417 protein-coding genes, 41 tRNA genes, 4 rRNA genes, 1 other RNA gene, 4 pseudogenes, 2 riboswitches and 1 other annotated feature (1 of these 470 only partly in view) are annotated in these 461,373 nt (G+C 36.7%); of the genes and pseudogenes, 131 read left to right on the forward strand and 336 right to left on the reverse strand.

The window, feature by feature from the left end; genetic code table 11:
- Positions 1 to 42: 42 nt before the first annotated feature.
- The 4 genes from QNH24_RS19840 to pepV form a co-directional block, all read right to left on the reverse strand.
- Entirely contained in the window at positions 43 to 993 is a 951-nt protein-coding gene (locus QNH24_RS19840) for a diacylglycerol/lipid kinase family protein (protein ID WP_283869217.1), read from the reverse strand.
- Between the two features lie 3 nt (positions 994 to 996).
- Positions 997 to 2,001 (reverse strand): nuclease-related domain-containing protein, encoded by a 1,005-nt coding sequence (locus tag QNH24_RS19845; RefSeq protein ID WP_283869218.1) that lies wholly within the window; start codon positions 1,999 to 2,001, stop codon positions 997 to 999.
- A 486-nt stretch (positions 2,002 to 2,487) separates the two neighbouring features.
- Positions 2,488 to 3,342 carry a D-amino-acid transaminase gene (gene dat / locus QNH24_RS19850; protein ID WP_283869219.1) on the reverse strand — a complete coding sequence of 285 codons (855 nt, stop codon included), beginning with the start codon at positions 3,340 to 3,342 and terminating at the stop codon, positions 2,488 to 2,490.
- Positions 3,343 to 3,369: 27 nt separating this feature from the next.
- The gene (pepV, locus tag QNH24_RS19855) at positions 3,370 to 4,776 is read right to left on the reverse strand and encodes a dipeptidase PepV (protein ID WP_283869220.1); all 1,407 of its coding nucleotides are present in this window, start codon (positions 4,774 to 4,776) and stop codon (positions 3,370 to 3,372) included.
- A gap of 636 nt (positions 4,777 to 5,412) precedes the next feature.
- On the opposite strand from pepV, the gene QNH24_RS19860 reads away from it, so the two are divergent.
- Together QNH24_RS19860 and QNH24_RS19865 are read left to right on the forward strand one after the other, a co-directional pair.
- Positions 5,413 to 5,634: a DeoR family transcriptional regulator gene (locus tag QNH24_RS19860; RefSeq protein ID WP_049667439.1), complete on the forward strand. Its 222-nt coding sequence runs from the start codon at positions 5,413 to 5,415 to the stop codon at positions 5,632 to 5,634.
- A gap of 287 nt (positions 5,635 to 5,921) precedes the next feature.
- On the forward strand, positions 5,922 to 7,094 hold the full coding sequence (locus QNH24_RS19865; RefSeq protein ID WP_283869221.1) for an MDR family MFS transporter: 1,173 nt from the start codon (positions 5,922 to 5,924) through the stop codon (positions 7,092 to 7,094).
- Between the two features lie 50 nt (positions 7,095 to 7,144).
- On the opposite strand, the gene QNH24_RS19870 is transcribed toward QNH24_RS19865, so the two are convergent.
- The 4 genes from QNH24_RS19870 to asnB all read right to left on the reverse strand — a co-directional run bounded on the left by QNH24_RS19870 (position 7,145) and on the right by asnB (position 13,745).
- Entirely contained in the window at positions 7,145 to 8,662 is a 1,518-nt protein-coding gene (locus tag QNH24_RS19870) for a diguanylate cyclase (RefSeq protein WP_283869222.1), read from the reverse strand.
- A 170-nt stretch (positions 8,663 to 8,832) separates the two neighbouring features.
- The gene (locus QNH24_RS19875) at positions 8,833 to 9,546 is read right to left on the reverse strand and encodes a pseudouridine synthase (RefSeq protein ID WP_283869223.1); all 714 of its coding nucleotides are present in this window, start codon (positions 9,544 to 9,546) and stop codon (positions 8,833 to 8,835) included.
- 8 nt (positions 9,547 to 9,554) lie between these two features.
- Positions 9,555 to 11,168, reverse strand: coding sequence for a putative polysaccharide biosynthesis protein (locus QNH24_RS19880; RefSeq protein ID WP_283869224.1), 1,614 nt, complete (start codon positions 11,166 to 11,168; stop codon positions 9,555 to 9,557).
- Between the two features lie 726 nt (positions 11,169 to 11,894).
- Positions 11,895 to 13,745, reverse strand: a complete 1,851-nt coding sequence (gene asnB / locus QNH24_RS19885) for an asparagine synthase (glutamine-hydrolyzing) (protein ID WP_283869225.1) — start codon at positions 13,743 to 13,745, stop codon at positions 11,895 to 11,897.
- A 291-nt stretch (positions 13,746 to 14,036) separates the two neighbouring features.
- On the opposite strand from asnB, the gene QNH24_RS19890 reads away from it, so the two are divergent.
- Entirely contained in the window at positions 14,037 to 15,290 is a 1,254-nt protein-coding gene (locus QNH24_RS19890) for a BaiN/RdsA family NAD(P)/FAD-dependent oxidoreductase (RefSeq protein ID WP_283869226.1), read from the forward strand.
- Between the two features lie 68 nt (positions 15,291 to 15,358).
- Here the strand turns inward: QNH24_RS19890 and QNH24_RS19895 are convergent, their stop codons facing one another.
- Positions 15,359 to 16,051, reverse strand: coding sequence for an AIM24 family protein (locus QNH24_RS19895; protein WP_054771381.1), 693 nt, complete (start codon positions 16,049 to 16,051; stop codon positions 15,359 to 15,361).
- Positions 16,052 to 16,362: 311 nt separating this feature from the next.
- Positions 16,363 to 17,634 carry an L-lactate MFS transporter gene (locus QNH24_RS19900; RefSeq protein ID WP_283869227.1) on the reverse strand — a complete coding sequence of 424 codons (1,272 nt, stop codon included), beginning with the start codon at positions 17,632 to 17,634 and terminating at the stop codon, positions 16,363 to 16,365.
- 996 nt (positions 17,635 to 18,630) lie between these two features.
- Between QNH24_RS19900 and QNH24_RS19905 the strand changes: the two genes are divergently transcribed.
- The 7 genes from QNH24_RS19905 (at position 18,631) to QNH24_RS19935 (ending at position 26,589) form a co-directional block, all read left to right on the forward strand.
- Positions 18,631 to 20,118, forward strand: a complete 1,488-nt coding sequence (locus QNH24_RS19905) for an ATP-binding protein (protein WP_054771380.1) — start codon at positions 18,631 to 18,633, stop codon at positions 20,116 to 20,118.
- Positions 20,115 to 20,783 carry a response regulator gene (locus QNH24_RS19910; protein ID WP_054771379.1) on the forward strand — a complete coding sequence of 223 codons (669 nt, stop codon included), beginning with the start codon at positions 20,115 to 20,117 and terminating at the stop codon, positions 20,781 to 20,783. The genes QNH24_RS19905 and QNH24_RS19910 overlap by 4 nt, the downstream gene beginning before the upstream one ends.
- A gap of 303 nt (positions 20,784 to 21,086) precedes the next feature.
- Entirely contained in the window at positions 21,087 to 22,130 is a 1,044-nt protein-coding gene (locus QNH24_RS19915) for a DctP family TRAP transporter solute-binding subunit (protein WP_283869228.1), read from the forward strand.
- Between the two features lie 57 nt (positions 22,131 to 22,187).
- The gene (locus QNH24_RS19920; protein ID WP_283869229.1) at positions 22,188 to 23,231 is read left to right on the forward strand and encodes a DctP family TRAP transporter solute-binding subunit; all 1,044 of its coding nucleotides are present in this window, start codon (positions 22,188 to 22,190) and stop codon (positions 23,229 to 23,231) included.
- Positions 23,232 to 23,632: 401 nt separating this feature from the next.
- Positions 23,633 to 24,130: a TRAP transporter small permease gene (locus tag QNH24_RS19925; protein ID WP_283869230.1), complete on the forward strand. Its 498-nt coding sequence runs from the start codon at positions 23,633 to 23,635 to the stop codon at positions 24,128 to 24,130.
- Entirely contained in the window at positions 24,111 to 25,379 is a 1,269-nt protein-coding gene (locus QNH24_RS19930; protein ID WP_054771378.1) for a TRAP transporter large permease, read from the forward strand. The genes QNH24_RS19925 and QNH24_RS19930 overlap by 20 nt, the downstream gene beginning before the upstream one ends.
- Positions 25,380 to 25,389: 10 nt before the next feature.
- Positions 25,390 to 26,589: an MFS transporter gene (locus tag QNH24_RS19935; RefSeq protein WP_283869231.1), complete on the forward strand. Its 1,200-nt coding sequence runs from the start codon at positions 25,390 to 25,392 to the stop codon at positions 26,587 to 26,589.
- Between the two features lie 165 nt (positions 26,590 to 26,754).
- On the opposite strand, the gene QNH24_RS19940 is transcribed toward QNH24_RS19935, so the two are convergent.
- Positions 26,755 to 27,693, reverse strand: a complete 939-nt coding sequence (locus tag QNH24_RS19940) for a DUF4181 domain-containing protein (protein WP_283869232.1) — start codon at positions 27,691 to 27,693, stop codon at positions 26,755 to 26,757.
- Entirely contained in the window at positions 27,680 to 28,201 is a 522-nt protein-coding gene (locus QNH24_RS19945; RefSeq protein ID WP_283869233.1) for a sigma-70 family RNA polymerase sigma factor, read from the reverse strand. Before QNH24_RS19945 ends, QNH24_RS19940 begins: the two co-directional genes overlap by 14 nt.
- A gap of 248 nt (positions 28,202 to 28,449) precedes the next feature.
- On the opposite strand from QNH24_RS19945, the gene QNH24_RS19950 reads away from it, so the two are divergent.
- A complete protein-coding gene (locus QNH24_RS19950) occupies positions 28,450 to 28,599 on the forward strand; it encodes a hypothetical protein (protein ID WP_283869234.1) in 150 nt (49 codons plus the stop codon).
- A gap of 16 nt (positions 28,600 to 28,615) precedes the next feature.
- Positions 28,616 to 28,774: pseudogene (locus QNH24_RS26350) on the forward strand (IS3 family transposase); the annotation flags it as partial.
- 264 nt (positions 28,775 to 29,038) lie between these two features.
- Here QNH24_RS26350 and QNH24_RS19955 read toward each other — a convergent pair.
- The 5 genes from QNH24_RS19955 to QNH24_RS19975 all read right to left on the reverse strand — a co-directional run bounded on the left by QNH24_RS19955 (position 29,039) and on the right by QNH24_RS19975 (position 36,350).
- Positions 29,039 to 29,887 (reverse strand): PhzF family phenazine biosynthesis protein, encoded by an 849-nt coding sequence (locus QNH24_RS19955; RefSeq protein ID WP_283869235.1) that lies wholly within the window; start codon positions 29,885 to 29,887, stop codon positions 29,039 to 29,041.
- Between the two features lie 192 nt (positions 29,888 to 30,079).
- Positions 30,080 to 32,497, reverse strand: a complete 2,418-nt coding sequence (gene leuS, locus QNH24_RS19960) for a leucine--tRNA ligase (RefSeq protein ID WP_283869236.1) — start codon at positions 32,495 to 32,497, stop codon at positions 30,080 to 30,082.
- Between the two features lie 90 nt (positions 32,498 to 32,587).
- Positions 32,588 to 32,799 (reverse strand) — a binding site (T-box leader).
- 64 nt (positions 32,800 to 32,863) lie between these two features.
- Positions 32,864 to 34,603, reverse strand: coding sequence for a SulP family inorganic anion transporter (locus QNH24_RS19965; RefSeq protein WP_283869238.1), 1,740 nt, complete (start codon positions 34,601 to 34,603; stop codon positions 32,864 to 32,866).
- Positions 34,604 to 34,657: 54 nt separating this feature from the next.
- Positions 34,658 to 35,005 carry an ArsR/SmtB family transcription factor gene (locus QNH24_RS19970; RefSeq protein WP_283869239.1) on the reverse strand — a complete coding sequence of 116 codons (348 nt, stop codon included), beginning with the start codon at positions 35,003 to 35,005 and terminating at the stop codon, positions 34,658 to 34,660.
- A 166-nt stretch (positions 35,006 to 35,171) separates the two neighbouring features.
- Entirely contained in the window at positions 35,172 to 36,350 is a 1,179-nt protein-coding gene (locus QNH24_RS19975) for an MDR family MFS transporter (RefSeq protein WP_283869240.1), read from the reverse strand.
- A 119-nt stretch (positions 36,351 to 36,469) separates the two neighbouring features.
- On the opposite strand from QNH24_RS19975, the gene QNH24_RS19980 reads away from it, so the two are divergent.
- The 3 genes from QNH24_RS19980 to mnmM all read left to right on the forward strand — a co-directional run bounded on the left by QNH24_RS19980 (position 36,470) and on the right by mnmM (position 38,747).
- Entirely contained in the window at positions 36,470 to 36,955 is a 486-nt protein-coding gene (locus tag QNH24_RS19980) for a hypothetical protein (protein WP_283869241.1), read from the forward strand.
- A gap of 260 nt (positions 36,956 to 37,215) precedes the next feature.
- A complete protein-coding gene (mnmL, locus tag QNH24_RS19985) occupies positions 37,216 to 38,172 on the forward strand; it encodes a tRNA modification radical SAM protein MnmL/YtqA (protein WP_283869242.1) in 957 nt (318 codons plus the stop codon).
- The gene (gene mnmM, locus QNH24_RS19990; RefSeq protein ID WP_283869243.1) at positions 38,169 to 38,747 is read left to right on the forward strand and encodes a tRNA 5-(aminomethyl)-2-thiouridylate-methyltransferase MnmM; all 579 of its coding nucleotides are present in this window, start codon (positions 38,169 to 38,171) and stop codon (positions 38,745 to 38,747) included. The genes mnmL and mnmM overlap by 4 nt, the downstream gene beginning before the upstream one ends.
- A 138-nt stretch (positions 38,748 to 38,885) precedes the next feature.
- On the opposite strand, the gene QNH24_RS19995 is transcribed toward mnmM, so the two are convergent.
- From QNH24_RS19995 to QNH24_RS20005, 3 genes are all read right to left on the reverse strand, one after another.
- Complete coding sequence (locus QNH24_RS19995; RefSeq protein WP_283869244.1) at positions 38,886 to 39,518, reverse strand: superoxide dismutase; 633 nt, start codon at positions 39,516 to 39,518, stop codon at positions 38,886 to 38,888.
- 170 nt (positions 39,519 to 39,688) lie between these two features.
- Positions 39,689 to 41,197 carry an alanine/glycine:cation symporter family protein gene (locus tag QNH24_RS20000; RefSeq protein ID WP_283869245.1) on the reverse strand — a complete coding sequence of 503 codons (1,509 nt, stop codon included), beginning with the start codon at positions 41,195 to 41,197 and terminating at the stop codon, positions 39,689 to 39,691.
- 127 nt (positions 41,198 to 41,324) lie between these two features.
- Complete coding sequence (locus tag QNH24_RS20005; protein WP_283869246.1) at positions 41,325 to 42,131, reverse strand: alpha/beta hydrolase; 807 nt, start codon at positions 42,129 to 42,131, stop codon at positions 41,325 to 41,327.
- 134 nt (positions 42,132 to 42,265) lie between these two features.
- On the opposite strand from QNH24_RS20005, the gene QNH24_RS20010 reads away from it, so the two are divergent.
- Complete coding sequence (locus tag QNH24_RS20010) at positions 42,266 to 42,787, forward strand: gamma carbonic anhydrase (RefSeq protein ID WP_054771373.1); 522 nt, start codon at positions 42,266 to 42,268, stop codon at positions 42,785 to 42,787.
- Positions 42,788 to 43,052: 265 nt separating this feature from the next.
- On the opposite strand, the gene metK is transcribed toward QNH24_RS20010, so the two are convergent.
- The gene (gene metK / locus QNH24_RS20015; protein ID WP_054771372.1) at positions 43,053 to 44,249 is read right to left on the reverse strand and encodes a methionine adenosyltransferase; all 1,197 of its coding nucleotides are present in this window, start codon (positions 44,247 to 44,249) and stop codon (positions 43,053 to 43,055) included.
- A 537-nt stretch (positions 44,250 to 44,786) separates the two neighbouring features.
- A riboswitch (SAM riboswitch) is annotated at positions 44,787 to 44,904 on the reverse strand.
- Positions 44,905 to 45,439: 535 nt separating this feature from the next.
- Between metK and pckA the strand changes: the two genes are divergently transcribed.
- The gene (pckA, locus tag QNH24_RS20020; RefSeq protein WP_283869247.1) at positions 45,440 to 47,026 is read left to right on the forward strand and encodes a phosphoenolpyruvate carboxykinase (ATP); all 1,587 of its coding nucleotides are present in this window, start codon (positions 45,440 to 45,442) and stop codon (positions 47,024 to 47,026) included.
- 215 nt (positions 47,027 to 47,241) lie between these two features.
- Here the strand turns inward: pckA and QNH24_RS20025 are convergent, their stop codons facing one another.
- Together QNH24_RS20025 and QNH24_RS20030 are read right to left on the reverse strand one after the other, a co-directional pair.
- Positions 47,242 to 48,018 (reverse strand): alpha/beta hydrolase family protein, encoded by a 777-nt coding sequence (locus tag QNH24_RS20025; protein ID WP_283869248.1) that lies wholly within the window; start codon positions 48,016 to 48,018, stop codon positions 47,242 to 47,244.
- Positions 48,002 to 48,466: an NUDIX domain-containing protein gene (locus QNH24_RS20030; RefSeq protein ID WP_283869249.1), complete on the reverse strand. Its 465-nt coding sequence runs from the start codon at positions 48,464 to 48,466 to the stop codon at positions 48,002 to 48,004. Before QNH24_RS20030 ends, QNH24_RS20025 begins: the two co-directional genes overlap by 17 nt.
- A gap of 366 nt (positions 48,467 to 48,832) precedes the next feature.
- Between QNH24_RS20030 and QNH24_RS20035 the strand changes: the two genes are divergently transcribed.
- Entirely contained in the window at positions 48,833 to 49,222 is a 390-nt protein-coding gene (locus QNH24_RS20035) for a hypothetical protein (protein ID WP_283869250.1), read from the forward strand.
- Positions 49,223 to 49,290: 68 nt separating this feature from the next.
- On the opposite strand, the gene QNH24_RS20040 is transcribed toward QNH24_RS20035, so the two are convergent.
- From QNH24_RS20040 to QNH24_RS20075, 8 genes are all read right to left on the reverse strand, one after another.
- Positions 49,291 to 50,214 carry an aminopeptidase gene (locus QNH24_RS20040; protein ID WP_283869251.1) on the reverse strand — a complete coding sequence of 308 codons (924 nt, stop codon included), beginning with the start codon at positions 50,212 to 50,214 and terminating at the stop codon, positions 49,291 to 49,293.
- A gap of 13 nt (positions 50,215 to 50,227) precedes the next feature.
- A complete protein-coding gene (locus QNH24_RS20045) occupies positions 50,228 to 50,989 on the reverse strand; it encodes an IclR family transcriptional regulator (RefSeq protein WP_283869252.1) in 762 nt (253 codons plus the stop codon).
- A 347-nt stretch (positions 50,990 to 51,336) separates the two neighbouring features.
- Positions 51,337 to 52,608 carry a M20 family metallopeptidase gene (locus QNH24_RS20050; protein WP_283869253.1) on the reverse strand — a complete coding sequence of 424 codons (1,272 nt, stop codon included), beginning with the start codon at positions 52,606 to 52,608 and terminating at the stop codon, positions 51,337 to 51,339.
- Positions 52,598 to 53,554, reverse strand: coding sequence for a DUF1177 domain-containing protein (locus QNH24_RS20055; protein ID WP_283869254.1), 957 nt, complete (start codon positions 53,552 to 53,554; stop codon positions 52,598 to 52,600). The genes QNH24_RS20050 and QNH24_RS20055 overlap by 11 nt, the downstream gene beginning before the upstream one ends.
- Before the next feature lie 151 nt (positions 53,555 to 53,705).
- Entirely contained in the window at positions 53,706 to 54,692 is a 987-nt protein-coding gene (locus QNH24_RS20060) for an ABC transporter ATP-binding protein (RefSeq protein WP_283869255.1), read from the reverse strand.
- Positions 54,679 to 55,698, reverse strand: a complete 1,020-nt coding sequence (locus QNH24_RS20065; protein ID WP_283869256.1) for an ABC transporter ATP-binding protein — start codon at positions 55,696 to 55,698, stop codon at positions 54,679 to 54,681. The genes QNH24_RS20060 and QNH24_RS20065 overlap by 14 nt, the downstream gene beginning before the upstream one ends.
- 19 nt (positions 55,699 to 55,717) lie before the next feature.
- Positions 55,718 to 56,584, reverse strand: coding sequence for an ABC transporter permease (locus tag QNH24_RS20070; RefSeq protein WP_283869257.1), 867 nt, complete (start codon positions 56,582 to 56,584; stop codon positions 55,718 to 55,720).
- A gap of 2 nt (positions 56,585 to 56,586) precedes the next feature.
- Entirely contained in the window at positions 56,587 to 57,549 is a 963-nt protein-coding gene (locus QNH24_RS20075) for an ABC transporter permease (protein WP_283869258.1), read from the reverse strand.
- Between the two features lie 217 nt (positions 57,550 to 57,766).
- On the opposite strand from QNH24_RS20075, the gene QNH24_RS20080 reads away from it, so the two are divergent.
- From QNH24_RS20080 to QNH24_RS20095, 4 genes are all read left to right on the forward strand, one after another.
- Positions 57,767 to 59,368: an ABC transporter substrate-binding protein gene (locus QNH24_RS20080; RefSeq protein WP_283869259.1), complete on the forward strand. Its 1,602-nt coding sequence runs from the start codon at positions 57,767 to 57,769 to the stop codon at positions 59,366 to 59,368.
- A 65-nt stretch (positions 59,369 to 59,433) separates the two neighbouring features.
- Positions 59,434 to 60,495, forward strand: a complete 1,062-nt coding sequence (locus QNH24_RS20085) for an amidohydrolase family protein (RefSeq protein WP_283869260.1) — start codon at positions 59,434 to 59,436, stop codon at positions 60,493 to 60,495.
- Entirely contained in the window at positions 60,492 to 61,634 is a 1,143-nt protein-coding gene (locus QNH24_RS20090; protein WP_283869261.1) for an amidohydrolase family protein, read from the forward strand. Before QNH24_RS20085 ends, QNH24_RS20090 begins: the two co-directional genes overlap by 4 nt.
- 9 nt (positions 61,635 to 61,643) lie before the next feature.
- Positions 61,644 to 62,312 (forward strand): AroM family protein, encoded by a 669-nt coding sequence (locus QNH24_RS20095; protein WP_283872899.1) that lies wholly within the window; start codon positions 61,644 to 61,646, stop codon positions 62,310 to 62,312.
- Positions 62,313 to 62,350: 38 nt separating this feature from the next.
- Here QNH24_RS20095 and QNH24_RS20100 read toward each other — a convergent pair whose 3' ends face one another.
- Positions 62,351 to 62,668 carry a transposase gene (locus QNH24_RS20100; RefSeq protein ID WP_283869262.1) on the reverse strand — a complete coding sequence of 106 codons (318 nt, stop codon included), beginning with the start codon at positions 62,666 to 62,668 and terminating at the stop codon, positions 62,351 to 62,353.
- A 137-nt stretch (positions 62,669 to 62,805) separates the two neighbouring features.
- On the opposite strand from QNH24_RS20100, the gene ytzI reads away from it, so the two are divergent.
- The 4 genes from ytzI to QNH24_RS20120 all read left to right on the forward strand — a co-directional run bounded on the left by ytzI (position 62,806) and on the right by QNH24_RS20120 (position 64,547).
- Positions 62,806 to 62,961 (forward strand): YtzI protein, encoded by a 156-nt coding sequence (gene ytzI / locus QNH24_RS20105; protein ID WP_283869263.1) that lies wholly within the window; start codon positions 62,806 to 62,808, stop codon positions 62,959 to 62,961.
- A 60-nt stretch (positions 62,962 to 63,021) separates the two neighbouring features.
- Positions 63,022 to 63,183: a hypothetical protein gene (locus QNH24_RS20110; RefSeq protein WP_283869264.1), complete on the forward strand. Its 162-nt coding sequence runs from the start codon at positions 63,022 to 63,024 to the stop codon at positions 63,181 to 63,183.
- Positions 63,180 to 63,413, forward strand: a complete 234-nt coding sequence (gene yidD / locus QNH24_RS20115; protein WP_054771367.1) for a membrane protein insertion efficiency factor YidD — start codon at positions 63,180 to 63,182, stop codon at positions 63,411 to 63,413. Before QNH24_RS20110 ends, yidD begins: the two co-directional genes overlap by 4 nt.
- A gap of 108 nt (positions 63,414 to 63,521) precedes the next feature.
- Positions 63,522 to 64,547, forward strand: a complete 1,026-nt coding sequence (locus QNH24_RS20120) for a metal ABC transporter solute-binding protein, Zn/Mn family (protein ID WP_283869265.1) — start codon at positions 63,522 to 63,524, stop codon at positions 64,545 to 64,547.
- On the opposite strand, the gene QNH24_RS20125 is transcribed toward QNH24_RS20120, so the two are convergent.
- The 6 genes from QNH24_RS20125 to QNH24_RS20150 all read right to left on the reverse strand — a co-directional run bounded on the left by QNH24_RS20125 (position 64,489) and on the right by QNH24_RS20150 (position 72,391).
- Positions 64,489 to 65,721: a transglutaminase domain-containing protein gene (locus QNH24_RS20125; RefSeq protein WP_283869266.1), complete on the reverse strand. Its 1,233-nt coding sequence runs from the start codon at positions 65,719 to 65,721 to the stop codon at positions 64,489 to 64,491. The two genes, QNH24_RS20120 and QNH24_RS20125, sit on opposite strands and share 59 nt — an antisense overlap.
- A gap of 229 nt (positions 65,722 to 65,950) precedes the next feature.
- A complete protein-coding gene (locus QNH24_RS20130; RefSeq protein ID WP_283869267.1) occupies positions 65,951 to 67,375 on the reverse strand; it encodes an o-succinylbenzoate--CoA ligase in 1,425 nt (474 codons plus the stop codon).
- A gap of 238 nt (positions 67,376 to 67,613) precedes the next feature.
- Complete coding sequence (gene menB / locus QNH24_RS20135; protein WP_054771366.1) at positions 67,614 to 68,432, reverse strand: 1,4-dihydroxy-2-naphthoyl-CoA synthase; 819 nt, start codon at positions 68,430 to 68,432, stop codon at positions 67,614 to 67,616.
- A gap of 59 nt (positions 68,433 to 68,491) precedes the next feature.
- Positions 68,492 to 69,301, reverse strand: a complete 810-nt coding sequence (menH, locus tag QNH24_RS20140; protein WP_283869268.1) for a 2-succinyl-6-hydroxy-2,4-cyclohexadiene-1-carboxylate synthase — start codon at positions 69,299 to 69,301, stop codon at positions 68,492 to 68,494.
- The gene (gene menD, locus QNH24_RS20145) at positions 69,289 to 71,013 is read right to left on the reverse strand and encodes a 2-succinyl-5-enolpyruvyl-6-hydroxy-3-cyclohexene-1-carboxylic-acid synthase (RefSeq protein ID WP_054771365.1); all 1,725 of its coding nucleotides are present in this window, start codon (positions 71,011 to 71,013) and stop codon (positions 69,289 to 69,291) included. The genes menH and menD overlap by 13 nt, the downstream gene beginning before the upstream one ends.
- On the reverse strand, positions 71,006 to 72,391 hold the full coding sequence (locus QNH24_RS20150; RefSeq protein ID WP_283869269.1) for an isochorismate synthase: 1,386 nt from the start codon (positions 72,389 to 72,391) through the stop codon (positions 71,006 to 71,008). Before QNH24_RS20150 ends, menD begins: the two co-directional genes overlap by 8 nt.
- A gap of 408 nt (positions 72,392 to 72,799) precedes the next feature.
- On the opposite strand from QNH24_RS20150, the gene QNH24_RS20155 reads away from it, so the two are divergent.
- On the forward strand, positions 72,800 to 73,720 hold the full coding sequence (locus tag QNH24_RS20155) for a 1,4-dihydroxy-2-naphthoate polyprenyltransferase (RefSeq protein ID WP_283869270.1): 921 nt from the start codon (positions 72,800 to 72,802) through the stop codon (positions 73,718 to 73,720).
- A gap of 32 nt (positions 73,721 to 73,752) precedes the next feature.
- Here QNH24_RS20155 and QNH24_RS20160 read toward each other — a convergent pair whose 3' ends face one another.
- The 3 genes from QNH24_RS20160 to QNH24_RS20170 all read right to left on the reverse strand — a co-directional run bounded on the left by QNH24_RS20160 (position 73,753) and on the right by QNH24_RS20170 (position 76,015).
- Positions 73,753 to 74,679, reverse strand: coding sequence for a dipeptidase (locus QNH24_RS20160; RefSeq protein ID WP_283869271.1), 927 nt, complete (start codon positions 74,677 to 74,679; stop codon positions 73,753 to 73,755).
- Between the two features lie 45 nt (positions 74,680 to 74,724).
- Positions 74,725 to 75,177: a TraR/DksA C4-type zinc finger protein gene (locus tag QNH24_RS20165; RefSeq protein ID WP_283869272.1), complete on the reverse strand. Its 453-nt coding sequence runs from the start codon at positions 75,175 to 75,177 to the stop codon at positions 74,725 to 74,727.
- A 76-nt stretch (positions 75,178 to 75,253) separates the two neighbouring features.
- Positions 75,254 to 76,015, reverse strand: coding sequence for a MerR family transcriptional regulator (locus QNH24_RS20170; RefSeq protein ID WP_283869273.1), 762 nt, complete (start codon positions 76,013 to 76,015; stop codon positions 75,254 to 75,256).
- A gap of 144 nt (positions 76,016 to 76,159) precedes the next feature.
- On the opposite strand from QNH24_RS20170, the gene QNH24_RS20175 reads away from it, so the two are divergent.
- Positions 76,160 to 76,798 (forward strand): NAD(P)H-binding protein, encoded by a 639-nt coding sequence (locus QNH24_RS20175; protein ID WP_283869274.1) that lies wholly within the window; start codon positions 76,160 to 76,162, stop codon positions 76,796 to 76,798.
- A gap of 98 nt (positions 76,799 to 76,896) precedes the next feature.
- Here QNH24_RS20175 and QNH24_RS20180 read toward each other — a convergent pair whose 3' ends face one another.
- The 23 genes from QNH24_RS20180 to QNH24_RS20290 all read right to left on the reverse strand — a co-directional run bounded on the left by QNH24_RS20180 (position 76,897) and on the right by QNH24_RS20290 (position 83,382).
- On the reverse strand, positions 76,897 to 79,677 hold the full coding sequence (locus QNH24_RS20180; RefSeq protein WP_283869275.1) for an S-layer homology domain-containing protein: 2,781 nt from the start codon (positions 79,675 to 79,677) through the stop codon (positions 76,897 to 76,899).
- Between the two features lie 279 nt (positions 79,678 to 79,956).
- Positions 79,957 to 80,028 (reverse strand) — tRNA-Glu (locus QNH24_RS20185).
- Positions 80,029 to 80,030: 2 nt separating this feature from the next.
- Positions 80,031 to 80,121, reverse strand: a tRNA-Ser gene (locus QNH24_RS20190).
- A 10-nt stretch (positions 80,122 to 80,131) separates the two neighbouring features.
- Positions 80,132 to 80,208 (reverse strand) — tRNA-Asn (locus QNH24_RS20195).
- Between the two features lie 4 nt (positions 80,209 to 80,212).
- Positions 80,213 to 80,289 (reverse strand) — tRNA-Ile (locus tag QNH24_RS20200).
- Position 80,290: 1 nt separating this feature from the next.
- Positions 80,291 to 80,364 (reverse strand) — tRNA-Gly (locus QNH24_RS20205).
- Between the two features lie 5 nt (positions 80,365 to 80,369).
- A tRNA-Phe gene (locus QNH24_RS20210) sits at positions 80,370 to 80,445 on the reverse strand.
- A 59-nt stretch (positions 80,446 to 80,504) separates the two neighbouring features.
- Positions 80,505 to 80,580: transfer RNA gene (locus QNH24_RS20215), tRNA-Asp, on the reverse strand.
- A gap of 4 nt (positions 80,581 to 80,584) precedes the next feature.
- Positions 80,585 to 80,659 (reverse strand) — tRNA-Met (locus tag QNH24_RS20220).
- 46 nt (positions 80,660 to 80,705) lie between these two features.
- Positions 80,706 to 80,798 (reverse strand) — tRNA-Ser (locus QNH24_RS20225).
- Positions 80,799 to 80,813: 15 nt separating this feature from the next.
- Positions 80,814 to 80,890 (reverse strand) — tRNA-Ile (locus QNH24_RS20230).
- Positions 80,891 to 80,897: 7 nt separating this feature from the next.
- Positions 80,898 to 80,971 (reverse strand) — tRNA-Met (locus QNH24_RS20235).
- Positions 80,972 to 80,997: 26 nt separating this feature from the next.
- Positions 80,998 to 81,073, reverse strand: a tRNA-Ala gene (locus QNH24_RS20240).
- Positions 81,074 to 81,090: 17 nt separating this feature from the next.
- Positions 81,091 to 81,167 (reverse strand) — tRNA-Pro (locus QNH24_RS20245).
- Positions 81,168 to 81,177: 10 nt separating this feature from the next.
- Positions 81,178 to 81,254, reverse strand: a tRNA-Arg gene (locus QNH24_RS20250).
- 8 nt (positions 81,255 to 81,262) lie between these two features.
- Positions 81,263 to 81,351, reverse strand: a tRNA-Leu gene (locus QNH24_RS20255).
- Between the two features lie 5 nt (positions 81,352 to 81,356).
- Positions 81,357 to 81,431, reverse strand: a tRNA-Gly gene (locus QNH24_RS20260).
- Between the two features lie 36 nt (positions 81,432 to 81,467).
- Positions 81,468 to 81,552, reverse strand: a tRNA-Leu gene (locus QNH24_RS20265).
- 22 nt (positions 81,553 to 81,574) lie between these two features.
- Positions 81,575 to 81,650, reverse strand: a tRNA-Lys gene (locus tag QNH24_RS20270).
- Positions 81,651 to 81,654: 4 nt separating this feature from the next.
- Positions 81,655 to 81,730 (reverse strand) — tRNA-Thr (locus tag QNH24_RS20275).
- Between the two features lie 3 nt (positions 81,731 to 81,733).
- Positions 81,734 to 81,809: transfer RNA gene (locus tag QNH24_RS20280), tRNA-Val, on the reverse strand.
- 10 nt (positions 81,810 to 81,819) lie between these two features.
- Positions 81,820 to 81,935: ribosomal RNA gene (gene rrf, locus QNH24_RS20285) — 5S ribosomal RNA — on the reverse strand.
- Between the two features lie 367 nt (positions 81,936 to 82,302).
- A complete protein-coding gene (locus QNH24_RS20290; RefSeq protein WP_283869276.1) occupies positions 82,303 to 83,382 on the reverse strand; it encodes a cysteine desulfurase family protein in 1,080 nt (359 codons plus the stop codon).
- 92 nt (positions 83,383 to 83,474) lie between these two features.
- Between QNH24_RS20290 and nadB the strand changes: the two genes are divergently transcribed.
- Genes nadB through nadA form a run of 3 tightly spaced genes read left to right on the forward strand, consistent with a single transcriptional unit; the run spans position 83,475 to position 86,968 of the window.
- Positions 83,475 to 85,061 (forward strand): L-aspartate oxidase, encoded by a 1,587-nt coding sequence (gene nadB, locus QNH24_RS20295; protein WP_283869277.1) that lies wholly within the window; start codon positions 83,475 to 83,477, stop codon positions 85,059 to 85,061.
- Complete coding sequence (gene nadC / locus QNH24_RS20300) at positions 85,018 to 85,878, forward strand: carboxylating nicotinate-nucleotide diphosphorylase (RefSeq protein WP_283869278.1); 861 nt, start codon at positions 85,018 to 85,020, stop codon at positions 85,876 to 85,878. The genes nadB and nadC overlap by 44 nt, the downstream gene beginning before the upstream one ends.
- Positions 85,865 to 86,968: a quinolinate synthase NadA gene (gene nadA, locus QNH24_RS20305; protein WP_283869279.1), complete on the forward strand. Its 1,104-nt coding sequence runs from the start codon at positions 85,865 to 85,867 to the stop codon at positions 86,966 to 86,968. Before nadC ends, nadA begins: the two co-directional genes overlap by 14 nt.
- 423 nt (positions 86,969 to 87,391) lie before the next feature.
- Here nadA and QNH24_RS20310 read toward each other — a convergent pair.
- From QNH24_RS20310 to QNH24_RS20425, 24 genes are all read right to left on the reverse strand, one after another.
- A tRNA-Glu gene (locus tag QNH24_RS20310) sits at positions 87,392 to 87,463 on the reverse strand.
- Between the two features lie 2 nt (positions 87,464 to 87,465).
- Positions 87,466 to 87,556: transfer RNA gene (locus QNH24_RS20315), tRNA-Ser, on the reverse strand.
- A 10-nt stretch (positions 87,557 to 87,566) separates the two neighbouring features.
- Positions 87,567 to 87,643: transfer RNA gene (locus QNH24_RS20320), tRNA-Asn, on the reverse strand.
- 4 nt (positions 87,644 to 87,647) lie between these two features.
- Positions 87,648 to 87,724: transfer RNA gene (locus QNH24_RS20325), tRNA-Ile, on the reverse strand.
- A gap of 1 nt (position 87,725) precedes the next feature.
- Positions 87,726 to 87,799 (reverse strand) — tRNA-Gly (locus QNH24_RS20330).
- Positions 87,800 to 87,804: 5 nt separating this feature from the next.
- Positions 87,805 to 87,880, reverse strand: a tRNA-Phe gene (locus QNH24_RS20335).
- A gap of 59 nt (positions 87,881 to 87,939) precedes the next feature.
- A tRNA-Asp gene (locus QNH24_RS20340) sits at positions 87,940 to 88,015 on the reverse strand.
- Positions 88,016 to 88,019: 4 nt separating this feature from the next.
- Positions 88,020 to 88,094, reverse strand: a tRNA-Met gene (locus tag QNH24_RS20345).
- Between the two features lie 46 nt (positions 88,095 to 88,140).
- Positions 88,141 to 88,233 (reverse strand) — tRNA-Ser (locus QNH24_RS20350).
- Between the two features lie 15 nt (positions 88,234 to 88,248).
- A tRNA-Ile gene (locus tag QNH24_RS20355) sits at positions 88,249 to 88,325 on the reverse strand.
- Positions 88,326 to 88,332: 7 nt separating this feature from the next.
- Positions 88,333 to 88,406, reverse strand: a tRNA-Met gene (locus tag QNH24_RS20360).
- A gap of 26 nt (positions 88,407 to 88,432) precedes the next feature.
- Positions 88,433 to 88,508, reverse strand: a tRNA-Ala gene (locus QNH24_RS20365).
- Between the two features lie 17 nt (positions 88,509 to 88,525).
- A tRNA-Pro gene (locus QNH24_RS20370) sits at positions 88,526 to 88,602 on the reverse strand.
- Positions 88,603 to 88,612: 10 nt separating this feature from the next.
- Positions 88,613 to 88,689 (reverse strand) — tRNA-Arg (locus QNH24_RS20375).
- Between the two features lie 8 nt (positions 88,690 to 88,697).
- Positions 88,698 to 88,786 (reverse strand) — tRNA-Leu (locus QNH24_RS20380).
- Positions 88,787 to 88,791: 5 nt separating this feature from the next.
- Positions 88,792 to 88,866: transfer RNA gene (locus QNH24_RS20385), tRNA-Gly, on the reverse strand.
- A gap of 36 nt (positions 88,867 to 88,902) precedes the next feature.
- Positions 88,903 to 88,987 (reverse strand) — tRNA-Leu (locus QNH24_RS20390).
- 22 nt (positions 88,988 to 89,009) lie between these two features.
- Positions 89,010 to 89,085: transfer RNA gene (locus QNH24_RS20395), tRNA-Lys, on the reverse strand.
- Positions 89,086 to 89,089: 4 nt separating this feature from the next.
- Positions 89,090 to 89,165 (reverse strand) — tRNA-Thr (locus QNH24_RS20400).
- Between the two features lie 3 nt (positions 89,166 to 89,168).
- Positions 89,169 to 89,244: transfer RNA gene (locus QNH24_RS20405), tRNA-Val, on the reverse strand.
- Positions 89,245 to 89,254: 10 nt separating this feature from the next.
- Positions 89,255 to 89,370, reverse strand: a 5S ribosomal RNA gene (gene rrf, locus QNH24_RS20410).
- A 162-nt stretch (positions 89,371 to 89,532) separates the two neighbouring features.
- Positions 89,533 to 92,460: ribosomal RNA gene (locus QNH24_RS20415) — 23S ribosomal RNA — on the reverse strand.
- Between the two features lie 369 nt (positions 92,461 to 92,829).
- Positions 92,830 to 94,381 (reverse strand): 16S ribosomal RNA (locus QNH24_RS20420).
- The 16S, 23S and 5S rRNA genes sit together here with 20 tRNA genes alongside, the layout of an rRNA operon.
- A 273-nt stretch (positions 94,382 to 94,654) precedes the next feature.
- Complete coding sequence (locus tag QNH24_RS20425; protein ID WP_283869280.1) at positions 94,655 to 95,554, reverse strand: DMT family transporter; 900 nt, start codon at positions 95,552 to 95,554, stop codon at positions 94,655 to 94,657.
- 134 nt (positions 95,555 to 95,688) lie between these two features.
- Here QNH24_RS20425 and QNH24_RS20430 point away from each other — a divergent pair, with 134 nt between their 5' ends.
- Positions 95,689 to 96,408 (forward strand): MgtC/SapB family protein, encoded by a 720-nt coding sequence (locus QNH24_RS20430; RefSeq protein ID WP_283869281.1) that lies wholly within the window; start codon positions 95,689 to 95,691, stop codon positions 96,406 to 96,408.
- 15 nt (positions 96,409 to 96,423) lie between these two features.
- Complete coding sequence (locus QNH24_RS20435; RefSeq protein WP_283869282.1) at positions 96,424 to 97,416, forward strand: cation diffusion facilitator family transporter; 993 nt, start codon at positions 96,424 to 96,426, stop codon at positions 97,414 to 97,416.
- Positions 97,417 to 97,472: 56 nt separating this feature from the next.
- Here the strand turns inward: QNH24_RS20435 and QNH24_RS20440 are convergent, their stop codons facing one another.
- From QNH24_RS20440 to QNH24_RS20465, 6 genes are all read right to left on the reverse strand, one after another.
- Complete coding sequence (locus QNH24_RS20440) at positions 97,473 to 98,201, reverse strand: hypothetical protein (protein WP_283869283.1); 729 nt, start codon at positions 98,199 to 98,201, stop codon at positions 97,473 to 97,475.
- A 608-nt stretch (positions 98,202 to 98,809) separates the two neighbouring features.
- Positions 98,810 to 99,973: an iron-containing alcohol dehydrogenase gene (locus QNH24_RS20445; RefSeq protein WP_283869284.1), complete on the reverse strand. Its 1,164-nt coding sequence runs from the start codon at positions 99,971 to 99,973 to the stop codon at positions 98,810 to 98,812.
- Positions 99,974 to 100,041: 68 nt separating this feature from the next.
- Positions 100,042 to 101,148 (reverse strand): response regulator, encoded by a 1,107-nt coding sequence (locus QNH24_RS20450; RefSeq protein ID WP_283869285.1) that lies wholly within the window; start codon positions 101,146 to 101,148, stop codon positions 100,042 to 100,044.
- Positions 101,145 to 104,210 (reverse strand): ATP-binding protein, encoded by a 3,066-nt coding sequence (locus tag QNH24_RS20455; RefSeq protein WP_283869286.1) that lies wholly within the window; start codon positions 104,208 to 104,210, stop codon positions 101,145 to 101,147. The genes QNH24_RS20450 and QNH24_RS20455 overlap by 4 nt, the downstream gene beginning before the upstream one ends.
- Before the next feature lie 248 nt (positions 104,211 to 104,458).
- On the reverse strand, positions 104,459 to 104,632 hold the full coding sequence (locus QNH24_RS20460) for a hypothetical protein (RefSeq protein WP_283869287.1): 174 nt from the start codon (positions 104,630 to 104,632) through the stop codon (positions 104,459 to 104,461).
- A 347-nt stretch (positions 104,633 to 104,979) separates the two neighbouring features.
- Positions 104,980 to 109,374, reverse strand: a complete 4,395-nt coding sequence (locus tag QNH24_RS20465) for a DUF8202 domain-containing protein (protein ID WP_283869288.1) — start codon at positions 109,372 to 109,374, stop codon at positions 104,980 to 104,982.
- Between the two features lie 279 nt (positions 109,375 to 109,653).
- Here QNH24_RS20465 and QNH24_RS20470 point away from each other — a divergent pair, with 279 nt between their 5' ends.
- Positions 109,654 to 109,839, forward strand: a complete 186-nt coding sequence (locus QNH24_RS20470) for a hypothetical protein (RefSeq protein WP_283869289.1) — start codon at positions 109,654 to 109,656, stop codon at positions 109,837 to 109,839.
- Between the two features lie 164 nt (positions 109,840 to 110,003).
- Here QNH24_RS20470 and QNH24_RS20475 read toward each other — a convergent pair whose 3' ends face one another.
- From QNH24_RS20475 to pruA, 3 genes are all read right to left on the reverse strand, one after another.
- Positions 110,004 to 111,248 carry a Glu/Leu/Phe/Val family dehydrogenase gene (locus QNH24_RS20475; protein ID WP_283869290.1) on the reverse strand — a complete coding sequence of 415 codons (1,245 nt, stop codon included), beginning with the start codon at positions 111,246 to 111,248 and terminating at the stop codon, positions 110,004 to 110,006.
- Positions 111,249 to 111,331: 83 nt separating this feature from the next.
- A complete protein-coding gene (locus tag QNH24_RS20480) occupies positions 111,332 to 112,525 on the reverse strand; it encodes an ornithine--oxo-acid transaminase (RefSeq protein WP_283869291.1) in 1,194 nt (397 codons plus the stop codon).
- Between the two features lie 268 nt (positions 112,526 to 112,793).
- Positions 112,794 to 114,338 (reverse strand): L-glutamate gamma-semialdehyde dehydrogenase, encoded by a 1,545-nt coding sequence (gene pruA, locus QNH24_RS20485; protein WP_283869292.1) that lies wholly within the window; start codon positions 114,336 to 114,338, stop codon positions 112,794 to 112,796.
- 145 nt (positions 114,339 to 114,483) lie between these two features.
- On the opposite strand from pruA, the gene QNH24_RS20490 reads away from it, so the two are divergent.
- Positions 114,484 to 115,791, forward strand: a complete 1,308-nt coding sequence (locus QNH24_RS20490) for an AAA-type ATPase lid domain-containing protein (protein WP_283869293.1) — start codon at positions 114,484 to 114,486, stop codon at positions 115,789 to 115,791.
- A gap of 53 nt (positions 115,792 to 115,844) precedes the next feature.
- Here the strand turns inward: QNH24_RS20490 and yugI are convergent, their stop codons facing one another.
- The 3 genes from yugI to QNH24_RS20505 form a co-directional block, all read right to left on the reverse strand.
- Positions 115,845 to 116,222, reverse strand: coding sequence for a S1 domain-containing post-transcriptional regulator GSP13 (gene yugI, locus QNH24_RS20495; protein ID WP_054772450.1), 378 nt, complete (start codon positions 116,220 to 116,222; stop codon positions 115,845 to 115,847).
- An 89-nt stretch (positions 116,223 to 116,311) separates the two neighbouring features.
- Positions 116,312 to 117,961: a hypothetical protein gene (locus QNH24_RS20500; protein ID WP_283869294.1), complete on the reverse strand. Its 1,650-nt coding sequence runs from the start codon at positions 117,959 to 117,961 to the stop codon at positions 116,312 to 116,314.
- On the reverse strand, positions 117,954 to 118,502 hold the full coding sequence (locus QNH24_RS20505; protein WP_283869295.1) for an RNA polymerase sigma factor: 549 nt from the start codon (positions 118,500 to 118,502) through the stop codon (positions 117,954 to 117,956). The genes QNH24_RS20500 and QNH24_RS20505 overlap by 8 nt, the downstream gene beginning before the upstream one ends.
- 220 nt (positions 118,503 to 118,722) lie before the next feature.
- Here QNH24_RS20505 and QNH24_RS20510 point away from each other — a divergent pair, with 220 nt between their 5' ends.
- Positions 118,723 to 120,063: a sodium-dependent transporter gene (locus QNH24_RS20510; protein WP_283869296.1), complete on the forward strand. Its 1,341-nt coding sequence runs from the start codon at positions 118,723 to 118,725 to the stop codon at positions 120,061 to 120,063.
- A gap of 85 nt (positions 120,064 to 120,148) precedes the next feature.
- Here the strand turns inward: QNH24_RS20510 and QNH24_RS20515 are convergent, their stop codons facing one another.
- On the reverse strand, positions 120,149 to 120,409 hold the full coding sequence (locus QNH24_RS20515; protein WP_283869297.1) for a DUF1871 family protein: 261 nt from the start codon (positions 120,407 to 120,409) through the stop codon (positions 120,149 to 120,151).
- 72 nt (positions 120,410 to 120,481) lie between these two features.
- On the opposite strand from QNH24_RS20515, the gene QNH24_RS20520 reads away from it, so the two are divergent.
- Complete coding sequence (locus QNH24_RS20520) at positions 120,482 to 121,654, forward strand: MalY/PatB family protein (RefSeq protein ID WP_283869298.1); 1,173 nt, start codon at positions 120,482 to 120,484, stop codon at positions 121,652 to 121,654.
- A gap of 136 nt (positions 121,655 to 121,790) precedes the next feature.
- Positions 121,791 to 123,215 carry a magnesium transporter CorA family protein gene (locus QNH24_RS20525; RefSeq protein ID WP_283869299.1) on the forward strand — a complete coding sequence of 475 codons (1,425 nt, stop codon included), beginning with the start codon at positions 121,791 to 121,793 and terminating at the stop codon, positions 123,213 to 123,215.
- Between the two features lie 51 nt (positions 123,216 to 123,266).
- Here QNH24_RS20525 and QNH24_RS20530 read toward each other — a convergent pair whose 3' ends face one another.
- Both QNH24_RS20530 and QNH24_RS20535 read right to left on the reverse strand, forming a co-directional pair.
- Positions 123,267 to 123,479 carry a hypothetical protein gene (locus QNH24_RS20530; RefSeq protein ID WP_054770592.1) on the reverse strand — a complete coding sequence of 71 codons (213 nt, stop codon included), beginning with the start codon at positions 123,477 to 123,479 and terminating at the stop codon, positions 123,267 to 123,269.
- 21 nt (positions 123,480 to 123,500) lie between these two features.
- Positions 123,501 to 124,088 carry a peptidylprolyl isomerase gene (locus tag QNH24_RS20535; protein ID WP_283869300.1) on the reverse strand — a complete coding sequence of 196 codons (588 nt, stop codon included), beginning with the start codon at positions 124,086 to 124,088 and terminating at the stop codon, positions 123,501 to 123,503.
- A 279-nt stretch (positions 124,089 to 124,367) separates the two neighbouring features.
- Between QNH24_RS20535 and QNH24_RS20540 the strand changes: the two genes are divergently transcribed.
- Positions 124,368 to 126,218: a transglycosylase domain-containing protein gene (locus QNH24_RS20540; RefSeq protein WP_283869301.1), complete on the forward strand. Its 1,851-nt coding sequence runs from the start codon at positions 124,368 to 124,370 to the stop codon at positions 126,216 to 126,218.
- A gap of 108 nt (positions 126,219 to 126,326) precedes the next feature.
- Here the strand turns inward: QNH24_RS20540 and QNH24_RS20545 are convergent, their stop codons facing one another.
- Positions 126,327 to 126,890, reverse strand: coding sequence for a DUF5366 family protein (locus tag QNH24_RS20545; protein ID WP_054770591.1), 564 nt, complete (start codon positions 126,888 to 126,890; stop codon positions 126,327 to 126,329).
- A gap of 155 nt (positions 126,891 to 127,045) precedes the next feature.
- Between QNH24_RS20545 and QNH24_RS20550 the strand changes: the two genes are divergently transcribed.
- From QNH24_RS20550 to mnhG, 7 genes are read left to right on the forward strand one after another with little or no spacing between them, the layout of a single operon-like run.
- The gene (locus QNH24_RS20550) at positions 127,046 to 129,460 is read left to right on the forward strand and encodes a Na+/H+ antiporter subunit A (protein ID WP_283869302.1); all 2,415 of its coding nucleotides are present in this window, start codon (positions 127,046 to 127,048) and stop codon (positions 129,458 to 129,460) included.
- On the forward strand, positions 129,447 to 129,869 hold the full coding sequence (locus QNH24_RS20555) for a Na(+)/H(+) antiporter subunit B (RefSeq protein ID WP_283869303.1): 423 nt from the start codon (positions 129,447 to 129,449) through the stop codon (positions 129,867 to 129,869). The genes QNH24_RS20550 and QNH24_RS20555 overlap by 14 nt, the downstream gene beginning before the upstream one ends.
- On the forward strand, positions 129,869 to 130,210 hold the full coding sequence (locus QNH24_RS20560; protein WP_054770590.1) for a Na(+)/H(+) antiporter subunit C: 342 nt from the start codon (positions 129,869 to 129,871) through the stop codon (positions 130,208 to 130,210). Before QNH24_RS20555 ends, QNH24_RS20560 begins: the two co-directional genes overlap by 1 nt.
- Entirely contained in the window at positions 130,203 to 131,690 is a 1,488-nt protein-coding gene (locus tag QNH24_RS20565; protein WP_283869304.1) for a Na+/H+ antiporter subunit D, read from the forward strand. Before QNH24_RS20560 ends, QNH24_RS20565 begins: the two co-directional genes overlap by 8 nt.
- Before the next feature lie 4 nt (positions 131,691 to 131,694).
- Positions 131,695 to 132,174 carry a Na+/H+ antiporter subunit E gene (locus QNH24_RS20570; protein WP_283869305.1) on the forward strand — a complete coding sequence of 160 codons (480 nt, stop codon included), beginning with the start codon at positions 131,695 to 131,697 and terminating at the stop codon, positions 132,172 to 132,174.
- Positions 132,171 to 132,452, forward strand: a complete 282-nt coding sequence (locus tag QNH24_RS20575; RefSeq protein ID WP_054770589.1) for a Na(+)/H(+) antiporter subunit F1 — start codon at positions 132,171 to 132,173, stop codon at positions 132,450 to 132,452. The genes QNH24_RS20570 and QNH24_RS20575 overlap by 4 nt, the downstream gene beginning before the upstream one ends.
- A complete protein-coding gene (mnhG, locus tag QNH24_RS20580) occupies positions 132,436 to 132,804 on the forward strand; it encodes a monovalent cation/H(+) antiporter subunit G (RefSeq protein ID WP_283869306.1) in 369 nt (122 codons plus the stop codon). The genes QNH24_RS20575 and mnhG overlap by 17 nt, the downstream gene beginning before the upstream one ends.
- A 43-nt stretch (positions 132,805 to 132,847) precedes the next feature.
- Here the strand turns inward: mnhG and QNH24_RS20585 are convergent, their stop codons facing one another.
- From QNH24_RS20585 to QNH24_RS20605, 5 genes are all read right to left on the reverse strand, one after another.
- Positions 132,848 to 133,318, reverse strand: a complete 471-nt coding sequence (locus QNH24_RS20585; protein ID WP_283869307.1) for a GNAT family N-acetyltransferase — start codon at positions 133,316 to 133,318, stop codon at positions 132,848 to 132,850.
- Between the two features lie 115 nt (positions 133,319 to 133,433).
- Positions 133,434 to 134,027, reverse strand: coding sequence for an adenylyl-sulfate kinase (cysC, locus tag QNH24_RS20590; RefSeq protein ID WP_283869308.1), 594 nt, complete (start codon positions 134,025 to 134,027; stop codon positions 133,434 to 133,436).
- Entirely contained in the window at positions 134,024 to 135,163 is a 1,140-nt protein-coding gene (gene sat / locus QNH24_RS20595; protein WP_283869309.1) for a sulfate adenylyltransferase, read from the reverse strand. Before sat ends, cysC begins: the two co-directional genes overlap by 4 nt.
- A 387-nt stretch (positions 135,164 to 135,550) precedes the next feature.
- Positions 135,551 to 136,615 (reverse strand): sulfate permease, encoded by a 1,065-nt coding sequence (gene cysP / locus QNH24_RS20600; RefSeq protein ID WP_283869310.1) that lies wholly within the window; start codon positions 136,613 to 136,615, stop codon positions 135,551 to 135,553.
- 12 nt (positions 136,616 to 136,627) lie between these two features.
- Complete coding sequence (locus QNH24_RS20605) at positions 136,628 to 137,329, reverse strand: phosphoadenylyl-sulfate reductase (RefSeq protein WP_283869311.1); 702 nt, start codon at positions 137,327 to 137,329, stop codon at positions 136,628 to 136,630.
- 478 nt (positions 137,330 to 137,807) lie between these two features.
- On the opposite strand from QNH24_RS20605, the gene QNH24_RS20610 reads away from it, so the two are divergent.
- The 4 genes from QNH24_RS20610 to QNH24_RS20625 are packed head-to-tail and all read left to right on the forward strand — an operon-like array spanning position 137,808 to position 141,674.
- Positions 137,808 to 138,860, forward strand: coding sequence for a sulfate ABC transporter substrate-binding protein (locus QNH24_RS20610; protein WP_283869312.1), 1,053 nt, complete (start codon positions 137,808 to 137,810; stop codon positions 138,858 to 138,860).
- 11 nt (positions 138,861 to 138,871) lie between these two features.
- Positions 138,872 to 139,702 carry a sulfate ABC transporter permease subunit CysT gene (cysT, locus tag QNH24_RS20615; protein WP_283869313.1) on the forward strand — a complete coding sequence of 277 codons (831 nt, stop codon included), beginning with the start codon at positions 138,872 to 138,874 and terminating at the stop codon, positions 139,700 to 139,702.
- Positions 139,703 to 139,711: 9 nt separating this feature from the next.
- On the forward strand, positions 139,712 to 140,587 hold the full coding sequence (cysW, locus tag QNH24_RS20620; RefSeq protein WP_283869314.1) for a sulfate ABC transporter permease subunit CysW: 876 nt from the start codon (positions 139,712 to 139,714) through the stop codon (positions 140,585 to 140,587).
- Between the two features lie 16 nt (positions 140,588 to 140,603).
- Positions 140,604 to 141,674, forward strand: coding sequence for a sulfate/molybdate ABC transporter ATP-binding protein (locus tag QNH24_RS20625; RefSeq protein ID WP_283869315.1), 1,071 nt, complete (start codon positions 140,604 to 140,606; stop codon positions 141,672 to 141,674).
- A 909-nt stretch (positions 141,675 to 142,583) separates the two neighbouring features.
- Here QNH24_RS20625 and QNH24_RS20630 read toward each other — a convergent pair.
- From QNH24_RS20630 to QNH24_RS20690, 13 genes are all read right to left on the reverse strand, one after another.
- Positions 142,584 to 145,112: an FtsX-like permease family protein gene (locus tag QNH24_RS20630; RefSeq protein ID WP_283869316.1), complete on the reverse strand. Its 2,529-nt coding sequence runs from the start codon at positions 145,110 to 145,112 to the stop codon at positions 142,584 to 142,586.
- A complete protein-coding gene (locus QNH24_RS20635) occupies positions 145,109 to 145,861 on the reverse strand; it encodes an ABC transporter ATP-binding protein (RefSeq protein ID WP_283869317.1) in 753 nt (250 codons plus the stop codon). The genes QNH24_RS20630 and QNH24_RS20635 overlap by 4 nt, the downstream gene beginning before the upstream one ends.
- Positions 145,862 to 145,921: 60 nt before the next feature.
- Entirely contained in the window at positions 145,922 to 146,341 is a 420-nt protein-coding gene (locus tag QNH24_RS20640) for a vitamin K epoxide reductase family protein (RefSeq protein WP_283869318.1), read from the reverse strand.
- Positions 146,342 to 146,406: 65 nt separating this feature from the next.
- Positions 146,407 to 146,595, reverse strand: coding sequence for a hypothetical protein (locus tag QNH24_RS20645; protein ID WP_283869319.1), 189 nt, complete (start codon positions 146,593 to 146,595; stop codon positions 146,407 to 146,409).
- 70 nt (positions 146,596 to 146,665) lie between these two features.
- Positions 146,666 to 146,857, reverse strand: a complete 192-nt coding sequence (locus QNH24_RS20650; protein ID WP_283869320.1) for a hypothetical protein — start codon at positions 146,855 to 146,857, stop codon at positions 146,666 to 146,668.
- Positions 146,858 to 146,924: 67 nt separating this feature from the next.
- On the reverse strand, positions 146,925 to 147,572 hold the full coding sequence (locus tag QNH24_RS20655) for a DsbA family protein (RefSeq protein ID WP_283869321.1): 648 nt from the start codon (positions 147,570 to 147,572) through the stop codon (positions 146,925 to 146,927).
- Between the two features lie 2 nt (positions 147,573 to 147,574).
- Entirely contained in the window at positions 147,575 to 147,904 is a 330-nt protein-coding gene (locus QNH24_RS20660; protein WP_283869322.1) for a hypothetical protein, read from the reverse strand.
- A 19-nt stretch (positions 147,905 to 147,923) separates the two neighbouring features.
- On the reverse strand, positions 147,924 to 149,639 hold the full coding sequence (locus QNH24_RS20665) for an ABC transporter ATP-binding protein (protein WP_283869323.1): 1,716 nt from the start codon (positions 149,637 to 149,639) through the stop codon (positions 147,924 to 147,926).
- 10 nt (positions 149,640 to 149,649) lie between these two features.
- Positions 149,650 to 150,051, reverse strand: a complete 402-nt coding sequence (locus tag QNH24_RS20670; protein ID WP_283869324.1) for a MauE/DoxX family redox-associated membrane protein — start codon at positions 150,049 to 150,051, stop codon at positions 149,650 to 149,652.
- A 30-nt stretch (positions 150,052 to 150,081) separates the two neighbouring features.
- Positions 150,082 to 150,492, reverse strand: a complete 411-nt coding sequence (locus tag QNH24_RS20675; RefSeq protein WP_283869325.1) for a hypothetical protein — start codon at positions 150,490 to 150,492, stop codon at positions 150,082 to 150,084.
- Positions 150,471 to 152,249: an asparagine synthetase B family protein gene (locus tag QNH24_RS20680; RefSeq protein WP_283869326.1), complete on the reverse strand. Its 1,779-nt coding sequence runs from the start codon at positions 152,247 to 152,249 to the stop codon at positions 150,471 to 150,473. Before QNH24_RS20680 ends, QNH24_RS20675 begins: the two co-directional genes overlap by 22 nt.
- 5 nt (positions 152,250 to 152,254) lie before the next feature.
- The gene (locus tag QNH24_RS20685) at positions 152,255 to 152,668 is read right to left on the reverse strand and encodes a lasso peptide biosynthesis B2 protein (RefSeq protein ID WP_283869327.1); all 414 of its coding nucleotides are present in this window, start codon (positions 152,666 to 152,668) and stop codon (positions 152,255 to 152,257) included.
- Positions 152,661 to 152,924 (reverse strand): PqqD family protein, encoded by a 264-nt coding sequence (locus QNH24_RS20690; protein WP_283869328.1) that lies wholly within the window; start codon positions 152,922 to 152,924, stop codon positions 152,661 to 152,663. Before QNH24_RS20690 ends, QNH24_RS20685 begins: the two co-directional genes overlap by 8 nt.
- 286 nt (positions 152,925 to 153,210) lie before the next feature.
- Between QNH24_RS20690 and QNH24_RS20695 the strand changes: the two genes are divergently transcribed.
- The 4 genes from QNH24_RS20695 to QNH24_RS20710 are packed head-to-tail and all read left to right on the forward strand — an operon-like array spanning position 153,211 to position 156,952.
- Entirely contained in the window at positions 153,211 to 153,375 is a 165-nt protein-coding gene (locus QNH24_RS20695) for a hypothetical protein (protein WP_283869329.1), read from the forward strand.
- A 2-nt stretch (positions 153,376 to 153,377) separates the two neighbouring features.
- Entirely contained in the window at positions 153,378 to 154,307 is a 930-nt protein-coding gene (locus QNH24_RS20700) for a polyprenyl synthetase family protein (RefSeq protein WP_283869330.1), read from the forward strand.
- A gap of 16 nt (positions 154,308 to 154,323) precedes the next feature.
- Positions 154,324 to 156,360: a sensor histidine kinase gene (locus QNH24_RS20705; protein ID WP_283869331.1), complete on the forward strand. Its 2,037-nt coding sequence runs from the start codon at positions 154,324 to 154,326 to the stop codon at positions 156,358 to 156,360.
- Positions 156,350 to 156,952: a response regulator gene (locus tag QNH24_RS20710; protein ID WP_283869332.1), complete on the forward strand. Its 603-nt coding sequence runs from the start codon at positions 156,350 to 156,352 to the stop codon at positions 156,950 to 156,952. Before QNH24_RS20705 ends, QNH24_RS20710 begins: the two co-directional genes overlap by 11 nt.
- Before the next feature lie 44 nt (positions 156,953 to 156,996).
- On the opposite strand, the gene cysI is transcribed toward QNH24_RS20710, so the two are convergent.
- The 7 genes from cysI to QNH24_RS20745 all read right to left on the reverse strand — a co-directional run bounded on the left by cysI (position 156,997) and on the right by QNH24_RS20745 (position 164,461).
- A complete protein-coding gene (cysI, locus tag QNH24_RS20715) occupies positions 156,997 to 158,721 on the reverse strand; it encodes an assimilatory sulfite reductase (NADPH) hemoprotein subunit (RefSeq protein ID WP_283869333.1) in 1,725 nt (574 codons plus the stop codon).
- Between the two features lie 17 nt (positions 158,722 to 158,738).
- Positions 158,739 to 160,526: an assimilatory sulfite reductase (NADPH) flavoprotein subunit gene (locus QNH24_RS20720; protein ID WP_283869334.1), complete on the reverse strand. Its 1,788-nt coding sequence runs from the start codon at positions 160,524 to 160,526 to the stop codon at positions 158,739 to 158,741.
- 101 nt (positions 160,527 to 160,627) lie between these two features.
- Complete coding sequence (locus QNH24_RS20725; protein ID WP_283869335.1) at positions 160,628 to 160,777, reverse strand: YezD family protein; 150 nt, start codon at positions 160,775 to 160,777, stop codon at positions 160,628 to 160,630.
- Entirely contained in the window at positions 160,771 to 161,517 is a 747-nt protein-coding gene (locus tag QNH24_RS20730; RefSeq protein WP_283869336.1) for a sirohydrochlorin chelatase, read from the reverse strand. The genes QNH24_RS20725 and QNH24_RS20730 overlap by 7 nt, the downstream gene beginning before the upstream one ends.
- 12 nt (positions 161,518 to 161,529) lie before the next feature.
- The gene (gene cobA / locus QNH24_RS20735) at positions 161,530 to 162,306 is read right to left on the reverse strand and encodes a uroporphyrinogen-III C-methyltransferase (RefSeq protein ID WP_283869337.1); all 777 of its coding nucleotides are present in this window, start codon (positions 162,304 to 162,306) and stop codon (positions 161,530 to 161,532) included.
- Between the two features lie 304 nt (positions 162,307 to 162,610).
- Positions 162,611 to 162,808 (reverse strand): uroporphyrin-III methyltransferase, encoded by a 198-nt coding sequence (locus QNH24_RS20740; RefSeq protein ID WP_283869338.1) that lies wholly within the window; start codon positions 162,806 to 162,808, stop codon positions 162,611 to 162,613.
- Between the two features lie 144 nt (positions 162,809 to 162,952).
- On the reverse strand, positions 162,953 to 164,461 hold the full coding sequence (locus QNH24_RS20745) for a leucyl aminopeptidase (RefSeq protein ID WP_283869339.1): 1,509 nt from the start codon (positions 164,459 to 164,461) through the stop codon (positions 162,953 to 162,955).
- A gap of 121 nt (positions 164,462 to 164,582) precedes the next feature.
- Here QNH24_RS20745 and QNH24_RS20750 point away from each other — a divergent pair, with 121 nt between their 5' ends.
- Positions 164,583 to 165,065 carry a divergent PAP2 family protein gene (locus QNH24_RS20750; RefSeq protein ID WP_283869340.1) on the forward strand — a complete coding sequence of 161 codons (483 nt, stop codon included), beginning with the start codon at positions 164,583 to 164,585 and terminating at the stop codon, positions 165,063 to 165,065.
- Positions 165,066 to 165,153: 88 nt separating this feature from the next.
- Here QNH24_RS20750 and QNH24_RS20755 read toward each other — a convergent pair whose 3' ends face one another.
- The 3 genes from QNH24_RS20755 to QNH24_RS20765 form a co-directional block, all read right to left on the reverse strand.
- Entirely contained in the window at positions 165,154 to 165,483 is a 330-nt protein-coding gene (locus tag QNH24_RS20755; protein ID WP_283869341.1) for a YuiB family protein, read from the reverse strand.
- A 182-nt stretch (positions 165,484 to 165,665) separates the two neighbouring features.
- Positions 165,666 to 166,163 (reverse strand): NUDIX hydrolase, encoded by a 498-nt coding sequence (locus QNH24_RS20760; protein WP_283869342.1) that lies wholly within the window; start codon positions 166,161 to 166,163, stop codon positions 165,666 to 165,668.
- Positions 166,164 to 166,376: 213 nt separating this feature from the next.
- Positions 166,377 to 166,832, reverse strand: coding sequence for a MarR family winged helix-turn-helix transcriptional regulator (locus tag QNH24_RS20765; protein ID WP_283869343.1), 456 nt, complete (start codon positions 166,830 to 166,832; stop codon positions 166,377 to 166,379).
- A 147-nt stretch (positions 166,833 to 166,979) separates the two neighbouring features.
- Between QNH24_RS20765 and QNH24_RS20770 the strand changes: the two genes are divergently transcribed.
- Complete coding sequence (locus QNH24_RS20770) at positions 166,980 to 167,471, forward strand: CarD family transcriptional regulator (RefSeq protein ID WP_283869344.1); 492 nt, start codon at positions 166,980 to 166,982, stop codon at positions 167,469 to 167,471.
- Positions 167,472 to 167,585: 114 nt separating this feature from the next.
- Here QNH24_RS20770 and QNH24_RS20775 read toward each other — a convergent pair whose 3' ends face one another.
- Both QNH24_RS20775 and QNH24_RS20780 read right to left on the reverse strand, forming a co-directional pair.
- Complete coding sequence (locus QNH24_RS20775; RefSeq protein WP_283869345.1) at positions 167,586 to 167,741, reverse strand: hypothetical protein; 156 nt, start codon at positions 167,739 to 167,741, stop codon at positions 167,586 to 167,588.
- A 411-nt stretch (positions 167,742 to 168,152) separates the two neighbouring features.
- Positions 168,153 to 168,527, reverse strand: a complete 375-nt coding sequence (locus QNH24_RS20780) for a HesB/IscA family protein (protein ID WP_283869346.1) — start codon at positions 168,525 to 168,527, stop codon at positions 168,153 to 168,155.
- A gap of 186 nt (positions 168,528 to 168,713) precedes the next feature.
- Here QNH24_RS20780 and QNH24_RS20785 point away from each other — a divergent pair, with 186 nt between their 5' ends.
- Positions 168,714 to 169,406, forward strand: coding sequence for a DUF2225 domain-containing protein (locus tag QNH24_RS20785; RefSeq protein WP_283869347.1), 693 nt, complete (start codon positions 168,714 to 168,716; stop codon positions 169,404 to 169,406).
- 49 nt (positions 169,407 to 169,455) lie between these two features.
- On the opposite strand, the gene QNH24_RS20790 is transcribed toward QNH24_RS20785, so the two are convergent.
- Positions 169,456 to 169,692 (reverse strand): NifU family protein, encoded by a 237-nt coding sequence (locus tag QNH24_RS20790; protein WP_004228295.1) that lies wholly within the window; start codon positions 169,690 to 169,692, stop codon positions 169,456 to 169,458.
- An 83-nt stretch (positions 169,693 to 169,775) separates the two neighbouring features.
- On the opposite strand from QNH24_RS20790, the gene QNH24_RS20795 reads away from it, so the two are divergent.
- Positions 169,776 to 170,111 (forward strand): YuzD family protein, encoded by a 336-nt coding sequence (locus QNH24_RS20795; protein ID WP_283869348.1) that lies wholly within the window; start codon positions 169,776 to 169,778, stop codon positions 170,109 to 170,111.
- Positions 170,112 to 170,178: 67 nt separating this feature from the next.
- Here the strand turns inward: QNH24_RS20795 and QNH24_RS20800 are convergent, their stop codons facing one another.
- Entirely contained in the window at positions 170,179 to 171,246 is a 1,068-nt protein-coding gene (locus tag QNH24_RS20800) for an NAD(P)/FAD-dependent oxidoreductase (RefSeq protein WP_283869349.1), read from the reverse strand.
- Positions 171,247 to 171,566: 320 nt separating this feature from the next.
- Here QNH24_RS20800 and QNH24_RS20805 point away from each other — a divergent pair, with 320 nt between their 5' ends.
- Positions 171,567 to 171,803 carry a YuzB family protein gene (locus tag QNH24_RS20805; protein WP_283869350.1) on the forward strand — a complete coding sequence of 79 codons (237 nt, stop codon included), beginning with the start codon at positions 171,567 to 171,569 and terminating at the stop codon, positions 171,801 to 171,803.
- Positions 171,804 to 171,887: 84 nt separating this feature from the next.
- Here QNH24_RS20805 and QNH24_RS20810 read toward each other — a convergent pair whose 3' ends face one another.
- Both QNH24_RS20810 and QNH24_RS20815 read right to left on the reverse strand, forming a co-directional pair.
- A complete protein-coding gene (locus QNH24_RS20810) occupies positions 171,888 to 172,640 on the reverse strand; it encodes a TIGR01457 family HAD-type hydrolase (protein ID WP_283869351.1) in 753 nt (250 codons plus the stop codon).
- Positions 172,637 to 173,089: a DUF86 domain-containing protein gene (locus tag QNH24_RS20815; protein ID WP_283869352.1), complete on the reverse strand. Its 453-nt coding sequence runs from the start codon at positions 173,087 to 173,089 to the stop codon at positions 172,637 to 172,639. Before QNH24_RS20815 ends, QNH24_RS20810 begins: the two co-directional genes overlap by 4 nt.
- An 88-nt stretch (positions 173,090 to 173,177) precedes the next feature.
- On the opposite strand from QNH24_RS20815, the gene QNH24_RS20820 reads away from it, so the two are divergent.
- Positions 173,178 to 173,444: a DUF3055 domain-containing protein gene (locus QNH24_RS20820; RefSeq protein ID WP_283869353.1), complete on the forward strand. Its 267-nt coding sequence runs from the start codon at positions 173,178 to 173,180 to the stop codon at positions 173,442 to 173,444.
- Between the two features lie 150 nt (positions 173,445 to 173,594).
- Here QNH24_RS20820 and QNH24_RS20825 read toward each other — a convergent pair whose 3' ends face one another.
- From QNH24_RS20825 to QNH24_RS20875, 11 genes are all read right to left on the reverse strand, one after another.
- Positions 173,595 to 173,792 carry a hypothetical protein gene (locus QNH24_RS20825; RefSeq protein ID WP_054770581.1) on the reverse strand — a complete coding sequence of 66 codons (198 nt, stop codon included), beginning with the start codon at positions 173,790 to 173,792 and terminating at the stop codon, positions 173,595 to 173,597.
- Positions 173,793 to 173,800: 8 nt separating this feature from the next.
- The gene (locus QNH24_RS20830; protein ID WP_283869355.1) at positions 173,801 to 174,355 is read right to left on the reverse strand and encodes a D-glycero-alpha-D-manno-heptose-1,7-bisphosphate 7-phosphatase; all 555 of its coding nucleotides are present in this window, start codon (positions 174,353 to 174,355) and stop codon (positions 173,801 to 173,803) included.
- Positions 174,356 to 175,185: 830 nt separating this feature from the next.
- Positions 175,186 to 175,539, reverse strand: coding sequence for a YutD family protein (locus QNH24_RS20835; protein WP_283869356.1), 354 nt, complete (start codon positions 175,537 to 175,539; stop codon positions 175,186 to 175,188).
- A gap of 33 nt (positions 175,540 to 175,572) precedes the next feature.
- Positions 175,573 to 176,496, reverse strand: coding sequence for a lipoyl synthase (lipA, locus tag QNH24_RS20840; protein ID WP_283869357.1), 924 nt, complete (start codon positions 176,494 to 176,496; stop codon positions 175,573 to 175,575).
- Between the two features lie 105 nt (positions 176,497 to 176,601).
- Entirely contained in the window at positions 176,602 to 177,411 is an 810-nt protein-coding gene (yunB, locus tag QNH24_RS20845) for a sporulation protein YunB (RefSeq protein WP_283869358.1), read from the reverse strand.
- A gap of 23 nt (positions 177,412 to 177,434) precedes the next feature.
- Positions 177,435 to 178,544, reverse strand: coding sequence for an HD-GYP domain-containing protein (locus tag QNH24_RS20850; protein ID WP_054770579.1), 1,110 nt, complete (start codon positions 178,542 to 178,544; stop codon positions 177,435 to 177,437).
- 36 nt (positions 178,545 to 178,580) lie between these two features.
- Positions 178,581 to 179,948, reverse strand: coding sequence for a bifunctional metallophosphatase/5'-nucleotidase (locus QNH24_RS20855; RefSeq protein WP_283869359.1), 1,368 nt, complete (start codon positions 179,946 to 179,948; stop codon positions 178,581 to 178,583).
- A 50-nt stretch (positions 179,949 to 179,998) separates the two neighbouring features.
- Positions 179,999 to 180,820 carry a sulfite exporter TauE/SafE family protein gene (locus tag QNH24_RS20860; RefSeq protein WP_283869360.1) on the reverse strand — a complete coding sequence of 274 codons (822 nt, stop codon included), beginning with the start codon at positions 180,818 to 180,820 and terminating at the stop codon, positions 179,999 to 180,001.
- A complete protein-coding gene (locus tag QNH24_RS20865; RefSeq protein ID WP_283869361.1) occupies positions 180,820 to 181,677 on the reverse strand; it encodes a DUF72 domain-containing protein in 858 nt (285 codons plus the stop codon). Before QNH24_RS20865 ends, QNH24_RS20860 begins: the two co-directional genes overlap by 1 nt.
- A 214-nt stretch (positions 181,678 to 181,891) precedes the next feature.
- A complete protein-coding gene (locus QNH24_RS20870) occupies positions 181,892 to 182,890 on the reverse strand; it encodes an ABC transporter substrate-binding protein (protein ID WP_283869362.1) in 999 nt (332 codons plus the stop codon).
- A 249-nt stretch (positions 182,891 to 183,139) separates the two neighbouring features.
- The gene (locus QNH24_RS20875; RefSeq protein ID WP_054770577.1) at positions 183,140 to 183,340 is read right to left on the reverse strand and encodes a cold-shock protein; all 201 of its coding nucleotides are present in this window, start codon (positions 183,338 to 183,340) and stop codon (positions 183,140 to 183,142) included.
- A gap of 359 nt (positions 183,341 to 183,699) precedes the next feature.
- Between QNH24_RS20875 and QNH24_RS20880 the strand changes: the two genes are divergently transcribed.
- The gene (locus QNH24_RS20880; RefSeq protein WP_283869363.1) at positions 183,700 to 184,152 is read left to right on the forward strand and encodes a hypothetical protein; all 453 of its coding nucleotides are present in this window, start codon (positions 183,700 to 183,702) and stop codon (positions 184,150 to 184,152) included.
- A 66-nt stretch (positions 184,153 to 184,218) separates the two neighbouring features.
- On the opposite strand, the gene QNH24_RS20885 is transcribed toward QNH24_RS20880, so the two are convergent.
- The gene (locus tag QNH24_RS20885; RefSeq protein WP_283869364.1) at positions 184,219 to 184,743 is read right to left on the reverse strand and encodes a GNAT family N-acetyltransferase; all 525 of its coding nucleotides are present in this window, start codon (positions 184,741 to 184,743) and stop codon (positions 184,219 to 184,221) included.
- Between the two features lie 446 nt (positions 184,744 to 185,189).
- Here QNH24_RS20885 and QNH24_RS20890 point away from each other — a divergent pair, with 446 nt between their 5' ends.
- Together QNH24_RS20890 and QNH24_RS20895 are read left to right on the forward strand one after the other, a co-directional pair.
- Positions 185,190 to 185,987 carry a MerR family transcriptional regulator gene (locus QNH24_RS20890; RefSeq protein ID WP_283869365.1) on the forward strand — a complete coding sequence of 266 codons (798 nt, stop codon included), beginning with the start codon at positions 185,190 to 185,192 and terminating at the stop codon, positions 185,985 to 185,987.
- A 17-nt stretch (positions 185,988 to 186,004) separates the two neighbouring features.
- A complete protein-coding gene (locus QNH24_RS20895; protein ID WP_283869366.1) occupies positions 186,005 to 186,649 on the forward strand; it encodes a methyltransferase family protein in 645 nt (214 codons plus the stop codon).
- A 910-nt stretch (positions 186,650 to 187,559) separates the two neighbouring features.
- On the opposite strand, the gene QNH24_RS20900 is transcribed toward QNH24_RS20895, so the two are convergent.
- The 6 genes from QNH24_RS20900 to sufC all read right to left on the reverse strand — a co-directional run bounded on the left by QNH24_RS20900 (position 187,560) and on the right by sufC (position 194,125).
- Positions 187,560 to 188,429, reverse strand: coding sequence for a hypothetical protein (locus QNH24_RS20900; RefSeq protein WP_283869367.1), 870 nt, complete (start codon positions 188,427 to 188,429; stop codon positions 187,560 to 187,562).
- Between the two features lie 448 nt (positions 188,430 to 188,877).
- Positions 188,878 to 190,275, reverse strand: a complete 1,398-nt coding sequence (gene sufB / locus QNH24_RS20905; RefSeq protein ID WP_283869368.1) for a Fe-S cluster assembly protein SufB — start codon at positions 190,273 to 190,275, stop codon at positions 188,878 to 188,880.
- A 97-nt stretch (positions 190,276 to 190,372) separates the two neighbouring features.
- Positions 190,373 to 190,801, reverse strand: coding sequence for a Fe-S cluster assembly sulfur transfer protein SufU (gene sufU, locus QNH24_RS20910; protein WP_054770496.1), 429 nt, complete (start codon positions 190,799 to 190,801; stop codon positions 190,373 to 190,375).
- A complete protein-coding gene (locus tag QNH24_RS20915; protein ID WP_283869369.1) occupies positions 190,791 to 192,020 on the reverse strand; it encodes a cysteine desulfurase in 1,230 nt (409 codons plus the stop codon). The genes sufU and QNH24_RS20915 overlap by 11 nt, the downstream gene beginning before the upstream one ends.
- Complete coding sequence (gene sufD, locus QNH24_RS20920; protein ID WP_283869370.1) at positions 192,020 to 193,327, reverse strand: Fe-S cluster assembly protein SufD; 1,308 nt, start codon at positions 193,325 to 193,327, stop codon at positions 192,020 to 192,022. The genes QNH24_RS20915 and sufD overlap by 1 nt, the downstream gene beginning before the upstream one ends.
- An 18-nt stretch (positions 193,328 to 193,345) precedes the next feature.
- On the reverse strand, positions 193,346 to 194,125 hold the full coding sequence (gene sufC, locus QNH24_RS20925; RefSeq protein ID WP_016994918.1) for a Fe-S cluster assembly ATPase SufC: 780 nt from the start codon (positions 194,123 to 194,125) through the stop codon (positions 193,346 to 193,348).
- A 630-nt stretch (positions 194,126 to 194,755) separates the two neighbouring features.
- On the opposite strand from sufC, the gene gltC reads away from it, so the two are divergent.
- A complete protein-coding gene (gene gltC, locus QNH24_RS20930) occupies positions 194,756 to 195,658 on the forward strand; it encodes a glutamate biosynthesis transcriptional regulator GltC (protein WP_283869371.1) in 903 nt (300 codons plus the stop codon).
- A 26-nt stretch (positions 195,659 to 195,684) separates the two neighbouring features.
- Here gltC and QNH24_RS20935 read toward each other — a convergent pair whose 3' ends face one another.
- The 21 genes from QNH24_RS20935 to QNH24_RS21035 form a co-directional block, all read right to left on the reverse strand.
- On the reverse strand, positions 195,685 to 196,755 hold the full coding sequence (locus QNH24_RS20935; protein WP_283869372.1) for a glycosyl hydrolase family 18 protein: 1,071 nt from the start codon (positions 196,753 to 196,755) through the stop codon (positions 195,685 to 195,687).
- Between the two features lie 22 nt (positions 196,756 to 196,777).
- A complete protein-coding gene (locus QNH24_RS20940) occupies positions 196,778 to 198,529 on the reverse strand; it encodes a polysaccharide deacetylase family protein (protein ID WP_283869373.1) in 1,752 nt (583 codons plus the stop codon).
- Entirely contained in the window at positions 198,526 to 200,394 is a 1,869-nt protein-coding gene (locus QNH24_RS20945) for a glycosyltransferase family 2 protein (protein WP_283869374.1), read from the reverse strand. Before QNH24_RS20945 ends, QNH24_RS20940 begins: the two co-directional genes overlap by 4 nt.
- A 5-nt stretch (positions 200,395 to 200,399) precedes the next feature.
- Positions 200,400 to 201,830, reverse strand: coding sequence for a polysaccharide deacetylase family protein (locus QNH24_RS20950; protein WP_283869375.1), 1,431 nt, complete (start codon positions 201,828 to 201,830; stop codon positions 200,400 to 200,402).
- Positions 201,831 to 201,846: 16 nt separating this feature from the next.
- Positions 201,847 to 203,172: a nucleotide sugar dehydrogenase gene (locus tag QNH24_RS20955; protein ID WP_283869376.1), complete on the reverse strand. Its 1,326-nt coding sequence runs from the start codon at positions 203,170 to 203,172 to the stop codon at positions 201,847 to 201,849.
- Positions 203,173 to 204,391: 1,219 nt separating this feature from the next.
- A complete protein-coding gene (locus tag QNH24_RS20960) occupies positions 204,392 to 205,486 on the reverse strand; it encodes a polysaccharide deacetylase family protein (RefSeq protein ID WP_283869377.1) in 1,095 nt (364 codons plus the stop codon).
- Positions 205,487 to 205,508: 22 nt separating this feature from the next.
- Positions 205,509 to 208,703, reverse strand: coding sequence for a hypothetical protein (locus tag QNH24_RS20965; RefSeq protein ID WP_283869378.1), 3,195 nt, complete (start codon positions 208,701 to 208,703; stop codon positions 205,509 to 205,511).
- Complete coding sequence (locus QNH24_RS20970; RefSeq protein WP_283869379.1) at positions 208,700 to 210,124, reverse strand: glycosyltransferase family 2 protein; 1,425 nt, start codon at positions 210,122 to 210,124, stop codon at positions 208,700 to 208,702. Before QNH24_RS20970 ends, QNH24_RS20965 begins: the two co-directional genes overlap by 4 nt.
- Positions 210,121 to 211,164 (reverse strand): HEAT repeat domain-containing protein, encoded by a 1,044-nt coding sequence (locus QNH24_RS20975; protein ID WP_283869380.1) that lies wholly within the window; start codon positions 211,162 to 211,164, stop codon positions 210,121 to 210,123. The genes QNH24_RS20970 and QNH24_RS20975 overlap by 4 nt, the downstream gene beginning before the upstream one ends.
- Before the next feature lie 2 nt (positions 211,165 to 211,166).
- Positions 211,167 to 212,063 carry a response regulator gene (locus tag QNH24_RS20980; protein ID WP_283869381.1) on the reverse strand — a complete coding sequence of 299 codons (897 nt, stop codon included), beginning with the start codon at positions 212,061 to 212,063 and terminating at the stop codon, positions 211,167 to 211,169.
- A gap of 741 nt (positions 212,064 to 212,804) precedes the next feature.
- Entirely contained in the window at positions 212,805 to 213,659 is an 855-nt protein-coding gene (locus tag QNH24_RS20985; RefSeq protein WP_283869382.1) for an amidase, read from the reverse strand.
- A 223-nt stretch (positions 213,660 to 213,882) separates the two neighbouring features.
- Positions 213,883 to 214,740, reverse strand: coding sequence for a MetQ/NlpA family ABC transporter substrate-binding protein (locus QNH24_RS20990; protein ID WP_283869383.1), 858 nt, complete (start codon positions 214,738 to 214,740; stop codon positions 213,883 to 213,885).
- A 61-nt stretch (positions 214,741 to 214,801) separates the two neighbouring features.
- The gene (locus QNH24_RS20995; RefSeq protein WP_054770486.1) at positions 214,802 to 215,470 is read right to left on the reverse strand and encodes a methionine ABC transporter permease; all 669 of its coding nucleotides are present in this window, start codon (positions 215,468 to 215,470) and stop codon (positions 214,802 to 214,804) included.
- Positions 215,460 to 216,488, reverse strand: a complete 1,029-nt coding sequence (locus QNH24_RS21000; RefSeq protein WP_283872903.1) for a methionine ABC transporter ATP-binding protein — start codon at positions 216,486 to 216,488, stop codon at positions 215,460 to 215,462. The genes QNH24_RS20995 and QNH24_RS21000 overlap by 11 nt, the downstream gene beginning before the upstream one ends.
- Positions 216,489 to 216,571: 83 nt before the next feature.
- Positions 216,572 to 216,675, reverse strand: a riboswitch (SAM riboswitch).
- A 56-nt stretch (positions 216,676 to 216,731) separates the two neighbouring features.
- Positions 216,732 to 217,043 carry a thioredoxin family protein gene (locus tag QNH24_RS21005; protein ID WP_283869384.1) on the reverse strand — a complete coding sequence of 104 codons (312 nt, stop codon included), beginning with the start codon at positions 217,041 to 217,043 and terminating at the stop codon, positions 216,732 to 216,734.
- Between the two features lie 15 nt (positions 217,044 to 217,058).
- A complete protein-coding gene (locus tag QNH24_RS21010) occupies positions 217,059 to 217,400 on the reverse strand; it encodes a toprim domain-containing protein (RefSeq protein WP_283869385.1) in 342 nt (113 codons plus the stop codon).
- A 162-nt stretch (positions 217,401 to 217,562) separates the two neighbouring features.
- Positions 217,563 to 217,943 carry a glycine cleavage system protein GcvH gene (gene gcvH / locus QNH24_RS21015; protein WP_054770484.1) on the reverse strand — a complete coding sequence of 127 codons (381 nt, stop codon included), beginning with the start codon at positions 217,941 to 217,943 and terminating at the stop codon, positions 217,563 to 217,565.
- An 81-nt stretch (positions 217,944 to 218,024) separates the two neighbouring features.
- Positions 218,025 to 218,381: an arsenate reductase family protein gene (locus tag QNH24_RS21020; RefSeq protein WP_283869386.1), complete on the reverse strand. Its 357-nt coding sequence runs from the start codon at positions 218,379 to 218,381 to the stop codon at positions 218,025 to 218,027.
- Between the two features lie 289 nt (positions 218,382 to 218,670).
- Positions 218,671 to 220,455, reverse strand: coding sequence for an acyl-CoA dehydrogenase FadE (locus QNH24_RS21025; protein WP_283869387.1), 1,785 nt, complete (start codon positions 220,453 to 220,455; stop codon positions 218,671 to 218,673).
- A 246-nt stretch (positions 220,456 to 220,701) separates the two neighbouring features.
- The gene (locus QNH24_RS21030; RefSeq protein ID WP_283869388.1) at positions 220,702 to 221,874 is read right to left on the reverse strand and encodes an acetyl-CoA C-acetyltransferase; all 1,173 of its coding nucleotides are present in this window, start codon (positions 221,872 to 221,874) and stop codon (positions 220,702 to 220,704) included.
- Between the two features lie 48 nt (positions 221,875 to 221,922).
- Positions 221,923 to 224,307, reverse strand: a complete 2,385-nt coding sequence (locus QNH24_RS21035) for a 3-hydroxyacyl-CoA dehydrogenase/enoyl-CoA hydratase family protein (RefSeq protein WP_283869389.1) — start codon at positions 224,305 to 224,307, stop codon at positions 221,923 to 221,925.
- A gap of 389 nt (positions 224,308 to 224,696) precedes the next feature.
- Here QNH24_RS21035 and QNH24_RS21040 point away from each other — a divergent pair, with 389 nt between their 5' ends.
- A complete protein-coding gene (locus QNH24_RS21040; protein ID WP_283869390.1) occupies positions 224,697 to 225,014 on the forward strand; it encodes a thioredoxin family protein in 318 nt (105 codons plus the stop codon).
- Between the two features lie 224 nt (positions 225,015 to 225,238).
- Positions 225,239 to 225,745: a C39 family peptidase gene (locus tag QNH24_RS21045; protein ID WP_283872905.1), complete on the forward strand. Its 507-nt coding sequence runs from the start codon at positions 225,239 to 225,241 to the stop codon at positions 225,743 to 225,745.
- A 31-nt stretch (positions 225,746 to 225,776) separates the two neighbouring features.
- On the opposite strand, the gene spoIIP is transcribed toward QNH24_RS21045, so the two are convergent.
- The 10 genes from spoIIP to QNH24_RS21095 all read right to left on the reverse strand — a co-directional run bounded on the left by spoIIP (position 225,777) and on the right by QNH24_RS21095 (position 236,864).
- Positions 225,777 to 226,676: a stage II sporulation protein P gene (spoIIP, locus tag QNH24_RS21050; protein WP_283869391.1), complete on the reverse strand. Its 900-nt coding sequence runs from the start codon at positions 226,674 to 226,676 to the stop codon at positions 225,777 to 225,779.
- The gene (locus QNH24_RS21055) at positions 226,666 to 227,205 is read right to left on the reverse strand and encodes an RNA polymerase sigma factor (protein ID WP_283869392.1); all 540 of its coding nucleotides are present in this window, start codon (positions 227,203 to 227,205) and stop codon (positions 226,666 to 226,668) included. The genes spoIIP and QNH24_RS21055 overlap by 11 nt, the downstream gene beginning before the upstream one ends.
- 122 nt (positions 227,206 to 227,327) lie before the next feature.
- On the reverse strand, positions 227,328 to 228,215 hold the full coding sequence (locus QNH24_RS21060) for a 5'-3' exonuclease (RefSeq protein WP_283869393.1): 888 nt from the start codon (positions 228,213 to 228,215) through the stop codon (positions 227,328 to 227,330).
- Positions 228,216 to 228,419: 204 nt separating this feature from the next.
- Positions 228,420 to 229,409, reverse strand: coding sequence for an agmatinase family protein (locus tag QNH24_RS21065; RefSeq protein ID WP_283869394.1), 990 nt, complete (start codon positions 229,407 to 229,409; stop codon positions 228,420 to 228,422).
- A gap of 1 nt (position 229,410) precedes the next feature.
- The gene (gene hutI / locus QNH24_RS21070; RefSeq protein WP_283869395.1) at positions 229,411 to 230,682 is read right to left on the reverse strand and encodes an imidazolonepropionase; all 1,272 of its coding nucleotides are present in this window, start codon (positions 230,680 to 230,682) and stop codon (positions 229,411 to 229,413) included.
- 174 nt (positions 230,683 to 230,856) lie between these two features.
- Positions 230,857 to 231,861, reverse strand: coding sequence for a polysaccharide deacetylase family protein (locus QNH24_RS21075; protein WP_283934515.1), 1,005 nt, complete (start codon positions 231,859 to 231,861; stop codon positions 230,857 to 230,859).
- Positions 231,849 to 232,595 (reverse strand): hypothetical protein, encoded by a 747-nt coding sequence (locus tag QNH24_RS21080; protein WP_283869396.1) that lies wholly within the window; start codon positions 232,593 to 232,595, stop codon positions 231,849 to 231,851. The genes QNH24_RS21075 and QNH24_RS21080 overlap by 13 nt, the downstream gene beginning before the upstream one ends.
- On the reverse strand, positions 232,576 to 234,249 hold the full coding sequence (locus tag QNH24_RS21085) for a GNAT family N-acetyltransferase (RefSeq protein ID WP_283869397.1): 1,674 nt from the start codon (positions 234,247 to 234,249) through the stop codon (positions 232,576 to 232,578). The genes QNH24_RS21080 and QNH24_RS21085 overlap by 20 nt, the downstream gene beginning before the upstream one ends.
- Before the next feature lie 196 nt (positions 234,250 to 234,445).
- Entirely contained in the window at positions 234,446 to 234,868 is a 423-nt protein-coding gene (locus QNH24_RS21090) for an SACOL1771 family peroxiredoxin (RefSeq protein WP_283869398.1), read from the reverse strand.
- 385 nt (positions 234,869 to 235,253) lie between these two features.
- Complete coding sequence (locus tag QNH24_RS21095) at positions 235,254 to 236,864, reverse strand: Na/Pi cotransporter family protein (protein ID WP_283869399.1); 1,611 nt, start codon at positions 236,862 to 236,864, stop codon at positions 235,254 to 235,256.
- Positions 236,865 to 237,091: 227 nt separating this feature from the next.
- On the opposite strand from QNH24_RS21095, the gene QNH24_RS21100 reads away from it, so the two are divergent.
- Positions 237,092 to 237,661 (forward strand): NUMOD4 domain-containing protein, encoded by a 570-nt coding sequence (locus QNH24_RS21100; protein ID WP_283869400.1) that lies wholly within the window; start codon positions 237,092 to 237,094, stop codon positions 237,659 to 237,661.
- An 83-nt stretch (positions 237,662 to 237,744) separates the two neighbouring features.
- Here the strand turns inward: QNH24_RS21100 and QNH24_RS21105 are convergent, their stop codons facing one another.
- Entirely contained in the window at positions 237,745 to 238,884 is a 1,140-nt protein-coding gene (locus tag QNH24_RS21105; protein ID WP_283869401.1) for a zinc-dependent alcohol dehydrogenase, read from the reverse strand.
- A 179-nt stretch (positions 238,885 to 239,063) separates the two neighbouring features.
- Here QNH24_RS21105 and QNH24_RS21110 point away from each other — a divergent pair, with 179 nt between their 5' ends.
- A complete protein-coding gene (locus QNH24_RS21110; RefSeq protein ID WP_283869402.1) occupies positions 239,064 to 239,765 on the forward strand; it encodes a ZIP family metal transporter in 702 nt (233 codons plus the stop codon).
- Positions 239,766 to 240,094: 329 nt separating this feature from the next.
- Here QNH24_RS21110 and QNH24_RS21115 read toward each other — a convergent pair whose 3' ends face one another.
- The 17 genes from QNH24_RS21115 to QNH24_RS21195 all read right to left on the reverse strand — a co-directional run bounded on the left by QNH24_RS21115 (position 240,095) and on the right by QNH24_RS21195 (position 257,426).
- The gene (locus tag QNH24_RS21115) at positions 240,095 to 240,766 is read right to left on the reverse strand and encodes a M15 family metallopeptidase (protein WP_283869404.1); all 672 of its coding nucleotides are present in this window, start codon (positions 240,764 to 240,766) and stop codon (positions 240,095 to 240,097) included.
- Positions 240,763 to 241,167 (reverse strand): phage holin family protein, encoded by a 405-nt coding sequence (locus tag QNH24_RS21120; RefSeq protein ID WP_283869405.1) that lies wholly within the window; start codon positions 241,165 to 241,167, stop codon positions 240,763 to 240,765. The genes QNH24_RS21115 and QNH24_RS21120 overlap by 4 nt, the downstream gene beginning before the upstream one ends.
- A gap of 109 nt (positions 241,168 to 241,276) precedes the next feature.
- Positions 241,277 to 241,453: a hypothetical protein gene (locus tag QNH24_RS21125; protein WP_283869406.1), complete on the reverse strand. Its 177-nt coding sequence runs from the start codon at positions 241,451 to 241,453 to the stop codon at positions 241,277 to 241,279.
- Between the two features lie 5 nt (positions 241,454 to 241,458).
- On the reverse strand, positions 241,459 to 243,291 hold the full coding sequence (locus tag QNH24_RS21130) for a phage tail protein (protein WP_283869407.1): 1,833 nt from the start codon (positions 243,289 to 243,291) through the stop codon (positions 241,459 to 241,461).
- Between the two features lie 379 nt (positions 243,292 to 243,670).
- Positions 243,671 to 243,928, reverse strand: a complete 258-nt coding sequence (locus tag QNH24_RS21135; RefSeq protein WP_283869408.1) for a hypothetical protein — start codon at positions 243,926 to 243,928, stop codon at positions 243,671 to 243,673.
- A 56-nt stretch (positions 243,929 to 243,984) separates the two neighbouring features.
- On the reverse strand, positions 243,985 to 245,268 hold the full coding sequence (locus QNH24_RS21140; protein WP_283869409.1) for a hypothetical protein: 1,284 nt from the start codon (positions 245,266 to 245,268) through the stop codon (positions 243,985 to 243,987).
- A gap of 72 nt (positions 245,269 to 245,340) precedes the next feature.
- Positions 245,341 to 245,499, reverse strand: coding sequence for a hypothetical protein (locus QNH24_RS21145; protein WP_283869410.1), 159 nt, complete (start codon positions 245,497 to 245,499; stop codon positions 245,341 to 245,343).
- Complete coding sequence (locus QNH24_RS21150) at positions 245,499 to 245,795, reverse strand: hypothetical protein (protein WP_283869411.1); 297 nt, start codon at positions 245,793 to 245,795, stop codon at positions 245,499 to 245,501. Before QNH24_RS21150 ends, QNH24_RS21145 begins: the two co-directional genes overlap by 1 nt.
- A 19-nt stretch (positions 245,796 to 245,814) precedes the next feature.
- A complete protein-coding gene (locus tag QNH24_RS21155) occupies positions 245,815 to 248,670 on the reverse strand; it encodes a hypothetical protein (protein WP_283869412.1) in 2,856 nt (951 codons plus the stop codon).
- A gap of 22 nt (positions 248,671 to 248,692) precedes the next feature.
- Positions 248,693 to 249,505, reverse strand: a complete 813-nt coding sequence (locus QNH24_RS21160) for a distal tail protein Dit (RefSeq protein WP_283869413.1) — start codon at positions 249,503 to 249,505, stop codon at positions 248,693 to 248,695.
- A complete protein-coding gene (locus QNH24_RS21165; RefSeq protein ID WP_283869414.1) occupies positions 249,502 to 254,409 on the reverse strand; it encodes a phage tail tape measure protein in 4,908 nt (1,635 codons plus the stop codon). The genes QNH24_RS21160 and QNH24_RS21165 overlap by 4 nt, the downstream gene beginning before the upstream one ends.
- Positions 254,410 to 254,589: 180 nt before the next feature.
- Positions 254,590 to 254,913: a phage tail assembly chaperone G gene (gene gpG / locus QNH24_RS21170; RefSeq protein ID WP_283869415.1), complete on the reverse strand. Its 324-nt coding sequence runs from the start codon at positions 254,911 to 254,913 to the stop codon at positions 254,590 to 254,592.
- A 122-nt stretch (positions 254,914 to 255,035) separates the two neighbouring features.
- Positions 255,036 to 255,611 carry a major tail protein gene (locus QNH24_RS21175; protein ID WP_283869416.1) on the reverse strand — a complete coding sequence of 192 codons (576 nt, stop codon included), beginning with the start codon at positions 255,609 to 255,611 and terminating at the stop codon, positions 255,036 to 255,038.
- Positions 255,612 to 255,634: 23 nt separating this feature from the next.
- Positions 255,635 to 255,979, reverse strand: a complete 345-nt coding sequence (locus QNH24_RS21180; protein ID WP_283869417.1) for a hypothetical protein — start codon at positions 255,977 to 255,979, stop codon at positions 255,635 to 255,637.
- A 53-nt stretch (positions 255,980 to 256,032) separates the two neighbouring features.
- Positions 256,033 to 256,188, reverse strand: a complete 156-nt coding sequence (locus QNH24_RS21185; RefSeq protein WP_283869418.1) for a hypothetical protein — start codon at positions 256,186 to 256,188, stop codon at positions 256,033 to 256,035.
- Between the two features lie 31 nt (positions 256,189 to 256,219).
- The gene (locus QNH24_RS21190; protein ID WP_283869419.1) at positions 256,220 to 256,528 is read right to left on the reverse strand and encodes a hypothetical protein; all 309 of its coding nucleotides are present in this window, start codon (positions 256,526 to 256,528) and stop codon (positions 256,220 to 256,222) included.
- A gap of 496 nt (positions 256,529 to 257,024) precedes the next feature.
- Positions 257,025 to 257,426, reverse strand: a complete 402-nt coding sequence (locus QNH24_RS21195; protein ID WP_283869420.1) for an ECF-type sigma factor — start codon at positions 257,424 to 257,426, stop codon at positions 257,025 to 257,027.
- 426 nt (positions 257,427 to 257,852) lie between these two features.
- On the opposite strand from QNH24_RS21195, the gene QNH24_RS21200 reads away from it, so the two are divergent.
- From QNH24_RS21200 to QNH24_RS21210, 3 genes are all read left to right on the forward strand, one after another.
- A complete protein-coding gene (locus QNH24_RS21200; RefSeq protein ID WP_283869421.1) occupies positions 257,853 to 258,485 on the forward strand; it encodes a LexA family protein in 633 nt (210 codons plus the stop codon).
- Between the two features lie 160 nt (positions 258,486 to 258,645).
- Entirely contained in the window at positions 258,646 to 259,287 is a 642-nt protein-coding gene (locus QNH24_RS21205) for a hypothetical protein (protein WP_283869422.1), read from the forward strand.
- A 215-nt stretch (positions 259,288 to 259,502) separates the two neighbouring features.
- Positions 259,503 to 260,402 (forward strand): 3-hydroxyacyl-CoA dehydrogenase, encoded by a 900-nt coding sequence (locus QNH24_RS21210; RefSeq protein WP_283872909.1) that lies wholly within the window; start codon positions 259,503 to 259,505, stop codon positions 260,400 to 260,402.
- A gap of 930 nt (positions 260,403 to 261,332) precedes the next feature.
- On the opposite strand, the gene QNH24_RS21215 is transcribed toward QNH24_RS21210, so the two are convergent.
- A complete protein-coding gene (locus tag QNH24_RS21215; RefSeq protein WP_283869423.1) occupies positions 261,333 to 261,830 on the reverse strand; it encodes a GNAT family N-acetyltransferase in 498 nt (165 codons plus the stop codon).
- An 88-nt stretch (positions 261,831 to 261,918) separates the two neighbouring features.
- Between QNH24_RS21215 and QNH24_RS21220 the strand changes: the two genes are divergently transcribed.
- Positions 261,919 to 262,485, forward strand: a complete 567-nt coding sequence (locus tag QNH24_RS21220) for a DinB family protein (protein ID WP_283869424.1) — start codon at positions 261,919 to 261,921, stop codon at positions 262,483 to 262,485.
- Positions 262,486 to 262,537: 52 nt separating this feature from the next.
- Here the strand turns inward: QNH24_RS21220 and QNH24_RS21225 are convergent, their stop codons facing one another.
- Positions 262,538 to 263,386 carry a pyridoxamine kinase gene (locus tag QNH24_RS21225; protein WP_283872911.1) on the reverse strand — a complete coding sequence of 283 codons (849 nt, stop codon included), beginning with the start codon at positions 263,384 to 263,386 and terminating at the stop codon, positions 262,538 to 262,540.
- A 178-nt stretch (positions 263,387 to 263,564) separates the two neighbouring features.
- On the opposite strand from QNH24_RS21225, the gene QNH24_RS21230 reads away from it, so the two are divergent.
- Positions 263,565 to 264,116, forward strand: coding sequence for an ECF transporter S component (locus QNH24_RS21230; protein ID WP_283869425.1), 552 nt, complete (start codon positions 263,565 to 263,567; stop codon positions 264,114 to 264,116).
- A gap of 119 nt (positions 264,117 to 264,235) precedes the next feature.
- Positions 264,236 to 264,676, forward strand: coding sequence for a cell wall hydrolase (locus tag QNH24_RS21235; protein ID WP_054770595.1), 441 nt, complete (start codon positions 264,236 to 264,238; stop codon positions 264,674 to 264,676).
- Positions 264,677 to 264,825: 149 nt separating this feature from the next.
- Here the strand turns inward: QNH24_RS21235 and QNH24_RS21240 are convergent, their stop codons facing one another.
- A complete protein-coding gene (locus tag QNH24_RS21240) occupies positions 264,826 to 266,298 on the reverse strand; it encodes a DUF7309 domain-containing protein (protein ID WP_283869426.1) in 1,473 nt (490 codons plus the stop codon).
- Positions 266,299 to 266,729: 431 nt separating this feature from the next.
- On the opposite strand from QNH24_RS21240, the gene QNH24_RS21245 reads away from it, so the two are divergent.
- Positions 266,730 to 267,818 carry a TolB-like translocation protein gene (locus tag QNH24_RS21245; RefSeq protein ID WP_283869427.1) on the forward strand — a complete coding sequence of 363 codons (1,089 nt, stop codon included), beginning with the start codon at positions 266,730 to 266,732 and terminating at the stop codon, positions 267,816 to 267,818.
- Positions 267,819 to 268,046: 228 nt separating this feature from the next.
- Here QNH24_RS21245 and QNH24_RS26355 read toward each other — a convergent pair.
- From QNH24_RS26355 to tnpA, 6 genes and pseudogenes are all read right to left on the reverse strand, one after another.
- Positions 268,047 to 268,142 (reverse strand): annotated as a pseudogene (locus QNH24_RS26355) (HNH endonuclease); the annotation flags it as partial.
- A 335-nt stretch (positions 268,143 to 268,477) separates the two neighbouring features.
- On the reverse strand, positions 268,478 to 271,675 hold the full coding sequence (locus QNH24_RS21250; RefSeq protein WP_283869428.1) for an AAA family ATPase: 3,198 nt from the start codon (positions 271,673 to 271,675) through the stop codon (positions 268,478 to 268,480).
- Entirely contained in the window at positions 271,672 to 272,343 is a 672-nt protein-coding gene (locus QNH24_RS21255) for a hypothetical protein (RefSeq protein ID WP_107894761.1), read from the reverse strand. Before QNH24_RS21255 ends, QNH24_RS21250 begins: the two co-directional genes overlap by 4 nt.
- Entirely contained in the window at positions 272,294 to 273,697 is a 1,404-nt protein-coding gene (locus QNH24_RS21260; protein WP_283872913.1) for a hypothetical protein, read from the reverse strand. The genes QNH24_RS21255 and QNH24_RS21260 overlap by 50 nt, the downstream gene beginning before the upstream one ends.
- Entirely contained in the window at positions 273,688 to 274,869 is a 1,182-nt protein-coding gene (locus tag QNH24_RS21265) for a DUF2399 domain-containing protein (RefSeq protein ID WP_283869429.1), read from the reverse strand. The genes QNH24_RS21260 and QNH24_RS21265 overlap by 10 nt, the downstream gene beginning before the upstream one ends.
- Positions 274,870 to 275,472: 603 nt before the next feature.
- Positions 275,473 to 275,956: pseudogene (tnpA, locus tag QNH24_RS21270) on the reverse strand (IS200/IS605 family transposase).
- A 526-nt stretch (positions 275,957 to 276,482) separates the two neighbouring features.
- Here tnpA and QNH24_RS21275 point away from each other — a divergent pair.
- Both QNH24_RS21275 and QNH24_RS26360 read left to right on the forward strand, forming a co-directional pair.
- On the forward strand, positions 276,483 to 276,653 hold the full coding sequence (locus tag QNH24_RS21275; protein ID WP_283869430.1) for a hypothetical protein: 171 nt from the start codon (positions 276,483 to 276,485) through the stop codon (positions 276,651 to 276,653).
- Positions 276,653 to 276,757: a transposase gene (locus tag QNH24_RS26360; RefSeq protein ID WP_353051137.1), complete on the forward strand. Its 105-nt coding sequence runs from the start codon at positions 276,653 to 276,655 to the stop codon at positions 276,755 to 276,757. Before QNH24_RS21275 ends, QNH24_RS26360 begins: the two co-directional genes overlap by 1 nt.
- Positions 276,758 to 276,833: 76 nt before the next feature.
- Here QNH24_RS26360 and QNH24_RS21280 read toward each other — a convergent pair whose 3' ends face one another.
- From QNH24_RS21280 to secG, 23 genes are all read right to left on the reverse strand, one after another.
- Positions 276,834 to 277,211 carry a DUF3221 domain-containing protein gene (locus tag QNH24_RS21280; protein ID WP_283869431.1) on the reverse strand — a complete coding sequence of 126 codons (378 nt, stop codon included), beginning with the start codon at positions 277,209 to 277,211 and terminating at the stop codon, positions 276,834 to 276,836.
- 369 nt (positions 277,212 to 277,580) lie between these two features.
- Positions 277,581 to 278,216 (reverse strand): hypothetical protein, encoded by a 636-nt coding sequence (locus QNH24_RS21285; RefSeq protein WP_283869432.1) that lies wholly within the window; start codon positions 278,214 to 278,216, stop codon positions 277,581 to 277,583.
- Positions 278,217 to 278,291: 75 nt separating this feature from the next.
- A complete protein-coding gene (locus tag QNH24_RS21290) occupies positions 278,292 to 278,798 on the reverse strand; it encodes a PadR family transcriptional regulator (protein WP_283869433.1) in 507 nt (168 codons plus the stop codon).
- Positions 278,799 to 278,804: 6 nt separating this feature from the next.
- A complete protein-coding gene (locus QNH24_RS21295) occupies positions 278,805 to 281,267 on the reverse strand; it encodes an ABC transporter permease (protein ID WP_283869434.1) in 2,463 nt (820 codons plus the stop codon).
- Positions 281,236 to 281,955 carry an ABC transporter ATP-binding protein gene (locus QNH24_RS21300; RefSeq protein WP_283869435.1) on the reverse strand — a complete coding sequence of 240 codons (720 nt, stop codon included), beginning with the start codon at positions 281,953 to 281,955 and terminating at the stop codon, positions 281,236 to 281,238. Before QNH24_RS21300 ends, QNH24_RS21295 begins: the two co-directional genes overlap by 32 nt.
- Positions 281,956 to 282,776: 821 nt before the next feature.
- On the reverse strand, positions 282,777 to 284,267 hold the full coding sequence (locus tag QNH24_RS21305; RefSeq protein WP_283872915.1) for a TniQ family protein: 1,491 nt from the start codon (positions 284,265 to 284,267) through the stop codon (positions 282,777 to 282,779).
- Between the two features lie 84 nt (positions 284,268 to 284,351).
- Complete coding sequence (locus QNH24_RS21310; RefSeq protein ID WP_283869436.1) at positions 284,352 to 285,491, reverse strand: AAA family ATPase; 1,140 nt, start codon at positions 285,489 to 285,491, stop codon at positions 284,352 to 284,354.
- Complete coding sequence (locus tag QNH24_RS21315) at positions 285,491 to 288,151, reverse strand: TnsB C-terminal domain-containing protein (RefSeq protein ID WP_283869437.1); 2,661 nt, start codon at positions 288,149 to 288,151, stop codon at positions 285,491 to 285,493. The genes QNH24_RS21310 and QNH24_RS21315 overlap by 1 nt, the downstream gene beginning before the upstream one ends.
- On the reverse strand, positions 288,135 to 289,496 hold the full coding sequence (locus tag QNH24_RS21320) for a TniQ family protein (protein ID WP_283869438.1): 1,362 nt from the start codon (positions 289,494 to 289,496) through the stop codon (positions 288,135 to 288,137). Before QNH24_RS21320 ends, QNH24_RS21315 begins: the two co-directional genes overlap by 17 nt.
- Before the next feature lie 362 nt (positions 289,497 to 289,858).
- Positions 289,859 to 291,661: a UvrD-helicase domain-containing protein gene (locus QNH24_RS21325; RefSeq protein WP_283869439.1), complete on the reverse strand. Its 1,803-nt coding sequence runs from the start codon at positions 291,659 to 291,661 to the stop codon at positions 289,859 to 289,861.
- A 16-nt stretch (positions 291,662 to 291,677) separates the two neighbouring features.
- On the reverse strand, positions 291,678 to 293,567 hold the full coding sequence (locus QNH24_RS21330; protein ID WP_283869440.1) for an ATP-dependent nuclease: 1,890 nt from the start codon (positions 293,565 to 293,567) through the stop codon (positions 291,678 to 291,680).
- A gap of 636 nt (positions 293,568 to 294,203) precedes the next feature.
- Complete coding sequence (locus QNH24_RS21335; RefSeq protein WP_430674302.1) at positions 294,204 to 294,767, reverse strand: hypothetical protein; 564 nt, start codon at positions 294,765 to 294,767, stop codon at positions 294,204 to 294,206.
- Between the two features lie 130 nt (positions 294,768 to 294,897).
- On the reverse strand, positions 294,898 to 295,740 hold the full coding sequence (gene xerA / locus QNH24_RS21340) for a site-specific tyrosine recombinase/integron integrase (RefSeq protein WP_107950139.1): 843 nt from the start codon (positions 295,738 to 295,740) through the stop codon (positions 294,898 to 294,900).
- 646 nt (positions 295,741 to 296,386) lie between these two features.
- A complete protein-coding gene (locus QNH24_RS21345) occupies positions 296,387 to 296,944 on the reverse strand; it encodes a YdeI/OmpD-associated family protein (protein WP_283869442.1) in 558 nt (185 codons plus the stop codon).
- On the reverse strand, positions 296,941 to 297,873 hold the full coding sequence (locus tag QNH24_RS21350; RefSeq protein ID WP_283869443.1) for an alpha/beta fold hydrolase: 933 nt from the start codon (positions 297,871 to 297,873) through the stop codon (positions 296,941 to 296,943). The genes QNH24_RS21345 and QNH24_RS21350 overlap by 4 nt, the downstream gene beginning before the upstream one ends.
- Positions 297,874 to 297,964: 91 nt before the next feature.
- Positions 297,965 to 298,894, reverse strand: a complete 930-nt coding sequence (locus QNH24_RS21355; RefSeq protein ID WP_283869444.1) for a helix-turn-helix transcriptional regulator — start codon at positions 298,892 to 298,894, stop codon at positions 297,965 to 297,967.
- Between the two features lie 124 nt (positions 298,895 to 299,018).
- Positions 299,019 to 299,189 (reverse strand): hypothetical protein, encoded by a 171-nt coding sequence (locus QNH24_RS21360; RefSeq protein WP_010861407.1) that lies wholly within the window; start codon positions 299,187 to 299,189, stop codon positions 299,019 to 299,021.
- 396 nt (positions 299,190 to 299,585) lie between these two features.
- Complete coding sequence (locus QNH24_RS21365) at positions 299,586 to 300,185, reverse strand: protein kinase (protein WP_283869445.1); 600 nt, start codon at positions 300,183 to 300,185, stop codon at positions 299,586 to 299,588.
- A gap of 373 nt (positions 300,186 to 300,558) precedes the next feature.
- Positions 300,559 to 300,914: a transfer-messenger RNA gene (ssrA, locus tag QNH24_RS21370) on the reverse strand.
- Positions 300,915 to 301,274: 360 nt separating this feature from the next.
- Positions 301,275 to 301,742: an SsrA-binding protein SmpB gene (gene smpB, locus QNH24_RS21375; protein ID WP_283869446.1), complete on the reverse strand. Its 468-nt coding sequence runs from the start codon at positions 301,740 to 301,742 to the stop codon at positions 301,275 to 301,277.
- Positions 301,743 to 301,808: 66 nt separating this feature from the next.
- Positions 301,809 to 304,355 (reverse strand): ribonuclease R, encoded by a 2,547-nt coding sequence (rnr, locus tag QNH24_RS21380; RefSeq protein ID WP_283869447.1) that lies wholly within the window; start codon positions 304,353 to 304,355, stop codon positions 301,809 to 301,811.
- Positions 304,356 to 304,388: 33 nt separating this feature from the next.
- Positions 304,389 to 305,135, reverse strand: a complete 747-nt coding sequence (locus tag QNH24_RS21385) for an alpha/beta hydrolase (protein WP_283869448.1) — start codon at positions 305,133 to 305,135, stop codon at positions 304,389 to 304,391.
- Positions 305,136 to 305,334: 199 nt separating this feature from the next.
- Entirely contained in the window at positions 305,335 to 305,562 is a 228-nt protein-coding gene (gene secG, locus QNH24_RS21390; RefSeq protein ID WP_054770456.1) for a preprotein translocase subunit SecG, read from the reverse strand.
- A gap of 698 nt (positions 305,563 to 306,260) precedes the next feature.
- Between secG and QNH24_RS21395 the strand changes: the two genes are divergently transcribed.
- The 6 genes from QNH24_RS21395 to dltD all read left to right on the forward strand — a co-directional run bounded on the left by QNH24_RS21395 (position 306,261) and on the right by dltD (position 312,463).
- On the forward strand, positions 306,261 to 307,907 hold the full coding sequence (locus tag QNH24_RS21395; RefSeq protein ID WP_283869449.1) for an alkaline phosphatase: 1,647 nt from the start codon (positions 306,261 to 306,263) through the stop codon (positions 307,905 to 307,907).
- A 316-nt stretch (positions 307,908 to 308,223) separates the two neighbouring features.
- Positions 308,224 to 308,361 (forward strand): teichoic acid D-Ala incorporation-associated protein DltX, encoded by a 138-nt coding sequence (locus tag QNH24_RS21400; protein WP_054770455.1) that lies wholly within the window; start codon positions 308,224 to 308,226, stop codon positions 308,359 to 308,361.
- Between the two features lie 17 nt (positions 308,362 to 308,378).
- A complete protein-coding gene (dltA, locus tag QNH24_RS21405; RefSeq protein WP_283869450.1) occupies positions 308,379 to 309,851 on the forward strand; it encodes a D-alanine--poly(phosphoribitol) ligase subunit DltA in 1,473 nt (490 codons plus the stop codon).
- Positions 309,848 to 311,011 (forward strand): D-alanyl-lipoteichoic acid biosynthesis protein DltB, encoded by a 1,164-nt coding sequence (dltB, locus tag QNH24_RS21410; RefSeq protein ID WP_283869451.1) that lies wholly within the window; start codon positions 309,848 to 309,850, stop codon positions 311,009 to 311,011. The genes dltA and dltB overlap by 4 nt, the downstream gene beginning before the upstream one ends.
- 46 nt (positions 311,012 to 311,057) lie before the next feature.
- Positions 311,058 to 311,291 carry a D-alanine--poly(phosphoribitol) ligase subunit 2 gene (dltC, locus tag QNH24_RS21415; RefSeq protein ID WP_054770454.1) on the forward strand — a complete coding sequence of 78 codons (234 nt, stop codon included), beginning with the start codon at positions 311,058 to 311,060 and terminating at the stop codon, positions 311,289 to 311,291.
- On the forward strand, positions 311,288 to 312,463 hold the full coding sequence (dltD, locus tag QNH24_RS21420; protein ID WP_283869452.1) for a D-alanyl-lipoteichoic acid biosynthesis protein DltD: 1,176 nt from the start codon (positions 311,288 to 311,290) through the stop codon (positions 312,461 to 312,463). The genes dltC and dltD overlap by 4 nt, the downstream gene beginning before the upstream one ends.
- 597 nt (positions 312,464 to 313,060) lie before the next feature.
- On the opposite strand, the gene QNH24_RS21425 is transcribed toward dltD, so the two are convergent.
- From QNH24_RS21425 to QNH24_RS21480, 12 genes are all read right to left on the reverse strand, one after another.
- Positions 313,061 to 314,458, reverse strand: a complete 1,398-nt coding sequence (locus tag QNH24_RS21425; RefSeq protein WP_430674310.1) for an MFS transporter — start codon at positions 314,456 to 314,458, stop codon at positions 313,061 to 313,063.
- Between the two features lie 244 nt (positions 314,459 to 314,702).
- Positions 314,703 to 315,128, reverse strand: a complete 426-nt coding sequence (locus QNH24_RS21430; RefSeq protein ID WP_054770453.1) for a MarR family winged helix-turn-helix transcriptional regulator — start codon at positions 315,126 to 315,128, stop codon at positions 314,703 to 314,705.
- A gap of 735 nt (positions 315,129 to 315,863) precedes the next feature.
- Positions 315,864 to 316,616, reverse strand: coding sequence for an SDR family NAD(P)-dependent oxidoreductase (locus QNH24_RS21435; protein WP_283869454.1), 753 nt, complete (start codon positions 316,614 to 316,616; stop codon positions 315,864 to 315,866).
- Between the two features lie 271 nt (positions 316,617 to 316,887).
- Complete coding sequence (gene eno / locus QNH24_RS21440) at positions 316,888 to 318,180, reverse strand: phosphopyruvate hydratase (RefSeq protein ID WP_283869455.1); 1,293 nt, start codon at positions 318,178 to 318,180, stop codon at positions 316,888 to 316,890.
- 2 nt (positions 318,181 to 318,182) lie between these two features.
- On the reverse strand, positions 318,183 to 319,724 hold the full coding sequence (gene gpmI / locus QNH24_RS21445) for a 2,3-bisphosphoglycerate-independent phosphoglycerate mutase (protein WP_283869456.1): 1,542 nt from the start codon (positions 319,722 to 319,724) through the stop codon (positions 318,183 to 318,185).
- Complete coding sequence (tpiA, locus tag QNH24_RS21450) at positions 319,717 to 320,478, reverse strand: triose-phosphate isomerase (RefSeq protein WP_283869457.1); 762 nt, start codon at positions 320,476 to 320,478, stop codon at positions 319,717 to 319,719. Before tpiA ends, gpmI begins: the two co-directional genes overlap by 8 nt.
- An 18-nt stretch (positions 320,479 to 320,496) precedes the next feature.
- Entirely contained in the window at positions 320,497 to 321,681 is a 1,185-nt protein-coding gene (locus QNH24_RS21455) for a phosphoglycerate kinase (protein WP_283869458.1), read from the reverse strand.
- A gap of 649 nt (positions 321,682 to 322,330) precedes the next feature.
- On the reverse strand, positions 322,331 to 323,347 hold the full coding sequence (gene gap, locus QNH24_RS21460; RefSeq protein ID WP_283869459.1) for a type I glyceraldehyde-3-phosphate dehydrogenase: 1,017 nt from the start codon (positions 323,345 to 323,347) through the stop codon (positions 322,331 to 322,333).
- A gap of 113 nt (positions 323,348 to 323,460) precedes the next feature.
- Positions 323,461 to 324,492, reverse strand: coding sequence for a sugar-binding transcriptional regulator (locus QNH24_RS21465; protein WP_283869460.1), 1,032 nt, complete (start codon positions 324,490 to 324,492; stop codon positions 323,461 to 323,463).
- A 211-nt stretch (positions 324,493 to 324,703) separates the two neighbouring features.
- Positions 324,704 to 324,826 (reverse strand): hypothetical protein, encoded by a 123-nt coding sequence (locus QNH24_RS21470; RefSeq protein ID WP_283869461.1) that lies wholly within the window; start codon positions 324,824 to 324,826, stop codon positions 324,704 to 324,706.
- A gap of 373 nt (positions 324,827 to 325,199) precedes the next feature.
- Positions 325,200 to 325,436: a glutaredoxin family protein gene (locus QNH24_RS21475; RefSeq protein WP_283869462.1), complete on the reverse strand. Its 237-nt coding sequence runs from the start codon at positions 325,434 to 325,436 to the stop codon at positions 325,200 to 325,202.
- A 56-nt stretch (positions 325,437 to 325,492) separates the two neighbouring features.
- Positions 325,493 to 326,359, reverse strand: coding sequence for a DMT family transporter (locus QNH24_RS21480; protein WP_430675547.1), 867 nt, complete (start codon positions 326,357 to 326,359; stop codon positions 325,493 to 325,495).
- Positions 326,360 to 326,520: 161 nt separating this feature from the next.
- Between QNH24_RS21480 and QNH24_RS21485 the strand changes: the two genes are divergently transcribed.
- Complete coding sequence (locus tag QNH24_RS21485) at positions 326,521 to 327,897, forward strand: aminotransferase-like domain-containing protein (RefSeq protein WP_283869464.1); 1,377 nt, start codon at positions 326,521 to 326,523, stop codon at positions 327,895 to 327,897.
- A gap of 55 nt (positions 327,898 to 327,952) precedes the next feature.
- Here QNH24_RS21485 and QNH24_RS21490 read toward each other — a convergent pair whose 3' ends face one another.
- Positions 327,953 to 330,229 carry a S9 family peptidase gene (locus QNH24_RS21490; RefSeq protein WP_283869465.1) on the reverse strand — a complete coding sequence of 759 codons (2,277 nt, stop codon included), beginning with the start codon at positions 330,227 to 330,229 and terminating at the stop codon, positions 327,953 to 327,955.
- A gap of 506 nt (positions 330,230 to 330,735) precedes the next feature.
- Here QNH24_RS21490 and QNH24_RS21495 point away from each other — a divergent pair.
- Together QNH24_RS21495 and QNH24_RS21500 are read left to right on the forward strand one after the other, a co-directional pair.
- On the forward strand, positions 330,736 to 331,608 hold the full coding sequence (locus QNH24_RS21495) for a DMT family transporter (protein ID WP_283869466.1): 873 nt from the start codon (positions 330,736 to 330,738) through the stop codon (positions 331,606 to 331,608).
- Positions 331,609 to 331,644: 36 nt separating this feature from the next.
- A complete protein-coding gene (locus QNH24_RS21500) occupies positions 331,645 to 332,973 on the forward strand; it encodes a histidine--tRNA ligase (RefSeq protein WP_283869467.1) in 1,329 nt (442 codons plus the stop codon).
- 221 nt (positions 332,974 to 333,194) lie between these two features.
- On the opposite strand, the gene QNH24_RS21505 is transcribed toward QNH24_RS21500, so the two are convergent.
- Both QNH24_RS21505 and QNH24_RS21510 read right to left on the reverse strand, forming a co-directional pair.
- Positions 333,195 to 333,950, reverse strand: coding sequence for a TPM domain-containing protein (locus QNH24_RS21505; RefSeq protein ID WP_283869468.1), 756 nt, complete (start codon positions 333,948 to 333,950; stop codon positions 333,195 to 333,197).
- Positions 333,950 to 334,531 (reverse strand): LemA family protein, encoded by a 582-nt coding sequence (locus QNH24_RS21510; protein ID WP_283869469.1) that lies wholly within the window; start codon positions 334,529 to 334,531, stop codon positions 333,950 to 333,952. Before QNH24_RS21510 ends, QNH24_RS21505 begins: the two co-directional genes overlap by 1 nt.
- A gap of 161 nt (positions 334,532 to 334,692) precedes the next feature.
- Between QNH24_RS21510 and QNH24_RS21515 the strand changes: the two genes are divergently transcribed.
- Positions 334,693 to 335,307, forward strand: a complete 615-nt coding sequence (locus QNH24_RS21515) for a spore coat protein (protein ID WP_283869470.1) — start codon at positions 334,693 to 334,695, stop codon at positions 335,305 to 335,307.
- Between the two features lie 55 nt (positions 335,308 to 335,362).
- Here QNH24_RS21515 and QNH24_RS21520 read toward each other — a convergent pair whose 3' ends face one another.
- The 4 genes from QNH24_RS21520 to QNH24_RS21535 all read right to left on the reverse strand — a co-directional run bounded on the left by QNH24_RS21520 (position 335,363) and on the right by QNH24_RS21535 (position 338,247).
- Positions 335,363 to 336,085 (reverse strand): amino acid ABC transporter ATP-binding protein, encoded by a 723-nt coding sequence (locus QNH24_RS21520; protein WP_283869471.1) that lies wholly within the window; start codon positions 336,083 to 336,085, stop codon positions 335,363 to 335,365.
- Positions 336,082 to 336,786, reverse strand: coding sequence for an amino acid ABC transporter permease (locus QNH24_RS21525; protein ID WP_283869472.1), 705 nt, complete (start codon positions 336,784 to 336,786; stop codon positions 336,082 to 336,084). Before QNH24_RS21525 ends, QNH24_RS21520 begins: the two co-directional genes overlap by 4 nt.
- Positions 336,787 to 336,872: 86 nt before the next feature.
- Positions 336,873 to 337,670: a basic amino acid ABC transporter substrate-binding protein gene (locus QNH24_RS21530; protein ID WP_283869473.1), complete on the reverse strand. Its 798-nt coding sequence runs from the start codon at positions 337,668 to 337,670 to the stop codon at positions 336,873 to 336,875.
- Between the two features lie 502 nt (positions 337,671 to 338,172).
- Positions 338,173 to 338,247 (reverse strand) — tRNA-Arg (locus tag QNH24_RS21535).
- Between the two features lie 310 nt (positions 338,248 to 338,557).
- Between QNH24_RS21535 and clpP the strand changes: the two genes are divergently transcribed.
- Positions 338,558 to 339,148 carry an ATP-dependent Clp endopeptidase proteolytic subunit ClpP gene (gene clpP, locus QNH24_RS21540; RefSeq protein ID WP_054770443.1) on the forward strand — a complete coding sequence of 197 codons (591 nt, stop codon included), beginning with the start codon at positions 338,558 to 338,560 and terminating at the stop codon, positions 339,146 to 339,148.
- Between the two features lie 184 nt (positions 339,149 to 339,332).
- On the opposite strand, the gene QNH24_RS21545 is transcribed toward clpP, so the two are convergent.
- The 21 genes from QNH24_RS21545 to QNH24_RS21645 form a co-directional block, all read right to left on the reverse strand.
- Complete coding sequence (locus QNH24_RS21545; RefSeq protein WP_283869474.1) at positions 339,333 to 339,590, reverse strand: HPr family phosphocarrier protein; 258 nt, start codon at positions 339,588 to 339,590, stop codon at positions 339,333 to 339,335.
- 114 nt (positions 339,591 to 339,704) lie between these two features.
- The gene (gene whiA, locus QNH24_RS21550; protein WP_283869475.1) at positions 339,705 to 340,652 is read right to left on the reverse strand and encodes a DNA-binding protein WhiA; all 948 of its coding nucleotides are present in this window, start codon (positions 340,650 to 340,652) and stop codon (positions 339,705 to 339,707) included.
- A 66-nt stretch (positions 340,653 to 340,718) separates the two neighbouring features.
- Complete coding sequence (locus QNH24_RS21555) at positions 340,719 to 341,714, reverse strand: gluconeogenesis factor YvcK family protein (protein ID WP_283869476.1); 996 nt, start codon at positions 341,712 to 341,714, stop codon at positions 340,719 to 340,721.
- Between the two features lie 4 nt (positions 341,715 to 341,718).
- Positions 341,719 to 342,612: an RNase adapter RapZ gene (rapZ, locus tag QNH24_RS21560; protein ID WP_283869477.1), complete on the reverse strand. Its 894-nt coding sequence runs from the start codon at positions 342,610 to 342,612 to the stop codon at positions 341,719 to 341,721.
- Positions 342,613 to 342,622: 10 nt separating this feature from the next.
- On the reverse strand, positions 342,623 to 343,090 hold the full coding sequence (locus tag QNH24_RS21565; RefSeq protein WP_054770593.1) for an NUDIX domain-containing protein: 468 nt from the start codon (positions 343,088 to 343,090) through the stop codon (positions 342,623 to 342,625).
- 356 nt (positions 343,091 to 343,446) lie between these two features.
- On the reverse strand, positions 343,447 to 344,391 hold the full coding sequence (gene trxB, locus QNH24_RS21570; RefSeq protein ID WP_283869478.1) for a thioredoxin-disulfide reductase: 945 nt from the start codon (positions 344,389 to 344,391) through the stop codon (positions 343,447 to 343,449).
- 218 nt (positions 344,392 to 344,609) lie between these two features.
- Positions 344,610 to 346,133, reverse strand: coding sequence for a tetratricopeptide repeat protein (locus QNH24_RS21575; protein WP_283869479.1), 1,524 nt, complete (start codon positions 346,131 to 346,133; stop codon positions 344,610 to 344,612).
- Positions 346,134 to 346,223: 90 nt separating this feature from the next.
- On the reverse strand, positions 346,224 to 346,841 hold the full coding sequence (hisIE, locus tag QNH24_RS21580; RefSeq protein ID WP_283869480.1) for a bifunctional phosphoribosyl-AMP cyclohydrolase/phosphoribosyl-ATP diphosphatase HisIE: 618 nt from the start codon (positions 346,839 to 346,841) through the stop codon (positions 346,224 to 346,226).
- A complete protein-coding gene (hisF, locus tag QNH24_RS21585; protein WP_283869481.1) occupies positions 346,838 to 347,599 on the reverse strand; it encodes an imidazole glycerol phosphate synthase subunit HisF in 762 nt (253 codons plus the stop codon). The genes hisIE and hisF overlap by 4 nt, the downstream gene beginning before the upstream one ends.
- Entirely contained in the window at positions 347,593 to 348,225 is a 633-nt protein-coding gene (hisH, locus tag QNH24_RS21590; RefSeq protein WP_283869482.1) for an imidazole glycerol phosphate synthase subunit HisH, read from the reverse strand. Before hisH ends, hisF begins: the two co-directional genes overlap by 7 nt.
- Positions 348,222 to 348,821 (reverse strand): imidazoleglycerol-phosphate dehydratase HisB, encoded by a 600-nt coding sequence (gene hisB / locus QNH24_RS21595; RefSeq protein ID WP_283869483.1) that lies wholly within the window; start codon positions 348,819 to 348,821, stop codon positions 348,222 to 348,224. Before hisB ends, hisH begins: the two co-directional genes overlap by 4 nt.
- 4 nt (positions 348,822 to 348,825) lie before the next feature.
- Entirely contained in the window at positions 348,826 to 350,100 is a 1,275-nt protein-coding gene (hisD, locus tag QNH24_RS21600; RefSeq protein WP_283869484.1) for a histidinol dehydrogenase, read from the reverse strand.
- Between the two features lie 36 nt (positions 350,101 to 350,136).
- Positions 350,137 to 350,760, reverse strand: a complete 624-nt coding sequence (hisG, locus tag QNH24_RS21605) for an ATP phosphoribosyltransferase (RefSeq protein ID WP_054770441.1) — start codon at positions 350,758 to 350,760, stop codon at positions 350,137 to 350,139.
- Positions 350,753 to 351,925 (reverse strand): ATP phosphoribosyltransferase regulatory subunit, encoded by a 1,173-nt coding sequence (locus QNH24_RS21610; RefSeq protein WP_283869485.1) that lies wholly within the window; start codon positions 351,923 to 351,925, stop codon positions 350,753 to 350,755. The genes hisG and QNH24_RS21610 overlap by 8 nt, the downstream gene beginning before the upstream one ends.
- Before the next feature lie 517 nt (positions 351,926 to 352,442).
- Positions 352,443 to 352,985, reverse strand: coding sequence for an acyltransferase (locus tag QNH24_RS21615; protein ID WP_283869486.1), 543 nt, complete (start codon positions 352,983 to 352,985; stop codon positions 352,443 to 352,445).
- Positions 352,986 to 352,989: 4 nt separating this feature from the next.
- Positions 352,990 to 353,628: a pyrophosphatase PpaX gene (gene ppaX / locus QNH24_RS21620; protein ID WP_283869487.1), complete on the reverse strand. Its 639-nt coding sequence runs from the start codon at positions 353,626 to 353,628 to the stop codon at positions 352,990 to 352,992.
- A 15-nt stretch (positions 353,629 to 353,643) separates the two neighbouring features.
- Complete coding sequence (gene lgt / locus QNH24_RS21625) at positions 353,644 to 354,465, reverse strand: prolipoprotein diacylglyceryl transferase (RefSeq protein WP_054772378.1); 822 nt, start codon at positions 354,463 to 354,465, stop codon at positions 353,644 to 353,646.
- 59 nt (positions 354,466 to 354,524) lie between these two features.
- A complete protein-coding gene (hprK, locus tag QNH24_RS21630) occupies positions 354,525 to 355,460 on the reverse strand; it encodes an HPr(Ser) kinase/phosphatase (RefSeq protein ID WP_283869488.1) in 936 nt (311 codons plus the stop codon).
- A gap of 238 nt (positions 355,461 to 355,698) precedes the next feature.
- Complete coding sequence (cccB, locus tag QNH24_RS21635; RefSeq protein ID WP_283869489.1) at positions 355,699 to 356,019, reverse strand: cytochrome c551; 321 nt, start codon at positions 356,017 to 356,019, stop codon at positions 355,699 to 355,701.
- 47 nt (positions 356,020 to 356,066) lie between these two features.
- Entirely contained in the window at positions 356,067 to 356,909 is an 843-nt protein-coding gene (locus QNH24_RS21640; RefSeq protein WP_283869490.1) for a YitT family protein, read from the reverse strand.
- A 205-nt stretch (positions 356,910 to 357,114) separates the two neighbouring features.
- Complete coding sequence (locus QNH24_RS21645) at positions 357,115 to 358,344, reverse strand: EAL and HDOD domain-containing protein (protein WP_283869491.1); 1,230 nt, start codon at positions 358,342 to 358,344, stop codon at positions 357,115 to 357,117.
- A gap of 223 nt (positions 358,345 to 358,567) precedes the next feature.
- Here QNH24_RS21645 and QNH24_RS21650 point away from each other — a divergent pair, with 223 nt between their 5' ends.
- Genes QNH24_RS21650 through QNH24_RS21665 form a run of 4 tightly spaced genes read left to right on the forward strand, consistent with a single transcriptional unit; the run spans position 358,568 to position 361,269 of the window.
- Positions 358,568 to 358,942: a GntR family transcriptional regulator gene (locus QNH24_RS21650; protein ID WP_283869492.1), complete on the forward strand. Its 375-nt coding sequence runs from the start codon at positions 358,568 to 358,570 to the stop codon at positions 358,940 to 358,942.
- Entirely contained in the window at positions 358,939 to 359,832 is an 894-nt protein-coding gene (locus QNH24_RS21655) for an ATP-binding cassette domain-containing protein (protein ID WP_283869493.1), read from the forward strand. Before QNH24_RS21650 ends, QNH24_RS21655 begins: the two co-directional genes overlap by 4 nt.
- Positions 359,816 to 360,544 (forward strand): hypothetical protein, encoded by a 729-nt coding sequence (locus QNH24_RS21660; protein WP_283869494.1) that lies wholly within the window; start codon positions 359,816 to 359,818, stop codon positions 360,542 to 360,544. Before QNH24_RS21655 ends, QNH24_RS21660 begins: the two co-directional genes overlap by 17 nt.
- Positions 360,541 to 361,269 carry a hypothetical protein gene (locus tag QNH24_RS21665; protein ID WP_283869495.1) on the forward strand — a complete coding sequence of 243 codons (729 nt, stop codon included), beginning with the start codon at positions 360,541 to 360,543 and terminating at the stop codon, positions 361,267 to 361,269. The genes QNH24_RS21660 and QNH24_RS21665 overlap by 4 nt, the downstream gene beginning before the upstream one ends.
- 52 nt (positions 361,270 to 361,321) lie before the next feature.
- On the opposite strand, the gene QNH24_RS21670 is transcribed toward QNH24_RS21665, so the two are convergent.
- From QNH24_RS21670 to lplA, 8 genes are all read right to left on the reverse strand, one after another.
- On the reverse strand, positions 361,322 to 361,966 hold the full coding sequence (locus tag QNH24_RS21670) for a VTT domain-containing protein (RefSeq protein ID WP_283872917.1): 645 nt from the start codon (positions 361,964 to 361,966) through the stop codon (positions 361,322 to 361,324).
- Between the two features lie 272 nt (positions 361,967 to 362,238).
- A complete protein-coding gene (locus QNH24_RS21675; RefSeq protein ID WP_283869496.1) occupies positions 362,239 to 363,786 on the reverse strand; it encodes a fatty acid--CoA ligase family protein in 1,548 nt (515 codons plus the stop codon).
- 331 nt (positions 363,787 to 364,117) lie between these two features.
- The gene (locus QNH24_RS21680; RefSeq protein ID WP_283869497.1) at positions 364,118 to 366,052 is read right to left on the reverse strand and encodes an FtsX-like permease family protein; all 1,935 of its coding nucleotides are present in this window, start codon (positions 366,050 to 366,052) and stop codon (positions 364,118 to 364,120) included.
- Positions 366,024 to 366,800 carry an ABC transporter ATP-binding protein gene (locus QNH24_RS21685; protein WP_283869498.1) on the reverse strand — a complete coding sequence of 259 codons (777 nt, stop codon included), beginning with the start codon at positions 366,798 to 366,800 and terminating at the stop codon, positions 366,024 to 366,026. Before QNH24_RS21685 ends, QNH24_RS21680 begins: the two co-directional genes overlap by 29 nt.
- Positions 366,801 to 366,813: 13 nt before the next feature.
- A complete protein-coding gene (locus QNH24_RS21690; RefSeq protein ID WP_283869499.1) occupies positions 366,814 to 367,239 on the reverse strand; it encodes a hypothetical protein in 426 nt (141 codons plus the stop codon).
- An 11-nt stretch (positions 367,240 to 367,250) separates the two neighbouring features.
- Entirely contained in the window at positions 367,251 to 368,234 is a 984-nt protein-coding gene (locus tag QNH24_RS21695; RefSeq protein ID WP_283869500.1) for a sensor histidine kinase, read from the reverse strand.
- Positions 368,234 to 368,938, reverse strand: a complete 705-nt coding sequence (locus QNH24_RS21700) for a response regulator transcription factor (RefSeq protein WP_283869501.1) — start codon at positions 368,936 to 368,938, stop codon at positions 368,234 to 368,236. The genes QNH24_RS21695 and QNH24_RS21700 overlap by 1 nt, the downstream gene beginning before the upstream one ends.
- A gap of 135 nt (positions 368,939 to 369,073) precedes the next feature.
- Positions 369,074 to 370,066 (reverse strand): lipoate--protein ligase, encoded by a 993-nt coding sequence (gene lplA, locus QNH24_RS21705; protein WP_283869502.1) that lies wholly within the window; start codon positions 370,064 to 370,066, stop codon positions 369,074 to 369,076.
- Between the two features lie 144 nt (positions 370,067 to 370,210).
- Here lplA and yhfH point away from each other — a divergent pair, with 144 nt between their 5' ends.
- The 3 genes from yhfH to QNH24_RS21720 all read left to right on the forward strand — a co-directional run bounded on the left by yhfH (position 370,211) and on the right by QNH24_RS21720 (position 371,885).
- On the forward strand, positions 370,211 to 370,336 hold the full coding sequence (gene yhfH / locus QNH24_RS21710; RefSeq protein ID WP_012292204.1) for a protein YhfH: 126 nt from the start codon (positions 370,211 to 370,213) through the stop codon (positions 370,334 to 370,336).
- Between the two features lie 377 nt (positions 370,337 to 370,713).
- Positions 370,714 to 371,007, forward strand: coding sequence for a transposase (locus tag QNH24_RS21715; RefSeq protein ID WP_283868388.1), 294 nt, complete (start codon positions 370,714 to 370,716; stop codon positions 371,005 to 371,007).
- The gene (locus QNH24_RS21720) at positions 371,007 to 371,885 is read left to right on the forward strand and encodes an IS3 family transposase (protein WP_283868389.1); all 879 of its coding nucleotides are present in this window, start codon (positions 371,007 to 371,009) and stop codon (positions 371,883 to 371,885) included. Before QNH24_RS21715 ends, QNH24_RS21720 begins: the two co-directional genes overlap by 1 nt.
- Positions 371,886 to 372,344: 459 nt before the next feature.
- Here the strand turns inward: QNH24_RS21720 and QNH24_RS21725 are convergent, their stop codons facing one another.
- From QNH24_RS21725 to QNH24_RS21750, 6 genes are all read right to left on the reverse strand, one after another.
- Positions 372,345 to 374,534, reverse strand: a complete 2,190-nt coding sequence (locus QNH24_RS21725; protein ID WP_283869503.1) for a YhgE/Pip domain-containing protein — start codon at positions 374,532 to 374,534, stop codon at positions 372,345 to 372,347.
- A 101-nt stretch (positions 374,535 to 374,635) separates the two neighbouring features.
- Positions 374,636 to 375,208 carry a TetR/AcrR family transcriptional regulator gene (locus QNH24_RS21730; RefSeq protein WP_054772371.1) on the reverse strand — a complete coding sequence of 191 codons (573 nt, stop codon included), beginning with the start codon at positions 375,206 to 375,208 and terminating at the stop codon, positions 374,636 to 374,638.
- A 120-nt stretch (positions 375,209 to 375,328) separates the two neighbouring features.
- On the reverse strand, positions 375,329 to 375,844 hold the full coding sequence (locus tag QNH24_RS21735; protein WP_283869504.1) for a FixH family protein: 516 nt from the start codon (positions 375,842 to 375,844) through the stop codon (positions 375,329 to 375,331).
- Positions 375,845 to 377,236 (reverse strand): sensor histidine kinase, encoded by a 1,392-nt coding sequence (locus QNH24_RS21740; RefSeq protein WP_283869505.1) that lies wholly within the window; start codon positions 377,234 to 377,236, stop codon positions 375,845 to 375,847.
- On the reverse strand, positions 377,233 to 377,916 hold the full coding sequence (locus QNH24_RS21745) for a response regulator transcription factor (RefSeq protein WP_283869506.1): 684 nt from the start codon (positions 377,914 to 377,916) through the stop codon (positions 377,233 to 377,235). The genes QNH24_RS21740 and QNH24_RS21745 overlap by 4 nt, the downstream gene beginning before the upstream one ends.
- A complete protein-coding gene (locus tag QNH24_RS21750) occupies positions 377,913 to 378,881 on the reverse strand; it encodes a YncE family protein (RefSeq protein ID WP_283869507.1) in 969 nt (322 codons plus the stop codon). Before QNH24_RS21750 ends, QNH24_RS21745 begins: the two co-directional genes overlap by 4 nt.
- 187 nt (positions 378,882 to 379,068) lie before the next feature.
- Between QNH24_RS21750 and QNH24_RS21755 the strand changes: the two genes are divergently transcribed.
- Entirely contained in the window at positions 379,069 to 380,154 is a 1,086-nt protein-coding gene (locus tag QNH24_RS21755) for a glycosyltransferase family 2 protein (protein ID WP_283869508.1), read from the forward strand.
- Between the two features lie 170 nt (positions 380,155 to 380,324).
- Positions 380,325 to 381,578 (forward strand): collagen-like domain-containing protein, encoded by a 1,254-nt coding sequence (locus QNH24_RS21760; RefSeq protein ID WP_283869509.1) that lies wholly within the window; start codon positions 380,325 to 380,327, stop codon positions 381,576 to 381,578.
- Positions 381,579 to 381,813: 235 nt separating this feature from the next.
- On the opposite strand, the gene hemY is transcribed toward QNH24_RS21760, so the two are convergent.
- The 3 genes from hemY to hemE form a co-directional block, all read right to left on the reverse strand.
- Positions 381,814 to 383,238, reverse strand: coding sequence for a protoporphyrinogen oxidase (gene hemY, locus QNH24_RS21765; protein WP_283872919.1), 1,425 nt, complete (start codon positions 383,236 to 383,238; stop codon positions 381,814 to 381,816).
- A gap of 14 nt (positions 383,239 to 383,252) precedes the next feature.
- Complete coding sequence (hemH, locus tag QNH24_RS21770; protein WP_283869510.1) at positions 383,253 to 384,173, reverse strand: ferrochelatase; 921 nt, start codon at positions 384,171 to 384,173, stop codon at positions 383,253 to 383,255.
- A gap of 161 nt (positions 384,174 to 384,334) precedes the next feature.
- Positions 384,335 to 385,384 (reverse strand): uroporphyrinogen decarboxylase, encoded by a 1,050-nt coding sequence (gene hemE, locus QNH24_RS21775; RefSeq protein ID WP_283869511.1) that lies wholly within the window; start codon positions 385,382 to 385,384, stop codon positions 384,335 to 384,337.
- Positions 385,385 to 385,840: 456 nt separating this feature from the next.
- On the opposite strand from hemE, the gene QNH24_RS21780 reads away from it, so the two are divergent.
- Entirely contained in the window at positions 385,841 to 386,359 is a 519-nt protein-coding gene (locus tag QNH24_RS21780) for an antibiotic biosynthesis monooxygenase family protein (RefSeq protein WP_283869512.1), read from the forward strand.
- A gap of 322 nt (positions 386,360 to 386,681) precedes the next feature.
- Here the strand turns inward: QNH24_RS21780 and QNH24_RS21785 are convergent, their stop codons facing one another.
- Positions 386,682 to 387,866: an ABC transporter permease gene (locus QNH24_RS21785; RefSeq protein WP_283869513.1), complete on the reverse strand. Its 1,185-nt coding sequence runs from the start codon at positions 387,864 to 387,866 to the stop codon at positions 386,682 to 386,684.
- Positions 387,850 to 388,599, reverse strand: a complete 750-nt coding sequence (locus tag QNH24_RS21790) for an ABC transporter ATP-binding protein (protein ID WP_283869514.1) — start codon at positions 388,597 to 388,599, stop codon at positions 387,850 to 387,852. The genes QNH24_RS21785 and QNH24_RS21790 overlap by 17 nt, the downstream gene beginning before the upstream one ends.
- Positions 388,600 to 388,706: 107 nt before the next feature.
- Here QNH24_RS21790 and QNH24_RS21795 point away from each other — a divergent pair, with 107 nt between their 5' ends.
- From QNH24_RS21795 to QNH24_RS21820, 6 genes are all read left to right on the forward strand, one after another.
- Entirely contained in the window at positions 388,707 to 389,120 is a 414-nt protein-coding gene (locus QNH24_RS21795) for an HIT family protein (protein ID WP_283869515.1), read from the forward strand.
- A 137-nt stretch (positions 389,121 to 389,257) separates the two neighbouring features.
- On the forward strand, positions 389,258 to 389,791 hold the full coding sequence (locus QNH24_RS21800) for a tryptophan transporter (protein WP_283869516.1): 534 nt from the start codon (positions 389,258 to 389,260) through the stop codon (positions 389,789 to 389,791).
- Between the two features lie 165 nt (positions 389,792 to 389,956).
- Complete coding sequence (locus tag QNH24_RS21805) at positions 389,957 to 390,352, forward strand: YtxH domain-containing protein (protein ID WP_283869517.1); 396 nt, start codon at positions 389,957 to 389,959, stop codon at positions 390,350 to 390,352.
- A gap of 156 nt (positions 390,353 to 390,508) precedes the next feature.
- Complete coding sequence (locus QNH24_RS21810; RefSeq protein WP_054772008.1) at positions 390,509 to 391,069, forward strand: HTH-type transcriptional regulator Hpr; 561 nt, start codon at positions 390,509 to 390,511, stop codon at positions 391,067 to 391,069.
- A 228-nt stretch (positions 391,070 to 391,297) separates the two neighbouring features.
- The gene (locus tag QNH24_RS21815) at positions 391,298 to 391,843 is read left to right on the forward strand and encodes a DUF3267 domain-containing protein (RefSeq protein ID WP_283869518.1); all 546 of its coding nucleotides are present in this window, start codon (positions 391,298 to 391,300) and stop codon (positions 391,841 to 391,843) included.
- 70 nt (positions 391,844 to 391,913) lie between these two features.
- The gene (locus tag QNH24_RS21820; protein WP_008173337.1) at positions 391,914 to 392,099 is read left to right on the forward strand and encodes a hypothetical protein; all 186 of its coding nucleotides are present in this window, start codon (positions 391,914 to 391,916) and stop codon (positions 392,097 to 392,099) included.
- A gap of 151 nt (positions 392,100 to 392,250) precedes the next feature.
- On the opposite strand, the gene QNH24_RS21825 is transcribed toward QNH24_RS21820, so the two are convergent.
- Complete coding sequence (locus QNH24_RS21825; RefSeq protein ID WP_080647610.1) at positions 392,251 to 392,358, reverse strand: YjcZ family sporulation protein; 108 nt, start codon at positions 392,356 to 392,358, stop codon at positions 392,251 to 392,253.
- A 144-nt stretch (positions 392,359 to 392,502) separates the two neighbouring features.
- On the opposite strand from QNH24_RS21825, the gene QNH24_RS21830 reads away from it, so the two are divergent.
- Positions 392,503 to 393,489 carry a peptidylprolyl isomerase gene (locus QNH24_RS21830; RefSeq protein WP_283869519.1) on the forward strand — a complete coding sequence of 329 codons (987 nt, stop codon included), beginning with the start codon at positions 392,503 to 392,505 and terminating at the stop codon, positions 393,487 to 393,489.
- Positions 393,490 to 393,546: 57 nt separating this feature from the next.
- On the opposite strand, the gene yhaM is transcribed toward QNH24_RS21830, so the two are convergent.
- The 3 genes from yhaM to QNH24_RS21845 are packed head-to-tail and all read right to left on the reverse strand — an operon-like array spanning position 393,547 to position 398,593.
- Positions 393,547 to 394,485, reverse strand: coding sequence for a 3'-5' exoribonuclease YhaM (gene yhaM, locus QNH24_RS21835; protein WP_283869520.1), 939 nt, complete (start codon positions 394,483 to 394,485; stop codon positions 393,547 to 393,549).
- Positions 394,482 to 397,373, reverse strand: a complete 2,892-nt coding sequence (locus tag QNH24_RS21840; protein WP_283869521.1) for an AAA family ATPase — start codon at positions 397,371 to 397,373, stop codon at positions 394,482 to 394,484. Before QNH24_RS21840 ends, yhaM begins: the two co-directional genes overlap by 4 nt.
- 5 nt (positions 397,374 to 397,378) lie before the next feature.
- Positions 397,379 to 398,593, reverse strand: a complete 1,215-nt coding sequence (locus tag QNH24_RS21845) for a metallophosphoesterase family protein (RefSeq protein WP_283869522.1) — start codon at positions 398,591 to 398,593, stop codon at positions 397,379 to 397,381.
- 254 nt (positions 398,594 to 398,847) lie between these two features.
- Here QNH24_RS21845 and QNH24_RS21850 point away from each other — a divergent pair, with 254 nt between their 5' ends.
- Positions 398,848 to 399,033, forward strand: coding sequence for a YhzD family protein (locus QNH24_RS21850; RefSeq protein WP_283869523.1), 186 nt, complete (start codon positions 398,848 to 398,850; stop codon positions 399,031 to 399,033).
- A gap of 61 nt (positions 399,034 to 399,094) precedes the next feature.
- Here the strand turns inward: QNH24_RS21850 and QNH24_RS21855 are convergent, their stop codons facing one another.
- Positions 399,095 to 399,877, reverse strand: a complete 783-nt coding sequence (locus QNH24_RS21855) for an enoyl-CoA hydratase (RefSeq protein WP_283869524.1) — start codon at positions 399,875 to 399,877, stop codon at positions 399,095 to 399,097.
- 137 nt (positions 399,878 to 400,014) lie between these two features.
- On the opposite strand from QNH24_RS21855, the gene trhO reads away from it, so the two are divergent.
- Entirely contained in the window at positions 400,015 to 400,980 is a 966-nt protein-coding gene (gene trhO / locus QNH24_RS21860; protein ID WP_283869525.1) for an oxygen-dependent tRNA uridine(34) hydroxylase TrhO, read from the forward strand.
- Positions 400,981 to 401,227: 247 nt separating this feature from the next.
- On the opposite strand, the gene QNH24_RS21865 is transcribed toward trhO, so the two are convergent.
- Positions 401,228 to 402,880 (reverse strand): FAD-binding dehydrogenase, encoded by a 1,653-nt coding sequence (locus tag QNH24_RS21865; RefSeq protein WP_283869526.1) that lies wholly within the window; start codon positions 402,878 to 402,880, stop codon positions 401,228 to 401,230.
- Positions 402,881 to 403,761: 881 nt separating this feature from the next.
- On the opposite strand from QNH24_RS21865, the gene serA reads away from it, so the two are divergent.
- The 3 genes from serA to QNH24_RS21880 all read left to right on the forward strand — a co-directional run bounded on the left by serA (position 403,762) and on the right by QNH24_RS21880 (position 407,087).
- Positions 403,762 to 405,369 carry a phosphoglycerate dehydrogenase gene (serA, locus tag QNH24_RS21870; protein WP_283869527.1) on the forward strand — a complete coding sequence of 536 codons (1,608 nt, stop codon included), beginning with the start codon at positions 403,762 to 403,764 and terminating at the stop codon, positions 405,367 to 405,369.
- A gap of 301 nt (positions 405,370 to 405,670) precedes the next feature.
- Positions 405,671 to 406,165 carry an RNA polymerase sigma factor gene (locus QNH24_RS21875; protein ID WP_283869528.1) on the forward strand — a complete coding sequence of 165 codons (495 nt, stop codon included), beginning with the start codon at positions 405,671 to 405,673 and terminating at the stop codon, positions 406,163 to 406,165.
- Positions 406,152 to 407,087 carry a hypothetical protein gene (locus QNH24_RS21880; protein ID WP_283869529.1) on the forward strand — a complete coding sequence of 312 codons (936 nt, stop codon included), beginning with the start codon at positions 406,152 to 406,154 and terminating at the stop codon, positions 407,085 to 407,087. The genes QNH24_RS21875 and QNH24_RS21880 overlap by 14 nt, the downstream gene beginning before the upstream one ends.
- Positions 407,088 to 407,214: 127 nt before the next feature.
- Here the strand turns inward: QNH24_RS21880 and QNH24_RS21885 are convergent, their stop codons facing one another.
- The 15 genes from QNH24_RS21885 to QNH24_RS21955 all read right to left on the reverse strand — a co-directional run bounded on the left by QNH24_RS21885 (position 407,215) and on the right by QNH24_RS21955 (position 423,141).
- Positions 407,215 to 408,690 (reverse strand): aldehyde dehydrogenase, encoded by a 1,476-nt coding sequence (locus QNH24_RS21885; RefSeq protein WP_283869530.1) that lies wholly within the window; start codon positions 408,688 to 408,690, stop codon positions 407,215 to 407,217.
- A gap of 16 nt (positions 408,691 to 408,706) precedes the next feature.
- Positions 408,707 to 408,901, reverse strand: a complete 195-nt coding sequence (locus QNH24_RS21890) for a 2-hydroxymuconate tautomerase family protein (RefSeq protein WP_283869531.1) — start codon at positions 408,899 to 408,901, stop codon at positions 408,707 to 408,709.
- A gap of 17 nt (positions 408,902 to 408,918) precedes the next feature.
- Positions 408,919 to 409,710, reverse strand: a complete 792-nt coding sequence (locus QNH24_RS21895; protein WP_283869532.1) for a 2-keto-4-pentenoate hydratase — start codon at positions 409,708 to 409,710, stop codon at positions 408,919 to 408,921.
- Between the two features lie 17 nt (positions 409,711 to 409,727).
- Positions 409,728 to 410,741 (reverse strand): 4-hydroxy-2-oxovalerate aldolase, encoded by a 1,014-nt coding sequence (gene dmpG / locus QNH24_RS21900; RefSeq protein WP_283869533.1) that lies wholly within the window; start codon positions 410,739 to 410,741, stop codon positions 409,728 to 409,730.
- A 15-nt stretch (positions 410,742 to 410,756) separates the two neighbouring features.
- Positions 410,757 to 411,641: an acetaldehyde dehydrogenase (acetylating) gene (locus tag QNH24_RS21905; RefSeq protein WP_283869534.1), complete on the reverse strand. Its 885-nt coding sequence runs from the start codon at positions 411,639 to 411,641 to the stop codon at positions 410,757 to 410,759.
- A gap of 2 nt (positions 411,642 to 411,643) precedes the next feature.
- Complete coding sequence (locus QNH24_RS21910) at positions 411,644 to 412,432, reverse strand: 2-keto-4-pentenoate hydratase (RefSeq protein ID WP_283869535.1); 789 nt, start codon at positions 412,430 to 412,432, stop codon at positions 411,644 to 411,646.
- A gap of 12 nt (positions 412,433 to 412,444) precedes the next feature.
- Positions 412,445 to 412,924, reverse strand: coding sequence for a flavin reductase family protein (locus tag QNH24_RS21915; protein ID WP_283869536.1), 480 nt, complete (start codon positions 412,922 to 412,924; stop codon positions 412,445 to 412,447).
- 353 nt (positions 412,925 to 413,277) lie between these two features.
- Entirely contained in the window at positions 413,278 to 414,243 is a 966-nt protein-coding gene (locus QNH24_RS21920; protein WP_283869537.1) for a catechol 2,3-dioxygenase, read from the reverse strand.
- A 24-nt stretch (positions 414,244 to 414,267) separates the two neighbouring features.
- A complete protein-coding gene (locus tag QNH24_RS21925; protein ID WP_283869538.1) occupies positions 414,268 to 415,806 on the reverse strand; it encodes a 4-hydroxyphenylacetate 3-hydroxylase N-terminal domain-containing protein in 1,539 nt (512 codons plus the stop codon).
- A gap of 170 nt (positions 415,807 to 415,976) precedes the next feature.
- The gene (locus QNH24_RS21930; protein ID WP_283869539.1) at positions 415,977 to 417,761 is read right to left on the reverse strand and encodes a XylR N-terminal domain-containing protein; all 1,785 of its coding nucleotides are present in this window, start codon (positions 417,759 to 417,761) and stop codon (positions 415,977 to 415,979) included.
- 221 nt (positions 417,762 to 417,982) lie between these two features.
- Positions 417,983 to 418,771, reverse strand: a complete 789-nt coding sequence (locus QNH24_RS21935; protein WP_283869540.1) for an HAD family hydrolase — start codon at positions 418,769 to 418,771, stop codon at positions 417,983 to 417,985.
- A 130-nt stretch (positions 418,772 to 418,901) separates the two neighbouring features.
- Positions 418,902 to 419,150, reverse strand: coding sequence for a DUF3006 domain-containing protein (locus QNH24_RS21940; protein WP_054771997.1), 249 nt, complete (start codon positions 419,148 to 419,150; stop codon positions 418,902 to 418,904).
- Positions 419,137 to 420,315, reverse strand: coding sequence for an MBL fold metallo-hydrolase (locus QNH24_RS21945; RefSeq protein ID WP_283869541.1), 1,179 nt, complete (start codon positions 420,313 to 420,315; stop codon positions 419,137 to 419,139). Before QNH24_RS21945 ends, QNH24_RS21940 begins: the two co-directional genes overlap by 14 nt.
- Before the next feature lie 75 nt (positions 420,316 to 420,390).
- A complete protein-coding gene (locus QNH24_RS21950) occupies positions 420,391 to 421,533 on the reverse strand; it encodes a glycerate kinase (protein ID WP_283869542.1) in 1,143 nt (380 codons plus the stop codon).
- Between the two features lie 102 nt (positions 421,534 to 421,635).
- Positions 421,636 to 423,141, reverse strand: coding sequence for a coproporphyrinogen III oxidase (locus tag QNH24_RS21955; protein WP_283869543.1), 1,506 nt, complete (start codon positions 423,139 to 423,141; stop codon positions 421,636 to 421,638).
- Positions 423,142 to 423,305: 164 nt separating this feature from the next.
- On the opposite strand from QNH24_RS21955, the gene QNH24_RS21960 reads away from it, so the two are divergent.
- Positions 423,306 to 423,713 (forward strand): hypothetical protein, encoded by a 408-nt coding sequence (locus QNH24_RS21960; protein ID WP_283869544.1) that lies wholly within the window; start codon positions 423,306 to 423,308, stop codon positions 423,711 to 423,713.
- Positions 423,714 to 423,737: 24 nt separating this feature from the next.
- Here the strand turns inward: QNH24_RS21960 and QNH24_RS21965 are convergent, their stop codons facing one another.
- Positions 423,738 to 424,646, reverse strand: coding sequence for a stalk domain-containing protein (locus QNH24_RS21965; protein WP_283869545.1), 909 nt, complete (start codon positions 424,644 to 424,646; stop codon positions 423,738 to 423,740).
- Positions 424,647 to 424,997: 351 nt separating this feature from the next.
- Between QNH24_RS21965 and QNH24_RS21970 the strand changes: the two genes are divergently transcribed.
- Both QNH24_RS21970 and QNH24_RS21975 read left to right on the forward strand, forming a co-directional pair.
- Positions 424,998 to 425,864 (forward strand): serine hydrolase domain-containing protein, encoded by an 867-nt coding sequence (locus tag QNH24_RS21970; RefSeq protein WP_283869546.1) that lies wholly within the window; start codon positions 424,998 to 425,000, stop codon positions 425,862 to 425,864.
- Positions 425,857 to 426,096: a hypothetical protein gene (locus QNH24_RS21975; protein WP_283869547.1), complete on the forward strand. Its 240-nt coding sequence runs from the start codon at positions 425,857 to 425,859 to the stop codon at positions 426,094 to 426,096. Before QNH24_RS21970 ends, QNH24_RS21975 begins: the two co-directional genes overlap by 8 nt.
- On the opposite strand, the gene QNH24_RS21980 is transcribed toward QNH24_RS21975, so the two are convergent.
- The 4 genes from QNH24_RS21980 to QNH24_RS21995 form a co-directional block, all read right to left on the reverse strand.
- Positions 426,088 to 427,023 (reverse strand): IS30 family transposase, encoded by a 936-nt coding sequence (locus QNH24_RS21980; RefSeq protein ID WP_283869548.1) that lies wholly within the window; start codon positions 427,021 to 427,023, stop codon positions 426,088 to 426,090. The two genes, QNH24_RS21975 and QNH24_RS21980, sit on opposite strands and share 9 nt — an antisense overlap.
- An 829-nt stretch (positions 427,024 to 427,852) precedes the next feature.
- Entirely contained in the window at positions 427,853 to 428,512 is a 660-nt protein-coding gene (locus QNH24_RS21985) for a ribonuclease H family protein (protein WP_054771991.1), read from the reverse strand.
- A gap of 139 nt (positions 428,513 to 428,651) precedes the next feature.
- Complete coding sequence (locus QNH24_RS21990; RefSeq protein WP_283869549.1) at positions 428,652 to 428,996, reverse strand: YlbF family regulator; 345 nt, start codon at positions 428,994 to 428,996, stop codon at positions 428,652 to 428,654.
- Between the two features lie 17 nt (positions 428,997 to 429,013).
- Positions 429,014 to 430,156 (reverse strand): DUF445 domain-containing protein, encoded by a 1,143-nt coding sequence (locus QNH24_RS21995; protein ID WP_283869550.1) that lies wholly within the window; start codon positions 430,154 to 430,156, stop codon positions 429,014 to 429,016.
- Between the two features lie 205 nt (positions 430,157 to 430,361).
- Here QNH24_RS21995 and QNH24_RS22000 point away from each other — a divergent pair, with 205 nt between their 5' ends.
- From QNH24_RS22000 to QNH24_RS22015, 4 genes are all read left to right on the forward strand, one after another.
- Positions 430,362 to 430,565 carry a YheE family protein gene (locus QNH24_RS22000; protein ID WP_054771990.1) on the forward strand — a complete coding sequence of 68 codons (204 nt, stop codon included), beginning with the start codon at positions 430,362 to 430,364 and terminating at the stop codon, positions 430,563 to 430,565.
- A 173-nt stretch (positions 430,566 to 430,738) separates the two neighbouring features.
- Positions 430,739 to 431,155 (forward strand): hypothetical protein, encoded by a 417-nt coding sequence (locus QNH24_RS22005; protein WP_283869551.1) that lies wholly within the window; start codon positions 430,739 to 430,741, stop codon positions 431,153 to 431,155.
- Positions 431,156 to 431,534: 379 nt separating this feature from the next.
- Entirely contained in the window at positions 431,535 to 432,866 is a 1,332-nt protein-coding gene (locus tag QNH24_RS22010; RefSeq protein WP_283869552.1) for a hemolysin family protein, read from the forward strand.
- Between the two features lie 311 nt (positions 432,867 to 433,177).
- Positions 433,178 to 434,086 carry a cation diffusion facilitator family transporter gene (locus QNH24_RS22015; protein WP_054771989.1) on the forward strand — a complete coding sequence of 303 codons (909 nt, stop codon included), beginning with the start codon at positions 433,178 to 433,180 and terminating at the stop codon, positions 434,084 to 434,086.
- Positions 434,087 to 434,809: 723 nt separating this feature from the next.
- Here QNH24_RS22015 and QNH24_RS22020 read toward each other — a convergent pair.
- On the reverse strand, positions 434,810 to 435,550 hold the full coding sequence (locus tag QNH24_RS22020) for an effector binding domain-containing protein (protein WP_283869553.1): 741 nt from the start codon (positions 435,548 to 435,550) through the stop codon (positions 434,810 to 434,812).
- Positions 435,551 to 435,632: 82 nt separating this feature from the next.
- Positions 435,633 to 436,553, reverse strand: a complete 921-nt coding sequence (locus QNH24_RS22025; protein ID WP_283869554.1) for a helix-turn-helix transcriptional regulator — start codon at positions 436,551 to 436,553, stop codon at positions 435,633 to 435,635.
- Positions 436,554 to 437,151: 598 nt separating this feature from the next.
- Between QNH24_RS22025 and QNH24_RS22030 the strand changes: the two genes are divergently transcribed.
- Positions 437,152 to 438,270, forward strand: a complete 1,119-nt coding sequence (locus QNH24_RS22030) for a response regulator (RefSeq protein ID WP_283869555.1) — start codon at positions 437,152 to 437,154, stop codon at positions 438,268 to 438,270.
- A gap of 165 nt (positions 438,271 to 438,435) precedes the next feature.
- Here QNH24_RS22030 and QNH24_RS22035 read toward each other — a convergent pair whose 3' ends face one another.
- Entirely contained in the window at positions 438,436 to 439,083 is a 648-nt protein-coding gene (locus QNH24_RS22035; protein WP_283869556.1) for a response regulator, read from the reverse strand.
- An 11-nt stretch (positions 439,084 to 439,094) separates the two neighbouring features.
- On the reverse strand, positions 439,095 to 440,210 hold the full coding sequence (locus QNH24_RS22040; protein ID WP_054771988.1) for a GAF domain-containing sensor histidine kinase: 1,116 nt from the start codon (positions 440,208 to 440,210) through the stop codon (positions 439,095 to 439,097).
- Positions 440,211 to 440,405: 195 nt separating this feature from the next.
- Between QNH24_RS22040 and QNH24_RS22045 the strand changes: the two genes are divergently transcribed.
- From QNH24_RS22045 to QNH24_RS22055, 3 genes are all read left to right on the forward strand, one after another.
- A complete protein-coding gene (locus QNH24_RS22045) occupies positions 440,406 to 440,831 on the forward strand; it encodes a disulfide oxidoreductase (protein ID WP_283869557.1) in 426 nt (141 codons plus the stop codon).
- A gap of 54 nt (positions 440,832 to 440,885) precedes the next feature.
- On the forward strand, positions 440,886 to 441,725 hold the full coding sequence (locus QNH24_RS22050) for an RluA family pseudouridine synthase (RefSeq protein ID WP_283869558.1): 840 nt from the start codon (positions 440,886 to 440,888) through the stop codon (positions 441,723 to 441,725).
- Between the two features lie 265 nt (positions 441,726 to 441,990).
- Entirely contained in the window at positions 441,991 to 444,165 is a 2,175-nt protein-coding gene (locus tag QNH24_RS22055; protein WP_283869559.1) for a 5'-nucleotidase C-terminal domain-containing protein, read from the forward strand.
- A gap of 151 nt (positions 444,166 to 444,316) precedes the next feature.
- Here the strand turns inward: QNH24_RS22055 and QNH24_RS22060 are convergent, their stop codons facing one another.
- Both QNH24_RS22060 and QNH24_RS22065 read right to left on the reverse strand, forming a co-directional pair.
- Positions 444,317 to 445,147 carry an aldo/keto reductase gene (locus QNH24_RS22060; RefSeq protein ID WP_283869560.1) on the reverse strand — a complete coding sequence of 277 codons (831 nt, stop codon included), beginning with the start codon at positions 445,145 to 445,147 and terminating at the stop codon, positions 444,317 to 444,319.
- A gap of 101 nt (positions 445,148 to 445,248) precedes the next feature.
- Positions 445,249 to 445,422: a hypothetical protein gene (locus QNH24_RS22065; protein WP_283869561.1), complete on the reverse strand. Its 174-nt coding sequence runs from the start codon at positions 445,420 to 445,422 to the stop codon at positions 445,249 to 445,251.
- Between the two features lie 536 nt (positions 445,423 to 445,958).
- Here QNH24_RS22065 and QNH24_RS22070 point away from each other — a divergent pair.
- Positions 445,959 to 446,804: a VOC family protein gene (locus QNH24_RS22070; RefSeq protein ID WP_283869562.1), complete on the forward strand. Its 846-nt coding sequence runs from the start codon at positions 445,959 to 445,961 to the stop codon at positions 446,802 to 446,804.
- A 117-nt stretch (positions 446,805 to 446,921) separates the two neighbouring features.
- Here the strand turns inward: QNH24_RS22070 and trmL are convergent, their stop codons facing one another.
- Positions 446,922 to 447,395 (reverse strand): tRNA (uridine(34)/cytosine(34)/5-carboxymethylaminomethyluridine(34)-2'-O)-methyltransferase TrmL, encoded by a 474-nt coding sequence (gene trmL / locus QNH24_RS22075; RefSeq protein ID WP_054772331.1) that lies wholly within the window; start codon positions 447,393 to 447,395, stop codon positions 446,922 to 446,924.
- Between the two features lie 238 nt (positions 447,396 to 447,633).
- Positions 447,634 to 448,764 carry a tRNA epoxyqueuosine(34) reductase QueG gene (gene queG, locus QNH24_RS22080; RefSeq protein WP_283869563.1) on the reverse strand — a complete coding sequence of 377 codons (1,131 nt, stop codon included), beginning with the start codon at positions 448,762 to 448,764 and terminating at the stop codon, positions 447,634 to 447,636.
- A gap of 59 nt (positions 448,765 to 448,823) precedes the next feature.
- On the opposite strand from queG, the gene QNH24_RS22085 reads away from it, so the two are divergent.
- Positions 448,824 to 449,513, forward strand: coding sequence for a B3/B4 domain-containing protein (locus QNH24_RS22085; protein ID WP_283869564.1), 690 nt, complete (start codon positions 448,824 to 448,826; stop codon positions 449,511 to 449,513).
- A gap of 15 nt (positions 449,514 to 449,528) precedes the next feature.
- Positions 449,529 to 450,038: a hypothetical protein gene (locus QNH24_RS22090; protein ID WP_283869565.1), complete on the forward strand. Its 510-nt coding sequence runs from the start codon at positions 449,529 to 449,531 to the stop codon at positions 450,036 to 450,038.
- Positions 450,039 to 450,101: 63 nt separating this feature from the next.
- Here QNH24_RS22090 and QNH24_RS22095 read toward each other — a convergent pair whose 3' ends face one another.
- Positions 450,102 to 450,743 (reverse strand): hypothetical protein, encoded by a 642-nt coding sequence (locus QNH24_RS22095; RefSeq protein ID WP_283869566.1) that lies wholly within the window; start codon positions 450,741 to 450,743, stop codon positions 450,102 to 450,104.
- Positions 450,744 to 451,233: 490 nt separating this feature from the next.
- Here QNH24_RS22095 and QNH24_RS22100 point away from each other — a divergent pair.
- A pseudogene (locus tag QNH24_RS22100) lies at positions 451,234 to 452,821 on the forward strand (catalase).
- A 56-nt stretch (positions 452,822 to 452,877) separates the two neighbouring features.
- On the opposite strand, the gene QNH24_RS22105 reads toward QNH24_RS22100, so the two are convergent.
- Complete coding sequence (locus QNH24_RS22105; protein ID WP_283869567.1) at positions 452,878 to 453,780, reverse strand: S66 peptidase family protein; 903 nt, start codon at positions 453,778 to 453,780, stop codon at positions 452,878 to 452,880.
- A gap of 122 nt (positions 453,781 to 453,902) precedes the next feature.
- Between QNH24_RS22105 and QNH24_RS22110 the strand changes: the two genes are divergently transcribed.
- Complete coding sequence (locus QNH24_RS22110; protein ID WP_283869568.1) at positions 453,903 to 454,067, forward strand: EamA family transporter; 165 nt, start codon at positions 453,903 to 453,905, stop codon at positions 454,065 to 454,067.
- A 14-nt stretch (positions 454,068 to 454,081) separates the two neighbouring features.
- Positions 454,082 to 454,786, forward strand: a complete 705-nt coding sequence (locus QNH24_RS22115; protein ID WP_283869569.1) for a DMT family transporter — start codon at positions 454,082 to 454,084, stop codon at positions 454,784 to 454,786.
- Between the two features lie 126 nt (positions 454,787 to 454,912).
- Here QNH24_RS22115 and nagB read toward each other — a convergent pair whose 3' ends face one another.
- Positions 454,913 to 455,626, reverse strand: coding sequence for a glucosamine-6-phosphate deaminase (gene nagB, locus QNH24_RS22120; RefSeq protein WP_283872921.1), 714 nt, complete (start codon positions 455,624 to 455,626; stop codon positions 454,913 to 454,915).
- A 195-nt stretch (positions 455,627 to 455,821) separates the two neighbouring features.
- Here nagB and QNH24_RS22125 point away from each other — a divergent pair, with 195 nt between their 5' ends.
- The gene (locus QNH24_RS22125; RefSeq protein ID WP_283869570.1) at positions 455,822 to 456,568 is read left to right on the forward strand and encodes an arylamine N-acetyltransferase family protein; all 747 of its coding nucleotides are present in this window, start codon (positions 455,822 to 455,824) and stop codon (positions 456,566 to 456,568) included.
- Positions 456,569 to 456,632: 64 nt separating this feature from the next.
- Here the strand turns inward: QNH24_RS22125 and QNH24_RS22130 are convergent, their stop codons facing one another.
- On the reverse strand, positions 456,633 to 457,724 hold the full coding sequence (locus tag QNH24_RS22130; RefSeq protein WP_283869571.1) for an S-layer homology domain-containing protein: 1,092 nt from the start codon (positions 457,722 to 457,724) through the stop codon (positions 456,633 to 456,635).
- A 386-nt stretch (positions 457,725 to 458,110) separates the two neighbouring features.
- Here QNH24_RS22130 and QNH24_RS22135 point away from each other — a divergent pair, with 386 nt between their 5' ends.
- The 3 genes from QNH24_RS22135 to QNH24_RS22145 are packed head-to-tail and all read left to right on the forward strand — an operon-like array spanning position 458,111 to position 460,237.
- Positions 458,111 to 458,707, forward strand: a complete 597-nt coding sequence (locus QNH24_RS22135) for a TetR/AcrR family transcriptional regulator (RefSeq protein ID WP_283869572.1) — start codon at positions 458,111 to 458,113, stop codon at positions 458,705 to 458,707.
- The gene (locus QNH24_RS22140) at positions 458,708 to 459,403 is read left to right on the forward strand and encodes an SGNH/GDSL hydrolase family protein (RefSeq protein WP_283869573.1); all 696 of its coding nucleotides are present in this window, start codon (positions 458,708 to 458,710) and stop codon (positions 459,401 to 459,403) included. It begins immediately after the preceding gene.
- 18 nt (positions 459,404 to 459,421) lie between these two features.
- Positions 459,422 to 460,237 (forward strand): SDR family NAD(P)-dependent oxidoreductase, encoded by an 816-nt coding sequence (locus QNH24_RS22145; RefSeq protein WP_283869574.1) that lies wholly within the window; start codon positions 459,422 to 459,424, stop codon positions 460,235 to 460,237.
- A gap of 213 nt (positions 460,238 to 460,450) precedes the next feature.
- On the opposite strand, the gene QNH24_RS22150 is transcribed toward QNH24_RS22145, so the two are convergent.
- Positions 460,451 to 460,735: a hypothetical protein gene (locus QNH24_RS22150; protein ID WP_054772326.1), complete on the reverse strand. Its 285-nt coding sequence runs from the start codon at positions 460,733 to 460,735 to the stop codon at positions 460,451 to 460,453.
- Between the two features lie 271 nt (positions 460,736 to 461,006).
- Positions 461,007 to 461,373, reverse strand: the 3' portion of a protein-coding gene (locus tag QNH24_RS22155; RefSeq protein ID WP_283869575.1) for an ABC transporter ATP-binding protein. The gene runs 320 nt beyond the window's last position; only the last 367 of its 687 coding nucleotides appear in the window; the start codon falls outside the window, past its right edge; its stop codon occupies positions 461,007 to 461,009.

The raw sequence follows: 461,373 nt of genomic DNA on the forward strand, positions 1-461,373 counted from the left end.
ATTTTTTATAGTATAACGTATTACTATAAAATTCGCATAAAATTATTGCGAAATGATATTGTTTGTTTCTTCTGCTACAACCTGCCAAGCTTCACGTTGAACAGCACAATGAATGTTCATTCCCTGTCCTATCTCACCAATATAGTTCCCATCTGTATGACAATCAATATGCTGTGATTGGAGCAATATTTCAAACGCATTGCCTTGTAAAAATGTAATTTCTTTAAATTTAGTGTGCTTGCCAAAAAATACAGTAATAAACACAAGCAATAACTTAAGACGTGAAATACCATGAACGATTGTTAGCTCTATTTTCTCATCATTAGGTTTGGAGCAAGGAGAAATTTTCATGCCCCCTCCAAAATAAGGATGATTACTCATTGCAACAAACCATGTCTGCTTGAACTGCCATTGTTGATTGTTTGCACGAATGGTTACATCAAAGCGCTCAAAGCTAAATAAGCCTTTTACAACAGCTGCAGCATAGGATAACTTGCCAAGCCCTATTTTATTGAGATAAAACTTCAAACGAGATTTATTAATGTACTTTGTAACAAAAGCATCAAAGCCTACACCCGCATTATTAACAAATATCTCATGCTGAAGTTCTCCAAGCTGAATGGTACCAGCATCCATCGAAAGACTAGACATATTCCCCTGTATATAAGCTTCAATTTGTATAGCATTTTGAAATGTTGTAAAGTATCGAGCGAAATCATTTCCAGACCCAGCAGGCACTACACCAATAACTATATATTCATTATGTAGAACACCACTTACAACCTCATGTATTGTGCCGTCCCCGCCAACAATAACAAATAGTTTTTTTGTTTGTGCATTTTGTGCCCAAAGTTGTGCAAGTCTCTGTCCATGTCCTTCATATTCTGTGAAGACAACTTGATAGTCGATTGTTAAATGGCGTTGAAGCTGACGCCAAACCTTTTTACCTTTTCCATTACCTGCTGCTTCATTTACAATAAATAATACTTGCATGCACTAATCCTCAGCTTGTTTAGAAGATTGCTGCCAAATATCCCGATTAAAGGATGTCGTTTGTACATTATTTAAAATTGTTTGGGCAGCACGAATTTGCATATGCTTCATCGGAGAAGAAACCTTTTTTAAATGCTCCATCCATCCCCCATAATTTCGATTATCAATAAATTGTACACCATATGGTGATCCTGGATAATCAAAATAGCCATTACGCGTTAAAACAACCTTACGAATTGGCATGTCAATATTGTCCTGCTTAAATAATTGCGTTAATACAGACTCCATGCGACTTAAATTAATCGTTGGATTCAGGACTTTGGAATCCTTTGTTCCCACCTTTTTAATCCAGAATCGATCACTGCCTCCTACATAAACTGCCTGATTCTCCGCTTCTAATACTGTAATACAAATACATTCTGTCGGTGACATCAGTACAACATCAAGTTCTATAGGTGCTTTTCTGATTTGTAAAATTGGGTAATAAAAAAGTAAATAGTTATCAGGTAATTGTTGCAAAAAATTACGTAGCAAAGAATCACGCATAAAACGAGGGTCGACATATGATTTTTCACGTAATGTTGAGCTCGCCCATTTCATCTGAAAATGGAAAAATTGATCGATAAACATTCGTTTTAGTTCATGGATAGACTGTGGTGCATAAACAATTTGCGGTTCAAATGTTAATGTTGTCTCTTCTTCAGGAATACTGTCCTCATCACTGACTAATTCATTTGAAATTTCGAGTTGTTCAATATCTTCTTTTTCTTCTTTCTGACGCCCAGCAAATAATTTTTTTAATATAGAAAAACGCTCTTTTTCCTCAAAGGGTTCTTGTTCAGCAACAGAATCAGTATGTTGCCATTCAGTTATATCTTCTCCAAGCTCCCACTGTCGTTTGACACGCTCCCACTGGCTTTTCTTTAAACGTACAAATTGTGTAGGATATCTTGCTAAATCAATTTGATAACGTGAAATATAGTCCTGTAATTTCACTAATTGTGCCATTTTACGGTCACTCCATTCTTACTTACCCTCTATGTAATTAACCTATTCTTTTATGAATGTAGGAAGTTATCGCTTCGCCTTTATTACATCGACATTTGCTTTCCAAATATAAATCCCTATAAAAGATTAATCTATCTTATTTATTTTACATGACGGTTCAGAAGAAAACATCCATAATTTTCTCTGTAAAGTAAACTTCAATTAGCAAATGATTACTTTTCCACCCCTTATTCATTTTACGAGAAATCAATTTCATCCCATCGTAATTACGTCCAGATTTTTTTGAGCTTACTCGAAAAGCTCAATGCCAAAATCTGTGACATACGCTAAGGGCCTGATTTAGGCATTTATACATCCGTTAAATAGGAAAAAAAAACGCCTTCATCTCGCCCTCTATAGAGATGGAAGTATTTTGCTGAATCAAGATAAAAGAACTACCCTAATTGCTTGGTATAAACCAAAATCAGGGTAGTTCTCTCGAAATATTTACTTAGCATTAATTGAAAGTGGTAATTTAGCCTCAAAAGCTTGCTGTAATTTACGAGTCCATTCACCCGGAACTCCAGCACCAATTTGCTTGCCATCCACATCAATAACAGGGGTAACTTCAGAAGATACTGATGATACAATGATTTCATCCATTGTTAATAAATCTGCCTTCGTCATCGGCTCCTCAATCACTGGTAAATTAATTTCCTCAGCGCATTTTAAAATCACTTGGCGAGTAATACCGTTTAAAATAAAGTTATTTGCTGGGTGTGTGTAAAGCTTACCATCTTTAATACCATAAACATTTGCAGATGAACATTCTGTAACAATATCTCCACGATGTAAAATAGCTTCATAGCAGCCTTTTTCAGATGCTTCCTGTTTTGCTAATACTGCACCAAGTAAATTTAATGATTTGATATCACAACGTAACCAACGAATGTCCTCAACAAAAGTCGCCTTCACACCTTTTTCAAAATTTTCATAGGAGCGCTCACCAACTTTTACATTACCTGTTAATACGGCAGGAACACTTGCATCTGGGAAAATATGATTACGAGAAATTGCACCACGTGTGATTTGGAAGTAAACATGACCTGTATCTAAATTATTTTTTTCAATAAGTTCATGTAATAATTTGTGTAAAACGTCTTTTGTATAAGGAATGACTAGACGAATTTTTTCGGCACTCGCGTAGAAACGATCAATATGTTCTTGTGCTGTGAACATGTTTCCGTTATAAACTTTGATTACTTCATAAATTCCGTCACCAAATTGGTAACCTCTATCTTCAGGTGATACTGCAATAGATCCTTCTTCAACGATTTGATCATTCCATAATGAATATGCCATGTTTCGCTCATCCTTTTCATATTTGAATTATTTTTTTCCTGCAAGTTCAACAATTGCTTCAGCATAAATAGCTGCTGCTCTGACTAGGTTATCAACGACAACAAACTCATCCGCTCTGTGCGCTACATCAGGTTCACCAGGGAATAACATACCAAATGCTACTCCCTTTTTCATCACACGTGCATACGTACCGCCACCTGTAGAAAGTAGTGGTGTTTCGTAATCACCTGTCTGACGTCTATAGATTTCGGTTAATGTTTGAATGAATGGATCATTTTCACTTACATAGTGAGGTTTCGAGTTATCCTGAATATCTAATGAAAATCCCTTCGTCACAGTGAAGCGTTGTGCAGCCGTAATTTTTTTATCAAATGGATATGTGACAGCGTAACGCATACTGATTACCAAACTGCCGCCTTTAGCCACATCATAGCTAACAATGCCCGGATTTAATGTCGTTTTCCCGGACATTTCATCCTCAAATTGTAAATTTAAGTGATGACCATAATGATCTTGATAAAAAGCATCTGCAATAAAGCCGACAAATTGCATACTTGCCTCTGTCGTCAATTCTTGTTGTAAAAATGCTGCAAGATAAACAGCTGCATTGACACCTTTTTCTGGCTCCATTGCATGGGCTGCTTTACCTTTGATAGTTATTATATAGCGAGAGCCCTCCATTAATAAAGTGCCTTCTAGCTGATTTTTACTTAAAAATGTTTGAAAATTCTGTTCGAACTGTTGAGAAACAAACTGAACCTTTGCTTCTGCAAAATCAGGTACCATATTTGGGCGTTTTCCAGCATTAAATAGTAGTAGCTGTTCTTTCGTTTCATCACCTATTTTATTTTGAGAGAACACAAGCTCTGCAATGCCCTTTTCAGCATTAATGAGCGGGAAATCCGCATCTGGTGCAAAGCCAATTGTCGGCATTTCCTCTTGTTTAAAGTAGTGGTCGACACAGCGGAAGCCTGTTTCTTCATCCGTACCGATAATCATACGTACTCTTTTACTAAGTTGAATGCCTGCATCTTTAATAAGTTTCATAGCCATCCATGCAGCTACGGTTGGACCTTTATCATCAATTGCACCGCGAGCATATAATTTTCCATCTGCAATGGTGCCGCTAAATGGTGGGTATGTCCAATCAGCTTCATCACCAATAGGAACAACATCAACATGACATAAAATTCCTAACAAATCCTCCCCGGCACCCATTTCAATATGTCCAGCGTAATTATCAACATTTTTCGTTAATAGCCCTTCAGTCTTACCTTTATCTAGCAACCATTCAAGCGCTTTAAGTGGACCATCACCAAATGGTACTTCAGAAGTGATTGTATCCTCATCAAGAACACTATTAATTTGCACGAGCTCCTGTAAATCTTGTATTAATTCATCTTGCCTTTCTTTTGCGGCTTGTAACCAATCCATATGATATACCTCCTCCAAATTATCAAATACGCCCCAGCTAATTGCGTCTGGATTTTTCGAGCACGCTTGAAAGCTCCTCTTTAAAATCCGTTAACATCCGCCGGGGGCTTTAGCCAACATGATGTTGTTTACTCAGCCGTTTTCACAGGATGTAGATCTTAAGCCTGAGTTCCTATATTTTTGCGAGCGTTTATATGCTCGCTTATTAGGAAAGAAACGCATTTATCCTGCCACCTCTAAAGGTGAGTGCATTCTGTACCTGACGCTGCACTTTCGTACAGTAAAGTTCTGCTAAATCAAGATAAACATATTCTACACTTTACAACATATAAAACAATCATCTTCCTGACAAGTATTTTCAGTATCAACTATTAAGACTACCACATATAGCATGTTTTTCACGTATTCCCACAAAATACAGTATAAATTTTTTGTTTTTATTGTAAATTTCTCTTGCATTCACTAGAAAATCAACTAGTTTTTCTATATAATAAAGTTATCAGAATAATTGTTCTGAATATAAAAATAGAAAAGGGGATGTCTAAGGCAGCTACTTATCAGCCTAAGTGCACTCCGCACATATTGTCGTCCGCTAGTCTTTGCCAAGAGAATTAAGATGAAGGAGTGGTTCATTTAATGAAACCAACTACTGATCGAATGCTTAATCGTATTAAAGACGTGTACATGTTTATTTTAGACAAAGGAACCGTGTCTACACAGGATTTAGTCGAAGAGTTTAGTATCACTCCTCGCACCGTTCAAAGAGATTTGAACGTGTTAGCCTTTAACGATTTGGTAATGAGTCCAAGTCGAGGCAAATGGACAACGACGAAGAAAAAAGTAAAATTGACGTCTTAGTTTTACGTTGAGTACGTAAAGCATTGAGTATGGAAAAAGAATGACCTTTCGTCGGGGTCATTCTTTTTTGTCCATCATTTTTTAGTCAATTGAAAACTCCTCTTTTTACTGAAATATTAAAAAGAGGGGAATTAAAGCCCATTACACTCAACTATCTGAAAACGAAGCACTCCCTTTTCACTTACGTTTCTCACCATTGATCCTCACCTTCATTATTTTGACTATTTACAGTTCCTTAACAATCCGTTAAACTCGAAACATTCTACATGTTGAGAGGAGGATTTAATATGAAATTGTCTAAGATGTTTCATCCATTAGTTTGGATTATACTCGGCGGGACGATTTTTACACGTATTGCAAGCTTTATGGCAATGCCCTTTTTAGCTATCTATTTACATAATGAAATCGAAGCCTCCCCTTTACAAATCGGGTTAACGATTGGTATTGCTCCACTTATCTCTACTGTTGGGGGATTTTTTGGTGGTTACTTAACTGATCGTTTCGGTAGGAAAAGTGTCATTCTGCTGACGATTTTCATTTGGAGTCTTGTGTTCTTTGGCTTTGCAACAGCTCATGCAGTATGGTTTTTTGTATTATTCAATGCTCTGAATGGACTTTGTCGTTCTTTCTTCGAACCTTCAACACAAGCATTAATGATTGATTTTACACCTGCAGATAAACGAAAAAGATTATTTTCGCTTCGCTATACAGCAATTAATATAGCAGCAGTTATTGGTCCAATCATCGGTGTTTATATTGCTCAATTGTCTAGCCCAAGTATTCCATTTATGCTTACAGGAATTATGTATATTGTTTATGCTGTATTTTTATTTTTCGTACTGAATCGTTACGAAATGCAACAGCCAAAAGCTACAACACAAACAAAAATACTACAAACCTTTTCTTTATTATTAACGAATCGTGTACTACTAAGCTTTATTTTTGGTGCTATTTTAATCAATATTGGCTATTCTCAATTCGATTCAACATTGCCACAAGTAATTGAGCTTAAAATTGAGGATGGTACCAAACTCTATTCGTTACTCATCTCTCTAAATGCAGCAGTTGTTTTATTACTACAATTACCAATTAGTATTGTATCAGAACGTTTTTCATCCACCACTACTCTTTTAGTAGGCATTCTATTCTTTGCAATCGGACTATTATTGTTCGGCTTCTCCAATAACTATACGCTTTATATTATCGCAATGATTATCTTTACGATTGGTGAAATTTTTGCCTTCCCAACGATGAATGTCATGATTGATGAGATTGCACCTGATACACAAAAGGGAACTTATTTAGGGGCAGCACAATTCAAAAATTTAGGCGGCTTTCTTGGACCAATTATCGGTGGCTGGCTGTTAACGCATTATATCGACGCATTGTTTGTAGTAATTGCTGCTCTTGTATTATGTAGTTGCCTCTTCTATAAATCTAAGCTGAAGCCACATGCATAAATAATGCTCCATAGCTTGATTTTAAAAGCTCTGGAGCACTTTTTATATTATTAAACATTAGTGTAACTCTCTTCAATTTCTTCAAAGTTCGTGTATTGATCTTTGCCAGCATTTTTTGACTGATACAATGCCTTGTCCGCACGCTCAAACAAGCTTCTTTCTGACTCATCTAGATGATGACAAATGGCGCCTCCCATACTGACAGAGATGACAGACCATTGATCAATATTGACATTGTCTACATGCTTATAGTGACGAAATTTGCCCAATATTGAATTAGCTAACTGCCACATACTTTCCGACTTTGCGTCATACAAAACAATCGCAAATTCATCTCCACCAAACCTCACAACAAAGCCATCATTTCCAACCTCTTGTTTTAAAATCCTCGCAGTATCAATCAGAATTTTATCGCCAGCACCATGTCCAAACTGATCGTTCACTTGCTTGAAATTATCCAAATCTATCAATAATAAACCTGGCTGATTTGTCTTGCGTTTTCTTAATAGATTGTCCATTTTTCTAATATAAGTAGCTCGATTAAAGACATTTGTTAGCGGATCATATGTTGCGAGATGAATAGTTTTAGAAAGGATTTTGTTAATGACGATAAGCATAATGAAAGAAGTTCCTAACGCTATACAAAGCAATAGCCAAAACTGTTTTGTATTTTTAGATAGTGCCTCTAATTCTGTATAATTTCCGTATTTTACATATATAATCCTTTTCGTAGATTCACCACGAATTGTTTCAGCTTCATATGGTAAAAAACGATACTTTTCAATATAGCCATTTGAATATTTCTTTTGAAATTCCGTTGGTTTCATCGATTGTTTAGCTAGCTCATAATGTTCTTGAAATATGGCTGGTTGATCCTTCACTGTAATTTTAGCAGGATTTGAATCATCAAAATAAACTCCCCCCGCATTTATTGTTTGCACTTCTAATAAATCTGTATATTTATCAACTAAATAGTCAGCGGTCTTCCCAAAATTAAAGGTTTGAAAGACAGGATCATTGAGTAAATCAATGCCTAGCTCTAACAAATATTTCTTATCAGGTGTCCCTAAATACCCAAACTTCCGATATCCTCCAGTAGTCGTCGAGATATCTATACCATCATTATAATATTTTCCACTCGTTCGACGTTCATCTAGTAAGGTAGAAAAACGCTTACAGCATAAGGAAAAATTTAGCCCTTTATCTTTTTCAAAAGTTGTATAAATAACCGTATTGGATTGATCTATTATGTATACATCCATACCGTACTCGTTTTTTATTTTCTGTAAATCCCAAGTTGCAACCTTTGGATTTTCTTCATAATATGTAACAAGCTTTCGGAGTGCTTGCTCCATCTTATCTGAGAGATTTTGATCAAAATAAAAATGCGCATTATCTACAGTTTGCATATCAGTTAAAATATGATTTTCAATTAACGCCCTATTCATGGCTTCTTGTTGTTCGATATCTGCCACTAGTATTTGTCTGTTTACATACGAAATCACAGCAACCAATATTAGGGCGAAGGCAATTAAAGATATTAATAATTTAATTCTTAGGTTTTTCATGCACTTGTCCTCTATTATTTTTCCAAAATCATTTTCTGAAGTTTTTTTGAAATTAGTACTAAAGACTAGATAACAATTTATTAAAAGTTACATTATATTATACAGTTACTAGTTTATGAATGTATATAAAAATACCTCAATACTAATTTTTATTAGCATCGAGGTATCTATTAATCCCTATTTTGTAAGGCTGTTAGTTCTTTTGTAGTTAATTCTCTATATTCCCCTAAAGCTAAATTGTCATCAAGTTTAAGGCTTCCCATTGATAAACGCTTTAAATAGGTAACACGCTTACCAACAGACTCAAACATACGCTTCACCTGATGAAACTTACCTTCTTGAATGGTTAGCTCGATTTCTGATTGAAGGTCAGATTTTAAGATAATGAGCTCGCCTGGTTTTGTCACATAACCGTCGTCCAGCTCTACGCCCTGTGCAAATTTTTTGCAGTCTTCCTCTGTCACAAGTCCTTCTATTTGCGCATAGTAAACTTTAGGCACATGCTTTTTGGGAGATAATAAATTATGTGCTAGCTGACCGTCATTCGTTAACAGCAGCAATCCTTCTGTATCTTTATCTAAGCGCCCAACTGGAAAAGGCTGAAAATGTTGATGTAAGGGCTCTAACAAATCAATGACCGTCTCATCTCGTACATCCTCTGTTGCAGAAATAACGCCAGGAGGTTTATTCATCATAAAGTATACAAATTCTGTGTAAACAACACGTTCACCAAAAACGGAAACATCTTGTTTTTCAGGGTCTACATGCAATGCTGCATCCTTTACATATGCACCATCCACAGTTACTGCCTTTTGCTTAAGAAGCTGCTTCACTTCCTTGCGTGACCCATACCCCATATTTGCTAGTAGTTTATCTAAACGCATAAATCCTCCTATTTAAATCCAAGTTTGTTCGTAATTTTTGTCAGTCGTTCACCGAGTAATTTTTGAGCTAAGCCTAGACGTAAAGATAAATAACCATATACCCCAACACCTACGCCAGCACAAATAACTGAGTAAACAAAAGCAGAGAATTTTCCATCCACTGGCCCCATCACAAAGCCTAGCAGCTTATGCACAATCAATACACTGATTACCATTGCTAGAGTCAAAAGAGAGATAAGCATGACACGGCGAAGAACCATCTCAGATTTGTAATTCAGTGCTTTTCTTAGTACTAGCATATTAATAATAATTGAAACCCCGTAGCCAATTGCTGTGGCAAGAATGGCTCCATCAGCCTCAATCCATCGAATTAAAGGTATGTTGATTGCTAGCTTGACAAAAATCCCCGATAATAGGCTGAAGACAATCCATTTTTGGAAGTCAATCCCCTGTAATAAAGCTGCTGTTACCTGGAACAATGCAAATAAAATAGCAACAGGCGCATAGTGAGCTAAAATGGTTGCTCCCATTTCACTTTCAGAATAGAGCATAAAGTATATTTCATTCGCTAACAATGAAATCCCTACTACAGCAGGCAATGTAATAAAAATTAATATTTGATAGGTTTTATCCATTGCATGTCGCAGTGATAAATATTCACCCTGTGTAAAATACTTAGTAATCGTCGGTACTAGCGCCATCGAAAAACCTGTAGCTAGCATAACCGGAATAATTACAACTTTATGCGTGGTGAAATTAATCATTGATAAATATTTATCGGTTACTTCTGCTAAGCCTATGGATGTCATTGCACCGTTAAACGTTAACATGTCCACTAGCTGGAATAATGGATTGGCAACACCTACGAATACCATTGGAATGGAATACGTAATAACTTCTTTATAAATATTGGACATTGGCAGTTGAGTAGATGTAACACTTTGACTGCGCAATAAATTAAATTCAGGTTGGTATTTTTTCCAATAATAATAGAGTACCATCAACCCGCCAATAGCCCCGATAAAGGCCGCGAATACGGCAAAGGAAACGGCTGTTTGTGGTTTGCCATTAAAGACAACTACTACTAGGAATGATCCACCTAATAACACAACAATACGAACAATTTGTTCAACTAATTGCGAAACTGCTGTAGGTTCCATTTTGTCATAACCTTGGAAAAATCCACGCCAAAGACTCATAAATGGGACAACAATTAAAGCAAAGCTAACCCAACGAATCACGGAAGCAATTTGCTCGACTGTAAAAGCCTGCTCATCACTTTTTATGACAAGCCCCGCTATAGGTGTAGCTAATATAAAAAGGGCAATAAATGCGGCTAGACCAGTTATCAACATAATCAGTATGCCTGATTTCATAAGCTTGCGGCCTGATTGATAATCACCAAGTGCATTATATTTAGAAACAAACTTAGATACAGCAATTGGCGCACCAGAGATGGCTACTGCTAGCATAATCGAATAGGGAATATACGCATATTGATAGAGCGCAATATTTTCCTCGCCCACAATTGCATAAAACGGAAAAATATAAATTAATCCGAGTACCTTCGATAAAAACATCCCCATTGTTAATATCGCAGTACCTTTCATTAAATTGGACATTGTACCCATCCATTCATCATAAAATCAATAATTTCATCGTAACACATAGAATTAGTATTGGAAAATATTCACTATAATCAGATTTTTCGGTATCTGAGCGAGTTTTTTAACTGATAACTGCGGTTTTACTCGTTACCTGAGCAGTTCTAGCTGACAACGGAGCAGGTTTACTTGGTACCCGAGCAGTTTTCACAGACAACGGAGCGGGTTTACTTGGTACCCGAGCAGTTCTGACTGACAACGGAGCGGATTTACACGGTACCCGAGCAGTTTTCACCGACAACGGAGCGGGTTTACTTGGTACCCGAGCAGTTCTGACTGACAACAGAGCGGATTTACACGGTACCCGAGCAGTTTTCACCGACAACGGAGCGAGTTTTCACGGGACCCGAGCATTTCTGACTGGCAACGGAGCAATTTTATACAATACCCGAGCAATTCTAGCAGTCAACGGAGCAGATTTACTCGTCACAAAAATTTTAACTGCTTTTGCCACATGCAAACGCTGCCAAAGATAATTGTAAACATAATATCAATTACGCCCCAGCGCAATTGCATAAACCACTTGTAATCTTAACATATTTATAGGTAAACAGACGCATTATTCTATCAAAAAGTTCTAGCTTTAGGCTAATCCATCAAAAAGACAGTAAATTTATTTTTATTTTGATAATAAAATGCTCAAAATAATCGGCGGAGATTAAAAAACCTCCACCGACTCATAAGCTATTTCATGTCTATAAAAAATTGTTTATACCATACTAAGAATACATAGGTAGTCCAAATATAACGCCCACGATTTGCCTTACCTTCATAATGCTCATCGAGATAGCCTACTAATTGCTTTGTATCAAAGAATTTATTGGCAAAATCTGTTGTGAACATTTCTTTTACCATGTTGTAGTATTTCTCTTCACGTAGCCAATGGCGGATTGGTACTGGGAAGCCTAGCTTTGGACGTTTTGCCCATTCTTCTGGTAATTCCTGATGAGCTGCTTGACGAAGCACATATTTCGTATCAATGTCGTTGACACGATATCTTGATGGAATGTTTTTCGCTAATTCCATTACTTCTTTATCTAAAAATGGTACACGTAATTCAATTGAATGCGCCATACTCATTTTATCCGCTTTTAATAAAATATCGCCAGGCATCCATAGATTTAAATCTAAGTACTGCATCTTTGTCACATCATCATCGCCAGGTACTTCATCATAGATACGCTTTGTAATGGACTTAACAGATGGACCATTTTTATAGTCTGGTTTTAATACATTCAGTGCATCTTCTTCATCCCAGACAACCGCTTCACCTATAAAGCGTTCTTCGACTGATTGACCACCTTTTATAAGGAAGTTTGTGTATTGATTTTTAGGTAATGCCTCTGCAATACCTCGTAATGCCTTACGAATACCAAAAGGAATTTTTTCGTATTGTTGCATTTTACCTGAGTTTTGATACCATGAGTAGCCACCAAAAATTTCATCCGCTCCTTCACCTGAAAGGACAACTGTTACGTCCTTCGAAGCTAGCTCAGAAAGGAAATAAAGTGGAACAGAAGATGGATTAGATTGTGGCTCGTCCATATGCCATTGAATTTTTGGTAAAGCCTCAAAGCATTCATCAGCTGATATATATTTACGCTCATTTTGAATGTTTAATGTATCTGATAAATCTTTTGCTAAGTTTGTTTCATTAAACATATCTTCATAGTCAGAAAAACCAACAGAGAAGGACTTATCAGGCCGCAGTAATGCCGTAATATAACTTGAATCAATTCCTCCTGATAGGAATGAACCAACCTTTACATCGCTGATTTGATGTGCTTCTACTGATTCTCTTACTGTAGAACGAATGTCCTCTACATATTTTTCAATTGGTGCCTCTTTCGCATGGAATTTTTTATCCCAGTACTGCACGATTTTCTTTTTCCCATTTTGAATTAACATATAATGAGCAGGCGGTATTTTAAACACACCTTTAAAGAAAGTTTCATCCATTGACGAATATTGGAAAGTTAAATATGGACGAAGGGCATTTTTATTTAATTCTTTAATAAAGGATGGGTGGGGTAAGAAGGATTTAATTTCCGAACCGAAAATAAAGGTTCCATCTGTTGTATTCTCTGAGTAATACAACGGCTTAATACCAAAGCCATCACGGGCAATAAATTGTAAATCATTCTTTTTATCCCATATGCAGAATGCAAACATACCTCGTAATTGTTTAACAAACTCTACACCATATTCTACATAACCATAAATTATAACTTCACTATCAGATTGTGTTTTAAATATATGTCCCTTAGCAATTAAATCTTCACGTAGCGCTTGGAAGTTGAAGATTTCTCCATTAAATACAAGCACAATGTTACCATCTGCACTGTACAATGGTTGATTCGCCACATCTGACAAGTCGATAATACTTAATCGTCGGAATCCCAACGTTACTTTATCGTCACTGTGAATACCACCGCTATCTGGTCCACGGTGAATAATTGTATTCATCATATTTTCAATCGTTTGATGATGATCGATTACATTTGTTCCATTAATATAGCCTATAAATCCGCACATTCTATTTTTCACCTCATAATTTAGTGCATAACCTTTTCCATAATAGCACGAATAGACGATCATTTCATGCTGACAACACAGAAAAAAAACTTTGATCAGAAGTCTTTTTTACATAGATAATCGTACTCCGATTCCTTGTATTAACAAAAAACTAACTTTTCATCTGTTTAGATGAGATAAGGAATTATAAAACACTTTCGCATTATTTTCAATGTGAAAGAAGCCCCTCTATATAGACTTCATGTATAATAGGAAGGATTCCTAATTTGAACAGAAAGTGAGTTTCTATATATGTATGATGTAATTGTGATAGGTGGAGGTCCCTCAGGCTTAATGGCTGCAATCGCTGCTGGAGAACGAAAAAAGAAAGTATTACTAGTAGAAAAAGGGAATAAGCTTGGTAAAAAGCTTGCTATTTCTGGTGGGGGTCGCTGTAATGTGACAAATCGTTTACCAATAGAAGAAATTGTTAAACATATACCAGGTAATGGGCGGTTTTTATATAGCCCATTCACAGTTTATAATAATGAGGATATTATTGCCTTTTTTGAAGGGCTCGGTGTTGCCCTAAAAGAGGAGGATCATGGGCGTATGTTTCCCATGTCTAACCGCGCGCAAGATGTTGTTGACGCACTAATCCGTCAATTACAGCGTTTACATGTAGAAGTTCGGTTAAATACCCCTGTCAGTAAGCTATTAATGGATGAGGAAAAAATTCTTGGTGTTCGCCTTGCAGACGGATTAGAAGTCCGTAGCGAGGCTGTAATAGTGGCTGTAGGTGGGAAAGCTGTTCCACAAACAGGATCAACTGGTGATGGTTATCCATGGGCAGAGCGAGCAGGTCATACAATTACAACGTTATTCCCCACAGAGGTTCCTGTGCTCTCGAAGGAAGATTTTATACAAAATCGTGAGCTTCAGGGGTTGGCTTTACGAGAGGTTGCTGTTTCTGTTTTAAATAAAAAAGGTAAAGTGCTCGTAACCCATCAAATGGACATGCTCTTTACTCATTTCGGATTAAGTGGTCCTGCTATTTTACGCTGTAGCCAATTTATCGTAAAAGAATTAATGAAAACTGGCTATGAACCAGTGACAATCCGTATTCAAACGCTTGTCCATTATAATGAAGAAACATGTCTACAATACTTAAATAAGCTATGGAAAGAAGATCCAAAGAGAGCAGTTAAAAACGTGTGGAAAGGGATAGCCCCTGAACGATGGCTATTGTTTTTATGTGAACGTGCTGGCATTGATGTACAAATGACAGGCACTGAAATAGCGCAGGAAAAAATTCGCCATTTAGCTCGTTTGCTTGTCCATTTTACGATGACTGTAAGTGGTACACAATCTCTTGAAAAGGCATTTGTTACTGGTGGGGGTATTTCTGTTAAAGAAATAGAGCCAAAGACAATGGCCTCTAAGAAAAAGAATGGTTTATTCTTCTGCGGTGAAATCCTTGATATTCATGGCTATACAGGAGGCTATAATATTACATCTGCACTTGTTACCGGACGTATTGCTGGAATGAACGCAGGACTTAAATAATTTACCACGTGAATAAGGCACTTCTTATCATTGAAAAACGTGTCCTGAATAATTAGGACACGCTTTTTTTAGCTTTCGCTAGACATATAAACTTCCTCAAATGGTTGGATAATGACAAAACCTTCACCTGAAAATGCCATTTGAATGGATTCGCCGCTTCCTCGACCGATAAATGTACGGAAGCTGATATCTGTTTTAAACTCAGGTGCTAAATTTCCTGACCATGCTACTGTGGCATGAGGATCAGTATATACCGTCTCACCTGGGCGTACTAATAGTGTTAAAGGTTCAAAATGGGTGGTAATGGCTACCTTCCCTGTTCCTTTTAAAGTTACATTAAACAATCCGCCTGACATGATGCCTGCCATTTTACGCATTAAATGAATATCCCAATCGATGCTTGGTTCAAATGCAAGCAAATCATTGCCATTGACGCAAATACTTTCATTTTTCAAATCAAAAATCGTAACCTTTTTCCCTTGATCAGCTAAATAAAGTCGCCCTTTACCTTTTGCCTTCATAAGCTGTGTTCCTTCACCTGTTAGTGCCTTTTTAAACATTTTTCCTAATCCATGCTCAAGTACACGCTCTCGCTCAAACTTAATGTCGCCTATGTAAGAAATCATAGCGCCCATTTTAGACCAAACCTCGCCATCTAAATTGATCTCTAGTACACGTTCCGTTTCTAGCTCAAAATAATCGTTTTCATTATCATCCTGCTGTGTTTTATTGATGAATTCATGTAAAGAAAATTTCCCCATCTTCAATCACTCCTTATTACCTTATATACGCTTTAGTCGAGGAAAAGATTCAACATTTCAACAATCGCTAAAATGTTGCTCCTGACTTCTATAGTTTGCTTTTCGTTTCGAAATTGCTCTTTTGGTAGCGAAATCACTTTATTTCCCGTAATGTTATTGACATCAGACAACCTCTGTTATACATTAAACAAAGATTAATCTATTGTTATATAACAATCGCTACAACAAAAAAAACCATACAAGCATCATGTGCGAAATGATACTTATATGGTCAAGACCTAGTACCTTCAAGTGCGAATTGAAAGTAACGTTTATTGTGTAGCGGAGACGTCTCCAACATTTTGTGCTGCTGCTTTTAAAGCTGTTCGTTTACGTACATCTGCACGTAATGTTAATGAAATAATTAATGATGCTGCGATTAACCCAGCAAATACATAGAATACTGGAATGTAACTTCCATAAGCATTTTTAATTGTGCTCACCAGTAACGGACCAAAAATACCGCCTAATGACCAAGTCGTTAATAAATAACCATGAATAACACCTAATTGCTTTGTACCAAATAAATCACTTGCAAATGCAGGTAAATTCGAGAAACCACCACCATAGCAACTAACAACTAAGAAAATAAGTGCTTGGAAAATTATCACGTTCGTCGTATGTGGTAACACAATAAATGTAATTAACTGTGCCGTAAAGAATATAACAAAGACGTTCGAACGACCAATATAGTCAGACACAGCCGCCCAAATTAAACGACCACCACCGTTAAATAACCCCATAATACCTACCATTGCTGCAGCTCCCGCAACTGATAATCCCACAATTTCTTGGGCCATTGGAGAGGCGACAGAAATCATCATAATCCCTGCTGTTACATTTACTAAATGCATTGACCATAGCATCCAGAAATGCTTTGTTTTAACAGCCTCACGAGCAGACATAACTGCTAAATCTTTTTTTACTATTTCTTTACCACCATTTGCAGCTGCCTTCATGTTTGCTGGCATATAACCAGGTGCAGGCGGTGCAATATATAAAGCCCCTAAAATCATTAACGTGAAATAACTTGCCCCTAAAATAAAGTATGTTGTAGAAATCCCAACAGCCTCCATTAAGTTTGCTGCTACTGGTGCTGTAATTAGTGCTCCAGATCCAAATCCAAGTACAGCCATACCTGTTGCCAAGCCTCTACGGTCTGGGAACCATTTTACTAATGTTGATACAGGAGCAATATAGCCTATCCCCATACCTAATCCACTTAGCACGCCATATGTTAACCAATACAATGTTACAGAATCCATTGAAATTGCTACACCAGCACCAGCTTGTCCCGCCCCAAATAGAACAGCTGCTACCATCGCAGATTTACGTGGCCCCAATTTTTCTACTAAACTACCAAATAGTGCGGCTGAAAAACCCGCAAGCCCCATCATAATCGTAAAGGCAACCGTTACCTTTGTTTCACTCCATCCCATCTCTGTGACAATCGGTAGCTTGTATACACTGTATGCATAAGCTCCACCGATTGAAAGGTGAATAGCGATTGCAGATAATGCAATTAACCATCTATTTTTATTCATAAATTCTCATTTCTCCCCTCTTTTGCTACCTGTGAAAATTCTATGAACGTCCATGTAAAACAATTTACCACTTAGAATTATTCAAATGCAAGATGTTTTTCTAAAAAATATTATTTCTCCAAAAAGTATTTTCTTTATCTGCTTATTATGCCTCCGTCATAAATCCTACAGCCTCTAAGTGAAACAACGCTTATCAAAGAGAAACTGCAACATATTTTAGATAATAATATTTTTCTACTCTATTATCTCTATAGCTTAAAATTATTTAAAAATAATTTTATTTGTGCATATTTTCACATTCCCATGGTGTATATCCCTCTTTTTTTGATTAGAATATTGACCACATTTCTCCCGAATAACAACATAATCAAATTTTCATCATAGAGAAATATAAAGAATGAAAGAGAATTTTAAAACTAAAATGTACAAAATTTTTCTACCCAAAGTGGTAGTAAAAAAGAAAAATTTAAATAACTTCTCTCTTTTTCTGGTTTAATTACCAAATAAATATAATGTATGTCTTGTATATTTCATTTCGAATATTCTTTTCTCATTCATTTTTATTATTCAAATATAAATTTTTCTTTAGGAAACAAGCAATCCCCCTAGTTTCCTCATAACCAAATGATGCTATATAAAGTAATAAGAAAGCACGGTGTTTAATTATATCCACAAATTTGTTATAGTACACAAATGAAAACAGTACTTTTCAACTAAAGTTGTATTACAACAAACTAATTATTTATGTTAATTTATAATAGAATGAAATTCCTAGTTTGGTCCTCCTATGTACTCTTATCATTTTTTTACAAGAATTGTTCGTTCATCTAAGATTCATTGTCTTACAATTATCTTTATTTAAAGAGGTGTTGAATTAATTAAAGGGAGTACTCCTATTCCTTTCACATTCCTATGAAAAATATTTCTTTACGACTAAAAATGTTTATTTTTTCATTCATAATTGTTATTTTTTCAATTGCCACAAGTGGAGCTATCATGATTCATAATCTTGGAGGAGCTTTTGAAAAAGAGTTTGGTGCACGAGCGATCGCAATTGCAAGAACTGTATCACAGCTTACTGATGTTCAAAATAATGTAGGCAAGCCAGCTGGTTTTGAAATTATTCAACCAATTGCAGAGCGTATTCGCTTAACAACTGATGTAGATTATATTGTGATTATTGATATGAATCGCATTCGTTATTCACACCCATCGGAAAGTAAGCTAGGCACAGTCTTTGAAGGTGGAGACGAAATAGAAGCCTTTTCTCAGCATGAGTATATATCGAAGGCAAGAGGTGTTTTAGGATATTCTATCAGAGCATTCGTACCTATAATGAATGAAGAAGGTACAAGGCAAGTTGGTGTTATTACTGTCGGATTACTTGCACCCAAATGGTATAACCTTGTAGATGAATATCAATTTGATATCCTTATGTCTCTTTTTTGGGGATTAATCATCGGCTTAGGTGGGTCTGTATGGGTTGCCAATCATTTAAAGCGCCAAACCTTTAATTTGGAGCCTTACGAAATAGCCCGTTTAGTAGAAGAACGCTCTGGTATTATTCAAGCGATGGATATCGGTATCTTAGCAACTGATGAAAGTGGTAATGTGACCTTTATTAATCGTTTAGCAAGGCAATATACACATTTCTTCGGACAGAAGATTTCTAGAAAAGCTTTGTTTAAAGGGACCTGGCTCGCAGAGGATACGCTACAACAGCATGAAGTATATAGACCTCTATTGATGTTTGAGCAAATGTACTTAGTTCGCACCTTTCCTATTCGTATCATGGAGCAAAATGCTGGCTACCTTATTATGCTAACCGATCGAAAAGAAGCAAATATGTTAGCTGAAGAATTAACTGGCATAAAAATACTAGTGGATTCCTTACGTGCCCAGCAACATGAATATATGAATCGCTTACATAGTATTGCAGGATTAATTCAATTGGAACGGGATGACGATGCTTTAAGCTTGATTATTGATGAAATAACAGATGAGGAAGAGATTATTCAAAGCTTGCATGACAAGATTCATGATTATTCGATTCAAGGACTATTACTTGGTAAATTTTCACGTGCAAAAGAGCTTGGTGTGGAGCTGACAATTGATGAGGACTCAAAGCTCGTTGATTTTATGAGTGGCTTTTCCAGTGGTGACATGGTAACTATTATAGGTAACTTATTGGACAATGCAATGGAGGCATGCTTTGAATGTGCTCATAAAGATGTTCATATTACATTAATTGGCCATAAACATCATTTATTCATTGAAGTACAGGATAGTGGTAAGGGGATTACTGGTTTGCCAAATCGGATTTTCGATTATGGCTTTAGCACAAAACAAAAGGATGGTCATGGTATTGGACTTGCCCTTGTGAAACAGATTGTGGAATCAAACAATGGAATTATTCTAGTAGAATCAACCGTCAATGTTGGAACAATCATTACAATAGAAGTAGGGGTGACTGAAGAACAATGAGTAATCTTTCAGTGTTTATCGTAGAAGACGATCCAATGGTACTTGAAGTAAATAAAGGTTTTTTAAATAAATTGAATGGTTTTCAGCTCGTGGGTGAATCAGTCAATGGTCGTGAAGCCTATGACAAAATTATAAGAAAGAAGCCAAATCTAATTTTACTTGATATGTTTTTACCAGATATGACAGGCATGGAACTATTCTTAAAGCTTCGTGCAGAACGTGTCCCCTCGGATATTATTATGATTACTGCTGCAAGAGATGCGCCAACAGTACAGGAGGCACTTCGACTGGGAGCCATCGACTATCTCATCAAGCCATTTCGTTTTGAACGCTTTGAAAAAGCATTGCAGCAATACAAAAGCTCTACCAAAAAGCTACAAAGCTCGCAGGCATTTAATCAAGAGGACATCGACAAATGGCTAGGAATACAGCATGAAACAACGGAGCTTCCCAAGGGACTAAACACGATAACAATGCAACAGATTCTTGATTATTTAACGACACACCGTGCAGCTATTACCTCAGAGCAGCTAGCTCAAAATGTCGGAATGGCCAGAGTAACTGTACGTAAATACTTGGATTTTTTGGCTACTAAGGGAACTGTCTCGATTGAATTACAATACGGGACAGTAGGTCGTCCGACAAAATACTATTCCATTAAGTAGTATAAGATTTTAGTTTATTAACTAAATAGCAAGAATCTGCCCTTCCTCAAATATATTCCAATTCCTACATAAGATTGAAATGTATTCTGTTTACTTTTATCAAGGAATAAGGCAGATTCTTTTTCTTTACAGATTTTTAATAAGCATTTCTTTTGAATCTGTTTTGTAACAGTTTTTTAAAATAACAAATTGTTATATACCATAAATACCAAAATGTCCATTAAAACCATAATATTGAGTATTTAATGAAATGAACTACAATGAAAATCGTTCACATCTTATAGAGATTAGGGGTGAATTTGTATGTGGAGTAATCGTTTTACACGCAGTTTTGTTAGCGTTCTCATTTTCATAACAATTCTGTTAGTTTCATGTCAGGAAGACGTTTACCCTACCGACAATGAGCAGTTAAGTCATGAGGAACAAATCGTTATTCGATTTTCACATGTAGTTGGTGAAAATACACCGAAAGGAATGGCAGCCGTAAAATTTGCAGAGCTGATTAAAGAACGTAGTAATGGACATGTCGAGATTCAAGTGTTTCCAAATGGGGTTCTTTATAAAGATGGCGAAGAAATGAATGCACTATTACGTGGCGATATTCAAATGATTGCCCCTGCTATTTCAAAAATTACAACGCTTGTACCAGAGTGGTCAGTTATGGATCTACCCTATGCATTTAAAAATGCAGATGAAGTGCATACATATGTCAACAGTGATGTTGGTCAATCGTTAATGACAAAATTAAATGCCCATAATCTATTTTCCATGGGCGTTTGGGATAGTGGTTTTAAGCAACTTAGCAATAGTATTCGACCTATAGAAACTGTGCAAGATTTGAATGGCTTGCGTATGAGGATTATGCCAAGTGATGTTTTATCTGAACAGTTTTCCATTGTTGGAGCCTATCCAAAACGCATTGACTTCAATACTGTTTTTCATCAACTACAAAGAGGCAATGTCGATGGTCAGGAAAATACACTGACAAACATTACAAGCAAAAATTTACATTCACTACAAGACTACTTAACGATTAGTAACCATGGCTATCTTGGTTATTTACTGCTAATGAATCATGAATTTTGGAATTCCCTACCGGAAGATGTGCAAATTCTGCTCATAGAAACACTAAAGGAAGTACAAGAATGGGAATGGCAGCTTGCAGAAAATTTAACAGCAGAACGACTTGAAGAAATGGAAGCATGTGATTGCATTAAAATCTACAATTTATCAGATGAAGAGAAGGAAGAATGGGAATCTGCATTCGAGCCTGTCTATCGCTATTATGCAGAAAACTATGGGAAAAAATATATCCAAGCACTTCCTAAAAATCAATCACAACACTAGCATGGGTTAAAAAGGTTCACCTTTTAACTATAATCATAACATTTAGGGGGATATGTAATGAAAAAATGGCTTTTCATGTCACTTATGGCTGTATTAATTTTAGCACTTGCAGCTTGTAGTGGCGACAAAAAAGAAACATCTGCACCAGCAGCTGAGGGTGATGGTGGCTATACCAAGGACAAACCGCTTGTTATTAAATTCTCACATGTAACATCAATTGATAGTGTAAAAGGAAAAGCAGCTGATGCTTTTGCGAAATTAGTAGATGAAAAAACAGAAGGTAAAGTAAAAGTTGAAGTTTACCCTTCTTCACAATTATATGGGGATAATGATGAACTAGATGCGCTAGTATCTGGAAATGTTCATATGATTGCTCCTTCTGTAACAAAAATGGTTAAAATCGACCCGCGTTGGCAATATGTTGATATGCCTTATCTATTTGAGAACGAAGAGCACGTACGTAAATTCTTTACTTCTGACGTAGCTAAAACAATTCTTGAATCGAATCAATTAGCAGCAAATGATATTAAAGGTTTGGTATTCTGGGAAAATGGCTTTAAACATTTCTCAAATAACAAGCATCCACTTGAAAAAGTAGAAGATTTTAAAGGATTGAAATTCCGTGCACAAGCAGGAAAAGTATTAGAAGCTCAATTTAAAGCGCTAAATGCCGGCTCTGCAACAATTGCATTTGGTGAAACATATGCTGCCTTACAACAAGGAACAGTTGATGGACAAGAAAATACATTCAACAACTTTGATACACAAAAATACCAAGAAGTTCAAAAATATTTCTCAGTATCTGAACATGGTCGCCTTGACTATGCAATCTTTGTTAACAAATCATTCTGGGAGAAAATCCCTGCTGATTTATTAACAGCAGTGGAAGAATCATTAGATGAAGCAACGAAACTAGCTTGGGATTTAGCTGCTGATGAAAATGCAAAATCATTCGAGAACATTAAAAACTCTGGTATTGAAGTTCTTGAGTTAACGACTGAACAAAAAGAAGCTATTAAAGCAAAACTTGAACCAGTATATGAAGAGTTTGGTGAAGTTATCACAGAAGAATTAATTAATGGTATTCGTGATCTAAAATAACGTAATTTTGGGTTTAAAAAATCTTTCTATTCGGGGAATTAAATAGTTTAAATAAGAATCTGCTCATTTTCACGGATAAGCCACAGGGTTCATCATACAGATGAGCCTTGTAGGTATAATCCGCAGAATTCATGCAGATTCTTTTTCAAAATCCGTGCCATCCGTAGGGAATTGAGATCAACATTATACACTGCGCTTTGGCACAGTAAAGATCTGCTGAATAAAGATGGAGAATTATTAAATTTTAGTAAATCGCTTACACAAAACCTGTACGAACGGATGCTAAGACGCTCACTACAAGCAGCAACATTACTATAGTGGGAGATTAAGCACCCGTTTGTACTTAAATGATGGATAATCATCATTCCCTTTTCAAATATATACATGAAGGAGGCAATTGAATGAAGGCCTTACATAAAATCTGGGGCTATTTAGAAGAAATCCTAGCTGGAATCTTTTTCGTAGCAGGTGTAGTTCTTATTTTTTATGGCGTAATTATGCGTTACATATTCAATGAACCGCAAGCATGGGTAGAGGAATTAGCACGTTATTCAATTATTTGGGGTACATTTCTAGGATTTGGCTTAGCCCTTCGCCACAATCAACATATTCAAGTAGATATTTTATACGATAAATTAAAGCCTTCTATGAAACGTGTACTGGATTTAGTAGCAACAGGGTTAAGCATTGCCTTTTGTTTAATTTATACGTATTACGGCTTTGTTTTAGTAGAAAACCGTTATACATCAGGCATGGTATCACTTGATATCGGGATACCAATGTGGATTGTATACTTAGTTTTACCGATTTCAGGCCTTTTATTTTTACTAAGATTCGTAGAAAGATTAATCAACATTCTACGAGGAAAGGACGAAGAATATGCTAATCCTCTTACTTAGTTTCTTTTTATTACTATTTCTACGAGTACCGGTCGCGATTAGTTTAGCACTATCGACAATTCTTGTGTTCTTCCAAATTGATTTTAATATGAATATGATTCCTCAGCGTATTTTTACTGCACTAGATTCATTCCCGATGATGGCAATTCCAGGCTTCGTCCTTGCGGGGGTATTAATGGCGCGTGGTGGAATTTCCAAATATCTTATTGAAGCCTTACGTGCATGGATTGGCCATCTTCCAGGAGGTCTTGCTGTTGTAACAATCATCGCGTGTGCTATTTTCGCAGCGATTTCAGGCTCTTCACCTGCAACAGCTGCTGCAATTGGTTCTATCATGATTCCTGCGATGATTTCTGCTGGCTATAAGAAGCGCTATTCTATGGGGCTTGTTGCCGCTGGTGGTACATTAGGTATTTTAATTCCACCAAGTGTACCGCTAATCATTTATGGTATTACATCAGAGCAATCTATTGGTGAATTATTTATGGCTGGTGTTATTCCAGGACTTGCATTAACAGGCATTTTAATAGTGGCAGCTATTTTTTATGCGAAACGCAATGGTTTTAAAGGAGATGCACCAGCTTCTTGGAGTGAGCGTGGTCGTAAATCTTTAAAAGCAATTTGGGGTGCATTTTTACCATTCTTAATTTTAGGAACAATCTATTCAGGGGTTGTAACACCAACTGAATCAGCCGTTATTGCCGTTTTCTATGGTCTTATCGTATCCCTGTTTATCTATCGAGAAATGAAGCTAAAGGATTTCCGTGAGGTCTTGGTGGAGTCCATTAATATTACAGCCATGATTTTCTTAATTATCGGTGCCGCTTCATTATTTGGACTATATTTAACAAATGCACAAGTACCACAGCAGGTTGGTGCATGGATTGCCGAAAGTGATATGAACAAGTGGATATTCATGATAATTGTTAATATTCTATTCTTTGTTATGGGAATGTTCTTAGAGGCTGTATCCATTATTTTAATTACTTTACCAATTCTATTACCGATTCTAGCACATTTCGATATTAATTTGATTCACTTTGCTATTATTATGACAATTAACATGGAGCTTGGCATGATTACACCGCCAGTGGGACTGAATCTCTTTGTCGTAAGTGGAATTGCTAAGGAAAAGCTAGGCGAGGTTGTAAAAGGGGTCATTCCTTTTATCGTTTTAATGATTATTTTCTTAGGTTTAGTGGTTTTATTGCCACAATTATCACTTTGGTTACCAGAGCAAATGAAATAAGGGCCTCTCTATGGAATCATTTACAAAGAGGTATTCGATTAAGGATCGCCAATTTTGGACAATTGTGATTAGCTTAGGAGGAGCTTCGGTGTTTGTATTTGCAGCAATGTACTCAGTACAGCCGCTGCTCCCCTTTTTTACAGAGCAATTTCAAATTTCTGTCCCCACTGCAAGTCTGGCCATGTCTGTAACAACTCTATCCGTAATTATCGGGTTAATTGTTTTAGGTTTTTTATCTGATCGATATGGACGGGTACTGTTTATTCGACTTTCGATTGTTTTAACGATTATCCCTTTTCTCTTAATGCCTTTAACGGATTCTTTTTCTATGATTATTTTTTTACGTTTTATCCAAGGCTTTGCGATTGCTGGAGTGCCCGCAGCAGCCCTTGCCTATATCAGTGAAGAAATAAATCAGCAATCAATGGGCTTTGCAACAGCACTTTACATTTCCTGTAATGCTCTAGGTGGAACGATTGGTCGTCTGATGATGGGCTTTCTGACAGAAAATAAATCTTTGGAGGTTGCATTTTTCTCTTTAGCACTTTTGGGTGGCATTATATTCATTCTAGTGTGGCTTACCCTTCCAAAATCAAGAAATTTTTCAGTCCATCAGCGTACTATTCAAAAGGATTTACATGGTTTTTGGCTGCATTTAAAAAATCCAAATTTACTTATTCTTTTTGGATTTGGGATCATTTTGCAGCTATCTTTTACAGGAATGTGGTCATTTATCCCGTACTATTTAGCTGAACCACCGTTCTTATTATCGTTAAAAACGATTTCCTTTATTTTTTTAGCATATGGCTTAGGAATTATTGGTTCGCCAATTGCTAACTCCCTTGCAGGTAAAGTCGGCATCAATATGATTCGAACATTTGGAGTACTTCTATTAGTGTGTGGGATTTTATTAACGTTAAGCTCCTCCCTTATAATGATTATTGCTGGGCTCTGTATTGCATGCTTAGGCTTTTTCACCGCTCATGCCTTAACCTCTGCAACAGTTAGCCGGACAGCGATTCATCAAAAGGGGCTTGCATCCAGTTTATATCTCGTTTCTTATTATATAGGTGTTGCATCAGGAAGTACTTTACTCAGTCCAATCTGGCTGCATTTTAAATGGCAGGGAATTGTCATGATTACCGTACTCCTTCCTATCCTATATATCGCTTTTTTAAATTACACATTACAAAAAAAAAATCAAAGCTAAGCAAGCTAAAAAGGGATGCTCGGAAACGATTCAAACATCTTTTTAGCTCGCTTTTTCTCTTGCCTAGCCCAATTCTTGCTTAAAACTGAAAATATGGATAGTCGTTTGTGCTCAATTCCAATTGAGCTCATTGCCAACTCATCTATTTTGCTAATGGATTACACCCTAAATATACATGAGAAATATAAATAATAATAGAAGCATTACAATGGAAGAAATAATTGACACATAATGTCTTTTCTCTTCGCGACCATAGCAATACTCAATCATTATAGAACTTATTATAACTACAGCCAAAAATGCACTTGTAGCAGCTGTATACAAGAGCCATCCATTTATTGAAAATAAAAAAATAAAAATTACATTCAGAAATTTCAAGATATACACGGAGCGTTGATGACCTGCACTTACGTATTTTGGATCCTTTGGGATATTAAACTTCCTTCGCAAAAGTTTATCAACTAACCATCCGATAAAGATAAAAATTACTAAAAAAGTAATTAAATCTGAACTATTAATAGTAAATTCACTTCTCTGTATAAGATTTTTATAAGCAGATGCTAGGTTTTCATCTTTTACTTTATAAGATATTTTTGTCTGTTGGTCAGTGAAACCTAATTCGGTATCGTTTAAGTACATCTTCAGCTTTATGACTTGCCCATTATCAAACTCGACCCATACATCCCTATTTGCATAAGTGGTTAAATTATTATCCCTCAGTGTAATGGTAGCCTGCTGTAATATTTGTTTTAGCAAATCACTTGCTGAATTTTCTTTAAACACTTGCTGCCCTATAATCCAACCAGTTCTTCCAGCCTTAAAGGAATCCTCCTCCCAATTCTGTGCAATAGTAAACTGTTTAATTTCTTCCTGTTGTACTAATTCAATAATCGTAGCATGTTTCATAGTTTCTACTTGTTTCAAAGGACCCATAAAGAATAACAGCAGTAGTGTCACCACGACTGCCCCAATAGTTATTATTGGATATTGCCGACTTCTTCTTTTTTTGTGCTGAACATGCTGTAAAATACGCTTTTGTAATGGTTGTGAAAACCTTGGCGCTTCACCAAGTTCTTTATCCAATTTGTCCTTAAAGAATGTCATCCCCTAACACCTCCCAATCATTTCTATCTAGTTTTTCTTGTAGCTTTTGTCTTGCTCTACGTAATCTAGTTTTTACTGTATTTTCCGTGGATGCTAGGATTTCTGCAATCTCTCGTATTTTTAATTCTTGATAATAGTAAAGAATAAGTACTTCCCTATAAGCTATTGGAAGTTCAAATAAAGCTGTTGTCAAAATCCGACGATTATCCTTCTCTACTAATTCTTTTTCAGGTGTTCGCTTACTCACGCCAATATGCAATTTTTCTAATAACATATGCCGTTTATTTTTCCAGCTTCGTAAATAGTCGTGACTTTTATGTACAGTTATTTTTACTAAATATGTTTTCAATGAGGACCGTTGTTCAAAGCGCTCCTGTTGACAATAATAGGCGAAAAATACATCCTGAACGATTTCCTCCGCTATAGCCCAGTCCTTTACATATAGGTAAGCCACACGGAGACAATATTCACCATGCTCATCCATAATTGCTGCTAAATGCTCACTCAAGCAAACACCTCCTTTTTCTCGTTCAAACTATAGTCGTTATAACATTGTTATTAGTTTCAATATAATAAAAAAAGTGCCCAATTGTTTTTTATTAAAAGTCAACAATTTGTTTAAAAGGTTGCACATTTTAATTAAAAAAATGAAGACTGAATCAAAAATAAACCCTATAAGATAGACACTTTGAAAAAAATCTATCCTATAGGGTACTTTTATTTATCTTGAGAAAAAAGATGTTGGAGTAGAGTGTAATGACCAAAAGATATTTTACAAAAAATGAACAGCTAAAATGTAATCCGAAAGTACAAACAGTTAGTGAGAAAGCGATCACCTATACGAACGAATTTAAACGTCATTTTATTGCAGAAAATGGACAAGGTAAGTTGAAAAAGCTGGTTTAGATGTTGAATTAATCGGATTAAACGAATCGAATCTTCAGGAAAACGTTGGCGAGCTGCTTATCGTAACGCGGGTGTAGAAGGTTTACAAGATACACGTAAATTAAATTCAGGGAGACCTTCTGAACGCGAATTGACATTGGAAGAGAAATTGGATATAAAGATTCAATTTCCTCTATATTATATATTGTTCCTTTTCCAATCTTCATAATTTTTCACCTTAATATTTAGTTTGATTACTAAATCTAAATTCTCAGCTTGCGATTTCTCGCTCTTTAGACATAAAAACACCCCTTTAGACCACTATAATCTAAAGGGATGTTTCGTCCCAACTTTATTTCAAATCTACAGTAGAGTTAGGATAAGGTACTAACTTTATAAAAGTTAGTACCTTGGTAGAGAAATTATTTTCTCAACCTTTTTATTCGGTGTTTATTTTCACTCAATCTACATTTAAACACTTAGTTTCACAGTAATAGCCTTTGCCACCAACATAAACTTTTTCTATTTCATTCTTGCTATTGGTTGCTAATTTAACTAATATTTCGGAAGGCGAGTGTAAAGAATAACCTTGTTCAAATACATAGACTTCTTTTTGCAAGTGGTGCTGTTCATAAAGGTAGCTAGCTAATGCACCGTTTGAAGTTCCAGTCGCTGCTTCTTCATTGATGTCGTAGAGTGGAGCAAAATTTCTGCATATAATTCGATTGTCATTAAAAGTATATAGATGCATCCCGACAACATTATAATACTTGCTGATTTCTTTAATTTTTTCAAAATTAGGTTGCAGTGCATGTAATCGTGTTTCACTTTTTATAGGAATTAAAATATCTTTTAAGCCCGTGGAAACAATTTGAATCGGGTATTTATTGTCTATATCTTTAATGTCAAAACAGTCGATAAACTCGTTTGAAGATATAACATCATAGAATATCGGTTTGTTTTGTTCCATGAAAATGATGTCATCTTTTATGGTAATGGTAAGAACACCACTGTTTGTTTCAATCGTATATTGATCTTTGAAAAGTTTTTTTAAATGCATCAGTATCGTGAAAGAGCCAATTGTGGCATGACCACATAAATCAACTTCTTCCTTTGGTGTAAAATACTCAAATTTATAATCAGCAATTTCAGATTCTGATATAAATGCGGTTTCCGCATAGCCCAGTTGTTTGGCTATCGCCATTTTTTGAGTTGTGGTCAATGTATTCTCATTAAATACCACTCCTGCTTTATTCCCACCTTGATGATCCTTGCTAAATGCACTTGCAACATAAACGGATATTTTCATAAGACACCTTCCTCACTTATAGTAAATAGCATAGAAAGTACTACGTATAAATGTTGTTGGATAATTTTGCCATAAAGCAAGAGACAAACTATTTTTTAGCATCTGAACTCTCCAAAAATAGTTTGTCTACAGTCTGAAGGTACTAACTTTAAAAAAGTTAGTTTGTTACATAGTAGGACACTTTTTTTATCTTTATTTTACTACGATATTGACAAGCTTACCTGGAATAACAATGACTTTTACTAAGTCTTTGCCTGCCATATACTCTTGTACTTTGCTGTCAGTAAGTGCTACTTTTTCGATTTCTTCCTTAGAAGCATCTTTTGCTACGATAATTTTTGCTCGTACTTTACCTGCAACTTGCACAGCGATTTCCACTTCATCATCCACAAGCTTAGATTCATCATATACTGGCCACTGCTCATAAGAAAGTGTTGCATTATGTCCTAGTAGTTGCCATAATTCCTCAGCAATATGTGGAACGATTGGTGCTAGCATTTTTACGAAGCCATCCGCGTAAGCTGCTGGAATGACATCTGCCTTGTAGCAATCATTGATGAAGACCATCATTTGTGAAATAGCTGTATTAAAGCGGATGCCTTCATAATCCTCTGTCACCTTTTTCACTGTTTGGTGATAGGATTTCTCGAGTGTTTTATCATCTGAAACTTGAATTTTTGAAGAAATTGCACCATCTTCTTCATTGACAAATAAACGCCAAATACGATCTAAGAAGCGACGTGCTCCGTCTAGGCCATTTGTAGACCATGCCACAGACGCCTCAAGTGGTCCCATAAACATTTCATAAAGACGTAATGTATCCGCACCATGTGAAGAAATGATTTCATCTGGATTAACTACATTGCCTTTTGATTTAGACATTTTCTCATTACCTTCGCCAAGAATCATGCCTTGGTTAAATAATTTTTGGAATGGCTCTTTCGTGTGAACAGCGCCTAAATCATATAACACTTTATGCCAGAAGCGTGCGTAAAGTAAATGTAATACAGCGTGCTCTGCGCCACCAATATAAATATCAACTGGTAACCAACGTTTTAGCAATTCTGGATCAGCTATTGCTTCTGAATTTGTTGGATCGATATAGCGTAAGAAGTACCAGCTTGAGCCTGCCCATTGTGGCATTGTATTTGTTTCACGACGTCCTTTTTTACCTGTCTCAGGATCAACAACATTTACCCACTCTGCAATATTTGCTAATGGAGATTCACCTGTACCAGAAGGACGGATATTATCTGTTTTTGGAAGCATTAATGGTAATTCAGATTCAGGTACTGGTGTAATTGAACCATCTTCCCAATGAATCATTGGGATTGGCTCACCCCAGTAACGCTGACGCGAGAATAACCAGTCACGAAGACGATAAGAAATTTTCTTCTCCCCTACGCCCTTTTCCTCTAGCCATTCAATGGCCTTCGCAATGCCATCTGCTTTATTTAAGCCATTAAGGAAATCGGAATTAATATGCTGACCATCACCTGTAAATGCTTCTTTACTGATGTCTCCACCTTCAAGGACAGGAATAATCTCTAAATTAAACTCTGTAGCAAACTCATAATCGCGTTCATCATGTGCTGGAACTGCCATGATAGCACCAGTACCATAAGAAACTAGTACATAGTCTGCAATCCAAATTGGCACCTTTTTACCGTTAATCGGATTCACTGCATAGGCACCTGTAAATACGCCTGTTTTTTCTTTTGCTAAATCCGTACGCTCTAAGTCAGATTTCATTTTTACCTTTTCTAAGTAAGCATCAACAGCTTGTCGTTGATCAGCCGTTGTAATTTGCTCCACTAATTTATGCTCAGGTGCAAGCACGCAGTATGTAGCACCAAATAAAGTATCAGGACGCGTTGTAAATACTGTAAAGCTTTCATCAGTGCCATCAATGCCAAATGTGACTTCAGCACCTTCGGAACGACCAATCCAGTTACGCTGCATATCTTTAATAGACTCTGGCCAATCTACTTCCTCTAGATCATCGATTAAACGGTCCGCATAAGCTGTAATTTTCAGCATCCATTGCTTCATTGGTCGACGCTCTACAGGGTGACCACCGCGTTCTGATTTCCCATCAATAACTTCCTCATTTGCCAATACTGTTCCTAATGCAGGGCACCAGTTTACAGCCACTTCATCTACATAGGCTAAGCCTTTTTTATATAGCTGAATAAAGATCCATTGTGTCCATTTATAATATTCTGGGTCTGTTGTGTTTATTTCACGATCCCAATCGTAGCTAAAGCCAAGCTCTTGAATTTGACGTTTAAATGTCGCAATATTTTTCGCCGTAAATTCAGCAGGGTCATTTCCTGTATCAAGTGCGTATTGTTCTGCTGGTAAACCGAATGCATCCCAGCCCATTGGATGTAGCACGTTAAAGCCTTGCATGCGCTTGAAGCGTGACAGGATATCTGTCGCTGTATACCCTTCTGGGTGTCCCACATGAAGACCAGCTCCAGATGGGTAGGGGAACATATCTAGCGCATAAAATTTTGGTTTTTCTGTTTCATTTACTGTTTTAAACGTTTTATTATCAGCCCAATATTGCTGCCACTTTTTTTCAATTTGTTGATGATTAAAACTCATTTTTTTCCTCCTTTAATTGTGCCATGCTTTTCACCTTAAGAATTGACAAAATATTTAAAAAATAAAAAAACTCGCCCCTTTCTTCATTAAGAAAGGGACGAGAGAATTCGTATCTCCCGCGGTACCACCCAAATTAGTGATCACACTCGGCTCTAGCTTCCTTAACGCGGAAGGAACGGCACGCGTTGCTTCACGCGGGCAGACTCAGAAGGTGAGTTCGATTTGCTTTCCTACTAGCTTCCACCAGCCGCTAGCTCTCTAAAAAGAATTACAAATTTACTATTCCTCATCACTGTCTTTACATGTATTGCATTTATTCTAATGGAAAGTGTTGAAAAGCACAAGCCTTTGTTCATATACTAACCATTACTGTACAATTAAATCCCTTTTTTCCTTAGATTGTGATAATTCCTGACATTCACGGAAGGCAAAATGTTTACAGCCTATACACTTATTTGTATCTAAATAGCGAAAAGCCTCATTAATTGCTTCTCCTGTATGTGGATAAAAATGAGCCTCACCTATTTCATCATATAGACCATTATGCTGAAGCGCGGCTTTCATTTCATCCTGTAGTCCTGTTATTAAAATGGTACCACCTTGCGTTTTGAAATTCCGAATAATACTACCAAAATATGTCTCACCTGTTGAGTCCATAAAGGGCACTTTCCCCATTCGTAATATTAAAACTTTAGATTGATGAGTGGGAGCGGCAATGGCCTGCTCAAAAGTAGTCGCAGCACCAAAAAAAAGCGGCCCCTCAATTGTATAGATACTAATTTGTGGACAATCATGCTGCTGATGAACAACGTGTGATTGTACTTTTTCATGCTTTAATGCGTGATCTGGTAATACTTTTGTGACGACAAGCTTCTCACTCATACGCTTTGTAAATAGCACAACAGCTAACACCAGCCCAACCTCCACAGCTAGTGTTAAACTTGTAAAAACAGTCAGTAGGAAGGTAATAATTAAAACTAGTGAATCTCCTGATTTCAACTTCACAATATGTGCAAAATGCTTTTGTTCACTCATATTCCAGGCAACAACCATTAAGACAGGCGCCATACTTGCTAAAGGAATATGAGAGGCATACGGTGCTAATAGCAATAAAGTAATTAAGACAAATACACCGTGAATAATACCTGACATCGGCGAAACCGCACCTGTTTTAATATTTGTCGCTGTACGGGCAATAGCACCAGTTGCCGGAATTCCTCCAAACAATGGTGTAACAATATTCGCAATACCTTGGCCAACAAGCTCTCGATTGCTATGGTGTTTACTATTTGTCATACCATCCGCGACAACCGCAGATAAAAGTGATTCAATACCACCAAGCATTGCAATAACAAAGGCTGGTCCTATAAGTAGCTGAATTCTTTCTAATGTGATATCCGGTATTGCAAAGGCAGGTAAAGTGCTTGGAATTTGACCATAGGCAGTTGCTATTGTAGCAACTTGTCCTGAAAAAAAGAACGTTGCAATAAGTGTGGAAACAACAATACCTACTAACGCTCCTGGTACTTTCGGTAAAACTTTCGGTGTCAATAAAATAAAAACGAGACAAATAATTGCTGTGACAATACTATAAAAATTCGTCGTGCCAATATGCATCACAATTTCTTTTAAATTGGCAATAAAATACTCGTGCCTTGTCATATTTGTCAGCCCTAAGAAATTGGCAATCTGCCCCGTAAAAATAATCACGGCAATTCCAGCAGTAAAACCTACTGTTACAGGACGTGGGATAAACTTAATTAAGGAGCCTAGCTTAAAAATACCCATTAAGCACAGCATAATCCCTGCCATCAAACCAGCAATTAATAAATTTTCGTAGCCATATGTTAGAACGATTCCTAGAAGAATTGGCACAAATGCACCTGTTGGACCACCAATTTGATATTTCGAACCACCAAAGATTGAAATAAGTATACCGGCAATACAAGCTGTATATATTCCATACTCTGGCTTGACACCCGAAGCAATCGCAAAAGACATTGCTAGCGGGATTGCTACGATTCCAACAATAATCCCCGAGAGTAAGTCCTTCTTAAAATGATGAACTGAATATCCTTCAAATCTCCCTATTATCAGTGACTTCATACATAAATCTTCCCTTCGAAATAATAAGCAAAGCAAATTTTTCAAAAAATATGATTATATATTTTCTTCGTCACTTCCATTGATGGTCATTTCTTCTAATCTTGTAATCGTATTAATTAAGTGATTGTTAAAAATCTCCTTGGCTACTCCAAGCAACTCACCAATCATCGGATCACTTAAGGAGTAGTAAACTTTTTTTCCCTCTTTTATCCCATAAACGATATTTTTTGCTCGTAAAACACTTAACTGCTGAGAAACAGCCGAGCCCTCTTTTTCTAAACAGCTTTGTATCTCATTGACACTTTTTTTACCATCTACTAATAATTCTAGTATTCTTATTCGTAATGGATGAGCTAAGGCTTTAAAAAAATCTGCCTTAAACTGCTGTAATCCCTCTTCCACTTTCATCCCTCCAAGGAATTTCACTTCAACATATTCAAATATTTGAATATGTATGATTGTACGCCTGTTTTTACTTTTAATCAATATCCAATCCAAAAAAAGAGTGAAAACTATACTTTTTGCATAGTTTTCACTCGTTTACATACTTTTTTTGTTAAATCAACCATCATTCGGCGGATGTTTGATGTTTTCGTAAAGGATAATCATAAATTAAACATGGCACAATGGCAAACAATACAATGATTACTAGTATTAAAACAAGTACGATCATCCCAAACTGATCAACCATAATACCACCAAACAGGGGTCCAATCATCCTACCAGTTGTTGCCGCACTGTTGATAATTCCTTGGTAGAAGCCCTGTCGTCCCTTGGGCGCAAGCTGATTTGCAATCGTTGGCAAAGCAGGTGTATAAAACATTTCGCCGAAAGTTAAGACAACCATAGCAGCCGCAAACATTGTAAAATCACTCGCAAAGGCAATAATTCCAAATGATAGTGCAATCAACGTAACGCCAAATACTAATTGACGTTTTAATGTATGCTCCCATCGCTTGACAAGTGGCGCAATAAGTGGTTGCCCAATAACAATGAGAAGACCGTTAATTGTCCACAGAAGGCTATATTGTTTCAAGCCTAATCCTAAATCCTGTGTATACGAAGAAATAGTCGCGCTCCATTGCGAATAAGCCAACCAGCATAGCACAGAGGATGCACTAATAATTAATAATGCATAAAATGGTGCTTTATTAATGATTTTCTTACTCTCACCTACCACATTTTTCGGTGCAATACTGCCTACCTCTAATCGCTTAAAAGTAAATAACGCTATAAAAAAGAATAAAATATACATGACTAGATTTACCTTGAATACGTAGTCAAATTGATAATCAGCCACGATTCCTGCAAGTGCTGGTCCAATAGCAACCCCTACATTTTGAGCAAGATAAATTGCATTAAAGGCCTTTCTTCCGCCCTCAGGCCATGCCGTTCCAGCTAAAGCAAACATCCCAGGAAATACGATACCACCACTAAAGCCAAGAATCGTTAAGAACCATACATAATGCGGCCAGCCATGCCAAATCGTTAACCCTATTAATGAGGCAATCGTTAAAAGAATGCCGAGCATAATTGACTTATAGCCACCTATTCTATCAAATAAATAACCACCTAATAGATTACCTAATACCCCAGCAGCAGAATTCAACATTAATACAAAGCCAGCCATCGCCAGTGACTTCCCTAAATAATCATGCATATAAATGGCGTTCAAAGGCCATAAAAATGAATTGCCCGTTGTGTTCACAAGCATTCCAATAATTAAAAACCAAACACTTTTTGGCATAGAATGACCTCCATTATTTCGCTACTCTAAATAGTTAGTTTATGCTGAAAAATACAAAAGCACAAGAAAAATAATTTTACCTTTTTTACAGTGGCAACACAACATAAAAAAGTGTATCTGTGATCAAGCTGATTTCTTTGTTTTCTCTTTATTTTGCTCAGGTTGGTCGGCTTTTCGCTCCGCTCTCCTCTTTATCCGCTCGGGGTGGCTGGTTTTTCGCTCCGCTTTCCTCTTTATCCGCTCGGGGTGGCTGGCTTTTCGCTCTGCTTTACCCTTTATCCGCTCGGGTGGCTGGTTTTTCGCTCCGCTTTCCTCTTTATCCGCTCAGGTTGGCTGGTTTTTCGCTCCGCTCTCCTCTTTATCCGCTCGGGTGGCTGGTTTTTCGCTCCGCTTTCCTCTTTATCCGCTCGGGGTGGCTGGCTTTTCGCTCTGCTTTACCCTTTATCCGCTCGGGTGGCTCAATTTTCCGCTCTGCTTTACCCTTCATCCGCTCGGGTGGCTCAACTTTCCGCTCTACTTTACCCTCCATCCGCTCGGGTGGCTCAATTTTCCGCTCTGCTTTACCTTTCATCCGCTCGGGTGGCTCAATTTTTCGCTCTGCTTAACCCTTCATTCGCTCGGGTGGCTCAATTTTTCGCTCTGCTCTACCCTTTATCCGCTCAGGTGGCTCAACTTTCGCTCTGCTTAACCCCTCATCCGCTCAGGTTCCTAAAATTGAAGCAACTTTGCATTGAATGAATTGGTGTAAATACCCCTATAGGAATACCGAAAATACCTCTGTTTGAAGTTTCGCTTTATTGAATTCTTCCCTCATGACGGAAAGCACTAGTACATGATAAAATATAATGTTAGAGGAGTGAAATAAATGACAGAAACAAACTTTCCTTTTCCTTCAGATGGGAAAAGATACTATACATGGAATCGCTATTTACGTGAGCAATTTGGTCATAAAGTCTTTAAAGTAGCACTGGACGCAGGCTTCGATTGCCCAAATCGTGATGGTACCGTTGCTTTCGGTGGCTGTACATTTTGCAGTGCAGCAGGCTCTGGTGATTTTGCTGGCAATAAAGTCGATCCTATTGATGTGCAATTCGCTGAAATTCGAGACAAAATGCATCAAAAATGGAAGGATGGCAAGTACATGGCTTATTTCCAAGCTTATACAAATACACATGCTCCACTTCCCGTATTAAAAGAAAAATTTGAAGCGGCACTGGCGCAGGATGGGGTTGTAGGTTTATCGATTGCTACTCGTCCAGATTGTCTACCAGATGACGTAGTAGAGTATTTAGCTGAATTAAATGAGCGTACTTATTTATGGATTGAGCTCGGTCTTCAAACAGTGCATGAAAAAACAGCAAATCTAATAAACCGTGCCCATGATTATGCCACATATGTTGAAGGTGTTGAAAAGCTTAGAAAACATGGTATACGTGTATGCTCACACATTATTAATGGCCTTCCTCTTGAAGACTATGACATGATGATGGAAACTGCACGTGAAGTGGCAAAGCTTGATGTACAAGGCATAAAAATTCACTTGCTACACCTTTTAAAGGGGACCCCTATGGTCAAACAGTACGAAAAGGGCATACTAGAATTTTTAGATCAGGAGGTTTACACAAAGCTAGTAGCAGATCAACTTGAGATTTTACCTCCGGATATGGTGATTCACCGTATTACAGGGGATGGACCCATTGATTTAATGATTGGGCCTATGTGGAGCGTTAATAAGTGGGAAGTATTAAATGGCATTGATGCAGAGCTTGAACGCCGTGGAAGCTGGCAAGGGAAATTTTATCAGGCTGAGGTTGTCAAATGAAGCTACAACGTGTTTTACAATATGCCCAACAACTGTTAAAGGCTACAGTTGAGGAGGGTGATACAGTGGTTGATGCCACTGCAGGTAACGGTCATGATACATTATTTTTAGCACAGCTTGTCGGGGATAGTGGTCAAGTATATGCCTTTGATGTTCAAAAAAGTGCTGTGGATACCACGCTACTTCGCCTGCTTGATCATGGCTTAGAGCATCGTGGACTTGTCTTACATAGAGGGCATGAGGAAGTTGCTAAATATGTACACAAGCAAGTTGCCGCTGCCATATTTAATTTAGGTTATTTACCTGGTAGTAATCACGATATCATTACAAAGCCAAATACGACAATAGTTGCCATTCAAGATTTACTAAAGTTACTAAAGATTGGTGGACTAATTGTTTTGGTCATCTACCATGGGCATCCTGGTGGCAAGGAGGAACGAGATGCTGTCATAGAGTATGTAAGTCAGCTTCCTCAAAAATATGTACATGTACTAAAATATGAGTTTTTAAATCAACAAAATGATCCACCTTTTGTGATTGCTCTAGAAAAAATGAAAGATTACCCAATCGAATAATTTTTAAGGCATGGCTTCGATTCTCCATCGAATTCATGTCTTTTTTGCTTATCAAAAGGAAATATCCCCCGATGGCGCGGGGGATAGGGAGGAGTTACTTATTTTCATGTCAAATTACCTTCATTAACTTAGCTTAAGTTAACTTTTTAAAGATTGTTGTTTCATTGCTTCTACATAGCGTTGATTAACTTTATCCCAATCGACAGTATTCCACCAATTTTTAACAAAATCAGGGCGACGATTTTGATAGTTCAAATAATATGCATGTTCCCACACATCGATTACGAGTAAAGGAATTTTTCCTTCAATTAAAGGTGTATCTTGGTTAGCTGTACTCATAATGCTGAGTTGATTATCCTCCAGCACAAGCCACCCATATCCACTTCCAAAGCGAGTAATTGCTGCTTTAGAAAGCTGATCCTGAAAATTATCAAACGTTTTAAAATAATATTCAATTGCCTGTCCAATATCAGCATTAGCCTCACCACCGCCATTGGGACTCATCGTTTCCCAAAATAAACTGTGACAATAGTGTCCTCCACCATTATTTTGTATGGCTGTTTGAATGTCAACTGGAAGCAAATCAAGATTACTTAATAAATCTTCCAATGATTTATTTTGTAGGTCCTTATAGCTTTCTAAGGCCATGTTTAAATTATTTACATATGTTGCATGATGCTTTGAATGATGAATCTCTAATGTTCTAGCGTCAATATAGGGCTCTAATTGATCGTAGTCATATGATAGTTGCGGTAAATGGAACACAGTCATTTTTTCACCACCTTCCAAAAAGTTTCTTAAAGGAAAAATAATTTCCTTAATACAAAATATATATTCTTTTTCCATTGTCGTCAATAGGAATTTTAATTTCTTTTTGCAAAAACAAAAAAAGCTATCAAATAGAAATAAAACATTCTATTTAATAGCTTTCCCTATATTACCTATTTATTTTGACGTTTTTTATTATAATCAACCCAGAAATCTGCACCTTTAATACCAAGTTCTTGAGGATCAAAAACAGGATCTTTTCCTTCTTTTTTCTGTTTCTCATAATCCTTCAATGCCACTATTGCAGGTTTCATAATGATTAAAATTGCTATAACGTTAATCCATACCATCAGTCCAAGTCCAACATCCCCCATTGCCCAAGCAAGGTCTGAAGTACGAATTGTACCATAGAATGCAGCTATTAAAATCGCAAACTTTGCAATCCATATGACGACTTTTTCAGCTGAACCAGAGAACAAATAAGCCACATTTGTTTCAGCAATATAGTAATAGGCCATAATTGTTGTAAAAGCAAAGAAGAATAATGCGATTGCTACAAATGGACCACCAAATCCTGGTAATGCAGAATCTACAGCAAATTGTGTATATGCTGCACCTTCCTTAATACTTTTCGCAAATGTTAGTTGTTCTTCTCCGGTAAGACCATTTTTGTTAAATTCTCCAACGTGAATAAATGGATCAGTACCTTCTGCTACCTTTTCATCCTGTACATTATACATGCCCGTAAATAAAATCATAAATGCTGTAGCTGAACAAATTAATAATGTATCAATGTACACAGATGCTGCTTGCACAATTCCCTGTTTTGCAGGGTGCGATACTTCTGCTGCTGCCGCTGGGTGCGCTCCAGTTCCTTGACCAGCCTCATTTGAATAAATACCACGCTTAACGCCCCAAGCAATTGCAGAGCCAATAATCCCACCAAAAATTTCTTGAGCACCAAATGCGCTAGAAAAAATAAGTGCAAATACGGATGGTATCTCTGTGATATTCATCCCAATAATAATGATAGCCATAATAATATAAGCTAAAGCCATAAACGGAACGATAATCTGTGCAGCGTTCGCAATCCATTTAACTCCACCAATAATAATTGCACCTAATAATACAACAATAATAAGACCCGTAATCCAAGTTTGAATACTGAAAGCGTTTTCAACAGCGGTTGCAATTGCATTCGATTGAACACCTGGCATTAAGATTAACATGGCAATTAATGCTGCTATAGCAAAAATTATTGCGAACCATTTTTGCCCCATTCCCTTTTCTATGTAAAAGGCGGGTCCACCTCGATATTCAGTATCTTTCTCTTCTTTATAAATTTGGGCTAACGTTGATTCCACATATGCGGTTGCTGCGCCAATAAAGGCTATTGCCCACATCCAAAAAACAGCACCGGGTCCCCCCATACCGATGGCTGTAGCTGTACCAGCAATATTACCTGTACCTACTCTCCCAGATAACGCAATTGACATTGCCTGGAATGATGAAATCCCCTTTTCCGATTTTTCGCCTTTAAACATTAAAACAAACATATCTTTAATGTGTCTTATCTGTAAGAACCGTGTAATGATTGAAAAAAACAATCCAATTAACAAAATACCATAAATAAACCACGGTCCCCACAAAATATCATTCAATTTTCCAACAATTGCCTCCATTTTACCCCTCCAATGTGAAAATTCTATTTTATAAGTCATTATAGTATTACACTTTTCTGAAAATTACAATATTATATTTCAGAAATAATAAATTAGTAATTTTCTAGTAAATTGGAGAGGTCAAACATTACTCAATAATATACCCAATTCTACGAAGAGCATTGTTGATAAAATCACGAATATAGACGAAAATCTCTTCCCTCTCTATTTCATGAAATAGATTATGATAGCAATTCGCCCATTCCTTAAACTGAAACTCTGTAAATTCCTGCTGATGAAGCCAATTACGAGTTTGTTTAGTTTCTGTTATACTATCTTTTTCAGCTGTCATTACAAGCATAGGCATATTTGGGAATTCTGCCTTTGGTAATAATACTAAATTCCGCATCATTTGCTGTAGCTCTCGATACCATTTCACTGAGACAACTGACATAAAAGGAATCTCATCCTTCATCTCTTCTCTACCTTCTACACTGCGAGTCAATTTCTCAAATGTAATTTCATGTGTTATTTTAACATTAGCTGTAAGAGCACTTAAACTTGTTAAAGCATTTGATAGTTTACCTGGCAACAGCTTTAATTGAAGCCATGGTGAAGTTAAAATAATGCCTGCACTTTCATATTTTTTCTTGTGCATAGTATGTAGTAATAATGTTGCACCAAGCCCATGTCCTATTAAAAACACAGGTAAATTATACGAAAAAGCATTCTCCATTAAATGTCTAGTATACTTGTTGTATTCTTTAAAATCCTCATCATGAACACGTGAAAACCTTGCATTGACACCATGATTCGGTAAATCCCCCATGACTATGTGGAAGCCTTCCAATCTAAGTTTTTCTATTAGCCATGCATACCAGCGGTGATTTTCATATGCACCATGAAGAATAGCAACCACAGCCTTTGCTTGTCCATCAGCTTCCCATTTCCACATTTACATAGTCCTCCTAAAAAAATAATTACACATTGATTATAACGAAATACTTAACTTTATTAATTTAATATTTCCATCAAGTTGCGTATTTGATACGATAATATTACATCATAGAAAGAAAAGAGGCGATTCTCATGATCTATCCATTTAAAGGTAAAACACCAACCATCGATCCATCCGTTTTTATTGCTGATTATGCGACCGTTACTGGGGACGTTACAATAGGTGCTGAAACAACTATTTGGTTTAACACTGTTATTCGTGGTGATGTGTCACCAACGATTATTGGTGAACGAGTAAGTATTCAAGATCTTTGTTGCTTACACCAAAGTCCGAAATACCCGCTAATTATTGAAGATGAAGTAACAGTGGGACATCAAGTAACTTTACATAGCTGTACAATTCGCAAAAATGCCTTAATAGGTATGGGATCAATCATATTAGACGGAGCAGAGATTGGAGAGGGTGCATTCATAGGAGCTGGCAGTCTAGTACCTCCGGGTAAGGTCATTCCACCGAATAGCTTAGCATTAGGTCGTCCGGCTAAGGTTGTTCGTGAATTAAATGCTGAAGATAAAGAAGATATGGAACGTATCGTCCGTGAATATGCAGAAAAAGGACAATATTATAAATCTCTTCAAGCAAATAATAAATAATACTAAGTAGCCCCATTTCATCAATTCATCTCTTCACCTGTAGAGGTGGGAGTCTTCTGTATCTGTCGCTGCCGCTACGCTTGCGCGCATAAAACATCTGCCGCTGTGCTTTTGATACAAAAAACAACTGCTGAATGAGGATAAAATTATGGTTTCGGGGCTCCTTTTTCATATTAAGAAAAAGGGCTATGTAATTAAACTAGCCCCTTCCTAATTAATACTTTAATATAATTTTTAATTCACTTTAACACTTTAGCGGGATAGCTTATAAACGTGCTCTTTCTCTTAAAGCCTCTGCTTTATCTGTTTGCTCCCAAGGCACATTTAAGTCAGTACGACCGAAATGTCCATATGCAGCAGTTTGCTTATAGATAGGGCGACGTAAGTCAAGCATTTTAATAATCCCTGCTGGACGTAAATCAAATAGCTCACGTACCCACTCGACAATCTCGCTTTCCTTCACTTTTCCAGTACCAAATGTATCAACAGCAATGGATACAGGCTGAGCAACACCAATTGCATAGGCTAATTGTACTTCAGCTCGTTCTGCTAAACCTGCTGCCACAATGTTTTTGGCTACATAACGTGCTGCATATGCTGCTGAACGGTCAACCTTTGTTGCATCCTTTCCAGAGAACGCACCACCACCATGACGCGCATAGCCACCGTATGTATCAACGATGATTTTGCGTCCAGTTAGACCGGCATCACCTTTCGGACCACCGATGACAAAACGACCAGTTGGGTTAATGAAATATTTAGTATTTGCATCTAGTAATTCACTTGGAACAACTGGTGCAATTACGAACTGTTTTAAATCTTCCTGAATTTGCTCAAGTGTCGCCTCTTCATCATGTTGTGTTGAAATGACAATTGTATCTACTCGTACCGGTATATTGTTTTCATCATATTCAATCGTCACTTGCGTTTTTCCATCAGGACGTAAATACGCTAGTTCACCAGATTTGCGCGCTTCTGTTAAGCGACGTGCTAATTTATGCGCTAGACTAATTGGTAAAGGCATAAGCTCCGGTGTTTCGTTACATGCATAACCAAACATTAAGCCTTGGTCACCCGCACCGATTGCTTCAATGTCAGCGTCTGTCATAGAGCCTTCACGAGCCTCTAATGCTTGGTCAACCCCCTGTGCAATATCCGGTGATTGCTCACCAATAGCTACAAGCACTGCAAGATTTTCTGCATCAAAGCCATATTTCCCACGTGTGTATCCGATTTCCGCTACAGTATCTCGGACAATACCTTTAATATCTACATAGGTAGAAGTAGTAATTTCTCCTGCTACTAATACTAAACCTGTTGTTACTGTTGTTTCACACGCTACTCGTGCATTTGGATCTTCTTCTAAAATGGCATCTAAAATGGCATCCGAAATTTGGTCACAAATTTTGTCTGGATGTCCTTCTGTCACGCTCTCTGATGTAAACAGTCGACGGTTTGTCATTTGGTTTTCCTCCTATTACTCTTACAAAAAGTATTTGTGAATACGGTACTCATTACCCATGTCAAGTCCGATCCTAAGGATTGAACTCTCAAGCCGTTACTGCTGTCGCTTCGCTTTCGTTTCTATTTCGCCTTGGCGTAATTGCGTCCGGATTTTATATTGTGCCCGCACAATTCATTCCTTTGAAAATCCGTGACATCCGCCAGAGGCTTTATCTTCATTCAGTAGGTGTTTGGACACCCACTAAAAAGGAACCAAAATCGCATTTATCTCTACCTGTAAAGGTGGAGTCTTCTGTATCTGCCGCTACGCTTACGCGCATAAAACATCTGCCACTTTGCTTTTGATACAAAAAAATATCTGCTGAATGAAGATAAAAAACAGCTGATGCTTTTAACACGAGGATTTCGAAAGATCCGTCATTATAATAAGGAAAGAACTACATATACTTACCTTTATATTCGTTTTTAACAATAAAAAAATCCTTTTCTCACGTTTACTACATGAGGAAAGGAATAATGACTTCGTAACCTTTCACTCTTATCGTTCAAGGGGTTTCCCTTGCATCAGGTTGGCACCAACGCATGTCGTGAAATAGTTCATGCAGGTTGCCGGGTTTCACAGGGCCTGACCCTCCACCAGCTCGGGATAAGAGTATCCGTTCAATATCTCATATTACGTAAAAGGTCGAACGTTGTCAAATATTTTTTGCTGTATTATTGTAAAGGTATAAGAGAAACTTAATGGTCAAAATACGATTGGCACCTGGGTGATGCTGTAAATGGAAGCAAATTAATCCCTATTACTACCTTATATCCTGTGTTAACATAAAAAGTGACCTAATATCTTCATCATAAAGCATAATATTTGTGGCTTAGAAGACTATCCCCCCTACATGCGGGAAGATGAATTCAGTTTTGCTCTTCTAAACTTGAGTTAATAACCTTCCATCTTGTGCGAACCTCATGTTGGTCAAATGCCTTCAAACGCTGTTATGTTCCGGTGAATGAATGATGACATCTCTCATTTTTACTTTACTTTTTGTCGTTTTCTTGAAAAGTAATAAAATCTCAAAAATAATTTCTGAATTAGTATAGATTATTTAAGCAATTGTGTTATACTATTTTTGAAATTAAGAAATTCTCCCTCAAACTCAAGGGAATACTATAAAAAAGGATGGTATTTAATCGATGAATTCAGTAGAAATTGCAAACGAACTGAAGGAATTATTAAGCGGCGGTAACATTAATGTTCAACTTTCGGTACCACAATTAGCTGAAAAGGCTACATCTCGTGGTGAGGCTATGTTAACAGTAGATGGCGCAGTTCGTGCAGAAACTGGCAAATACACTGGTCGTTCACCTAAAGATAAATATACGGTAGAAGAAGAAAGCACAAAGGATAAAATTGACTGGGGAAAAGTAAACCAACCGATTTCTTCTGAAGTGTTCGATAACTTATATGTAAAAGTAGTAAAATATTTAAAAGAACGTGACGAATTATTTGTATTCAAGGGCTTTGCCGGTGCCGACAAAGATTCACAACTAAGCATCCAAGTCATCAATGAATACGCTTGGCACAATCTTTTTGCTCATCAATTATTTATCCGTCCAACAGAAGAAGAGTTAGCTTCCCATGTCGCTGACTTCACAGTTATCTCAGCTCCTAACTTTAAAGCAGACCCTGCTGTGGATGGTACAGCTTCTGAAACATTCATCATTGTATCTCTTGAAAAGAAAACCATCCTAATTGGTGGAACTGAATATGCTGGTGAAATTAAAAAATCAATTTTCGGTATTATGAACTACTTATTACCACAACAAGGCATCCTTTCTATGCATTGTTCGGCAAACGTTGGTGAAACTGGAGATGTAGCATTATTCTTCGGTTTATCTGGTACTGGTAAAACGACTTTATCAGCTGATCCTGATCGTAAGCTTATCGGTGACGATGAACATGGTTGGTCTGATAACGGTGTATTCAACATTGAGGGTGGTTGCTATGCAAAAACAATTAACCTTTCTGCTGAAAAAGAACCAGAAATTTACAATGCAATCCGCTTTGGTTCTGTTTTAGAAAACGTAGCTGTTGACCCAGAAACTCGTATTTGTGATTATGATGACGGTTCATTAACAGAAAATACACGTGTCGCATATCCGATCCAATATATTGATAATATTGTTGATCCATCTGTTGCAGGTCACCCAAAAACAATCATCTTCTTAACAGCTGATGCATTTGGCGTATTACCTCCAATCAGTAAATTAACAAAAGAGCAAGCAATGTACCACTTCCTAAGTGGCTTCACATCAAAACTTGCTGGTACAGAGCGTGGTGTAACAGAACCAGAACCAGTATTCTCTACTTGCTTCGGTTCTCCATTCCTTCCACTTCCAGCAACTGTCTATGCTGAAATGTTAGGTCAAAAAATTGACGAACATGGTGCACAAGTATACTTAGTGAACACAGGTTGGACTGGTGGCGAATACGGTACTGGTAGCCGTATGAAGCTTTCTTACACTCGTACAATGGTACGGGCAGCAATCGATGGCAAATTAGCTGATGTTGAAACAATCCAAGATTCAGTATTTGGATTACATATTCCAACTGCTGTTGAAGGTGTACCAACAGAAGTACTTAACCCTCGTGATGCATGGGCAGACAAAGCAGCTTATGACAAAAAAGCGACTGAGCTTGCTGGTCTATTCAATGAAAACTTCAAGAAATTCTCTAACGTTTCTGAAGCTATCACTACACTTGGTGGGCCATTAAAATAATTTGCTTATACAAAGGGAACGATTTGTAGTCGTTCCCTTTTTCTTTTACAAAATTTCGAATCGCTACATGAAGAACTAACTATGTAGTAGTGGTATTTTTAAGATGAGGGAGGAGCAGAAACATTGTTGCTGGAGATAATTATTGGGAAAAGTATATAATTATTTCCCACCATATCCTCGTTATGAACGCACAGTTTGAGGTATGGTGGGCCCAGTTACTGACGTTTCATCCATTCGCAAAGAGCATGGACGGTCTCACGATTTTTTGCTGGAGGATATTGATGGGCAAAATGACGGTCATACCATGTTTCGTAAGTTTTATTGGCATCCTGTAAATAAAATTCTAATTGTCTAGCATGCTCGATATCTACATTTTCATCTTGATATCCATGAATAATAAGCACTGGAGCTGTAATATGCTCTATTTCAAATAATGGTGTTCGCGCGTCATAAGCCTCTGGCACACGGTTAGGCGTTCCTCCAATAACTCGCTTCATCATTCGGCGCATATCTATCCGCTCCCAATAAGTAGCAGTGGCATCAGAAACGCCTGCCCACGTTACAACAGATGTGATATCTCTGCGTAATATTGCTGTCCAAAGTGCCATAATCCCACCACGTGAAAACCCAAAGACATGTATATTATCATTGCAGTACTGCTTTAAAACGTTTACTCCGTAAACAGCATCATATCGATCAGCACCTGCAAACTCATCTCGCCCCTCCCCACCACGATTACCTCGGTAATACGGTGCAAAAACAATAAAGCCCTGTGCTGCAAATTGCGCGACACGTGAAGGTCTAACCATTCCAATACTCTGCATGCCTCCACGTAGATATAAAAAGCCATCATATGTACCTTCAGCTTTTGGCTCAGCCAATAAACCCTTCACACGAATACCCAAAGATATATAGGTAATTTCCGTTAACCGAATAGCTGGATTCGGCGAAGGATAGGTGCGTTTTTCAACGATTTCACCATTGATCATCATGTTTCAACTCCTCCAGCATTTTTTGCATACCTTCATCCTTCATATGAAAGCTTAAATTTGGATGATTCGCAAATTCATCGTCGGTTAACCAGGTCATCCCTGATGTCTCTAAATCAAATTCGATGTCCTCTTGCCCTGCAAATTGAGCAGTAAAAACCGTTTTACAAAATAACACTTCATCATGAACGGCATATTCTGCAAACCACTTTAAGTTTTTTATATGAACACCTGTTTCCTCAAACACTTCTCGAATTGCAGCCTCTTCCAAAGTTTCTCCAGGCTCTTGCTTTCCACCTGGAACCTCGACGCCACGTCTTTTATGAATCGTGCATAGCCATTTGTTATCATATTTCAAAAAAACAAGAACATGTTTAGGTTCAACTGTAAATTCTCCTCTTGTAAAGCTTAAATCCACTCGTAAACCATTTAAATCTGTAAATGAGAACATCCTCTTCAGCTCCTTCTCTTATTTCATACTTTGGGTCGAATCGATTACTAAAAATATTGGCATTCTTCAGCAGTTAGATTGTATCTGCCTCAAAAAAGAAGGAATCTCCCTCCTGTAATTCTCCATTCTTCACGTCCTTTTGGGGATACAGTTATTTTTAATATAGTGTAATTATGCAATGACAATCAACAAATAATCGCTAATAATTTCCTCTATAGAGTAAATGGGAACACAACATTCAAAAGAAAGTCGTTTAAAATTAAATTTTCCATAAAAGTAAATGTGGAAAGTATAATTTTTAATCAGGTAGGATTATGTAACTTTTTTAGGATTAGAAATGTCAAATACATAGGGAGGGTGACATAAGTGAAAAAGCTAAAATTTATTTATCTATTAATTTTTTCTTTATTCGTGTTAATTGGCTGTGCTGATAAAAATAAAGATATTAACGTTTCTGTAAGTAAAAAGCCTGATGCACAGGAAGTATTATCATTAGATACTAATGCGGATATATTTCAATGGAATGATATCATTTATCAAACAAATATTGATTGGATTAATGAACTCCAGTTAACTGAAAATTTGAAGGTTGGAAAAATTGAAGCTAACTCTTCAAATGCAGCGGAATTTAAAAATGGAACAGCAAATATGTTATCTGTGGGTACTGAAATTTTTACAGTAAAAGAACGAAATGATGTGTTAATGGTGAAAGATGGAGGAGAGCTTAAATTTTATTATTTATTAGCTGAAGGTTAAAAGAAATCTTTGCAATATTTCACACAAAAAAGCGTATTCGATTTAATTTGAATACGCTTTTTGCATTCCTAAATAACTTGTTTGCCATCGAAATAGACAGTTGGATTTTTGACGACACAATCTATATGAACATCTGCTGCATTTGCGCCACCAAATGGTACATTACTGCCAAATGCAATATGAATGGTGCCAAATACCTTTTCATCCTCAAGGACATTCCCACATAATATAGCACTTTTGTTTGCACCAATCCCAAACTCTGCAATGATACGGCCATTGCCCTCCCCTAGTAATTCAAGTAATTTCGGGCCATCTGAACCGATTGCATCCTCTAGTCGACCATTGCGAAGCTTTAGTAATAATGGTTCTTTCAACACACCAATATTAGCAATAGAGCCATCAACTAAAATCTCACCATTTGCAGATGTTTCAATTGGAGCAATGTAGGATTCACCTGATGGAATATTACCATATTCTCCGGAATTGCGTACAATACCTGTTGAACGAATACCGGAACGATTTTCTACGCTAAACGTCAACTCATACCCATCTTTTACAATGTGAACATCCTTTGCAGTATTCAGTAGATTGACATAGCTTTCTACAAGTACTTCTATTTCATTTGCATCAGCATGAAGTGCCCCTTGCTCCAGCATTGCGAATGTAACGCCTGGCATTGTGGCAACTCGCCCGCCATTTTCACACGCCTTTTTTCGAGCCATTGTATGTGTTAGAGAATGGGAGGTAATGCATAAGGTAACATCTACTTGCGACATCAGTGACGATATAGCGTTCACTGGTTCATGTCCAGATTTCTTCAGTAGTGGCATCACAACTAGCATTGTGTTTTCCGTTATGCTTAAACCTGCCTGATGGAAAATTTCAGCAATCTCTTGTTTGTGAACATCTGTTAGAATCATCAGTGTTTCTGAGGATTGAACATTTAAATTATTTTTTAAGATATTCAGTGCAATCTCCTGTAAATGCTGCATGTATTTTTTCTCCTTAATTAAAATTCAAATGATACCTACGTATGATATTTTCAACCTCTTGTCTCGCTTGTGTTAGCGGTTCCAAAACTTCTGGAATACGTTGCTCTGTAAAACGGTAAGTAGGGCCTGATACAGTAACTGAACCTACCACTTCTTCTTCACTATTAAATACAGGCATTGCAAGTGCCAGTACATCCGCAGTATATTCACCTTTACTAACTGCATAGCCACATTCTCGTATCTTTACGAGTTCATCTCGAATTTCAACTGCATCTGTCATAGTATTGTTTGTGTAGGCGATTAATGGCACATCAATCACTTTTGAAATTTGCTCTTCATTGAGGAAGGCAAGCATTGAACGGTAGGAGGCTCCTACATAAAGTGGTGTTCTACTTCCTCTAGATACTGTGAATTTCACCTTATTGACAGGCTCTGCCTTGAGCAAAGTTAACGCCTCTAAGCCATTTAATACTGTAAAAATAGCAGTTTCACCTGTTGTATCCTTTAATTTTTCGAGAACTGGCATGCAAAGTTGATCAATGTTTAAAGAATCATACATATTCATCCCAATTTCCCATAAGGCAATGCCTAATGAATACTTTTTAGTTATAGGATCTTTCGTAATAAATCCATTATTCTCAAATGTTTCAAGAATACGATATAAATTTGTATGATTCATATTCATTGCCATTGCTAGCTCACGACCACCCCATGTGGGCTTTTCCTTTGTAAACATCTTTAAAACGGCAATAGATAAATTTAAGGTTTTTAGCATCTCTCTCATCCTTTTGATCTATTTATCTGACAGTAACGGGCAGTTCTATCAAGTTTGGTGAGGAATTAACTGCCCGCACATGCCTGATTCGTAAAGTTCTAATCTGTAGGGATGAGGAAAACCCTTCTGATTAGAACTTTACTTTTTCTTGTACAAAAGATTACCTTTACGGTTACTTCAATAAGGGGGAATTATCGAGATAGTATCATGTATGGCAACCGTTTGTACAAGATCGTTTAACTTTAATCAGTGGAGGATGAAGTTTGGGCTCGTAATGACCCGTCCTATACGTCATCCCCCACCGATTAAAATTCATTATCAAAAGTAAGAGAGGAGGTAGCTCCCCCTTACTTTTGATGTAAAAAATCTATGGCAGCCGTAATATAAACTTTTGCACAACGTATGATATCCTCTACACGCACTTTTTCATTATAGCCATGGATACTTGGCAAATAGGCTGGACCATATTGTAGTACTGGAATATTATATTGTCTGAAATGACGAGCATCACTACTTGCCCATTGCATCACACCATATGCCTCTTTACCAGTAACAAATGAGATATTATCTACGATTGCTTGGCATACAGGGTTTTCAGCTGGTGTATAGTTGGCCACACTTTTAAATCCAAAACGATTTATCGAATAGTCAATATTTAATGCATCTAATTTATTTGCCAATATATCAGTAACTTGTTCTTGTGTAATGCCAAAAGGTAAGCGGCAATCTATTTGTACCTTACAATAATCAGGAATAACGTTGGACTTCGTACCTCCCTCAATTGTACCAATATTTACAGTAATTTTCTCTAATACTTCTTGATATTTCAAACGGTCTTTTTCCACTTCTCGCATGTATTTTTTAGATACTTCAATTAGGGGCTGTACTTCCTCTGGAATAGTAATCTCTAAATCCCATAAGGTACGTATTTCATTTATGGCAGAAATCGCATCTATAATAGCATTTCTTCCTGCTAATGGTGATAGGCTTCCATGACCAGGTTCCCCACGTACCTCTAATTCAAACCAGTACGAACCTTTTTGACCAATCGTAGGATTTAATGGTGATGAGGGCTCCGCAATTAAACAGCCATCTCCCTTTACTAGATTTCGTTCTAATAGCCATGGGACTCCATACTCTCCACCTGTCTCCTCATCGGGAACGATCGCTAAAGTCAGTTTTCCTGGTAGCTCAATATTCAATTTCTTTAGCATCTTAGTTGCAAAAATAATTCCTGCTAATCCTGCTTTCATATCACTGGCGCCACGACCAAGCATCCATCCGTCCTTTACTTCCCCTGAAAATGGGTCGAAATCCCACTTAGCTAAATCGCCAACAGGTACCACGTCTGTATGGCCACAATAAACTAGCTCTTTCCCCTCTGTATTTCCAATAGAGGCTACTAAATTAAACATTTTATCCGCAGATTCATATTTTTCATAGGGAATATTTACCTCATTTAAATAATCTTCGATAAAAGTTGTTATTACCGTCGTATCACCTGGTGGATTGACGCTCGGAATTTGAATTAATTTTGAACATAATTCAATCAACTCATCTTTATTATGTTCAACTTCTTCAATTAGTTGTAACTTGAGCGCGTGTAAATCATTGTTCATGAGCAGGTACCTCATTTCCTTTTGTTTGTAAATGATTCATGCTTCCATATAAAATTTCGATAAGAGCAAATTGCTTTTCATCATAGAATGAACATTTTTTTGCACCATAAACCTTAGCTACTTCTAAGACAAATCGAACAACATTTTCTACATCTGTTACATGTGTGGCACCTGTTGCACAGCCTGCTACTACAGATTCTGTTGTAATGGCAACGCCTACAACTGGGCTTGTTGTGGCAACAGCTGGTTGTAAAATACTATTAACATGGAATAGACCATTTCCATATGGTGTAATATCTTGCGTAGTAATTGGCATGACAACAGGAGAAATTCCTGCCGATTGAGTATACACATGTAGTAAATCATCACTAACCTTCAAAATATAGCCTTCCTTAACGGTTGGGGTGATGGCAAACCCTTTATGGTTACATATTTGATTACCTTTTGTTGTATCAATTGATAATATAGCATCCATCATTTCATCAACTTCATTTTCATTCATAACACTAATATCTACTGGGGAATTCATAAATGGTACTGGCTCGTGCGGTAAAGTTGGGGCTGTTGGACAAATATGTGTAGTAAAAATAACGTCCCCCTCTAGCTGATCGCCCTTTAAAGCCATATCAATTGTTTTCGCTGCACTTGCCATACAGGCTAATGCACCATCACCATCAGAAACGAAGCCTGTCATTTCTGGGCGTGCTCCAATTCCACCTAAACGTCCGATAATACCTAATGTTGGGGCGTTCCCACCTGATGATTTACCGTTTTTCCCCTTGACCAAAACTCTTACAAAATCAGTGGAGCCATTGTCACCCTTAATCGTTTTTACAGTAACATCTGCAGAAGAGTCAATATTGTGTAAGTAATCTTTAACAACCTCCCCATTTACATAGATACTATCCATTAATTCGTATAATTCCATAACATGTTTCAATGACATATTCTTGCGCTCCTTTTTATTACCTCACAACATTTGATAGAGCTTCGTGAAATCGTTAGATAGACGTTTACCCTAAGCTTCTAATAAAAGAATGCTAATGAGGCTTTTTTCATGTTGTATTTTCTTAGGCATACCCTAAGCTAGTGCTATCTTAATTCGCATTATATAAATGACAAGAGACTTGATGTGTTACTGTAACTGTATCTAAAGTAGGCTGAACTTGTGCACATTTTTCTGTCGCGAATCGGCAACGTTTATGAAATGCACAGCCGCTCGGTGGATTGACTGGACTTGGAACGTCTCCAGATAAAATAATGCGCTCCTTATTATCAAAGGGATTATCCTTTGGAATAGCCGATAATAAAGCCTGTGTATATGGATGTTGGGGATTTCCATATATCTCTTCATATGTGCCAATCTCTACTATTTTCCCTAAGTACATAACGGCAATCCGATCACACATATAATTGACAACATTTAAATCATGTGAAATGAAAATGTAGGTTAGTCCAAATTCCTTCTGTAAATCTTTCAATAAATTAATAACCTGTGCTTGTACAGATACATCCAATGCTGAAACTGGCTCATCACAAACAACTATATCTGGATTTAATGCAAGTGCACGAGCAATATTAATGCGCTGCCTTTGTCCACCTGAAAATTCATGTGGATAGCGCTTAGCATGATAGGCACTTAAACCAACTGTCTCCAACAATTCAATGACACGCTTTTTTCGTGAGGCATCATCTCCAATACGGTGAATGGCAAGTGGCTCAGCAATTAAATATTCAATCGTTTTTCTAGGATCCAATGAGGCATATGGATTCTGAAATACCATTTGTATGGATTTTCGTGCCGAACGAATATCCTTTGTATTTAAATTTGCTAAATTTGTTCCATTAAACTCAACTATTCCTTCTGTTGGGGTAATTAATTGATTAATAAGACGTGCGACCGTTGATTTACCACAGCCAGATTCTCCAACAATGCCTAATGTTTCCCCTTTATATAATTCAAAGCTCACACCATCTACTGCTTTTACAAATTGTGTTGTCTTTTTAAAAGGAATAGAACTTTTAATAGGGAAATGCTTTTTCAAATTGCTTACTTTCAGGACCAGCTCTCTATTCTGCTGCATTAAAAATTCCCTCCTTACGTTCTACAATTTGCTCTTTCGATTGCAGATGGCAGGCCACAAAATGATTTTCTCGTACCTCTACTAATTCTGGTACTTTACTGCGACACATATCTGTTGCCATTGGACAGCGAGAAGAAAAATGACAGCCACTGTGCGGCATCGTTAAATCAGGTGGACTACCTGGAATCGCTGGTAGCCTGTTTTGTTCCTGTGTGCCCATCGTAATTTGTGATTCTAGTAATCCCCATGTATAAGGGTGCAAAGATTGCTCATATAATTGCCTAGTTGTAGTAGATTCTACTGTACGTCCCGCATACATCACATTTACCTTGTCACAAAGTTCCCATACAACGCCTAAATCATGTGTAATCATAATAATAGCTGTATCATGCTCCTGCTGTAGCTTCTTCATTAAATCGAGAATCTGTGCCTGCACAGTTACATCTAGTGCCGTTGTTGGTTCATCTGCAATGAGCAGCTTAGGATTGCATGCTAGTGCAATGGCAATCATAACTCGTTGTCTCATACCACCTGAAAATTCATGAGGATACATTTTTAGGCGTTTTTCAGGCTCTGGAATCCCTACCATTTTTAACATATCAACGGCTTTTTCATTGGCTTCTTTTTTGGATAAGGTTTCATGCGCACGAATAACCTCGATAATTTGATTGCCAACTGTAAGAACTGGGTTCAAGCTTGTAATGGGGTCCTGGAAAATCATCGACATTTCTTTGCCTCGCACATTGCGCATTTCCTTTTCTGAAATTCCTAGTAACTCGCGCCCATTAAAGTGAATTTTTCCATTTGTAATTTTTCCTGGTGGAGATGGGATTAAACGCATTAATGCTGTAGCAGTAACACTTTTTCCCGACCCTGATTCCCCTACAATTCCAAGTGTTTCTTTTTTATTCAATTGTAAATCTACGCCATTTACAGCTTTCATCGTTGAGCCGCCACTTTTAAATTCAACCGTTAAATTTTCAACATCTAGTAAACGTTCAGTCATGATGCCACCCCCTTCCCTATCAAACTTTCATTTTTGGATCTAATGCGTCACGTAATCCATCACCTAATAGATTAATACCTAGCACTGTTAATAAAATACAGATTCCAGAGAATGTTGCCATTTGAGGATTCAACACTAGAAAATCTTTACCATCCTTCAGAATACTGCCCCATGAAGCAGTAGGTGGTTGTATACCTAATCCTAAAAAGCTAAGCGCTGCCTCAGAAATAATGGCCCCAGCCGTACTCATTGTGCCATAGACAATTAACGGCGCAAGACAGTTTGGTAAAATATGACTAAAAATAATACGTGTATGTGTAGCACCTAATGAATGAGTTACTTCAATAAACTCCTCCTCTTTTACGCTTAACACTTGTCCACGCACCAATCGCGCAAACCCCGGTATATTGGCAATACCAATGGCTACGATAACGTTTACTAATCCTTGACCTAGCACTGTCATTAATGTAATAGCTAATAAAATAAATGGAAAAGCAAACAGACCATCCATTGTACGCATAATGATAGAATCTAAACGTCCACCAAAATAGCCTGCAACTAATCCAAGTAATGTCCCAAATACTGCCCCAAAGAGTACAGCCGCAACACCAACAACCATTGAAATCCGCGTACCATACACTAAACGACTAAACAAATCTCGACCATAGTTATCTGTACCAAGTAAATGTCCATCTGTATTCATTGGTAAAAATGATTTACCAACAGTCATTTCATTTGGTGGATGGGTCGCAATAAGCGGAGCAAAAATGGCTACAATGGTCATCAGCGTTACAATAATTAAGCCAATTGTTGCTAATTTATTTTTTAACAATTTTCGTAATAATGTATTTTGCTTTTTGTTGTCATTTACAACTACTTGTGCCATCGTTACTTTTTCCCCCCATCCGATTCAAGATTTACTTTTGGATTTACGACTTTATATAAAACATCCACGATTAAGTTAATAAGGACAAAGATGAAGGCAATAAAAATAACTGTCCCCTGTACAACGACAAAGTCACGCTTATCTATCGCATCTACAATAAGTCGCCCCATACCCGGCCAACTAAAAATCGTTTCAGTTAATACAGCACCGCCTAGTAAATTTGAGATTTGCATACCTAGTACAGTTAAAATAGGCGTTAATGCATTTTTAAATGCATGTTTACCGATAACTAAATATTCCTTAATACCTTTAGAACGTGCAGTTTTAATATAATCCTGTGAAATAACTTCCAGCATACTCGAACGTGTAATACGAGCAAATGTTGCCATCGGTATAGTAGCTAATGCAAATGCTGGTAACAGTAAATGTTTGATATATGGCCAAAGTCCATCATCTAAATTTCCCATCCCCGTTGCAGGTAGCCATCCCAGATTGACGCTAAAGAATAACACTAGCATAATTCCCAGCCAAAAAATTGGCATAGAGACACCCACTAAGGATATAAGCATGACTACATAATCTATTATTGTATTTTGCTTTCTTGCTGCTAATATTCCTGCGGGAATCCCAATGACTACTGCAATTAGAAGCGCTGCCAGAGCTAATATCACTGTATTCGGAAATCTTTCTATAATGAGCCCAATGACAGATTCACTATAAGAATATGAATAACCCAGATTAAGTTGCGCTAGGTCCGCTACATAGGAAATAAATTGTGATGGGATCGATTTATTTAACCCTAACTCTTCCCTTAAATTCTCTACATCTTCCACACTTGCTTGAGGACCTAACATAACAGATGCCGGATCACCTGGAATCATTCTTGTAATAATAAATACGATGATTCCAACTACTAGCAGTGTCGGGATAAGGTTTATTAACCTTTTTAAAATAAATGAGCCCATTTTTCAAGACCTCCTTTTCATTATTAGAATCAGTGGTTCATATTGTGAATAACTAAATACTACACCCAGTGATAATTATTTGTAAATATTTTTTTTTCTGAATCTTTATAATTTTTTATTTACTTTCTATTTACAAATGTGCTACTTTTATTTCGAACCTACCATTTTTGAATCAACGGTTCATATTGTGAAACAAAATATAAGGAGGCTAGCATGTATGAAGAAAATAAACGTAAAAAAATCTGTACTATTACTGTTTTTAACTTTAATGATTGGGATTTTAGCAGCCTGTGGTGGTAACTCTGATAAGAAGAATACATCAGAAGAAAAAGAAGGCGAAGCTACATCAGGTGGAACATTAAATATCGGTCTTTCAGCAAATTCAAAAACTTTTGATCCCATTAAATACACTGGGGTTTACGAATCACAGGTAATGCGTCAAATGGGTGATACTTTAGTTGTTTATAACAAGGATTTATCAGATATCATTCCTTCCTTAGCTACGGAATGGAAAGTATCAGACGATATGTTAGTGTATACATTCAAGTTACGTGAGGGAGTAAAATTCCAAAAAGGGAAATATCAAGACGGTCGTGATATGACTGCAGAGGACGTAAAATATTCGTTAGAGCGCTCCGCAAAAGAATCTGCAATGAATCGTCTAAGTGGCGTAACAGAGGTAAAAGTAATTTCTGATTATGAGGTTGAGATTCATTTAGCATCTCCAAATGCCGCATTACTAGCTATGTTAACTGACGCAGGTAATATCATTATTCCAAAAGAAGAGGTTGAGGGCTGGGGGGACAATTTCTCTGAGCATTTCATCGGAACAGGTCCATTCCAATTAACTGAATGGAAAAAGGACCAAGAAGTAAAGCTAGTCCGCAATGAAGGTTACTGGGGTGAAAAACCTCATCTTGATAATGTAACAATGAAATTTATTTCTGATCAAAACATGATGACAAATGCATTACGTTCAGGAGATATCGATATCGCAATGGATGTAAAAGGTCAAAATCGTGAAATTATTAGCCAAGACAGTAATTTTGAGCTTTTAACAAATCCTGGCTTATCGATTGTTTATCTTGATCTTAATAACAAGGTAGGTCCAACGGCAGATAAGCGTGTACGTGAAGCTATCTATATGGCAACAAATGTAGAGGAAATTATCACTGGTGTTAACCAATGGGGTGGTGGCGATGTTTCTTATTTACCTCTGCCTCCAGGTTCATGGGGCTATGATAAAGCTTTAATTGACTTAGTACCAAAGTACAATCCTGAGGAAGCTAAAAAGTTATTAGCTGAAGCTGGATATCCAGATGGCTTTAAAACAGAAATTTTTGTATCTGAGGCACGTGTTCCTTACGCAACTATTTTCCAAAGCCAATTAAAGAAAAACTTAAACATTGATGTAGATATCAAGGTTCTTGAGTGGGGAACTTACAGTGATACAGTTGCTAAAGGGAAAGCATCCATGAATATTGGTGGCTGGACATGGTATCCAGATCCATACTTCTTCCTATACCAATTATTCCACACAAATCAAATTGGTGCTTTAGGTAACGGGAAAGGCTATAGCAATCCAGAAGTTGATAAATTATTAGAACGTGCGGTATCGGAAACAGTTGTCCAAGAAGAACGTGCAAAATTATATCAAGAAGCTTTGAAACTAATTTTAGCTGATGTTCCTCGTATTGAATTAGAGGCTACACAAACGGTAGCTGGCGTGAATAAAAAGGTAAAAGGCTTTGAGGTTTCTGCAGATAACTCCGTACAAATTGTACACCCTAACGGGACGAACGTTTCAATTTCAAAATAATTTAACATGAAAAGTGGAGATGATTAGTCTCCGCTTTTCTATTCACAGGAAAGGGAGCGCAAACGATGACTCGTTATATAAATGGTCTTGTTTTCAATTCTGAGACTCGTAGTTTTGAAAATACTGATTTTGAAGTACATGGACAATATTTCACACAATTAAATACGGCTGAAACGGAAATCAATCTTCACGGCTATTACATTACACCAGGTTTTATTGATAGCTGCTCACAAATCGGATTAGCTGAAATTGGCATACGCTGGGAGGGTGATGATAGCTTTGAGTTTGAATCACATCTACAATATTCAGTTATTGATGGCATCTATCCCTTTGATACAGCTTTTAAAAATGCCCTTTCACATGGTATAACTGCCTCGCATATTGTCCCCTCTCCTAAAAGCTTGGTTGGTGCAAAGACGGCTATCATACACCATACACCTTCAACTGTTGATGAAATGGTGATTAAAAAAGATTTCGGCTATTCCTTCTCAATCGGTCAAAATGCCAAAAGTACATTTTTTACTGCGCAGAAAAAACCACTTACACGTATGGGCATTGCCAAAATTATGAGAGAAACGCTCCAACAAATTCAAGAACAAGAGCCGCTGATTCGCAAAATTTTGGTTCGAGCACATAAAGCTGTCGATATGGAGCTGATTGTTCGCCTTCAACAAGAGTTCCCTTTTGAATTTCATATAATTCATGGTACTGAAATTCCATTGCTTGAGGGAGCATCCTTTAATACGGTGATTGCAGGCCCTACCTTCCGTTATATTGAGCATAATGAAATGATGGCACTTTCACCAAAGTTATATTCACAATTAGCTGCACGTGAAATTCCATTTGTCTTTTGTACAGACCACCCGGTAAGCAGCTCAACTCATCTAGCATTAGAGGCATGTTTAGCAGTTCGAGAGAAATTGCCTCGTCAGGATGCTCTCTATGCATTAACGACAGGTGCAGCAACTTTACTTGGAATTGAACATCTAACAGGGTCCATTAAAGATGGGCTATTAGCTGACTTTGTTGTTTGGAATAAGCATCCATTAGATTTAGATGCAAAAGTGGTTGCTACTTTTATTAAAGGAAAGAAAGAATATTCATGGGAAGAGGGTATAACAATATGATCATTTTCCATAATGCAAAATTTGTAGCCGTCAATGAACAAAATGATACTTTTGAACAGCTATGGATAGATGATGGTCGCATTGTGTATACTGGACCAGCCAAAGAAATCCCTGACAATGCTGAAAAAATAGATTTACACGGTGCATTTGTTACACCAGGTTTAATCGATATTCATGCTCATGTTGGTACATGGGCAGAGGTTACGGAGGATATTAACGATGCCAATGAATATAGTGAACCCTTTACACCCCTAATGCATGCTTTAGATAGTGTGGATATTCGACACTTCTCGTTTCAGCATGCTCTGGAAGGTGGCGTCACGACTGTACAAACAGGTCCAGGCAGTGCCAATGTTATCGGTGGTATTTGGAGCATTTTAAAAACAGCGGGACCAACACTTGCTTCAAGGATACTTGTTGAGCGCAGTGGGTTAAAGGGTGCATTAGGTGAAAATCCTAAAAACGTTTTTGGTAATCAGTATAAGCGTAAGCCTATGACGCGTATGGCCATTGCTCAATTGCTACGTGATGGTTTTCAACGTGCCACTCGCTTAAGTGAAGAAGAAAAATCGAAGCATGTCAAGCATAATTTGGAGCTACGACCTTTCATCGAGGTGCTACGAGGAGAAATGCCCCTACGCCTTCACTGTCATCGAGCAGATGATATTATGACAGCGATTCGTATTGCAAAGGAATTTAATGTTCAGCTACATCTAGAACATTGTACCGAGGGACATATGATCGTTGATGCTGTAAAGGCTAGTGGATTTAATGCAACTGTAGGACCCTATATGCTTACACCATCAAAATATGAAACTCGCAATTCAACACCGGCAATCGCAAAAATTTTTAAAGAGCATGCTATTCCATTTGCTATTATGACTGATCATCCATTTGTACCTATTCAATATTTGAAGTATTGTGCCTCTGAAGCTATTCGCTATGGATTGGATGAAGAAACAGCATTAAAAAGTATCACCATTCATGCGGCTACGCTTGTACAGCTCGATCATCGTATTGGCTCTTTAGAGATAGGCAAAGACGCAGATTTTGTCGTATGGTCTCATCCCATTTTTGAAACGGAAGCAAAAGTACTACAAACCTATGTCAATGGTAAAAAATATTACGAAGCGGAGTGAAAAAAATTGGTGAAATCAAAAATCGCAATTGTAACGATTGGACAAGCACCTCGCAAGGATATGGCTCCTGATATTCAACAATTAAAAGATGCAGGTTTACATGTAACAGAATTCGGTGTCCTTGATTTACTGACTTCCTCAGAAATAGCAGCACTAGCTCCTGCTAGAGAGGATTCAGATGTTCTAGTTACTCTTCTTGCTACAGGTAATCAGGTAAAACTTAGTAAAAGGAAGCTGATGCCTTTTATCCAAAAACGGATTTATGAGCTTCAGGAATTTACATGGATTTTACTTATGTGCACAGGTGATTTCACTAACTCCTTAAGTGGTAAGAATCTTTTGCTCCCTGATCGTATGTTGACCTATTTAGTCAAAGGGATGAATGCTGATTTAACGCTTGGTTTAATCGGGCCTGAGCCTGAGCAGCAAATGACTGTGGCAGAAAAATGGCAGAAGGCTCAATTTAATGTGACCTTCGCTGCCAGCTCCCCCTATCGTTTTAATGAACAGGATTTATTATTAAAGGCTAAAGAATTGCAATTACATGGAGCTGAATTACTTATCCTAGATTGCATGGGCTACTCAACTACCATGAAAAATACACTAAAAGACAAGCTTACAATCCCTGTTATTGTACCAAGAGAAGCTGTTTTTACTATTTTAAAAGCTATATGTTAAGGAAAGGAGGGTCACCTAATTCAAGTGACCCTCTACTTTTATACACGTTTATTAAAGTAAGGAAGCTGTTCCACAAAGGCCTTCGTGTCCTCATCCCCATATTCATGAATAAGCGCATAAATTTTCATTAATCGTAAATCTATTTCATCATTTTCTCGATCTAAGTGATATTGCAAATAAGGTAATTGTGCACGCCAAGCATTGGAAATTTCAAGCAGTTGCATTTGCTGAAAGATTCTTTCAAAAACATCCAATGCTTGTCGATCTATATTAAGCTCAAAATTCCACGGTCCTGCTTGCGGGTTTGTATAATACATTTTATCGGCTAGTGAAAAATATACTCGCTGGCGATCCATCTCTAAAAACACTCCTTTTACCACAGTATGGTGGTAAAAGTGCTGTTTTATTCGTTGGAATGTCAAACTTCCTTCACAATTTAAAAGAGTATCTACCTTATAATAGAAAATGATGAATAGGAAATGGAGTGAATGCCATGAGTTTAATTACGCTCTTAGTTGTGGCAGTAATCATTGTCATAATAATAACGGCTGCTACAATTATCAGTGTCAACCGTGCATATGCCTTTAAACATACAATTGATGAAAAGCCGCAACAAAGCTTTAGACAAAATGATGATAAATTCAATTAGTATATTTTTCTATACAACTCTTTTATACTAATATTATTAAATGAATTTGGAGTGAACACTATGGGGGTACCATTACCAATAATAATTATGATTGCCATGATGATGCTTATGTTCGGCGTATCAGTCATTGTCCTTTTAAAGAAAAAAGGAAGCTTTTTAACGCAAACAATTGATGCTAAGCCTGAGCAAGCCGAAGTACAACAAAAGGATCAGCAGCAATGAAATATCCCTTTATATGGCTCATAAAGTTTTATAGAAAATTTATTTCACCAATGACGCCGCCATCCTGCCGCTTTTATCCCACATGCTCCTCATATGGGCTTGAAGCCTTTCAAAAACATGGTGCCATCAAAGGATTTTTTTTAACAATTACACGTATATCAAAATGTCATCCATTTCATCCTGGAGGCTTTGATCCAGTTCCTGAAAAATGGCCTTCGAAAAAAAATTAATTTTCGAGGGTCATTTTTTCTTGTACTTTTTTCAGATGTGCGTTATGATAATAACTGTTCTAAAAAACAAATCGTAATGATTACTATTTGAAAGAGGTATATAATAATATGAAAAAAGCACTTTTATTGTTTTTAGTTACTGTTCTTGCTTTATTCACTGCGGCCTGTGGGGATAAATCATCAACAACATTCCCCAAACAATCAGAGAGTAAAGAGAAAATGACTATTTATACAACGGTTTATCCTTTAAGTTATTTTACTCAACGAATTGGTGGCGATTTTGTTGAGGTATCCTCTATCTATCCGGCTGGTGCCAATGAGCACACATTTGAGCCAACTCAAAAAGATATGATGAAGCTAGCAGATGCTGATCTATTTTTCTATGTTGGTTTAGGATTAGAAGGCTTTGTTGAAAATGCCAAAAAAACGCTTGCTAAAGAAGACGTAACTATGATTGCCACTGCCGATCATGTTTCAGATGAAAAATTAGCGATTAGCACTGGCCACACACATGCTGATGAAGAAGATCATGATCATGCTGTAACGGAAGAAGAGCACAGTCATTCTGAGGATGAACATGAACATGACGATCATGATCACGGAAATGTAGATCCTCATGTTTGGCTATCCCCTATTATCAGTCAGGATTTAGCCCTTTCCATTAAAGATACTTTAATTGAAAAAATGCCAGAACAAGAAGCTACATTTACAGCAAATTATGAAGCATTAGTGAAGGAACTACAGGAATTAGATCAATCCTTTAAAGCGATGGCTGAAAAAGCACCAGAAAAGACTTTCTTCGTATCCCACGCTGCCTTTGGCTATATTGCAGGTCAATATGGCTTAACGCAAATGCCAATCGCCGGTCTGAATTCACAAAATGAACCATCTCAAAAAGAGCTTACAGCGATTGTCGATAAAGCAAATGATCTACACATTCATTACATTTTATTTGAACAAAACGTTTCCTCTAAATTAGCTGAGGTTATCCAAAAAGAAGTGGGTGCAAAATCCCTTGTCTTGCATAATCTAAGTATTTTAACTGCAGATGATGTTAAAAATAAAGAAACTTACTTTACACTGATGGATAAAAATATACAAACATTAAAAACAGCTCTAAGTACAGAAAAATAAATGAGGAAGGAGGTGCCCCTAAAATCTTATGGGACACCTCCTTTAGTATGACGTATTTTTCTTGTGGCATTCGTTTTTCAATTCTATCAATACTTGTTAGCCAGCTCTCTGTTGTGTTAACAGCTTCATAGGTTTTCTTTTGCCAATTCTTCATCAGCAAGATACTGTCTTCAATAAGAATGGATAGCCCTACGTCTTGAAGAAGTATCTGAATTGTTTCCTCATTTTCCTTGGTCATTTTTAAATTCGTGGGCTTTATTAGCAAGCTTTTTAAAGGATTTTGATTATTATCGATTACAATTTTCCCCTTATTAAGAGAGAAATCATTATTTAGTATTTGTCTTGGTAGTTCCTCCACCTTACTGGTGCGTTGCAAATCAACATAAGCTTCACTTTTAGCTGCTGGAAAACTAGCATAATCCCACGAGTGATCCTGTGCTAGTTGGCGATCAGAAACTAAAAAATATTGGTAACGCACCTCGCCTTTGCGATCGGGCAATGGGTCATCCCATGTCACATCGATATGATACCAGTCATTTTGGAGCTTCACTAAAACCCAGGCATGTAGCTGTTCCCCAACGTTACCTGGTACGTATTGCACCTCAAAGTCTAACATCTCTAACATCCGATAAAGTACAAGTGCATACGCCTGACATACTCCCTTATTTTCCGTTAATAATGTATAGGGAGAATATTGACTTCCGATTGTTTCCTTTGAATACTCGGCAGATAAAACAATAAAATCATGTGCAGCCTGTAACTTCTGCAATTCAGTTAATCCATACATAGGCGCAATAATATTTTTTAAAGTCTGTTCAACAAATGCTTCTTCTGCAGGTGTAATATGATACGTAAACTCAAAGCTAATGACAATATTATTGGCATAGCCATCATACTTCCATTTAAAACTAGAAATATTGGCATATATATACGGATCTTTGATTGCTTGTTTGATAAGATCAGATAGTTCATCTTTAATGTTTGATATGTCACCACTATATCGAATGTCAAAATTAGTAGATAACTGCATGACTTCGTATTGAATGAGATTTTGTAGTGTTTCTATTGAATTAGCTGTTGCCATTTTTTTATGTTCATAGTTTGCGAATACTTGCACATGACTCATTTGTAGAACAAATACTATAATGACAGCATTATATATATATTTTCTCATATGAGCCATTCTCCTTTACTAAATAGTTTATGCCTAACATTCCTTATTATGTTAATAAATAATTAATTTAATTCTTAAAGCATGTAAATTAAATGGATTTTTACCACAAATAAAAGAGGCCCACACAAATGGGGGGTACTAAAGCTCTGAAACTTAAAAAAGTCGATTTGCAGCACATTTTTTGTGGCAAATCGACTTTTTCAATTCAAGTGGAAGGCTTCTTTTTAGGTTATTGCTTTAACTTTCTGCGTAGTAGTTTATTCGCACCATTACGAGGAAGTTTATCTGTAATAATAATTTTTTTTGGTATTTTATATCTAGCAAGGAATTTTTGACAAAATGCTAATATTTGATCGATCTGTATTTGCTCTTTTAAAACAACAAAGGCAATTGGAACCTGTCCCCACTTCTCATCATCAATACCACAGACGCCCGCTTCCTTCACCGCAGGATGTGTAAGAAGTACGTTTTCAATTTCAGCAGGATAAATATTTTCACCACCAGAGATAATTAAATCTGCCCGACGATCAATGACAAATAAATACCCCTCATCATCCAAATAACCAATATCTCCTGTATATAGCCAGCCATCAACAGTTGCACTTTTTTGTGCAAAACGGCCAATATAGCCTGGGGTAACATGTGGGCCACGTATGCAAATTTCGCCTTCACCACTTAAATTCGGCTCAGCAATTCGAATTTGATTAAAAAATAAAGGCTTTCCAGCTGAACCTATTTTAGACATCGCATCCTCGCTTGCTAAGGTTGCTGTCTGTGATGAGGTTTCTGTCATGCCATACGTTTGAGCTACTGCCAAATGTAATGCTTTGGCTCTCTTTAAATAATCAACTGGTACAGGTCCACCTCCTGCTAACATCAGTTTAAATCGTGATGAGGCTTGCGCACTTCGCTGCTCAAGTGTATGTAGAATTCTTTCTAAGGTTACAGCGACCACTGACATATGTGTGACATCGCCATTGATAATATTTTGTGAAATAGCCTCAACATCAAAATAATCATATAAATGAACTTTATTGCCATACAAAAGTGAGCGCACTAAAATAGAAAAACCACTAATATGGAATAAGGGCACCGCACATAACCAAGTATCATCAGCTTGCAAACCTATATTAAGGACAGAAGATGTTGCACTTGCTTGATGATTGCCAACCGTTTGACGAACCCCCTTTGGAAAGCCTGTTGTACCCGATGTATACATAATAGATGTTGTTTGATGTAAGGACCATTCTTTTGAAATCACGATAGAGGCTTCAGTCCCTTTTTCGATAGCAGAAAATAAAAGGTGAGATGCATGTGAAGGTAGTTTTTCAATATCTTCGTCTGCAATTAAAATAACCACGGCCTCGGAATCCTCTAGCTGATAGGCTATTTCAGCCTGAGATAGCCTACGATTTAGCATGACCATTTCACACTGTAAATGCATACATGCATAGATCATAATGACAAGTTCCGGCTTGCTTGGTCCCATTATCGCAATACGGTCTCCTTGCTTGATACCAAGGGCTGTAAGTTGTCTGGCACGCTGAATTGATAATTCATTTAATTGTTGAAATGTCCATGTTTGTTCTTTATATGTTAAAGCGTTTCGCAATGGTGTTAAATACGCTCGCTGTAAAATCCAATTTGGATACATCTTGTTGTCCCTCCTATCACTCTTTATCTTACCGCTTTCTAGCATCATCCGTCTATTTGAACGGGTCCTTTCATTCTATCCGTCAATTTTGGTCGCCAATCCCTCAATTTGAGCGACCAAACAACCACTTTGTCCATTCTATCCATCAATTAGCTGAGTCTATCCGTCACTCCATCCATTCTACAAAGAAAAAGCTCGTATCTTTAATCAGATACGAGCTGTTCAATCCTTCATTTAATCAAGGGAATCTTGGGAATTGACCGAAGTCAGGTTGGCGCTTCTCTTTAAATGCGTCACGACCTTCTTTTGCTTCATCCGTTGTGTAATAAAGAAGCGTAGCATCGCCAGCCATTTGTTGAAGACCTGCTAAACCGTCTGTATCTGCATTCATAGCTGCTTTTAGGAAGCGTAGAGCAGTCGGTGACATTTGTAGCATTTCTTCACACCATTGTACAGTTTCGTCCTCTAATTGCTCATAAGGAACAACTGTGTTTACTAATCCCATATCAAGTGCTTGCTGTGCATCATATTGACGACATAAATACCAAATTTCACGTGCCTTTTTATGACCAATAATACGTGCAAGATAGCCTGAGCCATAACCAGCATCAAAGGAACCAACTTTTGGTCCAGTTTGTCCAAAACGTGCATTGTCAGCAGCAATTGTTAAGTCACAGACAACATGTAATACATGCCCTCCACCGATTGCATAGCCTGCAACCATTGCCACAACAGGTTTTGGAATTACACGGATTAAACGTTGTAAGTCAAGAACGTTTAGACGTGGGATTTCATCTTCTCCAACATAGCCGCCATGACCGCGAACTTTTTGATCTCCACCTGAGCAGAAAGCATGTTCACCTTCACCAGTTAAAATGATCACTCCAACATTTTTGTCATCGCGTGCACGTGAAAAAGCATCAATCATTTCCATTACCGTTTTTGGTCGGAATGCATTGCGTACTTCTGGACGGTTAATCGTAACTTTTGCGATACCGTTATAAAATTCATACTTAATGTCTTCATAAGTATGTAAAGTAGTCCATTGACGTGTCATTGAATTGCCTCCTAATCAATATAATCCTCGTTCATTATCGAGGCATTAACGTAAATTGATTACGTTAAATACTCCTCTATTATTGTAGCAAACTCAGCGGGATTTTCCACATGAATTGCATGTCCAGCGTTATTTACTGTCGTATGCTTAACATTTTTTAATAACGCTTTCATTTCTTGTGCAATTTTACAAAACTTCTCATCGAGAGTGCCCGTTATTAAAAGGACAGGAAATTCAAGCTGTGCTAATGACATCCAATTTGATGGCTGATTACCCGTTCCTATACCACGTAAGCTTCCAGTCAAGCCCTCCACCTTCTGAGAAAGGCGTTCTGTCCTAATCATTTGTCTCACATTTTCTGGTAAAGATTTTTGGGATTCAAACAAAGGGATGTTCTCCCATGCATTGACGAATGATTGTAATCCATTGTGAATTATTTTTTCAGCTAGTTCGTTATCTCTCACACAGCGTTCAGAACGCTCTTGTGAAGTTCGTAAGCCTGGAGAAGCACTTTCTAAGATAAGCCTTTTGATTCGCTCAGGGTAGGCGATTGCATAAGATAATGCGATCCTCCCTCCCATTGAGTAGCCTAACAGTGTAAATTGCTCTAGCCGTAGCTGGCTAATTACTTCCTCTAAATCTTGAATTTGCTCATCCATGGAGAAACGACTGATTTCCTCTGGTACTGCTGTTTGACCATGTCCAATACAATCGATCGCTATCACTCGTATATGTGGCAGAGCTTTCGCCAAATTTCGCCATGTAGCCGTACTACCTGTAAAACCATGTAGGGCGACAAGCGTTTGCTGTGCTCTCTCGTTCCAGATTTCAACATATGTTTCAAGTCCTCGAATCATTAGCTTTGCCATGCTTTTAACCCCGCATTAATGCGATTCCAAAGTGCCCGATGCGCATAAACATTTTCTTCTCTATCTGTGAAAATTTCAAGCAAACGCAATGAACGTGTTTTTACTGTTGTAAACTTCTCAGAAAGCTCCGAAATATCTTCTACACGGATATAGTCCATCTCATACATCTGAGCAATATCATTGAATTCAAGGGCAGTTGGTGTACCAAATAAATCTTCATAATGTGCTTCTACAGTGGATTGTGGTAAATAAGAGAAAATACCGCCACCATCATTGTTCATCACGATAATGGTTAGATTACACTCTTGGTACCTTGATGCGATAAGACCATTGATATCATGTAAAAAGGCTAAATCACCAATAAGTAAGTAGGTTTCACGGTTATTCCCCTGACTAAATCCCATTGCCGTTGACACGACACCATCAATACCATTTGTTCCTCGATTTGCAATGATACGAATATCTTTTGGTGTTGCCATTAAAAACGTATCAATATCACGCACAGGCATACTACTGCTCACAAAAATATCACTACCATTTGGAATAAACCTTAATAATCGGCTTACCATTGCTCCCTCATCTACAGCAGCTTCGGAATAGTGCTCAATATATTCAAGCGCTATATCATTAGCATCCTGCCATTCAGCTAAATATTGTGCATCTAGTGCTGTATCAGAGATGTCTAAATTCGTCAGCCATTCTCCTAACTCCGCATGAATAAAATGAGTAGATACACCAGAAGCGTCCCGGAACATCGGATCTTCATCAACTACAATATAAGCGGTTGGCTGGGAATTTGTAATAAACTGCATGATAAATTTAGAAACAGGCTGTGCACCGAAGCGAAGCACTGTATCAGGTTTAACCAGCGCTTTAAACTCATCGCTCTTCATAATAGCATCATAAGTTGTTATAATATAAGGTAAACAATCCTCTGGTACTGAAGTACGCATATTTGATAGACTCTCGACGATAACTGGCCATTTTAACTGGCGAACAAAATCCCACATAATTGTTAAATCTGTGCCGAGTGGCAGCTCCCCAATAATAACAAAGCCTCGTTCGGATGCTCGTAAAATCGAGGATAATTCCTGCTGAGCTATCTTTGAAGGCATTAACTGAGCCATCCTACTTTGTTTAAATGCTGTTTCTGGTAACTCATCTCGAAAATCAATTAATAACGGCTCCCGGAATGGGACATTAATATGCACTGGTCCAAATGGTGCACTTGTAGCAATGGCTACTGCTCGTGCGATATGGCGCTCGATAAACGGTAATGTTGGTGCAGCATTATCCGCTAATGGGAAATCTACACTCCATTTGACATGTGAACCATATAAATTTGGCTGATTTATCGCCTGTGGTGCCCCTACCTCTCGTAATTCATGTGGACGATCTGCCGTAATAACAATTAGTGGTACACGGGCATAACTCGCTTCCACAATGGCCGGAAAATAGTTTGCCGCAGCTGTTCCAGATGTACATAATAGTACTACAGGCTTTACTGTAGCCTTTGCAATTCCCAATGCGAAAAAGGCAGCAGATCGTTCATCTACCTGGCGATACATATGAAGCTGTTTCGTTGAAGCAAAGGCATAAGCCAAGGGTGTTGAGCGAGAACCTGGACTAACTACAACATTCTCTACACCAGCTTGTACAAGAGCTGCCACCATTTGATAAACGTATTCTGTTAAAATCTCCCTTTCATTCATTTAAATGTCCTCCTAACGCACGTAGCATTGGGCGGAATTTCACTAATGTTTCCTCATATTCAGATTGTGGCTCTGAATCAGCAACTATTCCGCCACCAGCGTATAAGTAAGCTTTATCTTTCAGTAAAGCAGCCGAACGTATGGCTACTGCAAATTCCCCGTTGCCTTCCGCATCTACCCAACCAATCGGTCCAGCATAAAGGCCTCGATTCATAGGCTCATACTTACGTATCGCTGCCATCGCCTCCGTTCTGGGAACACCGCCTAGAGCAGGGGTAGGATGTAAGGATTTTGTCAGCTGTAAAATCGTAGCCTCACTATTTAACTGCCCTTCAACGGGTGTGTATAGATGTTGTATATCCCTTATTTTTAAGAGGCGAGGGTTATCAGGTATCCTCATATCAACACAATTTCTACGGAATGTGTCCGCAATCATGTCTACCACATATTGATGCTCGCCCCCATTTTTCGGGTCATTTAATAGGCTTTGACCATAAGCTTCATCTTCTTCTGCTGTCTTTCCCCTTTTGATGGAGCCAGCAATACAAGATGAAAAGGCACGTCCATTTTCTACCTTTACAAGTCGTTCAGGTGACGCACCAAAAAACAATAAATCCTGACGCTCTAAACCAAATAAATAACTCTCAGGTTGTTCATGAATAATCTGTGACAGTACTTGAGGTGAAGAAACTTGCTCTTTGAATTGCAATGCAAGGGAACGTGCGATCACCACTTTATCTGCCTTTTTTTGTTTAATCAGTGCTGTCACTTGGTCAATGGATGCAAGATACGGATCCTTATAAGGTTCGTAATAACTTGTGATTTCAGGCTTTGAATACGTTTTCACTTCTTTTACCTGAGCAGCATGAATTAGGTAATCTCTCTCTTTACGTAACGCTTCAAATTGATCCTCTGCCTGCTCTTTCTTTGTAATGAGATGAATGCTGACATAGGCTTTGTCATCTCGAATAACAAGCTGATATGTGGCAAGTGCAAAATAAGCCTCTGGAAAGTTGGTCCATTCTCCATCTACATTATTTTGCGGATCAAATGTAAAGCCACCAAACAAAATTGGCTGTAGCTCGCCCTGCCCCTTCATACAGTTCCTTGTTAAGTTTTTCCATTCTGCTTCTACAGCATCATAGCGATCATTTTTGGCGTTATTCTGAATCGTATAGGCATGTCCTAGCCCTACTAATGTCATTGTTTTTTCTCTATTTTGCCAATAAAATCGTTCACCTTTATAATTACCCTCGCCTGCTGCAAAAAATGCTAGCGCAGATAAGCGACTAACTTCAATTGTTTCCATATAAAAATGAAGGCTTTGGCCCAAAGAGTCCACTTCTACTTCTGTGGCTTGGTACCACTTCTGTTGCATGAAAATTACCTCCGTTGTTGCAATGTACATCAACAATCATGTTTGGCATTGTAACTGTTTCTCTATCTTTTCAGAGACAATGTGTGTAATGTTTGATTGTGCTTAGTTTTGCAATGTGGGTCAAAGTCCATCATTTTTTCTAACCCTCTTTTTTTGCACACAAAAACATTCATGACGTCTACCAGCCTTTACTTGATTCGTTTAAAAATTCGTCGTACTATGTAAGACGATTCTTTTTTTCGTACGATTGCTATAAAATACATAAATTATCTCCAGCTCATAAATGCATGTTCTATTGTATCACTTTTTTTCAGTAAACAGTATGTAATAAGCTGTGAACCTACCCATTTTCTCATTCTTCGTTTAAAATAAGAAGAGTCGACAACATTTGAAGGAGAGAAAGACCTTATGACCAAAGTCATTGAAGCTGATAGGGGTTTTAAAGTTTGGTGGCATTTAACACGTCCACATACTTTAACCGCTTCATTCGTTCCAGTATTTTTAGGAACAGCAATTGCACTAGCGATTGAAAAACAAACAATTGATTTTGGACTATTTTTTGCTATGCTCATTGCAAGTATGCTTATACAAGCAGCAACAAATATGTTCAATGAATATTATGATTACAAGCTAGGATTAGATAATGAGCATTCCGTTGGTATTGGTGGAACCATTGTTCGTCATGGTGTTCAGCCAAAAACAATCATGACCATCGCATTAAGCTTTTATGCAATCGCAATGCTACTTGGCATTTACATATGTGCCTCTACCTCTTGGTGGCTAGCTGCTGTTGGCCTCGTTTGTATGCTTATTGGATTTTTATATACAGGAGGTCCATATCCTATTGCCTATTCACCTTTTGGAGAAATTGTATCAGGTGCCGTAATGGGAATGGGAATTGTTTTAATCGCCTTTTATATTCAAACGCTTACAGTGACATTTGATGCTGTTTTGCTATCTGTACCGAGTATGATCTTAGTTGGTGCTATCATGCTATCCAACAATATCCGTGATATAGTAGGAGATACAGAGGGAGGTAGAAAAACACTTGCTATTTTAGTAGGCCGAGATCGGGCAATTTCTGTACTATCTGGCTTTTTTATTATCTCATTTCTATGGGTAATCGCTCTTGTAGCCATTGACGGTATTACGTTTTGGGCTTTAATTATTTTCTTATGTGTACCAAAGCCTCTTCGTGCGATTCAAATTTTCCGCGATAAAAAAGAAGCAAAGGAAGTAATGCCTGCCATGAAATTTACAGCCCAAACTAATACATTCTTCGGCTTCCTCTTAGGAATCGGTTTATTAATTCATTATTTCTTTTATTAACATTAACTTCTGAAAAAAGAAAATGCAGCACCTTAAAGGGTTGCTGCATTTTTTACATAGCGTCGAAAATTCTGACTTGCAATTCCACGAACTTCCTCGATAGAAAAATATTCACCTAAAGCCTCTAGTAAATTTTGTGCCTCTCCAGCGTGTGCTAATCCATTTATCGTGGCATCTATCCCATCAAAGTCAGAACCTAGTCCAAGATGGTCTATTCCTACTATATTGGCTAGATGTTTGACATGCGCTACTAAATCATCCATTGTAGCATTTTCACCGATAAATGAAGGAAAGTAGACTAAATGAATATGTCCGCCATGCTCTACTAATGCCTTTACTTGTGCATCCGTTAAATTTCGTGGATGGTCACAAAGGGCACGTGCATTACTATGACTAGCGATGATATGCTTCGCTAATGGCAGCACATCCCAAAAGCTTTGTTCATTTAAATGAGAGACATCGATAATAATATCTCGATCATTTAGCAAGTTTATAACCTCTTTACCAAATGGTTTTAATCCAAGGCTTGCATCCTGTTCAGCACCGTGTGCTACTGCATTTTCTTCATTCCATGTTAGGCCAACAAGCTTTACGCCTGCATCTAATACTAGAGAAAGCTTTGTTAAGTCCTCACCAATTGGACTACAGCCCTCTAAGCTTAGAATAGCGCCAATTTCATGTGGAGCTAAAGTGTCCAATTGTGACCAATCCGTAATATGCACCATGCCCTCCGTTTGCAATACATGCGTATGAAAGGCTTCAATTTGACGCACCACTTCTAAAAACTGCTCGCTTTGAGGAACTTTAGGATTAATAAAAATAGCAAAAACCTGTGCCTTTACTTGCCCTAATTGTAATCTTCCCCGATTTGTAGCCAACTGTACATCATCTTCAAATTTTACATTTTCTAACGTAGTTAATTTCCATAATGCATCACAATGTAAATCAATTATATCCATATTATCACCCCATACAGCTATTATACTGCTTTAGGGTTGAAATACTTACAAACTTTTATCTTGAGGTGTATCAGAAGAGCCAAATTCCTCAAGCTCTAGGAAATCATCCGATTTTGAATTAGCAGATAACACGTCTTCTTCTACTGGTCTTAAATCGTCAGCTTTTTGTTCCGCATGTTCAACACATGTTAATGCTTTTGGCATTGCCTCTAAGCGATCAATAGGAATCTCTTCTCCACATACAGCGCATTTACCATATGTTCCTTCCTCCATCGCTTGAAGTGCCCGCTTTATTTCCTCTGCATCGTCACCCCGGTGCTCATCAATTGCCATTTCCGTTAGCTGATCCGTTAAATCACTCGCATTGTCAGCTGGATGATTATCATAATTAGAGAGCTCTGTCGCCTGTGGTCGCTCCGATTCATCAAGCCGCTTTTCTATCTCCTGTAATTCCTGCTCTAATTGCTTTTTTAATTTTCCCATTACTTGTGGGTTCAAAAGAATCTCCTCCTCATACCCTCATTTTTTCCTAAATTACTATTTCTAAAACATACAAGTATGAGGAGGCTTCAACTTATTTTTTTGTATAATTAATAATGGCATCGTGTAAAAATTGTGCGGCTCCTTCGGTAATGCGTTCATCATAATAGGCTGTAAAGCGTTCATCCGCCGTATACATTTGAGCAATTCCCGCATGAGCCTCTTTGGAATATTGTGACCAAGAAAAGCATAACCACCGCTTATGAAGCTCTGCTACCTCCATTGCCACATCATTATTTGTATCTCCGATTTCCATCGCTTCTTTTAAACGATCAAATAGCTGCTGTTCTAGTTGCTGCATTGCCTGATACTGCTCCTCTGTCATATTCATTAGCTTTGCATTTGAAGCGTCCACCTGATCATCCCCATATTTTGCACGAATTTCTTGACCGTATTGCTTTTCATTCTTTTCGATTAACTTTTCTTTAAATCCAATAAATTTCTCCTCATTTGTCATTGGTCTTTCCTCCTCAATTGATTGTATAGTTCTCTCCACTGTTTGTAATATTTGTTCAAGCTGCTCCTTCCGCTTAAGTAAAGCAGCACGATGCGTTTCAAGTGCCTCTTTTGGCTGAAAATCAGATGCTTGAATAATTTGTTGGATTGTAGCCAATTTCATATCTAAAGCTCTATAAAATAAAATCTGCTGTAGCATATCAACCTCAAACTGCCCATAAAATCGATAGCCTGCATCATTGGTTCGCCCTGGTTTCAATAATCCAATTTCATCATAATAACGAAGCGTTCTAGTACTCACGCCTGACATTTGCGCAAGCTCTTGAATTGTATATTCCATTTTCTCACCTCCCTTTAATGTTACTGTAAACCTTTACGTAGCGTTAAGGTCAATAGATATTTTTAAAATATCCATTGGAAGGTATTTGAAACCAATGTAAGTCTAAAACGTAAACATACTATTATACTTATTGGAGGCGATAGAATGGATAGCTCCTATAAAATAGCGATTATTGGAGGAACAGGGAGGGTGGGAAAACATTTAGCAAAGCATGCTATACAGCAAGGATATTACGTTCGGATGCTTGCGAGAAACCCTGAAAAATTATCGTATAAAAATGAAAAGATGGACATTGTGAAAGGTCAGATACAGGATATAAATACTATTCGAGAGCTATTCAAAGACTGTAATATTGTCATAAATACATTTGGGCAGCCAGCAAAAGATCATCCAATCTATAGCAAGGTCACTACAACTATTCTTGATGTGATGCAGGATTTGAACATTAACCGCTATATAGGTGTATCGGGTGGTTCTTTAACAATTGATGGAGACAAGAAAAGCCTGTTGAATCGTGTTGGCGCGAAGTTATTTGAAGTTCTCTTTCCTAAGATGATGGAAGATAAAAAATTGGAGTGGAAAATTTTATCTAACAATAAAAATATTAAATGGACACTTTTTAGATTACCCTTTGTAAAAGATAGTTTAACATCTAAGTCTATAAAAGTAGGCCAAACAGATATGCCTGGCATAAAAATTACAAATCAGGATATAGCAGCCTTTATTATTAAACATCTAGACGATCCTCAGTTTATACATAAATCTCCGTTTATCTCACATTAATAAATATCACAAGTTTTTCATAAAAAATGCAGTAGATAAAATTGATATCTACTGCATTTTAGTATTCAACTTTAGGTAGAGTTGCCGGGAAAAACAAATTATCTTTGCACTATAATTGACTGCGAAGTGAAATCCAACTTATTCCCACTATAATCTGTAAGCGTATTTCTAGATGAAGCTAGAATTGTCACATTTCTACCGTATTCAAACCCACTTTGAGGTATTGTAATTAGGACTCTGTTATCTTGTGTATAAGTAGTTGTAGCTGCTACTGAATTACCATTTACAAGAATATCAAAATCCATAGTACCACCATTCTTGACTGGCTCACTGAAAATAAGCTCTAATGTTTGTGAATTGTTAACATTAATAGTTTGAATCTTTGGTGCAATATTTTCATTAAGAGTAATTAATGTACGCACCTCATCGAATGACTCCATAGAGTTCGCAGCTCTTAAACCTTTAATTGTTATATATCGACCTCCAGTAAAGTTATTGGAGTCCTTTTTCAACGTGAGCTTAATACGATTTAAATTAGAGCTCTCTACAATTGCACTTTCAATCAGTGCATTATCAATACTATAATTTTGAATGTTTTGAGCAAGTGCTGCATCAACAGGATAATTGAAATTTAGATACACAATATTATTATCTCTAATCGAATTATCTGTTGCAGATGTTTGAATCCCATTATTCGGCAATAATGAAAGTTTATTGTTATTAATATTCAAATCACCATTACGCGAAAATTTAACATTTTGTACTTCATTGATAGGTACACCATATAAATTTGTTACGTTAAATAAAGTCAATTTACCATCATAAAGAGCTCCCTTTGCATCATAAGGGCCAAGTAATCCTGCTATCTTAACGCGTAATTTCGTAGGTTGATCTTTTACAATATGAATATCACTTTGAGGGCCTCTTGATAGTTCATATAAAATATGGTTATTCATATAGCTTCCAGTAAATGCTGCTTTTGCATAAGCTCCTAACTGTACAGGCTTATCAAAAGTTAATTGTAAATATTCTACATTATCTTCATAAACAATTTCAGAATGGGTTAAAGCAGGCGCTTTATCATCTCTAATAAAATTATACACTGTTGAGAAGGTTGCTGTTTCACCTGATAAATCAGTAATTACGCGACCAGTAGCCGTCCCAATAGTAGTAATTCCCTGAAGTATATTTCTTGGATCTACCGTTACATTGACTAAACGACCATTTTTAGGATCTTTCTCAACCTTATTGATGGTGAATGAAGTCTGTCCACTTTTAATGGATAAATCATATACATAAAGTGGTTGAATCTCCTCTGAAAACAATAACTGGAATGTATTTGGACCCGTTTGTGTGACAGTGGATAGCGCTGGCGGAATACCATCTCTATCCCCTTTTTTCACTGAGATAGTAGCTGGATTTGGTGAAATGATATTTCCTGCTAAATCTGTTGCTGCTACAAATGTAATCTGCATAGCTGCACCAGGTGCCAAATAACCGCCATTCACTGTTGCAGCTGATAAATCAAAGGTTGCTTCAGTAGCGTTTTGCTCAATGCTTCCCACTACATTCATCACCCTTGTTCCATTTGGTAACGTGAATTGAATGCGTTCATTTGGAAATGCTGCCATTGGCTCAGAAAACTGCACTTTTACAATTGAAGAGTTGTTTCCTTGCGTTGTTCCCAAAATAGTAGGGGGTTGCGTATCCCCAGCAGTGACAAAATTCGCATCTACTTGTTTAAGTAGTAGACCTTTTTCTGATTTAATGTTGTTAAGTACATAACGATGTGTGCCTTTCAATGGCTCATTGACTGTAAAGATGATTGATTTTTTATCAGCACTAATTTCTGCCTTCACAATGGATAGTGATCTTAATGTATCCACATTAGAGAAAGCCGCAATATTATCCTGTAGTTTACCATCCGTTTTTAATACAGAAAGTGGATCAATTGCTAGGTTAAAAGCAACTTTAATTTGAGAGCCATTAATTCCCTCCACTGATATTACCTTTAGTTCATTGACTTCATATGTAACAACAGCTGAATAGGATTTATCATTAATTTTAAAATCCACCTTTGTTTCCACATTTTCAATAAGTGGCGTTGCTAATGTTACCTTGTGGCTTGTCCCGTCTGTTAGCGTTACCTGTAGTGTAGTCGCATCTACTACTTTCACTGTTTGGATAAGCAATGGCACCTCAGGAACTTTTATCATCTCTTTAATATTGGTCATAGTACGATGTAAAAAGGATGCAAATTGACCACGTGTTAGTGTGCTTTTAGGATTAAATGTTTTGACATTAGTAATCTTTGCATACTCAAGGGCAATAATAGCTTCACGATTCTCTACTGCTGCATTTTTTAAGTCCGTAATAGAGGATTTATGGTTTTCTTCTTTATACTTTGCAATTAAATCAATATCATAAACTGTCTCAATCGCTTTTACCAAATAAGAGGCCATTTGTTCACGTGTAATATTCGCTGAAGGCATTAACTTGTTGTTAGTACCTTTGGTTATGCCATTATCATAGATAAGCGCTGCATATTGCAGTAATTCTTTATCTTTTGTAGTTGCTGGCTGCATATCCGTAAAGCGTACTTTTTTATTGTAATCTGCAGGAACTTGGTAGTGTTCGGATACTAGCCATTTTCCTAAAAATTTAATAACATTGCTTTGCGTAAGGGTAGAATTTGGTCTAAATGTGCCATCAGTATATCCACCAACTATCTTTGCATCTGCTAATGCCAAAATCCCCTCTTTATGGTCACTCTTTGCAATATCTGTAAAGGAGGCTGCACTTGCAGTAGGAACAACAGCTGCTGCAACCAATGCTGTAGATGCCGCGCTCACAATCCATTTATTTTGCTTTTTCTTCATATTTATAACCTCCTACTAATTCTATTCAACCTCTATTATAAAAGAAAGCTAGAGTTATTCCAAAGGATATACCAATATTATTGAGATTTACCATGGAATATTTGTCTAAATGACAGTAAATAATTCGGCTACGAGTATATTTGTAGCTTATTCAGAATGAAAGATTATATCGAAGGATGTATAAGGATTTTTTATGCTTTTAACATATCAAGCAAAAACAAACGAAGAAATCATAAAAAAGCAGTAGATGTAAATTAACATCTACTGCTTTTTCTCGTATGACCCGTACGGGATTCGAACCCGTGTTACCGCCGTGAAAGGGCGGTGTCTTAACCACTTGACCAACGGGCCAATGGCGGAGAAGGAGGGATTTGAACCCTCGCGCCGGTTACCCGACCTACACCCTTAGCAGGGGCGCCTCTTCAGCCTCTTGAGTACTTCCCCAAATAAAAAATGGCTCCGAAGGCAGGACTCGAACCTGCGACAACCTGATTAACAGTCAGGTGCTACTACCAACTGAGCTACTTCGGAATAATGGTGGGCCTAAATGGACTCGAACCATCGACCTCACGCTTATCAGGCGTGCGCTCTAACCAGCTGAGCTATAGGCCCTTGGAGCGGGTGATGGGAATCGAACCCACGACATCAGCTTGGAAGGCTGAGGTTTTACCATTAAACTACACCCGCATAAATGGTGGGTCAGGACGGAATCGAACCGCCGACACTTAGAGCTTCAATCTAATGCTCTACCAACTGAGCTACTGACCCTTTTTGTCCATGCTAAGCTTGCTCATTCTTTGCTTCTCATGTCTACTCTTGAAAAATAATGGCGGTCCCGACCGGGATCGAACCGGCGATCTCCTGCGTGACAGGCAGGCATGTTAACCGCTACACCACGGGACCTTTTTGGTTGCGGGGGCCGGATTTGAACCAACGACCTTCGGGTTATGAGCCCGACGAGCTACCACTGCTCCACCCCGCGATAATTATATTCTTTTCGAGTTCTCAAGCACCATTTATTTAAAAACTGGAGGAGGTAGAGGGATTCGAACCCCCGCGCGGTGTTACCCGCCTGTCGGTTTTCAAGACCGATCCCTTCAGCCAGACTTGGGTATACCTCCGTAACAATATATAAATGGTGGACCTTGCAGGACTCGAACCTGCGACCGGACGGTTATGAGCCGTCTGCTCTAACCAACTGAGCTAAAGGTCCTTTAAGATGGCGGCAGAGGGGATCGAACCCCCGACCTTACGGGTATGAACCGTACGCTCTAGCCAGCTGAGCTACGCCGCCAGGATCTTTATACTGGTTATTTATTATGGTGGAGCCTAGCGGGATCGAACCGCTGACCTCCTGCGTGCAAGGCAGGCGCTCTCCCAGCTGAGCTAAGGCCCCATAATAATTTTAGAAAATGGTCGGGAAGACAGGATTCGAACCTGCGACCCCTTGGTCCCAAACCAAGTGCTCTACCAAGCTGAGCTACTTCCCGTTCGTTCTTTTGGCGCGCCCGACAGGAGTCGAACCCATAACCTTCTGATCCGTAGTCAGACGCTCTATCCAATTGAGCTACGGGCGCATTAAAAATGGTGCCGAGGACCGGAATCGAACCGGTACGGTAGTCACCTACCGCAGGATTTTAAGTCCTGTGCGTCTGCCAGTTCCGCCACCCCGGCACATTTGGAGCGGAAGACGAGGTTCGAACTCGCGACCCCCACCTTGGCAAGGTGGTGTTCTACCACTGAACTACTTCCGCATGTGCATAAGTTTTTATCTGGCAATTTTACTAAAATGGTGCGGGTGAAGGGAGTCGAACCCCCACGCCTTGCGGCGCTAGATCCTAAGTCTAGTGCGTCTGCCAATTCCGCCACACCCGCATATATTTGTTGGTAATCTTAATGGTGAGCCATGAAGGACTCGAACCTTCGACCCTCTGATTAAAAGTCAGATGCTCTACCAACTGAGCTAATGGCTCAAAATGGTGCCGGCTATAGGAATCGAACCCACGACCTACTGATTACAAGTCAGTTGCTCTACCTGCTGAGCTAAACCGGCATATGGTGGAGGATGACGGGCTCGAACCGCCGACCCTCTGCTTGTAAGGCAGATGCTCTCCCAGCTGAGCTAATCCTCCTGGGTATTATGCCTAGCGACGTCCTACTATCACAGGGGGAAGCCCCCAACTACCATCGGCGCTAAAGAGCTTAACTTCCGTGTTCGGTATGGGAACGGGTGTGACCTCTTTGCCATCATCACTAGACTTATGTATTTTTGTTTTGAAGTTGTTTTACCTGTCCTTCAAGACAAGAATTATTGTATAACGTTTTCTCACATTGTGCAATACTTTTTTATAAAAAAAAGAATTTATTACTTTTTAAAGATATTTTTGTCATGTAAGAGAAATTATCACTCTGCTATTCATTATAGCAATTGTTAAAAAAAAAGAAAACAATTATTTTACACAAACTATACAATTATGAAATAGGAAGAATTTGTATTGAGAATAATATTAAATGAACATAAAATAGAACCCCAATTAGTGGGAATTTTTCATTTCCAACTAATTGAGTCAATGGAATAGTATATCTTTTACATTTATTAATGCGTATATTTATCTACTGAATCTATTAAATAGTAGAAAGTGCCATTTTTAGTTGATCAATTTCCTCAAATGTCGTTGTAGGACCAAAAGAGATCCTAAAAAATTGTCGTGCTGCTTGCATCGAATAGCCCATTGATAAAATAGCTTTTGTCCCAGATTCACTATGAATATCGCAGGCACTTCCTGTAGAAATACATATTCCTGCTTCATTTAATTTTAGCATAACATATTGCCCCTCCAAATTTTTCATCAATACACCACAAATATTGGGCAATTGACTCTGACAGTCAATTAGTCTGCAAGTATCTGGTAAATTTCTCTTAAAATATTCTCGTAGTTCATGAAAATACTGATCATTATAATGATAATTTTCAATAGCAGAGGCAAAGGCAACAATTGCTGGTGTATCTAATGTCCCTCCTCTTAATCCACGCTCATGAGTCACACCAGGTGTTAATGGAGGAATACAGAGCTGTGGATTTATATAAACAGCCCCACACCCTTTTGGACCTCCAATTTTATGTGCTGAAATGGTAATAGCATCCACTTGCTGTTTTAACGGAAGTTTACAAAAAGACTGTACACAATCAACATGTAAGTAAATATTAGACCTTTCGGCTAACTCTGCAATTTCTTCCACAGGTTGAATAGAGCCTATTTCTGAATTAACATGTTGAATTGTTATGAGTGCCGTATCTTCGCGTATCACTTCCTGTACTTGCCTCACATGAATACAACCATTTTGTTGTAAAGGTAATCTAGTCACTATAAAACCTATTTTTTCTAAAGTATTTAACGCAGCATGTACGGATGTGTGTTCTGCCTGTGATGAAATAATATGCTTCCCTTTTTTTGATGCTAATGCTAAAGATAAAATTGATATGAGATTTCCTTCGGTGCCACTTCCAGTAAAAATAACACCATCATTATTTACGCCAAGTGATTTTGCTACAACGGCTCTTGCCTGTTCAACAAAATAATTAGCTTGCCCCCCTGCATCATGTAAGCTTGCACTATTTCCATAATAACGTTTTGCTACCTCACTGTATGCTTGAAGGGAATTTGCTGACATTGGAGATGTTGCTGCGTAATCCAGATATATCATTTAAATCTTCCTTTCTAATTTTATCAGGTCTTGTTTTCTTTTTTATTTTATGTAAAGATAAGTGTCAAGACAACTGTAAAGAAGGTATGACTATGGATGTAAAGACAGATGTACTTATTATTGGTAGTGGAATCGCGGCCCTTCAAGCAGCGCGGATACTTGCTGAACACTTTCAGGTACAGATTGTTACAAAGTCATCTATTACTATGAGTAGTTCCTATCGTGCTCAAGGTGGAATTGCTGCCGTTACAAGTCAAGAGGATCATCCAACATTTCATATTGCTGATACATTGACTGCTGGAGAATATCATCATGAAAGAATGAATGTAGAAGTACTTATAGAAGATGGCACCAAAATTATACGTGATTTTCTCAAAGAGGGGTTCCCTGTTGATCGTCAGGCAGATGGGGCTCCAGCTCTAGGCCTAGAGGGTGCACATAGTTATCGCCGTATTTTACATGCCGGTGGAGATCGTACTGGTCAGATAATGATAAATTATTTGCTTAACCAGCTACCACCTACTATCAATATTAATTGCTTTGAAACAGCCTTTGAGCTTTTATTAAATACAACTGGAGAGTGCGTGGGTGTGCTAACAAAAGGAATGAATAGAACAAAACGCTATCTTGCTCATCATGTAATTCTAGCTTCTGGAGGAGCTGGCGCCCTTTATACATGCACATCAAATTATGAAACAAATACAGGAGATGGTATCGCATTAGCCTATCGTGCTGGCGCTGCCATCAGTGATATGGAATTTATGCAATTTCATCCAAGCTTACTTTGGAGTAATGGAGAGGCAAAGGGCTTAGTATCTGAGGCAGTACGTGGGGCTGGTGGAATCTTTGTTGATGCACAACGTCAACCGATTATGAAAGGTTTACATGCTCACCTTGACCTAGCTCCCCGTCATATTACTGCATTTGCATTATTTAATAAACGAGCTGCAGGACAAGAAACATTTATTGATATTTCAAATATCGAGCACTTTGAAGCAAAGTTCCCTGCAATTGCACAGTTATGTCATGATAACCAGATTGATATACAAAATGGTTTGATTCCTGTAGTACCAGGTAGCCATTTCTTAATGGGTGGTGTTATAGCCGATAACATGGGGAGAACAACTATTTCAAATCTGTATGCAATTGGTGAGGTTGCTTGTACCGGGGTGCATGGTGCCAATCGTTTAGCTAGTAACTCTTTGTTAGAAGGAATTACGTTTGGACAAAGAATGGCGCAATTCATTATTAAGGCTGGTTGTAAGCAAAATAATTTTTCTATTGATGTTAAACATCATCGACAACCATTACCATTATTATTTACGAAAGATCAATTACGACAAACAATGATGCACACATTGGGTATAGTAAGAAATCCTGAAAACATGGAACAGTTCACACAACAACTACCGTCACTAAATACACTTCTACAAGTTGATTTAAGTGGGTTGAATCGACAAGAGCTTGAACTTTATATGATGCATATTGTCGCCACCCTAATGGTACATGCAGCTATTACACGAACAGAAACACGCGGAGCCCACATACGCTCTGATCAACCACAAAATCGTACGAAATGGGCAAATAGGTGGATTATTTTTCAACAAGGACAGATGAAAGTGAGGACCTCATTGTATGAATATCATCAAGCTCGAGGAAATGCTCAAGCAATTTTTTAATGAGGATATAGGAGATGGAGATTTATCGAGTGAATTCATTTTTTCCGCTGAACAACAGGGCTCTTTTTCCTTTTATGCCAAAGAAAGTGGAATTTTTTGTGGCGTACCTATAATTGAACATGGTTTCCTTCTACTTGATCGGTCGATGGATATTACGCTTCTTAAAAAAGATGGGGATGAGGTAAATGAAGGGGATATAATCGCTGTTATTAATGGATCTCTTCAGAAATTACTAATTGGGGAACGTGTAATATTGAATCTTGTTCAGCGCATGTCTGCTATCGCTACAGCTACAAATTTAGCTGTTCGTGAAACGATCGGTACGAATGCAAAAATATGTGATACTCGTAAAACAATCCCAGGGCTGCGTATGTTAGATAAATATGCAGTAAGAATCGGTGGTGCCTACAATCATCGCAATGGTTTATATGATTCCATAATGTTAAAGGATAATCATATTGCCTTTGCTGGCAGTATTGCTCAGGCAGTACAGGCTGCACGTGCAAAAATTGGGCATACGGTTAAAATCGAGGTAGAAATCGAAACCAAAGCACAGCTTGATGAAGCAATTGCAGCTGGTGCAGATATCATTATGTTTGATAATCGTAGCCCTGAAGAAATAAGACAATGGCTTCCAGCTGTTCCCCCACATATTGCTACAGAAGCTTCGGGTGGCATCACACTTCATAATTTAAATAGCTATGCTAAAACGGGCATTCAATGGATTTCACTTGGAGCCCTAACACATTCAGTAAAAGCCTTTGATATTAGTGCACTTGTACAAACGAAAGGAGCTAAATCCCTTGTCCATCACTAGTTTATTGCAGCAAACATCACTTTTACCAGAGCATTACCGGACATTATCTAAAAGTGACATGGAATCTCGTATAATTGCTATAAAAAAGAAATTAGGTAGTAAGCTTTTTATTCCTGGTCATCACTATCAAAAGGATGAAGTTATTCAATTTGCTGATGCTACGGGTGATTCCTTGCAACTTGCTCAGCTATCAGCAGCTAATAAAGAAGCAGAGAATATTGTATTTTGTGGCGTACACTTTATGGCTGAAACCGCTGATATGCTAACTAATGAACAGCAACATGTTTATTTGCCTGATATGCGGGCAGGTTGTTCGATGGCTGATATGGCTGATATTTATCAAACAGAACAAGCCTGGCCTATTCTACAGAAGCTTTTTGGAGACACAATTATTCCGCTAACATATGTCAATTCCACCGCTGCTATAAAAGCATTCACTGGTCGCCATGGTGGAGCATGTGTCACATCCTCCAATGCAAAAGATATGGTCAAATGGGCATTTACACAAAAACAACGAATTTTCTTTCTACCAGATCAACATTTAGGTAGAAATACTGCATATGATTTAGGGGTTCCACTTGAAAATATGGCTGTTTGGAATCCACATACAAATATGCTAGAGACAGAGCAGCCCCCTGAAAAAATCCAAGTGATTTTATGGAAAGGTCATTGTTCTGTCCATGAAGGTTTTACAGTTCAGCATACTGAATTTGTACGTCAAGCACACCCAAATATGCGCATTCTAGTTCATCCAGAATGTAGTCGTGAGGTTGTAGCAGCCGCAGATGATGCTGGCTCTACAAAATACATTATTGATACGATTAATAAAGCACAAAGTGGCTCTTCATGGGCAATCGGTACAGAAATGAACCTTGTTAATCGTATTATTACACAACATCCTGATAAGCAAATTATCTCTTTAAATAAGCATTTCTGTCCATGTCTAACTATGAATCGAATTGATCTTCCTCATCTGCTATGGTGCCTAGAAAGCATAGAGCAAGGGCAACCCCATAATCGCATTCAAGTAGATGTTCATACTGCAAAAGAAGCACGTATTTCTCTCGAAAGAATGCTAATCAGAGCATAATTAACAACAATCCGTCTACTTACTTTCAGGTAGACGGTTTTATTTTTTAATAATGAATTTAATTGCTTAGTTTCCTACATAACTTATAAAAAATATATCTGATTATAGCTACTTTTAAAAAATAGATGGCAAAGAAGGTCATTTAAATATTTGAATCATTTCCTAATCTTTAATGTACGTTATTCATGAACTTTCATCATCTCAACTAAATAAAATCGAAATCAATATTGGAATTGTAAATGTAAAACGGTCCAATCACCTTTTTCTATTTCCGTAATTTCTTTATCTTTTAATCCTGAAAATAATTATGTAAATGTTTCCCATAATCTAAAATGTAATCCACAAAAAATAGAATCTATAAGAATGTCTTTATAATACAAAAAAGCAATAGATGTAAATTAACATCTACTGCTTTTTCTCGTATGACCCGTACGGGATTCGAACCCGTGTTACCGCCGTGAAAGGGCGGTGTCTTAACCACTTGACCAACGGGCCAATGGCGGAGAAGGAGGGATTTGAACCCTCGCGCCGGTTACCCGACCTACACCCTTAGCAGGGGCGCCTCTTCAGCCTCTTGAGTACTTCCCCAAATAAAAAATGGCTCCGAAGGCAGGACTCGAACCTGCGACAACCTGATTAACAGTCAGGTGCTACTACCAACTGAGCTACTTCGGAATAATGGTGGGCCTAAATGGACTCGAACCATCGACCTCACGCTTATCAGGCGTGCGCTCTAACCAGCTGAGCTATAGGCCCTTGGAGCGGGTGATGGGAATCGAACCCACGACATCAGCTTGGAAGGCTGAGGTTTTACCATTAAACTACACCCGCATAAATGGTGGGTCAGGACGGAATCGAACCGCCGACACTTAGAGCTTCAATCTAATGCTCTACCAACTGAGCTACTGACCCTTTTTGTCCATGCTAAGCTTGCTCATTCTTTGCTTCTCATGTCTACTCTTGAAAAATAATGGCGGTCCCGACCGGGATCGAACCGGCGATCTCCTGCGTGACAGGCAGGCATGTTAACCGCTACACCACGGGACCTTTTTGGTTGCGGGGGCTGGATTTGAACCAACGACCTTCGGGTTATGAGCCCGACGAGCTACCACTGCTCCACCCCGCGATAATTATATTATTTTCGAGTTCTCAAGCACCATTTATTTAAAAACTGGAGGAGGTAGAGGGATTCGAACCCCCGCGCGGTGTTACCCGCCTGTCGGTTTTCAAGACCGATCCCTTCAGCCAGACTTGGGTATACCTCCGTAACAATATATAAATGGTGGACCTTGCAGGACTCGAACCTGCGACCGGACGGTTATGAGCCGTCTGCTCTAACCAACTGAGCTAAAGGTCCTTTAAGATGGCGGCAGAGGGGATCGAACCCCCGACCTTACGGGTATGAACCGTACGCTCTAGCCAGCTGAGCTACGCCGCCAGGATCTTTATACTGGTTATTTATTATGGTGGAGCCTAGCGGGATCGAACCGCTGACCTCCTGCGTGCAAGGCAGGCGCTCTCCCAGCTGAGCTAAGGCCCCATAATAATTTTAGAAAATGGTCGGGAAGACAGGATTCGAACCTGCGACCCCTTGGTCCCAAACCAAGTGCTCTACCAAGCTGAGCTACTTCCCGTTCGTTCTTTTGGCGCGCCCGACAGGAGTCGAACCCATAACCTTCTGATCCGTAGTCAGACGCTCTATCCAATTGAGCTACGGGCGCATTAAAAATGGTGCCGAGGACCGGAATCGAACCGGTACGGTAGTCACCTACCGCAGGATTTTAAGTCCTGTGCGTCTGCCAGTTCCGCCACCCCGGCACATTTGGAGCGGAAGACGAGGTTCGAACTCGCGACCCCCACCTTGGCAAGGTGGTGTTCTACCACTGAACTACTTCCGCATGTGCATAAGTTTTTATCTGGCAATTTTACTAAAATGGTGCGGGTGAAGGGAGTCGAACCCCCACGCCTTGCGGCGCTAGATCCTAAGTCTAGTGCGTCTGCCAATTCCGCCACACCCGCATATATTTGTTGGTAATCTTAATGGTGAGCCATGAAGGACTCGAACCTTCGACCCTCTGATTAAAAGTCAGATGCTCTACCAACTGAGCTAATGGCTCAAAATGGTGCCGGCTATAGGAATCGAACCCACGACCTACTGATTACAAGTCAGTTGCTCTACCTGCTGAGCTAAACCGGCATATGGTGGAGGATGACGGGCTCGAACCGCCGACCCTCTGCTTGTAAGGCAGATGCTCTCCCAGCTGAGCTAATCCTCCTGGGTATTATGCCTAGCGACGTCCTACTCTCACAGGGGGAAGCCCCCAACTACCATCGGCGCTAAAGAGCTTAACTTCCGTGTTCGGTATGGGAACGGGTGTGACCTCTTTGCCATCATCACTAGACTTGCACATGGATGTGCTGGCTTCTGCGTTGCAACATGGATGTTGCGTTCTTAGCATAAGTTCCTTTATTTAAGCTTCAAAATAAACTGAATTTTGAAGTTCTCATGAAAGTGGTTATTCTTTCAAAACTGGATAAACGGCGCATTGAATGCTTCAAACTTTTTGGTTAAGTCCTCGATCGATTAGTATTCGTCAGCTCCATGTGTCACCACACTTCCACCTCGAACCTATCTACCTCATCGTCTTTGAGGGATCTTACTTACTTGCGTAATGGGAAATCTCATCTTGAGGGGGGCTTCATGCTTAGATGCTTTCAGCACTTATCCCGTCCACACATAGCTACCCAGCGATGCCTTTGGCAAGACAACTGGTACACCAGCGGTGTGTCCATCCCGGTCCTCTCGTACTAAGGACAGCTCCTCTCAAATTTCCTACGCCCACGACGGATAGGGACCGAACTGTCTCACGACGTTCTGAACCCAGCTCGCGTACCGCTTTAATGGGCGAACAGCCCAACCCTTGGGACCGACTACAGCCCCAGGATGCGATGAGCCGACATCGAGGTGCCAAACCTCCCCGTCGATGTGGACTCTTGGGGGAGATAAGCCTGTTATCCCCGGGGTAGCTTTTATCCGTTGAGCGATGGCCCTTCCATGCGGAACCACCGGATCACTAAGCCCGTCTTTCGACCCTGCTCGACTTGTAGGTCTCGCAGTCAAGCTCCCTTGTGCCTTTACACTCTACGAATGATTTCCAACCATTCTGAGGGAACCTTTGGGCGCCTCCGTTACCTTTTAGGAGGCGACCGCCCCAGTCAAACTGTCCGCCTGACACTGTCTCCTGCCCCGCTAAGGGGCATGGGTTAGAATTTCAATACAACCAGGGTAGTATCCCACCGACGCCTCCTTCGAAGCTGGCGCTCCGAGATCTCTGGCTCCTACCTATCCTGTACAAGTTGTACCAAAATTCAATATCAGGCTACAGTAAAGCTCCACGGGGTCTTTCCGTCCTGTCGCGGGTAACCTGCATCTTCACAGGTACTATAATTTCACCGAGTCTCTCGTTGAGACAGTGCCCAGATCGTTACGCCTTTCGTGCGGGTCGGAACTTACCCGACAAGGAATTTCGCTACCTTAGGACCGTTATAGTTACGGCCGCCGTTTACTGGGGCTTCAATTCGCAGCTTCGCTTGCGCTAACCACTCCTCTTAACCTTCCAGCACCGGGCAGGCGTCAGCCCCTATACGTCACCTTACGGTTTTGCAGAGACCTGTGTTTTTGCTAAACAGTCGCCTGGGCCTATTCACTGCGGCTCTCATGCGCTTGCACGCTCAAGAGCACCCCTTCTCCCGAAGTTACGGGGTCATTTTGCCGAGTTCCTTAACGAGAGTTCTCTCGCACACCTTAGGATTCTCTCCTCGACTACCTGTGTCGGTTTGCGGTACGGGCACCTCTCACCTCGATAGAGGCTTTTCTTGGCAGTGTGAAATCAGGAACTTCGTCCATACGGACTCGCCATCACAGCTCAACGTTACAGTGTGCGGATTTGCCTACACACACGCCTTACTGCTTGGACGCGCACAACCAACGGCGCGCTTACCCTATCCTACTGCGTCCCCCCATTTCTCAAACGGTGAGGAGGTGGTACAGGAATATCAACCTGTTGTCCATCGCCTACGCCTATCGGCCTCGGCTTAGGTCCCGACTAACCCTGAGCGGACGAGCCTTCCTCAGGAAACCTTAGTCATACGGTGGACGGGATTCTCACCCGTCTTTCGCTACTCATACCGGCATTCTCACTTCTAAGCGCTCCACCAGTCCTTCCGGTCTGACTTCAACGCACTTAGAACGCTCTCCTACCACTGACATCGTAGATGTCAATCCACAGCTTCGGTGAATCGTTTAGCCCCGATACATTTTCGGCGCAGCGTCACTCGACCAGTGAGCTATTACGCACTCTTTAAATGATGGCTGCTTCTAAGCCAACATCCTGGTTGTCTGTGCAACGCCACATCCTTTTCCACTTAACGATTACTTTGGGACCTTAGCTGGTGGTCTGGGCTGTTTCCCTTTTGACTACGGATCTTATCACTCGCAGTCTGACTCCCGTGTATAAATATCTGGCATTCGGAGTTTGTCTGAATTCGGTAAACCGGGATGGCCCCCTAGTCCAAACAGTGCTCTACCTCCAGTATTCTCATCACGAGGCTAGCCCTAAAGCTATTTCGGAGAGAACCAGCTATCTCCAAGTTCGATTGGAATTTCTCCGCTACCCACACCTCATCCCCGCACTTTTCAACGTGCGTGGGTTCGGGCCTCCAGTAAGTGTTACCTTACCTTCACCCTGGACATGGGTAGATCACCTGGTTTCGGGTCTACGACCACGTACTATTTCGCCCTATTCAGACTCGCTTTCGCTGCGGCTCCGCCTTCTAAAGCTTAACCTCGCACGTAATCGTAACTCGCCGGTTCATTCTACAAAAGGCACGCTATCACCCATTAACGGGCTCTAACTACTTGTAGGCACACGGTTTCAGGATCTCTTTCACTCCCCTCCCGGGGTGCTTTTCACCTTTCCCTCACGGTACTGGTTCACTATCGGTCACTAGGTAGTATTTAGCCTTGGGAGATGGTCCTCCCGGATTCCGACGGAATTTCACGTGTTCCGCCGTACTCAGGATCCACTCTGGAGAGAACGAACTTTCGACTACAGGGCTTTTACCTGCTCTGGCGGACCTTTCCAAGTCGCTTCATCTAACTCGCTCTTTTGTAACTCCGTATAGAGTGTCCTACAACCCCAAGAGGCAAGCCTCTTGGTTTGGGCTCTTCCCGTTTCGCTCGCCGCTACTCAGGGAATCGATTTTTCTTTCTCTTCCTCCAGGTACTTAGATGTTTCAGTTCCCTGGGTCTGCCTTCAAGACGCTATGTATTCACGTCAAGATACTACGCGATTAAACGTAGTGGGTTCCCCCATTCGGAAATCTCCGGATCAAAGCTCACTTACAGCTCCCCGAAGCATATCGGTGTTAGTGCCGTCCTTCTTCGGCTCCTAGTGCCAAGGCATTCGCCGTGCGCCCTTAATAACTTAACCTACAGCTTTCAATACACATCGCATTTCGTTGTCAGCTTCACTCGTTCAATCAGTCACGTACTTAAGTACGCTCCCTCATTCACTCGATTGCTTCCTAGAACTGCTCGTGTCTTGAAACCTTTATTATGTTATTAAGCCTATAAAAAAACTTAAAAAATAAATGTGTTTGTTACAATTTCAATGTCGTTTTATCCAGTTTTCAAAGAACAAAGCTACTGCCTGATTCTACTTCTTCGCAGCTTTGCGACGAAAACGTAGTGACAGGAGCACATATTTGAAGTATTTCATTCGAAAAAGAATGAACCTTCAAAACTGAACGCAAAACGTAATCTTACAAACCCAAGGTTTGTATTCCGAAATAATCCTTAGAAAGGAGGTGATCCAGCCGCACCTTCCGATACGGCTACCTTGTTACGACTTCACCCCAATCATCTATCCCACCTTCGGCGGCTGGCTCCAAAAGGTTACCTCACCGACTTCGGGTGTTACAAACTCTCGTGGTGTGACGGGCGGTGTGTACAAGGCCCGGGAACGTATTCACCGCGGCATGCTGATCCGCGATTACTAGCGATTCCGGCTTCATGTAGGCGAGTTGCAGCCTACAATCCGAACTGAGAACGACTTTATCGGATTAGCTCCCTCTCGCGAGTTGGCAACCGTTTGTATCGTCCATTGTAGCACGTGTGTAGCCCAGGTCATAAGGGGCATGATGATTTGACGTCATCCCCACCTTCCTCCGGTTTATCACCGGCAGTCACCTTAGAGTGCCCAACTAAATGATGGCAACTAAGATCAAGGGTTGCGCTCGTTGCGGGACTTAACCCAACATCTCACGACACGAGCTGACGACAACCATGCACCACCTGTCACCGTTGCCCCCGAAGGGGAAACTATATCTCTACAGTGGTCAACGGGATGTCAAGACCTGGTAAGGTTCTTCGCGTTGCTTCGAATTAAACCACATGCTCCACCGCTTGTGCGGGCCCCCGTCAATTCCTTTGAGTTTCAGTCTTGCGACCGTACTCCCCAGGCGGAGTGCTTAATGCGTTAGCTGCAGCACTAAGGGGCGGAAACCCCCTAACACTTAGCACTCATCGTTTACGGCGTGGACTACCAGGGTATCTAATCCTGTTTGCTCCCCACGCTTTCGCGCCTCAGCGTCAGTTACAGACCAGAAAGTCGCCTTCGCCACTGGTGTTCCTCCAAATCTCTACGCATTTCACCGCTACACTTGGAATTCCACTTTCCTCTTCTGCACTCAAGTCCCCCAGTTTCCAATGACCCTCCACGGTTGAGCCGTGGGCTTTCACATCAGACTTAAAGGACCGCCTGCGCGCGCTTTACGCCCAATAATTCCGGACAACGCTTGCCACCTACGTATTACCGCGGCTGCTGGCACGTAGTTAGCCGTGGCTTTCTAATAAGGTACCGTCAAGGTACAGCCAGTTACTACTGTACTTGTTCTTCCCTTACAACAGAGTTTTACGATCCGAAAACCTTCTTCACTCACGCGGCGTTGCTCCATCAGGCTTTCGCCCATTGTGGAAGATTCCCTACTGCTGCCTCCCGTAGGAGTCTGGGCCGTGTCTCAGTCCCAGTGTGGCCGATCACCCTCTCAGGTCGGCTACGCATCGTCGCCTTGGTGAGCCATTACCTCACCAACTAGCTAATGCGCCGCGGGCCCATCCTATAGCGACAGCCGAAACCGTCTTTCAGTATGTCACCATGAGGTGACATAGATTATTCGGTATTAGCCCCGGTTTCCCGGAGTTATCCCAAACTATAGGGTAGGTTGCCCACGTGTTACTCACCCGTCCGCCGCTAACGTCAAAGGAGCAAGCTCCTTCTCTGTTCGCTCGACTTGCATGTATTAGGCACGCCGCCAGCGTTCGTCCTGAGCCAGGATCAAACTCTCCATAAAAGAAATTTGATTAGCTCAAATTGTTTTGCTGGCATCAATTTTGATGTCCAAAATTTTTGTTTCCTTCACTAGCAAAAGCTAGCTACTAAAAACTTTATTGATTACGTTTTGCTGTTCAGTTTTCAAGGTTCATGTTTTGCTGATTATTTTCAGCGACTTTATTATCTTAACTTGTATTCAACAAGAAGTCAACAACTTTTTTAAAAAATCTTTTTATCAAGTCGCCCTTCTTGTTAAGGACAAGTAATAATATATAATATAGCATTTTAAAAATCAAGCATTTTTTGAAAAAAACTTTAAAATCTTTTTCTCATCGATTACAAACAATAGAATTCCCATTATAACAATTAGTCCTCCAATCAATTGTGTGACAATCAAATACTCTTTAAAAATCAAAAGAGCTAATATAGCCGCACCGATTGGTTCAAATAATATCGCAATGGAAACTACATTTGTACTAACATATTTGATAGCCCAATTAAATAGAGTATGACCAAATAAATTAGGAACTATCGCTAATAAAATGAACCATACCCAATCCATTGTAGGATATGGACCAAAAGATTCGCCTTTAATAAGAACATATGCAAATAACGTAATTGTACTAACAACATAAACTAGCATCGTGTAAGTCACAAGAGATAATCTTTTACGTACATCCTGACCAAATAAAAGGTAAGCTGTAACGAGAGCACATGCAATTAGAGCGAGTATATCTCCATAGAACGCCGCTCCACTGAGCTTAAAATCTCCCCAGCTAATTAAAACACTACCAACAATAGCGATAGTACCTGCAAAAATGGTTTTCATCGTAATTTTCTCTTTAAAGAAAAAATAAGTACCAACAAATGCAAACAATGGCTGTAATGTGACCAGCACTGTAGAGCTTGCGACAGATGTGTAATTTAGTGATTCAAACCACAAAATAAAATGGAATGCTAAGAAAATACCCGCAATAGATGAGAATAACCAATCTCTTTTTGATAATTGTCGTAACTCTTTTGTGTATTTCCAAAAAAACAAGGGGGCCATAATCAAAACCGAAAATAACATACGATAAAATGCAATAATGCCTGCTTCTGCATTTGCTAATTTTACAAAAATAGCTGACAAGGATACAGAAATAACACCAATAAAAATTGGGATGTATGGATTGATTTTAGGGTTCTCCATAAAACATCACCTCCACTAAAAAAATACTTATACTTACATACTTTCGTGATGTACAATACAAAAAAGTAATGCACATATAATAATGACAGCTTGCATATCTCTTAGCAATACGAAATAACTGTGGAGGGTTGCGTATGGAAACATTATTAGGAAATATGATTACATATGAAGTTGGCATAAAATTAGTGATTGCAGCCACATTAAGTTTAGTAATCGGTATTGAAAGGGAATTAAAAAAGAAACCAGTAGGATTAAAAACAAGCTTAGTCATTGCAACATTTAGCTGTCTATTAACCATAATTTCAATTGAAACCGCGTACTCCACGCCACCAAGGTCAGACATTAATATCACAATGGACCCTCTTCGCTTGGCAGCTCAGGTAGTCAGTGGCATTGGATTTCTTGGAGCAGGTGTAATTTTAAGACGTGGAAACGATAGTATCTCAGGTCTAACAACTGCTGCAATGATTTGGGGAGCTGCTGGAATCGGTATTGCCGTTGGTGCGGGATTCTATATGGATGCAACATTAGCTGTTATTATTATTGTTTTTGGAATTGAGGTTTTATCGCCTTTCCTAATGAAAATAGGACCAAAACGAATTCGTATGCGAGAAGTATCATTGAAGGTGCAGATTTACAATGATGAGAAAACGGAAGCCTTTTTACAATTTCTAAAAGAAAACAATATTATTATCGAGAACATCCGCATTAAAGATGTTCCAAATAATGATGATGTTTTACACGAATTAGATTTACGTCTATCATTAATCGTTTCTGATAACCTACTGTCATTTTACCGTTCATTGCGTGCCTTATCTTATATAGAAAAAATCGAAATGGAAATTTTAAACTAGTTGGAGGATTCAACGATGGCAGAAATATTAAAACTATTAAAAGACGGTAACAAACCCTCCCTTTTGGCTGCAGGTGTAAATGCATTTTTAGGATTAATTAAAGGTATTGCGTTTTTCTTTACAGGCAATGTCGCCATGTTTGCTGAAATGATGCACTCACTTGGCGATGCAGCAAACCAATTTTTTGTGTACATTGGCTCTGCTCTCTCAAAAAAGGCACCAACAAAACAGTTCCCTAGTGGCTTTGGACGAATAGTCAATTTGGTTTGTCTTTTTGCGGTAATTATTGTGGCTATTCTTTCTTATGAAACTGTCAAAGAGGGCTGGCATCATTTTATCCATCCTACAGGTGAATCTAAAGGAATGCTTATAGCACTTGGTGTACTTTTTATCGGGATTATTTTAGAAGGAACTGTTCTTGCCAAAGCTGGTGTAGAGATTTTACATGAGGCAGGGCAGGAGAAAGCAGGTATCTCAACCATTCCTAAAGCTTTTGCCTATTTAAATCGGGCTAAGCCAGCAACAAAATTAGTATTTATGGAAGACTTAGTAGCTACAGGTGGTAATGTCCTAGCGTTCGGCGCTATTTTAATCGCACATTTCACAGGTTGGGCAAATATCGAAGGACTTGTTTCAATGATTATCGGCTGCATGATGTTCTATGTAGTAGCCAAGGTATTCCTTGATAATGCACGCGGTGTGATTGGTGAAACAGATGAAGAAATGCTAAACCATATTGCTCATTTAGTTTTGGATGATCCAAATATAAAAGATATTGTTCGTTTAGAAGTTATTAAAGAAGGCGAATTTTTACATGTAGAATTAGTTGCTGAAGCAGATGCTAACTTATCATTAGCTTTTTTAGATGATGTACGTGACCATTTAACAGAAGTAATTTTAAGTCAGAAGGGTGTATCGAAAGTAGCCATATTATTTGACGAGGATGATGGAAAACTAGAATGGAAACATATTGGAAATAGACCCACTAGCTCGACATTAGAGCAATAAACCACTAAATAAACAAGAAACAGCCAATTGCCATATTTCAGGCAGTTGGCTGTTTTTTATACTGACTTTAGGTGATTTTGTTTTAATACTTCTTCATTAAAACAGTCTGGCTCTTCATTACTAACAAAAACATGATTAGTAATCAAAAACGTTAATAACATTTTTAATGCGATAATCTTTTTTACACCTTGCTGTTGAATAACAATTTTCGAGAATTTTAATGTAGCTGAGCGATTGGCTAATGCATATTCCTCTGCATTGGTAATCTCTCTTCCATTTGAATGACATCCTAAAACAAAATTACCAGCATAAGAATCTTTTAAAACATTAGGATGCATTGACTCGTAATGGACCTCTGCAATTGAATCTTCAACATTCATCAATTGATGTGCTACCAAATAATGCTTAAAAGCACCTTTTAAATCAATTGCAATAGCTGTATCTTCTAAGATTGTTCGATAATAAACTAGAACAATCTCAGCATTACCTAAATAAGGCTTCACTTCTGCAATAATTTCACCAGAAGGACGTACAAATAATTGTACAATTGCTTTATTTACACCATCTGTAAAGATAATATTTGTTTGACCAAAGCGTAAACTTTTAAAAAAGATACTTTGATCAACGATGTATCCTGCTGCTATTTGGTCATTTTCAATTTGTAGTGATTTCGCTTCAATTCCCAATACTTCTACACAATTTTGCATTTTATAAACATGCTGCTGAAATGGCGTCTCAATATAACGCAATGTGACAATTCGGTCTTCAAGCAATTGTTTCAACATTTGCTCCCTCTCCAATCTATATTTAATATTGATTTCATTTTAATAAACTCAGTTGAACAAATTCTGAACAATCCTACATTAAGTGCGTAAATACGACAACAAACCTTCTATTACAAACAGATTTCTTTATAACAAAATACAGCCTTTTATTTCAACCTGATACTAACAAGTGAAAATTGTCCTAAAAACAAACATAAAATATTCAGAAATAAAACAATCGTTTAATATAAACATTACCTTTATCATATTAATTTTACCAATTCGAGTATTTTCTTTACTTATGTATCGGTCTATTTAATTAGATTGTAGGCCAAAAGAAACTTCTACGACAAATTTCAACATTTTGGGTTAAGTTTCCTTAACCTTTGCATCAATTTCGCCTTGGCGTAATTGCGTCCGGATTTTGAATTGTGCCTGCACAATTCATTCCTTTGAAAATCCGTGACATCCGCCGGAGGCTTTATCTTCATTCAGTAGGTGTTTGGACACCCACTGAAAAGAAACCAAAACCGCATTCATCTCACCACCTGTAGAGGTGGGAGTCTTCTGCTGAATGAAGATAAAAAAATATGAGACTACAACAAGTAGCCTCACATTCTAGGTCAATATTAAAGGGAATTTTGTAAAATCTTACGAACATCTTCTTCCTGTAACTTATTAAAGTTACCAAATGGTCCATTTTGCATAGCATGCTCAACAATTTGATTGAATTTTTCATCGTCAATATCATAATCTGCAAGGCGATTTGGTGCTCCTAGCGATGTCCAGAATGCAGATAAACGGTCGATTCCCTCGTAGGCAACCTCTTCTGACGTCTTTCCTGTAGCATCCACACCAAATACTCGAACTGCTATGCCTGCAAAACGTTCAGGATTCACTTTTACACTTAAACGCATCCAGTGTGGCTGTAAAATGGCTAACCCACCAGCATGCGGGATATCATACACGGCAGATACAGCATGCTCAATATTATGAGATGCCCAATCGCCTCGGGAACCAATTGATAAGAAGCCATTTAATCCAATTGTTCCTGCCAATAAAATTGTTTCACGTAACTTGAAATTCTCAAGGTCTTGTAATAATTTAGGTGCCGTAGCAATAACTGTTCGTAATACACCTTCACACATTTCATCTGTAATCGGTGTATTTGTCGTATTATGGAAGTATTGCTCAAAGACATGTGACATCATATCCACGATTCCGTAAATGGTATGATTTTTTGGCACTGTCACCGTATAGGCAGGATTTAGGATAGAGAATTTTGGAAAAACAGCAGGGCTGCCCCAGCTTAATTTTTCTTCTGTAGCTGCGTTAGTAATAACTGAGCCTGAATTCATTTCAGAACCTGTTGCTGCCAGCGTTAAAACCGTTCCAAGAGGTAGAGCTTCATCTACAAAGACTTTACGCTTCACAATATCCCATGCGTCGCCATCATATTTTGCACCAGCAACTATTAATTTTGAACAGTCAATAACTGAACCGCCCCCAACTGCTAGAACAAAATCAATTGTTTCTTTCTTACAAATATCAATGCCAAGTCTTGCAGTTTCTACACGTGGATTTGGCTCAACATCACTTAATTCAAATATTATTTTATTCGCTTCTTGTAATTTTTCAATGACAGCATTGTACACTCCGTTTTTCTTAATGCTGCCCCCTCCGTAAACAACTAATACCTTTTTTCCAAGCTGCGCCAACTCTTTCGTTAACTTCTCCAGTGCATCTTCGCCAAAATGTAATTTCACTGGATTATAAAATGTAAATGAATCCATCCAATTCGCCCCTTTCTACTTGGATTTTCTCATATTTATATTGATGAAAGCAAAGAATTAAGATTGTCTTAAATACGAACCATGTATGCATTATAAATACTAAGAATTTTCTCTGGTACTGAAATACCAATTTCTGATAATTTCTCTTCTATTCTCTCATAATACTTTATACAATCCTGTTTTTTGTTTTGCCCAATTAAAAATTCTAATAGAAGAAACATATAGTCCTCATTAAACTCATCAAATTCTAGCATTTTTTGTAAACAGTTTAATTTTAACAATGAATTCATAGAATCCATTGTAGTAATATACATTTCTAGTACATGCAAAACTCCTTGCTTTAAGCGCAGCTGGGTTTGAATAGCCCAAGGGTACTCCTCCTCAGCTAAAAAATCACCTTCATAGCAATTTAAAAGCTGCTGGATGGATATTTCATCATGCCTTTTTTGCTCTAGCAATTGAGTAAGTTTATCATAATCACTTGCCATCTCCACATTTAGTTGATAATGATTATTCACTAATTGAATTGGATCTTGAATACCTTTATCCTTAAAAAGCTTTCTTAACTGGTAAATAGACGTATGTAAATTACTGGCTGCCTTCTCAAATTCTAAATCAGGCCAGAGCTCCTCAATTATGACAACATTTAACATGGGTTTTTTTTGATGAAACCATAAATATAAAAATAGTTCCCGCACTTTTCTAGTACGCCACTTGATAACCTCATGTCGGGCATCCAATAAATAAAAGCTCCCAAATGTATGTGCATATAAGAGATGTTCTTTTTTCTCTTTTTCTACATCTTCTTGTAATTGCAATTTCTGCTGTGCTTTAATCAATGCCTTAATAAGTCGTTTCTCATGCACGGGCTTTAACAAATAGTCCGTTGCTTCTATGTCAAATGCATCCACTGCAAATTGAGCATGTGCTGTTACAAATATTATTTGAATAAATGGATTCCTTATTAATTGTTTTGCTACTTGTAAACCATGCACATCAATCATTTCTATATCTAAAAAAACAACATCAATCGATTCTTCTTTAAGAAATTGCAGCGCATCATTTGCATTTGTAAAGGTTCCTCTAATTGAAATCTGGAACTGAGTAAGTCGATTTAATTTGAAACGTAAAACATCAATAGCCATTCTTTCATCATCTATGATGATAACATTCATGCTCCATCACCCTCCGGTAATAGTATAAGAATAGTTGTCCCCTTACCTTCTTCACTATATAAACGAAGATCCGCATTTTTCATTAATTTAAATTTTTTTAGTGGATTTGTAAAACCAATGCGCGAACTTTCTTCATTCATTAATTGTTGTAACTTTTTAGCAGGTATACCGACTCCATTATCATATATTTTAATGCGGATAAATTGTCCCTCTCTTTGGACACTTATCTCAATTGTACCACCCTCTGGCTTTTTGGAAATACCATGAAAAACGGCATTTTCCACTAAAGGCTGTAGCGATAATGCTGGAATCATCAGTTGTATAGATTCATCAATATCATATTTGACAGTTAAACGATCACCAAAACGCATCTTTTCTATATAAAGATATGCTTTTAGTAGCTCTACTTCTTCTTCAATCAACACCATATTGTTACGATAGTGCACATTGAGCTTTGCGCGGAAATATGTCGCTAAGGAGTATAATGCTTCCCTTGTATTATCCGTATCAGTATAGCTCAAACCAATAATTGTATTGAGTGTATTATAGACAAAATGAGGTGTCACTTGTGAATATAAATGATTCATTTCAACCTCAATTGCATCTAGGGATGATTGTCGAACCGCTAATAATGATTCGATTCGTAAAAGCAATTCATCCGTTGCTACTGGCTTTTGTAAATAATCATTGGCTCCTACCTGCAAGGTTAACATCAAATCTGAATGCTTCATAATAGCAGTTAAAACAATGATTGGAAGTTCTAACATATCATAATGCTTTCGCACCTGCTTACATAAATCATAGCCCGACATTCCCTCCATCATTAAGTCAACTAGCATACAATCCACTTGATACGATTTGACATAATCGACAGCGTCAAAACCATTATCCACACCAATCACTGTATAGCCCTTTAAAGCCAATACATCTGCCAACACCTTTATATTGACATGATCATCATCTACAACAAGGATTTTTTTATCGTTACCTTTATGAATCAGCGGTAGCTCAAGCTGTAGTATTTCTGATGGAGTTTGTGCAACAATGGCAAGTGAATTATCTTTATCAGATTGACCCTCTGCTGCAAGCGGCATTGTAAAGGTAAAGGTAGTTCCTTCCCCAAAAGTACTTTTTACATAAATTGCACCATTTAATTTATCTACAATATTTTTTGCAATGCTCAATCCTAATCCAAGGCCTTCTTTATGATGATTATTTTTCACTTGATAAAATGCATTAAAGATACGTTCTAAATCCTGAGCAGGAATACCTTTTCCAGTATCTCTTACCTCGATGACCATATGTTTTTGTTGCTGATAGGCAGTTACAGTAATTTCTCCAATTTCGGTATGCTGGATAGCATTATGTAATAGATTGTACAATATCTGTTTAAAGCGCAATTCATCTGTTAGCATGGGTGGCAATGTTAAATCTACTTCAACGAGTAATCGTACGTAACTATTTGCAGGCATCACACTACGTATTTCTGTAACTACATCATTTATAATGCTTATCGGTACAGTACGAGGTGAAACACGTAGTTCGCCTGACATATGATTGGATGAAAACAATAAATCTTCCACTAAATATCCTAGTCGCTGTGTTATATTATGAATTAATATCACTTGCTCTTGTTGAGTACGTTTTAATGGCCCCTCAGCGCCTTCCATTAGTAATTTTGATAAATTTAAAATCCCATTTAATGGTGTGCGCAATTCATGGGAGGTTTTCAGTAAAAATTCATCCTTCATTTGATTGTGCACTAATAGCTCCTTTGATAATGTCTGTGCCTTCGTAAAGCCCAGATTCATACGATAGTTTAGGAGTAAAGTAAAGCCAACTAATGTACAACCCAAAAATACCAATTCACTATATGCAATAGGTACTTCTGTTAAAAAATTTATGATTACTAATAACGTGTAACAGCAACCTCCTACAAAAATGATTAATATATATCGTGCACCTCCTAGCTTTTGCAACATAACACGGATAAACAACAACTGAGTGTAGCCAGTAAATAAAGTAATTAAAGCAACATATGTAACTTGTCGAATAATCATTGCTTGTTCAGTCATTTCACTTTTATCGATATAAAATGGATTATAAATACCATAGAGAAAAAAAATGCAACCTAGTGAAATAACAAGTGTATTGACAATTTTTTTATTCGCCACTTGTGGATACATAGTATAAAGAAATAGTATTTGACAAATATCTATTAGAGGGATGATACCAAGCTGTAAACGTGACTGGGTAAAGGTTTCTTCTATAGGAAAGACTTGAAAGAAAATCTTGTGATTAGTAAAGGACGACTGAATACCTATCAGTAACATATAAAGTCCAAAAAACAATTCTTCTTTCCTTTTGCGACTTTGTCCATAGATAGTCAGATAAATGATGCCAAAAACAATATATCCAAAAATCACTAATACATCAATCAACCTCTTGTGATCATAGAAATTCTGTATGTTCTCCTTTGTTCCAAATTCAACAGGATAAATCATTCCCGCTGTTGGATATTTGTTGTAGCTAGCTACCTGTATTAATATATCAAGCTCTTGTTCATTACTTTGCCCGAAGACAATAAATGTGTCATCATTCTCTGATTGAAAGCTCGAGAAAGAAGTACTTGGATTTCCCTTTCCCCCAACGTTGATACCATTAATGAAAACACGACTAGATGAGTGAATATAGCGAAAAAACAAACCATACTGCCCTTCTGTAGGCACCTTTACTACGAGATGATATGTACCAACAAGAGGTCCTTTTTCATTGAATTGAAAATAACCCTCCCATTTATCAGGAACCTTCATAGATATACGTCGATCCTTGTAATCATCTAATGACTGTTGAGGCGATATCAAAACATTCGGATAAAAGGACCAATCCCCATTTAACTTAATCGTGTTATTATTTTCAAGTTGCTCATTTGCAACAACCGCCATCCCCTGTTTTACAATGTTGTCATCATTATTTGCAGAAAAATGACGCCAATTCCCTACCACAAAAACTATGGCAAATAGCATGACGATACTAACCACAATTACAATATCTTTTTTCATTATCATGTTCCTACCATTTTTTGATTTATTTATATACATTCGATTGCTTAATCATTTATTTCAATCTTCTTATATAATTTGTACTATCACAAAATATACCAAACGATTCTGAATGATAATTAGGAAGCTATTTAATAGTAAAAGAATTCTTTACTAATATATGTTCTTATTTGTATTCACTGTCCCATTTACATTTACGATTAAATTTTGTACAGTCACATTTCCGTTTGCTTGAATAATTAAACTAGCTATTTTAATGTTGTTATTTCCTTCAAATAATTTGGTCTAGTTATTGCTGATGTTACATCAAATTCATTAGTTGAAACTACCTCAATTGTATCAACAAAGCCATTGTCGATATAAACTTTTTCTTTTCCTGCAGTTATACTATCAACCACTTCATCTGTGGTTGTTACTTTCAATTTCTGTTGTTGTCACTGTAACAGGTATTTCTAAATCAATTCTTTCAGTCTTTCCATTTATTGTTGCTTGAATAGTATATACAGTATACGTGCCTGACACTAGTATTGCACCTTGTGTTATATCAGTAGCATCAAATTTATTTGTTCTCCCTTTCGCTAAATATTAGCTTCATGATCTTCCTATTTAGTCTATCAAGGGATGCCTGAACAAAATCTGAACAGATCTTTTAAAATATCTATTTATTGCAAAAGAATTCTTTTCAATCAATTAATAATTTTATTTATTTTCCCATAAATAATTGAAAAACAGGCTAAAAAGTACTTAGCCTGTAAATGCTCAAACTTATTCAATTACTCTGCTCTTGCCCCTCTTCATCAATGAAATATGCATGAGATTTCGCTGCCTCTTCAATTTCATCAAATGCCCAGTGTGTTGCTTTCACATCTGGGAAGCTTGGTGCTGTTACCCCATGTAGCGGACCACGCTCGAACATGCGGTTCATCATCACGACAGCCTGAGCACGTGTTAAATGCTCATCTGGCGCAAAGCTACCATCCTGACGACCATTGATGATGCCTGCCGTACGATTGGCTTCGATCATCCACTGTGCCCAATGACCTTTTGTATCGTTGAATGTAATGGCTACGTTCTCTTCGATATGCAGTTGCTTAAAGTTCGCCACTACCGTTGCCATTTGTGCACGTGTAATGTTTTCACTTGCACGGAAGTTACCATTGACATCCCCATTCATAATGCCACGCTCTTTGACAAAGGCAATGGCACCTGCTGCGTAATGATCGCTTGGAATATCCTTAAATGGTGCCGTATTTACTGGTCCATCTGTATAGTCTAGGATACGCGCAATCATTGTTGCCACTTGAGCTCGTGTCACGTTTTTCTCCGGACCGAATGTACCATCTGGGAAGCCTTTAATATACGCTTCATGCTCTTTTACTTCTAGAGATGGTTTTGTTTCTTCCTTCTTATTGACCTGAATAATCGTAAATGTACTAAACTTCTCCACTGTGAAGCGTAAGCCTAGCTCACCCTTCGCCATTGTTACCACCTCAGGGATAACCACTTTCTTCTCCCCATCGGAGTGTTCAATAAATACGGCTAATTGCTTCAGGAATGCCTCACGCTCTGCTGTATTTGTTGGGATTTTCACGCCTTTTAATGGCAATGTTACCTGCACAGGACGACTTGGCATATTTGTTTCGATTGTCATTGGACGTGCCACTACATGCACATCGTTGCTCTGCAGTGTCTCACGTACTACGCGCTCTGCACGGGCACGCTCTTCAATCGCTTGACGCTCACTTTCCTTTTTCACTGGTACTAAACGGAAGTAGAAATTATCGTCAATGCCTTCCATTGAACTTACTGGAATCGCGATATGTCCATTTTCTGATGAAATTTCTAACGATAAACCGTTATCGCGTAGTAATTTCAAGGATTCTTTTGGAATTTCGACCTTCGCTTCCTTCACTTCATCATTGACATCTGGCAATACGATACGGGCAATATTGTTGCCGATTTCCTTTGCCTTTGCCACAGCTTCTTTGGCATTGGCTTCTGTAAGAGCCACGAAGTCCGTGATATCCCCATTCGCGTGTTTTGTACGTTCAATTTCTACTTTTGTTTTTTCCAGTGGTTTTTCCCCATCGATTTCAAGCTCCACTTGGATTTTAGTTTTTGTGTCGCCCGGTGTAGGTGTTACTGGTGATGTTGGGTTTGGTGTCCATGAACCACCACCTGTGTAGGCTTCGCGATATACTTTAATCGTATATTGTCTCACATTGCCATTTGCATCTTTTACTGTGATAACAATAATATTTTCCCCTACTTGTAGTGGAATTTGTCTAATAGTACCTGGCTGTCCATTGACAGCTGTTGTGACTGTCGCGCCAGCCTCTACTGGAATCGCTGTAAAGTCAATGACTGATGTTGGATAGCCGACTGTCATTGTGTAATCTGTTACCCCTGTTTGGAAGCTTGGGCTTAATGTACCTGTAGATGGGTTTAATGTGCCTAGCCCTTTGCCTATTTTTACAAGTGCATTTTGTGCCCCTGTTAATACTGCTAATGCTTTGTCTACTTCTTCCTGTGTTGCATTTGGATTCGTTAGTACTTCATTCGCTTTCTTTAAAGCCTCTTGATACTGTGCCCAGCTCGCTGGTGTATACTCGCCTGCAACTAAATTTTTAGCTTCCTCTACTTTTTGCTGCAGTGGTACTTTGTTTACTATTGGTGTTGTTGCTACTGTGAATGTATGTTTCTTTGTTACCGTTTGTTGACCATTTGTTGCTGTTGCGATAATTGTGTATGTGCCATCTGGTAAATTCACTGAAGGTGTAAATATCCATTCTCCTGTTGCTGAGTTTATTGTTGCTAAACCACCTGCTCCTGGAATAGATTGATTGTCACTACCCTTTAAATCAATTGTTACTGTGGAAGGTGTTGTTGTATCCACAAATACTGTTCCGCCAAATGTTGGCTGTGGATTATTCGTTGATGTTGCAGGTTGTGTAATGGTTAATGCTGCACTATATGGATCTTCTGCCACTCTTTCAAAATCAACTACAGGTATGCCATTCACACCTTTTAATGTTCCTGTACCATTGTAAACGACTTTTACTTCTTGGTTAGTAACCTCTGTTCCATCTGGTAAAGTAAAGATAAGCTTTTTAGGGTCTATTGGATCTACTGTCCATTCAGGTGTCACTTGATTGCCACCTACTGTCATGGTAAAGCCTGTTAAATCATTCAATGTCACATCTTGATTAAAAGTGAGCGTTACTTTATTGCCATCTGCCACGGTTTGTTCTAGTGCAACCATTGTTGGTGCTGGTACTTTTAAGGCGTTTTGGGCAGTTGTTAAATCGTTTAATGCTTTGTTGATTGCCTCCTGCGTTGCGTCAGGATTAGCGAGTACAATATTAGCAGTTGTTAACACCGTTTGTAGATTTGCCCAGCTTTCTGGTGTGTAGTTTATTTCTGTTAAAGCATCAACTTCTGTTACCTTAGCTTGTAACTGTGATTTATCCACTAAAGCGATATCTTTGTCGAATGAACGTGCAGGTAGATTGTGATTTTTGTTCTTTAAGTTACCCGAATCACCATCATAAACAACTTTTACTGCTTTACCTGTTACATCTGTCCCTGTAGGTAACATAAGATTAAGCTTTTTATTATCTGCTAGGTCCACTACAAATGTTGGTGTTATTGGAGCACCATCTAGTGTAATTGTAAAGCCTGTTAAATCAGTTAAAGTTACTTCTTGATTGAATGTTAGTGTAATCTGATGATCCTCTGTCCCTATTTTCTCAATAATAGCACTTGCTAGTTCAGGCACTGGTGCTGCAAACGTGAAATACTGACCATCTTCTAATGTGATTTTTGCAGCATAATGAGGTGTGCCGCTTAAAGTAATCTCTGCTAATGTATATTCTGTTGCTGGTTCAAAATCTGTATCGCTGTTCCCTACTCGTAATGTTGCGTTTTCTGGAAGAGCACTCTTTGGAATGGCAATTTCTACTTTCCCCACACTTCCTGTATTTTGTAATTTCCAAATACGTTCAGCATGATTTTTGTTAGTTGTGCCGATTTGCTTTGTGAACGCTAGATCCTTGCCGTTATCGGCCCAAATCAAATATTGTCCATCTGTAAGCGTACCTTGATTAGCCGAATTTGTGTCTGTAAGTGCCTCAACACCAATTGCAACCTGTGTACCTTCGTTAATGCTTCGGCTTTGCTTTTGCTCAAGGTTCTCTGCATTGTCACGACCGATACCAGCAATATTTTTTTGATACTTAGTGTTTTTAGTTGCATCCCACACAACCGTGTTATTCGTTGCAACGTAATTGCTAGTACCATCATTTAACGTAATGCCATATTTTACGGCTAAATACGTTTCAATTTTAGCCACATCTGCACTTGTTTCCCTATCATACAAAATAACCTCTGCCACATCAGCCAAGGAACCTGAGTACCCACTACTAGAAGTTCCAGCAGAAGCTCCAATAACAGGTGTAAATGCAAATGGTGCAATTGTAACTGTTGGTTGACCTACAGTAGTCGGCTGTCCATTTATCCTTGCTAATGCATTTGTGCCATCGTCATTCATTTCATAGTTTGCCATTTGGAATATTTTTCTGTTAGCTGGTCCAAAAGAGCGCCAGTTAGAGTTTTTACCTGTACTTACTGCGAAAAAGTTTCTACCGCTTCCACCCCCACCTAAAATCTGAGCACCGTAGTTGTGGGTTACTACCGCGGAACCAACAAGTATCCCTGCAGTTTCAGTCACAGTTTCAGGCCATTTATAAACCGCATATCCAGACTGGAAAGTAATCTCTTTATCTCCTACTAATTTAGCAGATTGATTATAGTGGTTATAGTTATTATAGTTATTAAATTTTACGCTTGGGTTAAAGTTCACACCATTTTCATTATACTTCGGTATTCTCGCTTCTTGTCCTGTTGGGATATCAAGTGTAAAATTCACTGGGTCTATAGATTGATCAGCCCAATGTGTTAACTCCCCAGCACTTTCTACTACTCCATCATTTGCTTTCAACCAAAGTACTGGTTGTGTACTTATACCACCCGGACTCACAGGCTCCGCTGCTTGCGCTTTTTTAGGCAATCCTGTCAGCGAAACACTACTTGTCACAAGTGTAAGTGAAAGCATGATGGCAAGTGAACGTTTCCACCATTTTTTTTGTTTCGTTATGATATGCACCCTTTTTCCTCCCATCTATTAAAAATTCCGTTGTTCATCATTACATATATTCGCCCCTTTCAAATTTTTAACACCACCATACTTCAATTTACTATAGTCTTCCTGAACAAAATCTGAACAGAACCATTATCAAGATATTATTTCTATTTTTTATAACAGTTCTATCCATCCATTAAATAGTTCTATCAACCTATATATACAATCTATCCATATGTTTAGAAATTGTTCAGATAGTTATTGTATAGTAGAGGCAGTACATAGAATAAAGGAATTTAGCTTATGTTTATGTTAATTATTGTAATTATTTGCTTTGTTGCTATTTTCGGTGGATTAGGGTTATTGAAATTTCTGCGTGTGCAAAAGGTGCGAAAAGAAAGAAAAGTAGTTTTAGAAAAGCGGCTGGAGCATCTGATCCAAGCCAACAAATACAAGACGCTCCAAGACAAAAACGAGTCATCCCAATGACATAGGAATGACTCGTTTTGTAATTACTATTTAAGACCCCACCCAAAATTCGGTAAAAGCAAAGAAGTTTAGTGAGAGATCAACGGCTCGTAAAAGCACGATTGGTTCAACTAACAATCAGTAGGTGATGAGGTAAATCCCCCACTGATTGATGTTTCACTTGATTAAACCCATCCACGGAAGCGTGAAGCTTCTGCAGTACGACGAACACCTACCATATAGGCTGCTAAGCGCATATTAATATTACGTGTCGTTGCTGTAGTATATACATTATCAAATGCTTCAACCATTTTTTTGTATAGACGTTCTTCTACCTCTTCTTCTGTCCAGTAATAACCTTGGTTATTTTGAACCCACTCGAAGTAAGAAACCGTAACACCACCAGCAGAAGCTAACACGTCTGGTACAAGTAAAATGCCACGCTCAGTTAAAATCTTCGTTGCTTCAGCTGTAGTTGGACCATTTGCTGCCTCTACTACGATGTTTGCTTTAATATTGTGTGCATTGTCAGCTGTAATTTGGTTTTCAATAGCAGCTGGTACTAAAATATCACAATCAAGCTCTAATAGTTCTTTGTTTGAAATCGTGTTTTCAAATAAAGTAGTTACTGTTCCGAAGCTATCGCGACGATCTAATAAGTAGTCAATATCTAAACCTTCTGGATCATGAAGTGCACCATAAGCATCTGAAATACCGATTACTTTTGCACCTAAATCATGCATGAATTTCGCAAGGAAGCTACCTGCGTTACCAAATCCTTGAATAACCACGCGTGCACCTTTAATATTAATGCCACGTTTTTTTGCTGCTTCTTCAATAACGATTGTAACACCCTGTGCAGTTGCACGATCACGACCTTGTGAACCACCAAGCACTAGTGGTTTACCAGTGATGAAACCTGGTGAGTTGAATTCGTCCATACGGCTGTATTCATCCATCATCCAAGCCATAATTTGTGCATTTGTAAATACGTCTGGCGCAGGAATATCTTTTGTTGGTCCTACGATTTGACTTACTGCACGTACATAGCCACGGCTTAAGCGCTCGATTTCTCCCATAGACATTTGACGTGGGTCACAAATGACTCCGCCTTTACCACCGCCATATGGTAAATCGACAATTCCACATTTCAATGTCATCCACATTGAAAGCGCTTTAACTTCTTCCTCAGACACTTGTGGGTGGAAACGTACCCCACCTTTTGTTGGTCCAACAGCATCATTATGTTGTGCACGGTAACCAGTAAACACTTTTGTTGTACCATCATCCATTTTCACCGGGATGCGTACTTGTAGCATGCGAAGCGGTTCTTTTAATAATTCATACATTGCTTCGTCATAACCAAGTTTATTTAGAGCCTCTTGAATGACATCTTGAGTTGATGTGAACAGGTTTAAGTTTTCAGACATATTAAATCGCCTCTTTGTTTTTTTTAATGATAGTATATCGGCATCATTGTAACATACTTCCGAATTAAAATGTGAACATTTTGTTAAAGTTTAAATACTTTTTCAATTTGTTCAATTGACCAATCTAAATCTTCTTGTGAAATCACTAGTGGTGGAGCAAAACGAATAACTGTGTCATGTGTTTCTTTACATAGCAAGCCCAATTCTTTCAGTTTTTCACAGTATGGACGAGCCGCTTCTGTTAACTCCATCCCAATGAATAGACCTCGACCACGAACATCTTTAATAACAGGGTTGTTAATTTCTCGTAATTTACCTTTGAAGTATTCACCAAGTTGTTGTGAGCGTTCAGCTAATTTTTCATCTAGTAATACCTTAATGGATGCAATAGAAACAGCACATGCTAAAGGATTACCACCGAAAGTTGAACCATGTGAGCCTGGATTGAAGACACCTAAGATGTCACGGTTTGCAGCTACACAAGAAATTGGGAATACACCGCCACCTAAAGCTTTACCAAGGATGTACATATCAGGCTCTACTTCTTCCCAATCACAGGCAAACATTTTACCTGTACGTGCTAAACCAGCTTGAATTTCATCTGCAATAAATAATACATTGTTTTCACGGCAAAGCTCACGAGCAGCTTTTAAGAAGCCTTCTGGTGGAATCACGATACCAGCTTCCCCTTGAATTGGTTCAATTAAAAATGCAGCAGTATTTGGAGTGATAGCTGCTTTTAAAGCTTCTAGGTTACCGTAGTCTACTAGCTTAATATTAGGTAGCATTGGACCAAAGCCACGACGATATTCTTCATCTGATGATAGAGAAACAGCCAGCATTGTTCGACCATGGAAGTTACCATTACATGCAATAACTTCAGCCTTGCCTTGTTCTACACCTTTTACATCATACGCCCAACGACGAGCCGCTTTAAAAGCAGTTTCAACCGCTTCTGCACCTGTATTCATTGGTAATACCATTTGTTTATTTGTTAATTGTCCAACAAGCTCATACCATTCACCTAGGTTTTCACTGTAGAATGCACGAGAAGTTAATGTTACTTTATCAGCTTGTTCTTTTAACGCAGCAATGATTTTTGGATGGCGATGTCCTTGGTTAACAGCAGAGTATGCTGATAACATATCTAAGTATTTATTACCCTCTGGATCTTTTACCCATGCACCCTCAGCCTCTGAAATTACGATTGGCAGTGGATGATAGTTTGCAGCACCAAAATTTTGAGTTTGTTCAATCACTTGTTGTGTTTTTGTCATAGTATATTCTCTCCTTACTTCTTATGTTGAAAAATCTATGGAAGGTTCAATAAGATAATTTCATAGAAATAATTTATTCATCAGCATTTTCTGAAAAAAGGATGAACTAGAATCTGTTAGGCTTCCTTAGATAATAAGTCGCCTTACATTTATGTCTGCGCTTTAACCATGTAAAGAAGTCACACAGATTCTATTCAATATATCCTTTAATTACTTATGGAACAGCCCTATCTTCAAAGTGGCATTTCCTTCACTAACTCGCTAAATATTAAAGCATTTCTGAAGTTGTTTTCGCTTGCATATGAAGCTGTAGGTAGTCTGGGCCACCAGCTTTTGAGTCTGTACCTGACATGTTGAAGCCGCCGAATGGTTGGTAGCCAACGATGGCACCTGTACAGCCACGGTTGAAGTAAAGGTTTCCGACATGGAATTCTTCACGAGCTTTTTCTAGGTTCATACGGTTTTTCGTGATGACTGCACCTGTTAAGCCATATTCTGTATCGTTTGCGATGTCAATGGCTTGGTCGAAGTCTTTCGCTTTTGCAATCGCTACCACTGGTCCGAAGATTTCCTCTTTCATAATACGTGCAGATGGATCTACGTCTGCAAATACAGTTGGTTGTACGAAGTATCCAACTGAATCGTCTGCTGTACCACCCGCAACTAGACGGCCTTCGCCTTTACCAATTTCGATGTACTCTGTAATTTTATTGAAGGCTGCATGGTCAATCACAGTCGCCATAAAGTTGCTGAAGTCTGTTGGGTCACCAACTGTTAAAGCGTTTGTTAATTCAACAACGCGCTCTACTACTTGGTCATACACATCTTCTACGATCACCGCGCGTGAACATGCTGAACATTTTTGACCTGAGAAGCCAAATGCTGATTTCACAATCGATTGTGCAGCTAGCTCTAAATCAGCTTCTTTATCAACAACGATTGTATCCTTACCGCCCATTTCAGCGATGACACGTTTGATCCAAATTTGCCCTTCGTTTAACACAGATGCACGTTGGTTAATACGTAAGCCAACATCACGTGAACCAGTGAAGCTGATAAAGCGTGTTTTTGGATGGTCTACTAAGTAGTCACCTACTTCAGCACCAGAACCTGGTACGAAGTTCACTGCACCTGCTGGAAGACCTGCTTCCTCTAATACTTCGATAAATTTATACGCCACAACTGGTGTTGTTGAAGCTGGTTTTAATAACACTGTGTTACCTGTTACTAAAGCAGCTACTGTTGTACCCGCCATGATTGCAAATGGGAAGTTCCAAGGAGAAATAACAATACCGATCCCTAATGGAATATAGTCATAACGGTTGTATTCACCTGGACGGCTTTCTACTGGTTGGCCATCTTTTATGTGTAGCATTTGACGACCATAGTATTCCATGAAGTCAATTGCTTCTGCTGTGTCTGCATCTGCCTCTGCCCATGGTTTCCCAGCTTCTTTTGTTAAAAGTGCAGAGAATTCATGTTTACGACGACGAATAATCGCTGCTGCTTTGAAAAGTACATCTGCACGAATAGCTGGATCTACTTTTTTCCAAGTTTTAAATGTTTCATCTGCTGCTTGCATCGCTTTTTCAGCTAAGTCTTTGCTCGCTTTTGATACGCGACCAATCACTTCTGTTTTCTTAGCAGGGTTATACGAAACGATTTTATCTTCTGTAGTAATACGTTCGCCACCAATAATAAGTGGATAGTCTTGACCTAAATAACTTTCAACTTTATTTAAAGCCTCTACATAAGCGTTGTAGTTTGCCTCTTGTGAAAAATCTGTGAACGGTTCGTGTTTGTATGGAATCATACTTTATCCTCCCTCATGAGATGTATATTGGTGTGCAAAAAACATTGACGCAAAATATTTTTGCGTATAAAATATTCTTACACTTATTATAATGCAAAATTTCGTTGCATATTTCAAGTAAAAAATTTTTTGAGGTGCACATTTTATGAAAAATTCTGAACCCTTATTACCTTTTTATGAGTTTATTGCAACAAATGTATCCGTTGGTATTCACGCTGTTGACCTATCGGGTAAAACCATTATTTATAATACAAAGATGAAAGAAATTGAAGGATTTCATTTTGATGAATTAGCAGATCGCTCCATTATTGAAATGTTTTCCTTCCGCCAGCATGAAAGTACATTAATGCGTGTATTGCAAACAGGTAAAAAAGAAATTAATGTGAAACAAACCTATTGGAATAAAAATGGCCATGAAATAACAACGATTAATGATACTTTTCCTCTTTATGACGGAAATAAACTAATTGGAGCAATAGAATTTGCTCGTGATATTACATCACTCGAAAAGCTTGTTTATCAGCCTCTTCGACGATATGGTGAGCCTCTAACATTTGATATGATTACATCTGATTCTGAATCTATGCAACAGGTTATTGCAAATGCCAAAAAAGCAGCGGCTGTGAAATTACCTGTTTTACTAATCGGTGAATCTGGGACAGGAAAAGATTTAGTGGCAGAAGGTATTCACCACGCAGCTTCGACTGATCCCGAAGCCTTTGTTACACTAGTAAGCCGCCGTTCTGCGCAATCTGTTTTAGATAAATTGCAAGAGCTCTTACAGGATGATAAGGCATATACATTTTTCTTTGAACGCATCGATTTCCTAAGCCTAGACATCCAGGAGCAATTATTAGCAGTACTGCAATCCCTTCCTCAATCCAAATACATGCTAATTGGAAGTGTGGGGAGTGATCCAATTGCATTAATCGCAGAGGGGAAGCTGTCTAAATCACTATATTATTTCTTTGCAACAATGGCGATTACTATTCCAAACCTAACCGATCGAAAAGAAGATATTCTGCCTTTTGTCGATGATTACTTTAGCCGCCATCGAGAACGATTTGCATCTAACGTCACAGATCTTGCACCTGACGTACAGGAATTATTCTTACAATATGATTGGCCAGGTAATTTAAAAGAACTCGAACTATTGTTAGATGAGATAGTGTCCTTTATGACAACTGAATCTACAGTTACCTCGGATTTACTGCCGTTACATTTTCGCTTTAAAGTCCAGCAGCAAGATGCCTCCGATCGTGAGCCTGAGTTCTTTATGTTTCATCAGCAAAATAACGTCATGCCTCTCGATGCTTATTTACGCGAAGCCGAATCATATTATGTGCAGAATGTCTTGAATTTATATGAGGGCAATATCACAAAAGCTGCAATTGCACTTGGTATGAGTCGTCAAAACCTGCAATATAGAATCCGCAAAATAAAAAAACAATAGTATTATGGATATAAAAAACGAGGATACCTTCCACTAAAGGCATCCTCGTTTTCTTATTGTCCTGATTGTTCGATCCAGTCCTGTAATTTATCTTTTAGGGAATTAAAACCATTTGCATCCGACTCATCTACACGATCCTGCAATGATTTACGTGGAGGTGCATCTTTTTTACGTAATGTTGCTGGGCGTTCTTGTAAAGCTCGAATCGATAAACTAATTTTCTCGGCCTCTTCATCGATTTCAAGTATCTTCACTTCCACCTCTTGCCCAACAGTTAAAAATTCACTAACGTCCTTAACAAAGCCGTACGTAATTTCGGAAATATGCACAAGGCCTTGTGTATCTTCATCAAGCGCAACAAATGCACCATACGGCTGTATACCTGTAACTTTTCCGTTCAACACGTCTCCTAATCCATATTTTTTTACCATAACTCTTTGCCCACTTTCTTTTTGTTTGCTACGTATATATCACCTTAAATTATAACATACGTGCAAAAGCGGGGCAAAAAATCATCTCCTCAATCAATGATTCCGGATATACGATTATAGCCTTCCTTATTTTTTGACAATTTAACAAGGAACTGCCTACCATATTTATTTTGCTGCTCGCTTTCGATGCGAATAGCTACCATTGGATAACTCCCATCATACTCACCTAACTGACTGACAACATCCAAATTTTTCACATTACCTAACAAGCTAGAATCAAGCTTTGCATCAGGGAGGACTAAAGCCTTTTCTAAAGATTTATCGTCAATTGATTTTGCATACAAATAGAGAGACACTATATTTAAGGGACGTAGTTGATTAATAAACGTTTCAGAATCACTTTTCTTATATTGCTCATAGACTGCCTCAATCTGCATCATTTCTTGGTCATTTATATCCACAATAATAAAATCACTATCATTAATCAATCCAGTAGTTTCTTCTCTTGTTTGTAAAATGATTGTCCACATATCATAAGAAGATAGCTTCGATAATGTTGTGGAATTATTGCTTTTCTCTAGCTCTTTTATAACTGTCCCAGCCATTTCTTTCATAAGCTCTCCATACTTACCATCTGCTACATCTCGTAAAAAATTCAAATGATCCACATGCAGCTTCCCATTGTAAGCAGGATATTTGGGACTTCCTTTTAATAATACCAACCATGTATTTTCAAAAGTTTCTCTTAACACCTTATAGGCAGTTGAATCAGGATTTTTATCTGCTAATAAGGTGCGTTCTATTATTTTTAAGGATCTAGCTGTATCTTCTCGTGTATACCTTAAATCATCTGCTAATAATAAATAACCCTTTTCTAAATACTCAAAATAGCCAAAGATATCAGGATGCAAATTATTTATATCCGCTGACCGATATTCCCCATTAATGGGATCAGCTTTAAAATAGAATGAACCATTCTCATCCCTTCTCAATTCCATAAATTGAGCATTTGCTGCATCAATGATTACCTTTAACTCAGGGTATTTATTAATATTAATATCCGGTGATTTCTTTAAGAGAGGTTGAAACGGTTCTAGAAGACCACTGTAAAACTCCTCAAGTTCAATAACACTCTGTTCATATGATAAATATACAGTAAAAGATTCATCATAGATTAAATCTCTCCCATTTATAGCTTCTAAAGCTCTTCTTGGGGTCGTCAATTCATTCAAAACATTTTCCTCAGCATCCTTTAAATACTGCTCATCACTTTCCTGTAATCGTAAATTGTTTTTTGTGTAAAACTCTAACATACTATCTGCATTTTTAATAAATTGAAATGCATTTAGTTCATCAATAGAAACGGAAAGCTCTCTTCGTATTTGCTCTTTTTTACTCTTGTATTTTTTAGTAAGCCGTTCAACCCAATCCTTCTCTTCTGTCTTTTTTTCATCTTCCTTTAAAGCCTTTTCCTCACTGCTCAGACTTACTGGTTGCTGAATCACATAGGATGAAACAAGAACACTAACTAAAAGCACACTTGCAATGCTAACCATCCAAACTGCCGACTTCTGCCATTTTGAAGGAGGTTTTTGTACTAAAGGATTTTCCTGTTCTTGTTGTACTTCGTTCTCTAGCTCAATTTGTGTGAAAACGGCTTCTGGATCTAATTGCGGTTCCAAACGATCATAGGATTTTTTTAGAAGCTCCATCCGTTTTTCAAGCTGTTTATCATCCATTTTCAACACTCCCCTCTTGCATTAACACGACTTTTAATTTTTCCTTTGCACGCAGTAGCCGAATTTTAACTGTCGATAATGAGATGTTTAGAATCTCCGCTATTTCCTCATACTTCAGCTCATGAAAATAAAATAATACAAGTGGATAACGGTATTTTTCATCGAGTGCTTTAATGGCATTATGTAATACTCTATCCTCCTCAAAATTTAGTACATGCATTTCTGCTGAAGAGGAAGGGAGCTGCCGTTCAACACTTAATCTTTCTTCCTTTGCTTGTTCTCGTTGCTCTTTGCGATAATAATCACGCGTGGCATTCAGTGTAATTTTATAGAGCCACGTCGTAAAACGATCCTGTTTAAATTGATGTAAAAAACGATATAGCTTCACAAATACTTCCTGTGAAACATCTGCTAAATCATTACTATGTACGCCACATTGATAGGCAAATTTTTCAACTGTTTGTTGATGTATTCGAATAAGCTCTATATAGGCTTCTTTGTCCCCTTGCTGTGCCTTTGCTATTAATTCAGCTTCCGTCAAAATTATCCCCCCTTTGTTTATGGAACGAATAAATCCTCCTAATTGTTACAAAATTTACGTGTGCTTATTTTCAGAAAAAGCACACCAAAACCATATTTGGCATCATTCTACAACTTAACTGAATCTCATAAAGAAATCTATTATCAATTTTCTGATATCTGCTTGTGTTATGAAAATATTGCGGTAAAATAAAGCTTTAGTATAAGGAGGATTTATTTTCGTGTCATCGAGAGATCAATTTACAACTAAAATTGGATTTATTTTAGCTGCTGCAGGAAGTGCTATAGGATTAGGAGCTATTTGGAAGTTTCCATACATGGCGGGCACAAATGGCGGCAGTGTTTTTATTTTATTATTTATTTTATGTACATTCTTTATTGGCCTACCAGTGCTAATTGCTGAATTTATGATTGGCCGCCGTGGACAAAAAGATGCTGTAACATCGTTTAAGGAACAAGCGCCTGGAAAACCATGGTATTTAATTGGCTGGGGAGGCATGATTATTGCTGGACTTATCCTGTCATTTTACAGTGTTGTTGGTGGTTGGATTTTAAGCTATTTAGCTCGTGCATTTACATTACAGTTAACTAGCTCTAGCACCCATATAAATTATGCAGATTTATTTGGTAGCATTATATCCAGCCCATTTGAAGCAGTGCTTGTTCAAGGACTATTCATGCTATTAACCGTAGTCATTGTATCAGCAGGGATCAAAGGTGGTATTGAAAAAGCGAGCACTTGGATGATGCCACTATTGTTCATCTTTTTCATTGTATTAGTGGTTCGCTCCCTAACATTGGACGGTGCGATGGAAGGCGTTAAGTTTATGTTTGTGCCTGACTGGTCATACTTCAATGCGGAAACATTTTTAATGGCACTTGGACAAGCATTCTTTTCATTAAGCGTTGGTATTGCGGTTATGATTACATATGCTTCCTACCTATCTAAGACAGAAAAAATAGGGAACTCCGCAATTAATGTTGCATCCATGAATATCATCATTTCTTTACTAGCAGGTTTGGTTATATTCCCAGCAGTGTTTGCCCTAGGCTATACGCCAGATCAGGGTCCTGGTCTTGTATTTATTATTTTACCTGCTGTTTTCGAGCAATTACCACTTGGTGGATTATTTTTAACCATTTTCTTTATTCTTTTACTTTTTGCAACGGTAACATCTTCGATTTCTATGTTAGAAATTGTTGTTGCTATTGCCATCGGTGATAAAGCTGAAAAGCGTAAAAAAGTTGCTTGGATTGGTGGCATCATTATTTTCATTTTTGGTATACCAAGCGCCCTGTCATTTGGTATTCTATCAGATATAAAAATATTAGACCGCTCTATCTTTAACTTTGTTGACTTTTTAACAAATAGTATTGGGATGCCAATTGGAGCCTTACTAATTTCCATTTTCGCAGGCTATTACTATACAAAGGACATTTCACGAAAAGAGCTTGCTTCCTCTAATATGATGTTTACAATTTGGTATATTTTAATTCGTTATGTTTCGCCATTAGCCATTTTTATTATTTTTATTCAAGGAATTTTACCACTGTTTAAATAAGCGCGTATTCCAATGAATTCAAAAAAAACGAGGTCGTCACAACTTGATGGACAACCTCGTTTTCTATCATCAAGCAAAGCCTTTGTTAAATAATACACTTTGCTTCAAATTTAATGGCAATTAGTTTGTATGATATGGCTACACAATCCTCAAATGGAATCCATTCTTCAAACGAATGCTCATATGTTTCTTGTATAACCTTTGCAAGAATAGATGGATCATCAATACCTTGCAATGCTGCTACAACATCTGCTGTTTCAGTATCATAATGATCTGAACCCAAGTGGAATGGATCCCACTCCTCAAGCAGATGTACAGCTGCTTGATTCATTTTAATATTTTCCAAAATACTCACCTATTATCCTTTTATCATACTCGTATGATACCATAGTAAATAAAAAAGAAAAGAGTGATTTGCTTGTCTATTTTCGATCAAACTAATAAACGTCGTTGTACAAACTCTGTAAAATGGGACGCAATGGAAAAAGTATATGGGCTAACAGATGCCTCGGACATACTCCCAATGTGGGTAGCTGATATGGACTTTACCGCACCAGCAGCTGTAACAAAAGCCCTACGAGAGCATGCTAAAAAAACGGTTTTCGGCTATAGTTTTGTTGGTGAGGAAGCCGTGCAGTCGATTATAGACTGGCAAAATACTCGTCATAATTGGCAAATTGAAAAAGATTCAATTCTGTTTTGTAATGGTGTAGTTGCTGCTTTAGCCAATTGCATTACAGCCTTGACAAACCCTGGCGATAAAGTACTTATTTCCTCACCAGTCTATCCGCCATTTTATAACATTCCCAAAAGCAATGCTCGAGAAGTTATTAGCTGTCCTTTGGTTGAGCAAGATGGTACATTTGTATTTGACTTTGAAGCCTTTGAACAGGCATTATCTCAAAACATCAAAGCTTACATATTGTGCAATCCACATAATCCAGGGGGCTATGTATGGGATGAAGCAACGTTAAAGGAAATTGTGCGCCTTTGTGCAAAATACGATGTTTTGATTATTTCAGATGAAATTCACTCTGATTTAATGATTGATGGTGCAACTCATACACCACTTGCAAAAATTGCTGGTGCTGAAATTGATCGAATTATTACTTGTCTGGCTCCAACAAAGACATTTAATTTAGCTGGAATACAAGTAGCCTATATGATTGTGACGGATAAGCGAAAACGTTTAAAATTAGAAGCTATTAATATGGCGAGTGGACAAGGCTCATTAAATACCTTTGCTTCTGTTGCACTGCAGGCAGCTTATACAGAGGGCTCTTCATGGCTAGATGAGTTACTTACTTACATCTCCAAAAACATGGACTATGCCATCAAAGAATTAGAGCAACTACCAGGCATTCGAATCACAAAACCACAGGGAACTTATTTGCTTTGGATAGATTATCGAGATCTGGCTCTTGATGAAAAAGAAATGATGAAACGTTTACTTGAAACGGGCAAGCTAGCATTAGAGCCAGGAACTAAATATGGTGAAGAAGGACACGGTTTCCTACGTATGAATGTAGCTTGCTCCTTTGAAACAATCAAAGATGGTGTTCAGCGCTTTAAGCTAGCACTACAATCATAATGAGCTAAATAGTGAAGGATATCTCAATTCAGAGATATCCTTTTTATGTTTAGAATTATAATAGGGTGGAATGGTTTGTTAGATACTCCTTCTTTCTTTTACAAGCATGCTATCAAATTGGTTTGAGGTGATTTTCATGGAGTTAGTGCCATTAGCAATAGAACGAGCATACATGACTTTTTTATTTCCATTTGCTTATCAAATGAAACATCGTTCCCAGCTTAGCAATGTCCTTAAAAATGAGGGATACTCCTTTTTTTCATTAAACAATACTTCTTTAGAAAATGCATTTTATGGTCATTCCATTTCAGTTACACATGAAGAGCTCGCTCAATTTTTCTATCCCTTTCTTGAGGATAAACTATTTCCAGAAAAATTGAAGAGTCAAGATTTTCTTCGATTTTCAAAGGCTTACCATACAAAGGGTTTTTTACAGCACAAGGATAGCCATTTCGATTATGAAATCATCAGTTTAGATGTTACATTATGCCCTTTTGGAAATGGAATTGTTACAGTTCGGGTAAGTATGACAGAGCACATACAGGATATTAGTGATGTTATTCATTTTATTCATTATTTTAGAGTACTTGAAGCAAAGCTAAGAGAGGAAAAGGGAGCTAGTCATCATTTTTCTTTTGGTGACTTTTCCTCCACCAGTGAATTATTATTTAAGCATTTTATGCCCTTCTTACAGCCTTTTTTATTGCATCATCAAGAAAATACGTATGAAGGATTACCTTTTTTTGAGGATGAACGCATGTTTTCATCAGGGTATTTGCTTTGTAGGGAGGGACAAGCCATTTTAGACGAGCATTTATTTAGACTGGGACAAGTAGATGGAAGAACGCCCGAAGGCACCCCTTTTATCTCTAGTACTAATCCTGAGTACATTGCTGACTATGTAAAACATCATACACATCAACGTTGGGCTCCACAAAGCTATATTGTAACCTCTGCACAGGCACAGATAACAATTAGCAATATGTCTTTGGAAAAAAGCAAGCATAACTTGGAAGAATTTATGGGTACTCACTACTATAACTTGTTTATTCATTATTTCTATAAAATGATGCTCCTAAAAGTTTCATATGAATATAGTGAAATCAGCTGGGGCAAAGATAAATTAGTAGTGAACGAGCTCATTGAATTAATTACAAAGTTTTCTGCGCGCTACTATTTTGAAGAGGTAGTCGTTCGGACCGAAGGCAGAGAAATTTCACAAATGTTGCGGAAATATTTTCGTATTAATGAGCATTATACGGAAACAAAAGCAACGCTCGATAGCTTATACCGTACACAAGAGGATCAATCGGACAATAGAAGTAATAAATTACTATTTATTCTCACAGTTTTTACAGTTATATCAGGTATTTATGGCATGAATTTAGTGATTGAGGAGTGGAGAGACTCTAATGGTTTAGGCAGTATTTGGAGTTATACCATATTTGAATGGGTAGCATTTGTTACAGCACTTAGTGGTATTGGTCTTTCCCTAATACTTGTTTGTATAACTACTATCAAGTCCATTAGAAATCAAATGCGACGCTATCAAAGAAAATAAAAGCATTGCCTCGTAGTCCTAAGTGGTTACGAGGCATCTAGCTTTCTTACTTTAAATATTTTGTTGATTGTTTGTTTCGCTCTTCTCAGCAAGAATACGTGCTTCAATTTCCTTGGATTTTAGTTCTTGCTTTTTTGAAATTTTGCGGAAAATCATAAATACAGCAATACACAATATTAGCATTACTAAAAATTCAAAAGCAGCAGGAACATAACCTGATTTATCTTCAGGGAAATATAAAAATTGATACATTACGTTATTCATCTTTACACGTCCTTACAATTATTATTCTAAAACTGTAATTGACTCAATCTTCACATCTTCAAGAGGTTTGTCACGGAAATCTTTTTCAACTTCTGCAATTTTATCAACAATATCCATTCCTTCAACTACATGACCAAATACCGTATGCTTATGATCTAACCAAGGTGTACCACCATTTTTTGCATAAGCCTCAATAATTTCCTCGGGGAAGCCAGCCCCCTGTAATTGACGAAGCATATCACTTGGAAGGTGCTTCATTTGAACGATAAAGAATTGTGAGCCATTAGTGTTTGGGCCTGCATTTGCCATAGAAAGAGCACCACGAAGATTAAATACTTGATCTGAGAACTCATCCTCAAAAGAGTTACCCCAAATAGATTCGCCACCCATACCAGTACCTGTTGGGTCGCCACCTTGAATCATAAAATCTTGAATAACACGGTGGAAAATAATGCCGTTATAATAGCCTGATTTTGCATGGCCTAAGAAGTTTTCAACTGTTTTTGGTGCATGCTCTGGGAATAACTTAATTTTAACTGCACCTAATGTTGTTTTCATTTCTACAAGTACTTCGCCTGCTTGTACTTCTGATGTTAATTGTGGAAACATTGGAGTCTCTCCTTTAAATGTAATTTCAGTTTCACTGAATATGATAGTAGCCTATCATATCTGACCTCATTTTAGTCTAACACACTTCCTACAGGTTTTCTCCACCAAAGTATTGACGATTTTTGCACTTTTATCACCATTTATAATCTGAATCTAGTTAAGAGAAATTGATAAAGCCTTCAAATTTTTATAAGTGCAAATAGGTCCGAACGCGTATTTGGAAACCATCCAAATTATGTTATTCTGTTGAAGGATTCATAATTTAGAGTGGAGGCACACATGAACAAGGCTTTTGGTTTTTTTATCATACTTCTATCCTTACCTGTTCTCTGGTGGGTTAGCACTAATATTAGAACAGAAATTAATACGGCAAAGGCACACGAAGAGCAAATTGCCAGCGCTATTCATTTACCGGAAGTACAGACACAGCTTCCCGTAACACTTATCGATCGAAACGGAGAAATTTTTAGTGAGGAATATGTCGAATGGAGACAGCCACTAACCTTACAGGAAATTCCAGAAATTGCCCAGGAAATTTTTATAGCAAGTGAGGATGCTCATTTTTATGATCATATTGGTTTTGATTTCAGTGCCATCATTCGAGCTGTTGTAGCAAATTCAAATACAAACTCAGCGTCTCAAGGTGGAAGCACTATCACCCAACAACTTGTTCGAATGCGCTATTTATCAGATGAAAAAACTTATGAACGTAAATTAACAGAGCTTTTTTATGCACATGAACTTGAGAAAGAATTCGATAAGGATACGATTTTAACAATGTATTTAAATGAATCCTATTTTAGTAATCAGGTTTATGGAATTGGCGGAGCAGCTACCTATTATTTTCAAAAGCCGCTCAAGGAACTTTCTATTGCTGAGATGGCATTTATTTCAGCCATACCAAATAATCCGTCGCTATATAACCCTTTAAAGAATTTTGGTAACACAAAAGCACGACAGGAGCGGCTATTAGATACACTGGCAGCGAGCGGTGCTATAACATTAGAAGATGCTGCTACATATAAGGCTGAACCCATTACATTGAATGTAAAAAATAAAATTCAACAGTATCCTACATACAGCACATATGTCCTGCAAGAGCTTAGATGGTTAGTGGCAGAAAAAGAAGGGTATGCGGAGCGACTTGTCAAAGCACAGAATGAAGAAGAAAAGAAAAAAATCAAAACTCAGCTAGACAATCGACTCAATACATTATTCCAAAATGGGCTGACAATCTATACAGCCCTTAATCCAAGCAAGCAGTCACATGATGAAAAAAAAATGACAACCATTTTAGGCTCTGGCAAGCTACAGGCAGCAGGAGCAGTCATAGATAATAGTACTCGTGAAATTATTAGCCTTTATGCAGGGAAAAATTACGAAAAATTTGATTTTCACCGTGCCTTTCAAGGTACACGGCAGCCAGGCTCAGCCTTTAAACCACTAGCTGTCTATGCGCCGTTCTTTGAAACAACTGCACATACGCCTGATTCCATCGTTAATGGCGGAAGCTACTGTGTCGGATCATTTTGTCCGCAAAACTACGGGGGCTATAAGTATGGTGATGTGCCAATTCGGGTAGCATTTCGTCATAGCTATAACACATCTGCCCTACGACTTTTCCAGACAGTTGGCATTGAAACAGCATTTAGTTATCTGGATCGTTTTCATTTTCGCTCTATCATAGCAAAGGATCATAACTATGCTGCAGCATTAGGGGGATTAACATATGGCGTTACAGCACTTGAGCTAGCTGATGCCTATACTAGCTTTATAGACGGTTCCTATGTCCTGGCTCACAGTATACGTAAGGTAACAGCCGCTGATGGAACTGAGCTTTATAGCTGGAATACGGAGCGCGATCAAATTTGGTCCCCAAAAACAGTAAAGTATATGCGTACGCTGCTGGCAGATGTTGTTGCAAACGGCACAGGACAAGGTGTCTATAGTACAAGTAGCTACATTGGAGCAAAGACTGGGACAACAAATGACTATCGTGACTACTGGCTAGCTGGATTAACGCAGGAACATACAGCAGCTGTGTGGCTTGGCTTTGATAAGCCACAATCTATGGAAAATTTAGAGGCCTATAAAATTCACCATCAGCTGTTTAATGTATTAATGGAATAAGCAATTTGCCTGTAGAGGTGGGAGTCCTTTTCCAGTGAAGATAAAAAACAAAGAGCAGTCCAAAGTGAAGTATTTCACTAATTGGACTGCTCTTTGTCATTATGTAATTTAACTAGCAAATGGTAAACTTGCCAAAATACCATTATATAATTTTAAAATCACATAAACTAAAAGTGATAATAGTATGGTCCACATAAAAAGCTCAAAAACTAGTAATCCAATTGTTCCACTCATCGGCATAAAATGGCTCATCTTATAAATAAGGTAGATAAAATAGATAAAAATAGTTAGCACAAAAATACCTACCAATACATAGATGAATTGAATAGCAAAGGCTGAACAAATTGCACCGACAAGTAAAATAATATAGCCGCCTCGAGCCTGACTAACTGTCGCACCGTCCTGATCTTTAGAGAAAAATAACATTCCTAACTCATGAATAGTTTCTCCCACTAATTTTAAAGCTGAAAATACCATAAAGAAAATCACTGCGAAGACAATTAATAAAAACACACGAAGCTCAAAATCTGATAAAAACTCTCGCATACCTGAGTATACGCCAATGGATTGGAAAATTTGCAAAGATTCCCCCACCGCATACATGCCAAATGTTAAACTAAACAATAAAATTGTAATTAATGGTAGATAACCATAAATATAAGGGTTCCTCATAAAAAATTTTTTTCCTCTATTTTTATTGATAACTTCCTATTTATAATATAGCCAATATTCTTCCATTATCGCAAGCTAAAACCTATATGTACATATGCATTCCGACAAAAAGTGCGTTATAATGGACACACTTACCTACATAAAGGAGGATTTTTTTGTTACAAGTACTTTATATTTTCATACCAATGCTTGCTGCGATATTAGTGCCCTTTTTATATAAAAGCATTAAAAATATCCACACAGGCTGGTTTGTTCTTGCAGTTCCTGCTACACTCGCGATTATATACACCACTTATATCGCAAAAGTGGCAGACGGTGAAGTATTTCATGCAGAGCTTCCTTGGATTCCATCACTTAACATTTCCGTCGTTTCTTATTTAGATGGACTTAGCTTGCTATTTTCATTACTAATTACCGGAATCGGCTCATTGGTCGTACTTTACTCAATCTTTTACTTAGATAAACATAAAGAAAAATTACATAATTTTTATGTTTACTTATTATTATTTATGTCCGCTATGCTAGGTGTAGTACAATCTGATCATTTAATTACTTTGTACTTCTTCTGGGAATTAACGTCTATTTCATCATTTTTATTGATTGGCTACTGGTTTACTCGTGATGCATCTCGACTTGGTGCACTTAAGTCAATGATGATTACTGTCGGCGGCGGCTTAATGATGTTGGGAGGATTCATTCTTCTTTACCTAATGGGCGGTACTTATTCAATTCGTGAATTGATTGTCCTTGCACCAGATTTAGTGCACCACCCTTTATTTACTTGGTCACTTGTTTTATTACTTTTAGGAGCATTTACGAAATCCGCACAATTCCCATTCTATATTTGGCTACCAGATGCAATGGAAGCGCCAACACCGGTTAGTGCCTACCTCCACTCCGCTACAATGGTCAAAGCAGGTATTTATTTAGTAGCACGTTTTACACCGATTTTTGCTGTTTCTGAACTTTGGGTATGGCTTGTTACTGGCATAGGTATCTTAACTTTATTCTGGGGTTCTTTCTTTGCAGTCAAGCAAACTGATTTAAAAGGAATTCTTGCTTTCTCAACAGTGAGTCAGCTTGGGCTTATTATGTCATTGCTCGGTGCAAGTGCGGTAGCTTATCACACAAATGGTGCAATAGATAGCATCAAATTTGCAGCCTTTGCAGCTATCTTCCATCTTATAAACCACGCAACCTTTAAAGGTAGCTTATTCATGATAGCAGGTATTATTGATCATGAAACAGGTACACGTGATATTCGTAAACTAGGTGGCTTAATGAGTATTATGCCAATTAGCTTTACAGTCACAGCAATTGGTAGTTTATCAATGGCAGGTCTACCTCCATTTAATGGTTTCTTAAGTAAGGAAATGTTTTTAACTGCTATGCTAGCACTTCAAAATTTTGAATTTTTTGGCTTTGAAACATGGGGGGTATTTTTCCCTATTATTGCTTGGATTGCTAGTATATTTACATTTATCTATAGTTTTTATTTTGTCTTTCGAACATTTACTGGCAAATATACACCAGAAAAATTGCCTCAGAAACCACATGAGGCTCCCATCGGTATGTTAATTTCGCCAATGATTTTAGCTACATTAGTCATAGCAATATTCTTTATTCCGAATTTTGTTGGTGATACTTTTGTAAAGCCAGCTGTCCAAGCTATCCAGCCGTTCCTGTATGACTCACCTCAGGATATTGACATTCATGTAGCTGCTTGGCATGGTAGTTTAACACCCGAATTACTTATGACAATTGGTATCGTCATTGTAGGTGTTTTAATGTTTGTCGCATTACCGAAATGGCAAGGTATGTACACACGATTCCCACAGGCATTCACGTTAAACAATGCCTACGACAAGTTGATGCTTGGTCTTGATGTTGGCTTGAATCGCGTATCACGACTTTATATGACAGGCTCTATGCGTCACTATTTACTTTATATGTTTAGCAGCATCGCAGCGATTGTCATAGGCTCTTTATTTGTAAAAAATGCCTTTACCTTCTCTTTCCAAAATACGGCACCTATTCGTTCGTATGAGATTATTTTAGTGGTGGTTTTGGTCATTGGTACAGCCATTACAATTTTAGCAAAATCACGTCTAACAGCCATTATAGGACTTGGATCTGTTGGTTATACAGTTGCATTATTCTTTGTTATTTTTAATGCTCCTGATTTAGCATTAACACAGCTTGTTATTGAAACGATTTCTGTTGCATTATTTTTATTAGCATTTTACCATCTCCCTAAGCTTGGGAAACGTGAAGAACGAATGAGATTCCAATTAAACCGCGCGATAGTTTCCATCGCAGTTGGAGTAATGGTCACGCTTGTAGCACTATCTGCCCAATCACAAAAATTAATTCCAACTATTTCAAAGTATTATGAGGAAACAGTTTATTCAAAAGCCGGCGGTGGTAACATTGTTAATGTGATTTTAGTAGATTATCGTGGCTTCGATACATTATTTGAAATTACTGTACTAGGTATTGCTGGCATGGCCATTTTAGCAATGATCAAGTTACGTATGAATAGAAAGGAGAAAACTCATGAAAACAAATGATGTTATTATACAATTTACAGCAAAAATTGTATTCTTCATTATTTTCTTCTTTTCCATTCATATTTTTCTGGCTGGGCATTATACACCTGGAGGAGGATTTGTCGGTGGACTTCTAACATCAAGTGCCATTGTACTCCTAGTACTTGCCTTTGATTTAAATACAGTTCGCCATGTTTTACCTATTAATTATACGTATCTAACAGCAATTGGCTTGTTATTAGCCCTTGCAACTGCTGCTTTTCCAATGTTTCTTGGCAAGCCTTTTTTCACACATTTTTTTGATTATTTCAATTTACCGCTTCTTGGCAAACAGTCACTTCACACGGCTATGCTTTTTGATAGCGGTGTCTATTTGGTTGTTGTCGGCGTTACGATGACCATTATTCAAACGATTGGGGAGGATGAATAATGGAAATAATTATGGCGTTTGTCATCGGCTTTCTGTTTATGGCAGCGATTTATTTAATCTTATCCAAAAGCTTATTGCGTATCATCATAGGCACTGGTCTTTTAAGCCACGGTGCGCATCTGCTTATTTTAACAATGGGCGGACTTGGAGGAGAAGCACCTCCTGTATTAAAGGAAGGAGCGAAAACATTTGCAGACCCATTACCTCAAGCACTCATTTTAACAGCCATTGTTATTAGCTTTGGGGTTACAGCATTTTTCCTTGTACTTGCCTATCGTTCCTACCAGGAGCTTGAAACAGATGATATTAGCTTAATGAAAGGAAGTGATGAGGATGAATAACTTCCTTCTACTGCCCATTATCATTCCTTTCTTCTTCGGCATGATTTTAATGTTCGGGCAAAAAAACCTAAAATATCAGCGAACATTTTCATTACTTGGTATAGGCATTGCACTTATATCAGCCATTTCACTGCTTATAAAAGTTAAAAATGATGGCATACAAAAGGTAACATTCGGCAACTGGCCAGTGCCATTTGGCATTACGATGGTGTCTGATATGGTATCTGTATTACTTGTTACAACAACACTACTAATTGCATTTTTTGTAGTTTGGTATGGTTTTGGCTCCATCACAAAGGAGCGAGAACGGTTCTTCTATTACCCAGGAATCATGTTTATTTTAACCGGAGTGAATGGAGCATTTACTACAGGTGATATTTTCAACCTTTTCGTATTCTTTGAGGTATTGTTAATGGCTTCGTACCTGCTAATCGTTTTAGGAGGAGAAAAGGGACAACTTAAAGGGTCAATTAAATATATTTTAATCAATGTGATTTCTTCAGCATTATTTGTCATAACAGTTGCCTTCCTCTACTCTGTAGTTGGAACTTTAAATATGGCAGATATCGCGGTAAAAATAGCTGAAGTGAATCAGCCTGGGATTGTTACTGTTATAGCTGTTCTGTTTTTAATGGTATTTGGTTTAAAAGCGGCAATTTTCCCGCTCTACTTCTGGCTTCCAACCTCTTATGCATCAGCGCCAATACCAGTGCTAACACTATTTGGGGCATTATTAACAAAGGTCGGTATTTATGCCATTACGCGGACATATACGCTGTTCTTTGTACATGATTTATCCTATACACATGACTTACTAATGGCTCTTGCTATTGCAACCATAATAGCAGGCTGTATTGGAGCACTTGCCTACTTTGATATTAAGCTTATTATTATTTACAACATTGTGATCGCAGTAGGCGTTATTTTATTTGGTGTCTCTCAAATGAACGAAGCTTCCTTAAAAGGAGCCATGTTTTATTTAGTGCATGATATGCTGATTAAGGCAGCCCTCTTTATGCTAATCGGTATTATCATCTATATTACGGGTACATCTGATTTAAGAAAAATGGGTGGCCTTATGAAAAAATATCCTGCTCTCGGCTGGTTTTATTTAATTGCGGCATTTGGCTTAGCAGGAATTCCGCCACTTAGTGGATTTGTCGGAAAGCTTCTTATTGCTCAAGGTGGCTTTGAGGCTGGCAGTATGTGGAGTAGTATTTTTATATTAGCTTCATCACTTCTCGTATTATTGTCTGTGATTCGTATTTTCCTTTATGCCTTCTGGGGTGAAGAAAAAGCAACAACAGGTACGGTCGATAAAAAAGTCTACAAAACACTGTTTGTGCCTACTGTTCTTTTAGTGCTCATTACTGTAGCCTATGGTGTGGGGGCTGAGTGGATTACACCATTTATGGATGATGCGGCAAAACTATTATATGATCCATCTATATATATAGATGCTGTTATGAAGGAGGATTAAAGCTATGGCATTTCAAATTATTTTAAATTTTGTACTTGCCTTCGTCTGGATGTTCCTTTCTTCTAATTACACAGTAGCGGGCTTTATTGTAGGTTTCCTTCTTGGTATTCTTTTGCTTATTATGATGCGGAGATTTTTTGCAACACGTCTCTATGTCTACCGTATTTGGGCAATTATTAAACTGACTTTACTGTTTTTAAAGGAGTTAGTATTAGCAAATATACAAGTTCTTCAAGTAGTATTAAAGCCTAAATTGGATATGCAACCAGCATTCTTTGCTTATCCTACTGTTCTAAAGCAAGAATGGGAAATTACCCTATTATCAAGCCTTATTACCTTAACACCAGGTACTGTAGTTGTTCATGTATCTGATGATGCGAAAACGTTATATGTACATGCAATCGATATTAGTGATGTCGATGAAGCAATTGCAGCGATTCGAGATTCTTTTGAAAAAGCAATTTTGGAGGTGAGTAAATCATGACAACGTTTATTATAGCTGCGATTGTAGTGATTTGCTTATCAATGATAGCCGTTGTTTATCGAATGGTTAAAGGACCTTCTGCATCCGACCGTGTTGTCGCTTTGGATTCATTAGGTGTGTCCCTCATTTCGTTAATTGGGTTATTCTCCATATTAGTGGAGACAAGCTTCTTCCTTGAGATTATATTATTGTTAGCGATTTTATCATTTATCGGTACAGTAGCTTTCTCTAAATTTATAGAGAAAGGAGATATCATTAAACGTGACAATTCTCGCTAATAGTTTAGTTATCTTTTTTATTTCTGTCGGGGTGCTATTTATTGTCGTGACAGCTATTGGTCTTATTCGCTTACCTGATTTGTACACTCGGGCTCACGCTGCCTCAAAGAGTGCAACATTAGGTGTCATGTGTATACTGATTGGCGTATTCTTTCACTTTTGGCTTATCGAGGACCACTTTAATCCCCGTATTTTGCTCGGCATTTTGTTTCTATTTATCACTGGACCTGTAGGAGGTCATATTATGACTCGCTCCTCGTATATCGCTGGTGTAAAGCCATGGAAAGGCACTGTCCGCGATGAGCTTGGACCAGAAATTGAACGCATGAAAAAGGAACAAGGCTTAAAATAAAAAGATAGGCCAATGAAATCATCTAGACTTCATTGGCCATTTTTTAATTATTTGATAGCATAAAAAACTCTCTCTCCAAGCCGACACCTTCCCAGAATTCGAGTGCTAGGTCATTTTCTAAATCTACATAAACATTAACGACAGAAGTATCATGCTTTTCATTAAACCAATTTACCAATTCATCTACAAGACGTTTAGCAATCTTCTGTCGTCTATATGCTGGTAAGACATAGATCTCATCAATTTGTCCATAAATCGTATCATACATTAATTCCTTTTTTATGGAAGCCAATCCGAAGCCTATAATTTGATGGTTTTCATTTGTTGCAATATAAATAGCCCCATATTGTGATTGCAAATATTGTTCTAGTTGATTTAGAATAGCCTCTCTATCACTCTTCTCTAACTCACAATCTGCCGTTTCTTTCACATTTTCATTCCATAGCTCCAATATTTCATTTCCTATTTTTTGATTCATACTATCCTTTGTTAGTAACTGAATATGTATGCTCATTCCAAACAACTCCTATACCATTTGATCAATCTATCATCTCACAACAAATGGTATTACTCTAATAAAAACCCATAAAAGAATCTGCCTCCTCTTTGTTAGCAGATTCTTTTAAAAATTAGATATATCCGTTTGAAGTTAAAATTTCTGTAAGTTGGTCAACACATTCCTCAATGGAATAATGCTCTGTATCTAAAATAATCTCGGGATTTTCCGGTTCTTCATAGGGCGCACTAATCCCTGTAAAGTTTGGAATTTCAGCATTGCGCGCTTTTTTATAAAGTCCCTTTGGATCACGCTGTTCACATGTTTCAACAGAGCATCTTACATAAACTTCTATAAATTCTCCCACTTCTACGAGCGCTCGTACAACTTGACGATCCTCTCGATATGGAGATATAAAAGCTGTTAAAACAATTTGACCATTTTCCACAAATAGCTTTGAAACTTCTCCAATGCGCCGAATATTTTCCCTACGTCCTGCTTCATCAAATCCTAAATCCTTATTCAAGCCATGACGAACATTATCACCATCTAGGACAAAGGCTTGATTGCCACGATCAAAAAGGCGACGTGCGAAAGCATTTGCGACAGAAGATTTTCCTGAGGCAGATAAGCCCGTAAACCATAAAATGAAGCTTTGATGCTTGTTTTGTGTACGACGTTCCTCTTTCGTAATGGAAGCCTCATGCCAAACAATATTGGAACTCATTTTAAAACCTCCTTACGCATTCCTTTAATCAGAACATCCACGACCTCTTTACGACTAAACGTGCTTGGTGGAATTTCGCCATTACGTAGCATTTCACGAACTTTTGTACCTGATAAGATCACATGTACTGTATTATCATGTGGACAGGTTTTAGTTGTTGCCATCCCCTCACATTTGTTGCAATAGAAGCTATGCTCAAACTTTAGTGGGACAATGCCTAATTCATCTTCCGTAAATTGTTCAAATATTTTTTGTGCATCATATGTGCCATAATAATCACCAACACCTGCATGATCACGCCCAACGATAAAGTGTGTACAGCCATAATTTTTCCTTACAAGTGCATGGAAAATGGCCTCTTTTGGTCCTGCATAGCGCATGGCAGCAGGAAACACGCCTAATTGCACACGATTTTCTGGATAATAATTTTGCAGTAAAATCTCGTAACTTTCCATACGGATTGCAGCCGACACATCGTCTGATTTTGTTTCCCCAACAAGCGGGTTGAGAAATAGTCCATCAATCGTTTCTAACGCAGCCTTTTGAATATATTCATGTGCTCGGTGCACAGGGTTTCGAGTTTGGAAACCGACAATAGTTTTCCATCCTTTATCTGCAAACAACTGACGTGTCTCAATCGGATCAAAGGAATACGCAGGAAACTTTTGTTCAATACGTTTAGTTAAAGTAATTTTTCCACCCACATAAATACTTGGACGTTCATGCAGCTTTTTCACACCTGGATGCTCTAAATCCTCTGTGCCATATACTAACAAAGCCTCTTTTCGCTTATTTGGCTCATAAATATCAGCCACCTCAATCACACCATAAACATCATTAGCATAAACCAGCTTTGCCTCATCACCAGGCTGTAAAGTTGTTGCAACTTCCTTTGTTACAGGCAATGTAATTGGAATACTCCATACCACACCAGATGCTAGACGTGTATGTTCCACAACAGATTCATAATCTTCCCTAGTTAAAAAACCCTCAATCGGACTGTAACCGCCTATTGCAATTAGCTCTAAATCACTAAGGGATATGACATCAAGCTCTATTGTTTTATTTATCCTTGTCACATCTTTCTCCGGATGAAAAGCTTGCACTAATTGTCCACCATGTGGTTGTAAACTCATAAAAAATTCCTCCTATTTTTATAAAAATACTCAGTTTTATAGTTTAGTTTAGGTAGTGATTCAAAAAAGTTACTGTTAATCTTAATCGGGTCCTAATTTTTTTGATCAGGTACCGCCATATTTTGATCGGCTTCCCGTTAATATTGATCAGGTACCGCCATGTTTTGATCGGCTTCTCCTTTTATTGATCAGGTACCACCACATTTTGATCGGCTCACCCCTTTTTTTGATCAGGTATCAACATATTTTGATCGGCTTCCCTCGTTATTTGATCAGGCCCTGCACTGTTTTGATCAGGTCCCTTCCTTTTTAATCAAATCACCCTCTGTTTTAATCCACTTCCCCACTATCTCAACGAATTCTCCCATCTTTTATCCTCCCATTGATTTAGATACCTTCGCCAGAATCGTATATGGAGCTTTCCTCTTCTCGCATAGTCCGCATTAAGCTGATGACACCTAGCGTTCCAACTATAATGCTACCAATTAATACGATGGCGTAAAAATCTTTTTCCAAGAATAGCTGCACTAAAAAATAAGAAATGGCTAAAGAAAATATTGGGGATACAATCCAAATTCGGACGATTTTCCTAACAATTTGCTTATGCAAAATCCTTCTTCCGTTTTTTGCCATCCCTATTCCAATAATAGAGGATGAAGTTACTTGTGTTAATGGTACTGGAAGCCCAAAAATAGAGCTAATACCAACAAGTAATGCTCCTGTGCTAGAAATTAAAATACCTTCTGTTTTCTCGAAACGTACAATCTTCTTCCCATTTGTTTCGAGTACTCGTTTTCCAAGCAGAATGGCACCAAGTGCTACAAATGCCCCACCAAGCCAGATTCCACTCGTCACACTTATCATTCCTGCGCCAACAAGTGGTCCTACTGCATTCGCTACATTATTCATCCCAGCGGAAAATGCTTCAAAAAATCCAGCTAACACAAGGAGAATCGTTAATATCGGTCGATCCTTTAGCAAGCCCTTGATACGTAATTTATACAGCCATTTCCCAAAGACTAATGCCATGACAAATGCAATAATCGGAACAATCACCCAAAATGACATGATGACAAACAATGATTTAACATATAGCACCTTATAAGCTATCCCTACACCTACGACAGCTCCTACCGTTACTTCACTTGTTGATAATGGGATACCTAACAGATTAGCCAGAAAGAGCGAGCTTGTTGCAGAAATCAAAATAATAACAACAATCTTTACAGTGATGTACTCTTGTGGCATGATGCCAGCGCTAATTGTTTTTACTACCTCTCCACCACCAAGAACCGCTCCGCTTAAAACACCTATTGCACAAATTAGCAAGGCCTGCCAAGCTTTAGGGATGGCCCCTGCACCGTAAGCGACTCCCATAGAAGCCGCTGCTCCACTAGCACCTATATTTAATGCAAAAAATAGACTAATTGCTATTGCAACATATTCTAGCATGGCAAAGCTCCTTTATTCATGTAACCCACACTCAGTTTTACCAGATCCTTGCCATCTACCTGAACGTAAATCATCCATCGTAAAGGCTGGCTTTGTGCAATGCTCGCAGCCTATGCTCGGATAACCTGTGTCATGCAAAGGATTGTAAGGCAAATTATGCTTGGAGACATATCTCCAAACTTCCTTCCATGTCCAATGAATGAGTGGACAAATTTTAATTAACTTAAATTTATCATCACGATTGATAAAGTTTGTATTTTGACGGGTTGGCGATTGTTCACGACGCAAGCCTGAAATCCAAGCTTTTGCACCTGCTAATGATTGATGTAATGGTGTAATCTTTCTTATATCACAGCATTTATTTGGATTTGACTTCCATAGTTCATCACCATATTGAGCTGCTTGTTGTGCTAACGTAAGCGAAGGCTTTTGCATAATAATGTTTAACTGTGGATATTTTTCTTTCACCCGCTCAATAGTTTCATAGGTTTCTTTAAAATGAACATCTGTATCTAAAAAAATAATAGTAGCATCAGGCTTCACCTTTGAAATTAAATCGATTAAGACGATTCCCTCAATTCCAAAGCTACAAGCATAAACAATCTCCTCTCCATACTCCGCAAAACTCCAGTGTAAAACCTCCAGCGCAGCCTTATAGGTTTCATCGATCTTAAAATCCAGTATTGGCTCATGCCAAGTTGCAAATGTTAACATGTTATCCCCCTTATAACGAAAAAAGACGCTCTAACAAAAGACATAGTTATAACATGCCTTATTGCTAAAACGCCTCTAGTTTGACTAGCCAGCTCTTATCTGATGATTGTTTACTAGTATTTGCTACCTTGTTCACAATCATTCTTCTTATTACCAAATATATACTAAATTACACCTAGTAGTCAACTAGGCTTTTTTAAAATTTAAATTATCTTTTTCAACTTTGTTTAACATGTGGTGTATGTATCTGTTCCCCTTCTTTCTTTCTGTGTAAGGTCGAACTACCTCTTTTGATTTTTTCAAAAAAATTTAATTCCTTGTTGACTAATAGGAAATATATGTTTAATGTATAACTAAGATTTGAACCAAACCAATAAAATGCTGATCAGAGGAGCTGAAGGCCATCTACTTAGGACGAAATATTTTCGTTCTAAGAGATGGCTTTTAGTGTTTTTTAGATCAAAAAGGAGCGATTTTAGTGAAAAAGAGAAAAAATTTTTTCCAACCATTGGCACTTATATCCGTGCTGACATTGACCTTAACAGGCTGTGGGACTAAATCATCTGATAGTGATACAGGTGCTTCAGATACAAAAAAATCTGTGGAATTATTTAATGTGTCCTATGACCCTACACGAGAGCTATACGATGCATTCAATCAGGATTTTATAAAGAAGTGGAAGGATGAAACAGGTCAAGAGGTGATTATCAAGCAATCTCATGGCGGCTCTGGAAAGCAGGGAAGAGCTGTTATTGATGGGCTGGATGCTGATGTTGTTACCTTAGCCTTGGCCTACGATATTGATGAGATTGCACAGGCTCGGGATTTATTAAACAAAGATTGGCAAACTGAATTTGAAAATAATTCTACACCTTATACATCTACCATTGTCTTTTTAGTACGCAAGGGCAATCCAAAGGGCATTAAGGACTGGGATGACTTAATTAAGAAAGATGTTTCCGTTATTACGCCAAATCCAAAAACATCTGGTGGTGCCCGTTGGAACTATTTAGCTGCTTGGGCGTATGCAGGGAAATTATATAACAACGATGAAACAAAAATAAAAGAATTTATGAATGCTTTATATAGCAATGTGGAGGTACTTGATTCAGGTGCTCGTGGCGCAACAACAACCTTTGTTGAGCGTGAAATTGGAGATGTCCTAATTGCTTGGGAAAATGAAGCCTATTTATCACTCAATGAATTAGGAGATGATGAATTTGAGATTGTCACACCTTCTTTAAGTATTTTAGCTGAGCCTCCTGTTGCAATTGTTGACAAGATTGTTGATAAAAAAGGGACACGTGAAGTAGCCGAAGCATATCTAAAGCATTTGTATAGTGATGCTGGGCAAGAAATTGCTGCAAAAAACTACTATCGACCAAGGAATGAAGAAATTCTAGCAAAATATCAAAACCAGTTTCCACAACTTGAGCTCGTTTCCATCGATGATTTCGGAGGCTGGGCTGAAGCACAAGCAAAACATTTTAAAGATGAAGGTACATTTGACGAAATTTATGTACCTCAATAAGGAGGCCTGTTATGACTAGTTTAACGGTTAATAAAAAGCGTCGCATCATTCCGGGCTTCCATCTTTCACTTGGTTACACCATGCTCTATGTTAGCTTGCTAGTTTTATTGCCGCTTTCTACGATTCTTATTCATACACTATCCTTAAGCTGGGCAGAGTTTGTTGATATTGTGACTGCTCCTCGAGCTGTTGCTTCTTATAAAGTAAGCTTCAGCACTGCGCTCGCTGCTGGTTTACTGAATGTTGTTTTTGGCACCATTATTGCTTGGGTGCTTGTGCGCTACCAATTTCCCTTTAAACGCATTATTGACGGACTTGTTGATTTACCGTTCGCTTTACCAACTGCTGTAGCAGGAATAGCCTTAACATCACTTTATGCACCCAATGGCTGGATTGGTCAATTTTTCAATTTCAAAATTGCTTTTACACCGCTTGGTATTATCATCGCCCTAACATTTATTGGGCTACCATTTGTCGTGCGTACAGTCCAACCTGTTTTGCAGAATATTAGTGCGGAGGTTGAGGAGGCCTCTGCAAGTCTTGGTGCAACACGCTTACAAACCTTTGGAAAAGTCATTTTACCCGAGCTTGCTCCTGCCATTTTGACAGGCTTTTCACTAGCTTTTGCCCGAGCGCTAGGAGAGTATGGTTCGGTTGTTTTTATCGCTGGAAATATGCCGATGAAAACTGAAATTACACCGTTAATTATTATGACAAAGCTAGAACAATATGATTACGCTGGTGCTACAGCCATAGCATTAGTCATGCTCATTACATCGTTCATTCTCTTATTTAGCATAAATATCATACAATGGCTAGCAAATCGTCGCTTTGTACAGTAGGAGGTATATATGGAACAATCTACAGTTATTCAGCAAGCTGCTCCTGAAAAAAATAAAGCCATAGCGAGGTCTTCAGCCTTACAAGAACCCCACTTCGTACGATATACGTTGACATTTTTTGCACTAGCTTTTTTAGGGTTTTTTATTGTTTTGCCACTAGTATCTATTTTCATTAGTGCCTTTCAAAAAGGCATAGACGTGTATATGGCAGCTATCACACACCCAGATGCATTAGCAGCCATCAAATTAACTTTAACCGTTGTAGTGATTGCCGTCCCATTAAACGCAATTTTTGGTATTATGGCTGCCTGGACATTAACGAAATTTAATTTCAAAGGGAAAAATTTATTACTAACAATTGTCGACCTCCCTTTTGCTGTATCCCCTGTTATCGCGGGCTTGATATTTATCTTGTTATTTGGTTCACAGGGTCTATTTGGTGAATGGCTCTTTGAAAATGATATTAAGATTGTTTTTGCGCTTCCTGGGATTGTGCTTGCTACCATTTTTGTTACGTTGCCCTTTGTCGCAAGGGAACTCATTCCTCTTATGCAGACACAGGGAACCTCTGAGGAGGAGGCTTCTATTTCACTTGGCGCAGGTGGCTTTAAAACATTTTGGCATGTGACATTACCAAATATCAAATGGGGCTTATTATACGGGCTTATTTTATGTAATGCTCGAGCAATCGGTGAGTTTGGTGCAGTTTCTGTTGTTTCAGGTCATATACGAGGGATGACGAATACAATGCCGCTTCATATTGAAATTTTATATAATGAGTACCAATTTGCGGCAGCCTTTGCCGTTGCTTCACTAATGAGCGTCATTGCCATCATTACACTAATCGTGAAAGATATTATTGCTTGGAAATCGAAATCTGTTTAAAGGAGGCACTGCCGTTATGAGCATTCAAATAAAAAACGTTTCAAAAAAGTTTGGTTCCTTTCAAGCTTTACAGGATATTTCCCTCCATATTCAATCCGGTGAACTCGTTGCCCTTCTTGGTCCATCTGGTTCAGGGAAAACTTCTTTACTACGTGTAATTGCTGGTCTGGAGACCTCCGATGTTGGGGAAATTTTATTTGACGATCAAGCAATTACAGACCGTCAGCCTAAGGAACGAAATGTAGGCTTTGTGTTCCAGCATTATGCCCTTTTTCGACATATGACCGTATTTGATAATGTTGCCTATGGTCTTAAAGTACGTCCTCGTAAAACAAGGCCCTCAAAATCAGAAATTAAAGAAAAAGTGATGGAGCTATTACGCCTTGTTAAACTGGAAAATTTCGCTGAGCGTTTACCCACACAGCTTTCAGGTGGACAACGTCAGCGTGTGGCACTGGCTAGAGCACTTGCTGTGGAGCCAAAAGTACTTTTATTAGATGAACCCTTTGGTGCACTAGATGCTAAAGTAAGAAAAGAGTTACGTAGATGGTTACGAAAACTTCATGATGATTTCCACATTACAAGTATATTTGTCACACATGATCAAGAGGAGGCGCTAGATGTAGCAGATCGTATTGTTGTGATGAACAATGGCCAAATTGAGCAAATTGGTAGTCCAGATGAGGTTTATACAAACCCTAAAAGCCCATTTGTTTATGATTTTTTAGGCAATGTAAATATTTTTAAAGGACGCTTACATAATGGTAAATTAACACATGGTGAATTTGCTATTGATGTACCGGACTCACATGCACACACCCAGGATGATGCTATTGGCTACGTTCGCCCACATGATATTCAAATTGAAAAAACGGCTGTTACAGGTACAGTTCCTGTCAAAATAAGTCACATTCATTTGCTTGGCCCAATTGTACAAATTGAGTTACGGCGTGAGGATATTGGTGAATTTTTAGAGGCCGAGTTATCAAAAGAACAATATCATCTTCTTCAACTGAAAGTGGGCGACCAAGTATTTGTAAAGCCGAAACAATTAAAGGTGTTTATTCCTGAGGAATACTCCATTTAATGAATTGTCATATTAAGCGCAACACCTCTAAAATAAAAGAGCCCATAACGACCTCGTGTAACATGTTAGTTACCACACAAACATCGGAGGAGGAATCATTATGGGTTTTCCCCATCACTTTATTATCAATTGACATGACCCTCCAACATGGCATTTGTCATGAAGTATGAAAGGCTATTGAATCCTTTCCAATATGCTTTAAGTAAGAATAAAACGATGAAAGTTTATTCTGTTAATGCTCAATCATCCAAATTAAAAATGTATCGTAATTACATTTTTTTCATAATCGAACCAAATGTTTGTAACTAGCATAGTAAGATAAACAGTCACTTCGCTCCCTTTGCACTTTAAAGTATGTCCATGTATTGCCGAAAAATCTCATCTAATTGAAAAGTAGAAACACAAGTGAAGTTTATGCCTATCTAGGGAATTAATCTAGGAATTGTTATATCAATTCATGGAGAACTAATAATAAAACGGGTGAATCTTTTTTTCTATCAAAGTTCAGGAAAGATACCTATATTCAGGTTATAACAAGAAAAAAGCTCCTTTCTTTCGCTACCAGCGGAAAAATAAGGAACTCTTGTCGTATCAAGTATCAGCTTGTAAAAGTGAACACCTCAAGTAGGACTTCACACATGATGTAGCAGCAAACTACCAGTAACTTCTGAAATCACTAGAGTAGCTACTTTATTTAGTTAAGCTCACAAACTTTAAATTCGATTCTTAGCCTTTGATAAATCCTTAGCAGATTCGAGGCTTTACGACATTACGCTTTATTGATAACAATGAAAATATCTTTTTTTAGGTTCTAATAGTGTTGGAAAAATACACTTGGCTTCTGCAATCAGAATAACAGCTACAAAGAAATATGCAAATTTCTATTGCTCTTTTAGTCTCGTTCAAATTCTAACGAATACCTTCTAATACATTTCTTTTTATAACCCAAATAGCTGGGAAAAGCACTGCAATAACTCCTACGATTGGAGAACTAATTATCAATCCTAGCAATAGATTTGGTGTGATAATAATAGTCTCAGCATTCATGCCTAATAATAGGTTATAAGCTGAAAGAGTTGATAGAATCACTGAAAGTACACCAACAGAGCCTGTCAAAAGTGCCCCCTCTAATACTAAAAGAGAGAATAGCCTTCCTTTTGTATAACCAAGCACACGTAGCATACTTAATTCTTGTATTCTTTCCTTAATACTGCTAGCTGTGCTGTTCATTAGACCTATAATGGTAAATATAATGATTAGCCCAACTGCTAAATATAAAATAAAAAAACGCTGTAAGAATTGTTCTTCTAATTCATTCAGTTCTTCTGCCCTATTATATAGAATTGTATTGGTATACTGTGGTTCTTGGATAAGTGATTGTATCTCTTCTATTGTTTCTGCTTGATCCGTTTCTGACTCTATATTCATTTCTACACTATAAAGTGTATTAACATCAAACATATCACCCATTATTTTTTTAGAAGTAAATATTTTGTATTCATCACTAATATGTTTTGAATTAGTTATAATACCTTCCACAATAAAATCTCTCTTATCATCTCCATCTATATTTCCAAAGTTTTCACCCTCTATTACATCTCCTAATTGATACCCCAATTTCTTTGATGTATCCTCTGTTATCATTACTCCATTAGGACTTAAATCTTCTTCCAGACTTATTTCATCTTTAACCTTAACCTCGTTTCTATCCAAACTGTATTGTAAATTAATTCCGCTAATACTTATTAATATCTCATCTTGTACACCTTGTTTTAAAGGTAGATTTATTGTTTCGAATACTTTCTCATTTGTGTAGAAAAATGCCTCAATATTAGGCGTTTCATTAACAAGTTCATAAAAGGAAAAAGGGAAACCCTCTTCCACTTGGGACTTAATAGACACTACTTTTAAGTCATTTGGATAAGTACTCATAATCGTATTAGTTGTGTACTCCTTAACAGTTGTTAAGACCACCATTCCTATAATAGTTATGATAATTCCTAAAGTAAAAATAACAGATATTTGTACATTTCTCCCCAATTGCCTCAGTAAATTTTTGGTAGCTAATAAGATTTCTGCTCTAACCTTTACCTTTCTATCTAAATAGCTTATTACTTTCTCAAATAAAACAAACATTAAAGGAATAGTAATAAATGATAATACTATAAATAAAACAGCATTAATAACATACATAATTCGTGATTGCCAATACCACTGGTTACAAGCAAATATTATAGTTATTAATACAACATACAATGAACTAATTATGATATACCTTTTAGTAATATCTTGAGTGCTTTTCACACCTCTATAAATAATAATTGGTGAAGACAAGCTTGCCATATATCCTGGAATGAGAGAAGATAAAAAGATAACTATAGTAAAAATTCCTAAACTAAGTAATATATCTTGATACGGCAATACAATACCAGCATTTGGGACATTCATAAGCCCTAAGAAAAGATCAAGTGTGAAAAACGGGATGGAAATACCAAGAATAATTCCTACTATTAAAGATACTAGGCCTAGAATCAATGTTTCAATTAGAACTAAAAACATAATGTGTTTTCTTCCAAAACCTAAAAGACGTAAAGTTGCAAGATCCTTTTGTTTTTCCTGAATAGACATTCTCATCGTACTAATGAGGATTAATGCACTCACCAAGTAAATTGCAATATTGAGTCCCTGAACAAAAGGTCCCAATCCTCCAATATTATTACGTTGGTTATCAACCTCTAATCGTTGATCGATAAAGAAATCTTGATTAAGCTTTTTCAATTGTTGAACAACATCAGCTTTCTTTTTAATGTCGTCTAACTTAACAATTAATGCCGTTGTTTTTCCTACATTCAAAGTGGCCTCCTGAAGCCAGTGAAAATCAAAAATAACCATATTGGATAAGCCTTCATCACCTTCGCTAAATCCGGATACTACCACTTTTTCTTTTCCATAGGGTGGAAAATTCATTTCTATAACTGAACCAATTTGCAAGTTCTTTAAGGTAGCATACGTGGGAGAAACTACAACTTCTCCTGCTTTCGGAAAATGTCCTTCTGCTATGGATACAAACGGATATTCATATGCCAGCTCGTCATTATTAAAACCAACATAAATTGGTTCACCCCACATGTCGTACTCTTCTTCTTTATTTAAATATGGATAAAGAAATGGAGTTACTGTTTCTACTTCCTCCATATCCGTTATCGTATTAAGTTCTTTATTAGTCAATGATTTATGACCATCTTGATAACCAACTACTAAGTCATAATCACCATGTATATCACTTATAGTTGTTTCATTTGATTCTTGTAAACTACCAAGTAATATTTGTACAATTACGATAAGAGCAACGCCTAAAGAAATACCTAAAATTAAAAACGCATTTCTACCCTTATGACTTAATAAAAAATTAATAGCTGCTTTAACTAATAAACTCATAAACTTAACCCCTCAATCTTAGAGGCTATTACTCTAACTACTTCATTATCCTTCAAACCTGAATGTTTTAAATTTAAAGTATCACAGATTTTACCATCATGCATAAAAACTACTTTATCGGCGTAAGCTGCTACATTTGCATCATGCGTTACTACTATTAACGTGTGCCCTAGTTCCTCACAGAATTGACGTAAAATATTCATCATATCTTTAGAAGTTTTTGAATCAAGACTACCAGTAGGCTCGTCTGCTAAAATCAATTCAGGTTCATTAATTAAAGCTCTTGCGATAGCTACTCGCTGTTGCTGCCCTCCAGATAACAGTGAGGGCTTGGTATGAATATACGAACCTAAACCTACTAATTTTAAAAGTTCTATCGCTTTATTATTCACTTCTTCCTTTTTACTATTTGTTAGTAATGCAGGCATAGTAACATTCTCTAACACTGTCAAAACTGGTATTAGATTGAAAAATTGAAAAACAAACCCTATTTTTTCACGCCTTAGTTGTGTTAATTTAGCATCATTATAATTATTTATATTTTCATCGCTAATTAGTACCTCGCCTTTGTCTACAGAATCTAATCCTGATATCATATTAAGTAAGGTCGATTTCCCTGAACCACTTGTACCCATAATGGCAACAAATTCTCCCTTACCCACATTCAAATCTACCTCATCTAATGCTTTAACTTTATTATTTTCCTCACCGTACGTTTTTGATATACATTTTACTTTTAAGACTGACATGCTAAAACCCCCAAGTTATTGATTATCTGCAGGTTTAAGTATAAATATATTAAAACGATATTAACTTATCTGTTCATCAATAAAACCTTTTTTATTAATACGTTTAATCTTATCTTTTACTTGTAAAAGCAAGGTAATTAAAATAATCAGAAAAGACAACAAACACCAAAAACAAAGTGTTTTAATAATAAATATGGAAATAATCATTAAATATGATGAAAACAAAAAAGCTAAAATTAACGTCATAGTTAAAAAACGTTCTATTTTAAATATACTTAAATTTATCAAAGCAAGGTAACCAAATACACCTATTAAAGGAACAGGAATTCCTATTATCTTTGAGTATGGACTCATAGCTACCTCATCACATCCATCATTAGGACATATTAATATACCTTTATAAACTGAATAACTTACTAATAAATATAAAGAAATTAATAGACCAATTATAAAAAAACTAATTCGGAGATTAGGCTTCATTTCATTACCTCCTATTGATGCAATAAATACCGAAGAGTAAAAATACTCTTCGGTAACGAATTATATTAACATCTTCCATTTCCAGCTAATGTTGTGCAAATACAAACATTCTCTACTTTATCTGTACTAACATATCTATATTGTCTATCTGAATCATTAAAGCCTAGGCCTTCAAGGCCCCAGCCTCCACATCCTTGAATTAAGTTAGTAGCTTGTCCATATTCAACTAATGTTGGTTCAGTATATTTTGTCATTACCATTACCTCGCTTCAATTTTATAGTTTGTCTGATACACTATATTAAATATTCAGAATTTTATTATTATTAAAGTTGCGGTTTACATTTAGTACCATCTAAACTTGTACAAATACACAATTTTCCACCCCCGCTGTAAATCCATCGATATTGTGAATCTGAACTGTTAAAAACTAGACTCTCAGTACCCCAGCCTGCGCATCCTTTAATCACATTTTCTGCATTTCCAAATTCAATAATTGTTGGTTTTGTATAATTCATTCCATTCTACCTCCTGAGTTTTTATTATTTTATTATATATAAAGCCATTTTTGGCATCAGACACAAGTTAGTTATCTGCGTTAAGTATAGTTAAAAAATTTTCAATATCTTTTGGCGCCCCATTGTAAATCCTTTCATTATATATTAGAATTGGAGTACCTATAGCGCCTAACGAATCAAATTCATCTTTAATATTTTTTAATTCTTTATCTATTTTTTTACTATCAAAACTTTTATCAAATTCATCTATATCTAGATTCAACTGTGCTGCATAATGATAAAAGATGCTTTCATCAATATCCTTTAACCAATCTTCATTTGAAAATAAAATTTCTTGCATTGATGTATATGCTCCTTGATCATGGGCTGCTAAAGCTGCTTTTGCAGCATTTTTGCTATTATGTTTTGATGTTCCTAAATCCTTATAAGTAATACTAATAAATCCGCTCTCAATTAGTTTTGTTATTTCGTCATTTTCAGTCAACATATTGTGGAAATCTTTACAGGCTATACAATTATAATCAGAATATACAATTAATTTATTCTCCGCCATTTCCTTCCCATTTACAATGCCAACATCTGAATTCAATATATAATCATCTTTTATTAGGTCACCTTCACTATATACTTCAATAGTTGGATTAATAACACAATAATAGAAACCTGTTATAATTAGTAGGGATATACTAAGTACTAATGTTATTTTTTTTACCACATTTAAGCCTTCCTTTTTCGAGTTCTATACCACATAGAGCCACTAAATAATGTTAATAATAAAGTTGAGAAAGCTGTTACTACTAAGAAAAGGTTTTTATTATCTTTGTCAACACTCAATTGTTCAAGAACATTATCATCTACCTCTGCACTCGATTGTTCAAAGGAATCATCAGATGATTCTAGTTCACCATTACTTTCTCGCTCGGTCTGTAAAGATTCTACAAATTGATCATGAATTGCAATTTCAATTTGCTTTTCTCGTATAAATAAGGAAGTTGACAAAATTAAAATAATTAATGATATAATCGTAATATATTTAAAAAACCCCATTATTAAAACTCACTCCCAATTAGGCATAAATTTTATTGAATTCACTTTCTTTATCAGTCAATAGTGTTTCATATTTACCTCTTTCAACAATTTCACCATCTTTTAATACATAAATAGTGTCACAATCTTTTAATGTAGTTATTCTATGTGCGATAGTAATTACCGTCCTATCTTTAGTCAATTTAGTTAACGCAACTTGTAGGAAATGCTCTGTCTTAGTATCAAGTGCGGATGTAGCTTCATCTAAAATAATAACTTTAGGATTTTGTAAAAAAACTCTCGCAATTGCAAGTCTCTGTTTTTCTCCTCCCGACAATTTATAACCTCTTTCTCCTACGACAGTGTTGTATCCTTCGGGTAAAGACATTATTTTATCATGTATAAATGTATTTTTAGTTGCTGTTATTATTTCATTCTCAGTAGCTTCTTTATTAGCAATTTTTAAATTTTCCCAAATACTAGCATTAAGAATATATGGCTCTTGAACTATCATACCAACATTCTTATGATAATAATTGGTATCATAATTGTTTATATTTATACTTCCGATTGAGATATTTCCGCTGTCTGGTAAATACAATCTTGCTAATAAATAGCCCAAGGTCGTTTTACCAGAACCACTAGGACCCACAATACCTACTTTTTCTTTCTCATTTATCTCGATAGAAATATTTTTCAATGTAGGAGTCCCTTCTTCATATGAAAAACAGACATTATTAATTAAGATTTTGTTTCCTTGCATATTTTTTATACCATCTTCGTCTGATTGGTACGAGGGTAAATCTATATATTCGAAAAATCTTTCGAATACATATTTACTTTGTTGCAAAGTGATACTTAACTGTCCAATTTGTTGAATTGGATTAAATAGTGATGCAATATAGCCAGTAAAGGCTATCGCTGTACCAGCGGTAATTTCTAAAGCTCCTCCAGGTCTTCCGAACCAATATACTAGTAATGGAGCTAATGTTGTAGCCAGCATAAAAAAGTTATCATAGCCTATTGCAACATAAGATTGTTTCATAGTTAGATCTTTGACCGCAGTAATCTGTTCATAAAATTCTTGATTTATTTCTTTTCTACGCCCATAAATTTTATTTAAAAGTACACCATTAATATTTAGATTTTTATGGATATAATTATTTAATTCTGTTATTGACTCAACTAACTTTTTACTAAATTTATAAGCGAATTTCCCTATAAATGGCAATGGAATAAATAATATTGGAATTATCAGTAATATAATTGTAGTTAATTTCCAGTTCAATGAATACATAACAACTATTGTTGCTAAGAGAGATAAAATTGTCTGTAAAGTATAGACAAATGGTTTTATTGCTGTATCTCCAATTGAATTGGCTTCTTCATTTAAACGTGCAATCATTTCACCCATTTTAGTTTCTGTAAAAAAGCTAATTGGTTGCTCTTGTAACTTTGAATGTAAGTTTTCTCTTACATTTTTTGTTATTGTTGAAGTTAAAGAGATCATTGCTAAACTTTGAGAACCAATAACAAAAATTTGTAGAATACCAATCCCCAGTAACATAAGAACTAACGAAAAAAATGAATATTCACCATTTCCGCTAAAACCATTATCAATTAATTCCATTACGATAACAGGTGATAAGGGAGCGATAGCTGCATTAATTAATACAGTTAACAAAATCACAAATAATATCCATTTTTTATTAACTAGTTTCAAAACTCTTTTCCATGTGAAATTATATTTATTCATCAGAATCCCCTCAAATTGTTACTACTATAATTGAGCAAGCAAAGAGCATTGTTAGATTTATGATAATTTTCTTTTTTGTAATTTTTTCTGGTGCATGTAATCCAAAGCAACCACAGCCAAATGGTAGAGTGCGATTATAATTAAATAGCATCATTAATAAGAAAATAATTTGTAAAAAAATTGCAAAATACACCATGTAATTATAAATATCATCTATTCTCAATAACAGTGTCAAACCAATTAATAACTCTAAAGGACCGATAAGAATAACTGGAACAATAAAAATTTTCTTTAAAAAAAAGAGATTATAACCTGATAATACTTTTCTAAACGCAAAAGGGTTCTTTATTTTACCAATGCTACTTTTTATAAAAATAAGACCAATAATTGCTCCAATTATAAATATAAACATTCTAGACCATCCTTCTTTTGTATTGGAGTATTAACTCTGAATAAAATCTTCGAGTTCTTTTACTGACAATATCTTTTCATTTGCATTTATACTTTTCTTAACTACTCCATTTTCTATAATAAAGGCTGTTGGCGTACTTTTAACTTGATATACTTTAATTAGTTCATTAGTTTGTATCGGCTCTCTCTCATCTAATACATTTATTAATATAGAAGAATTAAACTTCTTTATTTTGTTTGACAAAAAATTTATTAATTTTATATTTGTCATTTCGTCATAAAATATTAGAATACCGTTAAAATTATCATTTAGTTTATCCTTATAAGTGCTTGGTAACGGTGTTCTCCCATTAACGAAAGTAGCACTTCTATAGTATGTACGTATTGAATATATTAAAGTTAGTAAAAATATTGTAATAGTTAATATTGCAACGATGGACAACTCACATCACCTACTTTTCTTTTTAACCATAGCTCTGCTTCTAATGTAGCAAAATAATCCATACCTTTACTCAATACTCCATGCTTGTACATTAACATTTGGTTTTTAAAATCCTCTAGGTTAATTATTCCTAACTCAGCTAATAAACTACCTCTATATGCTTTAGCAATAGTATCCCACTCGATCTTAAAACCTTGAAAGAGCAATAGGTCATCAGAGGACTTTCCTTGTTGATCAAGAATTGGGTCTGGAACAATTCCCCTCATTGAGTTTCGTAGTAGAACTTTAGTAGTAGCGTTGTTTATTTTTTGATGAATTGGAATATTATACAAAAACTCTACAAGTTCCCTGTCTAGAAAAGGAAATCTTACTTCCATTCCTAATGATTCAGCTATCGATCGAGTCATTGTGAAGCCTTGGCTTCTTTGTATATATTTAAAACTATTATTTATTTTTGATTTAAAAATTTTTTTATTTTTCTTACTTAAAATAAAATTATTAGCATATTCACTTAACACTGGTGATTTTTCATCTGTGTTAAAAAGACCTTTAATTCCATAATTTCTAATTACGTAGATAAGAGTTTCATTTCTAAAGCGAGCTAGTTTTTTAGATTCGTTAAAAAAACCTATGATGTTTAAATTTCTTAAATCATTTGAAATATACTCAGGATTGTAGCCAAAAACTTGATCCCCAGCATAGCCAGATAACACGACAGTCGCACCACCGTTTTTAGCTGCTTTTAGATTCTCATGAACTAAACTATAACTCAATGTATTTATACAAGGTTCATCTAATATCTTATGTTGAAAATAATTTTTTAGTATCCATAGTTCGTCACTTATAATAAATTTATGATTTTTTTCCCCATACTGATCTAATATCAGTTTTATATAGGGTCTTTCATCATCTTCCTTATATATATCGTAGACGTTAGATACAGGGAATACTTCTTCGCCTCTTAACTGTTTTGCTATACCATATATCGACGTGGAATCTAATCCACCACTCATCATAATAGAAACTTTACCGTATGTATTACTTTGGTTAAGAATGACTTTGCTAAAAATATCCCTAAAATGTTCCACATAATCAGAACTTCTTTTATAATTAATTGGTTTATAAAGTAATTCCCAGTATACATTCTTTATCAATTTCTCTTTTGAGATTTCAAGATAGGTTGCTTTTTCCACCCTAAAAATATTATTAAAAGGAGTTTGTATATTCGGAGGTGTAGCTTGATTATAAATATAGTCGATAAAGTACTCTTTGTTAAAACTAGTTGTCTCCTGCAACATTTCTAGAAACTTCAATTCAGTTGAAAAGAATAAGTTATGACCTTCTTTCATATAAAATAAAGATTTCAGCCCAAAAGAATCCCTTGCAAGAAAACATAGATTTCTTTGTTTATCAAATATAAAAATTGCAAACTCTCCATTTATATATTTTAAAAAATCTATTCCCCACTTCTTATAACTATGTAATATTATTTCTAAACTCTTACTCTGGATACATTTTAGGTTCTCTTTTAATCCATCGAGGTTGTCGATACGTAAATCAGCAATTACTAATAAATCTTTGTCATTATAGATACTTTCTTCATTTCCTACTACATCATTATGATTGTTTAAGCCTATCAAGAAGGATTTGTCCATTTCAATGGTATCGTTAAAAAGTTCTCTACTCCAGATTTGTAAAATTTTATCTTTAGGAATAGATTCATTATTGAGATTAATAATTCCTGAAAATTTCCCCAATTTAATCACTCCCTTCTTAAATTAAAAGTATTAAATTGAACACTCAATTTTTCCACAAACTCCGGTGCATCATTTATTACTTGACCATTAAATTCTAGCCATGCATGTGATATAAAAGGTTTCTTACTGACACCTATAACTAAATCAATAGGTAATTGTTTTTTTCTAAATATATGATAAGCACTCACTGATCGATGTAAACACCTTGCTTCATTAAAAAAGAGTAAGCATGTATCTTCTACCATTTTTAGTATTTCTTTTATATAATCTAAGTCAATTTCCGTTAAATCCCTTAATGGAGGTAATGTGTCTTTAATTAAATACTCTTCATTAACATAACTAAATCCATATTTTTTTAAGTTTCTATTAAAACTTAAAACAGTTTTATATACTAAAAATCTATTAATAACCCTACTCATGCACATGTACCAACTTCAATTGATTTAATTTTGTAATAAACTTTTTTACGTCTATAGCAACTTTTGTCTCTTCAACATTATATATACGTGCAATCTTATTAACTATATTAGAAATATGCTCATTATTTTCCAGTAAATTCAAAATTTCCGTACCTACCTCGTCAACACCATAATATTTACCATCATCAACATTGAGTAGTACACTTTCTCCCTCGATGATGGTTAATTTCACTGAATTATTAATTGTATATTTCATATTTTCACCACCTGAGTATTTATTTTTCTTGTTTTTAGTTATATCTCAAAACTTATATAACTATTTCTACCAAAAATAAACTAACAATGATGCAACTACAATGTTATTTTGCATGTCTATAATATACCAAACCCTTTTTGGTAAATATATCCGTATATTCCGCCATTTTCTAGCGGAATATACCTATTTAACAATATTTGATATAAATATAATATTTTACTATTATTCTTTTTTGTAGTATTATAGAAACTGGAATAAATTTAATTATTAAGGAGATTTACCTAAAATGAATGGACAATTATGGGAAGTTATTCAATTATTTAAGAAAAAAAAGGAGCTTACTATAGAGGATTGGATCTACGCAGAATCAGTACTAGAGCCAGAGGTAGTTCAATTATTAGCATTACAACGTGATGGAAAGATGGATATAGGCTCACCAGGTTGGAAATAGATATGCGTACTACTATTCAACTTATTATTAAAGATATCTTACTTACCAGTGGCTTAGAGTATGATATCCAAAAGCTTACTTTACAATTATTACATCAAAGTGGGAAAATATTTAGTCAAAATAAAGAGGATTTTACTTGGGGAGAATTTTCTTACTATGTATTCTCTCTCTTAACTGAAACTGAGGTATCGCATACTACAAAAATGAAACAAGCTGCTGGGATTGAATTATTAATGTTGGCTACAGATTTATTTGACGATGTTATAGATCATGACAACAGTTTAGACACTCCTATTGCCAAACACCAATTATTAATGATTGGAAATTTATTACTAGTGGAGGCATTGCATTTGCTAATGCCAAATACTGCTTCCTCTACAACAGATCGATTTGCTATTATTCACCACTATTTACGCACTGCTGGTAATGGGCAATGGCTAGATTTCCATCTTACTATGGAACATCCAGCAGCAACAGAGGAGCAGTATTTTCATATTGTCCAACAAAAGTCTTGTTCATTTCTACAACTTATATTTGAATTACATAGTTCAACTGTTCCATCTCCTATTTTGCAAGAAATCGCTATTTATATTGGTTACGGCGCACAACTTCAAAATGATATACGCGATATTTTTGCTGATCATAAAAGTGATTTACTTCACCAAAAAGCTACACTTCCTTTAATTAAAGCAGTACAGCATAGTAATACATATGATCATGGTTGGTTATTGAAACAGCTACAATTAATCCGTAGTCAAGATGTAGCTACAAAGCATTTAACTACAATTAGAGAGTATATATATCAAACAGGAGCTATTGACTACTGCTCTATTTTAGCAAAATATTATACAAAAAAAGCTAAATCATTATTACAACACTATTTTAATGATAAATCACCCTATATAAAACAGATTATTCACTTAATAGATTAGAGGAGAATTCATTATATTGTATCAGCGTATTTTATTATTTCTTGTCTTGTCTAGTCTTTGGATTTTCGCAGTTATCCGCACACAACCTTTTCATCTAGTCGATGCACAAATCCATCGCAATGACTACCTTAATGCGATATTGCTTATTTTATATAATCATTCAACAAATTTTATTGGTCTATTATTTTTATGCATTGGCTTTTACGCTTATCTAAAAAAGCCTAAAGCTATGATTGTTCAACGTTTTTTTCAATTGATGTGTATCACTGGTATAGCCATAACTTATGCTAAACTATCAAGTTATCAAATTCAGATTGCATCTTCCATTGAAACATTGGCAATTAGTCTAGCACCTTTTTTTCTTATGCATTTTTTTGAATACTTTCCTATCCCTAAAGCAAGAAATCATTTATCATTCTTTAAATGGTTAACTTTAATAATAGCGATAACGATTACTATTTTAGACATAGTTCTATTAACACCTTGGGCGGCAACTCTTATACCGATTATGATCATTCTCAATATTTTGATTTCCATTATATTATGTAGCTATTTTCTTAGTAGGCAATGGTTGTCACATACAAAATGGGTGCAGAATCAATTGCGTATATTGGTCATTAGCCTTGTCCTATCTTTTACACCTGTTTTAATAAGTATGATTCAACTCTCTATTTTCCATCTTCCAAGTGTGCCCTATGAATTTTCGATTATATCCATTACTCTGTTCCCTATTGCACTTGCTTATTTATTAACAAAACAGGAAATTATAAATTTCAGTTACCTTATCAGACAACTATTTCCTGTATTTTTAGCCTGTCTGATCACATCTGCTATCTTAATAGGATTATTACAATTTTCTACTCAACAGTTCACAGCCTTTATCGTTGGTGGAGGAATATTCACATTTTTTTACAAATCATTTAAACACATCGAAGAAAAGCAGATGGTGGCAAAGCTTCAAGCCATCCAGCAAGAAAAACAGCATATTTTCAACCAAATGAATTCAGAAGCATTTTTGCCTATCTGTGCTAAACGTATTGCACAATTACTTCATAAAATGTTTGATGTAGAAGGTGTATGTATCATATGGTCACAGCCTACTCCAGCAATTCTTTATGATTCAGGCTTATTTCAACATTCTCCAACAGCTCAGCAAGATATACAATACTACCTACAACAACAGCAAAATCATACTGAAATTTTGAAACAATCACTTTACCACACACTGCCGCTAAGTAATGGTACAGAAATTAACGGTATTATTATTGTAGGTCGCAAAAGTAATTTCACCAAGTGGGAAAAAGAGGAGCTAACATTACTAAAAAATATTCATGTAGAGGCAGTACAATTATTTGCTAGTGCACTAACCATCCAAAAAATAGATAAAATTACACAGGAGGCACAACAAACCTCACAGCAACTTACAAACTATAATCGACAATTACTAGAGGCGATCGAGGAGGAGCGTAAACAATTATCACTTTTTCTTCATGATGATGTTTTACAGCAACTATTATTAGTAGTACGTAAAATACAGATAGGTTCAGTTGACACAATCGAGCAGCCGTTAGTAGAAACTATTACAACTATTCGTACTATGTGTCATGATTTGCATCCAATAATGGTGGAAGATTTAGGGCTCGGTTTAAGTATCCAGTCCTTACAGCAAAAAATTCAACAACAACACGCTATTGATGTGCACCTAACATATGATATAGATGATGAACGTATCCCCTCTTTTTTTGCAGTTCACTTATTTCGTATGCTAAAGGAGCTCCTTAATAATAGTATAAAACATGCAGAAGCAACATACATTCATATCGCTCTTTACGATAAACAGCATGAGCTAGTAATGGTTGTAGCTGATAATGGAAAGGGCTTTGCTATTCCTGAACAACAGACATTACATGCAGGGGAACACTTTGGATTGTTGACTATTCAAAAGAAGGTAGAGCAACTAGATGGGGAATTTATAATAGAATCCCAGTTCAACCAACATACAACCGCTACAATCACATTACCATTGAAATGGAGTGAACAGCATGTCCATTAAAGTATTATTAGTAGATGACCATTTATTATTAGTAGAAAGCCTAAAAACAATACTAGAAGCTGAGCCAACTATTCACGTAGTTGGTACGATCACTGACCCCTCGCAACTTTTAGAGGATATCTTGTCATTACAGCCTGATGTACTCTTAATGGATATTCGCATTAAGACATATAATGGGCTAAACTTAACAAAAGCTATTATAAAAAGCATACCCACGATGCCGATTATTATCTTATCCGGCTACGATGATGATGCCTATATTCAAGCTGCACAAAATGCTGGAGCTAAAGCCTTTATAAAAAAAGAACAGTCTAATGAGGATTTAATTGCGACAGTGAAGAAGGTCTATGCGGGATATACTTTGTTTCCTTCCTTCGAAAAAACACTACTTACACCAAAAGAACTAGAAGTTTTACAGCTTATTGTAGCAGAAAAAACAAGTGAAGTTATTAGTAAAGAGCTTTCTATTAGTAAGAGGACTGTAGAACATCATATTTCCTCTATTCTACGAAAACTGGGTGTTCAATCACGTGTAGGTGCTGTTGTAAAAGCACTGGAACAAGCCTTAGTTAATAACACAGAAAGGCCGTAAGGAAAAGTAACACCTTCCTTACAGCCTTCGTCTAGTCTATTTTTCTAGTATTGTGCATGAAATTCGCGACCATCATAAACAGCAGTGACATAGCCAGCTCGAATCACAAAATCACCAAAATGCTCGCCCTCTAACCGTTCCTTGGCAAAGTGCAGAAGTATTGGACGGAGCTCTGCTAAAATCTCCTCTTCACCAATATTTTCACGATAGATTTTATTAAGGCGATTTCCTGTAAAGCTTGCTCCGAGATACATATTGTACTTTCCTGGTCCTTTGCCGATAAAGCCAATTTCAGCCATAGCAGCTCGCGAACAACCATTAGGACAGCCAGACATACGAATAACAATTTCCGTTTCGTTTAAGCCAGCCTCATCAATGATGGTTTCAATTTTTGTAATCAAGGAAGGCAAATAGCGCTCTGCTTCAGCCATGGCTAATCCGCATGTTGGTAACGATACACAAGCAATAGAATTTCGTCGTAGGGCAGAATAATGTGCACCATCTGTTAGCCTATATTCTTCAATAAGAGCTGCAATCTTTTTCTTCTTTTGCGGAGTAACATTGCCAATCATTAAATTTTGGTTTGGTGTTAGGCGGAAATCACCCGTGTGTACCCTCGCAATTTCCCGTAGCCCTGTTAACAGTTGGTAATCTTCAAAATCCTTAATACGCCCATTTTGAATAAATAGCGTATAATGCCATTTCCCCTCTGCTCCTTTTATCCAGCCAAATTCATCACCTGTACGATCAAATGTAAATGGACGTGCCTCTTGAATATCCCAGCCTAGACGACGTGTCAGCTCTTCGTTAAACCATTCAAGCCCTCTTGCATCAATCGTATATTTAAAGCGAGCATTTTTACGTACGGAACGATTGCCATAATCGCGTTGAATCGTAATAATTTTTTCTGCCGTTTCCAGTAATTTATCTGGTGTGATAAAGCCAATAACCCGAGCAAGCTGTGGGTATGTTTCATGATCGCCATGTGTCATGCCCATTCCACCACCTACTGCAACGTTAAAGCCTACTAACTTGCCCTCCTTAACTATCGCAATTAAACCGATATCTTGTGAAAATACATCTACATCATTGCTTGGAGGAACAGCTATACCAATCTTAAATTTACGTGGTAAATATAATGCACCATAAATTGGTTCAATTTCTTCCTCTTGACTATCCACTACCTTTTCACCATCTAGCCAAAGCTCATGGTATGCTCGTGTTCTAGGAAGTAAATGCTCGCTTAACTTTGCAGACCAATTGTAGATTTCCTCATGTAATGCTGATTGATTTGGATTGACGTTACACATAACATTACGGTTTACATCCCCGCAGGCTGCAAGAGAATCCAATAATACATCGTTAATTTCCTGCATATATTTTTTGACATTCCATTTTAAAATACCGTGTACCTGAAATGCCTGACGTGTTGTTAATTTTAAGGAACCATTGCCATACTTTCTCGCCATTTCATCCATTACTAGCCATTGTGCTGGTGTAGCTGCTCCACCTGGTGTACGTACTCGCACCATAAATTGATAAGCAGGCTCTAGCTTTTGACGTTGTCGTTCATTACGAAGATCACGATCATCTTGTAAATAACTGCCATGGAATTTCATCAGTCGGTTATCATCCTCTGGAATTCCTGAACTTAATGGGTTATTCATCGTACGTTCAAGTGTTCCACGCAGATAATTACTTTCACTTTTTATACGCTCTACATCACTAGGGTTTCCTGGTTGTGGAGGTAAAATAATTTTTCCTGTCATGTATCTTCTCTCCTTTATTAATAAACATCACGTTGATAGCGATTTTGTTGTTTTAGTTCATTGACAAAGGCTTTCGCTTCCTCTGGCGTTTTTTGCCCCTGTTGCTCTATCAGACGATGTATTGTGGCATCGACATCTGCCGCCATCGTTTTTTCATCACCACATACGTAAATAACAGCCCCTTGCTCCAACCATTCATAAAAAGCCGCTGCATTTTCCTCAATTTTATGTTGCACATAGATTTTTTTATCAGTGTCTCGTGAGAAGGCTACATCCATTTGCGTTAGTGTGCCAGAAGCAAGCCAACGTTGCCAGTCTGTTTGATACAGAAAATCTGTCACAAAATGCTGATCACCAAAAATTAACCAAGCCTTTCCTTCAATCCCTAGCTCCTCACGCTCCTCTAAAAATGCCCGATATGGAGCCACACCTGTACCCGCACCAATCATGATAATTGGCGTGTCCTGCTGCTCTGGTAATCTAAAATTAGGATTTTTATGCACATAAACTGGTAATGTATCACCAATTTGAATACGCTCTGTAATGCTACCAGAGCAAACGCCAAGACGTTGACGTCCATTTGTCTCATAGCTTACTTTCCCAATTGTTAAGTGCACTTCTTCATTATTCGCCTTTTGACTACTGGCAATGGAGTAAAGTCGTGCGGGAATTTTACGTAACAACTCTACAAATTGCTGTGCATTCCATGAAAATGGCGCAAAATCCTCCACAACATCAAGTAAATCTCTTCCCCTTGCATAGTCCTTCCATGCGTTAGCGTCTTCTACTAACTTTGTAAATTCCTTATGCACTGTATAAGTACTAATCTTTTGTAACAATGGCTTGGATAGCACAGTTATTTCAAGCCTTTTTTGCAATGCTTCCCTTATTGATAATTTTCCATCAAAGACATCTACCTCAGTTTGTGGATCAAACTGTAGTGCTGTTAATAAAGCATCAACTAATTTTTCATCGTTTTCTGGTAAAATACCGATGCTATCTCCAGGCTCAAAGTAGAAATTTGCCCCCTCAATGGCTAATTCAATATGACGCGTCTCTTTGTTGGAGCCCCTGCCATTTAAATTGATGCTTTCTAGTACCTCAGCATAAAAAGGATTTTTTCGAGAATATGTAGAATCTCCCTGTACGGTCTGATTTGCTGCCTCTACCGTAGCCGCTACATCAGCCTGCTGCAGGAGCTCCTTCTGAACAGCTGAGAACCATTGTGCTGCAGCATCATCATAATCCACATCACATTCTGTGCGAGGAACAATTTGAGTAGCCCCCAATTTGGCAAATTGCTCATCGAAATCTTTTCCTGTTTTACAGAAGAATTCATAGGAGCTGTCCCCTAAAGCTAATACCGAATAGTGTAAATTCTCTAGTTTTGGAGCGCGCTTACTATGCAAAAATTCATAGAACTGTATGGCTTGATCAGGTGGTTCTCCTTCACCATGTGTGCTGACAATCAATAAGAGATTTGTAAGTTTTTTCAAATTATTCGGCTTAAATTTTCCTAAAGATGAAACCGTCACATCTACATCATTGCTTTTCAATATGGCCGCATATTTTTCGGCTAGACCCTGGCTGTTACCTGTTTGTGAACCATATAAAATCGTCACTGTTTTAGTGCTTGGTGTTACCGTTGACGTTATTTCTTCAGCTATAGTATTGATTGTTGTTAGCGGTGCACTTAAATAACCGTTTAGCCAAATCCTCTGCTCGCCAGTTAGTTTTGGGAGAAGCTCATTTAATAGCTTTACCTGCTCCTCATTAAATGGACTGTTTATTACTTGCAGTTTCAAAGCTTGCCACCTCACGTATTAGTATCATTTCTGTTCTTTCTTTTCATTGAGTCAGCGCCAAACCCTTATTTGGCTGGCGCTATTTTTTCTACAAAATCAAATTATCGAAGTCTTATTTTTTCCTTTTTTTCAATTTGGACCACATAGGAATTTTGGATAATTAAAGTAATTGATCCATGACTCACAGTATTTAAAATCTGACGGACATTATCTAACGCTAAATTTACATTTTCAGTCCTTTTATCTACCATGACAGAACACCTTCCTTATGACATGCTAGTAATTCGGCAATACGTTCCACTAAAACTTTCCTTACATTATCGTCATAGCCTAAGCTTTCACATAATGTGATAGTTCGACCCTCATATTCTTGCAGGCGCTTTGTTATACTTTGTCGAAGAATTCCTGTAAACAATAAGTACGGCACGATAAATACTTGATCAGTCTTATTTTTCTTTTGCTGTAGCCATTCCTCAAAAGTTGGACCTATTCCATACAAAAAGCATGTGTCTACGGCTGTATAAGCATATTTCTCACGTAGCCTTGCTGCGATTTTAGCTAAATCGCTCTTGACTACTGGATCACTACTTCCACGACCAATTAGTAAAACATTTGCATTGTTAGTAGGTAATTTTGTTTCTAAAATCCTAGTGTGTAGTGTATCAATTAATAATTCATGGACACCAAGTGGTTCACCGTATGTAAATTCTACATCTGGATACTGTTTTTTCGCTTTTTCGATTTCACTTGGAATATCCTGTTTTGCATGCTGTGCAGCTAGCAATAAAATAGGCATGATCGCAATTGCTGTAGCCCCTCGTTTAATACAGCTATCGATTCCTTCAGCAATGGTGGGTACCGCCAATTCAAGGAAACAAATTTCTTGAATTGGTATATCAATCTCCAGTTGTACGCTCGTTAGAAAGGCAATGGCTTGCTCTACACCTTCCTTTACTCGACTTCCATGAGCAATATATAAAATAGCTTGCATAAATCCACATCCTTACACAGAATTTTTTACTAACTGCGGCTGTGGAATGCTTTGCTCAAACCATTGAATGGATTCCCTCAATGTAACAACCTTTCCCACTACAATTATGCTTGGATTTTGGATATTTTCTCGTTGTGCAATCTTTTCTATAGTTGCTAAGGTACCCATAACTGTCTTTTGCCGAGAAAGTGTTCCCCAATGTATAAGTGCTACAGGCGTATCTTCATCGCGACCATACTTAAGCAGCTGCTGACGAATATAAGGAAGATTACCAACCCCCATATAAATTGCAATTGTATCAATTCCTTTTGCAAGGCTTTCCCATTGTATGGCATCATCCCTGCCCTCTCTCATATGACCTGTAACCATCGCAAAACTTGAGCTTAAATCACGATGTGTAACTGGAATTCCCGCATAGGCTGGTGCTGCTATCCCAGAAGAAATGCCGGGGACAATTTCAAATGGAATATTATGCTGTGCAAGCACCTCTGCTTCCTCTGCTCCTCTGCCAAATACGAAGGGGTCACCTCCCTTTAATCTCGTCACAATTTTTCCCTGCTGTGCATAGCTGACAATTGATTGATTTATATGGTCCTGTATCATGGCATGTTGCTGAGGCAGTTTACCGCAAAAGATAAGTTGAGCATCCTTTTTAGCATAAGCAAGCAACTCTTTATTAATGAGTCTGTCATACAGGATGACATCCGCACATTCGATACACCGTAATCCTTTGACAGTGATCAAATCCACATCTCCAGGACCAGCACCTACGATAAAAACTTTCCCCATTCCATTTCACTCCTTCTTGTCTCTTGTTAGAGATAGAAAAAAGACTCATATTATCCATGGGCATAGCGATGCCAATGAACAATAAGAGCCTCTAGTTTGCTAGTCAGCTACGTTTTCAATTCTTAGTAATATAATAAGAATAATAAATAATTTAGTATATTCTGTCAACAGTTTATTTCATGCCATTTTAATGATTTTTTCAAGAACAATACCAATTAACAGCCATGAAAACATTTACAAATTAAGAAAAAACCAGTTGACGATTTAATCTCGACAACTGGTTTACATATTTCACTTATTCAGCTTAATAAGGTCTACGATATGGTGGTGGAAATGGTCTACCTGGACGGAAATACGGTCCTGGTGGATATGGACGATAGTTTGGATAAAATGGTGGATATGGCCTAAATTGTGATCCAAGAAAACTACCTAAAAAGCCTCCAAAAAACGGTGCACCGAATGGCCAAAAGCCTCCTCCTGGATAACCTCCGAAAAATGGCATAAGCTACCTCCCTTTTTACTTTATCGTATGTTGGGAGGGCACAACTATCACATGTACATCGCCTAAGCTACTTAACATTATCGAGGAATAGCTTATCTACTATCAATATCACTACTGAAACAAGGTACATTCACCGTAACGTTTTTATTTCTCTTCCCCTAATCGTTGCACAAAGTTTGCAATAGTTCTTACCATGACACCTGTACCACCCTTTGGACCTAGATCATGTACAGCAACTGCATCAGATGTGCCAGCGATGTCTAAATGAATCCATGGTGTATCGCCAACAAACTCACCAACAAAGCCCCCACCGAAAATCATATGTCCATCTCGACCTGGAGAATTATTTAAATCAGCAACATCCGATTTACGAATTCGCTTTTTATCACTTTCCGTTAAAGGCATGCGCCATACAAATTCATCCGTTTCTTGTGAAGCTTCCATAAATGCAGCAAAGAATTCATCATTATTCGATAATGCCCCAGTTTTATCCATACCAAGTGCTGTAATCACTCCACCTGTTAATGTCGCTACATCAATAAGCGAGGTTGCACCTTGCTGTTTAGCATAGGTAGTAGCATCTGCTAATACTAAGCGTCCCTCTGCATCCGTATTTAATATTTCGACTGTTTTACCACTATATGTTGTAATGACATCATCAGGTTTAAAGGCTGTAGCCGACACCATATTATCAGAAGAACCAATAACAGCTACAACATTTTTATTTGGACGTAATTCACCGATAATTTTCATGGCGCCCAGCACTGCCGCAGCACCGCCCATATCACCCTTCATGCCTACCATTGAATCCTTTGGCTTTAAGGAGTAGCCACCTGTATCATATGTAACGCCTTTCCCTACAAGACCAATTGGATCCTCAAAGTTTTCAGTAGCCTTATATTTTAATGTGATTAAACGAGGTTCTTCTTGGGAGCCTTGATTAACACATAAAATACCACCCATACCAAGCTCCTCTAATTGTGCCTTATTTAAAATCTCAACTTCAAAATCGTATTTTATGGCAAGAGATTCCGCATAATTAGCCAAGTCTGTTGCTGTCAGAAGATTCGGTGGTAAATTAATTAAGCTTCGTGCTTCGTTTACTGCATCTGCATAAATAATCCCTACCTCAAAGCTTGCCACAATCTCATCAATGTCACTAGCTTTCGTTACTAGATGAATAGCCTCAATACGCTTATCGACTTCATTTGATGTTGTTTTGTAATGAGGAATTGCATAATAACCAAGACCTGTTCCCTCACCAGCTAAAAATGCAACATCAGCAACAGTAATATCTTCTGTCGTAAAGGATTCAAGCCAAACCGAATATTCCTTAACCTTTAAGGCTCTTAGCTCCTTACCTACTAAACCAAACGCTGCACGTATATCGCCCTCTGTTAGATTTTTACGTTCATCTAATCCCACAAATAAAATACGTTTAAGATTAGTGTGATCTTTCAAAAATGGCAATTTCGTTAATTTTTTTAGCTCTGTCGATACGTCCCCTGCGCTTAGCCACGCATTAATGGATTCTCCGTAAAATGATGAAAAGGTTGCCCAATCCTGCATTTGTTCACGATGTTTTGTGACCCCTACTACCAGCACTTCAGTAGAAATCGTTTCAAATGTTTTTGCTTCTTTTACAATATGCATGTTAATTCCTCCATTCATTCTTCATTATACCTAAGTTTCAGAAAACGCGTAATAATTGGCTTTAGCTTCTTTTAGAAAATAATGAATGTTATAATAAAGGCAATTATAAGTGAAGGTTGTGATGATTATGAGTTTACTTCAAAATACCCCTTTACTCGTTGCCCTCTTTGCAGTTCTCTTTGCACAGTTTGTCAAAATTCCAATTCATTTTTTAATGACCAGACAAATTAAATGGGGACTGTTTACTTCCACTGGAGGAATGCCTAGCTCACATTCTGCTTCCGTTACAGGACTTACAACCTCAATTGCCTATGAAACTGGCTTAAATTCTCCCATTTTTGCTGTCGCTGCTATGTTTTCATTTATCGTTATGTATGATGCAAGTGGTGTTCGTTATCAGGCAGGTCAACATGCAGCCATCCTAAATCAGCTACGGAAGGACTTTCAAACATTGCTTCATGATTTAAAGAAATGGCCACAAATGGATGGGCAAGAAAAAATGGAAGAGCTGAAAACATTGCTAGGTCACAAGCGAAGCGAGGTTTTTTTCGGGGCACTAACAGGAATTTTTATCGCCATCATCACCTACCAATTCCTATTATAAAAAGGACACTTCTTCATGATGAGGCTGTGTTAGAAAAAAATCAGTATTTATCTCTACATCAATGCATAGAGATAAATACTGAAGCTTGTTAAAACATTCGATATCCACTTTTTCGTAAATAAATCATGACAATCCCAGCTACAATAGAACCTGCAAAGCCACCAGATAGAATAGCAATATCTACAAATTGCAATGCTTGTAATTTATCGATCAAAGCTGGAAACGCAGAGCCTGGCTTGAAAATATAATCTAAAAAGCTTACATCATCGACAATGAAAATAACAACGATTGGATACACAATTGCCATTAACCATGTCATGCGCAAAAGCATATTTAATAAAAACCCGATACCAAAGAACATGACGAAAAATAACAAAATTGAAATGATTAGCTGAACTAATGAAACTGGACCATCCATGTATGTATAACCTCCATTTTCCTCCCACTAGTTTACATGATTACGACAACGCTTTCAATGAACATAGCCTTGTTTTCGCTTGTTCGTCATATTTAGGAAAATCATTTCGATTCTGCTACGCCTAACATTTAATAGAAGAGTAAGGATTCTTTACAGCTCCAAATATCCGTCATCCACCATTATCATTTTTTAAAGAATAATCGATAGGAGGAGTAGCCAAAAACATCGCCTGGATTAATGCCCTCAATCCCCTGCAATTGGTGTTTTTCAAATTGATTGGAGGCCATCTCTCTTAACATAACGGATGTCATTTCATCTTGTGCCAGCTCTTGTGGAAACATCCATCTTGCTTCTAACAATTCATTTTCTTGTATACAAATTAGCTGTTGCTCATCTATCATTCGACAATAGAAAATGGCCATATTATCACTAATTTCACCCCGAATAACACCTGTACGAAAACCAATTAAGCCAGATACATAACAATCAATGCCTGTTTCTTCTTTTAATTCTCTGACAACAGCCTCATCCACCGTTTCACCCGCATTGACAAATCCAGCTGGCAATGACCATCTTCCCTTTAAGCCACTATATGCTTTTTTTACAACTAACCATTGACCAAGTTCATTCACAGCAACTCCAGCAACACCTAACCAAACTTTTCCTCTATCCTTTTTCATCACATTCACCTCTTATATCAATATTATAACGGCTCATTTTCTATAGGGTGAAGCATTAATTCAGAATTTTTAGTGCTTAGCAAAACAATTTGTCTAAAACACAAAAAGTCGATTGGCATCATAATTTTGGCAGCAAATCGACTTTTTCTGTGCCCTTCATAATCAAAGGAGGTTAGTGATACTACTCTAAGAATTCTGAACGTATTCCATTCCTTAGAGTGAATCCTGCATTACTAAATGTTCCAATTGCCAATTAAGCCTTAAGATATGCTTTAATTTGGCCACATGTTCTTCGCCTATCGTATTGATAAGTTGCTGCTCAATTTCAGCTTTGTATAGTTCATTTTTTTTATAGCATTCTTCACCAAATTCAGTCATACGAATGGCTTTATGTTTCTTACTATGTTCAACTTTACAAACTGTTACAAGACCTTTGGCTTCCAAATTTTTTATAAATTTGTGGGTTGCCTGTCTAGAAAAATCAACATCCTTAGCCACATCTGAAATCGTAAGTTGCTTATTGTATATTTTACCCAAAATATTCCATTCAGAATTTGAAATGTAAATATGATTATGTTTATTCCACTTCTCTTCAGCAAGTCGTCGAAGTATTTCATGACGCTCGCTTAATAAATCAATGACATCCCGATTTTGCAATTCGTCCTTCAACTTTTTCACCTTCATTCCCTATTTTTTCGTTAATAATATACAAAAAAAAATACCAATCGTCAACTAAGTTGACAAAAAACATTTATTGGATTATACTTAATTTAGTCAACTTGGTTGACAATTTATTTTTTGTTGGAGGGAATTTACATGTATAGTGTTGGCGATGTAGTCATTTATTCATCACATGGTCTTTGTTCAATTGAAGATATTTGTGAGCAAACTTTCAGCGACATTACAAAAACTTACTACGTTTTACATCCATTAAATGATTCAAAGTTAACCATTCGTACCCCTATTGACAATGCAAAAAAACAGCTTAGAGACATTATAAAAAAAGATGATGCCCAAAAAATTCTTCATTCATTTACTTCTCCTGGTGTTGAATGGATAGAACAAAACACACATCGTATGCGATATCATATAGAAATCATTAAATCCGGTGATCGACAAAAGCAAGCAAATCTCTTAAATACTTTACTAAGAAAAAAGCTTGAATTTCTAGCACTAGAAAAAAAATTCCCAAATCAAGAAGAAAAATTACTTCAAACCTTACAGGAATCCATTTTCTCAGAGTTTTCGATTGCCCTTAATAAACCCTCAGAAGAAATTTATGAAGATGTATTAACAAAACTTCAATAAGCATTTTTGGGTACATAAAGAAGCCACAACAATCTCAAAATTGAGGTCATTGTGGCTTCTTTTATATTTAATCAAATCTAGTCTATGTATACACCTAGCCAATATGTAATGTTACTATCTCTTTTCAACAAATAACAAAATTAGTGTTGCCAATGGACCTAATACAAGAGAAAGTAAAAACCAATTTAACCCCGTTCTGTTCTTCCCTTGTGCAAGTGCAGCATTTATCAACGCCAATGTACCCCAACCTACGAAATATTCGTTATCCATTATCTGCCCCCATCTTATTTAACAATCCTGCACCGTTAGTATATTTCTTCACAAATTTGATTATAACACATCCAAATAACATGCTTCATAAAGGTGTTGATACTGTTAACCTGTATATCACCATCACTTAAATGAAATTGCTCGCAAAACATAGTCTTAACGTACATTAATTCAGGTGTAAAACCAATAGAACAAGTTTGAAAAACATAATCACTGAATCCCCTTGATCGCAAATAATTCCAAGCGGTAGGCCGATTATGTACGGACATAATTAATTTTCTCGCTTCCTCATTCTTGCTCTAAGCCGGCCGTTAATAAAAAAAGCGCTTCTTTCATATCGAATTTCAATACGTAAGAAAGCGCATTTAGCGTATATATTCAAATATCCTATAAAAACCAACTAACAATTAATTATTCACAAACCTCAGGCGTACCTTCACGTTTTGCTGCTCTGAAAGACGTACCGCAGCCGCATGACGCAATGGCATTTGGATTATCGATGGTGAAGCCACCGCCCATTAGCGATTGTTTATAGTCAATTTTTGTTCCCATTAAAATCGGCGCATCTTCGCGGGAAACAAGAATTCTTAAACCATGTTGTTCATCTTCAATATCATCATCTTTTTTCTCTTTATCAAAATGCATCCCATAAGACAGACCACTACAGCCTCCGCCATTCACAGCTACACGTAAAAAAGAACCTTGCTCTTCGTTATGCTCCATCATTTCTTGAATATGAAAACCAGCTGCCTGTGTAATTTCAATTACTTGCTTTAAACTTGTCATCCCAATCACCTTCCTTCTTATATAACATCATATCAATTTTGACCATTGTATGACAAACATTCAGCTTCGAGCGTATTTTTAGCAATAATTCTAATATTTTTCACATAAATAGTATTTTTTATTCATGTTTATAGAAATTACATTGGTATAATAGTTATAACGATGTCGATGAAAGAGGTAAAAAATATGGAGATTTCACCTTATTACGAAAAAAAAATTCAATGTCTTAATTGTAAAAAAGATTTTCCTACGTTAAAAGTCCGCTCTAAATTCATTAAGGTCGACCATACAGAAACGGACTTTCAGCCTATTTATGCTGATGGGGTTAATGCTCTTTACTATAATGTTTTTGTTTGTGAGCACTGTGGCTTTTCCTTTACAGAAGACTTTACCAAATATTTTGCACCTGGTATTCAAGATGAAATTCGCACGCAAATTACTGAAAAATGGGTACATCATGATTTTAAAGGAGAGCGTACTGTATTTCAGGCAATTCAAGCCTATAAGTTAGCCTTCCTTTGTGGCACCATCAAAAAAGAAAAATTTGTTGCCATAGCTGGTCTCGCATTACGTCTCGCATGGCTTTATCGTTCCCTTAACAATAGCGGTCAGGAGCAGCGTTTTATGAAATTGGCTCGGGATCAATATATGGAGTCCTATTCAACAGAGGATTACAGCTCAACCCAGATGTCTGATGTACGTATTATGTATATGATTGCAGAACTATCAAGACGTATTGGTGATATTGAAAATGCTACTCGCTTCTTTTCAAGGGTCATTGAAAAGCAAAGCATTGGTGGGGAAGCAAAAATTATTGATATGGCAAAAGAGCAATGGGCTATTATCCGAGAAGAAAAAGAACAGTCACGCCAACACTAAAAAGAAAAAAGTTCTAGCTTGAATGGTCAGCTAGAACTTTTAAAATTGTTTAGAATACTTGCTCTACCTCAACGATACCAGGTACTTCTTCTAATAATGCACGTTCGATACCCGCTTTAAGCGTAATCGTTGAGCTTGGGCAACTGCCACAGGCGCCTAGTAAACGTAATTTTACAACGCCGTCCTCTACATCTACTAATTCACAGTCTCCACCGTCACGTAGTAAGAATGGGCGTAATTTATCTAATACCTCTTGTACTTGGTCGTTAATTGTTGCTTCAGCCATTTATCTCGACTCCTTTCCTTATAATGATTATAATGTTAGCAACAGAAAAAATCCAATATAGTATCACGGGGAGAGGAAATACAATGGGACAATTGAAACCAATGATCGAAATTTATGGAACGGCAGTTATCTGCGCTAGCTGTGTAAACGCACCTTCTTCAAAGGATACATATGAGTGGCTACAGGCAGCGATTAATCGAAAATATCCAAACCAAGCTTATGATATTCGTTATGTAGATATCGAAGGTCCAATTGAGAATGAACGAGATCAAGATTATGCAACTCGCATACAAGAAGATGAATTTTTCTATCCATTAGTTTTAATAAATAATGAAGTAGTGGGAGAAGGATATGTGCAATTAAAGCCTGTCTTTTCAGCGCTTGAAAAAATGGGCTTCACTCCAGATGAAACCGTATAAAAAATAAAATGGATTGCTTCAAATAATTATAATTGAAGCAATCCTATTTTAGCTCTAAATGGCTAGTTTAATCGTTTTGGTATTTATACAGCCATAATAGTCCTGATTTCATCAATCGAGCTATACGTCCTGTTACAGTCGTGTCTGCTAAATAAGCAAACCCCTGTTTTTTACCAAGTGATCCCATAAAGCCTTTTAATTTAATATCTGGCATCTTCTCTGGTAAATTTTCACCTTTCCAACGCATACGAAGCACTTTCACAATATGTTCTGCTTGTTCCTCAGCTAACTGAGCACTAGGGGAAAAATCAGAAGAAGCACAATCCCCAACAACATATACATGCTCATCATCAAGGACATTAAAATATTGCGTTACTAGTGGACGACCTTGCTTATCTTTTTCAACATCCATCTCACGCACAATCTTCACTGGCTGTACACCAGCAGTCCAGACAACCGCATCAAGTGGAATTTCATCTTCATGATTAAAGATTTTACCAGGCTCAACCTTTGTGATATTAGAATTGGCAATGACATCAACATCATGCTTCACAAACCAAGCCTTCACATAGTTACTCAATTTTTCTGGGAAGTCCTTCATAATACGTGGACCACGGTCAAATAATTTTATCTTTAAATCTGCCCGACTTTCACGAAGCTCACTTGCAAGCTCAATCCCACTTAAACCAGCCCCTACAATTCCGACTGTAGAGCCTGCTGGTAAACCACAAAGTGCTTGGAAGGTTGCACGTGATTTCGCCATAGTCTGAATGCTATATGTGTACTCCTCTGCACCTGGTACACCGTGATATTTATCTTCACAGCCAAGACCTACGACTAAATCATCATATTCAATACGTTGCCCATCTTCTAGAATGACTACTTTTTCAGCACGATCAATGTTAACGACTTCTCCATATACAGCCGTTAAACGTTCATGCTCCGGGAAGCTTACACGAATTTCTTTATCTGTTGAAGTCCCTGCTGCTAATGCATAAAATTCTGTTTTTAAACTATGGAAAGGGGCTCTGTCTACTAGCACGATTTCCGTGTCTAATGGAAGATTGTTTGGTAACAAACGAAGCATGACACGCATATTGCCGTAGCCGCCACCTAAAAGTACTAATTTTCCCATAATAGTCTCCTTTTATACCTCTTATAATAATTGTTCACAAAGTATCCACAAATGAGTATAACCGATTGTGAGATGTTTCACAATATAAGAATGCAATTTTGTGAAAGATTTCACAAAATAAATGATTACCTGCATTTTTCGAATGATTTTCGTAGTATTTGCATTTCACCATTACAACCCTAATTCCCCTCATAGTTCCCTTCAATACCTTTTTTTCAAGAATTTAACTAGAAATTAAATTCCTCCTTAGCTCAAGATAAACTTAAATTATTGACGAAAGTTTTAAAAGCGAGTAGCATTACTTTGGTGAGGTGACATGTATGAATCCAATGGTTGAATTTTGTGTAAGTAATTTAGCAAATGGCTCTCAAAAAGCATATGAAATATTAGAGCGTGATCCAAACATCGACGTTCTGGAATATGGCTGCCTCAGCTACTGTACGAAATGCTCAGAATCCTTTTATGCAATCGTCAATGGCGAATTAGTGGAAGCTGACTCCCCTGAAGCGTTAACAGATGCCATTTATCAATTTATAGAAGAAAATCCTTTATGGTAGACGATAAAGAACAACTATAATAAATTTGAACATATGAAAAGGATGTTATGCCAAAATTTCGACAAAACATCCTTTTTAATTTTATTAAATTAAAGCCTCTATAACATATGTTGGCTGCTGTTCTTTTTCTAACACACTACTTGTTGGTGTTACACCCGTATTAACATGAATAGTATCACAGCCAAAACGAATACCACACATGATATCTGTATCATAATTATCGCCAATCATGACCATCTCTTCTTTTGTAAAACCGTGCTGAGAAGCAATCATCTCAAGCATCGCAGGTGATGGCTTACCAATATAAATGGGTTCAACATCAGCAACCTCCCCAACTAATCGAGCAAACGCCCCATTTCCAGGAAGGAATCCATATTCAGTCGGAAATTTAATATCTTGATTTGTTGCGATAAACGCTGCACCTTTTTGAATAGCAATCGTTGCCTTGGCAAGTGCCGTATAATCCAAGGTGCGATCAATACCCATAACGAACACCTCTGGCTCTTCCTCAACAGGCTCAATACCTTCATTTAATAACGCTTTACGAATACCATCAGAGCCCATCATGGCAACTTTTTGACCTGGAAAGTTTCGCGCAATATATTTGGCTGTCACCAATGCACTTGAGTAAATATGTTCAAGAGGTGCATTTACACCAACGGCGATTAAAGCCTCCTGCAGCTGCTCTCTAGTCTTAGAGGAATTGTTTGTAACATAGAAAGGCTCAATACCAATTTCCTGTAAACGTTGAATAAAAGAGATTGCAGAAGAGATGCCCTCTTTTCCACGATAAACTGTACCATCTAAATCAAAGCAATATGCCTTATAGTTTTTCATTGATGATCCTCTGGTAAAAATGCAGATACTGGGCCAAGTTCATTTGTTAAATAATCATTTACGGCTGGTGGGAACTGCTTTAATGCAGGTAGACTTGCTGTTAACACATCGATTACTTCCTGAATATCGACCTCTATAAACTCACGAACAAGCATTTTACGTAAGCCAACAACTGCTTTTAATGGCGCTTCCATTTCTGTTGATACAACTTTTTCATCGATTAATATATCAATAATATCCTCATAGCTTCCCGGATCACGCATAATGAAGCCGTCTATCATCAAATTTCCAACATCCATCATTGACTCCATAATATTGTGACCAATTCGCTCGATTGCTAATTTTTTAATATCATTTTGCAGCCAATTATCTTCTGCCTCTAAAATAGCTAATAATCCATCTAAGTACTGTAAATTTTTTGTGATTTTATTACGATCTACAAAATACACAAGGAAAGCCCCCATTCAAATCTTTAAAAGTTGATAGTCTTTTCTCTTCTATAGTACCATATCTATAGGACTGGAAGGAGATTAAAAGATGGAACGTTTTTTTTTATATGATGATGTAGAGGATACAAAAACACGCTTTGTCAGTTTTGCAGGAAAGAAGCTTCGTTATGATTTAGCTATTTTGCAATCGGGTCGTTTTTTTGGTAAAGTGCTTGTCATGGATATTCAATTTGGACGCTTCGCCATTATTGGTCCAGACGATATAGAAGAGCCTGGCTATCTTGAGCATGTTTACAATCGTTCAGAGGAAGAAACTGTTGAATTACGAGAATATTTACGTGAATTATTGAATTAACACCCTTTAAAAATAGGGTGTTTTTTTATAAGAGACCCATTAAGAATTGCCTACAAAAAAATTCCGCTTTCTACAGGCATATTGCATGTAAAGCAGAAGATAGCGGAATTTTTTGGTAACAATCTTAAAAACAATTTATCCAACCATAAGCTAATCATTAGTCAAAATAGAAGGATTATCTTGATTTCGTGGCTTATCTTTATTTTCATTATCGTTTTGCTTTTTGGCTTGATTATTTTGTCCAATAACCCCTAAGTCGTCGACACTAATATCAAAACCATACCCATACTCCTCGCGGTCTACTGTTTTTTTATTGTGCTGTTCTTTAGTCAAGTTCATCACCTCCATTTAGTAAACTATCCTTTTTTATATGATTTATACGTGACTCCTTGTGCATCTTCAATTATCCAATTAGCTGCACTTATTAAATCTGGAAAAATTGCGTCTGCTAATGGATCTCTTTCCCCTAAAAAAACACCTTTGGTTCCTGCCCGTTTTCCCGCTATAATATCCGTGTCCGTATCTCCCACCATATAGGATTTGGATAAATCAATATTATACTTTTCCCCAAGGTCTACGATTAGTTTACTATTGGGCTTACGGCAGTCACAGCCCGACTTTGGTTTATGTGGACAATAGACTACTTCGTGTATAATGGCACCGTCCTTTTTTAATTCCTTCATCATATGCTCATGTATTTTTTGAAGCTTTGACTCTTTCATATACCCTAAGCCAACCCCACCTTGATTAGTTACCACAAATATATAGTCAAAGTACTTATTTAATTTTTTTATAGCCTCTGGCACACGGGGCAGGAAATAAAAATCCTTGGGCTTATTCACAAACTTAACACGATTCGTTAACACCTCATTAATTACACCGTCACGATCTAAAAATACAGCTTTTTTCATCTTAGCAACACACCTTTAATTTTAAATATACATTTATTAGTGTGCCCCAAATTACAAAAAATCATCTTTTACAAATTTAAAAACCTGATGCAAATGGCATCAGGTTTTTCCTGTTGTTGAAATACTATTATGTCAATGAAATCAAGGTGACAAATTAAAAAGTATATCCCTTTTTCAAAACGAGGGGTTGATCTCCGTTCCGACTGAGTGCTTTCCTGGGGGCGTCCGATGAGCCGCTTCACTCGCGCTCCAGGGTCTCATCTGTGACGCTGAATCCCCAAGGAGTCACTCAGTCTACACTCCAATCAACCATTGCTCATAGTATTTTCATTGGCATTTCACATAAATGTATAGTGATAAATTGAAGTCTTAGCCATCACTATTTTTGTGCAAAAATGGAGCTTTGATAACATTTTTCTATGTAAATGCAGAGCGACAGTAATAAGTGGCTTTATGTAAAGTGACAAATTAGTTTTATGCATAAAATGAAAGCTGAAAGCTATAGAATTGTACCACTTTTCTATCCATGTTAATGGTGGTTAGTAATATGCTTTTACTTTACTTTTGAAGGAAGAAAATATTTAAAATTCTACACTATTGCAGATTGGAGTGCAAGGCTACTCGACTCCCGTGGGATAGCGAGACAGACGAGACCCTGCACGGAGCGTCAGCGCAGGAAGCGGCTCGTCGCTCGCCCACTGGAAAGCGAGTAGCCTGGAACGGAAATCACCTTCATTTTGACTAAATATTCACAAAGAGTCCCTTGACCATTTAGTTTTTCAACACTATGAAAAACCCTGATGCAAATGGCATCAGGGTTTTGTTGTTGTTTATTCCAGTATTGGCTCATTTTCAATTGGCTTTGTCACTTCGTTATCTTCACCAATAACCTCTTCTTGTTGGTAAATAGCTTTACCAGATTTACGTAATACGAAATAGGCACAGCCAAAATTACAAAACTCATATAAATAATCTTGAAGCGTACTAATTTTCGTATCGAAAGTGGATTTTTGATTTTTATCATCAAAAAAGCCTTTTAAGCGTAATTGATTATAGCCCCAATCGCCCACAATATAATCGTATCTGGCTAAAATATCTGAGTATCGCTCATTAAATACTTCCTCTTGAAAGGCGTCTCGGTAATCTTCAATAATCTCATATTCATATCCATCAATAATAATCAAAGTGACACCACCTATTCTATGACAGCTTTTGCTTTATAATTCTGCTTGTAATTGTCGTTCTTTTGTTGCTGCATTCACTTGCTCATCAGCATGATAGCTACTACGCACAAGTGGGCCAGCCTCGCAATGCTTAAAGCCTTTTTCCATCGCAATTTTACGTAGCTTCCCAAATTCTATTGGAGAATAGTACTTTTTAACAGGCAAATGCTTTTTCGTTGGCTGTAAGTATTGACCGATAGTCATAATATCTACATTATTTGCTCGTAGATCATCCATTACTTCCAAAATTTCTTCATGTGTCTCACCTAAGCCGATCATTAAAGAAGACTTTGTAGGGATATCTGGCTGCATTTCTTTTGCCAAGCGAAGGAATTCTAAGGAACGCTCATATTTTGCACGTGCACGTACTCTAGGCGTTAAGCGGCGCACCGTCTCAATATTATGGTTTAAAATATCTGGCTTTGCGTCCATTAAAATTTGCAGGTTCTCTTGTAAGCCACCTAAATCAGATGGTAGGACTTCTACAGATGTAAACGGACTCTTACGTCGAATCGCACGCACCGTTTCAGCTAGTACTTGTGCGCCACCATCCTTTAAGTCATCACGCGCAACCATTGTAATAACAACGTGCTTCAAATTCATAATGGCTACCGAATCTGCTACACGCTCTGGTTCAGCTAAATCTAGCTCATTTGGCAAGCCCGTTTTAACGGCACAAAAACGGCAAGCACGCGTACAAACAGAACCTAAAATCATCATTGTTGCTGTACGACGTTCGCCCCAGCACTCATGAATATTAGGACAGCGTGCTTCCTCACATACTGTATGCAGATTTTTTTCACGCATCAGTTTTTTTAGCCCTTTATATTCATCATTTGTGTTTAGTTTAATTTTTAGCCAGTCCGGTTTTCTTAAATGTTCTTCCTTATTTGTGCTTGTAGGTTTACAAGATGTCATACGAATATCGCCCCTATCAAAAATGTGCTTTTTTTATATTAACTATCTTTACTGTTGTCAATGTAACATATTAAAGGAACGGCAACAACTATCACAGCAACTTTTCTATTTATCAAATGGTATAGGTATTTCAAGTGATGGCTGAGTCCCCTCAGTACCATTTGTATAAACATTAGGCACAGGCCCCCTTGTCAACCCCATTGCGACTGGGATATCCTGCGTAATGGTTGAGGATTTACTAGCGAATGGGACAATGATTTGTACATTTACCTCTATACGAATTCCTACTTCCACAAACGCACTGTTAATACCATATTCCGTTATGGAAGAAGTAACATCACTATGCACATTACCAATTACATGAAAGCGTGCTGGAATTTTAGGACCTAAATTCCCCAGTAATGGAATATTAGCTGCTTGGCTTATTGGTATATAAAAGACAATCCCATTTCCTTCTTTTATTTTATTTAAATCATATTCAATATTATCGAGATCTGGCAAACTCGATAAATCTCCTAGTTCTGCTTGCTCCAAATACATTTTTACTTGCTTTACTGTGTCTGCACGTACTCGATTAATGATTTCTGTATTAATTTTCAAATCAGAGCTGCTGTTGGGAGATACTTCTACAAGAACGTCATTAATATCTAAAACATTTAAAGATGCTTTGCTCACAACATAGGATGCAATTTTATTGGTTTGTACTTCAGCATATTGTAAGTAGGTGGGCATAAGTCGCTCGTTCAAAAAATAAATGAATAAAGAAACACCTATAATGATGCTTACGATTAATAAGGTCAAACGATTTAACCGTTTTCCCTTTTTTCTATAGCTACCATAATGACTATAATTACTATATGATCTCAATTTCATTCTTTTTCGAGGGAAAAACAAAAAAATCTCCTCCTGTTCCATAAAATATGAACAGGAGGAGATTTTTATTCGACCTTGGACGGTACAACATAGTCTGTTTCTACACATTCAATTGTTAAGCCAGGGTAATCCACTAAATTAATTTCATATGTAGCTGATAATAATTGATTTTGCTCCTCAAAAACACGAATAAATGGTAATGCAGCATTCAAAGTATTTTGTCTTGATACGATGCCTCTACGATTATCCGATAATTTTAAAATAACCCCATTTGGATAATGGACAACCGCCTTTTTCAAAGCTCTTACAATACGTGCATCATAAATAGTACCTGCACCCGCCTCTACAATTGCTAGGCCCTGTGATGGTAGCATTTTCTCACGGTAAACTCGATTTGTGGTCACCGCATCAAAGACATCAGCGACACCAATAATTTTAGCAAACGGATGAATTTCGAAATCAACTAAGCCTCGAGGATAGCCACTGCCATCAATGCGTTCATGGTGCTGGAATGCACAGTGAGCTACTAGCAATGATATAGAATGTAAATTACGTAACAAATCAAAGCCATAACGTGTATGCTTTTTCATCGTATCAAATTCCTCATTGGATAAGCGTCCGGGCTTTGTGAGAATTTCCTTTGGTACCATTAGCTTGCCTACATCATGTAACAAAGCACCAATGCCAATCAAACGTAAATCCTCTGCTGAATATCCAAGCTCCTTCGCAATAGCTATCGAATAGAGCGTAACCTGAAAGGAATGTTGATATAAATATTCATCAAATAAATATGCATCTGTAAGTATTGTTAAAATTTCATCATTTCCAGTAACTGCTGACAGTAACTCATCTACAATTGAGACAATCGCTTTTGACTGCTGGTCAAGTATATAAGAGGCATTCACTGGATTTAATCCATCCATTGATTGAAAAGAACTCTTAATGGTTGAAACTGCCTTATTTCGCATTGCAGTTGGAACGGTTTCCTTTACTTCAATCCCCTCAGAAATTTCATCATCTATATATAGATAATGCATATTTAATTCCTGAAGTCTTTGAATAATGCGGTCATTTATCACAACATCCTTCTTTAATAAAGGATGTCCAGCCTCATTCCAAATAGTTCTTCCTAATACCATTCCTTCTTTTAATACATCGATTGAAATTAATCGCATGACCTCTTCCCCAATCCATTCTAAAAGCATTGATTTCTACGGCTTAAAAATTCTTTGCCCATAATCTATCATTATATTTCGTAAAAATTCTGGTAAAATATATTTTTTCTTCGCATATTTAAAACTTGGATAAAAATAACCAAATGTAAATAAATCAAGTGTTACTAATTTATAAATTCGTTCGTTATCTGCAAGCTTTCCATTGATAAGCAACTGACGATCCTCATTCATGGAAAAGCCATAAGTCAGCATCTTTCCAAAGATTACGCCCCTAAATCCTAGACCTTTCAACTCAATATAGGGCCACTCTTCATTTTTGGATTGCTGGAATATTTCTTTCATTTCTGCAACCGTTAATTCAATCGTACATAAATTAATTGGATGTGGGAAAATCCTATGCAAGTCCAGTGCAGTTACAGTTCCCTTTGGTAGACCATCTAAAAATATTCCCGCATTAAATAATGCACAGTCTGCTCCGCTTTTATCTAAGATGGCCCGTGCAAATAAATCGGATAATTGCGAATAATGGAACCATTCCTTATTGTACGATTTTTCCGTTGTAAATATTGGGATATCTAGTAATCGCTTGCCTTCTTCCTCATATGACTGTACAATATCTATCTCATTTTTAACCTTTGGCAAATCCTTATTATGAATTAAACTATCCTTTTTTTCAACAATTTTCCTCAGTTTTTTATCATATTCTACCACAAGATGCCCTGTATATTGTCCAAATTTTCCTCCACCTGTTAATAAAACGCCATTAACAAGCTTTCCATTCGGAAGAATATGATGGGTATGTGAACCAAAGATTACATCTATTTCCGGGCACTCATCTGCTAAAAGCTCATCCTCTGTCACACCTAAATGTGACAAACAAACTATAATATCTACTTTATTACGAAGCTGAAGAGCCAGCCGAATTAGTGTTCCCCGAGCATCGTCCATTTGCCATTTTAATTCTTTATAATAAATTTCAAACATAGCTGTCGCTGCAATAACTGCCAGCTTAGTACCATGTGTAGTGGTTAATATAACATAGGGCTTCATCCAAAAAGGATTACTTCCCTGTGAGGCATAGACATTGGCAACAACAACCTCAAACGTTGCCTCATCATACAAATGATATAGCTCTTCGTGAGACAATGTTATACCCTCATTATTACCAATGGTCACAACATCGTAACCTGCTTCATTTAGCAGTTTCACATTACCCTGACCGATTGTAGCCTCTGTATAAATATTGGAACGATCTAAATGATCTCCTACATCAAAAAGAAAACTTGATTCGCCCAATGTGGCAAGCGCCATACGCTGCTCTTTCACATAATTTTGCATTCGTGGCCAATACTTAAAATGACTGTGCAAATCATTCGTGTGAAAAATATGAATTTTTTCCAGCATTTTAGCCACCTCTTCTTTTCATTTCACCTTATTATCTCAACAAGAGATATTCACAATAAACCTTCAATTATGGATCTAATTCCCATCAATAATAATATAATGCGCAACGCTACTACAAGTGTCTCTGATTTTATTCTTTTATTTAATGCTGCTCCAAACTTTGCACCGATATAGGCGCCTGGGATTACAGGGATTGTATAGAGCCAAGGTACATGTCCTAAATATATGTGACTCGCTGAACCAACAAGCGATGAAAGAAACACTAGGAACATCGATGTTGCCACAGCAACATGTGGTGGGAATAAAAATAAAATTATCATTGCAGGAACAATCATTGAGCCACCACCGATACCAAATAATCCAGAGGCAAACCCTATACAAAACGTTAAAATAATGGCAAACCAAATGGGATATCCATAAACAAAGGTATTGCCTTCAGTATCCGTAAATTCTCGCTGCGTCCCATTTTTTACAAACCATTTTACTGGTTTCAATTTATCACGTACAAGTAATATTGTCGCTAAAATAATAAGTAAAATACCAAAATATAAATTAAATGAAGGTAAATCTAATCCCTTATTTACCCACGCACCAAGCATTGTTCCTGGGACACTACCTATAAAAAATAGTAAACCGCTTTTATAATCAACAGTTTTGGATTTCATAAAGCTTAAGGTTGAGGCAAGCCCAGTAAAAATCATCATCACAACAGATAATCCAACCACTTTTTGGGGTGTTATATCTGGAATCATTCCTAGATTCAATCCTACGAATAATGTTGCTGGCACTAATATTATGCCCCCGCCTAGTCCAACTAGTGCACCTACTAAGCCGGAAAATAGTGCAATAATGACTAAAAGAAAAAATTCCATTATAGTTCCCCTTCAAACATATTTAATTGTTTAGGTGCTAGTCCGACATCTTTAATGTCTAAGATACCTTGTAGCTCCTTCGCATTTTTAGCAGCGTGCAGTCCTGAATTATTATTAAATAATACATAAAGCTCCTCCACCTCAGTCTCAAGCCCTTTGATATGATGCCCAAGCTGCTGCAACTCTTCTTTATTATAATCGTATAAGAACCGAACTTTTCGCCAATTTTCAGCATTTCCGGTGTTACGCCAGCCATGAATATTGCGACCATGAATTCGAATAAGTGCCTTCTTGGCAGTAACAGTAGGATAAAATGGAACTGATCCGACACCTGCTTGTGGTTCATCACAAATAGTATGAATAAATTGTTGCTCTCGTAAGAAATTCATAGTTTGCTGCACGACAGGCTCTGCATACCATGTTTGATTTCTAAACTCTATAGCCACCTCAAAATCCTTAAGCTGCTGTCGTATATACAACAAATATTGAACATTTTTTGCCTGACAATCAAACCACGGCGGAAACTGAGTAAGAATCATTCCTAGCTTACCATGGAATTTAAATTCATTGGCACATTCGATAAAGGCATTAAACATATCATTTTTTGATTCAAAAGGAATATCCCCACGTAAATGCCCTGTCATACCTTGATAGGCTTTGACAACAAAACGGAAATGATCCGGCGTATCCTGACACCATTTTTGTACATTCTCTTTAGATGGTATAGCATAAAACGAAGTGTCTACTTCAACCGATAAAAAATGACCCGTATAATCGAATAATTTATCTTTTGAGGCAGTCACTCCACTATAAAGTGAAGGATGATCTCCCCAACCAGTTAATCCAACTCGTATCATGTGACTCCCTCCTCTATGTACATTATCATAGCATACAGTTTCTACTTCCATATAAACACAAAGTAAAAAAATCGTATTCACTGATTCTCTAATAAGAACGAACAAAAAAACTGCACCCGATTGTTTAATGTGTACAACAATCGGGATACAGCATACTAATATATTTCCTTTTTTTATTAAACCAAGTAAATGGTTTGATCCTTGTCTTCACCAATTATTTTAGAAGATATTGTTGAACACTTTCTAAGAATTTAATTCGGCTATATGCTGGGCCACCTTCCATAAGGGGGTCTACAACGTTGACAAATACTTGATCATTTTTAAAGGCAGTAATATTTTGGACAATTGGATTCTTTTTAAAATTTTCTAATGCATTTGGGGCGTCAGCATTTTCATCAGCAGAGAATTGAATAAACACATAGTCTGGGTTCATATCAGCCAATTGCTCCACAGAAATAGCTTCCTGTGACTTAGCCTTGCTTACCTCGTTAGGTACTTCTAAACCAAGCTCACCATATAATACAGGATTGAAGAACACCTCTTTTGGATATACATAAGCCTGTCCACCACGCATACGAATAGCTGCCACTTTTTGACCTTTTAATTTCTCAATTAAAGTTGCTTTAGCAGCTTCGATATCAGCCTTATATGTAGATAGGATTTTTTCTGCGTCTGCTTGTTTACCAGTTAATTCAGCTAATAAATTTAAATTATTTTCCCAGTCTGTAGAGATATGTGAAACTAAAATAGTAGGTGCAATTTTCTCCAACTTTCCATGTACTTCCTCTGGAAACTTTGTTGAGCCTAAAATAACATCTGGAGCTAATTCTACTATTTTTTCAAAGTTCGGTTTTATTTTCTCCCCAATGGATTCAGCTTTGTCTGTCACTGAAGCATAGAGTTCAGGGAATTTTCCACCAACAGCAATAGCTCCTACTGGATGCACATCAAGTACAACCATATCTTCCATTGCCTCCATTGCACCTGTTACAACGATTCTTTCTACTTTTTCTGGAACTGTATAGCTTTCACCAAGATATTCTATTGTTCTTGTACCATTTTCTTCTGTACGCTCTTGTTTTGTTTGAGCTGTTTCCCCGCTTTCGTCTTTGTCAATGGATGTATCTTGCTCACTTTCCTTTTCTCCTGCACAGGCAGCTAAAACGAGCATAAATAATGTAATAAAACCAATAAGTAAAAATTTCCTTTTCATTCTGTCAAAAACTCCTTTGTCAATTATGTGTGAATACCAATCTTTCTGTTTAACCTCCTCTTTCTATGTAGATTTTTTGAAAAAGTATTACTATAAATGATATTGATAATCATTATCATTGTAGTATTAAATCAATATAAAATCCAGTGTTATTTCATTAATTAGTGAAATTAATTATCAATTAGACTTTATCTATACAAAAAAGGCATCCTAATTAAAGGATGCCTTTTTATGGGTATTTCATTAAAATTAAAGTTTTACGATGTTTGTAGCTTGTGGTCCACGTTGACCTTCTTCTACTGAGAATTCAACTTTTTGACCTTCTTCTAATGTTTTGAAACCGTCACCTTGGATTGCTGAGAAGTGAGCGAATACATCATTTCCACCTTCTACTTCGATGAAGCCAAAACCTTTTTCTGCGTTAAACCATTTTACTGTACCTTGTGTCATTTATATGACCTCCACTAATTGTATTAAATAAAATCATTATTGCTTCAAAAGAAAAAAATTCACAAATTACAAAAAGTATCTAACAAAACACGATTACTCTTTGTAATTTGTGAATTCATTGTTCTACCGCAATTAATTTTATTACTTTAATTTTATGATAAATTTTTGTATTTGTCCAGTATAATGTCACTATTACCCAAAAAAAGTCTAGAAATCAAAAGTTTTGTGACGTTCTCTGTCTGACTTGTGTTCTGGTAGTGGCAACTATGTATGAATTCTAACCTCTTTTCTACCAAAGAGAGAGTTTGAAACCGAAAAGAGAAAATGAAATAATTAAATTGATATTTGGAGGTAATTGTATGCAAATAAGATTTGAATTAGAGGAAGGCATCTCAATCTTGAATAATCTTTATGTTGATGGCTATTTAAAAGTGTTTACAAATGATAATAATGAAGACGAGCTACTTTTCTTTACCACTACTGGTCACAGTACTATTTTAGGTGATTTTACAAGCAAATTGAAAACACTTCATCAAACTGGAAAAAGTCAAAAATTAAACCCATTTGGTATCGTAGATATTCTTACTTTAGAAAAAAATAGATCCAAACTTATAGTTTCTCATTCTAAAAGAGTTGGAGAAAATAGTCAGTGGCAACATATATACAATTTTACAGAGTTTGTAGTAGCTTATATCAAAGAATTACAACGATATTTAGCTACAGCGAAAAAAGCAGATATAAATATCACGACAATGAATACTTATGTTTATCTGAAGGAGGGATTAGACACATTACAGGCGATTATTAAATAAACTTTTATTAAGCAATGATCCTAAAAAGACCGAGACAGCAATTAAGCTTATCTCGGTCTTAGGATTTTAATGTATCAGGGAATAAATATAAGTGTCATATGAAACATTATTTTGATGTATATATTTTTTTAATACCCCTTCTTTTTCAAAGCCAGCTTTTGTTAACAGCTTGTTCGAGGCATCATTTTCAGTGAAAACGATTGCTCCTATACGCACTAACTTCATCTCTTGGAAGCCGAATGAAATTACTTTATTAACGGCTTCCAGTGCATAGCCTTTTCCCCAACTCTCTGGGAAAAGTGCATAACTTATTTCTGCTCTTTTATGCTCAGTTGACCACTCTTGAAAACCAATGGTACCAATTATGCCTGCTTGCCCTTTTAATTCTATTCCCCATTTAATTCCGTATTTTTCCTCATAGCTCGTTGAAAAGTTATTAATTATTAGCCTAACTTGATCTAAACTCGTTAATGAATTCTGCCCATAATGACGTAGTACATCAGGATCAGAAAAGCAATTTAGAATTGCCTGAGCATCATTCACTGTGAGCTCTCGTAACACTAATCGATCAGTATGTAAAACAGGAAACATTTTCACACCTCTTCCAAGTAAGTTATATCTTACAAATTTTATATTAAAAGTGTGTGGATTGCATTACTTATTTATCTTCATTCAGCAAAATGTTTTCTGTAGCGAAAGCATAGTGGCAGCTACAATTATGCCAAGGCGAAATTGATCATGTCTTCACTAAATGGTAATATGCAAATCTAGTAACAATTAGTGATTATCTGTTCATTCCTCAAATCCTATTCCTGAAAACTTTAAACACCTTACACCTGTCCGTTCAAATTAAAACAGAACAATATTAAGTAACCAATCTTTTAAAAGATTAGTGATAATATATTTTTTTCTGATGCAGCCATTTCAATAATATTTAATTCAATAAATCCCTTTTAAGAAAACATAGTTACATTGTTTGACCTTCCCCTTACAGGATACTTTATATTTAAAGTAATTTATAGAGGGAGGTGATTGTTATGCTTACAATTGGTGAGTTTTCAAAAATATCACATCTTACACTGAAGACGCTGCGATACTATGATGAAATTGGACTTTTAAAGCCTGATTTCATTGATGCTAATAATAACTATCGCTATTATAATATTTCCCAGCTAGAAACAGCTTTATTAATAGCACGATTAAAAAACTATTTATTTTCGTTAGAAGACATCAAAATTATTTTAACTAATAGAGATGATACCGAACTCCTTAGTAATAAAATGAAAATCAAACAAGAAAATCTGACACAACAACTTACAATTTATTCTTCTATGTTAAAAGAATTAAAACTAGATATTCAAGTGTTAGACAAAGATGGAAATATCATGAGCTATTTAGATCAGATTGAGATTAAACTTGTGGATCACGTAGCCTATGATATCTTTTCTCAACGAAAAAAAATAAATACCGCTGATTTTTTAAAACACTTTAGTGAATTATTTAGTAAAATCTTGTTTAGAAATTTATCACCTAGCGCAAAACCACTTACTATTTTCCATAGTTCTGAATATGAACCTGATAATTATGATGTCGAAATTGCGATTCCACTTACAAATGCCACGAATGAAACAAAAGTGTTTAATCCTGGTCTTTGCGCAATGGCTACGCTTATTGGTTCTTACGATAAACTACCTTCCATTCATACCAAACTACATGTATGGATAAATGAAAATAACTATAAATTGAATGGTGCACCGTTTGAAGTTTATCAAACAGACCCCTATAGCACACAAGAGGATAATAGTATCATAGAAGTATTTTTTCCAATTAAATAACGAAGGGGTGCCTTATTGTGTATGGTATAAACAATTCTACGATAAAAGAAAAAATCTTAATTTTAGTAGCTGAGATTATCTATTTAATCACTGCATATTATTTACTTTTCATTACATATGAAAAATCCGCCATTTCTCTCGGACTTTTTATTGCTTTAATTATTACAGCTTTGCGATTAACAGCTATGATGTTTATATGGTTACCTAGAGGTATTGCAATGCAGGAAGCTCTCATGAACAGTATAGCCTTTGGGATTTACTATTTGGGCTTTCCCATTTTAATGATTACTAGTAAACAGGATCCAAACTTAACAATACTCATTGTAGGTTGGATATTATTTTTAGGAGGGAGTATGTTAAACACGATTTCTGAATTGCTTAGAAAACCTTTTAAAGACAATCCTCTAAATAAAGGTAAGCTCTATACAGGCGGTTTATTTAAATATGCGATTCATATTAATTATCTTGGAGATTGCCTTTGGGTACTAGGCTTAGCGCTAATCTCTAACAATATTTATAGTTTGCTAATTCCTCTTGGTTTATTTTTCGTATTTGTTTTTGGCTATATTCCAAAATCAGATGATTACTTACAAAACAAGTACGGACAACAATTTACATTATATAAACAGAAAACTAAAAAACTAATTCCTTTCATTTGGTAAACAGTTACAAATTCAAAGTCAAAGATCACCTGTAATTCGGTGATCTTTTTTACTCAAAAATCTAAAAATATCGTTAATCTTCGCGCTAAAAAGAAAAGAATATGTATGATGTTGCCGATGAAATCCCCCCGAATTGAAAGATTTATTAGACGATGGGATATTGACTTAGGAAGAATTTGATACGAAGCAAAAGCAACTGTTAGGGAATAAGATGAATATTATTGAAAATCTATTCTTATAAAACGTTTATTGGTTGGAATCCTATATTAACATTAAAGCAGGTTGATCTATATTCAGGAACCTGACTCCACTTCAAAGAGCAAGCCCTTTCTGTTACACCAAAACCCTGTTTTAACGATTTAGCAAATCGACAAACAATGAAGGTGAAAAGGAATGAAAATATCCGGACATGGATGTATTAAAAAGTGTCTAACTTGATATTGCAATATACGACTGTTTTTTGGTTATCATATACCGCAATGATATATGTAGTACTTGCCACCAAACAATTGTTTAGAAATATCAATTATTTTTTCAAATTTTCCTATAGTGTCATCTCTATCAAAACTTAATAAACCATCATCTGTATAATCATGCTTCTGTTGTTACCAATGAGTACTAAAAAAGCGAGCACAGTGTTAAATTACTCTGTTACTCATTCATTGTAAATTGTTGTTTCGTAACCAAATAAACTACCTATTGTCAAAGGGGTTATGATATTGAGTATATTTCTTTTGTTTTTTGAAAGAATGGCTATATTATGATAATCCAAAGGCGAAAACCGATAGGGATATAAAAAACAGGCAAGGTAAATAACTTTGCCTGTTTTTTATTAAAATCTATAGGCATTTAAACGTTAACCAGAGTGGAGTTTGCTAGATTTTTATACATTAGCAAATTTGATGACAATTTATATAGTCCAAAACAACAGAAAGCGGTACTGAATCATCAATAAAATGAACATACAAATAGCTGCTACCAATATAGCATTCCATATTTTCCTTCTTCTGCTTACTTCCTTATCCCTAAATGATCTTAAAATAGGGATAGTTGCAATTATCATGCCAATAGAAAGAACTGCATTGATTATTAGGTGTATCCTAAAATCTCCAATTGGAGAGGACATAGCCGACATAAATCTCAATATAGTCACTATCATGTTGATTAAAATTAATAGACCGATAACTGGTAATAGATTTGTCTGTATATATGCCGGTATATAAAGTGAGGTTCCCTGCTTTTTACGTTTTCTCAATAAAATGACAGATATGAGCGCAGCGATGGAGCCTGTAATAAAAATTAATGTACAAAAAACAAAAGCAATCTGATTGATCTGGATGTTTTTGTTTAGCGGCATTTTTAAATAGTCTCGAATATTTCCTGTGCGAACTTTATCAACCTGACCGTTTTCATCTAACTCAAAGGATAAAAAAGCGAGAGAGCCTCCGCTTCGTTCCAATATAGATGGATTGGAATCCATTCGTTCAAAAACCAAGGGGGCAACCTCTGCAAAGTGAAGTGTTTCTCGATTTGGATCGATGGAAGGTCGTACTTCAATTTCCCCGTTTCCCATGTCCTTTACAACAATACTATCACCAGAAACCAAATATAAACTTGACAGGAAGTTGCTATGAATCATTCGGCCCGAATAATAAGTTCCACTAAGATTTTGGGTATGGAAATTTGGCACAGTAACCGTTGCTTGATGAGAAAACTGGGCAGAAAGCTTATCTACAATTTCAGTTCGCAATGTTGAAAGAGAAGGGTGACATAATAACAATAATAAATTAACATTAACAAACTTAAAAAACATAGGAATAAGTATGAATTACAAAAGGAGCTAAAAAAATTTAAACTAAAACAAAACGAAATGATTTTAAGTAATAAGTCCTTTAAGAAAATTAATGATGATATGATTTTTCAAAACTCTCTTGGAAATTATTTAACTCCATCAACAGTACGAAGAAAGTATTGAGAAGTATTGCAAGGCAGCTGGCGTGGATTATATAGGAGCTTACTGTTTCAGACATACACACGCTGTTTTGCTTTTAGAATCTGGCGCAAGTATTAAATTAAATTTCAAATTTAGAGATAGTGAAAAAATAGAAGGAGACGAAATAAAAAAGTTCGCCTCCTACACTGATAACATCTGAAAATCGGCACATTTTCGGTACGGCCAATTTTCATTGTTTAACTAAAACCCTTATATATTAGGCATTTCAGGGGTATTACCCGATACTACCTTCCATCTCGAACTTGATAAGACGGTTCATTTCTACTGCGTATTCCATTGGAAGTTCTTTTGTGAATGGCTCGATGAAGCCCATTACAATCATTTCTGTTGCTTCTTCTTCAGAGATTCCGCGAGACATTAAATAGAATAATTGTTCCTCTGACACTTTTGAAACTTTTGCTTCATGCTCTAATGAAACATTATCATTTAAGATTTCGTTGTATGGAATTGTATCTGAAGTTGATTGGTTATCCATAATTAACGTATCACATTCGATGTTTGCACGTGCACCGCTTGCTTTAGGACCGAAACGAACTTGTCCCATATACGTTACTTTCCCACCTTGTTTAGCAATTGATTTAGAGACGATTGTTGAAGATGTGTTTGGTGCCATATGAATCATTTTCGCACCTGCATGTTGGTGTTGTCCTTTACCTGCTAATGCGATGGATAATGTCATACCACGAGCACCTTCACCTTTTAGGATACATGCTGGGTATTTCATCGTTAATTTAGAACCAATGTTTCCATCAATCCATTCCATTGTACCGTTTTCTTCAACAACTGTACGTTTCGTTACAAGATTGTATACGTTGTTCGCCCAGTTTTGAATTGTTGTATAACGGCAATAAGCATCTTTGCGTACAATAATTTCTACAACTGCTGAGTGTAGAGAGTTTGTTGTATAAACAGGAGCTGTACATCCTTCTACGTAGTGTACGTGTGCACCTTCGTCCACAATAATTAATGTACGTTCGAATTGACCCATATTTTCAGAGTTAATACGGAAATAAGCTTGTAAAGGTGTTTCAACCTTCACACCTGGTGGTACATAGATAAATGATCCACCTGACCAAACAGCTGAGTTTAGTGCAGCGAATTTGTTGTCTGTATAAGGAATTACTTTACCCCAGTATTGTTTGAAAATATCTTCGTTTTCGCGTAAAGCAGAATCTGTATCTTTAAACACAATACCAAGATCTTCAAGGTCTTTTTTCATGTTGTGGTAAACGACCTCAGACTCATACTGCGCAGATACACCTGCAAGATATTTTTGTTCTGCCTCTGGAATCCCTAATTTATCAAAAGTAGCTTTGATTTCATCAGGTACTTCATCCCATGAACGTTGTGTGGCCTCTGATGGTTTTACATAATACGTAATTTCATCAAAATCTAAGTCACCTAGATCGCCACCCCATTGTGGCATTGGTTTTGTATAGAAAGTTTCAAGAGCTTTTAAGCGGTATTCAAGCATCCATTCTGGCTCTTCTTTCATATTAGAAATTTCACGGACGATTTCTTCAGTTAAACCACGTTTTGAACGGAAAATTGATACGTCCTTGTCATGGAAACCGTATTTGTAATCGCCGATATCAGGCATTTTTTTAGCCATCGTTTCTCCTCCGTTCATGCTATTGTATCTAGTCGTTAAATCCTTTCTAGCTGAGTGAAGACACCTGTAGTGCCTTCGCTCATCTGAAAGAAACTATTTATTGCTTTACGCCTTTTTCCATTGCTTTCCAAGCCAATGTCGCACATTTGATACGTGCTGGGAATTGAGCTACACCTTGTAGTGCTTCAACATCCTCTAGGTCATATTTGTCGCTATATTCTTCACCCATCATCATCTTCGAGAAAATTTCAGCAAGCTCTAATGCTTCCTCTACCTTTTTCCCTTTAATGAGCTGTGTCATCATAGACGCAGAAGACATCGAAATGGAACAGCCCTCACCATCAAATTTCGCATCCTCCACAATACCATCAGTCACCTTTAATGTTAAGTGAATACGATCGCCACAAGTCGGATTGTTCATATCAATTGTTACAGCATCATTTTCTATCGATCCTTTATTACGAGGATTTTTATAATGATCCATTATGACTGAACGATATAATTGATCTAAATTATTAAAAGACATCGCCAAAATACTCCTTCGCAGAACGTAACCCTGCAACTAAGCGGTCAATATCCTCCTCTGTATTGTACAGATAGAAGCTTGCTCGCGCTGTCGCTACTTGCTGAAGACATTTCATTAGTGGCTGTGCACAATGATGACCTGCACGAACAGCAATACCATTCATATCGAGCACCGTTGCCACATCATGTGGATGTACATCGTCTAAGTTAAATGTCACTAGTCCACATCGCTTCATTGGATCACGTGGGCCGAAAATTTTAAGTCCGTCAATTGTTTCAAGCTGATCCATTGCGTAGCCTACAAGCTTATGCTCATGCTCTGCAATTGTATCAAGCCCGATCTCAGTTAAGAAATCAATAGCGGCACCTAACCCTATTGCACCTGCAATAATAGGCGTTCCACCTTCAAATTTCCACGGTAATTCCTTCCACGTTGACTCATAAAGTCCAACAAAGTCGATCATTTCACCACCAAATTCAATTGGCTCCATCTTTTCTAGGTGTTCCTTTTTACCATATAGTACACCTATTCCAGTTGGTCCGCACATTTTATGCCCCGAAAAACCTAAGAAATCTACATCCAAATTTTGCACATCAATCTTCATATGTGGAGCTGCTTGTGCACCATCAGCTACCATAACTGCACCGTTAGCATGTGCAATTTGAGCAATTTCTTTAATTGGATTAATCGTACCGAGCACATTTGATGCCATTGAAACCGAAACAATTTTTGTTTTAGGTGTTATCGTTGCACATACTTTGTCTAAGCTTAGTGTGCCATCCGCTTCAAGCTCAATGTATTTCAAAATTGCTTTTTTCTCTTTTGCTAGTTGCTGCCAAGGAATAATATTTGAATGATGTTCCATATGGGTAATAACAATTTCATCACCCTCACCAACGTTGGCACGACCATAGCTTGCTGCTACTGTATTTAAAGCCGTTGTTGTTCCACGCATAAAAATAATTTCTTGTGTGGATTGAGCATTGATAAACTTACGAACCTTCTCCCGTGCGCCTTCATATTTGTCAGTAGCACGATTTCCTAATGTATGCACACCACGGTGAACATTGGAATTATCAAGTTCATAATAATTCTTCATCGCTTCAATTACTTGAATTGGTTTTTGAGAAGTTGCTGCACTATCAAGGTAAACCAGCTTATGACCATTAACTTCCTGATCTAAAATTGGGAAATAGCTTTTAATGTCTTTATTCATCATTAGCGAACTTTCCTTTCAATAACCTCCGTCAGTTGCTTTTGAACGCCTTCAATAGGTAATTGCTTAACAACTGGCGCAAGGAATCCATGGATAACAAGGCGCTCTGCTTCCGCTTTCGAGATACCACGACTCATTAAATAATAAAGTTGTAATGGATCTACTCGACCAACAGATGCTGCGTGTCCTGCTGTTACATCATCTTCATCAATTAATAAAATAGGATTTGCATCCCCACGAGCCTTTTCGGACAGCATTAAAACACGCGATTCTTGCTGTGCATCTGCTTTTGTTGCACCATGCTCAATATAACCAATACCGTTAAAGACTGATTGAGCTGCGTCCTTCATAACACCATGCTTTAAGATATGCCCGTTAGAGTTTTTACCCCAGTGACGAACCTCAGTAGTGAAGTTAAGTTTTTGTTCTCCACGACCAACAACTACTGTTTTTGTATCAGCATGGGAACCGTCACCAACTAAATGTGTAATGTTTTCAGAGATTGTATCTGAATCATTCATTAAACCAAGAGCCCAATCCACTTTTGCATCGCGTGCTAAACGTGCACGGCGGTTTACATACGTAGTATAGCCCTTTGCAAGTACATCTACTGCACCATATGTAACTTGTGCATTATCTTGGACTACTACTTCTGCAATAATATTCGCTTGACCTTTTGCTTCTTCAATAGTTGAAATATAAGTTTCAACATATGTTACAGCTGAATTTGCTTCCGCTACTACTAAAACGTGGTTGTATAGTGAAGCTTCTGCATTATCATTTAAAAATACAACTTGAAGAGGTTGTTCGATGATTACGTTTTTTGGTACATAGACAAACACTCCACCATTTACAAGTGCTGCATGAAGCGCTGTTAATTTATGCTCATCCACTTTTACTGCTTCTGTCATGAAATATTTTTGAACAAGTTCGCCATGCTCACGAACAGCTGTTAACATATCTGTAAAAATAACACCTTTATCAGATAATTCTTGTGATGTTTTAATATATGCTGGCGTATTATTTCGTTGAATATAAAGATTTTCCTGAGCTTCGAGATCAATTAAGCCTTTCGCTTCTTCCGGTAGTGCATCAAGTGTAGTAAATTCTTCACTGACAACTGAATGAGCCGGAAAATTCACAAAATCCCATTTTGTAATATTCGTTCTATCTGGTTTTGGCAAATCTAAACCAGTTACTTTGTCTAGTGCTGCCGTACGAAGCTCTGTAAACCAAGTTGGTTCTCCATTTGCTTCTGAGAACGAGCGCACGTCCTGTACTGTTACAGGCAAGTTAAGTTCCACTGTCATGCTAGTTCGTCCTCCCTCTTATGCTTCTTGTTCTTCTGTTTCTTCTTCGATACCTAATTCTTTTTTAATCCAGTCATAACCTTCTGCTTCTAAACGTTGCGCAAGCTCTGCACCACCTGATTTCACAACACGTCCTTGCATCATTACGTGTACATGGTCTGGTGTAATGTAGTTAAGTAGACGTTGATAGTGCGTAATCATTAAGCAGCCAAAGCCTTCTCCACGCATTGCATTGATACCTTTTGATACTACTTTAAGCGCATCAATATCAAGACCAGAGTCAATTTCGTCTAAAATTGCAAATGTTGGTTTAATCATCATTAATTGAAGAATTTCATTACGTTTTTTCTCACCGCCAGAGAAACCTTCATTTAAATAACGTTGAGCCATATCTTCATTCATTTCAAGGAATTCCATGTTTTTATCTAATTCACGAATAAATTTCATTAATGAAATTTCATCGCCTTCTTCACGACGGGCATTAATAGCTGAACGTAAGAAATCAGCATTTGTTACACCTGCAATTTCAGAAGGGTATTGCATAGCTAGGAATAAACCAGCTTGAGCACGCTCGTCTACTTCCATTTCAAGTACGTCTTCTCCATCAAGCTCAACAGTACCTGAAGTTACTTCATATTTCGGATGCCCCATGATAGCAGAAGCTAGTGTCGATTTACCAGTTCCGTTAGGTCCCATGATTGCGTGAATTTCATTTGTATTGATTGTAAGGTTTACACCTTTTAAAATCTCTTTCCCGTCGATTGCAACGTGAAGATCTTTAATAACTAAAGTTGACATGAAAATACCTCCATAGTGTGTTCAGTGAATGGGGAACCATTCCTTAATTATCATCATTCTAATCTTAACTGAAAATCGTTCTCTATGCAAACCATTTCAATTTCTTTCTCTCTTCTCAGTTAAATTCCTTAAAAATAAGGATTTTGTAAGCATTTTCAGATTATTGCTAACCGTTATTGACAATGAGAATCGACTTTCTTCATTTTCAATGAATTAACTCTAATTGAGAATTAATTTCATCTAGCAACATAGTGAAAACCCCGCAGAAAGCGTTAATTGTAGCGGTTTTGTGACAAATTTGCATAAACAACAATATCTATACTATAACCTTTTTCTTTAGAATGGAATCAAATAAGGGAAACAAATAACTAGAGAGTTATTCAACAAAATATCGAATATCCCACCAAATCAATCGGTTCTATACCTTTAACCATACCTTCTGCAACGGCCCACCTAAAATTTCCCTGTTATCAGAAAGGGTTACCATTGCCCTTCAGTAGTGATTCCTCAATTTTTGTAATAACAGAGGATTTTTTAAGCCCCTGTTAATTTATAATCATTTTTCATCTTAAATAGTATATAATTAGAGTATAATCAATCTTATTTTTCGATTAATAGAGGTGAAATTTATTGGAGTTACGTCAATTACGTTATTTTGTTGAAGTTGCTGAGCGCGAGCACATCTCAGAGGCTGCAGAGTATCTTCATGTTGCTCAATCTGCAATTAGCCGCCAAATTGCCAATTTAGAAGATGAATTAGGGACACCCCTATTTGAACGTGTGGGACGAAACGTCAAATTAACACCAATTGGAAAGATATTTCTAGAGCATACAATTACCGCTTTAAAAGCAATAGATTTTGCAGCAAAACAGGTTGAAGAATATTTAGATCCCGCGAAAGGTACGATTAAAATTGGCTTTCCAACAAGCTTGGCAAGCTATGTCCTACCAACGGTTATTTCAGCCTTCAAACGACAATATCCAGATTTACAATTTCAGCTTCGTCAGGGCTCCTACCGTTTTTTAATTGATGCTGTCAAAAATCGGGAGTTAAACTTAGCCTTTTTAGGCCCTCTTCCCCCGAAAGACGAATCCATTCAATCAACAATTTTATTTACGGAGAATATCGCTGCATTACTGCCAGCCAACCATCCATTAGCGAAGAAGGAAAGCATCCAATTGGCCGAATTACGAAATGACTTATTTGTACTGTTTCCAGATGGCTATATTTTACATAAGGTGGCGATGGATGCCTGTCGTGCTGCTGGTTTTCTGCCGAATGTTATTTCAGAGGGTGAGGATTTAGATGCATTAAAGGGACTTGTTGCAGCAGGTATTGGGGTTAGCCTACTACCTGAAAGCTCTCTTTACGACTCAGCTGCTCGCTTCACTGTAAAGGTGCCTATTCAATCACCTACGATTCCCAGAACAGTCGGCATTATTTCACCTATTAACCGTGAGATAGCACCATCAGAAAAAATATTTTTAGATTTTGTCACAAACTTTTTTTCACGTCTATCTCAATTCCAATAAAAAAATCGCCAGTGCTGGCGATTTTTTTATTGCTTCGTATTTGCTACCCGTCCCTCTGCTGCTTGTTCACCAATCCATTGTAATGTCTTTGAGCCTAAACCTCCTGCACGCCATAAAACCACATTATTGTAGTTTTTCTTACGCACATAGGAGACCCATTTTTCAAGTGTTTCCTGATCAGCATACCAGACTTCATGCTTCATATTTTGATCATCTAAATAACTAAAATAGGCTGCACCACTTGCTTTATCTCGCTGCTTTACCGCTTGCGTTTTAGTCAATAATTCCTCTGCCTCAATCTCCGTTATCGCAACCGTCTTCCCTTGATTAACCCATTTAAAGCCGCCAGTAGCAAAGGCAATTGCTAGATTCTGATTGGATTTTTCAATCTTTTTCATTAAATCATCTAAAAATGAAAAAGTCGCCTTTGCGCCTGGACCACTATGATAGCCATAAACATTATAGGCCATCACCGTATATTTCGGTCCATCTGGTAGCTTTACATCGAATGGAAATCGTGGCTCTAAAACAACATGTAAGGTAACATCCTTTTTTAACAGCTGCTGATAGAGCTCCTCTAGGAAAAGTACATACGCCGGAATGTCCTCTTTTGCAACCTTCTCATAATCAATTTCAATACCCTTCAAATTGTACTGCTCGACTATTTGCATAATATTATCGATGTGTTTCTGTCTAGTTGACGCATCTTGTAGTAAACGATGTAATAGCGTACTATCCTTCTGAACAGATGGGGCATTATCTGTAACATAATCATTAATTAATGTAAGCATCACATGATGTGTTTCGTTAAATTGCTGCTGTGTTTGTTTCAACATTTCTATTGCATCTTCAGTAAATAATAATTGATCTTTACTATTAAAATAGGCACCAAAAACGCGAATATCTTGTAAGCCCTGCTGTGAATTTTTCACATCTTCAAATGCTGACTTTTTTTGCCACTCAGGCAACCAAATGGATAATTGTAGCTTGTTCTTATCCTTCAGCTCCTCCTTTGCCTCAGCAGGTGCTTCTTTGCTATTATTACAAGCCGTGATGATTAATAGGACTATACAGATAAACAACAAAAAGTTTTTCACTTGAATCTAATTTCCCCCCGTTTTAGAAGGTTTCAATAAAGAAGTCAACTACATGATTAAATATTGTCACTGTTTTATACTTTACTTTATCGAAATTCGTATATTGGTTAGTAAAAATTGTTTGATCATTCTTATCTGAAATTAATATATCTTCGATCAATGTATCATATATATCGTCCGCATATTGTTCATGGGTGGTATCCTTCTTGCTGAACAACGCACCAAATCCGATTTGAGTGCCTTGGATTGCTGGATTTACTTCAATTGTTTTGGACAATTCCTTATCAATATCTATTTTTATTTTATCTTTATTTACTGTAATATTAAATACTCTTTTTTTTGTAAGATTTCTTGGATATTCTTCCTCATCTATTCTAGAGCCCCTTTGCGTATCCTGATAGGAGTAGACAGTTGCTTTATTAAATGCATACTCCTCTTCATTCCATTTTATTTTATTTAATGGGAAACGTTCCTTCTCAATAACACCAGCTCCTGCTGATTTTTCAGAAACAACAATTTCATTATCTACAAGGGCTACACGAATATAGCTATTATTTTTTTCGTCATAATTTAAATAGATAGACTGTTGTCCAACAACATTTCCTTTAAAAGCAAAGTTAACAGTATATTGTTCTGGCAATGCTTTCTTTAATAGTACTCGACCTTCACTAGATGGGGGTGAAGTGATGGTCATCTCATTGTTTTTAAATTGTACAGCACCATTTACAATAGACCATTTCTTGGCTAACTCTTGATCGCCTACTTCAAATTCTACATTTTGCTTACTTGCCTGACGAATTTTCATCATCACATGGTTGGTAGACCAATAAGGAGATACCTGCAGCCGACTTAAATTGTAAAGATCAGCATCAGCATTATTATAGGCTCCCTGCTCGCGATTGAAATGCATACTAAAAGTTTCCTTAATTTGCTTATCATTCACGCTTTGTACTAACGGCTCCATATTATTATAGAGTGAATTTGCGTGCATAATGGCATAGGCTCTAGGAACTTCTCCTAACTCCTCTTTATAAATATCATGCATCGATTTATAATCATTTTTAATTCGTGCTTCCATTTCCTTACGTGTTTCACTTGGGATCATGTATGGATTACGAATAAAATCCATTAAATAGTGATTATAATATTCAATCGTTGTTTTATTCGGCACATCATTTTCATCAATCATTCCTAATGACTGTCCTTTATCATTATAAATATTAATATATGTCAATCTATAGCCATTAGATCCCAATTCCCAATACCCGCTTTTTTCCATTAATAACAAGTCTTTTGGCTTCAAAAATTTATTATCACGCGTATCCATTTTATTCGCATACGTAAACATCGTCGCTTTATAATTTAGATTTTCCATGATATTTTGAGCAAAGATACTGGAATCCGTACGACCATCTTCGAATGATAAATATAACGATTTTTCTGGAAGTGGTTTATTTTTTTCATAAAAATCTAGAACATCCTGCTGAGTAATTGTTTTATAGCCCTGTCTTTCGAGCAATGCTAATTGTTCTTTTAAATTTTTCTTCGAAACATATTTAGGAGAGTCACCTCTGCTCACACCAAAATACGATAAGGCGATAAATCCATCTTTATTTTCTAATGGAACCTTTTCCTCTACCCTTTTTTCTGTTAAAAATACGACACGTATTAAAACAGCTGCTAAAAATAGAACAACGATTAATTGTGCTATCGAGCGGATGATTTTCCTTCGATTCTTTTTAGCTGGATTTAACACAACATTCTTTTTACTCATTCCTTCTCACCCATTTTTCTATTTTTTAGAATCGAAAATCGGGATTTTCGTAATTTTTGCTTTTCCAATTTCTTTTCCTTCGCTATGACATCCTGGGGTGTTTCTCTTGTACCCCATGTAGATTTCCAAAAAGTAACCCATGCAACTGGCATTTGCCATAGTAAAATAAATTCATAGAAAAGGACAAAGATAAAGCCAAATGCCCACAATTTACTCCGTCTAAAGAAAAGATGGGCCAAACTCATCAGCATGGCCATTAATAGTAGACCCATTAAAAATGTGGTTGGGAAAATACCATGCATTATTGGCACATACATTAAATTGTAGACAACTACAATAGGAGCTGCTATCGGCACAATTAAACCGATAACAAAAAACAGAAACATAAAGGGTTCCTTTTTCCACATAAATAAAAATGCTCGTAGTGATTCACGTAGCCATGACCGTTTCCACCTCATTTGCTGCGATAAAAAAACCTTTGACTCTGATGGAACAATCGTAGAGCATACGGCATTATCCTGATAGCCCGTGCGATGTGTTTTTAATATATAGTTCGTCATACTTCGGTCATCACCAAAGGTTGCAGGCTGCCCAAGAAATTTTTGATTTAGCCACGCAGTCTCGTTCTTCAAAATAAGCTCTTTTCGGTAACATGCTAACGGTCCAGATAAGCATGTTACCGTATCAAACCAAGATTCAGCAGCCTTCATTATACGGAAGGCAATATAATAACGAACTGTCTGTAATTTCGTTAATGCATTGGTGAATTTATTTTCAACCTCTGTACGCCCAGCTACACCACCCATTTGTGGATCCTGGAAAGGCTGCACTAAATTTCTAATGGCATGAGGTTCTAAAAAGCTATCTGAGTCCACGAAAACGACTAAATCATGCTTGGCAAGATGTACACCAGCCACTAATGCCTCCCTTTTCCCACCATTTTGAGGTAGCTTATGGAAGCTTAAGCGATCCTCTGTTTTAAAGCGTCCACCCTCACTATGAATCAGCTCAATCATTTCCTTGGCCTTTTCCTCAGTCCTATCAGTTGAGTAGTCATCTACAACAATAACTTCCAGCTTATCTACAGGATAATACTGATTTATACAGCTTAAAATGGTGCGGTGAATCCACTCCTCTTCATTAAAAACGGGAATTATAATTGAAACACCCGGTTCGTAATTAGGATTTATCGGAACATTTCTATAGAAAATTCCAAATATATATCTGCTTAGTAGAAATGTTGCCGCAATAATACTATATAAATATAGAAACTTATTAAATCTAAAGTAAATGACACTCTCTGCCCGCATCAGCATGACGATAAGCGAAACTATCAATAGAAATAGACTTGCTACAAATATTGAAAGTCCCCAGCGCTTTTTTGTCATATAATCGTTTAATGGCTCCAAAAATTCACAGGCATAATAGTACCTTACTTCACCATCTACCTCTTTCATATAGGAGCGTACTACTTTTGCTTTCAGATTTACTTTAGATTCATAGCCCTCTGGCATTGCTCCACCAGGAATAGTGAAATTCATTTTAATAATTTCATCCATTAATAAGTTGTTCGGACTTACTGAATAAATGAGAATACCTGTAACAGAAATATCCTCTGCAAAATGCTTTTCATTCATTACTTTTTTTCTTGCTCTTTTAATTTGTACTTCGAAATTAGTTTCGTAACGGAGACTTAGAAGCTGTAACCGATATATTTCATTGACATCTGTAGGGTCGATTTCCTCAGTTTGATAGGAAGCACCTCGTCGATTAACAAGACTTCGTATATTTTCTGGGTCAGGAATATTTGATAGTATTCGCCGATCAGAACGCGGTATCGTTAAGACCTCTTTTTTCTTATTCATGATTATCAATTCACTTTCTTATTCGAATCTTCTTCAATCCAAGTAGACATCTTTGAAAAGCTATACCCTTCTTTTTGAAGCTTTTCAATTATTGATGGTAATACTTCTACTGTTTTTGTCCCATCTAAAATATGCATAACAATTACCTTTCCTGGAGCAGCTCTGCTTATAACACGATTGTAAATATCCTGAGCTGATAACTCTAAATTCCAGTCAAAAGAAGCAATATCATACATGGCAATAGAAGTAACACCTGTAGCAGCAATAATTTTTGCAGATTCTTCATTAATAACACCTTTATTTGGTCTAAAATATAGTAAAGGCTTTTCCTGTAACGCATATGTTAATGCCTTATGCGCCATTACCACATCCTCCTGTAATTCTTCAGGAGTCATGGTCGTAACATCGAGGTGATTGTAGGAGTGGCTTGCAACCTCATGACCTCTATTTACTATTAATCGTGCCAATTGAGGATCCTTCTCCACACCCTTTCCTATTAAAAAGAAGGTTGATTTTACATTGTACTTATCAAGAATATCTAAAATCTCTTTAATTCTTTCCTCACTTGCCCAATCATCAAAGGATAAAGAAATTTCTTTTTTTGTTGTATTTTTGCGATAGAATATAGTAGGTTTAACATTTTGATAATCTGGATTTATTTTAATAGCATCATAGCCCTCAATTTCTTCTAAAGGTTTGGCAATATATTGTTCATCTAACACTTCCGTTAATGTGGTAAAGACATATCCTTTTTCCTTTCCGTATTGGGACAAAAGAGGAATCACATCAATAACCGCTGGATTAATATACGTATTTAAATGAATAATCGATCCACTATTAATAAAACGATGAATATAATCCATTATCTCCTCTGCACTTTGCATATTACGATCTTTAGGATTAATAGAAGATTCAACGACACCCTTCATATTTAGTGTTTTTGTTGCTAAACGCATATTATCCGTTGAGTCACCAGAGCGACTACGAACATACTTTGGTGAATACCCTAATTGTTCTTTAAATACTTCATTTGCTAAGAAAATTTCCTTATAGGTTTCCTCATAGCTTAAATCTGCCATTTCGGGAAACGTTAATGTTCCATTCTCTACTTCATGTCCTCTTGCTAAGATATCTTTTACTAAATCAGGATCCTGTGCTATTCGCATACCTTCCACAAAAAAAGTTGCCTTCATATTGGACTGATCTAAAGCCTTTAAAAGCTTTTGCATTGTCTCAATATCTGCAAGCCCGTTAAAGGTAATTGCAACCTTTTGGTCAAGTATGCTGGCATGACTATAAACTGTGCTCATTGTCCCATCATGCTCTTTAATCTCAATCGTGGAGTCGACAGGTTTGACCTGATGATCTTCATTAGAAGTTTGACATCCAGTTAACAATAAAATGAATAGTAGACTACATATTTTTAGTTGTCTCATGTCTACAAAATTCCCCTTACAGTTTGTAATATTCTTGATTTTTAAATAAAAAATGGGTATTTCTTGTGTCGAAAATTAAAGCAGCCTGTTGATCTATTAAGGTATAATCAATATTTTTATGATTTGTTAAAATTAATATTGCATCTGCTTTTTGGATTAAAGTCTCAGTTAACAGCACCGTATTAAAAACTTCCTCTTTTATCGTAAATGATTCAATAAACGGATCAACTATCTTCAACTTACACTGCGCTCTCTTTAGCTCACCAATCACCTGTAATGCGGGTGATTCCCGAAAATCGTTAATATTTGGCTTATAGGCAACACCGATTACGACAATCTCTGCTTCATTTAGCTTTTTGTTCTGAGCTACTAAATAATTATTCAATCTATCAACTACAAAACTAGGCATTGAATCATTAATTTTATCAGCAGCCTCAATTAAAGTTGCCGGAATGCCATGCTGTTGGCTAGCCCACGATAAATATTTAGGGTCCACCGGTATACAATGACCACCGACACCAGGACCAGGTGTAAAGGGCATAAATCCATAAGGCTTTGTCGAAGCTGCTTCAATGACCTCCCAAACATCAATATCCATTTTATGGCAAATTCGACTTAATTCATTGACAAGTGCAATATTTATTTGACGAAATGTATTTTCTAATAACTTCTCCATTTCAGCTATCTTCGGACTTGTGACAGAAAATACATTTGTATTAAGCGCAGTTTCATAAAAGAGCTTCGAAACCTCCAAGCACGCTTCTGTTATACCGCCTACTACTTTCGGTGTATTTGAAACTGAAAAATTTACATTTCCAGGATCGACACGTTCAGGTGAATAAGCTAAAAATATATCCTGCCCTATGACAAAATTGCTTTTTTCTAGAATTGGTTGAACAATTTGTTCTGTAGTACCTGGATAGGTCGTGCTTTCAAGAATAATCAGTGTATTGCTAGAAAGATTTTGTTGAATGGCTATAGTGGCTTCTTCAATATATGAAATATTTGGTGCTCCATCGGCGGTTGTTGGCGTTGGTACGCAAATAACAATGACATCAGCATGTGAAAGTTTAGAAAAATCATTTGTAGGGACAAATCCATCCTCACTCACAGCCTTGTGAATGACTGAGCTTGGCAAATCCACAATATAGCTTTGACCAGCCTTTAATTTGTCAATTTTTCTATAATCCTTATCAAAACCTATTACCCGAAAATCCTTATTAGTGATTTCTAGTGCTAGTGGTAGCCCTACATAGCCCAGTCCAATAACGCCAATTATAGCCTTTTTCGTTGTAATTTTTTTTGATAAAGCTAACTTTGGTGATTCTGTTTTGATCTCCATTAAAAATTACTCCTTTATCTATTTTTGACTATTTTTAACATTTTTCTATCTAACTAGAAATGAAGTTACGAATGACTCTGCACTTCATTGCTAAGTATTAGACCATCATTTCACGCACTCTAAATTCCTTAGTTAAAATAGATCACTCAACTCTAAATTTTTAGATAAACAATTTCACAACATGTATATAGTACTAAACGCAACTAAACAATTCCTAAACATTTTAAATCAGAAAAGAAAAAGGAACTATTTATTTATAAAAAATAAAAGAATCACCATTTTATAATCCTTTAGAACTATTCACTTTTCGATAATTTCAATACAGCTATCAAGTTGACTAAAGTTATCCAAAATCTGTTGTAAAAAAATTTAGAGTTTTTGTTAGGAGTTTTTTATTGGGGGCATATTTACGATGTCATTAATTTTATCCAATACTGATTTATCTCTTATTATTATTAATTCAGAAAGCCGTGCATAGTGAATTTTCAACCTATAATTATTTTTCGGCTATTTTGGATTTCTTTTAAGTGTAGTAAAAATTTTTTTAATACAACACTGAAGAATGTTAATACATAGATAGTTAATAAAATTCAGGGGATTTCCACAAACAACATGTTACTTTTCACTACATTTTTTATTTTGCTCCATGTCAATTAATTGATATGAATATAATACGCTTTTGTCATTCTCAATTTTTGGTGATTTGCCAAATTAAAATATTTTTCTTAGACCTTCCAAAATAGGTGGGTTAGTAAGCATAAAATTTTCTATCATCATCTTCGAATATACATGTCGATTGAATTTCAAAATTCATCCTAGATTATTCATTATTCACTTTAAAGAAAAAGCGAAATGATTCGTTTCAATAATGGCATAAAATCAAAGTAATTTACCATCATCCCTCTTAGATACAAATGTTACTGTTGCCTTGGTCGAAAAACTCCAGACAATATATACAAAATAGCCATCTATCTAAAAAAGCATTATGATAGATGGCCATTGGATGGTGCGTACCACACGGGTGTGCTATTTTATTATTTCAGCTTACAGTAGACAAGAGTATACTGTGCCTGCTTTAAGGTTCATTTATTCATTTCACTAATATTGCTAGATAATTTGTTGCTTCAAACTTTACTCGTTTCGTTTAAATTATTTGCTAGGTTTGAATGACCAACATATTAACTTCTATTTTTTGATTCAACTTTCTATTTTTATTTAACTAATGTTTTGTAAGCTGTAACCCTTCCTTTGTATTCACTGGTAAAATAGAATCTTTACCTAAATCATTAATATATTTCATAATTTGTTCTAAAATTTCAGGTGTTGTTTCATACTCTTCTAATCGATCTTCTGTAATACCGTGCAACATAATGATAACCCAAGAGTTCTCAGCAACTGCTTTGTCAATCCACTTTTTCACATCCAAAAATTCTGTTGTATTTATAATGGCATATGACTTTAGCCAGTACGGATCATAATCATTCATTATATTAGTTTCTCTTCCAAGTACACGAATACCGTCGAAATATTGCATAGCAATTTCCCGTATTTCTTTATTGTAATCGGAATAGGGAATTGCAACTGTTGAAACGACACCTTTTCCTAATAAAGACTCTATTGTATTGATGCTTTCGGCAAATTCATCATGAATCTCATCTTCAGATTTCCTTGTTAGAAATGGATGATTTTGAGTGTGAGATGCAATTTCTAAACCTAAATCATGTGCAACCCATAATTGAGATGGATTCATATAAACTTCATCATCTGAGTACACCTTATTACCGATAATATTAAAAGTTCCCGGCATATTATATTTTGAGTGAAGCGGTAATGCTTTATCATACCAATTTCGATAGCCATCGTCATACGATAGTGTCACAAGTGCCTGCCCATGATAATTAGAAGTATTTAAAGGTGTTATTTTTTCCATATCTTCAATTGCAAAATTAGTAGTAAAAATCAACTTGAAACTATTTTCTAAGAGTTTTGATTTATCATTCTCTATATTATTTTGGACATTTAAAGTATATGTCGTATAGTTTTCATATGATTTTTCAGGCTTCACTTTCACTTTATTTTCATTAACCTCTAATGTAATCGGAAAATGATTTCCTGCTTCATCTTTAATTGTAATTGAAGAGTCAGTAATGGATGCTCTATTAACAGGATGATTAAATGTAATCGTCCATTCCTTATTCAAATCTGTAATTTCTTTGTGCTCTATGAAAGATTCTGCTTTCGTTATAGTCATGCTATTCATACATAAAAGCACAAATGGTATGGCTATAATGAGAAGCTTTCTCCACTGAATCAATCTTTATCTCTCCTTTAAATCACTATTCAAATTTCTTAAATGTTTCTTGCATAATTTCATAGGATTTTTTTAATCGTTCTTTTGTTTTAGGCATCTTCCAATTATCCCATGTAAAACTATGCAATTGATTAAGTACACCTTTTTCAATCTCTGGCAACGAAGACACAACCTCCTGCTTTTCATTAACAAACAATGCACCTATATTTATTTTATCTACAAAAACTGATACTTCTCCGTTTTCTTTATAAAAATCGCCTATAAACTCTTTATGACTAGGATCCTTTGCTTGAAGAAGTAACCAAGGGATACGTAATTCTATAATTCCTTTGTCGCTCCAATTATAATCAACAAGGGAATTATAATTTTTTGCCTTCGGATTACCATTCCCCTCTATTAATTTGCCTGTTTCATAAGCTGCAAAAGGTACTGCTATATCCTGTTCTGGCAAGTAGAGCTCCTTATTTAAAGCATAGTATATCGGACTGAACGTAGTGTTTTCTTTCATAACGTTTGGAGAGAGGATGTCGATAAGCTTTAATTCATGCCCATATAAATAAGAATAGAAATCATAATAAGGGTCAATGACAATACGTGACTCCTTCTTCTTATTAAGCTCAACAACAAACTCAATACCATTACTGAACGTTACTCCTTTCAAATCTGATTTTGCTGTTTTTCCTTGATTCGGAATCACATCTAATAGAATTTGAGTAGAGGATGTTTTATTGAGTAAATCTCCTTTTAATTGGAGGTACAAGTATCTTTCATCATAATCAACGCTCATTGAAGGCTTGTTTTTTTGTTGTTCATATAAGAGAGGAGCTTTCCATTCTGATAGATCTCCGTCAACCTGTACCTTATGCTGATCAAAGCTTAATAAACCAAATTGTTGTTCATTTGTTTGTGCATTAGACCAATAAGGGCGTTGGTTCGCATTATCATAGTCCATCGTATTCCAAGTACGTTTAAACCACTCATCTTGCCAAGTAAATACTAATCCGCCAAGTAAATCCTCTGCCATAATATCCTCAAACAGATGAGTTAATATTTCACCTTGTTCCTGTTCTGATACAAATCCTTGAGTCCAGCCATACGGGTTATCATGAGTTAAACCACGTGAACCAGGGATTCCAAACTCAGCGATTAGTATTGGCATACGATGTGCAGCATGTAATTCCGCTAAATAACCTGCATAACTATTTTTTTCTCCACGATGATCTACATACGACAAGTATTTTTGATCATAGTTAAAGAAATCTGGATAGTATGGATACACATGGTACGATGCAAATTGACCTGTTTGTTTCGCTAACCCTTTTGTATAAATGACATTCGGATTAACACTTGCAATATCTTCATCCGTATTCGGCTCAGATGGATGATCTAATAAATCTGTTGTAACCCAGTTTGTGAAGCTCATAGGATGCATCCAGCCATAATTTTTTTGTTCATATTGTGTAATATAATCCATTTGCTCTGCAATCCAATATTCAAATGGAGAAGCATCTTTTGTTTCGAAATAAACACCATCATACTGCCCAATAGTAGCATGCTTTTCATTTGTTCCGTTCACCATATGAGGGTACCATTCTATACCAATAATCCAACCGATTATATACTGTGAAACATCTGTATCATAATAACCAGATGCATGCCCTACTACATGCTCTACATATTTATTACCGTGAATAACATCTACAAGGGTTTTCATTTCTTCTTGAAATTTCTTAAGCGTTGTAGGATCATAAGCATCTAAAGTTTCCTCTAAACCCTCCTCTTCAATCCACACTCCATGTAATACATATAAAGGATTTTCTGCTTCATCATTATATCTTTTTAAGGCTCTATAAAAACCAGGTGGATGTAACGTATAGACTCGGATTGTATTGGCATTCATTTTACCAATCTGCTGGAACCAACGATAATATTCATCCTCCGTTATGGCGGCCTCCCCAGGGAAATAACCTGGTTTTCCCATTCCCATATTAACGCCTTTGAGGGTGATAGATTCCCACTGCCCATCTTTTAAAATTTGAAATGTTTGATCATTAATACGCGCATTATAACCTAAATTATTTTTTGCTGAAACATCAGATTGCTGCTTAACTTCTTCTTTTTTCTCAAATTCTTCTAAAATAGACTTCATCATCGGTACATATGCTGACCAATAAAAAGCATCATCTGCGAAATTTTGTAAAACTTTATAGACTGATGCTAGCCCTTTTATTTTATAGAAGAATGGCACTTTATTAATATCATTAAAATCGCCTGCAAAGTAATATTTTGTAGCATTTTTTTGTTCACCCGAAACAACTGCTGCGAATGAAAAAGGGACATCATGATCACTTAATAATTTTTTACCTTCGTCAGTTAAGCTCCACTCATAATTCGCTAAAACATCTTGCTCATTTTTCGAGGTAACAATATCAAACCAGTAATCATATCGTGGGTTTGATGAAACATGCAAGAACTCTTGTCCTGCTTTAGTGAAATTAAGATAAATACCTTCTTTATCAATATGTTTATTTAATTCTAAAACAAATACCTCATCTGTAAAGTCATTCACTAATATGAAGCCCCCACCTTCATATTTCCAGTCATCCTTAAATTTATCAACAACCCATTGTGGAATTTCATTATTTTTTTTATAGTCTAATTCTTCAAAATAGCGGCCAATCCAACCAGACCAGTCTATTTTCAAATAATCTAGCACTTGATTTCGCACTTCAGGAGATGTTGGTGATGCAATAGAGTTAAATTCTGCTATAAATAAACTTTTTTCTGCACTAGTTAAACGTTTCATAATCGCATCCCATTCTTGCGATTCTAATCCACCAACAATTTTCTTTGTGCGTGCCCCCAATCTTTCTTGCTTCGAGTTAAGATCATCTTCATAGACACCATACGTGTCCGCCAAATAGATTGCATCATAATCTTTGTAATCCTTTGGTATTTCAGAAGTAGACACACTGTTATTTTTTTCATCTGGAATTGTGCCAAAATAATCCTTGGACTCATCATATTGACCATCTCTATGTTCGTACTTCAAAAAATTTAATAGCCAAGTCAACCCTAAATGCTCTCGATATGATTCATCCTTCACTGTTTTATCAATGATTGCAACATTTAGTTGTTTATTAGGTGACACAAACCAAAGAGCTATTGGTATCATTATAAGCAATAGCACTACTATAATTCCCAAATAAATTCGCTTCATATCGATTCTTGCTCCTTGCTTGAAATACCTTTACGTTCCATTTTGCCCCACTCTCGTCTTCTTACTAAGAAGTTCAAAAGACCTTCACAGCGCCAAAATAGTGTAATGGGACGATACCAAAAAATTTCTGTAAAACTTAGTAACATCATACGTATTAAGTCAGCAACCTTGAACGTTTTATTTTTGCTCCATGCTTCAAATAGCACTGCCATCATTGAAAATACAACACCATAAAGTACAAATGATAAAAGTAGCAAAATGGCTATCTCATAATAGATATCACCTAAGAAAAAAGCAAAAACAATATAAATATATCCACCAAGTTCGACAATCGGTCCTAATCCTTCAATAAGCCAAAAATAAGGGAAGGATAATAACCCAATACCGCCATATCTCGGATTAAAAGTCATTGATTTATGATTCCATAAACTCTCTAATAATCCTTGATGCCATCTTCTTCTTTGTCGCCTTAAAACGGCCATCGTTTCTGGTGCCTCTGTCCAACAAACAGGGTTCTCTACAAATTCAATACGTTTATTTTCCTTCTTTTTACGGATATATCGATGAAGTTTTACTACGAGTTCCATATCTTCACCAATCATACTTTTAGTATAGCCACCCGCTTCTACTACCCATTTTTTCGAAAATACACTAAATGCACCTGAGATAATTAAAACCAAGTTAAATTTACTTAGCGTAATTCGCCCTATTAAAAAAGCTCTAAAGTATTCAATAATTTGCATAGTCACTAAATAATTTTTAGATAGGTTTGTTTCTAATATCGAGCCAAGTTGCATATTCATTCCATTGGCAATTTGGACATTGCCTCCTGCTGCAATTACCTCACCATCAGATGAGGCAATTGGTTTCATTAAACGTAATAAAGATGTACTCTCTAGAATGGAATCCCCATCAACAGAGCAAAAATAAGGATATCTTGCAACATTAATACCGACATTCAAAGCATCTGCTTTTCCACCATTCTCTTTCTCAACTAAAAAACAATTTTGGTGAATTTGCGATTGATAGATTTGAACAATCGGACTTGCTTGGATTTCCATTTTTATAACTTTTTCAATTTTTTTCATTTGAAATTGCTCAATAACTATTTCTTGCGTGCGATCAGTAGAACCATCATTGACAATGATTATTTCAAATTCTGGATAGTGTAAGCTAAGTAGAGAATGGATACTATCGACAATACCTACTTCTTCATTATAAGCAGGTATAATGACAGATACTGGTTTAGAATAGAACGCATCAATATACATATCATCCATTTCAGTTTGATCAAGTCTATGTTCCTTTCTTAACTTTAAAAGAGCAAAGAAGAACATAAGTCCATATGTTACTATAACTAGTAGCATATAAATTATGATTAACCCACCAAAAAACCACATTAAATAGTCACGTAAAATCATACTGCACGCATCCTTTTTCCTAATACTTCAATAGCCATATCAATTGCATATTGGTCATTTGTTGTGGCAATGAATTCTTTTAATCTCTGATAACCTCGTGGATCTTCTATTATTGTGCTTGCTGCTTGCGATCGTACCCACCAATTACTATCCTGTAACAATTTTTCTAAATGCTCGGTAGTATATGTTAATGGTGCATACTTAAATAATTTTGCGACCATTAATCTTTCTTCCCATATTGACGAATTGACAAATGGAATATACGTCTCTAAATCTCGGATAATCCCAATTCTTTCTAATCCTCGAAGAGTACGAATACGAATTTCAGTATCCTCACTTGCTAATAATTCTTCAAGTCCCTCGATAACATCCATACTACCTTTTGCTGCAATTGTATCAATCAAAGCATATTGTGCTGCTTGTTGTAATCTTTCCATCTTTTCCATAAGTCGTTGGAGCATCTCTACTTCTAAATATGAGAATAACTTTTTATACTCACTTTGTGAAAAAGAATAATTATATAGCCATATTTCTTGAATAAATTTTTCTTTTTCAAGAATAGAATAGATTTTAAATAGCTGAAATACTTCTATTGAATGTTTGCGTTTAATGGATACTTCACAAGTACTGATAAGCTCTTTTATACGGAAATCAGCAATGCGATACATTGCATTCATTTTCTTACTCCAGTTTCTGGATTTTAATTCATTTTGGTAATATTCCTTTAAATACATCTGTGCAAAAGTATAGATCTTTTGTTGAATAATCGGATTGGATATATTTCTTAAATACGATAAAAATATGTGTTCTACCGCTAATATTTGATTTTTATTTTTAGGAATTAGCGTAACAGTAAATCGGTCGTCCTCTAGAAAGTATTCCTGCCAAAGTATTTTTGTATTTTGTATATACTTTTCCATCTCATGCTTCTTTCTTTCTTCGTACCTTCTCTGATAGATTAAATAAATCATTACTACACCACAAAATAATAAGAGAATAGCAATAATATATAATAATAATTGAATCGATAATTCAATCATAATCATAACCTCGCAAATGTTCGTTTTAATTGTGCTTGAAATAGATTTAAATCAAATGGCTTAATTAAATACTCATCAACGCCACTTTCGTATGCATAGATCATATCTCCCTGAGACTTCCTATTAGTCATCATATAAATAATAAATTTCTTTTGATTAGCCATTTGCCTTAATGTATGCAAGACATTGAGACCATTTTTACGAGGCAAAATATCATTCATAATGACAATATGCGTATGTCCAGATAAATACCAATCCGACTGTAAAAATTCATGTCCATCTGAAAAAACTTTTGTTTCTAATTGAAAATGATCCACTACCATTTTTTGAACTGTTAATTCTAATACTTCGCCAAAAATAACATTTTCCTCTAAAATACTAACTTTCACTCTTTCCATTGGCTGCGTCTTAAAACTCGTTACTTTTTCAATTTCCCAAGGTTCTGTTAGTTGACTAAAAACATCAAACTGTTTACCAATTAGATCCTCAAACATTACTTGATCATTTTTAACCTCTGCAATGATTCCCTGCAATGTAAAAGCTAAATCGATTTTAAAAGGGGAATCCTTACTTTTTACGAGTTGAAAAATTCGATTTAAAAACGCATTTCCCTCCTCCTCACCATTTTGTGTTAACAAAATTCCCCACCGTAAACTTCCCTCTAACCTAAAAAGCATATCGGTATTTCGAACTTCGGATACAAGAAAATGAGCAATTTGTTCTTCTAAATCTTCAATCATACTATTTTTCTGGGAATTCGATACAGTTGCTTTTAAAAAAATAACTGTTAATTCCATATGTGAACGAATAATATTTGCCTTTAACACATCAAAAAATGGGGGAATATCACTTTCTTCCAATATATCCACTTTTTGCGTCGTTTTAATTAAAGTGTCCATCCTATGCTCCTCTAATATTTTTCAATATGATATTTGTTTGCACTGTGGAATTATCGTAGGAAATAGCTGTTATTCAGTAATTTTTCATTATATTACCTATTAATATGTTGTTAAATATGTGCACTTTTGCTTATTAACTACTTCTCTATACAAGCACATGAATGTTTAGGCAATCAAAATCCAGCTAAATCAACTGTACTAGATTATCTTACTTGCTACTCCATGTAAAGTTGTAATACACATAGGTAATCAAAATGTACATACTTATTTGGGCGTTTATCGTGCATGAGTGTAACTATTAATAGAAACTTCGTGGTTTAAGAGGTACGAGTTATTTTACGGCTGATGTTATACTTTCAAAGAAAAAAACATCTACCAAAAGAAGATAAAAATGGATAACTATCCCACTTCATATTGGATTATTTTTCTATTTTAACATACATTTTCGAGAAATAAGATAAATGTAGGAATTTTTTTACACAATGTTGTTAGAAACTTCATTAATGTTTCACAGTATATCATATTCAAATCCTTTTATAAGAATATAACAATATGAACTGAACAAATTCTAAACAAGATGAAGATTCAAGGCAGGAATACAAATAGAAAAAATCTGCTGTTTTCCCATATAAAACGGAGAAAATTTGCAGATTCTTTACTTTATGATGACAATGGGGGAAAATGGGAAAATGCCCTTTTTGCTACTTACAGGTTTTCTAAGTTATTTGAATGGCTTCTCGCCTATGGTCGCATCTCCATCCAACTTTCCAGATGGTGGATTGCAATACCTTTAAAGCTCGTTTTTTCAGAAAAATATTTTTGAACTTTGCTCAACTGCCGATTCATATATGCTTCTCCTTCTTCTGAGAAGCTAACAGAGTCTCCCTCTTTTGATTCCAAAGTCTCAACACCTACAACAACTTTTTTATTCATTTGTTTGGCATATTCGATTTCATTTTTCGCGATTTTTATAATTTCCTGTGAATTATCTCGATAAGCCATTATCGTCACACCATCCGAATGGTCAATTAACCATTCAGATAAAATACCATTACCATATTTAGTGTCGTATGAAATCTCATCATACCAAAAGGGTATATCTAATTGTAGTGGTAAATTGAATGACTGTGCTTTCTTTTTTGCTTGCACAACTAATTGTTGATAGGTCTGAATCGCAGTTGTTTGTTTTGTAGTCCAAAGAGTTGTATCATAGGGCTCAATATCTAAATGTATCCCTAAAAAACGTTGTACATCTGTTGCTTCATGTTGATAGTGCTCTAACCAATCCATAAGTTGATTTTGATACTCAATTCCATTCTCGGTAATCCAATAGCTTTCTCCAGCTAGTGCGTATATCTGGATGTCTTTAGCTGTAGCCTTTTCAATAAAGCTTTGATAAACTTTTTTAGATATTTCATAATCAATTTGTAAATAAACCTTGTTTATATGTTTAGTTTCTAAAAACTCCAAGGTATTAATTTCGTTATCTACAAGTATCCACGGATTCCAAATCCATGTAGAACGTTCATCTTCTGTAATATTATCCGCCTTTATAATTGTACTATTAAGTGACATAAATAAAATGCATATGATCACTAACTTAAAACCTCGACTATTAATAATTTTACACAACTCCTTTCTACAAACTAGTTATACCATATCGAAAATTTTTATAAATAGGGATATATTTCATTTTATAATTTTTCTTCATAAAGTAGGGTTTTTTTCTTAAATACCTGTTTAACCTAACTCAATTTTTACAAAAAAATAGTACAAACCTTAGTTTGTACTATTTAACAGTTTATTTTATTACAATAAATTATTGAACTGGTACAACTGAACCTTTCCATTCTTCAAGAATGAAGTCTTGGATTTCTTTCGAATTTAGGACTTCTAATAATTTTTTAATTTCTTTCTTTGTTTCATCCCCAGCACGAACAGCAATAATATTCACATATGGAGACTCTTTATCTTCAAGAGCAATTGAATCATTCACTGGGTTTAAGCCGTTATCGATTGCAAAGTTAGAGTTAATTAGCACTGCATCACCTTCATTATTTTCGTACATTTGTACGAGCATTTCAGGTGCTGTATTAGCATCGAATTTAAAGTTTTTAGGGTTTTCTGCGATATCTTTGATTTCTGCTGCTGTTTTATCGATACCATCTTTAAGTTTAATTAGGCCTTTTGCTTCTAGTAATGAAAGCATACGACCGTGGTCTGCAACTGAGCTAGAAAGTAAAATTGTTGCGCCCTTTGGTAGCTCGTCAAGTGATTTATATTTTTTAGAGTAAATGCCGATTGGCTCAATGTGAACGCCACCAGCATTGACGAAATCATAGCCATTATCTTTAATTTGAAGCTCTAAGTAAGGAATATGCTGAAAATAGTTAGCGTCAAGGTCTTCTGATGCTAAATCTTGGTTTGGTAATACATAATCTGTATACGTTTCAATTTGAAGATCAATACCTTCTTTAGCTAAAATCGGTTTTGCTTTTTCTAAAATTACTGCATGCGGTGTATTAGAGGCACCTACAGTTAATGTCACATTTTCTTTACTATCTGTTTTATCATCTGTTGATGCACCTGAGCTTGCATCGTCTTTTTTACCAGCACCGCAAGCCGCTAAAGCTAGCACTAATACTGATAAGAGTAATCCTGTCAATAGCTTCTTCATTTTATTACACTCCCTTTTATTTTGTTCAAAGTATGTTAACGGCAGAGAACCGAAATAACCTTTAACGTTTATCTGTTTTAGCTGTAATCATATCGCCTATCCATTGAATAATAAATACGACTACTAAGATTAGAATAGTTGCCATTAATGTCACATCTGAGCGATTACGCTGGAAGCCATCCAAGAAGGCTAAGTTTCCTAACCCGCCTGCACCAATAATTCCAGCCATTGCTGTATAACCAACAAGCGCTACAGCTGTTACAGTAATACCTGAAATAAGCGCAGGTAATGATTCTGGAATTAACACTTTCCATATAATAGTAGATGTTTTAGCACCCATTGAACGAGCTGCCTCGATTACCCCTCTATCAATTTCACGTAATGCAATCAATACCATACGTGCATAGAATGGGGCAGCACCAATAATTAGTGCTGGTAATGCAGCATTGGCTCCACGGATTGTGCCAAGCAAGAATTTTGTAAATGGAATTAATAAAATAATTAACACGATAAATGGAATCGAACGGAAAATATTTACGAGTGAACCTGTTAAGAAATTCACAATTTTATTAGCCCATAGTTGATGGGGGCTTGTTAAAAACAATACGATTCCAATTAATAAGCCAAGGATGAATGTTACTACGGTTGAAATAGCTGTCATATACAGTGTTTCATAGGTAGCTGCCCACATTCGCTCCCAGTCGACATTCGGAAAGAGATTAGTTAGCATTTGCAATCACCTCCGTTTGTACTTCAACTGTATTTAAGTAACCTAATGCATCAGCCACATTTGACTCGGTTCCATCTATTTGCACAATAAGTGTACCGTAAGCACCATTTTTTGTTTGAGAGATATTACCGTGCACAATACTAACTTCTACATCAAAGTGCTTGACGAGGTGTGAAATTACGGGCTGCTCTGTTTTTTCTCCTACAAAAATTAGCTTAACAAGTTGTCCAGTTGGATAATTTGCTTTTATTTGTGCAACCGTCTCCTGCGTTTCCTTCGTATCTGTAATTTGTGACACAAATTTTTTCGTAATAGCAGCTTGAGGTGCCTGGAATACTTGTAATACCTCACCACGTTCTACTATTTCGCCAGCCTCCATTACTGCTACACGATGGCAGATTTTACGGATAACGTGCATTTCATGTGTGATTAACACAATAGTTAATCCTAATCGCTCGTTAATATCTACAAGTAAATCCAGGATTGCATCGGTAGTCTCTGGGTCAAGTGCTGAGGTTGCCTCATCACATAATAAAACCTCTGGATTATTAGCAAGTGCTCGAGCAATGCCGACACGCTGCTTTTGACCGCCTGATAGCTGTGATGGATACGCCTGATCACGTCCATCTAAACCAACAAGAGTAATCAATTCCTTCACACGTGCATCACGCTGAGCCTTTGAAACACCTGCGATTTCTAGTGGAAAAGCGATATTTTCAGCAACGGTTCTAGACCATAGTAGATTAAAGTGCTGGAAAATCATACTTACCTTTTGTCTTGCATCTCTAAGCTTTTGCCCCTTAATAGATGAAAACTCTTGATTGTTAACCATCACCGTACCAGATGTTGGCTTTTCTAAACCGTTCAATAAACGAATCATTGTACTTTTACCAGCACCACTATAGCCGATAATGCCAAATATTTCACCTTTATTTATGGAAAGGTTTACGTCTTTGACTGCTGTTAATTCGCCATTTGCGGTTTTGTAATTCTTCGTAATATTTTGAAGCTGGATCATAGCGAATACTCCTTTTCTCATATAGAAAACCCCTTCACTCACAGACAAGTAGAAGGGGTCACGTATTTATACGCTCAACCGTTCTCTCATCTTTCAAAGATAAATCTTTGGGTGATTTGGCACCTTTTCACTTTGTGATGGTTGCCGGGCTTCATAGGGCACTTCCCTCCGCCACTCTTCATAAGAGTTCGATATATTCAATGTTTTAGTAATATATTTGTTACTTTACCATGCTAGCAAACTTCAGTCAATTGATTTTTTTAACAATTCGTATAAAAACGGTACGGATTGAAAAGCATAGACTTTTTCTGTCACTTTTCCGCCATCACAGACGAGTAAACATGGTACACTTTCGATTTCGTAATCTAAGGCAATTTCTTCAACAAAATTTAAATTTGCTTTGCCGATTTGAAGCTTTGGCAGTAATTGCTCAACGATCATCATCATTTTTGATGCAACTGCACATGTACCACACATAGGTGTATATAAATAAAAGGCAGCTTTTTTCCCCGACTGGACAGCCGCGATCCACTGCTCTTTTGACCATTCTTCCATTTTTTTCACGCAACCTTACAAAATATATTGATTATGGATTGAGAAATGTGCTCGCAACAATATCATTGCTAATACCTTTCTCGGAGTTGTCTCAACTTCTTTATACGTTGGCATTGTACGTAAATGCTCTGCCTCTGGATAATGTCTGTCCATTAATGCCCGTAGCTTATCCCCTGATGGATCTGCATCAAAAAATGTATAAAGCTCACAGCCCTCATATGGATCAAGCAGCACTTCTAATTGATGCACACCAATTGTACCATTCGTACAAAGTATTGTGACATCTTCACTTAAAATAGGTTCAATTTGAAGCTTATCCGAACGGCCTTCAACAATTAAGCATTTTCCCTCGAACATCACGCCACCCCCATTAGACATATCCCTTTTCCTTATAGTCATTATATCAATTAAGCATTAACGATGGTAATGTTAGACACCCATTGCAAGCGACTATCTCCCCAGCCATGAAGATAATAAAAAACGTCGGTGAATGCCGACGTTTTTCTATTAGGGCTTGTCTTATTCAGCGACCATTTCTTCGTATTGCTCTGCTGTCATAAGCTTTTCAACTTCTGATGCATCAGCAGGCTCAACAACGATCATCCAAGCTTTTTCATATGGTGATTCATTAACGAATTCTGGGCTATCTTCTAAATCTGCATTTACTTCAACTACAGTACCTGAGATTGGCGCATATAATTCAGAAACAGTTTTTACTGATTCTACGCTACCGAATGGATCATCTGTTTTGATCTCATCGCCAACTTGTGGAAGCTCAACGAAAACGATATCTCCTAATTCAGATTGTGCGAAGTGTGTAATACCGATACGTACTTTTCCATCTTCTACTTTTACCCATTCATGTTCTTCAGAGTATCGTAAGTCTTTAGGTGTGCTCATGCAAAAAACCCCTCCATAAATATGTAATATATTCACTTTCAGTGTGCCATACTTCTCCTATAAAAACAAGGATAATTACGGCTATTTCCAAGCTTGCTCAAAATCAGATTCTTTAAACCCTAACGTTACTTTTTTTCCATCAGTAACGATTGGACGTTTGATTAACATTCCATCAGAAGCAAGTAGCTCAAGCTGCTCCTCCTCGCTCATATCGGCAAGTTTATCCTTCAAACCAAGCTCTCGATACTTCATGCCAGACGTATTAAAAAACTTTTTAAGAGGTAGTCCACTTGCTTGCCATAACTTTGTTAATTCGTCCTTTGAAGGTGGCTGTTCTACAATGTGTACCTCTTCATACACTATATCATTATCGTTTAACCATTTTTGAGCTTTCTTACAAGTTGTGCATTTTGGATATTGGATAAATTGAATCGTCATTGAAAGGCTCCTCTACTTTCTTTTTGAGGACACTGATTTTCTGTGTCTTCCTTATTTTCTGTAGTATACCATCATAACCATACAAACCAAAATGAAACAATTTTCAGTTGCTCTCACACCAATCCCCAGGCTTCTACTACAGTCTATCCATTTCTTTCTTAATTCTATCCGTCACTTTCTTAATTCTATCCTTCACTTAACTGTTTCTATCAGTTGCTTTTGCAAATCTATCCTTCTCACCCACAAACAGCCTAGCTATCTATTACAGATAGCTAGGCTGTTTGATTTATTACACTACATATTTTTCTGCGTCAATCAACTTAACTGATGCTTCACGTTTCTTCGCAATTAAGTTGTAAGGATTATTACGTGTTAGCTTACGTAGTGCAGATAACGTCATGCGCGCTGCATCTCCGTCAGCTGAAGCAAGAATTGTATCTTTTGCCTCTTTTTCAATTTCTGCAAATGCTTCTTGACAAAAGATTTGAGTGTACAATAATTTTTGATGAGCTTTTTCAGCACCATCACGAGCAATCGCTTTTTCTGTACGTAAGACAGCTGATTCCATAGCGAATAATTGGTTTGCGATATTCGCAATATTTACCAATACCTCTTGCTCCTGATCAAGCTTCGGACCAAAGCGTTGTGCTGCTAATCCCGCTGCTAATACTGCGATTTTCTTTGCATTTTTCACAAGGTATTTTTCTTGTGCTAGTGGCTCTGTGCCTATATCTTCAGGCATTAGCATAAGCAGCTCCTGCTGTAAATTTTGGGCTACTTGTAATAGTGGAAGCTCACCCTTTATTGCCTTCTTCATAAATGTACCTGGCACAATCATGCGGTTAATTTCATTTGTTCCTTCAAAAATTCGATTAATACGAGAATCGCGATAAATTCGCTCTACCTCGTATTCAGCCATAAAGCCGTAGCCACCATGTAATTGCACCGCTTCATCTGCAATATAATCTAATGTTTCTGAACCAAACACTTTGGCAATTGAGCATTCAATCGCATATTCAGCAATAGCACCGGCAATTACCGTTCCTTGCTTTTGCTCCTCAGGGTTTAACTGACTTAAGCGATCCTCAAATAAGCCTACAGTACGGTAGTTTAATGACTCAGACGCATATAATTGAGAAGCCATTGTTGATAATTTTTCTTTTGTTAAATTGAAATCAGACAGCTTTGTTTTAAATTGCTGACGTTGGTTTGTATATTGAATCGCTAGCTCTAATGCACGCTTAGATCCACCAATTGTACCAACGCCTAGCTTATAACGACCAATATTTAAAATATTAAAGGCAATCACATGCCCACGGCCAATTTCACCTAATAAATTTTCTACAGGCACTTCTGCATCCTCTAACACTAATGTACGAGTGGATGAAGATTTAATCCCCATCTTCTTCTCTTCAGGTCCCACTGACACGCCATTGAATGCACGTTCTACGATAAATGCAGAGAATTTATCGCCATCGATTTTAGCGTACACGACAAATACATCAGCAAAGCCGGCGTTTGTAATCCATTGCTTTTCACCATTTAGAATATAATGCGTACCTGCATCATTTAATTTTGCAGTTGTTTTTGCCCCTAATGCGTCTGAACCAGAACCTGGCTCTGTTAATGCATAGGCAGCAATTAATTCACCTGATGCTAGCTTTGGTAGGTATTTTTGCTTTTGCTCTTCATTACCAAACAGTACAATTGGTAATGAACCAATACCGACATGTGCACCATGAGTAATTGAGAATCCACCCGCTACGGACATTTTTTCTGCGATTAAGGCAGAAGATACTTTGTCTAAGCCTAAGCCCTCATATTCTTCAGGTACATCTGCACCTAGTAAACCTAGCTCACCAGCACTCTTTAGTAGACGAACTGAATGCTCAAATTCATGATGCTCTAAGTTTTCAACAACTGGTAGCACTTCATTTGTTACATATTCTTCTGTTGTTTTTGCAATCATTTTATGCTCATCTGAGAAATCTTCAGGTGTAAACACACGATCTAATTCCACATCTTCAACAAGAAATCCGCCGCCTTTAATAAAATCCGTTGTTTTTTCTGTCATGATTAATTCCTCCCACATATATCAATTTTGATTGTTTAATCCCCTAATTTACACCTCAGCATAATTGCGTTCAGACTTTGCTCGAAAAGCTCCTTTTCAAAATCTGTGACATCCGCTGGGCCTTTTCTAGATTTAGCGGTCATAAATTGACGCTTCAATCACGATGAAAATATATAGAAAAGCTTGAAATATACAATGTTCGGAGGCAACCGTAAACAGTACACCTCAAGCTTATCTAGCGAAAAATTATAGAATTTCAAATACGCCTGCAGCCCCCATGCCGCCGCCAATACACATTGTCACAACTCCATATTTCTTACCTTGACGCTTCAATTCATGAATAAGCTTTAATGTTAAAATAGCTCCTGTTGCGCCTAGTGGGTGACCTAATGCAATGGCACCACCATTCACATTTACTTTTTCTTGGTCGATGCCTAAATGACGTACAACCTGTAAAGATTGTGAGGCAAATGCTTCATTAATTTCCCATAAATCGATGTCATCTATTGATAATCCTGCAATTTCTAACGCTTTGGGTACTGCCACGATTGGCCCTATACCCATTACTTCAGGAGGTACACCCCCAACAGCAAAGCCTAGGAATTTTGCCATTGGCGTAAGTCCCTGCTTGTCAGCCTCCTCCCGATCCATCACTAGGACAGCTGCTGCTCCATCAGATGTTTGAGAGGCATTTCCAGCTGTCACACTACCTTTTACATGGAAGGATGGACGTAGCTTTGCTAAACCTTCAACAGATGTACCTGGACGTACACCCTCATCCATACTAAACGTGAATTTCTTCACTTGTGGTTTATTGTTAGCATCCACGAAATGCTGCTCCACCTCTACTGGAACAATCTCATCATTGAACTTTCCTTCTTTAATCGCCTTTTCTGCAAGCGCATGTGAACGAACGGCAAAGGCATCTTGATCCTCTCGACTAACATTGTATTGTCGTGCTACTTCCTCAGCTGTATGACCCATTCCCATATAATATTGAGGAGCTGTTTCAGCTAAAGTCGGATTTAAGCGTGGCGTATTCCCTACCATTGGCACCATACTCATTGACTCGACGCCACCAGCAAGTATCGCCTTTGAATGACCTAGCATAATTCGTTCTGCTGCATAGGCAATTGCTTGTAAGCCTGATGAACAGAATCTATTAATTGTTAGTGCTGGTGTTGTATCTGGTAATCCTGCAAGTGCGCCAATACTGCGTGCTACATTCATTCCCTGCTCAGCTTCTGGCATAGCACAACCTAAAATCAAATCATCAATTGGCCCTTCATAGCCAGCTCTTTTTAATGTTTCTTTGACAACTACGGCACCAAAGTCATCTGGTCTCACTGTTGCTAAAGAACCTTTTTTTGCTTTTCCAATTGGAGTTCGTGCTCCTGCTACAATAACGGCTTCACGCATCGTATAATCCCCCTTTGTTTCATGTGCAAGATTTGTCTAATTCTTCTATTAGTTACGGAGTGGTTTCCCTTTTAACAGCATGTGCTGCATTCTTTGCTGAGAAAGAGGATCTGCAACCAAGCTTAGGAATGCCTCACGCTCTAGGTTTAATAGATATTGTTCATCGACTAAAGTGCCATATGGAACTTTCCCACCAGCAATGACATACGCTAATTTTTTAGCGATTTTTAAATCGTGTTCACTAATATAGCCTGATTCAAACAATCCTTGCGCACCGATTAATAGCGTACCGTAACCTGATGCACCAACTACGGGAACTTTCGTAGGTACAGGTGGTTGATAGCCTGCCTCATAAAGCGCTAGTGCAGCTTGTTTTGCATCATATAGTTGGTGATCTGGATTAACAGAAATCCCATCAGCAAAGTCTAAGAAGTTATTCTCACGAGCTTCTTCACCAGATGTTGAAACTTTTGCCATCGCAATCGTTTCAAATACTTTATTAGCAATATGTTGATAGTCTACCTCAACACCATTTGGTAAACCTTTAAGGAATTTTTGATAGAGTGCTTTATTGCCACCTCCTCCAGGAATTAAGCCAACGCCCACTTCCACTAATCCCATATAGGTTTCCATCGTTGCTTGAATATGTGCAGCTGGTAAGCATACTTCTGCTCCACCACCAAGTGTCATGGCAAACGGTGCTGCGACAACAGGCTTACGAGAGTATTTAATTTTTTGCATCGCATCTTGGAAAGCTTTAATCACGAAATCTAGCTCAAAAATATTATCATCCTGTGCTTCTACTAAAATCATGCCTAGATTTGCACCAACACAGAAGTTTTTCCCTTGATTACCGATGACTAAGCCCTTATAGTTGGCCTCTACTTCATCCACCGCAAAATTAATCATTTGGATAATATCTAAACCAATAGCATTCGATTGGGAATGGAACTCAAGTAAGGCAATGCCATCACCTAAGTCTATTAAGCTAGCACCTGTGTTTGATTTAATAACACCATGCTTTTTCTTATAGCGTTTTACGTTAATTTCCTTTTCATTCACTGGTACCTTTACATATTCGGAACCATTGTAGTACGCTAAATCACCATCAATTTCTGTATAGAAAGTGTCAAAGCCATTTGCTAACATTTCTTTCACAAATGCAGGTACTTCACGACCCTCAGCCTCCATTTTTGCTACGGAATCTTTCACGCCAAGCGCATCCCATATTTCAAATGGACCTTGTTGCCAGCCGAAGCCCCATTTCATGGCATTATCAATTGCTACGATATCATCAGCAATTTCGCCATGCAGTTGTGCAGAGTATATGAGTGTTGGAGCGAAGATACCCCATAGTAATTCTCCTGTACGATCTTTAGCATATGTTAAAGCTTTTACCTTATTAGCTAGACCGCGCATTTGTTTTGCCATTTCAATAGAAGGTGTTTTTAATTTTTTAACTGGGCTATATTCTAATGTGTTTGGATCAATTTCAAGTATTTCTTTCCCTTGTTTTAAGAAGAAACCTTGACCAGATTTTGCACCTAGCCAGCCATTCTCCACCATTTTCTGTAGGAATTCTGGTACTGCAAATACTTGCTGTTCTTCACCAGTAGTTTGATCATAAACATTTTTCGCTACGTGGATAAATGTATCTAAGCCAACAACATCTAAAGTACGGAAGGTTGCAGATTTGGGACGACCGATTAATGGACCCGTTACAGAATCCACCTCACCCACTGAATAATTCCCCTTCACCATTTCTTGTAAAGTGATTAGTAAGCCGTACGTTCCAATACGATTGGCAATAAAGTTTGGTGTATCCTTGGCAAGCACCACACCTTTTCCAAGCACATCCTCGCCAAATGTTTTCATAAAGCTTACAACCTCTGGTGCTGTTGTATTGGCTGGAATGACTTCAAGTAATTTTAAATAGCGTGGTGGGTTGAAGAAGTGAGTACCCAAGAAATGCTTTTGAAAATCTTCTGAGCGCCCTTCAGCCATTGCATTAATGCTAATACCAGAAGTGTTTGAACTAACAATTGTGCCTGGTGTTCTGACAGCGTCGATTTTTTCATAAAGACTTTGCTTAATTGCTAAATTTTCAACGACAACTTCAATAATCCAATCCACATCTTTTAACTTCCCTAAATCATCCTCAAAGTTACCGACCGTTAGTAGTGATAAATTTTTCTTAGAAGTAAGTGGTGCTGGTTTTTGCTTTACTAACTTTTGAAGCGCCCCATTAACAATACGATTTCTTACAGCAGGATGTTCTAGAGAAAGGCCCTTTGCCTCTTCGTCTGCTGTTAGTTCTTTCGGTGCAATGTCTAATAATAGTGTTGGAATACCGATGTTTGCTAAATGTGCAGCAATACCAGAGCCCATAACACCTGAACCTAGAACAGCTGCTTTTTTAATATTGTAAGTCACAAGCAATTCCCCCTTATTCTCCCATTGAATGAATAGCCATTCATTTTTTGGCCAAAAAAATATCAAGTTTGCCTTCGTGTATTTTTGTCCAGATTTATATGTATGACTAGCTTAATCCAGCCTAACATCTGTGACATACAACTAAGGCCTATCTTCGTTCAGCGATTATCAATACCAAATGAAGATAAAACTACTTTTTCTGTTTTTAGTGTAGATTATTTTGTCTAATTTAGCAATCTTTTTTCTTCATTTATTTTTGCAGTATACAACTTTTTTTGTTTTTTACGAGCAAAAACAGGACAGTAAGTAGCTATCAATTATCCCAAACAGAAAACTTTCAGGATACGTAAAAAATGTGTAGAATGGAAAGCAAGGAGAGTGAAATACTAATGAAAACAATTACTACTGCTGAACAATTTAATGAACTGATCTCTGGTGACCAAAAGGTACTTGTGAAGTTCTATGCTGGCTGGTGCCCTGATTGTACACGTATGAATATGTTCATCGATCCAATTATTGAGGAATACAGCCAATATGATTGGTACGAGCTGAACCGTGATGAGCTACCAGAAATTGCTGACAAATATGATGTTATGGGTATTCCAAGCCTATTAATTTTCCAAAACGGTGAAAAATTAGCACACTTACATAGTGCTAATGCAAAAACACCTCAGCAAGTAACGGATTTCTTATCTACACAGCAATAATTAGCTGGCTAAAAAATTGTATAATTGACATAAAAGAGCTACTGATCTGTGGCGAAAGCGAAGCGTCAGCCACAAGTTACAGATTTCTTATCTTCACAGCAATAATTAGCTGGACTAAAAATTGTATAATTGTCTGGAAAGTAAAAGCCGCAAGCAACAGACACAAAATATTACAAGAGCTGCATTTCTTTTGAAATGTGGCTCTTGTTACAAAGGAGAATATGATGCGCCAACAACTATCCTTACATGGAAAATCACAATACGATGCAACCATTTCGCCAAACTATCGAAATTCTGCCTGTGGACCTACAACTATACATGTAATTTTAAACTATTTAGACCAGTCAGCTCCTTCGATAAATGCACTTTATAAACTCCTTGGTGGTACGAAGATTGGGTTATTTAAATGGCGCCTCATTCGTAATCTTCGTCGCCTCCATCCAACATGGGATATCCGTAATTGTTCATTAAAGGAGGCACTACAGGAAATTGATGCGGGCCGTCCTGTAGCCATACGCTTTGACCGCTATTTCAGCCTGAATTGGCGAGATAAAAAATCTACCTTTGCCTATCACTGGGTACCTCTTATTGGCTATGAAATACAAAATGATGAGCTGTTGTTAATTTTCCACGATAATGGTGGTCCTAATCGCGAAAGTAAAATCCGAACAGCCTTATTTAAGGATAATGAGAAAGTATTGAGCTTTATAAAAATCACGCCTATTTTTTGAGCCAGCTTACCTGCTTTGTTTAGATATGCTCTTAATTCCTCCCCTCAAGATAATTTTTTACAACTTGGGCAAAAATATCAGTTGTTCTATACGTCTCTTCCAGCGTATTTTCTATACTTCCAATATTTAATAAAATAGAATTATCATGAAGCTCTTGATTATAAGTATTTTCAGGAGTTACTCCCTTTTCTTCTACACCCCTCGAAAGTCCTGGATATAGTTCCTCCAGTTGCTTATGAAGCTGTGTTGCAAATTTTTTGTTCACTTCATAGTTTACGCTTGTTTTTGATACGGTAAATTGAATTCTTGCATAATTTTCCCCTTTAATTTCAATCGTTGAATCCTGTCTTTTCAGAGAATCTCGATGTATATCAAAAATCATACGTATACTATTATGTTCAGCTAATGCTTGTTGTAAATTTTCCCTTGATACTTTATACGAATCTGAAAATGGTAAGCCTTTTCGTTTTAAGATTCCAGCTATATCTGTTTCATCATGAATTGCTTTAATTTGCAATTTTTTTAATGCTTTACTTAACTCTTTTCCAACCAATGTTACATTTTTAGTATGACTAAACATCTGATTAGATTTTTCTGTTTGAAGTTCTGGAATAAATGATTCTGTATTATGTGAATGATAAATATATACTACAGGCTCTTTTTCGTCTATTGCATTAGACGATGCTGTTCCATAACCATTGATTTCTATTGAAACCTTGCTATCTTCGTTAGATAAAATTAACCACGAAAAAATAAATGAACAAACTAAAAAAACACTTGTCATAACAGAGAATTTTGTTATTATTCTTTTTTTATTCATACTTCGCGCTTGTTGTCTAAGTGTGTTTTCAGTCAAAGCAACAAATTTTTTGCTTGGATGCTGAGGGTACATATCTTTTAACATATCAAATATCTCTTTATCATTTTGCATTTGTCAAAACCCCCTCTATATCAATATTCAGTTTTCTTTTCAACTCTTTTAAAGCTCTGTGATAATCAACTTTCACTTTAGCTTCACTACATTGTAAAATATCGGAGGTTTCTTTAATAGAGCATTCAGAAATGCCTCGAAGAATCATTACCGCTCTGTAATTGGGTTTTAATTTTGCAATGGCCTCATGTATACATCGCTTTAATTCCGTTACTTCAAATACCTCATCTGGCTTCTTTTCATTCGAGGACAATTGATTAAAAAAAACATCTTTAAATAAAGAGACAAACCGTTTTTTTCGATAATGATCAACTGCAACATGTTTTGCGATTGAAAAAATCCATGTTTTTAAATTATACCTGCCATTAAAATTTGTTAAGCTTTTTAACACCCGAATAAATACTTCTTGCGTTAAATCCTCCGCATCATTTTGATTTCCCGAAAAACAAACAAGAAATCTGTACACGTCTAAATAATACAAGTTGTAAATTTCAACGATTCTTGATTCCAAGTTATTCGAATCAACCAACCTTTCCCCTCCTTTACTTATTCATCTATAATTCGTTTGAGATTCGTAAAAGGTTACAAAAATTTTCATTAAAAAAAGCAGAGCATAATTCTATACTCTGCGTTTGATAATCATGTTGTTTTTTAAATTAGTGTATACAATGAACGTGCCTGCTTGGCTATTAATGTAAAACCACGTTCCTCAATTTCTTTAAACAATTGCGGCTCATAGCTTGGTACTATGAGATGAGAGAATTCTGCATCAATTGCTATATTTGTTTGAATTGTTGCAAGCTCGTGTGATAGCTTTAGCATGTCGACATTTTCTTGAATTTTCGTCCGTTGACCTGGCTTTAATTCATCTAATGATGTCAGCACATTTTCAATGGAGCCATATGTTTGAATAAGTGTAAGTGCCTGCTTTGGTCCAATGCCTTTAACGCCTGGGTACCCATCACTCGTATCCCCCATAAATGCCTTAACCTGTGCAAATTGAATTGGTTCAATGCCATACTCCTCTTTAAAGCGTGCATCTGTATAAACGTCGTACTCTGTATAGCCTTTTTTCGTAAAAGCAATTTCTGTTGATGGTCTTAAAAGCTGCAGTAAATCCTTATCCCCACTAATTACGGTAATGTCAGCTTCATCCTGCCATTTCGTAATCATTGAGCCAATTAAATCGTCAGCCTCCATCCCTTTAACGCCAAAATTTTTCCAGCCGATTTGTTGGGATAAATTTTTCGCCATATCGAATTGTGGTAGCATTTCGTCTGGTGGTGCTGGTCGATTTGCCTTATAGCCATCAAATAATTCATTGCGAAATGTATGTGCACCCATATCCCAACAAACAGCAAGATGCGTTGGTCGCATAATAGATTGTGCGGTTAGTACATGACGCACAAATCCTTGCGCACCATTAGTCGGCGTACCATCTGCAAGACGAATATAATGCCCCATTGCAGCCGAGGCAAAGAATGAACGGAATAAAAGAGCCATGCCATCAACTATCAGTAATTTCGGTTTGGTTGTCATTATAAATAGTCCTCTCTATAACAATACAATGATTGTATTTATCCATCACTTAATTATTAACATTGTTCTATTATAGCAAACTATTATCAATTATGCTCCAGCGTAATTATTGTGTCTGGATTAGCTCAATCAAATCTGTGACATCCTCTGAGAGATTAATACTAGGCTTGATTAAAATTTCATTGTAAATAATTCATCATATCACTACCTAATCAAGGCTTTCGTTTTTGTTGTTAGACGATTACGATGATCCAATTTAATACCTGTTAGCCATTGTAGAAATGCGGTTACGCCCATCTTTACTGTTTCTGGACGTAGGTCACCTTCCTTTGGATCAGCGTAAACAAAGTCAATATGACGAACACCTTCATTTTCACCAATGAGCTTTAAAATATCAAATAATTCATAGGCTGTTAATCCTCCTGGCGTTGCTGCTGGGACATCCGGTGCGAACGTAATATCTAAGGCATCTAAATCTACGGATACATAAATGCGATCTACCTGATACATCAGCTGACGTAGCATTTCACGAATTGTTAGCTGAATGCCATCACGACGCATTTGCTTTAACGTAATCATATGAATTCCTTGCTCTTTTGCATATTGAATCATTTCAGGTGAATTAAAAAAGCCATGTAATCCGACATTATAGATATGTCTCCCCTCTACAGTGCCTGCAGCTATCAGCTTCTGGATTGGGGAATCCATCGCTAAGCCAATTTCCTCTTGATTACGAGCATCCAAATGTGTATCAATTTGAATAATACCAATTCGTTCCTGTGGGAATGCATTCTTAATTCCTCTGAGCGAGCAACCTGTAACAGTATGATCTCCACCTAGAAGACAGGTAAAGCTTTTTGGATAGGCTGTACTTAAATTTTCTGCTGCTGCCTCGATAGCCGATTCAGAAAGCATTCTATCTGTTGGTTGAATGGCTACATCTCCGACATCTACGACTGCCAATGAACGTAAATCGATTTGCTCATCTAAATTATAGGATTGAAAGCTTGGCCATACCTTTCTAAATGCTGTTGGGTATTGGGCCTTTTTCGAGGAATCACTTGCATACGATAATAAAGCTCCATATATGATAATATCTACGTCATTTGGATGCGGATTCTCCTTTTGCTTAATCCATTGATGCATAGCTGAACCTTTTTCCTGCTTCCATTGACATTCTGGTTGAATAAACATATTAACCGACCACCTTTACACCTTTTTTCCAAACTTTTTTCACATGATTGACTCCAAAAATATAATGTAATTTTTGGTGATTATGTACATCCCATAGTACTAAATCTGCTTGTTTTCCCACTTCAATAGAACCTACTCTGTCTTCAATTTGAAGAGCACAAGCAGCATTATATGTCGCAGCACACAGACTTTCCGCAGGTGTCATTTTCATCATAATGCATGCTAGGTTCATCACAAGCGGCATTGAAATAGTAGGAGATGACCCAGGATTGCAATCCGTAGAAATAGCTACAGGCACACCTGCGTCAATTAAATCTCTTGCACGGGCTGGCTTTTCGCCAAGATATAATGCTGTTGTTGGTAATAAACATGCTATGACACCTGAATTCGCAAGCGCTTGAATCCCCTCATCCGATACTTTCAATAAATGATCAGCTGAGATTGCTCCTACCTTTGCCGCTACAAATGCCCCCTGGTTTTCTGCAATTTCATCAGCATGGATTTTCGGAATAAGTCCCTTGTTCTTACCTGCCACTAAAATACGCTCTGATTGCTCAGGGGTAAACACATCAACCTCACAAAAGACATCGATAAATTTAGCTAAATCTTCCTCCACAACTGCAGGAATCATCTCCTCTATGACAAGTTTGATATAGTGCTCTGGATTACCCCGGTACTCCTCTGGCACAGCGTGAGCACCCAAAAAGGTTGGCACAATATCTATTGGATGTTTTTCATGCAACTTTCGCATCACGCGTAATTGCTTTAACTCATTGTCCAAATCCAGTCCATAGCCACTTTTACTTTCAAGCGTCGTCACACCATGCTGTAAAAATAAATCTAATCGTCTCGATGTTTGATTGAAAATATGCTCTTCGGACAGTGCTCGTATTTTTCTAGTTGTCGCATGTATTCCGCCACCAGCATTCATAATGTCCATATAACTGGCACCTTCTAAACGCATTTCAAATTCATGCTCTCGACTGCCACCAAAAACAACATGCGTATGTGGATCAATCAAACCAGGCGTTACTATTTTTCCTGTAGCATCTACAATGTCCGCTTCCTCTGCTCGTGATAAATACTTCAAAATCATTTCACATGTTGTCCCTATATCATGAATAACGCCATCTTCAATCCAGACACTTCCTCCTTCAATAATACCTAACTCTTTCATTTCCTCACGTATACGCGGACCTTTTTTTTCACTAGCAAGTGTCACTAATTGCGAAATATTTTGAATCCAAATTGGCCTTTGCTGTCTTTCCGTCATTCTTTTATCCCCCTATTAATACTTCGAGCTTTTTCAATATGTTTTAGTATCATAAGTAATTACATTTTCGGCATACTCCTGTATTTTCCCTTTATTTTTTAAAAATTGTCACTCCACGGCTAGAACTTCTATTAATAAAACAAAAAAACGCAAACTAGAGCATTTTCTAGTTTGCTATTTTTTCTGTTTAGATAAATGATGACAAAGCTCTGCCACCTCATACATAGCATAACTTTGAAAATTATATTTTTGAGATAGCTCTTGATAATACTGTAGGATCTCTTCAAGTATGGCTAAGTTTTTCCCTAATTTCTTGCTAAAATTATGCGGATGCCACCATAAGTGATAAAATGTCTTTGTTGTCGCAGCTTCATGCATAGCCTCTTTAATACGTTTCATTTTTAAGCCCTCTAAAAAACGTAAAGGGCCACAATATGGTCTTAAAAATGCACTTGAGTGAACATTAATTAATGTATGCTTTTGCATTTCCTCCATTGTTACCAAATGATTTCCTGTTATATTCATATAACTATCCAACCATTTTTTGCCCCTTATTGTGTAACCTGCATTCTGAGTGCTATATAATGGATGATTTTCATTCCCACGATAGCATATCAACCCCACTTCACGACATGCTGCAAAATAGGCTTTATTTATCTGATTCCGTGGAAAGACAATCGACTTCATAGGTCCAGTCAACTCCTCACAAATCATTGCAGTAGCATGTAAATCGGAACGAAAATCGGCTTCTGTTTGACCCTTTTCTAAACAATAAAAATGAGAAAAGGTATGGCTTCCAATCTCCTGATAAGGTGTACTTTTAATTCTCTCGATTAAGGATTTACCAAAATGTAAAAGATCCTGGTCTTCATTTTCTCCAACCTTGGCAAGCTGCATATGAGCCGCATAGCGCATATTGTCATATTTTACAGGGATCCCTCTTAAATAATGAGCCATTTCCTCTTTTGACTCTGCAAATAATAACCCAACAGTTGCCCAAGTTGCATGAATGCCATATTGTTCAAATAACGCTAAAATTTTAGGTAATGCCTGACGTACGCCATTCATATTTTTGCTGTAGCGCCCATATCTAAATGTATCATGGACATTCCAATTTAACTTCAAATCCAATGATATCACGAGACCCCCGTGATTTAGTTCGTTTGCTACTTCCTCCATTTTTGCACGCCCAGTAAAAGTGCACTAATTTTAGAATGAGCAATGTAGCCCGAATAAACATTGACTACTTGTCCACCAAAGCTTAACTTAAATTCACGAATATTTTGATCATCCATGAGTCTCCCCATATCGTATAAAACAAATCCTTGCTCCTTTAAATGCAATAAGTTATGCCATAGTAGAAAGTGATTAGCATAACGGATAGGTCTTTTTAAATAATCAAGTGTTGTTTGCGAATGACAAGTGGCAACATAATAGGACATTGCTTTTTTAGCATGTACAATATCAAGCCTATAGCATAGAGTTTGTCCACAAATGCTTCGAATCTCAGACAACCATAAAGCTCCCTGATTATTTAACAGCATAATAGCTTCCATTTGAGATTTACTAATGGATTCAAGTTTTTTTCTTTTGGCAAAATTATTATAAAACTGCTGAAAGGCTCGTAAATTTTCTTCAGATGGCTCCTTATAAATAAAAACTTGATAGGCTTCTTTTTGAGCACGACGAAGTATTTTGCGGTTACTTTCTGATAATGCAAGATACAATGACAGCGCACTTTCTGTAAGATGGATATGAACTGTCTCACTTTTCACAAGCTTTCGACTCGGAACAAGTGAATGTGTATAGCCAATTACCTTCATTGATTTTCGAACATTCGCTGGCTTTTCTACAAAGTAAAAATGCTGCATTGCGATATTCCATCGCTTACTTTTAATGGACAGAATGAACATCGCCCCCACTCTCTGTGTTTTTTTCTACATGCGTTCGTTGAAAACGAGCACATTTGAAATGTTTCATTCGAGAAATAGGTTTATAGCCTAGCTTCATCAAGCGTTTCCGCTTACGCCATTGCCAAAAGTTTGCTGTTACCCAGAGTGTTTGTGTAGGTTTTATTTTTTGAAAAAAAGCTGTAATTATATCGATATTTTTATAAACATCATAGCTTAAAAAATAGGTCTGCTCTGGCAAAGTCTCAATTATTTGCAATGTATCTACATACAACTTGGACGTATGTAAGGCAAACGCAGGCTGAATCGTTTTTGCAAAGGAATCTTTATATACGGTATATCCCTTATAAAGTAGAGTAATGATTTCCTCCTGATTAAGCTGCATCGCCTCTTGTGTGGACATTTTCTCAAACAAATTTCCTACAGGTCGTTGTGGCGGTACACTTTCTGATGGGGATAATTCATATATATTCACTTGCTTAAAACGTATAAACTTTTCTACGAATAGTTGTCCATATTCTAGCCAATCTTTGACTTTTCCATACTTTACTAAGTATCGTAATTGCTCTAACGTATCACGGCTACATTTAACAAAGCGCTGATTCTTTGTTACATATTCCTTTAGTTGTGCTTTCAATGTATACATAAATGCCAAAATCTTTGCCAGCCTCGTCCCACTGCTGACAAGCATTTGTCTTGTAAAGTCAATGTTAGAACGCCAGTCAAGTTTATATCGTTCATAGCCTGTACCCATGTCAAACAAGTGGTAATTTTCAGAGAAGGCTCGTTTAATATTCTCCTGATTCACTAGTCGACTGGCTCCAAATATTTGAAACATTGGCTCATAGGCAAGGGCATACGTCACATATCGCCCTCGACAGCAAACTCCATAGGTAAAGGCAATCCATTGATTTTCAAAGACTAATGCATCTACCTTTACTTGCAGCGATTCACCTTTAAGAAGCATTAGACGTTCTAGAAAATCTCGCTTTTTTCCTTTTCGATAAGCACTCGTATCTAACCGTTTAGTCCATCGTCTATCCAATATTTTAAACATTTCCGAAAGCTCGTCCTGAGAGGGGGTTATCTTTATTAAAGATCCTACATTTCGTAGCATTCTTTCCCGATAATTCATATCGTGCTTTTTACTACACTGATGGAAATGGATATGGAAGTCTATATCGTGAAAGTCAATATACGGAGTTACTACTCGAAAAATACTAGGAGGTAGTTGCCTTTCTACAAAATATTGCTCTAATATCTTCGTAGAAACCTTGCTTTCGAGTAAACCATGAAATGAAAATAGTAGATGCTTATGCTTTTTTATAAGCTGGTCAAAAACAAAGGTCGTCGCAGACAGCATGGACTCTTTTTGTGCTACAAGTCCAGAGTAATTGGCGCTATTTTCTCCTGCAAATGAATAAATTCGTATTCCCCAACGAAGTCGAATCGTAAATGGAAAAAAGGCAATAATTTGACCATCATTTTCAACTGCATAAAGCTCCACACGCTCTCTTCGCCCCATAGTTTGCCACCAGTTATAAAACCAGGCAAACTCAATAAATGGATTATCATTGCCTTCATTCGCTAAAATGTCATCCCACATATTTTTGTACCACATAAGCTCATCATCTGTTCTAATGCGAATTAATTGCACATCAATCACCTTTCTTAACAAACTTAGAGACAGCCTATTCAACTGCATTTTTAGCACTTAACTCTATATATTCATAGCGATGATTTCTAGAACTTTTTTTGTCAGGTAATATAAAAAAGAAGGCTATCAAGAAAATTAACATCTTCTTGATAGCCCCACCCTTTTATTAGATCATCTTTATTTTTGTCTTGGATTTCTAAGCCTGCAATATCTGTACGTAGCATTCAATTTGAACATTACCCTTCAATGCCTTGCTGATCATACACGTCTGTTCCGCCTTTTCGGCTAAGCGATAAATTCTTTTTAACTCACGATCAGAGCAGTTCTGTACCCTAATACTTGGCCTATGGACAATTTTTTCATAGGTAAAAACACCATTGGTAACATCGACAAACCCCTCAGCCTGCATAGATAGATCTATCACCTCTATCTTTGAATTTTCTAGTAAAGCAGCTAATGTAATTAAATAACACGTAGCTGCGGCACCCAATAGCATTTCATCAGGATTTGTCCCAACACCTGGTCCATTCATTTCCCGAGGAATAGAAATACTCGTGTGTAGGTTAGCTGCAGCAATTTCCCCTAGCCCATTTCTTCCCTCTGACCATTTTAACTCCATATGAAATACATGTTGAATCCTAAAAACCTCCTTTGAATGATGCGTGTGTTCATATACTATCTTTGCAGTTTAGCTTAACAGATTTTCTCACAGTGTGGTTACCTACTTTTAACGCCACAAGAGAGGTCTCGGTCAACTGAGCGCCTCTTCCTTTCAGCCGAGCAATTTTCTCTGCCAACCGAGCAAGTCTTCTTCTCAGCCGAGCGGGATTCTCCGCCAACTGAGCGGTTTTTCCTCTCAGCCGAGCAATTGTCTTGGCTACCCGAGCGACTTTTCCTATTTGCTGAAGCAATTGCCTTGGCAACCTAAGCATCTTTTCTTTCTGACTTAATCGCAATAAAAAAATGCTCGCCCTCTTTGCAAAAGCATGAGTCGAGCAATTTTTCTATTCTGTGGCAGCAACGTTCTTTTCCGTTTCAGTATGGCGGTTTTTTTTCGTTGCTGTTTGGTATTCTGCTAAACGAGCAGTTGTACGCCAATAGTGATAGACTAAACGATCAATCCATAGAAGCGCTTCTACTTTCGAAACAGCTGTCTCTAACTCTACGACATTTTCAACAGAATGCTCGAAATAGGCATTTCGTTTATCTCGTCGTACAGCTGCCATCTCTGATGATGTTTCATTTAATAGAACAGAAATCTCTGGCAAGCGTTCATCTTCATCGATTATCACTAAAACTTCCTCAAGTACCTCCAACCATTTCTGTGTTAAAGTGGACTGTAGCTGAAAGGTGCTTGGATTTTGCTCTCGTAACGCCTTTGTCAAGCGAAGCAAGTGATCAAGTGCATGTAATAGTGAAATATGCTTATGACGATCCTTCGTGGCTGTTGATTGGATAGCATCCATAAACAGACGTGTTTTTTCAATCGCATCATCAATCAGATTTAATTTACTTTCAGCTTCTGTTGTCATCTTTTTACTTCGAATAAGGGATACGATTACTGTTGTTAATTCCTTTGTAATGTCTTGAAGGGTATTAAAGGAAACCTCCACAGCTACCCCAGGAATTTTTGCCACACTATCATCCAGATTTCGCGTTAAATGATTACCTTTCTCTGGTATCATTTTTTCAATGGCCCTTGCAAACGGTTGGACAAACGGCACGAAAATAATGGCACCAATGACACTAAATAAAGTGTGGAAAACAGCAATTCCTAATGTTTCATCAAAGCTACCATTTATGAATGTCGTCACGTTTTTCGTTAATGCAAACATCAATGTTGCACCAATCGTAACAATAATGGCTGTGGCTACGTTAAACAGTACATGCGTCATCGCTGTCCGTTTTGCAGCTGTTGACGCTCCAATTGCAGCAAAAAGGGCTGTGGCAGTGGTTCCTATATTTTGTCCAATTACTAAATAAGCTGCCTGTTCAAAATCAATAGCTCCTGCATAAAGGGCGGTTAAAGTAGCCGCAATTGCTGCACTAGATGCCTGCATAATCACCGTCATGACAAGACCAAGCACAATTAAAATAAGCTGACCACCTATAGAATCCGCCTGAAAAGAATCAAATGGAATTTTATCCTGAACGGATGCCATTCCTCCCTGTAATACATCAATGCCTAAAAATAGTAAGCCAAAGCCTGTAAAAAGCCCGCCTATCGCTTTAAAATCACGTGGTGCTAATAACTGCACAAAGACACCGAGTGCAATAAAAGGCAATGACATTGTCTGCATATTAATTTTGAAGCCAATAAGTGAAATAATCCATCCTGTGCTTGTGCTACCTATATTTGCTCCAATAATAACACCAATTGACTGTATAAAGGTCAACAGCCCAGCACTTACAAAACCAATCGTAATCAGAGTTGTTGCAGTTGAGGATTGTACAATCATTGTCATTAAAGTACCTGAAAGAACTGAACTAATTGTTCCACCTGTAAATCGATTCAACCATTTTTTAAGAGCATCCCCTGCAAGCTCCTTTAAACCGTTAGTAAGCATGGTCATCCCAAGTAAAAATAAACCAATGCCTCCTAATACATTTATCAAACTACTAACACTCCCTACAAAATAAAATAAATATCATATGTGGCTAATGAACCTATGTAATCAAACATTACTTAATATTACCATTATTAAAATTAAGAGGATAGCTAACATTTCTTTTCTTGTGTAGTTTTTTTATAAAAGCTCCATCGTCTCACCACCGATTTATAAAAACATTCACATTAAATTTATGGTAGAATAGAAAAAATGATTTTTTAGGAGATTTAATAATGATATTAACGAAGCAGCAAGCATTACAAGCACTAAATAAAAACAAATTTATCGGTTTTACTATTACAACAGGAAATATTATTATAAAAAAAATTAATAAAACCGATTATAATATATTCGTTTTTGAGGAAGAAAAAGAGAAACCTATGCATTATATAGGATCTATTATGAATGTGATGGCAACAATGAGCGACAAAGCTTCCCATAAAGATTTTGTTATTGTGGATCAGCTCCCAGCACAAGAAGAAAAGGAAGAAACAAAAGAGGAAAAGAAGGCTGATTGCGATGAAGTCAGTCGTACGATTACTGGATATGATGGCTTGTATGAAATAACACAGAGTGGTCGAATTATTTCTGTACGTGAAAATCGCCCATTAGCTCGATGCAATGATGAGTATGGCTTTCATATTGTTCGCCTAACAAAGGAAGGGACTGCAACTAGCCATAATGTCTTTGAACTTTGGCAGCAAGCATTTCCGGAGCTTGAACAAAATGCCTTTAAGGGTGCCCTAAAAGCAAAATATGGCACAGGTTGTAAATTAATAGATAAACCAGGTATACACTTTTAATGAAAATATCCTCAGTGCTACTTCACTGAGGGTATTCCTTTTTTATGTAAAAAAAGGAACGCGTAATGGCCTTCCCCTCATTTTTATGGCTTAAGAATTACTTTTATGCATTCATCCTCACGATCATTGAAAATTTGATAGGCTTTACTTGCTTCCTCAAGAGGTAGCTTATGTGTAATAATCTCCCTTGGATCAAATTCTCCTGCAATTATTTTATCATAAAGCAGCGGCATTAAATGTATAACGGGAGCCTGTCCCATCTTCAAAGAAATATTTCTTTCAAATAAATGCCCTAATGGAAACTGATTGTATTTAGAACCATAAACACCAGTGATTTGAATCGTACCAAATTTACGAACAGCATCCATTGCAATACGTATTGGACTTAAAGTTCCCCCTTGAAGCTTTAATTTTTGTTCGATGGCCTCTACAGGTGTTTTCTTCCCATCCATCCCTACGCAATCAATGACAATATCCGCTCCACCCTTGGTAATTTCTCGAATATAAAAGGCCACTTCATCATAATCTTCTAAATTAATAATTTCGACATTGTTTATTTTCTTCGCATGAACTAAACGATAGTTAATATAATCAACAGCAATTACACGCTTAGCTCCCTTCATCCAAGCAAATTTTTGTGTCATTAAACCAACAGGACCGCAGCCGAGCACTACAACTGTATCTCCTTTTTTCACTCCTGCATTTTCGACACTCCAATAGGCTGTCGGGAGTACATCTGACAAAAATAATAGTGCCTCATCCTCTAGCTCACAGGACTCTGGAATGACAAAGGGCATAAAGTTTCCGTATGGCACATGTAGATATTCTGCCTGTCCCCCTGGATAATTGCCATATCGCTCTGTAAATCCAAGATATCCTCCTGAATTCACTTCGAGGTTAGGGTTGGAATAATCACATTGACTCTCCATCTCGTTCTTGCAGTAATAACAATCACCACAGGATACATTAAAGGGCAAAATGATGCGATCACCTTTTTTTACCCTCGTCACCTCAGAGCCAATTTCCTCTACAATGCCCATAGGCTCATGTCCAATCACATAATCTTTATCTGCTGGAACTGCCCCCTTATAGATATGCAAATCAGAGCCACATATTGCCGTAGATGTAATGCGTACTATAATATCATCTTTCTTTTTTAATACGGGGTCTTCCACATTTTTTACTTGTATATCTTTAATACCTTGATAGGTTACTGCCCTCATGTAAGCAACTCCTTTAATGTCTACTTAAAGCAATCGTCTATATTCTCTCCTTTATCAAGTTGTAGTATTCAATCATCGCCATTTGGTTTCTTTTTCTTTTAAACTTACGATTATCATATTCATTTCTACTTAGCATATATTTTGTAATACGCTTAAAGTTTGGGATGAGGTGGAGAATTTTGCAGTTGAGTGCAATGGTACTTGGTGGTTTTCTTTTTTTTAGTATTAGCATAGGAGGAGCGATTGCTTGGGTGTTCTCGAAGCTTTTTCAGCATACAACCCAGGGCTTATCATTATTATGTGGTGGATTTCTAGTTGGCTTACTAGTACTTGATATCGTTCCATCTTCCTTTCACCTATATCAAACATTTGGTCTGATCCTTGGCATTTTTATTGGTTATTTTATTTTTCAAATATTAGATACTATCTTTCATTCTTCCCATTCACAAAACCCTTCTGTCACCCTACTAGCAATCGCAATGATTATTCACACCATCCCCATTAGTCTTACTGTGGGAAATTTACTAGGAAATGCGGCATTAAGCATTACCATTACAGCATCTATTATTCTTCATCACATACCAGAGGGCTTTGCACTTTCAACAGCACTACTATCCCAGGGAGAACGACTATGGAGACTTTTTCTTTATTTCATTGTATTCTCTATTTTTTTCAGTATTTTTATATTGATTGGTCAATATTGGGATTTATCTGAAAAAGCCCAAGGATTATTGATGGGGATTTCCATTGGCCTAATTGCCACTACTAGTATATCTGAATTTATTTTGCATCATATTCGTTCTGTCACACTTAAATCCTTAATCATCTATGTTTGTCTAGGCTATTTATTAAGCTATGTATTCCATACTTTAGTCGAATAAAAAGCAATCCACCGAGAAAATGTGGATTGCTTTTTTTAATACTATTCTTTTTCAACTTATTGCTGTAAAATTCCGATTGTTCTACAGTTTTCTTACGCATTTTGGTTAAATCAAAGTCAATAAATAGCTAGCCGTTACAAATTCCCTCTCGTGTTACAGGTTTATAATTGAAATTTAATATTTATAAAGCAGATAAAGAAAAATATTAGTAGCATGATTATTTATTCATAGGCATAAGCATCGAAAGATACCCTGATATGATTAGCATTTTTATGCCTACAGTAAATATTCATTTAATGAACACCGCCACCATTTAGGCGGTGTCTTTATCATTCATTCGCTCGTCGCTGCTGGATTGTAATATAAAGGCCTAACAAGCGGTCTGTTGTCATCATCCCGTTTTGCAAATCTTTTAAATGTGATTCTTGAATAATTCCTTCTTTAATAGCTTGTGCTAAATATTTCTCTGTTTCTGTGCGCATTGTTGGTGATGCAGGATTCCATGCTTGTGTCATCATATTTGCCTCCTTCTTCTCATCTATCATTAATTTAACTCTCATTTTACTATTACTAGGAACAATTATTTGTCCTTCTAATAAATAGCCTATGGGCATTTTCCAAGATGCTTTAACTTCAAAATGGGGTCGATCAATGCTCCCCGTCCAATCACCACCCCACGTTATGCCAAGCTTGCGAGCAATAACACCAACTTTATTGAGAGTAGTCACATCGTATAAAGATAGTGGGGCACCAACCGCAATATCCCATGCTAAACGACTGCTATGATTGCTGGAAAGTGTCCAAGTGACAATGTTTCCTGGCCTAGTTCGCCCTTGAGCAAATAAATAATTTTGTCGTTCCTGTGAGCGGAACGTTTCTGTGATAAAAATATTATCAATGCCTGACTTGTAGCATTCTTGAAATAGAAGTCGGCATGCTAATTGTGCGACTGGCATTAATTGTGCTAAATCTCGGCATGTTGACGTTATATTTATACTCATTTTTTATCCTCCTCATCAGTTTTATCTTTGACAATTGCTAATATATTCTTTATAAAATTTGGTGTAGGTAGCCCCATCTTTGTACCATTTTCTGTTATTGAGATAAATTCTAAAACACAAAATGCTATTGCCGCTCCATCGCCAGCATATTCAATACCTGGTATCACAAAAGCTAATAAATAAATTGAACCCACCAACATCAAATAATAAATTTTTCGTATAATACCATTTACACCAATACGACTATTTAAATTATGATTAACAATGCTAGATAAAATGCCAGTGATATAATCAATTGTCATAAATCCAATTAAAACTGTTACGGCCATACCTAAACCATTTACTGAATAAGAAATAAGTGTACCCATAAAACCACTCCATGTTGCTATCCATTTATCCAATACATCACTTCCTTTTGTAGATCATAAGAAAAAGCCCTCCTAAGCGAAAAACGCTGGAAGGCTTTCCTATTAAATAAAAATAACGCTCGTCCTAGGACTGCGTTTCTGTTTATACGGCTGTCATTGGTAACACACTTACAATAATATGCTTATTAATAATCGCTCCTCCAATATTAACAAAAGTAATTTTTTGATCATTTAGAGTTGCTGTAAAAGCTGTTGCATCAAACTCTGCATTTTTTAAATTAATTGTTTGTCCGTTGTTTAATAGTACTTGATAATCCATTAATATCAATCTCCTTTTATTAGTTCTAAATAACCTTGATTTATTCCAAAAAGTCTAACATAAAGCCTTTTAGGATTAGTTGCAGTAGATAAGCCAAAACCTAAGCCATTTGTATCAGCTTTTGCTATATTTCCATAATTACCCCTAACAAATAAGTCTGCTGTAATATTAACTCCATGTAAGGCACTTAAATGAAGCTGATCTCCATCATGTCTAATTGAGGATGCTCCTAAATTTCCACCAAATACAATTGCCTTAGGCTCGGAGTCACTCCAGTGAGAACCAATTTTTAAAACTTTACCTATCGTAACATCATTAGAGATATTTATATCTGCAGAGTAAATATTTACGCTGTTTAATGTTCCTGTATAAATTGTTCCTAAATTCCCAGTAATATCAGAAAGAACAGTAACAGCCCCTACAAGATTGATTTTTGATGCTTGTATACCAATCGTCGTTGCAGTTTGATTGATTAAAGACGTAATTGTATTTCCTGTAAAATCCGTTACACTTACTTTTGACTGAATTTGATTTGCTTGTTGTGTAATACTACTTTCGGCATTATATACCCTATTTCCAAGACTGCTTATTTGAGTTTGTTGACTAGTCACCGTTGACTGTATTTGGGATGCTGTTTGAGAAACAACAGAAACATCATTGCGAACTGTTTGAATATTGTTGTTCAGTGTTGTAACCTGTGCAGATACTTCACCTCGAATTTCAATAGCTGTTTGAGTAATACGACTACTTAAATTGTTACTTATATCTGTTACGCTTTGAGTGATACTATCAGCGCGAATATTAATTGCAGCAATTGATGCACCTATTTCTTCAACCTCTAAATCAATTCGATCATTAGTTTGTTCAAATTTTGAACGATAGCGTTTATCGTTAGCATTAATAGTAGCACGTTGATTTAATAAGGCATCTACAATACTTTTGGCTTGTGTATTTCCAACTTCAATCTCTGAATTACTATAATCCCGTTTAGTCTTTTTACTTAAAATACGTGTTTGATATTCTAAGTTAAGCTCCTCATGTATAAGCCAAACCATATCTCCCACATCACCATCTATTGAAGTCGCTTTAACCTTAATATTTGTTTCAGGTGCTGCAGGTAGTTCACTTGCCAAACGGGTTGCCATTTCCTCAATAGATTCTATATTCTCGTCATGAATAGGATCTGCAATACGTATACCAATTCTTGGTGACTTAGCTAAAGGTGAAGTATAAGTAACATCAATCCCCTCTGAACCATATCCGCGAATTTGTGTCTTTAAATTTGTAGTATTGATGCTATAAGATAAGGTTTCAATATTATGACGGTAACGAAATTGTGTGTCATTATCTCTACCAATTTTCTTAGAAAAACGAATAACTTTACCAGGTAATAATTGACGTTCACAGTTAAATGCTGTACACAATTGTTCGATTAAAACAATTGGATTCGCTTCTCCAAAATTCGGTAGTAATTGATAACCATCTACATCTGCATTAATAAAAGTCCAACCGGTTCCATCAAGAACAAATGACATAAAATCATTAAACGTCCTTGTTCCACCATGGATTTCATACTTAAAATCATCCACTAATGAAAAATAGATATGCACCGCCGTAGCTTTTTTGGTAAAGGTATCACCACTAAATTCTTTCACAACATACTCATGACCATCTTCATCTTCGATTATAGCTTCAAAATCTAACAAAGTATGTCCTGGATTGCTTTCATGTAAAAAAGAGCTAAATGAGATCCGCAATGCCCCATTCAACTCTTCAAATTTTTCGTAATTTGTTTCTAGTATAGGCTCGACTTGTGTATCATTTGTAACAATGAGCAACAATATCACCTTCTTTTGTATAAATTTAACTCCAATATTATAGAAGTTATTAGATAATATAGATTGTTTAAACACACTTAATAGCTGTTAAAAAGTAATCTTACATAGCTTGTCTTTAAACTGATTCGTGATGCCATTAATCACATAAGTCTTATGGGTTTTGGGATTAAGACCACTAAATATAATACGTTCTGCTCCTATTCTGACTAGTGCTATATTTATCATTACAGAATCGCTTCAAATTCTTTAATTCCAAGTTATTTTTCTTTTAATCGAACTAGCTGAATATCTATATAAGCTAATTCTATCTTTGTATCGTGCGGAAGCAACTCAACACTTTACACTTAATTGGTAATTCTATACGAAACATTACCTCGTTCTACAGGATAAGACTACCAATTTGCTCCCTGTAGCATTTTAAAGTTTGCACACCGTTGTTATAATCTGTTGTACCATTCCATTTCTCACTACCATTAAAAATGAGTGCTCCTGCTACTTCGCATGAAGCGTATTTCGGTTCAAAATCCAATAAAGGTGAAACAAAATCCTGGCTTGTTTGTTTTGATGCAAGATTAGGAACATAGAATGATCCCTCGTATTTCTTAATTGTAGGTATAACCCTAATGTTTGCAACCATTGCGTCGCCACTAGCATCTGCGCTTGTTATAACGCCCTTTTCAGTAGTAGCAGATACTATTTTCTGTTTAAAAAACTACTTAACAAGGTAAAATTTTCACTTATTCGTGTATCAAAGTCTTTCTGCAATGTAGGGTCTACTCCTGCTATATTTGTGTAGTATGCACCATCTGTAAAACCTCTTAAAAATTCAAAAGCAGTCTGTGGACTAACTGTAGATGTAAATGTTGCTGATATTGTAATTGGGTCATTATAGTTTCTCTTATATACCTTAATTAAAAGATACCTTGCGGATGCTCTATGCTCAACTTCTACGAAAAAGTTATCAGTAAACCCAGTACTTGAAGTGACCACTTTTAACTTTCTACGAAACTCAGTAGATGGTGAAGCAGTATCGGAAGGTAAATTTATTCCTAGTTCCACTATAATTTTTGCCCCTCCAGCAGCTGCCGAGTAACCAGCTATATCTAACTCCAGAATACCCCATACAGGTTTAGTCATTACCAGAATACTTTCCCATAATTCAGGTGTTCCAGCAGAAGCTTTCCAATTAACTTGAGGAAATACTCTAGTAGCTCTTTTATCACTTAAATTCATGATACTTGAACTAGGATTATAAGTGTTTGCAGCTAAATAGGTAGGTGTTTGGGGTGTCCAGGGATAACTAATCCAAGTCGTACCTAAATCTTCAAATACTAAAGTTGCGTCTTTTAAATTGTTCATAGCAGTATATTGTGACATATACAACTCAACAGTTATAGTTAAATAGTTTCTAGCATGAGGTACACGAACAATTGGTATAGTTACTACACTTTCATTATAGTTTAAATCTCTAATTAAATAATTTTCAGCGAACAAAGGTGATATTGAAGTAATTGTTTTAGAATGTGTCCTTAGAGTAGAGCTAGCTTTTGCATAATTGTAAATAATTTCTGCGCCACCTTCTGTATTGGTATATGTCCAACTACCAGCATAAGTGACTTTAATAATGCCGGAAAAATTAATTATAGGTAAAACAATAGACATCATCTCTATATTTAATGCCGATGCTTTCCAATCTTCCGGACGAACCAAAAATGTACGTTTTGCATGTGCTAGCCCTAAATTCATAATGTCTGTATCATTGTACAAACCTTTTTGCCATGAATTATCAACTTTAGGTTTTATTTCAGCAACATGTTCATTTACAATATTGTCTAATTTTTTTCCTTGTTCAGCTGACAAGACTTTATCTATACCACCTGTAGTTAAATCATTAACAATTTCAATATCAGCTTTAGTTATTTTTTTCTTAAGCTTCTCGTTTAAATTGTCATAACTGATTTGATTACCTTTATACACAAAATCACCTTCTTAATAAGAATAAAAACACTACTTTATTATAAGTAGTGTTTACTGAACAATATGGAACGATTACACACCTTCAGTATTTGCTAAGATGTAATCCTCTATGGCTTGTTTGTAATCTTCGTTAGTCACATCATCAATAACATACGTTTTTTCGGTCTTTGGATTTAAACCACCTGACATGATGCGCTCTGCTGCAATACGTACAACAATTTGATTGACCATTATAAGATACCTCCAACCTCTGAATCTGTTTGTAGTAAAATAATATCTTCTTTTAGTTTTGCGTTTTCAATTTCTACAGGTGATAATTCTCTATCGTATTCCTTAATTACAGGATTACCATCCTCATCGATGCGTTGTATATAAGACTTTGAATAATCAATTGAGCCATAAGGTACATCAATAAAAGCAAGTTCTACATCTTCTTCATGAGGAACAACGTCACCTTTAGCTTCTCCTGATTGATGTAAAATTGTACCTGTTACTTTGTTATAAATAATACGATTGTCTAATTGCATAAAATTCTTCCTTTCTTTTTTACCATCCTATTATTACCATTTTTACTAAAAATCCTGCATTTAGATTTATGTCTGTTTTATTTCTTATTCTAACTGTTACTGTGAAATTTCCATTTCCTAAGTCGTTTATGATGCATTTTTCTATATACGGAACAGAGTTGATGTAAGTTGCTCCTGTTAAATCACCGCCTTGCCCTCTTAATAGAGCTGTTCCAGCTAGTGAAAACGTACCATTCATAGGTTTAAAGCTCATAATTGGGGTTACGATATCTGCTGAGCCATTTGGTGTCATAGTAGTAGTTGTTTGTAAGTCAAACTCAGCTTTTGGAACCCCTGTAGATATAGCATTAATATTATTAGCCATTGTCTCAAATGTAGCATCCGAAGCAGTTTGAACTCCTTTACCAGTAATGGCAGATGCTACTTGTGCTTTACCATTACTTACAGATTGCTTTAAATCGACACCATCAACAATCAGACCTTTTATATTTCCATATCCATTAGGGTCTAGTCTTAAAGCATTACCCCAATTCCATCCGCCTACGCCATTTGCTTCATGCGATGGAGCTATATACAAAGAACCGTCTGCCGACTTATGAAAGGCATTAGAATGTACACCCTCTCTAGTGAAAATAAGAGGTACTTCTGCCGTGAATGTGTTCACACTTTTTATAAAATTATTGTTATCATTTCTTACAAAATTAGATGTTTGCGGTGCCCATGGATAACCGAATCCTGTAGGTGAGCCACTGTCATAGATATTGATAACAGCATTTGATAAGCCTGTAAATGTATCATCAAACGAACATGTAGCATCTATTTTAATAGCCAAATGATTTTTTGCAGGTGCTACTAAAATTTGAATGAATAAAGCATCAGCATCATGTTCAATATCGCCAATAAAGAAGCTTTTAGCAAAATCAGGAGATACACTCAAAATACTTTTATCATTACGGGCTAAGACGTTATTAAATTTTCCTATGTTATATATTATCTCTGCTCCACCCGATGCGTTACTGTCAGCAAAAGTGGAAGTCAATGTAGCCTTTATTGTACCTGAAAAACTTTTAAGCGGAATGTACACTTGGGCAATTTCAACATTGGTTGAAGTATGAAAGTCTGTAACAGGAATATTAAAAATTCTACAAGCAAAATTACCATCGAGATTAGTAATAGTTGTATTATTGTAAACACCTTTTTGCCATGAATTTTCAACTTTCGGTTTCATTTGTTCCAAATGTTCAATAACTTCAGTCTCTAAAACATTTAGCTCTAACTTACCTGCTTTTTCATCAACTATTGTTTTTAAATTTTTCCCCATTTCAGCTGAAAGAGCCTTGTTACTTCCTCCACCAGATAAATTATCAACTATTTCAACCTTCTCACTAGCACTGTTTATCTTGTCTTGAACATCTTGACTTAATTTATTCATTGTTACAGATCCATCAGTTAGTAAGCTCCCACTAAATTGTTCATCACCAGTAGTAGGTACGTTTTTAAAAATCAATATACTAACATTATTATCTATTTGTTTTTCAATAGGATTATCGGGAATTGTTAGGACATAACTGCTGCTTGCATTTCCTGTAATATCCCATGAAATTGGTGGTAAGTAAATGCCATTATGGAATACGATAATTTCATCATTATTTTTATCATATAATTCTTTAGGTAAATCCCATGTTTTTTGATTATCCATAGTTGTCTGAAGGTTATAAGTATTTATATTTAATTTTAGGCCACCACCTGTTCCACCTTCTCCACCTTCAATCCATCCTGTATCACCTAAATGGTTATTAACCTGCCCATCATTCGTAATTACCCTTGTGTATGTCTTAGCTGTCTTCTGGGAAATGGCTAGAAAGGTTTGATAGATTTTGTTACTTTGATCATCTGATTTCATGCCTACATAAACATGAAAGTCTTCAATATCGTTTGGAAGTGAGACGGAGCCTGGTTCATTTTCAACATTCCAAAATCCTGACTCCTGTTTATTTAATAAAGAATCTGGTAATGTAATTAATTCTGGTTGATCAGTACCTAAACCATGTGCCTGAACCCATTCCTGAATCTTATTTGCTTTTTCTTGCGCTCCAGAAGGAGTTTCAGCGCCAATATCAATAGAAGTTAAAGGGACATTGCCATCTACATCGGGGGATTTGCCGGCTACCATTGAAACTGAACCAGTACCATCCACTCCCCGTTGAGCAAGTAATATCCAATCCTTATTTGATTCTGAAGGAACTGAATTTTTATTAGTTGTTAGGGATTGCCAGGTAGATCCATTGTAAGTTGTAATATTGTTTTTAACATATTCAGTTGTTGCATTCCATACTGAAGCAGTTCCCCATCCAGCAATTAATTGTGCTGCATTATTTGCTTCTTGAGTCGCATTATTTGCAACTGTTATTGCCTCACTTATGGCATCAGTTAAATTAGTGACCACTTGTGCTGCATTATTGGCATTTATTGTTGCTGCTTCAGCTTCCGTGGATAAGGTTTCCAATTTATATTTCATTTGCTCTAATTCGGCTTTTAAAGCATCTAAGTTCGCCATTAGCTGTCCAGCTTCACCCATTGCCTCATTAACTACTTTTAAAGCAGTATTAGCGTTATCTGAGGCTTCTTGCGCATTCATTGTAGCTTTATTTGCTTCAATAATTACTTTTTCAGTATCTTGTAAAGCAGTAGATACCATCTCAATTGCCTGGTTAATACGTAAAATTAACTCATCCACTTCTTCTCCACCAGCTAAAATATTAATTTGCAGTTGTAATTTTGATAATCCTTCAATAATACGCTGCCAGTTCTCATTTATTTTCATTCGTTCTGCACGACTGACTGGTGATTGTGTTGTGTGTAGACTAATTACCATGGTTTTTCTTCACCATCCTTATTTACATATATAAAAATCTAAAATTAAAAACGATACTGTGAACAGTACCGCCTGAAACTGAAAAATTATTAACACCAACCGCGAGTGAAAGGAGTTTTTTATTTGTATTTTTAAAAACAGAAATACCATTTTTAAAAGATTGAATACCACTAATTTTTAATTCATCAGAGGATGATAAAGAATCATTTAATTGATACACTTCTCCTGTTGTGTGATTTGTAATAGTTACATTATTATTAAAAACTCCTTTTAGGGTTATTTCTAAGTCATTTCTGCGTGGATCCACAGCAACATTGCCATAATTTTTAATCGTGAAAAGATTACTGTTAAATGAGTAAGCTAAATCCTCATCCCAATCAAGACCCATCCCCCACGCCCACTTATCAATATCCCATTCCTTTAAATCTAAAGTCGTTGGAACAGATTCTGCATATATATTTTCACAAATAAATTGTATTTCTAGCTCCCCTACTTTCCGAAGTAGCTCATTTGGTTGGTAGCTATTTGCTAATCTGACCTTCCATCTCTTTCCTGGTTCTGTAGCGAAAATAATATAAAAATATTCCTTGCGAGAAAACAGCATATTGATATCTGCAATAAACAATTTATAGTCATGGTAATCAAATGCTTTATACATAAATTTCGCAGTAATTGTTCTTCCACTAAAACGTGTGCTTGTAAAAATTGGGCCATCTCTGCCATCAACCTCAGTCGATTGGTGCTCTATTGAAACAGAAGGGATGTAATATTTTAATAATTTTAAACTGTAGTCACTTATCAATAATTCGCGACCATTCTTTAAAATCATTTTCATATACCACTTAACCCCCTTGTTAATGCATGGATGCTTGCATTATTATATTGTCTACCACTTACGACATCTACTACCGATTCACCAATAATTTGGCCATCTAATACAGATTGTAGAATAATGGTAGAAGGCGATGAATTTTGAGAAGCAGTGTTATTTTTGAGTTTTTGTTTTGGCGATAATGAAGAGGGTTCATGCAAATTGCTATTTTCCAATAGTTTACTAATATTTGTAGCCTTTTTCATAATTGAATCAAATCCACTAGCAAAACTTCCACCAGCAGCCTGAACTATTGGAGATGCGGGATTGAAATTAAGTACTTTTTCTAGGGTCTGTGAAACACCTTTGATAATATTATTTACAGATTCCTGTAAAGTTGATTGCATTCCCGTCATACCATCGATTAAACCTTGAATTGCATTCTTCCCAATTTCATTCATTGATCCTAAAGTTTCTTCTGTTCCAAGAACGACTTCTTTTATTTTTGCTTGCCATTCACTATTTAATGTTGCCAATTCTGAATTTGCTGTTTGTCTTAGTTTCTCGATTTTAGCCTTTGTTTCTTGTTGTAATGGTTCTAGCTCCTTTATTGCCGCTTCACGTGCAATTAATAGCTTTTTCTCATATAACTCTTGATATTGCATCAGTTCCGCATCAGTCATTCGATTTAAAGCTTCTAGCTGTGCAAGGGCACTTGGGCCCATTGCTTCAAGTTCATCTATAATATCACTAGATAATCTGCGATATTCTAGTTTTGATAACTCAATTCTCCATTGGGATAAGCTATTCACCTGCTCACTTAAATCCTGCGTCAATTTAGAAGAGTCTACAGGATCAGCAATTTTTACTTCATCAAATAATCCGAAGTAACCTTTGATGCTTTTTATTCGGCTTTCTAAAGCATTCTTATAAGCATCATTATGCTTTTGCTCTTCATCCAATAATTTCTTGTTAACATCCTGCGTCTGCTTTAAATAATCATTATTGATGGTTTTAATTTTTTCGCTTATTTCTTTTTTCGTATTATAAAATTTGTCTTCATAATAAATACGTTCATCTGTTCCCGCTTCATATTGAGATAAATACCCCTCATAAATTTTCAATTCTTCAGCAAGAGATATCGAATTGTATTTTTTACGTTTCTCAATATATTCTTTTTCTTTCTCGAATTGATCTTTCGCCATTTCAGAGTAGGCTTTTTTAAACTCTTTTAGTGCGTTTGTCTTTTCTTTTGTACCATCTTTAAATAATGAAGCACTGTATCGCCAAAATTCTGCTTCTTGTTTAGCTGTCATTTCTCCAGCTGATTTTTGGGCTTCGACATATTCTTTTAAGGCATTGAATTTTACATTTGCAGAATTAGATTCAATTTTTTCTATCTTTTCAGCGTATTGTTTTGTAACCGTTTCTTTATCCTTCAATGCTTGCTCTTCAATTTTTTTGATTTGAGCTATTTGATCAGCTGTAAGTGCTACCTGTTTTTTTGCTGCATTGTTTTTGATTGTAGTAATTTTTTCTGCGGCCTGTTGCGAAATTTCAATACTTTTATCCTCAGCCATTTGCTGTAATGCTTCAACTTCAACTGAATTGGCTTTTATTACATCCCTTATGATTTGTTGGACTTTTTCAATTCCCTCTTTAGAAATAGATAAATGTTGTGTGAAATTCGGAATTGAAGCCTCTGCCAATTTCTCAGCAGCTCTGTTTACTCCCTCAGTACCTTGCTCAATCCCAATTGCTAACCCTTCGCCAACACCTTTGCCGATTGCAATCATAACACGTGAAGGAGAATTGATTTTCAATGTACCCTTTATCGCATCACCTATTGATGTGGCTATAGACTTTGCCTTTTTCCATACAAAATCCTTCATATCACCAATACCATTAATTAAACCTTGTATAATATCTTTACCAATTTTGCGCAAATCAAGGGCACTGAAAATGCCAAGTATTTTATCCCAAATATCGGAAATACTTTTTTTAACCTCGCCCATCTTTGTTTCTATGGCTATTTTAAAGTCAAGAAATTTTTGAATAGTGTTTGAAACAAGCTGTATTGCTGTATTTACCACTGTTGCTTTAATAGATTCCCATACATTAATCAAATAGTTTTTTATTGTATTAAAAGTATTTGTTGTCGTCTGACTAAACTTTGTCCATCCTGAAACAACTGATTCAAGAATATTTACTACTACTCCTATAATCGCGTTTTTCAAATTTATCCAAACATCACTCAAAAATAACTTTATTGCATTAAATACACTTTCAGTAGCTTCTTTTAAATTATTCCATCTAATCTCTACCTCACTATAAATAGCATCTAAAGCGCCTGTAAAAATTCCTTTTATAAATTCCCAAGCAGCAGAGAAATAGTTGCTTATTCCTTCAAATATTTCTGTAATGAACTCACTCATAGTGTTAAATACATTCACTACTTGATCAATAATAGTTGAAACAATATCTATAATTGTAGTAGAAATGACATCCCATATAGTAGTAGCAAGGTCAACTATTGATGTCCAAATATCTGATAGGATTCCTATAAAACCAGTCCATATCTCTAGAGCTCCGTCTATAGTTGACGTCCATAATTCGGAAAGTAGTTGGCTAAACTCTTCCCATGCTATTGAAGCCGTTTCTGTAATGCTTGTCCATAATTCAGAGAAGAAGTTAACCATCCCTTCCCATATTTCTATGGCCCCGTCTTTGGTTGACGTCCATAATTTCGAAAGTAGTTGGCTAAACTCTTCCCATGCTATTGAAGCTGTTTCTGTAATGCTTGTCCATAATTCGGAAAAGAAGTTAACCATCCCTTCCCATATTTCTATGGCCTCGTCTTTGGTTGACGTCCATAATTCGGAAAGTAGTTGGCTAAACTCTTCCCATGCTATTGAAGCCGCTTCTGTAATGCTTGTCCATAATTCGGAGAAAAAGTTAACCATCCCTTCCCATATTTCTATGGCCCCGTCTTTGGTTGACGTCCATAAATCGGAAAGTAGTTGACTAAACTCTTCCCATGCTATTGAAGCCGCTTCTGTAATGCTTGTCCATAATTCAGAGAAGAAGTTAACCATCCCTTCCCATATTTCTATGGCCCCGTCTTTGGTTGACGTCCATAAATCGGAGAGTAACTGACTAAACCCTTTCCATACAGTTGAAGCTACTTCTGTGATATTTGTCCATAACTCTGAGAAAAAGTTTGCTATACCTTCCCAAATTTCAACTGCTTTTGCACTTACTACATCCCAATTTTTATATAATGCTATCCCAGCACCTATTAGTCCTGTAATACCAACTACTATCCATCCAATTGGTCCAGATAATACTGCAAAAACAGACCCCAAGCTACTAAATATCCCAACGATTGTACTAACTGTTGAGATTAATGTTCCAAACGCCAGGAGAATTGGGCCAATTACAGTTATAATCCCTCCAATAATAACAATGAATTTTTTTGTACCTTCGCTAAGATTAGAGAACTTTTCAATCCATGGCTGAAGTTTTTCTAAAAAACTTTTAACAATTGGTATTAAAATTTTTCCTATACTTATCCCAATATCTAATAGCTGGTTTTTCATAATTGCTATTTGAGATTCTGTAGTTTGATAACGCTCAGCTGCTTTATCTGATAAAGCTGTGTTTTCCTTCCAGGCAGCTGAAGATGAATTAACAGCTGATGTAAGTAAATCAGAGGCACCCGCCATGCTCAAAAGTACATCCGTTTCGTTTCCACTTACACCTAAATCTGCAAGCACGCTTTTTAGATTAGCACCTCCCTCTGATGTTTCAGCTAATCCCTTCACTAATGCATCTAACGCAGAGGCTGCATCTGTTTCAAAGGCTTTTTTAAAATCTGCACTAGACATGTTAGCAGCCTTCGCAAATCCAGATAAACTTTCTCCACCATCACCCACTGCTTTCTGAATTTTTTGGAAAACCGAAGACATTGCTGCTCCTCCAGTTTCAGCATCAATACCTAGACTGGACATTGTAGCAGCTAACCCCATAATTTGCGCTTCTGTTAAACCAATTTTTGAAGCTTGCTCCGCAAATCCCTTTCCCATTGACATGATGTCAGAGGCTGCAATTCCCATAGTGCTACTAAGCTCAGTAATTGAAGAGCCTAGTCGATCAAAATCACCTTGTCCCATACCCACAATGTTAGCAAAATCAGCAAATTCCTTTGCTGCCTGCTCTCGAGTCATACTTGTAGAGTTTCCCATATCGATTACTGTACGGGAAAAAGATAAAAGATGTTCTTCAGCAATTCCTAATTGGCTAGCCGATTCAACAACTCCCGCAATTTCTGTAGCACTAACTGGAAGCTCTTTAGCCATACCTCTTATACCATCTTCAAGCTTTTTAAAATTTTCCTCACTAGTATTTACTGTTTGACGAACCCCAGTAAAAGCACTTTCAAAATCGATTGCTGCATTTAGGGCATAAGCACCAAAATCTTTTATAGGAGCTGTAACTGTGGATATGCTTTCTCCAACAGATTTCACTTTTCCACCAAACTCCTGAAATTTGTTCCATTTTGATGTTTGTGCACCTAATTGATTATCAACGTCCGTCAATTGTGTGCTTAAACGATTATATTCAGCAACAGCTTCATTAACTGCAATTGCTTGTTGTTCAAGAGCTTCTGTATTTGCTGTTCCGGAGGCAAGCAATTCATCATATTTTTTACGTTGCTCTCCCAATTTAAATCTTGACGCCTCAACTGATCTTGTAAGTACATCATGCTTTTGTGATAAGCCCTCTATGGAATTTTCATATTCATTGCCAAGTGCTTGTATAGCCTGTAATTCTGCACCCATTGCAGTCAAATGTCGTATAGATTGTTCAATGGATCCATCAAAATTAGAAGTATTTAGTCTTAGCTCAACTGGACCAATTTCCGTCATTCCCTATCACCGCCTTTGTCTATCACAACCATGAAATTTCATCGGCTGTAACCTCATATATTTCATCGAAATCACCTGTAAGTTCAAACCAAAAATGAATATCCATTTCGTCAACTTCATGTAATTTGTAACCCTCTTTTATTAATTCTCGATAAAATGCTTTAATTTGTTGGTAAGGCGTTATACCACTAACTTTCCCTCATCATTATTCTGGACAGGTTTAGTTTCAAGCCCACCAATATTCAGCACATTATTGAACACGCGCATAATTTCTTCCTGCAATTTTCCAGCTTCTAGGCCATCCCATACATCATCAATTGTGAATTGATTATCAAATACGTGAACAACAAAGGAAATCATTTCATCAAATGTTTCAACTGAAATTTCATTGCCTTCTTTACGCATTTTTTCGTTCATTTTTAAAGCATTACGGAAAACTCGTGCTTTTACAAAATCATTTGAAAATATTTTCTCTTGTCCATCTATCTTTAATGTTATTTGCATATCTCATCCATCCTTTTCTAGTAGCCTTTTTTTAAACCATTGCCAAATTTTATTTGCTCAACCCTCAATGTTGATTACCTGCAACAAAAAAAGAAGAAACCCTTTAAAGGGCTTCTCTCTAATTATGGTGTTTCTACTGTTTCATTTGGTTTTGCAACAGATTTAAAGAATGTTTCTGCTGTTACTGTTACCCCTACATCTCGTGTATCTACTGTATGTTTAATAACACCATCAATCAATGGCAATGCCTCACCACCAAATGGATATATTTTGTAACTTGTTTCACCTTTTTTACGAGTTGTATTTGTTTCTTCACCTGGTTTTAATTTTGCTTTTAATAGCCAAACCAGCTTAGATCCTGATTCAAAGCCAATTGCAATCGAGTTAGGTGTATCATTTGCATTTGTAATAATACCACCCTCTGCAGATTTTTTATGTCCATACCAATCTACTAGCACATCAGTTGGTAAATCAGCTGTTTCTCCTGCAATAGTAATTGAATCCAACTGCGCTTCCTGATCTACTACTCGATCACCTGCATCTAAATGTGCTTCTGAAAAGTTTGGTGTAAGTGTCAAGGAAATAGGCATCGTTAAAGTTTTCACTTCACCCCATGTCTCTGTCTGCTCATTTGTCATTAGTGCATAGTGAATACGTTTTAAGCTAATTTTTTGTGGTTTTTCATTTACTGTTGTCATTTACATGACCTCCTAATTGTTTATTATTTTTCATCAAAGAAAGCGAATTGTAATACCCTGTTATAGTAAGTTTCGCTAGCAGTATAAGGTTCATCATATTCTAGAGTACGTTCAAAGCCTGCATTTCCCATCAATTGTTTAATGCTTTCTACAATCTGATGAAAATTCGAATTAGACCATACATTCATTTGTATAAGCCGCTCTGTTTCAACTTCAATACCGCCAGCTTCAAAAACTGGCTTCGCACTTATTTCTAAAAAAGTGATAAACTGGTTTGGTTTTGGTGAACCTGTAGGAAATCCATTAAAAATAACGGGCAGACCTAATGGCTCTAAAATAGTAGGTATATGATTCATTAGATCTATCATATTTTTCTCCTATCTTCGTGTATGAGATAAAGTATCGAACAAGCATATTAAATTCAGAAAATATCTCCCTTCAGCATTTGAAATATTGCACTTCTAAAATAAAGTAATAATTCCAATAGTGTTTGCTGACAGTGAGTGATTTTAAAAAAACAAAAAACATCTGCTGATGAGAAATCAGTAGACGTTTCTATTTTTTCTCGCTTATTCAATTGTTTCACCTCCTTTCAAGGTGCTTATCATCTAGCCTTCGATCATTTTTCTAACACCAGCCGTACTGTTTGAAATCATTTGTTTCAAAGTTGATTCTTTCTTCTTCAGCCTCTCTAACCCATTTCTATCAATCCACTTCATTTCCCGATGTAATTCTCTTAATTCTGCATAAAGTTTACGTGTCCTTTCATCAGTATAAAAACATATATACTCTCGACCACATTTTGGACAAGAAAAATATGTTTTTTCAATTGTATGGTCTAGTCTGTCTTTTTTAAAATGTTGTATATAGAATTTATGACCACAGGATTTATTGCACTTTGCATATATTGGCTCCATCTACACACTTCCCTTCAAAAGTTTTGAGCTATAAAAAGACCACTCGCATTTGAGTGGTTCCTAGCGTTCTTTAATATAATAATTATTCAGTAACAAATCTTTACACTATCATCATATAATGGAATCTCAAGAGTTTCTATTCATACTACTAAGTGTCAGTGGAAGGAAAGCTTTTTTATTAGTTAAATACGTATTGTTCAAACTTTTACACTACCATCATATAACGGAATTCCAACCCTTTCTATTCATACTACTGAGTGTCAATAAAAAGAAAGATCAATTTAGAACATCTACATTAATTCAATAGAAGAAGCTGAAATAAAATCTGTTCTAAATCTTAAAAGCGCTAGAAATCAATGTTTTAAAATTGATTTCTAACGCTTTTCTGGAGTGAAGCTCGCTAATTAATTTATGTGCCAACCACAAGTTATAAACATTTTCTTAAATTTCGTCTGAACCTCTGTCCTATCTCAGGAATCTTGCCTCTGCAATTTTATTAACAATGTGTAAGTTTTATTTCATGAGCAAACTTTATCATTTTAGCAATCTCCGCATGTTTTTTATAAATATAGCTTGCACTATAGTTTAAAACTTCAGCTATTTCTTCTAATGTCATTCCATCTACATATTTCAATTTTAATATTTTATGATTTAACCCACTAAATCTATTAATTAGCTCTAAAAAATTTTTTTGTTCCAAGAGCTTAACTTGCAACTCCCGATCAATCCGTTCAATTCGTTCCTCAAGTTTTGCACCATCAGAATCAGCCGTAAGTTTTACCCCAACTAAATCACCATTCACCCATCTTTTTAATTCTTTCTGTGATCTCTCAAGATTATATTCTAAATATGCTATTTCCTCTTGAATTTGTTGATAATCTCGTAACCAATCGTACATTCATAGCACCCACTTTTATTTATATTTTTTGTTATACCTTTTCTGATTCAATTTCCTACTATAAAAAATATTATGTATTTTAAATGATTAAAATTGTTTTAAAGATGAATGTTTACCCCAAATAGAAAATCATTCTTGTTTAGCACTATTAGAAATTTGTGAAAGTAATTCATTTACACCTGCAACAAATACCTTTAAACGGTATTTTTTGTTTAATATTATACCTTTTTTTTATGTATGTGTTTTTATTTTGCATTAAAATAACCTCCCTTGTTTTTAAAGATTTTCTTTAAATATAATATTTAATTAATTACATTATAATACCTTTAAACGGTATAGTCAAGATAAAATACTTTTAAAAGGTATTTTATAGTTTACACCACTACTTTTTATAAGTATTATTATTAAAAGGAGGTGCATGAATATATGGAAAACTCAGATAAACTAAAAATTGTTTTCTCAAAAAACCTAAAACTGCAATTAGATAAAAGAGGCTTGAATCAAACAGATATGGCAAGAGATTTAAATATCCCTGAAACAACTGTTTCTAACTGGATGAAAGCCAGCACTTACCCCAGACCGGATAAAATTCAATTAATGGCGAACTACTTCAATATTAGACGCTCCGATTTAACGGAAGAGCAACCTACTAATTTAATAGAGGTACAGCCAAATTTCGTAAAAATTCCTATCCTAGGTACAATTGCTTGTGGAGAGCCAATTCTAGCTCAACAAAATGTAGAAGGCTATATGTATGAATTTTCCGAGTTATTACCAACTGGGAATATTTTCGCTTTAGTTGCTAAAGGGGACTCAATGGAGCCGACTATACCAAATGGCTCTAAAGTTTTGATAAGGGAACAAAGTGAAGTCGAATATGGTGAAATAGCAGCTGTACTTGTAAATGGAGATACTGAAGCAACACTAAAACGTGTTAAAAAACAGGGTGAAACCATTTTACTTATGCCAGATAATCCAAAACATGAACCTTATATTGTGAACGAAAATAATCCTGCTAAAATTATCGGAAAAGCTGTCAGTTTTAAAGTTACACTCTAGTTGTTTAAGTACAAAAATATTAAAAATAGAACCAAGTGTAACTCAAAGGTTGTTGGAAATAAATTTAGATAAAAATGTAGTTCTCTTTCATTCATTACATTAAAATATTGGATAAATAGAAAATTAAGTTTATTTACACAAAAGAAAGGGGGTTAAATATTTGATTAATATATTAGTAGGGATATTCCTACTAAGTGGTTTCATAGCTGCGATTTTTCTGCTTCTTGCCATTTTTAATTTCATAAAGTTGGATAAAATAAAAGCTGTAAAAATGTTGAAATTTACAGGCATCTCAATTGTCATTTTTATATTGTGTTTCATTGCAGTAGGGGAACTTGGACTTAATAATGCTGAAACTCCTAAAAAAGAGAAGCAAGAAGAAAAACCTGTGGAGAAGATTGAAACGTCAGACGATGTAACTTGGCAAGATAAAGTGAAAGAGATTGCTGGTCTTAACAATACACCTACTGAAAAATTCGATACTATTGTAGCTTATGCTAAAAAATATCCATCGACAAAGGCTGAAATTAAAGAATTTGAGAATTACATTATAGCTGAGTATAAAAACAAAAAATATTTAGCGGATATAAAAGATGAAACCTATTTATTAAGCAATATTTTTAAGGCATATGTTATTAATAGATATTATGGGGATGAAGAAACACCTATTAATGATTTTGTCTATGGATTTTATCAAAATTCTAATAATGTTTTGAGAGGAATCGAATCAAGCAATAGCAATACAATTAAATATAATGAACGCCAAATGGATAAAGCGCTAGCAGCCATTGAAAGCCCATAAAATGTCACTTTTTTTGTGACATTTTTTTATGTTTAAAACACATACTTGAAAAAGAGATTTTCAAGTTAAAGGGCAAATTCTTTATATCATTATAATAACTGAGTCTTTCATTTGATTTTTTTATATCGGAAGAAGTAGTATGGAGTTGTAACAAGAGAGGCAGTACATATCCACACTATTATATTAATGTAATAATATCAGAGGAGGAATTCATGATGAATTATCAAAACATTACAGTTGCAGGTAGCGGAGTATTAGGTAGTCAGATTGCCTATCAAACAGCTTTTAAAGGCTTTAATGTAACGGTTTACGATATTAATGATGAAGCTTTGAAAAATGCGCAGGATCGTATCACAAAATTAAAACCATTTTATCAGCAAGATTTAGGAGCCTCACAGGAAGAAGTAGATGCGGCATATGCTCGCCTAACATTTAAAAGCAATCTTGCGGAAGCGGTTGCAGATGCTGATCTTGTCATCGAAGCAATCCCTGAGGTGGTCAAAATTAAAATTGATTTTTATACTAGCCTTGGCAAAGTAGCTCCTGCGAAAACTATTTTCGCTACAAACTCTTCTACATTATTGCCAAGTCAATTTGCTGAAGCAACTGGCCGCCCAGAAAAGTTTTTAGCACTTCATTTCGCAAACACAATTTGGAAAAACAACACTGCTGAAATTATGAAACACCCAGGCACAGACATGAAGATATTCGACGAGGTCGTAGAATTTGCTCGTGCAATCGGCATGGTGCCACTACCATTATATAAAGAGCAGCCAGGCTATATTTTAAATTCATTACTCGTACCATTTTTAGATGCAGCTGAATCTTTACTCGTAAAAGAAGTGGCTGATCCAGAAACAATTGATAAAACATGGATGATTGGTACAGGAGCGCCACTTGGACCATTTGCTATCCTAGACATTGTCGGCATTAACACAGCCTATAACATTGTAGAAGCAAAAGCAGCAGCGTTAGGCGATGAAAACATGAAAAAACTCGCTAATCTGTTAAAAACAGAGTATATCGACAAAGGCAAACTCGGCCGCGCAACAGGCGAAGGCTTCTATAAATATCCAAACCCAAGCTTCGCAAAACCTGATTTCTTAAAAGGCTAATTATCAAACGATGCACATAGCTATTAAAGCTGTGCATCGTTTTTTATTGAATAGAGTTCTCAATATGACTTCGATTTAAAATGATTTGAGCCAGCAAATAAAATGATTGGCTGTAGGGCAAACTGATTGGGTTTCACTACAAACCAAACGGGCTACACATTTTATTGATCGACTTCCTCCACAAATCGCTCGGGCTACCCCTTAAATTGATCAGCTTCCACTCAAAACTGCTCGGGTTACCCCTTATATTGATCACCTTCCTCCACAAACCGCTCGGGCTACACACTATATTGATCGGCTTCCACCACAAACCGCTCGGGCTACACATTTTATTGACCTGCTTCCTCCTCAAACTGCTCGGGTTACACACTATATTGATCGGCTCCACTGAAAACCGCTCGGGTTACCCCTTATATTGATCGGCTTCCACTCGAAACTGCTCGGCTTACACACTATATTGATCAGCTTTCACTCAAAACCGCTCGGGTTACCCCTTATATTGATCAGCTTCCTCCTCAAACCGTTCAGATTACCCCTTAAATTGATCCGCTCCCATCACTATAGGCAACGTTCAAGGTATCGAGAAATAAGTCTCCTCTAAATTTTCATAACAGATTCTGGTTATACGCATAGTATAAACCAACACTAAGAATTACTGATCGGAGGGATTATTATCAGCAATAATAAAATTGCATCGATTAATTTTGTGCTGACTGCCTTACTTCTTTTAGGCATAACAACCTATTATCTTTACAACCAATCACCTCTTCAAATGGGACGCTTAGGTAATGTAGGATTTTGGCTGGCCTTCCCATTGTCTATCATTAATATACTGGTGAGCTTTAAGCTGCTGAAAAATAAGGCACATAGCACTCGAGACCCCTTATAACCTACAAAACTCCAAATTCAGTGAAATTTGGAGTTTGCTTATTATAAAAATAAAACCATATAATCCTCATCAACATATTGCTGTCTTACTTTTAGTGCTCTTCTCTCTGTTCCAAAAACCTCAAATCCCAAAGAAGCATACAATTTTTTTGCTGACGTATTTGTAGACACAACCGTTAAATTAAGCTGCTCAATCCCCTCTAATTCCTTTGCCTTCTTGATGATTTCGTCCATTAAATATCTACCAATACCATGCCCGCGCATTTTTGGAGAAACGTAAACAGCAAAGATACTTGCCTTATGTCTTAACTTCTGCTTACTTTCTTGTACTAGCGTTGCAACACCCACTAATTCTTCGTTATAGAATGTTCCAAATGTGTAAGAACCCTGTGATTCTAACCTCTTTGCAAATTGCTCAAGGGTAAAATCATTTTCCTCCTCAAAGCTAGAACCAAATGCCTCTGGATTAATTTGTAGCCCTTCTAATCTTATATCCCGATACATTTCAGCCTCTGCTGCACTTAATATTCTAATATCCATGCTTTTTCCTCCAAAAAATTTATTTTATATGTACATCCACTACTCATTTCCCTAAAATGGAAATATCAGCAAAAAAGGAGATCTTACATTGAAATCTAATAGTATGATGAAGCATTTTCACACCTTACAAGAGCAAAGAGCTCACTATATGCCCTCGATTCATGCACTCTCACAGGAAGAGCTATGGTATCGTAGCGAGGCGGGAAAATGGTCTATTGGCGAGCACCTTTATCACCTTTATTTAATCCTTAGAATGCTTAAAACAGCAACTAAATGTTCCCTATTTCTCATCCCCTACGCAAAAATGCGAAGAAATAAGCCTTTCACCACTGAAATACATGATATTTACGAAGAATATAAACACCAAAAAGGGAAAGGAATGAAGGCACCAGGAATATTAGTGCCATCTCAGAAAATTCAGTATTCCTTAAACAGCAAAGATATTGAGCAATTCCTCGTAAACGACACTATGGCTATGAAAAAATTGGTGGAAGGTATTGAGGAGGATATCGCAGGACATATCATTTTTCCTGATTCTATTGCTCATTATCCAAACCTTATTCAAGCTATTCAATTGCTTGCTATACATGAAAGGCATCATTTTGAGATTATAGAAAGATTGATAGGAGCTAATCACTTCATGTTTCGAAGTTGACCTAAAAAATTAATGCAAAGGCAATTTTTTAGGTCATCTCTATGTAAAATCTCTAAAGCAGCATTCTTAAAAACTTTTCAAAATGCACGCCTGCCTCGGGCGGAACTTGCTCCTTAGAAGTTGCTTCAATCGCAGCAGCTAAAAACGTCTCTGCAAGCTTCATTGACTCCACTAAATCTTGTCCACGCATCATGCCACCCATAATAACAGATGCAAACAAATCACCTGTGCCTGAATAACTCTGACCATTATAATCACGGATACTATGAAAAGAACGCTCTGCATCAACATACATATTGCCCACATAACGCTGACCTTTATCCGCTGCTGGTGGATTTAAGCCGGTAATAATAACGTTCGCCCCAGTCACCTGCTGAAGCTGATGACCAGCCTGCTCCAGTGCCTGAAAATATGCTAAATCATTGGCATAACTCTGAAGCTTCTCATACGCCAAACCAGTAAGCAAACAGCATTCTGTAACATTTGGCGTAATAATATCAGCACACTTTACTAACTCTTTCATACGATCAAGTAACTCGCCAGTGAACATTTTATAAACCTCGCCATGATCCCCCATCACCGGGTCAACAAGAAGTTTCGTTTCATTTGAGTGAAACACATTTAAAAAACGAAAAATATTATCAATTTGCTCCTTACCTGTAACAAAGCCTGTGTGAATACCATCAAAGGTTGCTCCAAGCTTACTCCACTCATCCACAAAGTAGTCCATCTTTGACGTTAAATCCTCACAATAAAAGCTCGAGTACCCTGTTTGTGCTGTTAAAATCGCAGTCGGCAAAGGCACTGCCTGAACACCCATCACAGATAGCACAGGGATCGCAGCCGTTATTGAGCACTTTCCAAAGGATGACATATCCTGAATTACAGCAACTTTTTTCATCATACATTCCACCTAACTAATCCTGCTTATACTCTCCCCATCGTATCACAATTAGAAAGAAGCGAAAATAACCGCAATCTGACCCCTACCTTTTTTATAAAATTGGCACTTTTACAACAGTCAGACCTTTGCTAAAGTAAAAATCATCAAAATATTCATCATAGTGAGGAAGATACAGATGCAAAATATACAAAGGCAATCCTATACAAAATCACGCACGAAAACATTTGATTTAGTGATTACAGCCATTTTAGCTGCACTTGTTTTTGTTGCCACAATGTTTATCAATCTTAAGCTACCATTTGGCCAAGGTGGGCTTATTCATTTAGGGACATCTATGCTTTTCATCTCAGCGATTTTATTCGGTTCTAAAAAAGGGGCACTTGCTGGAGCAATTGGGATGGGCTTATTCGATATCGTAGGTGGCTGGTTAATTTGGGCACCAACTACTATTATTTCGCGCGCATTACAGGGCTTTATCGTTGGTAAAATCGCTTGGTCTAAAGGAAATAACGGTGACAATATCGGACTAAACATTTTAGGAGCAGTCGTGTCCATGCCCGTGATGATTGCCATTTATTATGTTGGGCAAGCAATAATGTTTAATAGCTGGATCGCACCATTAGCATCCATTCCTGGAGATGTCATTCAAAACATTGTCGGATTAATAATCGCGATTCCTGTATGTATCGTGCTGAAAAAGACACCCTACTTCAAAAAGAATTTTTAATCTAAAACAAACACGCCATCTTGCTGTTGTGCTTGCAGCAAAGATGGCGTGTTTGTTGAATTTTTTTCAAATGGCAAGAATGTAGGGTTTTTTTCATACTATATCTTGGAGGTGAAAAAATGCCAAGAGTAAAATACATTGATAATGACGTTTCCTTAGTGGCAAGAATGATGAGAGCTGAAGCGGTAGGAGAAGGAAACCAAGGAATGCTATATGTTGGCAATGTCATTGTGAATCGTCTTGTATCAAATTGTTTAGACTTTAAAGATTTAAGAACAATTGAAGATGTTATTTATCAGGTACAGGGAGGAAATTTTTCTTTTGAAGCTGTTCAAAAAGGGAATTTATTTTACCAAAGAGCGCGATCTTCTGAAAAAAGATTAGCAAAACAGACTTTGGATTATTGGAGACAACATCCAGCCAAATATGCACTTTGGTACTTCAATCCATATGCCCCATGTCCCCCAACATGGTATGGTCAACCGTTTACTGGGCAATTTAAGAACCATTGTTTTTATGAACCAGCTCCAGATACTTGTGAAGGTGTTTATACGGGATAGATAACGTAATAGTAATGCTACAAGTACAACCATTTTTACAGAAAGAAATCTTATATATTTAATGTATTTTTCCTCATAAACGACTATTTTAAAACCACACATTTCACTTTGCTAAAGTCAGAAATGTGTGGTGTAGTTATTTACTATTCCTAAAAAAGATCCATCGGCATATTTTCCATAAATTCCCTTACTTCTCGAATACCAGGAAGCTCTCTTTCTACAAGTTCCACACCTAGTATTTTTGCAAGCGGTTGAAGCATTGGTCTTACTTCTTTAGAGACAAATATTTTACTTGGTCTTACCTCTAAGCCTTGTAAATATGCCCATAAAATGCTCTGTGCCATTGGGGGGGTTTTAGGCATAGAGATTACCTCATGTCCAATCACCAAATTGCTTCCTCGTTCAACAAGTATGCCAACAATCGGATAAACATAGCGGTTGGTTTGTTCCATTTCTACACCAAAGGGCATGTAAAATAAATCATATTCTAATTGTAACGCACTTTTAGGCTTTTTCTTATATTGCGCTTTTTCAAACATTGAAATTTCCTCATAGCACTCGAATGTTGGCTTTGAGACCTGAATTTTCAACAGATAAATTTCTTGTAACTCGCCATCCGTTTTTACTTTAAATGCTGGATATTCATGTGCAGCTACCTGCGGATATTGCCAGCCATCCTTCCGAATTTCTGTTATATTAATCATCGTACTGATAACATCAATTAAAAGCTCTACTTCTATATAATTTGGTCTTTCAGGATGTGTTCCCTCTAGATAGCTACGGAATTGAATCCAATTCTTCTTTCCTCTATATGTTAGCCCACAATCTTTAATAAGCTGATAATCTGCTGGTTCTAACTCATCTCTATCAACAAAATTAACAGTTAAAGCATTTAAACTATAGGAAAAATCGCTCGATAAATTTTTCTCAAAAAGAATTTTCGCTAAGCTATCATAGCCATGCTCAAGATCAAATACCATTAATCCAAACTCTCCACCAGCAGCTCCCATAACAGAAACAAGTACCTTGTCATTCATATCTCCATAATCAATCACAATAATCTCATTGCTTTCTAAGTATTCCCACGGCTTTAATTTTTTTAGATCATTCGCAAGCTCCAATAAAGTAAGGTAATCTGGTTCCTGACTTTCTAGAAAATCTATAATTCTTTCCATTTCCCTAGCCGCTATCCATTCATTGATTTCCTCGATATTAATCTTGTTTAATTTCCCCGTGTGAATATCACCTGCTCCAGCAATACAAATTGCCTTTTCTGAATCCATTGGTAATTGCACATAACTATCTAACCGAATAATAAATAATTCATTGGTATCAATAACCTGTCCAATCGCTTCATCACCAGACTTTCGGAACCATTTGATGACCAGCTCCTCCTCTGAATCTAAATCCGTGTCATTATCAGGTAAAAATAATATTTTTTCTTTATTCGCAGATACTTGTCCATCTTTTTTAACTATTTCAAAATTAACATATTCCGCATCATCCAAATCAAAGCTTAGCAATAAAAGCTCATCTAATAAATCAAATCTACTTTCCTCTGGCAACAAAAGCTTTCGATAGATTTTCGGCTTTTTCTTGCTCTCTATATGGAGTTGTATCATGATTTAACCTCTTTTCTATTTGTTAAACTGCCGGGATGAAATCATAGCTTATAAATCTGCTCTTCATTGATAGCCATCCTCATAGTAAACCACTTTTTATTAACTTTACTGACAAACTCTCTATGCTGCAAGATTTTATACTCCTTGTTTGCCATGGACAAATTAAATAAGCATGGTTGCGAGAAAAATAGCCCCTTTTAAAATGTGGAATAAATGCAAATTAGAGCACACAAAATTTACAAAAATGATATTAAATTTCCTTAAATATTGATTTTTCTTCCTGTACACTTAAAATAGTAGTGTAGTTAATGTTTGGTATATATAGATTATTTTATGGGAAAAACCTAATTTTTTTTTACGAAATACGTTGCAGGAAAATTGATAATATGATAATGCAATCTAAAATAACTTCGCAAAGGATGAAATGCATAATGTATGAATTAGTTTGTAAATGCAAGAAAACGATGGGTGCTACTGTTATTTTATCGTTAATATTAGTTTTGTTTGGATGTCAAAATAAAGAAGATACCAGTCCACCTGTTGATGAACCACATGTTGATGATAATGAAGAACTCATTGTTTCTGTATTTGATAACGAAGGCAAAGGTAGTGTAGTGGAGATAAATGCTAAAAAACATGTAGAAAACGAATTAGTTAATAATGAAGAGGTTTGGTTACATGCATCACTTTCAGGCAATAAACAATATCTTGCCTATACAAGTGCAAAAGGTGATGGACCTTGGGAGATTTATTTATTAGACAGAAACGATAAAAAAACTTCTCAAGTTACAAATGATACTTTAGGACAACTTATTCCTAGATTTGGTGATGAGGAAGGCAAAACCATCTACAGTGAAATAATAGGGCCAACATACCCTGTTTCCAAGATTGCGAAAATAGATGTGCAAAAGAAGAATTCTATTGTATTTGATACAAAACAACCTGACCGTGCTGTAGAAATGTATGATACTTCTAAAGACAAAATTATTGGTGCATTTGTCTCTGAGGAAGAGAATACAGCAAGAAGGAAGGCTGCAAATGATGCTGGTGTACCTTTAGGGCAAATTGTCTACTCAATATATGAAATGAATTTAGATGGCTCTGACATGAATTTGGTAACGAATATAAAAGCCATCAATATTGATTCGATGGCATATGGAGCTAATGGAAATTCTGTTATTCTCGGAGGGGAAAATATAAATGAAGATGAGGGAAGCGGCATTTATCGGTTATCTCTAACAGACAAAACATTAACTACCCTATTAACAGATCAAATGATTAAAAAAAGTAAGAATCCCCTATTATCAGAGATTGGTCAAAGAAGGTTAGCGGTATTGTCAAAAAATGAGCGATTTATTTATTTTTCAGGTATCCCTAAAAATGCAGCAGATGTTAGTTTTGACGGTATAATTTCAAAAATACAGTGTATCTATAAGTATGACTTGGATAATAAAGAAATAACAAAAGTATATGAGTATAAAAAACCAGCTTTTATTACGGATATGACGGTTACATATTAGGGTATGTAGTTGTTCAGTCGAAATAAAATCCATTCCTTTGATAAATAAAAGCTACTAGATATATTATAGAATAATCAGGTTTAAGAAATATATCCTCTGACATTGTGTCAATATTGATGTTTGGTTATAAATAATACTAATATTATATTTTGCGAAAAATACATCTACTTTATTTATAAAACAACTCATTGCCATATTACTAGGAAAGGACCTTTAAACCCAGTTTTTTCAAAGTTTTATACTTGTCTGTCGGTTCAAGAATAGTGCTTTTTTATGGCATACAACACATAAAGCAACACAATTTTCAATTATATCTGGTCCTCCTTATGATAGGAATTGAATATGATGACATTCTCAATATGGATTACCAATTTAATCATAAAATTCACTTCTACTACATGCCCATCTCAAATTTTGATATTTTAACAAACTTATAAAGGACATATTTTGGCTGGATAACAAATAAACCTAAAAATTATCCAAGCCTTGTCAATAAATCGATTGCTGATATTCCTATATTTACCTACCTTAAAACATTTAGGCGATTTATGTATGTCACAAATGGCTAAGCCTGGTCAACTAAAAGCGAAAAGGGTATGTTAAAAGTTTTTCGACTTTTAGCACACCCTTATTCCATTATTAATCAAAATCAATTACATTCACTTCTTATTCTGTATCCCTCGAATCGTACTTTTCGGAATTGTTGCATCATGCTCAACAATGAATACTTTCGAGAAGCAGTTGTAATACATTTCATCATGTCCCTTTGGTGACACAATAATTAGCTTACGTTGCAGCTCCTCGGCATAAAGATTAAACACCTTGTTTTTCCGCTCATCATCTAATGCGCTATCAAACTCATCGAGCACGATATAGCCTGGTGAAGTAGCTAAGTTTTGCAGTAACGCGAGTGCAAAAAGAAGTGAACTTAGTGATTCCTCTCCACCTGATACACCTAGCCCCACCTTTCCACTACGAGCCTTCATACTCACATCTTCAAGTGCACCTTGATGCCCAATTTTACGCGCTTTAATATACAGTCGGAAATTGACACGACCTGATTTTTCCTCAATGCGTTCCTTTTCCACTTGCCCTTCAAACTGAAACAAATCCATATACTTTTGGAAAAGCGTATTGATTTTGATCAAGTGCATCGTAATCGTGGTTTCTAAACGGTCCTCTAGCTCATTTGCACGAATCGTATTACTTTCAAGTAATTGCTCCGATTTCGCTAAATCAGCATTTTTCTTATCGAAATCTGCTTTTTGTTGATCGTAATTTTGCTGGGCATTTTCGTTTATTTTTTCTAAGCGTGCATTGCGTAGTTGCGCTTGTGCTTGTTCGCTTTCAGCCTGTAGCATCGTCAGTGACATGTTCGTTGCGAGTTGTTCGTCTAGTTGCTGTGCTTCTTGCGGTAGTATCTGTTCAAGTTCAATCAAATCGAGCTGACAGCGACTTTTCATCGTTTCATCCAATTCTAGCTTGTCCATTGCCTTTTGAATCGTTAACTCATAACCTGTTATTTGACTTTCAACGATTTTTAACTCGCTTTCGAATTGTTGTTGCTGTTCACCTAGTTGTGATTGCTCGCGTTTTTGTTGATTGATTTCACGATCTTTTGACTCTTGTTCGGTAGTAAGTGCTCGAATATTTTGTTGCAAGTATTTTCTTGCCTGCACAATCTGTTGTAGTTGCATTTGCTGGTCTGCAAATGCGCCGAGCTCCTCATGAATTTTCCATTGTTGCTCATAAAAATCCTGATTATGTTTTGCTTCCATTTGCTCGCTTTTTAGCTCGTCTAGTTGAATTTCAAGTGCTGTTTGCTCATCATAAAGATCTGATAATTTTTGTTCGACTAGTTCAAGTTGCTGCAAATACGATGCATAATCTGCTTGCTTTAATAGTGTACTTTCGGCTAATTGCATTGTATGAAGATGACCTTGTAGCTGTTTCAACTGTTGTTGATTTTCAGTGTATTGTTTTTCTAATTGTTGCTGCTCGTTCTTTGTTTTTGAATAGTTCTGTTGTACTTCCTGCAACAGCTTCTCGATTGCCCCATCACTTAAAATATATTGCGCCGCTTCCTGCGCACCACGAACACCTCGCGTATCATATAACAAGCCTTGCTCGATTTTCGGGCTCTCTAAGATAAACTGCTTCACCCACCAAAGTGCCTTATTCGCATAATTCCGTTGCTGTTCAGTTAAGTCGTTACGAATTTGTAAGCCAAACTCTGGTAGCTTTGAAATACTTTCTGTTGGCACAAGCTGTGGAAGTGATACGTAGTACAAATCATTGACTGGCTTATAGTTTTTCCCGACATAAAAAATGCTATATTTAATCGCCTCAAGCTGCTTTTCCAACTGCACTGGAGCAGATGGCATAAGCTCGATCAACTCACGTAACGTGTACGCCTCTAGTTGCTGTTGCTTTAAATGTAGTAGTCCTTGCTGCTGGCGTGTTGATACGACCTTTTTTAGTTCATACTGTGTAATATTTCGTTCCATCATTTGAAGTTCGATTTTAAGACGCTGTATCTGTTCAAAATCTTGTTCATTTTGCAGTGATACGGTGTTAATTTGTTGCTCGATTTGCGCACTGCTTCCATAAATTGCTTTGCGCTTTTCTGCCTTGGTGATTTCATCTTTTAGCTGCGATGAAGTCACTTCTAAACGGGCTTTTTCTTGATCGAGCTCGCGTTCTTGCTTGCGCAGTCGGGTGTGCTGATTACTGAGCTCACCTAATTGGTTGGTAATCGTAGCGTATTGTTTTTTTGTTTGTTCTAGCTTACGTTGTGTCGTGTCGGCATCAAATCGTAAATACTTGCGCTTTTCATCTATTTTTTCAAGCTGCTGTTCTAACTGCTGCTGTAAATTTTGTTGTTGTGTATCTTCATCTTGTCGTTGTTGGAGCTGATCGTTTATGTGCTTTAATTGCTCTGACAGTACCTCAATATTTTGTGACAATTGTGTTTTTTGTTGCTCTAGTTCACTCATAATTTGCTTTAATTTTTGCTGCGCAACAATCCGTTTTTCCTTTTCTACTTGATCATTCGCTTTTTGCTCCGACGTCCTTTCAATCGAAGTACTATAATACCCGATCATGTGATGGAGCAACGTATAATATTTTTGACCGGATGTGAGAATACGTTTTTTGTTATCCAAATATTTATTGAGCTCTGTTTGGGCCGCATTTAAGTTTAACTCTGCCCCTTTTTGAATCGCCTTTAAATATTCAATTTCCGTACGAACTTCTTTAATTTTTTCTAATGAAGCTTCCCATTCCTTTTGCATCTCTGAAATCTCGAACATATCACTAAATTTACGGAAACGCTCTTCCGGGTACATCGCCGCAAATTGATTGACTTCTTGCTGATACCAAATTAAATAATAAATATCTGGTTCAATTTTATAGCGTACACGCAAATCTTCACGATATGCCTTGAATGTCCGTCCTGCTGTCCCACCAGATGTATAGCGGGCATGCGATGTTAAATGTTCTTGATCTTGCCCATATAGCACCTCATACTCGCGCTGAATCGGGCTATTTTTCGTATCTTGATTGACCGTTAGCTGAAAGGCGATAAATTTTGGACCATCAATTTTTGTCTTACCTTCATTTAAAAATATGAGTGTAATACGTGCATACCAAGGGTCATTTACTTTTAAATTTGTTGAACGAAGTCCCTCTAGTTCAACCTTCGATGAATATAGCACTGCTCCAAGGCAAAATGTTAATGTCGATTTCCCTACACCATTGGGACCCGTAATTAAAATATGCTCGTCTGGTTCCCCCAAATGAATACTGCGCGGTGAGTAATCACGAACGCCATGAATTTTTAATTGATATGGAATCATTCGTTTTCCTCCTCGATATGTAAGTTATAGCGATTAAAAAACTTCATTACTTCTTCTTTACTAAGCTGTGTTTCCTGGGCAAATTCCGTTGTGCGTCGTAAAAATGACTCTGAAAACATATGTACTCCTATAGCCGTTAACATATAGGCCTCTTCAGAAACGGATTCGTAATCTGTAACCGCGCCAATTTTTTTCAGTTGGTCGATATTATTTTTTAATTTCCGATTGGCATTTAGTGATTCATGACCAAAATCAACTAGGATTTGATGCAGGAGCGTAAATTCATGCCCAAGTACTTCTTGGTGATAAAACAAATACAGCATAATGGCGAGCGCCTCACTGCTTAATGTTGATTTCGCATGTTTTGCGGTTACATGCATCATGACAATTACGCGGTCTCGACGGTCATCGTAAATCACACGGAAATAGCGACTTAACGCGGCATTTAAGCGATTGATAAATGAATGGAAAGCATCATCGTCTCCATTTTTAATGCCAAGCAGCTTTTCTAAATCCTTCTTTGCTAAGCCATAATTTGCCCCTTTAATCGATGCAGATGAAGAAAATAATAACTGCATAAACGCTAATTCCTCGTCGGTCGTTAGATAGCCCTTTAAGCTATTCATCATCATAAGGGTATTGTCGAACGGTAAATCGTTTGTCGTCATCGTCTATCCACTCCCATTGTTTTTCATAGTCCTTCGTGTGCTCAATAGGCTGTTGTTCTACCTTTTTGTTACTCGTTAATGCCGAGACAGCTAATAATGAAAGAATCGCATCATGCCATTTGTTTGAACTCGATTCCACAATAAGCTCTTCCATTTCCGTTTCACCGTGTTCACTTAAATAATGTTCAATTCGTTCGGTATCAATCAATGATTGTGTCATTTTCCAGGAAGCATCCTGCAATGCATCTTTTATTGGGCGAATATCCATTTCGGTCTCTTCATATGTATGCTCAAGCTGATGAGACATCAGCTTTTCTAGCTTTGGTTCATACGTTTGTAAATAATGTACGGCATCCGTAATATCTTGTGGGCCAATCGGTGCGGCAAATTTCACAGGGACCCACAGACCATCCATTCCCTCTTCTTCATATTGATTTTGCTCCATAAAACTTAAAATATCGTGGGCTGTTGGGATATTCGTACTGGCTTCAGATGAATGCATTGCCAAAATAAATTGACGCACCTTTTCTGGTGAAATAGTGTTAGCGGTAGGTGTGAGCTGCATATTAACAAAGCGAATATATTTTGTCAGTAAACTTAAGCTAAGTGAAGTCCCTTTTGAAATCGCAGCCGTTCCGCGACGCATTAAATCACTCATTTTCGTACTTTCTTCGACGGTACCAAACTGTTGTAAGCGTTCATTTAATTTTGCTTCAAGCTCAAGCATTAGTTGATTAATTTTCTCCAGCTGCGGTAAGGCATTGCGATCAGCAAGAAGTTCAAGCTGACGTTCCTCCAATTGTTTAATTGCCTCTTCAACGTTGTAAATCATCGATGCAATTTTATTGCCCCCAGAAATTCCTTGATCGTCATAGGCAGCGCTTATTTCGGCATCGCGTCTCGCTTGAAATAGCGAGCGTCCTATATCATCCTGCAAATAATAGGCTAGCGCATCGTTACCCATGCGAATTAACCCGTCCATTAGATTTTTCCCACGGTCACGCATTTTAATTTGACGGCTCTGTTTAACAATCCAATTATTGCGTTCTAAAATCGTTAGCATTCTCGTAATTTGCGCTAATGTTGGTGGTTCATTGTCTTGTGGGTACGTAGACTGATATCGGTAGTATAATACTTCCTCGTTATCAATGGCATCTTTAATGCCGAGAGATGCTTCATTAATTAATTGAATAACATTTAAAAAACGAATCGTTTCGATTGGGGAATCGTACATTTTTTCGGTACTTAATTCCTTTAGCACACCTGCTAATGAGGCTAAATCACGCATTGATTTCATAAATTCTGCGGTTTGATAATCACTTGTAAAAATTGAAATCGGTTCTTTTACACCCATTTGATCCACTGTTCAACCCCTCCTAACTGCTGTTCCTGTTCATGCGCTTCTTGTACTTGGGTAGCATAGCTTTCAATTGAATGATACAGCTCATAATCACGCCCAACAATTTTTACTGTTCCCTTAACTAAGGCTGCGGCATATTTGGCGATCGTGATACCTGCGCTATCGGTATCTGTCCAAATAATCGTTTGTTTAATAGCCGATTGCAGTAATTGCTCGATAAATTGCTTATGGGCAGAACGAATTTGTCCGTCTAAACAAACGATACAAGAATTCGTGTGCCGTAAAAATTCCGTCTCTACAGCCATACGCGTTAAAATAGCGCGGTTTTCAACAAGCCATAGCGTTGTATTTGTCGTTGTAAAAGGTGATGTTAAGACCGCATTATCTGTCATCGCATGCACCGCGCCAATCGCATACGTTGCAACGCTATTTTGCACATGACCAGTAAAATAAATGGGCACAATTTTTCCGATGCTCACAAGCCCATAAAGCGTCGGGTCAATACCGCTTTGCTCCAGCTGCGCTAAAAAGGCCTCGCGCTCTTGGTCAAAGACTTTTGAACCCCCTATCGTATCGTGTAAGGTCGCGCCGATTTCCTTAAAATCAAATAGCTCCTTTTGCAAGGATAACGCATAGAATGCTAAACAAAACTCAATATATTTCATGCGCTTTTTCATCGTCCACTGTGCAGGTAGCACGTTCCATTCGATTGCCTGTTGGAATAACTCCGGTAACGCTAGTTGCTCAGCTTTTTGCTGTAACGCCTGCATCTGTTGCTGTTGTTTTACAATCTGTTGTTGCTCAGATTTGTGTTGCGCTTCTATGTAAGCCGGGCCAATGCGGTAATAATCTTCCTTAACACTAATACCGTCTGTGTGATAACGAATTTCACGTACAATCCAACCCTGTTGTAACCACTGCTGAATCGTGTCATTCGTTTCATGTAACGTTCTTTTCGCATTTGGTGTGAATTTATAGGATGCTAATTTTTTAGGAAGAGGTGAAGTAAATTCTGTATTCATCGTTAACTTTAAATGTGCGACTTTACGAAATGTACGCGCCGTCTTTTTGACCATAGTCGCAACCATTAGTTGCTCTTGTTGTTCTACCTTTTCAATTATTTCATCTTTTTTCAAAAAATACACTTGGATAAATGCCTCATGCATCGTAAAAACCCTCCTTTACTTTGTTTCCAGTTAAATAGTAGCGTACCATATGTTTTGTTTATTGTAGGGAGCTGCGAAACAGTATGCCAATTGATAGCATCTTTTCCTACGCATCCATTTCTTGCTGGTTCATCTCTTAGAAGGCCATTCCCTAAATTTAGACAGAATCATTGGGGACTGATTAAAAGATTTTGTTTTTTCTAGAGTTTTAGCACTTCTCGTTTATTCTGATACTAGACGCTTGTCTAATAAATGATTTTCAGTAAATATAATACTACCTATAATTTGGATAACCTAAATTCAAAATTATAAATATTAATAAAATTACTAAACATTATTAGATTAAATTTTTTTGCCCCTCTGATTTTTATTACCATAAGTGTCACCTCTAAATTTAATTTTATTATAAGTTCTAGTAATTTAATTAAATAGCCTTATTTTGACTCCTAAATTGAATGCCACAGTACAAAATCGCCCGAAAACTCAATCAGAAACCCCAATTTAACTGGTGGTTTGCTCTGCTCATGAAACGCTGCGGTACTGACCCATGTCTAAAAGCATTCTGAAAGGTCCGCCAACTGCACTCCTTTTTCTCACTAACCGCTAAAGCGGCTGACTTTTTTTCTTCCTCTTGTTTTCTTCTATCGTGAACGGGTCAATGAATTCTTTCATAGTCATTTGATTCTCTAGAATATCCTCTTGTAATTGATTTTTAATATATTCCTGAATAATTTTTCTATTTTCCCTACTGTGTCTATAGAATATCTGCGGCACCAAAACTTCCTGTTCCCATATTGGTATTTCAGGTTCGCATGTCGATTAAATATCATTAAACTAATTTTCCTTTTCAAATAACCTACAAATGATGTAACACTTAATTTGGGTGGGATACTTACCAAATATGAAAACGATTGGGACATGCGGTTGCTTCAATAATTTCTACACCTTTTCTTTCATATAATTGGCGAAGAATTCTATCTATATGTGCTTTAATTTGACCATAAATAATTTGCCTTCTATACTTTAATGCAAAGACGATGTGATACTTACAATTCCATGTTGTATGTGCTAAACTTTTATTATCCATTTGGATCCCCTTTCGTACGAAGTCGGTTGACCAGACCTGAATTCATTGTACGGCTGGGGATTTTTTTCTTGTCCATAGCTAAAAGCTCTTTGGAACCCCCCGCATTGTAAGAGGCTTTCAAAAGAATATAAAAAAAGAGCCTGTTAAACTGACTCTCGTTTTCTCTTCATGATATGGTTGTCTTCACCTCTTTAATTTTTATCCATGATAATAGTTTTCGTCACTACTCAATAACCATTTACTGCTATTAAATTGTAAGTATTCTTATAATAGATCATCAACTTTAGATTACCGCTGCTTTACAGAAAGTAACAGGTCCAATTCGTACGATGGTCAGTGATTTCGCTCCAGCGAAGACGACGGTATTTAGGGGAAGCCAAAAAGCATCATAAATCGCGATTCATTGACCGTTGTTTGGCACGAAACCCTGAACAATTAACTGATGAAGAACGTGGATTTGTTGCAAAGTGGAGCCAGGAAGATTTGCCTACAAAATAGATTTATCAAGCATTGAATTATATGAATTATGTACGTACTAAAAGCGACAACGATGACACAAGCAAAACGACGATTAACAGAATGGTTTAAACGGTATCAATTTCATCTTTGTAGTCCCGTTTCTAAAATCGCAAAAACATTGATAACACGTGAAAAAGCATTGCTAGATACATTATTTCATCGCTATCAAATGCCATAATGGAAGGCACGAATAATAAAATTAAACTCATCAAAAGACGTGGTTTTAGCTATCAAAATGAAGACCGTTTTTTTCTTCGTTTACGTTTAGAAACAGGTCGCTGATTTTGTTACCCACAAATCTTGGTGAAGAACCATATAAATGGTAATTAAGTTACATTTAGGAATCACAGACTTTTGGTCACAGTTTTTCTATACGAATAACTTTGATTTTTGCTGGATTTGACTCCAAAATTTCAGAATACCAAATCCTCACTTCATCTCCACTTTTAATTCCTTTCATAGAAAGTTTTGATTCATTAATTAAAATTGAAACTGATTCAAATTTATTTGAGTATATTGCATTTTCGCTAGAGAAACTCTCTATATCTGATTGTTGAACATCCTTTCCTTGAATAAAATAGACTATTCCTTCATGCATTACTATATAGCCAATTTCACTTTCGGTATTTTCTTTATTAGATAATAGTTGGCTAACATTACCTAAGAACCATAAAGCAACAAGAAAAAGAAACAAAAAGACCGTGTTGATAATAGGTTTGGAGATTCTGTTCTTCATTCAAATCACCATACATTTAATTATTTTCATATTGAATACAATTTAGCGTTTTTAAATGTACATAATATATCAAATCCTGTACTCACTTCTATCCTACAATACAAAACGATACTTTACTTGTACTACTTCCCAAAAAAGTCGAGCTTAATATCTTATCCGTAAATTTCTTTATAAAAGAGAAACGACGGCTATTTAAACCGTCGTCTGAGAAATGGGATATAAATTTAGTGCATGAAAAATGCTACTACCAGATAACGGTTTTTTTTATTGCTATCTGGTAGTATTTTTTGTTGTATGAAATACATAATTGAAATGATTATAGCTATCGTAACTTAAAGCCAAATAGTTTACTTTCTCAAATAAAAGTTTTTATTTTTTAGGAAACAATGTATAAGACCATGAGTAGATAAAATCAATGATAAAAACAATGCTCCAAATTGCTCCAATTCCAAAAGTAATCTCATTAGCATAGGGTGATTCCTTTGCTATCCCTTTTTCTATCCATGACAAATCAGTTAAATACATTTTCATCTCTGTAAGGTTTTCCGTTCCCATAATCCAAAAAAACGCTTGCACTGTAACAAAAATAACCAAATGTATATAAGATGACTTACGATACTTCTTTGCAATATATTTAGGGTTATTATTTCTTTTAATAATTTTATAGTCTTTATCAGATAATAATTCAACACCACGAAACGTCCCAATTTTTCTACGCATCCAACGATCTAGCTTTATAAAATCAAATATACCAAATGTAAATGCATAAATAATAAATATAGTAATAACAATTTGAAATGTTGAAATCTCTCCTGTTTGCTGATACACATACAATCCGAGTAACCCTTCAAGTATTAACATAAATAAAAATAGAAAAATGAACATAATGCTAAGTGTAGGTTTATTAAAGAAATAACGAAATATACCAAATAGGAGTAGTACCCCTATAGATAATAACTCAATAAGTATAAACAATTCCCAACTATATTCAAGAATAACTCCCAATCAAACACCTCCTTTGTTGAGAAAAAACAGTGTAAGATAATTACAGCAATATGAAAAGAAAACCTTTATATAGATTTATGAACGAATTCTATTTTCAATCTGACTTATCCAGTTTAAATCTGCCTCTAAATGTAAAAGTGTGCCATTGATTAATAAATATTTATGTTCTTCATTTTGAATAAGAAATTCCGTTTTTAATTTAGTCAATTCTATAACATCTTTCATTATCATTGCTTTTTGTTGTTCTAGCATAATTTTTTCTTGCTCAAAATGGATTTTTCGAGCACAGCTCCATTTAAAATGAAAGTCGTCCTTAGTAGAATGATAAGGTACAGGTTCTAATAACCATTTTTTTAATTCATTTTCTCCTGACTTTTCTAGCTTATATAGCTTTCTTTCTTGGTCATCTATCTCTGCAGATGACACGAGTTGATCACGAATGAGACGGTCAAGAGTAGTATAAATTTGACCAGGATTAATTTTTCCTTTGATACTTAGAAGAGACTCCAATTCTACTTTTAATTCGTATCCATGATTATTCTGTTGGTATAACAATGTTAATAGTCCATACTTTACTGACATAATTGATCAACCTTCTTTAATTGAAGATAAAATATTTATTTTACTAGCAGTCATACTGGATATCCAAGAGGCAAGAAAACTTAGTAATAGACCAGCAATCAATGCTACTCCAATATTAGCAAGAGGTATATGGAAAGGTACGAAATCTCCTAAAAGCTTGGATTGACTAGTAACGTAAAGTAAAATCACTCCTAATACTGCACCCCCGATGACTCCTACTAAACCTATGAGTAACCCCTCACCAACTACCATCTTTCTTACTTGTTGTCTAGTAAATCCAAGTGCTCTCATTGTTCCAATCTCAGATGTTCGTTCAAATGTATTCATTAAAAGAGTATTAGCTGTGCCAATACTAGCTAAGCCAATAATTAGGAAGAGCATAATTAATATTATTTCGTTCATACCAGATAACGCAGAAGTAGTTGCTTTAATTTCATCTTCAATAGTTTTAACTTTTGAAAGGTGTTCATTGAAATCTGTCCATAACTGATCTTGTAATTCCTCTCCGCTATATTTATCATTTAATGCTAGTAGCATATCAAAACTAGTAGCCCAACCAAATTCATTATTTAAATGATCTTCATCCATAAAACCAACATATCCTGAATAATGTGAAGTATCTACAACATCAATGACTTCAAATTTTTGATTACCAGAAGGTGTATTTATGTGAATGTATTCCCCTACTTTACCACCCCATTCATCAAAAGCTCGCTTACCGAGCAGGATAGATGGTTTCTTTTGTAAGTCCTCATATAACGATTCTTTTTCAATATCTTCAAATAATATAGGTCCCTTTTTACTTACGGCAAAAATAGAAAATTGTCTACTCTCATCATTCATTGTTTCCCATGTAATAGGTGTAGCTTCTGTTAGTGGAGTAACATTTGCTACAGAATCATAAGAAAATAGAGTTTCTATATCTTCACTAGACCAAGGGGCTTCCGATGTAACCCTTAGATCACCCCCAAATGTATTTCTAATATCACGTTCATACCCTTCAGGAGCAGTTTCTATAACAGAGCTTAACAATAAGATGACTGCTATTCCAATGGCAAGTATAGCAGAAGTATTGGCATTTCTATTTAATTGCTGTGTAAGGCTATGCGTAGCTAAAATTCCTGAATAGCCAAAAAACATTTTGAAAATTGGTTTAAAGATCTTACTTATTCCTATTAACAAGAATGGAAACAGCAAAATAATACTTGCTAAAATAGCTAAATAGGAAATAAAATGATCAATAAATATAAAGGAAAGTAAGCCAACTCCTACAATACCTCTAAATAGATATTGTCTTTTCGACGATAATGTTTGAGTCCCCTCTTTTAATGTCAAGAGCACCGAAGTTTTCCCAGCATTGTAAATAGGAAATAAGGAGAAGATAATAGGAAATACAATTCCTATTATAATGGCTGTTATTGTAGGCATTTTCCAATTCAAAGTGTACACCGTATCAAATTCAAATACACTAAGCAAAGTTTGCATAAACATATCGCCAAGCCAAATCCCAATTGGAACCCCAATAGCCGTACCAATTAATGATAAAATGATTACTTCAATGAATACAAGTTTAGAAATAGAGCTTTGCAAATAACCAAAACTTTTCATTATTGCAAATTCCTTTTTTCTTTCCATAACACTTGTATAAATCATATTAAAGACAATGAATCCACTAATAAGCATAGATAAAACAGCAATTAAGTAAAAAAATGTGTAGAGACCTCCAATATCGTTACTTTGTAGATCATCTGCGACAACTGGTTGGATATATATATTTGAATTAGTAAATTCATTCTGTAAATCTTGAAAAAGTTTTTCACCATCTTCATTTGTTTGAAATCGTACATATGAAAGCTCATTATCCATACCTGTCCATTCTCTTAACAAATCAAGAGGAGCCATAATTCTAAAACTAGTTGATTCAGCACTTTCCCAATCACTAGGACTCGCAAGCAACTGTGTATACCCGACTATTGCCGAAACCTTAGCCTCTCCTAAATTGCTAAACCGAATAGTATCTCCAACACTTTTATTTAATAAATTTGCAACAGGCTCGGTTATAATTAGCCCTTCATTATCTAACTCTCCTTTTAAAACTGGTAGTTTTAGTAAAGAACTATTCTGATCATTCACACCCGTAATTCGTACAGAACGTTGATTTTCCGATTTATCATCAAGATCAAAGAATACATGTTTATCAAGTGCAAGCAACGAGTCAGTAATGATTGGATTGTCTAAATGAGAGGAAACAGCCTCTTCTGAAAAGGTATGTTCATCACTTAAAAACCAATAATCAGCATTTGCTACATACATTTGTTCATAATAATTAAAAACATCATTTGTTGTTTTATCAGCAATTAACATGGAAGTTATAAAGGAAATGCCAATAATGATCCCAAGTAATGAAAAGAAAAATCTTTTTTTCCTTTCTATTATATTACGCCATGAAATTCGCCACATATTTAGCATAATCTTCATCCTTTCTAGAAATCACCTGATCGACAATTCCATCTTTAAAAAGAATAATTCGATCTGCAAATCCAGCTGCGAAAATATCATGTGTAACCATGATTATTGTTTGATTGTAATCTCGATTAAATCTAGTCATTAACCCAAGAATGTCCTCGGCTGTATTTCTATCTAAATTACCTGTTGGCTCATCTGCCAATAATACGGCGGGGTTGCTAACTAGTGCTCTAGCTATAGCTACACGTTGCTGTTGCCCACCACTAAGCAAATTAGCCTTCTTCTGCCCAAGTCCCTTTAAACCGACGGAATTAAGTAATTGTAAAACTAGTTGCTTTTTATCTTTTGTTAAAGTTCCATCTGCATGAAGTGGGAAAGCTATATTTTCTTCCACATTTAGATTACTAAGTAATTGATAATTTTGGAAAATAAAGCCAATATTCTGTCTGCGAAATATTGTCCTTTTCTTTTCTGTCATCCTATTTAAATATTGTTGATTAATTATAATGTCCCCTTCTGTAGGTATATCAAGACCTCCTAATAATTGAAGTAAAGTACTTTTTCCAGAGCCACTTGGACCCATAATAGCTACAAATTCACCTTTTTGAATTTGTAAACTAACATTTTTTAATACTTTAATTCTCTCTTGTCCTTGTAAAAATTCCTTTTTAAGATTTTCAACCTGAATCACTTTATCAAATCCTCCTAATATCTTTTATATTATTATATACTAAGTATATAATGATTCAAGATTTTATTTTACATACGTTCTTAAAAATTCTTGTTTTGCAATAAAAAAAATATTTTATAGATATATACTAAGTACTCATAGAGCGGGATAAGAAAAAAGATATCTATAAATTCAGACATCTTCTACTCGTCTACAATATGGTTCTTATTTAATCATATTTAGCTTAATCAAGCTAAAAAGTAGATGACAAAATTCCCTACCAAAATTTCTTATTGGTGGGTTTTGGTAGGAAACTAGATTTTTAATTTAAAGATTATTGAACTCGAAACAAATTATCAATTTTACTTTCTATTATTTTGTCAAGATAGGTTTCCTATAAAAATCCCAGAAAACTCAGTACAACTAAAAAAGAAAAAACCCTTGATATACAAGGGTTTTGACCACTGTGACATAAAGCATAAAATTTCCGAAAAATAAACCATAAAACTTCCAAGCCTAGAGTAGTAAGGGTTTATAGCAATAAATAGTTGGAAATTATATATGATTATAGATACTATCTCAAAAGAAATCCTAACGTTAGAAAATCTTATGCTTTATTTATTTTACTTTAGGAAGTGTTATGCTTTATTTTTTTACCTTAGGAAATTTTACGGTTTAATCCATCTAAAAGATTAAATTAACGATATCAATCATAGTGGTATTACACGAATATCTTAATCGAGTTATTTTATTCCTGTTATCTTGGATTATCTGCCCTTTAATATTTGCAGATTTCCTTTCAAAAAAACAATTGCATTTCTTACAATAGGGAATTTAGTTTTTTATTTATATCCTAGATGTGTAACTATCTCATTCCACCCTTCCCTTACTTCCTTATATAGAAATAAAGAATCAGAAGATTTTAATTCCTGTTTTATTTTAAAAGGGCTTGGATAGATTCCCTTTTGATGTAGATCGTTTGCAACTCTATGGACTTCTTTTAAGTAAAATTCTATCTTCCTCGTTCTCATTTCGGAAAGATATGTTATATATCTTACACTTATTTCCTTTGATAAATCAGGGCAGTATTTTCTAAAAATTTGTATTGAAATTCCCTTTTCTTTAGCTAATTCAGTTAAACTTATTGGTATATCATTATTCAAACAATCGCTTAGTATTCTAACTATTTCTGCTTTAGTTTCTTTTTCTTTTTTATCTTGATATGCTAAAGTCTTATCTTTTATCCCTTTACATAAATTTGGAAAGTGTTTTTTAGCAGTACTAGTACTAAAACCAATTTCCGAAGAAAGTTTAGTTAAACTTTTTGGTTTCTCTAATTCTAAATTTTCTTTCAATCGACTTTCAATTAATTTAAGAGGGGTGTCTTTTTTCTTTAAAGAATTAAACTTTTTAACTTCAATTGGTTTAATTATAATATTCTGCTCATAAATTACTTCATAAATTGTTTTATTTAATTTATATGCTATTTTAATAAGGGAATGATAATTAGGACTTTTTTCTTCATATATATAACTATTCATTTTTTTGACATTAATATTGAAATAATTAGCTAGACTTCTGGGACTTTTAAAACCTAAGTCTTTAATCATTCTCCTGAAAAATATCGAAATGAAATTATTACTTGGAAACCATTTAAGATTGGGTGTATTTTCAATTAATTGTTTGTAATTTAACGCTATAAACTTTTCCATTTCATTTAGATGGGCATTTTGTTTTATTTCTTCCCCTAACCACGATTTACAATATTGACAATAACCAACCATAATTTGACTAGATAAGAACGGTAATTTTTTATTACAATTTGTACATTCATCCCTTAATTGTATTTTATGAACATCACATTTCTTAATAGCTTCTAAATACCATATTAAAGGCTCGTATATGTTCCTAGAATCAGCGATCATTTGATTAAAACAAGATGGACACCATTTTCTGTAAGACCCAATTAATTTCGATGGGAAAATTCCTTCCCAATTAAGCATTGTTAAATTCCTTAAGTCTTCTCTACCTGTTAACAATTCTAATGCTTCCACATAATCTAATGTTATTGAGCAATTTTTATTAATCATATTACGTGTACTAGTTGTAAAACCCTGTGAAAGGTCTTTTCTTAAGTAATCAATACTAAGTACAGGAGCTATTATCTTCCTTAATAAAGTAGAAGTATTCACATTATGTATAGTGGCTAATCTTGTAATATAACTCGTTAAACTTTCAATGTAGGGAGTTCCAATACCTTCTGGTTGCAGATTATATAATACGGTTCTTTTAGACAAAAGATTTTCTATTTCTGTTTTCTTACATTTAAGCATTTCATTCAACCTCTTACATTCTCCATAAAAACCTATTAATAATAAAATTGAATATATGAGATGACCTATTCATTTTTGCTATTTTCAAATTAGTCCAACATCATCTCTTGTTGGTTTTCTTTTCCCTGGATTTAAGTTATTCTTTTGTTCCTTTTTATCAGTTCTAACATCTTTTTTAGTGCCAAGCAGTTCTTTTAGCTTTTCTTTATCACCTTTACTTTCTTTAAAAATTAATTCTCCGTCCAGCGCTTCATTTGCCAATGTTAATAGCTTTTTTGTTAGTAAAGCATTTCTTTTTAAATTTGTATAAGTAATAGTATCTTCATTATTTTCAAGTGCATCTGAAAGACATCTTTGCAACCAGTTTTTTAATATACCTGTACAGCCAATACAATTTTCATATAAATATACAAAGTGTTCCATCAAATTCGCTTCTCTTGGTAACGGTAATAATTTTTGAAAAGTTAGTAGGATAGATTTAAAATTTTTAATGTCTTTATCATTTGCAAAATCATAACGTGGAAAATGAATCTCTTTAACCCTTCTTGATAATTGCCCATCTAAATTGAATACCGCATTTAGATCATAAGTTCCAAATAAAACTATTTTAGTATGACTCATATTTGCTAAAGATTTAATTGAATTAAATTGTTTTTGGTTTTTTTCACTGTTTCCTCTATAATCAGAATTTATTTTAAAAAAGTGTTGCGCCTCATCTATTAAAAGAGCTTTTGTTTCTCTATAAAAGAAAGCACTTTCTATTGATCTTCGTAATGCTGCAGCTGTGGATGCAGTTCTCGTCGTTCTTAATGGGGAATTTGGCATTTTATTCACAACGCTTAAATCAATTTTATAATCAATTAAAGGCTCATTTACAGAAGTAAGAACCCTATAATAAAAATCTTTCCAATTAAATTTCCCTAAGTCAGGATTAGGAAGCTCTATGCCTGTTATTGGAATAATACTTTTATTTTCTTCAAGTTCTTGTTTCATGTCTTTTATCACAGAATTTATTGTCGCATTAAATAATCTTGATTTTCCTACTCCCGACGGACCTACTACCATAATAATATTATGAGAACCCTTATAGATTTCATTTTTCAATTCTATTAATACTTGTTTCATTTTAGGATGACTAACAGTATAATCATTAAAGAATTTTTCACGTTCTTCTTTTGATTTATTTAGTAATTCATCATCAAATAATCTTTGCTTACTTACCATTAATCCAACTCCCCAAAAATTTCGAGTTCATAGTCCTCTTCTTCATCTTTTAAATTACTATTTTCTATCATGTCTTCTTCTGGTTTAAATATAGTATTATTTTCTATTACAGTAAGGTTTGTTTGGATGGGTTTATATTTTTCTATAATAAGTTTTTCTTCTATTTCTTCTGATTCAAGAATATAGCTTGCTATCATTTTTGCAGTTATAGAATGTTTTTGTGAATATAACTTATTCTTTTGCCTAATCTCTTCTGCAATCAATTTAATTTGTTTCTCAGTCTTACCCTCTAGATATTTATATTGTTCAGACAGGCACTCCTCCCATTGATTATCTATAAATGCATAAGCTACTCCAAGATTAAATGGATCATATTTAACCTCTACGCTAGTATTTTCAATTTTAGGATTCCTAAATTTTTCACTCCAGTAATACGAATAGCTTAATTTTATTCCTTGGCCTGGATGAACCTTCCTTGTTTTAGCTTTTGGAGAAGGTAAAGTCATTAAAATAAAAGTTTCATCATAAGGGATGTAAGTATTAGAACGATTACCTGACATAACAATAGATTCCTCAAATGCTTCTTTTGGTGTTTGGTTGAGTGAGGGATTTTCCATATTGTCGTAGATATTAGATATCCAACTATCAAGTCTCTCATTCAGGGTTTCCAAGGTCCAAACAGCATGATTCTTTGGATTCACAGATTTAGTTACTTGCCGAACATTTTTGGTGATTTGAGTATTACCTTTTAGATTGTGAATGAGAAGTTTATTTGCAATACCGAATAACCGTTCAATTACATTTCCATACCTAGCCTTCGCTGCTGGTCTTTCTTTTTTATGAACACCATTTAATGCAAGCAACGATTCAAAATATATGCTACCAAACTCCTTTCCCCCATCAACCACGATATAGTTTGGCAAACGATTATATCTTTTTACACACTCTCTTATCACCATCATACAAGAACGATAAGATGGCTCTTCAAATGTTAAATAGAAAGAAAGAATTCGTCTAGAAAACGCATCAATCATTAAAGTAAGCCATGGTCGCTTAGAAACCTTTCCATTAATCACTAGTTCTATATCTAATTCAGTATGATCGATATGAGCAATTTCAAAAATTCGTTCACCATGTTTTTTAGTAGTAAATTCTAATTCTGTGTATAATTCTTCATATTTATAGGCTGCTCTATCACCTTTCCTTGCTTTTTCCACTTCAAATTTGGGACGATTTTTAATCTTCTCACAAAAAGTTGCATAAGATGGAACGAAGATATTCAGTTCTTCACCTATCACTTGTAATTCACGATAAACCTGCATAGCTGATTTATTTTTTACTGTTTCATAACTTTCCGTTATTACCTTATTCATCAACTCTATCGATTCTAGTGGTATCTTTGACTTTTTATTTCCTCTTTTCTTTTTTTGGGGTATAAGCCCTACATATCCGATTCCATAAAGTTCTTCTGCATCCTTATAGCTTTTCACCCAGTTCCTTATAGTTCTCTCTGAAACATTAATAGCTTCTAATTCTTCACCCTTTATATACTTAGTCACAGTATCAAATTTTTTGTTTGCATCTTCTAAATCTTTTTCATTTGCTTGAGAAATAATTTTTTTCACCTCAGCATTTCCATTACTGTCATTCTTATCAATTCCTTGTATGTACCCTGCTGATATATATGATTCTAATATCTCTAAAGGTAATTCTTGCGCTTTATTATCATTTTCGGAAATTAAAAAGATTATTTTATTTATGGAATCGTAATTAAGAATAGTCCAATTTGTATCTCCCCATAAAATACGATTCCCACTTTTCAACTCAATTTTATGAGTTATTTTTTTATTTCTTATTGTCTTTTCTACTACAGTAAATCCTTTATACTGTTCTTTGTTTAAGTAGACTTTTACAATTTCGAACTCAGATATTAAGTCGTTGTACAAATCAATATAAATAATATTTTTTGCAACTAAAGCATAAATATCATCAGCAGTAAACTCGTCCCCTGCGCTTTGTATAAGTTCTTTCAAAGTTGAGCCTTGATTTACTTGAATAAATTCTTTTATTCTATTAATCTTCCACTCACTTGGAACATGCTCTTTAACAATATAATCCTCTAAAAATTCAAGATTACGTAGAAGTTTCCAATTGATTTCGGAAGACGACCTAACTTGGAAATCAAGATTAAACTCAGCAGCGTACGATTTCCCAGGATCAAAAACCCATTGTCCTTCTCGATTAAAGTATCTTTCCGGATTTTTCTGAGATAATTTAATTAATTCTTCTTCAGTTTTACATTCAATCCAATATGCTTTATCTTTTTCTATTACAAAAAAATCAGCTGTTTTCATGTATGCCATTTTTTTGTTATTTTTACTTTGGTAGTAGTAAATCTTTATTTGAGGCGGTTGATCGTAGTATTCCAAAACATTATCATTAAATTCCAACATATAAATTGTAGGTAATTCAACTTTATGACTTTCAAATTGAATGGTAACCCCCATCTTTTTACTACTATATCTGCCACTAACATTATGTTTACCGCCACCAACTCTTCTCGAAGGAGGTGATTGTCTGATACGTTGAATTTCTGTTACCGCTTCTTCCGATAGAATCAGTTTCTCTGCCCATTCTTGGAATTCATTTGAATTCATCATTGAAATGTTTCTTCCCTTCCACTAAAAAGTTACTTTGAGTTATTAAGCCTCTCCAATGGTCTTGGAGAACCTTTTCTCGTAGTAATCCATTTCTATTTAAATATTTCTCAATTTTTCCGCTACTAGGGTATATTTCATTATTAATTAGCGCATAGAAAGCATAATTAATTTCTTCTTTTAACAATTGGATTCTATGACTTGATTTTTCTTTTATAAAATCGCTATATCTTTTAGAAATCTTCTTACAATAATCAGGGAAATGACTATATAATACACGTCTATCCCTTCCTAATATTTTAGCTGCCTCCATCATTGAAATCGGTGTGTCATATAATAAAATTTCCTTTAAATTATTCTCAATTGCTACAACATCTAGGGGGATTCGATTAATTTTTTCTTTATTTAAGTCGTCCACCTTATTACTGAACTGAAATATACTAGCACTTTTTTGTGGACATTGTAATATAAAATCTAGTAATTTTATATTCAACTTGTAACATATTAATAGAATTCCATTAAATGTAGGTAAATTCCCCTCTTTCAACCAATCTCTCAAGGTACTCTTAGGAATATTAGTGAATTTAGAGAAACTAGAAGTATTGCCTAAAAATATTTCCTCATTTATTAAATTCAATTGCTTAAATACTCTATCTTGATTAATTATTAGACTTAGTTGACTAGTATCCAATTCTAAGAGGGATTGAGTATTTTGAAAAACAAATGTATGCCAAAGCATTTCTAATTTGTCCTTCTCTTTATTTAAAGGATCTTGAGTTAATAATTTAATACAGTTCGGACAATATCCTGGTACCATATGTCTCCGAAGAAAATCAATTTTTTTATTACAAGCAGGACATATTTCTATTAGGTAACGCTTATGTGTAAAACAAATATTTACTGATTTTAGATTCCAGATTAGAGGATAATAGATAACTTTCCCATTATCCATCCAATTTCTTATGCAATTAGGACACCATGCTAATGATTCTTTTAGTAAATTTCTTATAGGGAATAAACCTTTTAGTTTACATAAAGTAAGATTAGCTAGATCTTCTCTTGAGGTTAACATCTCCATTACTTTAATCACTTTTGTTGTGTTATCTGTGAATCCATTTAATGTTTTAGCACCTTCATAAAAACTATTACCTCCATAAATAGTACTTCTTTCCAAATACTCTTTATTCATTTCAGGAATCACTATCTTATTTATTAAGTGACCTACTGTGATGTTATGTTCATATGCGACTCTAATTAAATAACTACTAAAACTTTCAAGTAGTCCTGTTTCAACGCCCATTGGTTCAATATTGTATAAAACACTTGCAGTATGTGATTGTTCTATCAATTAATTGCACCCCATTTCTTTAAAAATAGACTAATTCCCCAGTAGATTAAAATCTTTAGCGAAATCTTTTGTTAATTTACTTATTGTCAAGTAATCTATTAATTATTCATTTTTAGCTTAAATAAAAAGAAAACTAGATTTTTATGATCATACTAATCCGTTTTTCAGAATTTCATTATAAAAAAAAGCATCCGTCTTGGGATGCTTTGATTAAGAATGCTAGTCAATTATATTGTTATTTAAAATAGTGAAGGGCCACAACTTGAGGTTAAACATAAACATAATGTTTTATTTATAAATGATTAGAGTGATATTGAAAAAAATATATATACCGGAAAAGGATTTTTGGATGAAGTAAGGTATTACAAAATACTTGTAATATCAGTTGTTTCCGTCTGTATCATACTTCTAAATTCCACATGTGATTCTAGGTGAATGTATTCGACTTCCTGTATTTTTGGTGCCCATACGCATAATAGTTTTCTCGCTCTAGAAAATGCAACATATCCTATACGTGCTTCTTCCGATTCTTCATTTTCTCCTAGCCACTCCATAAGTTGCGCTTCAGACTCAGCCATCACTAACACACTTTCAGCCTCTTGACCCTTAGCACTGTGAATACTAAGAGTATGACCTTCATTTCCAGATAAATTTTCTCGAAATTCCAATTGTTCTATGAGTTGTGATAACAAAGTTGTTTGAGAAGCTTTTTTCTGACCACTCCACTTATAATTTAAGATTACGATTTTTTTTCCAATCGCTTTACCGTACAATGTCTTTGATTGTTCTGATACAAATTGCTTAACTTTCAAAAACAGATCTGCAACCGAAGTTTCTGTTAGCACAAGGCTGTCCAAGTATTGCAATGTAAATATTTGTAGTTTCCTCCACATAAATGCGTCATAACCTATATCAGCTAACGAAATATAGTTAGGTGGATTATTAAAAAACAAATAGCTAAAAGCTTCTGCCATTTTGGCAACTGCTTTATCAAACTCATTTCTCCTTTTATATAAGATAGCTAACAAGGTATTTTCTAATATGCGATAACAACGATAATGCAGCTCTCTCAATTTGTTAAGAAATTGATTTACTGATACCTCTTTATCTTTCATCAAATCGTTTAACGCTTCTATATACTTATTTTGTCTTGCTAAAATCATGAAAGGTTTATATTGTTTTTCACACTCTATACTTTTACGTAAATGATGAAACAATTCGATTGCCTCTCCAGGACTCCCAACCTCTTTTATAAATACTACTTTCTGCTCACTCATTCCATTACTTCCAATTCCCCCTTGCACAATTTCTGTTTTAAGATTAGCGAATTGTACTATGTATTCCGTACTTCGAAAGTTATTAGTTAAGGTATATTTTTTATAACATTCGTTGTTCCACTTAGCTTGAAACACCTCTGGTTTTGCTCCTGTGAAGCTAAAAATTGACTGATTGAAATCACCCACGCAAAAGAAAGAAGTTCTTTCTAATAAGGAAAATATTTGCTCTTGAAAGAATGTAACATCTTGATACTCATCTACAAGAATATATGGAAATCGTAGACTAAATGCTTTTCTAATATGTTTATATTTATTCAAGATAAGGTAAGAAAGATAAATCACATCTTGCTGATCGATATATCCGTTATCCCGCATATAGATTTTCCATGCCCGTGCCACTTCTGTAGATATCTTGTTTCTATAACAATATGGATTTCCCTCTTCATCACGACCTAAGCTTTCAAATGATTTACATATAGACTCATTAATAAAATGAACTTGACGATTCAAAAGTTCTCCAATTTTTTGTTTATGCCCTCTTGCATAACCAACAGTAGCTAGTTTGTAAGGTTTTTTTTCTTTGTGTGCTAAATAAGAATATGGATTAATTACATGTTCTAACAAAAAGGAATGAATTGTTCCTATAAAAAGTTCAGGAGGAAATTGCATTCCCTCCGTTTGTAGCCTTTCTATAATTTCATCTTTTGCAGTGTTAGTATATGTAATGCAGGCAATACCAGAAAGTGAATTGTTACGATTTTTAATAATATATTTGAGCCGTTCAATTAATAGAGTAGTTTTTCCACTTCCCGGACCAGCTTGTACTGCAATAGATTCCGTCAGCATAGAATTTGCAATTTCTTTACGAAAAACTTCATTATCGTGCATATATTGTCCCCTTTTCTTAAGTCCCTTCCACCTTCATAAGAAATTCAAATACCTGTGTAATATATTTCGGTATATTAAGTTCTTTTCCTTCATTTAACTCATCTAATATATATTGAGAAAATTCCCCTTTTTCTTTTGAAATCACTTTATATGCTTCTTTGGCAAATTCATGTCCATCTAAACCTAGTAGTCTCTCACGGTCACCTTTTGTTCCAATGTCGTATTTTTGAATTAATTCTTGAAAAAACTGTATATTGTTTTCCATCATTAAATCATATTCAAACGTTTTAAGATTACTTGATATATAAATATTAGAAGAACTATCATAGTCTCTAATTAATCCCGCAGTTCTGGCACAACTTTCAAATTCCCCACCTTTCGTAGGGTACACATTTTCTTTCACAACCTTACCGTCTCGCCCCTTAATTTCTTTCCCTTCTCCATCCAGAATCGGTACAGATTCTGGATCACTATCTGTTAAAACTGCACATTTCATATCTAAGCCAGTTGGACCAAATAATTGTAGAAACGGACGGAAAGCTACACCATCAACAGAAATTATAGAAATACCTTCTCCTTCTAACGACTTCCCTTTATATTGAGAACTATCCTCATCATTAACTTGCTCCTTATATATCATAGAAAAGAATTTTGGTATAAGCAGACGTTCTGCAATCCCTTCAACCAATAGGATCTTTTGTCCGAAGAAAATATCAGATTTAGTAGCATCAAGCCATCTTTCTAAATATCGTTTGTATTCACGATTTTCCTTTTCTTTTATATTGAAAATAGTTCCAATACGTTTCGATAAATTTTTATCATTTTTTTTATAAAACATTACTAAACTGTCTAATTCAGCATGTGAGCTTACATGAGAAGAATGGGTGGTCATAATTACTTGTCCTACTACTTTTTGATCAAAGAAATACTTAGCCAAATATTTCTGTAAATTACTATGGAGGTGTGCTTCTGGTTCTTCTACAATGAGAATTGGAAATACATAATCGTGATTTTGCAAACGTTTTTCTTTTATAGCTGTATATTGAGTGAGCAATAGACCAGTATAGAGTAAATTGTTATATCCAAGACCATTCATATCTACAGAATGAATATTATCCTCCTGTGATCCAATCAAAATCTTTAACTCTTTTAGAAGAGAGTCATAATCATTGTCACTCATTTTAATTTTCACTTGCTGGCTTGTAACACCAGTTATATTTCGAAGGTGATTGTTTATACCTCGTTGTACTTTTTGAATTTCCTTACCTTTTATTATTTGTCCATTGAGTTCGTCAAGTTTATCTGAAATTTCTTGTAGCTCAAATTCATCTAAATTGAAGTTTTTCATTATACGATGTAATGGGCCGGATGATTTCCTCAATTCAGCAGTTGCATCTCGAAGAGCCCCTACATACTCAATATTAAATTTTGAAAGCATGTTATAGTCAAAAGTATCCAACGTTTCACATTCTCCACCGTAAATCACCCACTCATATTCATTTAAGGGAAGACGAATTTTTCCAATAGGTGTTTCTACCTTAGGCGGAAGAATAGAAATATTTGCTTTTGGTCTGTATTTATAGGTTATTTTAGCTTCCCCTGGATTTCTTGTCAGCCATTTACTTGTAGTAGCAAGTTCATTTTCCGAATCGATACCTTTTAACGTCGCCTCAATCAAAATTTCAGGCCAAGCATTTTGGATTTTAAGACCATTCCAAAAGTCCTCCTGCTCCAATGTCCGTTTCCGTAAGGAGTAATTACTATTAAAGATAAGACTTAAAGCCTCCAAAAAATTGGATTTTCCTACGTTGTTCTCACCGATTATAATAGATAAACCGTTATTCAAACTCACATTAAATTCCGAGAAATTTCTATAATTAACAATCCTTAAATCTGCTATGTACATGTAAAGCCTCCATATCTCACTTGGATTAGTTTTTTCTATAGCAATCGCCATCGTCCCTTTAGTTTAGATTATTCTCAACACTTTTGATATTTTGCTAATTACTTACCAATAAAAATAAACAGTGAAAATTAGCCCATTTATTATTAATGTCGTCAAAGGAATTATTGTAACGAGTGCTGAAATAACTAATTCACTTTTGATTCTTTTTGAATTAGCTTTAACAATGCTAAATAACGATGATAGAATTAAAATGAATACAGTTATAGTACTAACTAACAATATGCTTCGATTCATTTCACCCGTTATTCTACCGACATCTTCCACGAAAAATACTGCTATTAACCCTATTACCCCCAAAATAAATGAAACTAAAAACCATTTCATGAATTTATCTATTTTGAACACCTCCTAATCCCTTTTAAATTCATTTCAACTTATTGAAGAAATCTTCATTTTGTTTAAGTAAATTATTTCATAACCCTCTTTATATTTTAACACAAATATCCAATTTGCTTATTGAGCTTTATTCCATTAAATGGCCCATAACGGAAAAAAGCGATCTTCTTATTGAAGAATCGCGCCTGATTATTGAAGAAAGAAATACTCTACAAAATAGGTTTTTTTATCTTCAATGCCCTATTTTAAAACTGTCTCGGCTGGGGTAAATGCTTCCCATGGATTATATTTCGTTGTTATTGATGAAATAAACCAATACTCTTTAAATGGTTCTAAATTCTTCTCCACGAGTATAATCTTCTCCCCACCCCCAAAGTCTCCATATGATGCCCATAAATCGTATTTAACGGTGTACTGCATTTTTGATTCGCTGAGCTTTTCTACTTTAGTAAAACGAAAGTTACTAACCGAAGGACTTGACTGACCTGTTATCCAGTGAGTTTGCTCGAATTTACTCTTTGATTGCTTTCGAAGCGCAGGGGATAACATCGCATATTGAACAGCACCACTTCGATTATTTACTCCTGATATCCACAATTCAACAGCTTGTTTTGGTTCGGTTACCATCAAACCAGTCATAAAAGACATTAACTGGCTTTCTAAAGGAGTGAGTGGTTTGCCTTCAGTAATCTTTTCCTCAAAGGAAGGAGGAGTATCGTTCGATTTTGCATTTACTGTTCCATAATACAAATCACAAATTAGTATACTAAATAAAACCAAAAGAAAAGGTTTACTTTTATTCAATTCCATCACCTTAAATTATATTTGGGTTTAGTATATCCAGTTCAATTACAACAATCCCAATCAAGTAAATGGCCCTATAATAAAAAAAACACCCATTTCTACATGAGTGTCTTAATTGAATGAAAGTTTTTTAAAAGTATTTACTGTATAAATCCTGTCTTAGCTTTCCGCTTAGCTGAGCGTATATCTTTGTAGTCTCACTCTTTTCATGACCTAGTAAACTTTGTATGACATCAATTGGCGCACCGTTATTAATCATATGCGTTGCATAGCTGTGTCGTAATTGATGCGGATGTATACTCTTTTTTATACTTGCACGATTTGATATGCGCTTGATAATATATCTTAAATTATCAATGCTCATTCGTCTTTTCGGCCTTCTGTCCGTAATAAACAAACAAGGTTCCTTATCCTCTCGTTCATCTAAATACCTTTTTAACCAAATAGAACAGCGGGTATTAAAGTACACTTCCCTTTCTTTATTACCTTTCCCTTGTACAATTACTGAATTCGATTGAAAATCGATATCTTCTCGATTTAATTTTACAATTTCACCAATACGGCAGCCGGTTGAATACATAAACTCAAATAGTGCTTTCTCCATCGTTGTTTGACAAGCTTCCCTTAGATGTTCTATCTCTAATTCTGAGAGAAATTTAGGAATCCTTTTACCTAATTTCGGCTCTTTTAATTTAGCTGCAGGATTTTTTAGAGTATAACCTTCTTCATGTGACCATCTAAATAATGATTTAACACAACGAATCCTATGTCCTAAACTAGAAGGCTTTAAGTGGTCTCCTGATCGTATTAAATATTCTTTTAATCTATCTGTATTAAATTCGTTCATATCAATATCACCAAAAAATCGTAATAATAGATTGTATTGAAAACAATATGTTTTTAATGTAAGCGATGAATATCCCTCGATTTTTTTATCCTGTTGATACCTTTTCCATGCTTCGGATAATAACATGTGTCTTTCACTCCCCCACCTATAAATCTATTAATTCTAAATTCTATTATGTTCAATGAAAGATTTTTTCATACAAAGATATTCAACAACCTAAAAAATAGTGATAGTTTTGAACTCTAATTAATCTAAAAGGCACTTTCCATGTTTCCAGGAAAGCGCCCGATTGTTGAGTAACAATGAATCATTAATTAAACAATGACTTTTTCTTATATTTCGAGGCAAAAGGTAATCCAGTGTCTTCTTTGACTGGTAGTGCATCAATGTCCGTTCTTGACCCAATTATTGGATGGTCTTTATTGTCTTATAACATTGCGATTAATCTAGTTCCAAGGTACTGGTGAAAATGATGTCTTAATCCGATCGTATAATCTTTGTTTTCCTTAGTTAGGTTCTTTACATTCATCTGTTATTCTTCTTTGTTTGTTTTATTCAATAGAATTGTCAAATTAAGTACAATACAGATATGCCTCAAAGGAAACTAAAAGACATGCTTTCTGTTAGAATTTAGGGTTCATGCCTTTTAAGGATTTTATTCAGTGTCTATTCTAACGGGCTTGACATTTAACGGCGTTTCTTTTTTTGATTGATTAGCGAAATGCATAACCCCTTACATACTCTCTTTGCGACAATGAAGCAAAATGAAAATCTAGGGTCTTAACATTTCTCCCTTGTCCCATGAAACAATTAATCGATTCAATCTTCTTAGCCGAGTTTCTTCTTTTTTAGCACTCATTACCCACCAAATAGAATCTCTTCTGTACGAAGGTGGAAGCTGATTAAAGAATTCCCAAGAACTTGGATGTTTTCTAATTTCATCCTCATATTCTTTCGTTAAAGTAACGTTCCTATGAACGAAAGAATAACCTGTTTGATCATTTCTTTGATTGAAAACAGTCAATCCCTCAGGCCTCATTTGATTGTGTTCTATCAGTTTATGCACCTTTTGCACATTAACTTTACTCCAGAGGCTATTAGGCTTACGTGGAGTAAAGCGAATTTTATAGCAATCTTCATCAACTGTTTTTCGTATCCCATCAATCCAACCAAATGACAGTGCACAATCTACTGATTCGGACCAAGTGAGACTTGCTTTATTGGTCTTTTTCTTTAAAAAAACTATCCAAATTTCACTAGCTGTTTGGTGATGAATATCCAACCAATCAATAAATTCTGTTTGATTACTAAAAAATAGCACTTCACTCATTTTTCCAGCCATTCTAAAATCATTTGATTAAGCTCTTCAGGTCTTTCTTCTTGAATCCAATGACCAGTGTTTAAACTCTTAATGTCTATATTAGGTACAAAATCTTTTATATTTGGAAGCGGCGGAATAATATCTTTCTCACCATAAATCATCAATGTTGGCTGATGAAGAATAGGAGATACTTCACCTAATAAATGCCAATTACGATTTAAATTTCTGTACCAATTGATACTTGGAGTGAAACCCGTCTTATTGAAGGCTGTGATATAAACAGAAAGATCATCATCGCTCATAACAGGTTCACCTAACGGCTGGGTTGCTTTAGCTAGATTAATCATTTCCATTCCTTCAACAGAGCCTTGTGATGGAACATTCTTTCGATATAAGTTACGAAGAAATTGGGCTGCGTTTTCGTCTAATACAGCATCTGCAACACCTGGTTGTTTGTTAAAGTGAACAAAATAGTAATCATCGCCAAAAGCTTCTTCCATAAAATCAATCCAAGGTCTCTCTCCTCGAACTTGGTAGGGCAAGCATAAGTTAATCATTTTATTAACACGTTCTGGATGCAGCAAAGCCATACTCCAAACAACACTTGCGCCCCAATCATGGCCCATAAAAATGGCATCTTTGTATTGGTAGTGATCCAAAAGAGCAACAAGATCACCCGTTAAATGTTCAATATCATATTTTGTGACTTCTTTTGGACAAGAAGACTCTCCATACCCTCGTTGATTAGGAATAATAACGTGATAACCTGCTTCTACAAGAGGAGTCACTTGATGTCTCCAAGAAAAGGCATGCTCTGGCCATCCGTGGCAGAGAACGATAGGTTGCCCCCCATTTTTTTGTCCAGCTTCAAAAACCTCTAGCTCCACACCGTTACCTGAGATAAGTGTTGGTGTTGGAAATTCATAATTGTTTGTCATTTAACATCCTCCTAATTAAAATAAAAGTATCTTACAATGACAATATTATCATGGACGTTTGACAACGGTCTGTCAGCTTTGAGAAACTCACTTAATGATATTTGTCAGCCATCAATCTGAGTTTGGAAGCAATTTTTTTGCGCATTTCTTTTGGAGCTAAGACCTCTATATGCTCTCCAAAACTAAATATGAGAGAGAACAACCATTCTTTTTCGGGGAATGTAGCTGTAACAAGAAGTTCACCTGTTTCTAACACCGCAATATCTTCTTTATTAAAAACATCCTTCACACGAGACTTCATTTGAGGGGAAACTTTTAAGACAATTGTTGTCATTGTTGTTTGTTCATTTAATAATGCCATAATCTCGTGATAGGATTTTTCTCGACGTTCAAATGAGTGATTTTCAATGTGAAAATCACTCATACGGGAAACTCTAAATATTCTGAAGTCTTCTTTTAAAAGACAATAAGCAAATAAATACCAAGTATAATTTTTAAATATGAGCGACATAGGCTCAACTTGTCTTTTGCTGACGATATTATCATAATTTCTGTAGTCAATAGTCAGTAAATTAGTCTGTGTAATAGCTTTCCTTAGCGTCTTAACTAATGCTTTTTGATTTGGAGAGTCTCCATAAGGATGTAAATCAATGATGATTTGTTCCATATGCAGCTTTAGATAATCTACCTTGTTTTCAGGAATGATATTTTGTAGTTTTTCTATGGATGATTCTAACTCAATGTCGTCAACTGTGAAATTAATATCCTTGAGAACAGAAAGAAGGGAGGACAGGTTATTAAGAGTTAGTACTTGATGATTTAATTTATAACTCTCATAAATGCTGAATCCACCATTGTTTCCGGAATGGGAAATGATGGGAATACCAGCTAGATTGATTGTTTCAATATCTCGGTAAATAGTCCGGACCGACACTTCAAATTTCTCAGCCAATTCATTTGCTGTTACACGATTTCTATTAAGTAACATCACAATAATGGTTAACATACGTTCTATTTTCATCTTGTTCTCCTTAAAAATATAATTTTATATTATGTAGTAGAATCAATTTCATAATACGCACTTTTAAAAAATCATAAAGAAACAGAATTTCGATGATTTCTTAAAAAAACGTATAAATAGCTAATTATGCTACAGAAAGTTGTAGTTGGGAAAGCCGATCAACCGACCTTTTCATCACAACATCTAGGATTGGATGAATGTCAATACCGGATAAAACCGAATTAAAACGTTGAGTAGGTTCCAAATCGAATAAAACTTGCATGTCAAACAGGCTTTCTTGTCGTATAATGGACATAGGGGTATCTCTCCAGTCTGTTAATGTGTGTGTCGTAACTCTCATTATACAGGATTTGGGGAGGTACCCTATTTTTTTGTCGTTTTAAACTTAGAGCCCAAAGGGCTCAGAGATATGAAATTGATTCATCTACATTTAAATTTTAAACTAACCTGTTTCGTTAGTTTAAGTACATTAATTCACAATATAACCTAAATTTTAACATAATTACCCTGAATTTCCTTAACGATGTTATTCAACAAACGGGCCCTTAAATGAAGAAAGACGCATTCCTCCTTACTAAAGAAATGCGCCCTTTAATGGAATAACTAAACTTCATTTTATGACTTTTAAGTGTATTTCCTTACTTTCATTTGGTAACGTTTTACTCATATAAATTTTAGACCGTATACTAAGTTAATAATCTTTCCCACAATCTACACAACGATTATCTGTATCATTCTTTCCATACATACGAAGTTCTTTTTCAACATTACAAACCCGACATTTCTCAAATCGAGTTTGCGGAAGCGTACCTGCTTCTGCTAATGGCACCCATTGCTCTTCATACAATTTTTTCGTCATTCCGTAGTCAATTAAAATAAGTTTTTCATCTTTGTCTAAACCGTAGTTACCAGAATCTTTAAAGTCGAAACCATCTAGTTCTTTATCAATTACATTGAGTGCAGTTTTTAAATCTTCTGTCATTCTTGAATCCATTTCTAAATCGATATCATAAGAACAGTTATTGTTTAAAGGTAATTGCTCAAAAAAAGGCTGAATTACATATTTTTCGCTTATATAAAGAATAGGTGCAATATGCTTCTCCAATCCTAATGCTTCCAATGATTTATACATATCATATTCGTTTTTACTTTGAGCATACCCGATAGGGTGCAAGAATGTTTTAATCACGAAACCCTCATAACGAAAAACTTTTCTTGTTGAACCTATCCCAATCATTTCAGCATTATTAATTAGTTCGTCTACATTTTCTAATACTGTTGAAATATTCATACTCAATACCTCGTATCACTTGATGTATTTTCAGATAATTTAATTATACAGAAAATTTCAACTGGTAGGTATGTTTAATTTCCAAATATCCCTAAATCGTCGTTTTGGAAACTTTTTGTTAAAGAATGATATTCAATAATATGGCCCGATTATGGAATAACTCGATTATTAACAATAACCAATACTTTTATTGTTCAGAGGTTCTACCCACTATAAAAATACCCCTTTAGATCACCAGATCCAAAGGGGAAAAGTATTTTCTCTTTTTAAAATCAAGCATAAAGTTTCCTAAAATAAAATAAAGCATAAAGCTTCCAAACGGAAATTTTATGCTTTACGTCACAACCACTCTAGATAACTCTAGAAAATCACTGTATGGAGACGGCGGGAGTCGAACCCGCGTCCAGAAACTCCAATACTTCAGCTTCTACGCGTGTAGTTTGCCTATTTACGATTCGCGTAACATTATGCCGACAAACAGGCGTCCTGTACGCTAACCTGGAAATCTCTTGCCGATGACTCAGGTGGCACCATCGACCGTATCCCACTAAAGTTGGGCCCCACGTTCTCTACATGGGCGATAGAGAGGCAGAGCGCTTAAGAGCTTACGCTGCGAAAGCTAAGTTTTGTTGTTTGCCAGTTATTATATAACTGTCGTTGATGACGGAGCCGAGCCCTCCGACGCGCGACCAAAGCTTGAACCATCCCTGTCGAATCCGTAACGTCCCCTTGAATATGAAGCGAAGCGGCTTGGCCTCGTTCAAGGAAAGGAGCTAGAATTTCTTCTAGTACGGTGGGAGCTAAAAGTACGCTTCCATGAAATCTGGCAATCAGTAATACATATTATAAAACAAAACTAACGATAGTTCAAGTATCCTGCTAACTTAGAAGAAATTGGCTCGAACAGTAGAACCTATCCATCGGTTTTGCTATTCTATCCATCACTCTCGCAGTTCTATCCGTCACATTTCATCTTCTATCCTTCCCTTCCGCCATTCTATCCGCCTCACCTCACCACGCACCGCACTTCACTCGCTCCAAATCCAAAGCAAAAAGCTCACAAACACTAGTGAGCTTTCTCCCAATCTATTAAAATTGATTTTTTGCTTTAAAGGCACGTTCCATCTCGCGTTTGGCTTCTTTTTTGCGCATGTCGTCGCGTTTGTCGTAGTCTTTTTTCCCTTTACCTACACCGATTAGGAGCTTGGCGTAGCCGTCCTTGATGTACATTTTTAATGGGACGATTGTGTAGCCGTCACGTTTAACGGCACCGACTAGCTCGCCGATTTGCTTTTTATGGAGCAACAGCTTGCGGGCGCGTAGTGGGTCGTGGTTGAAGCGGTTGCCTTGATCGAATGGGCTGACATGCATATTGCTGATCCATGCTTCGCCATTGCGGATGCGGACAAAGGAGTCTTTGAGCTGGACTTTGCCTGCACGGATGGATTTTATTTCTGTGCCTGTTAGCACCATGCCTGCTTCAATTGTATCTTCTATGAAGTAGTCATGTCCTGCTTTTTTGTTTTGTGCTAATACTTTCCCAGTACCTTTTGCCATATTCTTCACCCTCTAATTTAAAGGTTGAGCAGGGGTTAACCTGCTCGCATTGGATTGTTAATGAATTTATTTACGTTTTGATTTTTTCTTTTTGTTCTTCTTAGCAATGCCCTCATAGAACTTTTGCTTTTGCTTTACGCGTTTTTTAGGACCTGGGCTTGAGCCATCTTTGCGGCCTCCTCGTGGATCACGATCGCTTTCACGGCGCTCTCCGCGTTTGCCTCTTTCCTCTTCGTTGCGACCGCCTCTGCTATTGCCACGACTGTTTCTTTCTTCTTCGTTGCGACCACCTCTGCGACTGCCACGACTGCTTCGTTCTTCCTCGCTGCGACCGCCTCTACGACCTCCACGGCCACCTCGATCGTCCTCATTACGACCACCTCTACGGCTGCTGCTTCCGCCTTTGTTGTCGCTGTAATTTTTACGAGCGTGAATAACAGTAGGGGCTGCTTTGCGTGTTCGTCCATATGAAGTTACCATTCCAACGATTTCAAAGTCAATGGATGACTCCTCAATAATAACATTTGCTACACGAACCATGACCTCATCACCAATACGGAATTGACGATTTGTTCGTTCACCAATCATAATCATTTGACGATCGTCAAAATGGTAGTAGTCATCTGTCATATTGCTAATATGGACAAGTCCTTCAATCGTATTTGGTAGCTCCACGAAAATTCCAAAGTTTGTGATGGATGAGACGATTCCTTCGAACTCCTCGCCAATTTTATCGGACATATATTGGGCCTTTTTCAGTGAATCGGTATCACGCTCTGCATCGACAGCTCGGCGTTCACGCTCTGATGTATGGTCAGCAATTTCATCCATTGCCATACTCCATTGTGCAATCGTTTCTCTCGATGTATCTTTATTAATTAAATACGTTCGAATTAAACGATGCACGATTAAGTCTGGATAACGACGAATTGGTGATGTAAAGTGTGTATAGAAATCTGTTGATAAGCCAAAGTGACCAAGGCTTTCTGGATAATATTTTGCCTGCTGCATCGAGCGTAGAAGCATCGTTGAAATTACAGGCTCCTCTGGCATTCCTTCAATCGCCTTTAAAACATCCTGTAAAGCTTTTGGATGAACGGTGTTGCCAGTACCTTTAATTAAAATACCGAAATTCGTGACAAATTCAAAGAAGCGTTGGAGCTTTTCTGGCTTTGGATCTTCGTGAATACGGTATAGGAACGGTACATTCATCCAGTGGAAGTGCTCTGCTACGGTTTCATTGGCAGCTAGCATAAAATCTTCAATTAATTTTTCTGCTACTGTACGTTCGCGTAGTTCAATATCTACTGGCCAGCCATCCTCGTTGACAATAACTTTGGATTCTTTAAAGTCAAAGTCAATTGCTCCGCGCATTTCACGTTTATGACGTAAAATCGATGATAGCTCTGCCATGTTTTTAAACATTGGTACAAGAGGCTCGTAACGGGTAATTAGCTCCTCGTCCTGCTCTACTAATATTTTGTAAACGTCCTTATACGTCATGCGCTCTGTTGTTTTAATGACACTTTGGAAAATTTCATGTGAAATGACATTCCCATTAGCATCGATAATCATTTCACAGGACAATGTTAATCGATCAACCTGAGGATTTAAGGAACAGATACCATTCGATAAACGATGTGGAATCATTGGGATTACACGGTCAGTTAAATATACACTTGTCGCACGATCATAGGCTTCAATGTCAATGACTGAGCCTTGCGTTACATAATAACTAACGTCTGCAATATGTACGCCAAGCTTATAAGTACCGTCACCATTTTTTGTTACAGTAACTGCGTCATCCAAATCCTTTGCGTCTGCTCCATCGATTGTGACAATCGTTTCATGGCGTAAATCACGGCGGCCCTCTATATCAGCCTCAGTAATTTCATCTGGCACTCGTTGTGCAGCAGCAATCACTTCATCAGGGAACTCTGGTGGAATATCGTGCTTATATAATATAGAAAGAATATCCACACCTGGATCATTTTTATGACCTAAAATCTTTGTAATATAGCCTGTAGCTGATTTTAAATCCTCTGGCCAAGTAGCGACCTCAACGACAACCTTGTGTCCGTCAACGGCACCTAATGTATCACCTTTTGCGATAAAAATATCCATTGGTAGCTTTTTATCGTCTAAGACAACAAAGCCAAAGCCACGATTTGCTTGGAAAGTGCCGACAAAGCTTGTTTGTCCACGTTCAACTACCTTTGTTACCGTTCCTTCTCGACGATCACCGAATGATTCCTTTAACACGCGGATCAGGACGATATCACCGTTAATAGCACCATTTACTTCATGCGGTGGAATGAAGACATCATCCATTCCCTCGATATCAGGCGTCACAAAGCCGAAGCCCTTTGCATGACCGATAAATTTACCTCTTAGTAAATTCATGCGCTCTGGCAAGCCATAACGATTAGAGCGTGAACGGACAACTAAGCCCTCTCCCTCCATGCGCACTAAAGTTTTTACAAGCTCTTTAAACTCGTCAGCATCCTCAAAGCCAAATACGTCCTCAATTTCGCCAACGGTTAAAGGTTTATAATCTTCTTCACCGAAAAATTCGAGTAAACGATTTTGTAGTGAATCCTTTTGGTCTTTCATAATTTCCCTCCTTCATGAGAAAATCCTATTTGTTTATTGTGCCCAATTTAGGCCTTCTAAAAAGCGATAAATATCTTCATGTAATTGATCTTTTTCTTGATCTAATGTAATAACATGTTTTGAGTTTTCATACCACTTGATGTGCTTTTCAAGTGACTCAGTTTGATTATATATAATGTTGGCAGATTCTGTCTCAATTACCTCGTCATTTGTTGCTTGAACGACAAAAATTGGGGCATAAATCATGTCAATTTCTTGACGGGTACGGGCAATAAATTCTCGTAGCTTCTGTAAAGATGGCATACCTTTTTCAGCAATGCTTGTAACCTCTGCTTCGATTTGCTCATCCTGTTTGCCCTGGAATTTCTTATAGTCTCTTGCATATTTCAAGACTCCCTCAAACATGACATCGGTTGTACGCATTGTCATTGGGGCGCACATTGTTACGATTCCTTTTACTGGGTTATTTAATGCCACATTAAGTGCCATCACACCGCCTAATGAAAGACCTGCAACTGCAATCTCCTGATAACCAGCATCCTGTAACTGCTTATAGGCAGCTACGACATCCTGCCACCAATCAGCAGGTCCTGTTGTGATAAGTTCTTCTGGTTCCACACCGTGACCTTTATAGTGAGGTGCTAATGTAGTATACCCTTTTTTCTCTAAAAATCTACCAAGCATTCGAACATCTGCTGAGCTTCCTGTAAAACCATGCAATAATAATACTGCTCGTGCTCCTGCCTGAAAGAAAAATGGTTGAGATAAAGTTTTGTTCATTGCAAGCTCTCCTTCATACCAATACATACTATCACCATTATAGCCATTTACTAGAGATTCTACATCAGTGATGATGCACTATCCGTCTATTTAATGGTCCTATCCATCACTTTCGGTTTTCTATCCGTCTTTTTCTCATTTACATCTTGGATAAAAGAAAACGCCCAACCAATTCGGTTAGGCGATATATCTTCAACTATTAGATTTTTGTAATAGCGATTGCTAAAATAAAGAATAAAATTGCTAACACAATTGTTGCACGGTGAAGGATAAGATCCATACCACGTGCTTTTTGTTTTCCAAATAGTTGTTCAGCTCCACCCGAGATGGCACCTGACAAGCCTGCACTTTTACTAGATTGAAGTAATACGACAACAATCAATGCTAATGATACGATAATTAATGAAACTAATACTACTGTATGCATCCACTGCACCTCCCGAACTTCGAAACATCACAACACACCACATTATAACAAAAAAAGGTTGCCATGACAAACTTAGATTAAAAATATCTGTAAATTGCCCAATTTCTCTACCTGTCCTTCCCCATCCTCCTCGCTTACATTATTGAAATAGGGATGTATTCGAGATTCCGCTAAATGACATGAATAGCTTGTTTGCTGGTTATTTCTTTAATTTTGAATGGACCTTATTAAAAAAAATTGATACCTTTGTCAATAAATGATGTTAATCCAAATGAATCTTATGCAATTTCCTACGAATATTTTTTATGAATAATGAAAAACTAAGTCAAGATCATTTATTGGTCAAAGGCAACTATTTAGTAGCTACAAGTAAGGACTAGTTTATGTATGATATGTGGTATGTCGATACGAATGAAGATATTAATTACTTCAATAGCATTCGTGACAACATGGTATGCGCCTATGATTTAGCAACACGGCAAAATAAGCAAACAGCTTGCTACTACTTGGCTATTTATGAGGATGGGCTTTATTGCAGTGATTATGACAACGGTCGGAGGAAGTGTTATAGAAGAGGTATGGAATCTCTTCACTGCTAATAGCATTTTAAATTATGAAACAATAGACGGTGGGAGTATATACGATTTATGAATTTGCACTATAATTTAACTTAAAATTAACCTAAAGGAGATTACATCATGAAATACTTACTAAAATGGCGTTCATGGGTTATAGCTAGTGCAATGATTTTTTCGGCGACAAATATCGCTCTACCACAAGTACAAGCTGCGAAAGTTACTCAGCCGGCAAATGTTATTATGATGGTGATGGATGGGAGTAGTAATAACGCTGTCACACTCTCCCGATGGTATAAGGGTAGCAATCTGGCATTAGATGCGATTTTAACTGGCGCAGTTCGTACGTACTCTGCAGAATCTGCCCTTACCGATTCTGCACCCGCCGCTACTGCATTAGCCACTGGACATAAATCAAATCGTAAATTTGTTGGTGTGCTGCCAGCCATTGTCAATTCTCCAGGGTTAGCGCAATTAGCCAAAGATGATGCTACTCGTCCTGTAGCCAATGTTTTAGAAGGAGCGAAACAGCAGGGCATGGCAACAGGGCTGATCTCTACTTCTGAAATTCAACATGCAACACCAGCAGGCTTTTCGGCACATGTTAAAAATAGAAGTCAATACGATGACATAGCTGAGCAGCAGGTCTATCAAGATATTGATGTTGTGTTAGGTGGCGGCTTCGCATCTCTCATTCCAGGTGCCACTAAAAATGCTCGTAAAGATGGCGAGAACTTAGTGAATGTCCTAAAAGAAAAAAATTATGACATTGTCAAAACTCGTGATGAGCTTTTAAAAAGTACCTCATCGAAAATTTGGGGAAGCTTTGCCCCAAATGCACTTGCCTATAATATAGATCGCCCTATCACCAGCGCATCCGAGCCGACGCTTGCTGAAATGACAAGTAAAGCCATTCAAACGCTTAAGCAGCATGACAAAGGCTTCTTCTTATTTGTAGAGGGCAGTAAGGTAGATTGGGCAGCACACGCCAACGATACAATCGGCATTATCAGTGAAATTTTAGCGTTTGATGAGGCTGTCCAAAAAGCACTTGATTTTGCCAAAGTGGATGGGCATACAATGGTCATTGCCGTAACAGATCATGGTAATAGCGGTATTACTATGGGTAATACGAATACAACAAAGACTTATGCCAGCATGCCTGTTTCTGCCTTTATTGATCCGTTAAAGAAAGCTAAAATGACTCTTGAGGGGGCTTTAAGCCGATTGAAGCAAGACCAATCTAATATGATAGAGGTAGCAGCACTATATGGTTTAACAAACTTATCTAAAGACGAGCGGACAACCTTAACAGCTTCTAGGAATGTGAGCAAAGAGATGGGACAGATGCTGGCCAAACGAGCGAATATTGGTTTTACAACAGGCGGACATACTGGTGAGGATGTATTTCTTTATTCATTTGGACCTTCCACAATAACTGGTCTTGTTGAAAACACAGAAATAGCATATGCAATGGCGCAATTTATGAGCTTTGATTTAAATAAGCTGACGAAGGATTTATATATCCCTGCCACAAAAGCTTTTACTGAAAAGGGCTATACGACAAAGATAGATCTAACAGATAAGGAAAACCCGAAATTTATTGCGCAAAAAAAGGATATTACATTAACAATCCCTGTAAATAAAAACATTATGATTTATGAGCAAGCCTCAAGCAATATGACCAAAACATATACATTTGATACCATTAATGTCTACAATGGAACGGATTTTTATGTTTCCAAAAAAGTGTTAGATGCTGTTAATTAAATAATGTTCCGTACATTTTAGCGGGATAAAAATATAGGTGCCATCATAAGTTGATTTGATTAACTGATGATGGTCCTTTTTTTGATTTAAGGGCATTATGATATATCAAATTTTCCCAAACCTTAATTTAATCTTAAATTAATCTTATGATTTAATGAATATTACAAAATACAGCAACATTTTTCTCCACATTCCGTCAAAACAGTGTTAAAAATTTTAATATAAAGATTATAAAAAATAACTTGAAAAAATATCTATTTATTTAGTATATTTACAAGGTTATAATCCTTTTTCATTATTAATTGGAGGTGAACTGATGCAATCCATTAAAAATAATGAGCTATTACGTTTTATAGGCTTTACGTTATTTTATTTTATCATATTGGTGCTTTTGTTTATTATTCATGGGTTCCATGATATGAACGCTGGACCATTTATATATACGGAATTTTAAAAAAAGGAGAATTATTGATGTTAAGTATATTAGCAGCTATTCAAAATGTGGCACTACAGCAGCCACAAAAAACTGCGTATCAAACCAATCGTGAGTCCTTAACGTATAGTGAACTTTGGTATCTCTCTGATTGTGTAGCACATTACTTACTAGCTCTTGACTTAAAAAGAAAACAGCCCATTGTCGTCTATGGTCATATGTCACCATTGCAAATTGTTGCCTTTTTAGGTGCTGTAAAGGCTGGGCACCCATATGTTCCAGTTGACTCGTCTACACCTTCTGAAAGACTACAGCTTATAATTGAAGCCTCTGAAGCCTGCATGCTACTAAAAACAGACTCATTAAGTGCTCCATTGTCTATTCCTGAAGTGGAGGTAAGTGATATAATCACACAGCCTTCTACTATTTCGGTAGAGCCTTCCTCATGGGTTCAGGAGCAAGACGTTTATTATATTATTTACACATCTGGTTCAACTGGTAAACCTAAAGGTGTCCAAATTACAGCCAATAACCTAGCTCATTTTGTTGATTGGATGAATAAGCACTTCCCATTACAGGAATCTGGTGTGTTTTTAAATCAGGCTCCCTATTCCTTTGATTTATCAGTAATGGACTTATATCCTGCATTGATAAATGGGCAAACGCTTTACGCTATTTCACAAGAGCAAATTGCTTATCCAAAATCGTTATTTGATGCACTAGCTACAGCTGAAATCCGTGTTTGGACCTCCACACCGTCCTTTGCGAAAATGTGCTTAATGAACAAAGAATGGCATCAGGAGTTAATGCCCGCTTTAGATACATTTTTATTCTGTGGAGAGGTTTTGCCGGTATCCGTTGCACAAGAATTAATGCAACGCTTCCCACAGGCGACTATTTTTAATTTATACGGGCCAACTGAAACAACCGTTGCTGTATCTTTTGTAGAGGTCTCATCGGAACTGTTGAAGCAATTTGATCAACTGCCAATTGCTCCGCTATCAGAACCAAATCTTTCTCTATTAGAGGATGGCGAGATTATTATTTCAGGACCAACAGTTAGTGCTGGCTATCTTGGTGCACCTGATTTAACGCAAAAGGCCTTTCCTACTATAAATAGTCAGCGCATTTATAAAACTGGGGATATTGGCTATGAAAAAGATGGCTATCTGTTCTTTTCAGGTCGTAAGGATTTTCAAGTAAAACTACATGGCTATCGTTTAGAAATTGAGGAAATTGAAAAGCAAATTGGCAATCTACCACCCGTTTCTAGCTGTGTTGTTGTACCTGTATTAAAAGATGGCGAGATTGTTTCGCTGAATGCGTTCGTTGTTCTACGTGAGCCATTACTGGAATCTGCCTTTAAAATGACGAAGCAACTAAAATCGTTGTTATCTGAGTATTTACCATCCTATATGATTCCAAAAACCTTCAAATACATGGACACTTTACCTCTAAATACAAATGGTAAAGTTGATCGTAAAGGATTGGCGGTTATGGAAACAGTATGACGCCTTACGGAAATATCGTTTTTTTCATTATTATTGGGATTTTATTGCTGCCCACAATTATATTAGGATTACGTGAAAAATCTGCAAAAGGCTATAATATCTTTGTTTCGATTATTGTTTTAGCTCTTATTTTTGGTAATTCTTTAAATGGCACAATCTCTCTCATACTTTTTACAGTATTTCAGTTACTATTAATCATTGCTTATCAAAAATACCGACTACAAAAGAATAGCGGGACAGTATTTATTGTAGCTGTACTGATGTCTATCTTGCCACTTGTGCTTGTTAAGGTTCTTCCGATTCTTGGACTATATCATTTATTTGGATTCCTAGGAGTGTCCTACATTACCTTTAAATCTGTCCAAATGATTTTAGAAACACGTGACGGTCTAATAAAGGATAAAATTTCAGCAGTTGAGCTGGCCTATTTTTTACTGTTCTTCCCAACCGTTTCATCAGGTCCTATCGATCGTTGGCGACGTTTTTATAAAGATATGCATACAGTTCCGTCAAATCAGGAGTATCAAAAGCTACTTTTAAGTGGGATTAATTATATATTTGTAGGCTTTTTATATAAATTCATTTTGGCTTATTTAATTTATAATTACACACTTATTTATTTACCAAATCATACCTATAATTATTTGACACCTTTTCAAGGGCAAATAGCGTATATGTATATGTATAGCTTCTATTTATTTTTCGACTTTGCTGGCTATAGTGCCTTTGCCGTTGGGGTCAGTCGCATTATGGGCATTCAAACGCCAATAAACTTTAATCGTCCATTTTCAAGTCGCAATATAAAAGATTTTTGGAATCGCTGGCATATGAGCCTTTCATTCTGGTTTAGGGATTATGTTTATATGCGCTTTGTGCTTTGGATGACTAAGAAAAAATGGATTAAAAATAAATTTACAATCTCATATATTGGCTTCTTTTTACTGTTCTTTTTAATGGGGATTTGGCATGGACTAGAATGGCACTTTGTGGTCTATGGACTCTACCATGCCCTGCTAATCATTAGCTTCGATAAATTTGAACGGTGGAACAAAAAACGTAAGCTTTGGCCGAAAAATAAATGGACACATGCAATTGGTGTGTTTATCACTTTTAATGCTGTTTGTTTTGGCTTTTATATTTTTTCAGGAAAATTATTTTAAACAAGGCTTTGTTAAACACTGCCTAAATTAAAGGAGAATTTTAACTATGGAGAAACAACAAGTTTTAGAAATGCTAGTAGAATTATGCGAAGACGATATCATTGTAGAAAACCCAGATATCGATTTATTTGAAGAGGGACTACTTGATTCATTCGGTACCATTAATCTATTAGTTGAAATTGAAAACCGCTTTAATATCTCTGTACCAATTACTGATTTCAATCGTGAGGAATGGAACACGCCAAATCGTATTGTAGCGAAATTAGCTGAAAGACAATGATTAAGAAAGGCTTTTTATCGCTATTCATTGCCTTTGTTCTATTTACTGTCTTCGTATTTTTCCCAAATTCATGGATTAAAGCATGGATTTCAGATGAAGATGTAGAACAGGCAAAAACGAACATGTCTCCATTAGTGTTCCAGGGCATGTACTTACAGGAGAGAATGCTACAGGAGCCGAATTCAATGCCTTTATACGGCTCATCCGAATTAAATCGTTTTGACCCCTTCCATCCCTATAATTATGCACGTGCAACAAATGCACCGTATTCGACATTTATGATAGGGCGAGGGGGAATGCAGTCTATTACACACTTTTTAAATTTTGCTGCACAGGAGAAAAATTTAAAGGATAAAAAAATTGTTTTCATCGTTTCTCCTCAATGGTTTACGAAGAAAGGAATGGGTGAATTACACTTTTCTCCTAACTATTCTATGCTGCATGCCTATGATTTAGCTTACAATAAGGACATTGATGTAAAGCTTCGAAATCGAGCAATGGAGCGTCTGCTAGAATTTGAAACAGTGAATCGAGATCAATTATTAAGAACAATCTATCAATATCAATTATCGAATGGCAAAGAACGACCTATTGTTGGACGACTTGCAATGTTGGCAGGTCATTTCCAAAAGGCATTGCTGGAGAAAAAAGATTTATATTACTCGCTTTTCCCTAGAGAGTCACATAAATTAAAGAGTAATGACAAGCTGGTGGCAAACCAAACATTTGAGCAACAATTAAAAAATGCTGAGAAATATGGCAAGAAACGTGTAACCAATGATTTAATGATTGAAAATAAATTTTATAAACGTCTTGTCAATGCTGATTTAACAAAGTTTAAAGGCTCTCGTAAGAACGAAGATTATACAGTATCACCCGAATATGAAGATTTTCAGCTCGTCATAGATATTTTAAAGGATGCCGGTGCAAAGCCATTATTTATTTCAATTCCTGTAAATGGCTATTGGTATGACTACAATGAATATCCACAGGAGCGTCGTCAAAAATACTATGAAAAAATGGAGCAAGTATTAACAAATGCAAATGTTCCATATGTTAATTTCTCAGATCATGAATATGACCCTTATTTTATTATGGATACGATTCATATTGCATGGAAGGGCTGGGTATATGTAGATCAAGAGCTAGATAACTATTGGACACAATCATAAATTGTCGTTAACAAATGAAAAGACAGTCTAAAGTGTTAATCACTTAAGGCTGTCTTTTTTACTGCTCAATACTAACGACTCTTAGACAGATAAACCCATTAACTTCAAGCAACAGGGTTCTATTTAGTTATTGAACCAAAATAGGCGTTGTCTAAAAGGTTGAGCCATGAAATTCGATTTCTTATGAAGGATTTTAAATACGGTTTTTAGTATTCATTCAAAAGCCAAATCTCAGCATAGTTTCTGTCTTTACTTAATTGCTTTTATTCGATTCAAATGACATCGACAAATGCCATTATCCTAATGTATGGAAGAGATAATCCACTAATGCACAAATTGCTTCACGAGCATATCCCTTTCCCTAAAACATAGCCATTTTCTACAATGCTAAAAGTGTATGAAGTCACAATCTCCAATAAGCTCGTTAGTCTCAGCTAAGGCAATATGATTAAATTATTTATTCACATAAGATTCTGCTTCATGGCGATTGATATTTAGCAATTTTAGAATCAGCACGATATTCATAAAAGGCTTCTGTATCATCTTTTTTAAATCTTAAAAGAAGACGATCTGTTATAGCGAAGTTTTCCATAAGAATCACTCTTCAAACCGTGTTTTATGATAAGAGATATTTTTTGGTTTTATACGAAAAGAAATAACAAAACTTAGAAGAAGCAAAACAAGCTGAAGTGATAAAGCTAATAGGATGCCATTTATTATACCCCATTGTAAAGTCTCACTAATAGCTAAAAAAGCTCCCCCAAGACCAATACTTAAGCCAGGACTAAATGCATCTGTAAACTGTATACTCGCAGATACTTCGCCTTCTTCCCCAACATTTGCATGCTGTAGTGCAATCGCCGCTGTTGTTGGTTGTGCTAAGCCAATACCAAATCCAGTAAGTATTTGAGATAAAATCGCCAATACAATTCCACCTATAGGTAAACTTACAGCCAAAATAACGGCTGTAACACCAATTATCATAAAGCAAACACCAATTGTTATCCTTATCTTTCTTCCGCTTCCTCGATCCTTAGTATCTAATCGCGATTGGATCCATGCAGCTATCGACCAGCTTAAAGCTCCAGCAGCAACAACTAATCCTGCAAGATCAGCAGGTAATTTCTTGACTTCCGTCAATGCTAAAACAACATAGCTTTCAGTAGCGAAATAACAAGCAACAAATAATCCTCTAGTGGCAAGAGTCGCAGGTAATCCTCTTGTTGCCGCAAATGTTCCCCTCGGTAATAGCTTTCGTAATGGCTGAATCATTGCCAAGATACCTATAAATGAAAGTACTATTCCCTTCCACTCTGTGATAGTGCCTAATCCAGCTAGCAGGATGCCCGTTCCAATAGCAAGCAACACGGCATATAGTTCTTTACTACCGCTAGTTGACCCTTCCTTCTCTATTACTGAAAATTTACGAAATACAGGGAGAGTTAGCATTACACCTAATCCAATTAATGGAATTACTAGCCAAAAAACAAATCTCCAAGAAATTAATTCTGATATAAGTCCAGCTATATAAGGTCCAATTAACGCGGGTAAGATATAAGCACTTGAAAACATTGCAAGTATTTTTGTTCGCAGATGATCGGGATATCCTAGAGTAATACTATAATAGACACAGGTAATAATTGCGCCTGCACCAAACCCCTGAAGCACTCTCCCAATAATCAGCATATACATATTCACCGATGAAGCAGCGAGAACAATCCCCGCTACAAATAAAAGATTAGAAACTATAAATACTGCAAACACACCATTTTTGCTTATACGCTGCCCAATTACCATTGTTCCAATAATTTGCGCCAAAAGAAAGGCAGTGAATATCCAGCCATATAAATGGAACCCATTTAATTTCTGCGCCAAATTCGGTGCGATGGTAGTGATAGCAAGCCCTTCAAAGGCAACTGTAGTAACAGCAAGAATAACTCCAATTGTTAAAGCTCTATACTTGCTGTCAAATATTCCTTCATTTTTTTCAGGCATCATTTACTCCCCCTATATTATTGTCATGACATTAGTTGTCTTAGCAACTATTATATTAAAAATTATGTAGCAAGCTTTAAACTTACTACAACATTAATAGACTTGAATATAGTTGCTGCGACAATTATATTCATAAAAAAATTAACTGTCAACTTTAAATTCATGGGGAAAAGTCATTGGGATAAAGAAAAGCCACCAATATTGGCAGCTTCATTTTATCGCTAATAAAAATTAGTTACTTCAGCTATAAATCCTTCACATTATTATACATTACAGTAAGAATTCTTCTAAATGTTTCGACCTCTTCTTCAGATAATCCCTTGATTGTATTCTTGTATGCTTCCAAGGATGGCTCAAGTATTTCGTCTTTTATTTCACTGCCTTTTGGTGTTAAATACACACGTAACGATCTTCTATCTGTTTCATGGACAACACGATAAATAAATCCCTTTTTCTCTAATTTAAATAACATGCGTGCAATGTTTGTTTGATCCTTATGAAGTCTTTCAGCAATTTCCTTTTGGGTAATTCCTTCTTTTTCCCAAAGAATAACAAGTATTTCCCATTGGTCCACTGTAATATCAAACGGATTAACCACTTTTTGATAATAATTATTTAATTTTAGTGCTGCTCGTTGCACATTCACACCAATATATTTTTCTAATTCCAATATAATTCTCCTATATACTAGTTATGATTATAGTTGTTACGACTATTATAGTCATGTTATTTTCTAGCGTCAACGCCTGTAATACAAAAGGCAGACTATTAAAACCCTCCAAACAAAATTTATTTTCCTCTGCAGGATGTTGAGTGGGTTATATTATTGGTAAATATATACCTTTTGTAATATTTAATTGTATGAATATTGTATTCTTGACATGCATTTGCAAATCTAAAGTTCGAATCGAGATGTTCTTAACTCTTCCTGAGCGGTTTTCTTCTTACTCCGAGCGATTTCTGACTCTTCCTGAGCGGTTTTCTTCTTACCCTGAGCGATTTCTGACCCTTCCTGAGCAATCTTCTTCTTACCCTGAGCGATTTCTGACCCTTCCTGAGCAATCTTCTTCTTACCCCGAGCGGTTACTGACCCTTACTGAGCGATTTTCTTCTTACCCCGAGCGGTTACTGACCCTTCCTGAGCGATTTTCTTCTTACCCCGAGCGGTTACGGATCATTCCTGAGCGATTTTCTTCTTACCCAGAGCGATTTCTGACCCTTCCTGAGCAATCTCCTTCTTACCCCGAGCGGTTACTGACCCTTCCTGAGCAATCTTCTTCTTACCCCGTGCGGTTACTGACCCTTCGATGTTAAGTGAAAGTATTTAGTTTTCATATAAAAATAAGCCTTACCAATCCAGCTACATTACGACTAAGATTTTTCCGACAAAATATAGCATTTCCAATTATCGCCCTCCACTAATATTTATAATTTCTCCTAGGATATAATTTGAAGCATCGGAGGAAAGGAAGGCGATTACCTCTGCTATTTCCATAGGTGTTGCAGCCCGTTTAATAGGTACAGATGAAGCCATTCGCTCAAGTCGATTATCGTCAGGAGCAAATTTATCGTGAAAAGGTGTCTCCACCATTCCAGGTGCTACCCCATTCACGATTATTCCATAGTCAATTAGCTCTCTGGACATTCCTATTGTCATTGTATTGATCGCCCCTTTAGCAGATGCGTAATGAATACTTTCTCCTGCCCCTCCAATTCGTGCAGCCGCTGATGAGACATTAATGATTTTTCCACCTTTTTTAGGAATCATATGTCTTAATACAGCTTGAGAGCAGAAGAGAACACTATTAACATTTAATTTGAACGTTTCTTCCCACAGCTCTTTGCTCATATCCATAAATGTACTTTGACGGACACCACCCCCAGCATTATTAATTAAAACGTGAATTGTGCCAAATGAAGAAATAGCTTGTTCAACCATTGAATCCACTTCTTCTTTATTCCTCACATCAGCTTGAATTGCAATAGCCTCTCCACCCTTTTCTTGAATACGTTGAACGGCTTCCATGGCACCTTTCACATTTGAATGATAATTAATAATTACTTTAGCTCCTTTTGATGCCATCAACTCAGCCGTGGCAAGCCCAATACCTGAGCTAGCGCCTGTGACAAGAATAACTTTTCCTGATAAGTTATGCATAGCTTCCCTCCTAGTTTTAATAGTCAATTCTACATTTTACAACGTTAAACCTTTTAAATAAGATTTATATATATGAAAAAATCAGGTTTTTGTTAGATGTTCTGTGTTTCTTATTGAGCGAACCTGCCCATTAGCCCAATCAGAATGAAAGAGTTAAAAAACTTAATTATCACTTAATACGAAAAGTTTTTTCCTCGCATCATTACGACTTTGTAGGCAAAAAAAAATCGCCTACAAGGTTATTGGATACCTTGAGGCAATTTTTGTGAGCTTATTTTAAATTATAAAATGAATGTAAGCCTAAATATTCAGCTGTTGCACCAAGCTGGTCTTCAATGCGAAGAAGTTGGTTGTATTTAGCTACGCGGTCTGTACGTGATGGAGCACCTGTTTTAATTTGACCTGCGTTTGTTGCAACTGCAATATCAGCGATTGTTGCGTCTTCTGATTCACCAGAGCGGTGAGAGATTACTGCTGTATAACCAGCACGTTTTGCCATTTCGATTGCTTCAAATGTTTCTGTTAGCGTACCGATTTGGTTTACTTTGATAAGGATTGAGTTTCCTACACCTTGCTCAATACCAGCTGATAATTTTTTTGTATTTGTTACAAATAGGTCATCACCTACTAATTGTACGCGACCACCAATACGATCTGTTAATAACTTGTGACCAGCCCAGTCATTTTCGTCTAAGCCGTCTTCAATTGAAATAATTGGGTACTTATTTGTTAACTCTTCGTACCAATCAACCATTTCTTCAGAAGTTTTCACAACACCTTCACCATCTAAGTGATATTTACCATCTTCTTTGTTGAATAGTTCAGATGATGCTACGTCCATTGCCAGTCTAACTTCTTCACCTGGTTTATAGCCAGCTTTTTCAATTGCTTCTAAGATGACAGTGATTGCTTCTTCGTTAGAGCCAAGGTTTGGTGCGAAACCACCCTCGTCACCTACTGCTGTATTATAGCCTTTAGCTTTTAGTACTGCCTTTAAGTGGTGGAAAATTTCAGCACCAATACGTAGTGCATGACGGAAAGATTCTGCACCGACAGGCATAACCATAAACTCTTGAATGTCTACATTGTTATCTGCGTGTGCTCCACCATTTAAAATGTTCATCATTGGTACTGGTAATTGTTTCGAATTAAACCCACCAAGATATTGATAAAGAGGTACATCTAAATAATCTGCCGCAGCATGTGCAACTGCCATGGATACACCTAGAATTGCGTTAGCACCTAGCTTGCCTTTATTTTCTGTGCCATCAAGCTCTATTAAAGCTTTGTCAATGACAACTTGGTCAAGAACAGAATAGTTACCTTCTAATTCTTGCGCAATAATTGTGTTAACATTTTCAACTGCTTTTAATACACCTTTGCCTAGGTAACGAGAGTTGTCACCATCGCGTAATTCTACAGCTTCGTATTCACCTGTTGATGCACCTGATGGTACGATTGAGCGTCCGAAAGCGCCTGACTCTGTAAATACTTCAACCTCTACTGTTGGGTTCCCACGTGAATCTAAAACTTCGCGAGCATAAATTTGTGTAATAAATGGCATAATTAATTCTCCTCTTTTTCAATTAATGATTGACCTGTCATTTCAGTAGGTTGTGACACCTGTAATAATTCTAACATGGTTGGCGCCAAATCGGCTAAAATACCACCATTTCGTAAAACAACATTTGGTTTTGTCACAATTACTGGAACAGGATTTGTTGTATGAGCTGTCATTGGCTCCCCTGCTAAAGTCAGCACTTCATCAGAATTACCATGGTCAGCTGTAATAATAGCTGCACCGCCTTTTGCAAGCAGTGCATCCACTACTTTCCCTAAACATTCATCTACTGCTTCTATCGCCTTAATCGTTGGCTCTAGCATTCCACTATGCCCCACCATATCTGGATTAGCAAAATTAAGGATGATTCCATCAAATTTTTCAGCAGCTATTTCTGCAAGTAAGGCTTCTGTCACCTCATAGGCAGACATTTCAGGTTTTAAGTCGTAGGTCGCAACCTTTGGAGATGCAATTAAAATTCGCTCTTCCCCTTCAAAATTATCCTCACGTCCACCACTCATAAAGAAGGTCACATGCGGATATTTTTCTGTCTCTGCAATACGTAGCTGTGCTTTACCATTTGTGGCTAACACTTCACCTATCGTATTTTTCAGGTTGTCATTTTCATAGGCCACCTGTGCATGAACTTCATCACTATAGTGTGTGAAGGAGACAAATTTTAAATTTTTCGGATGCCTAGCTGATAAAACAAAGCCATCAAATTGATTATTTGTAAATACTTTTGACAATTGAATGGCACGGTCAGGGCGGAAATTAAAGAAAATTACTGCGTCATTATCATTAATTGTTGCCACTGGCTCTCCATGCTCTTGGATACTAAATGGAATCACAAATTCATCTGTTACCTCACGCTCATAGGATGCTGCTACACCACTTGTTGCACTTTCTGCTGTTTGACCAACGCCATCAACAAGCACATTATAGGTTAGAGCTACCCGATCCCATCGTTTATCACGGTCCATTGCATAGTAGCGTCCATGAATAGAGGCGAATTTACCTATACCAATTTCATCCATCTGTCTTTTAGTTTCTTCAATATAATCTAATGCTGTTGTTGGTCCAACATCTCGCCCATCTAAGAAGCCATGTACAAAAACATCTTCTAGACCCTGCTGCTTAGCAAGCTTTAATAGGGCAAACATATGCTCATAATGACTATGAACGCCCCCATCCGAAAGTAGGCCCATAACATGCAGCTTCGACTGATGAGCCTTTACATGTGCCACTGCCTCTAAAAATGCAGGATTTGTAAAGAAGTCACCTTCACGAATCGATTTATTTAAACGTGTTAAGCTTTGGTAAACAATACGTCCAGCACCGATGTTCAAGTGTCCAACTTCAGAATTGCCCATTTGACCTTCTGGTAACCCTACTGCTTCACCTGCTGCCGTTAATGTAGCATGGGGATACTGGTTCCAATAACGATCAAAATTAGGCTTATTTGCTTGTGCTACAGCATTCCCGTATGTTTCATCTCGAAATGCGAAGCCATCTAAAATAATTAATGCTACTGGCTTTTTAGGCATTTGCCGCCGCCTCCAATAATGTTAAATATGATTCTGGTTGTAAGCTAGCACCACCAACTAAGGCACCATCAATATGCTCTTTTGATAATAATTCTGCGATATTTTCAGGCTTCACACTGCCACCATACTGAATACGTACAGCGGCCGCTGTTTCAGCATTATACAAATCTTCCACAACCCCACGAATAGCTTCACATACTTGGTTTGCATCTTCGGCCGTTGCTGTTTTACCTGTACCAATTGCCCAAATTGGCTCATAGGCAATGACCATATGCTCCACCTGTTGCGCTTCAAACCCAGCAAGTGCCGCTTTAATTTGACTAGCTACCTTTTGCTCAGTCGTTCCTGCTTCACGTTCTGTGAGCGTTTCACCACAGCAAATAATTGGTACGATGTTATGTGCTAATGCTGCTGCTACCTTTTTATTAATGGCTTCATCTGTTTCATTGTAGTACTCACGACGTTCTGAGTGCCCTAAAATGACATAATCCACTTGTACACTTGCAAGCTGATTCGGGCTGATTTCCCCTGTAAATGCACCTTCATTTTCATAATGCATTGTTTGTGCACCAATCGCTAACTCCGATTCACTAGCAACCTGCACAAGTGTAGGTAAATAAAGTGCTGGTGCGCAAACAACAGCATCTACTTTGTCATTTGAAGGAAGTTTGTCCTGAATCGTATCGACAAACTCGATGGCCTCCTCAAATGTTTTATACATTTTCCAGTTACCTGCAATAATTGGTTTACGCATCATTTTGCCTCCAATAGTTTATTTATCGTTTAATGCCACAATGCCAGGAAGCTCTTTACCTTCCATTAATTCTAAAGAAGCACCGCCACCTGTAGATATGTGATCCATCTTATCTGCTACATCAAATTTTTCAACAGCTGCTGCAGAATCGCCTCCACCAATTACTGTATAACCTGCTGTATTGGCCATTGCCTCAGCTACAGTTTTAGTGCCATTTGCAAACTTATCCATTTCAAAAACGCCCATAGGACCATTCCAAATAATTAATTTAGAATTCTGAATGACCTCTGCATAATTTGCCGCTGTTTTTGGACCAATATCTAAGCCCATCCAATCTGCTGGAATCGCGTCTACATCTACAATTTTCGTTTCTGCATCTTTTGAAAATTCATTTGCAACAACTGCATCAATTGGCATATGTAATTGCACGCCTTTTGCCTTAGCCTTGTCAATAAAAGATTTGGCTAGCTCAATTTTGTCCTCTTCCAATAAAGATTTACCGATATCGTACCCCTGTGCTTTAATAAATGTAAATGATAAACCACCACCGATAATTAAATGATCTACCTTTTCTAGTAGGCTTTCAATAACACCGATCTTATCCTTCACTTTAGCACCACCGATAATGGCCGTAAATGGACGCTCAGGGTTAGATAATGCTTTGCCTAATACATCAAGTTCCTTTTGCATAAGGAAACCAGAAACAGCTGGAACATGCTTTGCAATACCTTCTGTTGACGCGTGTGCACGGTGAGCAGCACCAAACGCATCATTAACATAGACATCTGCTAATTTTGAAAATGCTTCTGCTAGTGCTGGGTCGTTTTTCTCTTCACCAGCGTGGAAACGTACATTCTCTAGTAAAAGAATGTCACCATCTTGCATGTCTGTAACAGCCTTCTCTACCTCTTTACCAATTGACTCATCCAATTTAGTAACAGGTTTGCCGATTAATTCAGCTAATCGAACTCCTACAGCCGTTAGACGCATCTCTTCTTTTACTTCACCCTTTGGTCGTCCCAAGTGAGAGGCTAAAATTACTTTAGCTCCTTGCTCCACTAAATATTCAATTGTAGGGATTGCTGCACGAATACGTGTATCATCCGTAATCACACCATCTGCCATCGGTACATTAAAATCGACACGTACAAATACGCGCTGCCCTTTTACCTCAATATCTTTCATCGTCTTCTTATTTAACATGAAGAAACCCCCTTCAAAGTTTTTAATTTGCGAATTCCCTGGATCACCCATCTTGGCTCCTCAATTCTTCACAATCACTCTATTCAATCAATTATGTCCCAGCGGAATTGTATCCGGATTTTTTAGAGCTTACTCTTCAAAACCCTGACATCGGTCTGGGGGCTTATCTTGTTTAGCGGCGTTTTATGTCTGCTAAATCAAGATAAAAATAGCGTATCCCTAAGAATTCACTAAAGGAACCAGCTTTTGATAAAGTACCCTTTTACTTGCTTTTATAGTAACAAAAGTCACGTTCTATGTCTTGCGATTGTATATATTTGTTTGAAAGACCCTTTGTTAAACTTTACACCTATTTTCATTCAACGCTATATTCCTGTATCAATGACGCCATCACAATTGGTTCTGGCTTTTTTGCAGCTCGCTCGAAAAGCTCAATCCAAATCCCCGATATCAGCCCGGAGCATGATCTTGATTTAGCAGGTGTTTAGTATGCTTGCTGAATCAAGATAAAAAAGAGTAAGGGGTAAACATCCCTTACTCTCTTTACCCTTGTATATTATATCTTTTAGATATTATAAAGGCTATACTTTTTATGCCTAAAAAGCGGTATTATGTCACACTTTTTACTTTTATTTTTGAAATATGACGCTTATTTATGATTGAATCCTTTTTCTGCAATATATAGAGCTAAGTCCATTAAACGAGTTGAATAGCCAATTTCGTTATCATACCATGCTAAAACCTTCACCATACTATTTTCTAACACCATCGTAGAAAGACCATCCACTGTCGAAGAATTATGATTGCCATTGTAGTCAATAGAAACTAAAGGTAGTTCATTGTATCCTAAAATACCTTTAAGTTCGTTTTCTGAGGCTTCTTTTAGTGCCGCATTAATGGATTCTTTCGTTACATCCGCTTTTAGTTCTACTACTAAATCAACACAAGAAACGTTTGGTGTTGGTACACGCATAGAGAAGCCATCTAATTTACCTTTTAATTGAGGTAAAACTTTAGAAACTGCTACAGCTGCCCCTGTTGTTGTTGGAATCATTGACACAGCACCTGCACGTGCACGACGTGGGTCAGAGTGAGGGAAGTCAAGAATTCGTTGGTCGTTCGTATAAGAGTGAATTGTTGTCATCATACCGCGGACAATACCGAATTTTTCATCCAATATTTTCGCTACAGGTGCTAAACAATTCGTTGTACAAGAAGCATTTGAAATAACATCGTCTGTTTCAGGATTGTAATCCTCATGGTTGACACCCATGACAAATGTAGGCATTGCACCCTTTGCTGGTGCTGAAAGGATCGCTTTTTTAGCACCTGCTTCAATATGCTTACTTACTTCTTCCATAGAGCGGAATTTACCTGTACATTCAAGCACAACATCTACACCAAGCTCACCCCATGGTAATTGAGTAGGATCTTTTTCAGCATAAACTTTCACATTTTTTCCGTTCACTACGAAAGAATCGCCTTCTGCATAAACCTCAGCATCGTAGATACCGTGTACTGAATCATATTTTAATAAATGTGCAAGCTGACCAGCATCTGTTAAATCATTTACTGCAACTACTTCAAATTCATCGTGCTCCATTGCTTCACGAAATACTAAACGTCCAATACGCCCAAATCCATTAATCGCTAATTTTAATGCCATTGTCAATTCCTCCAATAATGTTTAAATATTATTTTGCCAAAATGGCTTTATTCTCAACCAGAAAGTGTTGACCACTCACTGAAATAGAGTACTTTTTCAAAACTAAAACTATTCTATAAGGAAGGTAAACCCTCAGCGATTGCTTTTGCTGCCGCCTCATCAGTAATAAATATGGTTTGCTTTGGCGCAACCTTAAAATACGATAGCATTGCCTTCACTTTTTGTTTACCTGCAGCAACTGCAATTACTTGCTTACTCTCTTGAACTTGCTCTAGCTGAATACCGATTGTACGTATTCGATGAACTATCTCACCTGCAGCATTAAAATAATAGCCAAATGCTTCACTCACAGCGCCCTTTTCTTCAAGAATTCGTAAATCCTCAGGTGATGAGTTCCGCCTTAAAGCCATTTCCTCCGCAGAGCCTATCCCATGGATAACACAATCTGCACGCTCATAATAATTCATCATTTCCGTTACCATTGGCTCTGTGAGCATAGCTTGATATGCCTGCTCGCTTAAATGCTCAGGTAAAAACAAGGTGCGATATTGGGCATCCATCTGCATGGCAAATGTTGCAACGAGTGTATTCGCTTGCATTTGCATTTCATGTCCAATTCCACCACGTGCAGCTACAAATGTAATGTTTTGTGCATGTGCAGGATGTAGAAATGGTGTCAGTGACGCAACAGATTTGCCACCCGTAACAGCCACGACCTGCCCATTGAAACTGGAAGACATAAATACTTGCGCTGCCTCCTTACCAAGTAAGGTAAGTACCGTATCGTCCTCATTATAATCACCTGGTACAACAATTACATGCTGTAAACCAAAATGCTTTTCCAGTAATTTTGCTAACTGGGTAAGTCCCGACCATTCATAGACGAGCGTTCTTAATTTTTCTATTACTACTTCACCGTCATCTGTACATACCATACCCGACTTTTGAGAATCTAATAACCCTTGCTCACGTAAAATATCTGTTTCTTTTCGTATTTCACGTTCAGTCATTTTTAGTGATTCTGCAAGTGTTCGACGCCCAATAGGCTGCATTAGCTGGATTGTCTGCAAAATACGGTATCTTGTTTGAAGAAGCGGATACATTTCTGGAAGTAGCCTTTGCTGTGCCTCAGGTACAGATAACATATTTATCTACTCCCTTTTCAATAGTAGTGGGTCTTTTTTTGTCCCACTATATAATTTTATGTCCCACTTATGGTTTTATTATAATATGCTTTGAATTAAAGAGCAAGTGTATGTTGTGGTAATTGGAAAAAAATTAATATTGGTTTGTTTCCAATTATAAATAAAGAAAGGCCTCATAACTTTTAGTAATAGTTATGAGACCTCAGTCGTCTTATTTTGTAAAAGATAAAATGGCGTTTTTCTTAAATCCTTCTAAAGCTTTTTTTGCTTCAATTTTATTTGCATACTCAAAAATACGAACGTCTTTTTTCTCAAATACTGTGATAACCCACATTGTAAAATCTCCCTTCGAATTTATCTTTTGTAATATAACAACCACTAGAAATCGTGATACTTTTTCAAACTGTTTTATAACAATTTCTTTCTTGACTCTTATTCTACTCGGATTTATTTAAAAAGAAAGCGCAATGTGAAGGTCTTCACAAACTGTTCAAATTCAAAACGCTTTCATTGAACAATTTGTGAATTGTGAGATTGTTAACGATCAAAACAAGCTACAACATTGAGATTGTTCTTTTATTCTACCTAATAAACTAAAAAAATTCCGCTTTTTCTTTGCTACTATTTTATCTAGCAGGAGAAATGCGAAATTTAAATAAAGGGTTTGCTTTAAAAAAAACGTGCAATTTGCTACTCATTTGTTTATTCTATTCGTAAGATAAATGCTCCATCAATGTTGCGTAATCTAAATTACCATATTGTATGACTTGCCCATCCTTTTCTACTACTGGAATCATTAGCATATATTTTTCATGCACTGCCTCATTTTCTTCAATGTCAATGATATCGACATGAAAACCTAAGTCCTCTTGTACAAGTTTTAATGTATGCAAACCTTCCACGCATAGCCCACAATTAGCACGAGTAAAAAATTTCACATTCACTTTACAGCACCTCCTCAGGCTATTATGCCATAAAAAAAGCTTCTATCGTTTTTTTCTTATATAGAAGCTTTTTTAGCTATTGAAGCGTTTTTGCCAATCATCACTGACAACACAACAGCAATTGCTATGACAATTGTAAATACTGAAATCGATTCATGAAGAAATAAAGCCGCAAAAATAATCATTAAAAATGGCTGTAAGTATTGTATTTGGCTAACCCTAGAGATACCGCCCATCGCCATACCGCCATACCATGCTACATAGGCTAGAAATTGACTTACAATCGCTAAATATAAAAAACTAATCCAAGCTTTTAGAGGTGCATGTAACATCTCCCCTGAAACGTTTAGAGATACTGGAATAACCAGAACAGGCACTGCAATAATAATGGCCCACGCAATTACTTGCCAGCTACCTATTTCCTGTGCAAGCAATCCTCCCTCCGCATAGCTGAGCCCTAGTATTACGACAGCAGCCAATAATGCGAAATCTGCAATATGTAGCTGACCCAGTCCAAGATAAATAGCATAAATAATTACGGCTAGAGCACCTGCAATACTAGATAGCCAAAATTTAAGTGACGGCATTTCCCCCGCTCTCATCATTGCAAAGCCTGCTGTAGCTAAAGGTAACAGAGCTAGCTCTACCGCTCCATGAGATACTGGCAAACTAGTCATTGCCCAAGAAGTTAGGAGGGGAAATCCTAACACGGCACCTAAAGAGACAATTACTAAGCTTTTAAACTGACGAGCACTAGGTAATTTTTCTTTTCTTCCAATCAAGATAATAGCAACTAAAATTGAAGCAATTACTGCTCTTCCTAAACCAACGAATGTAGTACCAAAATATTCAACAGCTACACTAGTTGCAGGTAAGGTTAAACTAAAACAAATAACACCCAATAAACCTAATAATATCCCCATTTTTTCTTTTCTACTTTCTTGCACAATCAATCAGCTCCCCTTATTGTTAAGTACAAAACTGTCTCATCTGTACTGGTATAATACATAATAAGAGAACCCATCGTTAAAAGAAATAGAGTTTTCTAGCATCTGTCCTGGTACAGAATAAGGAGAGGATTTTTATGGATACAAAATATGATGGAATAGTTAAAGACATTAAAAATCAGCTTGCGAATGGTGATCTGCTGGCAGGGAGTAAGCTTCCCTCAGTCCGACAATTGTCTGAGAAATTTTCCTGCAGTAAAAACACTGTTATTAAAGCATACGATGAATTAGAAAAGGAACATTTAATATTTTCTATTCCCAAAAGTGGCTATTATGTTGTCAATGAATTTCAGCACCTTGATTCTAGAAGGACGACCATCGATTTTTTATCTGCTGGTCCTGATAAAAACATCATGCCATACATTGATTTTCAGCACTGTATCAATCAAGCAATTGATACATATAAGGAAGAATTATTTACTTATTCCGATCAACAAGGCTTCTACTCTTTGCGCATACAATTGGTGAAATATTTACAAAGCTTACAGGTTTTCACCGAACCAGAAAGATTATTTATTGTCTCCGGCTCACAGCAAGCATTAAATTTATTAGTATCCATGCCATTTCCAAATGGCAAAAAAAATATCTTAATTGAACAGCCTACTTATTTTGGCTTTATCGAATCAGCTAATTTACATTCGAAAACTACCTTTGGAATTGATTTATCTATGGATGGTATAGATTTTGATCGTCTAGAGTATATTTTTCGGAATAATGATATAAAGTTTTTCTATATTGTACCAAGGTTTCAAAACCCGCTTGGTCATAGCTACACAAATAAAGAGAAAAAGAGAATTGTTGAATTGGCTGAAAAGTACGATGTGTATATCGTTGAGGATGATTTTTTAGGGGAGCTTGATCCAAACACTAAATCTGATCCATTATTTTCATACAACCCTTCTGGAAGAGTCATTTATATAAAAAGTTTTTCTAAGATTTTTCTACCTGGTTTAAGGATTGCTACCATCGTTCTTCCCCAAAAAATGAGCAGCCATTTTTCACGCTATAAGTTTACTGCTGATTTTAATAGTTCCGTGCTTTCGCAGGGTGCATTAGAGATTTATTTAAAAAATGGCATGTTTCAAAGCCATATAAAAAAAATAAAGGAGCTTTATTTTGGAAAGATGAAGCATCTACAGGAGGCTTGTGAATTATTTCTACCCAATAACACGCTTTACACAAAGCCAGCATCCGGATTTTACCTTACCATCTACTTACCAGAACATGTTGCAGCAAAGCAAATTGTTCAATTGTTAAAGGAACAACATATTTTTGTTGATGATGCCTCTAGAATGTTTCTGCCAGAATATAAAAAGGAGAACCTAATTCGCCTAAGCATTTCCCAGGTAGAAGACAACCAAATTCATACTGGTGTAGAAAAGCTGGCTCATTGTATCACGTTGATTAACAGCAAGAGATCTGCTACGTCCCAATATAAAATTCAGCTCCTATAAACTATGCTTCTCACATAAAAAGACTGCGCAGCTCGGTGCACAGTCTTTTTTTCTATTATTTTTTTAGATGACTATCTAAGAATTTTAACATCGCATTATAGAATTCAATTTTATTTTCTTCATTTTGGAAGCCATGGCCTTCATTCTCTTTCAGCATGTACTCCACGTCAACGCCTCTAGCACGTAATGCTTCTACAATTTGATCGGATTCAGCTTTGTTTACACGTGGATCATTTGCACCTTGAGCCACGAATAATGGTGTTTTAATTTTATCCGCATGGAACACTGGAGAAGCAGCTGTTAATAGCTCTTTATCTTTCTCTGGATGCCCTACTCGCTCATAGAACATTTCACGCATTGTTTCCCAATATGGAGGAATTGTATTTAATAACGTAAAGATATTCGAAACACCTACATAGTCAACTGCTGCTGCATATAAATCTGGTGTAAACGTAATACCAGCTAAAGTAGCATAACCGCCAAATGATGCCCCGTAAATACCAATTCGTTTAGGGTCCGCAATACCTTGGCCAATTGCCCATTGTACGCCATCTGTAATATCATCTTGAATTTTTAGACCCCACTGTTTATTACCAGCCTGCAGGAATTCCTTACCGTAACCAGTAGAAGAACGGAAATTAACCTGTAAGACTGCATAACCGCGGTTCGCTAATAGCTGGACCTCTGGATTGAAGCCCCACATATCACGTGCCCATGGACCACCATGTGGATTCACGATAAGTGGTAGATTTTTAGCTTCTTTGTTTTTTGGCAATGTTAGATAGCCATTAATTGTTAAGCCATCTCTACTCTTATAGGAAATTGGATGCATTTCAGATAGTTCCTCAGATTTTAACCAAGGGCTTAATGTAGCCAATTCTGTCAATTTATCTGTTAAAGAATCATAGTAATAATATTTTCCGTAAACCGTATCACTAGAAACGCTAACAATAAACTTAGTCATTTCCTTATTGTAATCGTTAATACCTAATTCACTTTCATGAACACCTAATTTATCTTGTATTTTACGGAATAGCTTTTCAAAGTTCTCATCAAAGAATTGGTAATGTGGTTTATCTGTTATATACGCACCATATAATAGTTTATCCTGCTCAGCACTATATAGTACACCTGTAACGTCTACATCTTTATTAGACATAACGACTTCTTCTTTGCCTTCTAAATCATATTTAACAACTTCTACTTTGTCTCTTCCTTTATTAGAGGTTGCGTAAATATGTTTATTGTCCTTGGAGAATGCAAGTGGTGTAACTTCATCCCCTGCTGCTAATTCAATAAATGGCTTGAATTCATCTTTTTCGGAGTCACGATAAAGAACAGTTCCAACTACCCCATCTGATGCAACCGCAACACGCACTTCTCCATTACGGTCTGCTAACCAGTTCGAGATATTACCAGGGTTTTTAGCAACATGTGTTGTTTCACCAGTCTTCACATTAAGCTTGTACACATCGAACACTGTCGCATCTTCTTTGTTCATCATAATCAGAATCTCATCTTTTACACCCTGCAAACTACTCAATAAACCTACTGTCACATTTGGATACGGCGTTAAATCCTTTTCCTCTGTCCCGTTAAATGTTGTAGAGTAAATATGGAAATTCTCATCTCCACCTTTATCCTTAACATATAGTAATGTATCATCCTTCCAGAAGGAACCAGCTATATCTCGATCCTTTGAATTTGATACACGGACAGGCTCACTATCATCACCCATTTTTTTCACAAAAACATTAGAACGGTTTTCCCATGCTGATGAGAACGTTATATAATTACCATCTGGCGAAAGCTGATAGCCAAAGTTTCCTGGGCTTTTCATGAAGTCTTCTACAGAAATTTCCTTTACGCCCTCATTATTAGTACCGTTTTTCACTTGTTTAGCATTATTTAACATTTTGACTGCATCTTGCTTAGAAAGCGTATTATCACCAATTAAAAGCCCAGTAAATAATCCAAGCTTAGCTGCTTTTTCTTTGTACTCATCAAGCGTTGATTCTTTTTCCTCTTTATTTAAAGCTCTTACTAAAATACGTGCTGCTTCATCACGTTTAATAGCAAGGGTTAAATCCTTTAATTCCTCACCTTTTACCCACGTTGCAGTGATTTGCTGACGCATAGATTCTGATCCATGCTGGAAGGTTAAAGCTGTTACAGCTAAATTAAGAAATTCCTGTGCTGTGACACTTTCCTCTTGGGCTACTACTTGTTGACTAGTTTCATTGGCAGCTCGTACCTCTTGCATTGTGACTGGATAAACAGCAGAAGTCGTTAAAATGACCGCTAATGATGCCGATAAAAATCGTTTTTTCAAAATGATTCCTCCTTATATCATTGTGCGTTATATCGTTTGTCGATATATTAAAATTATAACAACTTTAGCGCTTTTGTCAATAAATGATAATAATTAAATATAATTACCTTTTAAACCAATAAAAAAATTGAGCCATAATACATGGGATTTTTGATCTGAACTAATCCACACAATTTAGTTCAGCTTTTATTTATGAATAAAATAAAATTTAGGATATTTAATTGTTAGATTTTATTGAGCGAGCAGCTCGACCAACAGAAAGCTGGGGCTATTATTACTCGCACAGTGTCCATGCAACTGGTTACACATCATTGATAAACTTCGAAAAACTCTCTCCAATTGGTTAAAAATGGTTTAAGGACACAAAAATGTCAAAGATCACTATTGAAATGTAATTATTTGTAATGATAGGATTAAATTAACTCGAGCGAACGTCAATTGCTGTAGCAACTTATATTTTTAGATACAATTCTATTATTTTTTTAAATTTGTGAAGGAAGGTTAGTGTGAGAGATTTAAAAAAAGGTACTATTTATGCAATAATTTCAGCTATTTGTTTTGGTATTATGCCCATTTTCGCTATAAAAGCTTATAGCTATGGGATTTCTGTTTATACATTACTGGTTTTAAGATTTTCAATAAGTTCTTTACTCTTTTTTTTGTTTCTTTTATGGAAAAAAATACCTTTTAAAATTAGTAAAATAGATTTAAAGTTATTTTTTCTATTGGGTGGTGTTTTATTTACACTGTTATCTGTCCTACATTTTGAATCATTAAAATATCTATCATCTGCTATGGCAGTTTTATTATTATTTTCATTTCCTATATTTGTTTCAATCTTTTCCTTTTTAATCTACAAAGAAAAGCTAAAGGTAAAATCAATCATAGCTTTATTTTTCACCTTTATTAGTATGATTTTTTTATTAGGCGTTTCTTTTCAAGGTATAAATATGAAAGGCGTATTGTTAGCGATATTAGCAGCTATTGTATATGCACTATATATGATTCTTGGAAAAAAAGTCACCGACAATAATTCCCCCGTTGTAACAAGTACTTATGTTACCTCATTTGCTGCATTGGGTGTAATTTTCATAGGACTAATAAGCAGTGAGTTACATTTGAATTTTGATTCAAATGCATGGATATATATATTCGGCATTGTTGTTATCTCAACGATTGTAGGTGAAATAACTTTATTTAAATCACTACAGATTCTTACTTCAACAAATGTTTCGATGATAAGTATGGTAGAGCCCATATTCACCTCTATCTTTGGCTTACTGTTTTTGCAGGAAGTAATGGAACCACTTCAACTATTGGGAGGTATTTTCATCTTAATAGGCTTAACTTTCTTGATTTATTTTCAAAATAAAAATTAATATGATTCAAATACTCATCGAAAGGAAGATTCAAAGATGATTTCTAACCTAAACGAAAAAACTCTATCAATTCCTGAGGGAACCGAAGATGTATTAGGAATTGACATGAGATATCGAGAACACATCATCAATATAATTAAAGGCGTTTATGAAAACTATGGTTTCAATCCACATAAAACACCTATTTTAGAATACTTAGAAACATTTAACGGACATCACGGGGAAGGAGAAAAGTTATTTTTTCATATAAAAGATAAAAATGAAAAATTTCTTATTCCTCGCTATGATCTAACTGTACCGCTGGCCAGAGTAGTAAGTATGTATCCAAATATACCGAGACCTTATAAAAGATATCAAATTGGTCCATCTTTTAGAGATGATCAGCCTGGAAAAAGTCATTTTAGAGAATTTACACAATGCGACGCTGATATTATTGGCTCAGACAGTTTATTAGCTGAAATCGATATTACAATAATGGCCCATGAATTGATTAATAAGTTAGGAATAAAAAACTTTGTTTTGAAAATAAATCATAGACTACTTATTCAAGCCTTAGCTCTTAAAGTTGGTTTGAATACCAAAGAAGAACACCTTGGATTACAAAGAGCCTTAGATTATGCAGATAAAATTTCAAAAGACGGATTACAAGGTATAAAAAATAAACTAATCGAAAATAAAATTCCACTGAATATTGCTAATCAAATACTAATTGAAATTGAGTGTTTTTCTAACCTTTTAGCTCAATATGAGGATTTACAAAATCAAATAAGTCAAATTGAAAAGTTCTTTAATTACTGTCTCTCTTCTACGAAGGCCACAGCCGATTTGAAATTTATCCTCTCTTATTTACCAAAAAATGTTCAATCAAACATCAAAATTGATTTAACATTAGCAAGGGGAGCAGATTATTATACAGGCTATATATTAGAGGGTTTGGCTATTGACTCTGAAATCGGAGCAATTTTAGGTGGTGGGCGATACAATAATTTAGTTTCTGCTGTTGGCAATTTAAATGAACCAGGAGTTGGCTTAGCCTTTGGTTTAGAAAGATTATTATCAGTATTGAAAAGCCTAGATTATATTGACAAAAATATATTACTGCCTCATAAAATATTATTAGCTGATACCAACGAGGAGTTCCATCCTAAGATTTTTCATATCGCTCGTGAATTAAGAAAATACTATGATGTTGACATTTATTATAACCACACTCAATTTGAAGATATAATCCATTTTGCTCAGGAAAATAAGCATCAAATTATTATAGAGCTTATTGGGGACCGTCCATTCATTCACTCTGTTATAGAGAATGAGACATTTAAGTTGGAAGTAACAGATATTTTAAATAGTTTAGATTTTATATAATGATTCTCTACCTTTCTTAATGGAGATGCTTGACTATCAAAGGATTTATATATGAGTATTGCTTTAAAAATTTTGCGTCAAATAATTTGAATTTTCTCCAAAATAAAAATGTACATTACTAAAAATTTAATTTAGTAATGTACATTTCTATTATATGTGCACCATTATAATCGGGGGTAGTAATGTACAATTGCTTATTTTTAATGTTACAAAGTAGACAGTTAGAATTTACGACTTGCTCCGCCTCCAGCAGATGAACCACCTCCAAAGCCGCCTCCACCTGAGCCTCGGCTGCCAAAGCCACCGCCGAAGCCTCCTGGATAGCCTCCTCTGCCACCTGAGCGAGGTCCTCTTCCACCACCATTTGAAATAATGGAGTAAAAAACAAGTACAATGACAACAAGGACAATAATCATCCATGTTGGCATCTCTTCCTCCTCAGCTGAATTTGTAGGAGTCTCCCCCTCCCAATTGTATTCCTCTGCAACAATTTGAAATACTTCAGCATATGTTGCTTTAAAGGCTTGATCAATATTACCAGCACTCGCATTAGGATAAAACGCTGTATCTAATATCCGTCCAAGCTTACCATCTGGCAATGCTCCTTCAAGTCCCTGACCAACGGCAATTACGACATCATTATTGCCTTCACCCTGACCAAATGTTGCTAATAATAATACACCGTTATTTTTTTGTGCATTACCAATTCCCCATGAACGAATCATTTTAGTCGCATACATTTTTGGGTCCTGTCCATGAATGGATTCCACAGTGACAACCATTATTTCGGCACCTGTCCCTTTGTCTAGCTGCTCTGAATAATGATTAAGCTCCTCTTTTACTGAAGTGGATAATACATTAGCAAAATCGTGAATATACGTATTTTTCATGGGGGTTGGCATTGCTGCATCTGCCATTCTAATCAATACAAGAAATGAGAAACAAACAATTGCAAATTGCACAATAAAACGTTTCATTATTGCTTACCTGAATTACTAAAATCAATAGATGGTGCCTTTTCAGAACCTGCTGTAGCTTTAAAATATTCCTTCTGCTCAAACCCAAACATTCCTGCAATTAAATTTCCTGGGAAACGTTTTACATTTTTATTAAAAGTTTGTACTTCATTATTGTAGTCTTCACGAGCGACTGCTAGCCGGTTTTCTGTTCCAGCTAATTCATCCATTAATTGTCGAAAATTAGCGTCTGCCTTTAAGTTTGGATAATTTTCTACCACAACAAGCAATCGACTAAGTGCGCCATTCAGTGCATCATTCGCAACCGCCTGTTCCTCTGGACTACGTGCATTCCCCATTTGTGAGCGTGCCTCCGAAATACTAGCAATAATATCCTGCTCATGTTTAGCGTACCCTTTTACTGATTCCACTAAGTTTGGAATTAAATCATAGCGACGCTGAAGCTGATTTTCAACCTGGGCCCATTTTGAATCCACACTCTCTTCCGCTGTAACAAGGCTGTTGTATTTAGGGATAAATAGTAAAGCTAATAGAACTAAAATAATAATGATAATCCCAATAGGTCCAAGAACTTTTTTCAAATGGTATTCCCTCCTTTACACACTTACTTTTCCTTACCTCTAATGTGCTGCAAAAAAACATCTCTATTCTACATATATGCAAATGGAGTTATAGCGTATGAAATATATCTAATTAGACATACTAAATACTGCAACAAAATAACATTTAGGAGGCGTTTTTTTTGTCACAATCATTTCACAATGAATCAGCTAACCAACCATCATTCAACCAACAACAAAGCCTAAATCATGGTGGACATGAAGTTATGGACATGCATGAAACACTTGGCGAAATCATTGCTGGTATGAATCAATCCATTATTCTACGTCCACATGTTAAGGACCCTGAGTTACTTAGTATTTTGGATCGCCAATATAACTTTACTTTAGGGATGTATAACACTATTGTGGAATCATTTAAAACTGGACATGATCCATCTGTTCCAACTGGACGTTACCAAATGGAGACAGGCAATAACTTTACTTATGGATTAAATCCTGGGCAACCTAAAAAACCAATGCAAAATGCAAATGAAATGAATGATGAAACAATTTCAGGCTTCTTATTAGGTGCTCAAAAAGGTACAGCCAAATGTATGACAGCTGCTGCGACTGAGACTACAAACCCTGTTGTTCGCCGTGTTGTTGCAGATAGTATTCCCAACTGTATTGAAATGGCATACGAATTATCTATTTACCAAAATAAACATGGCTACTACCAAGTACCTCAATATTCTCAGCAGGATATGCGTACAATACTCGATTCATTCGGTACAACTACAAATCCGCTTCATTAACAAAAAAGCAGTCTCACATGTGATCTAAATCACCTGAGACTGCTTTGCTTTGTGGTTATAAAACTTTTCCTAAAAATGCTTTTGTTCGTTCATTTTGAGGATTTCCGAAAATTTCCGCAGGAGCTCCTTCTTCTACAATATAGCCACCATCCATAAAGACCACACGATCGCCTACCTCACGTGCAAAGCCCATTTCATGTGTAACGACAATCATTGTCATTCCTTCAGCTGCTAGATTCTTCATTACATCTAACACCTCTTTTACCATTTCTGGATCAAGTGCAGACGTCGGTTCATCAAAAAGAATGGCTTTTGGTTTCATTGCTAAAGCGCGAGCAATAGCTACCCGTTGCTGCTGACCACCTGAAAGCTGTTCAGGGTAGTTATATGCCTTACTATCTAAACCAACCTTCTTAAGAAGCTCATGTCCTAATGCTTCTGCATCGGCACGACTCATCTTACGAATTTGCATTGGAGCCATTGTCACATTATCAATAACCGTCATATGCGGGAATAAATTGAATTGTTGAAACACCATGCCCACTTCTGCACGTATTGCATTTATATTTGTTTTAGGATCATTAATCTTCACATTTTCAATATAAATGGCACCATCTGTCACTTCTTCGAGCATATTAATGCAGCGTAAAAAGGTACTTTTTCCTGAGCCAGATGGTCCTATTACACAAACTACCTGTTTTTCTTGTATTTCATAATCAATACCTTTTAATACTTCTAACTTGCCAAAATATTTGTGTAAGTTCTGAATTTTAATCATCGCGCTTCCCGCCCTTCTGCCTTACGAGGGACATAGCTATTACTGAATCGCTTCTCGATAAATGCCACAATTTTTGTTACACCATACGTTAAAACTAAATATAATAATGCTGCAACAATGTACGGCTCCCAAAATCGGAAGCTAGCTCCTGCTACTACTTTACTTGCATATAATATATCTGGAGCTGCAATAACGGTTACAAGAGAGGAATCCTTTAATAGCGCAATAAATTCATTCCCTAACGGTGGAATCATTCGTCTAAATGCCTGCGGTAAAATGACTTTTCTCATCGCTTGGTTATGTGTTAAGCCAAGTGATCGTGCTGCCTCCATTTGGCCTTTCGCAATACTTTGAATGCCGGCACGGAAGATTTCTGCATTGTAGGCCGCACAGTTTAATATAAGTGCCGTGATCCCTGACACCATGTAGCCTAAAGAGTGTCCAAAAATCGTAGGTATTACGGCTAAATGAATTAATAAAATTTGCACTAGCATTGGTGTTCCACGGAATAAATCAACATAAAGCTTACATGGCCAATAAATCCATTTTTTTGTTGATAATTTTCCGAGCCCTAAAAATAATCCTAAAAAAATACCACCAAAATAACCACTGAGTGTCAAAATTAGTGTTACGCCAATACCACGTATAAACATATCTCGGTAGTTCCAGACTATGTCCCAGCGTAAGTCAAAGATGTCCATCCGAAAACCCCATTTCCCCTAAAAAGTTACGAAAAATATGAAGCCGCTAGCATAAGGCTATGCTAGGGGCACCATTCATTCTTTTCTTACTTAAAGTCTGAGCCAGTAATCTCTTTTAATTTACCGTTATCTTTAATCTTTTGTAGACCTTCATTTAATAGGTTTAAGAGCTCTTTATTTCCTTTTTGAACCATGAAGCCATAATATTCTTTATCAAATGCATCATCTTCTATTACTTTTAGTTTTTGATCTGGGTGTGCTTTGATATACTCGTAAACTACTGCATTATCACCAATCGCAGCATCTACATTGCCATTTAGCATTTCTTGGATAGCAACGGGTTGATTTTCAAATGCCATAATGTTTGTACTTGCATCACCCTGAAGCTTTTTCGCTGCTAAATGACCAGTCGCATTAATTTGAACTGAAACTTTTTTATCTTTGAGCTCTGCTAATGATTTAATCTTTGAATCCTCTTTTACAACGATTAATAATTGAGATTCATAGTATGGCTCAGTAAAATCGAACGATTGTTTACGTTCTTCTGTTATAGTAATTCCAGATGCCCCAATATCTGTTTCACCATTTTTAATTGTTTGGAATACAGGCTCCCAGCCAATATTTTGCCATTCTACCTCAAAGTTCATTTCATCTGCAATAGCCTGCAAAATATCAACATCAATCCCTACTATATTCCCTTTATCGTCAATCGATTCAAACGGAGCGAAAGTAGCCTCTGTACCTACCTTATAAACTTTTTTACCGCTTCCACCATCCTCTGCCGGTGCACTGCCTGATGATTTATCTTCCTTCGCGCCACATCCTGCTAGAGCTAGCATTAGTGCTGCCACGAGCATAAGTAACATAGATACTCTTTTTTTCATAGCATTTCCCCCTAAAATAAGTTTTTCCGAAATATGACTTCATTTTTCACAATTCGGAAATGTTAGACTATTAGGTCAATTATAGTAACATTATTGCTAATAGACAATAACTTTTCGTATAAAAGTAATTATTTTTTCATAAAAATTTATTTCCATGTGTATTTTTAGCAAAAAACGGTATGAATAATTAAAAATAGCATTAAAAATGAATATTTATACATCAACTAATCATGCCAAAATTAGATAGTTTTAGGCAAAAAAAAAGAATCCCCTCAGATAGGATTCTTTTTTTCGACTAGATGGCTAGTCCTCACGTACAGTATGTCCACTAAAAAATAATTTGGAGTTGTTGCTTTTTTGAAGGTTTGAATGGAACAAATACGGGAATAATGCCAATTAGGGCAGTATTTCCACAATTTTCCCTTCTTTCTCCACTAAGCAGGCTGCTAAACTACTTATTAGGAGAATCGAGCTATAAAAGTTTATCAAATAATCAGTAAAATGGCGCCCTCGGAGGGAATCGAACCCCCAGTGCAAGAACCGGAATCTTACGTGTTATCCATTACACCACGAGGGCAATTAAACACAAAAAAAAAGTACTCACTCTAGGCTTTATGAAAAGCATGATGTAGATAATCCTCATTTTTTGAAGCATACCCGCAAAATAGTGTACCGTACTTTAATCTATGACCTTAACTATTATACAAACGTATTGCCAACAATTCAACTATAGAATGCAAAAAACAATTTATTTTTTTTATTTCACTTTAGCAGGGTTAATATTTGACCTTCCCTGACTATAATGTGTATGATAGGGATACAGCTGAAATACAACGGAAGTTTTCAGCAAGAGTATTCGAATTTAGTTTTATTAAGGAGGATTTAACATGAATTTAATTCCTACAGTTATTGAACAAACAAGTCGTGGTGAACGTGCATATGACATCTATTCACGACTACTAAAAGACCGCATCATCCTTTTAGGAAGTGCGATTGATGACAACGTGGCTAACTCAATCGTAGCTCAGCTTCTATTCCTACAAGCTGAAGATCCAGATAAAGATATCTCACTTTATATTAACTCACCGGGTGGATCGATCACTGCTGGTATGGCCATCTATGATACAATGCAAATTATTAAACCACAAGTGCAAACAATCTGTATTGGTATGGCTGCATCTATGGGAGCATTCCTACTTGCGGCAGGTGAGCCTGGTAAACGATTCGCTTTACCAAATGCAGAAGTAATGATTCACCAACCATTAGGTGGCGCACAAGGTCAAGCAACTGAGATTGAAATCGCAGCTAAACGTATTTTATTCCTACGTGAAAAATTAAATGGTATCTTATCAGAACGCACTGGGCAACCGCTTGAAGTCATTTCAAGAGATACAGATCGTGATAACTTCATGACAGCTGAACGTGCAAAAGAATATGGCTTAATCGACCATATTATGGACCGTAGCGACCGTAAATAACAAAGTACAGACATCTCAGATTTAGTTCTGAGATGTCTTTCTTTTATTTTAAACGTTCTATCCGTCATTTTGTCATTTTCATCCGTCACTTTGACATTGCTATCCGTCACATTAGCTCCGCTATCCACCACTTTCGTTAAATAGAGCATAAAAAAACTGCCCAATTATTGGACAGTCTTCATATTTAATCTTCTTTTTCAATTAACTCTGCCAATGCTGTAACCGCTTGCTCAGCATCGTTGCCTTCGCTGCTTAAAACTACTTCTGTTCCTTTGGCAATAGCTAAGCTCATTACACCCATAATGGATTTAGCATTAACTTTTTTCTCATCCTTCTCAAGAAAGATATCTGCACTAAAGCGATTTGCTTCTTGAACAAATAATGCTGCTTGTCTAGCCTGTAGTCCTAATTTTAATTTGACTTGGACTCTTCTCTCGGTCATTTTCAAAACTCCCCTTTACTACCGTTCATCTTATTAGTTTTATCTTACCTTACTTACTAGCAAAAGAACAATATGTGTTTACGCATCACATTCATACCTGAAAAGTATGAAAACTTAACCACCTATCTTTTCTCCACGTCTTAATGCATCCGCTATTTCATCGATTTTCCGTAAACGATGATTGACACCTGATTTACTAACCGTTCCGCTTGATACCATTTCACCCAGTTCTTTAAGGGTGACATCTTGATATTCTACTCGTAAACGTGCAATTTCTCGAAGCTTTTCAGGTAATTGATCTAGGCCAATGGAATTTTCAATAAATCGAATATTTTCAACCTGACGCAATGCAGCACCTATTGTTTTATTTAAGTTTGCTGTCTCACAATTGACAATACGGTTAACGCTATTCCGCATATCTCGCAATATACGGACATCCTCAAATTTCATCATTGCCTGATGTGCTCCTACAATATTAAGAAAATCAGAAATCTTTTCTGCCTCTTTTAAATAGGTCACAAAGCCCTTTTTCCGTTCTATTGTTTTAGCATTTAGATCAAATTCATTCATAACATCCATTAAAGCCTCGCCATGCTCTTTATATAACGAATAAATTTCTAAATGGTAGGCTGACGTTTCTGGATTATTAACAGAGCCACCTGCTAAAAATGCACCTCGTAAATATGCTCTTTTTTGACCACTCTTTTTAATAAGCTTTGGAGAAATCGTATGATTGAATTGAAAGTCGTCTGAGATGATTTCTAAATCAATTAGTAGCTCACGCGCACCATCTCTTACACGGCAAATATATACGTTATTTTTTTTCAAACGCATTTTCTTTCGAACAAGTAACTCTACGTTATATGGATACAACTTCTTCATAATCGTATAGAGTCTTCTTGCAATTGCAGCGTTTTCAGTTTGTACGTCTAAGCTTAACTGTTTATTCGCAAAGGATAATGAACCATTCATACGAATTAGGGCAGATACTTCTGCTTTCATACAATGATTGTCCGCTTCTATTTGCGTTAATTCTTTTTTTGTTTCAGAAGCAAAAGACATATCACGTGCCCCCCTTTCAACTTCAGTTCTATGTATATGCTCATCTTATCATATACAATCAGCGCTTTATGTTTGTATTTTTGGATTGTTTACTTTTTGTTTATAAATATTTGCGTATTCTACAAGCCATTTAGCAACGTTTGTCGCATTATGACGAACCGTCCCATCTGATCGAATTGTAGCAATATCTCGCTTAATAACCTCTAATCCCATACTTTCAAGCTTTGCCACATCAAATGTTACAGGTTCCGCACATTCTTCCTTATAAAGCTCCTGTACAGGATGTGGTAATTTCTCTTCATTTACTAAAATAGAATCGATAAAGGAAGCGCCAACATGCTCGTAAATTGCTTTTACATGATCTCCTGCTGTATAGGAAATGGTTTCACCCTTTTGAGTCATTAAATTACAAACATAAATTTTTCTTCCTTTAGCTCTTACAACAGCTTCACCAATTTCTTTGACAAGCAGGTTAGGTATAATACTTGTATATAAGCTACCAGGACCAATTAAAATATAATCCGCACGATGAATTGCTCGTATTGCCTCTGGTAACGGTTTCACATTTTCAGGCACTAAAAAAACACGACTAATGCGTTTTGTAGCCGTTGGAATTTTAGATTCACCTTCGATTGTAGAACCGTCCTCAAGCTCTGCATGTAAATTAATTTTTTTATTGGCAGCTGGTAGTACACGACCGTGGACCTTTAACACTTTTCCCATTTCACTAATGGCATGGTTAAAATCACCAGTAATCTCTGTTAAAGCAGTGAGCATTAAATTGCCTAATGAATGCCCTCGTAAATCTTGTGATGCTGAAAAGCGATATTGAAACATTTGCTCTACAAGTGGCTCAACATCCGATAATGCAGCAATAACATTTCGGACATCGCCGGGTGGTGGTATATCATAATCATCCCGTAAGCGCCCTGAAGAACCACCATCATCCGCTACTGTTACAATAGCAGTAATATCAAATGGATGATGCTTCAGCCCCCTTAGTAATGTAGAAAGCCCTGTACCACCACCTATAACAACTAGCTTAGTATGCCTTTTCCCCATTCACTCAATCCTTTCTTCGATTGATGTCACGATGCGTTATAACCGTATTCTCTTTTCCACTTAGATATGCCCCAAAATACTCTGCTAATGTTACCGAGCGATGCTGTCCACCCGTACAACCAAAGGCAATAACAAGCTGTGATTTTCCTTCTTGTCTATATAGAGGTATCATAAATTCAAATAAATCCTTCAGTTTTTGAATAAGCGTTTGTGTATCCTCAAGCGCTAAAACATAAGAGGATACCTCCGTCTGTAATCCCGTCTTAGGACGCAGCTCTTCAACATAATAGGGATTTTTTAAAAAACGCACGTCAAACACTAAATCTGCATCTATCGGCATACCATGTTTAAATCCAAAGGACATAATATTAACCGAAAAAACATGATCTGAATCACTCGCAAACTCCTTGGCGATTTTTTCACGTAGTTCCTTAGGCTTCATAGTAGACGTATTATAGACAAAATTAGCCCGCCCTTTCACTTCAGAGAGCAAAATACGCTCTTGTTGAATACCATCTAATGGTAAGCCATTGACAGCTAATGGGTGCGAACGTCTTGTCTCTTTATAGCGTCTAACTAATGTTGCATCATCTGCATCCAAGAACAATATGCGTGCAACAATATTCCCTTCTTTTAGTATATGGTCAAGAGCACCAATAAGAGAATCAAAAAAGTCACCGCCACGCATATCCATGACAGCTGCAATACGTGTAGTATTTTTTCCCGAATCCCTAAGGAGGGTTAAAAAAGTTGTAAGTAACGCCGGTGGTAAATTATCAATACAGTAATACCCTAAATCCTCAAAGCTTTGAATAGCTACTGTTTTTCCAGCTCCAGACATTCCTGTAATAATAACCAATTCATGTGTTCTTTGTTGGCCTTCAACCACCACTGTCATGCAGCTCCTTTTATTGTTCTTTTGATATTTGTATTTTTTCATGCAATAATTCAAAGTCAGTCGTATATTCAAATGTTCCATACTGAATGCCTGCTTGTGAGATAGCAAATTGTAAATTTGTCCGATCACCTTCAGCCATTGGCAAATGGTTTAAATCCTCTACTGGGTGCCATGCAAGCTTGCCTTCTCTCGTTTCATCAAAAGGTATACCTTCTATATCCTTGGCAACAAACGTATAAAGCATCCATTCATCAACGACTGCATTATTTTCTTTAATAACCATTGTATAAACACCCTTTAAATGCGCATTTAATGGTGTGACATTTGTTTCCTCCTGAAACTCGCGTACAGCAGCCTCATAGATGGATTCGCCGCACTCCATTTTTCCACCTGGAGCTACGTACCAGCCACGTCTAGGCTTTTGAAGTAATAATACTTGACCGTCTTTAACGGCAATTAAATTTGCAATTCTTTGCATAGGCACACCTCTAATCACTTTGCATTCTATCCTTCATTATAGCAAGACCCAACAATATTTGTCCTCCATTCAGAACTTTGTGCCTGGCAATTTTCACTTTAATCGTATTCCTAGCAATCATGAATTTGTCATCATCCACGAATCTAAAATAGCTGGCTCACTATTATTAATATCCTACATAACAAAAATAGGTTGCCCCACCATATTAGGCGGAAACAACCTACTAAACAAAATAAAATAAAAGGGGGATTGCTAATTACATAATATATATTACACCTTTTATATGTCATTCAAGTTACAACAATATTAAAACCGTGTTAAAAATTGTATTTTTTTCCTTGGAACTTTTATTTACATTAAGCATTAATTTTCTCTAATAATTCTTCTACATAATGCTGCACTGCTTGTGCGGCAATACTTCCATCACCTGTAGCTGTTACAATTTGACGAAGTGATTTTTCGCGTACATCACCAGCTGCAAAGATACCTGGTACAGTTGTTTCCATGTTATCATTTGTTAAAATATAGCCTGCATCATTTAAAATACCTAAAGATTCAAATGGCTTTGTTAATGGTAGCATTCCAATATAAACAAATACACCATCAGCAACAAATTCAGATTCTGTTCCATCTACAGTAGATTGTAATGTTACGCTACCAACTTTACCGTTAACTTCATTTATTTCTTTCACTGTTGCATTCCAGATGAAATCAATTTTTTCATTTGCAAAGGCACGATCTTGAAGTATTTTTTGTGCACGCAATTTATCTCGGCGGTGAACAATTGTTACTTTCTCAGCGAAGCGAGTTAAGTATACCCCTTCTTCGACAGCTGAATCTCCGCCACCTACGACTACTAGATTTTTTTGCTTGAAGAATGCACCATCACAAACTGCACAATAGCTGACACCGCGGCCACCTAATTCTTTTTCGCCAGGCACGCCCATTTTTTTATATTCTGCCCCTGTAGAAATAATAATGGCACGTGTTTTATATTCTTTCGCACCCGACTTTATTGTTTTATATTCTTCACCATCGATAATTTCAGAAACATCGCCGTAAGCATATTCTGCACCAAACTTTTTAGCATGCTCAAACATTTTTGTAGACAGCTCTGGTCCTAAAATCGTATCGAATCCTGGATAGTTTTCTACTTCTTCTGTATTTGCCATTTGTCCACCAGGGATACCACGTTCAATCATTAAAGTTGAAAGGTTCGCACGTGATGTATATACAGCAGCAGTCATTCCTGCAGGACCTGCACCAATTATTACAACATCATAAATTTTTTCTTCCGACATAAAATCTTCCCCCTACACAAATACTTTTTTATCCCGCCTACATGTAAAGTAAGACTCCCACTCTCCAATTTAAGTGATGCAATAAGGAAGAAGGAAATCAACTACCCATGAAAGCTCGATTGGTTCAACTCTAATTGTTTGAAGTTTTACCTATTAATAACGATTGTAAGTTCATCGTATGTGAAAGTAAAAAGTTATTCAACTATGTTGCTCAGAGGTTACTTATGACCGTTTGGTAAGAACTTTAAAATTTCATCAATATACTTTGATAAAGTCGCCACAGATACCCCATATTGCTGAGCTATCTCTTTTTTTGTAACCTTGAGCATTCGAGATGAACGAAATAAAAAATCATTCGCTCCTGCAATAGCTGCTGGATTTGTAAAACGATAATTGCTGTTAAGTGCCTGCTCACAGAGAACAAACCACATTTGAAACATTGGTGCAATGAGGGCCGTAAGCTTACCATACTGTTCTAATAAAATTTCTGGCACACTTACTGCTCGTAAAAAACTAGCCTCAACCTTGTTTTTCATATCAAAGTGATGACCAAGTGCATATGCTAAGAATAACTTTTCAAACGAACCATATTGCTCAACGTCTATCCATTTGGGATGTGCAATAATTTCTTGCTTATGCGCTGTACAGCTCAATAAAAACAAACCAAAAATACGCTCACTAGTATAATTACTCTCTAGTTTTTCTACAATATAATCACGGTCATGCTCTAATGCATCGAGCTCATAAACATTTTCCTGTTCACGCCAAGGTTCAAAGCCCTCTTTGTCCGGATCTAGCTCTAATAGTTGCTCCCAAGCACTCTTAGAAATTTCCTTATGTCCTGAGAAGTATGCCGCATGGGATAACCAAAAATAAAAGCCAGCATCCCCTATATAACCACGTTTTTGCATACTACGTAACCATTTAAAGGCCAAATCATATTGCCCAACTAACGCTAATGTTGCACCTAGCTTGTAGCGATGTTCCCAAGTGTAAGGCTGGATTTTAACAAGTACATTTAATAGGTCCTTTAATTCTTCTTCATTTTTTTCATAATATGCAATAACGGTTAAATTACACAACGCATGTAAATTCCCCTTATTTTCACGCAAGACAGTGTTTAAAAGTGCCTTTGCCTGTTCTGCCTCACCAACATAAAAATAGGCAAGTGCTAAATTATTATAAGCTGACCAAAAATCTGGTCGATCTTCAATTAACTCTTCTAGAATATTAATAGCTTCGGGGAAGTCCCCTTTTTCCATACAACGCCTCGCCTGTTCCTGTCGATATAAATCCTCGCCAGTACCATCTAGCTCCTCAAAATCATCCTGCTCAAAAGCAACGAATTCTAATATTTCTGCCGCCTCATCTGCATAGGCACCATCTGGCTCTTTTTGCAAATATTGCTCCGCAAAGCGTTTAGCATCTTGTATCATACCAACACATCCTGAAACCTCAGCCATATAAAAAATGATTTCTAGATTCTCTGGATCAATTTGATAGGCATGACGAAGAAGATCATACGCTTCCTCGAAACGTTGACCCTCTAACTCCACGATTGCCAATTGCAATAAGATCATTGGATCATCTGGACTTAGATCTACCGCACGCTGTAAATATTTATAAGCTTTATTCATTTGTCCACTATTCATTGCTTGAATTGATTTTTTATAATAATAGTCGCCTGTTGGAATGAACGACACGACATTCGTTAGATTTTCTTTTTGATGTTTCTTTTCCAAAATATTTCCTCCGAAACAAGAAATAAGGAACGTTTTTCACGTTCCTTTACACAGTAAACTTTATTATACCATACAATTAGCAATATGCTGTTATTTCTCTTCGTGACGTTTTTCTAACACATGTAAAACATCATAAACGCTTACTTTTTGTTCTTGCAGTAGTACTAATAAATGGTAAAGTAAATCGGCTGCTTCCCATTTAACCTCTTCTGCATCTCGATTTTTTGCACCAATAACAACTTCCGTTGCCTCTTCCCCGACCTTTTTACAAATTTTATCGATTCCTTTATCGAATAAATATGTAGTATATGCGCCTTCTGGCATTTCTTGTTCACGTTTTGCAATAACGTTAACAAGCTTAGAAATAATCTCAACAGAGCCAACCTTCGTATTTTGCTGAATAAGCTTTGTAAAGCAGGACGTTGTGCCATTATGACAGGCTGGACCAGCAGGGAGTACCTCTACAACTAACGCATCTCCATCACAGTCAGCTTTCATGGACACTACTTTTTGTGTATGACCACTAGTTGCCCCCTTGTGCCAAAGCTCCTGACGTGAACGTGAGTAGAACCATGTTTCACCTGATTCAAGTGTTTTTTTCAGCGATTCTTTATTCATATAGGCTACAGTTAATACTTCTTTTGTATTGGCATCTTGCACAACTGCAGTGACAAGTCCTTTATCATCAAATTTAATGCTGTCTATCATCTTACCGCCACTCCTTTTTCACGTAAGTATTCTTTTACTTGCGCTACGCTCGTTTCTTTGTAATGAAAGATCGATGCGGCAAGAGCTGCATCTGCATCAACATCATCCGCTAATACTTCGTAAAAATGCTCGGCATTCCCTGCACCACCACTAGCAATAACAGGAACTGTCACAGCCTCTCTCACTGCCTTAGTTAAGGCTAAATCAAAACCTGATTTTTCACCGTCCTGATTCATGCTCGTTAATAAAATTTCTCCAGCGCCCAAGCGAACCGCTTCCCTTGCCCACTCTGTTGCTTGCCAACTAGTTTTGTTGCGACCACCATGCGTATAAACCATCCATGTGCCGTCTTCATCACTATAGCGCGCATCAATAGCAACAACAATACATTGGGCACCAAAAAAGTCAGATCCTTCTTTAATAAGCTCAGGTCGCTCTAAAGCAGAAGTATTGACTGATACCTTATCAGCGCCTGCACGTAAAATGCGTTTCATATCGTCCAATGTGCGAATTCCACCACCTACTGTAAATGGAATAGCAAGTGTCGCTGCGGTTTGTCGCACGACATCCACCATTGTTTCACGTCCTTCATGTGAGGCAGAGATATCAAGAAAAACAAGCTCATCTGCCCCCTGTTCATCATAAAACTTGGCTAGCTCTACTGGGTCGCCCGCATCTCGTAAAGACACAAATTGCACTCCCTTTACAACTCGCCCCTCTTTCACATCCAGACATGGAATAATACGCTTTGTTAGCATGAAGCCACCCCCTTCAACCATTGCTGTAATAAAAACACACCTAGCTCACCTGATTTTTCTGGATGAAACTGCATTCCCGTTACTGAGCCAGTAGCAACAATACCCGGAACCCATATCCCATGATAATCTGCATAGGCGACAAGCTCTGTTTCATTTATATCTGTTGCATAAAAGGAGTGAACAAAATACACATGCTTCGCTGGTGGCAACGCTGTTAGCCAAGTTGGACGATTAGTCATGATTAGCTCGTTCCAGCCCATATGTGGTACTCGATATGCCTGACCATCATTCACACCAGCAAAACGTTTGATGCTACCTTTGAAAAATCCTAAGCCTTTTGTCGCTGTCACCTCTTCACTTTCCTCAAATAGCAACTGCATGCCTAAGCAAATACCCAGCAGTGGACGATTGTCTGCTTTTACCCTTTGTAAATAGCCATCTAATTTTGTCTCAGCAAGTCGTTTCATAGCATCTGGAAATGCTCCAACACCTGGTAATAAAAGGGCATCTGCTTTATCCAATGCTTTTTCATCAGCCGTAACAACCACCTCACAGCCAAGTCGTACTAATGCTTGCTCTACACTAAATAAATTACCCATACCATAATCGATCACACCTATTTTCACGTTAACAGCCCCTTAGTTGATGGCACACCTTTAACACGTGGATCAATTTCCACTGCTGCATCAATCGCGCGTGCTAACGCCTTAAAAATTGCCTCTATAATATGATGTGTATTCTGTCCATATGGTACAATGACGTGAACATTCATTCTTGCTTCTAGAGCAAATTTCCATAAAAACTCATGAACTAATTCTGTATCAAAGCTACCCACTTTTTCTTTTAATTGCGGTACGCGGTATTCTAAATGTGGACGATTAGAGCAATCTACAACAACCTGTGCTAACGCATCATCCATTGGTACAAATGCTGTGCCATAGCGTTTAATGCCTTTTTTATCACCAAGTGCTTCACGAATCGCTTGTCCTAGTACGATTCCAAGGTCCTCTGTAGTATGATGATCGTCAATGTAAGTATCACCATTCGCTTGAATTGTTCCATCAAAAAGTCCATGCTTGATAAATAAATCCAGCATATGATCCATAAAGCCAACGCCAGTTTTAATATCAGCCTTCCCTTCCCCATCTAAATCAATAGCTACTGAGATTTGCGTTTCATTGGTTGTTCGTTCTACTTTCGCAAAGCGTTTTATTTCTGTCATTGTCCTACTCCTTTTCCCATCCACGTGATTCTACTGCACGTGCATGCCCCTCTAAGCCTTCCATGCGTGCAAGCCGTGCAATTTTTGGTGCATTTTCTGCCCAAGTTTTTTCGCTATAAAAAACAATACTTGATTTTTTCACAAAATCATCGACGTTTAAGCCACTTGCAAAGCGAGCAGTACTATTTGTCGGCAGTATATGGTTTGTCCCAGCAAAGTAATCACCAACTGGTTCAGAGCTATAACGACCGATGAAAATACCACCCGCATGACGAATCTGTTCAGCCACAGCCTCAGCATTTTTCGTTACAATTTCTAAATGCTCAGGTGCTAGTGAATTAACGGCTTCAATTGCATCTGCCATTTTCTCAGCAACATAAATCGCTCCAAAGTTTTCAATAGATGCACGCGCTATCTCCTGACGTGGTAAAGTGGTTAATTGCTTCTCCACTTCATCAGCTACTTTTTTTGCCAACTGCTCAGAAGTCGTCACTAAAATGGCACATGCCAACTGATCATGCTCCGCCTGCGATAAAAGATCCGCTGCAACCTCATCCGCAAATGCAGTATCGTCTGCTAGCACCGCAATTTCACTTGGTCCCGCAATCATATCAATTGATACTTCACCAAATACTTCACGTTTTGCTAGTGCTACAAAAATATTTCCGGGGCCAGTAATTTTATCCACTGGCGAAATGGTTTCTGTACCATATGCAAGTCCTGCAATGGCTTGAGCTCCACCAACTTTATATATTTCCTCTACACCTAAAATTCTCGCAGCAGCAAGTACACCTGGAGGTAATTTTCCATCTCGACCTGCTGGTGAAGATATAACAATGCGTTTCACACCAGCAACTTGTGCAGGAATAACATTCATCAAAACTGACGATGGGTAAGCCGCTATACCCCCTGGAACATACAGGCCCACTGCATCGAGCGCTGTAATTCGTTGCCCTAGCCATGACCCATTTGCTAGCTCTAAGCGATAACCTGATCGCTTTTGCTGCTCATGATAAAGTCGAATATTTTGAGCAGCTTCTGTTAAATCAGCATAAAGCTGTTGATCTATCGCATTTGCGCCTTCTTCTATTTCTTCCTGTGTGACACGTAAATTTTCAGGTGCAAAGCCATCCCATTTCTCTGTATAAAAACGTATAGCCGTGTCGCCCTGTGCTCGCACATCTGCCAATACTTGTCGTACTACCTTTAATTGTTCTTCATTACCACTTTCAAGCTGGCGCTTTAAAGAAATACCCTTTGTTAGCTTTGTTATTTTCATAGGATTACTCCCCTTTTATCTTCATGTTTCTATTTTTTAGTTAACACATTTCTTTAAGCGTCTCACTAGATCGATAATACGATCTCCCTTCATACGATAGCTTACTGGATTAGCAATTAACCGTGATGATACGTCTGTAATAAATTCATATTCCACAAGACCATTTTCTTTAAGCGTTCGGCCAGTTGAAACAATATCGACAATACGATCTGCTAAGCCAATCATAGGTGCCAATTCAATCGATCCATTAAGCTCAATAATTTCTACCTGCTCCCCAATGCCCTTATAATATTTCATAGCAATATTTGGGTATTTCGTGGCTATTCTTGGTGCTATTTCATTCATCACTGTATTAGGCAATCCTGCTGAAGCGATGTAGCATGTACTAATTTTGAGATCCAGCAATTCATGCACTTCTCGTTGCTGTTCTAATAAAACATCCTTCCCTGCTATCCCAATATCTGCAACGCCGTGTTCTACATAAACAGGCACATCCATTGGTTTAGCTAAAATAAAACGAATTTTCTCCTCAGGAATTTCTATCATTAATTTACGGGACATTTCTACTTCTTCAGGTAAATTAAAGCCAGCCTCTAAAAGCATTTGATATGCCTCTTCAAAAATGCGCCCTTTTGGCATAGCAATCGTTAATTCATTCACCGCCAACTTCCTCCTGTCCAACAACAACTACCTCTGAAAAATAAGCTAAAAATGCTTTTTCATCGACTAAGCTACTTCTTAATTGCAAGGTAGCCTGTTTACCTGCCGCTCGTAAAACCTGTACCTTTGCTAGTGCCTCCTCGAATTGCTCTTCCTCAAAAAGCACAACCACTGCCTCTTCACGCTCTTTTGCGAGTCCATTAAGTGTTTCTAAGAGGCGATCAACGCGAATACTAAACCCAGTAGCACCTACTTTTGAGCCAAACACCTCAAGTAATCCGTCATAACGACCACCGTTACCTAATGGGAATCCACTTCCTAATGCAAACACTTCAAATAGCATGCCTGTGTAGTAGCTCATATGACTAGAGAGTGTGAAATCAAAGGCTACATAATCCTCTAAATTTGCAATTTCAAGTAGTTTAGCAAGCTGTTGCATATATTCTAATGCGTCATTTTTTCGCACATATTTTTCAATATCTTTGATTTCTTTTAAATTCATTGCTTCCTCAATAAATTGTAGTAATGCATCTGTTTTCGCTTTAGGTAAATTAAAAGATTCTACCGCTTCTTCAAACCCAACATAGTTTCGTTGCACAAGAAGTGTTCGGAGTATGTCTTGCTGTTCCACGCTTTCCGTATAATCTTGTAAAATGCAATTTAAGATGCCCGCATGACCGATAGTAACTTTAAATTGAGATAATCCATATTGCTGTAATAGCTCCATTGCCGTCACAATCACTTCAGCGTCAGCAAACACAGAATTGTCTCCAATTAGCTCGATTCCCATCTGATCAAATTCTGCAGGACGCCCACCTTCAGTTTCTTGTGCACGAAAGACACTTGCAAAATAAGCAAGACGTATTGGTATCATCTCTTTTAATAATTTAGATGTGGCAACCCGAGCAATTGGTGTTGTCATATCTGGTCGTAGTACTAATGTGTTTCCCTGACTATCTACGAGCTTAAATAAATGGGCATCGGCAATCGCAGAGGCTTTTCCAACTGTATCAAAATACTCTACGGCAGGTGTCATAATAAATTCATAACCTCTGCTGCATAAAAAGTCTCGTCCAGTATTTCTTACAGCCTCTACCTTTTCGTATATTTGTGGAAATGTATCGCGCATTCCAAGTGGTTTCTCAAACATTTTAATTGAAGACATGTAGACACTTCCTTATGTTTCACTTTAATTCACTAGAGTATTAGAGAATTAGATTATGAAAGAATTCTAACTTATTTCCCCCATTCAGTCAACTTGAATTCTCTAACAATTTCAACACTGATTATTCTGTTAATTATACACATTTACTAATGGAAAATAATGAAATTCAAAATATCTCCAAATTTTAATTTATGAATAGAGATTTAGTCGCCACTGAGAATGAAAGTGAGTGTGTTAATATTGTGAGTTTTTACCACAGCATGTCCATACGTCCAACTGAGTGAGCAAATAATCGTAGGTATTTGTAAAGGAGGGTTTTATTTGGAGACAAAATAGCATTACACACAACGGATTTCATTGATGGCACACTGATTAAATCAACTTTTGTAGAGTCCAAATTATTATGAATTTATGCCTGAATATGTAGTAGCAAATTCCCAACATAAAAATAAAACTGTTCCAGAAACAAAGGTACCATTGTTTTTGGAACAGTTTTTTCATTGTTCAACCTTATAGGTCATTTTTTCGGCGTACACCACTCTACCACTTCGTTGCGTTTACGTTCTGCCATTTGCTCAGCAGTATAAATAATTTGCATTGGATTACCACCAGCTAAACAGCCAGCTGGCACATCTTTATGTACAAGTGTGGCAGCTGAGACAATTGCACCGTCACCTATTGTAACACCAGGTAGTATTGTTGAATTGGCACCAACCATTACCTCATTACCAATCTTCACGTCTCCTAGACGATATTCCTCTATTAAATATTCATGTGCTAAAATCGTTGTATTAAAACCAATTACAGTATTATTGCCAATGTGTATGCGTTCTGGAAACATGGTATCAGGCATAACCATTAGGGCTAATGAGGTTTGCTCGCCAATTCTCATTTTTAAAAATGTTCGATATAGCCAGTTTTTTACACGTAAAAATGGTGTGAAGCGACCAATTTGAATGACAATGAAGCACTTCATCACCTTCCAAAAGGACACCGTATTATAAATATTCCACAGGGAGTTTGCTCCTTCGACACGGTAGCGTTCTGTTTTACGTGCCATTTACTTACCCCGCTTTCACAATATCTAATAAATCTGTCATATGATGTAACATATATTCTGGCTTGAATTGCATTAAATATTCCGGACCTTTAAATGCCCATGCGACACCAGCTGCTTTAATTCCCGCATTATGTCCAGCTTCAATATCGTGAGAATTGTCGCCAATCATAATAGCCTCTTCCTTGTTTACACCAAGGCGTTCAAGGGCAAGCAAAACTGGCTCTGGATCAGGCTTTACATTTTTCACATCGTCCGTGCCTATACAGACATCAAATAGATGGTTTGCACCTAGTACTGATAGACCACGATCAATCATCCCATTTCGCTTCGTAGACACAATCGCTAATTTGATTCCTATAGCTTTTAATTGTTCTAAAGTTGAGACAACATCAGGATATTGTGTGACAAGCTCATCGTGATGTAATTCATTATATTCGCGATATTTAGCAATCATTGCATCCTCTTCTCCAGGAGCAATGTCACTCATTGTCTGTTTTAAGGATGGCCCAAGGAATTTTAGACAATCTTTTGGCGAATATTGCCCAGGAAATCGCTCATTTAATACGTGCATAAATGTTTCGATGATTAAATTATTTGTATTTAGTAATGTACCATCAAAATCGAATAATAATGCCTTTATCATAACGTTCTGCACCCCTTATTTATTATCCAAATATTTCACTGCTGGTTTTACTGTTAGGCGTCTGTAAATAATAGCACCAAGACCTACTATTACACCAATGATGGAGACAACCTGCGCTGAGCGTAAGTCACCAACTAAATACAAGCTATCCGTACGCAAACCTTCTATATAGAAGCGACCAATTGAATACCAAATTAAATAACTGAAGAAAATTTCTCCTCGATTTAAATTCACTTTACGTAAAAACAGTAAAATAAGTAATCCGATGAAATTCCATACAGATTCATATAAAAAGGTAGGATGCACATAGGTTCCTAATTCCTCAATATACATTTGGTTAATAATCCAATCTGGTAACATCAGATTTTCTAAAAACTCTTTAGATACTGGACCACCATAAGCCTCTTGGTTCATAAAATTTCCCCATCGACCAATGATTTGTCCTATCAAAATACTTGGTGCCGCTATATCCGCTACACGTAAAAAACTAATATTTTTCTTACGTGTGAATATGTACGCTGTTATAAATGCCCCAATTAGTGCACCATGTATAGCAATACCACCATTCCAAATTTCAATAATCTTCCCTGGATTTTCACTATAATAATCCCAACGCATTGAAACATAATAAATACGTGCACATATTATCGAAATAGGAACTGCCCATAGCAATAAATCGGCAAGAAAATCCTCTGGTAAGCCTCGTTTAACAGCCTCTCTTTGACCTACAACATAAGCTAAAATAATACCAGATACAATTAACAACCCGTACCAACGAACGGGAATTGGTCCCAAATGAAAAGCAATTGGGTTAATTTGCAATAGTAATAAATCCATCAAATGCTCCTCTCAATTTCTATTCACTTTATAGGTCATTTTATCCTAATTATGAACAATTAATCATCTAACTCATCAGCGGAAGAGATCACCTCATCCAAACGTCTTGAAAACTCCTCTGCTGCATTAACACCCATTTTTTTCAAGCGATAATTCATCGCTGCAACTTCAATAATAACAGATACATTACGCCCAGGTCTTACAGGAATTGTTAATTTAGTTAACTCTGTATCAATAATTTTCATTTTCTCTTCCTCTAGACCCAAACGATCATAAACCTTTTCAGGATCCCAAATCTCCAGTTCTATAATTAAGGTAATACGCTTGTAGGGTCTTACAGCACTTGCTCCAAAAAGCGTCATAATATCAATAATACCAATGCCTCGTATTTCAAGTAAATGTTCTAAAAGCGGAGGCGGGCTACCAATTAAAAAATTCTCTGATTCCTGGCGAATTTCCACACAATCGTCAGCTACTAATCGATGGCCTTTCTTGACAAGCTCAAGAGCAGTTTCGCTTTTTCCTACGCCACTTTTGCCGATAATTAACACACCAATACCATAAACATCTACTAACACGCCATGTGCTGCTGTCATTGGTGCCAAGCGTCCCTCTAAATAGTTGGTTAGCCTACTAGAAAATTTCGTTGTTGTCATATGTGTTTTAAAGACAGGCACATGCTTTTCATTAGAAGCCTGTAAAAGCTCCTCTGGTACCTCTAGGTCACGAGAAATAATAATAGCTGGAGTATCTTGTGAACACAGTAAACGCATACGCTCAAGCTTAACATCTGCAGGTAACATTTCAAAAAAGGACAGCTCTGTTTTTCCAAGCAATTGTACTCGATTTGCAGGATAATGGGTAAAATATCCTGCCATCTCTAGCCCTGGTCGAGATATATCACTAGTGACAATCGTCCTTCCAATTCCTTCCTCACCAGCTAATAGGTCTAACTTAAATTTCTCCATTACGTCTCTTGTTAATACTACGACCAATGTTAGAAGCCTCCATTCAATGGAATTGAATATTGTTTGTTCCGTTAACGGTCTCTACAACTGACCGTATTTGCTCATATTTCACTAACAATCAGTCTCTCTGATTGCAGTATTACTTTATTTTAGCATGACTATGTATAAAAGAAATGTATTTACTCTCGCTTGCTAAAGGAAGAGAATTACTCTCTACAAAGCATAAAAAAACTAGCGGTTCTCCTGTCCGCTAGTTTGTACTATCTTATTTTTGAGTAGCTAACCATTTAGCCACAGCTTTTGCATCTTCACCTTTAACAATACCTGGAGGCATAGAACCTTTACCATTTTCGATAACATCTAAAATTTCAGTTTCAGATAAACGAGCACCTACATCTTTGATAGCTGGTGCATTATTCTGACCCTGCAATTCGCCTCCATGACATGTGATACAGGATTTCATAGCGATCGCTTCACCATCTGGTGTGGTACTCGTTTTTGTACCTTCATCAGTCGTCTTACCACCGCCACAAGCGGCTAAAAAAATTGCTGAACCGAACACTAATGTTAACATTACCTTTTTCATTAGTACCCCTCCTCAAAATAAATAACTTCCACGGTATTATACCAAAATTATGCACGTTTGAAACCTTCTCCTAATACCTCATAGGCATCGGAAACGATAACAAACGCTGATGGATCAACGGTTTTAATGAGTTGTTTCAGCTTTGTGAATTCTGTTTGGTAGACAACAACCATCAGTACTGGTCGCGCTTCACCCGTATAACCACCAATTGCAGGTAATTGTGTCACACCACGATCAATTTCAGCATAAATGGCATCACGTACTTCATCTTGTTTCATCGTAATAATATAAACCATTTTGGATTGGCTAAAGCCTAGCTGAATAATATCAATCGTTTTTGTTGTCACAAATAGTCCAATTAGGGCATACAAACCTTTTTCTAAGTCGAAAACAATTGCTGCACTAATAGCGATGACCCCATCAATCAGTAGTACACTAGTACCAAGAGATATTCCGGTAAACTTTGTAATAATTTGCGCTAGCAAATCAGTGCCACCAGTAGAAGCATTCCCTTTAAAAACAAGTCCTATTCCTAAACCGACAACAATTCCTCCGAAAAGTGCACCAAGTAAAGGATTATCAGTCCAAGGCTCCCAACTATTTGTTAATAATACAATGAACGGTAAAGTCACTGTGCCAACAAACGATTTTACCCCGAATTTTTTGCCAAGTAATAATACACCCGCAATAAATAGTGGAATATTAAAGCAATATTGAACAATTCCTGGATTCCAGCCGAATAGACCATGCAATATTGTACTTATTCCACTTACCCCACCTGAAGCGACTTGATTTGGTAATAAAAAGACATTAAAACCAATAGCAATCACTGCCGCTCCGATAATTACATACACATACTCCACAATGCTTTCCCTAACATCATGTCTCATTTCCCCACGCCCACTTCAACTATCAGAATTTTTTAAGACGTGATGATTATAGCAAATAGTTTTGACGTTGAGAACTTCATCATGATGAAGGAAATAAGCAAGCATATTATTTACTTTCATCAATCCATATATAACAAATTATCCGATAAAAAACAAAAAATAAGTACCTGAACGAGCATTTAAAGGATACTTATTTCTGCTTTGATTATAATGATTTTTCAGCCCATTCGATTGCCTCATGGTATAAAAGATCAATACTTGTCAAATCTATATTGATTTTTGGAGCTAGCTCTTCTAAGCTATCCCAGTCCAGTTTCCCTAGTGCAATACTAAATTCTAGATATGGTGTCATCTCTGTTTGATACCCTAAAATAGTAGCTTTTATATCTTCTGAGAATGGAAGTTGCTGTAAAATAATATGTAATGGTCTTTGCAATAAAGTATCAATCAATGAAAACATGCCCACAAAAAAATACTCTGAAAAATTTTGTTTATAGGAGAGCTTCGCTAATTTTTCGCATGCTTTTGCTCTAAATAATGATGTTCTCATCACTTCCTTAAAAAGATCCGAATCAGTATTCATATCTATTTCCCGCATGGCTAATAAGTAAATCCATTTGCGTAAATCGGCTATTCCAAGGATTAAAATCGCCTGTTTAATAGAGCGTACCTTCGATTTAGAACGTCTAGAAGAATTATTAACCATTTGCAATAACTTATAGGTTAACGAGATATCACGTTCAATATTTTCAGATAATAACTGGATATTAGGTTCCTCTTCTTTTAGCAGCGAAATAATATAAAAATATTGAATCGTATTCACTGGTATATCGGTTGCTTTTAAAATTTGAGGCTGTTCAAAAAAATAACCCTGAAATAACTCATAGCCAGAATGCTTCGCTACTTCAAATTGATTACGTGTCTCAACCTTCTCAGCAAGCAATTTAATATGAGGGAATTTTTCCTTTACTTTATTCTCAATTTCCATACGTTCAAGTAAAGGGGACAATAGAAAATCCACCTTTATAAAGTCTATATGAACAAATAATTCGTCATAAATTTGTACATGCTCATCCAGTATAAAATCATCTAAAGCAATTTTAAATCCATATGATTTAAGCTTAATAACCCGCTCAACTAACTTCGGTGTCAAAGGGACATCTTCTAAAATTTCAATGACCACTTGAGATGGATTCAGGTATTCATTGATTGAGCTCATTAGCAGATTTTCAGTGAAATTGACAAAGCAAGGCTTACCGTTTGTAACTTCTTCTATTCCAATTGAAAGAAATGAGTTTACTAATACATCGACTGTTGCTGCATCTGAATCAACCATCGGAAAAGTATTCACATTTTTGCTTCGATATAACAATTCATATGCAACAACTTGTTCATGAAGATTAAAAATTGGTTGTCTGCCAATAAATACTTCCATATTGTCGCCCCCATTTCTCCATTATTTGTAATGAATATTATAACATTTTTTCATGACCATTTGCTTATCATTCATCATACATTTAAAAATGTTCTCCAGTTACACAAAACCTTCTAACTACTTGTAAAAAAATGCCTCCTCATTTGACATTTAATTTGATTTAAACTATAGTACATTACAACACTAATGCACTGTAATACTCTGAAATGAAGGGAGGGTTTTCATGCATATTCATTTAGACAGTACAACACCCATTTATATTCAAATTGCCGAATGGCTACAACATGAAATTATCGCCAATCGGTTACAAGCAGACGAAAAGGTTTATTCACAGTATCAGCTAGCTGAGTTATTCAATATTAATCCTGCTACGGCCGGTAAAGGACTGACCATTTTACTGGAGGAACAACTTCTTTATAAGAAACGGGGGCTAGGTATGTTTGTTGCAACAGATGCAAAGGATCGAATTTTATTGAAACGCCGCAATGAAATATTAACAAAGATGGCTCAAGAGATTGTCTTAGAGGCACAACGCTTACTTGTTTCTAATGAGGAGTTGCTAACACTAATTCAAAAAACACAGGAGGAATTGAAATGAATGTTATTCAATGTGAAAAGCTATCTAAAAAATTTGGACGTCTTCATGCACTCCAAGAAATTACTTGTACAATAAATGGCGAAAAAATAATCGGTGTTATTGGTCGTAATGGTGCTGGTAAATCAACATTGCTAACGATTATAGCGGGCTTTCTAAAACCGACTAATGGTTTCTGTCAGGTATTTAATGAGAATCCCTTTAACAATATTCAAGCTGCTGCCAACACCATTTTAATTGATGATCGGTTAAGCTTTTCAGACTACTTATCCCTAGAGGAAATCTTAAAAATGGGCGCTGATTTTTATCCAAATTGGCAAAATGAGTTAGCATATCGACTGCTACATTATGCAAACATTGATCTTTCTGCTAAACATCAGCAATTATCTAAAGGACAAATGGCTACCTTTAATCTTGTCTACGGATTAGTAAGCCGCTGTGCATTAACTATATTAGATGAGCCAATGAATGGTATGGACGAGGCTATTCGAACAGATTTTTATAGAGCTATTCTAAAGGAATACATAGCCTTCCCCCGGACAATTTTAATTGCTAGTCATCACTTACAAGAAATGGAGTCCATTTTGGAGGAAATTCTGCTTATAGATGAGGGTACTGTCGTTACACATGCCTCCGTAGATGAACTGAAGGAACAATTAATTGCCTTAAGCGGACCAAGTGATAGGATGAAATCCTTGCTATCTGAAACTAACGTTTACGCCCAACAGATTGTAGCTGGAGTGTGCACAGCAATTGTGGATGCAAGTAAACTTTTCATCACGGAGGAAATGCTTCGCACAAAAGGTATTACAAAATCAGTCCTTACTGCAAGTGAGATTTGCAGGTATTTAACCAATCATAAAGGAAGTGATATCGATGCAATCTTTGACTAATATGTCATTTAAAACGATCATCAAAAAGCAAGTGAAATGGAAAGCCAAATTATATAGTTCAGCCCTTAGCTCTCTTATAATTTTACAAATTATTTTTGGCGCATTGCTTTTTAGCTCTGGGAGTGGTTCAAGTGGTCATGGACGCGGGAATTTAAATGTACAGTTCTCCATTTATTCGCTTGATACGTTTCTTATCATTACTGTATTTTGGGCTTTTATAACAGCCATTCTCTTTACTACAAAAGCATATCGCATGGATGATTTATCTATTATTTCAAGTCGAACTTCAAGTGCAATCGCAAATATACTTGTACTTATTCTTTATAGCTTTATTGCTGTCTTAATTATGTTAGCTAGTTACTATATACAAATATTAGGTTTGATGTTAATGGAAAAAGATACACTCATAATTGATAAACTTCTTATTTCACCATCAATTTTTATTTTGTGCATCTGTAGCATTTGTTTGTTCAGCGCAATTGGTTTACTATTTGGTTACTGCTTCCAAGGCCCAAGTATCATAAAAATAGCATCGATAGTATTATTAGCACTTGGCATTATTTCAACGATTATTTTTCCCGAGTCTGTGAATCTTCAACCATTCATACAATTGCCAGATCTCATGCTTAGCGGATTTTATATAATTTTATCTATATTGTGCTTTACTCTCTGTATTTGGATTGCCGATAAATCGGAGGTGTCCCGCAAATGACAAACGCTACGATACTCTTACTCTCATTATTGATTACAATATTATTGCTTACCTTGGCCTTTTTTGTAGTAAGAAAGATAAGTAACAAAACCAAAAACTTCTGGACTCTTAAACGTCTATCTGTCGGGATTACAGTATATATCGGAGTTGGATTATTTGCACTACTATATCTTAGCCTTTTTGCAAATTCATCCATACAGGTATTATCGAAGTCAGAATTAAAGAAAATTGAAAAGAACATTGAGTCTATCCAAAAATATGATCAGGAATATAACTCTTCTTTTTTAACAGACAACTATAAAAAGAAAACATGGGAATTTGATTTTCTAGGTGGTACATTGCCAGTAACAATAAATAACGGAAATGAAGACTCAAGCCTTAATATTCGTCACCTTTATAATGATAGTATTCCAGCAGGAAAAGCCCTTGTTTCCTATTATCAATTCCCGGCTATTATTGAAGGCATTGATATTTCAGATAAAATCCCATTACCAAATGTTTATATGTCACAGAATCAGCTTTGGATTGAAGCTTTATCGAGGCACGAAGTTAATTATCATCGTATAAAAGCATCCATAGGTATTTTAGATTTCAATCGAGAGGAAGATTTTGATGACGACTATCCGTCTACCATCTTCTATCTTTCTTCCAACTTTATTGTCATTGAGACACCTAGTGGAACAGAAATTGAGGATTCTCAGGGGGTTATACAATATTTAAGATAGACTAAAAGAAGGACAGTCCATGCGATTTTTTATCACCTTTGGACTGTCCTTGTTATTTTGCACTTTTTGATTTAATAGCTCCGATTACGGCTGGTATTACGGATATAAGGATAATTAAAATTAGCACTGTTGAGAAGTTATCTTTAATAATTGGAATATTACCAAAGTAAAATCCTAATAATGTACAGCTAAATACCCATAAAATTGCACCTACAACATTGTACATAATGAAGTAGCTATATTTCATTTTACTTGCACCTGCAACAAATGGTATGAATGTTCGGATGAAGGGCATAAAGCGTGCAATGACAATTGTTTTTCCACCATGTGTATTAAAGAATTTTTCTGCGGCTTCCATACGTTCCTTTTTTATAACCCTGCCTAGGAAGCTCTTTGGTGGAATGGATGTTCCTACTTTATGACCAATATGATAATTCATCGTATCTCCTAAAATTGCAGCTACTAAAAATACAGGAATTAATATCCACATATCAAATGCGCCCATTGCTGCAGCTAATGTACCACTTGCAAAGAGCAATGAATCACCTGGCAAGAACGGGAAAATGACAACACCTGTTTCAACAAAAACAATGGCAAATAAAATAAGATAACTCCAATGACCAAAATCGCGAATGATTTCCTCTAAATGCACATCGATATGCATAATAAAGCTAATTAACTCCTTGATGAGTTCTATCATTTTTCCGAATGCTCTCTTTCAATTTAATTTTCTAAATGCTTTGACGCAAAGTTGCACCAAAGGGTTCCATTATTGTAGCAGCCTGCTATAGACTACTTTCTCACTATATGACAAGCCTTGATAAAGTATGTAACAGTTATCACAAGTTTGATTTTATCACTTCCTGATAGCTACGCTCAACTTATTTCCTGAAAGAGCAATTTCTTTTTACAAATTAGCATTATACAATAAAAAAAGCGCTACCATTTTTCAATAGTAGCTACTTCATTTTATACTTTTTCCTTTAAAGAGCGACGTAATATCTTTCCGGTTGTATTCTTCGGTAGTTCATCCATAATTTCTATGACTTTAGGAACCTTATATTTCACCATATGTTTTGTACAATATGCAAGTAGATCATCTGTGGAGGTTGCTGCTACTTCCTTTAAGACAACATATGCATGAACAGCCTCCCCTAAATTAGGATCAGGATAGCCTATAACTGCCGCTTCAACAATATTGTTATGAGCAAAGAGTACTTCCTCTACCTCTCTTGGATAGACATTGAATCCCCCTACAATAATCATATCTTTTTTACGATCAACGATATAGAAATACCCCTCTTCATCAACCTTCGCTAAGTCACCCGTATATAACCAGCCATCACGTATAGCCATCGCTGTTTCTTCAGGCAGTTTATAATATCCCTTCATAACGTTAGGCCCTCTAACAATTAACTCTCCTACTTCACCGACAGGTACCTCTTGCCCGTTTACGTCTACAACTTTATTTTCAACATTGCAGATGGATGTCCCAATTGAACCTGCTTTACGATCGCGGTCCAATGGATTAAAGCAAGTTACTGGTGAAGCCTCTGACAAGCCATAGCCCTCCGAAACACGTACATTAAATTTCTTCTCGAAATTATGTAATAGTGCCACAGGTAATGAAGCGCCTCCTGATATTGCTAAGCGGATTGTCGAGAAATCTTCTGGATTGCCTTCAGGTAGTTGATATAAAAAATTATACATTGTAGGTACACCAGCAAATACAGTTGCTTTTTGCTCTCTTGCTAAGGCGAAAATCTCGGTTGGACTAAAGCGTGGTGCAAGTAATACCGTAGCTCCACTCAATAATGGTGCATTCGCAACAACTGTTAACGCAAATACATGGAAAACTGGCAAAGTTGCAATAATACGATCATCTGCTTTATAGCCTAAATAATGGGCAACATCTCGTGCATTAGAATAAATATTTTCATGTGTCAGCATGGCTCCCTTTGGAGTTCCTGTTGTTCCAGAAGTATAGAGAATAATGGCATTATCATCATCGGCCACTTCTACAGGCTGTAAAGAGTCTGATACGTTAGCAATCACCTGTGTAAATAAATGTGTTTTTACTTTTGCCTCTTGTGACAAGGCTGCAATTTTTTCTGCAGTATCTGCTGTCGTTTCACAAATAATAAATGATGTAACTTGTGGAAAAGCTTGTACACCCTTTTCTACTAGAGGTAGAAGGGCATCAAGTGCAATAACAGCCTTAACATCGCCATTATGCAAAATATAAGATATTTCATCCGGTGTATAAATTGGGTTGATTGGTATTGCAGTAGCACCTAAGCGCATCGTCGCATACAAGGCAATTAAATAATGCGGTGTGTTGCCTAATAAAAATGCTACATGGTCCCCCTTTTCTACTCCTAATTCTTGTAACCCCTTTGCAAAACGTCCAACTGTTAACTCGAACTCGCCATATGTTGTATCTTTCCCCATAAAATGATACGCAATTTTATCTGGCTGTTGCACTGCTTGTTGATGAACACTCGAAACTAAATTCAATTACACCATCCCCTTATCGTATCAATTTCGCCTAAGCGTAATTACGTCCGGATTTTGAATTGTGCTTGTACACTTCATTCCTTTGAAAATCCGTGACATCCGCTGGAGGCTTTATCTTCATTCAGTAGATATTTGGATATTCCTTAAAAAGGAATTACACCCTCATCCATATCACCACCTCAGAGGTGGGAGTCTTCTACTGAATGAAGATAAAATGAATCGTTATTCAGTATTATTATATAAGAAATATATCTAAAAGACAATGAGACTTTTTATTTCATGTCAAAAAAACCGTCAAATAATTCATTTTTTTCTCTTTTATACACCTACATTACGAACGAATATGGGAGATGTAGCGCCATCGAATTAGATAGAAATAGATTACTTGTATTAAAACAAAGAAACCAAATGCAAAGAAAACTTCCTTAACAATGGAAATATTAGCAATATCTTTTAAAATGCTTTGAACCATTAGAAAGGCAAAGGCACTATGCATCATTGCTACACCCCATGGCAAGAAAAATTGCGGGAAGAGATGCCGATTCACTAACTTTTTGAGCTCTGTATCTGTTAAGCCCATCCGTTTTAAAACATCAAATTTACGCTTTTCTCGTTCAAGAGAGGTATGCAATTTAAAGTAAATAAAACTGCCTGCCGCTAATAAAAAGACTGTTGCCACCAGAACCCCTACTAATGTAAATAATGAGTAGGTAGCTAATATATAAGAATAATTTAATCCTGCGTTTTCAAAATAAAATGGACTGAATTTACCTTTCTTTTTGAAATATTGAGATATAGCTAATTCATCAATATCACTACCAATATCCTTTGTTTCCATCCATTGAGGAATATAAAAAGTAAATAAATGATAAACTGGTTGCTCAACATTTTTATTAATAATCGGCTTAACGAGCTTGGCAAAGTCCTCATCACTTATAATAATTGAATTGACACTAACGATAGAGCCTGGGAATATGATTTTAGGATAAACACTATCTATAGTGATTGGGATAGAATTTTCCTCTAGAATGGTATTTACCACTCTATTTTTTAATTTTTTTAAGGAATCCTCCGAATAGGGTATGAACACAGCTTCTCCGGGTGCCAAATCAAGCAATGGATAGCTAAAGGAAGATAATAATACGTTCATATCTGATTCTCTAAAAACTTCCACTTCATTATGTGTAAAAGAAGAAGTTTGTTTTACTACAACGAAGCGGGATAAATGATAAGATAAACCCTTTTCTTCTAGCTGAATCCGCAAAGAGTTAATATGACTTCGTTCATATGGATTATCCACATCTCCTTTATACACAAGCCCCAGTGGATTTAAACGATCATACTGCGTCGTATACGAAGACATTGTCGCTAAAACACCAACCGATAAAAATGCCAAAGTTGATACCATCGTTACAACAAAAAACATTTTTACATTATCCATCATAATATGAGTTTGCTCAGCTAATGAAAGAAGGCGATAGCGCTGCCAATGGAATTTTCGTTTGCCTCGGGCTACATCTAGAAAGCAAGGTAACGAATCACTGAAAAAATAATAGGTTCCAAAAGTCGCTGAAAACGGAATTAATAAGGTCAATCCAATTAATGATGTATTTGCAACGATAAAGGCTAGAATATATGTGGATAAAATGAGGGCAATACCATATATTGCTCGTATTTTCGAATAAGTAGAACCTTTATTTAAATAGTCATTTCCTTTAATTAAATCACGTAACTTTCTTTCACGAGTAAAGTACACACTGATAAACGAGATGACCACAAAGGCACTAGTAAAGACACCGATTGTTAGCAAAAATGGTTGCCAAGAAACATACAATGGCAATTGATCTAAGTGTAAAATTTCTCTCACAATCATGAAAAAGAATTTTGAGAAAGAGAAGCCAAATATAATGCCAACAATAATGGAGCCTGATCCTATAATCATCGTTTCTAAAAAAACTAATCTATTCATCTGACGTCTTTCCATACCTAGATGCAATAAAATCGCAAATTCATGTGATCGGGCCTCTAAAAACGCACTCATCGAATAATACAGAAAGAAAAGTGTAAAAAGAACAAGTACAATTTCAGCACCAATCATTCCAATTAACGATACCTCACCTAAAATACCTCGTTCAATATCTGGATGAAACATTAGCATGGAATAGATAAAAAACACAGCCACAGAAAAAAAGCTTGCCATGAAAAAGGCTCCGTAAATACGGCTGTTCCGTACGACATTACGGTAAGCGAATTGTCGAAAGGTCACCTACTTGTCCTCCTCCTAGTAAGCTTAAAACATTTAATATTCGTTGGAAAAACATCTGACGGCGATCATCCTTATAAATTTCGTTGAAAAATTCTCCATCCTTAATAAATAACACGCGATCACAGTAGCTTGCTGCAATGGGATCATGTGTGACCATGACTATCGTCGTTTGTTTTTCCTTATTGATTTTTGTTAAAAGTTCAAGTACATCACGTGAAGAATTCGAATCTAAATTACCGGTTGGCTCATCTGCTAAAATCAAACTTGGATTATGAATTAGAGCTCGTCCAATAGCGGTTCTTTGTGCCTGCCCACCAGATATTTCATTTGGTCGTTTTTGCAAGAAAGAAGTTAAATCCAGCTTTTCAACAATGCTTGCCAAACGTTCCTCCATGACTTCTAACGGTTGTTGATCCAACGTTAGTGGCAACACAATATTTTCTTCAACTGTCAGCATATGCAACAGATTAAAATCCTGAAAAACGAAACCCAATTGTCTTCTTCTAAAGTAGGCAAGCTCTGTTGCATTTAGCTTATGCGGATTTAAGCCGTCTAAAATAATTTCACCGCTAGTGGGTTCATCAATGGTAGAAATAATATTTAATAATGTTGTTTTTCCGCTTCCTGATGGACCCATGACTGCTAAAAACTCGCCCTCCTCAACATCAAAGCTAAGTTGATTTAGTGCACGATGTGTTACCTTGCCTTCATAAACCTTTGTCACATCTTTTATTTGTAAAATAGACATAGCTTCATTCACCTTATTTCTTAATTAGTTCCAGGGATTCTGGTAATAGCCATTGCAAGACTACCTCAAAACCAATTTGAAAATGTGGCTCTGCAATCGATACCTGATCATCGTCCTCTACAAGACTAAAGCAATGATTGCCAACAACAACATCCCAAGCGTCCATTTCCCCTTCAATAACTTCTCCACATACCGTATAATGTCCGCTATACATCACCTGTTCACCATCTACAGGAAAAGCATTTAGTAAAGTTGGTTTTTGTAAGTCTAACCCAAGACAATTTGAAAAATGCATAACTTCTGCATCGAGCAAAAGATTAGCCTTACGGAAATTTTTGCAGGAAAGACATTCACAGTCACCTTGATTTGATTCGATAAATGCTTCCGTTTTTTCGCTCTCGATATTCAAAACCCATTCATTAAAATGTACCTCTTTCATCCTTGCTCCCCCTAATTCGTAAATGTCACTGTAACAATGGTTCCTTTTCCTACCTCTGATGTTATGTTTAATTCGTGCCCGAGCTTTTCACAAATCTCCTTAGCTAAATATAAGCCCATTCCTGTAGATTCCCCTGTTTTACGACCATTTTCTCCAGTAAAAAAGGCTTTTGTGACACGCGAAAGATCTGAGGCAGGAATACCAATACCTTCATCGCAAATGGCTAACTGCACATGGTCATCCCTTTTCACAGCAGAAATAACTATTTTCTTATTGGCTTCAAAGGTATATTTAACAGCATTGGTTACAAATTGTCCGATAATAAATCGAAGCCATTTAGAGTCACTTGCTACGATTATGTCATCCTCGATATGAATTTCAGGAAAAACTCTTTTCGTAATAAATAAACGTTTATTTTCATTTACAGTTGCAGTAACAATTGTTTTTAATGCCACTTGCTCTACTTGCATGTCCTCCTCAAAGTTCTCCAATCGAGCATTCACAAGTACCATGTCCAAACCTCTTCGTAAACGATCAATCTCCTCCTGCACATTCCTTTTATCAAGTGGGCGCTCATCCTGTAATAAAAGCTCAATTACTGATATCGGTGTTTTCATTTGATGCACCCATTGATTCATAAATTGATCGTGTCGTTTTTGACTTGCATACAATGAGTGGAGCTCATGTTGATAAAGTCGATAAAGCTCATGCATATATTTTTCAGTCTGTATCGCTTCTGGCGTTTTCGCGTTTTTTTGGAGTACATCCTCCATTGTTTTTGGAAGCTGCGAGATTTTCAATAAATAACGCTGACGCATTAAATAGCGGACAAGTAAAAAAGAGGCTAGCAATACTAAACTAATACAGAAGGAATAAATCGCAGTATCAACGTTTCGAAAACCGTCGAGCCCATATAAGACCATGATGAATCCAACTAATAGTAGCTGGAACACAATGAATGATGCATAATCACGCAAAAATAATTTCCAGCCCACTATAGCTCACCTGCGCTTAACATAAAGCGATAACCAGCACCGCGCACTGTCTCAATCGTGGAAGAAATATGATAATCCGCAAGTTTTTTACGTACTCGTGTCATATTAACGTTCAATGTATTTTCATCCACAAAAGCCTGATCATCCCAGAGCTCTTCTAGTAATTGCTCACGAGTAACTACTTTTGGAGCATTACCCATTAGTAGCTCTAAAATAATACATTCTTTTTTCTGAAGGGGTATCTCTAAATCATTTTTATGAAGCTCCATTCTCTCTAAATGAAGAATTAGCTGTCCCTGCTTAATCGTCCGTTCTTCTTGTCTTGCTGCATATTCACCATATGTACGGCGCAAGTGACTACGAATCTTTGCCAGCACAATCTCATAGTTAAACGGCTTTGTGATAAAATCATCACCACCATTTTCCAATGCGAATATTTGGTCCATTTCCCCTGAACGGGCAGAAATAAAAATGATTGGACAAGTTGTATGCTGACGTAATTGACGACACCAATAATAGCCATCGTACGCAGGTAAATTTATATCAAGCAACACCATATGTGGGTTAAATGCTGTAAACTCTTCAATGAGATGATCAAATTCTTTAATTGTTTCAACTTCGTATTGATATTTTCTAAGCGTTTCCGCAAGTAATGATGCAATCTTTACATCATCTTCGACAATAAATATTCGATGCTTCTCCATACGAACACTCCTTTCTACTCTGTATTGTATCAAAAAAAGGTTCGACGACATAATTGTCTGCGAACCTTTATCGTAAAAGATCATGTACTCTAAGTGTGACGTCTTAGGCATGCGTCTTTTCCGAATTAGCTTTACTCAATAAATTAATTGTAAAAACTCTTCAGTTGTAATTCCACCAAAGTAAGTTGGAATATCAATATCCGCTAACGCTTCAGCAATTGCTGCTCGATTATAGTTTATCCCAACTAGTCGTTGTGCAACATCAGCCATGTCTCCTACCCCAAAGAAATCACCAAAAATATGCGCCTCTTCAATAATGCCGTGATTTACCTCTAAGCGAATATCAATGCCTCCTGTTGGGAAACGATGTGTTTTTTGAATATTAAAGCGTGGGGATTTACCATAGTTCCACTCCCAAGTTTGATAACGTTCTGCGGATAGTTTATGGATATTTGCCCAGTCTTCCTCCGATAGTTCATAGTAACGAATATTTTCCTCACCATTAAAAATGGATTTCAAAATTTCTAATCGGAACGCTTCAACAGTCATCTTATCCTTCAAAAATTCTGAGATATTAGCCACTCGTGAGCGAATTGATTTAATGCCTTTGGATTCTATTTTATCCTTCTTCACTTTTAAAGCAGACACAACAGCATCAATTTCTGTGTCAAACATCAATGTGCCATGACTAAACATTCGCCCCTTAGTAGAGAATTGTGCGTTTCCGGAAACCTTACGTCCCTCTGCCAAAATATCATTACGCCCCGAAAGCTCTGCATTGACACCCATTTTGGCCAATGCTTCAACAACAGGCTGCGTGAATTTTTTATAATTCATAAAGCTTTCGCCATCATCTTTGGTAATAAAGCTAAAGTTAAGATTTCCTAAATCATGATACACTGCACCACCACCAGATAGTCGTCGCACAACAATAATGCCGTTGTCCTCCACGTAATCTGTATTAATCTCTTCAATAGTATTTTGATTTTTTCCAATGATGATGGAAGGCTGGTTTATGTAAAAAAGGAGTACAGGTTCCTTTTCAACATCCATTGTTTTTAATAAGTACTCCTCAATGGCAAGGTTAATGCGTGGGTCATGAATTCCTTTATTATCAACAAAAATCATCGTTTGCTTTTCCTCCTTCACAAAATATCCATATTTATTTTAACGCAAATTAGGCATTTTGTGTTGACGAAAAGCATCTGTTATAATACACTAGGGAATATCAAAACAGTAATAGTACAGATGAACTTAAAGGAGGAGTCCACAATGTTAGAAAACGTAGTTGAATTTTTCAAGAACCTACCTGCAAAGCAATGCACAGAATGCGGTGAAAAAATTGAAGAACAAAGTGAATGCTACAGCAACACTTGTGAAAAATGTAACCACCTATAAGCATTTGCCTATTCTGTAATATTGTCATTTACGTGCCCCACACGTACTATTAATGACACCCCTCATCATTTTTGATGAACCCTTAATTAAATCTCTTACACTTACGAAACAACAGCTGATACGCTCATATCAGCTGTTGTTTTTTTTGTTGTTTCTGGGATCTAGCAGATTTTTTCATTGCCTGGGTAGAGGAGACTTCCTGCCTGAGTGAAATTCTACTTAGCATGAGCAGTTTTTTCTTTCACCCGAGCAGTTTTTCCTCTTAGCCGAGCGAATTTTTTCTCAACCTGAGCAGTTTTGAGGTTAGTATAAAAAGTGGACACGGAAAACTGAGAGTAGCTATGATAGAAATAACTATTTTAAAGGACGTGTACCGAATGACTAAAAAAATAACCCAAGAATATCGTGATTATGTTGTGAAATTAGTAGTAGAAGAAAATCGAAAAGTAACAGAATTATCGTATGAATTAGGGCTTGGGGAATCTTCTATTCACCGCTGGGTAAAAAAGTATCGTGATGGAAAAAAGCAAGAAAATGGCGACGTGAGATATATAACCCCTTCGGAGCTAAAGAAGCTAGAAGCAACTTATGAAAAGCAACTTCGTGACTTAGAAGAGGAGAATGCAATTCTAAAAAAGGCGATGCACATCTTTGCCAAAAACCCGCAGTAGTGTTTGAATTTATTGAAGCGCATAAACAGGAGTTTTCGATTGTAAAGATGTGCCGTGTTCTAAAAGTATCGACGAGTGGCTATTATAAATGGTTGGCAAAACAGGCAGCACCGATAACAGAAAAAGAAGAATATAAAATGAAAGTCACACAAAAAATTAAACAATCGTTTCATGAAAGCTATGGTACGTATGGCAGCCCGCGAGTACATAAAGATCTGTTGGAATGGGGTTATCCTCTTTCACAAAAAACAGTGGCAAACATCATGCGAGGACTGGAACTGTGCGCAACACAGCCGAGAAGCTATGTGACGACAACAGATTCAAATCATGATGCACTGGTGTATCCTAATATACTGAAACGCATGTTTTATGTGGAAGAACCAGATCAAGTATGGGTCGCTGATATTACCTATATCCGAACGCTGGAGGGATGGGTGTATTTAGCGAGTATTATGGATTTGTATTCTCGTAAAATTGTAGCGTGGGAAATGGCCGATCATATGAAAGTAGATTTAGTGTTAATAGCTTTGAAAAAAGCGTTCTTCATACGCCGACCAAAAAAAGGACTCATTCATCATTCAGACCGTGGGGCGCAATACTGTTCAACGGAATATATCGAACTTTTAAAAAAGCATGGTTGCCAAATTAGTATGAGTAAAAAAGGTGATCCGTATGACAATGCCTGCATTGAATCGTTTCATGCGACCATAAAAAAAGAAATGATTTATCGCCAAAAATTCCAAACAAAGAAAGCAGCCTTCAAAGCGATAAATGGTTATATTTCAAATTTTTATAATGAACATAGAAGACATTCGACCCTTGGCTATCGTTCACCGAACCAATTTGAACGCTTGACGTTTCAGAAACACGCAAGTTAATCTCAAAACCGTTTCAAGCGATGGAAATCAATTGTTCAAGCTCTTTGAACAATTGACTTCCATTGCCCACCAAACGCAGTGCGGTAGCTTTGAAGCTCTCACTTTTTTATGTCCACTTTCTTGACAGAAGACCACTTTTTCCTTTCACCTGAGCGAATCCTTTCTATACCCGAGCAGGTTGCCTCCCACCTGAGCGAATTTTCCATCAACCCGAGCAGTTCTTCCTTCTACTTGAGCGAATTCTTTCTATACTCAAGCAATTTGCCTCCTATCCGAGCAAATTTTCTCTCAACCTAAGCAGGTCTGGTCTTCTACCTGAGCGAATCCTTTCTATACCCGAGCGGACCTCCCCTCCACCTGAGAATTTTCTCACAATAGCCAAGCCCATGAAAATACTCAATACAATAGCAACATAAAAACACCCACCATTTAATTGGTGGGTGCATAGTAAGTTGAATTTTAATTTTCTTCGGCTACTTTGGAATAGCGTTTTGTGTGTAGTAACATGAAGTATCCGAACGTAATTGCTAAGAATGCAACTAGGAAGCCTAATAGAACGCCATAGTTTTGCATTAAGAATGTCATATCGCCTGTAGAAATACTTGATTTAAAGGCTTGAACAGTATATGTCATTGGTAATAGTTTATTAAATACTTGTAACGGTGATGGGATTAACTCCAGTGGGAATGTTCCCGCACTTGTTGTTAATTGTAAAATTAGTACAACAATTGCTATGAAGCGTCCTGGATCACCGAAGATGGACACTAACATTTGAATTAAAGCTAAGAAAACATAGCTTGTTAATAATGCTGTTAATATGAAGTATCCTAAATTATTTACTTCAAGACCAAGTCCCCATTTAACAATAACCACTGTTAATATAGTTTGAATTAAGCCAACGAATGCTAATACTGACACCTTACTTGTAAACCAAGCTGCTCCATTTTTCGGACGAATAGCTGGCTCTACTAGTGGGAACACGATGGAAATTAATAATGCTCCAACGAATAGGCCAAGGGAAATAAAGTATGGAGCGAAGCCTGTACCGTAGTTAGGTACATGGTTAACAGATTCCTTATCGACTTGAACTGGGCTACCTACCATATCATATGTGTCTTTATTTGCATGAACTTCATTTGCTTTCTCACTTGCTTCACCTAATTTGCCAGATAAAGTTGATGTACCATCTGCAAGCTCAGTTGAACCATCTGCAAGTGTTGCAGAGCCCTGTGCTAGCTCACCAGATTTTGAGGCAAGTGTAGATGTACCTTGATTTAAAGTTGTTGTACCATTCGCTAATTCATTTAAACCAGACGCTAATGTTTTAGAACCTGTTACTGCTGTTTTCACGCCAGCATTTAGTTCACCTAATTTTGCTGCTAATGTCGTATTACCTGCTTGAAGACCCTTAGCGCCTTCCACTAATGCATTACTTTTTGCAGTTAGTGTGTTAGCCCCTGCTAACACTTCTGCCTGACCTGCTGCAATTTGAGTAGCTCCAGAGCTAACTTGATTTGCACCAGCTTGTAATTTTTCTGTGCCTGCAGATAACGAATTTAAACCATTATGCACGCTAGCACTTCCAGCTTGAAGCTCTGCTAATGTTTGCTTTAATACTGCTGCTTGCTCTTCAGGCATTGAAGCCATCATACCTTGTAATTGGTTAGATAAGGCTGTAATTCCTGCTTCTACTTTTGCAGAGCCAGATGTTAATTGGTTTGCTGCACCATTTAATGCACCAGCGTTCTCAGCAATAGAAGCTGCGCCTGAACTAATCTGTTGTTGTTTGTCATTTAAAGTGTTTAAGCCCGCTTCCACTTTCGCAACACCCTGTGTATATTGCGTTAAACCTTGCTCAAGACTTGTAGCACCATTAGCTGCTTGTTGGGCACCTTTTTGTAATTGCACTGTACCATCCTGAAGCTTTACTAAACCAGTAGATAAATCATTTGCACCTTTGGCAGCATCTCCAGCACCTTTTGTGATTTTATCTGTACCATTTGATAACTCAATTGTGCTTGATGCTAGTTGCTCAAGATAACCTTTTAAATCTTTCGCACCATTAGCAACTTTTTGAGCACCTTCATCTAGCTTATTGGAGCCATCAGCAGCTTCTGTAAAGCCATCTCCAAGTGTTGCAATGGAATCAAATAATTTTTCTGCATAAGTCGCTGAAACCTGTGCATTTACTTCCGCACGTACACGATCCATTGCTGTTTCACCAATCTGTGCACCAAGGAAGTTTAATCCTTCATTCGGAATATAGTTCATCACTAATTTAGAAGGTTTGTCATCTAATAGTGTTGTAGCATGATCAGAGAAATTTGTTGGAATTTCTAAAATCATGTAATAGTCACGGCCATTTAAACCTTTTTCAGCCTGTTCTTTAGATACTTCAATAAAATTAAATTGCTCACTATCAACAAGCTTTTCGACTAGGGTATCACCTAAGTCTAATTTTTCCCCATCCATTTCAGCACCTTTATCTTCATTGACAATTGCTACTGGTAGGTTAGGTAGGCCTGCATATGGATCCCAGAAAGCCCATAAAAACATGCCTGCATACATGACTGGGATAAATAATACAGCGATGATTGACACAAGCATTTTTCTTGTTTTCAAGATTTTCAGCCATTCAGCTTTAATCATAAAATTACCTCACTCCTATACTAGTTGACCGAAAACGTCAGTCGGTCATTTTAATCCAAAAAATTGAAACCTTCCATGAATAGACTGGCTTAATCCAGTAATCAAGTTAAAATTAGTCCACGAAAGATTGTTTCTTTAAAAAGATTTAAAATCTTTTCCTCGGGAATCATATCACCATGTAGTTCATGCCAATCAACGACAAATGCTAGATATGCCTTTAGCAATAGATAGCTTACTAATTCTGCATCACAGTCTCGAATCTCACCTTTATCAATACGCCTTTGAATTAACTCAGCAACATACGATAAAATCTCAGTCTCGATACGGATGAGAACTTGTTTGACAACTGGCGTTCGTAATTCTTTTTCCTCCTCTAATAACTTCGCAAATAAAAGATGTTTTTCACGGAACTGGAGCATTTTCATTAAAGCATTATGTGCATTGTCCATAAAACTAGCTGATGCATCCAACACTGCATCTGCTTCTGCCTTCATCTCTCGTACAAGTGACATTGCTATCTCTTGAAATAAAATTTCTTTATTTGCAAAGAATGTATAAATCGTACCCTTACCGACATTAGCAATTTTCGCTACTTGCTCCATCGTTGTCGCCTTGTAACCAAACAATGTAAAAGATTTTGCAGCTGCTTCAAGAATTTCCTGCCTACGATCCATTAGTAACATCCTTTCTTGTTATGTTATGTACATTCTTAGTACACAGAAACAAAATGACCAGAAAACCATTTCGGTCATCTGGTCATTATCATATTCCTATTTTAACAATAATGCAAGTGTTTAATCATGATTTTTTTCATTTTTTTCTTCATCACTTTGCTCTGTATCATTACCATGGTTCATCATATTATTATCCATGCTGTTTTTCGCTTTGTCATCCTCTGGTACAACCTTTGACATATCTGGGTTTCCAGCTATAATTTGTTGTTTTGGCATATTATGTACGCCATTAGCAGTTGTATGAGCGTATATATAATAAACACCATCATGGTCGAAAGTCGTTGTTGCTTTATAAACGCCGTCCTTCTCTAAATTCCCTTCAATCATTTGTCCTTCATCACGTTTGCCAGATTCCCAAACCTCAAATTCTACAGCAGCATTATCGACATTTTTTCCACCCTGCTCTACATGTGCAGCAAGTTCAATTGTTTCATTAATTGCTACTTCTTTTGCTGTTAAAATTTCAACATCTGGTATTTGAGGTACCTCTGGCTCCTTTAATGTTGTCGGTTCTTTTTCCCCACACCCAACTAATAATGCAGGTACTGCTATTAATGCAAACAACCACTTTTTCATTTATTCTTCCTCCATTAATGGCAACGTAATCTTCACCGTTGTGCCCTTTTCTACTTTACTTTCAATTTCAATTTTACCGTATAGCTGCTTTAAAAGCTGCTCCACAATTGATAGGCCTAAGCCACTACCACCATCTGCTCGACTACGAGCCTTATTGACACGATAAAAGCGCTCAGTCACATGTGGTAGGTCCTCCTGTGGAATACCAATTCCATAATCCTTTATTATAATCTGAGCATTGTTATGATTCTCCACAGCTACTATTTCTATCTTTGACTGCTCATTCGAGTAATTAATAGCATTTTCTATTATATTAATAAAAACCTGCTTCAGCTTGATTTCATCTGCTTTGATAATTAAAGCATCGTCAGCATCTAAATGGAGTGCTATCCTCTTTTTTTCTGCCTGATGAGTTAATATCTTTTGTACTTCTCGTAATGTTTCAGCAAGTGGAATTGGATATAGGGTAATTTCTTTTTGCTCATTCTCCATCCGAGCTAGTTGAAGCAGTTCATTTGTCAAACGCTCCATACGATTTGCCTCGCGAACAATCAGCTGAATGGTTTCTTCTTTCTGTTCTTCCTGTATGAAACCATTATGCAATGCTTCACCATAGCCTTTCACATAACTAATAGGCGTCCGTAATTCATGAGAAACGGTAGCTAAAAATGTTTTTTGCGCCTCATCCTCTTGCTGTATAGAAGCTGCCATTTTATTAAAGGTACTAGATAATCGGCCAATCTCATCCCTTGAATTAACCGGCACACGAGTTCCATAATTTCCATCCGACATTTCTTCTACTGCCCTTTGCAATTCACTTAACGGTCGCATTATATGGCGAATCCCTTGATAAATTAAAAAACTTATTACGAGTAAAAATAATAGGGCGCTTCCAACTAGAAAAACAACCTGTTCATTTGCTAACTCACTAATTTTTGCCAATGGAAAGTAAATATAGATAATGCCTTCAAGTCTATTTTGATCTACTAATGGAAGTACTACAGAAATAAGCTGTCTGTCAAACCGAGGCTCATACCCTATTTTCTGTACATAATGACCTGCTAATAATTGCTGGCGATCCTCTGGACCAATCAATGTTTCATAATCAATATCAAATGGTACACAAGCGCTAAGCTCACGAGGATTTCTGACTGCAAAAATATTTAAATTTGAATAATTACTATAATGTTCAATATCTGCAATAAATTCATCTGTTACCTTTCCGCCTGGAAACATAGTTTGTAACTTCGTACCGACCTCAATCATCATATCTTCTGTGTCTTCCACATAAAGTCGTTCATATAAAAAATCAGTCAAAACATACATAAATACGACCGTTATAATTAAAAAAGTAAAAATTAATATCCAAATACGAGTAGAAATCTTTTTCATTCGTTTGCGTCAAAACGGTAGCCTACTCCCCAGACGGTTTGTACATATGCCGCTGCTTCCTTTCCAAGCTTCAGCCGTAACGTTTTAATATGTGTATCCACAGTTCTTGTTCCACCAATATAATCAATATCCCAAATGCGTTCTAATAATTGCTCCCGCGTATATGCATTTCCTGGATTTTTCATAAATAGCTGCAATAGTTCAAATTCCTTTAGCGTAAGTGGGATACTTTTATCATTCACAGAAACTTTTCGAGATATTTCATCTAACTTTATTGGTCCAATAACAATATATTTTTGCTGTATTTCCGTTATTCTTGAGCCAGTTCTTCTCAAAACCGCACGTATACGAGCTAGTAGCTCCTCTACTGTGAATGGCTTGACAATATAATCATCCCCGCCAAGCGTTAGCCCCTTTACCTTATCTTCATTTGCGTCACGGGCAGTTAAAAATATGATTGGTACATTCGACATTGCTCGGATACTTTGACATACTACAAAGCCATCCTCATGCGGCATCATAACATCTAGTAAAACCAAATCAATTTGTTCACGAACAATAATATCATATGCCTCCATACCACTTGCTGCAGTAAAGGTTTCAAAATTAGAATTTTTAAGCATCATCTCTATTAGATTGCGCATATCTCGCTCATCATCAACAATTAATACAGTTGTCACAATTTTTCCTCCCTCACTAACAGTTGAAATGCACCTTTTCCAACATCCACTGTTTTTTCTACATGACCATCCTTAATAAAATACAATGTGTGATCATCATACCCGGCAACTACAATATAATTCTTAAATTGATCAACAACAAATGGATTAGCCCCTACCTCTAGCTGCCATTTCACCTTACCATTAAAGTCAGCTACATATAATTCATTATGTCCATGACTAATTACAAGTACTGAATCTTTCGTTTTTGTTAATCCTACAGGCATTAACGGCATCTCTATTTCACCTTGCAATTCGCCTGTAGCTAAATCATAACGCTTTACAGAGCTATTAGGTTTACTGCCATCACCATGCCCTCCAACCCACAGTTCATTTGTCTCTTCTATTATCGCTAAACCATGTGCTGATTTTGGAATGACCCATTCCTGTTCAACCTTCAGATTTTTGACATTTAAAATTGATAATTTGGTATCTTTAAAATTTATGATATATAGCTTTTCCTTAAAAGCTACCATGGACATAGGGTAATTACCTAACTGCTGTGAGGCAAGCTCATTTCCCTTCTCATCAAAGCTTGTCACTGTATTCGTGGTGCTATTCGTAATAAAGAATTGTTTATCATTTTCGGAATAATAAACATTTGTAGTACCCATCTTCACTTTTTTTGAATAGAGCTTTTCCCCAGTTGATAATGTATAAACATCAATTTTATCTAACTGATGACCGAACAATAATATACGATTGTCTCCCAGCAATACTGCACCAGTATAAGCTTTATCGAACAACCATGTGGCAATTACCTTCCCCTGTTCATCTATAAAATCTAATGATGGTTCTTGTATATTTAAAGACGCAATAAAGTTCTGTTTGCTCTTGATAGGCTTAAAGGATAATTCCTTACAGCCAGCCAACCATACTACTAGAAGTAAAGAAAGAATGAAGAATGCAATCCTTTTCAACATCATCACCTCTGCCTCTTAACTATACTTCACATTTGTGAAATCCGAGTGAAACTTGATTGGTAATTCTATGACAAACCAGCGGCATTGTCAGATCCATTATAAAAATAATACTACTAACAAACATTTATCCAACTCTCCTCCTTTAGAAAACATATACTACATAGATTCTGGAAAGGAGGCTTTTTTAGTTATGGTGTCAATTAGCTTATGTATGATCGTAAAAAATGAAGAAGATGTTATTGGTAGATGTTTAGCATCCGTTAAAGACTTGGTTGATGAGATTAATATTATTGATACGGGTTCTACCGATAGTACAAAGGAAATCGCTAAACAATTTACAGATCGAATTTTTGATTTTAATTGGATTCATCATTTTGCAGCAGCACGAAATTTTTCATTTCAACAAGCAACAAAGGAGTATATTTTATGGCTTGATGCAGACGATGTATTTTTAGCGGAGGATCAGGAGAAATTTAAATCTCTAAAACAATCATTAAACTCAAATATAGACGCAGTTTCAATGAATTATCACTTAAGTTTTGATAGTGAGGGCCATGTAAGCTCTCTAATAAGAAGATATCGTTTAGTAAAAAGGGATAAACACTTTCAATGGATAGGAGCTGTCCACGAATATTTAGAGGTAGGTGGCCATCTTTTAGATAGTGATGTCGCTGTCAGCCATTTACCACTTAGTCATGATCATACTCGAAATATTAATATCTATAGGCAACTCGTCCAATCTGGAGAACCTCTTTCCCCCCGTGATACATTTTATTACGCAAATGAATTACTAGATCATGGACAATTTGAGGATGCACTATTTTACTATGAAACATTTTTAACCTCTAAATTGGGCTGGGTAGAAGATAATATTCAAGCATGCTACAAATTAGCAGATTGCTATTCCAATTTAGATGATAAAGGAAATTATTTGAGCTCTATATTGAGAAGCTTCGAATATGATATTCCCCGCCCAGAAGCGTGTTGTAGACTAGGATTCCATTTTATGGATAATTATAAAAATTACGAAGCTATATTCTGGTACGAACAAGCCCTCATCATTAAACAAAACCCAAACGCCCCATTCCAAAATAAAATCTATACTACGTGGTTACCTCATTTACAACTTTGTGTACTTTTTGACCGCTTGCAACAATATGAACTAGCCAATGCCCATAATGAATTAGCTAGATCGTTTATTCCAAATGACGAAAAGGTTTTACACAATAAAAAGTATTTTGAACGAATCTTAGCGAAAGACCATAAGAGCTCTTAATATATTAATTAAATTAAGTTTTTTAAAGTTATAATCTGGCATAAAACAACTTTTCAATAAAACTTCCAAAAAATAAACTATGAACAAATCCTATTTATCAAAAAAAGAGGTAATTATCTATTTCTTCTATCATCTCAATGAATACGATATCTGAGAAAGGAGGTGAGAAAATGGATTTTGCAAATTTTAAAAATAGGATTTGTAGTAGATGTAACTCATTTCCTTGTAATTGTAAAGGGAATTTTCCTCAAAATTGTCCTATTTGGCCAGTTAAACCTACGGGACCTACCGGAGGAATTACAGGACCTACTGGCGCTACTGGACCTACTGGCGCTACTGGCGTTACTGGTGACACTGGCGCTACCGGAGCTACTGGGGTTACTGGGTTAGCTGGAGTCACTGGACCTACTGGCGCTACTGGGGTTACCGGCGTTACTGGGGACACTGGCGCTACCGGAGTTACTGGACCTACTGGAGTTACTGGACCTACTGGAGTAGCTGGGTTAGCTGGAGTCACTGGACCTACTGGAGCTACTGGGGTTACTGGCGTTACTGGACCTACTGGTGTGGCTGGGTTAGCTGGAGTCACTGGACCTACTGGCGCTACTGGGGTTACCGGCGTTACTGGGGACACTGGCGCTACCGGAGTTACTGGACCTACTGGAGTAGCTGGGTTAGCTGGAATCACTGGACCTACCGGAGCTACCGGCGTTACTGGGGACACTGGCGCTACCGGAGCTACCGGACCTACTGGAGTAGCTGGGTTAGCTGGAGTCACTGGACCTACTGGCGCTACTGGGGTTACTGGGGACACTGGCGCTATCGGCGTTACTGGACCTACTGGTGTGGCTGGGTTAGCTGGAGTCACTGGCGCTACCGGCGTTACTGGTGACACTGGGCCTACTGGGCCTACTGGTACTGGTGTGACTGGCTCTACTGGACCAGCATTTACAGAAGGTTTCTCAGCATTTAATAATGGTATAGCAGTAAGTGCTTCTAGTACAATCGAAAACTGGAGTGTTGCATCGCCGTATTTCACAACACCAGCATTCAATCCAGTAACAGGAATTTTCACTGTTCCAACAACCGGAAGATATGCTTTTGAGGCTACAATCAACTACTCTACAACTGCAGCTCTTACTTTAAGTTTAGGTCCTACTGTCAATCCGTCATTCGCAATTCGCAGAAACGCATCAACAAATTTAATAAGTGGGTTATTCCCTGTATTAAACGTAGCAATACCTGTGGTGTTAACTTTACGCGCTGTTCTTGGTAATGGAACAGTAACATTAGCTGGAGAAGTCGAGTTAAATGCAGGTGATACTATTGATTTATTCTACAATGCTAGCGGTTTAACAATCGGGCTTACTCTTGGAGGAGCTAACTCTGGCGGTATTGTATGGTCATGTCACCGAATTTCATAGCATAAAAGAACAAAAATTTTTACTGGTTGAACAACTATCATTCTCTATATGATCTTTACTGGGAAAGTAAAAGCTTACTTTCCCAGTTCTCTATTTCAATGTATCTAACTTGTGCAATGTTTACTTTTAAACGCTCCTATTTCATACTTTACAAATAATTTATCGCGGAATCTCTTAAAAGCAATTAAAAAGTAGTACAAACATTGTTCAAGTTTGTACTACTTCTAATAACTATTTAATCCATAAACATTTCCATTAGTACTTCGTCAGCAACATTTTTACCTTGTTCAACGCATTCAGGTATTGATATTCCTTCGAAGGAACTTCCCGAGAGCTTAACAGTCGGAAAATGTTCACGTAATTCTTGTTTTACACGCTCTATCTTTGCCTCATGCCCTACCGTGTACTGCGGCATAGCATTTTTCCAGCGGGAAACTACAGTCATTAACGGTTCTCCATCTACACCAACCGTTTTCATTAAATCCTGCAACACAGTCTTTTCAATTTCTGTATCGGATAACGCTACAATTGCCTCGTCGCCCACTCGGCCAATATAACTACGTAACAGCACATAATCATCAGGTATTGTGCCAGGCCACTTTCGATTTATCCAAGTACAGGAAGTTATTGAAAAATCACTATTTCGGGAGACAAAAAATGATATTGCATCTAGATCACCTAACTGTTCTTTTTTAAATGCCATTGTCACAGTAGCAATAGTTGCTGCCTTCATCGTGCTCAATTCAGTTAATAGCTTGTGTTTGCTGAACATTTTTCTTGCCACATTAAATGGTGTAGCAATAATAACGGCATCTGCTTTTAATTGTGTAAAATTGTTTAACACAACTTGGACAGTACCATCCATACCATGCTCAATTTCCTCAACTTTAACACCCTTCATAACTATCCCAGGCAGTAGTGATTCTTCAAGTTTTTCGATAAGTGTCTCAAGACCATTATTAAATGTTTGAAAGATCCCCTTACTTTCCGTATTGAGATTGTTATTTAAAAAATTCGTACCCGACTTTTTCATACCAATAAGTAGGCTACGATATTTTTGTTCTAATCCATAAAGCTGTGGGAATGTTGACCGCATGCTTAACTGCTCAATATCACCAGCAAATGTTCCAGCAAGTAATGGCTCTACTAGATTTTCCACTATTTCAGCACCAAATCTTCTTCTAAAAAATTGCCCTAATGGTTGGTCATCATCCTGTGCAGAGCGAGGGATGAAAAAATCCCCCGCTGCACGAACTTTGCCGCTAAGTGAAAACAAACCTGATGTAATAAATGACGAGACATGTGGTGTTGCCCCAGACAAAAGATTACTGGGGATTGGATACAATTGACTACCAACAGCAATGTAAGTCGGTCCTGTATTGCTTGTAATCATTTCCTGTTCAATGCCTAAATCCTTTGCCAAAGCATATACATAATTCTCACGATCAAAGAAAGATTCTGGCCCGCGCTCGATAATAAAACCATTTTTTCTGAGTGTTTGAATTTTTCCGCCAAGACGTAGTGACGACTCGACAAGTACGATATCTAACGGCAATTCTTTTGCGATTGCTTCTTTTTGCATATAGAACGCAGCTGTAAGACCAGTAATGCCACCGCCTACCACAACTACCTTTCGTCTTTTCTGGGTCACCAACATCATCACTTTCTTTTCGCTTAGCTTAATTTTTTATGAATAGCATCTACCATCGCATCAATGAATAATGGATGCGTATTTGGCATAGCTGGACGATAGTATTTCGCCCCTAGTTCATCACAAACAACTTTACATTCAAAATCATTATCATATAAAACCTCTAGATGTTCTGTTACAAAGCCAACTGGTGTGTAAACGAATGAACGGAAGCCTTTTTGCTCGTAAAGTTCACGAGTTAAATCTTGAACATCTGGACCAATCCAAGGCTCTGGTGTTTGCCCTGCTGATTGCCAGCCTACTTCTACATTTTCTACACCAGTTGCTGCTTGGATTAAACGAGCTGTCTCGATTAATTGGTCTTCATATGGATCGCCCAACTCTTTTATTTTCTCCGGAAGTGAATGGGCAGACACAATTAAACATGCTTTTTCACGTTCTTCTTCAGACATACCATTAAATGTTTCGTTCACTTTATTTTTCCAATATTCTATGAATTTTGGTTCATTGTACCAAGATTCTACTGAAGTAATTGTTAAACGATCCCCAGCCGCTTCTGCTGCTCGTCCATTATAAGATTTTATGGAGAATGTTGAAAAATGAGGCGCCAATACAATAGAAACCGCTTCATTAATACCTTCAGCTACCATCTGTTCTACAGCATCTTCGATAAATGGATGAATATGCTTTAAACCAATAAATAATTTGTATTCTACAGCATCTTGAACTTCATTTAATCGTGCACAAAGGGCTTCTGCTTGAGCTTTTGTTGCAGCAGCAAGTGGTGATAACCCACCAATTGCTTCATAACGACTACGTAAATCCTCTAAGTGCTCTTGTGATGGTTTACGACCATGACGAATATGCGTATAGTAAGGTTCTATATCTTCTTCTTTATAAGGTGTTCCATATGCCATTACTAACAAGCCTTTGATTTCTTTCATTACCCTTTTCACCTCTAAATAATAGTTTAAAAATATCTTTTCTTATCAAGAATAATATGTGGTAAAAAGAAGCCGTCCAATTTATTTGGTTGGACAGCTCCCTTGCTGTTTTGTACAGAATGTAGTATTCACAGACAAGATTTAGTCAAAGCTTCTTAACTTTAAGAGCGTGCTTGGATTTGTTGAGCACTGTAATCATGAGTAAGAGCTGTTAATCGTTTCAATACCTCTGGATCTACGTCTGGGAATACACCGTGTCCAAGATTAAAGATATGTCCAGGCATTTCTAAGCCTTGATCAATAATATCTTTTGCACGCTTTTCTATAATCGACCAGTCTGCAATTAATAAAGATGGATCTAAGTTACCTTGTACTGGTTTAGTAATACCATTTGCTCTTGCTTCTTTAATCGGTAGACGCCAATCCAAGCCAACAACGTCAATCGGTAAATCATTCCACTCTTTTGCCAAATGGCTTGCACCAACACCGAACTGAATAAGTGGCACATTTTCTTTTTTCAACTCAGCAAAAATACGTGTCATTACTGGTTTAATAAAGATACGATAGTCTTCAACATTTAGAGCACCTACCCAAGAGTCAAATACTTGTATTGCCTTTGCTCCCGCTTCGATTTGTGCTGTTACGTAAGAAATAATCATATCTGCTAATTTATCCATTAATGCAAACCAAGCTTGTGGCTCTGATACCATAAATGATTTTGTTTTATTATAGTTTCTTGAAGGTCCACCTTCAATCATATAGCTTGCAAGCGTAAAAGGTGCACCAGCAAAACCAATTAAAGGTACATTTAGTTGCTCTTCTGTTAATAATTTTATTGTTTCCAATACAAAAGGTGTCTGTTCCTTAGCATTAAATTCGCCTAATTTTTCCACATCAGCAACTGAACGAATAGGATTGGAAATAACAGGACCAACTCCTGCTTTGATTTTCACATCGACACCGATACCAGGGAGAGGTGTTACAATATCCTTGTATAAAATAGCCGCATCAACATTATAGTTTTCTACGGGTAAACGCGTTACATACGCACAAAGCTCAGGTTGATGTGTGATTTGCTCTAACGAATATTTTTCTTTAATCGCACGATATTCTGGCTGAGAGCGTCCTGCTTGTCGCATATACCAGACAGGTGTATGTTCTGTTTTTTCCCCTCGTGCAGCACGAAGAAGTGTATCATTAAATGTTGTCATGAATAGTTCCTTCCCCTCGATAAAATTCATATCGTATCAATTTCGCCTTGGCGTAATTACGTCCGGATTTTGTACCTGCACAATTCATTCCTTTGAAAATCCGTGACATCCACCAGAGGCTTTATCTTCATTCAGTAGGTGTTTGAACACCCAATGAAAAGAAACCAAAACCGCGTTCATCTCACCACATGTAGAAGTGGGAGCCTTCTGTATGCGCCGCTTTGCTTTCGATACAAAAAACATTTTCTGAATGAAGATAAAATCTTTAGTTTATTCCTTTATTATTGATATCCGTTTTCAATAGTAAACGCTTCCTTAGCAATTGTATAGTTTTCCACATGAAATGTCATAAAATTGTTCTTTCTAAAAGGTTTCTTTTTTGACAAAGCTATAGACTTCCACTTAAATGGAGATAATCAAGCTATTAGTCAGAGCATTCATAAGGAGGGCAAATTTATGTATATTTATTTAACTTCAGGTACAGGAGATTTTTTAGAACAAGTAAGAAAAAAGCACCAAAACCAGGAGATGATTCTAATACATGGGGAAGGGAATTCTGTACTTATACATGAAACTGAAGGAAAATCTGTATTTGCCACACCACGTAAGTTTGAAGTATTAGATTCAGTAAATAATTTAGAAGAGCGTGGATTTTTTGTTTTTAATAATATTCCTGTTACAGATGAAGGTCGACCTGTTTTTGAACATCGCTTTTTAAATCGTGCACGTGCTATCGAGGATGAACCGGGTTTTTTAGCATTCCGACTACTTCGACCGTTAAATAGCGAAACCTATATTGTCATGACACAATGGAATGGCCCACATTCATTTGAAGCATGGAAAAGCTCAAAAGCATTTAAATCAGCACATGCTGAACGGGAAGAACCAACTGGTGTACGTCAGCAAAATATATTTTCAGCTGCTTCCTATATTACAACCTATAGTGCTACCCCAAAAGAAGAAGACGAGGAGTAACATTCGTTTTACCACACTGTTTTTATCTAGAATAATCTAACCTAAAATCCAAGGTAGGAGTGGACATGGTACACACCTTGATCAAACTACCCAAGGAAACTTGTAATGTTTTTGAAATGGAGACAACAATCTTAGAGGAAAAGCCAGGCACATTTTTCTTTACAGGAGCCGCACCTCATACGCCAGCTCCTCACCATCATCCGTGGTGGTGGTAAAATATTATTAATAGCATCTTGATTATCAATTAATCAAATAATTTACCAATATTAAGTTATTGTTAAGCATTCAAAAAGTCCACGTAGACATCTACATGGACTTTTAATTAAGGCTTAGAAACCTTCGACGTTATTTCACTGACAACAATAATAATGACAATTCCTATATAGAACATTGGCTGCATCACACTACATATACCAACAATAATAGCTTGAGTAATCATCGCTAAACGGACAATTTGTTGAACGGCTGCCTTGCGCACATGATCAGGCAATGGGTAGAGCATGTCCATACGAAATTCTCCACTTGCCAATAAGGCTTGCTTTAACTGGATTGTGGACGCAAAGCTTAATGCTCCTACAACAATCCATGTCACAATAGGAATATCGACAAACGCTGCAATAACAGCAGAAATCACTGTTAAACGAAGCCATAAATAAAAATGATCATCTGTACGTACAAAAGTGCGGAACACCAAATATTTTTGTGTGTTCTTCTTCTTATAAGGAATAAATGTATACAACCAATCAAGCCATGCTCTTCGGCGAATGATTCCTCTTAAATGGGGCACATCTGTAAAATAATTTGCAAAACGATAGAAGCTCATCATACGATTTTGCTCTAGCTCAACAAAATGCTCGTATGGCACAGGCTCATCCTTACATTTTTTTCTGAATATAAGAATGTAAATACAGCCAATAACAGTTACAACAATTGCTAATAGCAATTGAGCTTGGAGCGCCATGTAAATAGCCACACCAAATATAATTGCTCGGATTAGTCTGTCCACCCAAATAAGTTTGCCACGTTCACTATAACGATAGCTAAATTCGCCTTGAACACTAAAAAATTTCAATACGATAATTAGTACAAACACCGCCCAAATTTCAATTGTTGTTAAATCAGTAACGGCCTTAAGTAAAGGGATACTTACAATATAAACAATCGCAACAATCCAAACCTGAGACCAAAATGTCCATGCTAACGCCTTTTTAAAATACTGTGACATTTTTGATTCTACAGGTAATAAATACACTTGGTCTGGCTCTCTCAAAAGCGAAGTAGGTCGACTAAAAGCTAATAAAATTCCTACGATTACAGCAATAACTATTTCTGCTGGAAAATCTATTTGCACGTTTTTTAGCCATTCACTATATTGATAGCCTCCTGCTCCAACAAGAAATACGAGTACAATCGCGATATGCCCAGTAAAAATAAATTGCATATACTTTTGTACTTCTCCGATATAATGCATGAAGCGAGAAGACCATACATCACGCAAGTTCTTCATGGTCCCGCTCCTTTGTCATAGCAATATATAATTCATCTAATGTCGCGTGTGGCATAGCAAAAGCATGACGTAAATCATTCATCGTTCCCTGTGCTCGAACACGACCCTCATGCAATAAGATGATTCGATCACAATGCTTCTCAGCTGTCGATAAAATGTGAGTGGACATTAATATAGAAGCGCCCTCTTTTTTCTTTTCATCCATTTGATCTAGCAATGATTGAATGCCAAGGGGATCAAGCCCCACAAAAGGCTCATCAATAATGTAAAGACTTGGATTAACTAAAAAGGCACACATAATCATCACCTTTTGACGCATTCCTTTAGAAAAATGCGATGGGAACCAATTCAATCTTTTCTCCATCCGAAATTCTTTCAATAATAATTCCGACCTAGCTGCAAGCGTTGCCTCATCTAGGCCATAAGCCATTGCCGTTAATGCTAAATGTTCCCTTAAAGTTAGCTCATCGTATAATACAGGCGTTTCAGGTATATAAGAAAATGATGTACGATACTTGTCCGTATCCTCCTTTAATGTAACACCATTTAATCGAATATCCCCTTCTTTGGGAAGCATTGTACCAATAATATGCTTAATCGTTGTACTTTTCCCAGCACCATTCAAGCCAATTAAGCCAACGAGCTCCCCTTTTCCAATAGTAAATGATAAATCTTTAATAACAGGCTTTCTTGTGTAGCCACCTGTCACATGCTGTACCTCTAATACTGACATGACCTCACTCCTCTTCTTGTTTTATATTTTATCAAAAATTAGCAAATGATACAGTTATGAGTGTGATAGAATGTAATTACATACATAAATGAAAGGGGAAATCACGAATGAGCGATTGCCTATTTTGTAAAATTATTGATGGATCCATTCCAAGTACAAAAATTTATGAAGACGACCATGTCTATGCATTCACAGACATTTCACCTGTTGCTAAAGGACATACTTTATTAATTCCAAAGCATCACTGTCAGGATTTATTTGAAATGCCAGAGGAAGTAGCACGAAATCTTTATGCTGTAGCACCTAAAATTGCCAATGCTCTCAAAGCTGCATTTCAACCGATTGGCTTGAATACAATTAATAACAATGGAGCCGCTGCTGGACAAACTGTGTTTCATTATCACTTACATTTTATTCCGCGTTATGACGAAAAAGAAGGTCTAGGTTTAATTTGGCAGACACAAAAATATACACCAGAGCAATTGACTGAAGTTGCAGAAAATATAAAAGCACATCTTTAAAATAAGAAGGATTAATTTTCAGAATAGTGCCTTGCATTTTAATTTTTTTTATCGTACAATCACAAATAAGTTTCGCTAACGGTCAAGAGGACACGTTGGGAGACAAATAGATTAGCATAGTTGAGGAGAGATTAGAAATGAATACAAAGAATCTAGTTTTAATGGCACTCTTAGTGGGTGTCGGTGCGGCACTTTACGTAGTCACACCAGGTATGGTTAATGGCATGAAGCCCGATTTCATGCTAACAATGATGTTTATCGGGATATTACTGTTCCCTACCATGAAAGAAACATTTTTGCTTTCTTTAGCGACAGGTGTTCTATCAGGATTATTTACAACATTTCCTGCTGGTCTTGTTCCAAACATTATCGATAAAGCTGTTACAGGCTTTGTCTTTTTAGCAATTTTAATCACCCTGAAAAAATTGGCAAACAATTTTGCTATATCGGCTATCTTAGTGGGTGTAGGAACAATATTATCTGGTACGGTATTTTTAGCAGTAGCACTTTTTGTGTTCAATGCCAATGTTGGTGCAACATTTGCTATGCTTTTTGTAGGTGTTGTATTACCCGCTGTAGCATTTAATGTTATTGCTTTTGCGATAATTTATCCAATTGTCGTTAAATTAGTAAAGCGTTCTAAATTTAACACAGCTATTTCTCAAATTTAATATAAAGTACGAACCTTTATTTTGAGATAAAAGGTACTTTCAACTACTAAAGAAGCTAAAACGTGATAGAAAATCACTCGTTTAGTTTCTTTTTTCTTTTGGAATATGTGTAATTCGTGGTTTAATAGAGATAATATGATTATTACAGAAACGAGGTATTTCAATATGAAAGCAAAACCATTTTTATTTGGACTAGTTACTGGTATTGTTGGTGGAACAATTGCTGTACTTTTTTCTACTCCTCAATCAGGCAGACAATTACGCACTAATTTGCGAGAAAATGCTGAAATCACAAAGGGCAAACTTTTCGAAGTTAAACATCAGGTTGATAATGTTAAACAGTCAGTTAATACCTTAACAAATGAAGTCAAAAATAATATACCGCAAATAATAAATGAATTAAAACAAACAATTACTACATTTACAGATGAAATCGAGCCTACAAAAAATAATTTACAACAAGAAATAGAGGCATTACAGAATACAATAAGCGAAATCGAGAAAAACGTTGCACAAATCACAGAAAAGGAGAAAAAACCACAAGAAAAAATAAGCGACTAAAGTCCCTATAAATAAAAAATAATTCTATTTTTTTATCATATTTAAATCATAAAATATTATTATTTAACCACTTTTCAATTATTTAATTTTTCTAACTTTAAACTTTTTTTCTTTATTGCTATAATATTTTTAAAATGTTAAAGAAAGCAGTAGGTGATGGCTTTGTCAGAGGAATTATACACACAAAAAGAGGCGATGCTTTATAGTCAAAGAATTGCGCAATTATCAAAAGCCTTATGGAAAGCGGTTGAAAAGGATTGGCAGCAATGGATTAAACCATACGATTTAAACATCAATGAGCATCATATTTTATGGATTTCGTATCATCTAAAAGGGGCTTCGATTTCCGATGTAGCAAAATTTGGCGTGATGCACGTTTCCACAGCATTTAACTTCTCTAAAAAATTAGAAGAGCGTGGATTCCTGAAGTTTTCAAAGCGTGATGACGACAAACGTAATACGTATGTTGAACTAACTGAAACAGGCACAGAACTAATTATTGAAATGAATAGCAATTATCATAATACGTATCATTCTGTCCTCGAAGGTTCATTAGCTTTAAAAGACTTATATGGCCGCTTTCCAGAATTTTTAGATGTTATGGCTGTTATCCGCAATATATATGGAGAAGACTTCATCGATATTTTCGAACGCTCCTTTCAACACTTCCGTGATTCCTTTGACAAGCTAGAAGAACGTTCAACTGTAAAAGGATAAAGCGAAACTAATTTGTAGGAATTGTTTCTTCTCCTGCTAATTATAAGTCAAGCAATTGAGGAATAACGTTCAGTAAATAGCGATCTGGAGTCGTCTTACGAAACGTTTAAAAATCATGTTAAAGGAGGTATTTCAGAAAATATTTCTGAGATACCTCCTTTTTCTTGCATTCTAACATAAATCAATTTACATTAAATAGGACCCTTCCAATTATGGAGTTGATAAAGCATGCACTGTTGGAAAATATTAAATCTTGAACATCATTACGGTACAACGCGTATTATAATAATGTCTGTCTTTGTGTTTTTAACCGTCTTTTCCCTATCTTATGTAACATTTAATTTATTTAATGATGAACACTATACTGATCATTTATTTTGGTTATTTGTTATCGCTGTATTTGCCCTTTATCCAATTCATAAATGCTTTCACTTTCTAGCATTATATGATTTACGACAGCATTTAACATTACGGATGCGTTCACAATTTTATGTAATTCCTGTTTTACATATGCGGATACGTGAACCACTCTCAAAAAGTCGTTATATTATAGCACTTCTTACACCATTTTTCGTGCTTAATACAGCCATTTTAATAGGTACACTTTTATTACCTGCCTACACACATTACGGCACATTGCTTTTAGCTTATCATTGTAGTTTATGTGTAATTGATATTCTCTATGTAAAATACTTATTGAATTCACCTAAGGACTCTCAAATTGAGGAGACACCAAAGGGCTATGAAATTTTAGTACCACCTACTATTCATTAAATTGCTTGTACTTGTGTTTTATTGACGTTTTTTGTTATGCTATTACTATTGAAAGAGGGGAGGAATAGACTTGCTATTAATGATCGTAGTTCTATTCTCGGTATTCTATTTATTTCAAATAAACCGCATGACTTATGCACTGTGCATGCGACGTGAAATTCCCGAAGAAAACCAGCCAAAAATATTCCGAACTATAAATATACTTATTACAATATTACTTGTCTCATTTTATATTGAAATTTTATATGCAGTATAGTTAAAAAATTGCATCTGCACCCGTCAGCAAAAAGAGGTAAGTTTGACATCTCGTGTATCAACATTTACTGACCCAAGCGTGGGTGCGAATGCCTTTCATTGTTAAGAAAAGCTAAGGACATTACACCCTTAGCTTTTCGCCATTTTATTAATTAGTATAGGAATGCTGCACCAACGATAATTAATAAAATAAACAACACAACTAATAAAGCAAAGCCTGAGCCGTAGCCGCCACCGCCGCCATATCCTCCGTTGCTCATAACTTCACCCCCTTTCTTTTCTATATCCTATGCGCTTCAAAAATGGAAATATAGGCTATGCTCAAGGGGGAACCATTTTGTTTTTAAAACGTTTATGTTATAGTAAAAAATGGACGAAAACCATGTTAGGAGAGAATATCCACAATGAAAAAGACTGTATTATCTTTAACATTAGCCGCCTCTGTTTTAGCGCTTGGAGCTTGTAGCGGAGGGGACAGTAAAACGATTGCAACATCAAAAGCCGGTGATATTTCAGTAGCTGACTTTAATGAAAAAGCGAAAACTTTAGCAGGTTCTCACGTAATTCAACAAATGTTGACTGAAAAAGTGTTAGCTGACAAATATAAAGTAACAGATAAGGAAATTAAAGAGGCTTATGACAATTACGAAGCTCAGTTCGGTGATAATTTTGATCAAGCTCTTGTTCAATATGGCTTAACAAAAGAAGGCTTTAAAGAATCTTTACGTGTTCAGCTTCTTTCAGATAAGGCTTTAAAAGAAAAAGCCTTTAAAGAAGAAGATATAAAAAAATATTATGAGCAGATGAAAACAGAATTAAATGCTCGTCATATTTTAGTGGCTGATGAGAAAACAGCTAAGGAAGTTATCGACAAAATTAAAGGCGGCGCTGCTTTTGCGGATGTCGCAAAAGAATACTCCACTGATACTGGTTCTGCCGCAAAAGGTGGAGAGCTTGGGTGGTTCTCAGCCGGTGCAATGGTTGAGGAATTCAGTGACGCTGCTTATGCTCTTCCTTTAAATACATTAAGTGAACCTGTAAAATCAAGCTTCGGCTACCATATTATTGAGGTTACGGACAAGCGTGATGTAAAAGGTGTAGGCTCATTCAAAGATGAAGAAGAAAACATCCGTTCACAAATGATGGCTAAATTAGTGAACACAGGTGAAGATCAACAAGTTCTTAAAGATATTATTGCTAAAATGGCTAAAGAAGCTGATATAAAAACATCTGATAAAGATTTAGAACCTGCTATAAAGGCCCTTACAACTACAAGTGAGGAACAAGCTAAAGCAGCTGAAGAGGCAGCAAAAAAAGCTGAGGAAAAAGCGGCTAAAGAAAATAAAGACAAAGAAGAGAAAGCTGAAGATACTGAAAAAGAATCTAAATAGTCATTCTCTTATTAAACGAAAAGGGTTACGCTTGTATCAGCGTAACCCTTTTTTCATTCAATAGATAGTTGGCTTATAAAACGATCGATTATCAAGTGGGAATAATCTTTCTGTAAATTCACCAGGAGTTGTTTTACCAAGTGCTCGTGTTAGCATGTTCATCTTTGCATCAATATTATCAATATAATGCAAAATTTCTGCTTCCTGAAGCATTGGCTTTTTGGGACTACCCCATTCCTCTTTGCCATGATGGGATAAGACCATATGCTGCAATAGCATAACCTCTTCTCCCTCAATTTCTAGTTCACTAGCAATCTTAGCAATTTCATTTACCATAATCGTAATATGACCAAGTAAATTCCCTTCAACAGTATACATTGTTGCAACTGGGCCAGAAAGCTCTACTACCTTACCAATATCATGCAAAATAATGCCAGCAAATAATAAGTCACGATTTAACGTAGGATATAAATCAGCTATAGCTTTGCCAAGTCTCAACATGGATACCATATGATCAAGTAAGCCTGAGGCATAATCATGATGATTTTTTGTCGCTGCTGGAAATACTAAAATAGCATCCTGATGTTTTTTAATAGCTGCACGTGTAATTCTTGAAATATGAGGATTTTTAATTTCAAAGAAATATTGTGTTAATTCTTCATATAGTTGTTCTTTAGGTGTAGCTGAAGAAGGAACTAAATCATCGATTGCAATTCCCTCCTCTGGTTTAGCTACGCGAATGGATTTTATTCGTAATTGATTTTTCCCACGATAGTCATGTATTTCGCCACCAACACGGACAATAGCCTCGGCATGATACATTTTTTCATGGTCTTCATTTGTATCCCACAGCTTTGCCTCAATATCTCCACTTTTATCTTGTAATAACAACGACATAAAGGGCTTGCCAACCGTTGTAACCCCTTTTGTCGCTTGTTTAATTAATAAAAATTGATCAACTGCTTCTCCAACCTGGAGCGTCGTTATTCCTTTCATGTTGACGCCACTCCCCTTTCATTTGCTAATGCGCTTATATCGACAATTTGATCTTTGTGCCAATATTTAAGCATCGTGTCATGACAAGTAAAATATAGAATTTGGCGTTCATATCCTACTTCTTTCATTAATTGTACCATTTTGTCTGTTCGGATTCGATCAAAATGGACAAAAGGATCATCCATAATAAATGGAAATGGTGCAGAAGTTGAAAGTGTTTTTGCTAGTGCCATACGTAGTGAAATATAGGCTTGTTCCTTCGTTGCCTGTGATAATTCGGCCATATGATAATGTAAGCCACCAGCAGCATCCTGAGCGACAAAATAGCCAGCATCGTTAATGAATAGCTTCGTATAACGACCACCAGTTAATAAACAAAAGATCGAATTGACCTCTGTTAAAACATAAGGTAGCTTCTCCTCTCTTAAGCTGAATAATGTTTCATGAATAGCATTAGACAATGCCTTTTTTGTTGCCCATTGCCCTATCAGCTGCTGCAGGATAGATTTCTCTTGCTCAAAATGCTGAATTAATTGACCATAATTCTCATCATTTAGAAGATGCTCCTTTTGGACTTGGAGTGTAGCACGTTGCTCTAAGCAATGATCGATAGCTAACTGACTCGCATCCTGTTCCGCTTCGAGAATCTTTAATCGTTCACTCAACTGGCTATCATGCATCAATGCCTCATTGTTCGATATATCCAGTGAAGCAAGTTGACTTTTTATTGTTAGGAGTTCAGCTTTGAATTTCTGCTGTTGTTCAAATTGCTCATGTGTCTCGTAGTACTCCTTTTCTACTTGAACATTTGCCTCATTAAATAATTGAGCAATTTGTGATTCAACGTTTTCTATATGAGATTCTATCCCTTGAATATTGACAGTAAGATTAGTCAATTGCTCTTTTGTATGCTGAGTCATTTGTAGCTCTTGCTGTATAGTAAGGAATGTAGTACGCAAATGCATAAAAATTTCTTGCTCACTGTACTCCGCCTTGAGAGCCTGTTGTAGCTGCTCATATAACTCACGTTTTTCCACCTGTATCGTTTGTAAAAGGTTTCTTGTACTCTTTCTTTTTGCCTCCAGCTCTTGCGCTCCCCGTATTCGCATAAAAAGCTCTGGTAACAATGTTTTTGCTATATTCCCCTCTAAACGAAAACGCCCTAAAAATTGTTGCAGGGATTGAGTTGCTGCCTCACTCATCCTTTCAGCCTGTTGAATTTTATATTCTAGCTGTACATATTGATGTTCTTTTTCTTGCTGCTGCTCGTGTACCTGCAACAAGCGCTCCTCATGCCTTTGTTTTTTCAACAGAATCGTCTGAGCAATATTTTCTTCCTGCTCTAATTCGCGAATTTGCTGATTGGGCTGCCTCGATGCTTTACTTTCATCTCTTGAGAATTTCAAATATAAAATAAGGAATAAAGCGATAGCTGCTCCTAAAACGATGACAGCCATGTTTTTCTCAAAAACACCATATATAATTGAACAAATACTTATAGCTAATAAAATCCATATTACAGCACTGGATTGTTTCTGCTTTGAGCGCTGTGACCTTACATGACGGTATTGCTCAAGTTTACGTTTACGTTGTGGCCACTGTGCTAAAATATGTTCTTCTTCTGCTGTTAATGCCTCTTGTTGAAGACGCTGCTTATGCTGGGCAATTGAATCTAGTTCAATGTGTATTTGCTCTAGGGAACGTAAATGAAATTTTAACTCTTCCTCCGCTTCCTCTAGTAGACTTAGTTGTTGCTGAAATTGCTCCTCTTGCTGCAATGAGACCGTCTCCTCAAGGAGCTTCAACTGTGCTTCGCTTTCCTGTACACCTAATAATCGAAACTGTGCTTCTATTTCTTGCTCTAATAAATATAAATCATCCATTAAGTTTTGTTCTTTTACAATCAACTGATTCCATGTTGCTTCCTTATTCAAAAGTCGAGACATTTCATGAATAGCTTGCTCGTCCACAGTTAATTGCAGTTTTTGCTGTAGTTCTTGGTACTGTTCTTTTTGCTGTTGCAATTGCAATGTTTCGTGCATTAGCCGATCCTTTAATTGCTCATAGCGCCTTATTCCCTCTGGTGGAAACTGCACATGCTCATAATTTTTTAATGTTTGCTCCAGAGCCTTCTGCTGTTTCATAAGGGGCATTGCCTGCTTAAGAATATTGAGCTGCTGCCAATTCTGTTGCTGTAGTTTTTGCTGCTTATACAAATCTTCAAGCTTTTGGTCAAGCTGCTTTAATTGCAGCAATTTGTCCTCAAAGCTTTGAATATTGCTCTGCTCCTGTTTAATAGTGCGCTCAAGTTGCTTTAATTGCTCTAACTTTTGATTAATAATAGGTATCTTGCCCGACTTTTTAAAAAGATCCCCAGCCTCTTTTTCCATTTTCTTTTCAATAGTAGACAATTGCTGAACACCTGTTGTTCCGGAAGCAATCAACAAATGCGTTAACTCCTCCTCAGACATTTTCTCAATACCCTGTAATTCGTGTAAAGAAAAGGAGAAAATTGATTCAAAGGATGCCCTTGAATAGCCATAAAGTAGCTTTGCTAATAGCTCATCCTGTCCAATTGTGCCATCTTCAAGATAAACCGTGACCTCTCCGGTTGCCTTTCCTTTAACACGCTCAATTGTACATTGTCCGTATTTTGGGTGCCAAACTGTCAGCTGACCGCCAAATCTAGTTGATGTTTTCGGTTCATATTTGCGTTGTGTTTGTTGCTTTGTAGGAAAACCAAAGAGCAATTGTAAAATAAACTGTTGAATGGTTGTTTTTCCTGCCTCGTTCATGCCATAAAATATAGTAACACCGTCAGATAAAGAGATTGTGATATTTTCATGCTTCCCAAAACCGTATATTTGGATTTGTCGTATCACTAGCATGTCATTCACGTCCTTTGAATTTCTTCTGCTAATAATTCCTGTGCATTGTGCATTAAGGCTTTAATGTCCTGTTCTGTTAAAGGGTCGATAAATCTTGCTCCACCTGCATGTTGATATAGGTCCTTTAATATATCCTTCCAGGCTGAGATATCCCATTGCTCCATTAAATTCGCCACAGATTTAGTTGCAGCAGTATGTTCGTACAGTGTTGATGAAGTATGTAGTACTAGCTTCTGTACCCAACACATTGGTTCAATCCCCTCTTCCGCCTCTCGTATAGTTTCTAGCCATGCATCCACAGTAGCATGTTCAAATAAAGAAGATGCGTGTTCATCAATGTTTTTTAAATGAAGTTCCACAACAGATGCCCCGTAGGCTTGTCGATTGAGTGAAAGTGCTTCCTCACATTTTTTTAAAAGTTCATTTGCATGAAACATATTTTTGCAATCTACCTCTACTGTGTTATAGACGACAGCTGATGTCGGTATAAAATCCAGTTCAACAGAGGCTTGCGATAAAGTGACATCATAAAAACCCTTAATCCCCTGTTCCTTACGATGTCGACTTTGAATATTACCAGGATACACAATAGGTGGATTTTGATGTAACAGCTGGCGTTTATGAATATGTCCTAAAGCCCAATAATGATAGTTTCTTTCAAGCAGCTGTTCCTTTGTGAAAGGTGCGTAAACTGCATGTGTGGTATCATTAAACTCACTACCATGGAGCATACCAATATGAAGTACATGTTGGTCAGAGGCAATAGGATAACTCTCAATCTTTGATTCCTTTACATGACGTTCACTATAACTAAAGCCATAAATATTCACTTGCTGTCCTCGTATATTTAGCTGAACAACACTCGTTTCCGCTGGCAATTCATAGACGTTACTTGGTAAGGCGAAGCGCGTCCAGGAACCATTTAAATGATCGTGATTGCCATAGCTTAAAATCACTGGTATATTATGCTGAAAGAGCTTTTCCATAGCCTCTTGGAATCGACGTTGAGCCTGTAAGCTACGATTTTCACCATCATAGATATCACCAACTATTAGTAAAAAATCAGGTTTCTCTTGTATAGCTTTATCAATAATTGTATTAAAAGCCTCAAAGGTACTTGTTCGAATTTTTTTAAAATTATGTTCAGGTAAACCAAATAAGCCCTTAAATGGACTATCTAAATGTAAATCCGCCATATGAAAAAAACGAATTGCAGACATCTAATCACCTCAAGTAATAAATAATTTGAACCTTTGTTGAATAAAATATCACCTTTGATTCAAACCGAATATTTGTTCTATTTTATCATACTTCTCATTAGATGAGAAATTTATTCAATATATCCCCTATTAAGATCGCCTTTAATTTTCCACAATTTTCGTAATTTATCAAAATTATTGCTAGATTTACCGTGAAGTTTATAAATCTTCTATGTATAATAGATATATATTTATATAAAAGGGTGGGGTGTAGAATGGAGAATTATCGTTTCACAGCTTTTGAAAAAACAGGGGAAACATTGTTCGATGAAACATGGACTTTCGAAAACGATGAGACTGCAAAAATTAACGGTCAACAACAAATCGAAGAAAAAGGTGTTGCCGATAAAACTCATCGCCTTGTCAACTCTTCTGGTAAATTAATATTATTCCATGTCTAAAAGTGACTAGTAAAAGGCACGTAGTAATAGCTCTACGCGCCTTTCACTATGTTGTTTCTATTTATTTCCCTGCAAAAACAGGTGTTCTCTTCTCAACAAATGCATGAATTCCCTCTAAATGATCAGTTGTTTTCCTCATAGCTGTTTGCCCCTCTGCCTCCATTGCCAAAATACTTTCTAATTGCGGTAAATTTTGAGCATGCAGTATTTTCTTAGTTGTGATCATGGATGCAATTGGAGATGCCAACATTTTTCCAACGAGTTGGTCAGCCACTGCAAAAACAGATCCCTCCGGAGCGAGGTAGTCAATTAATCCTGCTTCATGTGCCTCTGCTGCAGTTAATACTTTGCCCTCCCATATCATTTGCTTTGCCTTAACAGTGCCCACACGTTCCTTCATAAAGAAATGGCCACCTCCATCAGGGATAAGTCCAATACCAATGAAATTCATCGCAAGCTTACTATTTTCACAGGCCACAACGATGTCTGCTCCTAAAGCAAGACTAAAGCCTAATCCCGCAGATGCCCCGTGAATTGCCGCAATAACAATCATCGGTAGTTGATAATAGGCTTTTACAATGCGTGTTAAATAAACCATTGCCTCTCCAATATTAAGTGGTTTATTTGGATCTAGCATCGCCTTAATATCCCCACCTGCAGAAAAGACCTTCCCTTCTCCACGAATAACAAGCACCTGTATATCCTGCTCTTCTTGTAGTGCCTCAAAGCACTCTGCCAGCTCCCGCATCATCACATCATCCATCGCATTCATTGCCTGTGGACGATTTAACGTTAATGTTGCTCGACGCTCTAATTTTTCCAAAGTAATTGTTGAAAATTCCATCCTTGCACCCCCAAATATGAATAGACATTCACTATGTATTATTCGAGTTTTTTTAGAAAACTCCTCCTCTGTTACGCAAACTTGCATTTGATATGCTATATTAAAGGTCGAATATTGTTTAAAGGTGGTTAAGTATTGTGACACAGAAAGACTATCGTGTATTACTTTATTATAAATATATTACGATTGAAGATCCTGAAGCATTTGCTGAAGAACATTTAGCGCTATGTAAAGAAATCGGACTTCTTGGTCGTATTTTAGTAGGGCATGAAGGAATTAATGGAACAGTTTCAGGTACTATTGAGCAAACGGACGCTTATATGGAGCAGATGAAGGCTGACTCTCGTTTTAACGATATCATGTGGAAAATAGATGAAGCGGAAGGAAATGCCTTTAAAAAAATGCATGTTCGTCCTCGCCGTGAAATAGTACACCTTGGTTTAGAGAATGACATTAATCCTTTAGAAATAACAGGTGATTATTTATCACCAAAAGAATTTATGAAGCGCATGCAAGGGGACAATACCGTCATTATCGATGCACGTAATGATTATGAGTATGATCTTGGACATTTCCGCGGGGCAATTCGTCCAGATATCGAAAACTTCCGTGATCTTCCAGCTTGGATGGAGGAACATAAAGACCAATTTACAGGTAAGAAAATCTTAACATATTGCACAGGCGGTATTCGTTGTGAAAAATTCTCAGGTTGGTTAAAGCGTGAGGGGTATGGTGAAAGCGTTGCTCAATTACATGGAGGAATTGCCACATATGCAAAAGATCCAGAGGTAAAGGGTCAGCTTTGGGATGGGCAAATGTTTGTCTTTGACCGACGTCGCAGTGTACCAATCAATCAGGTTGAGCACGTGGTTATCGGACGAGATTTCTTCACTGGTGAGCCATCAGAACGCTATACAAACTGTGCAAACCCGGAATGTCATCGATTAATGCTTTGTGAAGAAAAGCATGAAGCATTTTATATGCGTAGCTGTTCAGATGATTGCCGACGTGCAAAGCGGAACTTCTTCGTTGTAGAAAATGGCTGGACACCTGAGCAGATTGAGGAACAAATTGCTAAAATAGCTCAGGTTCAAGCAGTTTAGTGAGTCATCTTAAATATTCTTATGATTTTTAACATCAAAAAAAGCATCATCCAATTTGCGGGTGATGCTTTATCGTTTTACGGATTGTTTTTATTTAGTACCTGAGTAGTTTTCTTTTAATCCCGAGCGGTTTTACCCTTTACCTGAGCGCTTTCCACCTTAACCCGAGCGATTTTGTACTTTACCTGAGCGCTTTCTTCCTGAACCTAAGCAATTTCTCACCACGACCGGGCTTTCTTCCAATTTCTTATTCTGTTTTAGCTAAGTAGCGCCCAACCTGTCGCCCACTGAATAAGCAACCTCCGACAAATGTTCCCTCTAAAGCACGGTAACCATGAACACCGCCACCTCCAAAGCCACTTACTTCGCCAGCAGCAAATAGACCTGGTACTGGCTGACCATCCATCCCGAGCACAGCGCCATCTAAATTTGTCTGTAGGCCTCCCAATGTTTTCCGCGTTAAAATATTTAAACGTACAGCAATCAGCGGCCAATTATGAGGATCTAATATCTTATGTGGCTTGGCAACGCGCACTAATTTATCCCCAATGTAATTCCTTGCTCCATGGATGGCATTAACTTGCAAATCCTTTGTAAATTTATTATCCATTTCCCGATCTCTTGCCATTATTTGTTCTTTAATTTTCATGAAATTAAGAAGCTCGTTACCGGCTAATTTATTCATACCATCCACTAATTCTTTTAAGTTATCCGCTATTACAAAATCCTCCCCATGTTCTTTAAAAGCCTGAATTGGAGCTGGCGGACCTGGCAAAATACGTTTAAGGACTTCTCCTATGCTTTTATTGGTTAAATCGGGATTTTGTTCAGAGCCCGATAAAGCAAACTCCTTTTCAATAATCTTTTCCGTTAAAATAAACCATGAGTACTCATGGCCTGTTTTTTGAATGGCTTCTAGCGTACTCAACGTATCAAAACCCGGGAAATTGGGTGCACTAAAACGATTTCCTTCTGCATCGAACCATAAGGATGACGGGCCAGGTAAAATACGAATTCCGTGATTGGGCCAAATCGGGTCCCAATTTCTTAAGCCCTCTGTGTAATGCCACATACGATCTCGATTCACAATACGCCCTCCCACATGCTCTGTAATCTCTAGCATTCTACCATCTACATAGGCAGGTACACCACAGACCATATTTTTAGGTGGTGTTCCCAGTCGTTGTGGCCAATTTTTTCTTACTAAATCAAAATTTGCTCCTATACCACCACTAGCTACAATTACAGCCTTGGCTTCATAGGTGAACTCACCTATTCCAATCCTTGAGCTTTTCTCACCACGGCTTGCATAACTTTCAGCTAAAATTGTCCCACTAATGCCGCCAATCTTTCCTTCATGTTGAATAAATTCATCTACACGATGTCTTGGTTTAAAATCTATAAAACCATCCTTTATTGCCTTATTTACTTTATCTACAAAAGGCTTGACAATCCCAGGTCCTGTTCCCCATACAATATGAAAGCGAGGCACCGAGTTACCATGACCTCCAGCTAATGAGCCTCCTCGCTCAGCCCAACCAACTACAGGAAAGAACTTTATGCCTAATGATTTTAGCCATTCATATTTTTCACCTGCTGCAAATTCAACATAGGCCTTTGCCCATTTAAACGCCCATGAATCCTCGTCTTCCAAGCGGTCAAAGCCAGCAGTCCCTTGCCAATCCTGCCACGCTAGCTCTTTACTATCTTTAATACCAAGTCGTCTTTGCTCAGGAGAATTCACTAAAAATATGCCACCAAAAGACCAATATACCTGTCCCCCCATTGAATTTTCTGGCTCTTGGTCTACCAATAATACTTTTTTCTTGGCATCTACTAATTCACACGCAGCGACCAAACCTGCTAACCCTGCTCCGACAATTGCAACATCATACAACATTTTACACCCCCAAAAATCGGTCATTCCTTTACTTACATTCTTCCCTAATAGTTCGTTTACCTTCTACTTTTTATATTTTTGACTAAAGTGTGACAAGAAAATAACGTTCGCCTTCTTCTTGAAAACATTGAAAATTTCACTCACTTCAGCAATCATCTCCCAATAAATTGCCATATAATTTTTCAGCTCGACTTTATCTCAAATGCCCATTTAACTTGACTTAAGACATTTCGTTAGCGCTTTCATTGTCCTCCCCTAAAAGACGAACTATAATTAAATAAAAACAACTAAAAGTTCGCTTTTTGGTATTTATCAGACTTTTGAAGTCAATATTTTTTAACTTTTTCAGAAATATTATTGACAAAGGTGAACAATAGGGATTATGATGATATCAAATTTAATTACGCAAAAATATAACGACGGAGACACGCTAGTCGCAAGGAAATCTCAAGAGAGCTGATGGTTGGTGTAAATCAGTGATTTCTACGATAATAGTTCCACTCCTGAATAGATAGGCAGAATATTTCAAAGTAAGCTTATCCGTCACATGCACGTTACGCATATAGCTAAGACTGCAAGAAATCTTTCAAGCAGTGATTAAGGGTGGTACCGCGAACCAATGTTTATTCAGCCTTTCGCCCCTTACAACGCAATAATTGTGTTTGTAAGGCGTGAAAGGCTTTTTTATATTCATTCAGAAAATCTTTATTGTACAAAAGCCAAATGTTTTGTAGCACGTATGAATAAAGATAAACCTTCTGGCGGATGTCACGGATTTTGAAAGGAGATTGTTTGCATGCTGTAAGATGTACGAATTTTACAAATTTCAAACTATCGAATATAGAAACTATTAAATTTTAATTAAAAGGAGCTAATTACAAATGACTACTGCAACAAAAACAATTAACGTATTTATCGCTGATCCACTAAGTGAAGATGGTATTTTCCCACTTCGTCAAGAACAAGATTTAGATCTTAATATCATTGTTGATACTGGTTTAGCCCAAGAGGAATTAATGGCAAAAATTGCTGATGTAGATGTACTATTAGTGCGTTCTCAAACAACAGTAACACGCGAAGTAATTGAAGCGGCTAAAAACTTGAAGTTAATTGGACGTGCTGGTGTAGGTGTGGACAATATTGACCTTACTGCCGCAACTGAGCATGGTATTATCGTAGTGAATGCTCCAGATGGTAATACAAACTCTGCTGCTGAGCACACTATCGCCATGATGACTTCCCTTGCACGTCATATTCCACAAGCATTTAACACATTAAAAAATGGAAAATGGGATCGTAAATCCTATGTTGGGGTTGAGCTTAAAAATAAAACTTTAGGTGTAGTAGGCTTCGGTCGTATCGGTGTGGAAGTAGCATATCGTGCAAAAGGTCAACGTATGAACGTAATGGCATATGATCCATTCCTAACAGATGAACGTGCAAAAGAATTAGGCGTTACAAAATCAACTGTTGAAGAAATTTGTGAACATGCAGATTTCATTACAGTACACACACCACTTCTTCCAGAAACACGTAATCTTATTAACAAAGAGAAATTCGCTATGATGAAAGATGGTGTACGCATTATTAACTGTGCACGCGGCGGTATTATCAATGAGGATGATTTATATGATGCTATCGTAGAAGGTAAAGTAGCAGGAGCTGCTCTTGACGTATTCGTATCTGAGCCAGCAACGGATCACAAGCTACTTACTTTACCACAAGTAATCGCAACACCTCACTTAGGTGCTTCTACAATTGAAGCTCAAGAATCTGTAGCTGTTGACGTATCAAACGACATCATTAAATTTTATAAAACAGGTACTGTAACTAACCCAGTGAACATGCCATCTATTCCGAAAGAATTGCTTGCACAAGTTGAGCCATTCTTTGAATTAGCGGAAAAACTTGGTTCATTCTTATCTCAAGTGACAACTGAGCCTGTAAAGGAAATCAATTTATCTTATGCTGGTGAGGTAGCAAACTATGATGTGCGACCATTAACATCAAATGCATTAAAAGGCTTATTATCTAAAAATCATGGTAACCATGTGAATGATGTAAATGCTCGCTATTTATCTGAGCGAATCGGCATGAAAATTAATGAACATAAGACTACAACAGCTAAAGGCTTCACTAGCTTAATTACGATTGAAATTAAAACAGCGAATGAAACACACACTGTAGCCGGTACTTTATTAAACGGTCTAGGTGCACGTATTGTCAAAGTAGAAGACTATGTTGTTGATGTGATTCCACAAGGTCACCTACTTTACATTAAAAACACAGACAAACCAGGTGCAATCGGTCGCGTAGCCACAAAGCTAGCTGAAAAAGATATCAACATCGCAACAATGCAGGTTGGTCGTGCACAGGTTGGTGGAACGGCTGTCATGATGCTTACTATCGACAATGTGGTAACAGAAGAAGATTTAACATTCGTCGCACAATTAGAAAATATTGATGAGGTAAAAGCGATTAGCCTATAATTTAATAGAGTTTATGGTAAAGGGCCTGAGTTAAATACTCGGGTCCTTTTTTATGTACTCACTCACTTAAAGACTTTATGAGTTTATAAATGAAGCAATGAAAGTGGTGTGATAATGTGAAGGATTTATATGGATTGTGTACAGGTATTTTTCAAACATATGCTACAGTCTATTTCTAGAAATAAGAAGAAGGTATCTTTTCGTAGTTCTTAGCCTTTTTCAGCAAGTGCGTTTTTTTTAGTTTAAACGATACTTTTTGCTAAGTCATTCGTCTTTAAAGAAAAGGAGGTGCAGAGGCTGGATGTTTGAAGAACAATTTTACCTACATAATCAAACCATTTTTAAATACTTATATTACTTACTCAATGATGAAAAATTAGCGGAGGATTTCACACAGGAGACATTTATGCGCTTTTTCAAATACCGGCAGACAATTAAAGAAGGTGCTGAACTTGCTTGGCTTAGGAGTACTGCACGAAATCTAGCCTACGATTATTACCGCCGCAAAAGGCTTATTCAATTTGTCCCTTTTTTAAATGATCATGAGGAACTTGAGCCGAACTTACCACACCAATGGCTCATCCAGCAGGAAGATGCAAAGAAGCTTTATCTTGCAATTAGTAAACTTAAGCTTACTTATCGTGATGTCATTATTTTACGTAAAATCGAGGAACTATCCATTCAGGAGACATGTGATGTACTAGGTTGGAATGAAGGAAAGGTAAAAAACACTTTAAAACGTGCACTTGTAGCATTAAAAAAGCAGCTTGGGGGTGAATTCAATGAAGAACTATGAAAAAACCTGGCGTCATTTACGTGATCTAAAGTTAACAAAGCAGCAGCAGGACAAAATACTGCATAATATTATTACACCTACTACAATAGAAAAACGAGCAATCAAAAAGGCTTGGAAAATGCCTGCAGTGTCCTTGCTATTTATCACAGTTCTTTCTATTTTAATTTTGTCCTTTATTCAAAAGCCAGTTAGCTCTCCGCTCACAACAGATACAAATAAAACAATTGCTAAAGTCTATGTACATACCAATGAAAACAAAGAAACCTTCATAGCAAAAGCATCGTGCCTTTATGTACCTCAGCAATGCTATATTAATAAGCAATTTTTATTCCAGTTACAAAAACAAATGGAGGATGCACCTACAGTTTCAGTAACAGCTCAACAGTGGGAAGCAAATGGTTACTTTAAACCTCAAGATTTGTTGGTTGTCTATTCAGACGGTACTCAGGAAAAATGGAAGATACTAAATAATGACACCTTCTTTAATGTTCAAACTGAGCTTGCCATTCAACCCGAAAAGGCGTTTGATTCACTAAAGTTTTATTACTATGACGATAAACGTTCAATCAAGATAATTCTAGGAAATATCTTTATATTACTTACGCGCTTCACACTTTGGCTAGCTAAAAAAAGAATGCCTCATACCGAACGACGCTTTTTTGCTGCTACAGTTGAACATGCCATCGCAAACGCTATTATGCTAGTATTGTTTGCAGGTATTTTATTTGCTATCTATTTACTGATGCATTCCATACACGCTACGATTATATACAGCTTATTTACGCTCTATTCTATTATGCAAATATACTATCGTAAAAAAGCAGGTGAACCTCGGGGATACCTAATAGCTAGCGCTATGGTTCAACTATGTATTGCCATTGCCTTTACATGGCTATATCTTGCATTTAATGCACACTTTTAAGCGAAAGTTTCGATAAAGTTTGAGTTTGTTTCGATATTTCTCCAAAAATTTCGATAAAACCTCAATTTGTTTCGATAAAGTGCAATTTTAATCAGTGGAGGGCCTCTTCGTCCCCCACTGATTATTTTCACTTTAACGCAATACAAATATTTTTTGCTTCTGTGAAAAATTCTAAGCTATGGTGGCCGCCTTCACGTCCTATGCCACTCTTTTTAAAGCCTCCAAACGGAGCTCGTAAGTCGCGCACAAACCAGCAATTTACCCAAATTGTACCTGCACGTACATCATGTGAAATACGGTGGGCACGCTGTAAATTTTCGGTCCAAACAACTGCATTTAAACCGTACTCTGTTCCATTAGCTATTGCAAGTGCCTCTTCCTCTGTATCGAACGGGATAATTGTAACGACAGGACCAAAAATCTCCTCTTGGCAAATGCGAGCTTGCGGATTTTCCTGTAAATAAATTGTGGGCTGTAAATAATAACCCGTACTTAAATGAGCTGGTAATTCAGGACGTTTACCACCATAAATAAGCGTAGAATTTTCATATTCAGCTATACTTAAATAGCTTGTTACCTTGTTATAGTGTGTTTCACTTACAACTGGTCCCATATTCGTTTTAGAATCTTGAGGATCACCAACAACCAATGCTGCAGCCGCTTCTTTAAAACGTGTAAGGAATTCATCTAAAATCGCTCTTTGTACTAAAATCCGCGATCCTGCTAAACAAACTTGACCGGAATTCATGAATGCGGCTTGAATCGATACGGGGATGGCTTTTTCTAAATTGGCATCTTCAAAAATAATATTGGCTGCCTTTCCCCCTAACTCAAAGGAAACCTTTTTCAATGAATCAGCACCGTTTTTCATGATTGCTTTCCCAGTCGTTGTTTCCCCCGTGAAGGAAATTAAATCAACTTCAGGATGTGTTGTCATAAATTCTCCAGCTGATTGTACGCCAAAGCCGTGGACAACGTTTACGACACCGTCTGGAATACCCGCTTGTTGTGCAATCTCCCCAAGTAACGATACAGTTAATGGTGTAATTTCTGCTGGTTTTATGACCGCTGTATTTCCTGAAGCTAAACATGGACCAAGCTTCCACGTTGTTAGCATAAACGGTAAATTCCAAGGAGTTATCAATGCCGCAACCCCAACTGGTTCATAGCGCGTATAATTTAAATAAGCATCGTCCATGGGATATACTTCACCGCCTTGCTGTTCCATAAAATCAGCAAAAAACTTCAAATTTTCCGCAGCACGAGGTATTTCACGTTCTAATGCCACTTGATAAGGCTTACCTACATCCAATGCTTCAAGGCGTGCTAACTCCTCTTTGCGTTCTAGAATAATTTCTGCCATCCGGCGAACTTTTGCCAAACGCTCGGATACAGGCATTGTACGCCATGGACCTTCTTCAAAAGCTTGCCGTGCAGCTTCACATGCCCGATCCACATCTTCAAAGCTTGCTTCATGAACTTTTGCAATAATTTCCTGGGTCGCAGGATTTTTCACCTTGAATAATGTTTGAGAAGAAGATTCTACATATTCTCCATTTATAAATAGTTTAACTTCTTTCAATTTCGTTTGTGTATTCTCCATCGTTGATCACTCCTTATTATTCATTTTGACGACGTTGGATAGACTTCCCTGCAATTCCCCAATGTGTACTTGGGATTTCATTTAAGCACACACGAACTGTTTCAAGTGGTGCCTCTAATACAGATGAAACGGTTTTGCTTACTTCTGCAATTAACCGTTCTTTTTGCTCTGGTGTCCGTCCATCAATGAATGTGATTTGAATAAATGGCATTACACCTTCCTCCTTTGCTATCGTTCTACTTGAACTGTTAACGCCTCCATACCGTCAAAGCTTACAGTAAAGTTATCCCCTGCATACATTGTTGCAGAGCCTGTTAATGCGCCACTTAGCACAATATCTCCTGCTCGAATATGTTGTCCACGAGCGATTAATTTATTGGCCATCCATGCAATGGCTCGTGCTGGATGCCCCATTACTGAACCTGCTGTGCTTGTCGCAAAAATCTCATCATTTTGTGTGAAAATACAGCCCATATTCACAAGATCCACTTCGTTCACCGCATATTTTTGCGAACTCACTATGTAACGCGAGGAAGATGAGTTATCAGCAATCACATCCGGTAATGTAAAATTGAAATTTAAATAACGACTATCGATAATCTCCATTGCAGGAGCAACATAATCAGTTGCTTCTAACACTTGTGCAACGGTTACAATCGGGCCACTTAAATCCTGCCTAAATACAAAGGCTATCTCAGGTTCAATTTTCGGGTGAATGAAAGACTTTAATGAAATCGGCTGCTTTGCATTTAACTCCATATTCGCTAACAGCACACCATAGGAAGGCTCGTGAACACCCATCATTTGTTGTTTTGCCTTACTCGTTAACCCTAGCTTTAGCCCCGAAATGGTTGTTTCCTCATACGTACACTTCAGTTCTATTAATTTATCTTGAATATTATAGGCGGTTTCCACCGTCAGCTCTGGATATTGATCAACAAACTTCGTAACTTCTGTCCTCTCTCTCTCTGCTTTATACAACGCATACGCAATTTGATCTAACGTATCAGTTTTCATCATCGCGCGTTCCTCCGCTTCTAGTTTACTGTCTGCTTATGATTGGCTATCTCACGAGCAATTTCTGCAATTAAATCCTCTTGCCCACCTACTGCCTTCATTTTGCCAAGCTCCACTAAAATCTCACGCTCATCTACGTTATATTTTTTGGCCGCTTCCTGCGTAAATAATAAAAAGCTAGAGTAAACACCTGCATAGCCCATTATTAAACTAGAGCCAGTTATTTCTTGAGGGCGGGGCATAAATGGTGCAACCACTTCATTCGCAACATCGATTACACTATATAAATCAATACCAGTTTCATAGCCCAGTCGATCAAAAACAGCCACCATCACTTCCGTTTGTGTGTTACCACTACCAGCACCTAAACAGCGTAAGCTTCCGTCCACATACGTAGCTCCTGCTTCAACAGCGGCTAGAGTATTTGCTAGAGCCAGTGATAAATTATTATGTGCATGGAAACCGATTTCACAAGAAACATGCGACTTTAATGCAGCTACTCGTTCCTTGACCTCATGCGGAAGTAAAGCACCTGCTGAATCTGTTACATAAATGATCTCAGCACCGTAACTCTCAAATAATTTTGCCTGCTCAACTATTACAGATGTTGGTGCCATATGTGCCATCATTAAAAATCCAACTGTTTTCAATCCTAGCTCTCGACTTAAGTAAATGTGTTGACCAGCAACATCAGCCTCGGTTACATGGGTTGCAACGCGAGCCATTTTAGCACCAGCCTTCACTGCATTTTTTAAATCTTCCTTTACACCAATGCCCGGTAAAATTAGCACCGAAATAGCCGAATCCCCACATTCTTCTCGTGCTGCTTCGATTAACTTCAGTTCATCTACTTTGGAAAATCCATACTGTAATGAGGAGCCCCCTAGTCCATCTCCATGTGACACCTCAAAATATTTCATCTTTGCCTTTCTTAAACCGCGTGCAACCTCTCTCACCTGCTGCTCTGTAAATGCATGACGCATAGAATGACTGCCATCACGCAATGTCACATCTAAAACTGTTATTTTTTTCATTTCACTCACCTCCGTTTAATTCGATTTCACTGTTTCATGTTGCTGTTTAGCGATCTCATTTCCTACTTGTACTGCTGCGGCCGTCATAATATCGAGGTTTCCTGAGTAGGTTGGGAAGAAATCGCCTGCTCCCTCCACCTCTAAAAAGATTGATACTTGTTGACCATTAAAAATGGGAGCACTTGTCAGTCGATAGCCTGGTACATATTGTTGAACAGCCTGGACTATATCTTCAATAGCTTTTAAAATGGCTTGCTCCCTATTACGCTCATTTACTAAAACATGCACGGTATCACGCATCATAATCGGCGGGTCAGCTGGATTTAGAATAATAATGGCCTTACCCTTTTTCGCTCCACCCACGTCCTCTATTGCTCTTGCCGTGGTCCGTGTAAACTCATCAATATTTGCCCGAGTACCAGGTCCGGCACTTTTACTCGCTACGGTAGCAACAATTTCCGCATATTCAACATCTGCTACTTGGTTAATCGCATAGACAATTGGAATAGTCGCCTGCCCACCGCATGTTACCATATTGACATTGTCGGCCATTACGAATTTTTCCAAGTTAGCGCACGGTACAACAAACGGACCAATAGCTGCTGGCGTTAAATCAACAATCTTTTTACCAAGAGCAAGTACTTTCTCACTATGCATCGAATGTGCCTTTGCCGTTGTCGCATCAAACACAATATCAAAGAGCTCTGGACTGGCCACTAAGCCTTCTATTCCATTAGTGATTGTATGATAGCCACGAGCCTTAGCACGTTGAATTCCCTCAGAAGTAGGGTCAATTCCTACCATGACACTCATTGATAAGTAATCACTACGCTCGATTTTGTACATTAAATCGGTACCAATATTACCAGAGCCTAAAATCGCCACTTTTAGTTTTACCATCTTCATTTCTCCCCCTTCAGTCGAAACGTAGCGGACACAGCACCTAAATGAGCAAACTCTGCAACAAACGTATCTCCGTCCTCAATGGTAACTGCGGCTGTCAAAGCGCCTGCCAACACAAACTCACCTGCCTGCAAACCGATATGATATTTACTAAGCTTATTAGCTAACCATGCCACTGCACGTAATGGATCACCCATTACAGCGGCAGCGGCGGCGCTATCAAACAACTCGCCGTTTCGATATACATTCATGCCAATATGCGGTAAGTCTACATCTAGCAATTTTGTCGGCCTTTCGCCAATAATCACCATGGCGGAGGAACCATTATCTGCAACCGTATCTTCAAATCGAATTTTCCAATCAGCTATCCGACTATCAATTACTTCTAGTGCAGGGACAATGTAATCCGTTGCCTCAATAACATCCTCCACTGTAATATTTGGTCCATATAAGTCCTTCTTTAAAACAAACGCAATCTCAAATTCCAGCTTTGGTTGAATAAAATGATTGAGCGAAATTGTTGCACCATCGACCTCCACCATATTCGATAAAATATGACCGTAGTCTGGCTCTGACACATTAAATTGCTGCTGCATCACCTTACTCGTTAAGCCGATTTTCTTACCAACAATATGCTTCCCCTCCTGTTGCTTTGAAGCAATTTGAAGTAATTGAATAGCATAAGCATCATCTACAGTTATATCTGGAATAGTAGAAGTTAAGGGGGCGATAGGTTGCTTCAATACCTGAGCTTCCTGTAATTTCTCTGCAAATAATTGTCTATCCATAGCCTCTACCTCCTAGATTTGCACCGGTGTTTCCGATGATAGTGCACCATATCGTCCATTAAAGAATAGCAATGGCTCCCCATCTTCTAGATGAATATTTTTTACTCGTCCGATAAATAATGTATGATCACCTTCTATATACGCACTTGCCACCTCACAGCTCACTTGTGCAATAGCCCCTTCAATTGTTGGAGCACCTTGTAAATCACCAAATGTTACATGACGCTCTTCTTTGATTTGACCAGCAAATAGCATTGACAGCTCTTGCTGCTGGGCAGATAAAAAATTGACAGTAAATGTTCCGCTTTGTTGGATATGCTTTAGCATAGAAGCTTTTTCCCCAATAGAGATGACAACTAATTTCGGATTAAGTGAAATAGACATGAACGCATTTGCAGTCATGCCATGTATTTTGCCATTAACATTTGTTGTAATCACAGTGACACCTGTTGCAAATTTCCCCATCGCATTTCTAAATAGACGATCCTCCATTACATAACCTCCTCATGATTTAGTGCTGTCTTAAATACTCTGAAATAGTATTCAAGACAGCTGTTTGGACTTTTTTACAGATACAACTACAAGCTTATTTATTATCAAAGTTAGCGATGATATTTATTAAAATCGTTGCCTTGTATTGTAGTGGTGACTGAGCGACTCTCTTAGGCTTAGAGATAGATTGAACTTAGGCTAAGTCCTGTGATACCGCCTTCATGACCAACATCGTGTCGCTGCCGCTACGTTACACTGTGCTTTCCACAAAAAACATCTGTTGCTCCGACTCCTCCGGGAAAGCGCCTAGTTGGAATGGATATCAACCCACATTGTGATAACTCTAGTATTGTTTATTTCACTGGAACCTTTACTGCTCGATCTGGTGTACCATATAGGAAATATTCATTTGGTAGTGGAGAGCCGTACCAAATAATCGCTTCATCTAACTCATTCTCGCGCCACGTTATCGGCTTCCAATCAGGGTCGAAAATCAGATAGCCTGAATCGCCAAATAATTCAACTCGGTTGCCACCAGGCTCCATCACGTACATGAAATACGCTTGACTCACACCATGCTTTCCAGGTCCAGCTTCAATTTGAATACCATTTTCTACAAAAATATCAGCTGTATCCATTAGGTGCTGTGGATAGCCGTACCAAAATGCAATATGATGGAAGCGGCCGCTATTGCCAGTTTGGTCGTTCATTAACGCTACCTCATGTACAAGCGGGCTAACACTCATCCATGCTCCGATTTCTTCATCATTGTTCAACACAATTTGTTCCCGTAACTTGAAGCCTAAATGCTCAGACATAAACTCACGGTTTTTAGCCACGTCTCTACACATTAAGTTGATATGATCTAAACGACGGGCTGGCACACCCATTAAGGGACGCTTTTGTGGACGGCTTTTTAGCAATGTTTTTTGATCTTCAGCTGGCTGGAAATAATCTACTTCCCACAAAATTTCTTGGTTGTGGCCATCTGGTGTGGAGAATTGGTAGGCACGACCGTGACCTAAATCACCATCAATCCAACCTTTCCCATAACCACTTTTTTCTAAAGCTACGACGCGACGCTCCAGTGCTTCTGGTGAACTTGCACGCCATGCAGAATGTCCAAGACCTGCTTCTTTCCCTTCTGTAAGCTTTAATGTGTGATGATAAAAATCTTCATAGCCTCGTAAATATACCGATTGCCCTTCACGCGCTGTAATTTGTAACCCCATATAATCTGTGAAAAACTTTAAAGATTCCTCTGGCTTTGGTGTAAAAAGCTCCACATGCGCTAATTGTGCTACATCAAAATTTGACATCAAACATTCCCCCTAATTTTTTCATTATTTATTTGTAAAATAATTTACATCATCAGGATTAACCCACGTAGGGTCTGTCCACCCCGTTAAATCGTAATCTGCCATACATTGCTCAGCAAACGCGATAAACTCATCTGCTTTACCACTGCCTTGTGCGCCAAACAATGTTTGTAATCGAATATCTTCATGATTTCCAGCATAATTTCGTTCGTATAATTCACTACGGCCACCAAATTCAGTACCAATCGCATCCCAAAGTAGCTTAATTGTTTTAATTTTTTCAAGTGCTTCAATACCATTAGAACCACGGTAGAGCTTATTTAATGTCGGACGGAATTCCTCGTTTAAAAAATCTCTTGCACTAGATGGCTGGACAATTAAATTCCCTGCTACAATCTGCTGAATAATGCCTTTAATCTTTGGCCAACCTTCCTGTAGAAATACGCGATATGCAAGTCCACCATTTAAATTTGGAATAACGATGCCGTTTTCTTTTTTCTCGGGATTCAATGCCATCGCATCGCTTAAAGACCAGAACATATGACGCCAAGCAATAATTTCTCCAATATGAACCTGAACACCACGGAATTGGTCAGTGCCTGCAGTCTTTAATGCCTTCAACAATACACCAATAATAAAATCTAATTTCACCGCTAAGCGTGTGACACCTTGGAAAGTAAAGCGATTAATGAAACCGCTTTCTACAAAGAATGAAGTTGTCTTTTGCATATCTTCATAAATTAAAATATTTTCCCATGGAATAAGCGCTTGCTCAAATACAAGTACTGCATCATTTTCATCAAAACGACTACTTAGTGGATAATCAAATGGACTACCCATAATTGCAGACGTCATTTCATACGATGCTCGACTAATAAGCTTTACACCAGGAGCATCCATTGGTGCAATAAAAACAACCGCGAATTTTTTATCTTTAATTGGTAATCCATACGTACCCACAAAATTGTAATTAGTAATAGCTGATCCTGTTGCTACCATCTTCGAACCACTAATAATCAAGCCTTTGTCTGTTTCACGCTCCACTTGGATAAAAACATCGCCCACTTCATGAACATCTTTGTGCCGATCTACAGGTGGGTTCACAATTGCATGATTAAAGAACCAATTTCGTTCTTGTGACTCTTTGTACCAACGCTTCGCATTTTCTTGAAAAGGTGAATAGTATTCAGGATTCCCACCAAGTGTTGCAAGGAAGGAAGCTTTATAGTCTGGTGTCCGCCCCATCTGCCCATATGTAAGGCGGGCCCAAGCTACAATAGCATCCCGTCCTTTCATTAAATCATCCGCGCTTCGTGCTGCACGGAAATAACTATGGGTATAACCTCCACTACCCGTATCCGTTTCACAAGTTAAAATATCTTTGTATTTTGGGTCATGCATGGCATTATATAAACGTGAAATCGATCGAGCCGAATTCCGAAAAGCTGGGTGAGTCGTGACATCCTTTACACGTTCACCATGTAACCAAATTTCTCGACTATCCTTTAAACTTTCTAAATATTCCTGCCCTGTCAATGGCTTCGTACCTTGTTTTACAACCATTCCCTTCCCCCCTACAATTATTTTTCTTGTTTGACATGTCTATTTAAATATAGTTCTTTCGGAATTTTTAGATAATTAATAAAAAGTATAGAATTCCTCCATTTTTTCTTCAAATTTGAAAGGAATATGTGCAAAAAATAGAAAAAAGCCAGCAAATACGCTGACTTTCTCTACTTTTTATTTTCTAATGCTTTCAGTACATAATAGATTTTTAAAGCTAATTGGCATCGAAAACGCCCATCTCCTGTTCGTAAATCTTCTTGTAATAAAGATTCGATTTTTTCCATTCTATAACGAAAACCTGGAATTGAAAGACTCAAAGCCTTTGCTGTTTTATTGACATTACCGCTATTGTTTAAAAAAACCTCTAACGTATGGGCAAGTGTTGCATTATTTTGCTCATCATATTTTATTAGCGGACCTAGCACCTCTTCATAGAAATGCAGAAGCTCCTTTGGATTTGTCGTCTTTAAAAATAGCATAATATGCTGAAAGTTTTCGTAAATAGCAGATTGTGTCTTTCCAGGTGCTGCATATTGTAGAAATTGACAAATCAGTCTAGCCTCATTGTGGCTGCTTCCAATTTCCTCTAACCTATCAGCATTTTTCCCTACACCAATTTGGAATATAGATTGCTTAAATCGTTCTTTTAATCGTTTCGTTAAAATGCTAACAAAGTCCGACATATATCCAATATCCTTTTCACAATCCTCTAGAATAAGTAAAATTTCTTGATTTTTAATGAAACACTCAATATTTAAATACTCTGTCATTAAAAAGCTATGCAAAATTTCTGGTTCCTCATACTCAGATGTGATGACAATTACACGATTGTTTTTACTCGGATCAAAATAGAAAATGCTGCGAGCCTTTTTAATGAGTGCCTCTGTGGAAGATTGTCTACTCATGACTTCATCTAAAAAATCGGACTTTTTTTGCCATTGGGACTGGGCAATTTGCATCTGTGTATATAAATAAATTGAGAATACCGTCACAGCGCGTTCAATAATCATTTCCTGTTCTCTCGTTAAGTCATTATGACTAAGAATCACTAAAGTCCCCAATTGTTTTTTCATCGTCATAATTTCATATTCATGTCGAAACTCCTTTTTCCTAAGTTTTCCTTCTAGATAGAGGTGCTCATCATCCTTCTGCATAAAATAATAACCAATTGGCTTCATTAAATATCTACGCTCTATTGTTACACTACATTGCAACGCATCACTTAAAAGATGTAAGAGTTGATTTAACGTATAGCCCTCTAGCATTGCATGTGTCATTTGTTTGTGGATGGTGTCAGAATGGAGGATAGAATTATTCAATGATTTTAACTCATTATAAGTAGCGTCTAATTCATGAGCTAAGGATGTTTCTTGAAAATATCGTAATAAATCTAATTGCTCTGCTGTTGCATGCTCCTTAGTTCGAACAACAAATTTACAATAGTCATCACATTTACCACGACATTTTTCCTCAAAAACAACGACTTCTCTTGAATAAGTTTTTGCTAGAAAGCCTGCTACATAACCGATTAATGTCCAGCACACACTTTCTTCACTAAAGCCAAAATGGCGGACATGCTCCTCCGCCTCGTAAGAATGGAACCATTTGCCTTCCATTTCAAATTTATCATCGCTTATTTCCAGTACATCAATTTCTACACTGACAACACCCTCTAAAGTATGGATTGCAGCGCCAGCTTTTATTAACTCTTTTAACTCTTTCCAATTGTACATTTTCTCAATAGAGTCACCAGCACTATAGCCGCATGCCCATCCATAGCGTAATAAAAAGCCCTTTGCTCGCTCCATATTCAACGTTTGAATAATATCACGCCTAAAAAAACCAAGTGCCTCAGCTGATTTTAAGATCATTCGATTCCCATTAAACTTTATAATGCCCGAACGCGGATTAATATCAATGGCATTCTCAAACACTAAACGATTTGCTTTCACTATATACACCCCCATAAACATGCAGTCTTTACAACGAAAAAGGCTTGTACATTTCCCCAAATCGAAATCACTAGATTGAAAGTGTTTACTTTTATTTAGTATAAATTTATTTTTTTGATAATTCAATTTATTGGAATGGGATTCTGGTAAAGTTTGAGTTTGCATTGATAGGCTTCAAAAAAAATGTACTGATCCTTTGAAGAATCAGTACATTTTTTGATTTATAGCTTATTCACAAGTTCTAAAAGTGCAGTTAGAGAATCTACCTCATAAGTTGGTGTTACAGCACCACTTAGAACATTGTTTTCACGATTAATCCATACATTCCGCATACCCACACGTGATGAGCCTAAAATATCAGTATTTAAATTATCGCCCACCATAATGGCATCATCAGCTGTAATACCTGCCTTCTCCATAACATGCTCAAAAATGGCGGCATCTGGCTTTCCTTTGCCAAAGTCTCCAGAAATAATAATATGGTCAAAATATGGCGCTATTTCTGGTGTAATTGTCAGCTTTAAGTTCTGTAGGCTTGGAGCACCATTGGTTAATAAAATGAGCTGATATTTTCCTTTTAGCTTATCTAGCACAGTAAATGTATCCTCGTATAAAAATGGCGATACCTTACGTTCAGCCACAAATCGCTCACCAAGCTCTTCTCCTAATTGCGCATCATCAATTCCTAACGCTGCTAAGCCCTTTGTCCATGAAGCAGTACGATATTCTGGTACAATTCCCTTCATTTTTTGGAAGGAATCTGTTGGATCATCAAATGTTCCCCATAGACCTTCAAATGGATTAATACCAATTAACACTGTATAGTCGTATGTTTCATAGCCCTCATAAAGCGAACGAGCCTCCTTTCGTACTGCTTCCTCCAACTCTGCTGGATCTACTTTATGTATAGTTGCTGCATATTGACATGTTTTTTCAAATGCTGTTTTAACCGATTTTTTATCCCACAGCAGTGTATCATCTAAATCAAAAATAATTGTATTAATTGACATTGTGTCAGCTCCTAGCTTCCTTTAATACTGCTTATTTTAGCATATTTTCAAAATATTTAGGATGGCATTTTATGTACATTGCTTCTAAAATCAACAAGCTATGCGTAACCATACACATAGCCTGTCACTACTATTTATTTTTATTACGTAGGCGTTCCATTAAGCTCTTAACCTCAGTTTTTTGTTGCTCTGTTTCCTCTAGTAAAATTTCAATATGATAAATGTCGTTTATTTCTTCAATTAACACACGATCGCCCACCTGTACTGGCTTATTCATGGCGGACTGTAATATGATTAGTTGTTCCTCTTCCTCTGGGTACTTCAAGAAAACTGCATAGCCATCTTCAATACGGTCTAAGGTATATTTAGTCGAGCTCACTAACAAGTTCCCCTTTCGCATTCTTTAATTGTGCAGCATCTCCATCATTAAGCCAAATTTGTTTCTTCGTCCACTTTAAATAATTTTGACCATCTCGCGCATTTGTTCCACTTGTCACATAAATGATTTTACCTGGCTGTAATGTCACATTTGGAAATTTGAATACTTGATTCCCTTCTATTGAAATAAGCTGCCAATCCTTTAACGATACTGCTTCACTACCATTATTTTTAATACCGACAATTTCATCTATTAAATCCTTACTAATAATCTCTACACTTGCGGCATTTGGATGTGTTGAGATATTGCCTCCTGACCATTCTTTTGAATGCACATCATAGTTTACCCCATCTGTAGATACGATAACCGTTCCAGCTTCTGCGGTAGCATAAATCTTACTCCCAACAGCCTGCAAACGCTCAACGACTTCAGCATGAGGATGCCCATATTTATTTCCTTCCCCATAGCTTAAGACGGTTACTTCTGGATGCACTGCTTGAATAAATTTCTCTGAGCTACTCGTATTTGAGCCATGATGACCTGCCTTTAAGACTGTTGCCTGTACATCATTTTGCAGCATGTCTTTTTCTAATGCTATTCCCGCATCTCCTGTTAATAAAAACGAAACATTGCCATACACCATTTTTAACACAATCGAAGCATCATTATTATCCGTTGCATGCTCATTAGCATTTAAGACCTTTACAGTAAGATCATCATCAAACGCTATATTTTCTCCTGTTGTTGGAACATGATAGGGAATATTCTTCGTATCAATTAATGTCAGCATTTCTTCAAAGGTTTGTGATGTATGTACCTTTCCAGAATCATAAAATTGACCAATATCGATGGATGATTGTAACACAGGAATTAAGCCCCCAATATGGTCAGCATCTGGATGTGTTGCTACAACTATATCTAGCTTATTTATACCTAGCTCTTTTAAATACGAAACCACCTGCTGGCCTGCACCCTTAACACCTCCATCCACAAGCATTGTCTTACCATTTGCTGACTCAATAAAAATAGAATCTCCCTGCCCTACATCAAGGAAATGAACACGCATTTTTTGTCCAGCAGTTACTGGTACTTTTTCTGTCTTTAAAACCTCTGTACAGCCCGCTAATAAAAAAATACAAAGAAGTACTATAATTAATTTTTTCATCTTCTTACTTCCTTTCTATTTTTCTATTATACAAAAAAGAGCAGCTTGGAACTGCCCACTATTTTCTAAAATCTTCTATGATGAACTACTCTTTTGTAAGAGATTCTCAAATATTTTTTTGGTTTTCAAACGAATACATTCATAAGGCTTTTGCATTGCCTGATGAATACTAACCTTTTCATCTACTAAAGACTCAACAACAGTAAAATAATCATATAATGCAGGTTTATCAATATCATCAATATACCCTGACAATAAGATTGCCTGAGCATTGGCTAATCTAGCTGCCTTTGCTATCCCTAACGGTGCTTTTCCATGTAATGTTTGCTGATCTGATTTCCCTTCCCCTGTTATAACGAATTGAGCACCTTCTATATGTTGTTTTAATTGAATGGCTTCCATTACAATATCAATACCTGCTGAGAAGCTACTATTTAAAAAGGCTATGAATGCACCACCCACGCCACCTGCCGCACCTGCCCCTTTGAAATCATGTAATCGAATTCCATATTGCTCTTCAACAATGTCCGCAAACTGCTTTAAACAGTTATCAAAGTAAGTAATTTGATGCTCTTTTACGCCTTTTTGAGGTCCAAATATTGCTGTTGCCCCCTGCTCTCCGATAAAGGGGTTATCCACATCACATGCAATAGTAAATTGCGCTTCAGCTAATCGTGAATCTAGACAACTACTATCAATAATGGCCAGCTCTAATAAAGCTGACACTCCATCATCAATTAATGAACCATCCCCTTTTCTAAATTTCAGTCCTAGTGCCTTTAACATGCCAATACCAGCATCATTTGTAGCACTACCACCAATGCCAATAATAAACTTCCTAAATCCTTGATCTAGAGCAGCTTTCATTAATTGACCCGTTCCATATGTTGATGCCCGTTGAGGATTTTTTTCATTATCCTGCAATAACATTATGCCAGATGCCTGAGCCATTTCAATAACACATGTAGCATTATCACCAAGTACACCATATTTCGCCACTATTTCTCTTCCTAATGGATCAAGCACCTGCGCCAAAAAATACTGACCATCAGTAGCCATAATAAGCGATTCCAATGTGCCTTCTCCACCGTCTGCAACTGGTAACATCACAGTATTAACTGATTGGTCCACCTCCATGATTCCTGCCTGCATGGCATTTGCCACCTCGAGGGCTGACAAGGTTCCCTTAAACGAATCTGGACTAATAACGACTTTCATTTTATCCCTCCACTTCATTTATTATTAACATGATTATACTTCAGAGCAAACACTCTTGTGAGCGTGAAAAAGGCAACCTGAACAACTCAGATTGCCTCTACCTTATGCTTTATATAATTCATCTAAAAACTCAATTTTTTTACCTATAGCATCCTCGAATGTCATGATATAGGCAGCAGGATCTTTTGGATTATGGAACTGCGTAATTTTCCCTGTTTCAGGATGAACAAATTTAGAAGAAGCGCCACAGCCGATTCCTAAAATTGTCTGTACCTCTTCCATGATCACAATATTATAGATGCTTTCCTCACCAGCTTTACTATAGCCGACATTTTCTAAATTACCTAAAATATTTTTTTGTCGATATAAATAGTACGGAACATAGTCATTTTCCTTTGTCCAATCTTGTGCCATCTGCATCATTTCTGCAACAGTATCACGATCCGCTACTTTATATTTATCCTTATTACGAGTCATCTCAGATGCACGTTTAAATGATAGTGTATGAACAGTCAATGACTCTGGTTGCATCTTAGCAGATTCTTCTAAAGAATGCTGGAATTCCTCGATACCTTCATTTGGTAAGCCGATAATGAGATCCATATTAATATTGTTCATACCTGATTCACGCGCAAGCCAAAACTTATCAACTGTTTCCTGAACCGTATGATGGCGACCAATCGCCTTTAACGTTTCATCTGTATAAGATTGTGGATTAACACTTATACGGTCAATCCCCCATTTTTTTAACACTTCTAGTTTTTCTGTAGTAATCGTATCTGGTCTACCCGCTTCAACTGTCACTTCACGGATTGTTTCAGGATGTGGAAAAGAATCGTACATCGTTTGATACAATGCATCCATTTCATGTGCCTCAATAGATGTTGGCGTGCCACCACCCCAATAAATAGATGTGATTTTCATATCGTTGTCCTTTAGCCATTTACCCATTTCTCTTAATTCAATATGTAGCCCCTCTAAAAATGTAGTGACCCGGCCATGCTTTCGGTTACTTCCAATCGCATATGCGGGGAACGTACAATAGGCACATTTTGTTGGACAGAAAGGAATTCCGATATAAACACTTATTTCCTTTCCAATGTTATCGATATCAGGAATCGTCACTAATTGTCGCTCAACAATATCTTTTAAGAGCACTACCTTTTGTGCTGACAGTCGAAAATCACGAATAAGTATGTCAGCAATTTCTTTCTCAGTCTTGCCTTCTTTTCTAAATTTATGATAGAGCTTAGTCGGACGGACACCTGTTAAAATACCCCATTGCTGTTGCATCCCCGTATATTGTTCAAGCACATCTAAAAATACATGAGACAGAGCACGTTTAATACGGATATTTAGGTCACGTCCCTCAGCCTGTGTATCATATTGAATATAATATTCATTTGTAAATTGCTTTCCCTCTACCTCTAATACAGCTTTTGTAGATATAGAACAATCCTCAGCAACATGATGCTCGAAGGATATCGACATGTCGGCTCCATCAGACTTTGCTTTTAGTTTGGAATCCTCAAAAAATAAATTTGCTATATGGTTTAATACACGAATCCAATCCTCTGGATAATTTTGATCTATGTGAATAATTTTCATTTTCTTCGCTCTCTTCTTTCAAAATTACAGCATCCATAGTGTAACAAATTTTTATTAGGTTAAGCAAAGTTACAAATAGAAGTTTTAAATAACAGAATATTCTGTCTTATTATAGACAATTTAAGTTCCTCTCTTTATAATTTTTAATAAAGGTGGTGTTGATAATGGTTCTTATAAAAAACAATTATTTTTCTTCCGCTCCAAGCTTTATTCACCAGCTAGAAGTATTATTTCATCACTTTGATTTAGAACGCTGTGATGAAAAGACCCTTTACATTACTATTTTATTAAAATATCGCTTGCATAAAGTTCCTTGTGATTTTATTTATATTATGGATCAAGAAGAGATTTACGGTGCTATCTCTATCAACAAGCACTATGAACAGGCACGAAGATTTATCCAGCAACATTTTCGACATTCTTTACTGTATTCAAACGAATTAATACTAGCGAGAAATTTTATGCAAACTTTTCATTTCAAGCGAAGTGTTCAAATCTTTGCAAAGAAGTATCCGACATTTATCTTAAATACTCCTAAAAGTAAAAACAGTAAGCTAGAATACCTCCTCTAGCTTACTGTTTTACTTCGAAACGTATTATTTTAGAAATTCCTCTACAAACTCAATTGGTACATATGTTTTATTCGCTTCTAGTAATGCAGGTGCTACATGAAGTGGATGTAAGGCTTTGTTCACACCAAACATTTTTTCACCGCGCGTAATTGTGAAAGATAAATTACCTTTTGTTATAATTGCTCCTTTACCCGTTGACTCTACCGTAAAACCACGTTTTTCAGCAATCAGGCGCAAAGGAACCATCTTCGTTCCATCCACTTCATATGAATCTGCCTCAATAATGGCGGCAATCTCTACTTCAACAGTATTTTCTACTGTATTGGCAAATTTATTTTCAAGAATGATTACTTTCGAAGGTGTTGTCTGAGCTGGGATGCTTTTTGTAGAAGCTGTATAGAAAACCACTAAATGCTTCTCTGCTAAATCCTTAGCTGTGACTTTCTCTCCCTGTGAATTGAAAAGCTCCGTCTTTTCTCCAATGTTTAATTTTAAAATATCATAAGTATTTTTTAAGTCTTCAAAGAAATAATCAACCTCAACAAATCCAACTTCCTCTGTTTCAACAATGACAACATCAGGATTGAATTGTGGTGGATAGATTAATTTTTGAGGCTTGTTGGCAAATGTATAGGCAACTATTTTATCTCCCTCCTTAAGATCCACTTTTTTCCCTGTATTATCGAAAACAGGTGTTTCATTTGTAATTTCTAAAACATTCGTTTGATCGCCATCTTTTACCGTGTAATATGTAATTTTTTCACCAGTATGGACTTTCTCAACTGTCCCATATGTATTGTTGAAAATGTGTATAGGATCAATTTGAATTTGTGGTGCTTCTGTTGGTTTTTCATTAGCTGAAGCGACTGGAACTACTGTACTTCCAAACAATAATGCTGTCATTGCTACAGGTGCAAACTTTTTCATGTTCATAAAATCTCTCCTTATTATTTAGATACATAGTAGTAGTCGATTTTAAATGGTAAAAGTTTCATTAAATAAAAAAACCATCATTTGATTTTCTAGACCTAAATTGTAAAAAACATAAAATATAAAGGGGGTGGTGGACTAGGAGGCGTGGTTAGCACTATTTATTATTCGTAATGCCTTTGCTGTATTCTACAGGTTGAATCTTGCCTGCTATTTCCTAATAATAGTCTTATAGTATTTCTTCTTGCGATTTTAGTTACTATAATTAAAAAATATAATAGTTGAAAAATTTGATTATATAAAATCAAATTAGTTTAAAGTAGAGCAATTTGATATTAAAGAATGGGGGGAAGTATGATTAAACAGATTGTAGTTTTAATGATTTGCATTCTTTGTATTTTACTATTCACGTCTACAGATAAATTTTCGGCAACAATAAGTGATAGGGATCAGAAAATAAAACAAATTGAGGTTGAAATTGAGAACAACATGAAAACACATGATATTCCGGGAATGGCCTTTGCACTTGTTGATTCTAATGGGATTATTTATTCTAAAGGTTTTGGAACATTAGATATCCGAGAAGATACACAGCAGATTGACGAAAATACAAACTTTAACTTAGGATCGCTTTCTAAAGTGTTTACCACAATAGCTATTATGCAGCTTCAGGAGAAAGGACTTTTACGTATAGAAGATCCTGTTGTTAATTATCTTCCTTGGTTTAAAACAAGAGATGCTTTAATGTCAAATCAGATTACTATTAAGCATTTACTTAATCATTCAAGTGGTTTGCCTAGTCGCCTCAATGTTCATGAAGTTAAAAGTGTAGATCGACGGGAAATTAAAATTCAAATTAGTGATAAACTACGTAATGTTATGTTAGTTGCGAAACCCGGTGAAACATTTGAATACACCAATATGAATACAGATTTGCTGCAAATAATTATCGAGGAAGTTTCAGATGTTCCTTTTACAAAATATATGGATGAAAATATTTTTAAACCTCTCGGAATGAACAGAACAGGGTATTTTACATTTGATGATCAACAACTTTCCAATACAGCAATTGGACATCGTTATCACTGGGGTAAAATTAAACCTTTTAAGGAAAAGTTAGTCTATGCTACATCTAGCTCGGCAGGGTTATCCTCAAATGCCACAGATTTAGCAAAGTTTATGATGTGTCTACTAAACGAGGGGGGGAACTCCTATGGGTAATCTGATTCGTTCAAATAGTATTAACGAAGTTTTCCAAGCTAATAAATATGGTATAGGGTACAACTGGTATATATATCCACAAAATATGTATATGGAGGGTGGATTACCTGGCTTCACTTCAACGATGGTTCTAAATTCTGATAAATCATTTGGACTTGTTCTCCTATCAAATTCGAAACAAGATATAACATTCCATTCTGGATTTAATTTATTTGATGATTTGTCAAATTAAGTGCAACAATTGCTCATTAAAAGCCTCGTTTGCAGTTTTCCAACCAAGACATTTTCTTGGTCGGTTGTTGATATAGTTTAATGATTCTGTTAGTTCTTCTGGTGATACTTTTTCGAAATTTGTTTGCTTAGGGAAGAACTCGCGAAGTAATCCATTTCCATTTTCGTTACTTCCGCGTTGCCAAGAAGAATAGGCATCCGCAAAATAAACATCAATTTTCAAGTCTTTTTCTAATACTTTATAACAGCTAAATTCTTTACCTCGGTCTGTTGTGGCTGTTTTTATAGCGCCTTTTGGTAATTTAGAATGAAGTAGACGTACTGCTCCTTCCATTGATTGAGCTGAGCGATCCGGTATCAAAAAGCCAACATACCACCGTGTCATTCGTTCAATAAATGTTGCTACACAACCTTTTGCTTTCCCACGTCCAGATACAACTGTATCTAACTCCCAATGTCCAAAGGTTTCACGTTTACGTACTTCTTTTGGGCGTTTAGAAATTGGTGTACCAATGTTAAATCTTCCTCTTGTTTCCCGGGGCTTTTGGCGCTTTCCTTTTTGACGGAGAACGGTTATAGGCACTTCTAAAAAACCCTCGTAAATCCAGCGATAGATGGTTTTAAAACTTAGCTGTCCTTGATACAAGCGGCCGACAATTTGTTCAGGCGACCAAGTATCCCACAACTTTTCTTGAACAGCTTCTTTTACTTCGGGTGTACATTTTGACTTGGCACCACAGTTGGATTTATTTTGGTGGTAACGTACCTGCGCTTCGTCAGCCGTACTACCGGCGTGGCGTTTTATTTCTCTGGAAATCGTAGAAGGTTGACGATTTAAGAGTTTCGCTATTTTACGAATCGGATAATCAAGTTCTAGGTATGTTTCTATTTTTACACGTTCTGATATGGTAAGATGGGTATAGCTCATAACGATTCCTCCGTTTGAATGTTTGTGTGGTAACTACATTCTACACGAGGTCGTTATGGGCTTCCTTTATATTGACTTCTGGGTGTTGCACTTAATATTACAATCCGTCATTTAGAATAGTGGAAGGAGGAACTCCTAAACCTTTATTAGGTGAGGATTTTCCAAAGGTGAAATCTGCCGCTAAAATAATTCTCAGTATTACAATGTTCATTTGTACTATTTTAGTCTATGTAGTAGGAACAACATTCTATAATTTAGCAAAAGAAAGACATACAGTAACTTTTGTGAAACCAAGTTTCAGTAAATTTTGTATGATGATTTTATTGCTAGCATTGTACTTCGGAGTAATGTATTATATTTATGTTTTATTTCCTTATTACGTGGGAGTTCCTTCGTTATTCGACTTTCAAAAAGAACCAGATATCACATCAGGATTGATTATATTAAGTATAATGTATACATCATTATCTTTTGTTTTATTCTTGAAAATCCTAATAATTCAAAAGGTTAAATTATCAAAAACCCCCATTAAACTATCTTGTTAACGAAGCCGTTTAGATAGTTAGAAATTAAACAACCTTATAGAGCCTTCTACAATATGATTTGTAGCGAGGCTCTTATCAGAATTAAATACCATTATTCTCATTTTAGATGAAGGAAATTTTTCAATCAATTTTTATTCTTCCTTTTTAGAGAGGAAGGTGGTTCCTCCATATTAATACAATTCCTATTCAAATGAGCCTGACACGTACCATAAGGGTTGTTCATCGCATTTACTAGTTTAGTCTATTAAATGACCAAAATGTTTTTTAGGGCAATGTTTCAGTGACTACCTTTCAGTTTCGCTTAATCCTGTAATATCTATGCCATTTAAGGCTTGTGTAGCTAGACGATCCGCTTCTGAATTCTCTTTCCTGGAAATAAGCTGATATTCTGGTTGAATATTGAGATCCTCTAACTTCGCATCAATTTTATCTGCCCAGCTCGATAAATCCTTTTCCAGCGCAGGCCATTCCCCACTTAATTGATTAATCACGACTTGAGAATCACCAGTGAAACAAACAGGTAAATGATGAACATTCAGTAAATCAAGCTCAACGATTGCTAAATAAAGCGCTGCATATTCTGCCTCATTATTGGAATTTAACTCTGATGAAAAGGCATTTCTTCTTAATCTATACGGTTTACCATTTTGCTCATAATAAATGACACACCCTAGCCCTGATTGTTTTGTAGCACGATCAAAGCCACCGTCAAAATAAACAGTAATGTTATGTGGCTCTGTCTCAATTTCCTTTAAATAGGCCTTCAGCTCCTTTAGCGACCAGTTTGTTTCCTGTCGATCAATACAATGCAACGATTTAACTCTCCCTGTTCGCTCCATATCCTCTGCTAGTAGTACTGCTTGAGCTGCTGGCATTTCTTCTGAACGTAGTACAGTTGTTGCACCCTTTAGCGCCTTATATGTCCATTCAATAATTACATGCATAGTACTTACCTCCATATTTTTTAAAATTAGTGTATAAAGTGAAAACGTGCCTCGACATGGAGACACGTTTCTTTCCTAATTGTTATATGTGCAAATAAGAGTTTATTTATTCCTAATTCTTTAATTAGCGACGGTTACATTATATTCCCTCATACAATGTTTGTATAGGTTTAACTAAAATACGATTTACCTCTTCAATCACCTTGCTTAATTTCATTTCTGCTTCAAGCATTGAAGATATTTTTTCATTTTGCTGGGCAAGCTGAGACGCCTTTTGAGCGTACACTAGTTCATCTTCCAAAATATCCTCACCTGCTAATTGCTTTTTCTGTAGCTCAATTTGAATTTTACGGAAGTTTGTAAAAACATTTAATGCCTCTTCATCATTCTTTACTACTGAAACCGCCTTTTGCAACTCTTCGAATTCCGGTGTTTTACGGAAAGTTGCCTCTAAAGCATTAATTTCATTATAAATATTAACCATTCTTTTATTTCCCCTTTTTAAATAAAGTAGACAATTAACCCTTGCACAATCCCAATCAAGCCACCAAGAACTGCACCTAGTACTGTAATCATTTTAAACTCACGTTTTGAAATGCCTAGTACAAGCTCCTCTAGCTTCGCCACAGGGAAAGAATCAACCTGCTCACGAACTACTTCCTGTAAATTTAAGCGTTTTAATACATCCTCTAATTTCTCTTCGGCTTTAACAAAAGCTTTTTCAATAACTTGAGAAATGACTGTTTCCTTCATCCATGCATTGCCTTCTGGCCAGTAATATGAAATGGGATGATCCAAACGATCCTCAACTGCTAGCTGCTCTTTTACATAACCTTGCACTTTCATTAATATTGAATCAAAACGAATATCCTGTAAAAAATCCATCGCAGGGCGTTCTTTTAATTTATCCCACTCCTGTGTAAAGATTTTCGTTAATAATGCTGTTGTACCTGGTGCCTGCATGAATTTTATGAGCTCGCGCTGAACCTTTGCCACAAGCGAAGAAGAGTCACCTAAAAACATATTGATCATTCCACCAAGTGAACCTTTAGACGACAGAAAATCATCAATCATAGCTTTTATTGTTAATTCGCCCTCAGGTGATAAAAAATAATCCTCACCCTTCTCTAATATATGACGAACTGCTACTGGAATCTTTGCGTCAATTGTTTGTTGAATATCTGCCGATAACAGTGTATGAATTGACTTCGTTGATAATGTATTCTTCATCGACTCAAATTGTCCCTCAACAATTGCTTCAATCTTGTTTTCAATTGTTGTTGGCATATTAGAAAATCCAGCTAATGTAAGCCAATCCTGAATTGTTTTATCATTTGTAAAAATAGTTTCTTCTACCTTTGTTTGTACAAACTGTTCTACTTTGTCCTGAATATCTTTAGAAAAGAATTTTTTCCTAAAAGTTTCAGGTGTTAATAAATAATTTACAACCGTTAGTCCAAGCTGCCTCGCTAATTCATCACGTCGTTTTGGAATAAGTCCTGGTGTAAATGGTACACGCCAATTTTTAATATATATTGCTTCATGTGGACGAAAAAGCATTTTTATAGCTAGGTGATTCGTTACACCACCGATAGCAGCTCCAATAATGGCCATAAATAGTAAAGTCACTAGAAAATTATCCATTAGTACCCTCTCATTTCAATTGTATTCACGATTGGCGGATTTTGTCGCCTATTGCACTCATTATAGCAGAGCAAGGATTTTCAGCGAAAGAAAAACCCCTAGATAATTGAACACCTTTTAATCATTTTCTTTAGGTGGAATAGTTGCAAATTTACTACTATCCTTGAATAATATTAACTACATATAAAAGAAATGGGGTTTGTTTATGATTCAGCATTTCAATTTTAAGCCTTTATTTGAAAATTCTCAGCTTCCCGGCTGGGCTATTTCTTTCTTCTATCAACGCGAACGCTATACAGCTGAGTATTTAAAGGATGGCAATATCCAATGGACTGGATCTATTCCACCAAACGAAGAAGATGTTAAAAAAATGATTCATGAGCTTATGTTGTATCATGTGTACGAATAATAAAAAGTAGTACCTTTCTCGTGTAATCAGCTTTTAAATATACCCATTTTTTACTAGCGAATGCATATCATTTATGCTAAAAATATTTCCATCTATTGAAATTGCCGCATTTTTCTTATACATTTATGTTATCAAATTGATAATAAATGTTTTGAATGCAGGGGGCTATTTCAATGAGTAAAGTCACACTTTTAGATGACTTAAACAGTTATAATTCAAAAGCATTAATTCGTGCAAAAATAAAAGAAGTTTTTTCTGAATTTTCCGCTAAAATTTTTGAATTAGTAGATGAAGCTGACACTATCAATAGTAAAAAATTCGAGTTACTTTCTGGCTATAAAAGTGATTTTTACAATGAATTTTGCAGTCAATTAAAAGCCTTAATCGACACTCCGACTAGCTCATTCGGAAAAAAATCTGTAAAAAATATGTATTTAACGTATAATGGCAAAAATTATCTTTTAACACAGCAAGGTATTACGGAAAAGGCACCTGTTACCATATCATGCTTTACAGGCGAAATTCCATTCAAAGAACCACTTCATGATGTTGAAAAAGCGTGTTTAAAATTACGCTTCCAACAAGAATAGTATTAAAGCAAAAGGAGCCCTCTCACTTACTGAGAAGGCTCCTTTGTTTGATGCTATTAAAAATAATTCATTTAAAAAATTCGCAGATAAAGCTCTCTTGAGATTTTTGACGTGTCGTTTTTTATGAGATAAAATGCTTCCTTCTCTAAATAAACTATCTTTGCTCCTTTTAAAGGTAGCATAATGATTTTTGATTTTCAATATTTTGACGTTAGTAAAATACGGATTGATCATAAAAAGTGGTTGTCAATATTTGTGTTTTGCCTCTGAATATTTTATGATTGAATCATCCAACAATTTTTTAAATCATAGGAGGTGTACACTTTGTTTACTTCCCTCATTTGGGCAGGAACAAAGGAATTATTTGGACGGAGACATATTGGAGATAACCATTAGGTTGGCGGCATTTGCCCTACTAATAATCATGACAGGATTTTTCGTTGCAACGGAGTTTGCAATTGTTAAAGTGAGATCAACACGTATTGATCAATTGCTAGCAGAAGGTCATAAAAAAGCAAAAAGTGCAAAACGTGTTGTTTCAGATTTAGATGAATACTTATCTGCGTGTCAGCTAGGTATTACCATTACAGCACTTGGCTTAGGTTGGCTTGGTGAACCTACTTTTGAAATTATTTTACACCCAGTGTTTGAGTTTCTAAATTTGAATGGTAGTATTACATCTATCCTTTCATTCATACTTGCATTTTCAATCGTAACGTTTATGCATGTAGTTATAGGGGAATTGGCGCCAAAAACACTTGCCATCCAAAAAGCAGAATTAGTGACATTAAACTTTTCTGGCCCATTAATTTTATTCCACAATATAACGTACCCAATTATTAAGTTATTAAACGGATCTGCACGTGGCTTAACAGGCCTTTTTGGTCTCAAGATGATGTCAGAATCAGAAGTTGCTCATACTGAAGAAGAGCTGCGTATGATCTTGTCAGATAGTTTAAAAGGTGGAGAAATTAATAATTCAGAATATGAATATGTAAACAGTATTTTTGAGTTCTCAGATCGACTTGCAAAGGAAATTATGGTACCACGTACTGAAATCGTCGGAATTGAAAAAGAACTTACCATTAAAGAAGTATTTGATTTAATGGGAGTTGAACAATACACTCGTTATCCGATTCTTGATGGTGACAAGGACCATATTATCGGCTTAGTCAATATGAAGCACTTATTAACCGCTTACATTAAAGATCCTGCAAATGGTGATAAGCCAGTAATTGACTATATGCAGCCGATAATTCGTGTGATGGAAACAACGCAAATTAACGATTTGCTACTTAAAATTCAGCGTGAACGCATTCATATGGCCATTTTAATGGATGAATATGGTGGAACATCTGGTTTAGTGACGATTGAAGATATTATTGAGGAAATTGTCGGCGATATTCAAGATGAATTTGATGAGGATGAGATCCCAGAAGTACAAGAAATTGCAGAAGATCATTTTATTTTAGATGCAAAGATGCTAGTAGAAAATGTAAATGATATGCTAGGTACTGACATAGAAGATGATGATATAGATACAATCGGCGGTTGGTTTATGACAAAGCGCTTTGATGCAGTCGAAGGAGATAGCATTAAAGAGCAAGGCTATGAATTTATCGCAAAAGAATTAGATGGTCACCATATTTTATACTTAGAAGTTCTGAAGTTACCTGAACGTGATTTATCAAATGAAGATGTAAATGACTAAAAATCAATTCCGCCTTGGCGTAATTGCGTCCGGATTTTGAATTGTGCCTGGCAATTCATTCCTTTGAAAATCCGCGACATCCACCGGAGGCTTTATCTTCTTCCTGAATGAAGATAAATTGACCTTGTTTTATTTACTGTGTTACGATTAACATCGCACTAAACAGATACAAGCTATAAAAAATGTATATAGCTCACAACCTATAGTGATTGGGAGCTTATAGCAATAACATTATAAACTGTAGCAACGACTCCCTTTCAAAGAAGGGAGTCGTTTTATAATGCCCGAAAGTTTTGCGAGGAGGAAACAAAATGGAGCTTTATACAAATTTACGTCAAGGGGAAAAAGGTGCTTGGTTATCCATCGCAACATATTTGGTACTAAGTTCTATAAAATTAACAATCGGCTATATTGGTGCTTCAGAAGCGCTAAAGGCAGATGGATTAAATAATACTACTGATATCATCGCCTCTATTGCAGTACTTATTGGATTACGAATCGCACAAATTCCACCTGACTCTAATCATCAATATGGGCATTTGCGTGCCGAAACGGTTGCCTCACTTGTTGCATCGTTTATTATGTTAATTGTTGGCTTACAGGTGCTTATTAATTCGATAAAAGGTCTTTGGGAGCCTGTTAGTACAGCACCATCATTAGTAACTGCCTATGTCGCAATTGGCAGTGCCGTAGTGATGTATATCGTTTATCGCTATAATTTAGCACTTTCTAAAAAAATAAAAAGTGCAGCTGTAAAGGCAGCAGCCTATGATAATCGTTCAGATGCGCTAGTTAGTATTGGTACAGCAATCGGGATTTTCGGAGCTGTTTTCGGCTTTCCAATTATAGACACAATTACTGCACTTCTCGTTGCTCTTCTAATTATTAAAACAGCAATTGAAATCTTTTGGGAGGCTGTTCAAAGTCTCACAGATGCATTTAATATTGAAGAAGTAGAGACTTTGTCTGTCCTTATTCGCAATGTTGATGGAGTCATCGAGTTGTTAGACTTTAAGGGGCGCGCCCATGGCAATATGTACTTTATCGATGTAACTGTCACTGTGGACCCTTACTTAAACGTCTTTGAAAGTCATCGTATTACAGAGGAGATTGAAAAAACGATTACTCGTGAAAATCGATTCTGTCAGGTACTCGTGCATATTGAACCACATATTGAAATCATTCCTCCAGCAAACGACAACAAATCTCCTACCAAATAAATGGCAGGAAATTTCATATTGTTGAAATACTATTATGTCAATGAAATCAAGGTGACAAATCAAAAAGTATAGCCCTTTTTCAAAACGAGGGGTTGATCTCCGTTCCGACTGAGTGCTTTCCTGGGGGCGTCCGATGAGCCGCTTCACTCACGCTTTAGGGTCTCTCTGTGACGCTGAATCCCCGAGGAATCACTCAGTCTACACTCCAATCAACCATTGCTCATAGTATTTTCATTGGCATTTCACATAAATGTATAGTGATAAATTGAAGTCTTAACCATCACTATTTTGTGCGCAAAAATGGAGCTTTGATAACATTTTTCTATTCGACAGCAAAGTGGCTTTATATAAAGGTAGAAATTAGTTTTATGCATAAACATAAAATGTAGGTTGACAACTATAGAATTGTACCACTATTCTATCTATTTAATGATAGTAAGTAATATGCTTTTACTTTACTTTTAAGGGAAGAAAACATTTAAAGTTCTACACTATTGCTGATTGGAGTGGAAGGCTACTCGACTCCCGTGGGATAGCGAGACAGACGAGACCCTGCACGGAGCGTCAGCGCAGGAAGCGGCTCGTCGCTCGCCCACAGGAAAGCGAGTAGCCTGGAACGGAAATCACCTTCATTTTGACCAAATATTTACAAAGAGTCCCTTGACTATTTAATTTTTCAACACTATGAAATCTCCTACCAAATAAATGGCAGGAAATTTGTTGTTATTTAATTGCTATATAAATATCAACCTGTGCTTCTTGTGGGTTGGCACATCGTTCATCATAGCTCTCAAAATCACCTGTGTATGCTCTTTCTATTTCTGAGCTGGCAAACCAAGCCCAGATATCCTGCCAAGCCTTAATTACAATGTCTGGCATTGACCCTTTCTCTGAAGTAAAAACTAAATATTTAGCAGCCGGTATTGTTTTTACGACCATCCCTTGTGTGATTTCATCTGTAGCTGCTACTTCTACTCCAAGGGTAATTGAATAATCTCCATTAACATCTGTTTCATAGTCCGAATATAGACCGAATATAACTTCATTGACTGGATTTTTTATTTGTCCCATCACTTCTTGCTGATAAAAATCTGACCATAATTTAGGAATTTTAGCTTGAGGCGTAATTTCATTGGCATTGCTCGTTTGAGCTGAAATCCCTACGATTTGAAATGATTCTCGTTCTATCATTGTTGGCTGTTTTATTTCTTCTCTTCTCCATCTTTTTAAACCTGGTAAGAAAGAAGTTAACATTTGGCGTGCTTCTTCTTCAGCCATACCATCTTCCTTTAAATGTGGTACACAAATCTCAACCATTTCCTCAACTGTCAATCCTGGCTGCTTAAACTCTCCTAATTCATAACAATACATGCAATAGTCCTGGCTTTTCTGACCTTCTTTATCTGTTCCTAACAATGCTTCATTTGCTAATGGCATACCACAGCTTTGACAATAACTTTGCATATTTCATCCACCCTTCATACTATTTGTTACGACTATAGCAAAGGAAACCTGACAGCTGTGTGTCATCTTTTTTAAATAAAAATTAAATACCTTTATATAGCTCTACAATTTCCTGTGCTCGCTTTTGCACAATAGCTCTAACATGGGGCGGTTCTATTACTTTTATACGGTGACCAAAGCTTAGGAGAAAACCATATAGCCATTCATCCTCTGGCAATGAAATATTAACTGCTAAATTTTCATGATCTATATGCTCTGCGCCAAATGTTTCCTCCACTAAAGTTGTTATTGCTGTATCGAATGATAAGTTTAGCTTGATGACATTTTGGGGGCGATGCCACTCTTTGTTCCAAGGTAATTCAGACAAATGAACTTCTTTGCGCTGGAAGGTTATCATCTCATCTTTTAAATTTTTCATTCTAGCTATTTTAAATAAGCGAAAGTCTTCTCTTAATGTACAGTATCCGTAGACATACCATACCTTTCCTTTTTGTACTAATGTATGTGGCTCTAAAAAACGAGTGGTTACTTGACCATGTGTTGTAGAGTAGGTGAAGCTTACACAATGTGCCTGTTCAATTGCTTTTTTTAATAGTGTAATCTGCTCCTTAAAAACAATAGATGGTCCCCAAGGGCTAAGATCAATAAATAGTTGATCAATAGATTGTTTTATTTCTTCATCAGCAACACTTGTTAATTTTTCGAGCACGGCTTCCGCATGGGCATCCTCATAAGTTGTAAGTGCACTTTTAATAGCGATGGAAAGTGAGGCAAGCTCCTCCTTTGTCAGAACCTGTTTATCGACACGATATCCCTCTATCAAGCTTATTCCACCGTTAACACCCTGTTGGCTCAAAACAGGAATTCCAGCACAGCTAAGTGTTTCGATATCACGATAAATTGTACGAACGGATACATTAAATAATTCAGCAAGCTCCTGTGCTGTCACTTTTTTTCGATTTATTAAAATCATTGTCATCATTAAAAGACGCTCTAATTTCATGTTTCACCCATCCCTTATCAATCTCAGCTGCTACTATTTTTATTCCATAATGTCATTTTAGTCATCCATCAAGTATTTTTCATCACAAATTAACTATTTTGTTTTGCATTTTAATTACTAATATCCTATCTTTTTTAAGTATTTTTTAAGTACTTTTTGAGTTTTATTTAAGTCGAATGTACTATAATAACGCCTGATAAATTATTACAATCATTATACTATTTTTACAATATAAGAAAAAAACAAGTTTAATACAAGAATTTATCAGGAATTATTTGATTTCGCTAAGAATAGTTTGATAATAAACGCTTATACAATTATTTCAATTCTCTTAACACAACAGACAAAACTTCCATCCTCTTTATAGAGCGCTGAAAACTATAGTATCTATTTGTGGCAAAGAATTTAGTGCTTTGTTTTATGAAACCTCAATAGGATTATGAAAAGTGAAATTACGAGTACTAAATCTTAGTGTCAAATTTTTATTTTTAAGTGAAATTCACTTATTTAGTGCTCACTATATATTAGGAAGCCTTTTCAAACACAATGAACTAGAGTTTAATGGTTTTCAATTTAATTGTAAAAAGGAGATTTTGATGTGATTAGAGCCGTTTTAATAGACAATGAACCACTAGCTTTACACTATTTTCAAAATAAACTACAAGCATTTCAGCAAATACAGGTGATGAAAACCTTTACTAGTGTAGAGACATTTCTTCAGGAGCTTCCAACATTAGAATTTGAGGCAATTTTTTTAGAGGTAAAGCTCAATGAACTGACTGGACTGGAAGTAGCTGATATCGTCAAAACGGAGCGTCCATATGTTAGTGTTATTTTTATAACTTCCCATCAAGAGTTTGCATTACAGGCATATGATATCGGAGGGCTTGATTATTTACTTAAACCAATTAATCATGCTCGTTTAGAAAAGGCTATTGCTCGAATTGAGCATGAATATTCCATACAGCAACTCATTCAGAAGGCTTCGAAAACGATGCTAAACGTTCAATGTTTCGATCAATTTGCTGCCTATAGCAACAATAGTTTAATTGCCTTCAAAACGGAGAAAACAAAGGAATTATTTGTATATTTTATTTTACATCCAAACATTCCTATTCACCGTGATTATTTAATAGAAATTCTCTGGCCTGATTTAGACTATGTACGGGCAAAATCGAATCTTCATACAGCTTTATCTTATTTAAGAAAAACCTTAAGCAATATAGGTTATGCGAACTGTATAGTATTTTCCAATAAATATTATATCTTTGAAAAGCCTAATATTCTTTGCGACTTATATGATTTTCAAAGATATTATGATGATTTTTCAAAGCAGGAGTTTCCACCTATTTCCTTAATTAATCAATGTATTTCCATTTATAAAAATGGGCTTCTTATTTTTGACGATTATGAATGGGCCACAGCCTATAAAGATAAATTGACTAAATCATACATAGATTTATTAGAAAAAGGTTTTCAAGCTTCCATCTTAACGGATACGTCAAAGGCACTTGAGTTCTTAAATAGCCTACTAGATTTTGACCCATATAATGAACAAAAACTTCAACACTATTTACACATTTTAATAAACACTGGGCTATACGAACAGGCATACAGGGTATTTCAAGACTATGAACAAAAATTAAAAGAAGATTTAGGCCTTTCGCCGAGCTCAACATTACTAGAAATTACAAATAAATTTTTTATTCAAAAATAAACAAGCAATTTCGCCTTGGCGTAATTGTAGCTGCCGCTGCTGCTACGCTTACGCGCATAAAACATCTGCCGCTTTGCTTTCGATACAAAAAACATTTGCTGAATGAAGATAAAAAAACGACGGGCTACTACATATTTGTAGGAACTCGCCGTTTTAATTTACCTTTTACACACCACTACCCTCTGTCAGTCCGTGTTTTACGGCATAAAGAGCCGCCTGTGTACGATCCTGCACCTGTAGCTTCGTAAAAATATTAGATATATGGGTTTTTACAGTTTTCTCTGTAACGAATAAGGAGGAAGCAATTTCTCGGTTACTTTTCCCTTTTGTTAGCTCTGCAAGTACATCCTGTTCACGAGGTGTTAGCGGGTTTAATGCATGAGGTGCATTTTCAGATTCTTGTCGATCCATTTCTAGCGTTGATGTGGCCTCTGGGTGAAGAGTATTTTCGCCACGCATTATTCGGCGAATAGACAATACCAACTCATCAGGTTCTATATCTTTTAATTGATAACCAGCGGCACCTGCCTCCATAGCTGGAACGACATGATCCCGATCCGAAAAGCTTGTAAGCATCAAAATTTCAATTTGTGGCAATTTCGCTTTAATGCGCTTAGTTGCCTGAATACCATCCATTTCAGGCATGACTAAATCCATAAGGATAATATCTGGTTGTATGCTTTCTGCTAAAGCAACTGCCTCCAGTCCATTTTTTGCTTCCCCTACCACTTCAATGTCTTTCTGCGTTTTTAAAAAAAATAATAATCCACGACGTACTACATGGTGATCATCTGCAATTAATACACGTATCATTCTCTTCCCTCCTAATACGGCAAACGGATTAACAGCTCTGTTCCTTTGCCAATTTCACTTACCCAGTCAGCTGCACCACCAACTGATTTTGCACGATCCTTTATTGACTGCAAACCCATTGAAAGTAGCTTCGTGTTATTATCTATAACAAAGCCTCGTCCCTCATCACGAATCACAAGCAAAATGTCTGTAGATGTAACCGTTATATATAATGCTGCTTCTAGCACACCTGCGTGACGACGTACATTATTAAGTGCTTCTTGTGCTACCCGAAATAATGTTTCTTCAATACGAGAAGGGAATTGCAATACACCTGAAACTGTTACATGCAACTTTAAGCCGAGCATTTCAGCATATACTTTAATCGCTTCAAGTAAACCATTTTCTAAGCCCTTTGGACGAAGCTGCCAAATTAATGCTCGCATCTCCGTTAAGGCATCCTGTGTTAAATGTTGAATTTCCTTAAATGTTTCTTTAATAGCTTGATCATTCGTCATTTCAATACCAGCTCTCGCTGTTAGAGTAACTGAAAAAAGCAGCTGATTAACCGAATCATGTAAATCTCTAGCTAGACGGTTGCGCTCCTTTACAAGTGCCATTTCTTGTTCCTGCTTTGTCAGTAAAATTCGCTTAATAGCTGATCCCATCTGAAAAGCAACAGATTCAAGTAAAGCTAGCTCCTCCTCAGAAAAACGCACTTTATCCTTTGAGGCAACATTTAAGACCCCAAAACGTTCTTGTCCTGACTGGAGAGGCACTGTAGCATGATGTGTAATACCCTCATGATCCCCGACATTCGCTGCAATCGCACTTTCAATGCGCTGGCATTCAATAATATTGGAGGCTTTTTTTAATTCTTCATTACGATAGCGGGAAACACACCAGCAGCCTCCCTTTTTTAAGTAATGGCAGTTTTTGAATTCCAATGCATCTGGTAAATTTTCGTGTACAACAAGCTCCGATCGCCCTTTCTCATTGATAAAAAAAATCCAGCCTGTTTCAAAATTTGTCCCATTTAAAAATCTCACAAGTGCACCCTTTAGCATTGTCACTATTTCAGTTTCTTCATTTAATAGCTCTGCAATCTCTTTTAAAATACTGATATTCGAATGCTCATTCTCTCTCACAAAAACACCTCTTCTTCGGCATTACTAATGTTAATGATAACATTTCAAAGTCTCAAACGTCTGCCTGAGTCGTTCATACTTTAGACTGAAATTCTTTTAAATAGTTATGCCTTATTTTGCGTAAGTTAATTTACTTATAAAACTAGAAGAACTATAATCGTACAAGGATATGGTTTAATAAAGGAGAGAATAGATATGTCTAAAAAAGTAGAAAATGGCTTATTATTTATTTGGATTGTCTCTGTCGTTGCAACATTAGGGTCCTTATACTTTTCTGAAATTCGTCACTATGAACCTTGTAAAATGTGTTGGATTCAGCGTATTTTCATGTATCCAATTGTCATTATGACAACAATTGCCTTTATACAAAAAAATGCACGTATTGCAGCTACAACAGCTGTTTTTGCCATTATGGGTGGCAGTGTATCTCTTTATCATTACGGAATTCAAAAGCTTAGTTTTTTAGCAGATACCGCTCCTTCTTGTGGTCTTGTTTCCTGTACTGGTCAATATATTAATTGGTTAGGCTTTATCACAATCCCATTTTTAGCACTAACTGCATTTATTTTAATTGCAGGGGCAAGCTTTTATGTAATGAAGGCTGTAAAAGCTGCAAAATAATTAAGAGACCGTGTTCTACAATTGGAATACGGTTTTTTCTACGGAGGATGATTTATGTTTCATTATGAAATTAATGAAGATAATTTAACTATTGAGGAACTGCTACGTAATCATTGGCGACTTGGTAAAAAATTAGTCCATGAATTACGAATGTCAAAAGCAATTACAACAGTGAACGATGAGCCTGTTCAATGGAAAGCCCCACTTCAACCAGGTACAATTTTAAAATTTTCGTTTCCGATACCTTCATCCAATTATCAGCCTACACCAGTATGTGCAATTGATATTATTTATGAGGATGACCATTGCTTAATTGTTTCCAAACCAAAAGGTATGTCAACACATCCAAATGATGCTCGTGATACTCATACTTGTATGAACCATGTTATGGCACATATTAAAAAGCAAGGTGGGGTTTATGCAGAACATGTCCATCGATTGGATAGAGGTACACAAGGTTTATTGCTGGTGGCAAAGCATCCTCTTGCTAAGTCAATCTTTGATCGTATGATTGAAGAAAAATCTATTATTCGCACATACGCTGCAGAGGTACAAGGAAATTTACAAGCTTCAACAGGTACAATCACTGAACCCATTGGGAAAGATCGGCATCACGCAACAAGACGTGTTGTCTCCAAAACTGGTCAGCATGCTGTCACCCACTATGAGGTAGTAGCTCGCTATAAAAGTTCTTGTATTGTCCATCTCATCCTTGAAACAGGTAGAACACATCAAATTCGAGTACATTTAGCTTATATTGGGCATCCTATTATTGGTGATACAATGTATGGTGCAAGAGAAACAGCAAGTGGAGACTATGAGCTTCATGCCATACAATTAGAATTTGAACATCCATTTTTAAATAAGCAAATTGTTGTAAAGGACAAAAAGTAAACCTTTGCTTAGGTTTAGTAAACTACTCAAAATCTTAAAAAGCGCAGGAAATCAGAAAAGTTGATTTCCCGCGCTTTTTTGAGGTAAAAAATTTTACTTATACTTCAAAAAAAGTATAAATATATTATTCGATATTTCTTAATCAATTTTTTACAATAAATTTAATATACATTTACCATTAATGGTAATGACGAAGAATTTCTTTCATGATAGAATAAGAGTAAATTGTCAGTCATCTGACATATTATGAGGGAGGAATTCATTGATGAAATGGGTTAAAAGTATTGCAGCAACAACTCTAGTTGCTAGTTTATTAGCAACTCCAGGTTTTGCAGCTCATGCAGCGGAAACAGCACCTGCAGCTACAAAGGATGGTTTCAAACTAACAATTTTACATTCCAATGATACACATGCACATGTTGAAGCTGCTCCACAGCGTGCTACAAAAGTACAGGAGCTTCGCGCTGCAAACGCTAACACTCTTCTACTAGATGCTGGTGATGTTTTCTCAGGTACACTCTATTTCAATCAATTCTCTGGAGAAGTTGATATGAAGTTAATGAACTTAATGGGCTATGATGCCATGACTTTTGGAAACCACGAGTTTGATTTAGGGTCAAGCCCAGAGGGACATGCTGCACTCGCTAAATTTGTAAAGGGAGCCGATTTCCCAATATTAAGCGCAAACCTAGACTTTTCAAAGGATTCTTTATTTGATGGCTTACAATTTAAAACTGTCACAAAAGACTTCGAAAAAGGTAAAATTTATAACGGTATTATTAAAGAAGTCGATGGAGAAAAAGTAGGTATTTTTGGTTTAACAACTGAAGAAACTCCTTCTATTTCAAGCGTTGCTAATGTGCAATTTGCCAATTATATCGACTCTGCAAAAAAAGCAGTAGCAGAATTTGAAAAACAAGGTGTTAATAAAATTGTTGCTGTGACTCATTTAGGATTCGATGATTCAAAAGATTTCGATAACGATCAATTACTAGCGGGAGCTGTAGAGGGTATTGATGTAATTGTTGGTGGCCATACACATACTAAATTAGACAAAGCTGTGAAAGCAGAAACATCATTTAAAAATCATACAATTATCGTTCAAACAGGTCAATATAGCGAGAATTTAGGTGAGCTTGATTTAACGTTTGATGATAATGGTGCAGTTGTTGAATACTTTGGTCAATTACACGCTTTAAACGATAAAGATAATCCAGTTGCAGCAGACCCTGAAGCAGTTAAAATTTTAGCTCCATATACAGACAAAATTACTGCTGTGAAACAACAATCTACAGGTAATACTGCTGTTTCAGTATTGGATGGTAAACGTGGTCTTTGGGGCGTTCGTGCTGGTGAAACAAACCTCGGAAACCTAATTACAGATGGTATGCTTGCGGGTGCCAAGAAAATTGACCCAGAAGTACAATTTGCCTTCCAAAATGGCGGTGGTATCCGTGCAGGCATTGATGCAGGAGATATTACAGTTGGTGAAGTAATGACTGTTATGCCTTTTGGTAATGCACTTGGTATTGTAAAACTAACAGGAGCTGAAATCTATGACATTGCCGAACATAGTGTAAAAGAGTTTCCAAAAGAATCTGGTGGCTTCTTACATTTCTCTGGCTTACAAGTAGAATTTGATGGAAAAGCTCCGGCTGGTAAACGTGTAAAATCTATTAAATTAAATGGTAAAGAGCTAGACAAAGCAACATACTATAAGGCTGCAACGAATACCTTTACTGCTAAAGGTGGAGACGGCTACGAAACACTTGAAAAAGCCTATGCTGATGGCCGTGTAAGTGAGCCTGGTACAATTGATTATGAAATGTTTATCGAACACTTAACTACATTGAAAAATGTTGATCCAAAAGTAGAAGGACGTATTATTGCAACAATTCCATTTACTGATATTGCAAAAGGCTCAGAAACAGAAGGTTATGTACGTGATCTTTATTACCGTGATTTAACAAATGGTACGACTGCAACAACATATTCTCCAAATGCTAACTTAACTCGTGCTCAGGCAGCTTCATTTATCGCACGTGCATTAAAGCTGGAGGCAAAAGGCCAAACAACATTCACGGATCTTGGAAATGTAAATCCTGCAACACAAAAGGAAATCACTGCTCTTGCAGAAGCAGGCATTGTTAAAGGTGTAAATGGTAAATTCAATCCTAATACAAAAGTAACTCGTGCTCAACTTGCATTAATGTTTGCTCGTGCATACAATCTTCAACATGATACAAAAGCTGGACTAAAAGCTGATTTTAGTGATATTGCCAAATACAACACTGAAACTCAAGAGGCAATTGCACTTATGAAAGACTTAAAGATTGTTAGTGGTTCAAATGGTAAGTTTATGCCAAGCAATAACGCTACACGTGCACATATGGCAAAAATGCTTTCTAACTATATTCCTTATGTAAAAGAATCAAAATAATATAACTGAAAAAGTCGATTTGCCTCAATATGGTGCAAATCGACTTTTTTTAGTTTTCCAATTTAACAAAAGACAGATTTTTAATATAAAAAAGTTAGTTTTTTAGTGCCCTCTTACCTAGAAGAGCGGGATTAGCTAAATTTATAAATAGTTAAAAATTGAATTTAAAATTATCTGGATCCTGCCCAAAACGTTCATTACGGTTTAAGGCAGCTATTTGATTCATTTGTGCTAAGGATAACTCGAAATCAAAAACCTGTGCATTTTCCTCTATACGACTTGGTGTAACTGATTTAGGAATAATTAGGGTATCTCTTTGTAAATGCCAGCGTAGTACTACCTGAGCAGCTGTTTTGCCAATTTCTTGCCCAATCTTTGTAATAACTGCGTTATCAAGCACTCCTCCACGCCCTAGCGGAGACCATGCAGTCACAGCAATATCATGCTCACTACAGTAAGCTCTTAAATTATTTTGCTGTAAATATGGATGCACCTCAACTTGATTAACCATCGGCTGAATATTTGCCTTTGCTAATAGCTTTTGTAGATGATGCTCATGATGATTCGAAACACCTGTTGCGCGAATTAACTTTTCATCGTATAGACGTTCAATGGCTCTATACGTTTCTTCAAATGTTTCAGGTACTGCCCAATGTGTTAAATACAAATCTAAATAATCCATATTTAATTTTTTCAACGACACTTCAAAAGCTCGTAACGTTTCATCATAACCTTGGTCATTATTCCAAACCTTTGTTGTAACAAATATATCCTCACGCTTAACACCTGAGTAGCGAATGGCTTCGCCCACTTCCTCTTCGTTACCGTAAAGAGAGGCAGTATCAATAGCTCGATAACCAAATTTAAGTGCTTTATCAATAGCTTGCAATGTTTCATTGCGCTCTGTCATTTTATAGACACCTAAACCTAAGCGAGGCATTTCTATACCATTTGTTAATGTTTTTGTTGATTGTAAATTCAAGAATAACAACCCCTTTCTTTTCCTAGTTCCATTATACAAAAAATTGGTTTTAAGAAAATAAGGAAAATTCTTGAGAGGTCATATCTACGCCATTAAAAAACCTAGTCCTTTTTCTCTTCTTCAGGATCGTCTACTTGGATAGGATCTGGAATACGTTCATCCTCCACTAGCTCTAAGCCATCACGTAAATGCTCCATCTGCTTTCCTAAATCATGCAAATCTTTAAAATTTCTAGCCATTGTGCCGTTTTCGATATTCGGAACCTTTTTTTCCATTATTATCACCTCTCTAATAGTGTTCCCTAAATTAATATGACTGAACCATTTCTGCCATATTTTATTTCACTATGTCATTTTATTTTTCTAGTAGATAAGCTATACTGAATGGAGATGTCTTTATAAACATGAGGAGGGTTCTTCCATGAAATTATTATTAATTCTTGGTGTAACTATTGCATTCTTAACTGCTATTTTCACTGCTGGTTACGAAGGCGACTACAAATCAGACAAATAATACCTCTAGAAAATCACTAAGCATATGAAATGCTTAGTGATTTTCCTTATTTTCCACGAGAAGAACCACTTCAGGTACTTCTCTTTTTTTACGATCAATTTCGCCTTGGCGTAATTGCAGCTGCCGCTCGCTACGCTTACGCGCATAAAGCATCTGCCGATTTGCTTTAGATACAAAAAACATTTGCTGAATGAAGATGAATAAAATTTCTTGACTTTATGTACTTTTTAAAATAAACTTACTTACATAAAGTAAGTTGATAACAAAAGATAACTTTTCAATATATGGAGGGGTCATTATGCATTTTCATGAAAAACCAAACACTTATGTCACTAATGTAGAAATTAAAGTGAGTGACTTACAAAGTTCATTAGCCTATTATCAGGAGGTTATTGGCTTTAAAGTCTTACAACAAGAATCCCATAAAGCAACTTTAACTGCAGATGGAAAAACAGCTTTACTAACAATCGTACAACCTGAAACTGTAGAAGAAAAAACGACATTTACTACTGGACTTTACCATTTTGCACTTCTATTGCCTTCACGTCGTGATTTAGCAAATGTTATTAGTCATTTTCATAAAAATGGTGTGTATTTTGGGGCATCTGACCACGATGTCAGTGAAGCGCTCTATTTAAGTGATCCTGATAAAAATGGCATTGAAATTTATGCTGATCGACCTGAAGATAAATGGACTTGGCATTCTAACCAAGTGCATATGGTTACTGAACCGCTTAATATTCAATCGATATTAGCAGAAGGTAATGATACATGGAGTGGTCTTCCTACTGGTACAGTAATGGGTCATATTCATTTATCTGTATCTAACTTAATGGAGGCAGAGGAATTTTATACAAAAGGATTAGGTTTTGACATTGTCACACGCTATGGCACACAAGCATTATTTATTTCTACAGGTCGCTATCATCATCACATCGGCTTAAATACTTGGTACTCAGAAAATGCGCCAAAACTTGGTGAACATCAAGTCGGCTTAAAAACCTTTTCTTTGCGTTTAGATAATGAACAACAAGTGGCAACAATGAAAGAAAATCTTCGTGCTATTGGTGCTCCTGTTACTGATATAGCTGAGGGTTTCCAAACAGAGGACCCTGCTGGAAATAAAATTTTATTAAAATTTTAGGAAGGATATTCTATCCATCAGTTTTTGAATTCTATCATCCTCTTTTTGGATTCTATCCGTCAGTTTTGAGGTGCTATCCAAAAAAGGCAGTTCTCACATCTTGGAGAACTGCCTTTTTTAATGTAGCCCTGGGTAACCTTGTTGCCGTAATGCTTCATATATAACAATAGCCGCGGTATTCGACAGATTAAGTGAACGTACATGCTCACTCTGTGGAATTCGCAAGCACATATGTCGACGCTCGTAAGCAAAATCCTTTGGCAAACCTGTTGTTTCTTTTCCAAACATAAAATAAATATCGCGGTCTCTATCACTAAAATCATGTGTTGTGAATGGCTCTTCACTATATGTTTCAATTAAATAAACATCACCATTTTTTGATGCTTCTAAAAATTCCTCTAGTGAATCGTGATACACAACATTGACACTATGCCAGTAATCTAACCCAGCACGCTTCAGCATTTTATCGTCTGTAGAAAAGCCAAGAGGACGAATTAAATGTAGTGAGGTATTTGTTCCGGCACAGGTACGTGCAATATTACCTGTATTTGCTGGTATCTCTGGTTGATATAAAACGATATGCAATGGCATAAGGTACACTTCCTTATTAAAAATTTCACATGTAAAAGTAATTCTTATCTTAAATCCCACTGTTAGGGTGGAGCTTCTCTGGTTTTAATATTGCAATACTTTAATTAAGCAATCTCTGATCTTTTTCAAGCGATTCTTTCCTCAGCTTGTGCAGTTCTCCACGCTTTGTGAGCGACTTTCCCCTCAAATGGAACGGCTCTCAACGCTTTAGAGGTCCCGAGATATTCACTCATCCACCCTATTGAAAAAATTGTAACCCTTTGTCAATTTCAATGCGTACCTCTTCGTCACTTTCCTTAGCCTTCGCCTGAAATAATGCGTAATGGGCTTCTTTCCCGCCTATCCTACCTAAAGCCCATGCGGCTGTCCCACGAATAACAGGACGATCATCCTTTTCTAGAAGTGCAATTAAATCTGGTACAGCCGCTTCTTCTTTAAAATGGGCAAGGGCCAATATAGCATTGCGTTGAATGGGCTTCTTCCCCCGCCATGAGCCAGAAATATGTCCAAACTTATCTTTAAACTCACGATTTGAAATCTTCAAAAGAGGCGTCAGCAATGGCTTGACCAGCTCTGGGTCCGGTTTAAATTCTTCATGTATCCAATTGATTTTGCCTTTATTTTTCGGACATACGGTTTGACATGTATCACAGCCATACAATCGATTGCCAATATGTGTACGAAACTCATCAGGCAGTGTTCCCTTGGTTTGCGTTAAAAAGGCAATACAGCGCTGAGCATTTAATTGCCCTCCTTCTATTAAAGCACCTGTTGGACAAACATCTAAACATAAGCGGCAGTCTCCACATTCATCCTCCATAGGCTTATCTGGTGCAAAGGGGATGTTTGTGACAAGCTCTCCTAAATAGACATATGAACCAAATTCGGGTGTAATAATGGCGCAGTTTTTCCCACTCCAGCCTATTCCTGCACGTTCAGCAACTGCTCTATCGACAAGAGCACCCGTATCCACCATTGATTCGATACGGACACCCTCTACTCGCTCCTTTAGCCAAGCCGATAGTAATGTCAATCGTTCACGTAATGCTGTATGATAATCGATTCCCCATGAAGCTCGGCAAAAAATCCCACGTCTTGCTCCTTTTTTGCCAACAGGTGCATTCTGCATACGCGATGGATAGGCTACTGCAATCGCCACTATACTCTCTGCTCCATCTAACAATTGTAGGGGTTCAGTTCGTTTTTCAATATCGCTTTCCTCAAAGCCTGACTGATAGCCAAGTTCCTGTTGGCGGCGCAGTCGATTTTTCAATTCTGTAAATGGAGCTGCTGTTGTAAAGCCAATTTTGTCTATACCAATGGACATTGCATACGCTACAAACTCATGTTGCAGGTCATGTATGTTCATTTTATTTCCAACTCCTTACATGATACAATAATAGAAATAGATAAAGTAGGTGGTGTTTTATGGATATATCAATTAATCAATCCCTATTGACACAACATCCCGAGCTAAAATTCGGCATTATCCATTATACCAAAATTGTTGTAGCAGAATCGCCTCAAATGATTAAGGGTCGTATGCAATTGTATCAAGAAAATCTCTATATAGAAATGCAGGAGAACCCTGTTACGCAACGTGAAGGAATTGCAGAATGGCGACGTCTCTGGAAAAAACTTGGTGCTGATCCAAATCGATACCGTCACTCAGCAGAAAGCTTAATGCGTCGAATTAGTAAGCAAAATTATTTAACACCCTATCATTCAGGTGTAGATTTAAATAATTTCTTTTCTCTCCAATATGAAATTCCAGTAGGCTTATATGATGTAGATCAACTACAAGGAGATATAGAAATTGCACTGGGCAATGAAGATACTGGCTATGAAGGCTTAAATGGACGCTTTAATTCATTAAATAAAATTCTTTATAGCTATGATGCAGAAGGAGCATTCGGGTCACCATTTGTCGATTCTAAGCGTACTTCTGTTTCAGAAGAGACGACTGAGGCACTACAGATTTTCTACCTTAGACCATCCTTAACAGAAGAAAATGCAACTAAGCTCTTAGCCTCAGCAGGAAAAATGTTTAACCAAATTCATGGAGGCGACTATAACATTACCCTATTAACAAACGTAGTACCAGCAACGACACTATAAAAAGGACGTGTTTGAATGATTAATCTTGCGGAAGCCGTTAAACTTAAAAGTATTCTAGGAAAAAAAGTTCAGGAGCTTATTAGTGAATTACATCGTAGTGCCTTTGTAACTGTGGAGAAGGGACAAACCCCAAAAACAAGTAATCGTGCAATGAAGACCATTGAGGAAGAATTAGCTCAAGTACGTCTCGATGCTCGTACATTAGATCGATTAGTCTATGAAGCAAATATCAATAATTCAGTAGAATTTAAGGGTGAAACATTGGTTTTAGTAGAAGCTATCGAGCTTGCAACACAGCTCCGTGCAGACGCTGAGCTTTGCAAACAATTTAGTATGCATGAAAAAGAAAGTGTACGAATGGGTTATGGTGAAAGTACAATGCTTTATGAGATTGCTATGTATGAGCCAGATGCATATCGTGAGCGTACCATTCAACTAGAAAAAGACGCCCATAAATTATCAAATCTAATCAACGCAAAAAACTATAGTGTTACTATTAACTTCGATGACTCTCGATATTTTTAAACAAATAAAACACCCCAAAAGTTAGATTTTCAACTTTTGGGGCACTTTATGATAAACTCTTCTCTAGTTAGCTAAATCATAATTAACTTCAAATTGCCCTAAATCCAGATCAGCTAAAAGGAAAGTTACATTATAATTAGAATCAGTATATGTATGACTTTGTTTCTCTTCGTCTAAAGCTTTACCTAATTCTTCTTCGTTTTTATCTAAATTTAAGCCAATTGCATCGGTAATTGACATTGCTGATAAAAATCCTTCTTCCCATTCGTCACCCTCTTCACTTACCTCACTAGCAGGGCTACCTTCTACGGAAATATTATAGCCAATTAATTTTTTATCCTCATTATATTTAGCCACTATTTTATAATGACCCTTATATTTTATAAAGTCTGCTTCCAATAAAGTTTGTGAAAGGATGTCGTCCTCTTTCATTAAATCACCAGTTACTGGCTCAGGAATTTTCTCTAATGTTATAGAATTCTCCGCATCCTGTTTATATAAATCAACTCTGACATTGTATTTTTGAACAAATTTTTCTACAGCAGCTTTCGATTCAGTATCAACCTCATCATATTTTACTGGAACAATTTTTTCTTCTTGTACTACCTCTTCTTCTTTTACATTCTTCTCTTTTTCCTTCTCGGCTCCTTCGCCAGAGCATCCGACTAGCATTAGAGCTAGTAGTAAAAACAAAGCCTTCTTCATTAACTTACTTCCCCCTAAATTTATTTCCATATTACTAAAAATACAAATCGAAATTATTCTTCTATAAAATATTTCCGTATTCGCACATTACAATTATGATAAACTAATACTAATATTTCCATAGTATTTATTAACTAATTTACAATATTTTATATTACCTTTAGTCCTCTTTGCTGCTAAGGCTTTCCATATTCCTTGAAACTGTATACAATAGATGTATGGAGTCGAATTGTACTCCATCTAGGATGCGTTGTTTTCAATCTCGCTTTTTGAAGCAAACTTTGAAAAAACCAATAACATGTGACCTGTTACCGTATGACCGATGACCAATAACCAACTATAGGCAAAGGCTATACTCAGCAAACTTGATTATTTTTTGAAAACACCATCCAACGGCTCTCTTACATCTTGTATGTAGGAGAGCTTTTTTATGTCTAGTTTGCCCTACTAAAGGACAGAATGTGGATATCCAAAAGAAAGGGGTCAAACAATGACAAATCAAAATGATTCAACACAACAAGATGATACAACTTTAACGAATCGACAGGGGCACCCCATTACCAATAATCAAAATTTAAGAACTGTCGGTAATCGTGGTCCTGCTACACTAGAAAATTACGATTTTTTAGAAAAAATGAGCCACTTCGATCGCGAAAGAATCCCTGAACGAGTTGTACATGCTCGTGGTGCAGGGGCACATGGTTACTTTGAAACCTATGGTGTTGTTGGTAATGAGCCTATTTCTAAATATACAAGAGCAAAGGTTTTTCAAGATAAGGGTAAAAAGACACCAGTTTTTGTACGTTTTTCAACCGTTATACATGGTGGGCATTCCCCAGAGACATTACGAGATCCACGCGGCTTTGCTGTAAAGTTTTATACAGAGGATGGGAATTGGGACTTAGTGGGCAATAATTTAAAGATTTTCTTTATACGTGATGCGATGAAGTTCCCAGATATGATTCATGGCCTTTAAGCCTGATCCAATTACAAATATTCAGAATGTAGAACGCTTTTTTGATTTTTGCGCAAGCTCACCAGAAACCTTCCATATGGTCACATTCGTTTATTCTCCATGGGGTATTCCTGCAAATTATCGAATGATGCAAGGCTCTGGTGTTAACACATATAAATGGGTGAATAGTGAGGGCAAAGCTGTCCTTATCAAATATCACTGGGAGCCTTTACAAGGTATTAAAAATTTAACCCAAAGAGAAGCTGAGGAGATTCAAAAGAAGAATTTTAATCATGCTACACAGGACTTATACGATGCAATTGAACAGGGTGATTTTCCTGAATGGGAATTAAATGTACAAATAATGGAGGACGGACCGCATCCTGAGCTAGATTTTGATCCATTAGATGATACAAAACTTTGGCCGAATGATCAATTCCCGTGGTATCCAGTGGGTAAAATGGTGTTAAATAAAAACCCTGAAGATTATTTTGCTGAGGTTGAGCAGGCAACTTTCGGTACAGGTGTATTAGTAGACGGATTGGATTTCTCAGATGATAAAATGCTACAAGGTCGCACCTTCTCATATTCTGATACTCAGCGTCATCGTGTAGGGACAAATTATCTTCAGTTACCAATTAATGCTCCTAAAAAACGAGTAGCTACCAATCTAAATGGTGGTCAAATGATGTATAAGCGTGATTTAGCACCTGGACAAAATCCACATATTAATTATGAGCCTTCTATGCTAAATGGATTAAAGGAAGCAACCCAAACAGCCAAAGAATATACACCACATATAGAAGGCAAACTTGTACGTGAGTCTATTGATCGTCAAAGCAATACTAAACAGGCTGGCGAAACTTATCGGAATTTTGAGCAATGGGAGCGAGACGAGCTTCTTAAAAACTTAATTCGTGATTTGTCCGTATGTAATATGGCTATTCAAAAGGCAATGATTGCTTTAGCAGAGGAAGCCGATAAAGAATATGGTCGCTTGCTAAAAGAAGGATTACAAAAGGCTGAAAAAAACTCATCTACATCAAAGCCTCTCGGCAATATTGATGGTGACGATGCTCCTAAGGATGCAATTAATAATGGACATGATGCAGAGCCATACTAAGAATAATAAAGTAGCACTCTACATAAGGGACTAACGCCCAAATGCAGAGTGCTTTTTTAATGCACACCAGGTAAAATTTTTAGTACCTTTTCCTGTGCATCCAAAATGGCATCAGCCCCTAATGGAATGGCAATATTTGTTGTATCATGGCCGATTTTAAAGCCTGCTACAACAGGAATTCCTAACTCTCCAAAATACTCCTTCATCAACATAAGAAGTGCTGCTTCATCAGCTCCTGTCTGCGTAAAGGAACCAATCACAATTCCTGCTAACTGCTCAAGCTTTCTTGCCTGCTTTAATTGTTGCAGCATCGAATCTATTCGTGGAATGGACTCTGCAATCTCCTCTATCAGTAAAATTCTGCCCTCTGGCCTAACTTCAAATTTTGTCCCTATTGAGCTTACAAGACGACGTAAATTTCCTCCAATAATTTGCCCACGGGCTACACCATTTGCAATTGTTGTTAATGGTGAAATTTCTTCAGTATATTGTATTTCAATTGGTGAAAATAACTGTAAAAACATCTTTTTTGATAGCTCATCAATTCTTCCAACAGACATTAGTAAAGGTCCATGAAACGTTACTAAATTAGCATATTCATTAATTGCACAATGTAAATATGTAAGATCAGAGAAACCCCAGAAAATTTTTGGATGTTCCTCGAATAGAGCATAATCAATTTTCTCAGCAATACGTGCAGAGCCATAGCCACCTTTCACACAGAAAATAGCCTTTATCTCTGGATTTCTAACCATCTCATGAAGATCAGTTAGTCGCATCTCATCACTACCTGCTAAATAAGCATGCTTTGCTTGAATCGTATCTCCAATAATATAGTGAAGACCTAAATCATCAAGAAAAGATAGTGCCTCTCCTAGCTTTTCGGGTTCCACGAGACTCGATAAAGCCACTATGCCAACTGTATCGCCCTTTTGCAAATGTGGTACTGTGCTTTTCATCAGAATTCCTCCTTCTTTTTTCCTTATTCTAGCATACTGATTATAAGGAGAGCATTGATTATTCATGGCGTTAGTGGCTATAATTATCCATAATATTCTTACTGTAGAGGAGTTATTGCATCATGAAAATCCCACCATATGTGTTATTAATGCTCGCAACTCTTTTATGGGGTGGTAATTTTGTTATTGGACGTGCAGTTAGTGGAGATATCCCACCTCTTACACTAGCCTTTCTAAGATGGTGTGTCGCCTTCATCGTATTTTTCCCATTGCTTATCGGAGTTTAAAGCATGAATGGCATATGCTCAAGGCAAATTGGCCAATCGTTATAATTTTATCTCTAACAGGTGTTGCAGCATTTAATACCCTTGTTTATATCGGTCTGCACTATACAACGTCTATTAATGCATCTTTAATGAATTCATCAACACCGATTATGATCTACATACTATCCTTTATTTTTTTGAGGGAAAAACTATCAAAATATCAATTGCTTGGAACTGCTTTATCACTTAGTGGTGTCACTTTCATTATTTCAGGAGGCTCCATTGCAAGCTTAGTTGATTTTACTTTTAATAAAGGAGACTTAATTGTACTTATAGCAGTCTTCTGCTGGAGTATTTATTCCCTCCTCATTAAGCATTACGCCAAACGCTTACCAGGGCAATCTACATTCCTAGTAACCATTTTTACTGGAGCCATTATGCTATTACCATTTTATATCTATGAAACCGCTACGCTTACGAATTCGATTCATTGGCAGTGGTCATCAATAGCAGCCATTCTCTATGTTGGAATTTTCGCATCCGTTGTTGCCTTTTTAAGCTGGAATAGTGGGGTTGTACAGTTAGGTGCAAATAAGGCAAGTATTTATTTAAACTTCATCCCTGTATTTGCTTCCATATTTGCAGTACTGTTTCTTGATGAAAAGCTTCATGCCTTTCAAATTGTTGGAGGACTTGCTGTTGTTGCAGGGGTCATCGTATCAGGCAGAAAAGTGGGCTGAATTTTAATTCTATCCATCGATTTAGTGATTTTATCCATTGGTGTAAGAGATCAATCCAGTAGTTTAATGTTTCTATCCATTTAAATAAGCGTAGACTCCAATTAAATTGAGTTCTACGCTAGGCATCTATTTTGTTCCGCCGTAAATAACCGTTACATTTGGATGATTTAGTAATTGACTTGCTGGGAAATCTTCATTGATGATTCCACTTTTTAATCGTTCAATTGCCTCTAGCTTTTTTTCACCAAATGCAATTAACACGATTTCCTTGGCATTCATAATCGATTGAATACCCATTGTAATGGCATGTGTCGGAACATCCTTAGGATCATCAAAATAAATCGCATTTTCAGTACGGGTTGATTCAGTAAGTTCGACTATGTTTGTGAGCGATTCAAAGGGTGTGCCCGGTTCATTAAAGCCAATATGTCCATTCACACCAATACCAAGAAGCTGTAAATCAATGCCCCCTGCTTCCTTAATTCGAGCATCATACGCTACACACTCCTCAGCTAAATCCTCTGCCTTGCCGTTTGGTAAATGTATATTTTCTTCTTTTATATCTACATGATTAAATAATTGCTCATGCATAAATGTCCAATAACTAGCTGGACTTTTTCGATCCAAACCTACATATTCGTCTAGATTGAACGTGATAACATCTTTAAATGAAACCTGTCCAGCTTGTTGTCGCTTTACTAACTCCTCATACATTCCAACAGGTGAACCACCAGTTGCTAATCCTAAAATGCTTGTAGGCTTTTCCTGTAATTGCTTAGTAAAAATATTGGCTGCCACTTTGCTCATTTCATCATACGAATTGACTTCTATCCATTTCATTGTTGTCATTTATATACCTACCTTACAATAATTTATTGTGAACTTAATTGGAAAAAAGTTTACTAAATAGTAGCTAGTACTTAAATTTTACTAGTTATCTATCTACTTTTCTATTATTTTCTTTTAAAAAGATTATACGTGTAATCTCAAGCTAATTCGGTTATGTTAATAAATAAGGAAGTGAGGCGATAGTATATGAATTCACAAATATTACAGTATTTGAAACATATTCATTTTCAAGGTCCTTTAACTGAGCCGACTATTAAATTACTTGGGCAGTTACAAACAAGTCATTTAAATTCAATCCCGTATGAAAACTTAGATGTTGTTTTGAAACAAGGCATCTCCTTCTCTATTCCTGATATTTTTCAAAAAATAATTATTCATAAGCGCGGAGGCAATTGCTTTGAACTAAATATTTTATTTAGCTGGCTTCTCCGTGAGCTTGGCTATTCAGTGACAAACCGATATGCACAGTTTTGGCGTAATTTTGAAGCAGATACACCTATCGAAGATGTACCGATGCATCAGCTATTGCTCGTCAATTACGCTGGACAATCATATATCTCTGATGTTGGCGTAGGTGCACTAGCTCCGTGTAAGCCCGTTCCACTAATAGCAGGTCATCAACATCGCGAAGGTAACGAACTTTATAAAATTGAACAAGACAATGTAAATGGCTGGATGCTGTATGAACAAACAAAACATAATTGGCGATTACTCTATAGTTTTTTAGATGACGCAAATGATGCAAAGTTTGCTCCAAGACTTTCAAAACAAAAAAATAAAATTGCTATGATTCGTACTCCTCGTGGTCGACATACAATGCTTAACAATGAATTCCGAATATATGAGGGACAATCCTTAACAACCTATACAACTCAGAATGAAAAAGAATGGCTACAAGCCCTTCATCGTTTTTTTCATATTTCATTGGAATAGATGCTTCATGACAAAAAAGCAAGCCTCCTTATTATAGAAGACTTGCTTTTTCCGGAGCGAAGAGTTAATTTTCTGTACGATCAAGAAGCTCGTAAATAACCTCATAATTGTAAAGCTCTTTAACTAAACCAATACCATCAACAAAGTAATATGTCCATACATTATCACTGTAAACGGATTTTTCCTCTAGTACAATGACATTATTATAATTGACACCACCTGCTCGAACAGTGCCATCTGTCGCTTTAACAGTAATTCGTATTCCTGAAATAACTCCGCCATCATCTTCATGTCTAATAACACCAATTCTAATTGGTAGTGAGAAATATATATCATAATGTGTACTTTCATTACTCGCCAATCCCTGAGCATAATGAAGACCCTCACTTAATAGATACTCTTCATCAAATAACTCGTTTGAATTTAAATCAGTTATTGTCCATACATCATTCTTATTGTTATTATGACTATATTCATATTTTAATGTATAGCGATTCTTATCATTCAACGAATAATATGAATATATGTAGTCATATTTAGTATCTTTTAAAAGATCTGAATTCGATAATGTTAATGCGCGGGCCAAAAATGCTGAAAAGTGAGCTCGTGTTAAAGGTACATCAGGCTTAAATGAGCCATCCGTATAGCGTCTTGTTATATTATTACTTGCTATTGTGTAAATTTCCTTATAGCCCTTCGTCTTTTCTGTCACATCTGAAAAATAGTATCGCTCAGATTCCTTTAATTTAAATGCTCTTTGTAGCACAATAGCCATGTCCCCTCTTGAAAGAGTAGCCTCTGGATTAAATTTCTGCGCTGAATCGAAAATGCCAGCATTGTGCACTGCTGCAATTTCTTTAAAATAGGCATGTGTAGTCGGTACATCCTGATACTTTGGATCCTTCACATTTGCTGTTTGCAATCCTAAAGCGCGTGTTAACATAACAGCCGCCTGCGCTCTTGTTACATAGGCATTCGGTTTAAAAAGGTCATTTGGATAACCATTAATAATTCCTTTTTCCACTAGGTAATCAATTTCCGTAATCAAAGTATTATCATCAGACACATCTTTAAAGCTTGCTGCCTGTACACCCTCTAGTGGTATTAAACAAACAGCTAGTAATAGTACACATGCTATTTTCAATATCTGTTTCATGACTCTCCCTCGCTTTCTCTTTTAATCATCATATACTTTCCAGAAGTCTTTTCCAATAATTCTTAAAAATTACTCTAAGATGGCTCTTCACCATAACTTGTGGTTGACTTCCGCTCCGCCAGTGTGCTTTCCAGGGGGCGTCCGATGAGCCGCTTCACTCGCGCTGCTCGCTCCAGTCAATTACTATTACAATTAAAAATGTCAACCACATCTTTTGGTGATGAACCTCTAAGATTACATTAATACCTTAATTATTCAAACAAATACTTTTTCTAATACACAATTGTGACAACATAATGACTTAGGAATTTACCTATTTATTAATTAGTAAATTATTGTATAATCAAATTAGAACGGTCGTTCAAATATTAAAAAGGAGAAAATTCTTGAGCAAAAGACGTTATGATAGCGAGAAAGCAAAAGTTGAAATGATGGAACATGCGGTTAGTTTGTTTTCTCAAAAAGGCTATAATCAAACATCAGTTGGAGATATTTCAACCGCTTCAGGCTATAGTAAAGGACATATTTACTACCATTTTGAAAACAAAGAAAAGCTTTTTGTTCTTTTAGCGCAACAAACAATGCAAGATTGGCATAGCAAATGGCTGGAAAAGGAAATTACCTACTCCACGGCAACAGAAAAATTATATGGCATGGCTATGCACGTTCTCTATCATTACCAAACACCTTTATTAAGATCGGGGCAAGAACTAGCTGCCAATCCCAAATCTAGCCCTGAATCTATACAGCAATTATTCAATTTAGCGGTTGTACCGATGGGTGCTTATCGCGCAATACTTCAAGAAGGAATTGATAGAGAGGAATTTTTTAATGGAAATATTGATGAATGGACAATTCTACTAGGCACTTGGCTAGGAGGCTTATGCCAGCTTACAAATACTCAAGAGCTTAAAGAGTTAGAGCCACTTTTTCAACAAGCAATTACCATTTTTTTAAAAGAAATCAAAAAAGGTGGGATATAAATGAAAATTGCCTGTATAGGAGATAGCTTGACAGAAGGACGACCAGGGGTTTCATTTTTTAAACAACTAACAGCGAAACATCCACATTTTGAATTTGATAATCTTGGTAAACCAGGCGAAACAGTTAAAAGCCTACAGAACCGATTAGAGAAATCGAAACTAGCTAGTTATTATGACCTTAGCTTTCTTTGGATTGGTGTTAATGATGTTTATGCCAAGCTTTTGAAAGTGCAGGCACAGCCAGTAACAGAAGATCATCAAGAATTTAAAGAAAACTATATAAATGTTTTAGAAATGATTTTAGCATCTTCGAAACATGTAGTTTTAGTAACACCAGCTTTAGTAGGAGAGGAAATAAGAAATGCTTCAAATATGGAATTAAAAGAGCTTTCCTCCATTATTCATTCTATCTCTTCTAAGTATGCAAATGTTAGTTTTTTAAATATGCAAAAGGTTTTTGAAAGTCACTTGGAACAAGTTAATAGCTCAGATTATATTAACACTAATGTTCTGAAAGTGATGAAAGATGTACTGTTTTATAAAAATCCTTTGCGAATTGATCGATTATCTCAAAAAAGAGGGCTACATTTTACTTTGGATGGTGTTCATTTAAATAGTAAAGGAGCTGAACTAGTCGTGGATGAATACACAACTGTAATTGAACAGCTTCTATTGCAGGAAGTCACTGTTCATTAGAAATTCATACGAGAGGTGATGACTATGAGAAAGGTTGCGATTGTTACTGGTGGTGTATCAGGTATAGGGAAGGCTATCTGTAAAGAGCTAGTAGATCGTCATGTATTTGTATTTATTGCAGATATCAACAAACAAGATGGGTATCTTCTAGAGGCAGAACTAAATAAAGATGCCTCAAATGCTAGATTTGTTGAATTGAATGTAACCGATTACAAAAGTGTTGAACATGTTATTACAAATGTATATAAGGAATTTCAAAGATTAGATTATTTATTCAATAACGCTGGTATAGCAATGTATGGTGAAATTTATGATATGTCGATAGGCAAATGGCAAGACATTGTGGATATAAATTTATGGGGCGTTGTTTATGGTACACAAGTTGGCTATCAAATCATGAAAGAGCAAGGATTTGGACATATTATCAATACGTCATCAGCAGCAGGATTAGGGCCATCTCCCATTTCTGCCGCATACTCAACCACAAAGCATGCTGTTGTAGGTTTAACAACATCACTTCACTATGAGGCAGAGGAATATGGTGTCAAGGTAAGCACCTTATGCCCAACTTTTGTTGATACACCTATTTTTGATAAAGCAACAGCTATTAATATTGACAAAACAGCGATGTCCAAGCAATTGAAAAAGCAAAAAATGATGTCACCACAGCAATTAGCAAAAATCGCTATTGCAGGAGTGCACAAAAATAAGCCAATTATTTGTCCAATGCCAATGCGTAAAACAATGGATATTGTCTTTACACTATTCCCTTCGTTACACCGGGTGTTAATGAGAATGGCCTGTAAAGTAAGTCGAAATGCACGATTAACATAAACATTTTAAAGGGTAAAAAACCGCTATGCTTTTCAAAAAACGAGTGAAAAGAATATGGGATCGGAGGCTTATGTCTCTTTCGCTATATATTCCATTTACAATTTATATTTTATCGCAAAAACAATCCATAGGAGTCTCGCGGTTTTTTACCTTGTTAGTTAAGATAACGAAAACACTGAACGAATTAACCCCATTTAAGAGATAAATAGCTAGTTATTTATGCTCCTCTTCATTGTTCTTATATATACCTAATAGTAATATAATAAGTCCTATAACAAAAATAACAGGAGATAAAAACATCATCATCGATATAGCCCAACCATTTCTAGCCATCATTCCAAACGTTACGCCAATTAAGAAAGATAGAAATGGTGCAAATATAATCATTGTAATAATGCCCCAAACGATATATTTTCCTTTTTCTGACCTTCCCTCACTTAATTGGAATACTGCTATTAAACCTGCTAATACAATCAATAAGGCAATAACAAACGCCATGTCAAATCACCTCCTTCCTTCTACAATATGCTTCTTTTGTTTGGTGATTTGGTAACTTAACACTAGACTTATAAAAAAATCCATCATTAACGGAAAAAACTCCACATTATCGAGAAGTGCCTGTTTATCAAAACACCACCTCCAAAAAAAACAGAGGGTACTGAAAAATTCACTTTATATGTTGTTTGATTTGAAAACAAAAAAATCGATTTGCATCACGTTTTTTGTGGCAAATCGACTTTTACATGGTTATGGCTTTTTATCCTTTAATCTAAATAACATCTTGCAAAATGACACCGTCACTCATTTTAATAATACGATCCGTATAAACAAGCATTTCTTCATCGTGTGTCACCATTAAAGTAGTAATGTTTAATGTTTTAGTTAAATCTCTAATTAGTAACATAACCTCCTCTGATTTTTTTGAATCTAAGCTTGCAGTTGGCTCATCTGCGAATAGAACTTTTGGTTTATGAATAATTGCCCGGGCAATTGCAACTCGTTGCCTCTCTCCACCTGACAAGGAGGAAGGATAAGCCATTTTTCGATGATCCATCCCTACTAATTTAAGTATTCGATTCACTTCATTTTTTTGTTCCTGCTTCTTTAATTTAGTTTCTGAAACGTCTAGCATTAAC

Origin of the sequence: Lysinibacillus pakistanensis (assembly GCF_030123245.1) — a bacterium.
Lineage (GTDB): Bacteria > Bacillota > Bacilli > Bacillales_A > Planococcaceae > Lysinibacillus > Lysinibacillus pakistanensis.

Coding starts and splice junctions, on each gene's coding strand:
- QNH24_RS21660 (WP_283869494.1), top strand. CDS start 359,816: ATGCAATCTTTGACTAATATGTCATTTAAAACGATCATCAAAAAGCAA.
- gpmI (WP_283869456.1), bottom strand. CDS start 319,724: ATGCCTAAAAAGCCAGTAGCATTAATTATTTTAGATGGCTTCGCATTT.
- QNH24_RS21555 (WP_283869476.1), bottom strand. CDS start 341,714: ATGGGGAAAAGGCATACTAAGCTAGTTGTTATAGGTGGTGGTACAGGG.
- QNH24_RS20740 (WP_283869338.1), bottom strand. CDS start 162,808: ATGCCATTTTTCGGAGGTTATCCAGGAGGAGGCTTTTGGCCATTCGGT.
- QNH24_RS20995 (WP_054770486.1), bottom strand. CDS start 215,470: ATGCTAACTAATCTCTTTCCGAATGTCGACTGGGAGCGAATGTGGGCA.
- secG (WP_054770456.1), bottom strand. CDS start 305,562: ATGCATACAGTAGTATTAGTTTCATTAATTATCGTATCATTAGCATTG.
- QNH24_RS20965 (WP_283869378.1), bottom strand. CDS start 208,703: ATGAAGCGAATTTATTTGGGAATTATAGTAGTGCTATTGCTTATAATG.
- QNH24_RS21950 (WP_283869542.1), bottom strand. CDS start 421,533: ATGAAAGTCGTTATTAGTCCAGATTCGTTTAAGGGAACCTTGTCAGCC.
- QNH24_RS21975 (WP_283869547.1), top strand. CDS start 425,857: ATGGGTAATCTGATTCGTTCAAATAGTATTAACGAAGTTTTCCAAGCT.
- QNH24_RS20650 (WP_283869320.1), bottom strand. CDS start 146,857: ATGAATTATACAAAACCAACAATTATTGAATTTGGAAATGCAGAAAAT.
- QNH24_RS20545 (WP_054770591.1), bottom strand. CDS start 126,890: ATGAGGAACCCTTATATTTATGGTTATCTACCATTAATTACAATTTTA.
- QNH24_RS21200 (WP_283869421.1), top strand. CDS start 257,853: ATGGAAAACTCAGATAAACTAAAAATTGTTTTCTCAAAAAACCTAAAA.
- QNH24_RS21325 (WP_283869439.1), bottom strand. CDS start 291,661: ATGCACGATAATGAAGTTTTTCGTAAAGAAATTGCAAATTCTATGCTG.
- QNH24_RS21650 (WP_283869492.1), top strand. CDS start 358,568: ATGCATATTCATTTAGACAGTACAACACCCATTTATATTCAAATTGCC.
- ppaX (WP_283869487.1), bottom strand. CDS start 353,628: ATGATAAAGGCATTATTATTCGATTTTGATGGTACATTACTAAATACA.
- hemH (WP_283869510.1), bottom strand. CDS start 384,173: ATGAAAGAAATCAAAGGCTTGTTAGTAATGGCATATGGAACACCTTAT.
- lipA (WP_283869357.1), bottom strand. CDS start 176,496: ATGACATCTTGTAAACCTACAAGCACAAATAAGGAAGAACATTTAAGA.
- QNH24_RS20885 (WP_283869364.1), bottom strand. CDS start 184,743: ATGTTTCCTGTTTTACATACTGATCGATTAGTGTTACGAGAGCTCACA.
- QNH24_RS20425 (WP_283869280.1), bottom strand. CDS start 95,554: ATGGAGAACCCTAAAATCAATCCATACATCCCAATTTTTATTGGTGTT.
- QNH24_RS21785 (WP_283869513.1), bottom strand. CDS start 387,866: ATGAAGAACTTGCGTGATGTATGGTCTTCTCGCTTCATGCATTATATC.
- QNH24_RS21465 (WP_283869460.1), bottom strand. CDS start 324,492: ATGTTATCTGTACCTGAGGCACAGCAAAGGCTACTTCCAGAAATGTAT.
- yhfH (WP_012292204.1), top strand. CDS start 370,211: ATGTTAGAAAACGTAGTTGAATTTTTCAAGAACCTACCTGCAAAGCAA.
- QNH24_RS20565 (WP_283869304.1), top strand. CDS start 130,203: ATGAATAACTTCCTTCTACTGCCCATTATCATTCCTTTCTTCTTCGGC.
- QNH24_RS21935 (WP_283869540.1), bottom strand. CDS start 418,771: ATGTCAATTAATACAATTATTTTTGATTTAGATGATACACTGCTGTGG.
- QNH24_RS20710 (WP_283869332.1), top strand. CDS start 156,350: ATGTCCATTAAAGTATTATTAGTAGATGACCATTTATTATTAGTAGAA.
- QNH24_RS20040 (WP_283869251.1), bottom strand. CDS start 50,214: ATGCAGCATTTACAGGAGATTGCACTGAATATCTTAAAAAATAATTTA.
- QNH24_RS21305 (WP_283872915.1), bottom strand. CDS start 284,267: ATGCTTAAATGTAAGAAAACAGAAATAGAAAATCTTTTGTCTAAAAGA.
- QNH24_RS20000 (WP_283869245.1), bottom strand. CDS start 41,197: ATGGAGGCAATTGTTGGAAAATTGAATGATATTTTGTGGGGACCGTGG.
- trmL (WP_054772331.1), bottom strand. CDS start 447,395: ATGCCATTGCATATCGTTTTATATCAACCAGAGATACCAGCAAATACA.
- QNH24_RS21505 (WP_283869468.1), bottom strand. CDS start 333,950: ATGAAACGTTTTATTGTGCAATTTGCAATTGTTTGTTTCTCATTTCTT.
- QNH24_RS21960 (WP_283869544.1), top strand. CDS start 423,306: ATGGTTCTTATAAAAAACAATTATTTTTCTTCCGCTCCAAGCTTTATT.
- QNH24_RS21530 (WP_283869473.1), bottom strand. CDS start 337,670: ATGAAAAAAAGAGTATCTATGTTACTTATGCTCGTGGCAGCACTAATG.
- QNH24_RS20855 (WP_283869359.1), bottom strand. CDS start 179,948: ATGCTGGAAAAAATTCATATTTTTCACACGAATGATTTGCACAGTCAT.
- QNH24_RS20685 (WP_283869327.1), bottom strand. CDS start 152,668: ATGAGTAGGGTTATTAATAGATTTTTAGTATATAAAACTGTTTTAAGT.
- yidD (WP_054771367.1), top strand. CDS start 63,180: ATGAAATATCCCTTTATATGGCTCATAAAGTTTTATAGAAAATTTATT.
- QNH24_RS20555 (WP_283869303.1), top strand. CDS start 129,447: ATGAAAACAAATGATGTTATTATACAATTTACAGCAAAAATTGTATTC.
- QNH24_RS19930 (WP_054771378.1), top strand. CDS start 24,111: ATGCTAATCCTCTTACTTAGTTTCTTTTTATTACTATTTCTACGAGTA.
- QNH24_RS21470 (WP_283869461.1), bottom strand. CDS start 324,826: ATGTGGGTTATCACAGTATTTGAGAAAAAAGACGTTCGTATTTTTGAG.
- QNH24_RS21250 (WP_283869428.1), bottom strand. CDS start 271,675: ATGATTCCATATCAATTAAAAATTCATGGCGTTCGTGATTACTCACCG.
- QNH24_RS20875 (WP_054770577.1), bottom strand. CDS start 183,340: ATGACACAAGGTACAGTAAAATGGTTTAACGCAGAAAAAGGTTTTGGC.
- hisB (WP_283869483.1), bottom strand. CDS start 348,821: ATGACAGAAATAAAACGCTTTGCGAAAGTAGAACGAACAACCAATGAA.
- QNH24_RS20750 (WP_283869340.1), top strand. CDS start 164,583: ATGATTATGAGTTTACTTCAAAATACCCCTTTACTCGTTGCCCTCTTT.
- QNH24_RS21880 (WP_283869529.1), top strand. CDS start 406,152: ATGAAGAACTATGAAAAAACCTGGCGTCATTTACGTGATCTAAAGTTA.
- menD (WP_054771365.1), bottom strand. CDS start 71,013: ATGAATGAAAGGGAGATTTTAACAGAATACGTTTATCAAATGGTGGCA.
- QNH24_RS20605 (WP_283869311.1), bottom strand. CDS start 137,329: ATGTTAACATTTGCAACTTGGCATGAGCCAATACTGGATTTTAAGATC.
- QNH24_RS21255 (WP_107894761.1), bottom strand. CDS start 272,343: ATGACGACAAACGATTTACCGTTCGACAATACCCTTATGATGATGAAT.
- QNH24_RS22070 (WP_283869562.1), top strand. CDS start 445,959: ATGCATTTTCATGAAAAACCAAACACTTATGTCACTAATGTAGAAATT.
- QNH24_RS20790 (WP_004228295.1), bottom strand. CDS start 169,692: ATGGCTGAAGCAACAATTAACGACCAAGTACAAGAGGTATTAGATAAA.
- QNH24_RS21180 (WP_283869417.1), bottom strand. CDS start 255,979: ATGATAGATCTAATGAATCATATACCTACTATTTTAGAGCCATTAGGT.
- QNH24_RS20635 (WP_283869317.1), bottom strand. CDS start 145,861: ATGTCAGTCTTAAAAGTAAAATGTATATCAAAAACGTACGGTGAGGAA.
- QNH24_RS21970 (WP_283869546.1), top strand. CDS start 424,998: ATGATTAAACAGATTGTAGTTTTAATGATTTGCATTCTTTGTATTTTA.
- QNH24_RS21395 (WP_283869449.1), top strand. CDS start 306,261: ATGAAATACTTACTAAAATGGCGTTCATGGGTTATAGCTAGTGCAATG.
- QNH24_RS20825 (WP_054770581.1), bottom strand. CDS start 173,792: ATGGAGGTGATGAACTTGACTAAAGAACAGCACAATAAAAAAACAGTA.
- QNH24_RS21435 (WP_283869454.1), bottom strand. CDS start 316,616: ATGCATAACTTATCAGGAAAAGTTATTCTTGTCACAGGCGCTAGCTCA.
- QNH24_RS21145 (WP_283869410.1), bottom strand. CDS start 245,499: ATGGTCAATCAAATTGTTGTACGTATTGCAGCAGAGCGCATCATGTCA.
- QNH24_RS20980 (WP_283869381.1), bottom strand. CDS start 212,063: ATGGACACTTTAATTAAAACGACGCAAAAAGTGGATATATTGGAAGAA.
- QNH24_RS20690 (WP_283869328.1), bottom strand. CDS start 152,924: ATGAAATATACAATTAATAATTCAGTGAAATTAACCATCATCGAGGGA.
- QNH24_RS21850 (WP_283869523.1), top strand. CDS start 398,848: ATGGAGAATTATCGTTTCACAGCTTTTGAAAAAACAGGGGAAACATTG.
- QNH24_RS21310 (WP_283869436.1), bottom strand. CDS start 285,491: ATGGTAAGTAAGCAAAGATTATTTGATGATGAATTACTAAATAAATCA.
- QNH24_RS20490 (WP_283869293.1), top strand. CDS start 114,484: ATGAAAAATTCTGAACCCTTATTACCTTTTTATGAGTTTATTGCAACA.
- QNH24_RS20030 (WP_283869249.1), bottom strand. CDS start 48,466: ATGTTCTCATTTACAGATTTAAATGGTTTACGAGTGGATTTAAGCTTT.
- hemY (WP_283872919.1), bottom strand. CDS start 383,238: ATGATGTTGGTGACCCAGAAAAGACGAAAGGTAGTTGTGGTAGGCGGT.
- QNH24_RS21655 (WP_283869493.1), top strand. CDS start 358,939: ATGAATGTTATTCAATGTGAAAAGCTATCTAAAAAATTTGGACGTCTT.
- rnr (WP_283869447.1), bottom strand. CDS start 304,355: ATGAAAGACCAAAAGGATTCACTACAAAATCGTTTACTCGAATTTTTC.
- QNH24_RS21165 (WP_283869414.1), bottom strand. CDS start 254,409: ATGACGGAAATTGGTCCAGTTGAGCTAAGACTAAATACTTCTAATTTT.
- gpG (WP_283869415.1), bottom strand. CDS start 254,913: ATGCAAATAACATTAAAGATAGATGGACAAGAGAAAATATTTTCAAAT.
- yunB (WP_283869358.1), bottom strand. CDS start 177,411: ATGGAACAGGAGGAGATTTTTTTGTTTTTCCCTCGAAAAAGAATGAAA.
- QNH24_RS21780 (WP_283869512.1), top strand. CDS start 385,841: ATGTATATTTATTTAACTTCAGGTACAGGAGATTTTTTAGAACAAGTA.
- QNH24_RS21190 (WP_283869419.1), bottom strand. CDS start 256,528: ATGGAGCCAATATATGCAAAGTGCAATAAATCCTGTGGTCATAAATTC.
- QNH24_RS21160 (WP_283869413.1), bottom strand. CDS start 249,505: ATGAAAATGATTTTAAAGAATGGTCGCGAATTATTGATAAGTGACTAC.
- QNH24_RS20670 (WP_283869324.1), bottom strand. CDS start 150,051: ATGTTTATATTTATAATTGGAGCAATTATTGGTCTTATTTTTATAAAA.
- QNH24_RS21800 (WP_283869516.1), top strand. CDS start 389,258: ATGAATACAAAGAATCTAGTTTTAATGGCACTCTTAGTGGGTGTCGGT.
- QNH24_RS21795 (WP_283869515.1), top strand. CDS start 388,707: ATGAGCGATTGCCTATTTTGTAAAATTATTGATGGATCCATTCCAAGT.
- QNH24_RS21740 (WP_283869505.1), bottom strand. CDS start 377,236: ATGAAAAAGATTTCTACTCGTATTTGGATATTAATTTTTACTTTTTTA.
- QNH24_RS20530 (WP_054770592.1), bottom strand. CDS start 123,479: ATGAATAACGTAATGTATCAATTTTTATATTTCCCTGAAGATAAATCA.
- QNH24_RS21235 (WP_054770595.1), top strand. CDS start 264,236: ATGCCAAGAGTAAAATACATTGATAATGACGTTTCCTTAGTGGCAAGA.
- QNH24_RS21215 (WP_283869423.1), bottom strand. CDS start 261,830: ATGGATATTAGAATATTAAGTGCAGCAGAGGCTGAAATGTATCGGGAT.
- QNH24_RS22115 (WP_283869569.1), top strand. CDS start 454,082: ATGCTCAAGGCAAATTGGCCAATCGTTATAATTTTATCTCTAACAGGT.
- QNH24_RS21985 (WP_054771991.1), bottom strand. CDS start 428,512: ATGCATGTAATTATTGAATGGACATATAAGGCGCTAAAGGGTGCAACA.
- QNH24_RS22025 (WP_283869554.1), bottom strand. CDS start 436,553: ATGAAATTAGAGCGTCTTTTAATGATGACAATGATTTTAATAAATCGA.
- QNH24_RS21045 (WP_283872905.1), top strand. CDS start 225,239: ATGCGCCAACAACTATCCTTACATGGAAAATCACAATACGATGCAACC.
- gap (WP_283869459.1), bottom strand. CDS start 323,347: ATGGCATTAAAATTAGCGATTAATGGATTTGGGCGTATTGGACGTTTA.
- QNH24_RS20890 (WP_283869365.1), top strand. CDS start 185,190: ATGCTTACAATTGGTGAGTTTTCAAAAATATCACATCTTACACTGAAG.
- QNH24_RS21760 (WP_283869509.1), top strand. CDS start 380,325: ATGGATTTTGCAAATTTTAAAAATAGGATTTGTAGTAGATGTAACTCA.
- QNH24_RS21945 (WP_283869541.1), bottom strand. CDS start 420,315: ATGAAAAAATTAATTATAGTACTTCTTTGTATTTTTTTATTAGCGGGC.
- QNH24_RS20975 (WP_283869380.1), bottom strand. CDS start 211,164: ATGATTGAATTATCGATTCAATTATTATTATATATTATTGCTATTCTC.
- QNH24_RS20780 (WP_283869346.1), bottom strand. CDS start 168,527: ATGACAAGTTTAAAGCAAGTAATTGAAATTACACAGGCAGCTGGTTTT.
- QNH24_RS20795 (WP_283869348.1), top strand. CDS start 169,776: ATGGGACAATTGAAACCAATGATCGAAATTTATGGAACGGCAGTTATC.
- QNH24_RS20445 (WP_283869284.1), bottom strand. CDS start 99,973: ATGGATTCATTTACATTTTATAATCCAGTGAAATTACATTTTGGCGAA.
- QNH24_RS21105 (WP_283869401.1), bottom strand. CDS start 238,884: ATGAGGGCAGTAACCTATCAAGGTATTAAAGATATACAAGTAAAAAAT.
- QNH24_RS19920 (WP_283869229.1), top strand. CDS start 22,188: ATGAAAAAATGGCTTTTCATGTCACTTATGGCTGTATTAATTTTAGCA.
- QNH24_RS22140 (WP_283869573.1), top strand. CDS start 458,708: ATGAAAATTGCCTGTATAGGAGATAGCTTGACAGAAGGACGACCAGGG.
- xerA (WP_107950139.1), bottom strand. CDS start 295,740: ATGTTATTATCCGAAGCATGGAAAAGGTATCAACAGGATAAAAAAATC.
- QNH24_RS20540 (WP_283869301.1), top strand. CDS start 124,368: ATGAACAAGGCTTTTGGTTTTTTTATCATACTTCTATCCTTACCTGTT.
- QNH24_RS20730 (WP_283869336.1), bottom strand. CDS start 161,517: ATGCAAGCTATTTTATATATTGCTCATGGAAGTCGAGTAAAGGAAGGT.
- QNH24_RS22045 (WP_283869557.1), top strand. CDS start 440,406: ATGTCTAAAAAAGTAGAAAATGGCTTATTATTTATTTGGATTGTCTCT.
- pruA (WP_283869292.1), bottom strand. CDS start 114,338: ATGATTCCATACAAACACGAACCGTTCACAGATTTTTCACAAGAGGCA.
- QNH24_RS22095 (WP_283869566.1), bottom strand. CDS start 450,743: ATGAAGAAGGCTTTGTTTTTACTACTAGCTCTAATGCTAGTCGGATGC.
- QNH24_RS20025 (WP_283869248.1), bottom strand. CDS start 48,018: ATGATGATCAATGGTGAAATCGTTGAAAAACGCACCTATCCTTCGCCG.
- dltB (WP_283869451.1), top strand. CDS start 309,848: ATGACGCCTTACGGAAATATCGTTTTTTTCATTATTATTGGGATTTTA.
- QNH24_RS19955 (WP_283869235.1), bottom strand. CDS start 29,887: ATGAAAATATCCGTTTATGTTGCAAGTGCATTTAGCAAGGATCATCAA.
- QNH24_RS19900 (WP_283869227.1), bottom strand. CDS start 17,634: ATGAATAAAAATAGATGGTTAATTGCATTATCTGCAATCGCTATTCAC.
- mnmM (WP_283869243.1), top strand. CDS start 38,169: ATGAAGCTACAACGTGTTTTACAATATGCCCAACAACTGTTAAAGGCT.
- QNH24_RS20125 (WP_283869266.1), bottom strand. CDS start 65,721: ATGAGAAAATATATATATAATGCTGTCATTATAGTATTTGTTCTACAA.
- QNH24_RS20770 (WP_283869344.1), top strand. CDS start 166,980: ATGTATAGTGTTGGCGATGTAGTCATTTATTCATCACATGGTCTTTGT.
- QNH24_RS21360 (WP_010861407.1), bottom strand. CDS start 299,189: ATGTCCATTATACGACAAGAAAGCCTGTTTGACATGCAAGTTTTATTC.
- QNH24_RS21290 (WP_283869433.1), bottom strand. CDS start 278,798: ATGTCAGTAAAGTATGGACTATTAACATTGTTATACCAACAGAATAAT.
- QNH24_RS21365 (WP_283869445.1), bottom strand. CDS start 300,185: ATGAATATTTCAACAGTATTAGAAAATGTAGACGAACTAATTAATAAT.
- QNH24_RS20100 (WP_283869262.1), bottom strand. CDS start 62,668: ATGGATCGCCAGCGAGTATATTTTTCACTAGCCGATAAAATGTATTAT.
- QNH24_RS20085 (WP_283869260.1), top strand. CDS start 59,434: ATGACTCGTTATATAAATGGTCTTGTTTTCAATTCTGAGACTCGTAGT.
- QNH24_RS19965 (WP_283869238.1), bottom strand. CDS start 34,603: ATGAAGTCACTGATAATAGGGAGATTTGAAGGATATTCAGTTCATCAT.
- QNH24_RS21005 (WP_283869384.1), bottom strand. CDS start 217,043: ATGGAAGAATGGTCAAAAGAGCAGTGGATCGCGGCTGTCCAGTCGGGG.
- QNH24_RS21895 (WP_283869532.1), bottom strand. CDS start 409,710: ATGATGAAAACTGATACGTTAGATCAAATTGCGTATGCGTTGTATAAA.
- leuS (WP_283869236.1), bottom strand. CDS start 32,497: ATGAGTTTTAATCATCAACAAATTGAAAAAAAGTGGCAGCAATATTGG.
- QNH24_RS20695 (WP_283869329.1), top strand. CDS start 153,211: ATGAATGGACAATTATGGGAAGTTATTCAATTATTTAAGAAAAAAAAG.
- QNH24_RS19870 (WP_283869222.1), bottom strand. CDS start 8,662: ATGAAAAACCTAAGAATTAAATTATTAATATCTTTAATTGCCTTCGCC.
- QNH24_RS20805 (WP_283869350.1), top strand. CDS start 171,567: ATGAATCCAATGGTTGAATTTTGTGTAAGTAATTTAGCAAATGGCTCT.
- QNH24_RS21040 (WP_283869390.1), top strand. CDS start 224,697: ATGAAAACAATTACTACTGCTGAACAATTTAATGAACTGATCTCTGGT.
- QNH24_RS21275 (WP_283869430.1), top strand. CDS start 276,483: ATGTACGTACTAAAAGCGACAACGATGACACAAGCAAAACGACGATTA.
- QNH24_RS20955 (WP_283869376.1), bottom strand. CDS start 203,172: ATGGAGATCAAAACAGAATCACCAAAGTTAGCTTTATCAAAAAAAATT.
- QNH24_RS21385 (WP_283869448.1), bottom strand. CDS start 305,135: ATGAACAAAACTTTATCTCAACCATTTTTCTTTCAGGCAGGAGCACGA.
- QNH24_RS19860 (WP_049667439.1), top strand. CDS start 5,413: ATGAAACCAACTACTGATCGAATGCTTAATCGTATTAAAGACGTGTAC.
- QNH24_RS20070 (WP_283869257.1), bottom strand. CDS start 56,584: ATGGCACAAGTAGTTGTAAATGACAACAAAAAGCAAAATACATTATTA.
- QNH24_RS21545 (WP_283869474.1), bottom strand. CDS start 339,590: ATGACCGAGAGAAGAGTCCAAGTCAAATTAAAATTAGGACTACAGGCT.
- QNH24_RS20150 (WP_283869269.1), bottom strand. CDS start 72,391: ATGCAACAGAAGTGGTACCAAGCCACAGAAGTAGAAGTGGACTCTTTG.
- QNH24_RS20800 (WP_283869349.1), bottom strand. CDS start 171,246: ATGGGAAAATTAGTACTTTTAGGTGGCGGCTACGGCAATATGCGTGTC.
- QNH24_RS21330 (WP_283869440.1), bottom strand. CDS start 293,567: ATGTACATAGCAGATTTAAGGATTGTTAATTATAGAAATTTCTCGGAA.
- QNH24_RS20820 (WP_283869353.1), top strand. CDS start 173,178: ATGGAACGTTTTTTTTTATATGATGATGTAGAGGATACAAAAACACGC.
- QNH24_RS21610 (WP_283869485.1), bottom strand. CDS start 351,925: ATGTCTTCAATTAAAATGTTTGAGAAACCACTTGGAATGCGCGATACA.
- QNH24_RS21260 (WP_283872913.1), bottom strand. CDS start 273,697: ATGGGTGTAAAAGAACCGATTTCAATTTTTACAAGTGATTATCAAACC.
- tpiA (WP_283869457.1), bottom strand. CDS start 320,478: ATGCGTAAACCAATTATTGCAGGTAACTGGAAAATGTATAAAACATTT.
- QNH24_RS21825 (WP_080647610.1), bottom strand. CDS start 392,358: ATGAGCAACGGAGGATATGGCGGCGGTGGCGGCTACGGCTCAGGCTTT.
- QNH24_RS22145 (WP_283869574.1), top strand. CDS start 459,422: ATGACTATGAGAAAGGTTGCGATTGTTACTGGTGGTGTATCAGGTATA.
- sufB (WP_283869368.1), bottom strand. CDS start 190,275: ATGGCTAAAAAAATGCCTGATATCGGCGATTACAAATACGGTTTCCAT.
- QNH24_RS21885 (WP_283869530.1), bottom strand. CDS start 408,690: ATGGAGAATACACAAACGAAATTGAAAGAAGTTAAACTATTTATAAAT.
- QNH24_RS21755 (WP_283869508.1), top strand. CDS start 379,069: ATGGTGTCAATTAGCTTATGTATGATCGTAAAAAATGAAGAAGATGTT.
- QNH24_RS19915 (WP_283869228.1), top strand. CDS start 21,087: ATGTGGAGTAATCGTTTTACACGCAGTTTTGTTAGCGTTCTCATTTTC.
- QNH24_RS20010 (WP_054771373.1), top strand. CDS start 42,266: ATGATCTATCCATTTAAAGGTAAAACACCAACCATCGATCCATCCGTT.
- sufU (WP_054770496.1), bottom strand. CDS start 190,801: ATGTCTTTTAATAATTTAGATCAATTATATCGTTCAGTCATAATGGAT.
- QNH24_RS21525 (WP_283869472.1), bottom strand. CDS start 336,786: ATGGACATCTTTGACTTACGCTGGGACATAGTCTGGAACTACCGAGAT.
- smpB (WP_283869446.1), bottom strand. CDS start 301,742: ATGGCAAAAGGTACTGGGAAAGTATTAGCACAAAACAAAAAAGCAGGA.
- QNH24_RS21225 (WP_283872911.1), bottom strand. CDS start 263,386: ATGAAAAAAGTTGCTGTAATTCAGGATATGTCATCCTTTGGAAAGTGC.
- QNH24_RS20940 (WP_283869373.1), bottom strand. CDS start 198,529: ATGAGTAAAAAGAATGTTGTGTTAAATCCAGCTAAAAAGAATCGAAGG.
- QNH24_RS20055 (WP_283869254.1), bottom strand. CDS start 53,554: ATGTCATTGAAACATGTTATGGAATTATACGAATTAATGGATAGTATC.
- QNH24_RS19905 (WP_054771380.1), top strand. CDS start 18,631: ATGATTCATAATCTTGGAGGAGCTTTTGAAAAAGAGTTTGGTGCACGA.
- QNH24_RS21840 (WP_283869521.1), bottom strand. CDS start 397,373: ATGCTAGTGATACGACAAATCCAAATATACGGTTTTGGGAAGCATGAA.
- QNH24_RS21990 (WP_283869549.1), bottom strand. CDS start 428,996: ATGGTTAATATTTATAATGAAATTAATGCTTTAGAGGCAACTTTCCGT.
- QNH24_RS19880 (WP_283869224.1), bottom strand. CDS start 11,168: ATGTCCAATTTAATGAAAGGTACTGCGATATTAACAATGGGGATGTTT.
- QNH24_RS21345 (WP_283869442.1), bottom strand. CDS start 296,944: ATGAGTGAAGTGCTATTTTTTAGTAATCAAACAGAATTTATTGATTGG.
- QNH24_RS20830 (WP_283869355.1), bottom strand. CDS start 174,355: ATGAAAAAAGCTGTATTTTTAGATCGTGACGGTGTAATTAATGAGGTG.
- cysP (WP_283869310.1), bottom strand. CDS start 136,615: ATGCTAGAATATGTTGCAATAGCAATTAGTCTATTTTTTGCATTAAAT.
- QNH24_RS20475 (WP_283869290.1), bottom strand. CDS start 111,248: ATGTCTGAAAACTTAAACCTGTTCACATCAACTCAAGATGTCATTCAA.
- QNH24_RS19925 (WP_283869230.1), top strand. CDS start 23,633: ATGAAGGCCTTACATAAAATCTGGGGCTATTTAGAAGAAATCCTAGCT.
- QNH24_RS22055 (WP_283869559.1), top strand. CDS start 441,991: ATGAAATGGGTTAAAAGTATTGCAGCAACAACTCTAGTTGCTAGTTTA.
- QNH24_RS20080 (WP_283869259.1), top strand. CDS start 57,767: ATGAAGAAAATAAACGTAAAAAAATCTGTACTATTACTGTTTTTAACT.
- QNH24_RS21135 (WP_283869408.1), bottom strand. CDS start 243,928: ATGGTTGCAAACATTAGGGTTATACCTACAATTAAGAAATACGAGGGA.
- sufD (WP_283869370.1), bottom strand. CDS start 193,327: ATGACAGTGGAACTTAACTTGCCTGTAACAGTACAGGACGTGCGCTCG.
- serA (WP_283869527.1), top strand. CDS start 403,762: ATGACTACTGCAACAAAAACAATTAACGTATTTATCGCTGATCCACTA.
- QNH24_RS20155 (WP_283869270.1), top strand. CDS start 72,800: ATGACCAAAGTCATTGAAGCTGATAGGGGTTTTAAAGTTTGGTGGCAT.
- QNH24_RS21090 (WP_283869398.1), bottom strand. CDS start 234,868: ATGGAGTTAAAATGGTCAGAGGGAAGAAATGGGCTAGGGGAAATTGCT.
- QNH24_RS20120 (WP_283869265.1), top strand. CDS start 63,522: ATGAAAAAAGCACTTTTATTGTTTTTAGTTACTGTTCTTGCTTTATTC.
- QNH24_RS20440 (WP_283869283.1), bottom strand. CDS start 98,201: ATGTTGAAACAATTGCTTGAAGACCGAATTGTCACATTGCGTTATATT.
- sufC (WP_016994918.1), bottom strand. CDS start 194,125: ATGTCAACTTTAGTTATTAAAGATCTTCACGTTGCAATCGACGGGAAA.
- QNH24_RS20170 (WP_283869273.1), bottom strand. CDS start 76,015: ATGGAATATACAATTCAAGAGCTTGCGCAAATGTCAGGCGTGAGTACT.
- QNH24_RS20045 (WP_283869252.1), bottom strand. CDS start 50,989: ATGCTAAAAACCTTAAATTTATCTATTGCCGTTTTAAAGATGTTTACA.
- QNH24_RS21565 (WP_054770593.1), bottom strand. CDS start 343,090: ATGCAAAGAATTGCAAATTTAATTGCCGTTAAAGACGGTCAAGTATTA.
- QNH24_RS20060 (WP_283869255.1), bottom strand. CDS start 54,692: ATGCAGCAGAATAGAGAGCTGGTCCTGAAAGTAAGCAATTTGAAAAAG.
- QNH24_RS20870 (WP_283869362.1), bottom strand. CDS start 182,890: ATGAAAAGGAAATTTTTACTTATTGGTTTTATTACATTATTTATGCTC.
- QNH24_RS19940 (WP_283869232.1), bottom strand. CDS start 27,693: ATGACATTCTTTAAGGACAAATTGGATAAAGAACTTGGTGAAGCGCCA.
- QNH24_RS21980 (WP_283869548.1), bottom strand. CDS start 427,023: ATGAGCTATACCCATCTTACCATATCAGAACGTGTAAAAATAGAAACA.
- hisIE (WP_283869480.1), bottom strand. CDS start 346,841: ATGATAGACAGCATTAAATTTGATGATAAAGGACTTGTCACTGCAGTT.
- nadC (WP_283869278.1), top strand. CDS start 85,018: ATGAATATCATCAAGCTCGAGGAAATGCTCAAGCAATTTTTTAATGAG.
- QNH24_RS21230 (WP_283869425.1), top strand. CDS start 263,565: ATGCAAAATATACAAAGGCAATCCTATACAAAATCACGCACGAAAACA.
- spoIIP (WP_283869391.1), bottom strand. CDS start 226,676: ATGCAAAATGATAAAGAGATATTTGATATGTTAAAAGATATGTACCCT.
- QNH24_RS20290 (WP_283869276.1), bottom strand. CDS start 83,382: ATGATATATCTGGATTACGCAGCAACATCTCCAATGTCAGCAAATTCC.
- QNH24_RS21155 (WP_283869412.1), bottom strand. CDS start 248,670: ATGGTAATTAGTCTACACACAACACAATCACCAGTCAGTCGTGCAGAA.
- QNH24_RS20075 (WP_283869258.1), bottom strand. CDS start 57,549: ATGGGCTCATTTATTTTAAAAAGGTTAATAAACCTTATCCCGACACTG.
- menB (WP_054771366.1), bottom strand. CDS start 68,432: ATGACACGTCAATGGACTACTTTACATACTTATGAAGACATTAAGTAT.
- QNH24_RS21790 (WP_283869514.1), bottom strand. CDS start 388,599: ATGTCAGTATTAGAGGTACAGCATGTGACAGGTGGCTACACAAGAAAG.
- QNH24_RS20745 (WP_283869339.1), bottom strand. CDS start 164,461: ATGCATATTGTAAAAGAAGCAAAAACATTTGAAACGATTTCTACTGAA.
- cysC (WP_283869308.1), bottom strand. CDS start 134,027: ATGAGTTCCAATATTGTTTGGCATGAGGCTTCCATTACGAAAGAGGAA.
- lplA (WP_283869502.1), bottom strand. CDS start 370,066: ATGATTTTTGTTGATAATAAAGGAATTCATGACCCACGCATTAACCTT.
- trxB (WP_283869478.1), bottom strand. CDS start 344,391: ATGTCGGAAGAAAAAATTTATGATGTTGTAATAATTGGTGCAGGTCCT.
- QNH24_RS20175 (WP_283869274.1), top strand. CDS start 76,160: ATGGATAGCTCCTATAAAATAGCGATTATTGGAGGAACAGGGAGGGTG.
- menH (WP_283869268.1), bottom strand. CDS start 69,301: ATGGCAAAGCTAATGATTCGAGGACTTGAAACATATGTTGAAATCTGG.
- QNH24_RS19890 (WP_283869226.1), top strand. CDS start 14,037: ATGTATGATGTAATTGTGATAGGTGGAGGTCCCTCAGGCTTAATGGCT.
- asnB (WP_283869225.1), bottom strand. CDS start 13,745: ATGTGCGGATTTATAGGCTATATTAATGGAACAAATGTAATCGATCAT.
- cysI (WP_283869333.1), bottom strand. CDS start 158,721: ATGACAGGAAAAATTATTTTACCTCCACAACCAGGAAACCCTAGTGAT.
- QNH24_RS22125 (WP_283869570.1), top strand. CDS start 455,822: ATGAATTCACAAATATTACAGTATTTGAAACATATTCATTTTCAAGGT.
- QNH24_RS20850 (WP_054770579.1), bottom strand. CDS start 178,544: ATGCGATTAATTTCAATCGATGTATTAAAAGAAGGAATGGTATTAGGA.
- QNH24_RS20455 (WP_283869286.1), bottom strand. CDS start 104,210: ATGAAAAAAGATATTGTAATTGTGGTTAGTATCGTCATGCTATTTGCC.
- QNH24_RS20560 (WP_054770590.1), top strand. CDS start 129,869: ATGGAAATAATTATGGCGTTTGTCATCGGCTTTCTGTTTATGGCAGCG.
- QNH24_RS21065 (WP_283869394.1), bottom strand. CDS start 229,409: ATGTTTATTCAACCAGAATGTCAATGGAAGCAGGAAAAAGGTTCAGCT.
- QNH24_RS20915 (WP_283869369.1), bottom strand. CDS start 192,020: ATGATGAATAAAGACATTAAAAGCTATTTCCCAATTTTAGATCAGGAA.
- QNH24_RS19895 (WP_054771381.1), bottom strand. CDS start 16,051: ATGGGGAAATTTTCTTTACATGAATTCATCAATAAAACACAGCAGGAT.
- QNH24_RS21240 (WP_283869426.1), bottom strand. CDS start 266,298: ATGATACAACTCCATATAGAGAGCAAGAAAAAGCCGAAAATCTATCGA.
- QNH24_RS20500 (WP_283869294.1), bottom strand. CDS start 117,961: ATGGATGATAAACAGCTTGAAAAACGGATGGAGCTTCTAAAAAAATCC.
- queG (WP_283869563.1), bottom strand. CDS start 448,764: ATGAACATACATGACCTGCAACATGAGTTTGTAGCGTATGCAATGTCC.
- QNH24_RS21245 (WP_283869427.1), top strand. CDS start 266,730: ATGTATGAATTAGTTTGTAAATGCAAGAAAACGATGGGTGCTACTGTT.
- QNH24_RS20625 (WP_283869315.1), top strand. CDS start 140,604: ATGAGCATTCAAATAAAAAACGTTTCAAAAAAGTTTGGTTCCTTTCAA.
- QNH24_RS21025 (WP_283869387.1), bottom strand. CDS start 220,455: ATGACAGAAAAAACAACGGATTTTATTAAAGGCGGCGGATTTCTTGTT.
- QNH24_RS21645 (WP_283869491.1), bottom strand. CDS start 358,344: ATGGAAGTATTTATTGGCAGACAACCAATTTTTAATCTTCATGAACAA.
- QNH24_RS20585 (WP_283869307.1), bottom strand. CDS start 133,318: ATGAGCATACATATTCAGTTACTAACAAAGGATAGTATGAATCAAAAA.
- QNH24_RS21845 (WP_283869522.1), bottom strand. CDS start 398,593: ATGTCTGCAATTCGTTTTTTTCATATGGCGGATTTACATTTAGATAGT.
- QNH24_RS20865 (WP_283869361.1), bottom strand. CDS start 181,677: ATGATACGAGTTGGATTAACTGGTTGGGGAGATCATCCTTCACTTTAT.
- QNH24_RS21485 (WP_283869464.1), top strand. CDS start 326,521: ATGGATACAAAATATGATGGAATAGTTAAAGACATTAAAAATCAGCTT.
- QNH24_RS21315 (WP_283869437.1), bottom strand. CDS start 288,151: ATGATGAATTCAAATGAATTCCAAGAATGGGCAGAGAAACTGATTCTA.
- QNH24_RS20665 (WP_283869323.1), bottom strand. CDS start 149,639: ATGAATAAATATAATTTCACATGGAAAAGAGTTTTGAAACTAGTTAAT.
- QNH24_RS19975 (WP_283869240.1), bottom strand. CDS start 36,350: ATGCCAAAAAGTGTTTGGTTTTTAATTATTGGAATGCTTGTGAACACA.
- cccB (WP_283869489.1), bottom strand. CDS start 356,019: ATGAAAAAGGTAATGTTAACATTAGTGTTCGGTTCAGCAATTTTTTTA.
- QNH24_RS20535 (WP_283869300.1), bottom strand. CDS start 124,088: ATGTTTCCACAATTAACATCAGAAGTACAAGCAGGCGAAGTACTTGTA.
- QNH24_RS20525 (WP_283869299.1), top strand. CDS start 121,791: ATGGAGTTAGTGCCATTAGCAATAGAACGAGCATACATGACTTTTTTA.
- QNH24_RS22065 (WP_283869561.1), bottom strand. CDS start 445,422: ATGGAAAAAAAGGTTCCGAATATCGAAAACGGCACAATGGCTAGAAAT.
- dat (WP_283869219.1), bottom strand. CDS start 3,342: ATGGCATATTCATTATGGAATGATCAAATCGTTGAAGAAGGATCTATT.
- QNH24_RS19935 (WP_283869231.1), top strand. CDS start 25,390: ATGGAATCATTTACAAAGAGGTATTCGATTAAGGATCGCCAATTTTGG.
- QNH24_RS20050 (WP_283869253.1), bottom strand. CDS start 52,608: ATGAACAATGATTTACACGCGCTCAAGTTACAACTAATTGAAGAAGTT.
- whiA (WP_283869475.1), bottom strand. CDS start 340,652: ATGTCTTTTGCTTCTGAAACAAAAAAAGAATTAACGCAAATAGAAGCG.
- QNH24_RS21730 (WP_054772371.1), bottom strand. CDS start 375,208: ATGGATCGTAGGCAGGAAATTCTTGAAGCAGCTGCAAAATCTTTTACA.
- QNH24_RS26360 (WP_353051137.1), top strand. CDS start 276,653: ATGGAAGGCACGAATAATAAAATTAAACTCATCAAAAGACGTGGTTTT.
- QNH24_RS21725 (WP_283869503.1), bottom strand. CDS start 374,534: ATGATTAAAGCTGAATGGCTGAAAATCTTGAAAACAAGAAAAATGCTT.
- QNH24_RS19840 (WP_283869217.1), bottom strand. CDS start 993: ATGCAAGTATTATTTATTGTAAATGAAGCAGCAGGTAATGGAAAAGGT.
- QNH24_RS20700 (WP_283869330.1), top strand. CDS start 153,378: ATGCGTACTACTATTCAACTTATTATTAAAGATATCTTACTTACCAGT.
- QNH24_RS21810 (WP_054772008.1), top strand. CDS start 390,509: ATGGCTTTGTCAGAGGAATTATACACACAAAAAGAGGCGATGCTTTAT.
- QNH24_RS19865 (WP_283869221.1), top strand. CDS start 5,922: ATGAAATTGTCTAAGATGTTTCATCCATTAGTTTGGATTATACTCGGC.
- QNH24_RS19845 (WP_283869218.1), bottom strand. CDS start 2,001: ATGGCACAATTAGTGAAATTACAGGACTATATTTCACGTTATCAAATT.
- QNH24_RS21925 (WP_283869538.1), bottom strand. CDS start 415,806: ATGGTTGTAAAACAAGGTACGAAGCCATTGACAGGGCAGGAATATTTA.
- QNH24_RS20760 (WP_283869342.1), bottom strand. CDS start 166,163: ATGAAAAAGGATAGAGGAAAAGTTTGGTTAGGTGTTGCTGGAGTTGCT.
- QNH24_RS20130 (WP_283869267.1), bottom strand. CDS start 67,375: ATGTATCCAAATTGGATTTTACAGCGAGCGTATTTAACACCATTGCGA.
- dltC (WP_054770454.1), top strand. CDS start 311,058: ATGGAGAAACAACAAGTTTTAGAAATGCTAGTAGAATTATGCGAAGAC.
- QNH24_RS21400 (WP_054770455.1), top strand. CDS start 308,224: ATGCAATCCATTAAAAATAATGAGCTATTACGTTTTATAGGCTTTACG.
- cysT (WP_283869313.1), top strand. CDS start 138,872: ATGACTAGTTTAACGGTTAATAAAAAGCGTCGCATCATTCCGGGCTTC.
- QNH24_RS20990 (WP_283869383.1), bottom strand. CDS start 214,740: ATGAAGAAGCTATTGACAGGATTACTCTTATCAGTATTAGTGCTAGCT.
- QNH24_RS21915 (WP_283869536.1), bottom strand. CDS start 412,924: ATGGAGGATCGTCTATTTAGAAATGCGATGGGGAAATTTGCAACAGGT.
- mnmL (WP_283869242.1), top strand. CDS start 37,216: ATGACAGAAACAAACTTTCCTTTTCCTTCAGATGGGAAAAGATACTAT.
- QNH24_RS21920 (WP_283869537.1), bottom strand. CDS start 414,243: ATGTCAAATTTTGATGTAGCACAATTAGCGCATGTGGAGCTTTTTACA.
- QNH24_RS21125 (WP_283869406.1), bottom strand. CDS start 241,453: ATGGATTATCAAGTACTATTAAACAACGGACAAACAATTAATTTAAAA.
- dltD (WP_283869452.1), top strand. CDS start 311,288: ATGATTAAGAAAGGCTTTTTATCGCTATTCATTGCCTTTGTTCTATTT.
- yugI (WP_054772450.1), bottom strand. CDS start 116,222: ATGGTAAAAAAATATGGATTAGGAGACGTGTTGAACGGAAAAGTTACA.
- pepV (WP_283869220.1), bottom strand. CDS start 4,776: ATGGATTGGTTACAAGCCGCAAAAGAAAGGCAAGATGAATTAATACAA.
- QNH24_RS22090 (WP_283869565.1), top strand. CDS start 449,529: ATGATTAATCTTGCGGAAGCCGTTAAACTTAAAAGTATTCTAGGAAAA.
- QNH24_RS20755 (WP_283869341.1), bottom strand. CDS start 165,483: ATGGATGGTCCAGTTTCATTAGTTCAGCTAATCATTTCAATTTTGTTA.
- hisD (WP_283869484.1), bottom strand. CDS start 350,100: ATGAAAATAACAAAGCTAACAAAGGGTATTTCTTTAAAGCGCCAGCTT.
- QNH24_RS21500 (WP_283869467.1), top strand. CDS start 331,645: ATGATTTCTAACCTAAACGAAAAAACTCTATCAATTCCTGAGGGAACC.
- QNH24_RS20570 (WP_283869305.1), top strand. CDS start 131,695: ATGGCATTTCAAATTATTTTAAATTTTGTACTTGCCTTCGTCTGGATG.
- QNH24_RS21685 (WP_283869498.1), bottom strand. CDS start 366,800: ATGTCTATTTTACAAATAAAAGATGTGACAAAGGTTTATGAAGGCAAG.
- QNH24_RS20645 (WP_283869319.1), bottom strand. CDS start 146,595: ATGACAAAATATACTGAACCAACATTAGTTGAATATGGACAAGCTACT.
- QNH24_RS22130 (WP_283869571.1), bottom strand. CDS start 457,724: ATGAAACAGATATTGAAAATAGCATGTGTACTATTACTAGCTGTTTGT.
- QNH24_RS22150 (WP_054772326.1), bottom strand. CDS start 460,735: ATGGCGTTTGTTATTGCCTTATTGATTGTATTAGCAGGTTTAATAGCA.
- QNH24_RS21855 (WP_283869524.1), bottom strand. CDS start 399,877: ATGGAATTTTCAACAATTACTTTGGAAAAATTAGAGCGTCGAGCAACA.
- QNH24_RS21735 (WP_283869504.1), bottom strand. CDS start 375,844: ATGAAAAAGTGGTTGTTTGCATTAATAGCAGTACCTGCATTATTAGTT.
- QNH24_RS21995 (WP_283869550.1), bottom strand. CDS start 430,156: ATGGATAATTTTCTAGTGACTTTACTATTTATGGCCATTATTGGAGCT.
- QNH24_RS21020 (WP_283869386.1), bottom strand. CDS start 218,381: ATGACGATTCAATTTATCCAATATCCAAAATGCACAACTTGTAAGAAA.
- lgt (WP_054772378.1), bottom strand. CDS start 354,465: ATGGATTTATTACTATTGCAAATTAACCCAATTGCTTTTCATTTGGGA.
- dltA (WP_283869450.1), top strand. CDS start 308,379: ATGTTAAGTATATTAGCAGCTATTCAAAATGTGGCACTACAGCAGCCA.
- QNH24_RS22015 (WP_054771989.1), top strand. CDS start 433,178: ATGGAGCTTTATACAAATTTACGTCAAGGGGAAAAAGGTGCTTGGTTA.
- hutI (WP_283869395.1), bottom strand. CDS start 230,682: ATGACGGAAAGACAGCAAAGGCCAATTTGGATTCAAAATATTTCGCAA.
- QNH24_RS20450 (WP_283869285.1), bottom strand. CDS start 101,148: ATGAATGTTATCATCATAGATGATGAAAGAATGGCTATTGATGTTTTA.
- QNH24_RS21910 (WP_283869535.1), bottom strand. CDS start 412,432: ATGGATAGACAATTATTTGCAGAGAAATTACAGGAAGCTCAGGTATTG.
- QNH24_RS22085 (WP_283869564.1), top strand. CDS start 448,824: ATGGATATATCAATTAATCAATCCCTATTGACACAACATCCCGAGCTA.
- gcvH (WP_054770484.1), bottom strand. CDS start 217,943: ATGAGCACACCTAAAGACTTACGATACTCTGAAGAACATGAATGGGTA.
- QNH24_RS20640 (WP_283869318.1), bottom strand. CDS start 146,341: ATGAAGCCTAATCTCCGAATTAGTTTTTTTATAATTGGTCTATTAATT.
- cobA (WP_283869337.1), bottom strand. CDS start 162,306: ATGGGGAAAGTTTTTATCGTAGGTGCTGGTCCTGGAGATGTGGATTTG.
- QNH24_RS20110 (WP_283869264.1), top strand. CDS start 63,022: ATGGGGGTACCATTACCAATAATAATTATGATTGCCATGATGATGCTT.
- QNH24_RS21865 (WP_283869526.1), bottom strand. CDS start 402,880: ATGTTGTATGATGTTGCAATTGTCGGAGCAGGGTTAGCAGGTTTGGTC.
- QNH24_RS20090 (WP_283869261.1), top strand. CDS start 60,492: ATGATCATTTTCCATAATGCAAAATTTGTAGCCGTCAATGAACAAAAT.
- QNH24_RS20970 (WP_283869379.1), bottom strand. CDS start 210,124: ATGATTTTACGTGACTATTTAATGTGGTTTTTTGGTGGGTTAATCATA.
- QNH24_RS20480 (WP_283869291.1), bottom strand. CDS start 112,525: ATGACAAAAACACAACAAGTGATTGAACAAACTCAAAATTTTGGTGCT.
- rapZ (WP_283869477.1), bottom strand. CDS start 342,612: ATGACAGTGGTGGTTGAAGGCCAACAAAGAACACATGAATTGGTTATT.
- dmpG (WP_283869533.1), bottom strand. CDS start 410,741: ATGAAAAAAATAACAGTTTTAGATGTGACATTGCGTGATGGCAGTCAT.
- QNH24_RS21175 (WP_283869416.1), bottom strand. CDS start 255,611: ATGACAACAGTAAATGAAAAACCACAAAAAATTAGCTTAAAACGTATT.
- QNH24_RS22020 (WP_283869553.1), bottom strand. CDS start 435,550: ATGCAAAGTTATTGTCAAAGCTGTGGTATGCCATTAGCAAATGAAGCA.
- QNH24_RS21875 (WP_283869528.1), top strand. CDS start 405,671: ATGTTTGAAGAACAATTTTACCTACATAATCAAACCATTTTTAAATAC.
- yhaM (WP_283869520.1), bottom strand. CDS start 394,485: ATGAAAGGAATAACGACGCTCCAGGTTGGAGAAGCAGTTGATCAATTT.
- QNH24_RS22110 (WP_283869568.1), top strand. CDS start 453,903: ATGAAAATCCCACCATATGTGTTATTAATGCTCGCAACTCTTTTATGG.
- QNH24_RS21355 (WP_283869444.1), bottom strand. CDS start 298,894: ATGAAAATAGAACGTATGTTAACCATTATTGTGATGTTACTTAATAGA.
- QNH24_RS21000 (WP_283872903.1), bottom strand. CDS start 216,488: ATGATCCAGCTTCAAAATATTACGAAGAATTACAAAACCGCAAATGGC.
- QNH24_RS22000 (WP_054771990.1), top strand. CDS start 430,362: ATGATTCAGCATTTCAATTTTAAGCCTTTATTTGAAAATTCTCAGCTT.
- QNH24_RS21060 (WP_283869393.1), bottom strand. CDS start 228,215: ATGACAACCAAACCGAAATTACTGATAGTTGATGGCATGGCTCTTTTA.
- QNH24_RS20860 (WP_283869360.1), bottom strand. CDS start 180,820: ATGGAATTTTTTCTTTTAGTCATTATTGCACTATTTTCCGGCTTAGTA.
- QNH24_RS20950 (WP_283869375.1), bottom strand. CDS start 201,830: ATGAGACAACTAAAAATATGTAGTCTACTATTCATTTTATTGTTAACT.
- QNH24_RS21715 (WP_283868388.1), top strand. CDS start 370,714: ATGACTAAAAAAATAACCCAAGAATATCGTGATTATGTTGTGAAATTA.
- QNH24_RS21455 (WP_283869458.1), bottom strand. CDS start 321,681: ATGTTAAATAAGAAGACGATGAAAGATATTGAGGTAAAAGGGCAGCGC.
- QNH24_RS20180 (WP_283869275.1), bottom strand. CDS start 79,677: ATGAAGAAAAAGCAAAATAAATGGATTGTGAGCGCGGCATCTACAGCA.
- QNH24_RS22005 (WP_283869551.1), top strand. CDS start 430,739: ATGAGTAAAGTCACACTTTTAGATGACTTAAACAGTTATAATTCAAAA.
- QNH24_RS21265 (WP_283869429.1), bottom strand. CDS start 274,869: ATGCATGAGGCATTTATCCAAGTGTATTTTTTGAAAAAAGATGAAATA.
- QNH24_RS21955 (WP_283869543.1), bottom strand. CDS start 423,141: ATGAAAATTATTCACATAGATCAAAATTATCCAGAGGATTGGATTCGT.
- QNH24_RS21750 (WP_283869507.1), bottom strand. CDS start 378,881: ATGATGTTGAAAAGGATTGCATTCTTCATTCTTTCTTTACTTCTAGTA.
- hisF (WP_283869481.1), bottom strand. CDS start 347,599: ATGCTAACAAAGCGTATTATTCCATGTCTGGATGTGAAAGAGGGGCGA.
- QNH24_RS21100 (WP_283869400.1), top strand. CDS start 237,092: ATGATATTAACGAAGCAGCAAGCATTACAAGCACTAAATAAAAACAAA.
- QNH24_RS20575 (WP_054770589.1), top strand. CDS start 132,171: ATGACAACGTTTATTATAGCTGCGATTGTAGTGATTTGCTTATCAATG.
- QNH24_RS21965 (WP_283869545.1), bottom strand. CDS start 424,646: ATGAACATGAAAAAGTTTGCACCTGTAGCAATGACAGCATTATTGTTT.
- hemE (WP_283869511.1), bottom strand. CDS start 385,384: ATGACAACATTTAATGATACACTTCTTCGTGCTGCACGAGGGGAAAAA.
- QNH24_RS21280 (WP_283869431.1), bottom strand. CDS start 277,211: ATGAAGAACAGAATCTCCAAACCTATTATCAACACGGTCTTTTTGTTT.
- QNH24_RS21665 (WP_283869495.1), top strand. CDS start 360,541: ATGACAAACGCTACGATACTCTTACTCTCATTATTGATTACAATATTA.
- QNH24_RS21700 (WP_283869501.1), bottom strand. CDS start 368,938: ATGGAGAAGCATCGAATATTTATTGTCGAAGATGATGTAAAGATTGCA.
- QNH24_RS20725 (WP_283869335.1), bottom strand. CDS start 160,777: ATGGTAGATAAAAGGACTGAAAATGTAAATTTAGCGTTAGATAATGTC.
- ytzI (WP_283869263.1), top strand. CDS start 62,806: ATGAGTTTAATTACGCTCTTAGTTGTGGCAGTAATCATTGTCATAATA.
- QNH24_RS20160 (WP_283869271.1), bottom strand. CDS start 74,679: ATGGATATAATTGATTTACATTGTGATGCATTATGGAAATTAACTACG.
- cysW (WP_283869314.1), top strand. CDS start 139,712: ATGGAACAATCTACAGTTATTCAGCAAGCTGCTCCTGAAAAAAATAAA.
- eno (WP_283869455.1), bottom strand. CDS start 318,180: ATGCCATTTATTACACAAATTTATGCTCGCGAAGTTTTAGATTCACGT.
- QNH24_RS20775 (WP_283869345.1), bottom strand. CDS start 167,741: ATGGATAACGAATATTTCGTAGGTTGGGGTACATTGGCGTTGATAAAT.
- QNH24_RS21425 (WP_430674310.1), bottom strand. CDS start 314,458: ATGCCTGAAAAAAATGAAGGAATATTTGACAGCAAGTATAGAGCTTTA.
- QNH24_RS21890 (WP_283869531.1), bottom strand. CDS start 408,901: ATGCCATTTATTCAAATCACATTCATTGATGGACGGACACCAGAGCAA.
- QNH24_RS20660 (WP_283869322.1), bottom strand. CDS start 147,904: ATGGGGTTTTTTAAATATATTACGATTATATCATTAATTATTTTAATT.
- QNH24_RS20945 (WP_283869374.1), bottom strand. CDS start 200,394: ATGAATAAGAAAAAAGAGGTCTTAACGATACCGCGTTCTGATCGGCGA.
- QNH24_RS21080 (WP_283869396.1), bottom strand. CDS start 232,595: ATGTTCATTCTGTCCATTAAAAGTAAGCGATGGAATATCGCAATGCAG.
- QNH24_RS20065 (WP_283869256.1), bottom strand. CDS start 55,698: ATGACTGAACGTTTACTAGATGTTGAAAATTTAACGGTTGAATTTAAA.
- QNH24_RS19995 (WP_283869244.1), bottom strand. CDS start 39,518: ATGACTGTGTTCCATTTACCGCAACTATCATATGACTACGATCAATTA.
- QNH24_RS21805 (WP_283869517.1), top strand. CDS start 389,957: ATGAAAGCAAAACCATTTTTATTTGGACTAGTTACTGGTATTGTTGGT.
- QNH24_RS20435 (WP_283869282.1), top strand. CDS start 96,424: ATGGCAGAAATATTAAAACTATTAAAAGACGGTAACAAACCCTCCCTT.
- QNH24_RS21520 (WP_283869471.1), bottom strand. CDS start 336,085: ATGATTAAAATTCAGAACTTACACAAATATTTTGGCAAGTTAGAAGTA.
- QNH24_RS21210 (WP_283872909.1), top strand. CDS start 259,503: ATGAATTATCAAAACATTACAGTTGCAGGTAGCGGAGTATTAGGTAGT.
- QNH24_RS21640 (WP_283869490.1), bottom strand. CDS start 356,909: ATGAGACATGATGTTAGGGAAAGCATTGTGGAGTATGTGTATGTAATT.
- QNH24_RS20470 (WP_283869289.1), top strand. CDS start 109,654: ATGTTTATGTTAATTATTGTAATTATTTGCTTTGTTGCTATTTTCGGT.
- QNH24_RS21905 (WP_283869534.1), bottom strand. CDS start 411,641: ATGGTAAAACTAAAAGTGGCGATTTTAGGCTCTGGTAATATTGGTACC.
- QNH24_RS22035 (WP_283869556.1), bottom strand. CDS start 439,083: ATGATACGTGTATTAATTGCAGATGATCACCATGTAGTACGTCGTGGA.
- QNH24_RS21295 (WP_283869434.1), bottom strand. CDS start 281,267: ATGCTAAATATGTGGCGAATTTCATGGCGTAATATAATAGAAAGGAAA.
- QNH24_RS21480 (WP_430675547.1), bottom strand. CDS start 326,359: ATGGGGATATTATTAGGTTTATTGGGTGTTATTTGTTTTAGTTTAACC.
- QNH24_RS21075 (WP_283934515.1), bottom strand. CDS start 231,861: ATGGAGGAAGTAGCAAACGAACTAAATCACGGGGGTCTCGTGATATCA.
- QNH24_RS20005 (WP_283869246.1), bottom strand. CDS start 42,131: ATGTGGAAATGGGAAGCTGATGGACAAGCAAAGGCTGTGGTTGCTATT.
- QNH24_RS21815 (WP_283869518.1), top strand. CDS start 391,298: ATGCACTGTTGGAAAATATTAAATCTTGAACATCATTACGGTACAACG.
- pckA (WP_283869247.1), top strand. CDS start 45,440: ATGAATTCAGTAGAAATTGCAAACGAACTGAAGGAATTATTAAGCGGC.
- QNH24_RS20630 (WP_283869316.1), bottom strand. CDS start 145,112: ATGAGTTTATTAGTTAAAGCAGCTATTAATTTTTTATTAAGTCATAAG.
- QNH24_RS19950 (WP_283869234.1), top strand. CDS start 28,450: ATGACCAAAAGATATTTTACAAAAAATGAACAGCTAAAATGTAATCCG.
- QNH24_RS21150 (WP_283869411.1), bottom strand. CDS start 245,795: ATGCAATTAGACAATCGTATTATTTATAACAAAGTAACAGGTACAATT.
- QNH24_RS19910 (WP_054771379.1), top strand. CDS start 20,115: ATGAGTAATCTTTCAGTGTTTATCGTAGAAGACGATCCAATGGTACTT.
- QNH24_RS20785 (WP_283869347.1), top strand. CDS start 168,714: ATGGAGATTTCACCTTATTACGAAAAAAAAATTCAATGTCTTAATTGT.
- nadB (WP_283869277.1), top strand. CDS start 83,475: ATGGATGTAAAGACAGATGTACTTATTATTGGTAGTGGAATCGCGGCC.
- QNH24_RS22105 (WP_283869567.1), bottom strand. CDS start 453,780: ATGAAAAGCACAGTACCACATTTGCAAAAGGGCGATACAGTTGGCATA.
- QNH24_RS21615 (WP_283869486.1), bottom strand. CDS start 352,985: ATGGCACGTAAAACAGAACGCTACCGTGTCGAAGGAGCAAACTCCCTG.
- QNH24_RS22050 (WP_283869558.1), top strand. CDS start 440,886: ATGTTTCATTATGAAATTAATGAAGATAATTTAACTATTGAGGAACTG.
- nagB (WP_283872921.1), bottom strand. CDS start 455,626: ATGAAATGGATAGAAGTCAATTCGTATGATGAAATGAGCAAAGTGGCA.
- QNH24_RS19875 (WP_283869223.1), bottom strand. CDS start 9,546: ATGCGTTTAGATAAACTACTAGCAAATATGGGGTATGGGTCACGCAAG.
- QNH24_RS21195 (WP_283869420.1), bottom strand. CDS start 257,426: ATGTACGATTGGTTACGAGATTATCAACAAATTCAAGAGGAAATAGCA.
- QNH24_RS21830 (WP_283869519.1), top strand. CDS start 392,503: ATGAAAAAGACTGTATTATCTTTAACATTAGCCGCCTCTGTTTTAGCG.
- QNH24_RS21115 (WP_283869404.1), bottom strand. CDS start 240,766: ATGAGTATAAATATAACGTCAACATGCCGAGATTTAGCACAATTAATG.
- QNH24_RS21010 (WP_283869385.1), bottom strand. CDS start 217,400: ATGTTCGAGGGAAAATGCTTAATTGTTGAAGGCCGTTCGGATAAGCTT.
- sat (WP_283869309.1), bottom strand. CDS start 135,163: ATGAGTTTACAACCACATGGTGGACAATTAGTGCAAGCTTTTCATCCG.
- metK (WP_054771372.1), bottom strand. CDS start 44,249: ATGACAAACCGTCGACTGTTTACATCAGAGAGCGTGACAGAAGGACAT.
- QNH24_RS21350 (WP_283869443.1), bottom strand. CDS start 297,873: ATGACAAACAATTATGAATTTCCAACACCAACACTTATCTCAGGTAAC.
- QNH24_RS21690 (WP_283869499.1), bottom strand. CDS start 367,239: ATGAAAGAGGTACATTTTAATGAATGGGTTTTGAATATCGAGAGCGAA.
- QNH24_RS21030 (WP_283869388.1), bottom strand. CDS start 221,874: ATGCGTGAAGCCGTTATTGTAGCAGGAGCACGAACTCCAATTGGAAAA.
- QNH24_RS20810 (WP_283869351.1), bottom strand. CDS start 172,640: ATGAAAAACTATAAGGCATATTGCTTTGATTTAGATGGTACAGTTTAT.
- QNH24_RS20430 (WP_283869281.1), top strand. CDS start 95,689: ATGGAAACATTATTAGGAAATATGATTACATATGAAGTTGGCATAAAA.
- clpP (WP_054770443.1), top strand. CDS start 338,558: ATGAATTTAATTCCTACAGTTATTGAACAAACAAGTCGTGGTGAACGT.
- QNH24_RS20880 (WP_283869363.1), top strand. CDS start 183,700: ATGCAAATAAGATTTGAATTAGAGGAAGGCATCTCAATCTTGAATAAT.